At 44.6% G+C, this 461,373-nt stretch carries 320 protein-coding genes, 8 pseudogenes and 1 riboswitch (2 of these 329 only partly in view); of the genes and pseudogenes, 48 read left to right on the top strand and 280 right to left on the bottom strand.

All coding sequences use genetic code 11. The features are described 5' to 3' along the window. The 10 genes from AC58QC_RS07900 to AC58QC_RS07855 form a co-directional block, all read right to left on the bottom strand. Nucleotides 1–428 carry the 5' portion of an MGH1-like glycoside hydrolase domain-containing protein gene (locus tag AC58QC_RS07900; protein ID WP_497414627.1) on the bottom strand. It extends 1,228 nt beyond the left edge of the window, so 428 of the gene's 1,656 nt are visible here — the first part of the coding sequence; it begins with the start codon at nucleotides 426–428; its stop codon lies beyond the left edge, outside the window. A 49-nt stretch (nucleotides 429–477) separates the two neighbouring features. After that, nucleotides 478–1,356, bottom strand: a complete 879-nt coding sequence (locus AC58QC_RS07895; RefSeq protein WP_497414626.1) for a carbohydrate ABC transporter permease — start codon at nucleotides 1,354–1,356, stop codon at nucleotides 478–480. A 17-nt stretch (nucleotides 1,357–1,373) separates the two neighbouring features. Further along, nucleotides 1,374–2,267, bottom strand: coding sequence for an ABC transporter permease (locus tag AC58QC_RS07890; RefSeq protein WP_497414625.1), 894 nt, complete (start codon nucleotides 2,265–2,267; stop codon nucleotides 1,374–1,376). 108 nt (nucleotides 2,268–2,375) lie between these two features. After that, on the bottom strand, nucleotides 2,376–4,037 hold the full coding sequence (locus AC58QC_RS07885; protein WP_497414624.1) for an extracellular solute-binding protein: 1,662 nt from the start codon (nucleotides 4,035–4,037) through the stop codon (nucleotides 2,376–2,378). A 99-nt stretch (nucleotides 4,038–4,136) separates the two neighbouring features. Next, nucleotides 4,137–5,813, bottom strand: coding sequence for a response regulator transcription factor (locus AC58QC_RS07880; protein ID WP_497414623.1), 1,677 nt, complete (start codon nucleotides 5,811–5,813; stop codon nucleotides 4,137–4,139). Beyond that, nucleotides 5,814–7,550, bottom strand: coding sequence for a sensor histidine kinase (locus AC58QC_RS07875; RefSeq protein ID WP_497414622.1), 1,737 nt, complete (start codon nucleotides 7,548–7,550; stop codon nucleotides 5,814–5,816). A 510-nt stretch (nucleotides 7,551–8,060) separates the two neighbouring features. After that, a complete protein-coding gene (locus AC58QC_RS07870; protein ID WP_497414621.1) occupies nucleotides 8,061–9,467 on the bottom strand; it encodes an MATE family efflux transporter in 1,407 nt (468 codons plus the stop codon). Between the two features lie 10 nt (nucleotides 9,468–9,477). Next, complete coding sequence (locus AC58QC_RS07865) at nucleotides 9,478–11,307, bottom strand: cache domain-containing sensor histidine kinase (RefSeq protein WP_497414620.1); 1,830 nt, start codon at nucleotides 11,305–11,307, stop codon at nucleotides 9,478–9,480. Between the two features lie 60 nt (nucleotides 11,308–11,367). Continuing rightward, entirely contained in the window at nucleotides 11,368–12,873 is a 1,506-nt protein-coding gene (locus tag AC58QC_RS07860; protein WP_497414619.1) for an extracellular solute-binding protein, read from the bottom strand. Between the two features lie 37 nt (nucleotides 12,874–12,910). Beyond that, nucleotides 12,911–14,014 (bottom strand): SGNH/GDSL hydrolase family protein, encoded by a 1,104-nt coding sequence (locus tag AC58QC_RS07855; protein ID WP_497414618.1) that lies wholly within the window; start codon nucleotides 14,012–14,014, stop codon nucleotides 12,911–12,913. A 201-nt stretch (nucleotides 14,015–14,215) separates the two neighbouring features. On the opposite strand from AC58QC_RS07855, the gene AC58QC_RS07850 reads away from it, so the two are divergent. Genes AC58QC_RS07850 through AC58QC_RS07840 form a run of 3 tightly spaced genes read left to right on the top strand, consistent with a single transcriptional unit; the run spans nucleotide 14,216 to nucleotide 20,079 of the window. Further along, entirely contained in the window at nucleotides 14,216–15,811 is a 1,596-nt protein-coding gene (locus AC58QC_RS07850; protein ID WP_497414702.1) for an FAD-dependent oxidoreductase, read from the top strand. Nucleotides 15,812–15,843: 32 nt separating this feature from the next. Beyond that, nucleotides 15,844–16,902 carry a Gfo/Idh/MocA family protein gene (locus AC58QC_RS07845; RefSeq protein ID WP_497414617.1) on the top strand — a complete coding sequence of 353 codons (1,059 nt, stop codon included), beginning with the start codon at nucleotides 15,844–15,846 and terminating at the stop codon, nucleotides 16,900–16,902. An 18-nt stretch (nucleotides 16,903–16,920) separates the two neighbouring features. Then, entirely contained in the window at nucleotides 16,921–20,079 is a 3,159-nt protein-coding gene (locus AC58QC_RS07840; RefSeq protein ID WP_497414616.1) for an Ig-like domain-containing protein, read from the top strand. 507 nt (nucleotides 20,080–20,586) lie between these two features. Here AC58QC_RS07840 and AC58QC_RS07835 read toward each other — a convergent pair. The 6 genes from AC58QC_RS07835 to AC58QC_RS07810 all read right to left on the bottom strand — a co-directional run bounded on the left by AC58QC_RS07835 (nucleotide 20,587) and on the right by AC58QC_RS07810 (nucleotide 28,497). Then, nucleotides 20,587–21,423, bottom strand: a complete 837-nt coding sequence (locus tag AC58QC_RS07835) for a Gfo/Idh/MocA family oxidoreductase (RefSeq protein WP_497414615.1) — start codon at nucleotides 21,421–21,423, stop codon at nucleotides 20,587–20,589. A 62-nt stretch (nucleotides 21,424–21,485) separates the two neighbouring features. Further along, on the bottom strand, nucleotides 21,486–23,018 hold the full coding sequence (locus tag AC58QC_RS07830) for a type 2 periplasmic-binding domain-containing protein (RefSeq protein ID WP_497414614.1): 1,533 nt from the start codon (nucleotides 23,016–23,018) through the stop codon (nucleotides 21,486–21,488). A 110-nt stretch (nucleotides 23,019–23,128) separates the two neighbouring features. After that, nucleotides 23,129–24,049 carry a carbohydrate ABC transporter permease gene (locus AC58QC_RS07825; RefSeq protein ID WP_497414613.1) on the bottom strand — a complete coding sequence of 307 codons (921 nt, stop codon included), beginning with the start codon at nucleotides 24,047–24,049 and terminating at the stop codon, nucleotides 23,129–23,131. Nucleotides 24,050–24,103: 54 nt separating this feature from the next. Beyond that, nucleotides 24,104–25,009: an ABC transporter permease gene (locus AC58QC_RS07820; RefSeq protein ID WP_497414701.1), complete on the bottom strand. Its 906-nt coding sequence runs from the start codon at nucleotides 25,007–25,009 to the stop codon at nucleotides 24,104–24,106. Nucleotides 25,010–25,244: 235 nt separating this feature from the next. After that, the gene (locus AC58QC_RS07815) at nucleotides 25,245–26,843 is read right to left on the bottom strand and encodes a response regulator (protein WP_497414612.1); all 1,599 of its coding nucleotides are present in this window, start codon (nucleotides 26,841–26,843) and stop codon (nucleotides 25,245–25,247) included. A gap of 25 nt (nucleotides 26,844–26,868) precedes the next feature. Next, the gene (locus AC58QC_RS07810) at nucleotides 26,869–28,497 is read right to left on the bottom strand and encodes a glycoside hydrolase family 10-like protein (RefSeq protein WP_497414611.1); all 1,629 of its coding nucleotides are present in this window, start codon (nucleotides 28,495–28,497) and stop codon (nucleotides 26,869–26,871) included. A 312-nt stretch (nucleotides 28,498–28,809) separates the two neighbouring features. Here AC58QC_RS07810 and AC58QC_RS07805 point away from each other — a divergent pair, with 312 nt between their 5' ends. Then, on the top strand, nucleotides 28,810–30,414 hold the full coding sequence (locus AC58QC_RS07805) for a glycoside hydrolase family 26 protein (protein ID WP_497414610.1): 1,605 nt from the start codon (nucleotides 28,810–28,812) through the stop codon (nucleotides 30,412–30,414). Between the two features lie 99 nt (nucleotides 30,415–30,513). On the opposite strand, the gene AC58QC_RS07800 is transcribed toward AC58QC_RS07805, so the two are convergent. Then, the gene (locus AC58QC_RS07800; protein ID WP_497414609.1) at nucleotides 30,514–31,080 is read right to left on the bottom strand and encodes a hypothetical protein; all 567 of its coding nucleotides are present in this window, start codon (nucleotides 31,078–31,080) and stop codon (nucleotides 30,514–30,516) included. A gap of 368 nt (nucleotides 31,081–31,448) precedes the next feature. On the opposite strand from AC58QC_RS07800, the gene AC58QC_RS07795 reads away from it, so the two are divergent. Beyond that, nucleotides 31,449–31,850: a VOC family protein gene (locus tag AC58QC_RS07795; RefSeq protein WP_497414608.1), complete on the top strand. Its 402-nt coding sequence runs from the start codon at nucleotides 31,449–31,451 to the stop codon at nucleotides 31,848–31,850. A gap of 313 nt (nucleotides 31,851–32,163) precedes the next feature. Here AC58QC_RS07795 and AC58QC_RS07790 read toward each other — a convergent pair whose 3' ends face one another. The 12 genes from AC58QC_RS07790 to AC58QC_RS07735 form a co-directional block, all read right to left on the bottom strand. After that, nucleotides 32,164–32,436, bottom strand: a complete 273-nt coding sequence (locus AC58QC_RS07790) for a hypothetical protein (RefSeq protein ID WP_497414607.1) — start codon at nucleotides 32,434–32,436, stop codon at nucleotides 32,164–32,166. 633 nt (nucleotides 32,437–33,069) lie between these two features. After that, a complete protein-coding gene (locus AC58QC_RS07785) occupies nucleotides 33,070–34,959 on the bottom strand; it encodes a beta-propeller fold lactonase family protein (protein WP_497414606.1) in 1,890 nt (629 codons plus the stop codon). A gap of 651 nt (nucleotides 34,960–35,610) precedes the next feature. Then, on the bottom strand, nucleotides 35,611–35,964 hold the full coding sequence (locus AC58QC_RS07780; protein ID WP_497414605.1) for a DUF898 family protein: 354 nt from the start codon (nucleotides 35,962–35,964) through the stop codon (nucleotides 35,611–35,613). Between the two features lie 799 nt (nucleotides 35,965–36,763). Beyond that, the gene (locus tag AC58QC_RS07775; protein ID WP_497414604.1) at nucleotides 36,764–37,114 is read right to left on the bottom strand and encodes a GyrI-like domain-containing protein; all 351 of its coding nucleotides are present in this window, start codon (nucleotides 37,112–37,114) and stop codon (nucleotides 36,764–36,766) included. Between the two features lie 663 nt (nucleotides 37,115–37,777). Further along, nucleotides 37,778–38,452 (bottom strand): VOC family protein, encoded by a 675-nt coding sequence (locus tag AC58QC_RS07770; RefSeq protein ID WP_497414603.1) that lies wholly within the window; start codon nucleotides 38,450–38,452, stop codon nucleotides 37,778–37,780. A gap of 99 nt (nucleotides 38,453–38,551) precedes the next feature. Then, a complete protein-coding gene (locus AC58QC_RS07765; RefSeq protein WP_497414602.1) occupies nucleotides 38,552–39,013 on the bottom strand; it encodes a VOC family protein in 462 nt (153 codons plus the stop codon). Nucleotides 39,014–39,140: 127 nt separating this feature from the next. After that, complete coding sequence (locus AC58QC_RS07760) at nucleotides 39,141–39,566, bottom strand: hypothetical protein (RefSeq protein WP_497414601.1); 426 nt, start codon at nucleotides 39,564–39,566, stop codon at nucleotides 39,141–39,143. Nucleotides 39,567–39,843: 277 nt separating this feature from the next. Beyond that, a complete protein-coding gene (locus AC58QC_RS07755) occupies nucleotides 39,844–40,239 on the bottom strand; it encodes a hypothetical protein (protein ID WP_497414600.1) in 396 nt (131 codons plus the stop codon). A 723-nt stretch (nucleotides 40,240–40,962) separates the two neighbouring features. Then, nucleotides 40,963–41,247 (bottom strand): hypothetical protein, encoded by a 285-nt coding sequence (locus AC58QC_RS07750; protein ID WP_497414599.1) that lies wholly within the window; start codon nucleotides 41,245–41,247, stop codon nucleotides 40,963–40,965. Nucleotides 41,248–41,367: 120 nt separating this feature from the next. Further along, on the bottom strand, nucleotides 41,368–42,183 hold the full coding sequence (locus AC58QC_RS07745; protein WP_497414598.1) for a hypothetical protein: 816 nt from the start codon (nucleotides 42,181–42,183) through the stop codon (nucleotides 41,368–41,370). Between the two features lie 578 nt (nucleotides 42,184–42,761). Continuing rightward, nucleotides 42,762–43,061, bottom strand: coding sequence for a hypothetical protein (locus AC58QC_RS07740; protein ID WP_497414597.1), 300 nt, complete (start codon nucleotides 43,059–43,061; stop codon nucleotides 42,762–42,764). 1,249 nt (nucleotides 43,062–44,310) lie between these two features. Further along, complete coding sequence (locus AC58QC_RS07735; protein ID WP_497414596.1) at nucleotides 44,311–48,915, bottom strand: pectinesterase family protein; 4,605 nt, start codon at nucleotides 48,913–48,915, stop codon at nucleotides 44,311–44,313. 855 nt (nucleotides 48,916–49,770) lie between these two features. Between AC58QC_RS07735 and AC58QC_RS07730 the strand changes: the two are divergent. From AC58QC_RS07730 to AC58QC_RS07705, 6 genes and pseudogenes are all read left to right on the top strand, one after another. Further along, nucleotides 49,771–50,904 (top strand): annotated as a pseudogene (locus AC58QC_RS07730) (fibronectin type III domain-containing protein); the annotation flags it as partial. 273 nt (nucleotides 50,905–51,177) lie between these two features. Further along, nucleotides 51,178–54,231: a pectate lyase family protein gene (locus tag AC58QC_RS07725; RefSeq protein WP_497414700.1), complete on the top strand. Its 3,054-nt coding sequence runs from the start codon at nucleotides 51,178–51,180 to the stop codon at nucleotides 54,229–54,231. Nucleotides 54,232–54,245: 14 nt separating this feature from the next. Then, nucleotides 54,246–56,072: pseudogene (locus AC58QC_RS07720) on the top strand (fibronectin type III domain-containing protein); the annotation flags it as partial. A gap of 177 nt (nucleotides 56,073–56,249) precedes the next feature. Continuing rightward, nucleotides 56,250–57,557: pseudogene (locus tag AC58QC_RS07715) on the top strand (right-handed parallel beta-helix repeat-containing protein); the annotation flags it as partial. Further along, the gene (locus tag AC58QC_RS07710; protein WP_497414699.1) at nucleotides 57,558–59,009 is read left to right on the top strand and encodes an Ig-like domain-containing protein; all 1,452 of its coding nucleotides are present in this window, start codon (nucleotides 57,558–57,560) and stop codon (nucleotides 59,007–59,009) included. A 72-nt stretch (nucleotides 59,010–59,081) separates the two neighbouring features. Beyond that, nucleotides 59,082–60,764, top strand: coding sequence for an S-layer homology domain-containing protein (locus AC58QC_RS07705; RefSeq protein WP_497414595.1), 1,683 nt, complete (start codon nucleotides 59,082–59,084; stop codon nucleotides 60,762–60,764). Between the two features lie 175 nt (nucleotides 60,765–60,939). Here AC58QC_RS07705 and AC58QC_RS07700 read toward each other — a convergent pair whose 3' ends face one another. Together AC58QC_RS07700 and AC58QC_RS07695 are read right to left on the bottom strand one after the other, a co-directional pair. Beyond that, nucleotides 60,940–61,800, bottom strand: a complete 861-nt coding sequence (locus AC58QC_RS07700; protein WP_497414594.1) for a DMT family transporter — start codon at nucleotides 61,798–61,800, stop codon at nucleotides 60,940–60,942. A 58-nt stretch (nucleotides 61,801–61,858) separates the two neighbouring features. Further along, nucleotides 61,859–62,341 carry an HAD hydrolase-like protein gene (locus tag AC58QC_RS07695; protein WP_497414593.1) on the bottom strand — a complete coding sequence of 161 codons (483 nt, stop codon included), beginning with the start codon at nucleotides 62,339–62,341 and terminating at the stop codon, nucleotides 61,859–61,861. 176 nt (nucleotides 62,342–62,517) lie between these two features. On the opposite strand from AC58QC_RS07695, the gene AC58QC_RS07690 reads away from it, so the two are divergent. Next, entirely contained in the window at nucleotides 62,518–63,111 is a 594-nt protein-coding gene (locus AC58QC_RS07690; RefSeq protein WP_497414592.1) for a hypothetical protein, read from the top strand. Nucleotides 63,112–63,356: 245 nt separating this feature from the next. On the opposite strand, the gene AC58QC_RS07685 is transcribed toward AC58QC_RS07690, so the two are convergent. Together AC58QC_RS07685 and AC58QC_RS07680 are read right to left on the bottom strand one after the other, a co-directional pair. Continuing rightward, on the bottom strand, nucleotides 63,357–65,021 hold the full coding sequence (locus tag AC58QC_RS07685; RefSeq protein WP_497414591.1) for a CehA/McbA family metallohydrolase: 1,665 nt from the start codon (nucleotides 65,019–65,021) through the stop codon (nucleotides 63,357–63,359). A gap of 822 nt (nucleotides 65,022–65,843) precedes the next feature. Next, entirely contained in the window at nucleotides 65,844–66,197 is a 354-nt protein-coding gene (locus tag AC58QC_RS07680) for an alpha/beta fold hydrolase (RefSeq protein WP_497414590.1), read from the bottom strand. Nucleotides 66,198–66,602: 405 nt separating this feature from the next. Here AC58QC_RS07680 and AC58QC_RS07675 point away from each other — a divergent pair, with 405 nt between their 5' ends. After that, on the top strand, nucleotides 66,603–66,776 hold the full coding sequence (locus AC58QC_RS07675) for a hypothetical protein (protein WP_497414589.1): 174 nt from the start codon (nucleotides 66,603–66,605) through the stop codon (nucleotides 66,774–66,776). A gap of 107 nt (nucleotides 66,777–66,883) precedes the next feature. On the opposite strand, the gene AC58QC_RS07670 is transcribed toward AC58QC_RS07675, so the two are convergent. The 5 genes from AC58QC_RS07670 to AC58QC_RS07650 form a co-directional block, all read right to left on the bottom strand. Continuing rightward, on the bottom strand, nucleotides 66,884–67,192 hold the full coding sequence (locus tag AC58QC_RS07670) for a hypothetical protein (RefSeq protein ID WP_497414588.1): 309 nt from the start codon (nucleotides 67,190–67,192) through the stop codon (nucleotides 66,884–66,886). A gap of 30 nt (nucleotides 67,193–67,222) precedes the next feature. Further along, a complete protein-coding gene (locus AC58QC_RS07665) occupies nucleotides 67,223–67,627 on the bottom strand; it encodes a hypothetical protein (RefSeq protein ID WP_497414587.1) in 405 nt (134 codons plus the stop codon). Nucleotides 67,628–67,757: 130 nt separating this feature from the next. Beyond that, nucleotides 67,758–67,988, bottom strand: a complete 231-nt coding sequence (locus tag AC58QC_RS07660; RefSeq protein ID WP_497414586.1) for a hypothetical protein — start codon at nucleotides 67,986–67,988, stop codon at nucleotides 67,758–67,760. 242 nt (nucleotides 67,989–68,230) lie between these two features. After that, nucleotides 68,231–68,734, bottom strand: a complete 504-nt coding sequence (locus AC58QC_RS07655; protein WP_497414585.1) for a hypothetical protein — start codon at nucleotides 68,732–68,734, stop codon at nucleotides 68,231–68,233. A 202-nt stretch (nucleotides 68,735–68,936) separates the two neighbouring features. Then, nucleotides 68,937–72,146 (bottom strand): polysaccharide lyase family 7 protein, encoded by a 3,210-nt coding sequence (locus AC58QC_RS07650; protein WP_497414584.1) that lies wholly within the window; start codon nucleotides 72,144–72,146, stop codon nucleotides 68,937–68,939. 416 nt (nucleotides 72,147–72,562) lie between these two features. Between AC58QC_RS07650 and AC58QC_RS07645 the strand changes: the two genes are divergently transcribed. Next, nucleotides 72,563–73,201, top strand: coding sequence for a hypothetical protein (locus AC58QC_RS07645; RefSeq protein ID WP_497414583.1), 639 nt, complete (start codon nucleotides 72,563–72,565; stop codon nucleotides 73,199–73,201). A gap of 185 nt (nucleotides 73,202–73,386) precedes the next feature. Here AC58QC_RS07645 and AC58QC_RS07640 read toward each other — a convergent pair whose 3' ends face one another. The 5 genes from AC58QC_RS07640 to AC58QC_RS07620 are packed head-to-tail and all read right to left on the bottom strand — an operon-like array spanning nucleotide 73,387 to nucleotide 78,884. Beyond that, nucleotides 73,387–74,166 (bottom strand): HipA family kinase, encoded by a 780-nt coding sequence (locus tag AC58QC_RS07640; RefSeq protein WP_497414698.1) that lies wholly within the window; start codon nucleotides 74,164–74,166, stop codon nucleotides 73,387–73,389. Next, complete coding sequence (locus tag AC58QC_RS07635; RefSeq protein ID WP_497414582.1) at nucleotides 74,156–76,087, bottom strand: polysaccharide deacetylase family protein; 1,932 nt, start codon at nucleotides 76,085–76,087, stop codon at nucleotides 74,156–74,158. Before AC58QC_RS07635 ends, AC58QC_RS07640 begins: the two co-directional genes overlap by 11 nt. Then, nucleotides 76,084–77,073: an aminoglycoside phosphotransferase family protein gene (locus AC58QC_RS07630; RefSeq protein ID WP_497414581.1), complete on the bottom strand. Its 990-nt coding sequence runs from the start codon at nucleotides 77,071–77,073 to the stop codon at nucleotides 76,084–76,086. Before AC58QC_RS07630 ends, AC58QC_RS07635 begins: the two co-directional genes overlap by 4 nt. A 2-nt stretch (nucleotides 77,074–77,075) precedes the next feature. Then, nucleotides 77,076–78,227: a glycosyltransferase family 4 protein gene (locus tag AC58QC_RS07625; RefSeq protein WP_497414580.1), complete on the bottom strand. Its 1,152-nt coding sequence runs from the start codon at nucleotides 78,225–78,227 to the stop codon at nucleotides 77,076–77,078. Nucleotides 78,228–78,239: 12 nt separating this feature from the next. Beyond that, entirely contained in the window at nucleotides 78,240–78,884 is a 645-nt protein-coding gene (locus AC58QC_RS07620) for a hypothetical protein (protein ID WP_497414579.1), read from the bottom strand. A gap of 386 nt (nucleotides 78,885–79,270) precedes the next feature. Between AC58QC_RS07620 and AC58QC_RS07615 the strand changes: the two are divergent. After that, nucleotides 79,271–79,423 (top strand): annotated as a pseudogene (locus AC58QC_RS07615) (IS110 family transposase); the annotation flags it as partial. On the opposite strand, the gene AC58QC_RS07610 reads toward AC58QC_RS07615, so the two are convergent. The 27 genes from AC58QC_RS07610 to AC58QC_RS07480 form a co-directional block, all read right to left on the bottom strand. Beyond that, nucleotides 79,423–79,836, bottom strand: a complete 414-nt coding sequence (locus tag AC58QC_RS07610; protein ID WP_497414697.1) for a DUF4279 domain-containing protein — start codon at nucleotides 79,834–79,836, stop codon at nucleotides 79,423–79,425. The pseudogene AC58QC_RS07615 and the gene AC58QC_RS07610 overlap by 1 nt on opposite strands. A 194-nt stretch (nucleotides 79,837–80,030) precedes the next feature. Continuing rightward, nucleotides 80,031–80,633: a class I SAM-dependent methyltransferase gene (locus tag AC58QC_RS07605; RefSeq protein ID WP_497414578.1), complete on the bottom strand. Its 603-nt coding sequence runs from the start codon at nucleotides 80,631–80,633 to the stop codon at nucleotides 80,031–80,033. A 63-nt stretch (nucleotides 80,634–80,696) separates the two neighbouring features. Then, a complete protein-coding gene (locus AC58QC_RS07600; RefSeq protein ID WP_497414577.1) occupies nucleotides 80,697–81,332 on the bottom strand; it encodes a MarC family protein in 636 nt (211 codons plus the stop codon). A gap of 190 nt (nucleotides 81,333–81,522) precedes the next feature. Then, a complete protein-coding gene (locus tag AC58QC_RS07595; protein ID WP_497414576.1) occupies nucleotides 81,523–82,326 on the bottom strand; it encodes a sugar phosphate isomerase/epimerase family protein in 804 nt (267 codons plus the stop codon). Nucleotides 82,327–82,344: 18 nt separating this feature from the next. After that, nucleotides 82,345–83,400, bottom strand: a complete 1,056-nt coding sequence (locus AC58QC_RS07590; protein WP_497414575.1) for a Gfo/Idh/MocA family protein — start codon at nucleotides 83,398–83,400, stop codon at nucleotides 82,345–82,347. 226 nt (nucleotides 83,401–83,626) lie between these two features. Further along, nucleotides 83,627–84,094, bottom strand: coding sequence for a GNAT family N-acetyltransferase (locus tag AC58QC_RS07585; RefSeq protein WP_497414574.1), 468 nt, complete (start codon nucleotides 84,092–84,094; stop codon nucleotides 83,627–83,629). 92 nt (nucleotides 84,095–84,186) lie between these two features. Next, entirely contained in the window at nucleotides 84,187–86,376 is a 2,190-nt protein-coding gene (locus AC58QC_RS07580) for a family 78 glycoside hydrolase catalytic domain (RefSeq protein ID WP_497414573.1), read from the bottom strand. Between the two features lie 178 nt (nucleotides 86,377–86,554). Beyond that, nucleotides 86,555–88,132 (bottom strand): DUF3863 domain-containing protein, encoded by a 1,578-nt coding sequence (locus AC58QC_RS07575; protein WP_497414572.1) that lies wholly within the window; start codon nucleotides 88,130–88,132, stop codon nucleotides 86,555–86,557. 40 nt (nucleotides 88,133–88,172) lie between these two features. Further along, entirely contained in the window at nucleotides 88,173–90,596 is a 2,424-nt protein-coding gene (locus AC58QC_RS07570; protein ID WP_497414571.1) for an alpha-L-rhamnosidase-related protein, read from the bottom strand. A 21-nt stretch (nucleotides 90,597–90,617) separates the two neighbouring features. Beyond that, nucleotides 90,618–92,111 (bottom strand): glycoside hydrolase family 28 protein, encoded by a 1,494-nt coding sequence (locus AC58QC_RS07565; protein WP_497414570.1) that lies wholly within the window; start codon nucleotides 92,109–92,111, stop codon nucleotides 90,618–90,620. A 1-nt stretch (nucleotide 92,112) separates the two neighbouring features. Continuing rightward, nucleotides 92,113–95,166, bottom strand: a complete 3,054-nt coding sequence (locus AC58QC_RS07560) for a glycosyl hydrolase (protein WP_497414569.1) — start codon at nucleotides 95,164–95,166, stop codon at nucleotides 92,113–92,115. A gap of 24 nt (nucleotides 95,167–95,190) precedes the next feature. Beyond that, a complete protein-coding gene (locus AC58QC_RS07555) occupies nucleotides 95,191–96,189 on the bottom strand; it encodes a glycoside hydrolase family 130 protein (RefSeq protein WP_497414568.1) in 999 nt (332 codons plus the stop codon). Nucleotides 96,190–96,192: 3 nt separating this feature from the next. Further along, a complete protein-coding gene (locus AC58QC_RS07550; protein WP_497414567.1) occupies nucleotides 96,193–98,319 on the bottom strand; it encodes an alpha-L-rhamnosidase C-terminal domain-containing protein in 2,127 nt (708 codons plus the stop codon). A gap of 157 nt (nucleotides 98,320–98,476) precedes the next feature. Continuing rightward, nucleotides 98,477–98,689, bottom strand: a complete 213-nt coding sequence (locus tag AC58QC_RS07545) for a helix-turn-helix domain-containing protein (RefSeq protein ID WP_497414566.1) — start codon at nucleotides 98,687–98,689, stop codon at nucleotides 98,477–98,479. 182 nt (nucleotides 98,690–98,871) lie between these two features. Next, complete coding sequence (locus tag AC58QC_RS07540; protein WP_497414565.1) at nucleotides 98,872–102,447, bottom strand: polysaccharide lyase 8 family protein; 3,576 nt, start codon at nucleotides 102,445–102,447, stop codon at nucleotides 98,872–98,874. A gap of 393 nt (nucleotides 102,448–102,840) precedes the next feature. Then, the gene (locus tag AC58QC_RS07535; protein ID WP_497414564.1) at nucleotides 102,841–105,054 is read right to left on the bottom strand and encodes a helix-turn-helix domain-containing protein; all 2,214 of its coding nucleotides are present in this window, start codon (nucleotides 105,052–105,054) and stop codon (nucleotides 102,841–102,843) included. Nucleotides 105,055–105,222: 168 nt separating this feature from the next. Beyond that, on the bottom strand, nucleotides 105,223–106,899 hold the full coding sequence (locus AC58QC_RS07530) for an extracellular solute-binding protein (protein ID WP_497414563.1): 1,677 nt from the start codon (nucleotides 106,897–106,899) through the stop codon (nucleotides 105,223–105,225). Between the two features lie 125 nt (nucleotides 106,900–107,024). Further along, nucleotides 107,025–107,900, bottom strand: a complete 876-nt coding sequence (locus AC58QC_RS07525; RefSeq protein WP_497414562.1) for a carbohydrate ABC transporter permease — start codon at nucleotides 107,898–107,900, stop codon at nucleotides 107,025–107,027. 43 nt (nucleotides 107,901–107,943) lie between these two features. After that, complete coding sequence (locus AC58QC_RS07520) at nucleotides 107,944–108,930, bottom strand: ABC transporter permease (RefSeq protein WP_497414561.1); 987 nt, start codon at nucleotides 108,928–108,930, stop codon at nucleotides 107,944–107,946. Between the two features lie 164 nt (nucleotides 108,931–109,094). Then, nucleotides 109,095–110,219, bottom strand: a complete 1,125-nt coding sequence (locus AC58QC_RS07515; protein WP_497414560.1) for a glycoside hydrolase family 88 protein — start codon at nucleotides 110,217–110,219, stop codon at nucleotides 109,095–109,097. Between the two features lie 335 nt (nucleotides 110,220–110,554). Next, entirely contained in the window at nucleotides 110,555–110,767 is a 213-nt protein-coding gene (locus tag AC58QC_RS07510) for an orotidine 5'-phosphate decarboxylase / HUMPS family protein (RefSeq protein WP_497414559.1), read from the bottom strand. A gap of 88 nt (nucleotides 110,768–110,855) precedes the next feature. Beyond that, nucleotides 110,856–111,722 carry a hypothetical protein gene (locus AC58QC_RS07505; RefSeq protein WP_497414558.1) on the bottom strand — a complete coding sequence of 289 codons (867 nt, stop codon included), beginning with the start codon at nucleotides 111,720–111,722 and terminating at the stop codon, nucleotides 110,856–110,858. 198 nt (nucleotides 111,723–111,920) lie between these two features. Further along, nucleotides 111,921–113,528, bottom strand: coding sequence for a response regulator (locus AC58QC_RS07500; protein WP_497414557.1), 1,608 nt, complete (start codon nucleotides 113,526–113,528; stop codon nucleotides 111,921–111,923). Between the two features lie 29 nt (nucleotides 113,529–113,557). Then, entirely contained in the window at nucleotides 113,558–115,276 is a 1,719-nt protein-coding gene (locus AC58QC_RS07495; protein WP_497414556.1) for a sensor histidine kinase, read from the bottom strand. Between the two features lie 95 nt (nucleotides 115,277–115,371). Then, nucleotides 115,372–116,187: a carbohydrate ABC transporter permease gene (locus AC58QC_RS07490; protein ID WP_497414555.1), complete on the bottom strand. Its 816-nt coding sequence runs from the start codon at nucleotides 116,185–116,187 to the stop codon at nucleotides 115,372–115,374. Beyond that, complete coding sequence (locus AC58QC_RS07485) at nucleotides 116,184–117,059, bottom strand: carbohydrate ABC transporter permease (RefSeq protein ID WP_497414696.1); 876 nt, start codon at nucleotides 117,057–117,059, stop codon at nucleotides 116,184–116,186. The genes AC58QC_RS07490 and AC58QC_RS07485 overlap by 4 nt, the downstream gene beginning before the upstream one ends. An 83-nt stretch (nucleotides 117,060–117,142) precedes the next feature. Further along, nucleotides 117,143–118,459, bottom strand: coding sequence for an ABC transporter substrate-binding protein (locus tag AC58QC_RS07480; RefSeq protein WP_497414554.1), 1,317 nt, complete (start codon nucleotides 118,457–118,459; stop codon nucleotides 117,143–117,145). A 548-nt stretch (nucleotides 118,460–119,007) separates the two neighbouring features. Between AC58QC_RS07480 and AC58QC_RS07475 the strand changes: the two genes are divergently transcribed. The 3 genes from AC58QC_RS07475 (at nucleotide 119,008) to AC58QC_RS07465 (ending at nucleotide 120,727) form a co-directional block, all read left to right on the top strand. Next, nucleotides 119,008–119,589, top strand: coding sequence for a hypothetical protein (locus AC58QC_RS07475; RefSeq protein ID WP_497414553.1), 582 nt, complete (start codon nucleotides 119,008–119,010; stop codon nucleotides 119,587–119,589). 31 nt (nucleotides 119,590–119,620) lie between these two features. Further along, nucleotides 119,621–119,935 (top strand): hypothetical protein, encoded by a 315-nt coding sequence (locus AC58QC_RS07470; RefSeq protein WP_497414552.1) that lies wholly within the window; start codon nucleotides 119,621–119,623, stop codon nucleotides 119,933–119,935. 183 nt (nucleotides 119,936–120,118) lie between these two features. Beyond that, complete coding sequence (locus tag AC58QC_RS07465; protein ID WP_497414551.1) at nucleotides 120,119–120,727, top strand: hypothetical protein; 609 nt, start codon at nucleotides 120,119–120,121, stop codon at nucleotides 120,725–120,727. A gap of 421 nt (nucleotides 120,728–121,148) precedes the next feature. Here AC58QC_RS07465 and AC58QC_RS07460 read toward each other — a convergent pair whose 3' ends face one another. From AC58QC_RS07460 to AC58QC_RS07420, 9 genes are all read right to left on the bottom strand, one after another. After that, nucleotides 121,149–122,858 (bottom strand): acyl-CoA dehydrogenase family protein, encoded by a 1,710-nt coding sequence (locus AC58QC_RS07460; RefSeq protein ID WP_497414550.1) that lies wholly within the window; start codon nucleotides 122,856–122,858, stop codon nucleotides 121,149–121,151. Nucleotides 122,859–122,887: 29 nt separating this feature from the next. Next, nucleotides 122,888–124,033 (bottom strand): acyl-CoA dehydrogenase family protein, encoded by a 1,146-nt coding sequence (locus AC58QC_RS07455; RefSeq protein ID WP_497414549.1) that lies wholly within the window; start codon nucleotides 124,031–124,033, stop codon nucleotides 122,888–122,890. Then, complete coding sequence (locus AC58QC_RS07450) at nucleotides 124,026–125,177, bottom strand: CaiB/BaiF CoA transferase family protein (RefSeq protein WP_497414548.1); 1,152 nt, start codon at nucleotides 125,175–125,177, stop codon at nucleotides 124,026–124,028. The genes AC58QC_RS07455 and AC58QC_RS07450 overlap by 8 nt, the downstream gene beginning before the upstream one ends. Nucleotides 125,178–125,198: 21 nt before the next feature. After that, nucleotides 125,199–125,969 (bottom strand): 3-hydroxyacyl-CoA dehydrogenase, encoded by a 771-nt coding sequence (locus AC58QC_RS07445; RefSeq protein ID WP_497414547.1) that lies wholly within the window; start codon nucleotides 125,967–125,969, stop codon nucleotides 125,199–125,201. Nucleotides 125,970–125,999: 30 nt separating this feature from the next. Continuing rightward, on the bottom strand, nucleotides 126,000–127,145 hold the full coding sequence (locus AC58QC_RS07440; protein WP_497414546.1) for a thiolase family protein: 1,146 nt from the start codon (nucleotides 127,143–127,145) through the stop codon (nucleotides 126,000–126,002). Between the two features lie 84 nt (nucleotides 127,146–127,229). Beyond that, a complete protein-coding gene (locus AC58QC_RS07435) occupies nucleotides 127,230–128,000 on the bottom strand; it encodes an SDR family NAD(P)-dependent oxidoreductase (RefSeq protein ID WP_497414545.1) in 771 nt (256 codons plus the stop codon). 16 nt (nucleotides 128,001–128,016) lie between these two features. Then, nucleotides 128,017–129,405, bottom strand: coding sequence for a glutamine synthetase family protein (locus AC58QC_RS07430; RefSeq protein WP_497414544.1), 1,389 nt, complete (start codon nucleotides 129,403–129,405; stop codon nucleotides 128,017–128,019). A gap of 82 nt (nucleotides 129,406–129,487) precedes the next feature. Next, nucleotides 129,488–130,873 carry an NAD-dependent succinate-semialdehyde dehydrogenase gene (locus AC58QC_RS07425; RefSeq protein ID WP_497414695.1) on the bottom strand — a complete coding sequence of 462 codons (1,386 nt, stop codon included), beginning with the start codon at nucleotides 130,871–130,873 and terminating at the stop codon, nucleotides 129,488–129,490. Nucleotides 130,874–130,941: 68 nt separating this feature from the next. Continuing rightward, nucleotides 130,942–131,700, bottom strand: coding sequence for a gamma-glutamyl-gamma-aminobutyrate hydrolase family protein (locus AC58QC_RS07420; protein ID WP_497414543.1), 759 nt, complete (start codon nucleotides 131,698–131,700; stop codon nucleotides 130,942–130,944). A gap of 366 nt (nucleotides 131,701–132,066) precedes the next feature. On the opposite strand from AC58QC_RS07420, the gene AC58QC_RS07415 reads away from it, so the two are divergent. Beyond that, nucleotides 132,067–132,345 (top strand): hypothetical protein, encoded by a 279-nt coding sequence (locus tag AC58QC_RS07415; protein ID WP_497414542.1) that lies wholly within the window; start codon nucleotides 132,067–132,069, stop codon nucleotides 132,343–132,345. Nucleotides 132,346–132,447: 102 nt separating this feature from the next. Here AC58QC_RS07415 and AC58QC_RS07410 read toward each other — a convergent pair whose 3' ends face one another. The 13 genes from AC58QC_RS07410 to AC58QC_RS07350 form a co-directional block, all read right to left on the bottom strand. Continuing rightward, nucleotides 132,448–133,299, bottom strand: a complete 852-nt coding sequence (locus AC58QC_RS07410; protein ID WP_497414541.1) for an alpha/beta fold hydrolase — start codon at nucleotides 133,297–133,299, stop codon at nucleotides 132,448–132,450. 36 nt (nucleotides 133,300–133,335) lie between these two features. Further along, nucleotides 133,336–134,286 (bottom strand): ring-cleaving dioxygenase, encoded by a 951-nt coding sequence (locus AC58QC_RS07405; RefSeq protein WP_497414540.1) that lies wholly within the window; start codon nucleotides 134,284–134,286, stop codon nucleotides 133,336–133,338. Between the two features lie 146 nt (nucleotides 134,287–134,432). Next, nucleotides 134,433–135,047, bottom strand: coding sequence for an NAD(P)H:quinone oxidoreductase (gene wrbA, locus AC58QC_RS07400; RefSeq protein WP_497414539.1), 615 nt, complete (start codon nucleotides 135,045–135,047; stop codon nucleotides 134,433–134,435). A 379-nt stretch (nucleotides 135,048–135,426) separates the two neighbouring features. Next, complete coding sequence (locus tag AC58QC_RS07395; protein WP_497414538.1) at nucleotides 135,427–135,621, bottom strand: CDGSH iron-sulfur domain-containing protein; 195 nt, start codon at nucleotides 135,619–135,621, stop codon at nucleotides 135,427–135,429. Between the two features lie 95 nt (nucleotides 135,622–135,716). After that, nucleotides 135,717–136,832 carry a GerAB/ArcD/ProY family transporter gene (locus AC58QC_RS07390; protein WP_497414537.1) on the bottom strand — a complete coding sequence of 372 codons (1,116 nt, stop codon included), beginning with the start codon at nucleotides 136,830–136,832 and terminating at the stop codon, nucleotides 135,717–135,719. Continuing rightward, a complete protein-coding gene (locus AC58QC_RS07385; protein ID WP_497414536.1) occupies nucleotides 136,816–137,886 on the bottom strand; it encodes a Ger(x)C family spore germination protein in 1,071 nt (356 codons plus the stop codon). Before AC58QC_RS07385 ends, AC58QC_RS07390 begins: the two co-directional genes overlap by 17 nt. 24 nt (nucleotides 137,887–137,910) lie before the next feature. After that, entirely contained in the window at nucleotides 137,911–139,383 is a 1,473-nt protein-coding gene (locus AC58QC_RS07380) for a spore germination protein (RefSeq protein ID WP_497414694.1), read from the bottom strand. A gap of 268 nt (nucleotides 139,384–139,651) precedes the next feature. Beyond that, entirely contained in the window at nucleotides 139,652–140,038 is a 387-nt protein-coding gene (locus AC58QC_RS07375; RefSeq protein ID WP_497414693.1) for a hotdog fold thioesterase, read from the bottom strand. A 64-nt stretch (nucleotides 140,039–140,102) separates the two neighbouring features. Next, nucleotides 140,103–141,731, bottom strand: coding sequence for a long-chain fatty acid--CoA ligase (locus AC58QC_RS07370; RefSeq protein ID WP_497414535.1), 1,629 nt, complete (start codon nucleotides 141,729–141,731; stop codon nucleotides 140,103–140,105). Nucleotides 141,732–141,762: 31 nt separating this feature from the next. Next, on the bottom strand, nucleotides 141,763–142,542 hold the full coding sequence (locus AC58QC_RS07365; RefSeq protein ID WP_497414534.1) for an enoyl-CoA hydratase/isomerase family protein: 780 nt from the start codon (nucleotides 142,540–142,542) through the stop codon (nucleotides 141,763–141,765). A 12-nt stretch (nucleotides 142,543–142,554) separates the two neighbouring features. Further along, nucleotides 142,555–143,535 (bottom strand): NAD(P)H-dependent flavin oxidoreductase, encoded by a 981-nt coding sequence (locus tag AC58QC_RS07360; RefSeq protein WP_497414533.1) that lies wholly within the window; start codon nucleotides 143,533–143,535, stop codon nucleotides 142,555–142,557. 570 nt (nucleotides 143,536–144,105) lie between these two features. Continuing rightward, nucleotides 144,106–144,966: an SDR family oxidoreductase gene (locus AC58QC_RS07355; RefSeq protein WP_497414532.1), complete on the bottom strand. Its 861-nt coding sequence runs from the start codon at nucleotides 144,964–144,966 to the stop codon at nucleotides 144,106–144,108. Nucleotides 144,967–145,072: 106 nt separating this feature from the next. Beyond that, complete coding sequence (locus AC58QC_RS07350; RefSeq protein WP_497414531.1) at nucleotides 145,073–146,506, bottom strand: MDR family MFS transporter; 1,434 nt, start codon at nucleotides 146,504–146,506, stop codon at nucleotides 145,073–145,075. Nucleotides 146,507–146,657: 151 nt separating this feature from the next. On the opposite strand from AC58QC_RS07350, the gene AC58QC_RS07345 reads away from it, so the two are divergent. Beyond that, complete coding sequence (locus tag AC58QC_RS07345; RefSeq protein ID WP_497414530.1) at nucleotides 146,658–147,545, top strand: TetR/AcrR family transcriptional regulator; 888 nt, start codon at nucleotides 146,658–146,660, stop codon at nucleotides 147,543–147,545. A 590-nt stretch (nucleotides 147,546–148,135) separates the two neighbouring features. On the opposite strand, the gene AC58QC_RS07340 is transcribed toward AC58QC_RS07345, so the two are convergent. From AC58QC_RS07340 to AC58QC_RS07325, 4 genes are all read right to left on the bottom strand, one after another. Beyond that, nucleotides 148,136–148,501, bottom strand: coding sequence for a DoxX family protein (locus AC58QC_RS07340; protein ID WP_497414529.1), 366 nt, complete (start codon nucleotides 148,499–148,501; stop codon nucleotides 148,136–148,138). A gap of 131 nt (nucleotides 148,502–148,632) precedes the next feature. After that, on the bottom strand, nucleotides 148,633–149,121 hold the full coding sequence (locus AC58QC_RS07335) for a DinB family protein (RefSeq protein WP_497414528.1): 489 nt from the start codon (nucleotides 149,119–149,121) through the stop codon (nucleotides 148,633–148,635). 109 nt (nucleotides 149,122–149,230) lie between these two features. After that, nucleotides 149,231–150,637 carry an MFS transporter gene (locus AC58QC_RS07330; RefSeq protein WP_497414692.1) on the bottom strand — a complete coding sequence of 469 codons (1,407 nt, stop codon included), beginning with the start codon at nucleotides 150,635–150,637 and terminating at the stop codon, nucleotides 149,231–149,233. 170 nt (nucleotides 150,638–150,807) lie between these two features. Beyond that, nucleotides 150,808–151,362 (bottom strand): NADPH-dependent FMN reductase, encoded by a 555-nt coding sequence (locus tag AC58QC_RS07325; RefSeq protein ID WP_497414527.1) that lies wholly within the window; start codon nucleotides 151,360–151,362, stop codon nucleotides 150,808–150,810. A gap of 277 nt (nucleotides 151,363–151,639) precedes the next feature. Between AC58QC_RS07325 and AC58QC_RS07320 the strand changes: the two genes are divergently transcribed. Next, a complete protein-coding gene (locus AC58QC_RS07320) occupies nucleotides 151,640–152,089 on the top strand; it encodes a MarR family winged helix-turn-helix transcriptional regulator (RefSeq protein ID WP_497414526.1) in 450 nt (149 codons plus the stop codon). A gap of 384 nt (nucleotides 152,090–152,473) precedes the next feature. Further along, nucleotides 152,474–153,298: a M15 family metallopeptidase gene (locus tag AC58QC_RS07315; RefSeq protein ID WP_497414525.1), complete on the top strand. Its 825-nt coding sequence runs from the start codon at nucleotides 152,474–152,476 to the stop codon at nucleotides 153,296–153,298. A gap of 179 nt (nucleotides 153,299–153,477) precedes the next feature. On the opposite strand, the gene AC58QC_RS07310 is transcribed toward AC58QC_RS07315, so the two are convergent. Further along, on the bottom strand, nucleotides 153,478–154,146 hold the full coding sequence (locus AC58QC_RS07310; protein WP_497414524.1) for a YjgB family protein: 669 nt from the start codon (nucleotides 154,144–154,146) through the stop codon (nucleotides 153,478–153,480). A 417-nt stretch (nucleotides 154,147–154,563) separates the two neighbouring features. Here AC58QC_RS07310 and AC58QC_RS07305 point away from each other — a divergent pair, with 417 nt between their 5' ends. Beyond that, nucleotides 154,564–155,112 carry a LysM peptidoglycan-binding domain-containing protein gene (locus AC58QC_RS07305; RefSeq protein ID WP_497414523.1) on the top strand — a complete coding sequence of 183 codons (549 nt, stop codon included), beginning with the start codon at nucleotides 154,564–154,566 and terminating at the stop codon, nucleotides 155,110–155,112. 196 nt (nucleotides 155,113–155,308) lie between these two features. Here AC58QC_RS07305 and AC58QC_RS07300 read toward each other — a convergent pair whose 3' ends face one another. From AC58QC_RS07300 to AC58QC_RS07240, 13 genes are all read right to left on the bottom strand, one after another. Beyond that, nucleotides 155,309–155,593, bottom strand: a complete 285-nt coding sequence (locus AC58QC_RS07300; RefSeq protein WP_497414522.1) for a Ger(x)C family spore germination C-terminal domain-containing protein — start codon at nucleotides 155,591–155,593, stop codon at nucleotides 155,309–155,311. Between the two features lie 7 nt (nucleotides 155,594–155,600). Next, complete coding sequence (locus AC58QC_RS07295; protein ID WP_497414521.1) at nucleotides 155,601–155,969, bottom strand: hypothetical protein; 369 nt, start codon at nucleotides 155,967–155,969, stop codon at nucleotides 155,601–155,603. Nucleotides 155,970–156,158: 189 nt separating this feature from the next. Beyond that, nucleotides 156,159–156,983 (bottom strand): carbohydrate ABC transporter permease, encoded by an 825-nt coding sequence (locus AC58QC_RS07290; protein ID WP_497414520.1) that lies wholly within the window; start codon nucleotides 156,981–156,983, stop codon nucleotides 156,159–156,161. Further along, entirely contained in the window at nucleotides 156,980–157,801 is an 822-nt protein-coding gene (locus AC58QC_RS07285; protein ID WP_497414691.1) for a carbohydrate ABC transporter permease, read from the bottom strand. Before AC58QC_RS07285 ends, AC58QC_RS07290 begins: the two co-directional genes overlap by 4 nt. Before the next feature lie 145 nt (nucleotides 157,802–157,946). Then, a complete protein-coding gene (locus tag AC58QC_RS07280; RefSeq protein ID WP_497414519.1) occupies nucleotides 157,947–159,242 on the bottom strand; it encodes an ABC transporter substrate-binding protein in 1,296 nt (431 codons plus the stop codon). 129 nt (nucleotides 159,243–159,371) lie between these two features. Continuing rightward, complete coding sequence (locus AC58QC_RS07275; protein WP_497414518.1) at nucleotides 159,372–160,436, bottom strand: response regulator transcription factor; 1,065 nt, start codon at nucleotides 160,434–160,436, stop codon at nucleotides 159,372–159,374. Then, nucleotides 160,433–162,223 (bottom strand): histidine kinase, encoded by a 1,791-nt coding sequence (locus AC58QC_RS07270; protein ID WP_497414517.1) that lies wholly within the window; start codon nucleotides 162,221–162,223, stop codon nucleotides 160,433–160,435. Before AC58QC_RS07270 ends, AC58QC_RS07275 begins: the two co-directional genes overlap by 4 nt. Nucleotides 162,224–162,636: 413 nt before the next feature. After that, nucleotides 162,637–163,038 carry a DUF2569 family protein gene (locus tag AC58QC_RS07265; protein ID WP_497414516.1) on the bottom strand — a complete coding sequence of 134 codons (402 nt, stop codon included), beginning with the start codon at nucleotides 163,036–163,038 and terminating at the stop codon, nucleotides 162,637–162,639. A 667-nt stretch (nucleotides 163,039–163,705) separates the two neighbouring features. Continuing rightward, entirely contained in the window at nucleotides 163,706–165,400 is a 1,695-nt protein-coding gene (locus tag AC58QC_RS07260; protein ID WP_497414515.1) for a M3 family oligoendopeptidase, read from the bottom strand. Nucleotides 165,401–165,579: 179 nt separating this feature from the next. Next, nucleotides 165,580–165,756: a hypothetical protein gene (locus AC58QC_RS07255; protein ID WP_497414514.1), complete on the bottom strand. Its 177-nt coding sequence runs from the start codon at nucleotides 165,754–165,756 to the stop codon at nucleotides 165,580–165,582. 192 nt (nucleotides 165,757–165,948) lie between these two features. Then, on the bottom strand, nucleotides 165,949–168,159 hold the full coding sequence (locus AC58QC_RS07250) for a protein kinase domain-containing protein (RefSeq protein ID WP_497414513.1): 2,211 nt from the start codon (nucleotides 168,157–168,159) through the stop codon (nucleotides 165,949–165,951). Between the two features lie 14 nt (nucleotides 168,160–168,173). Beyond that, on the bottom strand, nucleotides 168,174–168,935 hold the full coding sequence (locus AC58QC_RS07245) for a hypothetical protein (RefSeq protein ID WP_497414512.1): 762 nt from the start codon (nucleotides 168,933–168,935) through the stop codon (nucleotides 168,174–168,176). An 11-nt stretch (nucleotides 168,936–168,946) separates the two neighbouring features. Continuing rightward, nucleotides 168,947–169,777, bottom strand: a complete 831-nt coding sequence (locus AC58QC_RS07240; RefSeq protein ID WP_497414511.1) for a vWA domain-containing protein — start codon at nucleotides 169,775–169,777, stop codon at nucleotides 168,947–168,949. 212 nt (nucleotides 169,778–169,989) lie between these two features. On the opposite strand from AC58QC_RS07240, the gene AC58QC_RS07235 reads away from it, so the two are divergent. Further along, a complete protein-coding gene (locus AC58QC_RS07235) occupies nucleotides 169,990–171,078 on the top strand; it encodes a M24 family metallopeptidase (protein ID WP_497414510.1) in 1,089 nt (362 codons plus the stop codon). A gap of 292 nt (nucleotides 171,079–171,370) precedes the next feature. On the opposite strand, the gene AC58QC_RS07230 is transcribed toward AC58QC_RS07235, so the two are convergent. The 3 genes from AC58QC_RS07230 to AC58QC_RS07220 form a co-directional block, all read right to left on the bottom strand. Further along, a complete protein-coding gene (locus tag AC58QC_RS07230) occupies nucleotides 171,371–172,084 on the bottom strand; it encodes a DUF975 family protein (RefSeq protein WP_497414509.1) in 714 nt (237 codons plus the stop codon). A gap of 659 nt (nucleotides 172,085–172,743) precedes the next feature. Beyond that, nucleotides 172,744–173,439 (bottom strand): carboxypeptidase-like regulatory domain-containing protein, encoded by a 696-nt coding sequence (locus AC58QC_RS07225; protein WP_497414508.1) that lies wholly within the window; start codon nucleotides 173,437–173,439, stop codon nucleotides 172,744–172,746. A gap of 413 nt (nucleotides 173,440–173,852) precedes the next feature. Beyond that, nucleotides 173,853–174,305, bottom strand: a complete 453-nt coding sequence (locus tag AC58QC_RS07220; RefSeq protein ID WP_497414507.1) for a DinB family protein — start codon at nucleotides 174,303–174,305, stop codon at nucleotides 173,853–173,855. A gap of 419 nt (nucleotides 174,306–174,724) precedes the next feature. Between AC58QC_RS07220 and AC58QC_RS07215 the strand changes: the two genes are divergently transcribed. Beyond that, nucleotides 174,725–177,067, top strand: a complete 2,343-nt coding sequence (locus AC58QC_RS07215) for a SpoIID/LytB domain-containing protein (RefSeq protein WP_497414506.1) — start codon at nucleotides 174,725–174,727, stop codon at nucleotides 177,065–177,067. A 78-nt stretch (nucleotides 177,068–177,145) separates the two neighbouring features. Here AC58QC_RS07215 and AC58QC_RS07210 read toward each other — a convergent pair whose 3' ends face one another. Next, on the bottom strand, nucleotides 177,146–178,057 hold the full coding sequence (locus tag AC58QC_RS07210) for a YVTN family beta-propeller repeat protein (RefSeq protein ID WP_497414505.1): 912 nt from the start codon (nucleotides 178,055–178,057) through the stop codon (nucleotides 177,146–177,148). A gap of 227 nt (nucleotides 178,058–178,284) precedes the next feature. On the opposite strand from AC58QC_RS07210, the gene AC58QC_RS07205 reads away from it, so the two are divergent. Beyond that, nucleotides 178,285–178,854 carry a dihydrofolate reductase family protein gene (locus tag AC58QC_RS07205; RefSeq protein ID WP_497414504.1) on the top strand — a complete coding sequence of 190 codons (570 nt, stop codon included), beginning with the start codon at nucleotides 178,285–178,287 and terminating at the stop codon, nucleotides 178,852–178,854. Nucleotides 178,855–179,100: 246 nt separating this feature from the next. Here AC58QC_RS07205 and AC58QC_RS07200 read toward each other — a convergent pair whose 3' ends face one another. The 3 genes from AC58QC_RS07200 to AC58QC_RS07190 all read right to left on the bottom strand — a co-directional run bounded on the left by AC58QC_RS07200 (nucleotide 179,101) and on the right by AC58QC_RS07190 (nucleotide 183,814). Further along, complete coding sequence (locus AC58QC_RS07200; RefSeq protein ID WP_497414503.1) at nucleotides 179,101–179,571, bottom strand: DinB family protein; 471 nt, start codon at nucleotides 179,569–179,571, stop codon at nucleotides 179,101–179,103. Between the two features lie 5 nt (nucleotides 179,572–179,576). Next, nucleotides 179,577–181,013 (bottom strand): PAS domain S-box protein, encoded by a 1,437-nt coding sequence (locus AC58QC_RS07195; protein ID WP_497414502.1) that lies wholly within the window; start codon nucleotides 181,011–181,013, stop codon nucleotides 179,577–179,579. 218 nt (nucleotides 181,014–181,231) lie between these two features. Continuing rightward, nucleotides 181,232–183,814: a GH116 family glycosyl-hydrolase gene (locus AC58QC_RS07190; protein ID WP_497414501.1), complete on the bottom strand. Its 2,583-nt coding sequence runs from the start codon at nucleotides 183,812–183,814 to the stop codon at nucleotides 181,232–181,234. 147 nt (nucleotides 183,815–183,961) lie between these two features. Between AC58QC_RS07190 and AC58QC_RS07185 the strand changes: the two genes are divergently transcribed. Further along, nucleotides 183,962–184,831, top strand: coding sequence for a helix-turn-helix domain-containing protein (locus AC58QC_RS07185; protein WP_497414500.1), 870 nt, complete (start codon nucleotides 183,962–183,964; stop codon nucleotides 184,829–184,831). 86 nt (nucleotides 184,832–184,917) lie between these two features. Here the strand turns inward: AC58QC_RS07185 and AC58QC_RS07180 are convergent, their stop codons facing one another. The 17 genes from AC58QC_RS07180 to AC58QC_RS07100 all read right to left on the bottom strand — a co-directional run bounded on the left by AC58QC_RS07180 (nucleotide 184,918) and on the right by AC58QC_RS07100 (nucleotide 207,905). Further along, nucleotides 184,918–185,184 (bottom strand): Ger(x)C family spore germination C-terminal domain-containing protein, encoded by a 267-nt coding sequence (locus tag AC58QC_RS07180; RefSeq protein WP_497414690.1) that lies wholly within the window; start codon nucleotides 185,182–185,184, stop codon nucleotides 184,918–184,920. A gap of 50 nt (nucleotides 185,185–185,234) precedes the next feature. Beyond that, nucleotides 185,235–185,810: a hypothetical protein gene (locus AC58QC_RS07175; protein ID WP_497414499.1), complete on the bottom strand. Its 576-nt coding sequence runs from the start codon at nucleotides 185,808–185,810 to the stop codon at nucleotides 185,235–185,237. A gap of 100 nt (nucleotides 185,811–185,910) precedes the next feature. Beyond that, a riboswitch (SAM riboswitch) is annotated at nucleotides 185,911–186,040 on the bottom strand. Between the two features lie 122 nt (nucleotides 186,041–186,162). Next, on the bottom strand, nucleotides 186,163–187,830 hold the full coding sequence (locus AC58QC_RS07170; RefSeq protein WP_497414689.1) for a response regulator transcription factor: 1,668 nt from the start codon (nucleotides 187,828–187,830) through the stop codon (nucleotides 186,163–186,165). A gap of 48 nt (nucleotides 187,831–187,878) precedes the next feature. Then, complete coding sequence (locus AC58QC_RS07165) at nucleotides 187,879–188,778, bottom strand: carbohydrate ABC transporter permease (protein WP_497414498.1); 900 nt, start codon at nucleotides 188,776–188,778, stop codon at nucleotides 187,879–187,881. Between the two features lies 1 nt (nucleotide 188,779). Beyond that, nucleotides 188,780–189,661, bottom strand: coding sequence for a carbohydrate ABC transporter permease (locus tag AC58QC_RS07160; protein ID WP_497414497.1), 882 nt, complete (start codon nucleotides 189,659–189,661; stop codon nucleotides 188,780–188,782). Between the two features lie 69 nt (nucleotides 189,662–189,730). After that, nucleotides 189,731–191,044, bottom strand: a complete 1,314-nt coding sequence (locus AC58QC_RS07155; RefSeq protein WP_497414496.1) for an ABC transporter substrate-binding protein — start codon at nucleotides 191,042–191,044, stop codon at nucleotides 189,731–189,733. A 127-nt stretch (nucleotides 191,045–191,171) separates the two neighbouring features. After that, nucleotides 191,172–192,965, bottom strand: a complete 1,794-nt coding sequence (locus AC58QC_RS07150) for a sensor histidine kinase (RefSeq protein WP_497414495.1) — start codon at nucleotides 192,963–192,965, stop codon at nucleotides 191,172–191,174. 588 nt (nucleotides 192,966–193,553) lie between these two features. Next, nucleotides 193,554–194,321, bottom strand: coding sequence for a sugar phosphate isomerase/epimerase family protein (locus tag AC58QC_RS07145; RefSeq protein WP_497414494.1), 768 nt, complete (start codon nucleotides 194,319–194,321; stop codon nucleotides 193,554–193,556). A 40-nt stretch (nucleotides 194,322–194,361) separates the two neighbouring features. After that, nucleotides 194,362–194,550 (bottom strand): hypothetical protein, encoded by a 189-nt coding sequence (locus AC58QC_RS07140; RefSeq protein ID WP_497414493.1) that lies wholly within the window; start codon nucleotides 194,548–194,550, stop codon nucleotides 194,362–194,364. A 27-nt stretch (nucleotides 194,551–194,577) separates the two neighbouring features. Then, on the bottom strand, nucleotides 194,578–197,988 hold the full coding sequence (locus tag AC58QC_RS07135; RefSeq protein WP_497414492.1) for a type 1 glutamine amidotransferase family protein: 3,411 nt from the start codon (nucleotides 197,986–197,988) through the stop codon (nucleotides 194,578–194,580). Further along, entirely contained in the window at nucleotides 197,985–199,250 is a 1,266-nt protein-coding gene (locus AC58QC_RS07130; RefSeq protein WP_497414491.1) for a Gfo/Idh/MocA family protein, read from the bottom strand. Before AC58QC_RS07130 ends, AC58QC_RS07135 begins: the two co-directional genes overlap by 4 nt. Nucleotides 199,251–199,375: 125 nt before the next feature. Continuing rightward, a complete protein-coding gene (locus AC58QC_RS07125) occupies nucleotides 199,376–200,251 on the bottom strand; it encodes a carbohydrate ABC transporter permease (RefSeq protein WP_497414490.1) in 876 nt (291 codons plus the stop codon). A gap of 40 nt (nucleotides 200,252–200,291) precedes the next feature. Further along, nucleotides 200,292–201,263, bottom strand: coding sequence for an ABC transporter permease (locus AC58QC_RS07120; RefSeq protein ID WP_497414489.1), 972 nt, complete (start codon nucleotides 201,261–201,263; stop codon nucleotides 200,292–200,294). A gap of 81 nt (nucleotides 201,264–201,344) precedes the next feature. Further along, nucleotides 201,345–202,976 carry a type 2 periplasmic-binding domain-containing protein gene (locus AC58QC_RS07115; RefSeq protein ID WP_497414488.1) on the bottom strand — a complete coding sequence of 544 codons (1,632 nt, stop codon included), beginning with the start codon at nucleotides 202,974–202,976 and terminating at the stop codon, nucleotides 201,345–201,347. Between the two features lie 239 nt (nucleotides 202,977–203,215). Beyond that, nucleotides 203,216–205,543 (bottom strand): helix-turn-helix domain-containing protein, encoded by a 2,328-nt coding sequence (locus tag AC58QC_RS07110; protein ID WP_497414688.1) that lies wholly within the window; start codon nucleotides 205,541–205,543, stop codon nucleotides 203,216–203,218. 405 nt (nucleotides 205,544–205,948) lie between these two features. Next, nucleotides 205,949–206,806 carry a sugar phosphate isomerase/epimerase family protein gene (locus AC58QC_RS07105; protein WP_497414687.1) on the bottom strand — a complete coding sequence of 286 codons (858 nt, stop codon included), beginning with the start codon at nucleotides 206,804–206,806 and terminating at the stop codon, nucleotides 205,949–205,951. Between the two features lie 34 nt (nucleotides 206,807–206,840). Then, nucleotides 206,841–207,905, bottom strand: coding sequence for a Gfo/Idh/MocA family protein (locus AC58QC_RS07100; RefSeq protein WP_497414487.1), 1,065 nt, complete (start codon nucleotides 207,903–207,905; stop codon nucleotides 206,841–206,843). Between the two features lie 92 nt (nucleotides 207,906–207,997). On the opposite strand from AC58QC_RS07100, the gene AC58QC_RS07095 reads away from it, so the two are divergent. Continuing rightward, nucleotides 207,998–208,852 carry an AraC family transcriptional regulator gene (locus AC58QC_RS07095; RefSeq protein ID WP_497414486.1) on the top strand — a complete coding sequence of 285 codons (855 nt, stop codon included), beginning with the start codon at nucleotides 207,998–208,000 and terminating at the stop codon, nucleotides 208,850–208,852. Between the two features lie 123 nt (nucleotides 208,853–208,975). Here AC58QC_RS07095 and AC58QC_RS07090 read toward each other — a convergent pair whose 3' ends face one another. From AC58QC_RS07090 to AC58QC_RS07080, 3 genes are all read right to left on the bottom strand, one after another. Then, a complete protein-coding gene (locus AC58QC_RS07090; RefSeq protein ID WP_497414485.1) occupies nucleotides 208,976–210,592 on the bottom strand; it encodes a type 2 periplasmic-binding domain-containing protein in 1,617 nt (538 codons plus the stop codon). 335 nt (nucleotides 210,593–210,927) lie between these two features. Continuing rightward, on the bottom strand, nucleotides 210,928–217,374 hold the full coding sequence (locus tag AC58QC_RS07085; protein WP_497414484.1) for an endo-alpha-N-acetylgalactosaminidase family protein: 6,447 nt from the start codon (nucleotides 217,372–217,374) through the stop codon (nucleotides 210,928–210,930). 495 nt (nucleotides 217,375–217,869) lie between these two features. Further along, entirely contained in the window at nucleotides 217,870–223,386 is a 5,517-nt protein-coding gene (locus tag AC58QC_RS07080; RefSeq protein WP_497414483.1) for an endo-alpha-N-acetylgalactosaminidase family protein, read from the bottom strand. A gap of 297 nt (nucleotides 223,387–223,683) precedes the next feature. Between AC58QC_RS07080 and AC58QC_RS07075 the strand changes: the two genes are divergently transcribed. From AC58QC_RS07075 to AC58QC_RS07055, 5 genes are read left to right on the top strand one after another with little or no spacing between them, the layout of a single operon-like run. Further along, entirely contained in the window at nucleotides 223,684–225,219 is a 1,536-nt protein-coding gene (locus AC58QC_RS07075; protein ID WP_497414482.1) for a spore germination protein, read from the top strand. Beyond that, the gene (locus AC58QC_RS07070) at nucleotides 225,216–226,316 is read left to right on the top strand and encodes a GerAB/ArcD/ProY family transporter (RefSeq protein ID WP_497414481.1); all 1,101 of its coding nucleotides are present in this window, start codon (nucleotides 225,216–225,218) and stop codon (nucleotides 226,314–226,316) included. Before AC58QC_RS07075 ends, AC58QC_RS07070 begins: the two co-directional genes overlap by 4 nt. After that, nucleotides 226,313–227,431: a Ger(x)C family spore germination protein gene (locus AC58QC_RS07065; protein WP_497414480.1), complete on the top strand. Its 1,119-nt coding sequence runs from the start codon at nucleotides 226,313–226,315 to the stop codon at nucleotides 227,429–227,431. The genes AC58QC_RS07070 and AC58QC_RS07065 overlap by 4 nt, the downstream gene beginning before the upstream one ends. Beyond that, nucleotides 227,428–228,525, top strand: coding sequence for a GerAB/ArcD/ProY family transporter (locus AC58QC_RS07060; protein WP_497414479.1), 1,098 nt, complete (start codon nucleotides 227,428–227,430; stop codon nucleotides 228,523–228,525). The genes AC58QC_RS07065 and AC58QC_RS07060 overlap by 4 nt, the downstream gene beginning before the upstream one ends. Then, nucleotides 228,522–229,640 (top strand): Ger(x)C family spore germination protein, encoded by a 1,119-nt coding sequence (locus AC58QC_RS07055; RefSeq protein WP_497414478.1) that lies wholly within the window; start codon nucleotides 228,522–228,524, stop codon nucleotides 229,638–229,640. The genes AC58QC_RS07060 and AC58QC_RS07055 overlap by 4 nt, the downstream gene beginning before the upstream one ends. A 160-nt stretch (nucleotides 229,641–229,800) precedes the next feature. Here AC58QC_RS07055 and AC58QC_RS07050 read toward each other — a convergent pair whose 3' ends face one another. The 9 genes from AC58QC_RS07050 to AC58QC_RS07010 form a co-directional block, all read right to left on the bottom strand. Further along, a complete protein-coding gene (locus AC58QC_RS07050) occupies nucleotides 229,801–233,022 on the bottom strand; it encodes an S-layer homology domain-containing protein (protein WP_497414477.1) in 3,222 nt (1,073 codons plus the stop codon). Nucleotides 233,023–233,310: 288 nt separating this feature from the next. Further along, nucleotides 233,311–234,399 (bottom strand): HupE/UreJ family protein, encoded by a 1,089-nt coding sequence (locus AC58QC_RS07045; protein ID WP_497414476.1) that lies wholly within the window; start codon nucleotides 234,397–234,399, stop codon nucleotides 233,311–233,313. Between the two features lie 97 nt (nucleotides 234,400–234,496). Then, entirely contained in the window at nucleotides 234,497–236,041 is a 1,545-nt protein-coding gene (locus AC58QC_RS07040; protein ID WP_497414475.1) for an S-layer homology domain-containing protein, read from the bottom strand. Between the two features lie 157 nt (nucleotides 236,042–236,198). Continuing rightward, nucleotides 236,199–240,077 (bottom strand): cohesin domain-containing protein, encoded by a 3,879-nt coding sequence (locus AC58QC_RS07035; RefSeq protein ID WP_497414474.1) that lies wholly within the window; start codon nucleotides 240,075–240,077, stop codon nucleotides 236,199–236,201. Nucleotides 240,078–240,302: 225 nt separating this feature from the next. Further along, nucleotides 240,303–240,644, bottom strand: coding sequence for a DMT family transporter (locus tag AC58QC_RS07030; protein ID WP_497414473.1), 342 nt, complete (start codon nucleotides 240,642–240,644; stop codon nucleotides 240,303–240,305). Next, a complete protein-coding gene (locus AC58QC_RS07025) occupies nucleotides 240,641–241,423 on the bottom strand; it encodes an HAD family hydrolase (RefSeq protein WP_497414472.1) in 783 nt (260 codons plus the stop codon). Before AC58QC_RS07025 ends, AC58QC_RS07030 begins: the two co-directional genes overlap by 4 nt. Nucleotides 241,424–241,458: 35 nt before the next feature. Further along, nucleotides 241,459–243,159 carry a putative 2-aminoethylphosphonate ABC transporter permease subunit gene (locus AC58QC_RS07020; protein WP_497414471.1) on the bottom strand — a complete coding sequence of 567 codons (1,701 nt, stop codon included), beginning with the start codon at nucleotides 243,157–243,159 and terminating at the stop codon, nucleotides 241,459–241,461. 14 nt (nucleotides 243,160–243,173) lie between these two features. Next, entirely contained in the window at nucleotides 243,174–244,208 is a 1,035-nt protein-coding gene (locus AC58QC_RS07015) for an ABC transporter ATP-binding protein (RefSeq protein WP_497414470.1), read from the bottom strand. An 89-nt stretch (nucleotides 244,209–244,297) separates the two neighbouring features. Then, nucleotides 244,298–245,386: a putative 2-aminoethylphosphonate ABC transporter substrate-binding protein gene (locus AC58QC_RS07010; protein WP_497414469.1), complete on the bottom strand. Its 1,089-nt coding sequence runs from the start codon at nucleotides 245,384–245,386 to the stop codon at nucleotides 244,298–244,300. 288 nt (nucleotides 245,387–245,674) lie between these two features. Between AC58QC_RS07010 and AC58QC_RS07005 the strand changes: the two genes are divergently transcribed. Continuing rightward, entirely contained in the window at nucleotides 245,675–246,223 is a 549-nt protein-coding gene (locus AC58QC_RS07005; RefSeq protein WP_497414468.1) for a GbsR/MarR family transcriptional regulator, read from the top strand. 230 nt (nucleotides 246,224–246,453) lie between these two features. Here AC58QC_RS07005 and AC58QC_RS07000 read toward each other — a convergent pair whose 3' ends face one another. The 15 genes and pseudogenes from AC58QC_RS07000 to AC58QC_RS06930 form a co-directional block, all read right to left on the bottom strand. After that, on the bottom strand, nucleotides 246,454–247,113 hold the full coding sequence (locus AC58QC_RS07000; RefSeq protein ID WP_497414467.1) for a methionine ABC transporter permease: 660 nt from the start codon (nucleotides 247,111–247,113) through the stop codon (nucleotides 246,454–246,456). After that, nucleotides 247,103–248,131: a methionine ABC transporter ATP-binding protein gene (locus AC58QC_RS06995; protein ID WP_497414466.1), complete on the bottom strand. Its 1,029-nt coding sequence runs from the start codon at nucleotides 248,129–248,131 to the stop codon at nucleotides 247,103–247,105. The genes AC58QC_RS07000 and AC58QC_RS06995 overlap by 11 nt, the downstream gene beginning before the upstream one ends. A gap of 82 nt (nucleotides 248,132–248,213) precedes the next feature. After that, nucleotides 248,214–249,089 carry a MetQ/NlpA family ABC transporter substrate-binding protein gene (locus tag AC58QC_RS06990; protein ID WP_497414465.1) on the bottom strand — a complete coding sequence of 292 codons (876 nt, stop codon included), beginning with the start codon at nucleotides 249,087–249,089 and terminating at the stop codon, nucleotides 248,214–248,216. Nucleotides 249,090–249,235: 146 nt separating this feature from the next. After that, nucleotides 249,236–250,327, bottom strand: coding sequence for a GerAB/ArcD/ProY family transporter (locus AC58QC_RS06985; protein ID WP_497414464.1), 1,092 nt, complete (start codon nucleotides 250,325–250,327; stop codon nucleotides 249,236–249,238). Between the two features lie 18 nt (nucleotides 250,328–250,345). After that, nucleotides 250,346–250,579, bottom strand: coding sequence for a hypothetical protein (locus tag AC58QC_RS06980; protein ID WP_497414463.1), 234 nt, complete (start codon nucleotides 250,577–250,579; stop codon nucleotides 250,346–250,348). A gap of 12 nt (nucleotides 250,580–250,591) precedes the next feature. Next, complete coding sequence (locus AC58QC_RS06975) at nucleotides 250,592–251,785, bottom strand: Ger(x)C family spore germination protein (RefSeq protein WP_497414462.1); 1,194 nt, start codon at nucleotides 251,783–251,785, stop codon at nucleotides 250,592–250,594. A gap of 21 nt (nucleotides 251,786–251,806) precedes the next feature. Then, nucleotides 251,807–253,294 carry a spore germination protein gene (locus tag AC58QC_RS06970; protein ID WP_497414461.1) on the bottom strand — a complete coding sequence of 496 codons (1,488 nt, stop codon included), beginning with the start codon at nucleotides 253,292–253,294 and terminating at the stop codon, nucleotides 251,807–251,809. A 249-nt stretch (nucleotides 253,295–253,543) separates the two neighbouring features. Continuing rightward, nucleotides 253,544–253,783: an S-layer homology domain-containing protein gene (locus tag AC58QC_RS06965; RefSeq protein ID WP_497414460.1), complete on the bottom strand. Its 240-nt coding sequence runs from the start codon at nucleotides 253,781–253,783 to the stop codon at nucleotides 253,544–253,546. 6 nt (nucleotides 253,784–253,789) lie between these two features. Then, a pseudogene (locus tag AC58QC_RS06960) lies at nucleotides 253,790–253,897 on the bottom strand (S-layer homology domain-containing protein); the annotation flags it as partial. Nucleotides 253,898–254,199: 302 nt separating this feature from the next. Then, a complete protein-coding gene (locus AC58QC_RS06955) occupies nucleotides 254,200–254,682 on the bottom strand; it encodes a hypothetical protein (protein WP_497414459.1) in 483 nt (160 codons plus the stop codon). Between the two features lie 80 nt (nucleotides 254,683–254,762). Further along, the gene (gene rpmG, locus AC58QC_RS06950) at nucleotides 254,763–254,912 is read right to left on the bottom strand and encodes a 50S ribosomal protein L33 (RefSeq protein WP_497414458.1); all 150 of its coding nucleotides are present in this window, start codon (nucleotides 254,910–254,912) and stop codon (nucleotides 254,763–254,765) included. Between the two features lie 36 nt (nucleotides 254,913–254,948). Beyond that, nucleotides 254,949–256,169 (bottom strand): GTP-binding protein, encoded by a 1,221-nt coding sequence (locus tag AC58QC_RS06945; RefSeq protein WP_497414457.1) that lies wholly within the window; start codon nucleotides 256,167–256,169, stop codon nucleotides 254,949–254,951. 78 nt (nucleotides 256,170–256,247) lie between these two features. Further along, nucleotides 256,248–257,189 carry a metal ABC transporter substrate-binding protein gene (locus tag AC58QC_RS06940; RefSeq protein ID WP_497414456.1) on the bottom strand — a complete coding sequence of 314 codons (942 nt, stop codon included), beginning with the start codon at nucleotides 257,187–257,189 and terminating at the stop codon, nucleotides 256,248–256,250. A gap of 39 nt (nucleotides 257,190–257,228) precedes the next feature. Next, a complete protein-coding gene (locus AC58QC_RS06935; protein WP_497414455.1) occupies nucleotides 257,229–258,116 on the bottom strand; it encodes a metal ABC transporter permease in 888 nt (295 codons plus the stop codon). Next, nucleotides 258,062–258,769 carry a metal ABC transporter ATP-binding protein gene (locus AC58QC_RS06930; RefSeq protein WP_497414454.1) on the bottom strand — a complete coding sequence of 236 codons (708 nt, stop codon included), beginning with the start codon at nucleotides 258,767–258,769 and terminating at the stop codon, nucleotides 258,062–258,064. Before AC58QC_RS06930 ends, AC58QC_RS06935 begins: the two co-directional genes overlap by 55 nt. Before the next feature lie 271 nt (nucleotides 258,770–259,040). On the opposite strand from AC58QC_RS06930, the gene AC58QC_RS06925 reads away from it, so the two are divergent. Genes AC58QC_RS06925 through AC58QC_RS06915 form a run of 3 tightly spaced genes read left to right on the top strand, consistent with a single transcriptional unit; the run spans nucleotide 259,041 to nucleotide 262,159 of the window. Beyond that, a complete protein-coding gene (locus tag AC58QC_RS06925) occupies nucleotides 259,041–260,060 on the top strand; it encodes a CobW family GTP-binding protein (protein WP_497414453.1) in 1,020 nt (339 codons plus the stop codon). Nucleotides 260,061–260,103: 43 nt separating this feature from the next. Then, nucleotides 260,104–261,114: a permease gene (locus AC58QC_RS06920; RefSeq protein WP_497414452.1), complete on the top strand. Its 1,011-nt coding sequence runs from the start codon at nucleotides 260,104–260,106 to the stop codon at nucleotides 261,112–261,114. 22 nt (nucleotides 261,115–261,136) lie between these two features. Next, a complete protein-coding gene (locus AC58QC_RS06915; RefSeq protein WP_497414451.1) occupies nucleotides 261,137–262,159 on the top strand; it encodes a TIGR03943 family putative permease subunit in 1,023 nt (340 codons plus the stop codon). A gap of 196 nt (nucleotides 262,160–262,355) precedes the next feature. On the opposite strand, the gene AC58QC_RS06910 is transcribed toward AC58QC_RS06915, so the two are convergent. The 49 genes from AC58QC_RS06910 to AC58QC_RS06670 all read right to left on the bottom strand — a co-directional run bounded on the left by AC58QC_RS06910 (nucleotide 262,356) and on the right by AC58QC_RS06670 (nucleotide 344,266). Continuing rightward, nucleotides 262,356–264,233: a heparinase II/III domain-containing protein gene (locus tag AC58QC_RS06910; RefSeq protein WP_497414450.1), complete on the bottom strand. Its 1,878-nt coding sequence runs from the start codon at nucleotides 264,231–264,233 to the stop codon at nucleotides 262,356–262,358. 33 nt (nucleotides 264,234–264,266) lie between these two features. Beyond that, entirely contained in the window at nucleotides 264,267–265,838 is a 1,572-nt protein-coding gene (locus AC58QC_RS06905) for an extracellular solute-binding protein (RefSeq protein WP_497414449.1), read from the bottom strand. Nucleotides 265,839–266,089: 251 nt separating this feature from the next. Further along, a complete protein-coding gene (locus AC58QC_RS06900; RefSeq protein ID WP_497414448.1) occupies nucleotides 266,090–268,387 on the bottom strand; it encodes an AraC family transcriptional regulator in 2,298 nt (765 codons plus the stop codon). A 176-nt stretch (nucleotides 268,388–268,563) separates the two neighbouring features. Beyond that, complete coding sequence (locus AC58QC_RS06895) at nucleotides 268,564–274,131, bottom strand: endo-alpha-N-acetylgalactosaminidase family protein (protein ID WP_497414686.1); 5,568 nt, start codon at nucleotides 274,129–274,131, stop codon at nucleotides 268,564–268,566. 501 nt (nucleotides 274,132–274,632) lie between these two features. Further along, complete coding sequence (locus AC58QC_RS06890; protein WP_497414447.1) at nucleotides 274,633–280,035, bottom strand: discoidin domain-containing protein; 5,403 nt, start codon at nucleotides 280,033–280,035, stop codon at nucleotides 274,633–274,635. Between the two features lie 52 nt (nucleotides 280,036–280,087). Beyond that, nucleotides 280,088–280,936, bottom strand: coding sequence for a carbohydrate ABC transporter permease (locus tag AC58QC_RS06885; protein ID WP_497414446.1), 849 nt, complete (start codon nucleotides 280,934–280,936; stop codon nucleotides 280,088–280,090). A gap of 13 nt (nucleotides 280,937–280,949) precedes the next feature. Further along, complete coding sequence (locus AC58QC_RS06880) at nucleotides 280,950–281,873, bottom strand: carbohydrate ABC transporter permease (RefSeq protein ID WP_497414685.1); 924 nt, start codon at nucleotides 281,871–281,873, stop codon at nucleotides 280,950–280,952. Between the two features lie 112 nt (nucleotides 281,874–281,985). Then, on the bottom strand, nucleotides 281,986–283,362 hold the full coding sequence (locus AC58QC_RS06875; RefSeq protein WP_497414445.1) for an ABC transporter substrate-binding protein: 1,377 nt from the start codon (nucleotides 283,360–283,362) through the stop codon (nucleotides 281,986–281,988). Between the two features lie 219 nt (nucleotides 283,363–283,581). Beyond that, complete coding sequence (locus tag AC58QC_RS06870) at nucleotides 283,582–284,850, bottom strand: ABC transporter substrate-binding protein (protein ID WP_497414444.1); 1,269 nt, start codon at nucleotides 284,848–284,850, stop codon at nucleotides 283,582–283,584. Between the two features lie 27 nt (nucleotides 284,851–284,877). Continuing rightward, nucleotides 284,878–285,867, bottom strand: coding sequence for a substrate-binding domain-containing protein (locus AC58QC_RS06865; protein ID WP_497414443.1), 990 nt, complete (start codon nucleotides 285,865–285,867; stop codon nucleotides 284,878–284,880). After that, nucleotides 285,857–287,653, bottom strand: coding sequence for a cache domain-containing sensor histidine kinase (locus tag AC58QC_RS06860; RefSeq protein WP_497414442.1), 1,797 nt, complete (start codon nucleotides 287,651–287,653; stop codon nucleotides 285,857–285,859). Before AC58QC_RS06860 ends, AC58QC_RS06865 begins: the two co-directional genes overlap by 11 nt. Then, entirely contained in the window at nucleotides 287,650–289,281 is a 1,632-nt protein-coding gene (locus AC58QC_RS06855; protein WP_497414441.1) for a response regulator, read from the bottom strand. The genes AC58QC_RS06860 and AC58QC_RS06855 overlap by 4 nt, the downstream gene beginning before the upstream one ends. 366 nt (nucleotides 289,282–289,647) lie before the next feature. Next, nucleotides 289,648–291,219 carry an extracellular solute-binding protein gene (locus tag AC58QC_RS06850; protein WP_497414440.1) on the bottom strand — a complete coding sequence of 524 codons (1,572 nt, stop codon included), beginning with the start codon at nucleotides 291,217–291,219 and terminating at the stop codon, nucleotides 289,648–289,650. Nucleotides 291,220–291,344: 125 nt separating this feature from the next. Further along, the gene (locus tag AC58QC_RS06845; RefSeq protein WP_497414439.1) at nucleotides 291,345–292,205 is read right to left on the bottom strand and encodes a carbohydrate ABC transporter permease; all 861 of its coding nucleotides are present in this window, start codon (nucleotides 292,203–292,205) and stop codon (nucleotides 291,345–291,347) included. Between the two features lies 1 nt (nucleotide 292,206). Further along, entirely contained in the window at nucleotides 292,207–293,124 is a 918-nt protein-coding gene (locus tag AC58QC_RS06840; RefSeq protein WP_497414438.1) for an ABC transporter permease, read from the bottom strand. Nucleotides 293,125–293,665: 541 nt separating this feature from the next. Continuing rightward, nucleotides 293,666–295,210 carry an acyl-CoA carboxylase subunit beta gene (locus AC58QC_RS06835; RefSeq protein ID WP_497414437.1) on the bottom strand — a complete coding sequence of 515 codons (1,545 nt, stop codon included), beginning with the start codon at nucleotides 295,208–295,210 and terminating at the stop codon, nucleotides 293,666–293,668. A 5-nt stretch (nucleotides 295,211–295,215) separates the two neighbouring features. Continuing rightward, nucleotides 295,216–295,998, bottom strand: coding sequence for an enoyl-CoA hydratase (locus AC58QC_RS06830; RefSeq protein ID WP_497414436.1), 783 nt, complete (start codon nucleotides 295,996–295,998; stop codon nucleotides 295,216–295,218). 5 nt (nucleotides 295,999–296,003) lie between these two features. Then, the gene (locus AC58QC_RS06825; protein ID WP_497414684.1) at nucleotides 296,004–297,143 is read right to left on the bottom strand and encodes an acyl-CoA dehydrogenase; all 1,140 of its coding nucleotides are present in this window, start codon (nucleotides 297,141–297,143) and stop codon (nucleotides 296,004–296,006) included. A 16-nt stretch (nucleotides 297,144–297,159) separates the two neighbouring features. Next, complete coding sequence (locus tag AC58QC_RS06820) at nucleotides 297,160–297,504, bottom strand: AtuA-related protein (RefSeq protein ID WP_497414435.1); 345 nt, start codon at nucleotides 297,502–297,504, stop codon at nucleotides 297,160–297,162. A gap of 3 nt (nucleotides 297,505–297,507) precedes the next feature. Further along, nucleotides 297,508–298,872, bottom strand: coding sequence for an acyclic terpene utilization AtuA family protein (locus AC58QC_RS06815; protein WP_497414434.1), 1,365 nt, complete (start codon nucleotides 298,870–298,872; stop codon nucleotides 297,508–297,510). A 143-nt stretch (nucleotides 298,873–299,015) separates the two neighbouring features. Further along, entirely contained in the window at nucleotides 299,016–301,199 is a 2,184-nt protein-coding gene (locus AC58QC_RS06810; protein WP_497414433.1) for a glycosyl hydrolase family 95 catalytic domain-containing protein, read from the bottom strand. Then, a complete protein-coding gene (locus AC58QC_RS06805; protein WP_497414432.1) occupies nucleotides 301,183–303,486 on the bottom strand; it encodes a glycosyl hydrolase family 95 catalytic domain-containing protein in 2,304 nt (767 codons plus the stop codon). The genes AC58QC_RS06810 and AC58QC_RS06805 overlap by 17 nt, the downstream gene beginning before the upstream one ends. Continuing rightward, nucleotides 303,479–305,194, bottom strand: a complete 1,716-nt coding sequence (locus AC58QC_RS06800; RefSeq protein ID WP_497414431.1) for a right-handed parallel beta-helix repeat-containing protein — start codon at nucleotides 305,192–305,194, stop codon at nucleotides 303,479–303,481. The genes AC58QC_RS06805 and AC58QC_RS06800 overlap by 8 nt, the downstream gene beginning before the upstream one ends. 185 nt (nucleotides 305,195–305,379) lie before the next feature. After that, nucleotides 305,380–306,792: a carbohydrate ABC transporter substrate-binding protein gene (locus AC58QC_RS06795; RefSeq protein ID WP_497414430.1), complete on the bottom strand. Its 1,413-nt coding sequence runs from the start codon at nucleotides 306,790–306,792 to the stop codon at nucleotides 305,380–305,382. A 7-nt stretch (nucleotides 306,793–306,799) separates the two neighbouring features. Continuing rightward, nucleotides 306,800–308,449 (bottom strand): response regulator transcription factor, encoded by a 1,650-nt coding sequence (locus AC58QC_RS06790; RefSeq protein ID WP_497414429.1) that lies wholly within the window; start codon nucleotides 308,447–308,449, stop codon nucleotides 306,800–306,802. Nucleotides 308,450–308,455: 6 nt separating this feature from the next. Further along, nucleotides 308,456–310,246 (bottom strand): cache domain-containing sensor histidine kinase, encoded by a 1,791-nt coding sequence (locus AC58QC_RS06785; protein ID WP_497414428.1) that lies wholly within the window; start codon nucleotides 310,244–310,246, stop codon nucleotides 308,456–308,458. Nucleotides 310,247–310,334: 88 nt separating this feature from the next. After that, entirely contained in the window at nucleotides 310,335–311,150 is an 816-nt protein-coding gene (locus AC58QC_RS06780; RefSeq protein WP_497414427.1) for a carbohydrate ABC transporter permease, read from the bottom strand. A 17-nt stretch (nucleotides 311,151–311,167) separates the two neighbouring features. Beyond that, nucleotides 311,168–312,076 carry a carbohydrate ABC transporter permease gene (locus tag AC58QC_RS06775; protein WP_497414426.1) on the bottom strand — a complete coding sequence of 303 codons (909 nt, stop codon included), beginning with the start codon at nucleotides 312,074–312,076 and terminating at the stop codon, nucleotides 311,168–311,170. Between the two features lie 101 nt (nucleotides 312,077–312,177). Beyond that, nucleotides 312,178–313,575: an ABC transporter substrate-binding protein gene (locus tag AC58QC_RS06770; protein ID WP_497414425.1), complete on the bottom strand. Its 1,398-nt coding sequence runs from the start codon at nucleotides 313,573–313,575 to the stop codon at nucleotides 312,178–312,180. Between the two features lie 260 nt (nucleotides 313,576–313,835). Further along, complete coding sequence (locus AC58QC_RS06765; RefSeq protein WP_497414424.1) at nucleotides 313,836–315,935, bottom strand: alpha-galactosidase; 2,100 nt, start codon at nucleotides 315,933–315,935, stop codon at nucleotides 313,836–313,838. Nucleotides 315,936–316,309: 374 nt separating this feature from the next. Further along, a complete protein-coding gene (locus AC58QC_RS06760; RefSeq protein ID WP_497414423.1) occupies nucleotides 316,310–317,848 on the bottom strand; it encodes a response regulator transcription factor in 1,539 nt (512 codons plus the stop codon). 6 nt (nucleotides 317,849–317,854) lie between these two features. Continuing rightward, a complete protein-coding gene (locus AC58QC_RS06755; protein ID WP_497414422.1) occupies nucleotides 317,855–319,537 on the bottom strand; it encodes a sensor histidine kinase in 1,683 nt (560 codons plus the stop codon). Nucleotides 319,538–319,598: 61 nt separating this feature from the next. Next, nucleotides 319,599–320,966, bottom strand: a complete 1,368-nt coding sequence (locus tag AC58QC_RS06750) for an ABC transporter substrate-binding protein (RefSeq protein ID WP_497414421.1) — start codon at nucleotides 320,964–320,966, stop codon at nucleotides 319,599–319,601. Nucleotides 320,967–321,078: 112 nt separating this feature from the next. Continuing rightward, complete coding sequence (locus AC58QC_RS06745; protein WP_497414420.1) at nucleotides 321,079–321,909, bottom strand: carbohydrate ABC transporter permease; 831 nt, start codon at nucleotides 321,907–321,909, stop codon at nucleotides 321,079–321,081. A 25-nt stretch (nucleotides 321,910–321,934) separates the two neighbouring features. Beyond that, the gene (locus tag AC58QC_RS06740; RefSeq protein WP_497414419.1) at nucleotides 321,935–322,870 is read right to left on the bottom strand and encodes a carbohydrate ABC transporter permease; all 936 of its coding nucleotides are present in this window, start codon (nucleotides 322,868–322,870) and stop codon (nucleotides 321,935–321,937) included. A gap of 838 nt (nucleotides 322,871–323,708) precedes the next feature. Then, nucleotides 323,709–325,616, bottom strand: coding sequence for a heparinase II/III domain-containing protein (locus tag AC58QC_RS06735; RefSeq protein ID WP_497414418.1), 1,908 nt, complete (start codon nucleotides 325,614–325,616; stop codon nucleotides 323,709–323,711). 13 nt (nucleotides 325,617–325,629) lie between these two features. Further along, nucleotides 325,630–325,875, bottom strand: coding sequence for a hypothetical protein (locus AC58QC_RS06730; protein WP_497414417.1), 246 nt, complete (start codon nucleotides 325,873–325,875; stop codon nucleotides 325,630–325,632). Nucleotides 325,876–326,004: 129 nt separating this feature from the next. Then, complete coding sequence (locus AC58QC_RS06725; protein WP_497414416.1) at nucleotides 326,005–326,979, bottom strand: ROK family protein; 975 nt, start codon at nucleotides 326,977–326,979, stop codon at nucleotides 326,005–326,007. Continuing rightward, nucleotides 326,976–327,608 (bottom strand): D-sedoheptulose-7-phosphate isomerase, encoded by a 633-nt coding sequence (locus AC58QC_RS06720; protein ID WP_497414415.1) that lies wholly within the window; start codon nucleotides 327,606–327,608, stop codon nucleotides 326,976–326,978. The genes AC58QC_RS06725 and AC58QC_RS06720 overlap by 4 nt, the downstream gene beginning before the upstream one ends. Nucleotides 327,609–327,663: 55 nt before the next feature. Further along, nucleotides 327,664–328,479, bottom strand: a complete 816-nt coding sequence (locus tag AC58QC_RS06715) for a phytanoyl-CoA dioxygenase family protein (protein ID WP_497414414.1) — start codon at nucleotides 328,477–328,479, stop codon at nucleotides 327,664–327,666. Between the two features lie 215 nt (nucleotides 328,480–328,694). Beyond that, entirely contained in the window at nucleotides 328,695–329,504 is an 810-nt protein-coding gene (locus tag AC58QC_RS06710) for a phytanoyl-CoA dioxygenase family protein (RefSeq protein ID WP_497414413.1), read from the bottom strand. Beyond that, nucleotides 329,458–332,358 carry a family 78 glycoside hydrolase catalytic domain gene (locus AC58QC_RS06705; protein ID WP_497414412.1) on the bottom strand — a complete coding sequence of 967 codons (2,901 nt, stop codon included), beginning with the start codon at nucleotides 332,356–332,358 and terminating at the stop codon, nucleotides 329,458–329,460. The genes AC58QC_RS06710 and AC58QC_RS06705 overlap by 47 nt, the downstream gene beginning before the upstream one ends. 36 nt (nucleotides 332,359–332,394) lie before the next feature. Continuing rightward, nucleotides 332,395–334,602 (bottom strand): hypothetical protein, encoded by a 2,208-nt coding sequence (locus AC58QC_RS06700; protein ID WP_497414411.1) that lies wholly within the window; start codon nucleotides 334,600–334,602, stop codon nucleotides 332,395–332,397. Between the two features lie 41 nt (nucleotides 334,603–334,643). Then, entirely contained in the window at nucleotides 334,644–335,636 is a 993-nt protein-coding gene (locus AC58QC_RS06695) for a phytanoyl-CoA dioxygenase family protein (protein WP_497414410.1), read from the bottom strand. A 1-nt stretch (nucleotide 335,637) separates the two neighbouring features. Next, complete coding sequence (gene pepV, locus AC58QC_RS06690) at nucleotides 335,638–337,023, bottom strand: dipeptidase PepV (protein ID WP_497414683.1); 1,386 nt, start codon at nucleotides 337,021–337,023, stop codon at nucleotides 335,638–335,640. Between the two features lie 23 nt (nucleotides 337,024–337,046). Next, entirely contained in the window at nucleotides 337,047–338,402 is a 1,356-nt protein-coding gene (locus AC58QC_RS06685) for a DUF455 family protein (RefSeq protein ID WP_497414409.1), read from the bottom strand. A gap of 20 nt (nucleotides 338,403–338,422) precedes the next feature. Continuing rightward, on the bottom strand, nucleotides 338,423–341,152 hold the full coding sequence (locus AC58QC_RS06680; RefSeq protein ID WP_497414408.1) for an alpha-L-rhamnosidase: 2,730 nt from the start codon (nucleotides 341,150–341,152) through the stop codon (nucleotides 338,423–338,425). A 74-nt stretch (nucleotides 341,153–341,226) separates the two neighbouring features. Further along, nucleotides 341,227–342,570, bottom strand: a complete 1,344-nt coding sequence (locus AC58QC_RS06675; RefSeq protein ID WP_497414407.1) for a DUF455 family protein — start codon at nucleotides 342,568–342,570, stop codon at nucleotides 341,227–341,229. A gap of 16 nt (nucleotides 342,571–342,586) precedes the next feature. Next, nucleotides 342,587–344,266, bottom strand: coding sequence for a hypothetical protein (locus AC58QC_RS06670; RefSeq protein ID WP_497414406.1), 1,680 nt, complete (start codon nucleotides 344,264–344,266; stop codon nucleotides 342,587–342,589). Nucleotides 344,267–344,445: 179 nt separating this feature from the next. Between AC58QC_RS06670 and AC58QC_RS06665 the strand changes: the two genes are divergently transcribed. Beyond that, nucleotides 344,446–345,519 carry a M42 family metallopeptidase gene (locus AC58QC_RS06665; RefSeq protein WP_497414405.1) on the top strand — a complete coding sequence of 358 codons (1,074 nt, stop codon included), beginning with the start codon at nucleotides 344,446–344,448 and terminating at the stop codon, nucleotides 345,517–345,519. 103 nt (nucleotides 345,520–345,622) lie between these two features. On the opposite strand, the gene AC58QC_RS06660 is transcribed toward AC58QC_RS06665, so the two are convergent. The 12 genes from AC58QC_RS06660 to AC58QC_RS06605 form a co-directional block, all read right to left on the bottom strand. After that, the gene (locus AC58QC_RS06660; RefSeq protein ID WP_497414404.1) at nucleotides 345,623–347,230 is read right to left on the bottom strand and encodes an extracellular solute-binding protein; all 1,608 of its coding nucleotides are present in this window, start codon (nucleotides 347,228–347,230) and stop codon (nucleotides 345,623–345,625) included. A gap of 82 nt (nucleotides 347,231–347,312) precedes the next feature. Continuing rightward, nucleotides 347,313–348,230 (bottom strand): carbohydrate ABC transporter permease, encoded by a 918-nt coding sequence (locus tag AC58QC_RS06655; protein WP_497414403.1) that lies wholly within the window; start codon nucleotides 348,228–348,230, stop codon nucleotides 347,313–347,315. A 24-nt stretch (nucleotides 348,231–348,254) separates the two neighbouring features. Further along, the gene (locus AC58QC_RS06650) at nucleotides 348,255–349,226 is read right to left on the bottom strand and encodes an ABC transporter permease (protein ID WP_497414402.1); all 972 of its coding nucleotides are present in this window, start codon (nucleotides 349,224–349,226) and stop codon (nucleotides 348,255–348,257) included. Between the two features lie 172 nt (nucleotides 349,227–349,398). Further along, a complete protein-coding gene (gene bglB, locus AC58QC_RS06645; protein WP_497414401.1) occupies nucleotides 349,399–350,472 on the bottom strand; it encodes a beta-galactosidase BglB in 1,074 nt (357 codons plus the stop codon). Nucleotides 350,473–350,550: 78 nt separating this feature from the next. Beyond that, nucleotides 350,551–352,191 (bottom strand): response regulator, encoded by a 1,641-nt coding sequence (locus tag AC58QC_RS06640; RefSeq protein WP_497414400.1) that lies wholly within the window; start codon nucleotides 352,189–352,191, stop codon nucleotides 350,551–350,553. Further along, nucleotides 352,166–353,974 (bottom strand): sensor histidine kinase, encoded by a 1,809-nt coding sequence (locus tag AC58QC_RS06635; protein ID WP_497414399.1) that lies wholly within the window; start codon nucleotides 353,972–353,974, stop codon nucleotides 352,166–352,168. Before AC58QC_RS06635 ends, AC58QC_RS06640 begins: the two co-directional genes overlap by 26 nt. Nucleotides 353,975–354,117: 143 nt before the next feature. Further along, on the bottom strand, nucleotides 354,118–357,348 hold the full coding sequence (locus AC58QC_RS06630) for an alpha-mannosidase (protein ID WP_497414398.1): 3,231 nt from the start codon (nucleotides 357,346–357,348) through the stop codon (nucleotides 354,118–354,120). 18 nt (nucleotides 357,349–357,366) lie between these two features. Next, entirely contained in the window at nucleotides 357,367–358,155 is a 789-nt protein-coding gene (locus AC58QC_RS06625; RefSeq protein ID WP_497414397.1) for a phytanoyl-CoA dioxygenase family protein, read from the bottom strand. A gap of 135 nt (nucleotides 358,156–358,290) precedes the next feature. Further along, complete coding sequence (locus AC58QC_RS06620; protein WP_497414396.1) at nucleotides 358,291–359,703, bottom strand: Sapep family Mn(2+)-dependent dipeptidase; 1,413 nt, start codon at nucleotides 359,701–359,703, stop codon at nucleotides 358,291–358,293. Nucleotides 359,704–359,748: 45 nt separating this feature from the next. Continuing rightward, nucleotides 359,749–360,909, bottom strand: coding sequence for a trans-sulfuration enzyme family protein (locus AC58QC_RS06615; protein ID WP_497414395.1), 1,161 nt, complete (start codon nucleotides 360,907–360,909; stop codon nucleotides 359,749–359,751). Beyond that, complete coding sequence (locus tag AC58QC_RS06610) at nucleotides 360,896–362,761, bottom strand: ABC transporter ATP-binding protein (protein WP_497414394.1); 1,866 nt, start codon at nucleotides 362,759–362,761, stop codon at nucleotides 360,896–360,898. Before AC58QC_RS06610 ends, AC58QC_RS06615 begins: the two co-directional genes overlap by 14 nt. Then, nucleotides 362,718–364,526, bottom strand: coding sequence for an ABC transporter ATP-binding protein (locus AC58QC_RS06605; RefSeq protein WP_497414393.1), 1,809 nt, complete (start codon nucleotides 364,524–364,526; stop codon nucleotides 362,718–362,720). The genes AC58QC_RS06610 and AC58QC_RS06605 overlap by 44 nt, the downstream gene beginning before the upstream one ends. Before the next feature lie 329 nt (nucleotides 364,527–364,855). Here AC58QC_RS06605 and AC58QC_RS06600 point away from each other — a divergent pair, with 329 nt between their 5' ends. Together AC58QC_RS06600 and AC58QC_RS06595 are read left to right on the top strand one after the other, a co-directional pair. Next, a complete protein-coding gene (locus AC58QC_RS06600) occupies nucleotides 364,856–365,659 on the top strand; it encodes a phytanoyl-CoA dioxygenase family protein (protein WP_497414392.1) in 804 nt (267 codons plus the stop codon). Between the two features lie 59 nt (nucleotides 365,660–365,718). After that, nucleotides 365,719–366,651 (top strand): NHL repeat-containing protein, encoded by a 933-nt coding sequence (locus AC58QC_RS06595; RefSeq protein WP_497414391.1) that lies wholly within the window; start codon nucleotides 365,719–365,721, stop codon nucleotides 366,649–366,651. 15 nt (nucleotides 366,652–366,666) lie between these two features. On the opposite strand, the gene AC58QC_RS06590 is transcribed toward AC58QC_RS06595, so the two are convergent. The 12 genes and pseudogenes from AC58QC_RS06590 to AC58QC_RS06535 all read right to left on the bottom strand — a co-directional run bounded on the left by AC58QC_RS06590 (nucleotide 366,667) and on the right by AC58QC_RS06535 (nucleotide 378,937). Next, a complete protein-coding gene (locus AC58QC_RS06590) occupies nucleotides 366,667–367,575 on the bottom strand; it encodes a helix-turn-helix domain-containing protein (protein WP_497414390.1) in 909 nt (302 codons plus the stop codon). 172 nt (nucleotides 367,576–367,747) lie between these two features. Beyond that, nucleotides 367,748–367,990 (bottom strand): annotated as a pseudogene (locus AC58QC_RS06585) (sigma factor); the annotation flags it as partial. 87 nt (nucleotides 367,991–368,077) lie between these two features. Then, a pseudogene (locus AC58QC_RS06580) lies at nucleotides 368,078–368,190 on the bottom strand (IS1595 family transposase); the annotation flags it as partial. A 337-nt stretch (nucleotides 368,191–368,527) separates the two neighbouring features. After that, nucleotides 368,528–369,262: a glucosamine-6-phosphate deaminase gene (locus AC58QC_RS06575; RefSeq protein ID WP_497414389.1), complete on the bottom strand. Its 735-nt coding sequence runs from the start codon at nucleotides 369,260–369,262 to the stop codon at nucleotides 368,528–368,530. After that, nucleotides 369,259–370,293 carry an asparaginase gene (locus AC58QC_RS06570; RefSeq protein WP_497414388.1) on the bottom strand — a complete coding sequence of 345 codons (1,035 nt, stop codon included), beginning with the start codon at nucleotides 370,291–370,293 and terminating at the stop codon, nucleotides 369,259–369,261. The genes AC58QC_RS06575 and AC58QC_RS06570 overlap by 4 nt, the downstream gene beginning before the upstream one ends. A gap of 6 nt (nucleotides 370,294–370,299) precedes the next feature. Continuing rightward, nucleotides 370,300–371,373 carry an alpha/beta hydrolase family protein gene (locus AC58QC_RS06565; protein ID WP_497414387.1) on the bottom strand — a complete coding sequence of 358 codons (1,074 nt, stop codon included), beginning with the start codon at nucleotides 371,371–371,373 and terminating at the stop codon, nucleotides 370,300–370,302. Further along, on the bottom strand, nucleotides 371,374–372,330 hold the full coding sequence (locus AC58QC_RS06560; RefSeq protein ID WP_497414386.1) for an NHL repeat-containing protein: 957 nt from the start codon (nucleotides 372,328–372,330) through the stop codon (nucleotides 371,374–371,376). A 25-nt stretch (nucleotides 372,331–372,355) separates the two neighbouring features. Continuing rightward, nucleotides 372,356–373,648, bottom strand: a complete 1,293-nt coding sequence (locus tag AC58QC_RS06555) for a Gfo/Idh/MocA family protein (protein WP_497414682.1) — start codon at nucleotides 373,646–373,648, stop codon at nucleotides 372,356–372,358. Nucleotides 373,649–373,868: 220 nt separating this feature from the next. Next, nucleotides 373,869–374,750 (bottom strand): carbohydrate ABC transporter permease, encoded by an 882-nt coding sequence (locus AC58QC_RS06550; protein ID WP_497414385.1) that lies wholly within the window; start codon nucleotides 374,748–374,750, stop codon nucleotides 373,869–373,871. 15 nt (nucleotides 374,751–374,765) lie between these two features. Beyond that, nucleotides 374,766–375,731 (bottom strand): ABC transporter permease, encoded by a 966-nt coding sequence (locus tag AC58QC_RS06545; RefSeq protein WP_497414384.1) that lies wholly within the window; start codon nucleotides 375,729–375,731, stop codon nucleotides 374,766–374,768. Between the two features lie 104 nt (nucleotides 375,732–375,835). Next, on the bottom strand, nucleotides 375,836–377,584 hold the full coding sequence (locus AC58QC_RS06540) for an extracellular solute-binding protein (RefSeq protein ID WP_497414383.1): 1,749 nt from the start codon (nucleotides 377,582–377,584) through the stop codon (nucleotides 375,836–375,838). A gap of 66 nt (nucleotides 377,585–377,650) precedes the next feature. Beyond that, nucleotides 377,651–378,937 carry a hypothetical protein gene (locus AC58QC_RS06535; RefSeq protein ID WP_497414382.1) on the bottom strand — a complete coding sequence of 429 codons (1,287 nt, stop codon included), beginning with the start codon at nucleotides 378,935–378,937 and terminating at the stop codon, nucleotides 377,651–377,653. Between the two features lie 257 nt (nucleotides 378,938–379,194). On the opposite strand from AC58QC_RS06535, the gene AC58QC_RS06530 reads away from it, so the two are divergent. Further along, a complete protein-coding gene (locus AC58QC_RS06530; protein WP_497414381.1) occupies nucleotides 379,195–380,046 on the top strand; it encodes a helix-turn-helix transcriptional regulator in 852 nt (283 codons plus the stop codon). 344 nt (nucleotides 380,047–380,390) lie between these two features. Here AC58QC_RS06530 and AC58QC_RS06525 read toward each other — a convergent pair whose 3' ends face one another. The 10 genes from AC58QC_RS06525 to AC58QC_RS06480 all read right to left on the bottom strand — a co-directional run bounded on the left by AC58QC_RS06525 (nucleotide 380,391) and on the right by AC58QC_RS06480 (nucleotide 401,523). Then, complete coding sequence (locus AC58QC_RS06525; RefSeq protein ID WP_497414380.1) at nucleotides 380,391–380,954, bottom strand: ABC transporter ATP-binding protein; 564 nt, start codon at nucleotides 380,952–380,954, stop codon at nucleotides 380,391–380,393. Nucleotides 380,955–380,998: 44 nt separating this feature from the next. Beyond that, complete coding sequence (gene sigK / locus AC58QC_RS06520) at nucleotides 380,999–381,523, bottom strand: RNA polymerase sporulation sigma factor SigK (RefSeq protein WP_173115694.1); 525 nt, start codon at nucleotides 381,521–381,523, stop codon at nucleotides 380,999–381,001. A gap of 105 nt (nucleotides 381,524–381,628) precedes the next feature. Further along, nucleotides 381,629–383,305 carry a family 43 glycosylhydrolase gene (locus AC58QC_RS06515; protein WP_497414379.1) on the bottom strand — a complete coding sequence of 559 codons (1,677 nt, stop codon included), beginning with the start codon at nucleotides 383,303–383,305 and terminating at the stop codon, nucleotides 381,629–381,631. Continuing rightward, on the bottom strand, nucleotides 383,302–383,625 hold the full coding sequence (locus tag AC58QC_RS06510; RefSeq protein WP_497414378.1) for an L-rhamnose mutarotase: 324 nt from the start codon (nucleotides 383,623–383,625) through the stop codon (nucleotides 383,302–383,304). The genes AC58QC_RS06515 and AC58QC_RS06510 overlap by 4 nt, the downstream gene beginning before the upstream one ends. Before the next feature lie 85 nt (nucleotides 383,626–383,710). Continuing rightward, nucleotides 383,711–385,642 carry a DUF8034 domain-containing protein gene (locus AC58QC_RS06505; protein ID WP_497414377.1) on the bottom strand — a complete coding sequence of 644 codons (1,932 nt, stop codon included), beginning with the start codon at nucleotides 385,640–385,642 and terminating at the stop codon, nucleotides 383,711–383,713. Nucleotides 385,643–385,675: 33 nt separating this feature from the next. After that, nucleotides 385,676–386,575 (bottom strand): aldo/keto reductase, encoded by a 900-nt coding sequence (locus AC58QC_RS06500; RefSeq protein ID WP_497414376.1) that lies wholly within the window; start codon nucleotides 386,573–386,575, stop codon nucleotides 385,676–385,678. A gap of 208 nt (nucleotides 386,576–386,783) precedes the next feature. After that, a complete protein-coding gene (locus AC58QC_RS06495; protein WP_497414375.1) occupies nucleotides 386,784–392,474 on the bottom strand; it encodes a right-handed parallel beta-helix repeat-containing protein in 5,691 nt (1,896 codons plus the stop codon). 51 nt (nucleotides 392,475–392,525) lie between these two features. Then, nucleotides 392,526–394,115: an S-layer homology domain-containing protein gene (locus tag AC58QC_RS06490; RefSeq protein ID WP_497414374.1), complete on the bottom strand. Its 1,590-nt coding sequence runs from the start codon at nucleotides 394,113–394,115 to the stop codon at nucleotides 392,526–392,528. Between the two features lie 71 nt (nucleotides 394,116–394,186). Further along, nucleotides 394,187–398,848 carry an Ig-like domain-containing protein gene (locus AC58QC_RS06485; protein ID WP_497414373.1) on the bottom strand — a complete coding sequence of 1,554 codons (4,662 nt, stop codon included), beginning with the start codon at nucleotides 398,846–398,848 and terminating at the stop codon, nucleotides 394,187–394,189. Nucleotides 398,849–399,270: 422 nt separating this feature from the next. Next, complete coding sequence (locus tag AC58QC_RS06480) at nucleotides 399,271–401,523, bottom strand: AraC family transcriptional regulator (RefSeq protein WP_497414372.1); 2,253 nt, start codon at nucleotides 401,521–401,523, stop codon at nucleotides 399,271–399,273. 250 nt (nucleotides 401,524–401,773) lie between these two features. Here AC58QC_RS06480 and AC58QC_RS06475 point away from each other — a divergent pair, with 250 nt between their 5' ends. The 4 genes from AC58QC_RS06475 (at nucleotide 401,774) to AC58QC_RS06460 (ending at nucleotide 407,052) form a co-directional block, all read left to right on the top strand. Further along, nucleotides 401,774–402,691, top strand: coding sequence for an ABC transporter permease (locus AC58QC_RS06475; protein ID WP_497414681.1), 918 nt, complete (start codon nucleotides 401,774–401,776; stop codon nucleotides 402,689–402,691). A gap of 20 nt (nucleotides 402,692–402,711) precedes the next feature. After that, complete coding sequence (locus AC58QC_RS06470) at nucleotides 402,712–403,593, top strand: carbohydrate ABC transporter permease (protein WP_497414371.1); 882 nt, start codon at nucleotides 402,712–402,714, stop codon at nucleotides 403,591–403,593. 65 nt (nucleotides 403,594–403,658) lie between these two features. After that, entirely contained in the window at nucleotides 403,659–405,212 is a 1,554-nt protein-coding gene (locus tag AC58QC_RS06465; RefSeq protein ID WP_497414370.1) for an ABC transporter substrate-binding protein, read from the top strand. A gap of 301 nt (nucleotides 405,213–405,513) precedes the next feature. Beyond that, nucleotides 405,514–407,052, top strand: a complete 1,539-nt coding sequence (locus AC58QC_RS06460; RefSeq protein ID WP_497414369.1) for an ABC transporter substrate-binding protein — start codon at nucleotides 405,514–405,516, stop codon at nucleotides 407,050–407,052. Between the two features lie 126 nt (nucleotides 407,053–407,178). Here AC58QC_RS06460 and AC58QC_RS06455 read toward each other — a convergent pair whose 3' ends face one another. The 6 genes from AC58QC_RS06455 to AC58QC_RS06430 form a co-directional block, all read right to left on the bottom strand. After that, nucleotides 407,179–410,136 (bottom strand): malectin domain-containing carbohydrate-binding protein, encoded by a 2,958-nt coding sequence (locus tag AC58QC_RS06455; protein WP_497414368.1) that lies wholly within the window; start codon nucleotides 410,134–410,136, stop codon nucleotides 407,179–407,181. Between the two features lie 141 nt (nucleotides 410,137–410,277). After that, nucleotides 410,278–410,655 (bottom strand): FAD-dependent oxidoreductase, encoded by a 378-nt coding sequence (locus tag AC58QC_RS06450; RefSeq protein ID WP_497414367.1) that lies wholly within the window; start codon nucleotides 410,653–410,655, stop codon nucleotides 410,278–410,280. Between the two features lie 13 nt (nucleotides 410,656–410,668). Continuing rightward, nucleotides 410,669–410,989: a MocE family 2Fe-2S type ferredoxin gene (locus AC58QC_RS06445; RefSeq protein WP_497414366.1), complete on the bottom strand. Its 321-nt coding sequence runs from the start codon at nucleotides 410,987–410,989 to the stop codon at nucleotides 410,669–410,671. Beyond that, nucleotides 410,979–412,112: a fatty acid desaturase family protein gene (locus tag AC58QC_RS06440; RefSeq protein WP_497414365.1), complete on the bottom strand. Its 1,134-nt coding sequence runs from the start codon at nucleotides 412,110–412,112 to the stop codon at nucleotides 410,979–410,981. Before AC58QC_RS06440 ends, AC58QC_RS06445 begins: the two co-directional genes overlap by 11 nt. 34 nt (nucleotides 412,113–412,146) lie before the next feature. Continuing rightward, nucleotides 412,147–413,043 carry a creatininase family protein gene (locus AC58QC_RS06435; RefSeq protein WP_497414364.1) on the bottom strand — a complete coding sequence of 299 codons (897 nt, stop codon included), beginning with the start codon at nucleotides 413,041–413,043 and terminating at the stop codon, nucleotides 412,147–412,149. Further along, nucleotides 413,024–414,004, bottom strand: a complete 981-nt coding sequence (locus AC58QC_RS06430) for an aldo/keto reductase (RefSeq protein WP_497414363.1) — start codon at nucleotides 414,002–414,004, stop codon at nucleotides 413,024–413,026. The genes AC58QC_RS06435 and AC58QC_RS06430 overlap by 20 nt, the downstream gene beginning before the upstream one ends. 185 nt (nucleotides 414,005–414,189) lie before the next feature. Between AC58QC_RS06430 and AC58QC_RS06425 the strand changes: the two genes are divergently transcribed. Then, entirely contained in the window at nucleotides 414,190–415,074 is an 885-nt protein-coding gene (locus AC58QC_RS06425) for a helix-turn-helix domain-containing protein (RefSeq protein ID WP_497414362.1), read from the top strand. A 150-nt stretch (nucleotides 415,075–415,224) separates the two neighbouring features. Here the strand turns inward: AC58QC_RS06425 and AC58QC_RS06420 are convergent, their stop codons facing one another. The 7 genes and pseudogenes from AC58QC_RS06420 to AC58QC_RS06390 form a co-directional block, all read right to left on the bottom strand. After that, nucleotides 415,225–415,896, bottom strand: a complete 672-nt coding sequence (locus AC58QC_RS06420; RefSeq protein WP_497414361.1) for an ABC transporter ATP-binding protein — start codon at nucleotides 415,894–415,896, stop codon at nucleotides 415,225–415,227. 63 nt (nucleotides 415,897–415,959) lie between these two features. Next, complete coding sequence (sigK, locus tag AC58QC_RS06415) at nucleotides 415,960–416,523, bottom strand: RNA polymerase sporulation sigma factor SigK (protein WP_497414680.1); 564 nt, start codon at nucleotides 416,521–416,523, stop codon at nucleotides 415,960–415,962. Between the two features lie 328 nt (nucleotides 416,524–416,851). Further along, a complete protein-coding gene (locus tag AC58QC_RS06410; RefSeq protein ID WP_497414679.1) occupies nucleotides 416,852–417,250 on the bottom strand; it encodes an S-layer homology domain-containing protein in 399 nt (132 codons plus the stop codon). An 18-nt stretch (nucleotides 417,251–417,268) separates the two neighbouring features. After that, nucleotides 417,269–417,493, bottom strand: a pseudogene (locus AC58QC_RS06405) (hypothetical protein); the annotation flags it as partial. A 300-nt stretch (nucleotides 417,494–417,793) separates the two neighbouring features. Beyond that, nucleotides 417,794–420,496, bottom strand: coding sequence for a UxaA family hydrolase (locus tag AC58QC_RS06400; RefSeq protein WP_497414360.1), 2,703 nt, complete (start codon nucleotides 420,494–420,496; stop codon nucleotides 417,794–417,796). Between the two features lie 58 nt (nucleotides 420,497–420,554). After that, nucleotides 420,555–421,520 (bottom strand): aldo/keto reductase, encoded by a 966-nt coding sequence (locus AC58QC_RS06395; RefSeq protein WP_497414359.1) that lies wholly within the window; start codon nucleotides 421,518–421,520, stop codon nucleotides 420,555–420,557. A 221-nt stretch (nucleotides 421,521–421,741) separates the two neighbouring features. Beyond that, nucleotides 421,742–422,161 carry an RbsD/FucU family protein gene (locus AC58QC_RS06390; protein ID WP_497414358.1) on the bottom strand — a complete coding sequence of 140 codons (420 nt, stop codon included), beginning with the start codon at nucleotides 422,159–422,161 and terminating at the stop codon, nucleotides 421,742–421,744. Nucleotides 422,162–422,306: 145 nt separating this feature from the next. Between AC58QC_RS06390 and AC58QC_RS06385 the strand changes: the two genes are divergently transcribed. Continuing rightward, entirely contained in the window at nucleotides 422,307–423,326 is a 1,020-nt protein-coding gene (locus AC58QC_RS06385; RefSeq protein WP_497414357.1) for a LacI family DNA-binding transcriptional regulator, read from the top strand. Between the two features lie 12 nt (nucleotides 423,327–423,338). On the opposite strand, the gene AC58QC_RS06380 is transcribed toward AC58QC_RS06385, so the two are convergent. Continuing rightward, entirely contained in the window at nucleotides 423,339–423,479 is a 141-nt protein-coding gene (locus AC58QC_RS06380; protein ID WP_497414356.1) for a hypothetical protein, read from the bottom strand. A 595-nt stretch (nucleotides 423,480–424,074) separates the two neighbouring features. Here AC58QC_RS06380 and AC58QC_RS06375 point away from each other — a divergent pair. Continuing rightward, on the top strand, nucleotides 424,075–424,275 hold the full coding sequence (locus tag AC58QC_RS06375) for a phytanoyl-CoA dioxygenase family protein (RefSeq protein ID WP_497414355.1): 201 nt from the start codon (nucleotides 424,075–424,077) through the stop codon (nucleotides 424,273–424,275). A gap of 381 nt (nucleotides 424,276–424,656) precedes the next feature. On the opposite strand, the gene AC58QC_RS06370 is transcribed toward AC58QC_RS06375, so the two are convergent. The 22 genes from AC58QC_RS06370 to AC58QC_RS06265 all read right to left on the bottom strand — a co-directional run. Then, nucleotides 424,657–425,640 (bottom strand): ROK family protein, encoded by a 984-nt coding sequence (locus AC58QC_RS06370; protein ID WP_497414354.1) that lies wholly within the window; start codon nucleotides 425,638–425,640, stop codon nucleotides 424,657–424,659. Next, a complete protein-coding gene (locus AC58QC_RS06365) occupies nucleotides 425,637–426,272 on the bottom strand; it encodes a D-sedoheptulose-7-phosphate isomerase (protein ID WP_497414353.1) in 636 nt (211 codons plus the stop codon). The genes AC58QC_RS06370 and AC58QC_RS06365 overlap by 4 nt, the downstream gene beginning before the upstream one ends. After that, complete coding sequence (locus tag AC58QC_RS06360; RefSeq protein WP_497414352.1) at nucleotides 426,269–427,945, bottom strand: ribulokinase; 1,677 nt, start codon at nucleotides 427,943–427,945, stop codon at nucleotides 426,269–426,271. Before AC58QC_RS06360 ends, AC58QC_RS06365 begins: the two co-directional genes overlap by 4 nt. Before the next feature lie 15 nt (nucleotides 427,946–427,960). Next, entirely contained in the window at nucleotides 427,961–429,754 is a 1,794-nt protein-coding gene (locus tag AC58QC_RS06355; RefSeq protein ID WP_497414351.1) for an L-fucose isomerase, read from the bottom strand. A 274-nt stretch (nucleotides 429,755–430,028) separates the two neighbouring features. Beyond that, nucleotides 430,029–431,600, bottom strand: a complete 1,572-nt coding sequence (locus tag AC58QC_RS06350; protein ID WP_497414350.1) for an extracellular solute-binding protein — start codon at nucleotides 431,598–431,600, stop codon at nucleotides 430,029–430,031. A gap of 160 nt (nucleotides 431,601–431,760) precedes the next feature. Continuing rightward, on the bottom strand, nucleotides 431,761–434,091 hold the full coding sequence (locus AC58QC_RS06345; protein ID WP_497414349.1) for a helix-turn-helix transcriptional regulator: 2,331 nt from the start codon (nucleotides 434,089–434,091) through the stop codon (nucleotides 431,761–431,763). A gap of 337 nt (nucleotides 434,092–434,428) precedes the next feature. After that, nucleotides 434,429–437,632 carry an alpha-mannosidase gene (locus AC58QC_RS06340; protein WP_497414348.1) on the bottom strand — a complete coding sequence of 1,068 codons (3,204 nt, stop codon included), beginning with the start codon at nucleotides 437,630–437,632 and terminating at the stop codon, nucleotides 434,429–434,431. Nucleotides 437,633–437,652: 20 nt separating this feature from the next. Continuing rightward, nucleotides 437,653–438,591 (bottom strand): dihydrodipicolinate synthase family protein, encoded by a 939-nt coding sequence (locus tag AC58QC_RS06335; protein ID WP_497414347.1) that lies wholly within the window; start codon nucleotides 438,589–438,591, stop codon nucleotides 437,653–437,655. After that, nucleotides 438,581–441,109, bottom strand: a complete 2,529-nt coding sequence (locus AC58QC_RS06330) for an alpha-mannosidase (protein ID WP_497414346.1) — start codon at nucleotides 441,107–441,109, stop codon at nucleotides 438,581–438,583. The genes AC58QC_RS06335 and AC58QC_RS06330 overlap by 11 nt, the downstream gene beginning before the upstream one ends. Nucleotides 441,110–441,145: 36 nt before the next feature. Continuing rightward, the gene (locus tag AC58QC_RS06325) at nucleotides 441,146–442,021 is read right to left on the bottom strand and encodes a carbohydrate ABC transporter permease (RefSeq protein ID WP_497414345.1); all 876 of its coding nucleotides are present in this window, start codon (nucleotides 442,019–442,021) and stop codon (nucleotides 441,146–441,148) included. A 14-nt stretch (nucleotides 442,022–442,035) separates the two neighbouring features. Beyond that, on the bottom strand, nucleotides 442,036–442,974 hold the full coding sequence (locus tag AC58QC_RS06320; protein ID WP_497414344.1) for an ABC transporter permease: 939 nt from the start codon (nucleotides 442,972–442,974) through the stop codon (nucleotides 442,036–442,038). An 87-nt stretch (nucleotides 442,975–443,061) separates the two neighbouring features. After that, on the bottom strand, nucleotides 443,062–444,675 hold the full coding sequence (locus AC58QC_RS06315) for an extracellular solute-binding protein (protein WP_497414343.1): 1,614 nt from the start codon (nucleotides 444,673–444,675) through the stop codon (nucleotides 443,062–443,064). Nucleotides 444,676–445,005: 330 nt separating this feature from the next. Continuing rightward, the gene (locus AC58QC_RS06310) at nucleotides 445,006–447,198 is read right to left on the bottom strand and encodes an exo-alpha-sialidase (RefSeq protein ID WP_497414342.1); all 2,193 of its coding nucleotides are present in this window, start codon (nucleotides 447,196–447,198) and stop codon (nucleotides 445,006–445,008) included. A gap of 26 nt (nucleotides 447,199–447,224) precedes the next feature. Beyond that, the gene (locus AC58QC_RS06305) at nucleotides 447,225–449,105 is read right to left on the bottom strand and encodes an exo-alpha-sialidase (protein WP_497414678.1); all 1,881 of its coding nucleotides are present in this window, start codon (nucleotides 449,103–449,105) and stop codon (nucleotides 447,225–447,227) included. A gap of 770 nt (nucleotides 449,106–449,875) precedes the next feature. Then, on the bottom strand, nucleotides 449,876–450,673 hold the full coding sequence (locus AC58QC_RS06300) for an HAD family hydrolase (RefSeq protein ID WP_497414341.1): 798 nt from the start codon (nucleotides 450,671–450,673) through the stop codon (nucleotides 449,876–449,878). 31 nt (nucleotides 450,674–450,704) lie between these two features. Further along, nucleotides 450,705–451,772 (bottom strand): bifunctional heptose 7-phosphate kinase/heptose 1-phosphate adenyltransferase, encoded by a 1,068-nt coding sequence (locus tag AC58QC_RS06295; protein ID WP_497414340.1) that lies wholly within the window; start codon nucleotides 451,770–451,772, stop codon nucleotides 450,705–450,707. Between the two features lie 16 nt (nucleotides 451,773–451,788). Further along, nucleotides 451,789–453,759, bottom strand: coding sequence for a GSU2086 family protein (locus tag AC58QC_RS06290; RefSeq protein ID WP_497414339.1), 1,971 nt, complete (start codon nucleotides 453,757–453,759; stop codon nucleotides 451,789–451,791). A 93-nt stretch (nucleotides 453,760–453,852) separates the two neighbouring features. Beyond that, complete coding sequence (locus AC58QC_RS06285) at nucleotides 453,853–454,830, bottom strand: 2-hydroxyacid dehydrogenase (protein ID WP_497414338.1); 978 nt, start codon at nucleotides 454,828–454,830, stop codon at nucleotides 453,853–453,855. A 15-nt stretch (nucleotides 454,831–454,845) separates the two neighbouring features. After that, the gene (locus AC58QC_RS06280; RefSeq protein ID WP_497414337.1) at nucleotides 454,846–455,760 is read right to left on the bottom strand and encodes a dihydrodipicolinate synthase family protein; all 915 of its coding nucleotides are present in this window, start codon (nucleotides 455,758–455,760) and stop codon (nucleotides 454,846–454,848) included. 20 nt (nucleotides 455,761–455,780) lie between these two features. Further along, entirely contained in the window at nucleotides 455,781–458,222 is a 2,442-nt protein-coding gene (locus tag AC58QC_RS06275; RefSeq protein WP_497414336.1) for a hypothetical protein, read from the bottom strand. A gap of 35 nt (nucleotides 458,223–458,257) precedes the next feature. Then, nucleotides 458,258–460,732, bottom strand: coding sequence for a hypothetical protein (locus tag AC58QC_RS06270; RefSeq protein ID WP_497414335.1), 2,475 nt, complete (start codon nucleotides 460,730–460,732; stop codon nucleotides 458,258–458,260). A gap of 120 nt (nucleotides 460,733–460,852) precedes the next feature. Beyond that, nucleotides 460,853–461,373 carry the end of an alpha-glucuronidase family glycosyl hydrolase gene (locus tag AC58QC_RS06265; RefSeq protein ID WP_497414334.1) on the bottom strand. Its footprint extends 1,906 nt past the window's final position, so 521 of the gene's 2,427 nt are visible here — the last part of the coding sequence; its start codon lies off the right edge, out of view — the gene reads right to left on this strand; its stop codon occupies nucleotides 460,853–460,855.

The raw sequence follows: 461,373 nt of genomic DNA, 5'->3' as shown, positions 1-461,373 counted from the left end.
ACGCTTCTAGCAAGCGGGGTGACCATTTGGATTTGCCGAAAGGCTGGACCGTTCTCCGTCACTTTATACGGCAGCTGACCATCTTCCTTCTGATAATCTGCGAACAGTTGGAAGGTATCCTCCGATACCGTGGGCAGGAAGCGTGACAACAATTCATTGTTGATCGTCCCTGTACTTTCCATCCAGCAGCCTAAATAAATACCACCTTCGTTCAGTACGGGGGCGTCTCCCATTGTTGGCACAATGCAATCGAACAGCTTGCGCAGCGCTGAGTAATAGGTTTCCTCCAGTCGACCGCCAGTCGAAGTAAACTTAACGCCTGATTGCTGCCACTCTTTCAGCACATCACCATCTGTGTCTTTTTTCAGCTGACCTAACTGATTCTCTACGGACATCTCTCGAAGCCGTTCTATGATGTTCTCGCTCATTGTAAATGCCTCCCCAAAAGAAATGGACTGCCTAAGGCAGCCCCATGCGTTAACCTTTCACACTGCCCATGACTAGGCCCTTCATGAAATATTTCTGTAAGAACGGATAGAATACCAATATCGGCAATGCCGCAAGGAATACTTGCGCCGCCTTGAAAGTACGGTCTGATACCTCTGACATGTACAGTTCAGTTGACGAAAGCGTACTAGAGTCAGGATTAACAATAATCGTTTGCAAATAGCTCTGCAGCGGATAATTTGAAGGCGAGTTCATGTAAATCAAGCCATCGAACCACGAATTCCAATGCATGACCACGGTAAATAAGGTGATCGTTGCCAACGCAGGCTTGGACAATGGAATATACATGCTCCATAGCACCTTCCAGTGACCCGCTCCATCAATGTACGCAGCCTCTTCGATTTCCTTGGGTAAATTACGGAAAAAGTTCAGCAGCAAAATCATATTGAATACATGTACAGCTCCGGGAAGCACCAGCGCCCAAATGGTGTCCAGCAAACCGAGTGTTTTCATCGTCATATAGCTAGGAATAAGTCCGCCGTGGAAAAGCATCGTTATAATAAAGAACCAAGCATACATATTCCTTGCACGGAGCACAGTCGTTTCTTTCGAAAGTGGATAAGCAATCAAGATGGTAATCACCATATTAATCGCATAACCAAGCGCTACTCTTTGAATCGAAACAAACAGGCCTTCAATAAATTCCCTCTTCGTTAAAGCATGTTTATACGAGGCTATTGTGAAATCTACTGGCCAGAGCTTCACGAACCCCCCTGCCGCAGCGCTGCTAGAGCTGAAGGAAACCGCTAGCACGTTAATAAGCGGCAATAGACAGAGGAACGCTATCAAACCCAACAATAGATAGTTGATTACCAGAAATAATTTTCTGCTCGTTGAAACTTTCTGCATAGCCTTTCCCCCTGACTTTAAAATATCCGATAACCGGTATACCGATTGGCAAGCTTATTCGAAATCACAATTAAAATGAAAGCAATAACGGATTTAAACAATCCTACCGCCGTCGCTACGCCGTATTGCGCATCTACTAAGCCAATCCGGTAAACCATCGTATCAATAATATCTCCTGTGCTGTACACCATCGGACTGTACAGATTGAACACCTGATCGAACCCAGCGTTCAGTACATTTCCTAAGCTCAGTACAGTCATTAGCGTGACAATAGGCAGCATGCCGGGAATTGTAACGTGGAGTGTCTGCTTCCATCGATTAGCTCCATCTACAACCGCAGCTTCATACAAGGACTGATCTATTGCCGTCAGGGCAGCTAAATAAACGATCGTGCTATATCCGAATTCCTTCCACGTGTCGGAAGCGACAAGTGTAAAAGGAAACCAGTTTTCGTTGCCAAGGAAAAAAATAGGTTTGATGCCAATGAGGCCAAGCATCTGATTCACGATGCCGCCTGAAGGGGAGAGAATATCAATCAAAATGCCTCCCAGGATGACCCAGGACAGAAAATAAGGAAAGTAGATAATGGTTTGTACGGTCCGTTTGAAGGCCGTGCTTACGACCTCATTTAATAGCAGTGCAAAAATGACTGGCACAATTAAGTGTACGATGATCTTCATCACTGCAATGAAAACAGTATTCCATACAACACTAGTAAAATTGGGCATCTCCAGCATATAGCGGAAATTATCGAGCCCGATCCATTTGGAATGAAAGATACCTTTGGAAGGTACAAATTTTTGAAAAGCAATAACGATCCCTGCAATCGGGACATAGCTAAAGATAATCGTAAGAATGACACCAGGTAACAGCATAAGATGCAAAGGAATTTCCTGCAGTTTTTTATTCATCTCCGTTTTTACTCCTCTCCGTTTGCATAAATGGACAAATAACGAAGGGGAAAGCAGTGTACGACCGCTTCCCCCTAAGCTCCAATCTCGTATTAAGCCGTCAACTACTTATTTACTTTTTGCGTACCAATCGTTGACTTCCTTCGTAATCTGTTCACCGCCAAGCTTCTTCCAGTCTTCAACGAATTTATCAAACGTATCAATGGATTGGCCCATAATTATCTTCGTAAATACTTCTTCTTCCAACTTCTGAAGGGATGCATTCTTCTCAACCATGGTCGGTGTCGCTGCACCGTAGAACGCATCTAGCAGATAGTTATCATCTTTCACATACTGACTGATAACATCGAAGCTGCTTGGCGTACCGAATACGCGCTCAGTTCCCCAATTCGCTTTGTTTCCTTTACGGAAGTCCACGATTTTGTCGAAGTAACCCTTTTCTTCCGTTGACAGCTTGGAAGGATCATTTGAAGCAATCGCACTCAACGCATTATTATGTGCGTTCAAGTTTTTATTCGCTGGCTCTGGATTCAGCAAGCTATAGAGATAGACAGGGACATTCGTTGGGCTGAAGCTCATCTCTGGTTTCGGCTTCTTACTCTCGTCATACCCATCCATCTGGAAGTTAAGTAGCTTGATAATCGCTTCTGGATTCTTGCTCTTCTTACTTACGGCATAATAACGTTGAATTGGCATGTTGCCGATTGGCGTAGCCTTCTTCTCGTCGACAGACACCAGCGGGATCGCTTTCCAATCTGCCTTCGGATCGTTGTCGATGTTCTTCTGGATGATTGACAGCGGAGCGGACATACTGCCGTAGAAGATACCTACCTTGCCGCCAACAACGGATTCCGTTACCTTCGCTCGGTCTTTAACGCCAAATTCCTTATCCAGCAAGCCTTGCGCGTACATATCCTGCATCTGTTTCAACGCTGTTTTCACTTCCGGCTGGATACTGCCGTACACGAGTTTGCCAGATGCATCCTTCACCCATTTGCGTGCATAAGCATGAAAGCCTGAGAAGAAGCCCGTTGTTCCAAAATGGGTATCCGCTAAGAATGATTTGGTAAATGCCATCCCGAAGGTATCATCTTTGCCATTTCCGTCCGGATCCTTCTTCGTGAAAGCCTCAGCAACTGCCAGAACTTCCTTCATAGACTTCGGCTCAGAAAGTCCAAGCTTAGCCAACCAATCAGCCCGAACATACAAGAGCGGCAGACCGTCGATCGCCGAGGAAGTCTGAGGAATCGCCATCAGCTTGCCGCCGATCTTAGCTGTATCGAAAGCCTTCTGATCCTGCTGCAGAATGCTCTTCGCCATGGGTGATGCATATTTTTCATACAACTCTGTCAAATCATAGAGCATATCATTATCAGCCAAATCAGTGAGCTGCTTGTTTTTCAGCCACATGATATCCGGCAGATCCCCGGCAGCAATAGCCACATTCAGCTTTTGATCAAATTGCTCGACAGGCACTGCCCATTGATATTTCAGGTTGATGTTCAGGTCATTTTGATAAGCTTTTGTATAAATATTATTTTCAATCGTGTCGCCATTTTCGTACTTGTAGGTTGCTTCCGTATAGCGCCAAGCTGTAATATCCACTGGTTTCTCATACTTCGCCATCAAATTCGCTGCTGGCGCAGAAGTCCCCGCAGGTGTCGCTGTTGAATTACTATCCTTTGACCCCTCTGAACTACAAGCTGAGAGTACCAATAATCCTGCTGCAGAGAGAATAACTGCTGATTTTGCTTTATCTCTTTTTCTCATGTGAACCTCCCCGAAAGATCTGAATGTACTAGAGTTGCTTCATCTCTAATGGTAAAGCGCAATCAATCGGCATTCAATATTCAAGTCTTTACATTTGAATCACTTGTTTACTTGTTGCCCGAATATCGATGTCCGATACTCCAGTGGGGTCATGTGGGCTACCTTGCGAAAATACCGCGTAAAGTTGGTTGCTGTGCCATAACCGACGAGCTCGGCAACCTCTTGTATTTTAATATTCGGATTTTCCAGGAGATTCTTAGCTTTAATCATGCGGGTCGAGGAAATGTAATCGGATAAATTGGTTCCGGTCACCTGTTTAAATAATCGTGACAAATAGGACGGATTGAAATAGACCAATTCCGCTAACTTCACCAGCGAGACCTCATCAGGATTATGCAGATGATCCTTAATATGTTTCTGAATCAACGAAATGATGGCATTTGCCCTTCTCTCTTCCTCTTGGTTCTGAAGGTTGAATAGAATTTCTTCAACACGTGCGAGATACTCAAAAGCCACCCTCCAGGATTCATGCTCCCCTGGCTGCATGAGCTTATGCAGCCCGATTATGGTCGCAACCGTCTCTACCAAATTCCAGCGGTTCATATAGGATAAGAAGACCAACCCTATGGAATAATAAAGCTCTTGCGCAGGTACATCATGCATACTGTCAATATCTTTAAGCGATTCGGCACAGGCAAGCAGCGTATTGTTGAATTCCACGCGCTGCCCATGCTCCAATTGATCAGCAAGTTGGTCCAATTTGGCTTGCCGAATCTGCGACTTCTCACGGTGGCTCCCGTCTGACTGCTGGAGCTCTTGCTCCACCATTTGCTTATCGAGAAGCAGCATGCCACTGCCTTGACCAATCCTATAATTCATCAGCATGGTTAATGTCGCGAACCGTTCTGCAGCATCCGCCCACGCCACTGTGCTGTCGTCCAATACGAAGGACAACAACTCACCGACGGACTCGCGACAAGCAGCCTGCACCAACTCCAAATTCCCTTTCACGAACGTCAGGGTTCTAACCCACCCCTCTGTTTCGGTGTTCCCTTGAAGAGGCTGAATCAGCCAAATGAGGTCCATATGCTCATTAATCGCATTAACGAAAGAAACGTGCGAGGACATATACTGTTCAGCGATGTGCTTAATCCTGTACAACTGCCGAGACTTCTCTGAATACGTCGTCTTGTTGGACAAGCTGTTAATTCTTCCAAGCATGATCAGCACTGGGCGATCCGCTTTAAGCGGTATAGCCAGCTCATCGAATTGCTCTTGATTAATCTCCCGCGCATCGAGCTGCTCACTCAATATCCGCTTCACATAATCGTTCTGCAGCATCCCCCTCATGTCATCCAACTGTTCCTGAGCTATCTTCAGCAAAGACTGCGCCTTTAAGTCCGTTTCAATCTCAGCAACCGTATGTTCTACCATCTGAATGACTTTCTCGTATCCTTCGGTCTTCAGTAAATAGCTGACCCTTTCATACTGGATAGCCGAGTAAATATAGGAAAATTCATTGTATCCCGTTAGGAAAATGACTCTGCATTGGGGCCATCTCTCCCGAATCTTCTCTAGCAGCTGCAAACCGTCGAGACCCGGCATACGAATATCCGTAAGCACGATATCGAAACGAGTTCGATCGAATTGTTTGACCGCCTCCATACCGGAATAGGCTTTATACACATCCAACTCTAGCTGAGGAATGTTCTGGAGCACCTCATATAACCCGTCTGCAATAATCATCTCATCATCTACGACTAGCACCCTGTACATTTATACGCCTCCATTCGTTAAATCAATATGAATGGTTGCTTTCAAGCCGCCCCATTCGCTTCGCTCCACGGTTAACCCACTGGTCTGTCCAAACTTCAACCGAATTCGTTGATGGATATTCAAAATGCCGGTCGTCTCCAACCCTTCCTGGTCAGTTAACGCGTTTTGGAGCATCTCGATGCGCTCTCCGTCCAGCTCCTCACCGTTATCTTCAACGATCATCTGAATATCATTCTCAATCTTCCGAAGTCGAACACGCAGAATGCCTTTCGCAGGCTTCCGCTCCAGACCATGCTCGAAAGCATTCTCTATGATCGGTTGTAAAATCAACCTCGGCACCATGATGTGTCCGATATTGTCCGGCAGCTCATCGAATTCGACCTTCAGTCGATTCGAAAAGCGCATTGCTTGAATCTCAGCATACACTTTGGCATGATTCACTTCTTTCCATAGCGGCACCTCATCCGAACTGTTCCTCGTGACGAACTGGAAATATTCACCCAATTGATTCGTAAATTGCTCGAGATTCTCGTAATCGCCAAGGCGAGCCATCGTGCTAAGAATAAAGAGGTTGTTATATAGAAAATGAGGATTAATCTGGGATTGAAGCTGCTTCAACTCCGCCTTCTGCGTTAAAATTTGTTGTTTATACACCTGATCAATCAAGGATTTTAAATTCCCTAGCATCACATTAAATCGCTTATAAATGTACTGAAACTCATCGTTTACCGTATGATCGATCTGAACCTCGAAATCGCCATGTTCGATTTTGCGGAAAGCTTTAACAAGCTTATCCAGTGGTTTGTGAATGTATTTATAGACATATAAAGAGTAAATAACAATAATGATGAGGGCTACTGCTGCTAGCAAGACGAACCAACTTCTGTACTTTTGAAGAGGTTGAAACACGGCGTTTTCTGGTACATATTTGCTTAGCACGGCTCCAAAGAATTTCGAAGACGTGTAAACGGCAAGATAATGCTTGTCATGGATAACAAGTTTCTGTGCGTTGCCAATATTTGCGTTATTGGCCATATGGGTCGAGATCTCTTGATCGAAAGCAGCATCGCGACCTGTTGTGATGACAAATTGCGAGCTATTAAAAATCAATCCCTCATCCGAGGAATTAACCATCAATTTCAAATGTTCCTCCAGCTTTTCCTTAGACAATTCGATCGCCACAATAAATAGCGGGCCTCTTTTACTGCTTGGTGTAGAGAAGGGATATACCGCGCTTAAATACATTCTGCCGTCCACATTCATGACTTGGGAATCCAGTGTCAACGGGATGTTCCTCAAATTTTCAAATTCTTGCTGATTAAATGAGGATATCGTTAAAGCCGACACATTCTTCTGGATCGCAGGTATGTAAGCGTACACATCCTTAATATACGTGGAGCTGTTTCGTATAGCATTAAGTCGCTGCTGGAGTCTTAGAATGCTTTGCATTTTCTCAATATCATTCAATGAATCAGGTATGGCTCCGAGTGCATTTAAATTGTCATCGCTTAAGACATCGTACTGCAACGTTTGAATTCGTCTGAACTCCTCCTCCAACCCGGTCAAATATCCCGATACTTGCGAGATCATGGATTTGGATATTTCGTCTTGTAAGGTTCGAATCCCCCAATTGTAAATAATCATACTGAGAATATAGAGCGGTAGAAGAATGCAAATAAACGAGAGAATCAGTCTTCTTAGCGCATTTTTTTTCCACGGATGTCTCGTTAGATTCATAGTAGTCTCCCTTTGGTGGAAAAATTATCCACTTCAATGTTTCTTCGGTTCATTCAACAAGAAATTCCGAAAGTTAGTTTAGTAACAATACTAACATGAACAGAACCAACATAGTAGTGAACGATCTATCTATTAAAAAAACCGGGAGGAAAACATTCCTCCAAATCACCTTGTTCGTGTCGTGAATTCTGCTGTGAAGCATGCAAAAGTGCAACCTTTTTTTTCAAATTAACCTCTCTATCTGAAATGCTTGCAATTGTGCAACTATTTCTGCCGGCACTCATCATACTGGCACCTTTTCGGTCCCAAAAGATGCACTTTTGCACTAATTTATCTATGTGCAGCCATTTTCCCCGAAAATGCGTGCACTTTAGCATCTTTGCCCATTTACGCTTACTCTAGGCGTTTTTACACTTCCAGACATGGCAATAAAAAGAAGCTAAGCGCAAACAGCCTCTTAGCTCCTTTTCCATTCCCATATTTGCTTTTTCCAGAGGGACTGCCTCTTCGTTAAGTTGTCTCCACAGCTGGCTCAATCAATCGGTGACGATACCATCGATCCCCCTTGAAGCGCCAGAGAAATAGAAGTCCGCGAACGCCCCATTCGATATTCATCGCTAACCATACCCCTATAATGCCCATGTGAAACACGATGCCGAGCACATAACCGAAGACGACACGGAACAACCACATGGATAGCATCGAGGTAACGGAGGTGAATTTCGAATCTCCGGCTGCCCGAAGCGCTGCTGGCAAGAGGAAGCTGATCGGCCAAAGCGGGATTTGTGCTATCGCATTGATCAACACGATGATGAAAAGATCTCTTACAATATCGTCCGGCGGGTGAAATAAGCTGATTAGCGGCTTGAACATCGGGATGACGATCAAAGCCATTAGGAAGAGCGTAAAAGATGCTAGACCTAAAAATGATTTGGCAAATTTGCGGGCGTCTTTCACATTCTGCCCGCCCATACACTGTCCAATCACGGTTACAGTTGTCAGAGATAACGCGGCAGCAGGAATCTGAAGCACCCCTGCAAGTGTGCCGCCAATTGCATTCGTCGCCATCGCATGCGTGCCAAGACTGACGATAAACACTTGTGTTACGATTTTACCGCCATTGAAAAACATCTGCTCCGCAGCAAAAGGGAGACCGATAAATAAGATTTTCTTAATCATCGCGATTTGATAGTAAAATAAGTCCTTCCAATGTATGTTCAGATTCGTATCCAATTTCACAACATACAATATCGCTACGAGTGCTGCCAGATATCTGGAAACATTCACAGCGATGGTAAGCCCATGTACACCCATATGTAAAAAGTTGATGCAAACCACGTTTAGAAGTACATACGACAAATTCATAATTAAAGAGAGTTTCAACGAAGCGCGGGATTTCCCGACTCCTCGCAATGCCCCGCATACGGCCTCTACGATGGCAATTCCCAGATAGGATAAGCTGCTGCCTATCAGATACGTTTTGGCATTGGCAAACACTACGGGGGAAGCAGTCCCAAAGAGTAAAGTTAGGACGGGATTATGAAACACTATTATCAATAAGCTAATACCGAGTGCAAATACAGAGACCAAGGAGACCGATCCCGCTGCAGCTTTGGATATCATGCGGTCGTTGCCGCTTCCTTTATACTGGGCGACCACAACCGTTCCACCTGTCGAGATGGCTACGAATACACTAATTAGAAAAATATTGAGTGAATCAATCATACTTACAGCGCTAATTGCCGCAACACCCGACGAACTGATCATGGCAATGTTCACCAAGTTTAGTCCGACAAGGAAAGCCTGATCAATCAGAATCGGTACATACATCGCAATAATCTGTTGATAATCTATTACTTCACCGGAGAAATACTTATGCATAAAAGCTTTTCTTCTCGTGCTAAATCGTGATTCCATCACATCATCCTCACCCCGCCTGATCCTCTATAGTTGATTCACACATTGCCAGTGGTAGGCGGAGAGTAATCTTGGTTCCCTTGTCATTGCCGCTTTCAAATAGAAATTGCGAGTCATTGCCGTAGTACATTTTCATTCGCGCAACGACATTTCGCAGGCCGAACAAGTCCTTCTCTTTTTTTATATCCGTAGAGATGCCCTCAGCTGCTAGCTTTGAAGCCTCCTCCAATTTGCCGCAAATATAATCGAGCCTCTCTTTACTGACGCCTACCCCGTTGTCACACACTTCTAGGACAAGCCTGCTTCCATCCAAATAGGAGGAGATAGCAAGTTCCCCGCCGCCACTCTGTTTCTCCAATCCATGCAGCACCGCATTTTCCACTAAAGGCTGCAGAAGAAGCTTCAGAACATGGTAATGCGCACTTTCCTCAGCAATATCATAGCGAACGGTGAAATGATCAAGGAATCGCAACTGCTGCACTTTAATATAATATTTCAAATGCTCGATCGTATCTTTAACTGTAAACGTCTCATTCCCCTTGTTCAAGCTGAGTCGGAAAAACTTCGACAGATTTAACACCATTTCACTGATTTCATCAGCTTCATAGTTTTTGGCGGTCCAGTAAATAGAATCCAATGTATTGTACAGAAAATGGGGATTAATTTGTGACTGCAGAAATTTCAGTTCCATTTTGGACAATAAAAGCTGTTTCTCGTAGTGATCCCGGATCAGTGTTTTCTGATTCTCGGCCATTCGATTGAAGGATTCAATCACGTAGCCTAATTCATCTATACGCGTATCTTCCAGTTGGATGGTGAAATTACCCGTACGAAGCTGCTTCATACCATAGGCGAGCTTCCGCAATGGCGCGGAAATACCTCGATAAATGATCCAAGACGCCCATATGGCTAATACCAGACTGACGACTAGAATCCCATATGAAAATATCTTCAATGAGTCGGTATGTCTCCTAATTTCCCACAAAGGCTGCTCCATCATCAGCGACCATCCCGATAACTTCGACTTCACGCTGATCGTTACCATCTCTGTACCGGTTTGCGGTGACTTACGAATCGTTCTTACCTTGTCCACTTTGTCCCAGACCCCAGGATTTACACTTCCACCCGTACCGGTTATTGATCTTCCATCATTATCAAACAGATAGATATTCGCATTTTTGGAAGGCAGAAGCGGCTTCGCCAGCTCGATCAAAGCGCTCTTTTTCACAGAAAGGACGAGCAAGTTCGGATTCATCAGGGTACGGTTATAGGGATCCATCGTTCGAATCAGATGCACGCTGTCTGCATCGAAGTAGGATTCACCCTCCTGCGGTGTAAAAAATATCGTTCCCCCATTAGCCTCCATTAAATGCTGATACCATTCCTGCTTCTCTGCGCCCCCCGGCAGCTTTCCTCCCCCAAATTTGGTGGAAATAACCGTGCGTGAAGGCATGTGGATGATCGTGATTTGGTCGACAATGAGATTGACTGTCGTCATACTTGTGATCTGATCCATCACCTGAGCAAAGTGAACGAACGACTGCTTCTCCGGCTCCTGACCGACGGACTGCAGCGTAGCATTCACGTTCATATCGAAAGCGATCAAGGATGATAGCTGCTCAATGTTCTGCAACGTCAGGTCGATATAATCAGTCATTGTATGCAGGGCTCCCTGCGTTCTCTCCCCTGTCTGCACTTCCACAATCATCTGCGATTTGGCAATGGCAAACAGACTAAAGCCAGCTAGCGGAAGCAGGATAAGTAAAAAATACCAGGTTAACCGAACTTGGATATAACCGGCTAGCAATTTGCGAATTTTAGAAAGAATCTCTTTGGTCATTTCGGTAGTCCCTCCATTCATGACCGACCACACTCCGACTGATCATCGGATACTTGCCTTTTATTTGTTGGTTTCTCGCCACCACTCATTCACTTCCCCGGTTATTTCATCACCGCCGGCTTCCTTCCACTTTTTCACAAAAGCATCGAACTCCTCGATGGGACTCAAGCCCGCAATAATTCGTGTAAATGTTTCCTCTTGCAGCTTGGAAAGCTTAACTTGATGCTTGCCCATCGCCGGAGTTGGCGGCCCATTGAACTGATCTTGCATCAGATTATGCTCAATCCGCTGCACGTTATCATAGAGACGGAACTGCTGGCCGAGTCCCTCCAGCCGATCTCGTGTCACATTCGGATCGGCCATATCCGCCAAAGCGCCATAAATGCCACGATAGCCATGCTTCGCGTGTTCATCAAAACGAATGGACAATTTGCCGTCCACCCGTGTCCAAATTTCATTTTCAAAACCGAGCTTTAAGCTTGTCTGACCCGGTCCTGCGACGAAATCTAGAAACTTAACGACAGCCTCTGCCTTCTCACTCTTCATTGGAACAACATTGTAGGATCGGACGATCGACGTACTATAGACACCATGCTTGCCGCCAGAACCAATCGGAAATTCAAGCGGGATCCACTCGGCTTTTGGATCTTTCTTACGGTTTGCTGCAATATGTGCGCGCGTGTCGGACCATGCTGCTGAGAACAGGCCTACTCGCCCGCTTACAATTTTTTCACCTAGTACATCTATTTTATTGAGCGGGAATTCGGGGTCCAAAATGCCTTCGTCATACAGACCTCGAAGATAAAGAAGAGCATCTTTCATTTCTGGGAGGATGCCCGAATAAACCAGCTTTCCGTCCCGTTCATACCAGGCTTTCATTTGTACGCCAAAGGCACCGAGAAATGGCGAAGTTCTTCGCAATCGTTCCAGAATCGATAAGCCGTAGGTATCCTTTTTCCCATTCCCATCTGGATCTCTCTCAGCAAATGCCCTCATCACCGCCGTGTACTCATCGATCGTCCTCGGAGGCTGCAGACCGAGCTTATCCAGCCAGTCTTTTCTAGCATAGACGATTTCGGTTCCCTTCACTTCGTTCAAGCTAGGTATCGCATAGATATTGCCATTCACGGTGACATTGTCCCAAGCTTCCTTGGGGATTTTGGCCTTCAGGTTGGCCCCATACTTCTCAATATAGTCATTTAAAGGCGTTAGCGCTTTTTGATTTACAAAATGAATAAACCAAGAAGGATCACTTGTATTCAGCAAATCCGGTGGCTCGCCAGAAGCCATGATGACGTTAAGCTTCTCATCATAGCCATTCAGCGGAGGGAGCGTCACATTGACCTGAACACCAATGTTTTTCTCTATATAACTAAGATAGGGATTATGATTCTCATCCATCCCTTCTGGGAAGTTCATGCCCAAGCTGTTCACGACGATGCGTATCGCTGGTTCGCTTGCCGTATCTACCTTATTTCCTTCGTTCATAGCCAAATTCGGTATGCCGCAGCCAGCAGTTGTACAGCAAGCGAGAATGACCAGCATACCCGCTTTCAGTCTTTTCATTCATTCATCACCCCTTCAGACTTAACCAACCAAGCAATCAAGTAGCAAGCATCTTCTTCACAAATGGCGTTAACCCATCTGCCATACGCATGAAGCCGAGATCCGTCGGATGAACACCATCAACTGTGCATTCGTGAGCATCCTCACCCAGCAAATTGGAGCCATCGAAGAAAAAAATGTTGGCGTCGCCTTGTTCTCGCAGCTGCTCGACAGTTCCAAGCTGAACCTGCTTGCGATTTTCTTTGTCCAGCTGCATTTGCGGTTGAAATCTTTCCTTCGCGTAAGAAATACGTGAAATCACTATAATTGGTGTTAGCGCGTGTTTATTGCGGAAAATGCGAATGAACGCTGGCAGCGTCGTCTGCAGATTTTCTGTGGTAACACAGTTTGCCTCATAGTCCAAGACGAGGCACGCCGGGTCTGGTAGCTCCGCAATTATATGTGCAAGCTCCGGCTCGCCTTTGCCGTTCCCTGAGAAGCCTAAATTTAGAAACTCTCTATTTATTCGTCTAGATAATATATTCGTATAAGCCATGCCAGGACGTGAGGCACACCCGCCTTGCGTGATGGATGTCCCATAAAAAATGATCCTTTCACTGCTATCGTAGGCTGGTGGAGGTGCGATGTAAGCTGCCGGATCTAAACCGATCCATACTTCCTCTACGCCTTGGTAAAGCGGAAAGTTCAAGGTAATGCTCCGATTCTCTCGCTCCAAATTTGTAAACAGAACACTTTCATATTCGGTTTGTTTGGCATCATAGAGGGTTGTACCGTAATACAGCTGCTCCCCTGGATCTCCGATATAGCAGTCAAACCCGCACTGACCCGTTGCAGGCATATGATACATATTCGCCGCACCCGACAGCTTCACTTTAATAGAAAGCGAGGCAGCGTTCGTTGTAAAGCGAATTTGGCCGCCAGCTGTGCAGTTGGCCAAGCTGTTTACCGCCTCTGGCAGTATCCAAGCTGGATTTGCCGGCAGCCTGCGGTAAAGCTTTTCTTCGTTTAGCCAGCCAAAGCCTGCCACATGAAACGGCTGCTCTAGCGGTGAATACCAACGGAAAGATTGGGAGGCGTATTGTGGAATCCGCATATTCGCATCCAAATTCAAGGCGTTGCTTGGTTGCTGCTGATTAGCCATTATGAATTCCTCCATTATACTTGCTCGTTATGAATCTTCGCCTTCTCCTGTACAATCCCTTTTTTTTCGTGGCCAATGGGTTATTAAAGTACCAAAAGAAGTCATGGTCCTCCGCTGTGGCTCTTTAACAGCTGTAATACAATAAAGATAACCTGTGAATGCCTGCAGGCGAATTGGTAAAAGGAGGGACTATCTGCATTGGTGACCACGAACAGCAATCCCAATAGGCATGACTACCATGCTGATATCGTCGTGATCGGCGGTGGAACCGGCGGCTGCGCAGCCGCACTTGCTGCTGCCAAATCCGGGAAGAAAGTGATCATGACCGAAGAAACCGACTGGATCGGCGGGCAATTAACGAGCCAGGCCGTTCCGCCAGATGAACATCCATGGATCGAACAATTTGGCTGCACACGCAGTTATCGTCAGTTTCGAGAAGGTGTGCGTGATTATTATCGCCGTCATTTCCCGCTCACTTCGGAGGCGCGTTCACGAACGCTGCTTAATCCCGGTAATGGCGGCGTTTCACGGTTATGTCATGAGCCGAGAGCTGCTTTGGCCGTCTTACAGGAAATGCTGGCTCCCTATGTCAACAGCGGGAGGCTGCAGATTCTTACACGGCATCGCCTAGAATCGGTATCCGTGGACGGCGATGATGTCCGTTCCGTCTCGGTGCGCAATCTGACGAACGGCGATCAGGTGACGTTATCTGCCGCTTATTTCCTTGATGCTACCGAGTGTGGCGATGTTCTGCCGCTAGCTGGCGCGGAATATGTCACAGGTGCTGAGTCAAAAAGCGAAACCGGAGAGCCGCATGCTGTAGAAGGCGATGCGTTGCCACAGGACATGCAGGGCTTTACCTACTGCTTCGCGATGGATTATATCGAGGGTGAAGATCACACCATCGCGCGTCCCGAACGCTACGACTTCTGGAAGGAATACAAAGCTGAATTCTGGCCTGATCGGCTGCTCAGCTGGTCCGGTGTTCGCCCTAGTACGCTGGAGACCGTTTCTTATGAACTGTTTGAAGGGACAGAGAAGTATTCCTTATTCTTCTATCGGCGCATCATCGACAGCAGGAACTTCGAGGATGGCTTTTATCCTGGCGACATTACACTCGTCAACTGGCCGCAGAATGATTACTGGCTCGGTTCCATAATCGATGTCAGCGCAGAGGACAGAGAACGAAGCCTCTGGGACGCTAAACAGCTCAGTCTATCGTTGCTTTTCTGGCTGCAAACAGAAGCGCCACGGCCTGATGGCGGCCAAGGCTACCCTGGACTTCGCCTGCGCAAAGATATCGTAGGTACAGAAGACGGACTGGCTATGTATCCGTACGTACGGGAGTCACGCAGGATCAAAGCTGAGTTTACCGTCTTGGAACAGCATGTGAGCACAGCCTGTCGACCTGACGGGAAAGCCGAGCAGTTTCCGGATTCCGTCGGCATCGGATGTTACCGCATTGACCTGCATCCGAGCACGGGTAACCGTCATTATATAGATATCTCTTCCCTGCCTTTCCAGATTCCACTGGGCAGCTTGATTCCGATCCGCATGAACAATCTGCTTCCAGCATGCAAAAATCTTGGCGTTACCCACATTACCAACGGCTGTTACCGGCTCCATCCTGTCGAATGGAACATTGGCGAAGCAGTCGGGTTTCTAGCAAGCCGATGTATCGATCGCGGAATCTTGCCTCGAGAGGTACGCAACAAGGAATCTGAACTTCGTGTATTCCAGAACATGCTTGAAAGCTACGGGATCGAGCTGTCTTGGCCCACTATTCGTCCCGTTTAATGTTAACCATTCTAAAGATGAGGTGTATGTAGATGAGTAAAATACGTATTGGTGTCATCGGTGCAGGTTCTATCTCCGAAATGCATTTGAAATCCTATCACAATAATCCGGATGCTGAGCTTTATGCCATCTGTGATTTGAACGAGGAACGCGCAAAAGCAAAAGCTGAAAAATACGGAATTAAACATATCTATACGGACTATAAGGAACTGCTGGCTGATGAAGCTGTAAATGCGATTAGCATCTGTACGTGGAATAATAGCCACGCCCAAATATCCATTGCCGCATTAGAGGCTGGTAAAAACGTGCTCACCGAAAAACCGCTTTGTACAACGGTAAACGAAGCGCTTGCTGTAGAAGATGCCGTTCGACGTACAGGCAAAACACTTCAGGTCGGCTTCGTGCGCCGCTATGCATCGAATACCCGCATCATTAAATCGTTCCTCGATAACAACGAACTCGGCGAAATTTATTATGCGAAGGCTTCTTGTATTCGTCGTCTAGGTAACCCTGGCGGCTGGTTTTCAGATACAGAGCGTTCTGGCGGAGGCCCGTTGATCGATGTAGGCGTGCACGTCATTGACCTCTGCTGGTATTTGATGGGCCGTCCTAAGGTGAAGTCGATTTCCGGTAATACTTACAAGAAGCTCGGAAACCGTGCCAATGTGAAAAACCTCGCCTTTTACAAAGCAGCCGATTATGACCCAACTCACAATACGGTCGAGGATTTGGCGAATGCTTTAATTCGATTTGAGAACGGCGCATCCATTCTGGTTGACGTGAGCTTTACGCTGCATGCCAAGGAAGATGAATTAACGGTGAAGCTGTATGGCGAAAAAGGCGGAGCCGAGTTGGAGCCGCAGCTATCCATCATTACGGAGAAGTATGATACGATCTTGAACCTAACACCTCAGATCAATAACCTGAGCTTCGATTTTGTTGCCGGGTTTCAGGATGAAATCAATTATTTCATTGAAGTCTGCCAAGGTAAAAAGGAGACCATCTCTCCGGTGCAGGACGGGGTTGAAATGATGAAAATTCTTTGCGGTGTCTATGAATCTAGCGAAAAAGGTGAAGAAATACGCTTCTAGGAAGGAACGTGAAACCAGTTGAAAAAATCGAAATGGCTAATCATGACCTTATTGATTACATTACTCGCTTCCACTTGGTCCATAACCGCATCTGCGGCACCTAGCCCCACCGATTTCATTGAAGTAGAAGCTGCTCCCGTGGATATTACGATCGATATTGAGGGTCCGCGCAAGCAAATTAATGCCGTTGATACGGATATGAGTAGAATTACCGATTATGTCGCTTTATTCACCCCGGAATTTGCAGCATCCATTACAGTTGGCACCACTTCCGTCGGCGTTGTTGTCGATGCGACGAACCACGTGACTCGGGTTGTCAATCCTTCCATAAACGGCGGTGTCCCTGTCTGGACAGGACCTACAACCTTGAATATCCCGCAAGGAGGCTTCATCCTTGTGGCGAACGATGACAGTTGGGCGAATAAAACCTTTAAACAGTATCTCGCCAAAAATTTCAAGGTCGGCGACCTCATTAAGCTGCGCAAAAATGGCGAAGTAATCCCTGTCTCTGCACTCATGACAGGTCAAGGACTTCAAGCTCGTCTTAAACTGGACAATGACGATTGGTTTACGGTAACCGCGCCGAAGACTACGGTTTCCGGCAAGCTGGAAAACCTGGAAGCAGGCGTCACCTATGCGATTCGTATCAACCAGTCTGCAGTTGCCTTGCAAGCAAACGGCACCTTCCAAAGCGAGATCAACCTCACAGAGGGTGTTAATTATTTGGATGTTATTGCCTCCAAGAATGGGGTAGAAAACGATCGCAAAACGCTTGTCGTGTTTTATAAAAAACAAACAAACGCTGCGAAAGAAGTCGTCCTCTGGGTCGACCAAGGAACGAATATTTTTAAGCTGCAAACGCCTGCGAACATCCTCGATATGCTAACCAAAGCTAAGGATGCCGGCGTAACAGCTGTAGCACTAGATGTCAAAGGCGTCGAAGGCTTCGCCAACTATAAGAAGAACGACTTGACGGGTCGTCCGCATATCTCACAGATGACTGCTCCGACGCGTGCGGGTGCGAACCCGAATCTGGATATGCTGGAGGAGTTCATCAAATACGGGCATCAACTTGGGATCAAAATCCACGCAGCATTCAACGTTTTTGCTGAAGGCTCGCCTGCACACAACGAGTATGGGCTGCTGAACCAGCATCTGGATTGGGAAGAACATGTATACCGTCCCGAGGATAATGGTCAAATTTTGCGATTGCGTGAAAGCAATTACTTTAAAACCGGCAAATCCCTCGTTGCTTTTGTGAACCCAGCCAATGATGATGTAAGAGCCTTCGAGTTGAGAAACATGGAAGAAGTCATCAAGAATTACGATGTAGACGGCGTCGTGCTTGACCGTACTCGTTATGACAACGAAACAGCCGATTTCAGCCCGTTGACGCGCGCGAAGTTCGAAGCATTTCTCGCTGCACGGGGAAAACAGCTGACGAATTGGCCAGCCGATGTGTTCAGCTACGTGAACAATGTTCGCAAAGCGGGACCGCTCATCAATGATTGGTGGGAGTTCCGCTCGCAAACGATCAAAACGTTTACGGATGAGGTCCGTTTACTAACGGATCGTTACTCCGCATTGAAAGGTCATAAGGTGTATTCGTCCGCCTATGTGGGTTCCTGGTTTGAGTCCTACTACTTAAACGGCGTTCATTGGGGCAGCCCGAATTTCAAATATGACAGCCGTTTGCAATTACCGGACGACAGTCTTTACACCGACTCATACGCCAAGACCGGTTACTCGGGTAATATTGATTTTCTCATGATCGGTACGTATCAAACGACACAAAAGGAAATCGAACATCACATTACACTAGGCAATATTGTAACGAACGGTGAGGTCCCGATGTACGCAAGTATCGCACTGGCGAACATCCAAGATCCTCCGCTGCAGCGTTCGGTGTTCCAAGCTGGCTTATCACAGTCTAACGGCCTCATGCTCTTCGATCTTTCACAAGTCAACTGGTCAGTTGTGAAGGCATCGCTCCATAACGTGGAATATGTGAAGGATTATCAAATAGGCTCCAGCGTACCTGGCAATTCAGCGTCATTCCTTGAAGCTGATCTCTACAATGTGAGCCGCAACGAGAATAATCTCAATATTTATTCGGATGCCTTCGGTCAAACAACGGCCACCAGCACATTCGGTGTGGAAGCCATCGTGAATAGCTCCGGCAAAGTCACGAAAGTCGTTAACCAACAGCAGGCGATTAACTGGAACTGGACCAATATCTCGCCAAATAACAGTGTCATTCCACAAGGCGGCTTCGTCATCTCTGCGCTGGATGCTTCTGGCGTAAAGACGAGAAGGCAGCTTGTGGCTAAAACTTACAAGATCGGTGATGATGTACGGGCGGCCGTGTTACGCGGTTATCTTGATTATGCGAACACGAGTACAGCACTCCGTAATCTGGAGATCAAGGGAGAAGTCGAAGTCATTGGACCGGGGACGGCACGAGTGCTACTAAACGGCGTACCAGCTGAGGTATCCAGTAACGGAGCATTTAAAGGCAGTATCCCGCTCGCAATCGGTGTTAATAGTTTGCAAATTTCCGTCTATGTAGACGATCGCAAAACGAATGAGAAAACCGTCAACATCACGCGTACTGCACCCGTCCTCACGGGTATAGAGCTTGATTCAACTGCCTATCGTCTTGCAGCAGGTGATACGCATGCATCCGTTACGACCGCCGTTTACTCGGATCAAACAAGAGTCGTTGCAGTTGGTGCTGCATACCACTCCAGCGATCCAACGGTAGCGGCCGTTGCAGCTGATGGAACGGTTACCGCTCTAAAAGCTGGTACAGCTGAAATCACGGCTACCTTTGAGGGCAAAACCGCTAAGTCCGTCGTAACTGTCGTAGAAGTAGCAAGTCTCAGCTTCGAGGAGAGTAAACATAGTCTAGTCGAAGGTGAAACCTTCCAGGCAGCGGTTAAAGCCACTTACTCCGATGGCGCAATCGCCTATCTCGCTCAAGACGTGACTTACAGCTCTTCGCACGATACAGTCGCATCCATTGCAGCTAATGGCACGATCACAGCTGTGAAGCCAGGTTCTGCTACCATCACGGCCTCCTATCGAGGCAGGCAGGCGGATATCAAGATTAAAGTATTCAAAAGTCATAAAGAGAAAAGTGAAGATATAGCGACTGATGAAGCAGGTGAAGAGTAACTCAACACACTTTGCCACTTCTTCACTCGAGATAGTCGATTTTATAGACTTACTACACACACTTTGCCACTTCTTCACTCGAGTTAATCGATTTTATCGACTAACTCCACACGCTTTGCCGCTTCTGCACACGAGTTAGTCGATTTTATCGACTAACTCCACAGGCTTTGCCACTTTTTCACACGAGTTAGTCGATTTTATCGACTAACTCGGAATAAATTACTACTCCGACACCCATTAGTCCGAAATAATCGAATTAATCTCACTATCCGCCTCACCCAATCTTAGTTTGTCCGAAATCGCCGAACTAAATCGACCAAAACCCCCGTCACCCAATGAAAATGGGTAAATAGTTCGGTAGAATCGGTCTAATTGTTCTTTCGTGAAAGGAATCCACCTATTAATTCGGAAATATCGGACTAACGCAGATTCGGTGCCCTAATATTCATTTCCTGAACTAAAAAAGATCCGGCTCCTCCAATAAGGAAGGAGCCGGATCTTCTTCTATTACGGCAGCTGCACCCATTGATAAGGCGTCTCCGCAGCCTTCATGCCGACATCTAGAATCGTAGCTATAGCTATCGTTTCCGCTCGTAAAACCGGTGGCTTTCCTGACTCGAAAAACCCGACTAGATTCTCGATAAAAGCCCCGAAGAAGTCCGACTCAATCTTGAGAAAATTCGACTTCCCCGCTTCATAATTGAGTGCCATACTGAACGGACATTCCCAGCCATAGAGGTTGATCATCGCTTGGCGACCGTCTGCGTATCCGATAAGCAGGGAAGGCGTCTTATCTGTTCCTATCCACATTACGCGTCTGACATCAGTCCCCATCAGTGAAACGATCGGCTCCACCTGATGAATAGCATAGTTGTCAAACTTCCCAGGTCCTAAGCTGTTGATTGACTCTATGCCCTGCTTCTCAACACTGCCATACTCCGCTGCAAATCTTAACGCCGAAGTGGAATACATGGGGGTCCTGTGCTTATCAGCAAGTTCAAACATGCGTAATGCCGCAGCTCGATCAGGAGCGAATGTTTTATCAATATAAGTAGGCTTGCCCGACTGCAATGCCAGTCTAGCTAGCTCTTCGTGGTACTCGGGATGATCCGGCGATAGAACGACCAAATAATCGCTCTGCTCTACGACTTCCTCTATGGAGTCCAGCAACTGGATTCCCTTCTTCTGACTCCATTCCGCATTACTAAGCTTTCCATCTATGTTGGTCTTCCCATACGCATATGCAACCTGCATACGTCCATTCGACGCCTTAGCTATCCAGCCTGGGTATTTCTCCGCGTGCCATTCATCCAGAAAATAATCAATAAATCCGATCTTTTGCATGACGATTTCCACTCCCTCTAGGAATTAAAACCCCCACGGCATAACCGCAGGGGAATTCAGTACTACTTCTTGTTTGCTGCGTACCATTCATTGGCCGCTTTGGTCATTTCTTCTCCGCCATCCGCTTTCCATTGTGCTAAAAACTTATCATAATTTTCGAGCGGTTCTGCGCCCGTGATGTATTTTAAGAACGTGTCTTCCATCAGCTTTTGCAGCTTCAAGTTGTATTTACCAATCGCTTCTAGCGGTGGTGCAAAAGCAAGTGGATCAAGAACAATGTTACCTTTGGCCGCTTCTTGAATCTTGGTAAAGGAATCCGTTAAGATCGGATCTTTACGAACACGAGCCTGCCAGTAGATCGGGTAATTTTTCTCATCCACACCGGTTAAGAATGTTGAAGCATTGTTGTACTCATCATTAAATTTCGGCAGAATTGGGAAGTAATTGCCGTTTTCCATCTTATAGTGAACGCCTTCTTTACCAATCGCCGCTTCTTTGAAAATATCTTTATCCAGCTTCAGATCCAAATATTTAATGATGTCTTCTTTGTTTTCCGCCCACTTCGGTATACCCACATACCAGCTGATCCCAGCGCTGCCCATAACTTGGACTTTGCCATCATCCCCTTTGAGGTAAGGGAAGCTGCCAATTTTCGCATTTGGTGAATTTTTCAGCAGCGCATTTTGTACAGTTGGTGCGTTAAAGTAAGCATTGGAAATGATCGCCGCTTTACCGCTCGTAAAGTTCTCGATGACTTTATTCGCTTGGTTCAGCGACCATTCTTGATCGATCAATTTCTCTGAGTATAGCTTCTTCATGAATTCCAAATACTTCTTCATATTCGGATTCTCAATGGAGTTCACTAGCTTCCCATTAACATCCTGCCAGCCCGTAGTTGCGGAAGCTTGAACCATTGGTATGCCAAACGTCGGAAGTACCTCAGGAAGAAGTGGACTTTTCCCTCCCGATAGACCCATTACATTTTTCTTTTCTTTCAGCGTTTTCAAAACGGTATACAATTCATCACGTGTCGTCGGAGCTTTTAATCCGAGTTCATCCATCCAATCCTGACGAACGATTAGCTGTGTATTGACAATTGTCCCTGATCCCGTTTGCGGAATCCCGAAAATTTTACCGTTCAGCTTCGCTCCGTTCCAGGTCGTTTGCGAGATCACATTCTTCATATTCGTCCCATATTTGTTAACCAGCTCATCAATCGGTTCAAGTGCTCCGGAAGCCGCAAGCTTAGAATATTGTGGTCCGCTTAGCAGCATATAGGCGTATTTTTCTTTGTTCGCCATAAGCAAATTAAGCTTGTCATCCGGATTTTCGACTGGCAGCATGTCGTAAGTCACTTTGTAGCCCGTTTTCTCATTCAGAAACTTTGCCACAACTTCGGTATTCGGATCAAATCGCGCATATTGCAGTAGTGCTTTGAATTCCGGCTTAGGCTTAGCTGCCTCTACAGTTGCAACCGGAGCCGTTGATGCAGCTGGCGTAGTGGAACTGCTAGTGGTCTGAGTGCTTCCACCACAAGCCGTAATCGCCGCTGCCATCGTTGTGATGGACATGAGAACTATCATTTTTTTTACCATGTAAGAGCCTCCCTATTTTTTCCTTTGAGTATGGATAGTGCAATATACCAAATATCATGGAACCATTGTAGAGCTGGCCCACCACCACCCTTCAAGATTTGCCTGTGCATTCAACCCTTTACAGAGCCGACTAGAACACCTTTAACAAAATATTTTTGTAAAAATGGATACACGCATATAATCGGAAGTGTAGCAAGAATGATCGATGCCGCCTGAATCGACTGCGGTGAAACGTTCAGCGATGCATCGACGTTGGTCCGCATGAACGTATCCGTGGAGGAGACGAACAGTTCTTTTAAATACAGTTGCAAAGGCTTCAAATCAGCTGAGTTGATATAGATCAGCGAAGTAAAGTAATCGTTCCAGAACGTAACGGCATAGAACAAAGCGATCGTCGCAAGTACGGGCATGGATAGCGGTAAAATAATGCGCACAAGAATTGTCATGTTGCTGGCGCCATCCATTTTCGCCGATTCCTCAAGGCTGTCAGGCAGACTTTCGAAGTAGCTTTTGACAATGAGCATGTTGTACACGTTAATCATGAATGGCAGGAAAAGCACTGGCAGCTTATCTATGAGATGTAGTTTGTGCATAAGCAGATACGTCGGGATCAACCCACCGCTGAACAGCATCGTAAACAAATACATGAGGATGAAAAATTTACGTCCCCGCAGTCTTGGTTTAGAAAGCGGATAAGCAGCAAGCGTCGTCATGCTAAGCGATATGAGGGATCCGACTATTGTGATCGTAACGGAAATCACGAACGCACTTAGAAACAAAGAGTTGCTAGCTACATACTTGTAGGTCCCTATTTGAAAATCGATGGGAATGAGATTAACCATTCCCGAAACGACTGCCGCTTCACTGCTGAGCGATTTGGCGATGAGGTTTATAAACGGAAAGATCGTCGATAAACCCAGTAGAATAAAGAAAAGGTGATTGATCACTGTAAAAATTTTCTCGCCGAGCGAGGCTGGGATGGCCGAAGACTTTCTGACAGTCTTTGGTTTCAGTATGCTTTGTAGATTCATCCAAAATCCTCCTAAAAGTTTTGCTTAAGCAAAACTCGCATCGTAAGCATAAGCTTACCAAATACCTCGTCCAAAAAACTTTCGGGCCAGCCCGTTACCCGTTAGGATCAAAATAAACGCGACGACAGATTCGAATACCCCTACTGCGGTGGAGAAGCTATAATCCTGTTCGCCAAGTCCGATTCGATACACATAGGTGCCGATTACGTCTGCGACGTTGTAAACGCTGGGGTTATACATGACGAGAATTTGTTCTGTTCCAGCCTCCAGCACGTAGCCGAGACGAAGAATGAACATCAGTAAAATGATCGGAATTAAGCCAGGCAATGTGATATGTATGATTTGTTTCCATTTATTAGCGCCATCTATCTTAGCTGCTTCATACAAACCGGGATCAATACCAGCTAAAGCAGCGAGATAAATGATCGTATTCCATCCCGTTTCCTTCCAACCAGCCGTCCCAATAAGCACAGAGCGGAATATCTGACTGTCTAGGAAAAAGCGGATGGGCTCACCGCCCATGGCGACGATTATTTTGTTCACAATACCGCCGTTCGTGGAGAGCAGATCAATGAATAATCCGCTGACAATAACCCAGGATAAGAAGTGAGGCAAGTAGACAACGGTTTGCACGCTTCGCTTGAACGCGATGTTTTTTAATTCATTGAGTAAAATAGCGATCACAATAGGGAGTGGAAAGAGAAACAAGATTTTGTAAATGGAAATAAGCAATGTATTCTGAAATACCTGCAAGAAGCTAGCAGAAGATATTAGTTTATCGAAATGCTTCATTCCGACCCAAGGACTTGCGGACATTCCATCGAAAATATTGAAATCCTTAAATGCAATAATAATGCCGTACATCGGTGTGTACTTAAACAGGAGGAGAAATGCGATGCCAGGAATGAGCGCGAGATATAAATCCCAGTCTTTCCTGACATCGATCCACAGTTGTCGCATATATCTTTTTTTAACATTTTTATTCTTAGATAGGACAGTTTCCTTCGTAGTGATTGTTTCTCTCAAGGTGCCTCCCCCTTCATACTGTCTTTCTAAACTTAGTGTATCATCCTCCGTTTTTTTGCGAATTAGAGGAATATTACTTGTTTTGGTACTTTCATAACTTCTCGATTGGAAAAATAAAAAAACCTTCCCGAGAATGCTCGTGAAGGCGGCCGAACGGCTTATGTAGCTATTAGTTACGTATTTCTCCAGGCGTGACACCCCAGTATTTACGGAATACTCTTGTAAAATAACTCACATCTCTGTACCCAACACCAGATGCAGCATCGTACACGCGCGAGCCTTCCTGCAGGATCGCTTTAGCCCGCTCCATTTTCCGTTCCAGCACATAGGTGGAAAAGGCTTTCCCTGTTTCCTGTTTGAAAAGACGGCTTAAATAGGATGAATTGACATACATCCTGTCTGCGACTGCGTGCAGCGTCATTTCCTGATCAATTTCATTTTCCACGAGACCTAAAATGGTCTTAATCATGCCATGGCTCGTCGATTTCCGCCTCTGACCTGCATAAGCTAAATAGGCTCTTATCATCCGCTGAAGCCAGAAAAAGATTTGTTCCTTCGTTGCCAGCTCCGAATGGTTATGAAAATAGACGTAGTCCTCGCCAGCTACTTCCCGCACAGGCCAGCCCTGCTTTTGGATCATGCCTATAAACAAGCAAGTAAAATACAGGATATGCTCACGTATATCATCCACGGTTTCGGCTTTCGCCATCCCGCCGTCCCATAGAGCTGTTAATGCTTCAATGGCCTTCTCACTATCTCCCGTTTCAAGGGCGATTTCCAGCGTTTTCTCAAGGTTGGGCTGAAATACCAGTTCCGGCTCTCTCCCTTGCTCCGATCGGTAAGGGATCGCCAGATCATGGCCAAGCACAATTCGATCCTGTAGTGCGCGTACCGCTTGTACGTAGAGCTTGTTCATCTCCGATAAGCCGCCAGTCATACCGCTGATCCCGGCACTCGCACTAAGCTTGAGGCAGCTTTTTACCGTAAACAGCAGCTTTTCGGTCAAGGCATTGATTTTTTGCAGCGCAATTCTCGGCTCGTCATCGCCTGCAAGCTTAAAAATGATGACCGTACAACCTGTGAAATTGGTAGACACCCAGCAGTGAGTCGACGATAGGGCTTCCTTCACAATACTACTAAGCGAGAATTGGAGGAGCGACATATCTTTCCTGCTGAAACGGCTTTCGGTCTCCGATATCGGATCCATATCGACAACTGTCACAGCGTACGCAGCATCTTTTGGCAAATCCAATTGTAGATCCCTGCATCTCTGATCAATCTCCCAGGGTTCATATTTCCCATTTAACAACCCCTGAAAGAATTCATTGACCAAGTGAGGCAGGTGCTGCTTCCACTTCAGCTTCAGCTCATCCTCGTTATGGCGCTGCTCAAGCTCACTTTTCAACCTATCCGCTGCTTCGAGCACCGTCTCCAAAATTTCCTCGTCGCCTGCTGGTTTCAACAAATATTTCATAACGCCGAGACCCAGCGCCTCTTGCGCGTATGTGAAATCATCGTGTCCGCTTAATACGATGATTTTCAGCAAAGGATCGGATTGGCGGAGGTGTCTAGCCAACGTCAGTCCATCCATTTCTGGCATCTGTAGATCCAGCAGGATGATATCAGGCTTTTTACGGTCGATGATTCGAAGTGCTTCCACTCCGTTACCAGCTTGGCCTACGACCTCGATGCCATGCTTATCCCAAGGAATATTGTTGGCTAACGCATTTCTGAGACGGATTTCATCTTCCACAATTAATAAATTCATATGGGGACCCCCGCTCGGTTTCAATTTACATGACTTGCTTAATCCGTGAGTAGTGCAGAAGCTCTTGCACTTCTGTTAACGTGTTCGTCATCTGCAGCACGACAGAGGGATGAATTGTCTCATCTTCTCTCTCTTTCAATAGAAATTGCTTGCTTGCAGTGACCATCTCATCTAGAGTGGCATACAGCTCTGCCCCTGCTTCTCTTTGCAAAAGATCAATGAACAAGCCCAACCTATCTACTAGTTCAATCGCCGCTTTCTCAGTAACCGCATTGCGTGGCAAGTAAACTTGCTCTACGTCTATTTTCGCCGCCTTCAATGCAGCTTGTACCGCCCGCAGCGGATACATCCCTGTAGAGATCGCGTCGTTTCGCCACGGACCCATTCGCAGCGCACGGATCGTTTCATCCGTCGCTTGGCCGAATGCAAATATGACGGTTCCTTTGTCAATATCACGTGCAGCAAGTACCTGATCTACTGTTTCCTGCGCTCCCAATTTAACGTACATCGGATAGATCCCGCTGTATACAAGATTGCCTGGGAGAAGCTCGTTTTTGTGTAATTGAACGGATGGTCGAACCTCAGAGGCATTTGCATAATAAGCCTGAGGGATAACAATATCAACATGCTGCGACCAGTTGCCAATTTTATCGGACTCCGCTCCCGGTTCTGGTGCAGCCGATACAATTACTTTCGGGCTGATCCGCTTAATCTCCTTGTACAGCTCCCCTACAAATTCATCTTCTATTCGCTCAAGCCACTCTGACCATGTTTTCCAAAGCTCCATCTGCTGCTCGGCATGAATCTCGTACGGATCTATGCCATGTTCGCTTTCAAATGCTGTGCGTGCATGTGCGCTGAAACAGTAGGTATCCTGCCAATCGTCATAAGTATGCGGAAACCTCATAAAATCAAGGTTGATACCCGCAACACCATATTTCGTAATGATCTCTTTCACGATATCCAGTAGGTACTTGCGCACAGCAGGATTGGTAATATCAAGCCAAAAGTAACCGGTCCCCAGCTGAGGCATCGGCTTCTCGGAATCAGATTGTCTTCTCGTAAGCGCAGACCATTCCGGATAAGCTCGAAGTACAGGACCTCCCGTCTGGTCGACACCGACCATGAAACCATCCAACCAAGCATGTACAGCGATCCCTCGCTTCTCGCCCTCGTAAACGAAAGCCTCCAACGGATCCCACCCACGAAAAGCAGGATGCTGCTCTTCTATATGTTTCGCTGCTGCCGTGCAGCTTGGATAAATCGTATATCCCCATAGCCAGGTTTCGAGATACAACTCATTGAACCCGGCAGCCTTTATGCGATCTAAGGTGCGGCTCACTTCCTCACGGCTATGCTCTGTGGGGCGATACCAGACGCCACGTGCTTCAGCTGCTCTACTCGGTAGAGAATATAGATAACCATCCATGGCTTCTATGGACGCAAGCTTCACCTTGCTCAGGCTACCCTCAGCGTCGACAGCTCGCAGCATTCGCGCTTCTTCAAGAAGTTGATCTGCTTTAGCCAGATGTTGTCCTGCCAAGTCAAAAGGAGCGTTAACGTAACTCTCCCAATTCTTTTGCATCATACTTTTCGCGTAGGAAATTTGCTTTTCTACCCGTTCCAAACACTTGGCGGTATCCTGTTCAGCCATAGGTAACACCCCTTTTCATGTGTTTGGTATAGAAAATATCACATCCATACAGCGCATCATAGGGGGTAGTGATTACTTTCTTTGGTATATTGATGTGGAGAAAGAAGTGTAGGAACAGTTGTCCCACCCAAACGGACATTAGGCATCTACCTTGGCGCCATGACTCTCCACTGCAAGCCTTTGCAGGTGAGGAATCGTATCTTTATATAACCTTTTCTAGCGTTTCAAACACGAATTGACCGTCTCCCAGGTTAGAGAATACAATTAATGTACAGTATTTCATGTTTATCCCCTGTGAGAGGAACCTGTAACATGCAAAAAAAGATCGTTTGGACGTTAGGATCCGTTCTCAGCTTAGCGGGGTTCATCGCGATTACCCTACTAGGCATGGAGGCTAAAGTAGTTGAGCTCGAGCACAATCAATCTGATCCTGTTGCCGTGACGCCACCTCCTACTGTTACTGCCTCTTCTGTACGGCCTAAACAACCGGATATCCTCACATATTGGAGCAACCAAGAGAAGAAAGCCGCGCAAGCGGGACAGCCTGAAGCGGCAGCTGCCTATCGGGATCGAATCGCTGTCTATTCAGCCGGACTTCCTTCACGATCTCCTTCTAATCCCGGCTTGCCTAGTATCCAAACTCCTTCCACGAACATGGAACTCTATCTCCGCGTACCCTTGACGGCTGAACCGGTACAAACGACTACAACAGCTACGCCAGCGACTTCCGGTTTAGCAAAACATGAGCCTGCATCAGGGGTTTATATCGGTATGCTGGGGGCGGATCGCAGGGTCGGCTACGATGTTACGAAGATTGAAGAGGTATATGGACGCAAGCACGCTCTTTACTTGGCTTATGTTGGATGGCGGAAGGTGCAGACCGACACCAACACGTATTTCCCAGCAAGGACAGCTGAAAGAGTGAAAGAGCTTGGCGGTGCACTCCAGATCGGTTGGGAACCGCGCTTCGGCTTAGACGACGTGCAGGATGATGAGTATGTCCGCCGTTTTGCACGAGAAGCCAAGGCCTCCGGTATTCCAATCTTCCTGCGCTATGCTTCGGAAATGAATGGTGAATGGGTGCCGTGGCACGGAGAACCCCAGAAATATAAGGAGAAATTCCGCCTTATTCACGACATTATGGCCGAAGAAGCGCCAAATGTAGCTATGGTGTGGTCACCTAATTTCTGGCCGGCCGATACGATCGATGACTACTATCCTGGGGACTCTTACGTGGACTGGGTCGGTTTCTCCTTGTACAGCACCCCCTACTCATCAGGTAAAGTACAACTAAAAGGCACCGTGATCGATACCTTCGCTCCACTCTACAGTCGTTATAGTCATAAGCCTATTATGATTTCAGAGGGGGCTATCGCTCACACGTATTTACCCACTAACAGTACTTACTGGAGCTGGGCAGAAGACCAGATGGGGTACATGTATGGTTTGTTGCCGCGAATGTTTCCTCAGGTAAAAGCAATCACATACTTTAACTTCAGCCGAGCTCAGGCGATTCGAACGAACGGGAATTATGTGTACGATATCGGGGAGAATCCATACATGGATGGGTTATATCAAAGACTGATCTCATCGGATTGGTTTTTAAGCAAGGTCGAACCGGGTGTGGATCCAATTCAATACCGCTATACGCCTGTCCTAGGCCCATCTCTTCCCACTGGGAAACAAACCGTTCTTGTCTATCCTAAGCTTGAAAATGAGCAGGGTAAATCTCCATTTGCCATCGCGATTTACCAAGGCAATCAGTTTCTTGGTGTCAGCTACGAGGCTCCATGGGAAATAGACATTCAAGTAAATGCTGAATCAGCGTCAGAACCATGGTATGCATTGGCTTACAATGACAAGATGGAATTGACGGCTATCAGTAAAGGCGTTGTATCAACAAGTCGTACAAAATGATTGCGCCCCGAAATGTAAAACTCCACAGATTCCAGAAAAAACTAAATTACCGTCCCCCGGTTGAGTACCGGGAAACGGTCATTGCATAATCGGACTTTTTTAACTGTCTACTCGAGTTTTGCCTCTATAGACAGCTAAACTAAACCAAATGATACCGAGTCCCCAAGCCGCTTGCGTAACAAATACTGGCATCGGCGCAAAAGCTATTATCGGCGCTATCGCGACCAAAACTGAACCTGTTCGCGGCAAATCCTTTGCAATGAACGAACTGACGCCAAAGTAAACCCAAGCAAGCGAAAAAAATGCAAAACCGATCATCATCCCTTCGCTCGCCGGTGAAGGCGGACCGGACTCTACAAGCGCGGGGGCATGAACTTTTAGCGTAGGAATGATGAAACCGTCAATAAATTTAAGGCATGCCAAGAACGCTGTGCCTATGAAGACAGCGATTAAACTTATGAATAAATGCAGACTGGATTTGGCTCGATAGACAAAGACAGAAATTAAACCCAGCATGATCAATATGGCGCTGACCATGTCCACTATGCCGGTTCCCATATCAATCGCAACAATGTGATTGTCCAACCAGTTATTCGAAATATTTACCGGTATCTGTAACGCTCCCCCAATAATAGCTAAAATCGCCAATTTACGTAATCTGTCCATCTCATTCATCCTCCTTGTAATTGTTATCACTCACACAATAAAAATTACACAACAATCTGAATATTCTCATTTATAATATGAATCATAGACATCCAGTTTCAATACCAAGTTACTACCACTTTTATTGGGAGCCTTTAAAATGAAAAAAGCCGCAACTGAGCGGCTTCTTATCCTATGTTATTTCGGTCGTTTATTAAACTCTCGTTTCTCGTTAGTTGAACAATCACTTATAATAACTTACTTCTTAGGTTTACTTAGTGGAAGAATTACATGTCATACCTTGCGGTTTCTTTTATAAGATTCGCTTCTGCTGCCAGAAGTAGAGTATAGTAGGAGTAGTTGAAAATATATACTAGGAGGCTACAGCCATGTCACAGGAGATTTGGATTAATCTGCCGGTCAAAGATGTTGAAAGGTCAACTGCCTTTTTCAATGAGATTGGATTCCATGCGGTGAGCGTTGGTAACGAGAGAGCCAAGCTTGCCATAGGTCAAACAACGATTCTTCTGTTCCCGGATGCGGCGTTTGAGAAATTTACAGGTTCAAAAATCGCAGATACTTCCCATAGCGCTGAGGTAATATTTTCCATTGGCGCTAAAAGCAGAGAAGAAGTAGATGCCTTTATTCAAAAAGTAGAGTTTGCCGGAGGAAGCATCTTTGGCAAGCCGAGTGAAAGTGACGGCTGGATGTACGGCGCAGGATTTGCCGACCTGGACGGTCACCGCTGGAACCTGCTGTACATGGATGAAAGCAAAATGCCGAAACGCTAATATGGAAACGCCGGTCACCTGCTTAAGGTCACCGGCGTTTTTTTACACCCCGTATAATCTCATATCTGTCATTCAAATCAAAATCGTTGCTTAGATGGAAAAATTCGTGGGTTAAACTAATACAAATCACTTGGGTTAGCCCGTGTTAATTTATTGGTCTTACATAAACTATATTAACACATATTGGAACTAACCTGCTCGTTACTTGAATGATGAAATGAAAAAAGAGCTGCTTCAATGCAGCTCCTGCGCTATAGTTTCCCGTTAGCTGAATCCCTAAAGTTATTAAGTCACAATGCAAATAGTAACATTACTATTTCTTTTCTTTTACGAAAGTTCCAAAGTCAAGAAATAATACTTCTGTTTGTGAATTTAATTCCTTTTTACTACGGGCAATAGCATTAACATGATAATATTCTTCAATGGTTGAACGTCTAAATTCTCCATATTGGGTATAAATGCTGAGTGTTGATTCATTTACCGAATCTAAGTTAGTTGGATATTTTATTAACATAGCAATTGTAGAAAAAACAATGCCAATAAAAATAGTCACAATGAATATTTTTTTGGCTTCCGCTTTATTCATTGGCTCAGCCTCCTGAATTACATACATTACAATTTCATCTCTTTAAAGTTCTTATCTTTATTATACCATATATTGGAACTAAACTGCCCGTTAGTTCAGAAAAGGCAACCGATCACTAGGTCGGCTGCCTTCTCTGGTTGTTATTGAACTAACGTTATCCGTTAGTTGAATGGTTAACAGGGGTTAGACCACATCAAAAATGATTTTGGGTATGTTTGGATTAGCCTTTATTAATTTGTATTTTTGTACTTTAGTCAACTCTGGTTGGTAAGGAACTTTCGATATACTAAAATACTTATTTATTAATTTATTGAAAGGGTACGGACACCCGCACAGTGAAACGCCCTTGTGTGCATGTGCGCATCCGTGTGCCGTGTTAATGGTAGCCGTACCCACTCGTACCCCCATGCAAGGGAGAGGGTAGCGCATCCCCCTAGTTATGGAAGATACTTACAAGAAGCAATGATTTCAAGAGAAGGTTGGAACTTGTTGATTAATTATCATACAAAACTTTACCAATACTGAGGACAGTAACGGTCAATTAATAAGTAAAAAGCCACTCTAATGAGTGGCAGGAGCTTTGCAGCGGTGAGCAAAAGCGAAATGCAGATTACCCATCAGATGATATTAAGATTAAGGATTCACAGCGACACCTCTTGGATTTGCACCTACTCCAAAAACAGCTACAACCGTATTTGTTATTCCGTTAATGACAGAGACATTGCTGCTGTTAAAGTTCGTAACGTAAATCGCGTTTGTTAAAGGATTGACAGCAACACCGAGTGGGTTTGATCCCACACCTGGAGAAGCTATAACCGTATGCGTAACCCCATCAATAACGGAGACAGTGTTGCTGCTTTGGTTCGCTACGTAAATACGGTTCGTATTAGGATTGGCATCGACATGAAATGGGCTTGGTCCTACTCCAACAGTAGTTACAACCGTATTTGTTATTCCGTTAATAACGGAGACAGTGTTACCGCTGACGTTTGCCACGTAAATCGCGTTTGTTAAAGGATTGACAGCAACATCGATTGGGACTGATCCCACACCTGGAGAAGCTATAACCGTATTCGTAACCCCATCAATAACGGAGACAGTGTTGCTGCTTTGGTTCGCTACGTAAATACGGTTCGTGATAGGATTGACAGCGACACCAAATGGATTAATTCCTACCGGAATCGTAGCTATTACCGCATTCGTAGCCCCGTTAATAACGGAGACAGTGTTGCTGTTTTGGTTCGCTACGTAAATACGGTTCGTGATAGGATTGACAGCGACACCCAATGGAATACTTCCTACCGGAATCGTAGCTATTACCGCATTCGTAGCCCCGTTAATAACGGAGACAGTGTTGCTGCTAGTGTTTGTTACGTAAATACGGTTAGTATTAGGAATCACAGCGACACCAATCGGCTGTGATCCTACTGGAATGATTGCAATGACGCTATTTGTAAATCCGTTAATAACGGAGACAACGTCGCTTAATTGGTTTGTCACATAAATTCGATTAACGGAAGTAGGAATAGTAGGACCAGCCGGTCCTGTTGCTCCTGTTGCTCCTGTTGCTCCTGTTGCTCCTGTTGCTCCTGTTTCACCTGTTGCTCCTGTTGCTCCTGTTTCACCTGTTGCTCCTGTTGCTCCCGTTGCTCCCGTGTCACCTGTTGCTCCTGTTGTTCCTGCTGCTCCCGTAACACCTGTAACACCTGTAACTCCTGTAACTCCTGTTGCTCCTGTTGCTCCTGTTGCTCCTGTTGCTCCTGTTTCACCTGTTGCTCCTGTTGCTCCCGTTGCTCCCGTGTCACCTGTTGCTCCTGTTGCTCCTGTTGTTCCCGTAACACCTGTAACTCCTGTAACTCCTGTAACTCCTGTTGCTCCTGTTGCTCCTGTTGCTCCCGTAACGCCTGTTGCTCCTGTTGCTCCCGTTGCTCCCGTGTCACCTGTTGCTCCTGTAACACCTGTTGCTCCTGTTGCTCCTGTTGCTCCTGTTGTTCCTGCTGCTCCCGTAACACCTGTAACCCCTGTAACTCCTGTTGCTCCTGTTGCTCCTGTTGCTCCCGTAACTCCTGTTGCTCCTGTTGCTCCCGTTGCTCCCGTGTCACCTGTTGCTCCTGTTGTTCCTGCTGCTCCCGTAACACCTGTAACTCCTGTTGCTCCTGTTGCTCCTGTTGCTCCTGTTGCTCCTGTTGCTCCTGTAACTCCTGTTGCTCCTGTTGCTCCTGTTGCTCCTGTTGCTCCTGTAACTCCTGTTGCTCCTGTTGCTCCTGTTGTACCTATACAACAATCAGGAAATTCGATTTTAATTTCCCCTCCATTGTACAGTTCAATTTCAATTTCCTCGACCTGACACCAATCAATGACTACTAAAAAATCCTCAAGTTCGGCTTCTCTTTCAGTTGAGTCATCGTCTTCATCGAATTTCAATTTGTATTCGACACCGTTAAAATACTCGATTTCAATTTTCTTTATATAAGTAATACCCACGGCTATTATTACATCCATTAACTGAGCAAGTTTACTCAAAATCCCAACACCTCCCATTAATTCATAATACGTATTCCTATCATATTTGTTTGGACTTAATGGGTAATAGATTAGTAACTCCCTAATAATATGCCTTTGACTATTCATATATAGTAAGGTTCGGAGAAACGCGTCAAACTAGTAAATTTGGTTGTTTCTGATGACAACACAGAAACCATTTTACAATGGAATAAATTGTTAGGTTTTAAAACTATTAAAACTAAAAAAAACCGCCAGACCATTAAGGTCCAGTCGGCTTTTAATCAGTCTGCCAGGGAAGATTCGTATCATATATAATAGCTTCATTGAATCTTGTAATATCAAATAAACTGACCACTTCTTCTCGCTTAATCGTTCCCATAGACAGGATTTCGAAATAACGTGCCTTCCTCGGAAATGGTCTGCATCCAGGATTTTCTTTAGCTTCAACAAAAATAATGCTGTCATTTTCGCCGTTCAGGTCAACGATTGAGTGAGCAATTCAAGTCAATAGCAAGTTGTGATTACACAATGAACAGCATTTCTTTTTGTGTCATAATCATCGTTACCCTTCCTTTCTCTTCACAACTCCATAATACCATAATATGGATGGACTTCATTATCCTGCCCGTTAGCTGAGAAGGCTGCCGTTCAATGCTGGCAGCCTGTTACTTAATTTGCGAAACAGGTATGTTTTGCCTTCCACTTTTCGATGGAAATAACTACCCAGAAGAAGTAGATGCCTAGTGTAATAATGCCTAATAAAAGCCATTTGATCCAGAGACCAAATAATCCAATTGCAGTGCCATGAAACTCTAGACGACGACCTTCAATTACAGTATGCCGTGCCTTCCACTTCAGGATCATCGTAATGCTCCATGGGAAACAAATACCCAATGTACAAAGAGTAACTGCCCAGCCTAAAATGCTCCATCCAATGTACTGCAATAGCCCTCCGTCAAAATATGAATCGGAAGATCCCGGTTGATTTACCACATTCGAATTAACATTAACTGCCCGTTCCATCTAGTCCCTACTTTCTTATTCGCTAAGTAAATGAGTATTTCTACATCTGGGACTATACTCCTGCAAAAGTGTTCGCTCATTTTTTAATCCTCAGGCTGCCCAGATACCTTCCGCAGTTGGTAAGCCAGTCAAAATTATCCTGCCCATTACTTTAATGAAAGGCTCTGTTAAATTTTAATGTTGATAGTAAGTGAAAAAAAATAGAACTACCATTTGTCTGGGAGATCTATTTTGTAATATAGTCTTATTCAATCAAAGCACCCGTTTGCTTGAGACATTGTTCACGATTTTCCCTCTAAATCATCAATTCTCTTTTCAAGTTCTTTTACTTTTTTAATACAGGTCAATGCATTCGTAAAAGCAACAAGTCCGAATATGAACCCCATAATTCCGAAAACTTCCACATAATCACCCCTTATTTAAAACTTTAAGATATAATGATTTCACTATTTTAAAACATCTGTTCTGATAATCCAATTATCAACAACTAACTTTAACAAGGCCTAATGAAAAAAGAGCTGTTGCTGATCGTGGCAAACAACTCCCCTTAATTCTCAACTAACGTACGCTAATGCGTTCTTCTAAACATCTACTATAATATCTCTTTTCTAAATGATATTAACCTCAGTTGTTCATCTTCCTTGAAGTTATTACATTTAGATAATTCAACATCAAAGAACTCGTCATCTCTTTCATTCATTCGAATTGATTTACAGACATATTCCGTCTTGCCTTTGTCTGCACTCCATGCGTCTTTTTTATTTATTAAGCTATAGTTACTCCGATAGCTTAATGAATCCTAAGCAACGGCTTTAATTTGAATAAACATATCAAATTCACTTTCACTTTCCTCACCTTTATATCTATGGTCGTAAACCTCAAAACAAATAACATCAAACTGCTCGTAATTGTTTGTACCAAGCCAATTAATGAGTCCTTCAAACGTTTCATTAATCTTGCCTAGAGGTCCTCTGTGCGTAATTGTTGCATACTTGCCTGCTGGAATTTTGTAGGAATACATTCCTTCAGGTACTTCACTTTGTATTGAAGTTTCATCCCCTGCTAGATAGCCATGTTCGTTTCTTTTGATTAATCCAATGGTTTCAATTTGATTTGACCTGTCTTTAACTTCGTTTATCCTATTAAACAAAGCTGGCCAAACATGCGTTCAGAAAATTCAACTAAAGTTGGTGTCATAATCATTGCTCATTCGTCTCCCTTACAAGTTGAGTTGAGTTAATTAACAATTCAACATGCACTTAATTTCTCCTTCCATTTATTGTAACTATCCTGCCCGTTACTTTAACGAGGCTGCCGATTCATGCCGGCAGCCTCGTCTTGATTTCTTATTGAACAAACTATCCCGTTAGCTTAATTTACATGAAGAGCTCTAACCACTACAAAATTTTATCCTCCCGATTTGAAACGTTTCTATTTCTCTCCCTTAGCTGATTGTAATGATGCACTTTTTTATTCAATATCGATGATAACATACGAATTTCCATACATGCTCTTTCTTTATCTTTTGGTGTATGACCACACTCACACACATTAATTTCATCCAAATGACCATCTTTCCTTAATGGTTGAATCACTTGCGTTATCTATCGTTTTAATTCCATGGTTTGTCGTGGTATCCTGCCCGATACCTCAATAAACAAAGCAGGTCGCCACGGCACCTGCTTTGATTTACTGTCTTTATTCAGCTAATGTTTCTCGTTAGCGTAATGAACATCGAATCGAACCAAGTGACGAATGGCCCGAAGCGTGAATATGGTGTTATCTGAAGAAGCATTGAGTTACCTCAGAGTCTTTATTTTGTTGAAATAATATAAGGGTGATTTGGAACAAGTATTGTTTCTTCCCTTCCGTTTGTAATGAAAATCTCTAACGGGAAGATTTCAACTTTTTTGTCCGATCCTAACCAGTTTCGATTTAAGGATGAAAGTATTAATAACCCTTCTTCATTTCCAATGGGAGTGAACATAGAGTTACCAGAAATAAATATTTGTTCTTTGTATTGTTCCATTAAATATCCAGACAGGTTTATCACATCCTGTGCAGGCATTCCAATTTCACTTATGTTTAAGAGGTCTTCATATGAGAATTCATGACCTAATATATTCTTGACGTTGTGCCGTGCAATAAATTCTACAATGTTTCCAGCGGAGTCATAAAAATATATAGAATGAGAATTCCATGATTCTGAAAAATCGACTTCTTCCTCATTAATTAAATTAATTTTGATTCCTTTAGCCTTTAACCAACTGATTGCTAAGTCCATTTTGCTTTCCGTAATATTGAATGCAAAATGGTAATATGGATTAGTAACTTCTTCGCTTAGTTCAAACACTAAATTTGATGAACCAATTTGAAAAGAAACCTTATCTGTAGAATGTTCAATTATTGGAAGCTCAAAAATTCTATTATAAAAATCTATTACGTTATGCAAGTTGTTCGAAAGTAACTTAATTTCTTGAATCTTCATAAGTATGCTCCTTAAAATATTATTCGCTTCGCTCTTTCAGATAACGTTCTATTTGTGAACTTCGCAAACACCTTAATATTTTACATAATCGTGACTCGCTTAAACTATCTTGCCTTCTCTATTCAAGTCAAGCCATTCGCTTAAATAAGGCACATAACCGATTTCTTGTGGGCTATCTTTTAACCAAGCAATAAATTCTAACTCATTTCCATCTGGGTCATAAAAATAAACTGCCGCTGCAGGCATCCAAGTATGTACAATGGGTTCAATTGGTTCCTTACCAAATGATTGTATTGGTTCAATTCCTCTTTCTTTAAGCCATTTGAAAGAATTGGATAAATTTTCTAGGTCTGTTCCAAAGGCAAAATGCCGTTTTCTTACTTCATTTCCTTTCGGAACTTCCCATATACCTAATAATTGCTTTTCTTTGCCAATGTAGAAAAATGCGACTTTGCGTTCTTCAATTAAAAGTGATAGCTCTAAGCCAAGGTTCTTATAGAAATCGATAGATGTTTTCAGATCTTTCACTTGAATATGAGTCTCATACAAATTATGAATCATAATGGCATTCTCCTAAAGTAAATTAACCAACGGTATTTCATATTCAATAATATATATTCATTTCCCTCTTTATGTAACAAGCAACTCCGTTATCCTGCCCGTTAGCATAATGGATTGTCCTATATCCTTATCTTCCTTTAATTACATTGGCTTCTGTCAAAAAAGCGGTGTAAAATTCTTTCATTTTTCCTTCTTCGTAGCTATAAACTTTGTACCGAACACCATTGATAGTGAAAATGCTGGTTAACGGTTGTGAGAAATTGACTTGCTTTCCGTTTTTGGTGGTGAGCCTCCAACTTGAACTCCCTACCGTTGGTAGATAGTTCATTGTATAGTGAAATCTCATTTGCTGCGTGGCTTCAATAAATTTATTAATCAGCTCGCGATCCTCTGTTTTATAATACAACCCCGAGCCATTATGTCTTCCTTCAATAGCTATAATTTCATCTCCAATTATGCTCTCAAATGTACGTGGAAACCAATACACCAGAAGTAATACAAACAAGCTGAGCGCTAGAATTACCTTCAGAGCAATTTTTCTTCTTTTTAGCACTCATAATCCCTCCTTGGTAAGAACAAACATCTTATTCATTTGGAGGCTAACATTATCCTCGAATTTATAGTCAAGCAGGCGATTACAGAATTGAATGATTTGGGTAAACAATTTGTTCATACACATCCATCTCCTATATAAGGGGACACAATGTACAAGTTTAAAGTTGCACATTGCGTTAATCTGCCCGTTAGGTGAGCAAAGGCTGCCCTTCATGCCGGCAGCCTCGTCCTAGGTGTTTATTCAACTAAAGTTCTCCGTTAGTTGAACGGACGTTTTAGATTATTGCTCTCTCTATTCGCTGAACCTTATTTTTTGGAATTATAAACCTCGCCACAGGGTTGAAGCCCTGCAGTTCAATAAAATCTATTCCGACACGAACAACATTAACATTTCGGAAAGTATTAACAGATTTAAATGAAGTTATCACATCGACTCTAAAAGGAAACAAGGATTGGTTTGTTTTTTTGATATCAAGCAAACGCATGCTATTCAAAGAATTTGGCGGAAATAGATCTTCACCCAAATTTATAAAACCACTTCTACAAATGGAAACAATAGGGGTTGGTTCCAATGCAAACTTGCTTGCAGCAACTTCGATACGTTTTCCAACATGCAATCTAAGTCTTTGTAACAAAGTCATTTTTGTAAGGGGGGGACACTTAATTGGCACAATTTCTCACCTCTAAATATTAATTTTCATACAACACAGTGTATGAGAGAGGACGAGACCTTGTTCTAACATAACTGCCTGTTTTAAAAAATTGTACTCGGCAGTTTTGACTGGCAGTTGAACCTGTTGTTTTCGGATAAAACGCAGTATGAGTACAGCAACGAACTTCCCAGTCATTTTCTTTGATTTTCGCGTGTATTCGCATTATTTGTCAAACGAAAAAAGCCACAATGAGGTAGCTTCAAAAATTCCATTATCGTATCCGTTAGCTTAAAATCCTGCATGCCAAAGTATAAGGATTATCGTCGTCAAAATAATGTTGCAAACATAAAAAATGAACTTAATATTATCAAACCATAATCTAAAATGATTTTCTTTACATTTTTATAAATAAGAAAAAGAGATAGCAGAGTGAACAAGTAGGATAAAATGGCTCCAAGCCAGAACCATTCTAATTCATTTGTTCCATCTTTATGATAAATTGCAAAAGACTGAAAACTTAAACTAAAAAATAATCCAATGATTGAAAAAATAAAAGCTGTTATACTACGTGTGTTCATGGTTAAAACATTAATTTGGTAAATTTCATGTTTCTCTCCATGTCATTATTCAACTATCCTGCCCGTTAGCGGGGAAAACAAAAACGGCTGCCGAAGCAACCGCTGTTCCGCTATCGTTCTTACGTTAGCTTAACCGTATGGAACTTCAAAAGTAATTTATTGATTACTCGTCACACGGGGTTATCCAAATCTTATGAATCAACTTTCCATCCACTAAATCTAAAGAAGTATTAACATTAATTCTTATATTGTTATAGCGTGCCCATTTTGGAAGGTGCTCGACTAAATATGTGTAAACCTTATCATCTGGAGTTGCATAGCCAATGTTAACTTTATGACCTCCTGCAAAGTCAGGAAGTAGTGAATCTGCCCATTCATAAGCTTCCCGAGTAGAGTCAAATATTTTACTAGCTTCCTTGTAATTCTCATTAATCCATTCAATGTCCATTCGGAACCCTCCGCAACATTCGTGAATTGATTTCAATATACTGCTTTGAACTATCGTTCTCCGTTAGGTTAATGGTATCGCGGAATGAGATTATCTACTGTTTACATCGTTAAAGTAATTTTATCCGATAATGATCGGTTGAGTATGATCAAACAACACTTGTGTGTAGTCGAAATTTGGGACTATATTATCTTTATTTAAATAATCTCTGTACGTCTTACCACATTCTACGAAAGCTTTTTCAAATAAATATTTCTTTATAGAAACACGTACTTCGTCAGGGATCGGCTCAAAGAGGTTATCGGTTAATTGAAGAACAATTAAGCCTTCAGTGATTTCCTTAGTTTTATAACATGGAGCTGAAAGCAACTTCTCTTTTCCGAATAAATCTATATACGGTCTACCAAACAAGTTGATCCAATGAAGTTCGGGATGAATGATTTGCGGTGCAAGTGGCTCTGGAATATACGGGATGGATTGGTTAATAACATGTCCTCGTACAGGTTGTAATATTCTTGCTACAGTCCAGCATAAATCAAAAAAACTTTGTTGCTTTTCAATATCTTGAAGATGGTTGACCTCAACCGACAAATTCATTGAATTAAACCCTACCCTATTGTTTTTTTCCCAAGAGAGCATATACTCGGCTTTAGGATTTTTCTTTCTTCTGAGCATAAGAAGCCCTGCTCTTACAGGAGGAGCGAAAGACGGAAGGTTTCGGTTTATCTCTTCATTTAGCCACAAGCTGGTAATAGGTTCCACGTTTTCGTTATCGATTTTCTCCTTTACCGGCTCAAATCTCGAGTAGACCTGCGGAGTGTAATCATCGTTGGCATTAATAATCCTATGAATAACCATTTCAGCGAGTTCGCGGTTCTGCCAATCACATAAACTTTGAAAAGAAAAATTAACAAATGGATAGTTCGCTAGTTGCATGCTGATTCCTCCCGATAAAGGATTTCCGAGTGCTATAATGTCACCTCGAAGTGTATACGAACTACTTATATAATTCAAGAAATTTCCAAGCTAACCAGCCCGTTACTTTAACGCACAGAATAGAGCTGCCGCTATGGCATGTTAGTTCACTATCGTTCCTCGCTTAGTCAATGTTAGCAAGATTGTTCAAATACAATAAGAAGAATAAAAAAGATACAATAATAGCGAATATGCCTCTTATAAGTTTCACTTTCATTGATTTTCTTTTAAGAAAGAAAAGGGCGGAAAGAAAATATGTAATTAGCCCTGCTAGAAATGATGTAACTAATACAAATGGTAATCCCCAAAGTGTCATAATCTATCCCCCTTTATACTAGTTAGACACTGTAAGAACAGAAAATGTTTTGTAAAATACTAAGCTAAACTGCCCGATAGGTGTGCGAAAGGCTGCCGATCTGGCAGCCTCCCATTGCTGTGTATTAAACAAACGTTCACCGTTAGCGTAGAAAGGCTACGAAATTTGAAATCACTGCTGCACTTTGTTCCTTTTCTTTTCGCTCTATAAGTTTTTCCAATAGTTAAATTGACCAGCCCATACACTTAATACCTAAAAACACAAACCCGATACCGAGAAGTATATAAATAACTTTAACTAACCACCAAGGTAATGCTTTTAATATCGCACCAATTGAATTAATGACAAAAAAGATTATCCATACAAAAAACGAATCGGCAACACCTTCAATATCGCGTAATTCTAATTTTTCGGCAATAGTATCTATTTTGCGTTTTTCACTTTTAACAACTATTATGCCTAATGTAAGAAAAACGAAAGCGATAATCCAGCAAATAATGGCACCAATCAGCCGTAAGGTCAAACCTCCACCTCCAAGTTAGCTGTAATATTCCATTCTAATATTTTTTCCATAATTCATAAATCGAAACTCTACTGCTCATTATCATAGAAAAGGACCGCCGTTCGGCAGCCCTTTCGTTATTGAACTATCGTGTCCCGTTAGTTGAGCGAAGTAAATGTATTTATTTGCAATTACACTTGGTTGAGCGCTTTTTGTTGACAAAGCATTTATTAAATATACACTCAATCCCGTTCACTTGATCGCACGGGATAATTTCCCTTATATAGGCGGTAAATTGTGGTTGGTCCTCCGAATCTATCCGTATTATTTCAACGAAATCTTTACCTACACTAACGAATACAGCTGTTCTGATTGCAACGCTAGCGAATACAATTGCGAGTCGGTTTATAACTTTTTGCGCAATGGCAACATCAAGTTCCTGCAAATTATAATCAATAATATTTGAAATTCTCAGTCTAACGCGCCTTGTAGTTTCACCAAGCGTCATTACCAAGAATGTATTTCCCACCGACCTAATGACACCCAGAAATTTTCCTCTGGTCTTGTGGACTACCTCCACACCTGGTCTTCCAATAAAATTTCTAAGACGTTGTCGAAGTGTTAGATTAGTGGTCACAGGAACACAAAACTTTTTACAAACCATGTTATTCGCTTCCCCTCTTGGATGGTTGGTTGCCCTGTCACTTTATGCATAACCATCCATTTGGAGGCACGGCTTATACCTATGGAACGTTCAACTTTTATTAATGGCTCCTCAAATTATGCACTAACACTGTGCTATACTGCCCTTTAGCTTAATGAAAAAAAGGAGCAGCTGCCGCGGCAATCTGCTCCCTGGATCTGTTCAACTATAGTTACCCGTTAGCTCAATGATTCATTTGTGTCCATAACTAGTCTTATCACTCGATAACCCCACTTGTAATCTTTAAATTGGCTGCATAGGTCAGAAAAACGTCACTGTTGAAGATTTATGATACTAATGATTCCACTTTATATTCATTCCTTGCCTCTTCATAAGAAGCAAATCTCTGAACTAAATTCGTAATAAATGTTTCTTCTGCTCCTGGATCGGCTCCAAACCCATCTTCCTTTATAGTTTTAAGGTAAAATATTCCATTATACTGCCGGTTACTCATTCTTAAATATTTCAGTTCCCCATGCTCCAACTTTTAAAAAAATGCACCCCTTATAGTTCATCGGATAAACCAGAAGGTTTTCCAATGTCTATTTTAAGGAGTGCACTTCAAGTTTAGCTGCCCTTATTTTGGGCACTTGGATTATTGTTGTCCCTGTTATCGTGATCCGTTTTAATCGTAACACTAGGACCGGAGAGACTCAGGTTTCCAGCTGCGTCTACTGCTCGGATCATAAACTTGTAATTCGTATCTTTTTTCAAATTCGCAACATTGTAAGTTGTAATGTTACCCAATACAGCGATTTCCGTAACAACAGTATCGCTCACCATATAAACCCTATAACCAGCCACTCCGATGTTATCAGCTGCTGCACCCCAGTTTAAGGTCAAACTGGTTTTCGTTACATTGGTTGCGGTCAAATTGCCAGTGTTCCACAGCGGTGCAAAGGTGTCACCCGTTTGCGTATTTTCTGCACCTGCTTGATTCATAACGATAGCTGGAACATTTGCCGATTGATCCGTATAAGTGTAAAGCCTAGGTATCCAATTTACAGGCTGCAAAGTACCACTGCTCTTGGCAATTTCAATCTTTTCGCCATTCAATACGGAGCCTTTGTCAGTGAATTCAGTCCCGCCGGCTACTTGAATCAGGGATGAAGGCAATGATCCCGCATCATTCGCAAAATAGTTATTTTCAGCATACACCTGCGATTGGAATCCTACCCCTATTGCATAGAGGAATGGATTATTCGGATGGTTTACTGTTCCTTCGTAATAGTTGTTGTACACATGAACCTGACCGTAACGTACTCGTGGTGCACGCTGACCTACGTTCCGATAAACGTTATGATGGAAAGTAATTCTTTCCTTACCGGCATCCCCGCTAAAGCTATCGCTTCCACCTACAAGCGTCGTCTTGTCATGATCATGGAAGTAGTTATAAGATACGGTAATCATGTCGGAGGCATTCGTAAGATCGACGGCACCGTCGTGCTGTTGATACTTGCGTCCAAAATATTTATGGTTCGGATCATCAAGGCCACCTAAGTCACTAAATGTATTGTGGTCGATCCAAACATGAGTGGAGCCTTTAACCGAGATGCTGTCATAAGCGGAGTTCCAATTGCCCAAATCGCCATCCGTCGGATCCCACTGCGGGAAATAATCGAATGTGTTCCGGAATTCGATGTTCCGGATAATGACATTATCCACATTCTCTACGTTAAGATTGCCGCCGAGAATCTTCGCATTGGTGCCAGGCAAACCGACGATCGTCGTATTTGAACCGACATTAACTTTGATTTGTTTGCTCTGATTGCTTGCCGATCTTACACGTGCCTCTTCCAAAGCGCCGCCAGGCAATGTTTTACCCCAAACGGCCGGGTCGTATGTCTGTAAATAAGCGTCAAAATCATAAAGCGGATCTTTGTAGAATTCCATACCTATCGGGTTGTCATTTTGATCCACATTCATATCTATCGTGCCGTTTATGTAGATCATCTTCGGCATAGTGCCGCTTGCCAATGCTTTCACTAGGTCACTGCGCTTGCTCACGATGAAAATTTGTTCCGGATTAGCCCTCGATCCGCCGGTTGTTCCTGTAGTATGGGCTCCCCATCCGTCATTAGGCGTCAGTACCTGTCTGCCAATGTCGTTCTCCCCGCTATCGACCACATTTACAATCAATGGCACGGCAATGTCTCCGAAGTTAAAGCCCAGTGTCGTTGATCCCACAGGTAGTCGGGAAAGGTAATCTTTCTTGAGTGTATATACACTGCCAGTAACGGTGTAGTCCAACGATCCAAGAACTCCTGTGCCATTCGTGATATTCGTCATCGCAAATCCGTTGCTCCTGACGCTTACGTTAATATCCGCCTGATTCGCTGGGCTCTTATCAAAGTTAGAGGATGTAACCACTACTGCTGGGGCATAGTTTACTTTCGGCATGATAACCGGAATGGATGGATCCCAGCCACCTAAAATTTGCGGAATCGTCAAACTTGCTTCCTGTCCCGTGAGCTGGGTGGAAATTTGACGTGCGGTTGCATTCGCTCCGTATCCATAGCTGTTATATTCCGAAAAATAGCTAGTTATACAGGAACCCGCACATGAAGCCGCCCAACCCTCTGGAAGGAATTTCTTCGAATCGATAACAGTGTTGATAAATGTAACTCTTGCGTAATCCTTCCAAGCGCGACCCAAATCGTAGATCCCTTGTGCAGATGGGCCATCGACCACTTGAGAATTAATAAAAACATATCCCTTGTCCGTCGTATTTTTCTGCGCTCCTGCTGTAATATGTCCTCCTGCACTCGCGCCAGTCGGGACATTGCTTACAAGCACTAATTTCACATTGTCCATAACGACAGCGGGAGCTTCACCAAAGATGAAATCGACGTCTCCTTCAATAATGCTATTGTGAAAATAATGGCGTCCCTGACTTTTGGCATTTAAGCCGTTGTACAGCGTATCCTGAAAGCCTTTCAATCTTACAGATTCCAATACGGCCATATCGCTTTTGAGTGACAGAGCTACCGCTTGTGCCACTTCATTGCGCTGTCCGGCGCTGTTCTCGATTGTCAAATTGGAAGCGTTAAAGAAGTCTGCCGTTACATCCACCGTCTGGCTTAGGAATGTGTTACCTGTGTGACCGGGCTTGCCCTGTGTAACCGCTGTCCCTGCGTAATCGCCAAACATAATGGTTGTTTTATCCATGCCCGCGCCGACAAGACTTACATAAGGACGATCAACCTTAACCTTTTCGGTATAGGTACCTGAAGCGATATTAATGATCATTCTTGTTGTGTTATTTGTCGGAACCTGATTAATAGCACTTTGAATCGTATTGAATACTTTTACTCCATCTGCCGTTACATTCTTATCAACCGTCAACACAGCCGCCGGAAGAACAACAAGTTCATCCGTATCAGGGCTTTCGCCGTTCGAATTTACAGCAGAAACAACATAATAATAAGTGATCCCGTTTGTCACGCTCGAATCGCCAAATGTGGCACCGTAAGTTGAAGAGATGACCGTATATGGCCCGTCAGCAGAAATAGCTCTCTTTACATTGTAAGAAGAAGCGCCAATTACCGTATTCCAGGAAAGGCTTACGCTGCCTTCGTTTACGACTGCTTGGAAGCTTGTCGGTTTAGCTGGTGCACCATTAACCGGAGCATATGGCTTCGCTTTTAATTGATTTGAAATCATGCTTTCTTGCCTATCATTCACTGCAGCAACTACATAATAATAAGTCTTGCCATTCTCCGCTGTGGTATCTAAGTAACCGGTTCCATTAACATTAGCTAGAGCTATGTAAGGTCCACCGTTTACCAAACTTCTTTTTACGCTGTATGACGATGCCTTCGTTACTGAAGTCCAGTTTAGCTGATTTTGGTTATTTCCAGGCTCGATGCTCAATAGCGTCGGTGCACCTAACGGTGCTGCAGGGGATACCTTTTCGAGCAGTTTGGGCTGACCCAGACCGCCGACATTCCCGGCTGAAAGTCTGTAATAATACGCCGTATCCGACCGCAAGTTACTATCCAGATAGGAAGTGCTGGAAAGCTTGAGTTTCCCGTTCGTCAATAATGGGACAAAAGGTCCTTCCGGTGTTGTGCTTCTCTCAAGCATATAGAAGGTCGCTTTATTAACAGGATTCCAGGCGACTGTAAGCTGCCCGTTTCTGACAATGGCGTTAAGACCTGTAATCTCGTCTGAAGGGGGTTCCACGTTATTAGGATAGCCAGACGCATAATACGAATACTCACTTTCACCGGACGAGTTCACCGATGTCACCTTATAATAGTAGTATTTATCGTTAGTCAGACCGGCAGTATCCGTGTAGCTGTTTGACGACACACCTTCTGCAAGCTTTTCATAGATGCCATCAGGGGATTCACTGCGATACACTTTATAAGTATCTGTACCGCTTGTTGCATCCCAGCTAAGCTCAACCCTGCGGTTTGCGCCTTCGGTTGTCAAGTTCTGTGGTGTCACCGCTTCCTGTTGAGAAATGATGATGTTGTCCACATACGCATTCCCTGTCGACGTACCCGCCATTCTAAAATTGATAGACGCAATATCTGTAACCGGACTGGCGAATTTGAAATTACCGGAGAATATGCCATTAATATAAAGATCTGCCGTATTGGCTTTTACATCGGCAACGTACTTCACCGTATACCAGGTTTTCGCCTGGAATTTTTGTGTGCCGCCTGTTAGAGGATCCGGAAAAGCGTAATCGGCCTTTAAGGAAAGCGCTATTTTCTTATTACTGTCTAGCAATTCCAAAACGTATGAGTCGCTTACCATAGCGCCTTCCATAAAATCGATCTGCGCAGTCATCCCTTTACCGCTCGCTGCGGTTACTGGCGTGAAGGCTTTATTGAAACCACCTCTGCCAGCGCCGTCACTGATCCATAATACATTGGTTGTGTTTCCGACTAAAGTAGTCGATGTTTGTCCATAGCTATTTCTAAGATTACTACTATTAATTACCGTAGAATTGTTCGTAGCTGTAAAAGCAGTAATCACACCGCTGCCAAAAGGCGGGGTATACCCTACAGGTAATACGCCTAACGTACTGCCTTCAAAATTATCATTGACAAGAGATGTAACCGGCGCTGCCGCCGCCTGGATTTCAGACACACCGATAAGCGGTACGTAGGAAGAAAGAAACAGCAGACACAACATAATTCGAAGCGCTTTCATCATCATCTAGTCTCTCAACCTCCTATACTTTTTTTAAAAAAATATACTCAGATTATACTAGTAGCACGCTTATTACCGCTATAATCATTTGTTCACATTATGAATGATTCAGGCTAAACTTGGCATATTGCAGGTTCATTTCAGACGATGATTTGTTCCCTACTCTCTTGTCGCGCGCTGTTAGGGCTCATATTCCACTGGTTGGAGAGTGGATTTAAATATTCGCCTGCATATACGCAGAAATTGATGGTAAAAATTGCGAAATATTGTCCGACTGTTGCAAAGACAGCGATCAAAGGACCAACCAAGAAGTGACTATCACCCCCCCACCTTTTCAGAGGATTTACTACAAAAATGATTATTCGCCCCTCCAAACATTGCCTCTAAATGACTATCTACATCTCTCTAACCCTTGATACGCTTTATAACCAACAAGATATGAGCAAATGATTATAGCTGTAATCCACTTCTTTGGTTTACGATGAGTTTGTCTCTACAATATTAACGGATATGGATGACTACCCCAATGACACGAAAGGAGTGCTAAGTGTACATATGTATAAATTTTCAAGTTATGTCTTGTTAATGCGCCTATGAATTGATACGAATTGTATCTAGTTAGTTGTTATTTTGGAGCCCAACAAAACCTAACAAATAATAAAAATGGATGCCCTAACAGCCTCATAAAATAATTTTCATTAGAAAGGAACATGCAATGTGATTAGAAAACGTAACCTGTTCAACAAAGTTTTGGGACTGGCTTTAACCACTGCACTACTCTTGAATTTTTTGCCCCAAGTTTTCAATGAGTCCGCATTAGCAGCAGCAACAGGCCTTCCATCTGGATGGTCGGATGTAGCGATGAATGGTTCGTTCCTGTCGAATCAAACTGCTTTTATTAGTAATACCAATGCAACTTACACGAGCTCGACTAATCAATTAACGATGTCTGGATCCAACGGCAAAATTCAAAGCAATGGTAATGGCGGTGATACGCCATACTTTGTAAACACACCAATAAGTGGAGATTTCACAATAACGGCTAGAGTTTCGCAATTTACCGGGCAGTCAGGCAGCACGCAGCAGCGAGCTTTGTTAATGATTAAACGAGGTGCAACCAGCGCTTCCAATACGGCCCCATCTGTTTCGGCTATAACGACTGGAACGGCGGTTTCTGCCTACGATCGCATTACGGGCGCTGGCACATCCATTTCCTCAACCACTTCTGGTACTGCACCTGTATTTTTAAGATTATCCAAGACAGGTAATGTCTATACAATGTATGCCTCTGCAGATGGCAACAATTTTGGAAGCGCTTACGCAACTGTGACAGATACAAGTAATGTTCTGGATACAACGGGCAGCGACACCATTAATGTTGGCTTTGGCGTTACGGCAGCCTCGGCGACATTTGATAATATACTGATCACGAATTCCAGCGGCACGATCCTGTTCGGATCTGATCCGACCGTTCCGCCAAGTACACCTAGCTTAATCTCTGCAACTGGAGGCAATGCACAGGTTCAGTTGAACTGGAGTGCGGCTAGCGGTGCGAGCAGTTACACGATCAAACGTGGTACGACTAGCGCCTCCTATGATACGGATGTTGCTACAGTACCTAGTACAAGCACCTCATATACAGATAACTCTGTAACGAACGGAATCCCCTACTACTATGTGGTTACGGCTAAAAATAGCAACAATCTGACTAGCCCGGCTTCCAATGAACTTGCCGCCACGCCTATTCTGCCAAAACCTGGCATACCTTCAGGTGTAACTGCGAATGCAGGCGACAAACAAGTTACTTTGCAGTGGACAGCTGTCAGCTTAGCGACAAGCTATAACGTCAGACGCACTACAGACGGTGGGGTCACTTATGGAAGCCCTGTATCCGTTCCATCCCCTACTGTCAGCTATACAGATACAGGTTTGATGAACGGCAGCACTTACGGTTACATCGTATCTGCAGTCAACGCAGCCGGTGAAAGCGTAAGCTCAGCCTTAGTGAGCGCTACTCCTACCCCGCCGCAAATTTTGACAGCTCCAACCGGGCTAACGGCGAGCGCTGGAAACGCAACAGCCACCTTATCTTGGAGCTTGGTATCGGGAGCGGCCACTTACAATGTCAAACGCAGCACAGATAATGGCTCAACCTATGCTAATCTCGCTACAGGACTTACCACCACAGGCTACGTGGATTCGGGTCTGACCAATGGTTCTACCTATTATTATGTGGTGAGCGCAGTGAATGCGGCTGGAGAAAGCGCTATTTCCTCCTCTGCTAATGCCACACCTACAGCTGTACCGACTGGTAGCCCTGTATTATCCAGGAGTGGGGGCTGGTTTGAAACAGCCTATGTGGAATGGGCTCCTGTAAGTAATGCTCAGGGCTATAATGTATACGTTAAACCTGCAAGTGCATCGGATTCTCAATATGTACAAATTGATACTCAATTAATCCGTAGATACGCTACATATTGGAGAGCTGACGCTGTAGGACTTACAGCTGGAGATTATGTAATGAAAGTTGAAGCAGTACTGCCAGATGCTTCAAGAACAAGTGTTGTTTCCGAGTTACTATCAGTAGCGAAGCATGACAGATCTGGATTTGCTTTTTCACCAAATTCACCATTGAAAACGGGTTCAGGTGCTTATAATAACGATGGTACACTTAAGAGTGGCGCTCAAGTTATTTATGTAACACCTGCGACTGCAAAAACAGTAACTCTTGATGTAATAACCTCCAGCAACGGTACTAAAACACAAGGCGTTGGTATAGGTGGGATTTTACAACTAAGACAAAAAGCCTATGATAAAACACCACTTGATATCAGATTTATTGGAAAAGTTACGAGTGCTGACATGAGTGGACAACTTAACAGCAGTGGATATCTTGAAGTAAAAGGCAAATCAGATTATACGGAAATGAATGTTACGTTAGAAGGCATCGGAGAAGATGCTTATGCGTATGGATGGGGAATGCTGCTTAGATATGCCGGTAATGTAGAAGTAAGAAACTTTGGCGTGATGCTATTCCCTGACGACGGCATTTCAATGGATACAGGTAATGCTAATGTTTGGCTGCATAATAATGATATTTTCTATGGAACTGCAGGTGGAGATGCTGACCAAGCAAAAGGTGATGGTTCAACTGACCTTAAAGGCGCATCGACGTATATCACAATCGCGTACAATCACTACTGGGATGCCGGAAAATCTTCTCTAGTCGGTTTAAGTGAATCATCTGAATTTTTTGTAACCTTCCACCATAACTGGTTTGATCATTCGGACTCTCGTCATCCACGTGTAAGAAAGGGAACTATTCATGTATATAATAACTTCTTTGATGGAGTCGCCAAATATGGTGTTGGCGCTACAACGGGAAGTTCAATCTTTGTAGAATCAAATTATTGGAGAAATGCTCATAATCCAATGATGATTTCTTTACAAGGTACGGATATTAAAGATGGTGTTGCTAATGGCACATTCTCCGGTGAAACAGGAGGTATGATTAAAGCCTACAATAATACGATTGATAATCCTAATAGTCTTATTTATGCAAATTCCGATGCAGGAACAGCTCCGGCTAATGCAACATCATTTGATGCATATCTAGCATCGTCAAGAAATGAAACGGTTCCAAGTTCATACAAAACATTACAAGGTGGAACTGCTTATAATAACTTTGATACTACGATCGATACGGCGGTAAATGCAGCTAACATTGATGCCGTAAGCAATGTTGAACAAATTGTTAAGGCAAAAGCTGGACGCCTAAATAAGGGAGACTTTACTTGGCAATTTGATAATTCGATCGATGACGCATCGTATAACATTAATACACCACTGATGACTAAAATAAGAAATTACACAACTCAACTTGTATCTGTAGGGGGCAATTCAACAGAACCGACACCGATTCAAGCGCCTAGCGCGCCGACGGGCCTGACGGCAACGGCGGGCAATGCGCAAGTAGCACTGACTTGGACGGCAGTCAGCGGTGCAGCAAGCTATAACGTTCTGCGTAGCACAACAAACGGCAGCGGCTATACGCAAGTCGGTACAAGTACGACGGCATCGTACACGAATACCGGTTTAAACAACGGTACCATCTACTACTATGTAGTGGAAGCAGTGAACACGGCCGGCACCAGCACGGCATCTACCCAAGCAAGCGCAACGCCTGCAGCTCCGGTTCAAGCGCCTAGCGCGCCGACGGGCCTGACGGCAACGGCGGGCAATGCGCAAGTAGCACTGACGTGGACGGCAGTCAGCGGTGCAGCAAGCTATAACGTTCTGCGCAGCACAACGAGCGGCAGCGCCTATACGCAAGTCGGTACAACAACGAGCCCAACCGTTTCGTACACCGACAGCACGGCTGCCAATGGCACTGCCCACTACTACGTGGTGCAAGCGGTGAATGCGGTCGCTACAAGCGCGAACTCAGTACAAGCAAGCGCTACGCCGCAAGCACCAGTCGTGACGCCGCCGGACGTACCTTTCTCTACACTGACGGGACCGCATACGGTTCTTACAGGAACTGCTTTCAGCACGAATATTGGCTTAGGCAATGTTACAACCAACGTCTACGCGATTGACACGACGTTAACATTCAGCACCAATGCGCTTAACTTTGTTTCGGCTGAATCACTCCGCGCCGGGTTCAAGGTGCTGATTACCAAAACAGATATTCCAGGGCAAATTCGTATTATTGCCGCAAGTCAAGGACCGAGCGGAGCTATTCACACAGATGGCGATTTATTTAAGCTAAACTGGACATCGCAGTCGCTTGCGCAATCTTCAACAGCCAATTTGAATCTAACGGCTGTTACGGCTTCCGACGCGTTAGGTCACACGATCCCATTCACGTTGGCTAATGAAGCGATCCAGGTACAGCATGTAGACAAAACAGCACTTCAAGCTCTGATCAACAGCGCTCAAGCCCAGTACAATGCGGCTGTTGAAGGCACATTGGTCGGCCAATATCCAGCCAGCGCTAAAGCGGCTCTTTTAGCAGCAATCAATACGGCACAAGGTGTAGCAGCGAACAGCCAATCTACGCAAGGTCAAGTAGACAGCGCTGCGAACACATTGAATCAAGCGATTCAAACCTTCACTGCATCCGTCATTGCGAACGTGATCCCAGGCGATCTCAACGGAGATGCTATCGTCAACATCGGCGACCTTGGTATCGTAGCAGCTAATTATGGCAAAACGACAGCAAGTCCTGACTGGGATTCTGTGAAATTTGCGGACACCAACCATAACGGACAGATTGATATTGAAGATCTGGCAACTATCGCTAACCTGGTTATTGAATAATAACAATTGGAAGCATGAGAGAAAGGTCCCTACCTTTCTCTCCATGCTTAATGAATGAAGGAGCGTGTCGGATGATTCGGCGTAAATGGCTGCAAAAAGGATTGATTTGCTTCATTTTGTTAACTTTCATACTCAGTATGTTTAATTCAGGAATTTCCTTTGCCGCACCTAGCGCCCCGTCAGCTTTGACGGCAACGGCTGTAGGCAGCGCACAAGTGAACTTGACTTGGACAGCGAATGGTGCAACGAGCTATAAAATTATGCGGAACACAACGGGCAGTACCTCCACCTACACGCAAATCGACACAAGCACATCAGCGTCCTATACCGACAGTACGGTATGGAACGGCACAACTTACTATTACGCGGTTCAAGCTGTGGACGGAACAGGTACAAGCGGAAATTCGAACCAGGCGATCACAACGCCATATGCAGCGAGTGGTTTGCCGGGATCATTCTCAAGTGTCGTGATGAACGAAGTGAATGTTCCCGTAACCACGCCTAGCGCAGCATTCAGTAATGGGAAGTTCACCTTATCGGCTACCGGAGGCAAATATCAATCTACCGGCAACAATGAACTATTTGCCTATATGCCCGTAACCGGTGATTTCACAATGACGGCAAGAGTACATGATTTAAGCAATAACAGTTCATCGAATAACAGAGCCGCATTGATGGTTATGAATGGAACCGCTCCGCTGACAGGAGCATCCTTTAATACGTCGTCATTTTCGACCCTGATGCTTCAAGGTACATCACCATCGAATACCTTTTATGGATATTACAGACTTGGGGCATCAACCGGCAGTTCGAATAAAGTAGATACCACGGGATCTGCCTCTTTCTATCTCAAATTAACCAAGGCCTCAGATACTTACACGGCCAGCTATTCCGTAGACGGAACTACCTACACTTCGATTTCATCGAAGTCGGATGCCAGTTCCACGATTGGCAATCAAGTGTATGTAGGACTTGGGTCCGCTGCGGTAACCGTAGAATTTGATCAAGTCAAAATTACAAATAGCGCTGGAACCCTTTTTGATTCAAGCACCATACCCTCGAGCCTGACAGCCACACCAGGAACTGGACAAGTGAGCTTGAACTGGACGGCTCCAGTCACGGCTGCGACTAGCTATAACGTCCTGCGCAGCACAAAAAGCGGCAGCGATTACACGGTAGTCGGTACGAGTCCGACAGCATCGTATACCGACAGCACGGGCGGCAACGGCACGACTTATTTTTACGTTGTACAAGCCGTAACCGCGAGCGGCACGAGCGTAAATTCCAATGAAGCAAGCGCTGCACCGCAAGCCCCTGTCCATGTCCCTACTCCACCTGCAGCACCGAGCGATGTGGCTGCAGCAGCGGGCAACGGGCAAGTCAGCCTGAGCTGGTCTTCGGTCAGCGGTGCAGATAGCTACAAGGTCCTGCGCAGCACAACGAGCGGTAGTGGGTACACGGTCGAGGGCACGAGCACATCTACTGCGTACACCGACAGCAACGTAGTCAACGGTACTTCCTACTTCTACGTGGTGCAAGCCGTGAACGCTGACGGCGCGAGCGCGAATTCCAATGAAGCCAACGCTACGCCTCAGGTTCCAGCGCCAACCGCACCTACTGACTTGAACGCAGCAGCAGGAAATGGACAAGTGAGCTTGAACTGGACAGCGCCAGTCAGTGGTGCAGATAGCTACAACATCCTGCGCAGCACAACGAGCGGCAGTGGTTACACGGTCGAGGGCACGAGCACATCTGCTGCGTACACCGACAGCAACGTAGTCAACGGTACTTCCTACTTCTACGTGGTGCAAGCCGTTAACGCTGGCGGCACGAGCGTGAATTCCAATGAAGCTAACGCTACGCCGCAGATTCCAGCGCCAATCGCACCTACTGGCTTGACCGCCGTATCGGGTAATTCGCAGATAACATTAAGTTGGGTGACAGTGAATGGTGCCGCAAGCTATACGGTCAAGAGCAGTACGACAAACGGTGGACCATATACAGCTTTCGCATGCTCGATTACGACTAGCAGCGGCACAAGCAGCTGCATCGATACAAGCTTGACCAATGGCACTGCCTACTATTACGTCGTATCAGCAAGCAACGCTGGAGGCGAGAGCGCAAACTCAGCGCAAGTTAACGCAACTCCTACAGCTCCCATCGCCCTACCAAGTAATATTTATGTAGCGCCGAATGGCTTGGATAGCAATACAGGAACTATAGACAGCCCGATGTCGCTAAGTGCGGCTCTCGTTAAAGTGAGCCCTGGCTACACCATTTATATGCGTGGCGGCACGTACATCTACTCCGCTCCTGTAACCATTGCGCGAGGCAACAACGGTAATGTTGGAGCGAGAAAAAATATTGTCGCCTACAACTCGGAGAAGCCTGTACTTGACTTTTCAGCAGAAGCTTTCGACTCGACACAGCGCGGCTTGCAAATGTTTGGACATTATTGGTATGTGTCCGGAATTGAAGTCAAAGGTGCCGGGGATAATGGAATTTTCATCGGTGGAGATTACAACCGGATCGAGAATGTGGAAACTCACCATAACAAGGATAGCGGGCTGCAAATCAGTCGTTACTCTTCTACCGCCCTGAAAGAAGAATGGCCGAAATATAATGAAATCATTCATGTGTATTCACACGATAACTTCGACCCTGATAATGGCGAAGACGCGGATGGTTTCGCCGCCAAGTTAACCATTGGACCAGGGAACTTATTTGACGGATGTATCTCGGCTTATAACACTGATGACGGCTGGGATTTATTTACCAAAAAAGAAACTGGCGCCACATATCCGGTAACGATTCGTAACAGTATTGCTTACCACAACGGCCAAACTTCGGAAGGAAATACAACATCGAATAGCGATGGAAACGGCTTTAAACTCGGCGGAGACGATATCTCTGTTAATCACATTGTTGAGAATAACATCTCCTTCCAAAACAAAAAGCACGGCTTCACTTACAACAGCAATCCCGGTTCCATTACGATGACGAACAATACGTCCTGGAGCAACGGGGAAATGAATTATGCTTTTAATGTAGGCACGCATATTTTCAAAAACAACCTCTCCTTCAGTCCTGGTGTATCCAGCGATAATGTGACAGGTGGAACAGATGTCGATAAAAGCAATGTTTGGTGGAAAAACGGAAAAAGCTTAAGCGCCAAAAACTTAACAGTCAGCGCAGCAGACTTCATGAGTCTGACACCGGCGATAACCCGCAATGCGGATGGATCGCCGAATATCGGTAACTTTTTGAAGCTTGTTGCAACGAGCCCGTTAAAAGGTGCCGGAACACCAAGCGGGACAGATATTGGGGTGCTCAGCTTCTCCGCCACGCCTCCTCCCGCAGTACCGTCTTCGCCGACTGGCCTGACGGCTGCAGCCGGCAACGCGCAAGTAACCTTGAGCTGGACGGCAGTCAGCGGTGCAGCGAGCTATAACGTCCTGCGCAGCATAACGAGCGGCAGTGGCTATACGCAAGTCGGTACAACAACGAGCCCTACCGTTACTTACACCGACAGCACGGCTGCCAACGGCACCGCCCACTACTATGTGGTGCAAGCGGTGAATGCAGGCGGGGCAAGCGCGAACTCAGCGCAAGCAAGCGCTACGCCGCAAGCGCCAGTCGTGACGCCGCCAAACGTACCAGTTACTTCAATTACGGTCAGCGGAGCGAATGGCTCCACTACGATTTCGCTCTTAAACGGTACACTGCAAATGCAGGCTAGTGTCCTACCCGCAGATGCTACGACGAAAGCTGTCACATGGTCCGTTTTCGAAGCCGACGGCGTTACAGTGACCGATAAAGCAACCATTAACGCAAGCGGTTTGCTTACAGCTCAAAAGGATGGCGTTGTGAAGGTTATCGCGACTTCCGTCGATAGCACACACACGCAAGGCAGTAAATCGATTACCATCAGCGGCCAAAGCTCGGACCTTGTGCCATTCGCTACACTGACGGGGCCGAACACGGTTCTTACAGGAACTGCGTTCAGCACGAATATCGGCTTAGGCAATGTAACATCCAATGTCTTCGCAATCGACACGACGTTAACGTTCAGCTCCAATGCACTTAACTTTGTTTCTGCTGAATCACTTCGCACCAATTTTGCGATTCTGGTTACCAAAACAGATGTTCCAGGGCAAATTCGCATTATTGGCGCGAGTAAAGGAGCGAGCGGTGTCATTAACGTAAGCGGCGATGTATTCAAACTAAATTGGACATCGCAGTCGCTTGCGCAATCGGCAACAGCCAATTTGAGTCTGACGGCTATCACCACTTCCGATGCGTTAGGTTACACGATACCATTCACGTTGGCCAATGAAGCGATCCAGGTCCAGCATGTTGACAAAACAGCACTTCAAGGTCTAATCAATAGCGCTCAAGCCCAGTACAATGCGGCTGTTGAAGGCACATTGATCGGTCAATATCCAGCGGGCGCTAAAGCGGCTCTATTAGCAGCAATCACCGTGGCCCAAGGCGTAGCAGCGAACAGCCAATCTACGCAAGATCAAGTAGACAACGCTGCGATCACATTGAATCAAGCGATCCAAGCCTTCATTGCATCCGTCATTGCGAACGTGATCCCAGGTGATCTCAACGGAGATGATATCGTCAACATCGGCGATCTTGGTATCGTAGCAGCTAATTATGGCAAGACGACAGCAAGTCCTGACTGGGATTCTGTGAAATTTGCAGACACCAACCATAACGGACAGATTGATATTGAGGATCTGGCAACAATAGCTAACTTGGTTATTGAATAACATCAATTAAAAGCATGAGAGAAAGGTCCAGTACCTTTCTCTCCATGCTTAATGAATGAAGGAGCGTATCGGATGAATCAAAGTAACGGATCGAAAAAAAGATGGATGGGCTTCATTTTGTTAACTTTTATACTCAGTGTGTTGAATTCCGGAGTTTCCTTCGCAGATACGCCACCAACATTTAACGTAAATCCAAACGCCTCCCAAACCAACGTTGACGGAGAGGTAACCGTTACCATTAATGGACAAAACCTCGTCGATGTTTATGCTTACGAAATCAAATTAACTTACGATACAGATAAACTGCAATTCGAGAACGCTGAAAGCCTTGTTCCTGGCTTTTCAATAACGCCGGTCCTTTCAGGCAACCAGATTTCTTTTGCGAATACAAAAATTGGACGTGTCGATGGAGACAGCGGCAATTTGCCACTCAGTACATTGACGTTTAAAGCCAAGCAGCCGGGAACTGCTACTGTCACATTAACATCCGTAAATATGGTTGGTCACGGCAGTAATCATACGCTTACAGCATGGTCAGACCAGACAAGCTCTTCCCTACTCATCCATACGGGTGAGGTACAATTGAACGTGTCCACAGATTCGGTTGTAACTCATGAAACAGCAGCAAACGGTCAAAAAGTTACCCAAGTCACCCTAGATTCCAACAAGCTTAGTCAGGCATTTGCAACCAACGCTCATATCGTGACACTTGAAATGAAGACTGGCGATCCGGTCATGAGCCTACAGTTCACCCTCGCTGAGCTGCAAGATGCGATTAACAATCATTCTAGCTCCATTTTCAAAATTGTTGTTGATGGCGCATCCTATCGTCTGCCTTTGAGTCTGCTGAAAAACATGCCTACGGATGCCGTGATCACCATCACCATCAGCAAAGCGACCGATCAAGCAAGCAAAGATGTGAATACGACTGCGCAACAAGCAGGCTCGCAGCAGATTGCGACGCCCTATACGTTCTATCTTGCTGCCAATGGCACTGAAGTGACCGACTTCAATGGAATCTACGTGGATCGGACACTTTCGCTCAATTCTGTCGTTGATCCTACGAAATCAACAGCTGTGTGGATGGATACGGAGCAGCACATGCACTTTATCCCTTCCGTGTTCACCAACCGCAGCGGCTCTGCGGAAGTATTGATCCACTCCCCACACAACAGTGTATATACGGTCATCAAATCCAATCTCTCCTTTGCCGATTTAAGCGGACACTGGGCTAAAGCGGATGTGGAAATGCTCGCGAACAAGCTGATTGTCAATGGCTGGAGCAATAACCAATTTGCCCCGGATCGCCAAATTACAAGGGCGGAATTCGCCGCACTCCTCGTGCGTTCGCTCGGTCTGCAAGAAGTCAAGGACAATGCTTATACAGATGTAACAGATCAAGACTGGTATGCCGGGGCTGTAGGTGCTGCGCAAAAAGCGGGGCTCGTTACCGGCTTTGAAGACGATACATTTAAACCGAACGCCAATATCACACGCGAACAAATGGTCACGATGATCGTTCGATCACTGAAGTTCGGCGGAAAAGAAATTCAACCTGGCGGCAGCACCCTGTATATGTTTACAGATCGCGCTTCCATCTCAGCGTGGGCCAAAGATGCCGTTGAACAGTCGCTCACAGCGGGTATTGTACAAGGCACGACAGCAACCACTTTTGCCGCTCAAGACAATGCGACGAGGGCGCAAGCAGCAACGATGCTCAAGCGCATGCTGCAAACCTTGCAATTCATTAACTAAGTAGTTGTGAACATTCAAGGGTAAAAGGGTTCGCTGTCATTCAAGAATGACAAAGAAACGCCACCTTCTCGGGGTGGCGTTTCTGTTTATTTTACTATCGTTATCCGTCAGCGTAATGACTTCAATCGTACCTATTGAGATTCTCTTCTTAGCCTAGGCTTGAAATAATAAATGGTTAATCTGTTTTTACATTTTTAGAAGGCGACCAGTTAACTAGAAAAATACCAGTGCAGACTAATACTGCACCTAGAACTGTTTCTTTGTGCAATGGTTCGTTTAAAAAAAGATTACCAAAAAATACACCAAAAAAAGGAGCTAGAAATAAAAATGCACTCGTTTTTGTTGAGTCCCCTTTAGAAAGCAAATAAAACCACAAAGCAAACTGAGCAATCGAACCAAATAACGCCAGATATACTAAGGAAGTAACTGAAACTATATTCAATGTTAGTTTTATGTTTTCAAATAAAAAGCTTGCCCCAGTTAATAATATCCCACCAAATAACATTTGATACGCAGTTAGCACCCATACGCTGCAATATGAATTGAACTTTTTAATAAGTAAGGTTGCAACAGCCCAGCACAGGCCACCAATTAGGCCAATAACTGTTCCACTACTGTAATGTAAAAGACCTAAGATTATCATTCCTATACAACCTACGATTACACCTATCCATTGTATAGATTTGTATCTTATTTTTAAAAATATTGTACTTAGGATAACAACGAATAGAGGATTCATAAAGGTTAAGATAGATGATTCACCAGCAGTAATGGTTCGAAGACTAATGAAAATGCATCCCATCACTCCAACAGTTTGGAATAATCCTATTAAAAGAATCTTTGTCCAATCCATTAGACGATTAGGATGAGTATATTTTCTAACAAAAAATGCCATTAAAACTCCTGCCGTCAGGAACCGAAGTCCTGCTAACAGAAGAGGCGAGATGTAAGAAACACCGATTTTTCCAACAACAAAAGATGAACCCATTAAAGCCGTTGTAATAGTAAGCAATATTACGAAATAAAAACGATTCATCATAACCCCCCGCTATATAACATATGGTTTCGTCAATTTCATTTTTGATTGGAACTAGCTACGGGGCAATCGCTTCCGTTTGGATGATACTATGTTTATCAATAAGATATGTAATAGCTTCAGGACTTGGTTTTCTTTCAAAACCTTGTTGTGATGTTATAAAATCAGAAAAATAATCATATAAACCGTACATTTTCAATAATTGGATTGCTGATTCTCCTCTATGAGTGTATAAATAATTTTTTCTATTAGATGTATGAATGTATTTACAAATTTCCTCAATTCCTTCAAATGGTCTGGATAAATTTGTTTCCTTATCATTTCTTTGTTTTTGATATTTTTCTATAAATATATGATCTATTTGATATTTTTTTTCGTAGTGCTTTAAAGCATGAGACATAGATACTTTCATATGCTTCACTATTTCATCTAATGATTCTGTAATGCCTTCTTCTTCAAGCACTTCTTTAAAAATTCTGCCCATCACTGGATATGTATCAAAAAGAGTACCATCAAAATCCCAAATTACGTGTTTAAACATTTTATTTCCCCCTGTTCTTGAGCAAATGCGTTAGTCATTTCTATTTCTATTTACATTCCCTTACTTGGAAATTCTTTGATTTCATTTTTTAAAAAATGTAGTGCGTCTTTGCATTTCCTCATTTGTTACCGAATACATTCTAATCAAATACATAGTTTGGTTGGAGGTGGCGCGTAGTGCATGAAAATCAATTAGTTAAAACATTCGCGATTATTGGTGTAATCTCCTCGATTCTAACTATTTTACTCTACCTTGCAGGAGGTTTCGTTGAAAAGTCCCGTATTCTGGATGTTACGGCTCTTGCGGTGAATGCGATATCAATTTTTGGTCTTCTCGCTATTTATTTGTACCAATCAAAGAAGTTGGGCACCTTCGGCATGATTAGCTTTATGGTTGCCTTGCTTGGCATCGTCTGGTCAACTGGTTTTGGTTTTGCACACACTTTCGCCGGACCGGTTTTGGAACAATTCCAACCTGGGATTATTGAGCGAGCTAACACACCACAGCCACTTCGGGATGGGGCATACTCGGCTGTAATTTTGAACGGTCTCGGGTTTGCCATGTACGGACTGTCGATGATTTTTGGCAAAGTGTCACGCTGGATGGCTGTATTGTTCATCCTTAGCGGCATCACGCTACCTCTTGGTTATGTGGCAGGAATATTGCCCCTTACGCTTATCTATTTTTTCCTCGTCCCAATAGCTATGCTTACACTCTGCGTGAAACAACTGAAATCGTTAAAGGCAGCAAGTACGACATCGTCCTCCTGATTAATAAGTTGGCTTAAGAACCGTGCTACTTCGCGGTTCTTTTTTCAATTGTACAACTCTCTTGTTTATCGGAATCCTGCCCGTTAGCAGAGAGAAGGGCTGCCACTCGGCAGCCCTTCAAATGTGTTTAACTATCGTTTTGCGTTAGCGAAAGCTCATTTCTCGGAAGATTGATATCATCCATACTAATAATAAGATTTTATCGGCAATTGTCTCTTTATCAAATGATATCTTCGAATTTCTCTTCATATAGCCTCAATAAATACAGGGTTGCTAATCGCTCTGAATTCCCTGCCCTTTTCTACAGCTACCACTATCCATTTAACTTTATCCACAGCAATGTCCGGAAGCTGCAAACTATAATCATAGACAGGCTCCGTGCCTTGAGCCTCGCTTTCTGTGCCCACAAGTCGATTCGTAAGCGGAATGTATGTTCTTTGCTCGCCATTCGCGTACAAGCAAAGTCTGTCCAGTGGAACGTTGGACAAAAGCGTAATATCGGCGCTAACAGATGTCTTGTCCGTCACGAGCGTTTCCCCAGGGCCTTTGCCCTCCAAAGATACCCGAAGCAACGGTCCGCTAGTCAAAAAGCTATGTCCTTTGCGCAGCGCATCCAAAACCGATTCTACCGTCAACGCCTGCTCTGTATGGATATACGTTTGCACGCAGCCGCTTCCTAAGCGATTTTTTGCCCACTCCTCCATAATAGGCGTTGTTTCTTGGAGCACTTCTATGAGATAGCGAAGGACATCCTGTCGCTCAACTGGAAGAGAGTCAACTATTTCACTGCCATGTGCGATCATCCACGGAAATTTTTCAAGTCTTCCGTGGAAGTCATCTGCCCATATATTGTGGGTATCACTTCCACTAGTAGCTGCAACAAATCGCCCTTCTTCAAGTAACGACAACCAGAACTTAAAGGCGTCATAGTTAGGCGTTCCTGGTAACATCGGGTTGGATCCATTCCATACTTCAATCGTATCAAATATTTCTATCATATCCGCAAACTTCGGATCTAATGAAATCGCAGGATTCCTATCACATGGATGGTTGATCTGAGGAAGACCCCCGCAAGCTCTGATCTCCTCCGAAGTCCGAATATGTTCTTGGCGCAAATATTGTTCAGTACGGTCTTGCTGTTTCGGTATTTTGTAAATAACGTCTGTATGAACACCTAATGACAGTACATGTCCATTGGTCGTAGATATCTCTTTTGACACAATTGGTAAAAACGTGTCGGTAGCCGTAGCGAGCCAATCTTGATGATTTTTAATATTGTGATGATCGCTTAACGCGCCATAATCAAGCCCTGCGGCTGCCATTGAAAATGCTACTTGTTGCGGCGACTCAATGACGTCATCCGTACCGCCGTGAAGAGGACTTGAGTAGATGCTGTGATGATGCAAATCCCCAGCATACCAGCCTGCTTCACTCCAATCCGCCATTTGTGGGAGGCAAATTTGACAAGCTAACTCCTCATTAGCGTTAATGATAATTTCTTGCTTCACAATCTTGTAAGCAGGGCCTTTGGAAACTTCGAGCATATAGCGACCGTTATTTCCGTTATTTAAAGGAAGGGGCAAAGCAACTGTCCCACCCGGCAACGTATATTCACGGATAAAATCGATTCTATTGTTTGCCCGAGTGATGGTTTCCATCGTTTCGACAGCGAGCATCGGAAACAGCTTTACTTGGGCGATCATTCCGTTACCATTTGTATCAGTTGCGGTCAACTTGAGCGTCCCTTGAGCTTGCGAAGTAGTCTCTGGTTGAAAAACGAATCCTCTGTTTGTTAGTTCCTCTTCCAAAAACTGCAGAGCTTCTGACAGAGCTGGCGGCGAATAACGTGGCAAGCCATTTTCGCTTTGCATAATGCTACTGGCTGCTTGCAAATACTTTTTCATGACCATATGATGATCTCCTCCTGAAAGAATGACTTATTTTATGCTCGTATTTATATCATTTTGCAGCCAGATGTGAGTTATTTAAAGTCTTGTCTTCTATCGGTATTATAAATTGTTTATTACATACACCGACTTGATACAAAGTTGAATCGAGCCAATGAAAACCAGATGTGAAGATTGTATTATTTGGAGAAAGAGATCTTAAATGTAACACATTACACTGAACACAAAAATAACTGTTTATAATCAGATCCCTCCTTTGTCTCTAAAATTATAGACAATTTTGTAGAAGATCCCTCTATAAATAAATTAGTTTTTAATATGATTTTATTTGAACTTCATTCAAATTAACTTTCACCGTAAAGGGAACTGCTGCCACTGCTGCGATCTGCATCCTACTATGTTTAAACTAACATTCTGCGTCCCTCGGTTTAGTTCAATCAAGTCTTCAACCTAACACTCCTATATCTTAGAAATCATTTTTGCAATCTTCAAAAGTGAATCTACCACCAGATCAGGGGCGCAGAAGGGGGCAAAATGATTCGTCTGTATTTCTACATATTCCACTTCTGGATCAAGCTTTAATTTGACTTCATCCGTGCTAGCATCTGTCATCTGTGTGCAGAAGATGAAAGTCCGAGGAACCGAAGTATTATCGCGAAATCGAACGGGTTGAGACATTGTGGCAAGGGGGTGGAGCTGCCCCTCCATGCGTTCAATAAACCATTCACGTATTGATTTATCCGGAATGGCATCAACTACATGAGGGAAATCAGCGGGATCCAGTGTAATGGACCAACCGTTTCCATTAATGGCTTTTGGTTCCCACTAACCTCTACTATCGGGGTAGACATCGAAAAATGATTGCCCGTCACGTGGCATAGCGGCATCAAGGTGATCAAGTCGATCTGATGCTATATCTGCCGCTCCCGTGATTGGCATTCCACCGTAACTGTGCCCAACCAAAATGACGTTTTTAAGGTTTTCGTAGTATAAGAAATTGACAATATCCTGTACATGCGTATCCAAATTCACATGCGGATGCGCGAGATGGGCTCGATCACCCATTCCAGTTAGGGTTGGTGTGTGCACCTCATAGCCTGCCGCACGAAGAGATTTGGCAACAAAACGCCAGTTCCAGCCACCTCCCCATGCGCCATGAACCAAAACAAAGGATGTCATTTTGTTCTTCCTCCTTAGTAGATTGATTCAATTCCTGGGTAGTTATTTTCAAATGGTTCCCTTACGTCTCTCTTTTCTCTTGTATAACCTGTCTATGAGAAGGATTAAGATATGTACCATGGTTATAAGCACTGCCATCGTATAGCCTTAATAAAACTAACCCCTACAAAATAATAAACCAGAAGCAAAATGGCACAAAAATAAAAAGCAATCCCTAGAATTGATTACGTCATTTTTACCTCCCTTAGTTCTTTGGGCTGTGGATTCTTGGGGAATTCATACTCCCTGCACCACTTGAGTAACTAATTATTCAGCTAATAAAAAATTTAGTCAGCTGATGCCCATACCCGGAATGAATGCTTTGCATAAATTATTTTGCAAGTACTCGTTAAGGGAAGTGGTCATTTGCAACTATACTATTTAGCATCCAAGCAAGACGTTATTGAACTCATCCGCGAATACATTGATCGGGCAAACTATAGTGCTGCCATTTATTTGCTCGAGATTATTCAGCAGATGGAGGAGGAAAACCGAACCTCAGTACTCATTACAATCGTCCGTAACGGTTCTGACGAATAAATTCCAGTTCACTTTCTTTAAGCGGACATGGTGTTTGTTCAGAAATGTACGACTGTTCTCCGTCGATTGGAAAAGCATATGGAAACTTGATCGTCAGCTCTAAGCAATCAGATCTTTTCGTTTATCTTTTCATTGAATACTTGGTAATAAAACTCATATTTCTCTGGAAGTCGCTCTTTTAAGTAATTCCAAAACCATTTTTCATCAAATTCATCTGGTCGGTTAGCAAGAAAATCAGGTAAGTTATGGAACACATCCGCAATATTGTTTATTTCAGACATATTAATTTTAGCCTGGACCCAAGATGCAGGATTCCACCATTTAATACGATGAGTATATGAAGCGCTCCGAATATCTAAAAGAACACAATAAAATAAATATACATAGGCTCTGTCCTTTAAAATCTCCGTCTTCAACCACTCCCCCATATAAATTTAATTAGATAATTAGTTTTTTTTCAGGTTTGCGATAGCAACCTTAATTTTTTCATCCATTTCATTGCTTTGATTCTTCCCATAGACATATAGTATGAACACATTATCTATAACGAACGCTTTGTGTTTTACAAAATCAACAGGTCTATTGTAAAAATCTTCACGACCTTTTATCCGTTCTTTCTCTGACTTGAATATATAAAAATGAATTACGCCGTCAGTCAATTGGTAAAAGCTTGGGGTTACCCCGTTTATTCCTTGCTGGAATATGTTCTCTGCATTTTCATCTGCTTCAGTGAGTTGTAAACCCTCATTTTGAAAAACTTCTAATACTTGCTCAAGTGTCAAAGCCTTGTTTGAACTAGTACACCCTACTATTACCATAAGGAAAAGAATGATAATTATATGAATTCGCATCTTACCCCCGAGAATAGAATGACTTCAATAAACAAAAGAAGTAGAGTGCTTTGAAATATAAAATCCCCGATTAACGGGGATTTGAAAGCACTAATGTTTGTGTCGTCGTACAGCTTATATCGTCTTCTCCCTAAATCAATCTCTTCATACCCCGCAACCACTCATAAAAACCACCATCGAAGAAGAGATCGGGGATGTACGTCTGAGTGTAATTGCAATTAGGGCAAAGAAGAACCAACCCTTGTTCAAGAACCTTAGGGTATAATTTCTCGTGTTTACTATTGAGTCCGCAAATAAGAGGGTGCACTCCATCTGCCTGCTGGTAATCTTTAATACGTTGCTTGACATCCTCTTGGTTCATTTTTATCCCCTTTATTTGTTCAGTTCAGAATTCCAAGATATCTTACGTTTCAACTCTACCAACCTTGAAAATTTTCAAATGGTATTTTCACATCATTACGCTAATTATTATACAATATGTACTCATCTACAACACCAAAAATAATCTAAGCGCGCATTAGATTTCTACCAGTAACTTCCACGTTGTTAATTGCTCAATAATACAAAAGCAGCAAACCCAAAATCAGGTTAGCTGCTACTCTCTCAAATCGAAAAGTTCTTCATCAATGGCATGATAAAAGAAATTACTCCCATCCCCAGCTTAAAAAAGCTGCCCATGTTTCCAAAGAAGCCACCGGCACCAGCAGTGCCTGAAGCAGAACCTTTTCCTAAACCACCCAGTAATCCGTTAGAGCCTCCTCCAAAAAATCCCCCAGAACTCCCACCGCTAAGAAGGCCAAGCATGCTTCCAAATCCGCCTCCACCAAGTAAACCTCCCAAACCTCCTAAATTGGATATATGAGCTTTGCCTTTTGCTTTATTTCGGAGGAGCTTTCGATTCCCCTTGAAACCTTGAAGTATGACTTGGTCACCCTGTATTTCGTTAAGAACTCCGTAATACAAAGAACCGTTCTTGAGCACAACACAAACAGGTGTTCCTAAAATACCTTTAACTTGTGCGGAGATAGAGGGCGATGATGCAGGAATGGCTTTTTGTCCGACATTCACGCGTCCGTTCTTTTTTTTACCCTGCTGAAAAGTTTTCATTCCCGGCTCACACATCCTTTTAAATGAAGTAGTACTTCTTGTCATCTTATGTTGTTTCGTCATGTTTGGACTATGCTCTCTTAAAGATGTGTGAAGCCTTTTATAGTGAGTGGAAAGCCAGAAGCCTTACTGCGATGAACTCACCACAAAATAAAAAGATCTCCTAATCATGGAGATCTTTTTATTTTTATTGGATTAATTGCTACTTGTTACCAGAATGATCGTGTGGTACTGTGACCGTAGCCGAAATGGACTTGTTGTTTCCGGCTATATCCGTGGCCGTGTAAGTTATGGTGTAGATACGTTCTATATCTTTATTTGCTTTGTCTGCCCGCAGTTTAAAAGTAAGATCCAAAGTACCATATTCTGCATCTTGAATATCGGTAGCCTCCAAGCTGGGATCGTTACATGTAATGGAGTTTAAAACAATATGATCAATAGAGCTTAAGCTATCGATCGCATTTAAGGTTGCTGTAACAGTGACAAGCTTATGATTGGCAGGCCACAGAGAAGTCGTATCTAAAGTGAGTTGTGGAGTCGGCGCTGTCTTATCCAGCTTAATCGTCAAGGATTTTGTATGCTCTACATTACCTGCGAAATCTACACTCCAGTAGTTCAATGTATGGATACCTTCTGATGAAATGGCAATCGAGTTTCCAATAAGTGAATCTGATCCATCCAACTTATAATAGGTTGCGGCTACACCGGAGACAGTATCTAATGAAGTGAGGTTCACAACTACGTCATGGTTAACCCAATCTAGTGGAGCGTTATCAGTTGTCGTAGGTGCTGTGCGATCAATGGTTACTGACACTTCATTGGAAGTGCCGCTTACTCCACCAACATTTTCGGCAGTCACCACATAGTAATAAGTTATGCCATCAGAAGTAGTAGAATCTGTGAAGCTTGTTGCAGTTGAAGTACCGATTGGTACATAGCCACTGCCGCTTGTCGTGCTGCGCAGAATGTTATAGCTTGAGGCTCTGTTTACAGGATTCCAGTTCAAGGTCACTCCAGAAATTCCTTCAGTTCCAGTCAAACTGGTTGGAGTGCTGATGGATTGGGCTTGGTGAGTAACATTGAGACTATAAATTTTGACGACACCGCCTTCGGTGCTAGGACCTACGTTATCCTGTGTATATGCACCTGCTTTGAAGTAAAATTGAAGATCCTTCCAGCCTGGATCAGCCGCAATAAAGTCATAAGACTGAGTAACCCCATTGACCGTCATGTAAAGAACCCCATCTATGACTTGAATTTGGGCATTGTAGGTATCGCCTACATTAATCCCGCCAAAAACAAAGTGGGTATCGCTGCCGCCTACGGAAGCATTCTTCGCAAGGAAGTCAACGGCATGCTTATTGCTGTCGTATTGCATTTTTACGAGTGGATTCGCATTTCCGCCCGTTGGGGAAACACCATGAATCTGTAGGGCAATCACTTTCCCCGTAGATGGAACCTCAGTTACTTTTTCCGTAGCCGTCATCGTATGAATGCCTGACCACATCCAGTTAGTCGTATTGTCATTAGGAACTAACATTTCTCTTAATTCGGAGCGCGGGAAGCTTGAGCCGCTCGTTGTGCCGCCGTTTACGGGAGCCCAGAATGTCATCGAGCCATCACTTGGATCTGTGTAAAAGTAAGGGCTGGTATAGCCATTTGCAAGCTGGGCTACTGAGATTTCCGAAGCGGTTGAATCCGGAAGGGTCAGTTTCCAGTGAGAAAGATCAAACCTAGTACTAGGAGGCACTTGTGTAGATGCACTGACTTCGGCGGAATTCGGACTTGAGCCAACAGCGTTAGCTGATTGTGCAACGTAATAGTAGATTGTACCGTTAGCAACGGTGGTGTCGGTGTACGTTGTTGTTGGACTTGTACCTAGAAACGTATATCCGCTGCCGCTGTTCGTGCTGCGCAGAATATTATAGCTCGAGGCGTCATTTACATCCGTCCAAGTCAAGAACACCTCACCAGTTCCACCTATGGCTGTCAATTCTGGCGGTGCGGGAGGATTCACTTGAATAGATGTAATAGGTGAAAGGGGACCTTCTCCGATCGCATTGACCCCTGTTACTGCATAATAATAAGTTCCTTGAACCAGACCGTTATCGGTAAAAGCAAGGGTATGACTTGTATCTCCAAGACCGAGCTGTGTTGCAATTGGGGATGTGAAGGGTCCGTTTGATGAAGTACTGCGATAAACATTGTAAGTTTGGGCACCGTTCACACTGGGCCATTTTACAAGTACGGAATTGTTTGTCTGTGATGTGGTTACTGAAGTGGGCGCAGTAGGTATAGTTATAATTGGATGAGGCGACACGGCAATGGGTGCTGAATCAGACGTTTGGCCTGGAACATTACGTGCCGTAACGATAAAGCTGTAGGTGGAGCTATTCGATAAGCCGGTCACCGTATAGGTGAACGGTCCTGGTGATGCATTTTGCGCAACATTTGTGGCAATAACTGTATAGCTTGACTCGCCGGGCCCTTGGCGTCGTATATCATAGCTGTTGTCTACAGCAACTGTCCATTTCAAATCAGCTGCACTGTCTTTGTCATCGTTGATGACCAGAGGAGTAATTACAGGATGATAATAGGGAGTAACCTGAAAATCATCAAACGCAGTAGCGCCTGCATTACTGTATACGCCAGCTTGTCCTGAGACATAAGGAGCCGAGCCGGCAGGATCCGTAGCGGACAGAACGAGTGTAGTTCCGTAATAACATTCCAGCGTTACGCTTGAATCGAGATTATTAATAATGTTCATCTTCAACGGCAAGTAACCTAAGTTGTCAATGGCTTGAGCCAATGTTGTATTCGGAATGGTGACACCGCTTGTATTTGGAGAATTACTATTTAGGGGGATTGCTGATTTGGAATTGCCCGTGCTGCCGAATGCCTTCTCGATATAAAATTGATAGCTAGCGGAATTCTTCTTCACCATAAACCTGTAATAATTCTGACTATTGCCATCTGGAGCATATCTTGCAGCGAGACCAGCATAAGTACCGTTACTACCAAGTACTTTGACCTTTCCTGAGATGGTTATATTACTATTTGTGATTTCAGGTAGAGATTGTCCCCAGTAATCATTTGTGCTCACGGTTGGGGTTAGAGCGGTTTGTTTCATAAAATGATTCTTGGTTGTCGTACTTGGAATGATTTCCTCATCAATTGACCAGAGCCCGCTGCCGAAATCGTTTTTCCAAGGCTGTGTTTCGTTGACGGGTGAGCCGATAGGTGCAGTATATCCGGGCTGACCAGCTGAGCCATAGGATTCAAAGCTCTCTTGTAATGAATAGCTTAGACCGGTGGCATATGCGTCAAGTGATTGAAAATAAGTAACAAATGAAAGGAGCAGTGATAAACATAATAAATGGGTTATCCTTTTAGGAATAACATACATACTCATAGTTTCCTCCTACAAATATAATTCTCACAAAAGTTAAGCGTTTACATTTATATGTGCCGCGTTACGACCCCCTTTAGCGCCTAGATTACGGGACTTACGATAATTATATCCTTTCATTCGTTATATAAGGGTATGGCTATTTCTATGTGAGGTTGTGTTTATTTACGTTTATTTGATTATTATTCCATCTGTATTGTAGGGTTTTCGATCATTTAGTATCCGATGGAATGGCCAAATGACATGATTTACCCTTTGTCCAACTAAACTAAACTGCCCGTGAGGCCCCTCTGGTCCAAGAAGTTAATGCAGAATCGCTGTCGATATCAAGAAGCCAAAAAAGGCGTAATCTATTAGTTAAACGCCTTTCCTAGTACTTCGTTAAGTTCATATCATAAGTTAGAAAGGAGGGAACATATATGGAAGATGATATGATGCACAAATTGAATCAAATTCGAGTACGAAAAAGCGAGACGGTCGTTAGCATCGACAATCCATCCGGCTTCCGTTTAATTGGCAAAGGAAAGCAAGGAGCCGTTTTTCAAATCGATGAGCATCGTTGTGTTAAAGTGTACTACCGCGAAGAAAGCTGTCAGCAAGAGCTGCATGGCTTAAGGCTGGGAGGACAAGCGGGTATTTGTCCAAAAGTGCATTTTTGGGGCAGTAAATTTATTGTGATGGACTATTTAACTGTTCCAAGCTTGTATGATTATTTGCAGCATAATGCTTTGACCCGATCATTGGCCGCGAAAATTTTTAAGCTGCTAGATACGTTTGAGGAGGTCGGATATAATCGTTTTGATCACTCTGCGCGGCATATTTTTATGATGCCGGATGAGAGCATGAAAATTATCGATGTCGTCCACGTGATTAAGCCGACTCCTGTTTATTTCGCGCAAAAGCTGATTTCGGATATGGGACAATACGCTCCGGATTTTATCAAATATGCGCGTGACATCAGTCCAAAGTGGTACGAGCTTTGGGTGAGTCAACCAGATTTTGAACAAGTCATGAGTATGATTAAAGAAAAAAAACCAGCTTCATACGGCAACGAATAACGTTGTCCTCCTTGCCTCCCTACATCTCAATCCGATGATCTCAGTTAGAAGGTAGGTATTATGTATGTAAAATACTCGTTTTAAGCGACGTAAGCAGCATAAAACGAGTAATTTTTCAGTGATATGCGGAAAGGTAACTCTTAAGACAGGTTCTCATGGATGATAATGAAACTAGAATAAGAGAATTAAGAAGAACCGCATAATTTTTTGAATTTCACTAGGAGGTCCGGTAATTTATTTCTTGCGTTTATCAGATGCGATAACAAAGCTTCTCTTTCCGCACCAGACACATCCCAATCCTGAGGAATCGAGAACACAACATGCTTGATGGCTTCATCAGACAAAGACAGGATCCGCACCAAATAATCATCCAACTCTCCCCTATTTTTTAAAAGGGAGTAGCACCACTGGTGAACCTTCAAATTCAAATTCATCTTCGTGTTTTTCAGCGATTTTGTGGTCCAATTGGAATCGGCAAAGCACCGTCCATGATCGATCATGTAGAAGTAGTGTTCGCTGGCACCTATCGGCTTTAGAAGGGTATTTTTTTCTTTACGATCCGTATTGCTGAGCCAGAGATCAAACAGAATCACCCCGGCAAGTATTTCCTGATTGTGGATCCGTGAGCTGCTTTTTTTAAAAAAATCTGGGGTAAGATAAGTGCTACCTTCAATATACTGACTAGCGAACTGTTTGCCGGATTTAAATTTACTTTTAACCAATTCAGGTATGTCCTTGATGAAGTCATTGGAAACAGAGACGACTTGAAACGGGACTACAGGCAGAGAAAGAAGCTGCCCTAAGCTTGCCGCAACATATTCGTTAACCAACACCCTTGTTCCGGTTGGGTTATTTTTGAATTTAACTACATAGCTCATGCCATCGCTAAACTTGATCAATTGGGGCTTCGAATATCCTTCCGGAATACAGCTTATATGTTGAACAGGAACTAAATTAAGACCCATATCCACAATCAACTCCCAAGTCAAATGATCCTTCGAAATGTGTCAGCGTTAATCCGATACAGACACCGTGGCCGAAAACGGGGGAACGAGGAATATGCCATTTTACACCCGAAGTTGTTGGATAAACCCAAGTAAACAAGTTACCGGTGCGGATGCCCCTTCTCCCCCCTTCTGTACAGGAATCTAACGAAGCACGCCCCTCCCGTATAATTCGAAGGTAATCTGTAGACATCCCAATATCGAGCGAAAGTGGCAAAATGGAAAGAGGAATTTGCTCATAAAGGATGCTGATCCGGCTTTCTTCTTTGTTTAATAGAAAACGTTTCTTTAAACCATACGCCGGACTGTTAACCTGCCTGTTCACAAGTACCAACTCGGCCGGGGAGGCTTCTGCAGAAGTAGTGCTTTCAATTTCATACACATCATGCTCGTATCCATAATCTGCGAGTGCTCCCGGATGATTCATAGGCGTATCCATAAAGCCGTTCAGTTCCTCAAGCAAGTTCCAATCGTCCGTCGGATTGCCTATAAACATTCTTCCCACCTTCTCTTTGAATGAAAAAGCATATAGAATCCGCCCACCGAATGCAGGACTAATGACCACGGCTAAATCTTGGTTGCGCAAAATCACTTCTTCGTGTCCGTCCTCGTCGATATCCTGTACCTCCAGCTGCAGAAGTCCCGCGCAGTCCGTATCTTGCTGCCATACTGCAGCCTTTAGCAGCACATAAGCAGCGCGGGCATGACTCGCAAGCGCGCGTGCCCAGGGAGCTGGGGAGGCGTCCTTCCAGGATACTCCCGGATCGTGCCAGCCCGTTTCGTAAGCGGAGGCAAGCAAATGCTTGATCGCAAGATCGAGGATCAAGGATGGTGAAGCCTGCTGCTTTGAAAACGTGAATACGCTCTCCCAAGCTTTTTCAAGCATTTGCTGATATGGAGCCCATGCGGACGAGCCTGCCCAACCGGAGTAATCCTCTCCGGCACCGAACAGCTCTGCCAGCTCCATGTAGGTGCCCGGGCCAACGGAGCGGGACGGCCAGTCCGTACGCTTGTTGAGCCAAGCTCCAAGCAGAACCGGCTCGACATCCTGCCTGTTTTTCAGCCAGTTCAAAAACAGGTCGTAATGCTGGATAGATCTGGGATCCCACATCGGAGGAATTCCCGCTGCCTTTTCCATATCATCACCGTAGATGGCGATAACATCCTCCCCACGGTCAACCTCTTGCCGCAATTGGGCCATTAATTGATCTAGCTTCTCTTCATTTAACATGGAATTGAACGGTATATTTAGTCTCATCTCCGTAGAGATAGGAAGAGCAAGCAAACCGCCGGAGCCTTTCACTGAATATGGCTTGTATAAGCTTGGATCGAAACGGCGCTGTTCGTCGAAGCTTGTGCGTTCATCTCCTTGCAGAAACAGACGGTCATCCGCCAAAACATACCGGTATCCACCGTTACAAAGAGCAGAATTCGTTACAGTTTCAGCAAGCCTTCCGGTGTCCCAGACCCGTTCCGGAATCCAAAGCCCCTTCACTTCGGACGGGCTTGGTCCTAGCCACGCTTTATATAACTGCAGTTCTTCTTCCAATTGGAGTCGGTTAAAATCACGGCTGAACAGCGTCATTATATTTTGCGAGTAGGTTGAACCCACCAATTCCACCAATCCGGCCTTCCACAAATCGGAGATTTCCTCCAGAAAAAGCGGATCAAACCAAGCGCACGCTTCGATTAAGGTGCCGCTAATATGAAGGTGAAATGGAATGTCATAGTTGCTGTGAAGTTCCAATATGGCACGCAGTCCGGACGATCCGTTCGTCGGCCCAATCGTTTCCCCGATGCCAGGACGATTCAAATATCCATTGGTTATCAAATACTGGTTCGCATGATGGACAATGGCAATAGGAATTCGGGCGGGACTCACTCGAAAACTCTCCCCTGCAAAGATAGCTGACATTCTTGAAGGAACGGATCAACGATGTCGAGGGCCCCGGTCTTACATACGCATAATTCATAATGGAGACTTTCAAATAAAGAACGGGAACGGCATTGAAATAAGCGCGTTAGGAAGGATTGGTGTTCCGATTCCGGAATCCCGGTAAGGTAAGTATCAATTAACGTTTTCACGGCCGGCTGAAAGTATCGGAAATCACCTTTTTTATAAAATGCGCTCAACTGAATTTGGCAAGCATGATAAGCTACGTCCCAAGCCGTGTCCCCGATAAAGTGGTGATCAAAATCTATTGCCGTCACCTTATGACCGTCCCAAAACACATTTTTGATATGGAAGTCCCCGTGCAGCATGGCTAAGTTTTCTTTCTCGGCTGTTACCGGATGGAGAATCAACTGATTGACAAGCGATTGGAATGCTGCCTCCTTTTCCGGAACGACCTTGGTCAATTCTGTAATTAAACGGGTAAAATCGATATCCGCCCTCGTTCTTCTGAGCTGCTTGATCTGCATAAGCGGGACTTGATGCAACCGTTTTAACCAGATAGCCACATGATAGGCGGCATCAACTGCTTGGTCCGTTTCGTACATCCAATCTCTTATGACTTTCCCAGGTGCTTTGGACATAAGCAGCAGATTATAGGATTGAAGATAGGCAATAGGGCGTACGATCGTAAAGTCAACTTCATCATTCATTCCGTTTGCCCAAAGATGCCGCATTAAACGGTAGCCCGCCATTCCTTTTTCCGGGTCCGAAAATATTTTACCTATGACGGCTTCCTGAATCTCCTCACCATGCTGTTTTTCATAAGTTACCGCGTATTCCAAAATCCATTTTTTCATCTTGGGTATACACGCTACTAAGGAAAACGATAGGACATGCCTCGGTTCGTCTATAAAATTTGCCTCATAAGCGGCAATGATCTCCTCCATGGGGAGAATAGGATATTCATCGTTCATGGTTAAGGCTCCTTTCTATCAACATGTGCACACCACTGCGAATAGAGCAGAAGGGTTTGGTCGGCAATCGATTTCCACGAAAAGCGCTGTATTTCTTGGACTCCCCTTTGAGCTAAAGACTGCTGCAGGACGGGATTGTCTAACAATGTGAGAATGGCTTTGGCCAATTGTTTCGGGTTACCCGGTTCCACACGGCATACGCTTTGGACGATTTCACTAGCTCCTGTAGTCGTTGTGATGATCGTCGGAATCCCCGAGGCCATAGCCTCTAGCACTGTAATTCCGAACGGTTCCGATATTGACGGAAGTACATATACCTGGGCATCCTTATAGCATTTCTGAAGCTGTGCCCCTTTCACTGCGCCTGTAAACGTTATATGCTCATCGATTTTCCATCGGTGCGCTTGCCGGCGTAAGGGACCCAGCAAGTTGCCGTCCCCTGCGATCATAAAGTTTGTCTCTCTATCAGCAAGAATCATCCGCGCCGCCTTCAGGAAATCACCGGGTCCCTTTTGTCCAGTCACTCTTCCTAAAAATAAAACATATCCTTCGGTTGTTCCGTAATCCCGATCTGCTGCCAAGCCTTGAAATGAGGAGGCATGAATACCGTTATAAATCACGGAGATGGCGCTCGGGTCGGCGCCGTATTTCGAAACCAAGCTTGCCTTCGTACGGGCAGAAACAGTGATCGTATGGGTTGCCGATTGAAACGCTGCCTGCTCGATAGCTAAAATTCCGGGGTGAGGGGGAAATCCGGCCGACCGGTCATACTCTGTAGAGTGAACGGTCCAAATTAGGGGAATTCCGTACAGCTCTTGGATGCGCATCGCTGGATATACGCCCATCCAATCATGTGCATGAATTAGATCTACTCCCTGCGGTTGAAAAACCTCCTCAAGGCGGGCTCGGAACGAGTGGATACTCTCCCAAACCCTATTATCTCCATCGGAATAAGCAGTCGATTGCTGACCGATATCCAAACGGTGCATAACCATACCCTCCGGGATATTAAATACCGTATCCCCGTCAGTCGGGAGATAATAGTCAATACATACCCCTTGTTTGACCAGCTCTTCAACCAGCGATTGGCAGTGTACGCCTAGTCCTCCTGAAAATTGCGGAGGGAATTCCCAAGCGATCATAGCAATTTTCATCAAGAGTCCCTCCTAAGTCGATATCTTTGGAATATATTTCAACGACTCAGGATGATTGATCCATTGTTCGTGCAACTCGGGATCCAGAGCCTCCACGTGCTGGAGAAAAACACCAGTCCATGTCCCCAACCCTTTCAGCAGCTTTTTAGGGGGATAATCCGCAGAGACAGCTTTATCACTGATGTTGACAACCTTCAGGGTCCCGTCGGGCATCACATAAATGTCCTCAGGTGAATGACCGGATCCCCATCCCAATTCTTTAGAGACGGTATGCAACCGCAGCAGGCCGCTTGTTAATTCCCGTGAAATTCCGTTCTTCTCCATGTAGCTGAGCACTGTCGGGGTCTTCATGGATTCCATCACCAAGAAGGTCGGGCCAAATAAGTAAACATGGGGCGTAATGCCGTAGCCTGCTCCTTTATTAAGAAGGTTGTATTCCTCTTCCGCTCTTCCCTCCTTGGCATAAATCTTAACGATGCGCGTTTCATCCAATTGAAAGCTTGCGCTCTTTTTCCCAATGGCGATCAGTGGCAGGTCTGTCGGGTTATCTACAATTAATTCTTCTGTCGGATCCACTCGGTTCACTTTTATTGATTTAATTTTTCTGGTTACGCTTGCCTCCAAAAGCTTTCTCAACTCATTCATCATCGAAAACATACCTATCATCCTCTCCTCTGTTTATAACCGGTTTATTTGATATATTCTTTTGTTGAACTGCTTTTTTACAAATAAATAGAATAGTAGTTTCATTTTCCTATCTACGTTTTTTAACCAATATTGCAATTTTTTACTTATATTTCCTCATTAGACATAAAAAACTCCCATTTCAGCCCCCTGTATGATCGAATTTACACGATAAACAGTCCCTTTTGTTCCTGTCTTACCCTGCTACTTTAAAATATGATTAAGATTTTATTAAGGAACGGCTAATCTATTAATCTATTTGTCCATACCAATTCGGGTCTATCTTCATAGTTTATTAACACAAGGTTGAATTCAATAGTTTTTCCTTATTCAAAAATATTAGAAAGGAGAATGAGCATCATAAGACTAGAGGTGTGCAGTTACTAAACTTGCGCAATCTCACAAGACAGCATGAATCGGTAACAGGACAATTCGTTCAGATCAAACTTAAATTCCAAGCGGTGTTAGATCAGGTATTCCCGGAGTTTAGGGGTGTTTACGGGGCTTTGTACTAACTAAAACTATACAAGTCAAAATCCAAATCCGCATTTATTGAATATGCAAAACTAATGAATCTACGTTCCAAATACATAGCAGGTTTTTCATTATTTTCAACTTTAATTACCACCATAAAATTATACGATACATTGTACTTAATATTGATTTTGTTAAGTTCATCTACCTTACTTTCCAGTCTATCTAAGAGATAATACAATTGGTCGTTAATATCATATGACTCTTGATATCCTGAACTAAGTTCCCATGCTGTCTCTTTTCTATAATGGGTGGTAGAACTGATCACATTGTCATTTTTAGGTCTAACAATAATATCACCAATGTTATACGATTCGGTTGGTTTGATACCAAGCAATTGCGTAACTTCATTTATAGGGAAATTGTCCCCGAAAATGCTGAAATACGCCATTACAGTGGTTTTATCCATTATCAGTCACCCCAGTCTTTTGAACCTTAAATTTAACAAAACTGCCCGTTCTTGAATGAACAAAAAAGAGCTGCCGCGAGGCAAGCTCCTTCACTATCGTTATCCGTTATCATCTATGGTACGGTCTCCACGCTGTCTGTAACGGCAAGTTTAAGGGATAATTTCCGCCTAATAGTTTATTTTTGAGAATCAAGAATAAACATAGATGCATCCTGTCCCATGAATATTTTACTTCCATGATAAAAAGTTTTGGATTGAACATTCCTGTACCCTATTTTAGTCATAATGTCAGTTAAGTTTACTTGATTAAATCCGTTATGAACTATATCTGAAACTACTTTTTCATTTTTATTAAAATCTACGATTAGTAAATGTCCCCCTTCATTTAGAACATCAAATAATCGTGATAAAACTAATTCAACATCATTAATATGGAGTAGAACCTGAGCCATAAAAATATAGTCAGCATGTAAATCCGATAGATCTTCCTTTTCAAAATCAAAGCATAACGTATCTACATTCTGAATATTAAAATCAGAAGTTTTTTGCTTTATTTGATTAATCATGTTTTGTGAAGTATCCAGGAAAAGCATAGAATTAAAATCGTTTAACAAGTTCATTCCGACTAGACCAGTTCCACACCCAAAATCAATAGCATTCTTACTATTAGCGTCAACTAAATATTCACGAATGGCATCAGATGATACCTTGGCAATTTGAATTCTTTCAGAAGTGTCATATATATTAGCTATCATTTCAAACTTATCCGTATTTCCCATTATTTCCTCTCTCTCAAAAATCTATAACGTTAACCGAACGCTCTTCACGCACTAATAGACTTCTCATTTATTCAGAATTTGCTGGATAATCGGCGTAATTCCACTTACCATAAACTCTATGGCAATCACCATAACAATTAAACCCATTAAACGCATTAGCACATTATTGCCTGTTGGCCCAATAAATCGATAAATTTTAGCTGAGTTAGCAAGAATAATGTAAGTAAGTATGAGTACAAAAGCAATCACAAGTATTAATATAATTTTCTCCATAAAATTTGTCGTAGATTCCATAAGGACAATTCCATTAGTAATAGCACCGGGACCACAAATCATTGGAATAGCCAGTGGTGTAATTGAAATATCATTTACATATGTATCAACATCCGCTTTATCAACCTTTGTACGAACAAGCCGTGCCTGAAGCATATCCTGTCCCATTAAAATGAAAATAATCCCTCCGACAATCTTTAAACTGTTAATTGAAATGTTGAAAAAGTGAAATAACCATTCGCCAGTGGTTGACAAAATGAGTAATAGAAAAAAAGAAACAATTACTGCTTTCCGAGCAGTATGGACTTTCATCTGTGATTCGAGGTCGGCTGTCATCGACATAAAAATTGGCATGATGGCAAGTGGATTAATGAGTGTAAAGAATGAAGTAAGGCTCAGCAATAAAAATGATGTGTAAAGTTCCATGTAGTTTCTCCTATTTGTATGCTCAGTTTCCTTGTTCCAGTTGACTAGACCCTTCAACTCGAATTATACCACTCAAGTCACCCCAATCTCCCACAACAAACTGGGATAATTATATCACATAATCTGTTGTATTGAAGGTCAGGTGCACAACTTGTATTATCAGCTGATTTAAAGCTCGATTCTAAAAGGTTTAATTTTGTTGAACAAGGCTTTTCAAAAACTGTATCGATCGGTTCACGTTCTCGATCATCGATCGCTGTGGGTTCGTCTTTTGAGTTAGCCATAATTCCAAGCCCATCCAACCTGTGTATCTGATATCATGCAAAATGCCGAAGAGCAGGGGGATGTTGATTTCCCCATCAAGCAGATCCTCAGTCGGTGTAGTGCCAATCTGATTTCTTAGATGGAATGCAGTTATGCGTTCCGGGTATTTAAGAACCCACTGAATCGGATCATGTCCGGCTGTGTGCGCCCAACCCGTATCTACACATAGTCCTACTAACGGATCGGCAAAGTCGACGACGGAGTGCAAGTCTCCCTCAGCCAACAAGTAAGCAGCTGCATGATTATGCAAGGAGACTTTTAAACCGAGAGGCTGCACCAAACGAGCAATCCTAGACAAATTGTCTCCCTGTCGCTTGAGCTCTTCTTCTGTCTTCTGCTGAGGGGTAGTCCATTTCCCCTTTGGATTCGCGTTCAAGATCAAATCTGTCCCTCCGGCTTCAACCAACCCATTTGCGACGGATAAAACGTTTTCCTCGATCTGAAGAGTTTCGTACGGTTCATGTAGGGAAAGCCCTAAATATGTGCCTGAAATTTTTAAACCGTTTGACTTTACTATACTTACAGTTTCCTGTTTCGGAGCAACTTCAACAGCATCAAGTCCGGCCTCTGCACAATCACGAATAATTGTTTCAAGGGACGTATCGTGTCCGTCGGTTTTATAGCGTTCCTGCCAGACATATAGATTCGAACTATATCCGATAATGTTCATCGTTCCTGCCTCCGTTTCTCAATAAATAAAGGACATCGTACCCATCTCAGACGACTTGTAAATCGAGTCGATAATCATCTGGATGGTTAAGGAATTTTCCAAATTCGTGCCGGGCTGCCGGCGATCCCGAATCGAAGCCGCAAAATCCGTAATAGGGCCAGCATGAACGGCAGACCAGGTATCGGCGCCTTTCCAAATTGTATGCCGGATGACACCTTCCTCAGGGGAAGCCTCGTGGAATATAATTTCTTTTTGATCCGATGGAAGTAAGTGCAAATCAAGGGTTCCTTTCGTACCGACAATTTGCCACGCATGTTCGCGGTTCCCCGGAATAATGGCCCCGCGTTCAAAGTTGATGACTGTACCTCCCTTACATCCAATCATAGCAATCGCGTGTGTTTCGGCATCCGATTCTTTTGCTATGTAAGATTCATACTGAGGAGAGATGTTCCAAGTACGGCCAAACACCGTTTCCGGTTTGAGCGTCCATCCCGTGATGCCAAGAATATAATCCAAATCATACACACCCCAATCGGCCAGTACTCCGCCTCCGTTCACTGATTTGCTGTATTGCCAAGCAAGTAGAGGGGATTTCGACGAAGTTGCCGGAGCGATATTACGGCAGCGGATCACCCGTAGTTCCCCAAGTGCGCCTGATCTTACAAATTTAGCAGCAGCTTGAGCCGATTCGAAAAACGTGAACCGAGAAGAGCAGCATCCGGCAATTAAATCTCCTCTGGCTGCTATCATCCGGATAACCTCATCCGCATCCATGCCTGCAGGCTTTTCCAATAGAACGTGTTTCCCATTCGAAAACGCTCTCAATGCTAGCTCTAACCTGTATTTAGTTTGTAAGGCAAGCACGACCCCTTCGATTTCTGTATCTGCTAGAAGCTCATTCGGATCGATGTATACTTTATTAACTCCGAATTTTTCCGCAGTAGAATGTGCCGCCATCTCATTGATGTCAGCAACCGCACATACTTGAATGTGTTCTGACTCCACCGCGTGCTTCAAATGGTGCTGGGCGATCACCCCGCATCCTATAATGCCCAGCCTAACTTTTCTACTCATTGGCTCCTCCTCATGTCGCAAAGAATGGTTTAATTTTCTCCAGATACCATTTTTGAAGCCGTTTTATCATCGTTGTAATGAAAAAAGTTATTTTTTCTATTATTTCAACTCCTTAAGTGTTGGTATATGTTTTAATCTTTAAAATTATGGTCTATTGTGAATTGATCTATAAAAAAAGAAAAAAGGCAATTGATCCAATGAAGTGATCAATTGCCTTTTCATTTCGTCAAGGTCGAACACGGGTGACATCGAGGTGCATCCGTAGCAGGGGTCCGCCCTGTGAGTTGGCGACTCCGATGACGACGAACCCCACCGATTCGTAAAACGCCTTCGCGTGTTTGGCGGACACCTCTATACGCAACCCGCGACGCGCAATGTCGGCGATCAGCGTACTCGCAACGCCTTGGCGCATCCAGTCAGGATCAGTGAACAGATCCTCGAGTTCGAGGAAGTCGTCGACCGGACGCGCCGATGCGAAGCCGACGACCCGCCCGTCAACAACAGCAACATGCGCAAACGGCAGCATCGCGTCGTCCCACACGAGCCACTCGGGATGGGAGGCGATTAAATCGAGGTCGGCTTCGTTTGTCAGCGATACTCGACGATAGACGTCACGCAGCGTGTCGACGTCGCCCGTGACCGCTCTCCGAATGACGAGGTCAAACGATGTGGGTCGAGATATATAATGATCCAACGCTCCTCGTCCGACGATTAAACCGTCACATTATACTTGATGTATATTATCACTGAGCAAGTTTAGTCTATCGAGCTGGCAATCCGTTGGATTTAGCGCCGTATGACAGGAGTACCAGGTGGGAAGCTTTCGGTCCACACCCCGTTCTCATAACGGAGTCGAATCGTGCCAGTTGGAACATTCAGCTGCAGCGAAAATGACGTCCAGGTTGCAGGAAGCTTCGGACAAAAAGCAATTTCTTGCCACCCTGGCTTCGCAGGCTTTAGACCTATAATATCCTCGATCAGCACTGGAACCGGCCCGCTTGCCCATGGATGGCATAGGCTGGTGTTCCATTTCTGGTCCTTGCCCCATGCTTCGAAGCAGGTGGTTGCTCCTTCTTTGAGCATATTCCCCCAAGAATGCTCATCATCGGATGAGAGTAAGTCATAGACCAAATCATACTGTGCGACCTCCGCTAGAGCTTTCATGACAAAGTAGGAGAAATATACCCCGCATGCGAATCGCTTGGTCCGGATTATGTCGACAATGGCGCTGACTGATTCCTCCGGAGCGATATGGAATAGCAGTGGGAGTACATTGGCATGCAATGCATGATGCGTACTCTGCTCCGTATCTTTAAACAACGATGTTTTCTCATCATAGAAAGCCGCTAAGAAGCTCATTTTCAATTTCGGCAGCCGATTCTCAAAGTCAACACCGAGCAATTCTCGTATCTCATTTACGCTGCTTACGCAACCGATATATAAAGCATTAATGACGTTATGGCAGCCAGGACCGATCGGCTTGGTAAGTTCACAATCATAGTTGTCACGCAATCCTTGCGGCCAATCGACAAGATTCCATTTGTCCGTGACACCCTCAAGCATTCCATCCTCACGCTCAAATTTCTCAAAATGCTGCAACAATCCTTCCGCATACGGGTACATCTCCTGAAGGAATGCCGTATCCCCACTGTAACGATAATACGTCATGACTTGCATCGGCCATTGTAGAGAGAAATCAGCTATTTCCTGCATGAAATGTCCTGGCACAACAGCCATTAGCCCTCCACACACGAACGAACTACGTCCAAATTGCTCAATAGCCTTGCGATACAGCCGTAAATCCCCACTGAGCAGCATATGCGAGTGACCAATAATCGTATTGTCGCCTAAATATTGACCTTTCTCTCGGCTGGGACAATCCACATAATTTTCCTGGGATCCATATCGGACACCGTTTTTGCAAATGTCAAAAATTTGATTCATCCGTTCATCCGAGCTGTGAAGCACACAACTTTGCTCATCAAACGGATAATGCCTGACTACGGCGTGGAATGATTCCGGTCTCAGCGCTTCCTCGGATCCCTGCACTTCCACATAGCGGAACGCCTTGTAATCATACGTTTCGAAGGAATCTACGTCACCAGATAATGTCCACTGATCATGATAAAGGCAATTGCAGCGCATTTCGTAGCGAACTGCTTTATCCCCGGACATTAGTTCCTCCCCTGACAAAATATGTACTTGTTCTCCCGCATTTCCATGTGCACTCATTGCGAATTGGCCTGTCAGTTCGCCCCCGAAGTCGATCAGATAATGACCGGGGGCAAGTCGTTCGACATGTGAAGGCTGCTTCTTATAGACGGCGAGCGGCGGAGTTGGCTGCAGAACAAATGTATAATCGGTATGCTCCGCAGCTTCCGCATGTGCCCAATCTGAATCATCGTAGCCAACTTCTGTCCAGCCCTGCTCCGTGTGCCTTGCGTCCAAATGCTCTGTGAATTGCGTGTCATAGCCGAACCTTACACCGGGCCGATTAGCATTAACCCGTTTCGCTTTCCAAGTACGATCTGTCTTGACCAGCAAATTATCGCCTGCCCACAGTTCTGCCAGGAGACCTTGCCGATAATCGGCGCTGTTATAAGCACGATTTAACAGCCCCTGATAGTAGACATGAACAGCCATTACATTTTTCCCAACCTTTAAATACGACCGTACATCTATACGATTGAAATAGTAGTGATTCGCATCACTCTGGGCGGGCCCCTGAGCAACGAACTCGCCATTGATATACAGCTTGTAATAATCATCTGCCGTCAGATGAAGCCAGGTCTCTTCCTCATCCATCACCTTGTCATCCAGCATAAATACAGTTCTTACATACCAATGGTGATGCTGTAGATCAGGATCATGTGGTTCGACTTCAAACGCTTCGAGCTCTTTATGGTAGAGATAGGATTTTTCCAAATTCATAAAAGAACGATCTGTCAGCCAATTTGCCTGCCACTCTTGTGTCAACCTGACCCTCTCCTCTTCATGAATGTAGTACCATCATTGAGTTAGATACTTGGTTTTCCGCCCACAGCCGTGTTCCTTTTTCTGATCTTGCAAAAAAGCCCCTGCAAAGACAAAGGGCTGAATATAGGGCGGTCTGTACCTTTGTTTTGTTGTTTAACTATCGTTTATCTATGGCCCACTAAATAACCGAATTAAACGACATTCTGATCTGGTTATCCTTCGCTATTATCGAATAGTTGGAATCCATTGTTCCTTGCTGTAATTGAAAAGCTGTATATGTAAAATTATCATAAACCAATTGCAATTCCCTTTCGGATGCAGAGACGATCTGCGGTAAATATTTCGAATTCTCATCATATTTTGGAATCCAAACTAATTGATCAGCATTCCGTTCCGTTGTGATCGTCATTTCATTGTCCGATAGATGGAATGTAATGGTTCCGCAAGCCGTGCCTTTAAAAGAGATCACAGCGCAGCCATTAACCTCTTTATACGCTACCTCTTCAAAAGTGAGCGACTGAGTTACACCGCCTGTGTTATAAAATGGATAAATACCAGCACGAATCTGATTACCGCTCCAACGATATCCATCCATAATCGGCAAGTTGTTGAACTGAAGTTGATTGCCTTGGCAAGTTTCATCCAAATAACGCTCACGATAATCTTCACTGAAAAGATGAATATCCCTGATCCAGAAACTTTCATTTTCTGTATACAAATTCATGCGGTAATACTTGCTGTTAAACCAAACAGACTTATGTCCTTCTTCTATTGAATCGCTAAAGGCAGCAACAACTGACGCAGGTGTTGATTGGTATGTTTGCTTAAACCAGCATCCCGTTTCGCCAAGTGTTTCAACCTCTAATTTGCCTTCTTTTTGTAACTTTGCCAATTGTTCGAACTGATATATCAGTCCTTGACTCATCTTCTCCCAGCCAAAACTGTTTTCCTGACCGACCTGTGTATATCCAAAGGACAGGCAATTACCGCTGAAGTTTTCTTTGAAATACCAGTCTGTCCAAGCATTTACGCCACCACCTAGTTCATGATATACGGGTTCAAGCGTAATGACAGGCTGGTGGGCAGGCGCGCCTGTATCTAGCTTCAAGCCGACATCGTATTGGTGAATAGGATCAGATCCCAACATCCGTAAAATCGGTATATTAATTTGTTGTTCCGGCGTCTGGGCAGGACTGAAATAGTTGTTGCGGCTAGGATAGTAACCCTGATTATAGTAGCCTCCCCACAGATTATATCCATCCGTTCCCCACTGATCTTTACATATACAAATTGCATCGATTTCGTATTTTTCTGCCAAATAATTGATTGTATGAACATCCAGGGTCCACGAACCGATAGACTTAGGGTATTTATGAAATACCGAATAAAAGTCGTTCATCATCGTGTCCATGATCCGCTCGCGTTGTTCTAGTGTATATCCGACAGTGAATCCGCAATGTGCATGCCAATCCCATGGGTAGCGGCCTTTCCAAGGGATTCCTGCTTTGACGGCAAGCGGTTCTACTACCTCCAGCCATACTCCAAGCTCTATTTGATCAGCATCCATTTCATCGAACAACGAAGTGAATACGGGGTTTATCAGTGCATCATATTGAAATAGAAAGGTTCCTTTTAGATTATGCTTCATTAGAAGATTTATTTGCTCCTGTACAGGTTTAACTAGATTAATATCTCTTCCCGGCCTCGGTTCAACAGCACGAATAAAGTTGATAATGTTGACGATTTGTCTTTTCATAGGATCCCCTTCTCACTAGATTCAATCCTTCGATTACGCATCAGCTTAATAATGGAAATTTGAATTCATTCTGACCTTCCTTCAAGGGATAGATTTCATCGACCCAAACAAGAGTGCCGGGCAAACCTTTGGGCAGTGCAGCTTCGACGAGCCAATAGCTTTCCCGGTACTCCACTTTCACTTCAATAAAGCCATTTTGGTGCGGAAGCTTACCGTGCAGAAATGTTAAAGATCCTGGTTGCGGACGAATAACGACCGATGTAAAACCCATCGATGCCGGGCGAATGCCAAGCAAGTTTGTGTAAATATGGTAGATCGGGTGAGCACCCCAAGCATGACAGTCCGAACGAGTCGTCTCTAGGAAAATTTCCGGCGTCGTCCTAAGACCATTCGCCTCCATGCCAAACCAAGGCTCGAGTCTGGCCAACAGCGCTTCAATATGACTAGCAGACGCCAACGCTTCGAACGTATAATGATCGAAATAAACACTTGTGCGCATTAAGTCGGTTGCTTTCAGCATGTCAGGTACTAGGCGATGCTTTAGTCTGGGTGAAATCGATTGGCATAATAAGGAAAGCACCTGAGCATGCTCCGAATAATACAGATGGCCGGTATCATCCGCAAACAGTCCCCTCTCCTCATTCCAGAACAGCTGCTCGACCACTCTGCTCAGATCCATTGCCAGCCGTCTTGCTCGTGTTTCCAACTCTGTTTCACCTAAGTAGGCTTCAATCTTGGAGACCAGTTCCAACGTATGAATCATCTGCAGATTGTATGCCGCATTCAATCGATCCTCTCCATGCGGCGGTGTACCAGAGTTCCATGCTTCTGAAGGCGAGGTCTGCCAGTCCATGAAGTTCCACGAAATAGGCAGCTTTACCGCCCCATTCGATGAACGATTGTTCAATAGCAGATCCAACTCATCCCGGACGCTGCCCATCATGAAACGAATCCATTCAAAGTCGCCTCTCCAAAGGGCATAATCATAAACCATCGCTACCCACCACAAGGAGAAGGAGGAAATATGTTTTCCGCCTTGATCCGGGTAAGCACAGTTCACAAGTCCAAGATGGTTGTTTCGGGAAGCTCGGAACATGTCCAGTGCTTTACGCGGTAATCTATCGTCGAGCGTGCTGACGTAGGTAACAAGTGACTGAATTCGTGTGTCCCCCACATACATGAGCTGCTCCCAATAGGGGCAATCCATGTAAGTTTCATGTGCACACATTTGCAACGTCCTGAAAGACGCGGTAACGACTCGATTTAGGCGTTCATCACTACAATTAATTGAACCTTCCATTGACAATGGATATCTCGTTTCCAGCAGCCTACACTCATTTATGTATAGCGCCTCGCTTTTCGTTTCCACGATTAACTCGGCATACCGTCCCGCATGCCACCACAAAGTATCGAAACATCGGCCCAATCCGCCATCCGGACGAAATGTATCGCCGTAACCTCTAAACCATTTGCCCTCAATATCGTCCCGGTTCGTCTTGCGTCCGCCTTGCGCCTCATCATAAAAGGACTCCTCCCAATGAAGTCGAATGACAGAACCTTTCCCCCCCGATACGACAAGCTCAGGATAGAAACAATAATAATCACCTAAATCGATAATGACTCGTCTTCGGGTATAAGCCGGAATGTAAATCGGTTGTCCGGTAAGTAAACCATTCCAACGCTCATGCTCTTCTATTAAATCGCGAATTGCGTCGATCGGTTGTCCGTCTGATTCCATGATACCGGCTTGCTCAACGAAGCGTACAGTGCTCGGCTTGAAGTGTACCTCCTGCATCGCGGGCAGAGTAGCAGGGCGCATAAGACGCTGTATCGACGAGAAATGATAATTGTCCGTCCTGTGGTAGCCATACTCCCCCGGTTGTACCGGAAACCAACCGTCGCCTTCCGCAGACATGGCATCCCAATCAAAAGAAGCGCCGTCAATATCCAGCTTTGCACCGGTACCGATGCTAGAGGGCAGAGGTACAAAACGATAGCCCTGCATTGGCTTCGCTTCCCACTGAGCAATGCCGGTACCCATCAGAGGTGCGAGTGCTTCATCATCCGGACTAAGCAAAAAGCCTGGCTGTACGCTGACCTGCGCCCACGGCTTATGCTCTCCTAGCGCCCAGCAGCGCGCAATCCATTGATGTTCTCCTGCGGCAATCTCGACCTCATAAGTCTCATAAAACCAATTGCAACGGTCTCCACGTTCGCTGCCTCGGCCGATCCTTTTATTGTCCAGAAACAGCTCATACCTTTCGTCCCCAGATACGTGTATCCGTAGGCGAAGAGCTTCACTTATAGTGAACTTGCAACGGTAAATGATGACGAATGGAGGTTGCCCAGCCTCTTTGCATGACACCCAACGGCTTGGCCAACCCGTAGTCTGTTCCCAAGGTTTTTCGGATTGATTTCTCTCTATTTGTCCTGTATAGGGTAAGTCAGTAAGCAGTATACGCAATCAGATCACCTCCTTCATTCATTATCGGATATCATTCAAAACGTATAGCTCCTTATTGCGTATATTCATCTCTTCCAAAGTTGCTGCCGGCTTCGTGCTGCCCGTCATATAGATCTGATCAAAGGTTACACCTTCAATCAGGAAAGGATCTTTTCCACGTAGCATGGATGGGAGTCCGCCTTGATCACGCACCTTAATATTTTTTAAGACCACTTGAGTGACGGGTCCAATCCCTCTTCCACTCTCTTCGATTTCCAGCTGCAGCCAATAAGGTCCATTTCTTGCATGAATGACTTGCTCAATATCTATGTTCTCGAAGGTGATATTCTCCGCGGGAGCCTTGCCAAAGCGGTGGTGAATCGCTAAAGCCCGGCTGGCTTGATAGACGTAACCATTTTTAAAGATGACATTCCGTTGAGCTTGCTCTACCCCCATCCCTACCTTAAAAGCAGCACAGCAGGTCCATGCTATAACATCGTCGAACGTCACATTCTCAAGCACTTGAGGCGAGCCCGGCCAATTCTTCGCAATATCGGTCGCTTCATTCCATGTTTTTGTTGAGAACGGGTCGTCCTCCGAAATGGCGATTGTATGTGTAACCAGCACATTCTGTGACTCTACAATATCAATGGCGTCATCCTCATAGTCAACCAACGATTGAAAGCCCTTGTAGTTCGTAATCTTCACATGATTGGAACGGGTGGGAATGAGCGCCCAGAGGCCAGCATCTCTACCAATAATTCCATCGATCGTAAAGTTGGAGGTAGCCAAAGGAGCAATTAAATTGCTCACGAATTTCTGATTAGCCCTCAACCATGAACCGTTACCATCAATCGTCCCTCTCCCTATTATTGAAATATTGGTGGAATTGGGTTCCGTCTGGATCAACCAGGTGCCGTCAAACTTCAAACTATCTTTATGAAAATCAATCGTGTACGCTTCTTTATCATCCGTAGCCCTAAGTACGGATCCTCCTTTGAGATAAAGTGTAACATGGCTTTTCAGGATCAGATTACCGATTAGGAATACACCTTCTGGAACGTATACGACGCCCCCACCAGCAGAGTTTGCAACATTGATGGCTTCTTGTAAAGCTATAGTAGCCCTAGTTGTCCCTGTGGGATCAGCACCATAATCAGCAACCACGTTATAGATTCCTTTACCCGTTGAAGGTGGAGGGCTCACTTCAATAGGATCTGCGATGAGGACGAGCTCCTTCAAATTGTTGATCTTCACTATTAAATAACGGGACTCATGCAGGTCGATGGTAAGCTCATTCCTACTCACCGTTCCTTGAATCTCAAACGCCAACGGACTAATCGAATGCGTATCGATCGGCTCACACGCCGTGATGGTTATGGTCGCCCCGCCGGAAAAAGAGAAATGAGCGTAATCATAATCTCGATCCGTCAGAAAAGAGATCACCGGTATTACGATATGATCGGCCTTTACCGAGTAATACGATGATTCCGAGTAAATGGATGGTACGGAGTAGGTCTCAATCATTGCCGGCATACTAAACCTCCTCGGTTACAAGGCTTATAATGGGTGAAGCCTGTAATCCAAATTGAACAAAGCAGTAGCGATTCGTGTACATGTTAGTCCCCTTCTCCACATCTTTATCGGTCCATCCAGGAGTATCTGTAAAACTCGATGGTCCTACCTTATATATCTCACCTTGGATATTATGATGAGGGCCGAGCAAATTACGGCAGCTGTTTGTCAGCTCAATTTGGATTTGGTTCTCTCCTGTTCGCAGCCATGGTGTGATGTCCGCCTCATAGGGCTCCCACAGGAAGGTTCGAACCTCATGTCCATTCACGAACAGCTTCGTGACGATGGCATCCGGTGGTACTGAGAAATGCCATTTTACCTCTGAGCTTTCAGACGCATCCAAGTGCAAGCTCTGCTGCAGCCGAATTGTACCTGCAAAGAAGGGAAAGCCTTGTCGAACAAGATCTCCCGTATTCACAACAGCAGGCATCTCGGTGAGGACGAACGGTCCATGTGTATACACCGCTTTACGCTCACCGTTCGTGAATGGCGATCTAGCTTCTACTCCAAATGAGCCGAGTATGTAAATGCTTTCGATTTCTGTATCCAGGGTCAATTTATTTCCTTCCGATTCGAACTCCCGAGCGATTTCTATGGCTTTGTAAGTCTCAGGAGAATTAAAAAAGTTGAATTTCAAACGTATCTGATTCACACCGAACTGAACCTTGTCGGCAATTCTGATTTTTTGGAAAGAGACATCTCGCCATGTGCCGCAGCTTAAGGCTTCAACTTCGTACCCGTTCAATTCGATTGTATACTGTTCAGGCTTCTCAAGAACCAAATAGAGCTCTCTCGCAAGGGATACATCGAATGCAACCTGAAACTCGAACTCCAGTTGAATTTCAATAGGTCGTCCATAGGCCATAAGCTGTTCTTGAATAAGAATCACGGGCTGCTCCTGTGACCATTCCCCATCCTCCACGCGTAAACGGCAGTTGTCCAGCGTTAGGCTGTTAAGGGTAGAACTTTCAATTTCCCAAGAAGGATTGAGTTCGATTTGTGACATCTTGCTTTCAAAATTACGGCTTTCTGAAATAGCTAAAGCTTCATTGTGCGGCACCATTTTCAGCATGTAGGATTGCCCTGGGTGCAAAGGTAACTGAACGCGAACACCTTCAGCGGTTGCTACTTGCCCAATTGGCCGAGCTCCGCCCGTCTCAAGGTCGATCAACTCCACCTTACCTTTTCGCAAAAGTTCTACTTCCACCTGGGTATAACGTTCATGACCCGAATTTACGAGGTAATATAGGAACGCACCATCAAGCTCCAAGTTTTGAACATTCAAATTGTCGGAAGCGATGACACTTCCATTCTCATCCTTCATTCGGAGCGTTGGAGGAACGGCTTCAATAATGGCTTCCACCACAGCTTCCGAATGCCAGCCAGGTTGACTTGCCTTTTGGATAATCCACTCCAGCTCGTGATCCACTTCTCCATTCATTAGCGTTGGAAAAGGCGCACAGGCAATCAGCCGTCCACCCTGCCGAACAAATTCCTTTAGGAGCTCGACTGTTATCCTATTTAATGTGGTGCTAGGCGGGATCATGACAACACGATAAGCTGCCTCACCAACGATGAATTGACCATCGAGCACTTTGCCGTGGCCCACAATGATGCTTTCGCTGCCATAATCATGCTCAATGAAAGCTTGGCATAGCCAGCGAGACAGCTGAGCAAAGGATGCATGATAAGGGATAATGTCCGACCGATCCGCACCACACTGCAGGGTCCACGCCGTCCGGATCGGATGCAGAAGCAGCACCCCCACTTGACGGGTTCCCTCGGACAAGAGCATCGACAATCTGGCGAAGTAATCATTGAATGTTTTGTAATCCTCCCACCATGGCTGCTGAACAAATAAGGATGGAGGATAATCCCGTTTGCGTATACCCTTCAAGCTATATCCTTGCAGATGCTGACACATCATCGTGATCCCATGGACAAATTGCCATTCACCAATTCGCTTTAAGTCTTCAAAGCTAACATTCCAGCCCGAGCAGCCAAAGCTTTCCGTGATCGTCATCTTCTTCCCAAGCTGATGAGCTACCGAGCCTACCTGTTTGGGAACAATCGGCTCATTGCTAGTAAATCGGCCCAACCAGTCGCAGCCCGGCATCTGTAAATGTTCATAGAAGGCCATTGGATCACCAACGGAAGTCACTTGAATCATTAACGCTTGTTCATCGACGACATGCCCCGTTGCGGTCCAGCCTTTACTGTCGCACCATTCCCCAATTTGCTTTGAATAGGCATTGGTAAACATGATTGTTACGCATTCCCAGTAGTCATATCTCGATTTCGCACAGCCCTCCACTTGGAAAAATAAAGAAGGAAGCACCCCTTTAATATCGTAACCATACTTTTCCAAAAAGAATTTCTCCAACTCAAAAGACCAAGGCAATTGCCCACGGGCAAACTGCGGCTCATCCGTGAATACGCCTTTCACAATGTCTCCGAACTCATCCCCAAATTCTTCCCAATAAGCATCATAAGCCGATTCAATAAAAGCTTGAACCGCCGTCTTGCTCAATGTATCCGTGTAGTAAGGATTTACCTCATAATAAAATCTTAAATCCGCATGCTTGGCTTCTCCTTCAGGCAAAATTCGATAACTCTGCTCTGTTTTAGCATAATAAGCGATTGTATTCTCTGCAGGATTTTGAAATGGAGCTAACTCAAAAACCAGCTTCTTTTGCTGATAAGCAACCCCTTTTGAAGGAACTTCACCATTGGCAAATCCGCTTGGCCAACCATTCTCATCATACAACCAAGGTGACATCCCCAGCTCTTTGCCCTTCTGGATACAGGTCCGGATCGCTGCCATCCATTCCTCCCCCATATATGGTGTTAGCAAGCCACCTCTGGCATGGATGAAAAAACCGCCAATCCCGGCTTTATGCATTTCTTCAATTTGTCGCTCCAGCTCCTCCGTCTCCAACTTATCATTCCAAGACCAGAACGGAATGGAACGATAAGCATTTGGCGGATCAACAAGCTGATCCCAAATGTTAGGCATCCTCTTATGCCACCTGCCTTCTCCTTATTTCAAACATAGCTGCACGAGATCATCCACATGCGCAGTTGCGAGACAGACGACCGTATCGGCAGACCCATAATAAATTTTCACTTCACCATCAGGTTCAAGAATCATGCCGCCAGGGAAAATCACATCGTTTCGAAACCCGCCATCTGTCTCATAACTGACTTCGGGAGTGAGTAATGGCTCTTTATACATGCCTATCAGCTTTTTCGGATTATGGAGATCAAGGAGCATAATGCCGGCAGTGTATCTTTTTTTCCAGGCAGGCTCCCAGCCATTCTTGCCTCTTGAGTGATCGATATCTACCGCATGGAAGGTCGTTAACCAGCCTCGATCTGTTCGTATCGGAGGTGCGGCTGGCCCCACTTTGTCATTAGCAAAAGGTACTTGCTCTACAGCAAGCAGGAGATCTGAATTGCCCCAATAAACCAAATCCGGTGAATCCGCAATCCACGTATCAAAGCGATCCAATCCGCCTCGGCTGTAAACGGTGAAAGGACGCTCCAAACGAACATACTTGCCGCCTATTTTCTCAGGAAAAAGGACCATATTTCGCAAATCGGGGGTCGATAAGCTTAGAACTTCAAAATTCTCAAAATCATCTGTAACAGCTATGCCTCCGCGAATACCATGCTGTGTATCTACGGCAAAGCACATATAACAACGTCCATCAATAACGGTAAGGCGCGGATCGTAGGCTCGAATAATTTCCTCGTCATTCATTTTGAAACAAGGCTTGGGTCCGACTTCCCAATGGATTCCGTCTTGACTGTAGGCAATCCCTAAATCCGTCGTGGAGGACGGCTCCAATATCTGCTCACTGACAGAGCCGTAGTCATTGCGAAATACCATCACATACCGTCCATTGAACTTGGTCACTCCTGCATTAAACACAAGTGCTGTCGGATACGGAACACGCCCTGCATCCAAGATAGGATTTGCAGGATGGCGCTGAATCACTTCGCTGGATTTTAATGAACCGAGAATAGGTAAAGTCATAGTTTAACCTCCAATTGGTTTATATTTGGAAATAGGTTCCGTTCCTAACGGATATTCCACTTCATTAGCCGAACCATCAAGCTTAACTTTGATTGGACCCGCAGGGGTCGCTACTGCTCCTATACAAGATGTCATTCCAGTTGGCATATGAGGCTGAAAGGAAAATTGCTTGTAGCCTGGTTCAATAGGCTGTATGCCTAGCACATGTTTGCTGATCCAGTAAACCGGCGTGCTAGCCCAGCTGTGACACAGACTGATTCTGTAGGAATCATAAGATCTGTATGTTGTCAGTGTCCGGTGAATATCCGGGGCTGGGGTTAGACGTACACTCTCCCAGAAGGTTGTAGCTCCTTCATTCAGCATCGTTCCCCATACAGTCGAAATCGTATGCCAAGCTCGGTCATGCATTCCGCAATCAGACTGGCATTCGGCAAGCCAATAGGCGGACAATGGGGTTATGGGATCGGCCAGCACGTAGCCTTCCAGAAATTCCTTTGCTTTAACCTCACATACGTACCCGCTTCGAATCCCGAGAAGCGTTGTTATGAGTGCTTTTGCCCCTGTAAAACAATCTTCATCAATCATCGGAGGTGAACCTATAAATAAGATACCTAACTCAGGTATGTGCGTGGTCAGCTTCTGCAAGCTCTCTCTGGCTATGTTTACAATAGCCTGCAGCGCATACCAGGACTCTTCCTGTTCTATCGGCACCCATTCGATGTATGCCTGATGTCGTTCGAGGAACCAACCTGTATCCGGGCTAATATTGCTATTAATAAAAGTGACATGACGGACGATATCTTCTCGGGATTGTAATATAAATTCCCGATCTCCTGTGTGCAAGAAGTATTCCCACATGTTATCCAGCCACCACAAGGTGTACGAAGAGATCCCATTCATCCACTGACCGTATGGGGTGTGGCCCATCTCCAGCAATGATCGCTTCAGAACATCAAATTGGTCCCAGAGCACATAATCCGATTTCGCTGCCAAATAAATATCATAAGCCCAATTAAGCCGATCTCGTTTAATTCCATCCCATAGCCCTAGTTGGTGGCAGATTAAGCTTGTATGGGCCGCAGTCTCGTAAATGTTATCGAGTAGTGAGAGGTCACTCTTTACCGTCCCGATTTGTGGCAATGGTACGCCAACGGAGTCAAAGCCTACGCTCAGCTTGAATGGGACTTGTTCCAATGACTGCCCATTGATATATAAATCCACATAGCGCAACCCTTGCGGATGTTGAACCATCCTTGCGCCCGGAGCAAGCTCGAAGCATTCTGTAATACACTGGTTGTAATGCTCCATTTCCGTCAGAGACTCAGCCCCGTTCCACATAATCGTGACAGTCGAGCTACCCTCATTCACCATCCATAGCCTGACGTTGTACTCTTTCTGTAAATCGAATCGGATCCACGCTGCCTCCGTTAGGTCCGATTTCTGCTGGATCGCCCGGAGCTCTTTCCACTGTCGCTGTTTGCGCAGGTGATAGAAGAGCTCGTGGCGGTCAGTCTGCCAGTTGGTGTATGGAAATCCGAATGCAGCCATTCCTGCCAGCTCCCACCCCGCTTCGGTATGATATCCTTGCATGCTTCGCGATGCGAGAACCAAGCTATCCTGAATCGGATTAGCCTGCAAGTCTCCATATCCACCTACAACAAACGATTCATGGCTATTGTCCAGATCTCCGAAGGGCTCTTCGCCTAACCGACACACTAGATGAACAGGTTCACCTTCAGTTGTCCAGCTCACGTCGCTAACCATTACGATCCCATTTTCCGATTCCACATAGCAGATACAGCCGACTGTACGGTCATAAAGATGAGCACTGACAGGCTTAATCGGAATCGGCTCGGTGCATGTGATATGCAGCGTCAATTCATGTTCACCTTCGGATAACCGCTCTTCTACTGGCACCTCCAAAAATCGGGTAGCATTCACGGGATGTTCCTCGCACTCTGCAAGCAATACGCCATCCAGCTTAACTTGAATATGTCCGGTAGCAGAGACACAAATATGCGTTAGACATACATCTGTTGCAAGGTTAAACCGCTGCGTCAGCGTTACGTTCAACCGTTTCTCCTTATCCTTGTGCCAGATCCAGCTTGGTATCTGTTTGCAAGAAGTCATATGATCTCCCTCCGTTGCTTCCTAGCTAACAGGTTTAACATACCGATTTTGGTACGCCCCATCAATCTACATTTCTTTGCAGGATTAACATACGGATAAAACAAAGAAACCTGAGGCATCCTCAGGCTTCTTTGAGAACTATTGGTTCCACTAAAGATTATTGGTGTACCTTTCGATAATCACCCGGTGTCGTTCCAATCATTTTCTTAAATTCACGAATAAAGGACATTTGATGCAGATACCCTACATTCTCCGAAATTTCTTGAACAGAAAGCGTCGTTGCGAGGAACACTTTTCCGCTCTTTGAATTAACATACCCAATTAAAGATCGTTCCAGCAATCTACATTTCTTTGCAGGATTAACATGCATGACTGGTGTACCTTTCGGTAATTACCCGGATTAGAAATACTAAGTGGCGAATGAAATGAGAGCCTTTTTGGACAAAAGAAAGCTCCTCTTCAATTAGTGGTTGATTGATTAAACCTGACTAATTAAAGGGAGCTTAATATGATATAGGAAGCCTTAATGTATGGCTGATCTACTTGCTCGCCTTACGGATTATAGCTCACCTTGGCATCATCTACGCTCATCGAGCTGGCGTTGCCGCCGATTGATGAGATTAGCTTATCGACCTTGGTCAACCCGGCATACCGATAGTTCCACTGCGAGCCTCGCAGCTCGCCGTTCACGTATACATCGAACTTTTTAGTTGAGGTGTTGATAATCACTTTTAGACGGTATGGAACTCCGTTCGTGATCGAAGTCAGCAGGTTCGTTTGTGTACCACCGTTGTAGCCCCAGATTCTGCCGTTCTGCATAATGAGATGAGCAGCACTACTGTTCGAGGTGAGGCTGCTGTCCACGACGACCAGGGCATTTTTCCAGTTGTTGTCATCGGCGGTCACTGTCGCTTCTGCGATGACCATGCTGCCTGCCGGTGCAGTAAACACATGATACGCCTCGGCTTTGCCGCTGGTGGACGTTGTTGTCAATTTGGCGGCTTTGTTAGTAGTCGATCCGCTCACCATCTGTACCACCCCCGTATTCCCCGAGACGCCGCCGTTATCGAACACCCAGCCGCCTTGCCCATTCAGATTGCCAAGCGCCATGCCGTTAAAGTCCTCATCAATTAAGGTGGTTAATGTAAGCGGTGCATACGATACTTTCACATCGTCCACGCTCATTGAGCTGGCGTTGCCGGCGATGGAGGTAGAGAACTTGTCGAGCGTGTTCACTCCTGTGAAACGATAATTCCAGCCAGTGGCAAGCAGCGTATCGTTGACGTAAACATCGTATTTTTTCGTCGATGTATTGATCACGACCTTCAAGCGGTACGGTTGGCCATTCGTGATCCCCGTTAAAACATCGGTTTTGGTGCTGCCGTTATAGCCCCAAATTTTGCCGCTTTGCATAACCAGTTGAGCGGCATTATTATTGCTGGTTAAGCTGTTGTCTGCAATGATTAGAGCATTTTTCCAATTGCTGTCATCGGTCGTTACGGTGACTTCCGCAGTGATGTAGCCGCCTTGAGGCGCGTTAAATAAACGAGATGCTTCGGCACTTCCGCTAGTCGAGCCTGTCGTAACTTTCAGCGATTTTTCATCGTAAGCGCCGTTCTCTGGCTGCACAACCACAGTATTCTCTGCCACTCCTGCGTTATTGAAGATCCAGCCGTTTTGCCCGGTCAACGTGCCAGGCGTCATAGTATTAAAATCTTCGTTCACCGTGTAGCCGGTAACTGGGCCTGCGGATGGCGTTGTAAAAAATGCCTTGATGCTTTTGCCGCCGGCGCCGTTCACATTGACCGTGAGGGTAGTCGTACCGCCGCTGGTGCTGGCTGTTATCCGTGAATCCTTATATGCCACCGGCCCCAGATTTTGCGCAATCGTAAGTTGAATGGTGCCCGTATTTGCCAACGTTGGGTCGGATACGGAAACTTCGGTTCCGTTCTCACTCGTGCGTACCATGACGGAAGCCTTTTTGTTGCTGGTAACACTGCTAACCGTTTTTACTGCATCATTCCAGAAGTTAACACCTAGTATGCCCAGCGCATTTTCTTTCACGGCCTGTGCATCGGTTGAATTCTCAATCACCGTAATGTCCGGGTTTGCGGCATAAGTATCCACCTCTCCGCTGGACTTGCCCGGCAGCAGCACATAGGAGTATTGGGCATTTGTTGGATTCGTACCGTGATCGAACCACAAATTCATGTAATTGCGCGTGTAGTTCGTCGTGTAGTCAGTACCTAAATAGTATTGGTTGATGCTCGACCATTGGTCTGTTCGCGACTCACGCAATCCCTTTAATGTTGTTGCTGTAGGGAAATAGTAACCGATGTCCGAACCTGCTACATTTCCGGCCAAATGAATTCGGCTCACGCCAGTCATCGTCTCGCTCCACCCAAGCGTTGCAGATTTGGCTGCACCGTTTACAGTGAGTGCGTTGTTGCCGCTGCTGTTCAGCTTTCGGTTTTCAACGATGGTTTCAACAACCTTGTTATCTGTAGACGTAATTCCGGCACCCAGATTCACGATTTCATCATCAAACATGAACCATGATTTCTTAGCTGTCAGCGTGGCGGCATTAGCCGTGTATTGCATACCTGAAGTCCCGTAAAGTCCCGCAATCTCCGTGCCTCCAACCCAACTATTTGGATTTTTCACATTGGGGGCTGCTGTAGTATTCTGATTAACAGTCGTACCAGGCAAGCGATAACTGTTTACGGTAGGCCAGAAGGAATCCTTGTACTGGCTCAAATCCGAATTATACAGATAGGTCATCCCGTCCCCAGTATGCCAACCTTTTAGATTCTCTAGATTAAGAGACTCATAATTGCCAATTTTATTGGAAGACATGCTTATTCCAAAAGCAAATCCCGGTCTATGGTGTATGGTTCTAGCCATATTTGGATATTGTTTGTTCATGATAAGCGCAGCTCTTGGAGTAACGGATGCATCATTCACGATTTGTTTCGCTTGCACAATATCGCTTATTAAAATTAAATCCGCATACTTGGTAGGAGAAGTAGCATCCAACATCCATTTTTTGACCATCGATTTATAAGCTGCCCGATCGCTGGTGGATGGAGCGGATAAAGACATCCTGACCACGGAAGCTCCAAGCGCTCCCATCGACGTTAACCCTTTATCATCGCTGGCAAATCTTGCAATGTTTCTTCCTCTGACCATATCAAGCACGGACGTATTGTAAAATAGCGGTTCAAAGGCATCATAAATCCATTGATAGATGTTATTCACATCCGGATCCGTGATGTCCCATGAAGAACCTGCTACGACGTACATCACCTTGGTCAAATTATCTAGCAAACTTACGCCATATCCGCCATTGTAAGGAATTAGTGCGGTATGTTGAAGAAATGAACCATCACTATACATTCCTTCTCCAGAAGTCACATAGTCAAATACCGAACTAAGCTGGTCTCTGCCTTCAATGATTTTGGCACTGTTCTTAACAATAATCCCGCTCGTAATTTTAATGTTACAAGCCCATACGCGATTAGCTCCAGTTAGGCCTGCCCCCCATTGAAGCGCTTGATAATCGATTACAGCATGCCAATTGCTAATCTGTGTTGCTGTTAAACTAGAATAAAGCCATATCGTAATGTTGTTAATAACAAGTGGTGAAGTGACCTGCCAGTCAAACCAATTGTCATAACCTCTTTTAGGCACGCTGGTGTTATATCGGTTAGCATACATCCAATCCATGGCGCTTATGATATCCGCCTGCAAAGTTGCGTTGTTTTGAAGCGTTGAACCTCTTGTAACATAAGCCAGAGTCATCGCTTCTAAACGTTGATAGCTTCCTGAAACATGCTCCGACTCTGTTGTCGTTGCCATGTCACTCCACAGGTAGGTTCTTCCTGGACTCTTATTCATCGTATCCCAGTTCGTCTGTGCAAGGGTTGTAATATTGGTGACCTTGGTGCTGATGTCCGGATCAGCCGGATTATAGGTAGGCCCTCCAGTGGTAAAATCATAAATTTTCGCTCGTAATGTGTCATACTCATCTGCCGCATAGGCAGGGTCCATTGGAAGTGCCACTAAATTGACAATCATAGTCAGGACAAGTGTTAGCGCTTTCAAAAAACGGAATTTTCCTTTTAACATAATAATCCCCTTTCATAATGCCATTCATTTGCTGACCTTACTTCCGCCTCATCAATGCGATAATGGATTCACCTTCGCCTTTGACACTTGCTGGGACAAGATCACCTCCATCTACATCATACGTTTTGTTCATTAACCTTTTACGACTCCAATCCTCACGCCTTAACCACAACTTTTGTAACCATCGTTAACTATGACCAACGGAAGTAACAGGATTAACATACTCATTATGGATCGTTCCAGCAATCTACATTTCTTTGCAGGATTAACATGCAGCCTTCCCCCTTGGAAAGGGGCTCAACACTGATATCAGTTGAAAAAAAACCTCCAAAACCACAAGAATTGTGGCCTTGGAAGCTCTATGATGGAAGCTCTATCGCCTAAGCAGTAACCTTATTGGTGTACCTTCCGATAATCGCCCGGTGTCGTCCCTATCATTTTCTTAAAAGCCCGAATGAATGACATCTGATGTAAATAACCTACACGCTCCGAAATTTCTTGAATAGAGAGTGCAGTCCCCCTCAACAGTTCCTTCGCGTGCTCCATCCGAACCTGACAGAGATACACAACGAACTTTTCACCGAAGTCCTCTTTAAACAGCGTACTCAAGCTGGAAGAATTCATATGGAATTGCTCGCTTAGTCCAGACAAAGACAGATCAGGATTACTGAAGTTCTCCTCAATGTAATCCCTCACCCTCTGTACGACACCATGATTCCCTTTACTTTCCCGTATCGCTTCCATTTTCTTCGCACAGGATGAGAGTGATTGGGAATAGAAGAACTCTAACTCGTCTAATGTTTCGAGGGAATCTATATTCTCATCCCACGGTGTCCGAAACTCGCGATTCCACAACTCCTGATATTCCGGAGGCAGCTCCATCATTTCCCGGTAGAAATAATAGTTCATGTAACTCAGAATACCGCTAATCTCTTCTCTCGGCAGCAGCAGTCGTTTTAATCCTTCAAATAAAAGCCTTAGCTGCTCATGCCAGCCTTCATTGCCTACACGGAAGGCTTGGGCGATCGTCCGTACATATTGCAAGTACACGTAGAGATCATCATGGGACAGCAGCTCAATTTCCCAATGACCGATGACTCGGTTGCTTCCAAGGGCCGATTTATAATCAAGCGCTCTTGCTGCTGATTCATAGGACTGCGAGATGGCATTCACCTCGGTAACTGTGTATCCTAAGCCAAACGTCACGGTTAGCTTCAAATTGTCCTGCATCCATTGGCGAACTTGATCAGCTAGCGTTAACATGAGAGGTTCCGCCTGAATCTGCTGCTGTTCTTCCAGAAAAATCACACATAACCGATGATTGGTGACCCATTCCTGCCAGATACGAAGACCCTTAGTGTCAGCCGTCTCATCGACTACTTTTTTCAAAATATACTTAAACAATCCCTGATCCTTGCGTGAATGTTCACTGATAAATTCCAAATACTTATCAATTTCAATCACACTGACCGACGCACTTCCAAATGAATCCATATTCATCTCACGTAGCTCGTCTTCCCACTCCGCTTGTTCAATCGGACGACTGCCGTCAACCAATTCGTGGAATAGCTGGACACGTCTATACTTCTGATTCACGAGACTCTGATTCTGATACGCTTGACTGACCTCGATGATACTGCTTAACGTGTAATCAATATAACTAAGTTCATCCACCGTCGGTCCTTGAATCGGATGCTCCTTATGCACCTGATTGTATTTCTCAATACGGGACATGATGGTCTCAATCGGCTTATAGTTTTTTCGTGTAATATAGACAATCCAGCCTATCGCTAGCAGCAGACCTAAGAACCCCACAATAAACCAGCCGCTCTTCATGTAATTGAAAATATTGCCCAACTCTTCCTTCTTGAGCGAGCTTGTATAGGTCCAACCTGTGTAGTTGGATATTATCGTAATGTCATTAACTTTCGGATCCTTGCCTTTTTGCTCGAAAATCTTCTGTCCTTGACTATCACTCAATGCTATCTGATTCACTTCAGATATGCCGTATTTATTTAGAAACTCTTGGATTGCGTTTACTTTCACATTAACGACCAGAATAGCGATCCCTTTACTTTGCAGGGGAACACTTCTGGACAAGGAAATGACTGTACCCTCCAGATTCCCATCTTTTACAGTCCTATAGGGACGGGGCAAACTCCAGCTAGTTAGTTCAGGATTATTTATATGACTTTCAATGAATGGTTTATCTCCAACTTGATCGACATTCAGCTTTGTTTTATCACTAATAACCGTGCCATCACCTGCCCGATACAAATAAACAGAATCAATCCATGGATTGGTAGATGTTAGGCTCTGAAGCAGCCGGGAAAGCTCGATGAAAAAATTAGTATCACTTTGCATCCCAGCGAAGGTCGTTATGCTAACATTGCGAGTTATCGTTTCAAGCATCATCATTTCAATGGAGTTCAACGACATGTCGATGCTATTCTGGATATTTTGAACATATACGCCACTCGATTTCAGGGCTTCTTTGCGGGACAGATCATTGAGCTGAACGACTCCAATAAATACGAATAAACACACGATAAGAATTAAAACAGGTACATAGGAAAGTAGCAAGCGATGGAACCAATTTCTTCTCAAGTTGGGCTCTCTCCTTCATCATATATGGCTGTTTATTTAACCATTCTAACCTTGATGTGATGAACGAGCAATATACATCCTATCGTGGAGTTAACATGAGAGCGTTTCTCTGAAGAAAAAAGCCTTCGCAGCATAGAAATCACCGCAAAGGCTCTCAATTAAATCCATTTATTTCGTCAACAACTTATAGTAATCTTTCGTGAAAATAACGTCTTTTTTGTTATCCGTATAGGCTTTTGTATAGAAGTCATCGACTTTCTTACCGCCGCCTTTTTCCCAAGCCTCTTGTGCATCTTTCATCGCTTGTTCAACCGAATAACTTGCTCCACCTACAACTGCTTTTGTATAAATATTCGTAAGAGTATTCTTCAACGTGTTTTTAATAACTGTCAAATCATCCGTCAATGTAACTGGAAGCACGATCTCGGACGTTGTTGGACGATCTGGTGTGATATAAGCCGCTCTACCTTGTTTGATCAATTCGGTATACGCTTTATCAATCGGCTTCGATGGATCAAGTTGGTTCGTATAATCCACACATTTGCCCATCTCGCCTGTTTGAGACATCATTTGGAAATCGCCATTCCAATTTAATTCTTTCTTATTTTTCTCTGCATCAATTGGTTTCGGACAACCATCTACCATCTTATAGTTAACGCCTTCAATCCCATACATCAACGTCTTTTGAACATCTGGCTCCATTAACCAATCCACATACTTCACAACGGCTTCTACGTTCTTCGCTGTTGCATTAATGGCAGATGTAAATTGCATAGGTACTGCACCTGCAGGTGAGAATTGACCGATTTCAGACTTCGGAAGCGGTAGAATCGTCACTTTGGCATCTGGATTATTTTTGATCAGCGTATTGTAGACATCGAAACCTTTTGCTCCTTCTAACACATCTGAACCATAAATGCCCAGCTTGCCGTTTACCCAATCTTGCTGTGCTTTAGCCATATTTTTGTCTGTGAACGTATCTTTATCTACAGTGCCAGCATCATACAGACTCTTTTTAAATGCTAAATCTGCTTTTGGACGATCCCATGTCCGTACATATTGATCATTGATCAGATGATAGGACGTGATCATTGGCAATGTTTCATCACTCGCTTGCCCTAGTTGGTACATATAGTCTACATCCCAGAAAGTCGAACCCAATGTATCCTTCTTGCCATTACCGTCAGGATCTTGCTCTGTGAATGCTTTCGCAACTTGAAGATACTCTTCCGTTGTTTTTGGCATTGGAAGCTTCAATTTATCCAACCAGTCCTGGCGAATCATCACATAATGGTTAGCTGCGAAAGGAAGCGTGCGACCAAAGAAGAACGTTTTCCCATTAAATCTTGTTAATTTTTGTAAAGACTCATTTCCGGAGATCACTTTCTTGTAATTCGTGGAATACTTCGCAATGGCATCATCGATTGGGATAATTTGCCCTTTGGATGCCAAATCCTTCATATAAGGATTCGAAAATTCCATGATTAAGTCAGGTGCTTGCCCTGCAGCGAACAGGACGTTCCACTTCTCCGAGGAGTTCGTACGTGGAACAGGGATAAACTCAACTTGCACCGGTGCATTCTCATTAATCCACTTCGTCCAGCGGTTATTCGTAATCGTGCCTTCGCCCTCAGGGACATTGTTACGATCATAAATGGATACCGTAATTTTCGGCTTAGGTCCAGCTGGTTTCGCACTTGCCGCAGCCGTGCTTGCAGCGCTTGCTGCAGGTGTTGCGCTATCTGTCTTTTCTTTATCCGATGCACAAGCTGTAAGTAGTGCTGTGCTTGAGAGTACTAGAGCTAAGGAAATGGACGTTGCTTTCATTTTGCTGATTTTTTTCATATGAATAAGTCACCCCTCATGATATGTACGTGCAATTTTTAAGATATCCCCGATTAATTCATCTACTTGTAAAACTAAGACTACCATGTTTGTCGCTGCACATCACCCCTTTCAAAGAATTACCATTACCCTTTCACAGCGCCGACCATGACACCTTTGACGAAAAAGCGTTGTAAGAACGGATATACGATCAACATCGGTAATGTCATCACAATGACACCTGCCGCTTTAACACCTTCTGGTGTAATCAATGCGGCCATTTCTGGCTGTGTTTGTGTCAGCTCCTGCATCAAACTTTGATTTTGAATCATTTGTTGCACGAGTACCGCTAGATTCAACTTGCTGGAATCATTGATATAAATCAGTACATTCATGAAAGCGTTCCAGTGGCCTACCCCATAAAATAAGGATAACGCAGCTAGGACTGGCAATGACAAAGGCAACACAATCTGAATGATCAAACGCCATTCGGAGCAACCATCAATACGCGAAGCCTCCTCCAACTCTTCCGGCAATCCTTCGAAAAAGCTTCTCAAAACCAAGAGATTCCATACCGTAATCAAACCAGGCAACCACAGAGCGCCGTAACTATTGATAAGCCCCAATTTTTGGACCAATAAATAGGTAGGAATGAGACCCGCTGAGAAGATCATGGTGAAAATAATAGCAAATGAATATAATTTGCGTCCGATAAAATAACGCTTAGACAAGGGGTAGGCAGCTAGGATTGTGAACACCATATTCAGGAGTGTCCCTACCACCGTAATAATCAAACTATTGGTAAAATCCTTGATGATTGGGCTTTCCTTGAACAGCGCATTATAGCCGTCTAAGCTCAAATTAACAGGCCAAAAGCTAACGGTCCCCGACATCAACGCATGCTTATCACTCAGTGACAGCGCTAAAATGTGAACAATAGGTAACAAACAGCTGAGACCAATGACCAGTAAAAATATATAGTTGAGGGCGTAAAATACCTTCTCTCCTCGTGTATGGTTCATAAGCTTCTCCTTCTTAACTTTTGTTAGTAGGTCATGTGTTCGCCTACCATAAGCCTTGGCCGAAGCGGCGTGCAATTCGATTGGCTGCAAGCACCAAGATTAAACCAACCAAGGACTCAAATAATCCCATTGCTGTCGCAAGACTGAAATTCGCTTGCTGGATACCGATTTTGTACATGAAGGTACTAATGACCTCGGATATTGCAGAGACAGCATTATTCTGGAGAACATACACTTGATCGAAGCCTAATTCCATCAAATGTCCGATCTTCAGAATTAACATAATAATGATCGTTGGCAAAATCGCAGGCAATGTAATACGTATGGTTTGCTGCCATTTATTAGCGCCATCTATGCTTGATGCTTCATATAAGCTTTGGTCAATGGCTGTAAGTGCAGCGAGATAAATAATCGCGTTCCAGCCGGCTTCCTTCCAAACACCCGATGACAAGAAGATAGCAATCCACGAGAATTCTTTATATAAGAACGGATATGTCTCACCAAAAATCTTTTCAATTACATGATTGAGCGTACCTGTACTTTGCGAAAAGACCGTAACCACAATGCCGCCAACAATGACCCAGTTGAGAAAATGCGGCAGATAAACCAACGTCTGAACCAACCGCTTGAACTGGATCTTCCTTACCTCATTGAGCAGCAGCGCTAATATGATCGGAACCGGGAAGCCAATGAGGATACTTAACCCACTCAGCTTTAAGGTGTTCCACACGATACCAAAAATTTGTTTATTCTGAAAGATCATTTTAAAGCTGTCGAAGCCTGCCCAAGGGCTGCCCCAGATCCCTTTAATGAAGCTGTACTTCTTAAAAGCAATGACGAGTCCCGTCATCGGGAAGTATTTAAATATAAGGAAGAAAAGGATGATTGGCACAAACATGATGTACAACGGAATGTTCTGTTTAAGAACGCGTTTGCCATACTTCCTAACTAACCAATTGGGTTTAGTTTTTTCTGTGCTCGCCTTCTGATTGACCATTGCTGATGTTGAAGGCGGGTGTGCTTGACTCATCGGTGTCACTTCCTTGCTCTGTAATATGAACTCATCGTACCTTCTCAGCCGTCATCAGTACAATATACATGATTTCGATTAGTTAACAGGCTGATGTATCGCGGATATTCGCTGTCCGATATACACTTTTTCTAGGGATATACATGTGAATAATCCTTGATATATTAAGCTTTTGGAGCTCCTATCTCCCAGAAAGAGGGATGTCCTTGAAGCTTCGCTAATGCTTCCATGTAGTAGTAATCGCCGTAAATGAGCGGCTTATTGATGTTCTGATTCATTGGTACGTTGCCTGTCCCAGCGAGTAGGATCGCTTCTTCGGAGTCATCTGCCTGATAATTGTTCGCTAAGGACTGCAAGATCGCACACGCTTGCTCCTTATAAAAGAGTGCATTATCGCCTGCACAGAGCGCAGCCAGATCCAGCAACCCGCTTGCCGCAATCGCTGCGGCACTTGTATCACGCGATGCCCCGTCGAAGGTCGGCAATCGGAAGTCCCAATACGGCACCTTATCCTCCGGTAAGTGTGCCAGGAAGAAAGCGGCAGCATGCTCCGCAGCTGCCAAGAGACCGGCACGGCCGGAATGGCGGTAGCTGAGCACCGAGCCATAGATCGACCATGCCGAACCCCGTGCCCATGCGGACTCTTCCGCATAGCCTTGGCCACCGAGAGCACCGGTGCGTTCACCTGTCTCTGGGTCGAAGCAGACTATGTGATACGCGGAGCCATCCGCGCGAATAAACTGCTTGGCGGCCATTCCGGCGTGCGCCTCTGCGATATGCTTAAAGCGAGGGTCGCCAGTTTGCTGCGACGCCCAGTAGAGCAGCGGCAAATTCATCATGCAATCGATGATCGCCCAGCCTACTCGCTCAGGGCTGTTCCACGCGCGGATGAATCTTCCCTTGATATTGAATCGTCCCGCCAAATGACTGGCAATCTTCAATGCTCGGCGTTTGGACTGCTCGTTCCCTGTGAGGTGCCAGTTCGCTACCGAAGTTAGCGTCCACATGAAGCCCATATCATGATCTAGGGGCTCATAAGCTTCGATCACCGCATCCATCTTCTGCTCGCAGCTCTCGGCGAGTTGGCGCAATTGTTCATCTTGCCTATCTTGATAAATGAGCCATAATAACCCTGGCCAGAAGCCAGCTGTCCAGTATTGCGGAGTGGTCAATTGAAATTGACCCTCCAGCGAACCGTGTGGGAATGCTGCACCCACCCGGAGACTTGAGTTCTTCACTTTGCGGACTCCTTGTTCCCAAGCATCTGCTATCCATTGTTCTGTTGTCATCTACTGTACACTCCCATCCGTTGAATGTTCCAAGCATATCCACATCCAATGGCTAGCTCAATATACACGTTTTCGTTGGGTTAACAGGATTGGTGAAAGGGATGCTGAAACGAGAAATGCTGCCCGTTTCGGGTAGCATGAGGGAAAGGGATGGAGGATTCGCTATCTGCGGCTGAACGCAACACCTTCTAAACCGCTGTGTGAGGCTTATTAAGCTTGGATTTCAATACACAAAAGAACCCTTCGGATTTCCGAAGAGCCTGACTGATGTATCCTTATTGCTTAATTACTATTCGGCCTAAACCTCGATGGCATTGATGGCAGAAGGACGAAGATTACAGTTGATTTGCCCTTCTTTTACAACAATATTTGTTTTGTTCCTTTGCCACGTCAATAAATGGCATATACCCATCACTGCCTAAAAAGGGATTAACGGTGACCATATCACCAGAAATCGTTCCATTACCTAAAGAAGCTCGAGCATAGGCTGTTGAAGTTGAACCAATATCCCCTCTTTTTGCATCGTTAGAGGGGCTGCCGCGAAGCAAGCCCCTCAATTATCGTTTCCCGTTAGATTAATAATTTACTTTCAACTAAGTCGCAAAAATCTTGGTTTCTTATGGATTTTAATAAAACTTACTTATTTGAATTTGTAGTAGCTTGTTGAACCTTTTTAGATAGTAGCTCAGCTAGTTCATCTTTTGGAGGAGATGTAATGCCTGGCTCCTTATTTTCTACTGCTCGTAGTTGTATTTCAACTTGAGCTTGTATAATTACATCGTTCACTTCTTTTTCTGATACATTCTTTGAAGCTGCAACTTCAATAACTGTCTTACCTGTATCTAATTCTTTTTGTAGTTCCGCTGCATCCATTTGCAACAATTCAAATAGTTTAGCGTTATTTAACATACCAGCACCAAATCCTTTGAGGATACCCTCTTCGGCTTTCACATAGACCTTTTTTTCTTGATTAGAAATTTTATTGACTTGTTCACTTTTTTGTACGCTTTGAATCGGTTTTTCTTTTCCATCAGCTAGAGCTTGTTCGTTATCTAAATCCCATATATTTCTTTCATTAATCGCGGATTCCGTCCATTTAATCATTGCCTCTTTTTTACTAGGATCGGGTTCAATTCCTTGTGATGCATTAAACTCTTCCTGTGATTTTGCTGCAATTTCAGTAAAGAAATCAATTATCTTCTGTTTTGGAACATTTTTAGATTCTGCAATTTCAACGATGGATTTACCCGAAGCTAATTGTTCTTTCACAGTGGCGGCATCCATTTTAAGTAAACTAAATAATTTATCGTAATCTAAGTATTCTGCGCCCGGCCCTTTATATTCAAAATCTTGCGGTTGTCCTTTGGGTGCATCGAATACTTTTCCGCTTGCACTTATTACTTGCTTATCTTTTAATGATAACTTAGAACTAGCAAAGGCGCTTCCTGCTCCTACAACTAACACTGCTGCTGTCAAACCCATAATTAATAATTTCTTTTTCATATAATCACCTATTCCTTTGTTTTTTCTTACACATAAAAAATATCACCCGTTTGTCAAGTTCAAATGAAGATAAAATGAAGATAGAACGAAGATAAAATGAAGATGATATAAAGATGATAAAAAAACAACTATACTGCCAGTTAGTTGAGAAAAGGCAACCGATCCAATAGGGTCGGCTGCCTTCTCTTGTTTTTTCAGCTACACCGTCGAATTCCGGTATTCTTGAGGCGTCAGACCTACATGCTTTTTGAATAGCTTTATGAAATAATGCGGGTTTTGGTAGCCGACCTCAATGGCAATCTCATAAATTTTAAGGTTGCTGCGCTTGAGAAGCTGCTGTGATTTTTCTATTTTCAACCGAGTCATGTAATCAATGAGATTTTCCCCAGTCTCCAGCTTATATATCCTTGACAAATAAGCGGGATGCATCTGAAGATGCTCGGAAATGGCTTGCAGCGAAATATCACCGGACAGATGAGATACTATATATTTCTGCGCTTCCTTAACAGCCACTAATCTCGCACTATTGCGCTCATGCACGGCTTGCTGCTTGAATTTACCAAATACGCTCCAAACCCAATCGCTCAGATGCTTTACCGTTTTGGCAGGCGTCAATTCCTTCCCTCGGGTGTAGTCATCCCCAATTAATTCGGGCAGCTTCCTTCCGTTCTTATGTGCAATATAAGAGAAAGCCGTAAATAAGGCAAAGAACGCTTCCAGCATGTGCTCGGAAGATTCCGCCCAATAGGCTTCCACTTCATTTAAAATACACGAAATCTTATCTGCGGCCGCTTCCCATTGTCCGGATTCCATTAAGTGCATAAGTGCTGGAGGTTCATAAAGTGACAGCAATGTTCTGACCTCGGAGACCTCTGCATCATCCATGATATATACCGGCAGGTCTTTCTCTTGGCCGAGCCTCATACTGAATGTCTGTAGCATATTGTTATACAGCCTGGTCATATCCGTCGGAAATAAGCCCCATTGTCCAAGGAGTACGGATACCCGCTTTTTCAAAAAATGCTCGATGTTTTTCTGCAGCTGATGCGTAAGCCGGGTCGCATGATATTGCTGCGACTCAGCAGCTTTAGGAATCAGACCCAACACGAGATATTCATGAACATCTTTACAGAACCAGACGTGAAAATAGTCCTTCAACGTTTCCTGCGCCATATTCACAATCGCAAATTCCATTAAAGACATCTCAAACGGATCCAACTCTAAGAATTGGTCCTTGAATCGAATCATAATCATCGTGATCAAATCGTTTGTTTGAACCGGCACCTCGAGTAAATGGATTTTTTCTTCCAGTTTCTCAGGGGTTACCCGCTTTCCCTGAAGCAGATCGTGTAAAAACTCCCCTCGAAGCCTTGGCAAATGATCGCGCATCGCTCTCAGCGCCCGCTGATAGGCGTCATTGTTTTCCCGTTCCGTCTGGATCATTCGAACAACTGACGACACGCGTTCAATTAATTCCTCGTCGCTGATCGGCTTGAGCAAATAATCGCAGATATTGTTTTTGATTGCAGCCTGCGCGTATTTGAAATCAGCATGCGCCGTAAGCAGAATGCACTTGATATGCTCACAGTGCATATAGATGTTTCTCGAAAGCTCGATCCCGTCCATCCCCGGCATCCCGATATCTGTGATCGCAATATCAATAGGATGCGTGGCGACGATGTCAAGCGCCTCTGCTGCCGAGTAGGCTTTATGAACCGTGCCAATTCCCAGTGATTCCCATGGAATAGTGACGGCTAGCGTCTCGACTACGCTCATTTCATCGTCTACTAGTAATAATTCCAGCATATTGTCCACACTCTCCTCTCACGTTTGGGCTATGCTCCGACTTTCCACTGAATAGCGACTCTGAGTCCTCCGAGCGGAGAATGCGAAAACATAAGGCCGGATTGCTGATTAAATTGATAGGCAAGCCTCTGATGGACATTCCAAAGCCCACATCCGGTTTCCTGATCGTGCGGATTAGATACCTTATTCGCCAGATCCCTTAACTGCTGATCGGACAGCCCCACCCCGTTATCATCGATTATGACGCGATAAATGCCTTCAGATAGCTCGCCGGAAATGGTGATAATCCCGTATTCCGTATTCTTTTCAATCCCATGGACAATTGTATTTTCAATAACCGGCTGCACCATCAGTCGCGGAATTTGCAGGTCCAGCATATCCTCAGGGATATCAATTTCGTAATGGAATCGTTCGATCCGCAAATTTTGAATCGTCAAGTAATTTTCAATCAGCTTCAATTCTTCCCGGAGGGTAGTAAGCGTATGCTCCAGCCTCGTAATATAGCGGAAGTACTCCGACAAGTTCAAAACCATCGCAGTAGCCGCCGGTTTATCGTCGATGGCAATCATATTTTTGATAAAAAACATGCAGTTGGCTAAAAAATGCGGGTTGATCTGAGATTGCAAATGCTTTAATTTGGCATCCCGAAACCGGATATTTTCCATGTAGACATTTTCAAGCAGACGCTGGATTTCGTTAGCCATCTCATTAAATCGCGTAAACAAATAATCGAACTCATTCTTCGGACGGTAATTCAGTCGGTGGGAGAAAGTACCTTTTTGCAGCATCTTCACTCCTTGAAGCAGCAGTTGGATAGGAAGCTGAACTTGTCTGTACAAGAATACCGTAGCCAGGAGACTAATCAGCATCATAAACATAATGGATATATAAAACCAATTTCGGCTCTTGTTGATGGGGGCCAGTACTTCTTTGAGCGGCAAATAATCGACAGCGTACCAGCCTATGCTTTGAAGACGCACGAAGTACACCATATACTGCTCACGTTCGATCTCGACAATCCGATGACCGACTTCATCCAGCTGTTCACGGTTCAATAGGTCAACGATATGGTCTGTAATGACGGACCGATCTGTCTTATCCATAATTGGACGAGTAGTCGGAGAATAAAAAAACGGATGCGACTTGCCGTCGAACTTATAGTCCCTCAACATCCGAACCAAATTGTTCTCGCCGAACCGCACTTCAACGATAGATTCGGCTTCCAACAAGCTTCGATTCACCAAAAGTGGACTCCAGACAGCTTTGGTAAAATAGCCCTCTCCTATGGTCCGAACAGGGTGGTAATCCCATCGAGCGGTGGACAGCTGCTTCACATAATCATCATCGTATACGCTCTGATAATCGTTAGATAGCACCTGCTTTACCTTAGGCATGAAAATGGTAATCTGATTGTTCCAACTGCTGGAAGCACTGAGCAGGTTGAGCTTTTGCACAATCTCCTCTTGCATCTCCAGCTGCAGATAACCATTCGACTTGCTTCCAAGGCGCTCCAGCGCATGAATCGAATTATCCCGGCTTACGATGGTGGACAGCACGGAAAGTTGATTAATGATGTTATCCGTCTGGGTGGTAAAGAAAGAAAGACGCTTCAGGCTCTTTTCCTGAAGCTCTTTCTCAATCACCCGAACGGATGTATGATTTGAATAGCTATAGATGATACCGATCGGAAGCAGTAGTAGGACTATGAGCATGACCATTTTGCTAAAGATGTTCCCTCTATAACGCATTCCCAACACTCCTCATCTCTTCATCAGCTAATTATACCTGAACTATAGGAGTATTAGGAGCATTATCTAGAACTAAACTCCTTGTTGCTAGGGTGCTATCCTTTCACTGCACCTGCCGATAATCCGCTGACGATATACTTTTGCGCGAACAAGGCGATCACGATTACTGGAAGCGTGATGACGCATGCCGCAGCCATTAGCGCCCCCCAATTGATGGCGTTGCCCGAGATAAAGTTGAACACGGCGAGCGGCAGAGGCTTCGTTTTTTCCCCTGATAAAATCAGCGAAAACATAAAGTTGTTCCAGGAAAAAATGAACGCCAGCAGCGATGAAGTCACGATCCCCGGCATAGACACCGGGAGTACCATCTGAAAGAAAGTACGAACCTTGGAGTTGCCGTCAATCCAAGACGATTCTTCGACCTCCTTTGGAAACGTTTCAAAAAACGGAATCATGACCCACATAATAAACGGCAAACCGATTACCATGTGGCTGAGAATTAAGCTTGTATACGTATCCACCAATTTGAGCTTGTTGAACAAAATATACCAAGGCACCAAATATGTAATACCTGGAATGATTTTGGCTACCAGGATCATAATGGAGAAATAGTACATGCGATGTCTGGCGATCGCATAGGCGGCTGGCAATCCGAGCATCAACGCACCGACGGTAGATAGAACTGCAATGACAAAACTATTGAGAATAAAACGGCTGTAATCGTATTCTTTAAATACAGTGAAATAGTTTTTAACTGTTGGCGTAAACACAAATAAATGCTGTGAGGATAATACCTGTACCTGTGTCTTAAAAGACGCTGACAGCATCCATAGGAACGGGAACAGAAAGAATAGTAGTACCAATATATTAACAAGCGCAAAGTTAGTGCGCATCGCAGTCGATTGTCTCATTGAAGTCCCCCTAGCCTTTTCCGAACCACGAGCAGAAGCAGAACCATGACCATGATTAGTAGAAAGAATAGAATCAACAGCGCCGATGCCGAGCCTAGTTTAAAGTTAACGAACGCTTGGTCGAAAATCATTAAATTCATAGTCTGCGATGCGAAGTTGGGTCCGCCTTGCGTCGTAGCGTAGATCGTATCAAACGTCTTCAGCAAATCGATCAGGCGCAGAATAACAGCAGTCATAATCGTTGGCAGAAGCAGTGGAAGTGTGATATGAACCAGCTTTTGCAGCCTTGATGCTCCATCCACATCAGCAGACTCATACGGATCCGTCGGAAGCGTAGCCAGTCCCGCTATAATGATGAGTGAGATCATCGGGGTCCACTCCCATACGTCAATCAGAATGAGAGACGGGATGACCTGATCGACCGAGGCCAGCCATTCCTGTGTCGGCAAACCTGCCTTTCGCATTAGCTGGTTAGCCAAACCGATGGAAGGCTCATAGATCAACAGCCACACCAGTCCGATCGATACGGGCGTTGCCACCATGGGAAGCATCATGATCGTCTTGACAAGCTTTTGTCCAGCAAAGGAGCGTGAGAATAATAGGGCAATCGCAACGCCCAACACCGTTTCCAAGATTATACTAACTGTGGTGTGATAAAACGTAATGCGAACTGCGTTCCAAAATTTCGGCTCCTTCAAAAGTGAAATGTAATTATCCAACCCCACCCACTTTGGCGGTGTAATGGCCGACATGCTCCATTCATACAAGCTGATTTTTCCCGTATACGTGATCGGAAAGACAACCATCAAGGCAATAAAAAGCACAGCCGGTATAGTAAATACCCATTTGAGATGACGATCCAACCAGTTCATGACCACATTACCGACTCCTCTCGAAAAAAATAGCAAGCCAAAGACCTACTCTAAGGCTTGCCCTTGTTCATCTCAATTGATTTTTACTTCGTAGCATTGTCTTTATCGATGATGGCTTGTAATTCTTTGTTCGCCTGATCCGCAGCGGCTTTAATATCCTCGCCCAGCACAGCCTTAACAACAATGCTTCCTACCGCATCCCGAGCCTCGCCGACGCTGATCGTCTGCGGAACGCTTGTGCCGACACCTATCTTCATTGTTTCTTGAATCACTGCGGCCAGATCGGCTGGAAATGCATCCGTGCCTTCCTTCATCGCCCACACCGAATTTCTAGCCCCCGTCACCCCGTCTCGTTGTATCTTGAGGACGTTAGCTTTACTGCTAACCCATTCCATAAAAGCCCAAGCTGCTTCTTTGTTTTTCGTCTTTGGATTCATCGCCAGCGACCAAGCGGCAATGTTGTACGGCTTAGCCCCGGCGCTTCCAGCTGGGAACACTGCGAAGCCAACATTGTCTTTCACTAAAGATTTTTCGGGATCGGTGGTGTTCTTGTAGATGGAGCCCGTTTCTGTATAGAACGCTGCTTTACCTTGCGCGAATAACCCTGCAGCCTGTGGCCAGCTCATGTTCAGCGTCCCTTGCGGGCCATAATTTTTAAGCAGATTCGCGTAGATTTGGAAGCCTCGAATCGCTTCTGGCGAGTTGATTACCGCTTTATCGCCCTTAATATAGTCGCCGCCTTCGGAAAAGACGAAAGAGGATACGGCGGTGACCAGCGCATTACGTTGTCCCCTGCCAACAAAGCCGTAGAAATCTTTACCCGGGTCATGCAACTTCTTCGCCGCCGCTTCCAGCTCGGTCAAGGTTTTGGGAACGGGAATATTGTTTTTTTGCAAAATATCTTTGCGGTAATACAAGACGAACTGATCCGTAAAGAGCGGGATGTACATGAGCTTGCCGTCTATACTTGAAGCGTCGACAGCGGCCTTGGAGAAATCGTTAAAATCATAATTCGGATTTCTCTTCACATTCTCATCCAGAGGTGTGAGCCATCCGTTTTTGTAAAATAAAATTTTATCCATATAAGGGCGGGACATAAAGAGGTCCGGCGTCTCCGAACTGGAGGTCAGCTGAACAGCAAGCTTCTGCTGCAACTGATCTTCGGCGAATGCCTGTAGATCTACTTTGATCCCTGTTTGCTCTTCGAACTGAGGCAGAGCAGCTTTAATCGAATCGGACCACTGATGATTTAATCCATACACCGATAATTTTTGTCCTGCAAACGGCTTGGATCCTGTGGTTGGAACCGCTGTCTTCTGGGTTTCATTACTGCACGCTGTGGCTGTCATAGCAACCGCAAACGTTAAGGCGAGCAATCTGCTTTTTTTTCCTATGTTCATGATTATACCCCTTTCGTATGTTCGGCAATTTGTGTTTATACTAATATTTTAAGGTCGGTGGAAAGGGAATGATATAGCAATAATTTTACAAACATATATTCATTTTTATCCTGGTCCGTTAATATCTCGTCTGAAGGAATACCTCTCTTAAAGATTACTATTACTTGGAGGTTTTTTTCATACGAATATCAGTACGCCGTTCAGCACTCGCTACTTCCCCGAAAATTTCCTCGCAATGGTTCTGCGTTCGTTGGGTCCGAATCCAAGCATCTGGAGTAGAGTATGAATAATATGTTCAAGTCCAATATGAAAGGTGCCGATGATGCACGAGCGGAAGGATCAAGAAATAGGAGTTTGTAACGGAAAACTTTGTATGCACTAAAGGCTCCACGGATTCCGCTCATCATAATCACTAGGCCATTCTTGAGATCATCAGAGCGTCCGCAGATGACAATGGTTTCGGGTAATTAATAATCACCCATTAGCACCTATGTAGATCCATCCTAATTATCTCTATCAAATGATGAGAAACAAGGAGGGTAAATCGAATGAAGCTCAACAAAAAAGATGTCGTAATAGAGCAGACGGACACCTTTCAGACTCAACCCATTACCGTGAAGGGACTGTCCGTCATATCCCGACAGTTACTGCCACTTTATGAACGCCTAGCAAACGATCGTTTGTATGCGATGCGACTGATAAGCGCCTTGAGGACATTGGATTTAGATCGAACCACAAGAGTGATCCAACAGGTCCTGCCAGGCGCTGGGGTCGCTGTTGGAGCCGGCTTCAGCGCAAGCTACAGTCTCATGATCACAAAAAAGACGAAGGTTTATTTTGACACCGGTATCTTTAGGCCGGGGCAGATGCTAAGTATACAATCCGAGGATATCCGTAGAGTAAGCCTAATCATGCTGCGGCTGCTGCGAAAACTTGCCAAAGATCGCATATTTACAGCAAGGTTCATCTGTCTCGTGAGAACGAGAAAACAGGCTAAGTTGCTGCGGTTAGTCAATAACGCCGTCAATTCGAAGCCTTTTGTTTCCACTAAAATCAGCGTATACGGTCCTTTATTTGTTGTCCGCTTGTCTAACGGAAAGCGCTATAACCTTACCTTTGAGCAGTCTTGATGAGAAAGAGTAACCCTTTAGGAGGAAAACTATGCCTAGAACGATACGTGTTTATTGGCGTCATGCAACTTCACAGTGGTACAACTTCAACTGGTACGGGGTAATAAACAGAAAGTCAGTTGTACACATCTCAGTTGCTGAGGGCATATTCCCGAGGGTTCCAGCCGGCGTTTATGATATCGATATAATTGATCGACATAGAGGAGAGGCCGTTATTTGTGTAAGAAACATTGTTCCTCATCAAGATGGTGTTGAGTTCCGACTAGAAGTGAATTGGGCCACTCCTTTAGACGTGATAACTGACATAACTGTATTTGATCCACCTGAACAGTGCGAAATCGTTTAGCATACAAGGGCGAGATTTTACGATCAACGATCACAGTCTCAGGTAGATTAGTTCTTTCCCCTTCCGGTCTTCAACTTATGTCGATAAACCGTAAAGCACAAAATCCTACAGCCAAAGCAGCAGTCAACACAATAAGCGCAACAACAAAAGATAGATTTATAGTATATGGGAGGCGGGATAAATATGATTCTACGAGGAGTAGTCGATTTTGGAATAGCTCAAAATCAAGATCAAAACATTCTTTTTATCAATGAATGCGGTGGAGGACCAGGAGGTAATTTGTTTCAAATTCCTGATGGTTCTGTAGTTATACTTCAACGAGGAGCCATAAAGAAAAAGGTTCGTGTTGTTAAGGGAGATGCTTCCGAATGTGATTTCAGTATGGCTTCATTAAATCCCAAAACAGCTCAGTTATTTAGGGTGAAAAAGGAACAACGTTTTTTACTCGTATTTAATGAGAAAACGAGAATCATGAGAATGTTTCGAGCACCTGTTACCCGTTCGCAGGCCCTATTCAAGCTAGACCCGAATAAACTTCACGAAAATAACATCACTTTAGGCGGTCCATTTATAGATGCCTTAGGAATTTACAGTACGAGAACAACGCTAATCGTTACTCGTGGATGCGTACGTAAAAGATTTAACATTTTGAAGAGTAATGTAGAGACTCCTGACTTATTCTTTCAGTTAACTGCTAATAACGCGCTAAAATTCGGGCTGAAAAATGGAAAAAAATATCGTTTGACCTATAATCAAATAACCAACAGGCTTATTATTGGGACTCAAGTGTGATAAATATAACTTAACCGGTAGGTTGTAGGTTCGACCACCCGAGGCATCCCCCTTGATCTTTTTGGATCATAGGGATTTTTTTTGGGGAGTGGAGAAGGAACAGAGCGTCAGGCTGCTGTGGCTTAATGTTATGCATACAGGGAAATCTATGTTTGGTTGTCCATATAACCAGGAACTGCCTTCATGTGTTGGGCAACCATAATCTCGTGGATAAAAATGGTAAACAAATGATTTACGACAATGATACGGTCATAAACGAAGCTAGGCTGCCGAACGATTTCGGCAGCCTAGTTATAGTTGGATATTGAACTATCGTTATCCGTTAGATTCCTGTAGATGGATAAATGCTCTTTCCAGGAATAGAAAATAAGAGTCAGTATAATCCGGGCTATTATATTTACTTCTTTTATTTTATCTCCTATTATATCCATCCAAACGCTGTAATGGCCTGGAACTCTTCCGAGGAAAATATTTCAGGATCAAGTATCCCCCCATCAGCCTCGGATTTTAAGGTCATCTTCAACCAGTGTGTGAGGATTCGAGCACGCCGTCTATTCCCATCAAGAATGATGTCATATTGACTCTCCTCGAGTAAGTGCACAGCTGCGAATACGTCATACATCAAATTCACCAGCTTCTTAATGCCCGCCGATTGACGATAAGCATCTAGTTTTCCGAAATCAACTAGAATTTCACTTAAGCGATGTATTTCTCCTTGGACTTCATCTCGAAGCTCATGCAATTCATCCCGTTCAATCTTTGCAAGTGTACCTTGCAGCACTGAGATGAAGGATTGAGCACCACCTTTTTGCAAATTTTTAAGCACTTCCAGTGCCTGAATATTGGCTGAGCCTTCCCAGATCGGATTAACGAGCGCATCGCGCAACAACCGTGGCATCGGATACTCTTCAATATAGCCGTTGCCGCCGTGCAACTCCATCGCTTGCTTGGCCGTATCCACGCCGAGTTCACTTAAGCGATACTTAGCAAGAGACAGTAATACCCGCATAACGGAGGTGTCGTCTGCTGTTCCCGTGCCATAGGTGTGAACTTTGTCAAACATATGTATCATTTGAGCAGAAAAAGCCCATCCAGCTTCAATTTCTGTGATGATATTTACTAGCGTTTCTTGAACCATCGGGTAGCTTATGATTGGATTACCGAATGCGGAGCGCTGATGTGTGTATAGCATGGCTTCCAGAAAGGCGCGACGAGCAAGAGCAAGTCCTCCAAGGGCAGTGTCAATACGTGACACGTTTAATGCCTCGGCCATGTATCTGAATCCATCTGATTCAGAACCGATCAGATAGCCAACTGCGTTGTTCAGGATGAGCTCACCACTGGCGACGGCGCGGACGCCTAATTTATCTTTGAGCCGGCGAATGGATACACGATTACGACTACCATCAGGCAATATCCGTGGCATCAAGAACAAACCAAGTCCGCGAGTACCTGGCTGGTCGGATACGCGGGCCAATGTAATCGCTATTTCAGCGTCACAGTTGCTGGCAAACCACTTTTCCCCCGTGAGGAGATAGTGATCTCCTTGCTTGACCGCTTTCGTTTCCGTCGCACCGACGTCTGAACCGCCTTGAATTTCAGTCAAAAACGTAGCACCTTGAGCAAAATTATCCCAATCTAGCGAGGCTAGTCGCGATAAATAAGTGCTCTTCTGTTCTTCAGATCCGAACTTTTCAAGGACGAACGCCGCCGACTGGGACAGCGTCACTGGGCAAGCGAATCCTGTCTCGGCTTCACAAAGAAGGTACAGTAGAATACTGTTTACGAAAAATGGAACGGTCTCCGGAGCGTTCGGGTCATATCGATAGGCGACAACTCCCGATCCGTATCCGTCCTTCACAGTTTGCATGTAACCTTCGTTGTACCAGATTTCGTTAATTTCTTCTCCTTTGCGATTATAGCGGATCAATTTCGGTGCGCCGTCACGATCCGTGTATACAGCACGCTTGTCAATCGGTCCAGCAGCAAGCCGGCCGGTCTCGACAAAAGCGTGTTCCACATACTTCATGACTGTGTCCGATAAATAACGGTTAGTGTATCGGGTCAAAATCGGATCGTCTGTGTACCAGTTGGCGTCATTTGCAACTTTCCACTTTGCATAATCGAGCATAGTTGATTCCTCCGAACAATAATGTTGGCTTATAAACCTAGATTTTTGGCAATGATGCTTTTCATAATTTGATTAGTTCCTGCATAAATGGCCGATACAGGTATATCCCGATACCTACGGGCGATCGGGTATTCCTCCATATAGCCATATCCACCATGAAGCTGCATACATTCACCGGCAACCCGCTTAGCCATTTCTGTTAACCACCATTTGGCCATGGAGACTTGTGCTACAATGTCTTTTCCTTCCATATGCTCTAAGATCAGTCGATCAATAAACGTACGGCCAATTTCCACTTCCGTTGCCATTTCAGCAATTTTGAACTGTGTATTTTGAAACTTGCTAATTGCCTGCCCAAACGCTTTTCTGGTTTTTGTATAAGCTATTGTCATGCTTAACATCTCTTCTGCTGCAACTTGCGCTCCAATACCTACGATTAAACGTTCTTGCTGCAGCTTTTCCATCAAATAATAAAAGCCTTTTCCTTCTTCTCCCAGAAGATTGCAAGCCGGTACACGGGCATCCTGAAAGATGAGTTCGGCTGTATCTTGCGCATGAAGACCCACTTTGTTTAATTTTTTTCCTCTTGAAAAACCGACAGTATCGCGTTCAACTACAAGAAGGCTAATTCCTTTGTAAGCTGGGCTTGCCTTTGGATCTGTTTTACATACCACAACGATTAAGTCCGAGTGAACCCCATTTGTAATAAACGTTTTTTCACCATTCACGATGTAAAAATCGCCTTCTCTTACTGCCGTTGTTCTTATATTTGCCAGATCCGACCCTGTTCCAGGTTCTGTCATCGCAATGGCTGTAATCAGTTCCCCGCTTATACATCCTGGCAGCCACTGCTCCTTCTGCACCTCGGTTCCATAAGCATCCAGATAGGGAACGACGATATCAGTATGAAGACCAAATCCAATTAAACTCGTGCCGACACGCTCTAGCTCTTCATTTAAGATGACTGAGTAGACAAAATCAGCGTTAAGACCCCCATATTTTTCATCTACCCACGGACAAAGAAACCCTTCATTGCCCATTTTATCCCAAAATTGACGAGGGATTATGCGATCTTCTTCCCATTGATCGTAGTACGGAACGGCTTCTTTCTCAAGAAATTTACGTAAGGAGCTGCGAAAAATGCGATGTTCTTCCTGCACATAGCTGCTAGACATTTCTTCCACTCCTTTTGTCTAAATCCTGAAGGATTTCTTCCGTATGCGCCCCTAGCTTCACACCGATATGTTTATATGCCGGTTTATAGGCCGAAAATTTAATCGGACAAGCAATCTGCCGTTGGAAGGTACCGTCAGCCTGAGGAACTTCTACGATCATTTTCCTCGCATTGATTTGCGGATGTTCGCAAGCTTCAGAGAACTTGAGCACAGGCTCTACACAAGCCGACAAGTTAGCAAATATAGCCGTCCACTCTTCATACGTTTTACCCAGAAATGCTATTGTAATCTTCTCTTTAAATGCCTTTATATCTTCTAAGTTTTCACTCATCCCAAGTCCTATCAATTCCGGCTGCCCGATCGCTTCACACAACTGTTTTTTAAATGAAGGTTCAAGGCTTCCTACTGAAAAGTACCTGCCATCTTTGGTTTCGTAATAGTCATAAAAAGTTCCACCGTTGAGTTCCATCATTTCTGGCTTCGGATCCATACCAGACGTTAAATATCCCGGTCCGAATAAGGTGTTTAAAGCAAAGGCAGTGTCCGTCATGCTCACATCTATATATTGACCTTCACCCGTTTCTTTGCGGTGGATGATGGCTGCCAAAATCGCAATTACCGTATGCAGAGAACCACCGGCAATATCAGCAATCTGAATGCCCATTGGGGTAGGTCTACTTTCTTTGCGAGCTGAATAGCTGGCTATTCCTGAGATTGCCAAATAATTGTTGTCATGGCCCGGACGATCGCGGTAAGGACCGTATTGTCCATATCCGGTAAGTGAACAGTAGATTAGGTTCGGATTCACTAATTTCAGTTCTTCATAACTTAATCCTAATCCCTCCATGACACCGGGACGAAACTGCTCTAAAACAATGTCATACTCTTCTATAAGTTGTTTCACAACATTTATAGACTCAGGTTTCTTTAAATCAAGTGCAATAGATTTTTTGGAGCGGTTAATATATTGATGAGCAGTAGAATCCTCGCCATCCTTAGCATTAAAATTTCTAAGCAAATCAGGTCTTGTTGGCGATTCAACGCGCAAAACTTCAGCACCTAGATCTGCAAGCATCATGGTTGCAAAAGGACCCGGAAGTAATCCTGAAAAATCCATAATTTTAATAGCATTTAATAAAGCCATTTGCTCACTTCCTCTTCCACCTTACTTCGGCTGCATGCGAATCGCACCGTCCAGACGAATCGTTTCACCATTTAGCATGGGATTTTCAAGGATACTTTGCACAAGCTTCGCGAATTCATCCGGTTTTCCCAGACGCTGTGGAAAAGGCACCGAGGCACCTAATGCTGTCTTTGCTTCCTCAGGAAGCGAATCGAATAACGGTGTTTCAAACAATCCTGGCGCGATGGTCATATTACGAATGCCATATCTCGCAAGCTCCCTTGCAATGGGCAATGTCATACCTACAATTCCTCCTTTGGAAGCACTATAAGCTGCTTGCCCAATCTGTCCTTCGTAAGCTGCAACGGAAGCCGTGTTAATGATGACACCGCGTTCCCCTTCTTCATTAGGCGTGTTTTCCATCATTTTTTCTACTGCCAATCGAATCACATTAAAGGTTCCAATCAGGTTAATCTGTATGATATTAGTAAAGCTCGATAATTCATGCGGCTTGTTTTTATTTACTACTTTCTCAACAATTCCGATTCCGGCGCAATTCACGACGGCTTGAATGGGACCAAAAGCATCTACGGTTTGTTCTAACGCTTGACGCACATCGGATTCGCTTGTGACATCCGTCTGTACGAAAATCACATTCTCACGGCCTAACTCTTCCACAAGAGCAAGACCCTTTTCTTTGGTCAAATCCAATATGGCAGCTTTTCCTTCATTTTTTACAATGTTCCTTACCGTTGATTCTCCTAACCCTGAGCTTCCTCCAGTTACAACGGCTACACAATTTTGCAGATTCATTATTTATCCTCCCTTGTATGCTTACTGCAGCTAATCTAAACGTTCAATTATCGTCGCATTTGCCATTCCGTGACCTTCGCAAATGGTTTGCAATCCGTAACGCCCGCCCGTTCTTTCCAGTTCATGCATCAAGGTAACCATGATACGTGCTCCGCTAGCACCTAGCGGGTGACCGAGTGCAATCGCTCCGCCATTAGGATTCAGCTTTGCGGGATCTGCTTCTGTCTCAGCCAACCAACAAAGCGGCACAGGGGCAAATGCCTCATTCACTTCATATATATTCATATCTTGAATGGTTAAATTCGCTTTTTGTAACGCTTTCTGTGTTGCAGCGATCGGACCCGTAAGCATTAGTTCGGGATCAGAACCAACGACAGCACGAGAAACGATTCGAAACCGCGGTTTCAATCCGCATGCTTCAGCCATTTCACGAGACATTAACAGAATGGCAGCTGCGCCATCGCTAATTTGGCTTGCATTTCCCGGATGAATCTTGCCGTTCTCCATAAACACGGGTTTAAGCGATCCCAATTTTTCTTTAGATGTATCCTTTCTCGGTCCTTCATCTTGTGTGACGATCGTTTTTGTACCATCTGCAAGATTAACCTCAATAGGGAGTATTTCCCGTTCGAATCTTCCTTCATGTTGCGCTTGTATGGCCTTCCTGTGGCTTTCCAATGAAAATTCATCTAATTGACGGCGGCTGAATCCCCACTTCTCCGTTACTTTTTCTGCTGATATTCCTTGATTAATAACTCCGAAACGCGCCGTTAGTTTTTCATTCCATGGTATTCCTTGCACATTCATAGGAACACGGGACATGCTTTCTACACCAGCTGCTACAACGACATCCATATCTCCGCTTAGAATCGCTTGCGCAGCGAAATGAACGGCTTGCTGGCTAGAGCCGCATTGACGGTCAATCGTAGTTCCCGGAACCTCAATAGGAAAGCCGGCAAGCAGAGCTGCTACCCTGGCAATATCTCCTGCTTGTTCCCCTGTTTGTGTTACACATCCCATGATGACATCATCAATGATTGCTGGGTCAATTCCCGCTTTAGTTACAAGCCCCTTTAACACTTCTGCAGCTAAATCATCTGGACGAATTCCGCTTAATGCTCCTCCTCGGCGTCCAATTGGGGTTCTGACCGCCTCGACAATAACAACTTCACGCATCAGGGCTACATCCTTTCTGTTTGGAATTTATAAGGTTAACAAAAAACCGCTCATTGAGCGGTTTTTCAGCAGCATGAAAAATTTTCAAAAATAATTGCAAGTAATCCCCCCATCGATATTGAGAATCGCACCGTTAGTCCAATCCGATTCATCCGATGCCAGGTAAATCGCGCTGTTCACTATGTCTTCAGGTCTACCAAAACGCCCGCTTGGCTGGCGGCCCAGTCGAATCTGCTTCGCCTCCTCATCTTTCAGCAGCCATTCGGTTAATAATGGAGTTTCAATCGGTCCAGGACAAATCGCATTGCTGCGAATGCCTTGGGGTCGGAATTGAATAGCCAGCGACCGGGTTAAGGAAACGATGGCTCCTTTGGATGCCGTATAAGCGTCTTGAGGCACACTGCATCCCATGAACGCAACAAAAGAGGCTATGTTGATAATCGATCCCTTCTGCTGCTTGACCATATGCGGGATGACATACTTACACGCAAGAAAAGTTCCTTTCACATTCACATCCATCACCCGATCCCATACTTCGACGGTCGTGTGAATGACAGAGCCATCCTCCGAAGGCATAATTCCTGCATTATTATAGAGGACATCGACTTTACCGTAGCGTTTTATTACCTGGGTCACCGCTGTCTGCACACTCTCTTCATTGGCCACGTTGCAAGTAAATAAAGCAGCGTCTCCACCTTCCTCTTGTATCTTCAAAGTTGTTATGAGCCCTGCCTGCTCGTTTACCTCAAAGAGAGCAACCTTTGCCCCTTCCCGCGCAAACAATTGAGCCGCCGTCTGCCCCATACCGCTGCCCGCACCGGTAATAATGCATACTTTATCCTGTAAACGCCCCATCATCGGCCCTCCCTAATCAGATTTGCTCAAAATATCTGGCTCTCTCCCAATCGGTGACAAATGCATTCAAAGACTGCTGCTCCACTTTGGCCATGTTGTAATAATGGTCTGTCACTTGATCTCCGAGCGCGCTGCGCACGATCGGACTTTCCTTCCAAAGCTCCATTGCTTCATACAGCGACGCCGGAACACGGGGAAGTCCTTTCATCGCGTATGCGTTCCCCTTCAACTCCGGTGCAGGCTCGATCTGGTTCTCGATTCCATATAAGCCGGCCGCGATCATCGCCGAGTAGGCAAGATACGGGTTCATATCCGCTCCGGGAATTCGGTTTTCAATTCGCAGGCTATGCTGATCCCCTACGATTCGTAAACCGGAGGTTCGATTATCATGGCTCCAGACAATATGTACCGGTGCCCAGCTTTCTGGCGCAAAACGTTTGTAAGAATTCACATTAGGAGCGAAAAAAAGAGAAAAGTCGCGTGTGCACGCTAAAATACCGCCTAAAAAATACCTCATCGTCTCCGACATCGAGTACAGCTGCTCAGCAGAGTCAAAAAAAAGATTTTGTTCCCCCTGAAGGTCCCATAAGCTGATGTGGATATGACCGCTCGATCCTGTCCACCCATGATGGGGTTTTGCCATGAAGGTCACCGAATATTCATGCTGCATGCAAATCTCTTTGACCCCGTGCTTTAGCAATGCATGCCGATCGGCAGAAGTGAGGGCATCCGCATATAGGATATTAATCTCGTGCTGCCCGACTGCCGCTTCGCCTTTAGTAGATTCAATCGGGATTCCCGCCGCAGTCATATCGTTTCTGATTTTCCGGTATAGAGGCTCGTTGCGGGTTCCCTGCAGCAAATTATAATCCTCGTTATAGTGCCCCGCGGCCTGCAGATGCCGGTAGCCTTTATCATGAACGTTCTCATACGATTCTCTAAATAAATAAAATTCAAGCTCGCTTGCCATCATCATGCGAAATCCCTTCTGCTCAGCTCTTTGCAATTGCTGTTTGAGAATATTGCGCGGGGCAATACCGATGGGGGAGCCTGTTTTTTCATCTGCGACATCGCTGAGGACCATTGCTGTCTTTTCCAGCCAAGGGATGACGCGTAAAGTGGACCAATCCGGCCTTGCTAACCAATCTCCATAGCCGGTTTCCCAATTCATCTGCTCGTACCCGCCGGGGGTGTTCATTTCCATATCGGTTCCGAGCAAATACGTACAGAAGTGAGTCCCTTTGGACAGAACATTGCGCAAATAAAACTCGCCTGTAAGGCGTTTGCCCATCAATCGGCCCTGCATATCGCAAAATGCAATTATCACGGTATCAATAAGGCCTGATCGAATCGCCTCTTCCAGCTCCGCTTGAGAAATCAGCCCTGAAAGCCGGTTCTCATCCATGGTTATCCCCTCCTAAAAGTTTTTTGATGCAAAGCGTCTGACCATGACGCAGCCAAAAAACTCGCTTCGGAACCGTCAACCGCTAATCCTCCAATTTTAAATTGATATACTTCAGATCTAAATATTCGTCCAAGCCATGATGGCCGCCTTCGCGTCCAATTCCGCTTTCCTTGATTCCGCCAAACGGTGCTTGAGGAACGCTAAGTGAAGTTCCGTTTACAGCGACCATCCCGAACTCTAGCGATTCACACACACGGTATACTCGGTTCAAATCACGCGTAAAAAAATAGGCGGATAACCCATAAGGCGTTCCATTGCAGCGGGTGATCACTTCTTCTTCTGATTGAAAAGCGAGTATAGGCGCGACAGGGCCGAAAATCTCCTCTTTCGCAAGCGCCATTTCATCATGAACATTGTCTAACACGGTTGGGGCATAAAAATACCCCTTCGCATAATCACCTTCCTCTAATCGATGCCCGCCTGTTAAAATCTTTGCCCCTTTCGCTGCGGCGTCTCCTACCAATCGTTCGACTCTTTCCAGGGCCGCTCGATCAATCAAGGGACCTACGTCCATTCCCGGTTCCATTCCAACCCCCACCCGGAGTTGGCGGACTTTCGAAACTATTTTCTCGCTCAAAGCTGCCCGAATATCTTCATGTGCGTAAATTAAATTAATGCCATTACATACTTGGCCACAGTTCTCGAATTTATTGCTGACAATGCAAGCTGCGGCAAGGTCCAGATCAGCGTCGGGAAAAACAACGACTGGCGCAATGCCTCCAAGCTCTAAAGAAAGCCGTTTCAATTGGTTGGAGGCACTTTGCATGATGTTCTTTCCCACTTCAGTTGAACCTGTGAATGAAATTTTTCGCACTCGGGAGTCAGATAAGAGGACATGGCCAATCTCAGACGCATCTCCCGTTACGAGATTAGCCACCCCATTCGGAATCCCGGTGTCGATTAACAGCTGAAACAACGCCACAGCGATTAACGGCGTTTGACGAGCCGGCTTTACTACAACCGTGCAGCCTGCAGCAAGAGCAGGTGCGACCTTGCGGACCACCATGGCGGCGGGATAATTCCATGGGGTAATCATACCGACGACTCCGACAGGCTGACGCCACACCATGATACGCTGATTTTTGCTGGAGCCCGGGATTGTTTCTCCGTAGATCCGCTTTCCTTCTTCAGCGTACCACCTAATAAACTCAGCCGAACTCTCCAGCTCCCCTTTTGCTTCTTCTACCGGCTTACCCTGCTCCTTGGACATCAAGATGGACAACTCATCCCGATTATGCAAAATCCGGTCCGCCCAATCGCAAAGATAGCGGCCTCGTTCTTTTGCCGTTAACTTCCTCCATGCGTTCAAGGCCCGTGCTGCGGCGTCGACCGCTTTTTTCGCGGCTTCCCCAGCTCCCTTGGGAACTTTTCCAACCACCTCTCCTGTGGCGGGATTGTAGACCGTCATACTTTCTGACAGCACAATTTGTTCTCCGTTAATCCATAGAAAGTTCCATTTTTCCTGATCCCCAGTCGTCACGATGATCCCCCTCCGTTCACTTGATCGATGAGCCATCGGAAAGGAATGAGTCCTTCCTCATGCTTCACCGCCATCATCTCCGGATGCCACTGCACCGCCAATAAATTCGGATGATTAGGATGAAGGAGAGCTTCAATAATCCCATCGTCTGCAACGGCCGCCGCTTTAAGCCCTGCTCCGACCTGATTTACCGCTTGATGATGGTAGCTGTTCGTTCGAATTTCATCAGCCTGGAATAGCTTTTTGAGGTACGGATCCAGCAGCTTGACCCGATGCGCCAAATACCAACGAGGAGCGCGTGAAAATTGATGAGCCAGTACATTCTCAGCGTGATCGGATATGTCTAAATATAACGTGCCGCCGAAGCTCACATTCAATAGCTGCATCCCTCTGCAAATAGCGAGTATTGGCTTATGAAGCCGTATAGCTTCTTCGATCAACTGCAGCTCAAAACGATCCCGCTCCGGGGTGATCGTCCAGCAGCGAAGATCCGGACTCGAGCCGTACAGCTGCGGATCAATATCCTCCCCGCCGGCCAAAATCAATCCATCGATCGCCTGCAGAATCTCATAGCAAGTTGAACGATCCCCGACAGGGATGCCGATTGGAATGGCACCAACCTGCATCACCGCCTGTATATAATCGTGGCCTATGACGCTGAAGCCCTGTCCCTTCACTCCCCGAAAGGTACCTCCGACCCCTTCCTCTCCAGTCACATGATAACCCGTTATTCCGATTAGCGGCATTTTCCCCATCGCTCCACCTCTTCTCTCCACTATTTTATTCCGTGCGAATGAAACACATAACCTCTGGTATGGAAAAGACACGGGTTGTTTGTATCGTAAGTGCTATGCGTATAAAGTAAAAAACACCCTATACGGGTGCTCTGAGAAAAACTAATCATAGTTGCGGAGCAAAGGGCTGCCACGCGGCAGCCCTTTTGATATTGAACTATTGTTCTACGTTAGCGTAAAGAAGGACTACTCGCTCCAGTAAATAATAATATTTTACTTCATACGCGGTACGACATTTTCTGAAACTAATTTCTGGTATCATAAGTCTGGAGAATTTATAAATAATCAAGCATATAACCATTAGATTTATCCAAAGGAGGAGATGTCATGTTTTACAGACAAATTAAATTCGTTCTTCAGCCGAATTCAAGAGAAGTTGCAGAAAGGTCCGCTGACCTCGTATCCAGCCTGCTCAAAGAAAAAGACGGTTTTATCGATGTCAAATTTATCATCAATGATGAGAAAAATGAGTTCGGCGCTGTATTTTTTTGGGAGAGCAAAGAACATGCCGATCAAGATGACGTTCGCGCGGGCGCTGAATTCAACTCTTTAATCCTCAAGGGACCGTTTATCGAAGAGTACGAAGTTTACATACCAAGAACGTAAAATTGAGAGAGGACATCCGCTCCTTAACTTCTCTTGGCATTTGAAACGCGGCTCATATGTCGCGTTTTTCTTGCGCTTGCTGCTTGTAGTTCAAATTCTTCATTAAGCTCTGTTTAAAAACAAATTAACATGTTCGGCAAATAAATCTGCGTATTGGAACAAGAACCCATGACCTGAATCCGGATAAATAATCAATTGCGCATTCGGTATGCGTTGGGAAACAATATAAGAATTGATAGTCGGAATCATGATGTCATTACTTCCATTAGCTACAAGCACGGGCTGCTTAATCTCCCCGAGTCTGTCAAAAGTCGAATCCTTCCCCCACGCCACAACCGATTTTATCTGCGCTTGAACCGACTCAGCCTTAACTAGTGGCGCACGGTCGTCTTCTCTTCTATTAGCAAGCCGGTCTAGGTACTGTAATCCTGACGCTCTGCTTGTTTCTGTCGGTTCGAAGAACAAGTAAAGGAAATCTTCCGGCTCGTTCACCGGCTTAAAAGCAACATTGAACACTTCAGGCTTACCAGATTGCGTACCTTCCCCGGGCCCGCCTCCTGTACCTGCCAAGATTAAACGACGGATCAAATCAGGGCGAGCCAGTGTCACTACCTGCGCAATGTAACCCCCCATAGAGAAACCGATGAGATCCACTTGTTTAAGACCAAGCGCTTCAATAAAAGTGATTGCATATTCCCCTGTTTCAAAGAATGATTCTGCAACTTCTCCCGATGTCAATCCGATACCTGCACTATCAAACAGGATGACCGTACGTTCCTCCGCCAAAGCATTGACGAAGGCAGGATCCCAGTCATCCATCGTACCTCTAAAACGTTGGCAGAACACTAGCGGCACTTCAGATGCTTTGCCGAAAGTCCGGTATGCGAATCGAATTCCTTTAGCATCAATATACGATGTTTCGACTGTTTCTGCTGTTAATTCAATTGCATTCATGGTATCTTCCCCCATAGACTGTACAAATTATATTCCTCATTTTGTTTTTTCCACCAGTTCCCTCACTTTAATCGGCAATAGATTCGCTTCAATTTGAGTACGATGCTTTTCATACCACTCAGGCAGCATTATTTTCTCGCCTAACTTTTCAGCAGGCTCATCATTCGCAAACCCCGGTGGATCTGTCGCGATTTCAAAAAGAATTCCGCCGTTTTCCCTGAAATATATGGCATTAAAATATTGACGGTCAATGATTTGTGTTGAATGGAATCCTTTATTCATTACTTCTTTTTGCCAATCATCATGATCACTAAAATCGTTCGCGCGCCAAGCAATATGATGAACCGTACCAGATCCTCCAATTCCCCAATCCATGCTTACTAAAGGAACGTCAATGATGTTGCCGATCTCTCCAGTGGCCTGGAAACGCGCTAACTCCGCATTTTCTCCAATTTTTTTCAGACCAAGAACATTTTGCAGAGTTTCCATGGTACTCTCTGGATTTACGCTAAAAAGAACTGCCCCTCCGAAACCTTTTATCGCTTTTTCAGGAGGAATGCCACCGAAAGACCATGTGCTATTTGTCCCTTCACTCCGTTCAACGAGTTCAAGTCGCAGCCCTTCATTGTCTGTGAACTGAAGATAATCTTCATTAAAACGGTTTTCTTTAGTAATTGAGATGCCAAAGTTATCGAGACGACTTTCCCAGAAGCTAAGCGAGCCTTCAGGGACTATATAAGTAGTAATGCCGACTTGGCCACCGCCAATTTTACCTTTTGGCGATCCTGCTGAAGGAAAGAATGTGATAATTGTGCCTGGACTTCCAAATTCGTTTCCAAAATACAAGTGATATACATCAGGAGCATCAAAGTTGATCGTTTTTTTTACTAATCGTAGTCCAAGAACTCCAGCGTAAAAATCGACGTTTGCCTGAGGATTACCCGCAAATGCAGTAATGTGATGAATACCAGTCGTTTGTTTAGACATAAAAATTCCCCCTAAAGTAAACCTAATTTTTATGTTTCCCTGTTTGTTGATGAGCATTCCTATTTTTCATCTTAAAATCTTTAAATTAAGATATTAGGTAAACGTAATTTAAAAGAAGGCCACTTATTGCAGCCTTCTTTAACTAATTATTTGTTTAAACCCGCTTTAATCGCTTGGGCAACTTGGACTGTACGTTTTGACTGATGTTTTACTGTGCTTTGTACATCTTCAACCATCTTACCGGATTGATCAACAGTTACACTTGTTCCATATGGGTTCCCACCCGAACCAAAAATTACAGGATCTGTATAACCAGGCGCTGCAACAATTGCTCCCCAGTGATACATGGTTGTATAAAGGCTAAGAATCGTTTGCTCTTGCCCCCCATGAGGGTTTTGGGCTGAAGTCATTGCACTTACTACTTTATTTGCTAGTTTACCTTGGAACCACAGACCGCCTGTTGTATCCAGGAATTGTTTCACCTGTCCTGGCATATTGCCAAAGCGGGTTGGAATACTGAACACAATTGCATCTGCCCATTCTAAATCGTTTAAAGAGACGACAGGTACATGTTTAGTTGCTTCTACGTGTGATTTCCAAACTGGATTGGAGTCAATTGCCGCTTGTGGAGCAAGCTCAGGAACTTTCAAAACTCTTACCTCTGCGCCTGCTTCTGATCCGCCCTCAGCGGCCCATTGAGCAAGTTGATAATTCGTACCTGTTGAACTGTAGTAGATAACTGCAAGATTTACATTTGACATAACTGCACTCTCCTTATCTGATGAACTCCCAAATATTTTATCTAAAAAACCCATAAGTTAAACGCCTCCCATCACTAATTATTATAAAGTATCTAACTTTATGTCACTATAATAAATTATTTAACTTACTATTGTCAAGTAACTAATTAGAATATATCAACCCACTCTTCGATCATATCTATTGGATGAACAAAGGATCGCCTTGTGTGGTCAGCGCGTGGGTAGGTTTCAACAGGAGCGATATTCACGGCATCCAAATTGTAAGTTACTGAGTGGATTTGAACCACTTAGATTGTGCGTCTGTGAGGCGAACGTAAAAGAGGCCACCAATTTACCGGCAGCCTTGTTCTATTCGTATATCGAGTTACGGTAATGTTAATTAAGCACGAGGAGCATCTTCAAACTTGCCTTTGTGTGTCAAGTCACAAAAAGGCTTTTTATCTGATAGACCACAACGACAAAGAATAAAAGATTCAGTGGTCTCAAAGTGATTCCCTACCGCATCTACCATTTCTACTTTACCCATTATACGTAATGGACCGTTATCAATTACTTTTATTGTTACATCGGACATACATGCCAATCCCTTCATTTTATACTCTTCAAAACCTGTGTTAAGTTCTTTGCAATCTGTCCATCATCTATTCCACAAATTCACTGAATTTTCATTCATAAGATCCCTCCTTCTTCTTGTCTACTCTTGATTTTTTTTGCAAATATTTTTGTGACGATCAAGTAAATGATAAATATCGATGGAATGTAAGCAAAAAGAAAATAAAATCGAACCTCGGAAACAAACCTTCCTAATTCATCCACCTTGATTCGATCGTTAAATAGAATAATAACAATGAAGAATGCTATTAGGATCAATGGCAACGAGATTCGGGGTTTGAGCTGCGTTATTCTTTTCATAATTCTCGTACAGCTCCAAATAGAGATACAAAGCGACGGGATCATAACTATCATCAAGCTAACAGCAAATATATATTCAATTCTTTCCAGGAAATTAAATTCAATAATTTTTGTCTCTACTAAAACAGGGTAAAGCGTGTGCATTAGCAGACCATGACTAAAATACATAAGAGTTGTAACTATTAAGATTATATATTGTAGGGTAATAAGAAGTAAGCCGAAATGGGCCCATTTCGCATTTTTTTCAGGTGATTTTAGAAAAGGGAAGTAAATAAGCATAGTTTCAAATCCTATAAACATGCCGCAAGAAGTTTTAAAGGATTTGAACAAATCATGAACGGTATGATTCCATACAGGTAACAAATAAGTGAAATTTCCATATCGAATCGGATAAATATTTAGGATAATTAATATGAAGGACGTTATAACCGCGAAAAAAGCAAGTCCGGTTAAAACTCTGAATCCTCCGGATACGAGATAATATATCATTATAATAAGTATGACAGCCAATTCCCATGTTTTAAGAGACAGAAATACCCATACTTGAAGAATATCAATGTAGGATCGAAAGACGGACAAAGCTAACATGAAAAAATACGCTATTAAGAGTAGCGAAACAGCATTTCCCAAGAAGCTGCCGAAAATCATTCGATGCAAGTCAATCACGTCTTTAGATGGATTTCCTAGCATCTTGTAAATCATCCAAATAATAATATGAAGGCTTATTCCCATGAAGAGAACCGATATCCATGTATCTTGCTCCGCATCTTTAAACAATATATTATGAATATATCCATTTCCAGCCAGGGCATTTACTAAGAAAAATGCGAACCATCCGGAAATCAAGTAATTCTCCTTAACTCTTTGCTGCACTAATGCCAACTCCCGACTGTTGAATAATGATCTCTGTATCCACTTCAAATTTGATTTTCGGGTAGGATGTATGACTAAATTCCTGCTGATTCCAATTTTTTTCCTTACTTCTGTATAGCTCTCCAAAGCCAATTGGATCGATATTGTTATTCTGAAATTTTTCTAACATCGTTGTAATCTCTTTTGAAAAATGATTTTCGATTTGTATCTTTAGTTCAAGCAGATCGCTGTTGTTGACTGAGCTTTTATTCGGAGTTTCTCTAATATCTATAATTAACTTAAGAAAAATGACAGCCTTGTCATTCTGTTGCAGCGACACTTTTCGTTCTTCGTGCAATATTTGGAAAAAAATTTTTTCCTTCTGTTCCGATGTAAATTCATAGGAGCTGGATATGGTTCTAGACTTATCTTTGAGAATTTTTAGAAAAAACGCTTCTTTGTTGGTTAACAATAAATGTAATTTATCTCCTTTAAAGACACCGACCCCATCCAAATGGAATGCGCCTTTTTCATCTTTATTCAACATGGGAAGATACACATCTTGACCTTCTCCAAAATATTGATCAAGCAATAGATGGGTATTTGTCGAAGGGGTATTCCCATACTCCATGTTTTGTTTGATTAAATCTGATAAATAGTAGGGCGGATATTTTAAAGTTTCGGACACAATCGCACTTGTCTCTTGTTTAGTTATAACTACAGTAGCGTTACTGCTTACCAAAGGATCTCGTACAAAGCTGCTAGCGAGTTCTTGTAGACCTCTTCTTGCAAACTTTTCGCTAATGACGCATGTTCGCACTTGTCCTATCACGATTGGGTCTTCAGATTGGGTAGTTAAGGCAATATGTGCCCCGCCAAAAGTTTGTGATTCGGCGGTTAACACCTGTAAACGCGCTTTCTTTTCATAAGAAGTGTAAGAAGCGCTGCTCTTAAATGTTTCCCCTTGAATATCGTACCCAACGCTTTGAAGAATTTTAATCTTGTCGATAATTTGTTGTTTTGCGCATCCCGATAATAAGAAGCACAAACAGAGAGCTGGAACATGCATTTTCATTTAGGAATGTTCCTTTGCAATGAATTATTCATTATTATAATCGTCTCCAATATCTTTATGCTTTTTAACCTTGTATCTTCTCTGAATGAGTGGACGTAAAAACCGGGCTCGGCTCCAAGTCAGACTAAAGGAATTGCGTATGATATTTTCATTAAAATCTTTGCTACGAAAAGGGTACAATGGAACTAGATATGGGGTACCTAGAGATTTCAAGCGCAGCAGATGACCCATAAGAAACACTACGCCGATCATAACGCCTAATAACCCAAAAGCTGCCGCCAAGCCAATCAATGGAAACCTGAGAAAGCGTAACGTGTTGGCCATTTTGAAGATTGGTGTGGTAAAGGATGACAATGCGGAAATAGAAACAATAATAATTAATATATTGCTCGTTAAGCCAGCTTGAACCGCTGCCGTACCAAGAACGACGCCGCCGACGATCCCCAAGGTTTGACTGACTTTTGTCGGCAGCCTAGCTCCTGCCTCACGCACTAGCTCAACGGTTAGCTCTAAAAAAAGTACTTCCAAAAAAGGTATAAAAGGCACATTCATTCTGGATTCGATAATCGGACCTAAGAGGGCTCTTGGTACGACATTATAATGAAAGGTTATTACTGCGACATAGATTGGTGTAGCCAAGATGGAGTATGCAACTCCCAAATAACGAATAATGCGTAAAAAAGAACCCAGAACCCATGGCAAATAAAAATCCTCTGGTGAAAAGAAAAAATCAAACACGGTGGTGGGACCGGAAATGACATAGGGAGAACCGTTGCTTACGATAGCTACTTGCCCTTGAAGTAGGAGAAACTTCATCCGATCCACGCGTTCAGTCGACATAAATAAAGGGAAAGGCGAATTTTGGTTGTCGGATATGATCTGGGCGATAGTAGCAGAATCAAAGATCACATCAAAATCAAAATCCGTAAGTCTCTGCCTTACTGTATTTACGTGCTCAGGGTTGGTTATTCCATCGATATAGACTATCACTACTCTAGTCTTGGAAAGAGACCCGGATGTGTGTTCCTCAAATATTAGTTTTTCAGAAATAATTTCTTTTCTCAGTAAATTGAGATTAGTATCGATAGCTTCGACAAAAGCCACTTTCGGACCGATTACGCTGTATTCATCCTCAGATATATTAATGTCACGATAGCCTTTTTGTAGATCTGCAATGTTAACTAATATACCTTCAGATAGATCGGTATCCAATTGAATATAAATGGAACCTTTTATCAAATTTAGAGAAATCTCTTCCAGGTTTGACGACAACTTCATTCCTTCGATGGGAATCAGGTTATACAATTCATTCAAATCATTGATTTTAGCATTGGCGCGTTGGATACCTAATAGAAGATCATTGCTGATCTGTTCATGTTTTACAATCGAATTATAATAAGAAAAATGAAATATTGTATTATGTATTGTAATTACAGATTGTATAAAATCACCCGATTTGGAAACTTCTTTTAAAGCAATTTTTAGATTCTTCAATATTGGACCACCACCCACCACTTTGCTAATTTTTCATATTATGCACTAAATTAATGTAAATTATGCCAATAAAAAAGCGTCCGCTAAGTGTCACATGTTATCAACTTTTGAAATTTCTTTATTATCTCAAAATCCCTCATCATCCCTATTGTTCTAATGCATGCTTGGGTTTGAATAATTATAGAAATAAAAAACAACCTTTGGCCTAAACCATAGGTTGTTTTTTTACGAATTACGTTATCGGAACAGATATGGTTATGGGATGCATTCATCACTTATCAATAATGGCCACGGTGCAGCGGGAGATACAGATCAGTTTATCCTGCTCGTCGGTAATCCTAATATCCCAAACCATTGTTTTGCGTCCTTTGTGAAAAGGGGTAGCTATCGCGGTCACGATACCGTTGCTTTTGCTCCGAAGGTGGTTAGCATTGATCTCCAACCCTACTGCAGCATATTTTTGATTGTCGATATTGATGTAGGACGCTATGGAAGCAGCCGATTCCGCCAACAATACCGAAGCGCCGCCGTGCAGTATGCCCGCTGGCTGATGGGTTTTCGGACATACAGGCATTGTCAATACGACGTGATCCGGGTAGAGTTCTATATACTCTATATCCAGTGTCTCCATCGCCGTATTTCTTCTTCCTTCTTCCATGTGCCGGATAAAAGTTTCCTTGTCCATTCCAAAGTTTGTCAATATGTTATCTGCGACAATCATTTTAACCAACCTCTCCTTTATTCTTCATATAGTGAAGCTCGAACTCCTCCCGCAAACTGCGCTTCAAAAACTTCCCGACTGAGGTTTTTGGAATCGCCGGAAGAAATAGGATATCGTCCGGAAGCCACCATTTTACCACACGCTCGTTTAAAAATTGGAGAAGCTCGTCTTTTCCTACCGGTTGAGCGCCATCTTTAAACACGACGCAGGCAAGCGGGCGTTCTCCCCATTTGTCATGAGGAATCCCTATGACGCACGCCTCAAATACGGCGGGATGCGCCATTAGCTCGTTCTCCAAATCGACAGAGGAGATCCACTCACCGCCGCTTTTGATCAGATCTTGGGTGCGGTCAACGAGCTTCACATAACCCTCATCATTGATTACTGCGATGTCTCCGGTATGCAACCAGCCGTCTTGAAAGGCCTCTTTCGTCCGTTCATCCTTGTAATATTCCTCCGCGATCCAGGGACCTCGTAGAAGCAGTTCGCCCATTTCCTTGCCGTCCCATGCGATTTCGCCATTTGCTCCTACAATTTTCATTTCAACTCCTGGGACGGGCAGCCCTTGTGTAGTACGGATGTCCAGTAATTTATCTTTCGAGACGTCTGCCAAATTGCTTTTTATCCGAACGCAAGTGACCATTGGGCTGGTTTCTGTCATGCCGTAGGCGTGATAAAAAGGAATCCCGTAATGATATTCAAACTTTTCGATAATGCTGCGCGGCGCGGCCGAACCCCCGCACACAAATGCTCTCACGTGCGAAAGGTCAAACGATTTCTGCTCCAGCACCTTGAGGGCGGCAATCCAAACAGTGGGAACACCGCCTGAAAACGTCACTTTTTCATCGGCGATCAAGTTCAGTAAGATTTCAGGCGTAGGAGCGGCTCCGGGAAGAACTTGCCTGCTACCGAACCAAACCGAAGCAAAAGGCAGTCCCCAAGCGTTGACGTGGAACATCGGAACAATAGGCATTACTGTATCACGCTCAGACAATCCGAACGTATCAGCAAGTCCGAGGGATATGCTATGAAGATAGATAGCGCGATGCGTATAAATAACGCCCTTCGGGTTGCCTGTCGTTGCGGAAGTATAACACATGCCGGCGGGAGCGCTTTCATGAATATCTGTCGGAAATTCGTACCTCGCGTTTCCATCTGCAAGGAGCCGTTCATAAGAATAAACGGGCTGAAGAGAAGTGGCAGGAAGACTCTCTTGATTTGTCATCACGATAAATCCTTTAACGGTGCGCAGCTTGCTGCCTATCCTTTCGATAATGGGAAGCAAAGTTTCATCGACCAAAAGAAAGGTATCTTCCGCATGATTCAAAATGTAGACGATGTGCTCGTCGGGCAGACGAATGTTTACAGTGTGAAGTACAGCACCCATACAGGGGATAGCAAAATAAGCTTCAAGATGCCGATGGTCGTTCCAGGCAAAGGTAGCGATACGATCGCCGCGTTTAGCGCCAAGCGCCTGCAAAGCGGATGATAATCGTCTCGTCCGTTCAGCAAAGTCCTTGTATGTATAACGGAATAATTGCCCAGCGGCTCGGGAAACCACTTCTTTTTTCGGAAACAACGTCTCGGCTCTCACCAGCATGGAATGCAGTGTCAATGAATACCCTTCCATTTCTTTGTCCCCCTTAATTACAAATGTTAAATTAATGACCTCGAAAAACTGGCGCTCTCTTTTCCAGAAAAGCAGTTACACCCTCCTCGTGATCTTTGGATGCCCCCATCAGCCGCTGACCTTCTTCTTCCCAGCCTAATACAGTATTTAAATCACTATCAAAGCTCTTATACATAATTTCTTTCATCTTCCCGAATGCTAGCAGTGGCTTATGCGCAAGCTGCTGTGCAAACAATCGAACCTCTTCGTTAAATCGCTCTGCTGGAATCGCTTTATTGATTAATGCGATGTTTTCCGCTTCCTTTCCATTCAGAATGGAACCAAGCGAGGAAAGCTCTAACGCTTTTGCCAACCCCACGATTCTAGGCAAAAAGAAATGTGCCCCCGCATCCGGAATTAGCCCGATTTTAATAAAAGCTACTGTTAATTTCGCTTCTTCCGTTGCTAAACGGAAATCACAGGCTAGCGCAATACTTAGTCCCGCACCTGCAGCTACCCCATGAATGGCAGCAATAATTGGCTTTTGTATGCCCATCATGTACCGTAGAAGCTTATTATAGGTTTGACTTAAAACGTCACCGTAATCAAATCTATCCTCAAAATTTATACTCGTTAAGTCAGCGCCGGAGGAGAAACCTTTTCCTTCACCTGTCAAGACAATACAGCGGACATCCGGATTTTCATTAGCGGCTGTGAAAGCAGCATACAAGTCTCTGTGCATCTCCGAATTAAAAGCATTAATCGTTTTGGGATTATTCATCGAGATTGTGGCCACATGGTTTTCTATGGCATATTTCACGGTTTCATACACAGTGTCAGCCCCCTACATGTTTTTCGATGCACGTGCCAATAATGAGTTTTCCGCTTGCTTATACTCTTGACGGAGTTCTTCAACCAAACTGGCTATAGGCATGACCCGCTTAATTGCATTGACTCCCTGGCCAGCAGACCAGATGTCCTTCCACGCTTTATTTTCATGCTTGTTCAAGTGTGAGACGTTAACCGATTCTTTCTTCTCGAGCTTATCCGGGTCAAGATTGGCATTTCGTATGCTTTGAATTAGAAAATTAGCCTTCACTCCGCTAAAAGCATCGGTATAAATGATATCGTCTGACGTCGACTCGATTAGCATATTTTGGTATTCTTTGCTTGCAAATCCTTCGGAAGCTGCAATGAAACGTGTGCCCATATAGGCGAAATCGGCGCCAAGCGCTGCAGTGGCGAAAACATCTTGCCCGCTGGTAATACAGCCTGCCAAAATGATGGCTCCATCCCAGAACTCGCGAACCGCGCCCAAAAAAGCAAAAGGATTGATCGCACCAGCGTGTCCTCCTGCTCCATGGCAGACAAGGATAAGTCCATCAACGCCTGTCTGAGAGGCTTTTCTTGCATGGGTTAAATTACTGACATCCGAGAACACAAGCCCTCCATATTGATGCACAAACTCAACTACAGGCCCCGGAGCTCCAAGTGAAGTAATGACAATCGGCGGCTGGTATTTCTTAATAAGCTCAACGTCCGAATCATACCGCGTATTGGTCTTATGAACGATTAGATTAACTGCCCAGGGAGCAATAAGGCGGTCAGGCTCTTCAGATTTAGCCGTTTCGAGCTCTTCCGTAATTTGTTTCATCCAATCGTCCAAAATATCAGCTGTTCGTGCATTCAGTAAAGGGAACGAGCCGATAATCCCCGATTTACAACATTCAATAACCATCTCCGGACTAGAAATAAGAAACATCGGAGCCGCGATCACCGGTAATGTCATGTGTTCTGTTATACGCGATAGTGTAGCGGTTAACAATTTACCCCATCCTCTCAAGATAATTAATTCTGGGCAAACATAAAGCGCTTACAAAACTTTAGGTATATGAATGAATACTCATTCATTATATTCTATATTTTATCACCTTGAGTGATGTAATGACAAGAAAAAATAATGCTTTGTTACATCTAAATGTTGATTTCGACTGTTCTTGACCTCCACCATTTGTAGGTGTCCTGTTTAATACCGTTATTGATTAATATTACAAAACAACGTCACCAAAAAACGTGGTGACGTTGTTAAAAAACTATTACGCTTCTATCCCTGATTGCCCTCGAGAGCGATCAGTAGCACCGCGGCGGCGAGGCCCAAGCGGCGATCAAGCTTGCCATTGTGGTCAGCGGAGAAATCGAGGTTTAACTTTTGGACGAACGGGTTGAAATTTTGTTTGAACTCTACGACCTTGGTCCCATTCATCTCCACGTTGTATTGCATTCGTAAGAGTTTACTTTTCTTTGAGATATGCAGGAATTATTACGGATTGTCGTTAATCAACGATTTTGTGTGGATATCATGCTTGTTCCGCCGGCACCAATTTAAACTTTATAATTAACCAATAAATGCTTCCTTATTTTCTTGAGCAAAAGTCTCAAAAGAGGTTGCTTTTTGTCCTGTTATTTCTTCTACCGTACTGGAAACTTTTGCTGTGTGTCCTAATTTCATAATATGATAATGCTCTAACAAGCCTTCGACGATTTCAGCAGGCATGCCTGTTTTTAGCATAGAAGCACGGGCAGCTTCGACCGGAACATCTACGTACTTAATTACTCTACCGGTTACTGAAGAAAGAATATCCGCTATTTCGGTGCTGGATAGTGCTTCTGGCCCCGACAAGTAATATGCTTTGTTCTCGTGCCCTTCTTCTGTTAAGACCCTATAAGCGACCTGGGCTATGTCGCGGGAATCAATGTAAGCCGCTTTTCCATCGCCATGAGGCGCATAGAAGGCTCCGTGATCACGAATGGTATGCGAGTTGAATTTGACTAAGTTTTGCATAAAAGTATTAGGCCGCAAGAACGTATAAGCTATACCGGATTGTTCCATTTCTTTTTCTACTGCATTATGCCACTTGGCCAATGTATCCAATTCAGCCCCTCCACCCGATAACTTAACAAGATGCTTTACACCGGCTTTTTTAGCTGCACGGATAATCGAAGAAGAAAGTTCCACCATATTCGGAACAAGTGGTGTTGCAAAAAATACTTTTTGGATGCCGTTCATGGCTCTTACTAGTGAGTCGACATCGTTTAAATCAGCTTGAACTAATTCGACTCCCAATGCTTGCAGTTCGATTGTGTTGCTTGTCGGACGAACGGTAACACGTGTTTTATGACCGTTCTTCGCCAGAAGTTTCACCAATTCTTTGCCTATTGTTCCTGTAGCTCCAATTACTAAAATAGCTGCGTTCATATTAAATATCTCCCTCTCATTGGTTTATTTCACTTTAATAATGATCAACTTTCAAAATTTATAATAAATAATCGCTCTTACCTTATGCTGCTGCCAATTCTTCTCCTTATTTGATGTGGGGCTTACGAAGAATTAAACTTAAAATCGCACCAGCCGTGGCAATGCAGGCTATAATTAAGAACGTGTCACCAAAAGCTAAAGCTTTGTTTTTTAAAATTTCGGCATGTTCACCAGCATCTACCATACGATCACTTATTCGTGAAGATAAGTGTCCGGTTAAAGCAGCTATGGCAAATGAATTCACAACTTGTATAGAAGCTGATGTTAAAGGTGTTACTCGGCTTACCAGTTCACGCGGAGCAGACTTTAAAACATGTGCATTTAAGGGCATCATGGATAAGGCCATCCCGCATCCCACCATAAAAAGTAGAATCATTAACGTAGCTACTCCGGTATTGAGGTTTACCCCAGAAAGTAAGAATAGAGCAATGGACATAAGGCTCAAACCGCTAAACACAAGAGGCCGGGCGCCAATTTTATCGGATAATCTCCCCGCGAATGGTGTAAATAGTAGACCTCCGAAAGAAATGGGGAGGGAGATTGCCGCACTTACCAGGGGTGTTCGACCTAATACGCTTTGCTGGAATAAGGGATTTAAGAGAATAGTCCCAATCATGGAGGCTTGCAAAGCCCAAGTTATAATAATACCGCGAGTAAAATCTGATGATCTAAATGCTCGTAGCTCCAGCAGTGGTTGTTTATGACGCAACTCTACGAAAATGAATAGAAGAAGTGTGACACCCCCAATAATCAATCCCGTTAATGCACCAGTAGAGCTCCAACTTCTTCCCCCCTCACTCACACCATAAGTCAGCATGGAAAAGGCGATCGGCGCAAGAATCATTCCTAGAATATCGAGAGCAGGTGCTTTACCACGCTGCTGATTGGGCAGAAGTTTAATACCTACAATCAATGCAGCGATTCCAATAGGTAAATTGATTAGGAAAATCCAATGCCAAGATGCTATTCCAATTAACCATCCAGATAGCAAAGGACCTGTAGCGGGGGCAATTAGCATAGGTATACCAAGCATCCCCATAACGGCTCCTCTTTTATCGGGGGGGGCCATCTTAAAAGCTATTGCCATACCGATGGGAGTTACCATTCCACCACCAAGGCCTTGTATTATACGGAATAATATGAGCAGTTCAGGAGTTTGGGCGAAGGCACAAAGGACTGAACCAATAGTAAACAAAGTAATCGTAATGAGGAATATTCGTTTGGCTCCAAATTTATCTGTCATCCAGCCAGCTAAAGGGATAATCGTAGCTAGCGCAAGAGTATAGCCGGTAACGGTCCATTGAATTGTATCTAATGAACTGTTAAAATATTTTTGTAAACTTGGGATAGCAACATTCATAATCGTAGTATCTAGAAGAACCATAATCATACCAATCATAACGGCAAGAAGTGGAGCGATAATGGTTTTGACCGAAAACTCTGGTGAAGATGCTAATTTCTCAGCTGATTGTGCAGACATATGAATGTTCCTCTCTTCTGTGGCTTGATGTTTAAGCATACATCACATACAATTGACCGATGGTTTTCCGGAAAAACCAATCAGTCATCATGTGCTTAATTTTATCTAGTTTTTGAAGAATGTCAATTTTTTTTTGAAAAGAGGAATTAGATTGAGTATAGTCAAACAAAACATCATGGATTCCGCTGAACGTTTTTTTTCGGAAAAAGGCTATCTTGCAACATCAATTCAGGATATCGCTGATGATTGCAAAATCGCAAAAGGATCGCTTTACAAATTTTTCCCTTCAAAAGAGGAATTATTCGTAGAGGTGCATCACTCAAAACAAGAGAGCCTTTTCGAAAAAATGGAAGAGATTAGATCGGACCCGACACTTACCTTAAGAGAGATTTTCATTCGTGAAACCGAATGTCAATTTTATTTTTTTATTGAGAATAATTTTATAATGAAGAATACTTTTGAAATGCAAACTAGTGAAGGGAAAATTGCCTCTATTCTACTTAGTCAACGAGCAAATATTCTCAATATGATAAGGGATGCCTTGACTCGTAGGTTTGGTAAAGAAATAGAACATCATATATGGGACCTTGTATCAATTTATTATGGGATCGTTAAAGAGTATCTTTACTTAATAATTTTTGATAACAGGCCTTTACATATTAGAGATGTTTCTGAACTTATCGTGGATCTCTTGGAGGAGACTGTTGCAGGCGTCCTGAATAAGAAACCAAAAGTGATTTTACAAAATACGATGATGGATAATTATGTGGAATCAGCTTGTAAGGGCAACTCTGTTTCTGTAGTTGAACAAAGACGTAAGTTGTTCGAACTTCTTTTCTCTACCCTAAAAGAATTGGCTATAACGAATCATCACAAAACAGAACTGCTTGAAGCGCTCGTTATACTTCAGGAGGAAGTAGAGCGAGATCAGCCTAGATCTGTACTAATTCTTGCCATGCTTCAGTTTTTGAAGAAAGAGAATGAGCTTCAAAGCATCATTGAACAATTGAGAAAACTCTGTTTCAATTTGGATAAGTAATTATTTCTTAAGTTGCTAACATAAAAGGGATAGCATTTTCCTTTTTCAATATCAATTGATAGATTTTTGGATATATTGCAATTGCTTGGAATAATGAAGTGCACATGCCAAAAAATTATGACACTCTTCTTTCATTCCAACGACATGCTATTTGGTATAATACTCAACATGAATAAAAACAAGAAGCAGCTGCCGCGGCATCTGCTCCTGCTTATTATGCTATAGTTCTCCGTCGTATTATGAGGTCAACCAGATTTTACTGGTTGACCTCTTTGTATGGGTGGTGTAACTTCCAATAGCCGGGGCAGATCGGTAGTTCTCCTAGGTCTGCAACCCTTCGCTAAAACTGATCGCCTCTTACTTGTACTTACTTGTAGATACAAGCTGGTTGAGACGTTAAGATCTGCACATCAAGCGATGTTGTGAGACTATGAGAAGTGCTAAGGGGTTCAGATGAAAAACCTTCCAGAATATGCTGAGAAGATTCTTTAGTGCACCTATTTAACGGCTGATTTTAGAGTTTAAACGCTAATGTCCCTCGGAAAAGGTTAAAAACCGAATAACTCCATAGCTATTCCCTTCTCTTCTTATTAAACTGATTTGATAGTCGATCTACTTCTAATCAAGACAAATAAGGTCAAAATTAGAAGAATGCTTGCTGCTGCTGCCTCTGACATACCTTGACCTGCATTTAAATGGGAGAACACGGCGCCTGCCATCAGTAACACGAGCCCTAACGATGCTAGAAAAGTGAATTTGGGCTTTTTAAACCCGACTGCTAATCCGAGTGCACCCAGTACTTCACAGGCTCCAACAAAATACATAAAGCCTTTTGCATAGCCAAAGTCTTCTGTAAACAGTTCAACTTGTTGTGCATTCCCTGATATTTTCATAATACCAAACATAATAAAACCGACAACTAACAATCCCTGTATAATTCGTAGAATCCATTTCATTTTACATAACTCCTTGTGTGTCTTTTATTTTGTTCCATACAACTTAGAAACGGTTAATTGCATTTAATTAATTCCACTTTATGGGACGGCCTTTCTATTAAATGTGAAGCTTACAATGGTAAATCATCGATTTATTTTAATGCGCGTTTTATTGGACTTGAAGTAGTACGACATTTTATATGCCCCTGATGTAGCCCTTCATGATAAAGGCAAAAATTCAAAATTTCTCCGATAGAATCCATTTCATTGCCGTACAAGCTCAAGGAGTTGTTTGCTTTTTCTTCAAAATTCCGAGTTCCGAGTTGCGATATAATATGCTCCATTTGTCCTTTTAGCAAGGATGCCAACTGCTCCAAACTTGGAGGTTGCACTTGCCAATCCGAAGGTTTTGACCCGGATTTGAACATGGCTAAATGCTCTTCGGACAAATAAAAGGACAAACCCACAAAATTATTCAGAAAAAGATCGGTAAAAGCAGCGATATGTCCGAGATGCCAACGGATGGTGTTTTTATACCCTGTCGGCATTTCATCCGCGATCTCATCTGTAATGGATTCAATGGTTTTAATCGTTATCGTTCGAATCACTTCAAGTTGATTTAATAATTTTTGGCTATTCATCATAATTCTCCCTTGTTTACTGTTTTTATAAAAAGCGAACATTCTACGCTCTATAGTTTTCGCCTTTCCAATCTTTAACTGTTCTTTTAATATCCGTTGAACCCATCGATCAATCTTTGTGAGGCTGCGGAGATTTTCTGCCGAATGTGTTGAGATATAACAATGCGCTAGCCACAACGATGAAACTAAGGATGAGAAGCAAATTTCCGTACAAGTAAGAACTTGATTCCGTAAGGAGGGGATGCAGCGGAAATGCAAGGAGCTTTTCTTCCAGCGTTTTGGCTACAAGAGCCGTGATGACAGCCCCCGAAATGGTTGATGTCATATTAAAAAAACCCATCCCGACGCCGATTTGTTGAACGGGCAAAATTTTCGCAACGCTCTCCGCCAACGCCGTCTGTACGAAGGAGAATCCGATGTACATCAAGATGAGGGCGGCACCAATGTACCCTACCCAAAGCCCAATGACGGAAGATTGCAGCAGAAAACTGACCGCGAGCAAACATAGCCCCACATAATTAACGAAGTTGCTCCCTTTTTTGACAGTCAAATTGCCGGCAACTTTGCCGAAAAGAATTGCGCTGAAAGCTCCGGGAAACAAGACAAAACCGATTGTATCTGCGTCGAGACCATACGTTTTATTAAGCATGATCGGAATGACAAACAAAACTGAGAGTACGGATCCGAAAATGAGAAAACCGATCACGAGACCGTTCCGATATCGCGAGTTCGCGAACAAGGAAGGATCGACAAACGGTTCTTTTGCCCGGCGGATTTGAACAATGAAAAGGAATAGTCCGAACAAAGCCCCAGCCAAATAAAGCCAATGTCCTTCAGTGGTAAAAAGGATCAGAGTAGATACTGTAATGCTGAGCAGCCCCCCTCCAATGATGTCCAAACTGCCCGCTTTGCGCCCCTCTTTTGGAAAATATTTCAGGAAGAAAGGGATGGCTGCAACGATGGGAAGAGGTATGAGAAACAGATAAGCCCATTGGAACGATCCAGCGATAAAACCGCCAAGTACTGGCCCGATTCCGATCGCGAAAGATCCGGTCGAAGTGATGATTCCGAAAATCTTGCCCCGTTCTTCCGCCGAGAAATATCGGGCAACTATCACGAAGACAAGCGACGGGATCGCCGCACAGCCTGCTCCTTGGATCGCCCTGGCTACAATGACGGCGGGGTACCACGCCTGAAGGGCAAAGCCGATAACCGACCCTGCGCTGTAAAGGACAATTCCGATCGTAATCAGTTTTCTAATGCTGAAGATATCGGACAATTTTCCGAACACAACCATCCCCACGCCGAAGACGATGAAAAAGATCGTCACGACCCAACTGACATCGGACGGGTCTAGCGTGAACTGCTTGGCGATATTAGGTGTAGATACATTAAACACTGATTCATTCAGGACGGAGAAAAAAAAGACGTAATAAATCCACAGGATGCTTTTCCTGACTTCTGATACTTCATGGCTTGTATGGTTCTCTCTGTCTACTCTCTCCACTTTCTCCACTCTATTCAACTCTAACGCTTCCTTTCTTCCCGTTTGCTTTGTTGGCGATGCAGCTGCCGCGGTTTCATCGCAATCACAAAAGAAAACAGCCGCCCCGAGGGGATCTCGTTGCTACTGGAGAGGCAAGAAGAGCATTCCGGCCACTCCGCTGGCGCCACTTTTAACGCTATTCAACGCAATGTTTTTAATGCACCGCTCCAAGCGATAACTTGATCGAGCATCACATTGACTGCAGCCTCCTGATGAGGAGCAGGCTTGAAGACGCTAAAGTTTTCAAAATCCGTGATAAGCGAAATCCCCACTTGTGCGCGTACATCGGCTATATGGAGCTCTCCGACGATGAGCCTGAGATTTTCAATTGCACGTGCGCCGCCGGTGCCGCCATATCCGACAAAGCCTGCTGCTTTATCCTTCCACTCATTAAATAGAAAATCAATGGCATTCTTTAAAGCGCCGGAGGTTGCATGATTATACTCCGGTGTAACGAATACGAATCCATCAAAAGAATTGATTTTCTGCGACCAAGCAATCGTATGCGGCTTGCTGTATTGGCCCATTGATGCAGGGATCGGTTCGTCCAACAACGGTAGATTGTAATCGGCAAGATCTACAAGCTCGAAATAAGCATCATTGCGTTTCTTCGCAACATCGGTCACCCAGCGGGCTACTGCTTCACCGTTGCGTCCGGGGCGTGTACTTCCAAGAATAACTCCTATTTTTAACATTGTAATTCCTCCATTTGTGTTCAAATTTAGTGGTGCATTCACACTTCCCAGCGAAGCTTCCTAACTATTTGGACCATAGCCGTTAAAAAAAAGCCTTGGTATTCAAACTCCTCTCCCATAAAAAGAAATCCTAATAAACTATATAATTATGATATTTATATAATATAATTACAATAATTATTTGTCAATTGAGTCCAAAAATTGACACCCGTTAATCCTACTGTTAGCATACAAATATCCATGATTACAAAGGACGGCCTGATAAGGAGATGGTTTTATGAATTTCAAAGTGGAACAAAATGAATTGGACTTAAGATTGTTCCGTATTTTTGTGAGAGCTTTCCAAGCTGTATCTAACAACATCGGGAAAGATATTGAAAAGCACAATCTTAGTCCTGAAACCTTTAGGATTCTGGAATTTCTTTATAGTAAAGGTCCTCATCCCCTACAAAAAATCAGTGAAAAATTTTCCATTCCGAGCGGGAGCATCACCTTCGTAGTTAACAAATTAATAAAGCAAGGACTCGTCGAGCGGCAGCCAAACCCCCAAGATGGAAGAGCAAATGATGCCGTACTGACCGGAAAAGGAAAGGCTCTATTTGATGAAATTTTCCCAAAACATGTGGATACGATCTCTCAAAATTTTTCCTTTTTGAACAACGAAGAGAAAGAGCAACTCATTGGTTTATTGAAGAAAATAGGAATAGGGTCACAGAAATTACAATGAACCGATTTACGCCTCCGTTTTTTCTAAAGATATACTCAAACTTCTTACTTAATCCCTGAGATGTGAAGTATGAAGAAATAATAAAATGATCAAGTTGTTATTTTATAATTAGATCAATACCTAATCATGACCCCTAAGATGAAAAAAGACCGTTTTTAGCCTGTGAGATGGCTTTAAACGGTCTTTTCGTTGTATTGCTTTAACTTAATATACTTTATCATCGACGCTTCACGGAAAAACGTGATTTTTCAGCGGCTTAGAATCACGTAGCTGGTTTTTTTGTTGTTCATTGGGAAAAAATTATACAGTGAGGACATGCATTGATAAATAGGCTATTCATCGTATATTCTCAAATAGCTATCAAACATACGGAGTGTATAAGTAATGAAAACATGCAATCAAACGAAAGTAATCGCAGTAATGGTAATCATCACTATGATTGTTATTTCCGGTTGTGGCACCAGAGGTACTGACATAGCATCTTCTCCTGAGCCAAGCCCAATAGTAACACCGTCACCCACGCCCGAGCCCAGCCCGACGCCAACACCGACTCCTTCGCCAAAACCACAGCCAACGCCTGAGCATAAGCCAAAACCAAAGCCGCGGGCGGTTCAAGTAGTAGCTAATCCAACAATCATTGCCGTGTTAGTTAATAAATCATTTTCATTACCGAATCCATACGTCCCTAAAGATCTAGTTGAACCCAACGTAGACTTTATATTCCCTGAGCACTCGGAAAAACGATTCATGCGTAAAGAAGCTGCGGAGGCACTTGAAAAACTTTTTAAAGCTGCCCATGCAGATGGTTTGCCGCTTGCTGGTGTGTCTGCTTACCGTTCATTTGAAACTCAAAAGTATCTATATAACTCTTACGTGGAAAAGGACGGTGAAGAGGCAGCAAACAAATATAGTGCTAAGCCCGGCCAAAGTGAGCATCAAACAGGACTTGCCATCGATGTATCTGGAGACGATGGCAAGTGTGCGGCAGCCGATTGCTTTGCAGCGACGCAGGAAGCAAAATGGCTCAAAAATCACGTAGCGGATTGGGGCTTTATTATCCGATATCCAAAAGGCAAAGAGGTAACTACGGGATATCAATATGAACCTTGGCATATCCGATATGTCGGGGTAGACATGGCAAATGAAATTGCAAAGCAGGGTACCACACTAGAAGAATACCTTGGAAAAACGTTGCCAGTTAATAAATAAATTCACCTCTCTACGCAAATGGTGTATTTAAATCCGTATACTTATCCATTTTAGTTAAAGTTTTTTTCTAACCGACTCAGCAACAAATTGACTTGACCTTCCGCCGAGGCGGTCTAACGAATTCTGAAAAACAAAAACGGAGCCACGCGATTTGCGGGCACCGTTTTCTAATTAATTATTTAGCCAGCCATGTTATTGACTGAGTGCTTGGTATCAAAAACAGAAATGTGATGTACTTTTCCGCTTGATTTGGGAATAATAAATTTAAGTTGAAACACATCGGATGCTTTATAAATATAAATCATATCATCCCCGTTTACCTTCGTATCCATTGGCTTTCCTAGCGCTTGTTCTATTTGCTTCAATGTTAGTGTTTGCAGCTTTGGATCGCTGGAACGAATATCAATGATTTGATCTCCCTTATTGAAGCCAATGACTGCATTTTTCTTGGTGTAGGTCGCATATATTCCGATTCCCACCGCTTCTTTATGATCCGCAGTCCCCCATGCTTTCTCCACATCTTCGAAGAATCTTGTTTCTGCAGCAAACTCAATGCCAGCCACCTTACCTAACTTCGCTAGTTCAAGCATATCTTTAATTTGCTTAGTAACGGACGTTGTTTCTGATGATACTGGTTTTACATTGATGTTGCCACTAGGCGTTGATGTAGCAGTCGGGCTTGCACTAGGTGCAACTGAAGGCGTTGATGAAGGTTCAACTACTGGACTAGGCGTGGTGCTAGCTATTGGAGGAGCTGCTGGTTTTTCAGATGATGCACATGCAGTGAACATAAGCATGCTCGCAATTAACATTGGAAATACCGCTGCTTTTTTACTATAGCTTTTCATAATATGCCTTCTCTCCTATATGTTTGAGTACTTACAATATTCAGACGATAAAAAGATAAGAATTGTTGCAAAATCATAGCATGCAAAAAGTACTACTACTGCTACACATATAAAAACATTTTCCGTTTTTAACACTTTTCAATTCCGAAACTTGTCCCGAATAATGTTTACTCCTTGCCTGCCTTGGTCGACGCAGCTATCAGCAAATAATCAATTTGTATGACGACCACCGCCCCCTTTCTTGAAACATTGTAACGCTGAACCGTATAAAAAGGACGTATGAATCTATAGCATGCCTATAAAAAAAGCATAAAAATATCGATTTTCTACTGTGGCGACCTCACGTCGATCGAATGTAGCAAAAGCCTATTCCGTGCATATTATGATGTGAACTTAAGCGCATGAAAGGGGCTTCTTATGCAAACTTATTTCTTCAGGCAATGTCCAGCAGATCATTTCGTGCATACCATTCAACCGGGCGAAACGTTATTTCACATTGCACAATTTTATAACGTTTCATTAGCAAGTATTTACCAAGCAAATTCTGGCATTGATCCATATTTTCTCAGCATCGGCCAGCAGATCTGCATACCCTCGATATCATTTCCGCCAACCACCTATATGGAAATTATACAAGCGATGCAAAACGATATTAATATGTTAAAAGCAGAGAGCAGCGTTCAGCAAACCGAGGAAAAGAACTATGGGACATCGAAACTAACGACACGTGTGCTGAAGGTTACGGATCAGGAAATTCAGTTCGAAGTTGCTCCTGTGACATTCCAAGGCAATTATATAGGTCTTTATACGATGGGGAGAAGCTATCCATATTATTCAGACGCAGCCGCGGGAGGAAAGCGCGGCATAACAGTTAAAGACAATTTTGGAATATGGCATTTATTCGGATTTAAAGAGCCTATATCGGGCTTCCGCCAACAACAACGTGTGAAAAACCATGAAACATAAGGCTCTGTTCAATATTTAACTGTTGGATGGAATTAAAATAATGTTCTTCTCGAAGTATGATGGGCTTGGAATAATTCTTTCAAGGAGTTAAGCGCAAACAAGCCGCTTAGCTTCTTTTCATTCGCCTCTTTTTTCACTTTTGAACGCAACAATATTTCTGCTCAAGGCATAACCGCAAAATATATTACGAAGTAATTCACTCCATTTTTACATGAACCTGAAAATTCACTTTTAAATTAGGATAATAAACTTCTCGCCAGTTTTTTATATCATGATAAGGAATTTGATTACGGAAATGTTGGCCAAATCCGAAAATATCCGTTTTGTTTCTTTGGGCTTGTTCGAACAGATGGTAAAACCGCTTTTCGATCAGCTTTTCAAGCTCACTTTGTATTCGGTCATTCGTGACGCCTTCTTTTCTTTCTAAAATGTCTATCTTCATATATAAATCACTTGACACCTGTGGATCACTATTTTTCATCGACGTATTAATTTGCAATGAGCTTTTTGTTACCATGATTTTGAGGCTGATCAATGCTTCGTCTTAGGTTGCGGGAGATTGGTTCCACTATGGCATTACGATTGCTTTCTGATAAGAGTACTAATTTGCCTTCTAAAACGGCTTTTATGATTTGTTCTGAATCAACGTCAAGCTGATCACTAAGGCTAGTGAATAGTTCATTAACTGAAGCAGACTGTTTCGCCATTTGTCGAATATATACATTTGAATTGGCGAAATCTATTAGCGTGTTAAAACCCATAAGAAAAATTGCTGTTTGATCAAATTGTTCTTCCTGAATGAAAAAATCATCATGATCGGAGAATATGGATTTTATTTCCTGGATTAAATTAAGCATAAATGAAACCTCTAATTTTAGACGTGATTCTAGTTTAAGCTGTCAATGGAATTTTTATACAGAAATACATGACTTGGTGAAGGCCAGATACTTGTGAAACGAGTCTGCACTCCATAGGGAATATCGCGCAAACGAAAGAGGAGCTGCCGTAAAGCAAGCCCCTCAACATACATACCTTGTTCTCTAAAGCTAGCCTTTTACGGCTCCATCCGTAATCCCCTGGATAATCCAACGTTGGAAGATGGCGAAAATCACGACAATCGGAATCGATGACAAAATCAGTGAAGCCAGAATCAACGACCACTCCCGACTATATTTGCCGAAGAACATATTGATTGTCAAGACTAACGTATATTGGCGAAAATCGTTGAGCATCAGTACTGGAAGTAAGAAATCATTCCACAGCCACAACAGATTCAAAATACTAATAGTAAATGTAATCGGAAGCAGCAGTGGTAAAATGATCATGAAAAAGGTTTTAAACTCGCCGCATCCATCCATTTTCGCGGATTCATCTAATTCTCGCGGAATGCCTTTCACAAAACCGTGGTAAAGAAACACGGCCATGCTGACGCCCAATCCGGCACAAACAATGCCCAAACCAAATGGCGAACCCTGAAGCCCAAGCGATTTTGCCATCTTGGTTAAAGTAATCATGATCGTCTGAAAAGGAATCAGCATGGATGATACGAAAAGCATGAAAATCACGTTGCTCAGTTTCCCCGACGTTCGGGAAAGCTTGTATCCCGCCAGAGAGCTGCATAAAACGATGACAACAATGCCTGTTACGGTTACAACAATCGTATTCCAACCGCTCTTCAGCATGTTCGCCTTGTTAAAGGCTTGCACATAGTTTTCAATGTGAAGCTGGACAGGGAAGCCTAGAACGGAGCTGTACATCTCTCCTTGTGTTTTAAAGGAATTCAATATGGCCATGTAAATCGGGAAAAGGAAGAAAATCGCTATTATGACCAATACCAATAGAGACAGCCCTGAATACTGTCGCTTGTTCATGCCTCCACCTCCCGCTTCTTCATTACGGAAACTTGAACAAGCGTAATAACAAGTATGATCAGAAAGAGAATAATCGCTTTGGCGCTGGCATAACCATATCTGAAATTGCGCTGATAAGCCTCTTCCAAAATATTCATAGAGATAACTTGAGTTGCCCGGGCAGGACCTCCGCCTGTTAAAGCATAGATAAGATCATATACTTTAAACGAGTGGTTCAAGGTTAAAAAGATACAGATCGTGAGCGCATGCGCAATCAAAGGCAAAGTAATGTAACGCAGCATATGATGAGGCTTGGCGCCGTCAATAATAGCCGCTTCCTTGAGATGCATTGGAATGCCTTGAATGGCAGACATATAAATAATCATTAAAGTTCCTATACCGCCCCAAATGGAAACAAGCATGATTGTAAAGAACGAAATGTTCGGGTCACCCAGCCAAGAAATATTGAGAAATTTTAAGACGGCATACTTGGACAATGACGGCATTACCTTTGTAAATACGAATACCCACATGAATGTACTTATGATAATACTTAACATGCTAGGCATGAAAAAGATGGTTCGAAGCCATCCTTTCCCTTTACTTTGAGATTCAATCAATACGGCAAGCAGCAATGCGATGGCGTTCTGAAAAACGACAGCAAACAAAACATACTTAGCTGTGAATAGAATCGATGTTCGAAAATTCGTATCATCGCGAATAGCTTCAATAAAATTCTGTATCCCAACGAAGCTGTAATGTTTATTCAAGCCATCCCAGTTCGTAAAGCTGTAATAAGAGCCTTGGAGCATCGGAATAACAAGAAAAATAACATACATGATAAAAGCGGGCAGCACGAACAAGATCAATGATGTATTTTCTTTGGCAAGGCGTTTCAGCACGTGGGCTCACTCCTTAGGAAAAACTTGTGCCCTACCCTGATCTTTCAAAGATCAGGGCAGAGCACAACATGTCTTCCATTCTTTATTTTTTGTTTGCTATGGCATTTGCATCTTTCCAGGTTTTATCCAGATCCTTGATTACATCTTCTGCGGACATTTTCTTATTAAAATAGGCTTGAAGCGCTTTGCCTGATTCATCCTTCACTGCCGCTGGAATCTGAGGATCTTTATAGGCCTGTCCTTTGTTCACATAAACTGCAGCGTCCTCAACCCAAGGATAAGGCTTAAAAGTGTGTTTTTGGGACACTGGATTGAATTTCAATCCTTGGTACAGATCGTTTGACGCTTGATCATCCAAAATGAAATTCAGCAGATCTGCCGAAACTTCTTTATTCTTGCCTTGGGCAGCCATCGCCAAGGAAGTTGACACGGAAACATTGATTTGTGTTGATTTAGGATCATCATTGATAGGAAGAGGAGCAACCCCAAATTCGAACTTATCGTTAGCTTTCAAAATGCTGTTCGCATCCCATGGTCCTTGTACCCACATAGCAGCTTTGCCGGCAGCAAAATCAGCAGCTCCGTCATCGTTGCCTACTTCAAATACACGATCTGTTCCGTTGCTGTTAACAAGATCGATGATACCGAACATATCTTTCACTTCTGCAAAGCTTCCTTGATTTTTATTCATTTTATCAACAAAATCCTTATGGCTTGAATTGCCTAATCCACCAATCGTTAGAGGCAAGAATAACTGAGGAATCCAGCTTTCTTTGTAGCTGAGCAAAAACGGCTTGATTTTTTTGTCATTTAATGTTTGAACAACTGTCTTCATTTCTGTTAAAGTGGACGGCGGTTTAATACCTAGATCTTTGAAGATTTTTTTGTTGTAGAGATAACCCCATGCCAAGCTTTCCATAGGAACCGCTACTACTTTATTGTCGATAGTCACGAGTGACTTGATGCCATCAATGAGCTTACCGGAAAGCGGTTGTTTCGTTAAATCTTCCAAATATCCCGCTTTGTAGTAGTCAGGAATGTCGTTCACGGCATGAAGACTGAATATATCCGGTACGTCGCCAGTTGCTAAACGAGTTTTCAAAATTTGTGTTGAATTATCAGATCCTGGAAATTCAGTGTTGATCGTAACCTCGATATTTTTTTCCTTCTTTTCTTTCTTTGCAAATTCGGCGAAGTACTTCTCGAATTGATCACGAAAACGGTCCAAGCCGCCAAGAAATACCTTCAATTCCACTTTTTTAGGCGCAACCTCGCTTTTCGACGTGTTGCTGCTTTTTCCAGCGGTTTGAGTTTCTGAACAAGCTACTGTGGTTCCTAGCATCATCATAGCAACAATCATTGCAAGTGCTTTCTTCATTTTTTAGCCTCCCCTTGTAATGGTAACGCTTACGAGTCCTAGTATACTTGAGAAAGCGCCACCATTCATTGGACAGAAAATGCATCTCTGACTGGACAATATTGATATCATTGGACTGACTTTAGCTCGCTAAGCATCCTGTCTAATCTGAGAAGGTGTCATTCCTGTCATTTTTTTGAATATACGGTGGAAATAAGTAAGGTCTGAATAGCCGACTGCTTCTGCTGCGCTCTTGATAGATACGGAAGAGTCCTGAAGAAGCTGGTAAGCTTTTTCGATCCTTTTGGTAATTAAGTAATCCATTACGGTAACACCGACTTCTTGTTTAAAGGTACGGGAAAGATGCTCCTTGCTGACAAAAAATTTACTTGCAATGCTTCCAAGACTCACTTGCTCAGCATAGGAAAGATCAAGATACTTCCGAATCTCGTCGATATTGATCCGGGTTTTGTTTTTCCTTTGGTGAATTAATTCTTCCAAGCTCCCAACATATGTGGAGGACAACGCATCGATCCACTTGGACACTGGAGTATCATCCGAAACAAAAAAATGACTGGCGCTCGCTTGAGCTTCAGACGTTAATTCGCTTCCTGAAAGGGCAAATTGCTCTTCCAAAATCAGCATGAATTGCTTGTAAAGCGAGTTATTCAGACCAGGCTGCAAGATCTCTTGATCGCTCAAAGTTTGCTCCAACAGCTTAAAGCTTTTCTTGACCGCCTCCGTGTTCATCTCATGAAAACTTCTGGTGACGATGTGCTTCAACTCGGTGATGATTTTCAATAACTGCTTGTCCAGCGGCTTGGCAGCATGGATTCCCCGTGTTACGCCCAGCTCTCGAACCGCTTTCTCCAAAGCCCGATTCAGTTCATCCGGATTGATCGGCTTTATCAGGTATTCATCCACTTTGGATAAAATAGCCTGTTTCGTATAGGTGAAATCATCAAATCCGCTAATCACAATTTTGCGGATAAACGGATAGTCTTCACTTATTTTTTGCAGAAGCTGAGCTCCGTCCATGCCTCGCATTTTCATATCCGTAATGACAATTTCAGGGTGTATCTGCGCTATGATATTTAAACCGCTAATCCCATCCTCCGCTTCCTCAATCTGATAGATGCCTAGACGTTCCCAATCAGCCAAATGCCGGATGCTGTTGCGGACCCAGAACTCATCATCAATAATGACAGCTTTCATTGTAAAGGCTCCTCTCCTTTGATTATTGCCGGAATAACAACTTTGACAGTCGTTCCGACACCTTTTGAGCTTGTGACAAACATACCGTATTCCTGACCGAAAATAAGCTTAATCCGCGAATTCACGTTGTTCATTCCCATACTTTCCCCAAGCACCTGATCCTCACCCCAACGGCTTAACTGTCGCCGAATTTCCTCCAAACGTACCTCATCAATGCCTAGACCGTTATCTTCAATACTAATCTCAATTTCATCCATCATCTTCTCCACCCTGATGGTTACCGTCCACTTTTCCATCTGGCCCTCCAAACCATGGACGAAACAATTCTCCACAATGGGCTGGAGTATGAATTTGGGGAGTTCGTAAATTCCGCAGTCTTCTTCGATGTCAATTTGAATATGAATCATGTCCTGAAAGCGCAATTTTTGAATTTGCAAATAGTTAGTAACATGCTCTATTTCGTCGGCCACTGTGACGATATCTGATTTCATTTTGATCGTATAACGAAATAACTCGCTAAGGGCTCTGACATGCTCATAAATTTCAGGCGCATTTCGAGAGAGGGCAACCCCACCAATGGATTGCAGCGCATTATACAGAAAATGAGGATTAATCTGTGCCTGCATCGCTTTCAGTTGTGCGGTCCGTTTTTCAATTTTACTTTTATACTCAATTTGAATCAGTTCTTTAATTTTTTGAAGCATGGAATTAAAACGTCTCTCAAGTGTACCGATCTCATCGCTTCGTATCTTATCGACACCCACGTTGAAATTTTGGTGCTCTACGGCTTTCATCGACCTCGTCAGTCGAATAATCGGTTTCGTCGTGAAATAAGCAATTAAAACAGAAAGAATAATAGCTAGAAGAACAGAGACCATAGCTGTATAAAAACTAAAACTTAGCGTTGTAGAAGCACCTTGGTTCACATAGCTGATCGGGATAAATTTCACGATCCATAACTCGGCCGATGGAACTGGCTGATAAAACAGAATTCCTTGCTTGGATTCGATAAAGCCAGGTTCCATTGGACTATGTATCACCTTTTCCAGCATTTCTTGGTCAATCGTCGTTTGCTGTGGGTACGGATTGTACATGATTTTTCCTTGAGCATCCAAAATAAGCACAATACTGTTGGGTTCCGAATGGATCATACCTATGACATTGTCCATGAACCTCCATCTTACTTCCATGGACACTCCGCCGAGAATCTTATGGTCTTCAAACCGATTCATGCTTCGTACCAATGTAAAATAATTGTGTGCAGATCCCACAATCTTATTTACCGTTTGACGGTCCTTGGCTAAATCTCTCCAATTCCCCACGGGAGTATCCAATAAATCCGTTGATCGAACGGCATCTTTATCGACAATAAACATGCGCTGGCTAGCATTCAGATAAAGAGAGATCCGAACAATACTATTATTGTTGGCAACATACAGAGACCTCAGCTTTTCATCAATATATAGTTTCCCTGCATCCAGACCGTTCCCATCGTTCATAGACTCACCTTTGTTAATCGGAAACAGGCTCTGATCCATGAGAAGAGAATACACCACCGAATGCAGCAGACTAATTTTTTCATCAAAATATTTGGCAGCCCAGTCCATTCTTGACTCGTTCGAGCGTATTATCTCCAGACTTAAGGATTGCTTGGTGGTCTTTGCAGCAAAAATCGTGACTAAGGTCAAAGGCAGGACAGCGATTATCACCATCAAAATCATAAGTTTGTATCTCATACTCATTTGAAAAGGAATTAGAAGACGCCGTGTCATATTTCTAAGTGCCATGAGCCGATCCCCTTTAATTACGGATTATCTTTCTTCATTTTTTCAACAAGAATCACTGCAGATTTCATCAATAGATTCCACCCGATTATTCGCCTATGTTTGTGTCCTGGCACTGTGACAGTAAAAAGCCGGCCCACGGCCGGCATTTATTGGCTATCGTTCCTCGTTAGTTGAATCATCTCATATGTTATTTGGCTAGAGCTTATCTTTTCTTTTACCACCCCGTCAGGGCTTTCATCTTTTTTCCCCTATTTAAGTTTACTTTGTACTTCTATAACGTAAAGATTCATCAAATAGTTACAGTTTTTCTTGCATCTTTTTCCCATTAGTCAGTAAAAAATTAAACGAAAGAATCAATGTTTAAAATTAAACTGAAAAGGCCACCGATCCACCGGCAGCCTTGTTTCGATCGTCTATTTAGAGAAAAAAGTTGTATTTACTCGTTTCGAATATCTAAAATATAAAATCCATAATATTCCTACAATAATTATTAGCATTAACTGAAGAGCATCATATATTTCTTTATTTGAGAAATAGAAATCAATTATTTTAATTAGTATCAATACTAATTCGGTTTTAATTGTGATCGATGGTCCATTTTTGTTCTTCTTTAACAAATTAAAAAGAGATATGATAAATAGAACTTCTATTAAAATGTAAGAAACAAAATCGTATACACTTATAACATTCCATTCTAGTGCCTCTATCATCTTGAATATGTAAAATGGATTGATCAGAACTCCAGCAATTGAGTAAATCACATAGAATAGAAGCCAGCCTCTGATTCCTGATAGGTTTTTCTTATTTTCTTGCATGTTGACTCTCCTAGTCTGGTTTTTTCGGTCTACATCTATTTTTACCATAATTCGGAAGACTAGTCTGCCAAGCTACTTAATAGTAATTCTACTCTCGTACTCCGTTAGCTTAACATTCATTCATACAATATGATAAACTTGGACTGAGGTGATTAACTAATGCCATCAAACAAATTAATGCTATCAGGTATTTTTCTCTTTGTACTTATGTATTACGTTCAAAACAATATGCATCTAAGATTGCATCTATTTGAAGTAATAATTCCACTTATTGGGGTTGTCCTGTTTATTTTCGGATTAATCACGAGGGACAATAAATAGTCAACTGTTAAACTAATCTGACCGTTACCGGGCGCGGTGCGCTTAGTCGGTGCGGATGTGTCCGGCTGAATCTTCCCCGCTGCTGAAACGCCTCTTCGATTCACATCTAACTACAATTGGACCCAGGGCCGTATGGCTATTCCCTTGTCTCTAGGATTCTCGATATAGCATTTGAGCGTTTAAATGACGGCGACGCACTTCTGATCCATTAAATAAGTCAAAACTAAAAGGCATGAGCCCGATACAATATCGAACCCATGCCTTAAAGGCAGCCTCACTATATAGTGTCTAACTTGTTGGGGTCACTTCAATGGATATCCTTATGCTTGGCGGTTTTTAACGCATATTACAGTGCTTTATCGTTAATACCGTTCAGCCAGCCTTCAATGTCTCCGATGACGGAGCCGATGCAATGATCCTCGAATGGCGAGGTGAGACCAGCAAGCTCTACCAGCTTAAGGAAGGACTGGCTTCCTCCCGCTTGGCAAAGCCGCAAATAATCGCTCCATGCGGATTTGAAATCTTCATTCGAACGTTTCCAGAACTGGAAGGCGCAGATCTGGGCTAATGTATAATCGATGTAATAGAAAGGCGACCGGAAAATATGGGATTGCTTTTGCCAGAATCCGCCCTGTTCCAGGTAAGAGTTGCCGTCATAGTTGCGATGAGGCAAATATTTCTTCTCGATCTCCCGCCATAACCGCTTGCGCTCGGCAGGGGTTGCCTCCGGATTATCATATACATAATGTTGGAATTCATCGACCGCGACTCCGTAAGGAATAAACTGCAAGCTGTCCGCCAAATGGTTGAACCGGTACTTCGCAGCATCCTCCTTGAAGAACAGCTCTATCCATGGCCAGCAAATAAACTCCATGCTCATCGAATGGATCTCACACGCTTCATAGGTAGGGAATGCGTATTCCGGCACTTCCAGATTACGGCTCTGGAAAACCTGGAAGGCATGGCCCACCTCATGGGTCAAAACATCAATATCCCCGGAGGTTCCGTTGAAATTCGAGAAAATATACGGAGCTTTGTAATCGCTGATAAAGGTACAGTAGCCGCCGCTTTGCTTTCCTTTCTTGCTGACCAGATCCATGAGCCCGTTATCCCGCATAAAGGTGAAAAATTCATCCGATTCGGGTGAAAGCTCTTTGTACATCTTCGCTCCGTTCGCGACAATCCAATCGGGATCGCCCTTAGGTGTCGCGTTGCCGGATTCGAAGTTAAAGTTCTCGTCGTAATATTTTAATTCAACCAGACCCAGCCTATCGGCTTGTCTTTTCTTAAGCTTCTGGGCCGCAGGGACAATATGCTCCAGAACTTGTTTGCGGAAGTTGGCCACCATTTCGGCATTGTAGTCAGTCCGCATCATACGGTCATAACCGAGTTCAACAAAGCTGCTGTATCCCAGCTTCTTCGCAATACGGACACGAACCTTGACGAGATCGTCATAAATCCGGTCAAAGGCAGACTCATGTTGGGACATAAAGTTATATTTGGCTTCGGAAGCGCTCTTGCGCATATTACGGTCAGTTGACAGTTCAAACGGAGTAAGCTGAGGCAGGGTGCGTTCTTCGCCTTCGAACTGGATTTTGGCGGAAGCAATGAGCTGGGAATATTCCGTTGACAGCTTGTTCTCCAATTGTAAATCTTCGATGATTTCCGGACTAAACGTGCGAAGCGAGATTTCGGCAAGCTGGAGCAGCTGCGAGCCCCATTCCTTCTCGAACTCGGCTCTGAACCTGGAATTGACAAGTGCTTTGTAATACTCCGTTATGTATTCCTGTACGACCGGTCCGGTTTCATCCATGAAATCCTGTTCGGCTTTATAAAACTCATCGATCGTATTGATGGAATGCCGGATGCTGACCAAGGTCTGCATCGTATCAAATTCGCTTCGAAGCTTATTCATGGCGATAACGGAAGCTTTCTGCTCTGCCAAAGCTGCGGCGTCATTCAGATTCCCCAGCAGAGCGGTGAATTCCTGTTTAAATTTGTCTACATCAGGGCGTTCATAACGGTATTCGTCAAACTTCATTATTGATCAGCATCCTTTCTTATACATATTATCCTATTATAATATATGGAAATGGTTTTAGAAGCATAAAAAAGCCGATCCGGCAGGTTTTGCTTCGGATATACCAATGAAATAGACATGTATGTACCCTCCCACACTTGGTGTTTATTTCATATTTAACTTTGAACAAACGTTTTCCATTAGTTGAACAAACGAGATAAAAGTAACGTTATAAAAGGACCTATTACTACGAAACCCAAAAATAATGCAACAACCTTCATTGACGTCGACAGCCCTTTAGGTTCATTTAAATTATCAATTTTTTCGTTTAATTTCTTTAGCTCTTTTAATATTTCTTTACTTAACTCATCTGACATACTTAATTGCCCTCCCCCAAGGAACAGAATAATACATGTCCTTGTTTTATATTACCATAATTAGGAATTTAATAAGCATGATATAATATCACTTATAATTGTTCTTTATGTTGGAATAGCAAAAAAGAGACCCACAGCAACGGGCTGAGGGTCTAAGTTTTATATTTAAAAGGGCATATTAAAGCATTTTTCTCAAATAAAAAGGAATACTTTCCTTAAGAATTTCAAGAAAATAATGTCCTTAAAAGAATCCATTTGCTTGCTCAAATGGTTAAGCTCCCATTGTTCCCCTAAAAGATGTTTATTTATTTCAAAAATCTCCTTGTCGAGTTGATTGAGCTCGTTATTCAGGTTGATTCTGGCGGCATCCTCTTCCCTCTTTAAGAGGTCATGCTCCGGACTATATGTTTGCTTAATGGTAGATATCAGGTCCTGTGCCCTTGTTTTATAAGTTTGTTCTACGTTATTTAATATTGATTTCCTGTCGTTAAATTTTGATTTTGAGGCAGCGATTTCACTTGGAGGAATGGATTGGGGGATATTAGGTCTATACTTGCGCTCTATCATTTTTTTCCATTCTACTAGTGCTTTCGCTTGGGATGGACTCAAATCTATATGAACAGAACCCCCATTTTTTAATATCATATATACCTTTTCAATTTTTTTACGACCATAGGACTGAAAAATATTAATATCCAAAAAATCAGCCGGAGTACGAATTCCATTTGATCTTAAACGCCGTTTGATTTCATCGTCAATATCCGGTATTTTTTCTTTGCTAATCGTATGCTTCTTTAATTGATCTTCCAGCCAAGTTTTTCGGAATGAAGCCAATAAGCCGGCAAGTTCGGTATGTTCCTCCTGATCTATGGTTTGTCTTTCACTAGCGATTTCGCTTATATGACTCCAGAGTTCCTTCTCCACTTCTTCGGTTTCATTCTTTTCTCGTTCCGATACTTCCCTTTGCCTTTGTAATATATCATTAATCTTGTTTTCTTCCATTTGTTGGAGATTTTGCTTGATATAGTTTATTTTGCTCAATTCTCTTGTCAGATCGGAGGCTGCACCTTGAAGCTCCTTTATTTTTTCAGACGTGGTTCTTTTTTCCTTAACAGTGGGAAGCTTCACATAACGCCAGCTCAAAAAGGCAAATTCAACAACTACACCCAAAGCAGTGCAGGATGCTAAACCTGTAATCGGAGCCTTTCCGTACATAAAAGTTGTAGCCAATGCCGTGGTGGCTATGACCAAGAATGAAACGATTCTTTCCAAAACGAGCCCAAATGTGGGCAGAGGCCTGCATGGCCTTGGTTCCTCTGTAAGATAATCCAGTACCCACGACGAATCAACAGGATCCAATGTTTCCGGTTGGGATTGTGCAACGGCTAGCCGCTTCTTATTAGCGAACTTATCATAGAAGGCTGTTAGATAAGTAATTAATTTCGTTGCGAAGGCAGCAGAGGTAGAAGAGACAGAAGAGACAGAGACGACTGGGTGATGAACAGCATTAACCAGTGATTCGGGATCAGGGGGCTTTGGCACATTCGGCACTTCTAATGCCATGACATCACGAAAGCAGTTTACCAAAGCACGTAACGTTTCATCATTAACAAGCTCCAGTAATTCAAAAGCGCGTGATTCGCCAGGGGAGACAAAATCTTTTTGTCGAAAGAGGAGACTTTCTTCAGCTTCTCCCGCGCCAAGCGAATTCCATAACGAAGCATCCACTCTAACGGCTAATATTGCAATCAAAATAACCCAGGCTGAAAAGTTATCGATGTATGGCCCAAAATGCTCTACGACTCTTCCGGGGTGTTGATAATTTCTATGACCGAGCTCGTTGCTTAGCATGCCGTTTAAGCCTGGTACATACATGCCATCATAATCGATCAGAATAATTTCATCCCTGTGAATCAATATGTTGCCATGCTGCAGGTCCCCATGCGCAATGTTTGCCATGTGCAGCTCATTAATTATTTTTAGCCATTGATTTGCTAATCCTTCTAAAATTTCAACGCTATGCAAATTTCTTTGGATGTAATAAAGCAGTGATTCCCCCTCAACCCATTGCATTTTTACGACAGGGAACCAATTGCCATTTATTTTTATACCTTCAGAGAGGTACTCAAAAGGGACCATATACGGCAGATTCACTGAGCTCAAATGCGAGCTGATGGCATCGTAACGCTCCTTCTGATCCTTCACAGAATTGGTAAAGCACCTGATCGCCCATTCCGTCTGTCCGCACTTGACTCTGTAAACACTGGCGAAGCTGCCCGAAATAGGGCGAGGGAGTCCAAGCTTATCCAATTCAGGGAGTCCGGATTGAAGCTCCGGGTCCTGAAAACAAATGTGCGGATTTTGAATCGCTTCCCTATAATCCTGTGGAGTGGGCCAAAACATCGCCTCATCTCCCCTTAAAAAAGATTTACTCGAATGAAAGTAACATCATCATTCCTTAGATAAAAGCTGCCGTCGCGGCGAACTAGCTTTCTTTCTGCCTCCACCAACCGGATAAAGTCATCTTCACAGGCTAACCCGTGTATTTGCTTGATTACATTGGTGCCTTCCTCGAAGCGAGTCAAAGTCCAGCAGGCCAAGGCATCGGTCATTAACCAAAAGGAGTCTCCCGCTTGAGCGGTACCTCTCCAATTTTTCACCGATGCTTTAAGATGAAGGTTATAAGCTCCGTTACTCGAAATGAGAATCGGTCTATTATGAAAATCCTCGACGGAAGCCAGTGGAAAAAAGTGTGTAATTTGTTCATCCCGAATTTGAAACATGCAGCTATCACCAATCGCAATCGCATCAAACTCTACTGACAATGTATCCGTCAAACGAAAAGTAATTCCAGCTAACGTAGAAAATGCCCCGCTGTTCAGCTTTTCTTGAGCGTACCAGGGAAGGTCTTTGGTATTTAGCTTTCTCTTCCAAGCTTTGGACAATTTGGAGATGGAGTTGTGGAGCTGATGACTATCCATTTTCCCGTTGCAATAATAGCCAGCGAGTAAACCCGCCCATATATTAGCGAATGAGGATTCACTAGCCCCATCCGCTATGGCGAATCGATGATACGCAGTATCGTTATTCACAAAAACGCTGGTGTTGAACGCATCTTCATATTCCTCTTTGCGGTTTCCCGCCTTTTGCAATGAAAAACATACACTTGCAATTTGCACCATAGCAACCCCTATCTAAGATTGGCGGGACGCGTACCGATATCAAGCGCTTGGACTACAAGGGTTAGATCTGCATTCATGACAAATCCCCTTGCTCCGTCCGAAAGATTCAATTGATGCTCCTGATTGGCCACCCACATCATAAATGGCGTTAGATTGCTGGATCCTTCGTAGAGCAGCCTCGAGAATTGGTCAGGCAGCCCATCCGCGGTTTCCGGGAAACTCACACTAACCGCATTCGGTCTGCTGGAAATATGCAAGTTGAATAGAAAGACGTTCCCATCATCCGTAGCCAGCGCTCTTATTTGTTCCATGGCAGAAGTCGGGTCTCCATCGGTGGATTCTCCATCTGTAATATGGATGATCACTGGCGGAAAACAATGAGGATACTCGCTGATCCATTGACTCAGAATGGTATAGGCGGTATTCATCGCCTGACACATGGGTGTCCCGCCGTTCGAGACTGGATCAAACCAGATTGGAAACTTTACAATTTGATCAACAATACCGCCAGCACCGTCCGGCACTTTCTTCAGACGCTTTTCCAGCCTTGACGGATTATCCGCGATTTCACTAATCGGTACCAATTCTTTTCCGGCAAGTACGCCACCGAAGGCCGGCCCAACACTGGCGCCATAGCCGATCACACCAACATGGAAGTAATCGCGTATCCCCTCCGACTTCGCACACTTTATAATGAGATTCTGCAATAACCGATTGATGGCATCGGATACACTATCGGCTTTGGTGCTAGCTCCGAAAGGGTCGGACATGGAACCGGACTGATCAATAATAAAGAGAAAACAAGACGGATTGGAGCGGCTGATTTCTGCTGAGTACATAGTTTTCCTCCTTAATCCTGTACATAGTTAATCATATTCCGGTGGGAATGAAGATTTGTGCTTTTATAGAAAAAAATTTGGGCAGGATTGGGAAAGCTAAATAACGAAAGATGTATGGACTCTAAATCATAGGAGGAACAATGATAAGAATCGTTCGCTATGATGCGATTATTTATTATCCTTAAACGGCGAAAGGACGGTTGATTGATTTAATGAATACTCGTATTGAACAGCTAGCTGCATATATGGATCGGAGGGCGATCGATGCCGTACTGATTACGATGCCGAAGCATGTGTATTATTTGACCGGGTTTGCGAGCGACCCGCATGAGCGTTTTCTCGGTCTGCTGATTCCGCGCGGAGCCGAACCACTGCTAATCGTACCGGCTCTGGACCTTGAAGCGGCGCAAGCCGCATCGTCCGTGAAGAAGATCCATACCCATACGGACACCGATAACCCGTACGAAGTTCTCAGCAAGCTAATGCCGGCGGGCGTCCGGACGCTGGGACTGGAGAAGGACTATATGACCGTTAGCCGGTTCGAGGCAATTAGCCAAGCGGTCGGCGCAGCCGTCTATGCGGATATCGACGGGCCGCTGCGCGAGATGCGCGTCATTAAGACTCCGGACGAAGTGATGCGCATGAAGCATGCGGTGCGGATCATCGAGGATGTGCTGCGCGCCGGCATCGCGCAGGTGAAGCCTGGTGTTACGGAGATTGAGCTTGTGGCGGAGCTGGAGTACCAGATGAAGAAGCTCGGTGCGAGCGGACCTTCCTTCTCGACGATGGTGCTGACCGGCGAGAAATCTGCGCTACCGCATGGCGTTCCGGGCTCACGGGCCGTCCGCGAAGGGGAGCTGCTCTTGTTCGACCTCGGCGTCTATGCGGATGGATATGCATCGGATATTACACGAACGTTCGCGGTAGGCGATATTTCGGAAGAGCAGGCAAAAATTTATCAGACGGTACTGCAGGCGAACCTGCAGGCCATTGAAGCGACTCGCCCCGGCGCTACGCTGGCCAGCCTGGACCACGCGGCGCGCGAGCACATCGCCGACGCCGGTTACGGGACGTACTTCATGCACCGGCTCGGGCACGGTCTTGGCATGGATGTGCACGAATATCCGTCCGTGCACGGCCAGAACCAGGAGCTGCTGCGCAGCGGCATGGTCTTCACGATCGAGCCGGGCATCTACGTGCCGGGCGTCGGTGGCGTGCGGATCGAGGATGATGTGCTCGTCACGGACAGCGGCGTCGAGGTGCTGACGTCGTTCCCGAAGGGACTTACCGTCATCGGGTAACGGAGGTATCCAGACAGGAGCTAACCGATCGATTGTTCCGGAAACACAGCTAACCATAAAAAGTTTTAAACTGATACATGAAACCAAAACAAAAACCAGTCCAGACACGAAAATAAAGTGTTAGACTGGTTTTTGTTTATTGAACTAAAATTTTCCGTTAATTGAACAATCAGAGAATGCGTTTGCTAAAGTGATATTCTTTTCTAGTATTGCCCCACCATTTCGCATGTCACCCTTCTATGTGGACAATGACATATATGTACTACTAGTAAAACGGTTGCAAGACAGGATTTTATTCAACTGGGGCTTGATGCAAAAATGCACCTTCTTGTTGCTGCACGGCTTTACGATTGACATAGAATGCAGCTGAAGCGGCTGAGCTATAGGTAACGACAGGAAGTATGAATACGGATATAATGACACCACTCCAATAAGGGTCCCCCATATCTACCCCTGGGAGCAATCCAATAGTAATAAATCCACCAATAATCGCGAGTAGATACCAGCCTATAAAGCTCAAGTGAAGCTTGAAAAAGTCCCATTTATGCCCCTTCATCATTTCCGAGCTGCGTTTAATGGCTTGAAGCGGTTTTATTTCTGGCTCATCGTTCAAAATGTAGAAGGTCATGGCAAAACGAAGGGATGCAATAATACCTGGTATTATGAGTAAGAGTGTCCATAGCAGGATGAAAAGTATGAACAGGAGGTAAGTCAGAAATGAAGAAACAAATTGTTTGAATCCGTAAAATAGATCAGTGAACTGTGCACTTTTATCTCGATTCAGTTTTACAAAATAATGCACAGAGCCTAGCAAGAGAGCACCACCTATTAGAAAGCCTGCAAGGTCTAAGAGCCAGTGCGCCTCAGGACCCGTCAATGGACCGAACAAACTCGCAACCGCCGTAATAAGCAGCGCTGAAGCCCAGTTCTCTCTCAAACTCCATCTTGCTAATTCCCTTAGGTCCGATGAATCCTTGTAATAATAATTTTCTTGGTTCACGTTCATGTTAGTCCTCAATTCACCTGGAATATTACTTCAGTAAAAAAATACAATTATTGGAATTTTGATAATACTATGGATACTACTCCCCCTAATATTCCTATCCAGAATAAAGGGGCTTTAATAATTCTAATCGAACTTTTGGTATAGTTGGAGTTGTTTCTTCGTTTATCATCCAATTGCAAATCTATAATTGAAGACGAATCCGTGACAGTGTGAGCACCACTTCGAGGACTCATACCGCTTGAACCTCCATATATAAATACTGAGATAATTAAAATAATTAAAGAGCCCATAAATACATAGTCAGATATTTGAGACATTGTCATACGCCACCTTTTCCTTTCTATAATAAATTTGGTATTACATTTTAATATACCTACAAGTCGACTCAATAAAAATTGTATTATGACTTAAAAAAAAACTATAACACAGATTATCCGTGAAATTTGTCGATTTTTGCCATTTCAAATCACGAATTCACCAACGTTCAATATTAGTCCATGATTTATACGTATTCTAAGGGAGTGGAATCAGCTGCAAGGATGCGTGATGCGTCCCTCCATTGTTATGGAAGCAACAGGCTATTATCATAGCCCCGTTGTTCAGTTTCTGGATGACACCAGTATTTGAACATCGTCATTAATCCTTTAATCTCAAAATTTTCACCTTCTAATGCCATTCGGAGGAATAACTTGGAGCTTAACAATAAGCAAGTTTGGGCCGTCGGGCAGGAAATCAAAATTAACAGACTCCGCGTATTGCCCCGTGTTTCTTTGGCGAATAAGTAACGGAGTTAGTTTATTATTTACAAAGTACTGGGCAGTCGCCTTATATTTGCCAAGGGGAAGACGCTCTAGCCCTACCCCTGTTAGCCCTACCCCTGATTGAAGGGGCGCTACAAGAGAACTAATGGGAGTACCCCCGCTTCCTCCAAGTTGGGATGGGCCAAGTGGTGTAAGCGTCAGTACGACACTATTCAAGTCAAAATTACTTATTACCCCAATCTCTAAGCCGACTTGAACGACTCCCTTGGAGAGATCATAAACAAAGTTACGAATGGCTCCTGCACTTGTTCCGAACGGATCAACAATCTGTGATGTTAAATTGATGCTATATTGACTACCATTTAAATTAAACGCAAATACGCTATACGTTTTCCAAGTAGCCTTTACTTCCGGAAGCTCAATACGATAATAACCATCTACATTTGTCACAGCACTTACATAGCTAAGATAATTAAACTGATTTTCGGCATACACTTTGATCCCTGCCAAAGGTTTTCCTGAGGAATCGATCGCTCTGCCTTTTACGACAAATGGTTCAACTTTCTCCGATTTGGATCCGTATCCCGTACCCATTTGACCCCCAACTCCATCCTGATTTGAATTTGAACATGCAAATAAAAGTCCAACGAGAGTTAGAATGCATACTAGTGCCAGAATGCGCCTTCTCAATCACGAACTCCTCCTTAATTAGGATTTTTCATATACTCTCAATTCCAATTTACTTCCACTCTTCCTGCTCATCGGAAATCAACTACAATTGTAGGGTATGCGGTTCGTAGATCAGGTGCTTAGGTTCCGGATCCCCTGATTGATAAAATTAGGATATTACTGGGATGACGCGGATCTGCCCAATAGTGCAAAAAAGCCGCCAAAATGGCGACTTTTCAACATTCTTAATAAACAATAGTGACTCGCAATACTGCACGTTACTTGAATGAATAATAAAAGACCCGCCGCAAAGCAGGCTCATTCACTATCGTTCTGCGTTAGCTCAATCGTTCTTTTATTTGTTTGAGGTGATGATTGTCGTGGTCAATAAATATCTTTAGATATTTTCCAATTGTAAATTGCCGTTTCCCTGAACCAATTGTAAATATTACATCACTATCGATTCCAGACATCGTTTCAATCAACTGTCTTCTTTTCTCAACAAACTCATCTATTAAAGAGCCAGTTGTTTTAAAAGCACTGATATATTGAATAGCCTCACTATTATGCTCATCATGGTCGGGAAATGAGATTAATACAGTTCCTTGATCCATCGATGGAATATGCTTATCCAGGATGAATTTATCCCAATAAAATAGATGGCCTATTATTTCCTTAACTGACCATTTGCCTTCATTAATTGGTTCGAGAAAACGATGTTCATCAAGCTCTTTAAACCTCGATAGTTCTTCGATTATCTTTCCATAGTTCAGTAGTTCTTTAATAGCCATATTAATCCTCCCATATAACTTATAAATTAATGTTAATTATATCCTTAACTGATGCACGGGTAAAGAACATTTGTTCGATATTGTGACCAAAGTGCGTATGGAAGCTGCCAAGGAGCTGTTAAAAGATCCCGATCTTAAAATATTAGATGTCTCCGATATGGTCGCACTTCTTCAGATTTCCTAGGAAATAAAAGCAAGCCTATCTCAAGTAAAACATTGGTTTAGGCTTCTTTTTTCGTTACATCAGACCTATTTCCCTAATTTTGTCGAATCATTTCTAGTATTTGGGACATATGGGCATGTGAAAGAATCCCAGTTATACTAGGTTTTGAAATAAAATTCCAAAAACCCTCATCAATAATCGTTCATCGTGAAATTTTATTTCAAAATACGGTAACACGAAGGAGAGAACTAAAGAAATGAAATCATTTGTTTTCCGCCCTTTTATTTTCATATTTTGCATGCTTTTGGCGTTCGGATCTGTAAGCGCTTTATCAATTGCTTATGGTGAGACGATTGAGCTGTCCCCGCTGAAGGAAAAGGTCCAATCAAAAAATCTAACCAATCATACGTTGGAGCTAGAATTCGCAGGCACTCTTCCGTTAGCTGATCATACGGATGTCTTTCAAAATATGAATGGACAATGGTTTACCAAAAGTTTAAGCGATGTCATGGTCGGAGCGAAAAATGCCGAAGTTTATAAAAATACAGCTGGGCAAATTGCCCGGATTGTCCTTCAAGGCGAAACTCCGATGAACGTGATGCGTGTAGGGATTCGTGTTGATATTTCCAACATTGCGGATACGACTCAGCTGAACCACGCCAAAGTAGATCTCAAATCGGTGCAAGGGTTTCAGTTAACGGATAAAATTGCTAATCATACTTTTGACATTTCAGCTGGAAGCTTGCTTTCCGTTACTCCTGACAACGGTAAAATGAAAGTAACTGTGAATGGCGCAGACTTATACAGTACCTCTAATAGACTCTATGCAGTACCTACCAACCTTGCACAGAAGTTAGAAATATCCTCTATAAAAAGAGCACCAAGCACACCTCCGCAATACCGAGGTGTCATGGAATTATTCTTGAACCCTGACAAAGATAAGCTGCGCGTAGTTAATGAACTAGGCATGGAAGAATACTTATATCAGGTCGTTCCCAGCGAAATGCCTGCCAGTTTTGGTTTGGAGGCACTGAAGGCACAAGCCGTGGCAGCCAGAACGTATGCGCTGACTGATTATTTATCCAACCGGTTCGCCGAACAAGGTTTTCATATTGATGACAGCACACTTAGCCAAGTGTATAACAATTCAGCAGAGAATACATTGACTACGCAAGCAATCAACGAGACGGCTGGTCAAATCATGATGAGCGGACAAGACTTGGTTGACGCACGCTTCTATTCAACTTCAGGCGGTTTCGGCGCTTCCAAGCATGAAGTTTGGTCAGACGTCATTACGAATAAGTTCCCTGGAACTCCGCTTCCGTATTTAACAGCAGGCAGCTACACCTTCGATTTGGCTGACAGCAGCAAGCTATACCAAATGAATACCGGAGATGAAGCGGCAGTAGGAGCTTTTTACAAAAATCTGGCTTACAAAGGCTACGACTCCGATTCCTTATATTTCCGTTGGAAAGTGGGTCTAACCCATCAGGAACTAGAAAAAACGATCAATGCCAACTTGGGCTTGAGGTATACGGCTGACCCTAACTTCATACTCACCCGTACAGCAGACGGTTCGTTTCAAAGCTTACCCATCCCTGCCGAAGGAATTGGATCTTTCAAAAACATGTACGTTGCCAAACGAGGTGCAGGCGGCAATATCACAGAACTTGTAGTGGAAGGCAGTACCGGGACATACAAGATCATTAAAGAGTTCAATATCCGATTTACAATACGACCAAGTAAAGTTTATACCGGAGGACCCGACATTTTAGCTTATCGGGCTAAAGGCGGCGCTGCTGATTATGACCCAAGTGCAACACTTAAAAATCCAAGCATCCTCTACTCCGCTTTCTTTACTTTTGACATTACGCGAGATGCTAACGGTGCTGCGACAGGCGTAACCTTCTTTGGAGGGGGCAACGGTCACGGTGTAGGGATGAGCCAATTCGGTGCCTCGATGCTTGGCGGAATGGGCTGGACTTATGACAGGATCTTGAATGCTTATTACCCTAACATGCAATTCCATAATTACAACACTAGCAACCTCATCTTAACCCGTATTGAAGCAAATGGACCTAGTGTGCTTAAAGCTGGAGAATCTGCCCTGCTGCTAGTGAGCGGCCTGTACACCAATGGATCCCGTGCTGACATTATTTCTGGCGTGAACTTTACTTCAAGTGCACCCGATGTTGCTGCTGTCGACACCACCGGTAACTTAACTGCGCTTAAAGCAGGCAGTACCATGGTGACAGCCTCTTACAACGGTAAAATCGCTCAGATAGAGGTTAAGGTCGTACCTGCCAAACCTGTAAGCATTCAAATTACGGGATTGCCAGAGAAGTTGAAAACCGGTGAAACGGCTAAGCTTAAAGCAATCGGAACTTATGCAGATGGCAGCACGGCTGACTTAACTGCATTCAGCGTTTTCACATCAAGCGACGCACAGTTAGCAACGATTACTTCTAGCTATGAGTTACTTACATTAGATAAGGGAGATGTGAGCGTCCACGCCTCCTATGAAGGCGTAACGAGTCCTGCCATATCTGTAAAAATACACGGTAACTTTAATGATAAAGATAATGATAAAGATAAATAACAAGAGATCAAACGGCCTTTCAAACAATTGAAAAAAGATCGCCTACCACCTGAATATATCGGTGATTGGCGATCTTTTTTATAAAGGGATAATAGCGAGCCCCGAAGCTTCATTCCCTACTATTATCGTGTCAATAACCTTATTATCCTTGATTCTGATAACAGAAACTGTATTTTCTCCAAAATTGGCAACATAGGCATATTTACTATCTTGTGTAATGGCTACAATGCCAGGTTTCATCCCCACCGGTATAGTAGCTTTCACCTTGTTATTGGATAGTTTTATGGCGGAAACCGTGTTATCCCCTTCATTCCCAACGTAGGCCAATTTGTTGTTAGGGGTTATGGCTACACCGATTGGTTTGATGCCTACTTTAATTTTATTTAGAATCCTTCGACTTCGAACCCCTATTACCAATACATGTTCATCCGTGGTGACATAAGCTAACTTGCCGTTCGTCGTGAAAGCAATCTGATCCGGACCAACGCCAGCTTTGATCGTGTCAATCACCTTATTGTGTTTCACATCGAAAATAGAGATCGAATTCTCGTCGTTATTGCTTACAAATCCAAGCGTTCTAATGCCCTTCTTCTGAGGCGTAATGGTTACTCCTATCGGATTTTTGCCGACCTTTATCGTTTCAACGACTCTTTGTTTCTTTATACATATGACTGAAACCGTATGATCAACCGAATTCGTAACATAGACGAACTTTCGCGATGTACCAACATCCGATGGACCATTTCCGACCTGGATGGTTCGGATTATAGTATTTGTTTTTCTATTAATGACTTGAGCGGTGTTATCACGTTTATTGACAACGTAAGCATATTTCCCATCGGGTGTAACGGCAATCTCGAATGGTCCACTACCTGTCTTAATGGTTGCCTTAACCTTTCTGGTTCGGGTATCAATTACAGACACGGTATCATCGTTGTAATTCGTGACATAAGCGAAATGAAATGATGGCGAAGGTCTACACGTGGTCACAAGGAATGCCCCTCCTTCAAATGCTGTCTTATTCTAATCTATTAATTGGCTTAAAGGAGTGGCACGGCCATTTGTAGATATTTAGCACTAAGCTAGAGGTCGGGCCTTCAACTCATGCGTAAATTAGTGAATGCAGTGGTATTTGATAACTCCCTGAATACTTGGTATAATCAGAATGAGAACACATATTCTCGTTTATATGTAATCCTTATTCAGGGGGCAGGGTTATGTCCAATAACGTAAACCAGAGAAGAATCATTTTAGATTTAGCAGTGACTTTAGATGGGTTTATCGAAGGGAAAAATGGAGAAATTGATTGGTGCATCATGGACCCGGAGATGGGGTTCACTCACTTCTTGAATCAAATTGACACCATTTTCTATGGGAGAAAAAGCTACGATTTATGGGGACAATATAAACCAAACCCGAGTGACTCGGATACCGACAAAGAATTGTGGGAATTGGTTCATAGTAAAGTGAAATATGTGTTTTCCAGAACACAAAAAGAGACTGATCATCAAGCCATATTTATAAATGAAAATATTCTTGAAGAAGTAAGTACTTTGAAGAGTAAGCCTGGTAAAGACATCTGGCTATATGGCGGAGCAAGTCTCATTACAACTTTTATCAATTTAGGGCTTGTTGATGAATTTAGATTATCTGTGCACCCTGTTATTTTGGGAGAAGGAAAACCGATGTTTATAGATATCAAACAGAGGTTGAATTTAAAAATGGTTCATACAAAAACGTTCTCTTCTGGCGTTGTGCAACTCATCTATCATTGCGAAGGTAATTAATGGGAGGAAGGCATTCCTTCAGATCACCTTGTTCGTGTCGTGAATATAGCTGTGAAGCATGCAAAAGTGCATCCTTTTTTATCGAATTAACCACTCCATCTGAAATGCTTGCAAAAGTGCAACTGTTTCTGCCGGCACTCATCATTTTGTCATTATTCGGTCCTAAAGGATGCACTTTTGCACTAATTTATCTATATTTAACCGATTTCCCCGAAAATAAGTGTACTTTAGCATCTTTGACCTGATCTAGGGGTTCAATAACAATTTATATTGCTTTATAGAGCTTACATGCATGCCCTCATGATACAACGTGAAATTAAGAAAATCTCCAATGGTTTCAAGTATAAATCCGCTGGATGTCTTATACGGTGAAGGTGCTTTTTCCCCTAACCGATCCTTTAAAGCCCTTTGAATGCGCTCTTGCTGATTTTGCAACATGTCTACCACTTCCGATATCGTCGGTGGAGTCTCCGTCCAAGCTAGCGGAGTTGTCCCAGCGGCAAATAATGCCATAAACGATTCTGGGAGTTGTGCGTCAAAACCATGGATCATAAACGCAAACCTTTCTTGAACCAAATAGATATGCCCTGCGAGCCATAGAATATGGTTTCTACATTTTTCAGGTATGCGAGATGCGGTACTTTCAGTAACTCCTTCGAGTACCTTAAGTGTATTATTTCGGGCAAATTCCAACTGCTTGAATACCAAAGATTCCAATTGATCTACTCCTTTATAGAGATAAGGCGATTTTTAAAAGGCAGTTCTATTTCAACAGTAGTCCCCTGATTAATTTTGCTGCGAATTGACAATTTGCCTGCATGTCCTTCGACTATGCGTTTGCAAACCATTAGTCCTAAACCAGTCCCATTAGTCTTTGTGGTGAAAAACGGCTCCCCTAACTGGGTTAACCTATCTTCAGAAATGCCTACCCCTTGATCTTTGACGCAGATAATCAAGTCTTGATTTAAACGATTTCTGCATGATATTTGTATTATTCCCCCACTATCCATCGACTCTATCGCATTCTTCAATACATTAATTAAAACTTGTTTGATTTGGTCTGGAATACAAGATATTGCGGGGAGTTCTTGATCCATGTCCATTTGTATTTGAACGTTATGCAGAAGAGCATGCGGTTGTAAAAAACTGATTACACTTTGAACAAGCTCTAAAGCCTTACTCTCTATGTAGTAATTCAGATGTGGTTTGGCTAGAGTCATAAATTCATTGACTACATAATTAATATGTTCAAGTTCTTCCATCATCACATCAACATAGTCTGTATTTTTAGATTTTAGTAACTGTACAAACCCCTTCAAGGAAGTCAATGGATTACGTATGTCATGTGCGATCCCCGCTGCTAATTGACCAATGAGCGCCAATTTTTCAGACCTAATAATCGCTTCTTCCGACTTTTTACGCTCAGTGAGATCACGAATCACACTCTGTACGACAGGATACCCCAAATTTTTATGGACATAAATAGAAGCTATTTCCACATCAATAAAAGTGCCGTCTAACTTTCGCAGCTTTCTCTCAATAAAATCACTGTAGCTATCCATATCCATTTGCATGACCTGCTGAAGTCGCGCTAAAATAACATCCTTGTCATTTGAAAAGAAAAATTCAAAGATTGATCTTCCAATGAACTCGTCTGATGAAGCACCGCCAACAAGTTTGCAACAAGCATCGTTCACAAACTGGATGATCCCATCCTTATGTAGCGCAATGGGTTCAGGATTTAGTTTAATCAATCTTCTAAACTGTTTTTCTCTTTCTAAAAGCTCCTCTACCTCTTTTTTCTTTTCACTAATGTCCCTTTCCACGCCGACAAATCCAATGACCAATCCTTCCGTATTTTTCACAGGTGATACTGTTTCATTCACATAAAATGTAGATCCGTCTTTTCTAAGTTTTAACGCTTCGAAATTCTTGATTTGCTCTCCGTTTAATAAAGATTTAAATAGTTGAAGCGTTTCTTCCTTATAATAATCAGGAGTCATCGGCAATACTTGCCCGATAACCTCTTCCCTAGTCCAGCCATGTAACTCTTCAAATTCCTTATTAACATCTAACACAGTTCCATTAACATCAACAATTACAATACCATCGGAGGTTAAGTTCATTAAAGAATCGATTAAATATTCTTTCAGTCTCATGAGTAAACGTCCCCTAAACAACAAGTTATTTAGGTTTTATTCGTCTCCCATGGGCAAAACCCTTTATTGAACGTCTTGTAATTTGTAAAAAATATGAATACACATCCACTGTAGCCCTATCATTGTCAAGGGTATCCCCCATTTACGAGATCGAACAACCGATCAGGCCGCAATCTCTCCACAATCAGCTTCCACTTTCCATCCGAAATGACGCGCATTTATGAACGGAGCTTTATAACAAGCGGATGCGTCGCATCAAGTATACACTCACAATCGAAATGAATTTCATTTCCTATGATTCGGTACTCCAGCCTAACGCCATTCCATTGAATTTGTTCGATCGCGACAAGTTGCTCCTCGGGAAGTTTGAGCACCTTTAAGATTAGTTTACCGCCTAATACTTGAATAAGCACTTGCTCCGAACTCTTCTCGTAGGTTCCCCAGCCTGCATCGAGTGACCAGAAGGTACGGAATATCACCTCTTCAGATTGCACGGGGTTGAAACCGATCATGCCTTCAACCATATTGTACTCAAATCCGCTGAAAGCCTGCAGCAAGGAGTAGCTGGCCATCGATCTGGCGTAATTGCTGCCGCACTCGATCTCGTTCCATGGATTGCGCTTTTCGCCGTCGTAACGATCACGGATCGCTTGTACGATGGAAATCCCCTCTTCAATGAATCCTTCCTGGATCATGTGCGAGGCCGCCTGATATTCAAAACCAGTCATTGTTTCCGTGTTATACGTCAATGGAATCGCTGGTTTGCTTATTCCTTCGGGCCACGTACAGATCACGAGTCCACCCTCGTCATTAAGCGAGTACAACCTCCAAGTATTGGCCTCGTGTCTCATGCTGGCTTTAAAATTATACCGATACAGCGATTGCAATGCAGTCCGGGTTTGATCTCTATCAAAAATTTCTCCCAGCCCAGATAAATTAGCATGCCACTGCGCAATGACCTGGTCGATGACACAGCCTTCGGCGACCTGATATTTGATTTCTCCCAATTCCTCGTTCCAATATTGACGAACCGTCTTCTCGTCAAATTGATCTAGCAAGGATTTATCCGACAAATCGACTTGCTGAACGTAATACCTGCCATTGAATAGATGCTCGTTTACCCACTGCTTACCGGTTTGAAACAAGCTGCTGAACTCTTTTGATGTCACTTGATCACCTAAGAACCTAGCCATTTCGGCCCCCGCTTTGAGCGCGGCCAAATAAAATCCACTCAACCAGGAGTTTGGACCATAAAGCTCCATATCCAACGTATGATGCTGTCTGCCGACAAGAACTCCTTTCTTCTCGGGGTCCCACTTGTCTTCGTTGCTGTCAGACCAAGCGTACTCAATAGATTGCTTAATTGCGGGCCAGACAGATCGCAACCATTCCGTGTCCCCCGATATTTTCCAATCACGGTAAGCTTTAATGACGCCGCCGAATTGTCCGTCCGCACAGGCGCGGAAGTCCACCCTCTCACGTCCAAGAGGGAGCATCAATCGGAATGACATTCTGCCATCCTCGCGTTTGTTGTACGTGAAATCAAGATTCCTCATGCTGCGTTCCAGCTTTGGGAACAAAAATGGCAGCGCGTAAGCATAGTTCCATACATGTGTACAGGATCCTTCACAACACCCGGTGTCCTCAATGACGCCTTCAAATCCATAAAAAGAACCATCGGTCAGTCGTAAGCTCGTCGCCGACTTGAGGACAGATAGGTTCGCGGAAACCGCATCTTTGACAACATTAGGCACCGTGGAAGAAAACAGAGCTTCTTTAAATGAAAGTGTGGATTCGTATAGATAATTCCAATACTCGAAAGCATACTTCGCGCTTGACCGAGAATCTTCAAATAGGGTTGCATAATAATTTCGCCAGACGTTAGGACCATCTGGATTCGGATTCCAATAATTGTTCACATTCGGGAAGCTCCAACTAATTGTGAATCTGATCTTTTTCTTCTCGCCAGGCATCAGCTCCGTATGCGCAGCTAGCGATGCCGTATCCTTCCTGTGGAAAGGAGGTTCATCCTCGTGATACTTCCTGTTGTTCAATTGCCCAGGCAGCGTGAAGTCATGCCAGAACATCTCAAGATTATCGCACCACCCGCCACGATACCAATATTCTTGGAAGCTAATATCTGCCGCATCTGTGGCAATCGTTATATCGCCATAATAAGGATCTTCGTTGTCAAATTGATTCGATCCTAATAGGATCGAATGGACACCATCGATTTCGCTGTACTGGTGAACAACCTTATCTGTCGGAATGGGATTGCCTGCAGAGAGACATAGCGTATAGGTGATCGGCACATCTTCCGTATTTTCCAGCTCCCACTCGAAGAAGGCAGCTGGAATACTTGAATCATCCTCTTGAAGGGGAATGAAAGGGTTAAAGGCTACTAATTCAATGCGTCCCGGGAACTTCGATTCCACGAATAACATTTCGGCCAATGGGAATTCTCCCCTGAACTCGACTTCTTCGAAATGCGGCATGCCTGCCATCGTCTCGCTCTCCGGTCCGAAGCCATATCCGCTATGTAAAGATGTATTTCGAACATGTTCGCCAACGTAAGAAGTTTGTAAATCTCCGTTTAACACCCGTGCATCTAACACGGTTCCATCTCGCTCTGCCTTTACAGCGAAATGGCTAAAACCGTTGAAGCTCTTTTTGCTCGGGCGATTAAAAATTTCCCAATCCACCAATCTTCCATTCCCCGACAAACCAATACATCCGCTTCCAATTCCACCTAAAGGAAAACTGATTTCTCGTGTTTTGGCGCCTTTATATACGTTTTCCATGGATGTAACCTCTCTCTGTAAAATGGTATACTTAAGTAACATACTCCCCTTATCATAATGGAAATGTAGGCTAAATTCTTTGTGGATAAGACGCTTTTTTTATGTAAAAAACAACTGCAACTGCATCCTGAAAGTGGTGACATACAGGTGATTTTAGAAAAGTATACGATAACTCCTTTTATTCGAATCGCGGGTTATGCCATCCGACCTCCGTTTGTTTTAGGTGAGCGCAATTTGCTGGATTATATCCTCTTTTATGTGCAAGAAGGTCAGTTTGAGATTCAGCTGGGCGGTGACATACATATGTTGAAGGAAGGCGATCTTTGTCTGTTTCAGCCTGGTGATGTGCATACGATTAAGGGGATTACCCCTACGATTAATCCGTATATTCACCTTGATTTTTTCTATAATCCTTTGAGGGAAAACAGCTTTGTAACCCTGCCTGGGCAACTGGACATGACTCCTTACGCCACTTATATGCAGCCTAGGATGCATGATTGCGAGGATCTCCGAATCCCATTTAAGCTGGAGACGGCCCACTCTAATAAAATGAGAGATCTGGTGCTGAAGATGATCGAATGCTGGCAGCTGCAAACCTATATGGGCGTCATGGAAGCCAATCAGCTTGCCCACGAATGGTTGACTGTTGTATTTAAAAACTACATGAAACCACAACTGGGGTCTTTATCTCAACAGCCATTTTTGAACTGGATCACATCTTACTTTGCATTTCACATATCCGAACCGATTAACGTCATCGATATGGCAAAGAGAGCCGGGCTTTCGCCATCTAGGTTTAACGTACTCTTCAAACAGCATTTTGACACGACGCCGTACCAATATTTATTACATTTACGCATCGAACATGCGCGAGAATTATTTAACGAAGGCGTCTCCATTCAGAGAGTGAGCGAATACTGCGGCTTTACGGATGTTCATCACTTCTCCAAAACGTTTAAATCCATAACGGGTATTAGCCCTGGTACTTATAGAAGAAATCGACAAGTGGATTTATAGTAAAAAAAGAACGGTCCGCCTCAGGAGAGGAGCCATTCTTTTCCGTGTAAAACGCTTTCCAGAGCTAAATTGACTCTGCTTATTTGTCAATTGATTGCTCCTGTTGAGATCAACTTTTCTTTGATTTGAACATCGAATTGGACTTTTGGATAGATCTGAAGCCATTTGTCCCATTTAGTTTGATTGTCTAGGTGTTTGGCGAGGTAAGAAATTCCAAACCCGAAAGGATCCACCTGTTTCTTTTGAATTTTGCTGAGTAAAGCCGCGGCTCTTGTTTGAATAATTTTTTCCTGCGTCGCCGAAATATCATTTAGCTCATTCGCGGATACTTCTCTTGGATTGCTTCTCTCTATCCATATTTCAACATTTTGAAAGTCATGTAGCTTGCCAAGCTTACCTGATGTTAGAAAAAGACGTACGATTGCGTATGGTCAAATAAGTATGCTCGATCCCACAAGTATCTTTGATCCACGTTTTTATTTGATGCCCGGCCAAGTTTTCCATTTAGATCCATTAATGCAGACTCAATTAATTCATATCTCTCGGGTCCCCATGCCGCCTGTTTTTGTCGAACGTAGTTCAAACTCTCAATCAAGCTCAGACCTTTTATTCGCTGAAAAGGAGCAGCCCACAAAACCCAATCACACTTCATGTTTTTACAAGGGATCGCAAATTCCATTAACCCACATGCTCCCGTCTCTGTAGAGAGAGCAATTAGCCCACAGACATAATCAGAGCTGTGTTCAATTAAGAGCTTTTCTGCAAGCTCACTGTCAAATCGAAAACATTCTATATGAGTAATCTTACATTGCTGCAAACTTTCAAACGAAAGCCCTAAATCCGAATTTTTCAAATTTAGAGAAGAAATACGAAGGGTATAAGTATCCTGGTGATACTCGATTGTTTCATTCATTGTCAAAGTGTTCCCTTTGTTTAAAATTTCTTTGGCTGGCAGATTTTCAGGTATTGTGTTCGCCATCCTGTCCCTCCTAATACACAAGATTAGTTTGTTAATAAAAACAAAAATGACCTTCTCTGGAATTAGAGAAAGGTCATAAAAATTCAAAATCATATCCTCACTCTTATCACCCAGATTCGCTTTAGATCAGCGTTTCTGCAAGAATTAGCACCGTGCATTCCTTGTTTAACAAAGGTCTGTCGGTTGCCGGGTTTCATAGGGCTAGTCCCTCCACCTGCTCTTGATAAGAAAAATCAACGTATTCAGTTATCTCTATATTACTATAAAGTTCTGTGGTGTCAAGGGATTTAACACTCCCTATAACGAATCAAGTGTATCTTCAGCGAAAATACACTTTAACAGTCCTAACCTCTTACCCGTTCAACAAACTCTCGCGATACAGCTTTGGACTATATCCCGTCGTCTTCTTAAACATTCTGCTGAAATGCTCCACATTCAAATAACCGACCGTTTCAGCGATATCTGTAATTTTATTTCCCCGCTTTTTCATTAACCGTTTCGATTCTTCAATGCGTAAATTCGTTAAATATTGAATGAAGTTGCAACCAACTTCTTTCGTAAATTGCTTGCTTAAATAGCTTTCACTCACGCCAACCATTTCACTAATCAGCGTAAGATTTACGTCCTCTGTATAATGGAGATCGAGAAATTGCTTAGCCATCGTTACAACACTGCTATAGTTAACCTCTGACTTCGCCATTCCGTGAATGTGTTGAAATAACTGACTGCAGATGCGATATAGCCAGGTTTTCGTTTCATCTAACGTCTCCAAACTCTTCATGTATTCAAATGGATGCTGAAGTTCTTCATTGAGGTCATCCCAGCGAATACCTTTTCGATACAGCAGCCCGCCGAGCTCCCAAAGTAAATCCTCAAACGCAGCGTGGACATCCTGGGGCCTCCAGCCCCATGTTTGTCCTAGGAGCAGCTGCATCTGCTCAAACTCCCTGGTCCATAACTCCACATTATTTTGTTCCAGCAGCTGTGCAATGCCGGCACCGGTCGCTTTCAATGTGACCTGCAGCTTACGGGCATGCTCAAGTCCACTGTCAGCACCGTATCTCCCCTGCTCCATACAGCTTTCCGGGTAGAATACTTTATTAAATCCGGCAAAATAACTCATGGAAGCCAGATGGGCAGCTTGCTGATACAATCGGTACCAATGTTGCATGCCGTTAGCTAGGTCGCTAATGCCTATCGAGATGGACACATTGACATACTGGTTCAGCCGAGTTTGAATCATGGAGAAGGCAGCCTGTATTTTTTCGCGAATCACACTTTCACTTCGAAATTGCGCTAAAGAACAGAACAGCACATATTCCGACTGACTCTTCCCATAAATGAGATGAGTGATCGACAGCGCGTCCAGAACGGTTTGCACGGACTGCGTGATGAACCTCTGAGTCTGTACATCCTTTAAACTTCTTTCCATCTTAGCCGCTGCTGGGGAGCCTTGCGAGATGGTAATCACGGCAACCAGCTGATTCGATTCGCTCAGCCATTCCACAATACCACTCCCCATACTCGCATAACGCTCTGCATCCTGCTCAGGATGGATGGCAATGAGCTGCCGAAGGGTTTCGCTTTTCCGATCAATCTCTTCTTCCGTATGTTCAGTCACTCTAGGGGATGGCGTCTCCCGCATTCTGAGCTCATTGACCGCTTTCAAGACAACGGGAACCAGGTGCTCCTCATCCATATCTGACTTCACGATGAAATCCATCGCACCCAGCAAGAAGGCTTCCCTGACATAGCTGTACTCGCTATAGGCACTTAACATGATGGCAACAGGTCTTCGCTTCTGTTCAATCGCCGGAAACGCTCGCAGCAGCTCGATACCATTCAGCCTTGGCATCTCAATATCAAGCAGCAGCAGATCAATATCAACGTGCTGCTCAAGAATAGCAAGAGCCTCCATACCATCTCCGGCTTCGAATGCGACTTGGATCCCCATACTATCCCAGTCGATCATATGCTGCAGCGCAAGACGAACAAGCGGTTCATCGTCGACTATCATCATTTTAAGCAACCTATTCATCCCCCGTCAGCCAAGTTGATCTTACTCCAATTAACCTTTCACCGCTCCATCCATAAGTCCTTTGAAAATATACCGTTGAAAAACGATATAGAATATAGCACTCGGTAATAAGACAATGATAATCCCTGCACAGAGCATTGACAAATCCGAGCTGCGCGTACTCACGAACGAAGTCAATGAAGTTGCGAGCGTCGCCAGTTTCTTATTTGGCATATACAGCTGTTGAACGAAGATATCATTCATGATGGTCACACTTTTCAATATCGCCAATGTTGCCGTTGCTGGCAGCAGGAGCGGGAAAATGATCGAACGGAAAATGCGAACGTAAGAGGCTCCATCCAGCATTGCGCTCTCGTCGAGCTGTACGGAAATCTTTTCGAGAAATTGCATGTAAATGTAAATCTGCATAATATCAGTTCCAATATAAATGAGGAGTGGTGCCCCCAATGTATTATAAACACCGAGTGAATGAATGAGTTGGAACCGAGCAATTTCTGTCGTGTAAGCAGGAATAATCATCGCCATCATAAAGAGGACGAGAATCCACTTTTTCATCCGGAATTGAAATCGATTGAGCACATAAGCTGTCATGGTCCCAAGCAGCATATTGCCAAGCATACTCAGCACGACCAGCAGGATCGAATTGCCCAAACCGCGAATCATATTGCCTTCCTTCAATGCGCTCACATAATTATCGATATGAAGAAAGCTCTTCGGCAACGAAAAAGGAGACGTTTCAGCCAGCTCCAAATTCGTCTTAAACGAACCGAATACGACGAGCAGAATGGGAACGAAAATAAGGATAACCATGAGTGTAAAAAGGACGTAGTAGACGATATTGCCAGCTAAACGATGCGAGCTCATCAATCGTGTACGGCTCGGCAGCGGCTGGTGCTTACGCGATTGTTCAAGAATTACTGTACGTTCCATGTCAAGCCTCACTCCTGTCTTTCACGATCCAAGCTTGCAGTGATGAAAATATAATGATCAGGAATAAGAGAATAACCGCCATCGCGGAAGCTAGACCGTAATTATTGTAAGTAAACGCCGTTTGGAGTGAAAATAGTCCAAAGGTGCTGCTTGCACTTCCGGGACCGCCGTTCGTCATAACAAGCGGAATGTCATACTGGAGAAGGGCTCCAGATACATTCATAAACAAGATGATTTCGACGACGCGTCGAATGCCTGGAAGTGTTACATACCGCTGTTGCTGCCAAAAGTTGGCCCCATCTATTTCTGCTGCTTCATAGAGATCTTTCGGTATGGATTGCAGTCCAGCCAGAAATAGTACGATATGCACGCCACTGTAACGCCATAAAGAAACAACAACCAACGAATAATTCACAATCTTCGCATCGCTCAGCCAGCTATGAATCCATGATTCGAGTCCAATCGCTTTCAACAGCTCATTCAGCGGCCCATTGATGGGATTGTAGATGTAACTGAACATATAGGCTACGGCAATACCATTAATAATGTAGGGCATCAGTACGGAAAAGCGGAAAAATGCACTCCCTCGCAGCGCTCTGGTTAACAGTACCGCCATAATGAGTTCGAGAGGAATAGCGATTGTATGTAATAGAAAGTAGGTCGCATTATTTCTAATCGCATGCCAGGCTTCTGGGAAGTCAAACAGCATTTGCATATAATTGTCAAAGCCAATGTACTTAAAACTCGGGCTATAGCCATCCCAGCTAGTGAAGCTGTAGCGAAATAACTGCAAGGTTGGATAGATGAGAAACAACAATAAGAGAGAAACAGGTACGAACAGAAACGATACAATGACGACTTTCTGCTGCATGCGATAATTCATAAGATCACTCCTGTATAAAAAGAGAGGGCACTACTCCGATCGCTCAAATAGTACCCTCTATTTAATTACCTATTTATTTGATTCAACGGCTTTCTTCCACTTGTTATTCAATTCTTTCTCCAACGTATCAATCGGTTTACCTGAGTAAATTTCCTGCGCCGCCTTTTTGAAATCAAATTGTGCCGCACCGCTTACTTTGGCAAAGCCTTCATCCGTTGCTGAGTAGATAAATGGTTTAAACGGATACTTCTCCGTCCACTTGTTAAAGAACGGGAGATCTGTACTAACCCCATTAATCGTGGAAAACTGTTGAGCCATATTAATAAATGATTGATATACATCTTTACTGAACATCCAATCGAAGAATGCTTTCGCTTCCTCTACGTTTTTGCTGTTTTTGTTAATGCCGACATTCATATCGGACACCGTCATGGATGTCAATGGCTCGCTCTCTGTGCTTCTGAAAGGAAGCGGGAATACGCCAAGATCTTCATCTGTTTTAACTTTATTCGCATAATCTCCGTAGTACCATTGACCCGCTGCGATCATAGCAGCTTTTTTAGATTCGAATAACTGTGTGGATTGATCAAAGGATATGGATAGAGCATCCGGACCCGCCAACTTCTTCGTTGACATTTCTTTAATTATTTTACCAGCCTTATCAAAGGTACTGCCATCTCCGAAAGGCTCCGGCGTCTTCGCCAAGTTCGCTAAGTAATTCTCATCCCCAGAAAGAATGTGTGGACCGAACTCCATGAACGGATAGAATGTCCAGTCTTCCTTACCACCGATGGCGATTGGTGTATACTTTCCGTTTGTTTTAATTTTCTCCATCGTAGTCATAAACTCAGGCATTGTTTTCGGAACTTCCAAATTCAACTCTTTGAAAATGCTGGGGTGGAAGTATACAAATTCCGAGAAAGAAACGAGCGGCGCACCCAATATTTTGCCATCGATTTTAGCTGGAAATTTATTATTCTTCGCGCCAGCCAAGTCATCGAGCGGGAGGAGAGATTGTTTGTAAATTTGCATATGTGCTGGCTTTAAATAGAACAGATCAGGCAAGTCGTTGGCAGCCAGGCGCACCTTTAAGTACTGACCGCCGTTATCCGGCACCATCTCTACATCTACGGTCACATTCGGCTTCAATTTTGTGTATTCTTTCACTTTGTCCGTCCAGAACTTGATGTCGCCCTTGGCATCCCACATGGCCAGCTTCAGCTTAACGGGTTCCGCCGGTTTTGGCGTTGCCGCAGCCGCCTTGCTTTCTACGGGTTTGACTGAAGCTGCAGGTGAAACTGTTTCCTTAGAGCAGCCTGTCAATGCACTTAGCATGACAAGTCCGCCTACTAGCGCTGTGCTTACTAATCTTCTTTTCCCCATTCTTGAAACCCCTCCAATGAATGTTGCTTTGATTCGGTTTGTTGTTCAACCTGTATTCATCATACATGGGATGGAAACGCATCCAAATGATCTTTTTGGCTATGAAGTTGATCTTTTTTGAACTAGATTAAGCTTCCAACCGAAGCGGCCGTTCTTCTTCCTGATCGCGATGAAGAATAGGGATTCTCATGGAAACCCTCGTTCCCGTAGGTTCATTGGCGGTTAAGATAACGCCATAATCCTCCCCATGGTGCAGCTGAATCCGGTGATGAACATTGGCGACACCCATGCCGGTAAACGTATGGGGGCTGCGTCTCGTCCTGAACTCTTCGAGCTGCTCCTCCGTCATCCCCTCGCCATTATCGGAAATAACAATGTGTAGACTTCCTTCGTGAATGTGCGCTGCGATGACGATTTTGCCACGAGTTTCTTTACCAGCCATCCCGTGAACGATGCTGTTTTCCAAAATCGGTTGGAGCAGCAGTTTCAGCAAATACTTAGATTCGGCCTGGGGATCGATTTGCCATTCGATTTCAAATTTGTTGCCGTATCGAATCTCCATAATGTATAGATAATGCTTTAGATTGTCGATTTCATCGGAAAAACGAATAAGAACACCACCTCGGTTAAACGAGGATGAGACAAGTCGCATCAGTGCATTGGTCATATGACGGATGTTGTCTACTTTGCTGATTAGCGCCATTAGCTTGATGGCATTCAGTGTATTAATGAGAAAGTGGGGATTGATCTGCGACTGCAAGGCAGCAAACTCTGCTTTTCGTTTCGTTTGCTCTTGCTCTTCCCGCTGCCGCAAAAGCAGCTTGATCTGATCAAGCATATGATTGAATGTTTGACCAAGCATAGCCATTTCTGCAATACCTGAGGTTCCGATCTTAGCATTCAACTCCCCTTCCATCACAAGGGACATCTTACGAACGAGTACATGAATCGGCCTAGTTAGGCTGTGCACGAGATAGAAGGAAATAAGCAGAAATATAGCAATGACCGCAAAAGTCACGAACAGAACAAATTTAAATATACGGTCATAATTGGCTGTTACCTTACTATAGGGAATCTCTTGAACAGCTTTCCAGCCTGTATCACCAACGCTTGCATAGGTTACTAGCATCTGACGACCGCTAACCTGATCGATAAAATGCCCTTCACGAGCAACTCCGATTTGCTCCAGCTTTGCCGGCGTTAGACTCTCTTGATCCCAATTATAGCTGGCTGTAACAACTTGACCTTCCTTGCTGACGATCACATAGGTGGAATCATCATTGGGCTGCTGCCGTAAGATCTTATCGAACGCTTCCTCATTGAGCGAAAAATAGACCATTTCGACATCACTTAGTGTATGGTAATCACTCGGTGCAATAGCGGCAGCCACAGCCATAGGAACCGTCACGCCATACAGCAGTGTTTGTTGAAGACTAAGGAACTGTACATGATCTTTTTGCTGTAGTGTTTTCTGATACCACGCCTCAGAACGCAGCTCCTGTTCGTCCTTTGTCATGTTCTGCTTGAACGAATACACACCGCCATCTTTATAGAAAAAATGAATAGCAAGTAGCTGGCTGGACATCGAGTAGGTGTATCTACTCAGGGCAAGCGTCAGCTCGTTGATATCGGCATAACGGTTGCTCTCATCCGCTTGATGCAATGCCGTTGCCGTTGATAAAATGTCTCGATCCACACCAACTGCCGCAGCAGCGTATTCAATTTTACTGATCTCCTGTTGGGCTGAGTAGGTGACAGCATGAAGTGTTTGCAGCGTTCGTTCTGTTGTTTGCTGCAGCAAATCGCGTTTGTATACTTGGAGAATCATGGTACTGATTGTCACGATAGGAACGACCACCATGACGATTAACAAGACATGGAGAGTCGCTGAGAACGTCCATGGTTTAGCAAATAACTTCAACACCTTCACCCCGCAATCTCAAATACGAAATAAGACTTCGTAGTCATACATTCGTTCTATTTAGGGAGATGTCCTTTTATTTGACTAATGATCAACAAAAGTTAACTGCCGACAATTATTGCGAACGCTTGCAATTTTGGGCATCACAAAAAGACTCCCGTCTCTAAGAAAATTATAGCTACTCCTATGGCTATTTTTCATGATCTTTTTTGTTGTCTACATGATTATTTTTGAACCAAAAAGAACGGTCTGCCTCTTATGAGCAGCCGTTCTTTTTGGTTCAAAGTTTACGATATTTTACTCGCAGACGCTCTGCCATCCATAGGCAGGTATCCCATAAATCGCTAACAATTACTTATTACATACACCGACTTGATACAAAATTGAATTGACCCAATGAAAACCAGATCTGAAAATTATTTCATTTGGAGAAACAGATCTTACATGCAGCACTTTACACTGAACACAAAAATAACTTTTCAGAATCAGCTCCTCCCATTGTCTTCATAAATAGGTTACTTTTTAATATGAATTTAATTAACATTCGCTCAAATTACCCTTCGTTAGCTGCCTGCAGTACCTGAAAAATTAAACATCCGCTCCAAGGTTCTTCAAATTATTGAAGCTGGTCGCCAAGCATTCAAATGGATCTCGGCCATAACAATCGTCTTGTTCAACCGGGGCCCATTCTACACCAACGTGTTTGCATGCCTCCAAAATTTGGGTGTAATTCATATTACCTTCACCAATCTCGGCAAATCGCTGTTCGCCATCACTCATGACTGCAAAATCTTTCAAGTGAACGAGCTTCATTCTTCCTTTCAATTTGTTTATCCATTGTATTGGATCCGCTCCTCCAGATTGTACCCAGAAGAGATCAAGTAAGAATTCCACTGCTTCTGGGTCTGTTTCCTCCATGAGGATTTCCAAGCCTGTTTTCCCACCAAATTTTGCGAACTCAAAAGAATGATTATGGTAAAAGAATTGTAATCCTGCCTGCTTTAATTTTCTTCCGATTTCCGATGCTTCTTTGGCGAAAGTCACAAACCCTTCTTTGCTGCTGCGATTTTTCGCTGGCATTCCTCCTAATCCCACATATTTGCAATCCCAAATCTTATGCTTTTCAATAACAGCGTCCAAATCATCCGTTAAATCCGCGTATGGTATGTGGGTCGCACAGATTGTCAGTTGCTCTCGGTTAGCAATTTCTTTCAAATCCTTGTTATCGATAGGACCTATTCCTGAAACTTGAATGGCATTAAAGCCAATTTGTTTAATCTTTCTAAGACTGATTGAGATATCTTCAGGAGTTTTTAAAAAATCCCTTATTGTATAGAGCTGAGCTGCTATTTTCAATTAAATCACTCGCTTTCATAAAATTGCCTTTATACACATTTCAATAATTTCTTTCTCGGAAGTCGCAATGGTAATTAATTGGTAGTTGTGTCGATTTAGCTAAATAAAAAGCAAGTTCTATAGCGTCTTCCCAAGTGGTTCGTTTATCCATCTCAATTTCCTTACCTGCATGCACGAAGGAGATGGCATATCCCGGATTCAGATCTTCAATACGAATCTCATCGTTCATACTAATACCTCCTGATTTATATCACTCTCACACCAAACTCAGTCTGATACTTTCAGAGCCTGTCAAATGGAGGTTAAATTTCCACGTATGCGGGAAGCATTCGCATCGAATCGGCAGCGATTCTCCCGATTCGGTCTCTGCAAACAGAAGGCTATTTGAATTATTCGATCTGACGAACACAGTAAGTTCTGTATCTCCGCTGCCTTGAATCGTCAACTCCGCCCCTTGTTCGTCCTCACGCAGGTCAATGACGTCCGTTTCATTGTCGGCTGTCATGATCCCCACATTGTCAGATAAGGTGATCATATGCATGTCATCCCGGTTGACGGACACTTCAATCTCCTGGTCTCCCCAAAGCAAGGCTGTTCCAACGGGAGATGAGCTTTCTTCCCACCAATTGATATTAAGCGTGTAAATCACACGCAAGCCGTCTTCCCTATCATAAACCGTAAACCCGATGTCTGGACTACCAGCTAACCAGCCTCTCTCACGTTCCCTTTCCATAACAGACGCCCCAAAGCCATGCAACAACTGTTCATACCATCCTCGAATCCGATGATCTGAAGGATACGCCTTCGCATTCACATACAGAACTTTTCCTTGTCCCAACTGATGCTCCAGAATCAACGGGTCTCCGTTGGCGCTTGTCGCCACGACTGCGGCAGTCAACGTCTCTAATCTACCGATTTCGAGCGTTTTGCCTGTTTCCAGCTTCGTGCTTTGGTAACCAGTTATCTCGGCGCCGATCAATTGCCTTATTTCTACAGAATCAGCCAAGGAAGGGCATTCTCCAAAAGCATCCGAACGACTTTTGGACGCGTACAGATGCGGCAGCCCGATGAGTAGCGTTCCGCCTTCCCGCACGTACCTAATCAATTTTTGGATTTGCGCCGCATCCGCCGTATTCCAGCCAAGAAAGGCCATGTGCGCGTAGCTTCCAAGTATCTGATCATCCGCTTCAACGGGAACGATGTCCGCAATGCCATACGGAGTACCGGTATAATAGCCGACCGGTTCAGAGGGGCAAGGATGTCTGTAAATGGGTGAAAGAACCGACCGTGGATAAAACACATTTAATAGATCCCAGCTTTCTTCCGGAGCGGAAAACGCCCATTCCTCCCCCTGCTGGGCCCATACATTCCTGCGGCCAAAACACGTCCACCCGTCATTCTGTCCATGCAAAAACGCCATTGGCCCGTGCAACCTGCCCCTACGGGTATGCGTGCGAACAAACCTGTAGAAATTCCGCTGTTCGTCCGTATGACGGCGACAAGCCACGCTGAACCTCTCCAGATCAGCAAACCGCTCTTCCAGTCTCCATAAGCCTTCTTCCGTATTGATCTGATCGACTCCATGCATGTAACACAAATATAAAGCAAGCCGATACCGCCGATAACGTTGTTCAGTATCGTGTGGCGTCGTTGACCATTGCACCGCCAGATGCGCGCCGTAACTGTCTTGACCGTATGCACGAGATGCCCCTCGAAGCGCTGAAATAATGACTTCATGCGGACCGTACATCAATTCTGCTCCTTGCCAAGGAATTCCGGCCTGGTATAAATATTTGAACAAGACAGAAGGTCCTGTATGCCTTGACGCATAGTGCGGAACGAGCCCGACGTTCTTGACAAACTGTAGAGCGGCCTGTTCCATGTCCGTTGCCGCAAGTGGATCCAAGTTATAGTAAATGCCATGCGATGTTCGCACAGGCGTTTGAAATACGACATTCCCTTCCATGCGCGACATTCTGCTCCACAGGTCGCAATACAACTCCCGCTCGGCGGCAGGACGCGCCCCCCAGTAGCTGGAAAATCCATCTCGTTCATGCGCTTGGCTTCCAAGGAAATTAGGTCCGCCGAGCGTATTCCTGTCCGGATTAACACCGCATCCAGACAGCTCTCTGCTTTCGACGATCAGAGCGTATTGCAGACCAAATTTTTCACATAGTTCCTTCGATTGCTTCCAATCAAGCTCTTTAAGAGACCTCGTACCCGACCAACGGTAGACGGGACGGAACGTGGTCATGTTGCCGATCTGTTGATTCATATACCAAGCAAGGAAATACGCCATTTCGCGGGCATCCGATTCGATGTAAACCGGGTCTGATGTTCCGGTCAGCACATGATCGTCGTCTCGTTCGACGGAACGTTCCACTATATCGCTCCACGTACCGTATTCGGTGCACAGCTCGATCGTCGCTCTTCCTCCGGCACGTTCCGCTATAAAGCGGATCTCGTTAAGTCCCTGGCATTCCGTTATAAACTCACTTTGTTCGGGCTGGATGTGCGATCCACCATTCACCGAAACTTGAACCTTGATACCTGGCTTACCCGCTTGAACCCATACGCCAAAAGCTTCTCCGGCAGTAACGATGTCCGGACATGACACAATACCGAAATCACCTGGTCGACTGACGAATTCGACAGATCTCAGCTTATAGGGAAGCGGATCTCGATAGTCGGATTCAAGCGTGATCGTCATGTCATGATTCCCCGATTGAAGGACACCATGAGGAATCTCGAATTCGGACACTGGCCAGCGGTAATCCCGTTGAAAACATTCACCCTGAAAGACAGTCTGTCCATTGATATTCACGCGGAATTTCGCCCATTCTTTTTTGGACAAGTTCCGTCCCACCCAGGAAAAAGAAGTGGAAAACGGCACTGCCGGAGCAAACGGGGGAAGTAGATTGAGGGAACCCTCCGTTTCCAAGCATGGATCTTCCAACCAGACGTTTCCAGAATAGTGGCTACCGGAAACGTGTACCAGCAAGCAGGCAAGCTTGCCTTCCACCGGGATGACGACGCTTTTTCGCTCCCATCCGCAAGTGCCTGCACCGATGTCGATCCGATAAATCGCATCTGGTGTGTCGGAAATATCCCGTGGAGACTTCCCTTCCTTGACATAGAACACTTCCGCCACCATCTCAAGTGATCCACCCGGCAACAGCTCCACTTGTTCTTTTTTGCACCAAACCGACATCCCTAACGATTTAACTCCGGCATTCCTTATTTCTGGGAATTCACCTTCGATCTCGTTCCAGACTACTTTGGTGTAAGCTTCCCGTGGATAATCCTCACCTGCACTTCTCAAGTCCAAACTGAACCGGCTATGGTGGGTGATAGATTCACACAAACTGTCATCGATCAAACGGTAAAGCGGAGGAAAGTGCTGTTCCGTCATCCAAATTGGGGGCAGGTCAACTTCGCCAGTGAGCCTTAATCTGTAGCTCCGGACATCGCTCGGGATCCATCCGATATCGTTTCCCGAAAAGCGCAAAGAAACGCTTTCGCCAGCCCTCAAGTATCGATAGTCCTCATGCGTGATTCCATCCCCAGAGAAGCACCCCTCAGGCAAGTGATACAACCGCTCAAAGCCATAAACACTATGGCCTACTGCTTCAAGAGATCTTTCATTCTTTTCTATAGATGGATTCATTGGTTATCTCTCCAATCACTATCTAGCTTTGTATAAAAAGTATCTAATTCAATTGATTCGCCATTATTTAAACGGGATTGTTCCGCTGCAAACGCCATCAGATGACTGCGCACCGAAGCGGCTGCGGATGTAAGGCCATCACTGCCATTGTAGTCGCGTACTTCCTTCAGGAAGCTACGGACAATGCCGCTATCTCCGCCCCCATGCCCTGACGTCTGTTTGGGGATTTGAATCTCGGTGTTTTCGTGGGTAAGGAAATCCATTACCGTAATTTTGTCTTCCTCGCCGCGAATCTCACCCTTTGTACCCATAATCTGTATACGCCGTTCCTGGTGTCGAGTGAATCCGCACATACTGAATGTTGCCGTAGCGCCGCCCGTAAATTCCATGTTGACGACTTGATGGTCCACTACATTGTTGTCACTCTTGTAAACACAGCGACCGTAATTCGTTTCCTTTAAGCCCTTCACAATGTTTTCCCGCGTAAGCTCTTCGGTAAAATGCCGCGCCCAAGCTTTACCTTCGCCAAAGTAGAAGCGTGGCGCCGAATACGGGCACGTGGATTCCACTGCACAGGTGATGCAAGTATCCGAAGAGCCCTCCGGAGCGTTGCCGGAATGGAAATGCTTCAAAGAACCATAGGAGCTGACGCGCAGGCAAGATTGATCCATCAGCCAAGATAAGACATCCATATCGTGACACGATTTTGCTAAAATCATAGGGCTCGACTTGTCAGAGTTGTTCCAATTCCCCCGGACAAAGCTGTGCGCCATATGCCAGTAACCGACGTTTTCGTTAAGCTGAATCGAAACGATCTCGCCGATACGATCTTCTGTAAGGAGCCGTTTAATCGCCGACCAGAACGGCGTGTACCTAAGCACATGACATATCGTAAGCAGCCGTCCGTTCGCTTTGGAGGCCAATTCCATCTGGATACATTCCACAGGATCCGGCGACATCGGCTTCTCAAGCAGGACATGATATTTGTTCTTTAACGCTATTAACGTTGGCTCATAATGCATCCGATCCTGTGTAGAGATGATTGCAATATCAGCCAGCTGAGGCTCCTCGAGAATCCGCTCCCATGACGTATACTGACGCTCCGCCGGGATGCCGTGCTGCAACGCGAATTTGGCCAACCGTTCCGGATTTGATTCGGCTACAGAAACGAATTTCAGTTCATGCGGATAATCGAGTGCATACTGCGCATACGCCGCGCCTCTGGCGCCAGCACCTATCATAATTGCTCTAAGCTGTTTCATTAGACATTCTCCTATTTAATTCTTTCGAATTTCCTTGCAAATAAATAGGTATCCAGTGAAACCAAATTGGCTGCACAGAATACCTTATCTTGCAACGCTATTTATTGAACGATATATCCTAGGGTTTACTCCTTGATCGCTCCGATCATGACCCCTTGGACGAAATACTTTTGCAAAAACGGATATAGGCAGAGGATCGGTAAAGTCGAGACGATAATCGCCGCATATTTAATGGTTTCACCAATGGCATATTTGTCGTCACTAATAGATCCCGTCATCATAGAATCTGTATTGTTTTCGATCAAAATTTCGCGTAGGACGAGCTGGAGCGGATACGCTTCACGGTTCCGTAAATAGACCAGCGCGCTGAAGTAGGAATTCCAATGTCCTACTGCATACCACAAAATCATGACGGCAATCACCGGCATTGACAGCGGGATAATGATACGGAATAAAATCGTCCAGTCATTAGCGCCGTCCATTCTTGCAGATTCCTCCAAACTAACGGGGATACCTTGGAACGAGGTACGCATGATGATCATGTTGAATGTATTGATCGCTCCGGGAATGAGAAGCGCCCACATTGTATTCATCATCCCAAGCTCGTTCACGAGCAGGTAATTCGGAATTAAGCCGCCATGGAACACCATCGTTATAACGATAAAAAACATGATCATATTTTTGAAATATAAATTCGGTCTGGACAACACATAGGCCCCGATCGACGTCATTAACAGGTTGATTGCTGTGCCAAGCAGCACATATATGAGCGTATTCTGGTACCCTTTGATGATCATCGGGTTATCGAATACAGCTTTGTAAGCACCAAGATCAAAACCGGCCGGCCTGAGCATCAGCCCGCGATGTTGCAAAAGTGACGTCGCATCGCTGAGCGAGGCGAGCAGCACGTACAAGAACGGGTACAGCGTAACTGCACAGAGACCTAGCATCAACAGCGTATTAAAGTAGCCAAATGTTCGTTCTCCCATGGTTGGTTTCATCTGCCAACCTCCTTTCTGAGCCTTTCTAGATGACAGGTAGCTACCACAGCTTGTTATCGCTGACCCGCTTGACGAAGCTGTTGGCAGCCACGATCAAAATAAAGCTGATCACGGAGTTGAACAATCCGACAGCGGCTGTGAAGCTGTAGCTTGCCTCCATTACCCCTTTGCGGTATACGTAAGTCGATATGACATCCGCCGTCTCATACGTGAGCGGATTATACAGGAGAAGTACCTTTTCGCTGCCAACGGACAGCATGTTGCCCATTTGTAAAATAAACAAGATAACGATTGTCGGCATAATGCCGGGAATTGTAATATGCAGCGTTTGCTTCCAGCGATTAGCACCGTCCATCCGACCAGCCTCGTACAGCGTCGGATCAATGGTTGCGATCGCCGCCAAATAAACGATTGAACTCCAGCCAATGCCTTGCCATATACCGGACGAAACGAACAGGAAGCGGAACCAGCCCGATTCTTTCAGGAAGTCGATCGGTTCGATGCCAAGGGTGCCGATGAGTTGGTTAATGAGACCGGTACGGCTTAAAAAGTCTATCATCATTCCGGATACAATGACGATAGAAACGAAGTGCGGTAAATAGGAGATGGACTGTACAACCCGTTTGAATATGCTGCTGCGAATCTCATTTAGCAGCAGCGCAAGTATGATAGCTGCTGGGAAAGCAAACAACAAATCGTAAATGTTGATCAATATGGTGTTTTTTATTAATCTCCAAAAGTAAATGCCGTTAAAAAAGCTTTCGAAATGCTTGAAACCAATCCAAGGGCTCCCCCAAATTCCTTTCGCCGGAGAAAACTCTTTAAAGGCAATTTGCAAACCGTACATCGGTCCGTAGTGGAAGATGAGATAGTAAGCGATAACGGGCAAAGCCATTAAATAAATGGCCCAATGACGCTTCAAATCGACACGAATAGTTTGCCAGACGGTCGGATTTCGATAAACTTTGGTTGAGGTGCTGCTTGTCTGAACGGTTCCGGTATTTTGCGTCATCGTCTCGCCTTACCTTTCTTTCTAGATACGATATAAGATCTGGGAGATGAACCTATTTCATCTCCCCGTCCCAACTCTCGATTAACGCTTGTTGAAGCGTTCAAGAGCCGCTTGTTGAATTTTGATTCCATCCTCTATACCCATGCTCTGAATCTTTTTGACGTATTTGTCAAAGTTATCGATCGGCTCCACGCCCATGATGAACTTAAGAAACATTTCGTCTTGATACGTCTGAATATCTGTCATGATCGAACCGAATTTGCTGCTCTCTTCCTGCGTTGGCGTAACGAGCGGCATTTTGCGCTCGACTGTCGGTTTGGACCAAATTTCCAAAGCACTCCTCTGCTGTGGAAGCGCGAGATATTGCAATTGGAAATTGTCACTGAGCACGAACGGTGCGCTCCAGCCCGCCCGGACGTACTTCGCTACCGATTGCGCGAGGGAAACTCCAGCCGGAGGGTTTAAAACTTCTGGCGTGAATACAGCTTTACCATTTTCCGACTTGTAACTAACACCTTCTAAGCCGTAGTTGAATAAACTATTACCTTTTTCGCCGTAAGCGTAATCGAGCCATTTGACTGTTTCAATGGGGTTTTTGTTGCTTGTCGTGATTGCGGCTCCAACGCCGTTAGTAGCAAAGTCTCTTTGCCCCCAAATCGCTTTGTCCCCAGCTTTCAATACCGGATATGAAGCAGCGACTAGTTGGAAGTTCGGGTCTTTGTCCTTCATGAGGGCGGCGAACTTGCCTATGCCTCCTCCGACGAAATTTGCGGATGCACCCAAGAGGTTCGTCGTCATTTTGTTATCGAACAATTTTTCGTTCGGAGCTGCGAAATCCTTGTCAAGCAGGCCTTCCTTATACCATTTGTTCATCGTTGTCAGGAATTCCTTATACTCCGGCTGAATTGGGCCGTATTTTACTTTGCCACCGTCTTGATAATAGCTGTAATTGATTCCCCATGCACCAAGGAACGGAGCATCGGCTTTGAACAACTCCTTATCAAGGTAAATTGGGATTTCGTCCGCTTGGCCGTTGCCGTTCGGATCTTTTTCTTTAAACGCTTTCAACACGGTATACCATTCGTCGATCGTCGTCGGCATTTTCAGCCCTAGCTTGTCTAACCAATCTTGACGGATCGTCGGTCCAAAGAACACTCTGACCTTCTCGTCACCACGAATAAAGGGAAACATGTACATGCTGCCATCGTCTGTCGTGACTTGCTTTTTCCAGTCTGGGTGTGCGTCCATCAGTTTTTTCAGATTCGGTGCATACTTATCGATCAGATCGTTCAGTTTAATAATTTTGGCGTCTTTAATCGCCCTTTCAGGTCCTCCCGGATAGAACGACGTCCCCGCAGTCCAGTTCGTTTCGAGAACGTCCGGCAGTTGATTGGAGGCAAGCATCAGGTTGAACTGTTCTTTGGCCTGCTGGGCTTCAAGCGGTGGATGCTGGAATTCGACCTTCACGCCGGATATTTTTTCAAGCTCTTTGTACATGCCCATTTCGGCGTAGGTTTTCATTTGTGATGAGGCGTTAGAGTTGTTAGCTACCCAGTAGGTTAAATTCGTCAGCTTCGGCGGCTGCGTTTCTTTATTTGACTGCGGTGACGCTGATGACGTCTCCCCATCCTTTTCATTGCTGCACGCGGCAACCGATAACGTGAGTGCGGAGATCAGTATGACGGAGCCTGCTTGTTTCAATTTTTTCTTCATCGTTTTTGCCTCCCTTTTAATTGTCAATAATTTGCTGCTGGTTAAAACCGGGCTATCGTTGTCCTGGCTTCTGGTTCCAAGTGTAGCCTCACCAAGCCGATAATGAATAGGCTCTATATTTCATTTCCTGTGTATTTTCGTAAGAAATGCGGGATAGAAGTAAAGAAATCACTAGACATTAAAAATCGTCAGTATACGTACATAATGAAATATGGGCAGCCCGCGAAGAGGCTGCCCTTTTATATGTCTGAACCGTTTTTGGCTGGCATCATCGTTTCACGGTATTTGCCCGGCGTAATGCCCTCCAGCTTTTTGAAGGCGCGGATGAATACGACATAATTATTATATCCGAGCTTTTCCGCGATTTGCGCAATGGTCAGATCCTTGCTTCCCAGCAGTTGTTTCGCGATTTCGATCCGCTTATGCGTCACATAATCTAACAAATTTTGCCCTTGATTTTTTTTGAAGAAAGTGGAAATATATTGCGGAGTCATCCCGAAACGATCCGCGATATGCGCTAGTCCGAGATTCGGATCATCGATACTAGAGTCAATCAGGGTAATAATCTCCTGCAGCAGTTGCGTATTGTGATCGGATCGGTCCACATTGAACGAGCGCGTAAGTGTTTCATACAACTCCTTCGTTTTTAAGTGCATGCCTTGCGCCGTCGGATAGCTGAACACCGCTTTGATCGGATCAAAGTCCGCTCCAAGCACTTCTTCCTGGTTCGTATTCGTGGAGTTGAGGATTTTCAAAAACGTACTCGTTACGTTAAAGAACAGGCATTTTCCCAATTCCGGTGTCATGTGGCTTGAATCGAAATTCATCGAATAAATCTTATCGAGCAGTTTCTCAACATTGTCGGTGTCGCCGCTTCGAACGAAATTGGTGAGCTGTATCTCGATTTCAAGCGGATAATAGTAGTGTTGCTTGGCATCGATAATATCTTCGAAATGGATAATGGCATTTTTCCCCACAATGAGTCGATATTCAAGAGCCGCCAGCGCTTCCGGGTAAGAATTGCGAATCGCTTTGGGACCCTGGTGAATCCCCCCGGTCGCCACTGTCAAGTCAATTTTGAACCTTTGCGAGATAACGCTGTAGAGTGACTGGGCGATTTCCCGAATATCAGATTCGGCTAGTTCATCTCGACCTGCCTCCAGGTTAACAAGAAATGCGAGCCGATCACGGTCAAGTTCGACAGCGAATCCCTTATGATTAAGTTCAATCAAATCAACACCGATGTTCGACACAATAAACCTTACACACGCCCATTCCTTTTCGGATTCTTCTTTGGTAAAGCCATGAATGTCCTCGATCTTGATAAGGATGATGGCAAAACGGTCGCTTACAAACGCTAGCTCCATATACTTGAGCGTATCTTCGCTTTCCGCAGAAACGTCAACGTCCATATAACCCTGTAAAAGACGGGACAAGTAGTTAGCCCGGATGAAAGGGATTTGCTGCGCCAAAGTGCTTCGCAAGTTTTTCTCTTCGTGGATTGAGCCTTCGATCGTTTGCCGGATAAACTCATATTCGTTAGAGGGGGGGCGCTTGATCATATCTTTTCCGCTCATAATCGCATTCACGGTCTTTTGAAGAGGCTTATAATTGCGGTAGGCCCCAACAATTACGGCTAACAGCCCGGCAATCAAACAGAGGACGAACAGCCCGATCGACCATTTTTTAATTTGATTGACCTGCTGCATAAAAACGTTGTTTGGCGTTATGGAAACATATTTCCAGCCAGCTTTTTGCGAGGACGTAAACGACACCATTTGATCTGCTCCATCAAACCGATATTCGAACGGAACCGTCCTTTCTTCCATGCGGCTTAGTAAATCAGATGGAAACGGCGTTTCACTGGTACCCATGATCGTTTTCCCTGTATCATCAATGATGTAAATGGCGCTATGACTTGCTGATTCAAGATTGGCGAACATTTGTTTAACCTGATCGACGTCAATCAACACGATAAAACAGCCTAAATTGTCAGATTGCGAAAGGACGGGCAGCGATTGCATATAGGTGATAACTTCTTTTGGCTTATATTCCCTGTTTGTATACGGATCGACACTAGTGGAAAGTGAAGCAACAGGTAAGTAGGACATTTTATGCTCTTGTTGCAAGAGCATTCGCCAATGATCATACGACATGTTCTTCATGGCGTAATAGGTGGAATAAAACGTCCGCGAATCTGTCAACAAATCGTCCTTAACAATCGTGTCGCTGCTTGCGAAATAGACATAATAATCAAAGATAAAACTGCTGGTCATACTGCGATACCTGCTCATCTTATCCTGCTTGAATTGAACGAACTCGTATTTATCAACATCATCAGCATTGGCAGGGATTTTAAGCATATATTCCAGCTTGGGGTCGAGTGCGACCTGGCGCATTAAAATATCAACTTCAGACAACTTATTGTCCAGCGACATCTTCAACTGCTCCAGCATCGCCGCATTGGAACGATTTGTGCTATTCTCCAGACTTTGTTCCACTTTGGTATATAAAAACAGCCCCATTGCAAGTGGTATCAATAAGATGAACAAATTGGAGGCGATCATCGTCAAAAGTGAGCTTCTACGACTGTTTATAAGACGTAAAATTAGAGGCATTTTCAAAATAGGACACACTCATTTCTTAGATTTACTTTTTAAATATTGTAACCCATCAATTGAAGAAGTCTATGTGATCGGCAATTAAATCCTCGTTATAGTCGACATTAACCGAAATAAATAAGGTGACGGTAATCATTCCTCCCAAATATTTACTCTAACCGACAACGCTTGTCGAATGCAAGGCTCAATTTTCGAATGAAATAGTTAACTATTCTCCATAAATTCAAAAAAAGCCCCGCCACGGACTTGACCTTCCGGCGGAGCAATTCGATGATAAAGTTGGGAAGCCATTTATTTTTTCTTCGGATGACGATTTGCCATTTGTAATCTCTCCCCTTCTTTTAAATCATGCTAGACCTCTTCCCACAATCTTCTTATGTTGTCGAGACCGATCTTCGTACCAACTTTGCATTCTTCCATTCCTTCGAATTCAAGCGAAATGTACCCGTCATAGCCGGAGTTTTTGACCACACGAAGCACTTCCCTCATATCGATGTCTCCGTGACCAACAATGGCACCGCGCAAATAATTGCCGCTTGTCGTCTTAAACCAGCCTTCACCCGGATTCAAATAAGAAGGACGGAGATAAAAGTCTTTCACATGTACTATAGAAGCATATGGCAGGTTGTTCTTCACAGCCGCCACCGAATTTTCATCGACGCACATGAAATTGCCGACATCCAGCGTTGTGCGGAAGTTCGGACGATCGACAGCTTGAACCAGAGCCTGCACCCGATCACTTGCCTGTATGAAATAGCCGTGATTCTCGACGCTAGTCACGATGTCGTACTGTGCAGCGTAATCCGCAATTTGCCTGCATGCCTCTACTAAACGATTCAACTCTCGGTTAAAGCTGCCAATGGAATTGTCGCTGCTACGTGCGACGTCATGCCGCATCCGCTTAACACCTAGTATCGCCGCAAGATCGACTTCCTCCTTCACACGCGCTATCTCCTGCTCATAGGCTTCCTGTGTGTCGGTCTTAAAATTGGCCCCGATCGCATAATTCGATATATCGATTCCACGCGACTGCGCCTTACTCCGAATCGCATAAGCTATCTCTGGCTTACCTGCCAGTTCGAATCCGGACGGCACGATCTCAACATGCTCGCCTCCTTGGTCGGCAATCCAATCGATCACACCCAGAATGTCCATTTCTCCAGATTTCAAAGCACGGACCAAACTATATGTACTGACGCCTAGTTTCATCCTCATCACCCTCAATTTCCTTATGATTGGTTGGTTATAGCTGAATCTCTGTCCCTTTGGCTGCTGATTCATAGATAGCGCATAACATTCTCATCATCGTAACGCCATCCTCAACCGGACTGATCGGTGTACACCCCGTACGGCAGCAGGAGACGAAATGACTAACTTCGTTATAGAACGCTTCCGTCACATTGATCGATTTATGATTCGTCTGCGGTGTTACATTCAAAATCGTGTCATGCTTCTCTGTAATGAAAATTAGTTCTGGCTCCACCTCTACGCCACCTTGATCTCCGTATAATTTCACAGTAGACTCACCTTTATTAGCGTGCAGTGTAAAGCTCACGTCTACGAGCAGAGAGGCCCCATTCTCGAAACGGATCAACGCGTTGGCCATATCCTCAACGCCGTTCGTGTTTGGATCATAGTCTGCAGCCTTGTAGAACGACAGGTTGCGAACATGAGCTCGATTCCCCAACTTCTTGTATGAATTGCCACTGACAGAAACAGGCTTCGGCCGCCCCATCAAATACCAGCACAGATCGATGAAATGTACGCCGATATCGATGAGAGGTCCCCCGCCAGAGCGCTCTTGATCCGCGAACCAGCCTCCCGGATTACCGAGCCTGCGGAGGGAGGAAGCCTTCGCATAGTATATTTCTCCCAGCTCGCCGTTGTCGATAAACCGTTTCACGAGCTGTGCATTTGCATCGTATCGGCGCACGAAGCCAACTTGAAGTGTCTTGCCAGTCTCAAGCACCGCCTCTTGAATCTGAAGCGCTTCTTCGACTGTACGGCACAAAGGTTTCTCTACCAACACATGCTTACCAGCGCGTAAAGCGGCAATGCTGATCTCAGCATGCGTATTGTTCCACGTGCAAATACTAATCGCTTCCACTTCTGGATTAGCCAGAAGCTCCCTGTAATCCGTGTACACATGAGAGATTCCGTATTGCTTTGCTTTCTCCTCCGCCCGCGCCCCATTCAAATCGCAAACCGCATACAGTTCCACTTCTTCCAGCTTCTGATACGATTGCAGGTGCAAGTCGGATATCGATCCGAGACCAATGATGCCAATTTTCGTTTTTGATACGATCATGAGTGTACATCCTCCTAGGTATGGTTGCTTTGATGGACATTTGTACTATACAATCAGAATATCATTCACCTTCTGGAGGTAAAATAGCCATCATGACCACATACATGGACTATACGATCAGTTCAAAACAAAAGCGCATTATTGACCGTTCGACCGATAAAAGTATGCTGAATGTAAAATCACTTGCCATGATCAACGTCGGCCATTTGCCTAATCGTACGCTATATCGGCGCAAGGCTGTCTTTAGGCATTATGCGTTCGTCTACATCGCTGGAGGCTCCGGCACTTATCAGGTGAATGACGGTGAGAAACAGAAGGTTGGTAAAGGCAGCTTCTTCCTCTTCTTCCCCGGCGCTTCTTTCGACTATGGACCTGATCACAATGAAATGTGGGACGAGTATTATTTCACAATTGAAGGATCACGCATTGGAGAGTGGCTCGACACTTGGCTGACTGAACCGGACCGAGTTCGGCAAGTGAGCACCGATGACGCGCAGCAAAGCAAAATCGACCGCATCTTTATGTTGATGGAAATCGGCGACCCCGCCAATCTGGACCGAGCATCCTTACTCTTGGAATCACTAATTTACGAATTCGTACTGAGCAGCCAAACAAGCCTCCAAGCCAAGTCCAATGACACCATGGCCATATTATTAGATGACATTGCCGCCTCAATCCATCAACCGTTTGAAGCCGATGAGGTTTGCGATCGCCATCATATTTCTTTATCAACGCTGCGCCGGATGATTCACAAGGCTACAGGCTACTCACTTCACGAATATGTGCACAGGCTCAAAATCTCAGAAGCCAAAAATATGCTGCTAAACACCCATCAATCAGTGAAACAAACAGCGGTTTCGCTTGGATTCAAAGATGTATTCTACTTCTCTCGCTTGTTCAAAAAGTATGTCGGGGTTTCACCCCAGCATTTTCGCGCTAACGTATAGATGAAATGCAATAAAAAGCCAGACAAAAAGAGAGAATGCTCCCGCGCCTGCGCTTGGGCTACATCCTCCAAATACTATTGAGACTTTCCTGAACCTATTTCATCTTCCAATCCCAACTCTCGATTAACGCTTGCTGAAGCGTTCAAGAGCCGCTTGTTGAATTTTGATTCCATCCTCGATACCCATGCTCTGAATCTTCTTGACGTATTTGTCAAAGTTATCGATCGGCTCCACGCCCATGATGAACTTGAGAAACATTTCGTCTTGATACGTCTGAATATCCGTCATGATCGAAGCGAATTTGCTGCTCTCTTCCTGCGTTGGCGTAATGAGCGGTAATTTACGTTCAGCCGTCGGCTTCGACCAGATTGCCATTGCGTCTCTCTGCTGCGGCAGTCCGAGATACTGCATTTGGAAGTTGTCGCTGAGCACGAATGGCGCACTCGTAGTCGCACGGACATGCTTCGCTAACGATTGCACAAGGGTGACTCCGCTTGGCGGGTTGAGGACTTCCGGCAAGAATACGGCCTTGCCGTTTTCCATTTTATAGCTCGCGCCTTCTTTGCCGTAGTTGAATAGTAGCTCGCCTTTTTCACCGTAAGCGTAATCTAGCCATTTGACCGTTTCGATCGGATTTTTGTTACTAGTCGTGATGGCGGCGCCGAGACCATTGAATGCAAAATCTTTTTGGCCCCAAATTGATTTATCGCCGGCTTTCAATACGGGATAGGGAGCGGCGACCAGATTGAAGCTCGGGTCTTTGTCCTTCATCAGGTTCATGTACCTGCCGATGCCCCCTCCGGTATAGAAAGCGGATGCCCCCAGCAGGTTCGTCGTCATTTTGTTATCGAACAATTTTTCGTTCGGAGCTGCGAAATCCTTATCAAGCAGACCTTCCTTGTACCATTTGCTCATCGTTGCAAGGAAGTCTTTAAACTCCGGCTGGATCGGGCCATACTTCACTTTGCCGCCGTCTTGATAATAGCCGTAGTTGATGCCCCATGCGCCGAGGAACGGAGCGTCGGAGCTGAATAACGCTTTGTCGAGGTAGATCGGGATTTCGTCCGCTTTGCCGTTGCCGTTCGGATCTTTCTCTTTAAACGCTTTCAAAACAGTGTACCATTCGTCGATCGTTGTCGGCATATTCAAACCCAGTTTGTCCAGCCAGTCCTGACGTAAGCCCGGACCGAAGAACACTCTGACTTTGTCGCCGCCACGCAGGTACGGGAACGAGTAGATGCTGCCATCGTCCGTCATGATTTGCTTTTTCCAATCCGGATGCTCGCTCAACAGTTTTTTTAGGTTTGGCGCGTATTTGTCGATCAAATCGTTCAACTTGATAATTTTGTTGTCTTGAATCGCTTTTTCTGGTCCGCCCGGATAGCCCGTCCAGCCTCTCTCAATGACGTCCGGCAGCTGGTTGGAAGCGATCATTAAGTTGAACTGTTCTTTTGCCTGCTGAGCATCGAGCGGAGGATGCTGGAATTCAACCTTCACGCCAGTTATTTTTTCAAGCTCCTTATACAATTCCATTTCGGCGAATGTTTTCATCACCGAAGCGGTTGCGGATTGGTTCGCTACCCAATAAGTCAGATTGGTCAGTTTCGGCGGTTGCGAATCGGTGCCCGACTGCGGTGACGATAAAGATGTACCTCCGCTGTTACCGCTGCAAGCGGTTACAGAAACTGCGAGTAAGGAAACCAACATGACGAAACTTACTTGTTTCATTTTTCTCTTCATTGTCCTTGCCTCCCTTAATAATGAATGAGTGTGTGTCTAAGTGAAGTCAGATCATTGTTGTCCTTGCTTCTGGTTTCAAGTGTAGCTTCACGAAGCCGAATATGAATAGGCTCTTTATTTCATATCATGTGTATTTTCATAAGAAATGCAGGATAGAAGAAAAGAAATCACTAAGACATTAAAAATCGTCAGTGTACATTTTCAAGAGAAAAACTTTTTATAGAAGTCCTTTTTGGTTACGAAAGTTATTTCCGTGAGGAAGGGCTATCCCCGGCCGACCGATTCCGTTCGAACTCGGAGGATAGCCCTCGAAGATGGTTCACCTATAGACTTATTTACTGCTGAAAAACAACCGTCGGATTGGAAGAGGTGTCAGTCACGCTTTCCTTGTGTGTCCCTCCGTAGGAGATCCCGAACGTATAAGATCCGGGCAGAAGTTCCTTGCTTACCTCACCGCCACTCGTGCTTCCGATCGTCCGCCAACTGCCTGCATAATAGGAGGCAACACCACCATTAAGCGGATTCCCTTGGCTGTCCTTCAGCTGCACCTTGACGTTCACCGTCTGGAAGCCGATGACAGCGTTCGTCGACGTATCCTGCACTTTTTCCTTGTATGTGCCTTCGTATGTCATCGCAAATGTGTAGGACCCGGACAGCAGCTCCTTGCTAATCTCGCCGCTGCTTGTGCTTCCGATCGTCCGCCAACTGCCTGCATAATAGGAGGCAACACCACCATTAAGCGGATTCCCTTGACTGTCCTTCAACTGAAGCTTGACGTTCACCGTCTGGAAGCCGACGACGGCGTTCGTTGACGTATCTTGCACCTTCTCCTTGTACGTGCCTTCGTATTTCATTGCAAATGTGTAGGACCCGGGCAGCAATTCCTTGCTGAACACTCCGCCACTCGTGCTGCCGATCGTCCGCCAGCTGCCGGCATAATAAGAGCCCGTACCGCCATCAAGTGGATTCCCTTGGCTGTCCTTCAGCTCCACCTTGACGTTCACCGTCTGGAAGCCGACGACAGCGTCGGTACCCGTATTTTGCACCTTCTCGTTGCGTGTCCCTTCATACGTCAGCGCAAATGTGTAGGACCCAGGCAGCAATTCCTTGCTGATCTCGCCGCCGCTCGTGCTGCCGATCGTCCGCCAGCTGCCGGCATAATAAGAGGCCGCACCGCCGTCAAGCGGATTACCTTGGCTGTCCTTCAGCTGCACCTTGGTTTTCACCGTCTTGAAGCCGACGACAGCGTTGGTACTGGTATTTTGCACCTTCTCGCTGCGTGTCCCTTCATACGTCAACGCGAATGTATAGGACTTTTTCGGCAGCGATTTGCTTACCGATCCGGAAGCGTCGGTGATGCCGAAATCTTTCCAGCCGCCGTCATAATACATCACGTTGCCGCCACTGAGCGGATTGCCAACGCTGTCCTTGAGCTGCACCTTGACGGCGTTCGTCGCGAGCGTAAAGCCTAACAGCTGAGGTAGCTCGACATTTCCCGCTTGGTCTGTAGACTTGTAGAGCAGGTTATAGGTGCCGTTTGTGTCGAACGTAACGGGCGCCGTATACAGCTGCCAGGAAGCCCCGTTGTCCAGGCTGATCTCGGTTTTGGCCACACCCGATAAGCTGTCGTAACTGACCAAGGTGACCGTGACCGGATTCACGTAAGTGCCGTTCGGGCCGTCTGGTGCTGCCGGCGCTGCGGTAGCTGTCGTCACAGGCGGCGTTGTATCGATGATCGTTACAGGCGTATTGATCGTTACATTAACTTGGCCCTTAACGCCGGAATTGTCAGCCGCTTGAGCGACTACAGTTACGACTCCGTTTTTATGAGCGGTGAGAAGACCGCTCGCATCAATCGTCGCCGCATCGGTAGTCGTCCCATTGTCGCCATAAACAGCCCATGTAACCGCCTTGTTGGTGGCATTATTCGGCTGCACCGCAGCGGTCATTTGCAGCGTTCCGTTCACCTGGTTGATTAAAGTTTTTCCGTTCTCGCCGCTAACTGCAATAGAATGGACGGGAACATCGTTAATCTTATAGACATTAATTTCTGCTGCCGAGGCGTAGTTGTTCACTCCCGCAGTCGCCTCCAGCTTGATATAAGCTGCCGATACTGGACCAAACACCGCTTGCTTCAAGCTCGTATCCGCAGTCCACGTTCCGCTTATTACCTTAGTATAGTTCACATTATCCGTACTCGTATAAATGTTGTAGGACGTAATTCTGCCGTTCGTTTGTCCATCTTGTCTGGGCAAGTAGCTCAGCTTCGTTACCTTGTATGTTCCGCCCATATTCAATGTGATGCTCTGAGGCAACGGATCGACTTGACCCCAACGGGTATGCCACATCGTCATTGAATTTCCGTCCAATACGTTTGACGCAGCATTATTAGCTTTAACCGTCTCTTGACTCGTCGCTGTTGCCGTCATTTGTGAATGAGGAATGAGAACCGATTCATTGTTCTCGACCGGTGTTTGCATGGCGGTAAGCTCCAGAACAGGACGATTGCTGGCCGCCACATTCTCGAAAGCTCCGTAGCTGGTGCTAGTCGTACTTTTCGTTGCGCCAAATATTCTCAAGGAAAGCTTTTTATCGTTGGCCAAAGCGGAATTGACTTGGCTCGTCACATCGATTTCATGTAAGCCCATAGTTGGGGAAAAAGTAGCTAATACGGTTCCTGTTGAAGCCGGTTTATTATTCCAGGTAATCGTATTCTCCGACCATGAATTATTGCTGATCAACTCTACGACTTGATTAGGAGCCGCCGAGCCGGTAGTTACCATATTCAATTTGATTTTTGCGCTATATACGGAACTCGTCACGGATGAGAGATCGAATTTAACATAGGACTCACGGGACCAGTCGGGAGTAACGTCGTTTTTGATCTCCATCGTCGGCAAAATTCCATAATTCGTATTCGCATTGACACCATCCCGAACAAAAGCGTCATCGTACGAGTCAAGCAAAATTTTGCCCGGCGACGATTGTGGACCTCCTGTTGGCGGAGTTGGCGTTATCGGAGTCGCTCCCGATGATATACCTATATTTTTCAAGGTCACATTATCGATGTTTACGTTGGTCTTGTTGCTGACCGCGAAGCCAGTGCGTCCGGCTGTCGTTTTCAGCGCTGAAATATCGCCGTCATAGAGCAATACTTGATCAACCTGGAGCTTATAACGGCTGCCCGTATACGTCAATTTCACCAAATGTGGAATGCCTTGGGTCAGATGTATGCCGTTGTTTTCTCCCGGAGGGGGATCGTTTATTGTTCCCGTGTGCCCTTGCGGATCCATATAGAACCAACCGCCTGCAGCCGCATCATAATAGATTTTGGTATAGCTGTCCGGCCCGGTGTAACGGATGACGGCACCCGCTGTATTGCCGGATTGCGGCGTGATCGTGAACGTCATTTCGCCGTCGGCGATATCCGGTGTATTCTGATCGAGCGCTATCGTATCGTACCGATCCGTTTTCAAGGAGAGCTGCTGGTTCGATATCTGGACTTGCCCGTTGCCATATGCAGCGATCCAACCGCCCAACTGTCCGTTGTCGAACGTCTGATCCGCTGTCTCGACCGGCGTCACTGTGCCTGCATCCACGGTAAAGTCGTCGATAAGGAGCTCCTGATTGTTATCCACGCTTAAGCCACCGGCTTTTTTGATAATGCGGAAGCTGTAATCATCTGCGCTGCCCGTCGTAAACGTCTTGCTGTAGAAGTATTTACCAACGTCGAGCGTATCATTGAACTGATCGACGGCGCTCGATCCGTAGCCGCTGGTTAACGCAAAGCTGTAGCTGTTCGCATACTGCGATTTGTACGGGAAGCTTACCGTGTAGGTCGTATTCGGCAGCAATTTAAGATTCGTTGGAATCGTGCGAACGATTTCACCCAGATGACCATTGCTGGCAGTCATTTTAAACGAATAGTTTCCATTGAGCGTATTGTAAGTGTATCCTGCATGCAATCTCGATATTTGATTAGTTCCGCTGTTATAGACGAACGGCGTGAAACTTTCCTGGTTGCTTTCGAAATTTTCGAAGAAGTAATGACTGCCTTGCGGCGCCTTATTTACAAGCTCGACCACACGAATATCGTCCAAATCCGCTTCCGCTGTTGTCGATCCGGCAACAGCGTTCGCTTTCATATAGAAGGTTGCGCTCGTAGAACCGGCCGGCACGGTAAAATCGACCCAGATCCGCTGCATATAGCTCTGTCCTGACGCACCTCGAGGCGTATTGAATTCCTTGTTCAGAATGTTCGACTTGGTGAGCGTATTGGTCATTTCCGCACCGCCATAGTCCTTCACTCCGATCGTCAGCGTCCGACCATTTTTGACCTCCGCATATACGGATGCCTGGTACGTTTTGCCCGGCGTTAAACCGGTTAGCGTCTGGGCAATGGTTGCATCGGCGCCATTGTTCCCTTTCACCTGCAGGTACGTTCCCCCGCCTACATCCGTCTGGATGGACACATGACTTGTGCTGCCGCCGGTTGAAGTGACGTTCCAATTGTTTAATAACCGGCTATCGAATCCCGGGTCTTTGGTCAATCCGCCTTCGCCGAACTTCAAAGCTGTTACAGGCGTGATCGCGTCTGACTGGCCTGCTTTATAAACAACGTAAGGCGTGTTCGCTTCTGCATTGATCGTCACTTGATCTGAGTTTACAGGCAAGTTCGTCACCAATACTTTACCGGTATCCGTAAGCTTATACAGATCCACAGTCGTTACGCCTGTCCAACTAGCGGGAAGTGCCCATGTCGTATTACCCCCAACAGAATTCCAGTGGTACAATTTGGTTTCGGTTTGAGGATCCCATGGAAGTAAATATTGTGTCAGCTGAGGCGTCACAGTCTTAGGGTGATAATTTGCATCAGTGGTTGGTATGATTTTCTTTTTAAACTCTTTTTGGTACGTTGCGATTAATGCTCCATTCTTCCTCAATTCAACTTTAGGATTGTTGGTAACATTCGTCCCGTCATTCGTTACCGTACCCGGAGTCACGACTTGACCAGTCAAACCCCCTTGGAAGGTAACACTTGTCGTTTGATTCAACGTCTGATCGATGTTCATCTTCATGATTTCGTGATTCTGCATGTATTTATAGATCAAGTTATTCGTAAAGAAGACTTCCATCTGATCCTGGACAGTTAAGTTACTATCTCCCTGATCTTCGCCTCCATCGTCTCCATATGACATGGAGCCTGCATGACGGCTGCCAAGCAAAATCGGATCGTACATGAATTCATCGGTCACATGGTTTCTGATGAACCTTTCCACTTTGCTTTCGTTCTGCGTGACATGATTCCAAATGCTGTAGCGATCGAGTGCGCCACTGAATTCCGTGCCGATCATAAAACCATTCTTGTTCAATTCGTGCGCAAGCTTCCACTGAGCGTAACCACTACCGCTATACACATCGAGGTACGTCCATTTCAAGCCCGGAACGTTCTGGCGAATTTCAGCGATTCTGGCAGCCAAACCGGTTGGCCCGTTATCGATCGCATCATCCCAGCGCTTTATGAACTCTATAGGGGCAATACCTTTCCAGTCTAATGTCCCATGAGACTTATCCGGGCTGTAAGCATCCGCCGCTCGATTTAGTTCTCTATGATTGATATGGATGCCTACATACGCATTTAACTTTAAGGCTTCCGTCGCTAATGTGTTCAGATCCGTCTGTCCGCCAGCTTTCGGATCGAAATTCCTGCCATAATCCGGCTGAAGATTATTTCCTTCCATCTGGCCTTTAACCTCAAAGAGCTGTCCAAAGCCGTCCGAATACAGATAAAACTTCTTCAGATTATCAAGCACACGCAGGAATGGCCATTGCGTCAGCATTCTGGTGTGGGAAATGTGCGGCGACACCTTCGGGATAATGTCGGAGCCGTAAGGAAGCGTCATAATTTTCCGGTAGCCGATTCCGCCATCCTGCCAGTTCACGACTCCGTCCGAGTTCGCATCGGCGTTAATAGCTACCTTCAAGTAGGGGAGCTCAACGATGTCTTGCTTGCTGCCGTAAATTTCCCGGTATGTCCAAGGATGGCTCCAAACGCCCAGCTTCTTATAGCCGGTTTTTGCAACAGTCTGATATACGGCATGCTGCTCATAATCATTATAAGCCGGGCTGATTTTTTGATTATCAGGCACAAATTCGAATGCGTTGCTATAGATCGCCGCCGCAAGCTCATTCGTATTCAGAAGCACATACGATTTCCCGACCGGGGCGGTATCCAGCGCTTTGTTCGCAAGCAGATTGTATTCTTCCTTCGTGCTGTTCCATGACCGCACATCGACGCCTGTTTCTTGCGCGCCTGCTTGCGTATCGCGAATGGAGATCAGACTTTGGTTCGGAATTTCAAATGTTCGGACCAGTGTGGAACCGTTTTCTTGAATGTCCGTCACTTTGAAGCTGAGCACGTTATCGACAACCTCAATCTCGACGGTTATCACAACATTGATGCTAGCAAAAGTAAGTGTATAGTTTGCTTTATTAGCAGCTATTTTCGAGAACTGTACTGCTGGCGTATAAGAAACGCCATTGATATTTACCGTAGAAAGAGTGTCCTCTTGACCGTACATGATTTTTCCGTTGCTCAGGAGTTGGTATTGAATGACCCTTGGAAATTGGTCGTCAATCGTAACTTGCATGTCGGCGGATTGAACTGTAGCCGAAGCGGCATGAGCTGTAGGAATGCCTAAATCCACCGTCTGTGCGGCCATGAGGATTGTCGCGAATAATGCAGCGAACTTGGTAAAACGGAAAGATTGCTTAGTTTTCAACACTTTTTCATCTCCTTATGTATAAATCGGAATAACTAAACACCTGGTCTGGTACCGTTCGGTAATAAGTCACCCCCTTTACAAAAAATTCGGGTCGTAGCCGAAAGCAACACTTCTCATGAAATTCGACCTTCACGCCGGTTACTTTCTCCAGTTCTTTGTACATGCCCATTTTTGCATGCGTTTTCATTTTTGAAGAGGCTGCATGTTGATTGGACACCCCATAGGTCAGATTCGTCAGCTGCGATTCTCTGAGTGTAGCCTCACGAAGCTAATAATGAATAGGCTCTTTATTTCATTTCCTGTGTATTTTCGTAAGAAATGCAGGATAGAAGTAAAGAAATCACTACGACATTAAAAATCGTCAGTATACACGTCCATAATAAAATATGGGCAGCCCGCGAAGAGGCTGCCCATTTATGCATTTGCGCGATTTGCGCGATTGTCAGTTCCTTGTTTTCCATTACCAACTTCAGATAAAGCAAAACATGCTAATTAATTTTGGGACAACAAATATTGAGCATCCCGCAGTAAGTAGCTTGCGGCTTCGCTTCCAATATGCTTGCCGCTCTGAGCCTTCACTTCATTCACAAAAGCAGTCAAATTGTTCTTAGTCAATTTGCTCTGTAAGCTATTCGCAATACCCGCATTATCGATCCACCCCGCATTCTTAAAGCGCGTTACTAATGCCATTATGGAGTCGACGCTTGTCGTGGTCTGAAATACTACGGTTTGGCTGCCTGTGTTCCCTGCCAAATCGCTCGCCGTTACGATCAACGTGTGCGAACCGAGCGGCAGCGTATAGAGAGGAATCGTTGTTCCTTGCTGCACCACCAACGTATCCAACATAACTGTAGTATTGCTGTTGTCAACCCCGGACAGGTTATCGCTCAATGTAATGATTGGAGCAATATCACCGGCATCACTAATCGTACCATACACGACTCCGGTCACGGTGATTGTTGGAGCAACCGCATCCAAATTGAAACTGATCGTTTTCGGCGCTTCTACGTTGCCGGCCTTGTCCGTTGAACGGTAACTCACGGTATACTTGCCGTCTTGACTCAACGTCACAGGCGACGAATAGTTTTGCCAAGTAGCCCCGCCATCCAGACTGTACTCCATCTTGGCTAAGCCAAACACATTGTCGGCAGTGATAAGGCTTAGGGAAACCGGATGAACGTACCAGTCATTTGCTCCATCCGGTGCTGCCGGCGATAGGACAGCGGACGTCGCAGGCGGCGGCGTATCCGGCGTTGTAAGCATTACATTGATCTCTGCAGCCGATGCAAATCCGTTACCGCCCGCTGTTGCTTCGAGCTTGACATAGGATGCATTGGTCGAAGTAAATGTTGCGTATTTCAACGCAATGTTGTTAACCCAATTTCCACTTGCAACTTTAGTAAAGGATACCCCATCCGTACTTACATACACGTTATAGCCTGTAATAATTCCGTTACCGCCAGATTGCCTTGGTAAATACGCGACTTTATTGATCTTGTAGGTTCCTCCAAGGTTTAAGGTAATCGATTGGGGGAGAACGTCGGATTTATCCCACTTTGTATGCCAGATCGTTCCCGGGTTTCCGTCAATTGCCATTAAGGCTTCGTCACCCGTTTCCTGACTTGTCGCTGTTGCCGTCATTTGTGACTGAGGGACAGTATCAACAACTGCTTTTATTGACATAGGATTACTTATAACGGTCATCCCGTCTAATGTAACCCTTACAGCAACGGTTGCATTAAACCCAGTACCAAGTTCGCCTTTAACAATGATCGTATTGCTGCCTTCAACAACAGATAACCTTGAATCGCTAAATTGATATGCTACAGTAGCCCTTGATAAATCAGCGGTTTCTCCTGTACTTAATAAGCCATTAAGTGTGGCAACGATTGGATTGTTGAGTTTAATTGTATTTTTGTTCAGGGTTAAGTCAATTTTAGTTAAATAGGGAGCCGCAACTATATTTCCTGACTGATCAACAAAAAGATAAGTAATCTCTTCAATAGAACGTCCGCCTATTACTACTCTGATGTTAATCTTTGCTATACCTTGTGAAACAGCGGTCAGCAGGTTTGAAGCGCCTACCGTAATCACACCCTGGTTTTCACTTGTTACCGTGATCTCCGCATCTTTAATATCAATCGGTACACCCGCACCCGTAAAAGCCTTAATGACATATTTACCTGTAGCAGCATCAACCGGCTTGAACTCATATTCGAAGTCATCCACAGTCGGTGTCGGTGTAATCGGCGTCGATCCCGACGATGCTCCCAGATTTCTCATCGTCACATTATCGATGAGTACATTCGATTTGTCTACGTAGAATCCAGTTCGGCCTGCCTTTGTTTTTAGTAGCGAAATATTGCCGTCATAGAGCAATACTTGATCAACCTGGAGCTTATAACGGCTGCCCGTATACGTCAGTTTCACCAGATGCGGAATGCCTTGGGTCAGATGAATGCCGTTGTTTTCTCCCGGAGGGGGATCGTTTATTGTTCCCTTGTGCCCTTGCGGATCCATATAGAACCAACCGCCTGCAGCCGAATCATAATAGATTTTGGTATAGCTGTCCGGCCCGGTGTAACGGATGACAGCACCCGCTGTATTGCCGGATTGCGGCGTGATCGTGAACGTCATTTCGCCGTCGGCGATATCCGGTGTGTTCTGATCGAGCGCTATCGTATCGTACCGATCCGTTTTCAAGGATAGCTGTTGGTTCGATATCTGGACTTGCCCGTTGCCATATGCAGCGATCCAACCGCCCAATTGTCCATCGTCAAACGTTTGATCTGCTGTCTCGTTAAACGTCACTGCGCCCAAATCCACAGTAAAGTCATCAACGAGGAGCTCCTGATTGTTATCTGAGCTCGTACCGCCGGGTTTTTTGATAATGCGGAAGCTGTAATCATCTGCGCTGCCCGTCGTAAACGTCTTGCTGTAGAAGTATTTACCAACGTCGAGCGTATCGTTAAACTGATCGACGGCGCTCGATCCGTAGCCGCTGGTTAACGCAAAGCTGTAGCTGTTCGCATACTGCGATTTGTACGGGAAGCTTACCGTGTAGGTCGTATTCGGCAGCAATTTAAGATTCGTTGGAATCGTACGAACGATTTCACCAGAGGCGTTATTGCCAGCTGTCATTTTCAACGAAGAGTTTCCGCCCAGCGTATTGTAAGTGTATCCTGCATGCAATCTCGTGATTTGATTAGTCCCGCTGTTATAGACGAACGGCGTGAGACTTTCCTGGTTGCTTTCGAAATCTTCGAAGAAGTAATGACTGCCTTGCGGCGCCTTATTTACAAGCTCGACCACACGAATATCGTCCAAATCCGCTTCCGCTGTTGTCGATCCGGCAACCGCGTTCGCTTTCATGTAGAAGGTTGCGCTCGTAGAACCGGCCGGTACGGTAAAATTGACCCAGATCCGCTGCATATAGCTCTGTCCGGACGCGCCTCGAGGCGTATACATTTCTTTGTTCAGAATGTTCGACTTGGTGAGCGTATTAGTCATTTCCGCACCGCCATAGTCCTTCACTCCGATCGTCAGCGTCCGATCGTTCTTGACCTCCGCATATACGGATGCCTGGTACGTTTTGCCAGGCGTTAAACCGGTTAGCGTCTGGGCAATGGTTGCATCGGCGCCGTTGTTCCCTTTCACCTGCAGGTACGTTCCCCCGCCAACATCCGTCTGGATGGACACATGACTTGTGCTGCCGCCGGTTGAAGTGACGTTCCAATTGTTTAATAACCGGCTGTCGAATCCGGGGTCTTTGGTCAATCCGCCTTCGCCGAAGTTCAAACCTGTTACAGGCGTGATCGCGTCTGACTGGCCTGCTTTATAAACAACGTAAGGCGTGTTCGCTTCTGCATTGATCGTCACTTGACCTGAGTTTACAGGCAAGTTCGTCACCAATACTTTACCGGTATCCGTAAGCTTATACAGATCCACAGTCGTTACGCCTGCCCAACTAGCGGGAAGCGCCCATGTCGTATTACCGCCTACAGAGTTCCAGTGGTACAATTTGGTCTCTGTTTGAGGATCCCATGGAAGCAAATATTGAGTCAGCTGAGGCGTCACAGTCTTACCGTGATAATTTGCCGCGGTGGTTGCTATGATTTTCTTTTTAAACTCTTTTTGGTACGTTGCGATCAATGCTCCATTCTTCCTCAATTCAACTTTAGGATTGTTGGTAACATTAGTCCCGTCATTCGTCACGGTACCCGGAGCAACAACCTGACCGGTCAATCCGCCTTGGAACGTAACTTTCGTAGCCTGGTTCAATGTCTGATCAATATCCATCTTCATGATTTCGTGATTCTGCATGTATTTAAAGAGCAAGTTATTCGTAAAGAAGACTTCCATCTGATCCTGGACAGTTAAGTTCGTATCTCCCTGATCTTCGCCTCCATCATCTCCATATGACATGGAGCCTGCATGACGGCTGCCAAGAAAAATCGGATCGTACATGAATTCATCGGTCACATGGTTTCTGATGAACCTTTGCACTTTGCTTTCGTTCTGCGTGACATGATTCCAAATGCTGTAGCGGTCGAGTGCGCCACTGAATTCCGTGCCGATCATAAAACCGTTCTTGTTCAATTCGTGCGCCAGCTTCCACTGAGCGTAACCACTACCGCTATACACATCGAGGTACGTCCATTTCAAGCCCGGAACGTTCTGGCGAATTTCAGCGATTCTGGCAGCCAAACCGGTTGGCCCGTTATCGATCGCATCATCCCAACGCTTTATGAACTCTATAGGGGCAATACCTTTCCAGTCTAATGTCCCATGAGACTTATCCGGGCTGTAAGCATCCGCTGCGCGATTTAGTTCTCTATGATTGATATGGATGCCTACATACGCATTTAACTTTAAGGCTTCCGTCGCTAATGTGTTCAGATCCGTCTGTCCGCCAGCTTTCGGATCGAAATTCCTGCCATAATCCGGCTGAAGATTATTTCCTTCCATCTGGCCTTTAACCTCAAAGAGCTGTCCAAAGCCGTCCGAATACAGATAAAACTTCTTCAGATTATCAAGCACACGCAGGAATGGCCATTGCGTCAGCATTCTGGTGTGGGAAATGTGCGGCGACACTTTCGGGATAATGTCGGAGCCGTAAGGAAGCGTCATAATTTTACGGTAGCCGATTCCGCCATCCTGCCAGTTCACGACTCCGTCCGAGTTCGCATCTGCGTTAATAGCTACCTTCACGTAGGGGAGCTCAACGATGTCTTGCTTGCTGCCGTAAATTTCCCGGTATGTCCAAGGATGGCTCCAAACGCCCAGCTTCTTATAGCCGGTTTTTGCAACAGTCTGGTATACGGCATGCTGCTCATATTCATTATAAGCCGGGCTGATTTTTTGATTATCAGGCACAAATTCGAATGCGTTGCTATAGATCGCCGCCGCAAGCTCGTTCGTATTCAGAAGCAGATACGATTTCCCGACCGGGGCGGTATCCAGCGCTTTGTTCGCAAGCAGATTGTATTCTTCCTTCGTGCTGTTCCATGAACGCACATCGACGCCTGTTTCCTGCGCACCTGCTTGCGTATCGCGAATGGAGATCAGACTTTGGTTCGGAATTTCAAATGTTCGGACCAGTGTGGAACCGTTTTCTTGAATGTCCGTCACTTTGAGGCTGAGCACGTTATCGACAACCTTAATCTCGACGGTTAGCACAACATTGATGCTAGCAAAAGTAAGTGTATAGTTTGCTTTATTAGCAGCTACTATCGAGAACTGTACCGCTGGCGTATAAGAAACGCCATTGATGTTTACCGTGGAAAGAGTGTCCTCTTGACCGTACATGATTTTTCCGTTGCTCAGGAGTTGGTATTGAATGACCCTTGGAAATTGGTCGTCAATCGTAACTTGCATGTCGGCGGATTGAACTGTAGCCGAAGCGGCATGAGCTGTAGGAATGCCTAAATCCACCGTCTGTGCGGCCATGAGGAGTGTCGTGAATAATGCAGCGAACTTGGTAAAACGGTAAGATTGCTTAATTTTCAATACGTTTTCATCTCCTTTTTTTTGCATGCGTTTTCATTTGTGAAGAAGCTGCAGGATGATTGGACACCCCATAGGTCAGTTAACTTCTGGTTCCAAGTGTAGCCTCATGTAGTCGTAAATAAATAGGCTCATTATTTCATTTCCTGTGTATTTTTGTAAGAAATGTATGAAAGAAGTAAAGAAATCACTACGACATTAAAAATCGTCAGTATGTGATTATGTTTGTTGATCCTGAATAATTTTGCCTAAATGTGGGAAAATTTTGTGTACATGTCATATAGGAATGGTGGTGCGAGGATGGTGATGATCCGGAGATGGTTAAAAGGAATAAAATCTGATCTCAGAAAGAAATCATCCGTTCCACTTAATCAATCGATTTCAGGAGTCCTTGTAGATGACATAGCTACCCTGCAAGCTTTTTTTACCTTTGCTCCAGATCTTGTTACACGTCAGTTTCAATTAAAGACAGGGGACACTGCCATTCTTGTTTATTTGGATGGACTCATTGATAAATCAGCGATTAATAATAACGTCTTAGCCCCCCTTATGTATGAAATTAATTCGATTAACGATATTTGGAACTCTTCCATTTCAATTGCAAAAACAGAAATTATCACCTTATGGTCAGATATTGAAAGCGCGATTTTTCAAGGTAAAAGCCTCCTACTTATTGATGGGCAGACACGTTCAATTATTTTACATACACAAGGCTGGCCTCAAAGAGCGATTAAAGAACCGCAAATCGAATCCACGTTAAAGGGGTCACATCAAGGGTTTGTCGAGACATCGGGGCAAAATATCGCCTTAATCAGACGCTATCTTCCTAATCGTGAATTGAAAATAAAAGAATGCAACGTCGGATCTCGGGGAAATACGAGAGTGTCTATGATGTATCTCGAAGATGTTGTACAACCTAATCTCGTGAAAGAAATGGAGGACCGACTATTACAAATAAATGTGGACGCCATTTTAAATACGGGAGAATTAGCGGAGTTTATTGAAGATCATCCGATAAGCCTGTTTCCACAGTTAATTATGACGGAACGTCCGGATTCTGCTGCAGCCCATATGTTACAAGGAAGAATAGCAGTCGTTGTCGACCACTCCCCCAGTGTAATCGTGGCTCCTGTAACCTTCTCGTCGTTCTTTCAAAGCGTTGATGATTATAGTAATCGCTGGTTAATAGCCAGTTTTCTGCGTTTATTACGCTATGTAGCCTTAATTACAACAATCTCTTTATCGGCCGTATATATAGCTATTGTTTCATTTCATTATGAAGTACTTCCTTTGGATTTGTTGGTATCGATTGGGGAATCCAGAGCAAAGGTACCTTTTCCTCCAATTGTAGAGGCATTACTAATGGAGCTATGCCTGGAGATGTTAAGGGAAGCAGGACTACGTCTGCCGGGCCCAATTGGACAAACGATAGGTGTTGTAGGGGGTATTGTCATCGGTCAGGCGGCGGTTCAAGCTGGAATTGTAAGTAATATTATGGTGATTATCGTTGCCGTCACGGCTATTTCCTCTTTTATTATCCCTGATTACGACATGTCCTCCTCGCTACGGATGCTTCGCTTTCCAATGATGCTTCTGGCCTCTTTGTTCGGAATGGTAGGCATTGTAATCGGATTGATGATTATAGGGGTTCACCTTATTTCAATGGAATCATTTGGAATATCCTATGGAAGTCCGATTGCTCCTATCCGACTGTCTGATTGGAAAGACGTATGGGTTCGACTCCCTATGTGGAAAATGAAAAAACGCCCAGTCTCGGCTGATCCAACTCAACTTATCAGACAGGGTGCAAACAGAGAAGGTGAAGATCAGCCATGAATAAATATTCGTTTAATCAAATTTCGTTGAAACAGTATATCTTTATTATCTATAAAACCCAAGTGGGAATCGGTGTACTTTCCCTTCCCCGCGATATAGCGAAAACTGGCGGTACCGATGGATGGATATCTATTTTGTTGGGTTGGATTGTGGCTATGCTTCTTAGCTTAGTCATTATTAAAATTATGGAGAAAAATCCCGAAAAAACGTTATTCGAGCTTCTATCTAAATACTTTGGTAGATGGGTAGGAAAAAGTTTATATGTTGTTTGGATACTGTACGCGGCATTTGCAGCAAGCGTGGTCATGTTTTCAACGATCCATATCATACAGATATGGATTTTTCCGGATATACGGAACTTTATCTTGATGATTCTGTTTATCATTCCCATCTATATGGTTACCAAGCAAGGAATAAGGGGAATCGGACTCTTTGCTGAGTTCGTTTATCTTATCTCTTTCTGGATGCCTTTCTTGTTGTTGTTTAGTTTAAAAGATGCCAACTGGCTTTTCCTTCTTCCAATCGCTAAAGAAGGCTTGTTTCCCATTCTGCTTACTGTAAAATCAACCATCCTTTCTTTCCTTGGGTTTGAACTGGCTTTCATTCTATATCCGTTTCTAAAGGACAAGAAATCAGCGTCCAAAGGAATTATTATTGCAAACTCTTTATCCCTGTTTGTTTTTGTAATAGTGACCTTAATCAGCTTTGTTAGGTTTTCCCCAGATGAGATCAAAGATTACACCTATCCCACCCTTAACTTACTGAAGCTCATCCGATTGCCGTTCTTAGAACGGTTGGAAATCATGTATCTTTCCATTTATTTGTTTATATTATTTATGACGATCATTCCCTACCTGTATACAGCTGTGCTGGGCGTAAGTCAATTATGCGGCAAGCAGGATCATCGAAATATATTACGAATTTTCATGTGCCTATGGTTCCTATCGTCATTCTTTTTCCTCCCTTCTTCTTCACAAGTTAATCAAATGGGTAAATTGTGGATGATGGCAGGTGCATATTTCGCTTATGTGTTTCCCATTTTCCTATGGATCTACGGATGGTTGTTTCATCGGGTTAGAAAGGAACAGAAACTATGAAGAAATGGCATGGCATTTTCTTAACAGGTGCAGCTTTATTATTTATTACCGGGTGCGGTAAGTCAGGTTCTATAGAGAATCAACGGTTTACTTTTGCTGTGGGTATAGATTTTGATGAAGAAAAGAAGTTACTCCTCTACGCATCAACTCCTGTCTTCAGTAATGTAGCTAAGGAAAGATATAAAATTACATTCACAACTGCGGATACATTCCGTGAATCGAGGAAAAAACTCGAGTCGAAACTAAACGGCAATCTAGCATCTGGAAAACTGCAAAGTATTCTTATAGGGAAAAAACTGGTGCAACAAACCAATGTATTACCCTACTTGGATGTCTTCTTTCGCGATCCTAAAAATGAAACTAATGCAAATGTGATTGTGGTTGATGGGGATTTGAAAGACGTGATGTATACGAATATGAGTGATAAAGGCCGATTAGGTAACGTGATCAAACAATTGACAGAAAGCACATATAGAAGCAGAATTTCAGTGCTAACTACACTACAGAAATTCCATCAACAAATGATGGATAATGCAATAACGCCATGCATAACTGAAATGAGAGTAGAGAAGAATGATCTCGTTATTTCAGGGACCGCTCTTTTACATAAAGATGGTACCTATGCTGCTTCTTTGAATAAACAAGAAAGTTCTCTATTGCTATTATTGCAGCGCAAAACGAACAATCCCATACCGTTAACGTTTCACCTTCCTCCTGAGATGTTTCATACAGATGAAGAAATGTCCTATGTCAGTTTCAATGTTAAAAAAGTAAAGGTTAACTTCAAATCAAAATTCGATGAAAGCCAGCTTACAATCGAAATCCAGATGAAGGTTATGATCGATTTAACGGAACGCATGTTTACCTTAGACATGGAGAAAAAGGGCAAAATGTTGGGACAAGCCATTGAACAAGAGCTGAAAAAACAATGCGAGGCTTTAATTAAGAAAGCTCAGATGCATCAAGTTGATCCGTTTGGTTTTGGGATTTATGTGTCGGCACACGATTACAAAAATTGGATGAAGATAGAGGATCACTGGGGAAAAGCTTTATCTGAAGCAACCGTAAATTATTCTCCTAACGTTGTCATCAAAAGTATCGGAGTTTCCGAATGAGCAAATACGCGATGAATCAAATCTCCTTGAAACAATACGTTCTTCTTATATTTGAATGCCAAGTCGGGGTCGGTATGCTATCCCTTCCCCGCGATTTAGCTGAAACGGCCGGTACCGACGGATGGATATCCATTCTATTGGGGTGGATTTTGTCTATGCTGGTAAGCTTAATCATCATCCGAATTATGGAAAAAAATCCCGACTATACATTATTCGAACTTTTATCTAAATACTTTGGCAAATGGGTGGGTAAAGGTTTAGCAGCAGTATGGATTCTGCTCAATGCCTATGCAGCAAGTACAGTCATGTTATCAGCGATTCATATCATAAAAATATGGGTCATTCAGGATATACGGAACTCCACTATAATGATCTTATTTACCATTCCCATCTATATGATTGCCAAGCAGGGAATCAGGGTGATCGGAATCTTTGCTGAGCTTGTTTTTATTGTCACTTTGTGGATGCCGTTCTTGTTGTTATTTACGTTAAAGGATACGCAGTGGATGTACCTACTTCCGATTGGAAAAGAAGGTGTGTTTCCCATTCTGTCTGCTGTAAAATCAACCCTATACTCTTTTACTGGATTTGAACTGGCTTTCATTCTATATCCTTTTCTAAAGGACAAGAAATCAGCGTCCAAGGGGATTGTTATTGCCAATTCATTAACGATGATTATCTATTTAACGACTACAATCGTCTGTTTTGTTAAATTCTCTAGAGCCGAGGTCACAGATTACGTTTATCCCGTGCTCAACTTATTGAAGATGATCCATTTGCCTTTTGTGGAACGGCTGGAGATCATATGTTTGTCCGTTTATTTGGTTATCATATTTATGACCATTATTCCTTGCCTCTACGTGGCCGCATTCGGAACAAGTCAATTATTAGGCAAACAGGATCATCGAAATTATTTGCGAATACTCATTTCCTTATGGATCCTATCTTCATTCTTTTTTATCCCTACTTCTTCGCAAATAACTCAAATGGCCAATTCGTGGGCGATGGCAGGCTTTTATATTGCTTATGTGTTCCCCATTTTCCTCTGGATCTACGGATGGATTTTTCATCTTAGAAAGGAAGTGAAAACATGAAGAGATCCCATGCTTTTTTTTTAACATGGTCAGTTTTGTTGTTTGTTACGGGGTGCGGTAATACCGTTTATATAGAGAATCAACAGTTCGTTCTTACAGAGGGGTTAGATTTTGATGAAAATAATAAGTTAAACATATATACTTCAACTCCTGTCTTCAACAAAGAAGCCGCAGATCGATATAAAATCACATCCACAAGGGCTAATACGATGCGCGATTCAAAAGGGGAAATTGATGGTAAGACGAGTGGCAGCCTTGCTTACGGAAAATCGCAAAATTTCCTTTTAGGGAAAAAACTGCTGCAGCAAAGAAACGCATTTCCCTATTTGGATGTTCTCTTCCGTGATTCCCGAAATGAGATGAATGCGAATGTGATTGTGGTTGACGGGACTGTTAAAGATGTGATGTATACGAACATGAGTGATAAAGGCGAAATCTCCAACGTGATTAAACAACTGACAAATAGCACAAATAAGAGCAGAGTTACTGTGCAAACTTCACTACAGAAATTTCATCAACAAATGAAGGATAAAGGAATGACGCCCTTTTTAACTGAGATGAAAGCAGAGAAAAATGAACTCTTTATTTCAGGGACTGTTCTTTTACATAAAGACGGCACCTATGCGACTTCTTTGAATCATCAAGAAAGTTCTCTGCTCCTATTATTGCAGCGCGATACGAAAACCAACATACCGTTAACGTTTCACTTGCCTCCTGAAATGTTCCATACGAATGAAAAAATGTCCTATGTTAGTTTCAATATTAAAAAGGCAAAGACTAAGCTCGAGGCAAAATTCGAAGGAAGCGATCTGACCATCGATATCGATATAAAGGTTCAGATCGATTTGACGGAGCGCATGTTTACCTTGGACTTAGAGGAGAAGAAAAAACAGCTAGAACAAGTCATTGAAAAAGAGTTAAAAAAAGAATGTGAAGCTTTAATCAAGAAAGCTCAAAAGCATCAAGTAGATCCCTTTCAGTTTGGCGTCCACATACGCGCATATCATTATAAAGATTGGAAAAAGGTACAGGATAACTGGGGAAAAGCGCTATCTGAAGCAACAGTAAATATTTCTTCTAGAGTAATCATCAAAAGTATTGGGGTTTCTGAATAGTCAATGAGAAGTGTGAATATTTTGGTTACCATTTTGATACAGTGGCGAGCTGCGCGGCTGTAGTCCTCGATTTATTCGTACGGTACAGGAATCCCATTACTTACAAAAAAATGCAGATCTGTCCAAGTACCAGACAGATCTGCTTAGGATTCTATGAAGATTAGTTCAAGCTATCCAAGAGCGTTTTTACTTGTGGGTTAAGGTTCAATGCATTCAGAATGACCGTAAGAGCCTCCGCACGTGTGGAGTTGCCCTGCGGATCAAATACGCCATCATTCTTGCCGCCGATGATGCCAGCTTCTGCTGCATCCTTGATTAGATTAGCTGCATAAGAGCTTGCGCTTGCCATATCCGTGAAGTTGCCTTTGGAAGCATCTTTTTCCACTTTACTTAAGTTCACAATACGGGACAGGATGATGACCATTTCTTCTCGGCTGATCGTTTGGTCCGGTTTGAATGTTCCGTCTCCAAAGCCAGCAAGTACCCCTGCACTAGCGAGTTTCTCAATAGCGTCTTTAGCCCAGTGATTGCCAATATCGTTCAGTGCAACGGAGTGATTAGCACCACCGCTGATATTGAATACGCGAGAGATGATCGCTGCAAACTCCGCACGTTTGATTTTGTCGTCAGGATGGAACGTGCCATCCCCATATCCTTCGATAACGTGCAGTTTAACGAACGTACCGATGGTCTTTTCAGCCCAGTGCCCTATTGTATCAGCTAGTTCAACCTTTACATTGAATTTCTTAGCTTCCGCGACTTTGGATTCAATAGCACTAACCAAGTTTATTACATTAACCGTGTCGCCATTGAATACATCAACCGTGGGTTTTGTAGGTTTAGGCGTCGGCGTCGGTGTTGGCGTCGGTGTCGGTTCCGGTTCTGGTTCCGGTGTCGGTTCCGGTGTTGGCGTCGGTTCCGGTGTCGGTTCCGGTTCCGGTGTCGCACGATTCACAGTTACCGTATACGTCTTCTTGCCGGTTCCGTCTTGAGCCGTCACGCTAATCTGAATCGGGTTCGCGCCCACCTGTAAGTTGTCGGCGCTATATGTATACACATTGCCGGTTACGGAGTTGTAAACGGCTCCTGTTACGGAGCTGTAAGTCGCTCCCGAAACGGTAAACGTTGCATGGGAATCCGCTGTGGCAAAATAAACATTGCTGCTTGAAACGGAATTAGCTACATCCACGCTATAGTTCAGATTTGCTGCTGTAAATGCTGGCGTCAATGTCCCCTGATCCACTAACAAGCTGGACAACAACGCATTTGATGATGCCGGAGGAGCTGTCTTGTCGATGTTAGCCACAGTAGCTATTACCGAGCCTGTATTACCCGCTGCGTCAACAAAATGAAAGGTAAAGCTGCCATTTTGCGTAAATGAGAAGCTAGTTGAACCGTTATTATTGGTAATCGTTACATCTTCACTTGGTGTAATGGTTGCAACTACATCTTGATTGGTTGGCGTTGTTGTATTGTAAGCAACTGTTGCCGTAGGCGCAACTTTGTCGATGTTAGCCACAGTAACTATAGCGCTACCCGTGTTAAATGTTGCATCAATAAATTCAAACGTGAAACTTCCGTTCTCACTAAACACATAGCTAGCAGAACCGCCGTTGTTCGTGATGGTTACCGGCTCGCTAGGGGTTATAGTTGACACAACGTCTTGGTTTGTGGGATTGACATTGCTGTAGCTTACAGAAGCCGTCGGAGCAATGGTATCCATGTTATACACTGCAAAATCCCAAATAGACGGAGAAGTCGTAGCACTCGTAATGTAAAGCCTTACTTTACTCGCCGTTACTGGTTCGAAGGTATCTTTCTCTATAAACAAAGGCGTACCACCCGTAAAGGCATTCTCCCATTTGGAACCGTCCCAATATTGAATCTTATAGCCCGTTATCCGATTACCCTCATCCTGATATTCCTTAAAAACAATTTGATTGAAAGTCGTATTGGCTCCAAAATCCACGTCCAATGTCGCACTAGACGTCCCCGTATCTGTTGCCCACCTTGTAGTGAAAGAACCATCCAGGGCCTTTGACGGGCCGTAAGTCGCATTATTTTGATAATAATTACTTGCCGTTACTGTTTTGTTTAATGCCAAATTCACTGGCGGCTTCATATCGCCTGTTGGTGCAACGATTGTAAAGGTCGTGCGGGTAAGCTCTTTATTACGGGTTTTATTCAAGTTGCTATATAGCAATACGGCGTCATAAGTTCCGGGAGCCAGATTGGCAGAAGTGAATGTTAATTTGCCATTGTCATTCCTCGCAGGCTGCTTGTCGATTGATTTACTATCGGGCTTGATCTCAGTCCCCGTCGGGTAGATCCCTACCCAATTGTTCGGGCCGAATAAATCAGAATACTGAAGGGATACGTATTCGCCTTTCACGTATTTCGACTTAACCGTCGTTAACGAAGTTGCCAAATCCAATTTTTCCGGCTTCTGCGCCAGCTCTGTACGGAAAGTGGATACGACCGAGCGGTGGTCTGACGGCCATGGCATAATCTTGATGTCGGTATACGGCCCGTCCTCACCTACGATTTGACTGTTCACCGTAACAGAAGGTCCCGCGGCATAGATGAAATCGATTCGATCGTGTACCTCATTTTTGGAAGGGACAGGCGTCCATGTAAAGGCCGGATGCTTGGACGGATCCGGATGAATTTCACGATAAGTATCGCGGAAATCCAACTGTTCCAGCTCCTTCGATACCGGCCATGTTACCGTTGTACCGAAATGGCTAGCTTTGGTACTCTCAATCCAATCCAAGTGTGACGCGCCGTTAAAATCGCCTGTCAGGAAAACAGGGATTCCTTCCTTCGCCAGTTTCGGCAGCTCTTTAAATTTGCTCTCCATTTCTTTCATATGATAGGTTCTTTCGTTCTGCATGACGTACTCAACACTCTTTTTATCCCGAATATCATAGGGTCCGTACGGGTAAGCCAGTTGGTGTACATTACTCATAGCCACAACCTTGCCCGGCTTTACTTCGATATAGACATAGTCAGGGTGCCCCGAATTAATAATGGGATAACGGCTAATAATCTCCTGACTTTCATCGTAGTAGAAACCGAGTTTCTCGGCGAGCTTGGGAATGCTTAATTGTCCTTCTTGAATTCCGACGACATCGGCTCCGGCCTCCTTAATGGCCGCTACTGTTTGGTCAAAGGAAACTTTCCCCCCCCCTAAATAGATGTTAAATGTCATAATTTTTAAATCAACCATGTTCCCCTGCTCTTTAGGAATGGACTGATCTGTGGACGCCGCCGGTCCAGTAAAGCCTGTCATAATGAAAAAAGCCAAACAAGCAATGAATAGGATGGATGTACGGAATCGATTGTTGTTCTTCAGAAAAGTTTCGAATGGATTGGAACTCATTTTCGCTCACCTCATTATCATATTTTCACAGATTCGTTCAATTACTATTGATCGAATAAATAACATCCTCGATACAATGCCAATTTCGTTCGATTTTCTTCAATCGTTCTAATAAAATTGTACACAAAATTTTACTGCAATTCATCAACACACTGTAAACTGCACATTAAGATATTATGAATTATAGGAAACCTAATCGAGATGGGACTACGAATTGGTTAGAAACGCAAAATAAAAAGAGCTAGCAAAAATACCGCTAACTCTCGTATTGATCAATTAATAGCCTAATTACAATCTTTGAATCAACCAATAAAATGCCAGTATGAAAATAAGGCAAGACGTAAAAATCATCATTTTACGATACCACGGGAATCTTCGCAGCCAAATCAAGAGGGGCAGTACTAGGCATAAGACCATCAGTTGGCCCGTTTCTACACCTAAATTGAACGTCAGGAGCGTGCCAATCAGATTGCCCTTTGGAAGTCCTGTTTCAGCCAAAGCCCCGGCGAAGCCCATACCGTGAATCAGGCCAAATATGGCTGTCATTACCCACCGCCATTTCGCCTTTTGAACAACCATATTTTCCACGGCCACGTAACAGATCGTCACCGCAATCAACGCTTCGACCCAAGACGAGATGACATGGATACGGCCCGACGCCACCAAGAATAGTGTAATGCTGTGGGCGATTGTAAAAGCAGTAACAATTGTCAAAGCATCCTTGTAGCGGGATGCGATTAATACTAAGGATAATAAAAACAGCAAATGATCATAACCTGTCAAAATGTGTTCGATTCCAAGTACAAAGTATTTCCACAGGACGGAGCCAATCTCGAGCTGAGCAGAGGAGCCAATCTCTGGCTGAGGTAAAGTTATCTGAATATCTTTTCTATTGATATCAAGAATATCCTGATAGAAAAATTCCCCTGAATGGACCGAGAGCATACTCTTATGCATAGGCGCATCTTCAAACACCAGATTGTAATGAATAGTAAATTGTTCGATCGCTTCATCGGCGGTTAACCTTAATTGAAACACTACGCCTCTTGTGGAACCCTTTGTTGCCACGTTCATCGAAAGCAATTCCATCGTCAAGGGTTTCGAATCCACATCTATCCTAATATCTTTCTGTAAAAACGATTCGATTCCTTCCTTTTGCGAAGGCAGTTCCTCGTTCTCCAGATTATTATCCTTGTTGGTATCAAATTGCACAAGCAGATCTCGTTGATCAAGAAATAGCTCATAGTTAATCTCGTTCCCTTTAACGTATATCGCCGAGTACCCCATACTTTCGGAATGCGCAAATGAAGTTGTGGCATTCCCAAAAAATAATAAGATCGTGATTATGAACAAGGATAGGAATGAACGCTGTTTCATAGCGGAACCTCTTTTCATGAGATGCAAGTATTATAATCTGCAATTTAGTTTATCCGATCACGACCGTTCATTCTGCAACTTGAACATATTGCTCGACTTAGTTCAAGCTGTCCAAGAGTGTTTTTACTTGAGGGTTAAGGTTCAATACATTCAATACGATCGTAAGTGCCTCCGCACGTGTGGAGCTGCCCTGCGGATCAAAAAAGCCATTGCCCTTGCCGCTGATGATACCCGCTTCTGCTGCATCCTTGATTGGATTTGCTGCATAAGAGCTTGCGCTTGCTATATCCGTAAAAGTGCCTTTGGAAGTAACTTTTTCCACTTTACTTAAGTCCACAATACGGGATAATATTATGACCATTTCTTCACGGCTGATCGTTTTGTCCGGCTTGAACGTCCCGTCTCCATATCCGGCAATCACTCCTGCGCTAGCGAGTTTCTCAATGGCATCTTTACCCCAGTGGCTGTCAATATCGTTCAGAGCAACCGACTGATTGGCGCCGCCGTTGATTTCGAATACGCGCGAGATGATCATTGCAAACTCGGTACGTGTAATTTGACCATCCGAATGGAATGTTCCATCCTCATAACCATCAATAACGCCAAGTTTCACAAACGTATTTATGGTTTTTTCGCCCCAGTGTCCATTAATGTCAGCCAGTTCAACCTTTTCATCAGCTTTCTTGGCTTTGGCTACCCTGGAAGAGATCGAATTAACAAGTTTAATCTCATTGACAATATCGCTATTGAATGCGTTAACCGAAGGTTTATTGTTGTGATCTTTAGGATCTTTAGGATCTTTAGGATCTTTAGGATCTTTTGGATCTTTTGGATCTTTTGGATCTTTTGGATCTTTGGGACCGTCGGGAGATGATGTACCGCTCTGAGAGCTTGCACTTACCGGTGTACTCCATTCGCTGTCTCCTGCCGAATTCTTTGCCCTCACCTTGTAAGTATGGGTTGAGCCTGCTTCAAGACCTGTGTGTGCGAACGGACTTGATCTGTCCATTTGAACAACTTCGTCTACCATCAGGTCATAACCCGTTGCATCTTTTGAATGATTCCAAGTTACGTTAATCTGTGAGGTACTTGTTGCTGTAGCTGTCAAACCTGCAGGCACAGCGGGAATTTTGACCTCATTACCGTTTGATGCTTGTATTACAGCCACTACCTTACTATTGACTGGAAAAAATTCAGTCAATAATTTCGAATCCACCCGTTTCATCAGTTTTACACTGTCCAGTACAATTTCGGCCGATCCCTGCCTTACCGCATGAAATGGCAGCGTAGCCAGCGTTACATCGCCGCTTTGGCCAGGAGTGTTGCCTTGTTGCGTATATGCGATTTGAATTTTGTTCCCATCCACATAAGGTCCGACTGTAAAGCCGCTACTTTGAAAATCATTTTTAAGAAACTCTAAACGGCTTGTATCAAACGATAAATTGACTTCAAATGCGTACATATCGGTTAATTGTTTTCCTTCTACCTTCACTTCAAAGTTTTCACCCGCCGATATGCTTGGTTTCGTGATGGAAAGTAAAAAGCTCGGGGTAGTGTTTGTGTTTGCATGTATAAAGGACTGCGGAATCATGAACACGGTCAAAAGCAACGTCAGACTGAACGCGAGAAGTTTTTTTAACATCAAAGTAATCCGCCCTTTCAAAAATTTGTTAGTATAATTGGCCATATCGGCGACAGAAGGGGGAGATAAGCTCTCCCCCCCATTTCATTGCCGATCAATCATCAATTTTGCTAATACGATCAATTCAACTTTTCATTCAACAATATTCCTTGTTATTTTACTTAAACATCGCTAAAGCTACGATTGCAAGGTCTTCAAGACCAACCTTGCCGTCTTTATTTACATCCGCTAACACATTCCAACCCGACTGACCTTGTTGTTTGCCGTAATTTCCTGCAACAATAGCCAAGTCTCCAATAGAGACACCGCCTCCATTGATATCTGCGTTTATTCTCTTCGTTTCAAACACTTGTATTGCTGTGTCCAATGCTGCTTTGGCACTATCCACCTGCTGCCCAGTGGCATTCGGATCGTTTGCTATCGCATTGGCCGTGACGATCGCCGACTGTAATTGCGCTTTGGCTCCAATCGCATACAGGCCGTTTCCATTGCCTTCCTCTGCTGCATTGTACTTAGCCTGAGCGTTTGCGATCAAAGCAGTCAAAAGTGACTTGTCTACAGGTATACGAATTTGTATCTCGTGGGAGGCTCCGCCGACCTGCAGTTCATTCCCCTGTATATTGGCAATCACAACATTGTCGACAGAAATTGTCGTCATATAGGTTGCCTGAGTCACAGATTTGGCCGTAAATTGGAATGAGAGCAGATCGCCTTGGGCAAACAAGTTCTCTCCCACGCTAGCAGCCACAATCCGGACTTGTCCAGGCACCTTCTCCTCTTGATCGATGACTTTAAATCCTTCTTTTAATGAAGTAACCGAATTGAACTGTAAACTCAACGGATCATAGTGAAGCGTCAAATCTTGCCCATACACTTGCTGGTATACGCTTTGCGTGACGTTGCTTAATCCCATCATTACATCGAATGTTTGGCCAGGGGCCACCTGCTGTAAACCTGTCAATGTAGACTGAGGCATTGCTGGCGCCGGCAGCACAGTCACGCTGATGCTTGTTGTCAATGTTACATTGTTCGGATTTGCCACACCTGCAGGCAAGGTTACAGTTCCATTCACAGTAAAGGTCTGTGCTGTCTTTTGAGCTGGATCATAGCTCGAAGCTCCTACATTCCATGTCACATTGGCATTCTTGCTTCCTGCATCGGTAACCAGAACTACAGTGGAAGGCAAGCCAAGGGCTTCTGCCGTCTTTGCTGTTCCGTTGGCCAATCCCTGGATGGCTGCGGACTCTGTTATGTTCTTTAACGTCACAGATTGAACGACTTGGAATGTCTTGCGATCCACTACCGTATAACCGTCATTGAGCAAAAAGAGTGCATCATAAGTGCCAGGGGCCAGTCCATTGTTTAAACTAACTTTTCCGGATCCAGACTTTAAATAACTCCATATCAAAGATACACCGGCACCTGGAGGAACAGCTCCGGTTCTGTAGATGCCGACCCAATCTTTCCCGTTTAACGCTGCCCCAGTATAGGATAGGGTAATGGCTTCCCCTTGGATGTATTGAGATTTGTCTAGTGTTATTGGGCCGGCAGCTACTCCAGCTGCTTGAACAGTTACGTTAATGCTTGTTGTCAATGGAACGCTGTTCGGGTTTTCAACTCCGAGAGGCAGGGTTACGGTCCCTGGCACCGAGAAGGTCTGCACCGTCTTGATAGCCGGATCGTAGCTAATGCCGCTTAAATCCCACTTCACACTTGCGTCTACATTTCCTCCATCGGTTGCAAGAATTACTTTGTTGGGCAATCCAAGAGCTTCCGCTGTCTTGGCCGTTCCGTTATTCGCAGATACCGATGCCGGCGCAGTGATACTATTTAATTTCGCACCCTCAGTTATAATGTCAATGTCCTGCGACGAACGGTTATACATGGAATCCGCAGCGAACACCCTGAGCAGATATGGCGTTTTCGGCAATAACCCTGTTATCTTATATTGCCTGTATACATCGAATGGCTTGTCTAGCGGCAGCGAAAGGCTGTTGAACGATTTGTCCACATCCCCGGTGAGCTTGTTGAGAAGCTCAACATTATATTCCAGAACGCGTACATTATCATTTGCTTGCTTCATTGTAAAATTAACTTCGCTGCTCTTCATGGAATCAACAGTAATTCCCTCATCAAACTGCGGAGGTATGAGTTCTCTAATATCGTTCTTGCTATACGTAAAGGCATTTCTGCCACTACCAGCGTTTACTACAAAAGGGATGCCTACAAATTCGTTTGTACTTAAGTTATACTGTTTGATGATAATTTTCGGACCGTAAACCTCTAAGAAATTCACGATGCGAGGCGTGGTATGATAATTAATATACGCGCCTTCTATATAACCGCCGTATGGCCCAGGATCAATATAACTGGAATATGACGACGCACCAGAATCGAGATACGTAGCCGAACCTTGATAGAGTGAGCGTTCATCGGTCGGGTCGTATTGTGTATGGCCTGAAAAATAGACTACCTGCGACAAATTATTGTCGGCTATATATTTACCTACAGCATTACTTCCCGCGCTGCTCCATCTCTCAGACCACACGGTTCCGCTTATCGGGTAGTGAGACATGACAAATATCGGTTTGGTTGGATCGTAATCCGCTTCTTTTGTGATGGTATTGAGGAAATTATTAGTTTTTCCCACCGTATTTTGGTTGTTATAATTTGCGTCAAAACCTACAATGTTATATCCTTTTACCTTGACACGATAAGCATTATTAAAGAAATTGTTATCGAACGATTGCGTAGTTTCGTTCCACGCGCCTGCCGAACCGATAGGTATTAAGTTTTCGGCGCCGCCCATATCATGGTTGCCTCTTACCATTAATAACTCAGTCTTGTTAAATACACCCTCACCTTTAAGTTTTTGGTGTACTTTTGTAAGCTCACCCATCCACACATACTCACTGGCTTGGTTACCGCCGGTAACGTCGCCAGGAATCAACATGACATCGGCCTGCGGGAATACGCCCATTGCTTTTCTGAAATCTTCTTCCACGCGCGCAATTGCTGCCGGATTACCACTGATTTCCGTGTCACTGTTCACCGTTATATTTAAACCAGGGGGAGTTAATGTTTTATTACTTTTTTGATAGATGAATATGGCATTGTTGAGTTCACGTTCGTAATAATTGATGGTTTCCTGTGTATAAAATTTTACTTTTTGTGTTGTTGCAACCGTATTTGCATAATTTAAAACCTTTTTTAAATAATCAAAATCGGTTTGGCTGAAGCCGTTGCCGAGACCTCCTGATATTATTGTGTTTGCTTTTGATATTGCGTCGTCAAGTGCGTTCATATCTACTTTATGTCCAGCGTAACTATTATAATTCGCTTGAACGACATCACTGCTAATTACGCCTTTCCGAATCATTAGATCAGCGATATCGAATGAATTTCCGCCGAGGTTGCCCAATCCGTCACTACCAATATTTAATGGGTTCGACGTATCTAAAGATCCGTACCTCAGCGTAGTTTCAGCCATTTTGTAAGCATCAATATAAAGCGACGCGAGCATTTTATCTCTGTCTACAACAAATGTCACGTAACGCCAATCGGAAGCATCAAACGTGTTGCGCCCAAAGGAAATGTTCTTTACTTTTGCATTCGGGAATCCAAAATTCATGTTGACCGAATTGGCTGATGTATAAATCGCCCAGCCTGCGTTAGAGCCGTTACTAAAATCCTTGTTCGATAATATGACCTGATTATTCTTAGTGTCACCCTTATACCAGAAGGATGTGGTAAAACTGTCTTCACCAAAATTCAAGCTACGCGTCATGCTGGCATAATTGCCGTTTCCGCTTTCTAAGTGCAGAGCTTTGGTCCCGGGTAATACACCGTCTACATAACTATAATTTCCCTTTGCTATCAACGGATGCTCTGGATCTGCATCGTCCTTTAAATTATTATCGAATTTAACCGATGCAATAAGGGGGTTGGCATTTGCGTCATTTTCTGATGCTGCGGTGACCGATACCGTACCGAATAACATCATTAATATGAGGGTTAAGGATAAAATTCTTTTCACTACAGAAAACCTCCATACTTTAGTTTTTTAAACAAACAATGATGATCGAAAAAGTCTGATGCGATAAATAAAGGCCATTTCAATCCGTAAGCACCACCTCCCAACAATTCTCTCAAACAGCGATTTTCGCGTTTAAATTTTGTATTTTAAACTCGCGATCAATAGGTTAACTACATGTAAAATGCGGGTTTATTTATTGTAACCATGAGGTTGCAATCCGACATTTCAATGAGCCTTACTGCTTAACTTCAAGCCAATGACACCGATAACGATGAGCGACATCCAAGCCAATTTGGTTATATCGAATGATTCCTTGAAAAGCACAAATCCTACAAGCGTAATAAGAACTATACCGACGCCCGACCAAATCGCATAAGCAATACCGACTTCGATGTAGGTCAGTGCAAAGTTAAGCAGAGTAAAGCTGCAGCCATATAAAACAAACATCAAAATAGACGGCCAAAATCGAGTAAAACCTTCGGATAACTTCATTGACGTCGTACCCGATAACTCGAAGAAGATGGCAAGTATTAAAAGTATCCATCCCAAACCACTCTCAATCTTCATGATTCCTCCAAGTAAAGTTCAGAGAACGTGGAGACGTACATGTCGGCATCTTTAAGAAAGAGGTCGTCGGACTGTTCAGTATCTTTACTCATTAGTCCTATGGTAACTGCAACCCCTGCTGATTTTCCCATCTGCATATCGCTATTCGTATCCCCAATCAAGGCCACCTGATTAGGTGCTAAACCGAGTTTTAAGCAAGCATTATGCACCATTTCTGGAAAAGGTTTCCCTTGTTTCACCTGATCGTTCCCTATAATAACTTTAAATAGTTGACGGATTCCCATCCATTGCAGGTGTTTTTCCGCTTCCGCTGTATCATCGGCCGTTACAATACCAATGGGTATTCCTTGATCCTGGCATTGCTTCAAAAAGTCAATAACTCCTGGCAGCGGATAAGCCGGACGAACCTGTTCCGTTTCTTCATCCGCCAAACGCTTGCTTTCCCTTGCAAACCGCATGGATTCACTCCAAGGAAGTCCTAGTCGGTAGCCTTGCCATGCCAATATGGCGAGTAAGTCTCCACTCGAACCCATGGCCAATGGACCGTTTCTACTGTAATTGGAGATATGTCCGTCGGCATCATGAACCGTTCCCCACAAAACTGAGATGGGTTCGATGACTCCAATAATTCCTACGGACAACACTTTACTTGAATAATGACGGTGTAACGACTCGCTCCAATATCCCCAAAGACTAATAAATTCAAGCAGTGTCCCATCCTTATCAAATAAAATTCCCTTCACAGAATAGCGTCTATTGTTAACTATCAAATTTGACATTTCCATCGCTCCTGAGATCATCATTTAAGTGAATACTAACTATTTTTCCTAACCAGTAGTGCTTCCGTTCGCCGACGAATCTTTCCAGACAACAACATCACAACGGTACGCATAATCAGGTTCGCCAGTATGATCAGCAGCGACATGGCCGCCGCCTGAGCTGTATCCCCTGAATCCTCCATGTTAACAATCGCCACGGCAGCCGGTTTCAAGTCCGGCGCATACAAAAAGATGATCGCTGACACCGTAACCATGCTGTTGATGAAATAATAGATAAAGATCTCCAAAATACTCGGCAGTGACATCGGTACCGTCACCCTGAGCAGTGTCCGATACCACGGTACATTCATCGTTTCTGATGCTGCCTCAAACTCACTATCAAGCTTCTTAAGTGCCGAGGTCATCGTTAAAAACGAAACCGAATAAAAATGTACAATATTACATATGATTACGATCCATATGGTACCGTATAGCCCATTTAAGGGTTGATTCGGATTATTAAAGTAGAATACATAAATGAGACCTAATACCAATCCTGGCAATGCGAGCGGCAGCATGGATAACAAATAAGCGGCATTGCGCAATACTACATAACCACGCGACTTTTCAATGAGATAGGCAAACATAAATGTAACTACAGTGCCAATTAACGCAACACTAGCCGAAATGACCAAACTGTTAACAAACGGTCCCGTCCCGTCAAAAAAACCATCATAATGAGTGAAAGAGAATTGTAAGTTATAAGGCCATACTTTCACTATCGACCCATAGATGGCCACAAGAATAATGCTAAGAATGGCAGCTGATACAATTGAACAAAGCATGTATAGAAGGCCGTCACGCAGCTTGTTTTCTTCAATTCGATATGGCATTGATTTCGCGCTAAGCCACCCACTCTGTTTTCGTTGTGAAATTCGGTCTATAATGAACGAAAATACGGCAGGAATTAACAGCAGCACACCAACAGCAGCCCCCATTTGCATGTTTTGTTGCCCAATCACTTGCTTGAACAAATCGGTAGCAAGAACATTGTACTGTCCACCTACAACCTTGGGTGCCCCAAAATCTGTAAACGTCAGGACAAAACAAACAAAAATCGTGCTAATGAGTGCAAATTTGGTACCTGGCACGGTAACCGTCCAAAAGGTACGCCATTTCGAGGCGCCTAGGGTTTCCGCTGCTTCATATAATCGATAATCCGAGCTCGCAAGAGCAACGGAGAGGATAAGAAATGCTTGTGGAAAGGTGTATAAAATTTCGGATAGAACAATCCCTATCGGTCCATAAATCTCAATGCGAATTTCAGGCAGCACACCGAAGAACCCGGTAGAAATCAAGCCTTGATTGCCAAATAAATAGATTAACGCTAATCCGTGGAGCATCGAAGGCGCAAAAAGCGGCAGCAGCGCTATGGATCGAAAAAACCATTTCCCCCGGATCCCGCTTCTCTCAAGCGCATAAGCAAACCCGAATCCAAGCGTCACTGCGATTACGGTCGTAATCGATGAAACTTTAATGGAATTCCATAACGAAGTGACTAAAGACGGTGTCGAGAAGTATTTGGCGAAATTGGCTATTCCAATAAAATGTCCTTCTTGATTACTTACGGCTTTCATCACGAGTTCCCCAAGCGGCAGCAGGATCGTCATTATTAAGGTGAGTGTCATTATTAAAATGAACCCGTTTTGACTCCATGCGTTAGAATTCGGTCGTATACGTTTTAACCACATTTGCATGACCAATTACCTCCTCATCCAACCGCACTATTCGATACCGCATCAAACCGAATAACATGTTCATGTGGTAAGTTGAACGTTACCTTTTGATTAGGTTTGATATTAAAGGTCACCATAGCTTGCGTTGGCAGATCAACGGTAAGGAATTGTTGAAGAGGGGTATCCTGATGATCTAATAATTCTAGAACCAAACGGTAGTGAGTCCCTCGATATTCGAATTCCCGTACGATACCCTGTCTGCCTTTCTCGTGACCTTCACGAACCAATTGAACATGCTCTGGACGAATAGCCAATATAGCGTTCCCTTGTTTTCCCTTATCCGTTTCGATAAAGCTTACTGCTCCAATAAAATCAGCTACAAAGGGACTATTAGGGCTTTCATATACTTCATTTGGAGTGCCGACTTGAATGATTCGCGATTGGTTCATGACCACAATGCGATCCGCCATAGTTAAAGCTTCCTCTTGATCATGCGTCACCATAATTGTCGTCATGCCGAATTGTTTATGCAGACGGCAAATTTCACGTCGCAGCTTGACACGAACCTTGGCATCAAGGGCGGATAATGGCTCGTCCAGCAACAAACAATCCGGCGAAAATGCGAGTGCCCGTGCGAGAGCAACCCGCTGTTGTTGGCCTCCCGATAATTGAGCAGGTACTTTATGGTGTTGATCTCTTAACTCCACCAATCCAAGCAGTTCATCTACACGATCCGCAATTTGAGACCTGGTTAAACGATTGCGAAGTCCGTACGCAATATTCTCGGAAACCGATAAGTTAGGGAATAAGGCATACGATTGAAACATCATTCCGAAGTTCCGTTTTCCGGCGGGTACAGAAGTGATATCTTTTCCACCAATGGTCAAAAGTCCCCGATCCGCTTTTTCTAGCCCCGCAAGGATACGCAGCAGCGTTGTTTTGCCGCAGCCGCTAGGTCCTAACAGACAGATGAACTCATGTTGATGAATATCTAAATTTATTTCCTGCAACGCAGTTTGCTTCCCAAAATGTTTAGAAAGATTACGCAGCGATAAATATCCTGGCTTCATCACAAATGCCCCTTTTAACTAATTTGCCCAAATAAATTCCTGGAAATGGGAAGGATGCCCAACATCGGCATCCCGTAATAATCCAGCTTCTACTTTTTCGGCTCTGATTTGGAATCGTATTTCTTTGCCCAATCTGCCAGCACAGCTTCACGGTCTCTAGCAGCTTGATACAAATCCAACTTGGTCAATTGCGATACCGGATCTTTACTGTAGCCATCAGGAATCTTGTTTCCTTCTTGTTTAATACTTAAGATAGCGTAATTTTTATTGTATTCCTTCATAGGCTCAGCGCTAATCGCCCAATCCAAGAACAGCTTCGCTTCCGGCTTAATGTCTTTCTTTTTCACTAATGCATTTGCTTCCATATCCCAGCCTGATCCTTCTTTAGGGAAAATGACTTCAATCGGGGACCCTTTTTTCTTCTCCAAGATGCCGCTGTAGCCATATGAGATACCGATCGGAACTTCTCCTGAAGCTGCCATTTTCGCCGGTTTGGATCCTGAATGGGTATATACCATCATGTTTTCATGCAGTTTGTCCAATTGTGTCCAAGCTTTATCCTTACCGTACAGTTGGATAAGTGCATTAACCGTCAAGTATCCTGTACCTGAGGATGCGGGATTCGGCATAGCAATTAATCCTTTGTATTCCGGCTTAACTAAATCCTCGTACGATTGGGGAATGGCCAAGTGACGTTTTTCCATCTCCACCTTGTTTACAATGATGGCTGTCTCCCAGATATCAATACCGACCCATTTTGGAATACTCGATTTATCTTTAAATTCAGGCAACACTTGATCGACACCTTTAGGCGCATAAGCCTCTAACATCTTTTGATCATCCATAACGAGCAAGCTTGTTGCCGCCAAACCCCAGATGACGTCAGCTTGGGGATTTTCTTTCTCTGCAATCAACTTGGCTGTCATGATCCCTGTCGAATCACGAACAATGTTCACTTTAATCGTAGGATTCTGAGACTTAAAAGAAGTAAGATAAGTTTTGATTTGTTCTTCTTCCATTGCAGAATAAACGGTGATTTCCGCTGGTTTGTTTGTAGCCACCGTTGGGCTCGGTTGGCTGCTGTTCGAAGCTGCGTTATCTGGCTTCGCCGTACCACAGCCTGCTAATAAACCTGTAATAAGTAACATAGACGTAAGTGATTTCCATTTCGTTTTCATCGTTAATCCCCTTTTCCCGATATCATAGTTTCGATAAACCAATCCACAAAAATTCAATTTTTATTTATTTATGTGGATTTAAACCAAATTCATTCTCAAATATCCATTCCGTACAATTTTTATTGTACAATAAGAATATTTTTTTTGTGTCAAACGACCGTTAACTCAGTGTAAAGATTATGTAAATGCAGAAACCTAGTATTAAACAAGTGTTTTTTGCTATAATAGGTGTATTCAAACAAAATTCATTGAATCTTTCAACCGATCAAATAGGGAAGTGAAACGCTAGTGTCTCAAAATGAGGAAAAAAACACATCAGAACAAAGGTTGCGGATCAGACAAGACATGATTGATGCTATTGCAGATACGATGGATTTGTACGGTGCAACTCATTCATCCGGTCAATTGTATGGGATTATGTTCTTTGAGAATCGACCGATGACTCTCGATGAGATGAAAATTCGAATGAATATGAGTAAAAGCAACATGAGCTATGCGGTTAGATCATTGGTAGAATCCCAGTTGGTAAAAAAGTTAGAAGAAAAGCAGGATCGAAAAGAACTGTATGCTGCGGAGGTCGATTTTTTTGTTGCATTTCAAAACTTCTTCACGCACAAACTCCAACATGAAATCAATGTAATGACAGAAGCCATACGTAAAGCTCTTCCTGAATTGACAGAATTGATTCTTGACGAACATATAACAGACCAAGAGCGTAATCTTGCTCTACAAGATTTATATAAACTTCGGCATGGGCAAACATATTACGAATGGCTACAGCAGTTTGTCGACGCTCTGAAACGAGGGGAATATTTTAATGATCATTCTTCACCCTAATTGAATGATGATTTTTCTATCTGTACTTAAGCCCCATCGTCGAAGGCAGTCCGCAAGGAAAACCCTCCTTTCCTTCCCCTATAAACCGGAACCCCTTGATTGGAGTTCCGGTCTTATAAACACTAAACAACTTCATTCAACCACCGACTGTTTCCAGAAAAAAAAGGTTATCCCTCATGCAGCTCGCTCAGCCGCTTGAAGAATAACCACTTATAGGATACCCCTGTCATTCACTTCCTCAATCTCTTCGATATCCAATTTCCTAATGATTGCACGATCTGGACTATAACAACAAGCAAAATCACGGAGGTGTACATCACATCCGGTTCCCAACGCTGATATCCGAACCTTATTGCCACGTCCCCTAATCCCCCGGCCCCCATAACTCCGGCCATTGCCGATGCACCAACCAACCCGATCGTGGCAATCGCGAGTCCGAGAATTAAAGCTGGCCGTGCCTCCCTTACAATAACTCGAAAAATAATCTGCCGTTTAGAAGCACCCATTGCCTGATAAGCCTCGATGACACCAGGATCGACCTCTAATAATGCTGTTTCCATCAAGCGTGAAATATAAGGCGCGGTGTAAAAAACAAGTGGTACGATAGCTCCTTTCACTCCAATGGTCGTACCGACGAGCCATTTCGTTAAGGGGATGATGGCAACCATAATAATAATAAAAGGTATGGATCGAATGATATTAATGACAGCATTCAATATATGATAAACACCTGAATTTGCGTAAAGATGGCCCGGTCTCAGCACCACCAGCAGTACACCTAGAAATAGTCCTATTACACTTGAAATCACTAACGAATATCCGACCATGACGGCCGTTTCGTTAAGAGACTTTAAATAAAGGTCTGCATCTTCTATTAATTTATTTAGCATCTTCGATCACCTCAATCCTTAAGCCCTGCTCATTCAGAAAGCGTATACCGTTCTCAATAGCAATGGGATCTCCCGTTAAATGCAATACCAATGTGCCGAAAATTGTTTCTTTAATTTGAGTGATATTCCCGTAAATGATGCTGGGACGCAAAATAAATTTTGCCGTTAAGTCTGCCAGAACAGGCTCCGTCACAGAATCACCGATAAATGAAGCTCGAATTAATGTGCCTGCTTTCCCCGGATTTCGCAATTGAGTCCAAAGTAATTCCGGTATTTCCGTATCAAAAACACTTTTGATAAACTTGCGTGTTGTATCCGTTTGCGGCGCGTAAAACAGATCGATAACCGAACCTTGCTCGACAATACTTCCGTTTTCCATGACGGCAACCTGATCGCAGATTTTTTTGATGACATGCATTTCATGCGTGATCAGGACAATCGTAATCTCGTATTTACGGTTAATATCCAGAAGCAAGTCCAGGATAGAGTCGGTGGTTTGGGGATCCAATGCCGAAGTAGCCTCATCGCAAAGTAAAATCTCCGGATCGTTCGCCAATGCTCTGGCAATCGCAACACGCTGCTTTTGTCCTCCCGAAAGTTGACGCGGAAAGGACTTTTCTTTATCCTGGAGTCCGACCAATTCAAGCAGTTCTCTCACCTTGGCCTCTATTTCCTTTTTTGGAACGTTTGCCAACTCCAGCGGTGCGGCTACGTTCTGATAGACGGTTCCTGAAGAAAGCAGGTTAAAATGCTGAAAGATCATCCCTATTTTTCTTCTAATCATCCTTAGACCATTCTCGTTTAATTGTGACATCTCCACGCCTTTGATCCTGATACTGCCTGAAGTTGGCTTTTCCAAATAATTGATGCAGCGCAAGAGCGAGCTTTTGCCAGCCCCGCTGTAACCGATCACACCAAATATTTCACCTTTACGGATATGAAGGTTGGCCTGTCTAACCGCTTCTACCCGTACTCCCTTATGTTCAAATGTTTTATTGACGTTTATCAAGTCTATCAAGATGTGCCTCTCCTCTCATGCAAACATAAAGTCAAAAGGCCCCTTTCGATTGGAAAGAGACCTCTGTTTTTTCCATCATTACTTACCAAGACGGTACTATGTAGCTGCCGTATTTATCTACAACAAGTTTCTTAACCTCATCAGAATGATAAGCTTTAATTAATCTTTGAAATACCGGTTTATCTTTATCGGCAGTGCGCACAGCTATAAGATTTACCCAAGGTGAATCTTTAGGTTCAATAAAGATCGCATCCTTGGTAGGAACAAAACCATTATCCACTGCATAGTTCGTATTAATTACCGCTGCTGTGAGATCCGGCAGTGCTTTAGGAATAAAAGGAGCTTCCAATTCCTTGAATTTAAGCTTCTTCGGATTTTCTACGATATCACGAACGGTAGCTTTAACTCCTACGCCTTCCTTCAGCTTGATCAATCCCGCGCGTTCAATTAAAATTAATGCTCTTGCCCCGTTGGACGGATCATTCGGCAAACCCAGCTCATCGCCTTCTTTGATCTCCGAAACGTTTTTAATTTTCTTGGAGTACAACCCTATCGGAAAATTTAACGTATTCGCCAGTTTAACGATGTTCAGCTTGTTATCCGCCTTGAATTGATTGAGGTAAGGCTCATGCTGGAATGCATTCGCATCCAATTGGCCGTCCGCCAACACTTTGTTCGGTTGAATGTAATCGTTGAATGTAACAATTTCAATTTCCAAATTGTCCTTCGCCGCTACCTCTTTGACCTTCTTCCAAATTTCTTCCTCCACTCCTGCGGAGATGCCAACTTTCAACTTCGCTTTCTCGCTTGCCGGACTGGCTGAAGTCGAAGGAGCAGCTGCCGCTGTAGGCGCGGCGCTTGCGGATGCTGCATTTTTCGTATCCGACGTTTTTCCGCAGCCGGTTACCACCAATATTAAAATCATGGTAAAAATGGATAATAAATGCGACCTTTTCATACCTTTTCCCACTCCTATATTCTCTATTTATTGTCACCCAATGAAAATGTTTATATTCACATCGGATATGTCGGATTTAAGATAACACTTTATTGGCCAGATGTCAAATAAAACGATTGATTTTCACAGTGGCGAACACCCCTCGGCTATTTCACTTTCCTTTTTCGAATCGCATACACACCTAATAACAGTCCAAGGAAGCATAAGATATACGTTGCGTCAAACAAAGGCCAGTATTTTCCTAATTCGTTAAAGTAGGTTATACTGGGACCAGATGCGATTGCTCCTACGAGTAGGAGCATACCCATAGGGAGCGTCATAAAACGATACTCCTTAAGTCTTAATAGCTGCGCTAAACCTAAATTGAGCCCGTAAAAATAGAGGGTCAGCTTAAAATAGATCGAAATAAACCATCCGATCGTCAAAACCACCTCTACTCTCTCGAGGAAATTTCCAATATTAATATGTTTAGCCAATGAGAAACTAGGATATATGTGCCTCGCCGTATAGTCTGCGCCAACAACAAGAATTGAAAGTAAGACAATCATGATGATACTGATCCCCCCAAGCAGTGCTCCTATTAATATACTTTTCCTTATCTGGTCTGTTCGATTGACATATGGGAAAATCATTAAAAATACAATGAGCTCCATAAAAGGGTAAGCTACGGAAGCAAGAGAGCCAAATATCAACGGTTGGAAACCTTTTGCGAAGACCGGCTCTATGTTTACAATTTTTGCTTGAGGAAAAAGTCCAATAACAAAAAACAGGAATAAAAAGATAAAAAAAAGAAGTAATACTTCTCCTGTACGCGCATATGTTTCAATCCCTAACCTTGTCCCCATAATAATAATAGCAAGAAACAGAATGATAATGGATTGAATCGGAGTGCCCGGCAAAATGTGCGTAGTTATAAAATCCCCGAGTTCCCTGACATATGCGGAGGCGGAAATAAACAGATCCGCCAAAAACAAGAGAGATACACATATACCGATCCATTTGCCCAATATTTTTTCATTGTACTCAACCACAGTCAATCCTGGATAGAGCTTACCTACAATCGAAAATAAATATACAATCGGCAAGCCAATAACGAGTCCTATAACCGCGCATATCCACGCATCCTGTTTTCCCTCTATCGCTGTTATGGATGGTAATATCATGATCGAATCTCCAACGGTAGCAAGAGCTACAAGTATGGTTAATTGACGGGCTCCAATTTTACCTTTCTCCAACATCTCTCTTTCACCTCCCCCTTACGTAAGTAACTCTACAAGAGCATCTCTGAGCGGCTTGTAAACAACAATAATCCAATCCACTGGGTTAAGTATTTTCACATTCTGACTTTGCGCAATGCATAGTCCTGACCCGAAGATGAGCAGAATCGAAAAAACCCATAATTCCTTTCTTAACTGTTTCCTCCGTAGTGCTGGAACTTCGACCATGATGATTGCAATCGTAATTGCAACGATCCCTGCCACTACCCACATGCCGATTCACTCCTATTCCTTCATCTCTTCGAGAAAAGAATTGCTTATGGTACCCATACGCCTTATCTTCACATCCACATTCACTTGAACCGGAAGGTTGACAAATAGTTGATCCCATTCTCCTTTCACTTGTTCCCAGTAGGCTGGTTCCGCACGATGAATCGTTTCTCCAAACCCAAATATGTCGACTTTATATTCGTTTTGTAAATGATGAATGGTACGTTCGATGAAACCTTGAACCTTTTCTTCTGCAATCATCTCTAACTCATTGATCGTTTTTGTATTATTCAGATCAATCTTGCATTGCACTTCACCTATAATAGCTTCCATTCGAATGTTCGCATTGATTTGGGGTTTTCCGTTCACTAGCTTGCCCTTGACTTCCGATTTGGAGCGTATGATCTCTAAGGAAATCAGATTGCCTTCAGGGCAAGCAATATCGCCAACCGTACTTTTCACATTGTCGACGAGATAGTTATATGACTTGCTCTCTACTTCGTTCAACCAACCAATCAGTTTGTCCTTCTTAAACACAGCCAATCCCGCATACTGCAGTTTAGCGGGAGTGTCAATCTCCTCCACATTTTTCATGCTTTCGCCTTTCAATCCTTGTACTCGAAGTCCTGTTATTACTGGATGTTTCCCTTCGCTAACGAGATCAGCTATCAATTCATCCAATGTGACTGCGTCTGTAGGCGCCCATGCTTTTTCAGACGCTTTGAGTGAGGAGAACATATGATTCGCTGGGATTGATTCTAAATGCGTTAACACTTTAAGTGTATTTGTAGCACTAGTATCCTTCGCTATGACGACGAAAAAATCCGAGCGAAGTTCGTAATCTCTGGACAGGAGATCCAAAACTTTACCGATCCCCTCTTTGGCTACTGCTTCATGAATCACAAGCATCCGTAAATGAGCTGGATATATTTTCCTGGGAGAAACCGTCGTCATTTTTCGTACCGCTTCATACGCGGTATTTGCTGTAGCCTGATACATCGTCACCGGCGTACGGGTCCCCCCCCCTTTCTTCGCGGCTACTGCTCCTGGATCCACAACTTGCACGGAGACCTGGTATTGATTCCCTGCTTTATCAATCCCTAAGGCTACTGCAATCGCCAGATCATTCAATTCCCGGCGGCTCCAACATCCGGTGATAAATAAGAGCAATAGGATGCTCAGGAAAGAGATAACCAGTTTTCGCCTCATAGTCCCTCCCCCTTTCACCCTCTATTTTTCTTGTTGTGGCTTCGGAGACTGATTTTGTTCGCGAATCACGTTTTTCTGGCTGATCAGATGTGGACGGGAAAACATTGCCCAGCGGGGCAGCCGAAGTAACGTATCCTTATTATCTTTAAGAATAAACGGACCAAAAGGACTCATATAAGGAACCCCGAACGATCGCAAATTACACATATGAAGAAGTAGCGCAATGACACCTACGACGATCCCATATATACCAAAGGAAGCGGCAAGCCCCATCAGAGGGAAACGAAGCATCCTGATGGATATGGACATGTTAATTGATGGAACGATAAAACTGGAAATCGCTGTAATCGATACGACCATGACCATGACCGCGGATACGATCCCCGCCTCTACAGCTGCTTGTCCGATAACTAATGTTCCAACGATAGATACCGCTTGCCCTATAGCCTTAGGCATTCTTATACCTGCTTCCCGCAGGATTTCGAATGTGATTTCCATCAATAGCGCTTCGATGAATGCCGGGAAGGGGATACCCTCACGTTGGGCAGCCAAACTGATCAGCAGCCCCGTTGGCAGCAATTCCTGATGGAAAGTCGTAATGGCGATGTATAGAGAGGGGCCAAGCAGGCCAATAATGATTCCAAAAAATCGAAGAATTCGTATAAGACTGCTGATATCTGCACGTTGATAATAATCCTCTGGTGAGTGTAAAAATGAAATAAACATAGCCGGAACGACGAGAACATGCGGGGTTCCGTCCACCAAGATCGCAACTTTCCCTTCCAATAATTGAGCGGCAATCACATCAGGTCGTTCCGAATTGTAGATGGTTGGAAACGGACTGTACACTTCATCCTGAATAAGCTCTTCGATATACCCGCTTTCCAATATACCGTCGATGTCGATACGATCGAGACGCTGACGCACTTCTTGCACGACTTTGTCATCCGCAATGCCGTTGATATACATGATGGATACGTTAGTCTGAGTCACTCTGCCGATTCGTCTTGTTTCCAGCCATAGACTAGGACTTTTGATTTTCCGACGGATTAATGAGGTATTCGTGCGGATCGATTCCGAGAATGCTTCCTTCGGTCCCCGAATAACCGTTTCACCGGTGGATTCCGTCACACCCCTGTCTTTAAAGCCGCTCATACTGATGGCAAACCCTTTGGGATATCCGTCAATAAGCAAAATTGCACAACCGGATAAAAGGTGTGAAAATAAGGTATCAAAATCGGTTACATGCTGAATATCGCTTACTGTGAGAGTATCGCTTAATGCCTTTTTATCTAAGTCTATGCCTTTAACATTTATGATAAGTGTTTCCATCATGAAGTCTTGAACAGCATTCGTGTCTACGAGCCCCTCCGTATACAACACGATTGCATCTACTCCGTCGCCGTTCTCTCCGATTTTGAACTCCCTAAAGACGATATCATCGCTGTTTCCAATCATCTCTTTGATCAATCTGAAGTTGTCTTGAAGATGAGTATTTATCTGTTTCATTCCTGATGATCCATTTGGAACGTCTAGTGAGACTTTGGGACGGGAGCGAAATAATTTATCGAATATGGGCATACTGCGACCTTCTTCTGTAAGTTAGATATGTTCCAGTATGACCCCTGCAGACTAGATATAAACTAGCAACATACCCGCTAGCTAACGGCTGAAAACATATTAAATTCCGTATCGTCCGTATTGATATTCAATTATCGATGAAGAAAGCCCTACGATTTCTCGTAGGGCCCTTAGTTCCTATTTGTTCTGGATCAAATTCAGGATTGCCTGTGCCGTTTCCGCACGAACCGTTTCGGAACTCGGATCGAAGACACCATCACCCTTGCCTTGCATCATCCCTGCTGCAATCGCCTTCTTTACTTCGTCCTTGGCCCAATCCGACACATTCGTCCCGTCCTTGAAGGCTTGCAGTTCGTTGTTTGAGCTAATGATGCTTCCATGCTTATACTCATACGCTCTCACTAGCAAAGCAGCCATTTGTTCACGAGTAATCTCTTCGTTCGGAGCGAACTCTTTATCTGATGTACCTTGAATTAATCCCGCCGCATAGGCTGCAGCTACATCCCTGGCATACCAGTCATCAGCTCCGATATCGGTAAACGTTGGCGTTTGACTGTTTGATTTTAAATTCAGTGCTCTGTTAAGGTAACTGAGGCCTATACCTTGGCGCTAAGAATGATTCTGTCTAATGTGTGCAAAATTTTGACCTTCTTGGAAAGGAGCCATCTCCAAAAAACCTATACTCTTACCCATAAACCTGCTGGGGATAATTGCCGTGAAACACCTGCCTATTAACTCATCTTCTGTCACCATATCGCATTTGTTCAAGATGAGAACATCACAGGCAGACGTATGTTTTTCTTAACGGTCACCTTTCTTGCTCCTCACTTCATTTATTGTATTGAACCAGCACTATCCTTAAATTCGAATGTTTCGGCACATTCCTGAAGCAGTCGACAGAACGAACGGTTGTGGCCTATGTAAAAGGATGAAAGATCATATCGATTCCTTCCAGGTTCAAAGAATACCAATACACGATGTTTCATGCGCTTCATTGTCAATTGAACGAATTGCTCTGCTCGCTCCGAAGCGATCAGCGTTAAGTAAGCATAGAGGGAATGGTCTTCAGGCTCATCGAGGGGACTAACACCCGCACAAGAAAATTCAGTCACGATCTCCTTCTCCTTCAGGCATGTCAATGCAGGAAACAATTGCTGATCCACGTGAATATTTCCAAACAATGTGGTCAGCTTCGCCTGCTTGCGCTTCTTATCTCGATCTACCCATTGCAGTAATTCCTCTCCTCGGCGATGCCACTGCGCTTTAGCGTGTTGGCTCATTATGATTTCTTTGTCCTCATTGGCATTTATCCTCATCAGACGGCAAGACCTCCTTTGGATACCTCTTCAATTAAACAGAAAGTCCGGACAAGCAGCCCGGACTTCCCATGTTCTCCTTATCTTGTTTCACGATGAAGCGTCACACGATTCAACTTTGGACTAAACTTTTTCAACTCAAGACGAGCAGGGTTGTTTCTTTTGTTCTTGGTCGTTGTGTAGTTTCTGTCACCTGTTTCTGTACACGCCAAAGTAATAACGACTCTCATTCCGTTCACCTCCTATCGGTAACCTCTCATTTGCTGTTATTGCGGCAAAGGACAGGCTTCTGCCAATTCCATCATCGAATTCGGCAAGAGATCTTCAAATTGATTCCAATCGCCTTGCAGTTCAGCATCCGTTAATAAGCATGCATCTAGCGAGGCCACAATTTCAGCAATATCCATTTCTATCCCAATGAAGACAACTTTATTAATCCGATCTCCATAGGTGTCATCCCAGTGCTTAATTTGATCTGCATCTTCTTCAAGAACAGCCTCTCTTTCGCCGTCCGGCAGTGCAGACACCCAATGTCCTGCTGGTCCGAACTGAATGGAAGGACCTGCCTGACTTAAATTCTGAGCATGCTCATTACGAGTCGCCAGCCAAATAATTCCTTTCGCCCGAACAATCTCAGCAGGCCAATCTTCCATCCAGCCTATCAGCCGTGATGGCTCGAAGGGCCTTACTCGTTCATAGACAAAAGAGGAAATACCGTATTCTTCCGTTTCCGGGGTATGGGTTTCCTTTTCCATTTCTCTCATCCAACCTGCAGAAGTACTTGCTTCATCGAAACTAAATAGATGCGTATTCAGAATCTCAGCTGGCTCCACCCGTCCGTTAACGGAACGAATAAACTTAGCTCTAGGCTGTAAGGCACGAAGTACACACTCTAGCTCCTCCAGCTCCTCTTCTTCCAACATATCGCATTTACTCAATATGAGGACATCACAAAACTCGATCTGATCAATAAGAAGATCAACAACTTCTCGTGTGTCATCTTCACCGACTGCTTGACTACGTTCAAGTAACGTTTCTCCAGAGGAATAATCGGTCCAGAAGTGATAAGCATCGACCACGGTTACCATCGTATCCAGTCGGCAGAATTGTGTGAGATCTATGCCTTTCTCTTCATCCAAGTAGCTAAAGGTCTGTGCAACGGGTAAAGGCTCACCAACGCCAGTGGATTCAATGAGGATATAATCAAATTTCTCCTCTTTGGCAATCCGTTCGACTTCTTTCAAAAGGTCTTCACGAAGTGTGCAGCAAATACAACCATTGGACATCTCCACTAAGCTTTCACTCGTTCGAGATATCCTATTACCTTCCCTTATCAAATCGGCATCTATGTTGACCTCACTTAAATCATTGACGATTACTGCTACCTTTAAGCCATCCTGATTATGGAGTACATAATTTAACAGTGTTGTTTTACCTGCTCCCAAGTAGCCGCTTAATACAGTGACAGGAATTTTATTCATAGACATATCCACTCTCCATTTATCGTAATTTTTACGAATTACTTTTAATTAATAAGCAAACACATGGTTTGCCTAATTACTTGCCTATTCATCTAATGCTTTCTTCAGAGCTGCGAGATTATTGCTCATAACACCAATGTAATCCAAGTTTTTCTTCTTATCCTCATCCGTTAAACCTTCAATTGGGTTTAGAACATCTGTTTTGGCGTTAATTTCTTTGGCTATCGTATTGGCAACTTTGGGATCGATCAAGGTCTCAAAGAATATCGTTTTCACTCGATTATCCTTGGCAAATTTAATAATTTCAGCCATCTTATCAGGCGCTGGTTCTTCTTCAGGCGAAAGTCCAGCGATAGGCACCTGTGTTAAGCCATACTCTTTGGCCAAATAACCAAAAGCAGCATGCTGTGTGACGAATTCTTTATGATTAATGCTTTTGAGCGCGGTTCGGTACGATTCATCCAGAGTTTTGAGCTTTCCGATAAACACATCTGCATTTTTACGGTACTCATCTTTATGTGCGGGATCGGCTTGCGTTAAACCATTTACGATAGACTCAACCTCTTGTTGAGCGAGAACGGGACTCAGCCACACATGAGGGTCCATGATTGTGCCGCTTTCTTCCCCTTCACTCTCATGGTCATGTTCTTCCTCTTCCAATCCTTCCATTAAATCAATGCCCTTACTTGCTTCAACAACGACACGCTTCGTGTTCTCAGTACTCTTCAATGCTTTTTCTGCCCAGCCTTCAACGATACCGTTGTATACAAACACACTGGCTTCCTTCACCATTTTCATATCTTTTGCACTTGGCTCCCAATCGTGGGGTTCAACGCCGGGAGGGACTAAGGCCGTGACATTGGCATATTCACCGGCTACCTGCTTGGTAAATTCATACATGGGATAAAAGGTTGTTACAACATTCATCTTTCCATCACTTGAAACGGTGTTTGATGAGCATCCTGTCAATAGTACTGTCGATAAAGCGGTGAAAGCGAGTGATTTGACTACCCATGTTTTTTTCATTTTCATGATTCCCCCATTTAATTTGAGATTATAAGTAAGTTACACCGATTCGTTAGTCATTTGATGTATGCTGCCGAATGTGCTTTCTTCCGTTTGAAGCTTCTTTTTGTTGCTTGCTTTACTGAGCTTTAGAGCAACTCTTTTGACACTTAAACCAGCAATGAGAACGATAAGCAACAGAATGGCAATTGTTCCTCCTGGAGGTGTACTGAATTCATAAGATGCTGTCAGCCCAGAGAAAACGCCTATCAAACCAATACCCATTGCGATAAAAAGGGACGAGGTGAAACTAGGAGCAATTCGTATAGCCAGTGCCGCAGGAAGAACGATGAGTGCTGAGACAAGAAGTACACCAACGATAGGCATAGCAGCAGAGACAATCATACCGGTCAAGACACTAAAACCAAGGGATATCCATTTCACTGGGAGTCCATTTGTCTTGGCTGTATCTTCATCGAATGTAATCTGATAAAGAGGATGACGTAACAAAATGAAAAAAATGCCTCCTATTAAAGCAACCGCTAGCATAAGCAGGAGATCCGTTTCATTCACGGCAACGACAGAACCGAATAAATAAGCAGAAAATCCTTTATTAATACTTTGATTAAGACTCATAATGATTATCGCTGAAGACAAGCCACCGACCATGATGATCGCAACAGAAACTTCACTATAAGATTTATAAGACCTCCTAACATATTCAACCGCAATAGCACCCAAAGTTGCTACAACAAACCCGGATAACGTTGGATTGAATTGCAGGTAGGCTCCCCCTGCAACACCTGCCAAGGAGACATGAGAAAGCATATCTGCCATGAGTGCCTGTCTGCGAAGCATGAGATACACACCGAGAACAGAAGCAATAATAGCAATTAACCCACCGGCACAAAATGCCCGCTGCATGAAGTCGTAGTGCAGCATTTCCATCCTCCTTCCTCCTTCCTCTCCAGCTCAATAATCCGATCGAGATAAGGTGCTACTTCGGCAAGTCCGTGTGTTACCATAACGACAGTCCGCCCATGAACCTTCACTTGGTGGTGCATGAGCTGATAGAAATCGAAGCGACTATCCTGATCCATCCCTGTCGTTGGTTCATCGAGTACAAGCATATCGGGCTCCTGTGCAAGAGCTCTGGCGATGCATATCCGCTGCTTCTGACCACCTGAGAGTTCCCCAATTTTACGCTTGCGTAAATCCCACATTCCCACCTGCCGCAGCGCATTTTCCGTCAGCACATCATCTTCCATGCGAAGCTTCCGAAACCATGATCCGCTAGCATATCTACCAGAACGTACAAACTCCAATATGGTACTCGGGAATCCACTGTTAAAAGCGGAAATTTGCTGCGAGACATAACCTACTTGCAGCTTCTTGCCCTCTTTATTCAAAGGAGACAGGAATAAATTCCCCTTCCATGGCTGAAGCAAGCCCAACATAAGTTTAAGCAACGTAGATTTAGCTGCACCATTTGGGCCAGTTACGGCAACGAATTCGCCTGACTGAATCTCGACACTCGCATCTTGGATACATGGAATATCGTTATAACCAAATTCGACTCCAGTTAAAGAAGATAGAATCATAATTTCATTCCTCCAATCATATGTGTAAAAATTACGATTATTAGTCAATGTTCTTATTCGTAAAAATTACTTATTACAATGAGGAATATAGCCTTTTTAAGAAGCAGTGTCAATAACCAATATGAAAATAAGCCTTTCCATTCGTTAAACGAATGAAAAAGGCTGATCATTTGTATCACATCGCTTTTCAACTCTTGCAGCGAACTGTTTTTTATTATACAATTTGAATCGTAAACATTACTATTAATCATCGAGTGAAGGAGTTTTACTTTTGAGCAAAGTTCCCGTAATTGTTATGAGTGGTTTTCTCGGCAGCGGTAAAACGACACTGCTGATCCGCATGCTAAAAGAGTCTGCCGACTTCAACCTTATACCTGCTGTACTTATGAATGAGCTGGGGAAACAAGATGTTGACGGACATCTTCTCCAAGAAGCCTCTCCTGATGTGAACCTCGCCAAATTACTGGATGGCTGCATCTGCTGTTCCAAAAAGAGTGACATTAGTGATTCCATTAAACAACTCTTAGTTCGAAAACCCGATGTCATACTCATTGAATTGACCGGTGTTGCCAACCCTGAAGAAATCGTCGATGCGCTCACAGAACCTTCCTTGCTTCCATATGTGAAAATGCATAAAGTCATTACAATCCTTGACGCCGAAAATGTACTTGACTATAACAGTATCTTCGCTTCGGATCGTGAACTTGTTCACACGCTTCGCAGACAGATGGAAGTTGCGGATCTGCTGATTTTAAACAAAATCGATCTAGTCACAGACAAACAACTTAAGACTATTGAAAAAACAATTCGAAAATACAATGAACGCTCTTTGTTACAGCCAACTACACATAGTAAATGTGATTTAAACCTTATTTTCGGAGATCTCCTTCCGAGGCAGTCTCAACCTGCTGGTTCACTGACTTTCAGCAAAAGTATCCATATCCAAAAAAGCGTAATTACCTTAAAATCAAAGAATGATTCAACTGCACCAACAACATCTTTTTCACGTATTCAGAGCATATCCCTCCCAATTGTGAGTGACCTTCCTATTTCTCAACGCTTCATTGAACGCTATTTATCCCATTGGGGGCCTAAACTCCTTCGCGCTAAAGGTTACTTAGTCATCGGTACTAAACGTGAATCATTTCTCATGCAATTTGCTGGTAAACGAATAAACTGGGAACCAACTTCCTATCAAGGGACTCCTTATCTTGTTCTGATTGGCTTAGATTTGGATATAAGCACACTCGAGACAGATTGGGAGAGACGTATAATCGAATTGCACGCATAGTCCTCAGAAATAAAGCAGTCTATCTTAAGGAGTTTAGTTTACAATGCCGAATACGATATACAAAACTTCGATGCAAATTATGGCGGTAATTTGTTTCATCCTAATCGTTCTTCTTCTAAAAGATGTTGAATTCTTATCTAGTTTTTTTACACAAGAGCACCTGCAAACATTCAAAACCATCTTCATTAGCATTCTTCTAGAAGCGTTGCCGTTCATTTTACTTGGCGTATTACTTTCTTCTCTACTCCAAACATTCGTGTCTGAGCGAGCGATTCAGCGATTTATTCCCAAAAACCCCATACTTGGCATTTTGTTCGCATGCCTGCTTGGTATTCTGTTTCCGATGTGTGAGTGCGGTATGATTCCCGTAGTTCGAAGACTTATTCTCAAAGGTATGCCCGTCTACATTGCTGTTGTATTTATTATTACCGGACCGATTATTAACCCTATAGTGTTCGCGGCTACTTTCATGGCTTTCCGCAATCATCCATCCATCGCATATTCTCGAATGGGACTAGCTTTCCTTGTGGCCATTATTATCGGATTAATCCTTTATCGTTTTATCAAAAGCAATCCCTTACGGATCAGTCGTACTAGTTTTGCTTCCGGACAAGGTTTGGAAGGACATCAACATGCAGGAGACATTTCAACTAAATTAAACACTTTTTTCGTCCACGCTTCCAATGAGTTTTTTGACATGGGCAAATATCTAGTCTTCGGTTCACTGCTGACAGCCATCATTCAAGTTTTTATCCAACGTGACAGTTTGCTTGCCATTGGTCAAGGTCCAATCTCTTCCCACTTTTTTATGATGGGCTTTGCGTATATACTTTCCTTATGTTCAACCTCGGACGCGTTCGTCGCGTCTTCATTTCAAACGTCATTTACATCAGGTTCATTGCTTACTTTTCTAGTATTCGGACCTATGCTTGATTTCAAAAGCACGCTTATGCTGCTCTCGGTATTTAAGTCCCGATTCGTCTTGCTTCTCGTCCTCTTAATTTCAACTACAGTTCTCGCTTGTTCATTGTTATGGGAGCATTTTTTATCTTAATTAGCCTTAAGGGGGTATCAACTTGAGTCAAATTCGTATAACCAGCTTTCATTATTTCCTTCGTACGATCATTTTACTTGGCTTTTCAGGCTACATTGTGTACCTTACCAAATCAGATGCTCTTCAATATTACATCGCTCCAAGAATGATGATCTACGTTAAAATGGCTTCAGTTATTTTATATATTATTGCTAACTTTCAAGGATATCTGGCACTTCGTGCCTATTGGGGTAGACCCGTTGCCTGTGAATGTGAGCAGCCCGTTATGCGATCAGGTATGCGCAATACAATTGCATATGGACTTCTAGTATTGCCTCTAATGATCGGCTTTTTACTACCGGATACAGTCTTAAACAGCACGATGGTTGCTGCCAAGGGAATTAATCTTTCGGCAGGCACATCCAGTATTTCTAAACCCAAAATAACGTCAGCTGCCGATCTATCCAGCTCCCCGAGCCCTTCAACGGTCACAGACCCTAGCAAGATTAAGGTTAATCCTAAACCTGCTACAAGCGATAAAACGACGCCATTTATTCAGCCAACTTCTCAGCCTGAAGCTCCACCTGTATCTCAACAAGATGCTGACATTGAGAAATTGTTCAAATCTCCTGACGAATGGAACGAAGACTTTGCGAAAATGGGCGTCATTCTCTATAAAAAGGATCCTATCATTGTTGAACCTGACATCTATATGGAAATCCTTTCAACCATTGACCTCTTCAAAGATAACTTTATTGGCAAAAAAATTGAGCTTACCGGCTTCGTTTATCGTGAGGATAAAATGACAGCGAACCAATTTGTTGTGGGCCGCTTTGCACTAAGCTGTTGCTCAGCAGATGCTTCACCATATGGCGTACTGATTGACTTTCCATCAGCTCAATCGTACCAGAAGGACATGTGGGTCAAAGTAACAGGGACGATTGAGAATGGGAACTATAATGGCAATGATATTTTCAAAATTGCTGCCACCAAAATCGAGAAAATTGCTGCGCCCAGCTCACCTTATGTTTATCCGAATTTCGAACCGCTTAAAGTGCTGAAGTAGTTGGATTGAATCTAATATTAACTTTGTCTGATAAAAAAAAAAATGACCGGAATTCCTTATAATTAAAAGGATTTTCGGTCATTTTTAAATTTTCTTCCTTTTGAGCATTAGTAATAACTAGTCTATCCGAGATAACGATACCTCGAAAGTTAGTAGCCTGATCTTGAATAACACGAAGTGAACCTTGGCCTGCAATTCATCCTTTGCAAATACGCAATGTCCATACAGATGCAGTGACGGCTTGTTTAGCCTTAAGAATAATTCTGTACAAATATTCGCCCCAGGCGGCCTGCAGCCTCTCATCTGTTAGTTTGATTGCCTCGCTTGCAGCCAGCAGATTGCTTCCGTCATAGTGAATATATACTTTCTCGCCGCTGGGGTTCTGTAACAAAATGCTCCCATTATTGTTAATCTGTGGCATACAAGGAGTCATCAAGTGGACTATAATATCATCGGTTGCCTGAATAAGTTCAAAATCGTCAACGATCTCGATATACGATGCTTGGCCGCGATAAAGGCTATAAGTTCGTTTCCACGAAACGATACCTGCTGCCTCTGGATAGGCACAGGCCAGATTCATAGAAATTAGCGCAGCTGCATCATCGACCTGATAGCCCACTTCACTTGCTTTATACGCAATGCCAGCCTTCTGCTGAATGCCATTCACCATAGGCACATTGTGGTACGCTGACTGCATTGTCCAAATGTCGTACCGCTCCGGACTAAACGTTTTGGCGGTATACGTGCCTACACCGACATCAATCAGAAAAGGGTTCCCGTCCGAATATACAAGGAAATGGCCGATATCATTATGATTATGGCTCTCATCGTTATGGCCCCCTTTAACGGCCAAGTACAAACCATGGCTGGAGCCTTCTTGCTCCCTGGCAGTCATAACTTCGATACTGTTCATCCATACATCACGAACATATGGGGGTGTTTCTTTATTTTCCGCGAATTGTTCATCAACAAAAAAGGAAGGTATCACGCGATGCAGGGTTAGCCACCTGGAGAGTGGCGGTTTGTTCGTTTGATAGGCGGATGATGCTAATCTCATCAGATGCCGATCCTGAATGCGGGAACCATATCGGTATGCAGTCCCGGCTTCCATTTCAAATTTTGCGCTGCTGTCGGCAAAGTTAACAAAATAGTTGCCGTCAATGTGAACCCGGTATAAATATCGGCCGATTTCTTGAATCAATGGTTCATCATACAAGTTAATCTTGCCTTGGGAAGCCTCGCGCAGCAGTTCCAGACAGTCAAACAACGTACCGCCGGCACGATCCCAGTAAACCGGACCTTCATCGCATCCTCCGTCCGTACTGCAATCGCCTATATACCGGTCCAAAGTATGGATAACCTTTTCTATTGCTCGGTAGCGGCGATCTTCGTCGCACTCCATCAATAGGAAAGCAGATAAACAATTGGAGTTGATCCACGGATTCCAGTTGTTCATTTTACGGCTCGTCTCCAGTCCCATCCACCACAAATCGTTGCGTTCCAGATACGGATCGAAAATCCGGCGTTTCATTTCCAGTCGAATTCGACCGCATATGTTGGGACTAACTGCATCCAGCGGCTTTTGCAAAAGATAATGTGTGGTTGCCATCAAACTTGCCGTCTCCCCGGCAAACAAATCGATGTATTGGTCGGCAATATTAGGTATACAGTCAGATGAGCTTGCTTTAGAAATGACCATATGAGCGGGAATGACCCAAGAGGATTCTTCACAAATGGTCCAGATCCCATTCATGATCTGATCGATAAAGCGGCCTGCTCCCTCCATACATTCTGCAAGGACCAAGGATGCCAATGCTATTCTGCGTTCCTCGTATTTGCTCTGGAATCGCATTACATTTCCATTTCTTGAATATTCCATATAATCCACTGCTGTAAGTGCAGGCCATAAAAAGCTAAGGTAAGCTTCTCCTCTGGAAATCCAGAAGTTTCGAATAGAATCGGGAATCGATTCCCAAATTGCCCGATCCTGGGCTTTTGGATATGGATTATAGTTTTCATACGTGGTTATTACACTGGAAATATCATTCGTATAGCGCTCCGTTAGCATTTTCATCGACTCTCCTTACTTCAGTTTGAAAACCGTTGCTTATTTACCGCCATTCTTAGCTTTATAAGCGTCATTCACTTCTTTGATCAGCTTTTGGAAGGAAGCATCGTCTTTCATCGATTTCACGAATTTATCCCAATCTTCCAAGCTGTTTTTGCCTGCTAGTGTATTGATCTCGTTATCATAAATTTTCTTGAGGAAATCGGCGCCTTTTTCCATGTTCGTCGGCGTATTGATACCGGTTGCCGGATCCAGGATAGAATTTTTGCTGATCGCATCAACGAGATCATGGTCGTACTTAACAATCTCTGGAGTCATATCTCCGTGTTCGGCTCTTGTGTATTTGTTAAAGTATCCAGGGATCCATTGCCCAGGGTTTGGATACTGATTGACCTTACCGGCGTCTGTTTGCACTACGATGGTCGGAATGCTCGTATCTGTATAGTCTTTGTCCTTCACGCCAAATTGGATCTGCTTCCAACCTTCGAGTGTATTGCCATAATCCAATACTTCCAAAATCTTCTTCATTTTATCTTCCGGAACTTTCTTGTTGATCATCAATTGACCGAACGACCCTGCGCCTTTTTCATAGTAAATCTTGCCATCCGGCGCTACAGGAAGCTCATAAGCGACTGCATCCGCTTTCGGATTCATCTTTTGAAGTTCTTTGATCACATTCGGCGAATTGTAGATGTCGACAATATTGCCGATATACATCCCGATTTTGCCTTGAATGAACATATCCTTCAGCTGCTGAGTCTTCATGACCGGATAATCAGGCACGACTAATCCAGCCTTAAATGCCTTGCTCCAGTAAGCAAGAGCATCCTTCATCTGTGGTGTCGTGAATGCCGGAGATAACTGACCAGAGCTATCTTTAGCCCATCCTTGCATGAGCGAACCTGTCGTAGAGGAACCGAACATCGAGAACAAGTACGTCTGAGGGGATGGCGACGCATACGCGGCAAAACCGTATGTGTCAGGCTTGCCATTGCCGTCCGGATCGTTCTTCGTAAACGCCTCCATGACTTTATACATGTCGTCGGTTGTCTTCGGCGGCTGTAAACCTAATTTGTCCAGCCAATCCTTGCGAATAATCAGCGATTCATGGCCATCCTGCGGCCTAACCCGCGGTACACCCATCGTTTTACCGTTATACGAGAGTCCGCCATAGATGTCAGGATCGATCTTGGATAAGTTCGGATAGTTCTTGATATACGGTGTTAAATCCCAGAAAGCTCCTTGTGCAAGCGCCTGTGACCAATTTTGTTTGGTAATGTCCCACACAACTGTCAAATCCGACAAGTCGTTCGAAGCCAGCATGACATTCACTTTGTCTTCGTAATTATTAGATGGCACATAAGAAGCCTTGATTTTCACATTAAACTTCTGGTTGACTTGTTGAAGGGATTCCAAATCATTCTTAGGCGCATCATTGTAAGTAGGTGAGATAATCGTGATTTCCGTAGGCCCTTTGGTATCCGCTGCAATTGTAGACGCCGACGGTTGAGTGTCACCTGATTTAGCGATATTCCCGCTGCCGCACGCAGTCGCGATAAACATAAGGGCCACTGTTGCCGTAAGGCCTGTCATTTTCAAATACTTTTTCATTGGTTGTTCTCCCTATTTTTCTTTTGAATGTTGCAAGCGCAGATTTTATACCTACAATATAAGCTTACTGCTTTGTCGCCTACAAGACGCAATTGTTGCGCAGAGTCGCAAACCTGTCAGACCAAGGCTTTTCCTTGTCGTGTCGCATTCCTTGCGGAAAGGGTGCGACTTCAACATAATGATGCGGCTTTCGGCTGGATTCGATTTAAACAACAAAAATATGCTTGCAGGACTTAATCCCGCAAGCAAACTTAAGTATTGACTGACTCCCTATACTGTCCGGGAGTCGTCCCGACCTGTTTTTTGAAAACGCGCATAAAATTTTGACGCTGATACCCGACAAGAAGAGCGATCTCGCTGACCGGCAAATCGGTTTCTGCTATCATTTGCTTGGCTTTCTCAATACGGTATTCCGTCAAATAATCAATAAAGGCAGTCTGCATGATTTTCTTAAACCATTTGCTAATCTGGAACGTGCTGACACCGCAGTAATCTGCGCATTCTTCAAGAGAGATATCCCGATGATAATTGTCGTGAATGAAGCTTACGGCAGTCATCACCATTCGTTCATACTCCCCATGCCGATTTCCCTGAACGGCAGTAATAATTGGTGTAATCAGCGCTGTCATAAACCATGTGTTAATGTCCTCGATGCTCTTCAACTTGCGCAAATGCGTATAAGGATCGTATTGTTCGAACAGTTGCTTCGGCTCCACTTTTAAGCTGTATGCCGTTCTCATTGTAGCGGCAAGCAGCTGATTGTAATATAAAAGCACGCCCTCTGGAGATCTCGCCAGCCTTCTAACTGTCTCCATGAAGTCGTTCAACATGCGCTCCGCTTCCTCTTGATTGCCAAGCTTCAGCGAATTCTCGTAGTGCTGTTCCAGTTCCACGGGATAGCTGCTCTCGCTGACAAGGCTTCCTTCGTCCTGCAGCACTTTATTTCTCCCCGTAATGATACGTGACTCAAGTGCGAACATCGCTTGTCGGTATAATCCCGGCATTTCCTTCGTCTCATAACCGATTCCGCTCAACCCTACCGTCACTGGGAGATGCAAATAGTTCGAGAGTATATTCTGTATGTTCTCCGCGAAAGCAAAGAAATCAGGTTCCTCCTTGTCCGCTTCCGGGCTTTCCGGCACACTCCATAACCATGAGGCCAGGCTGTCATTCAATACATTGACCGTAACTCCTCGCCAGCCGCTCTGTGGAATAAATTCATCAATAATATTTTTCATGGAGTAGAGCATAAGCTCTTTGTCACTGTCACGGAATTTCCCCTCATGGGCTACATCCATATCGAACGCAATCGAAAGTACAGCGAACTCCGCTTGATCCGGAAGCTGATAACGCTTCAATAGTTCGCCTAATTGCTTGTTGGTATAATGTGCAAATTGACCTTGTAGCAGCTGTAGGACGAATGACTCGCGAATGATCGGCAACTGATGCGAAAGCTCTTTTTTTAGTTGAAATGCCGTATCTTTGAGCTCCAACCAATTTCGATGGACGAAACCCATCTCATCGGAATCAATCTCCGTACCGGAATCATTTCTGATGCTAGCCAGTAATCGTTCCACAGGCCGGTAAATTTTTCGACTGCCGAAGAATGAACCCACGACGCTAACAAGGATGAAAAAGAAGACGATGCCCATCGTCATGAACGCAATGCCTCTAGACTTGGCGTTCAATTCTTTCACTGGAATCACATCGATATATCTCCAATGACTGTAGTTTGAAGCGATGCTTGTAACCAGATAGGCGGTTCCATGCCAATTAAAATTATATTTGGACTTCCCTTCACCTGCCTGCAAAATGCTCTCATAGAAATTGCTTGGCTGAAGCTCGCCCGATGTCGTAGTAACTAACTTTCCCGAATCGCTGACAACGAACATGAATTGCCCTTTATAGACAGTCGAATCCCCGATGATTTCACGGAATTGACTTGCATCTACCGACGCGATAACAAGTCCAATCGGATCATTGCTGCCGAGCGGAAACTTGTTCACCAGTGTAACGCCTCTGTCCGTACCCGTATTCGGCGTCACTTGGAATGTCTCATTTAACCAGCGTAATCGGTAATTTTCTTTCAACTCATGGTCAAATTTGTCCCGAACGGACTTGTTTAAACCATCCGGTCTGATCGTCCCGCTCGTTGGAGAAACATAAGCCATATCCCGGATATAGAGCGCGAGTTCGCGCAAATCCTTGTTCGTATTTTGAAAAGCCCCGAGTATCTTATAAACTTTACCAAAGAAGTCAATCTGATCAACTTTCAAATCCACGTTGTAATCCGTGAGAAAATAAGGCGAGTTCAAAACTTGCAACAGGTTGATCTGAATCGTCTGCAGTTTTTTATCCACATTATCGGAAGCGGTCTTCAAAATCTGGTAATTTGCTTTGTTAACTTCGGTTTCTACGACGTACGAAGCATATAGGTAGCTGCCCAGTCCAGTGATGACCGTCGGCACAATCGAAATGAAAAGCGAGACGATGATCATTTTCCTCAGCATCGATTTCTTTTTCCTGGAAAATAATCCTAAAATTTTCATTTTATACAGCTCACCTCCCTATGATGTATTCGTAGTTTAACCCATGCCTTTTGTCGCAAGCAAGGCACAATTTTTGCGGGTACATATTATGGTTGCTTTCAAGGAAGCAATACGGAAGAAATAGGAAATAAGAACGCAATCAAGAGCGATGGCTCCTGACCGCGTTCTTAACGGGATTATTTGGACCAAATAGCAATTATAGCATTGGCATCCGTTGTTAAAACTTGCTTCGCATAGGCTGAAATTGCGCCCTGCTTCGCATTCTCGATTTGCTTTAACACATCTTGCATATGCTTAATTGCCTGATCATGATGCCCCTTGCTAAATTGCTCTAGAGACTGAGTAAATTTGTTTGTGATTTGCGTCCCGAGCGGTCCATTTATTTCACCGGATGCTATAAATTTAGCGATAAGCTGTTGCATAGCACTTACGCTAGTCGTGACATTCACGGTAATCTTGGTTATCTTCACATTCCCAGCCAGATCCGTCACAACAGCTTGAATAACATGGTTCCCTAATTGACCTTCCCAATTCACAATATCCTGTGTCTCTGAGCTCACTGCTCCATCGATAGTAACCGATTGTGAGGCCACACCGGACAATTGATCTTCCGATTGGATATTTAGCGTTAGCAATTGGTTGTCTTGGTATGTTGCCCCATTCACTAATGGGCCGCCATTTGCAGTAAGTACTGTTGTTGGTACTGTCCGATCGATATTGACGGTTAACGTTTGGGGAACTTCTACATTCCCAGCGTGGTCCGTTGATCGATATTGCAGCTGATAAATTCCTTCACTGAGTAAGAACGGAGCAGTAAAAGGTACGAATCCATTTGTCGACTGCTGGCCGTCTGAACTCTGGAAGACGTTCAATGAATATTCTGTTGAAGCTAGACCGGAATTATCTTCTTGAGATTTAAGCGTTACAGTAACATCGGAAGTAAACCAGCCACCAGAGCCTTTCACTCCATCCAAAGCGGCTTCGGTTGTCGGAGGTATGCCATCTGGTGTTCCAATCTTTTCATCGGAATTGCCGCTTTCTCCACTTGAGTTATAGGCGCTGACAGCAAAGAAGTAGGTTACTCCATTTTGAAGTCCCTCAATGGTCTTGCTGGTAACATTCCCAACATCGACCGATGACGTATACACGCCGTTAGCAGTTCCGTACTTGACTCTATAAGAGGTTGCTCCCGAAGCCTGCGTCCAATTCAAGGTTAGCTTACCGTTACCGGTTACGATATTGTTCAGATCTGGTGTTGCCGGGGAATCGGACTCGCGGATCACCGTCAGCGTATACGTTTTCGTCGTCAAATCCTGTGCCGTCACGACAATGTTGATCGTATTGCTGCCTACATTCAGGCTGATCGGTCCGCTTGCTTGCCCACTCGCAGCCTGCTGACCGCCCACTGTCAATGTCGCTTTGGCATCGTAGACCGATGCTGTTACTGTCATGCTTCTCACATCATTGGCCACATTCACTGTGTATGAAGTCGTCCCCGCTGCAAAGGCAGGATTCAACTGACCGCTTGACAAGCTCAGCCCTTTCAGATCTGCGTTATTAGACGGTGTGCTGATCGTGGGCGAAAGTGTCATATCAAGGATTGTTACATCTCCCATCGGCACAATAACATTTGAGCGTGATGCGTCCATGAATCCCTCTTTACTTACTGTAACGGTATAGCCAGAGCCAGATGGTATATCGGATATGGAATAGGTTCCGTCCATGGCCGTATTGACTGAACTATATACGGAGCTGGTAACAGATGCGGTCACAGCTGCGCCGGCAACTGGCCTATTATTACTGTCTACTACCTTGCCTTTAAGGCTTCCAGGTGCAGTATATTCGATCACTGGCCAGTATTGGGACAAGCTATTCTCTTTCGTCGCAAACTGACTGTCTGAAGATCCGCCTTTCAGGAGAGCATTCGATAGTTTGATGGAGATGTTTTTATCTTGGCTGGCGATTGCACTTTTCGCTAGATTCGTAACATCAATGACAAATGCAGTGTTAAGCACAGGCATAATAGGACTTCCATTCAATTTGGTCCCTATTACGGCAGGCTTGTTGTTCCAAGTAATCGTAGACTCGTTCCAATTATTCTGAACTTGCTCAACATTAATCCCAGGCGATACGGAACCGGCCGTTGTCGGATACATTTTAATCTTTGCACTGGTCACATTAGCCGGTATACTATTCAAGTTAAATTTGTAGATTGCTTCGCGGTTATAACCTAGTGCATCCCACTTTACCGATGTATTTGGCTCTGTACCAAAGTTCGTATTCGCGGACCCGCCGTCACGAACATAGGAATCCGCTGTTGCAACGATTGAAATGGCATTTAGTGTAGTTGCACTCACAGGTGCGCTCCAATCCGTTGTCTCTGTAGCGTTCTTGGTTCTTACCCTGTAGGTATGAGTAGAATTTAGTGCCAGCCCGGAATGCATGTAAGGGTACATAGCTTGTGAAACTACTTGGCCATCCACCTCCAAGTCATATCCGGTTGCTAAATCCGTCTCATTCCAGCTTACGCTTATCTGGGACGGGCTTAAAGGAGTTGCTTTCAATCCTGTTGGTACGGCCAGTGGAGGCTTTGTGGTTACAACGTCAATCGCAAAGTCATCGATGACAAAATCGATCATCCCTCCGCCGTTCTTAATAAACGAGATGTAAGTATCGTCATCATTTCCAGTCACAAAAGTCTTGGTAAATGTTGAATATGCGGTATCGCTGGCCGATGAAGGAAGCGCTACGTTAGACAAAGTAGTTGAACCGTTATTTCCCATAATAGCAACAGAATATGCACCATTGTATTGGGAACCAAGCAAATAGTTAAAGTTAAGTTTGTACATCGTATTTGGTTGCAGTTTGACGTTGTACGGCACAGTCCTCATGTATTCGCCTGTTTCAGTTGAAGTGGTCTGACGCATTTTCAATGAATAATTGCCATGGATCGTATCAGTCGTAAAACCACTATGGAACTCTGATCTGTGGATACGTCCGACCATCTTGGTCTGTACAAAAGGTCCAATACCTTCGTCATTGCTCTCAAAGTCTTCGTAGAAATAGTGACTTCCAAATGGCGTCGTATTCATTTCTACAATACGTACGTCATCAAGGTACATGTAAGATTGTGGCGACCCTGCATTTGCAGTGAAGTAAATGTTCGCACTCGTTTGATTAGCCGGAACTGTAAATTCAAGCTTAATTCGCTGCATTTTATTCCGATTGAACCTTAGCGTATTATAGATCTGGTTTGTAAATTCCGATTTTTCCATTGTGTTCGTTACTTCAGGTCCACCATAGTTTTTGACGCCGATCGTTCCAGTTCTTCCATTAACCTCCATCCACGCAGAAAGCTGATAGGTCTTGCCTGGGGTCAGCCCTGTTATGGTCTGGCTCAATGTCCCATCCGCACCGTTGTTTCCGCCCACTTTCATAAAAGTCTCGCCAACGTTGCTGTTTTCAATAATCATATGGCTTGCGCTACCGCTAGTAGACGCTGTTGTCCATGCTGAGGTTGCGGGCGATAAGTCGTGACTGTCGAAGCCAGGATCCTTCACAAATCCGCCTTCTCCCCAAATCATTGCAGGGTTCGTTTGCTCACCTTTGTAGACGACATAAGGCGTATTCGCTGCTGCTACAATTGTTACCTGACCGTTCGTTACACCCAGGTCCTTCACAAAAGTTTTACCGGTATCGGATAACTGGTACAACTTCACTGTACTCATCCCGGCCCAACTGTTTGGAAGATCCCAAGTAGTGGTTCCTCCGACCGTGTTAAAGTGATAGATCTTCGTCTCATCCTGAGGATCCCAAGGAACAAATATTTTGGCGCTTACGTTCTCGATGTTATAGCTTGAAGTATCATAATTATTCTGATAGACGGCAAGCTTTTTATTATCCTTGTATAACTCAACTACCGGATTAGGATCAGAAGTCGTTTGTTTTACATAAACATTGTTATTGAAATCGATCCTGTTGTTCGTCCATTTCATAATGTCAAAGTTTTGCATGTACTTCATCAACAGATTGTTGGTATAAAATATTTTCATTTGGCCCGTTAAGGTCGTATTATTTCCCTGATCGTCGTTACCGTCGTCCCCATAGCCCATGGAACCTGCATGTCTTGATTTCAAAAGCATGTGGTTGAAGCCATAGGAATCTGCAACGCCGTTCTTAATGAACCTTACCACCTGACTCTTCATCTGCGGCACGTGGTTCCAAACTGCATAATCTTCCAGCGAGCCTTGGAACTCCGTACCTACAATCCAACCATTCTTGTTTAATTCTGTTCCGAGCTTCCACTCTGGGTAACCTTGGAAATAATAAACATCCACATAAACCCACTTCAAGCCAGGAACATTTTGCTTAAGTTCAGCAAGCCTGTCAGCCAAGCCGTGAGGCCCAAAGTTGGTAGCATCCTTATACTGGTCGATTAGGTACGACTGGTCGAGCGAATTCCAACCTGGCTCATGCGGCTGTCTGAGTAGACCTTCACTGTAGTAGGTTGCTTCCGGATAAGCCTCGGTTGCATTGATATGCACCCCTACGTTCGTGTTATATTTTGCTGCTTCATTCACAAAATAGTTTAAGTCGTTAAGTCCCCCTGCCCTCTTATTGATGTTGATTCCGTAGTCAGGGTGGTTAGAATCGTGGCCTTCGGCCTGATGTCCCTTATATTCCAAGAACTGCCCGAAGCCGTCGGTATACAGGTTAATCTTCTTCACCATATCCAGCGTTCGCAGGAACGGCCATTGCGCAAGGCTGGCGCGAGTATATGCGATATGGGCGAAGCTCTTCTTAATTGTGTCGGCACCATATGGAATTTTCATGATCTGTCTGTAGGCAATACCGCCATCCTGCCAGTCTACCGTACTATCATTGTTGGCATCCGCTGTAATGGCAATCTTAGCGTATGGAAGTTCCATAACCTCCGACGCTACTTCCCTGTACGTCCAAGCATTGTTCCATGCGCCCATTCTCTTATAACCGGTCTTGTTCACCGTCTGGTAATAGTATCTAGTTTCATTCTTGACACCCAGAATCTTGTTTCCAGTTGTAGGCGTAAGATTAATGCTGTTATTATACATGGTTGCTGCCAGCTTATCGGTATTCAAAATAAGATAAGATTTGGCCACCGGGTTAGCGTCAACTGCCTTGGCAGACAATGTGTTGTATTCTTCCTTGGAATTGTCATCGTAATTGACGGAGCCTTTGACATCAACCCCTGTTTCTTTCGCACCCGGCTGATCATCCCGAATCGATATCAGATTTTGGTTCGGAATTTCAAAGGTCATCACTTTCGTCGTGCCGCTTTCGGTAATATCGCTTACCTTAAATTCGACTACGTTATCGGTAACCTTGAAGTATGTAGTCATTGTTACACCAATACTAGAAATATTCAGTGTATAGGTAATCGTATCCCCTGTTGTAACACTTGTTACAGCTGGTGTGTAAGTCGTACCGTTGATTTTGACCTGACTCAGCGTGTCTTCATTTCCGTAAAATACGGCGTTTTGAGACGCTCCCTCTCCCAACCATTGGTATTGAATAATTCTTGGGAAAGAATCATCCACTGTCACGCTCAGTTTAGTAGATTGAATGCTGTTCTGACCTGCCGCAAGAGCGTTGACCTCGCCAAAAAACGATTGATTGCCAAATGAGAAAAACGGTGCCAAGAAAAACAAAAGCGCCATCGTGATTTTTAATTTTCTGCTTAAACTCTTTTGAATATATTTACTCATGGTTGACACAATCAAATACCTCCTTCAACTCCTCCATATCTTTAAAGCGCTTGCAGAACTCCCACTGCTTCGTTAAAATCTTTCATCTCTCACCACCTTCTGATGCTTGCGCAAAGTTTCTAACTTACTTTTCACAATCTACGATTAATAAACTGTCGCCTACAAGGCGCAATTGTTGCGCGGCTTCTTCCTTGTGTTGAATTGAACTGTTGCGGGCTATTGTCGCAATTATTGCATACAGCCGGAGACATCAAACAGAAATGCGACTACAGACATTCCATTTGCGAACGGCACCAACTTCCATAGAGGTTACAACTAAAAAAAGAGTGACTCCAATTAACCGCTAATTGCGGAATTAAGTCACTCTTTTTGAGAATGATTATGTGGACATCTTGATAAAAAAGAAGAGGATAGCAGAAATGCCATCCTCCTGAAAGATCCATATTGCTAATGAGGTTTCTTTTCTTAATGATTGCCTGATTGATCATGAGGTTTCTTTTCTTAATGATTGCCCGATTGATCATGTGGCACTATGACGTTAGCAGAAGTAACCGTTTGGTTGCCCGCTTTGTCGGTTGCCGTGTAGGTTATGGTATAGACGCGTCCTTTTTCTGCACGTAAACTAAATGAAGTGGCCGCAGTACCGAAATTAGCCCCAATGTCACCTTGACCACTATCCGGCTCATTGCTGGTAATGGAGGTTAACACCACAGATGCAACACCTGATGCAGCATCACTCGAATTCAGCGTGGCATTTATCTTCACCATTTTATGATTCGCCGGCCATAGGGACGATCTATCTAATTGAACGGATAATACCGGAGCCGTTTTGTCAATCTTGAACTCGATGGTTTTGATCTGTTCTACATTACCTGCTAGATCCGTGCTGCGATAACCGACCTTATAGTTCCCTTCACCATAAGCAGGAATGGAACCGTTATAGGTGATCCAACCCCCGTTATTCACTTGGTATTCTGTTTTCGCCACGCCATATACATTGTCACTTACAGAGAAGCTTACCGTTACATCCGACGTATACCATCCATTGCTGCCATTAGGTGCAGCCGGACTTAAGGATGCGACACTAACGGGTGCAATCTTATCAATATTGCTTACCACATAGCTCATTACATTGGATACGTTACCCACCGCATCCGTTCCTCTTGCATACACGGTATCATTTGCCGAGAGGACAACAGGTGCCGTGTACACTGCCCATGTACCGCTTGCGCCTACTTTGTATTCTTTCACCGCTGCATCAGTTGGGTAGCTAATCGTTACCGTGACATCTGCATTGGTCGGTGCAGTAATATCTGCAGTTAAGGTTGCATCAGCTGGTGGTGTTGTATCGATGATCAATTTCACCACTACCGCTGCAGTCGCTTGCCTTCCTCCGTATGTTGCCGTAACGACGGTTTCCCCTTGCGAAATACCAGTGATCGAACCATTAACAATCGTTGCGAGTGCCGTATTTCCGACTTCGAAAATGGATGCCGTTGTCACGTCTTGATTTGTACCGTCCGAATACTGAGCGGTCACTTTCACCGCTGCGGATTGTCCTTTATTCACTTCATATCTTGCTGCATCAAACGCGAGCGTTTGCAGCGTAGGTGCTTCAACGATCTTATAAACGTTTAGTTCGGATGCGGAAGCAAAGTTGCCTGCACCCGCAGTTGCTTCAAGCTTGATGTATGCAGCATTTACTGGAGCGAAGTTCACTTCTTTCAGAACGTTGTTTTGCAGCCACGCACCGTTTGCTACTTTCGTATACTGAACGCCGTCTTGGCTGACGTATACGTTGTATGCAGTGATCGTGCCGTTACTGGCATCGGGACGGGGCACATAGTCCAGTTTGCTGATTTTGTGAGCTCCACCCAAATTCAAGATAATCGATTGCGGCAGCGGATCGGTACCGAACCATTTGATATGCCACCATGTGTTCACATCGCCGTCGAGCGCATTGGCCGGGTCATCTCCCGGTTGGAAGCTTGTAGCCGTTGCTGTCATTTGGCTTTGCGGCATTTTCACCAACCCGGTTTGCCCGGTTACGATGACATCCAAAGCCGCTTTAAAACCTCCATCCGCTGTAGTGACCGTAATTGTTGCCGTACCTGATCCTTTCGGAGATACGACGCCATTCCCATCAACCATTGCAACGGCCGGGTTGCTTGTGCTCCATGTAACTGAAGTGTTAGCTGCATTGAATGGCATTACCGTTGCTTCAAGAGCAACTGGCGCATCTAGTGCATTCAACGTGATCGCCGAACGATCCAGCGTAACGCCGGTCACCGGAGCCGTACCGATAATCGGCAAGCCGATCAGCTTCACATCCGTGATGCTAGCCTTCGTACCTGCGTCAGGTAGTCCGGTAATTGTAATTCTCACATAGCGTCCTTGGCTGCCGAAAGTATCTTTCAGCACTTGGCCAGCTTCGGTATTGTTCATGCGGTTTAACACTTGAATCCAGTTGCTGCTGCCCGCTTCCCGAACTTCCAGTTTGTATTTGTACACTTTGTCGCTCTGTCCAAACGAAATCTCTAATCCTTGGATCGAATGCATTTTCCCCAAATCGGCGGACCAAACATGACCGGGATTGGCATCATTTGCCGACCACATCGTAGCCGTATTGCCGTCGTTAGCATTACTTGCTGGGAACGCCGGATCCACGCTGTCTGCCGTTGCCGGCTTGCCCTGCACAATATCGCCTAACGCAGGAGGTGCAACAGGAGCTTCGTACACGTCAATTTCAGACGCTGATACGAAATTGCCAACTGCCACTGTCGCTTCCAGCTTGACATAACGGGCGTTTACAAGTGCGAATTGGACATATTTCTTCATGTTGTTTCGCACCCAATTGCCTGTGCTTATTTGCGTATAGTTCGTTCCATCGGTGCTTACATACAGATTGTAAGTCGTAATCGTGCCATTCCCAGCATCAAGCCGTGGTGCGTAACGGAATTGGCTGATCTGGCGGGCTTTGCCGAGATCAAGAATAATCGATTGCGGCAGTTTGTCTGAACCGTCCCACTTCGTATGCCAGACGGAATTCGAATCGCCGTCAATGGCTTTGGACGCTTCACTTCCCGGCTGGAAGCTCTTTGCCGTTGCTGTCATCTGATTTTTCGGAATCGCCAGAGGTATCGGCACCGAACCGTCCCGGTACACGTTCAGTTCAGCAGCAGCCGCAAAACCGTTAACACCAGCTGTCGCTTCCAATTTTACATACTGCGCTTCCACGGTTGTGAATGTCGCTGTTTTTTCCAGCTTATCCGCATTCCATGCACCGGTGGCCACCTTCGTGAAGCTGGTTCCATCCGTGCTCACGTAGACGTTGTAAGCTGTAATAATACCGTCCGTGCCTACGTATTGTCTCGGCAAATATTTCACTTTATTGATGGAAAGCTTCGTGCCGAGATTGAGCGTGATCGACTGTGGCAATGGTGTACTGCCATCCAGCTTGGTGCTCCAGATCGTCTCTATGCTGCCATCCAACGCATTAGATACAGGACTTGTAGTATCGGTGCTCGTAGCCGTTGCTACGATGTCCGCCTGTACGATTTTCGTCGGATCGTTATCTGGCTCTGGCAGCGAGATGACAACTGCGTCTGTAAGTGGAGTCGTATCTGCCACAAAACCGGCCACTGTCAATTCAAAGCCTTGATCCGCCCTCATATCCGGCGTTTTCACATAGACGATGCCGCCTTTAACAGCTGCATCGTAATACCAGCCGCTTGCCGCAGCCGTCCATTCCGTTTTACTTGTATATTCCGGATAAACAGAGCTGCCAACTGCAACGCTTGCCGGTTTGGTATGCATATGAATTTGGAATTGGTTCGTACGCGCTGCCAGTTTGCCGTTGTAATCGCCAACGCTCGCACCTACTTGAACCTTCAAGTCTCCTGTTCCTGTTTCCGGAGCGATCGAAGTAATGAATGTTTTCGCAAATTTGCCAGTGCGGTGCTCTCTCGAAACACCGTCATCCTCATACATCGTGAAAGAAGAAGTTTTGTAAGGATAGATGTCATACGTTATCGGATTTGGCTGAACTTGACCATCATACAGCGAATCTGGATACATAGGAATGATCGCGCCTGCTTTGACGAGTAGCGGCAAACGGCTCAGCGGAGCGCTGTATTCGTCCAGCATTTTGGAGCCGTAATGCTCTGTACCAGTCCAGTAGTCGATCCATTTGCCTTTCGGCAAGTAAATGCCGTTCCTTACCTCAGTATCTTTGTAGACCGGTGCAACCAACAGTGATTGCCCAGACATGAATTGGTACTGTGTAAGTAGGTTCTTCGTATTCGGGTCGTTCGGGAATTCATACACCATCCCTCTGGCCATCGGCGCTCCCGACTCATAAGCTTCGTTCAAATATGTGTAGAAGTAAGGCGTTAAACGCTGTCTAAGTTTCAAAATATCACGGTTATAGCTTGTGTACGGCTCTCCATAGCGCCACGGTTGCTTATCTACGGATGCCCAACCGGACATACTCATAAGGATCGGCGTGAATGCCTTCCATTGCAAATCGCGTACATAGGTCTTGGCGCTTCCTCCGAAGATCCCATCCACATCACCAGTAGAGTAATTCATGCCAGACAGTCCCGCACCGATCACAGAAGGAATATGGAAGCGGATATATTCCCAGTTCCCGGATTGGTCTCCCGACCAAACGGTTGAATATCGCTGCGTACCTGCCCATCCTCCGACGGACCATACGAAACCGCGATCGTTAGAGTTGCTTTCAACCCCTTGATGAGCTTGTTTCGTTGCTTCCAGCGCAAAGTCATACCCTGGTCCGACCCAAGCTACGTCCAGCTTGTTCAAGCGCGTTCCAGCCACGCCCACCTCTGTTGCGATATTAGCAAGACCGTTCTGCGTCCACAAACCAGTGTAAAAACCTAAGTCATGGAGCTGTTGAACAGTGCTTGGCAGCTGCACATATCCACAGCCGTATCCGTCGTTCGGCAGCAGCCATCCGCCCGGCATGTCGTTGGTACGGAAGCCTTGAGCAACTTTCAGCACATCCGGCGTTGTCAGCTTATTCGGTTTGTTAGCACCCGTATTGCTTGTGTTATAACAATCCGCATCCCCCATACTCATTCCCCATCTAGGAATCAGTGATGGCTTACCGGTCAAATCCGTATAGCCATTCAAAATATCTTTGAACGTATCGCCGTAAAAGTAATACGCGTCAAAGCGGTTCTCATTGTGCGTTAGCTGTGCGGGACTGCCGAAATCGTAAGATCCGTCTTGGAACGTGTTCCGCAGTACACCGTACCCGGCAGTACTCAGGTAAAACGGAGACGGATTGGACACTGTACCGCTACCCCAGTCGCCGAAGTTTTTGGCAATCTTAATTGTCTTGTCGCGGTGAGAGAAAAATCCATTCTGCATCCCTCCGCCGTAGTAATACTCATCTGCTCCTCGTACAAGCTTTTGAGTCGTCGATGATGAGCTATAATTTAACGGTGACTCCTCTTCCCAGACCACAGTCGCGTTGTCGCTCTTGTACATCGCGAATTTTAGCGGACTCTTGTAAGCTCGCAGTACGAACTTGCCCGTCGTTATTTTGTAGTAGCTGCCCTCATCGGACCAATTAACAGAAACCGGACCGAAATCTTCCTTTATAACGATCGGCTCTTTAGGCGTAGCCGAGCTTTTACCGGCCAGCGTTTGAAAATTACCGCCAACACCAAGCCAAATACGAACCATGTCATCGCGATTAAAAACAACTTTCACCTTATCGGAACCAGACGTGATCGTAAATGTCTTAGCGTCTGTTTTCTCAAAATTTGTTATGTCGCCAACCGCTGCTGCATGAGTCGTTGTTCCACCAATAAAAAGAATCGCTAATACGAACACCAGGCAAAAAGCAAACCCAAAAGCGTTTTTAAGCGTCTTCAAATCATACACTCTCCTCTTCATTCTCAACTTTGGCCAATCTACCGAGGGGTTCTTAACCCTTTAATGCCCCAGCCGTAATCCCTCCTGTAATTTGTTTTTGGAAAATGCTATAAAAAATAATCGTTGGACCCATGGAAATGATTAGCGCTGCGAAGAGTGGTCCCCACTCTGTTCTGTACTGCATTTCGCCTTGCATGACCGCAATGGCCACTGGGATGGTATATTTCGTCGGGTCATTAATAAGGATAAGCGCAAAAACATATTCATTCCAAATATTCAGCACGGTAATAATAGCTACAGACATCAATCCCGGCTTGGCTAGCGGAAGCATGATTCGGAAAAAGATTCCATAATGGGAAGCACCATCAATAGAGGCGGCTTCTTCTAGCTCACCTGGCAGTGATTTGAAGAAACTGACTAAGACGAAAACGGCGAACGGCACTGCTGTGACCATGTAAACTAAAATAAGGCCGAACAAATTGTTCGTTAGATGGAGATCATTCAGCAAAAAAAACAAGGGAATGATGCCAAGGAATGTTGGGATCATCATGTAGGAAAGATACGAATAGTATAGTAAACCATTTCCCCTGAACGTAAATCGGGCAATCACATAGGCCGTTGTAGCCGATAAGAGCACGCCCAATACAGTGCTTACTATTGTCACCAAAAGTGAGTTCATAAAATTATGACCAAAGTTATATTTTTCCCATACAAATGAAAAATTGGACCAAAGCAAAGGGAGCTTCGGCAGATCCCACGGTCTGCCTAGGAAAAACTGCTGGTTATCCTTCAAAGAACTAAAGACCGTCCATAGTAGCGGATAAAGGATACATAGGGACCAAACGATAAGACTAAATTTGAAAAACAAACGAAATACAGGACTGACTATACCTTGACTCATAAGTATTACCCCTCTACGTTAATTCAATGGTTTCTCTCTTCATCAGTCTCTGAAGGGTTGCTGTAGTGATTAAAGAAAGAACCAGAATGAGAACGCCAATCGCAGATGCATAACTGAATTTACCAAATTTGAATGCATTTAAATACAAATAGGATCCCATTACTTGTGTGGCATTATCTACTCCGCCTTCAAAGGTCATAATCGTGACGATGACGAATGATCCATTCAATGTCGTCATGACAATCCAGAGAACGGATGTCTTGATCTGCTCCCACGACAGAGGAAGGGTAATCAGCCAAAATTGATCCCATTGTGACGCGCCGTCAATGTCAGCTGATTCAAATAACGACGAAGGGATACTAAGAATACCAGCAACAAGCAAAATGATCGTAAAGCCTATTCCTGCCCAAATAGAAGGCGGTAAGAGCGCGAATATCGACCATTTATCGCCTAACCAAGCGAAATCGTACTTTTTATCTGTAAATAAAGAGATAAAGGAATTCAAAAATCCAAGGTTCGGATTATACACATAGCGCCATAGGACTCCGACCACAACAACAGAAAGCACATTAGGTATAAAGAAAACGATCCGATAAAAACCCGAGCCTTTGATGTTGAAACGGGTAAGCGCTACCGCGAAGAACATGGACAGGACCATAAAACCAATGACTTTGCCGATGACTAAAATGTAGTCGTTTCGAATTGTCTTCATGATCACACTGTCATGCATCATTTCATTGAAATTTCCAAGACCGATAAAGTTATAGGTTTCAGAGCCGCCCGACCAATCAAACAAACTAAGATAAATACCTTTAAACAAGGGGTAAACGGTAAATATGAGATAAAGAAGTAATGTTGGAAGGGTAAAGGAAAGAATGAAGATATTACGCTTCATCTTCGCAGTGCCGGTTCTAACACTTTTTTTCTGATCGATCATGCCAGTTGCGGCTGTCTTACTCTCTATCATGCTTTCCTCCAATCTAAATTTCTGAATGATAATAAGGGAATCTGATTATTTCCCTTATTATCATTCAAATCCTTATCATTGCTTATTTCTTTTCTTTTGAGCGAATTTTCTCAGTAGCTTCTTCCATGCGATCTGCCCACTGCTGCGGTGTAATTTCACCTTTGGTAAGAGCAACTGTCGCGTTGTTTCTCGCTGTTACTAGTTCCTCTGGAATAACGATTTCAGGTGCAACGACGGTATTCGGTGAATTATAGAATTTGGCTGCCTCTTTCGTTAGAGCTGGTGCATTCGTTCCTTCGAGATCTGCCTTGATGTTTGAAGGAGCTTTGGACAGCTCTGCCCATGCCTTACTCTGCTTTTCTGTGAAAATAAATTGCATGAACGCTTTGGCCGCTTCAGGGTTCTTTGCTTTCTTCGCTATTGCTACCGTGGAGGTGTATGGGTTCGCTACGAACTTACCACCTTTGTCTTGACCGATGGAAGGTAAGAATCCAAATTCAAATCCTGCTGGAATGTCCTTCGCCATCTCGCTTTCAACCCAAATTCCAGTCGGTATGAAAGCCGCTTTGTGCTGCAGCCATTGGGATTGGGAATCCGTGTGGTTCAGCGCGGGTGATCCTTTATCTATGAGACCTTTGTCTCTCATTTCCACAATTTTAGCAAGCGATTTCATAACTGGCTCGCTCTTCCAAACACCCTTCTCGAGGGAATTAATTTTCTTAAAGATGGATGTGTCATAGTTGTTCATTGCAATAATCGTTGGGTCCAACAAGCCCCCATTGATGTAGTACGGATATACCCCTGTATGGATGTAATCACTCATCTGGCCATCAGCTTTAATTTTTTCACCTAGAGCCATGAAGCTTTCGAAGTCTGCAGGCGCTTGCCAGCCTTTATTCTTGAATAACGCTTTATCATAAAACGTTCCCCAAGAACCGAAGACTAACGGAACGGCAAATGCTTTTCCTGGTTTGTATTCCTCAGGCTGAGCGATCAGGAGATCGAGAATCTTCTTCCCGTCTACGTTCTTCGCATCCTTTAGCCAGTCTGTAATATCCATTAGTTGGTCATCGGTTACCATCTGTCTTGTATTGGAGCCAGCTCCGTCGATGTAAACAAAATCAGGAGGGTTACCTTGAAGCCAGCGCGGTTTCATTTGATCATTAATTTTCGCTCCAGCAGATTCTTTGATCTTCAAGTCAGGGTACATCTTCTGGAATTCGCCAATGGCTTGTTTCCACCAAGAGTCACCATACCCACCGACAAAATATTGGATTTCAAAGTCTCCAGCAAGCTTTGCCCCCTCTGACTTTGCGCTGTCAGACGGTTTGGTGCTTTCGATCGGTTTTACACTCTCAGCGGGTTTAGTACTCGCATTGTTGCTTCCACAACCCGTTAGTGTAAGAAGAACAGTTGACAAAACCATACTCCATGCCATTGCTTTTTTGGAATTAATCATAGAAAATCCCCCTTAGAATTTTGCGGAGCATTCCTATCTAGGAAGCATCCGCTTTGAACAATTGTCTATTCGTTCGTACACCTTTATCTTAGTGATTTTCACGATATACAACCATTGAAATTAGTACTGTAAATAGTTAAAAATGTACTGTCTTTTTTCATCTATTGGACAACGAAACAAAGGCCAGGAATATTTTCCTGACCTTCGTCTTTCCATAGATTAGTGACTTTTGTCGAGCGCGATTTGCTGCAGCCGATCGAGTGCTTGTTTGGGAGTCATCTGTCCGAGCAAAACGGTCTGCCCCATATTTCTCGTCGCGTTAAGGACGGCTGACCAAGCTGGATTATTGATGGGGTAGAACTTTGCATTTTTGATAGAGTTGAGATTTTGATTCATGAGTGTACCATTAGCCGCCAATTTATCGCCTACCGTACGAATTGTAGGAAGAAACCCTTCCCTAAGGACAAACTCTTCATAACGTGCATCCTCGTAAATAAAATCTAGAAATTTAGACAACGCCTCCTTGTTGGTATGATCGGTTTTGAATGACATCCAAACGTCCTGCACACCTAGTACTAGAGGAGTTTGCCCCTCTTTTACCGGAATCGGTCCTTTCGCCCATTTTAACCCTGGGAATTCACGCGGTACGACCGCCTCAAAATAATTGCCGGAAATGAGCATCCCCAATTTGCCGTTTCCTAGAATTCGCTGTTTTTCGTCGCGTGTCGTGATCGCTGGCTCTGGGTCCGTTAAACCTTTTTCATAAAGGTTCTTTAGAAACGTTATGCCTTCCACATTTTCAGGGGAATTGATAGCCCACTCGCCATCCTTCATCCAGCCTCCACCTGCTCCATAGAAAAAGTAAGAGAGATACGCCCATATTTCATTATCCGTCAAATCGACACCGAAACCGTCCACATGTCTCGTATCTTTAATTTTGCGTGCAACTTCCTCAAGATCGTTCCATGTTTTTGGCGGCTCTGCAAGGCCAATTTCATTGAAAATATCCTTGTTATAATATAATTCCCGGATGGTCGTGACATAGGGGAGTGTATATTGAATGCCCTGCATTTTACTGCTATCCATAAGATAAGGGTAAAATTTATCCTTCAATTCGGGAGAAAGAAGGTCCTCCATACGATTCAGCAGTCCATCCTTAGCGAAATGCGCGTATATGTTCGTGAGCAGCAAGTCCGGAGGTTGATTGCGGCTGATCATGGTATTGTAAGCACTATCTAATATGTCCCAATTAATCACTTGCAGTTCGACTTTTATGTTAGGGTACCTTTTCTCGAACTCCTTCACTAAGTTTTCAAAATAGGGTCTAGTAGACGTGCTATACTCAGGCGCCACAAACGTAATAGACGCTTTAGCGTCGGGATCAGCCGAAACTGGATGATGTGCGCCACCCCACATGCATCCGGTAAGCAGCATTGTCGTAAATTGAAGGAGTACGAGCGAAGATACCCTTTTACTACTTTTTCTCATTGGATCGATCCCCCCTTCGTCACATCACTACTTTTCCACCAAAGGAAAGAGAAGTTCTTGATTTTCCTGGGTATACATGTTTTCTTTCGTAATGACAACGGCATCTATATTCACCTTTGGGTTCACTTTGATCCCGTTTAGGGCCTGTACCGCCGTTTCAACGGACAAGTAACCCATATTGAACGGCTTTTGCACAACTGTCGCCTGTAAGATGCCTTCCTCCAAAAGTTTGATCTGGTAAATGGAACTGTCGAAACCGACAATCTTGATTTTATCAGTCCATTTTTTCTCTTTAACAGCTCTGGCTGCCCCTAAAATAGCCGATTCATTCAAACCAGCAATGCCTTGGATGTCCGGATACATGGACAGCAGATTCTTCACCCTATCATACGCGGCATCCTCTGTCCCATCAAACTCGTAATTACCTGCATATTGGGCTCCTGGAGAATCCGCAATTGCTTCCTTAAATCCGTCCTGACGTCCCTTTTCAGCTACCGATCCTTTGAAGCTGCTTAGCGTCACTACTTTAAATAATTTGCCGTTCCGCTCTCCTGCCAATATGATTCCGGCTTTTCTCCCCGCTTCCGTATTGTCGGTTGCAATAAGACTTGCCTCTACATGGGTATTGATCGGTGAGTCGATCAAGATTAGCTTAATGCCGGACTCCTTTATTTTCTGGGCGGTAGGTGAAAGCCGATCGTAATCTGTTGCTGCGAGGATGATAGCATCGGGCTTTCTCTCAAGAGCCTCTTCCACGTTACGAATTTGTCCAGCCGTATCCGTTTCCGATAACGGTCCCGTGATGTTGATATTTACATCGAATTCCTTCGCTGCCGCTTTCACCCCTGAACTAACCATCTGCCAATAGTCCGAGCGAATATTGTTCGTTTTCAACACGACAGCGATCTCAAACTTCCTTTGATTCGTGATGCGCAGCATTTCCACGCTGTATACAACAATAAATCCGATCACAATAATGAGCAGTACGGCCAAAAAAACTGGCTTTTTAAGGGCCATCTATGACTCCTTTCTGGACACATTTGGGGAGCACGATCGTAACTTCAGTACCTTCCCACTTTTCGCTTTTAAAGGTAAGACCAAACTCATTTCCGAATAATTTAATTCGCTCATTCACATTGCTGACCCCAATCCCGCTGATGATACCCTCTTTCGATTTCAAAATTTGGTCAAGTTTTTCCGGTTCCATACCTACTCCATCATCCGCAACGACAAATACAATGGTATCTCCGTCTGCTTTCCCAGTTATTTTAACTAAGCCAGACTCCAACTTATTTTTGATACCATGATAGATCGCATTTTCAACAATAGGCTGTAAAATAATTTTGGGAATATGAACTTCAAGAATACTGGGATCAACATCGATCTGAAAGTCAAGCTTATCCTTGTATCTCATCGTTTGAATCAACAGATAGTTGGTGATATGCTCAATCTCGACCCGCACGGGGACCGTTTCATTATTTTTATTAATAATGGAGCGAAACAGCTTGGCTAGAGAAGAAGTCATCAGAACAACTTCATCGTGCTTTTTACGTTCCGCCATCCAAATAATCGAATCCAAGGTATTGTACAAAAAATGGGGATTGATCTGTGCTTCAAGCAGCTTCATTTCGCTCTTTCGTTTGCTTTCCTCGTTCTGAATAATTTGATTCATTAAATCTTTGATTCGACCCACCATGATATTGAAGGTATGACTCAATTGTCCAATTTCATTCTTACTCCGAAATTCCGATCGGATGCTGAAGTCTCCTTTTTCCACTTGCTTCATGTTGCTTTGAAGCATCTTGATGGGTCGCGAAAGGTGGCGGGAGATGAAAAAAGAGAGGTACAAAGCGATGACTAAAGCTAAAATTGTCCATAAAAAATAAGACAAATTGATTTGATTCTGGTTGGCGATCAGCTCACTTGCATAAGCGACGCCGACGATTTTCCACCCGAAATGAGTCTCTTGGATCGTGTAAATCCGTTTTTTGTTTCCCTCATCCGTAATGAAGCTCCCGCTGCCTGATTGTTTGACCTTATCGATCATCTCCGTCTTTAGATTGCTGTTAATAAGCTTCTGCTGAGGGTGATAAACGATATTTCCATCCTTGTCGACGATGAATACATATCCTCTTTTTCCTAGGTTAATGTGATTGCAAATTTCATTAAGGACATTCAAATTCAAATCAACCAAGAAAATGCCTTCTCCCGTAATGCCGTCTGCACTTTTTAGCTCCCGACTCAATGAAACAACCCAACGGTACTCATTCTGGATAATATTTTGAACGTGCGGGGCAGAGATGACGGATTTACCACCTTCTGTCTTCGCATTTTTGTACCAAGGCTGTTCCTCAATCTTGGAGTTCGAGTTCAAACTTGTAATTCTGCGGTCAGAGACAAACCGGTTGTTGTACCCAAATACCATGATCGAGGCAATATCTTTGCGAGTAATTAAGATCGATTGAAATAAATCAGATATTCTTTTCTCATACGGCCTACGCTCCTCATCGCTTATGAAGCTCGTCTGCGTAATGTAATATTTCACGTCTTTGTTCGTCGATGCCAGCATAGATATATCTTCCATATTGGTTATGTAGGATTGGATGTTGATATTAACCTGTTGAATAATTTCAGATATATAGTGCTTTGAATTCATTTCTACCGCGTCAGCCGAAAGACGATAGGAAATATAGCTCGTGATTACGATTAAAAATAAGATTAAGCAAGAAAAGACGACAGAAATACTGGATTGGATGCTTCTAAATTTGAAAAGAAACAACCCGACATCCCTTTCTTTTCTCATTGAATTTTCTCCCTCAACAACTTTTCTCGAAATTCGGTGGGGGTAGTCCCTGTATTTTTTTTAAACAGTACACTAAAGTATTGGGGATCGCCATAGCCTACTTTTGACGCGACTTCATATGATTTCAATGGGGTATGCTGCAGTAAATCTTTGGCTTTTTCAATCCTAACTCGCGTTACATATTCTATGATCGTTTGTTCCTTATGCTGCTTAAATACAGTACTGAAGTAACTTTTACTCAAATGTACATGGCGGCAGAGGTCATCAACAGTAAGGTTTTCGTCAGAATAATGCTTCTCGATATAGGCGATCACACTCAGAACTTGCATTTTCGTTTGATCGTTTCTTTGCTCCGAAATATATGAAATTGCTTCTTTGCAAATCGTTTTGAGCCATGTTTCAATTTCATCCAGCGTCTTGAATTGATTGATATCTTTTAGTAGGATTTCATGTCCTTTAAAATGAGCACTGTCATTTCCAACCAATTCGTGAATCATAGTCATAATAGCAATAATAATCGCTTGAATTTGTAAATAACAGGCTCCCATTGGCATCAAGGAGGCTTTTAGATTGCTGATTAATTGCCCAATTAGCATTTGGGCTTCCTCGAACGTCCCCGTCTTTATCAACGTAGAAAACCTGCGGTTCCATTCGATATCAAGCTGCTGCACGGGTTTATTGGCGCCTTCCATATCTAGGATGCTGATGACCCTATTTTTACCATGCAAAAAACGGTAATCAAGTGCGGAGATTGCCCCTTTGTAAGAAAGAGGAAGCTCGTCTAAGGTTCTACACAGCATACCAACACCAACTGTTACTGTGAATTTCAAATACTTTTCCATACAGAAGCGAATCACTTCACATAAGTTGAGCGCAGCTTCATAGGGTCCTTCCTCCGTCTCCCCGGAAAATATGACGATAATTCGTTCTTCCCTCGTTCGAAAGACGATTCCATCTTTATCCTCCATAACTTCTTGAACAATATTAAAGGCCGCGTATCGGAAAAGCTCAGGATCGTTTTGCCATCTTTCTTTTTTCATTTCGTCTAAGTCGTCAATGTCAATCGCTACAACAAGATAAGGTGGAGATATCAGCGGAAGGCTGAAATATTGAAACCTTTCATAAATCTTTATATCTCTTAGTGTGCCGCCTACTAACTGCTCTAGAAAACGTTCTCTTAATAAAGGTAAGCTTTGATGAAGTTGCGTCTTAAGGAGAGAGAGATTCTCGCGATTTTCTGCTTCCTTATCCATTTCTAATTTCACTTTATCAAGCAGACTGCGAAGTTCGTATGCCGTAATAGGTTTTACGATAAAATCGTGTACTTTCAAGCGCAGTGCCTTCTGGGCGTAGTCAAACTCATCATGACCGGTAAGAATGATCACCTTAATATAGGGATAATTCAAGTGAATTTGCCTAGTCAATTCAATCCCGTCCATAAATGGCATACAAATATCAGACAAGACGAGGTCTGGCTTGAGTTCTGAAATCGCTTCCAAAGCTTCACTGCCATTCCGATAGTCTCCAATACATTCAAAACCGTGCCGTTCCCACTCTATGCTCTCCTTTATTCCTTCCCTCACTTCAATTTCGTCATCAACGATCACAATTCTATACAGTGTGTACACCTCCATTGCTTCAGTTTATCGAAGGAAACCGCTTCCCAAAATTCCCAAGTTTCGTATTCCAATATTATACAAGTCTTTACTAGCATCGGGAAGAGTTAATTTTGTTCTACATTGCGAAGGTCCTCCGACAATCCACTAGAAAAGGAGGATAGCAGAAATGCCATCCTCCTGAATGATCCTTATTGATTTCCTGATTAGTTATTATTTTTTTCCTGACTGATCATGAGGTACTGTGACGGTTACAGAAGTAACTTTTTTGTTATTATCCCCCATCAAATATTTATATAAAATCGGCAGGGTGTGGCCAGCTTGCTTTAAGCTTTAACACCCTGCCGAGAATATACGTTGTTTCAAACTCAGATGATCTTATTTACCACCTGTTTTAGCTTTATAGGCGTCGTTCACTTCTGTAATAAGTTTTTGGAAGGAAGTATCATCAAGCATCGACTTAACGAATTTATCCCAATCTTCCACTTTGTTTTTGCCTACAATGGTATTAATTTCGTTGTCATAAATTTTCTTGAGGAAATCAGCGCCCTTCTCCCCGTTTGTCGGCGTATTAATGCCAGTAGCCGGATCTAGAACAGAAGATTTGCTGATCGTGTCTACGAGATCGTGGTTATACTTGATAACTTCAGGTGACATGTCTCCATTCTCAGCTCTTGTATATTTGTTAAAGAAACCGGGAATCCATTGACCAGGATTTGGGTACTGGTTAGCCTTTCCTGCATCCGTTTGTACAACAATGGTCGGAATATTCGTAGTCGTGTAATCTTTATCCTTCACGCCAAATTGGATCTGTAGCCATCCCTCAAGTGTGTTGCCATAGTCCATCAATTCCAATATCTTTTTCATCTTGTCTTCAGAAACTTTCTTGCTGATCATCAACTGACCGAAAGACCCCGAGCCTTTTTCATAGTACTTTTTACCATCGGGAGCGGCAGGAATTTCAAAAGCAACAGCATCCGCTTTCGGATTACTCTTCTGTAGTTCTTTAATCACGTTTGGCGTATTGTAAATGTCGACGATATTACCGATGTACATACCAATCTTGCCTTGAATGAACATATCTTTTAACTGCTGGGCTTTCATGACCGCGTAGTCTGGCACGACTAAACCATCATTAAAGGCTTTGTTCCAATAGGTGAGCGCTGTCTTCATTTGAGGTGTTGTGAAACCAGGAGTCAGCTTCCCCGAGCTGTCTTTCGCCCAACCTTGGGAGAGAGCACCACCGGAGGAAGAACCAAACATCGAGAACAAGTAAGTCTGCGGGGATGGTGTAGCATATGCGGCAAAACCGTACGTGTCAGGTTTGCCGTTGCCATCCGGATCGTTCTTTGTGAACGCCTCCATGATTTTATACATGTCTTCGGTGGTCTTTGGTGGCTGCAAGCCTAATTTATCGAGCCAGTCTTTACGAATAATCAATGATTCATGGCCATCCTGCGGTCTAACACGCGGTACGCCCATTGACTTGCCATTAAATGATAATCCGCTGTAAATGCCAGCATCGATCTTAGATAAGTTCGGGTAGTTTTTGAGATATGGCGTCAAGTCCCAGAAAGCGCCTTGAGTAATCGCTTGCGTCCAGTTCTGCTTGGAAATGTCCCACACGACCGTCACATCCGGCAAGTCGTTGGAGGCAAGCATGACGTTAACTTTATCATCGTAGTTGTTGGATGGGACATAAGTCGCATTGATCTTTACATTTAACTTCTGGTTGACTTGTTGAATGGCTTCAATATCATTCTTAGGCACATCATTGTAAGTTGGAGCGATAATTGTAATTTCCGTTGGAGCTTTAGGCGCCTCGGATTTTGCAGGCTGTGCCGAGTCCGCTGGTTGTGTGGTTTTTACTGCATTATCACCGCATGCCGTAGTAAGCATCATTAAAGCCGCTGCTGCCGCAAGACCTGTCATTTTGAAATGTTTTTTCATTCGATTGTTGCCTCCTCTAATTTCTCTTTATTATGTAGCCAAACCCCATACCTAACTTCATCATCTATCAACCTTGCCATTTCAGAAGAAAGGCATCACCCCTTTCAAGTGCTAATCCTTTGTTCTTATCCCTTCACCGAGCCAAGCATTAAGCCTTTAACGAAATATTTCTGAAGGAACGGATACACCATCACGATAGGAACTGCTGCAAGCACAACAGCAGCCATCTTCACAGTTTCCGCTGGTATCAACGCTCCTGATGCTTCGCCGGCATCTGCTCCAGATGAGCTTGCTGATAGCATTTGCTGTAATACGACCTGAAGCGGACGTAACGTTTCCTTGTTGATGTACAGAACTCCGTTGAAGTACGTATTCCAGTACCCAACTCCGTAAAATAAGCTGAAAGCGGCGATCACCGGAAGCGAGATCGGAAGAATAATGCGGAAAAAGATACCGACATCCGAGCAGCCGTCGATTTTTCCAGATTCCTCAAGTTCTGCCGGCACGTCTTGGAAAAAGCTTTTCATCAGCAATACGTAGAAAGCAGTCGCCAAGCCCGGCAGTACTAGCGCCCAGAAGCTATTTAAGAGGCCCAGATTTCGAATCAATAAGTAGCTGGGCATGATGCCGGGGTTGAACAACATTGTGAACAAAATAGATGTTAAAATGAAATTCCGGCCTTTCAACCTCTTACGCGATAGACCGTATGCTAATCCCGATGTCACGAGCAGTGCACAGACCGTGCCGACAATTGTCAAAAGCGCAGTAACAATAAGTGAATTAATGAATTGGTTGGACGACAAAATATAACGGTACGAAGCTAAGCTCCATGAAGACGGAAACAGCATGACTGGTGTCGTCATAAATTCATGCGGGTCCGTAAAGGACACGATCGTGATATAGATAAACGGCAGTATAGTAGATATCGAAAACAACAATAGCGCCGAATATATGAAGACGTCTAACCATTTGGAGGAATGATTCATCCTAATATACCCCTTCCTCACCCATTTTCTTGGCTAATCGATTGGCAGCAACGACCAAAATTAAACCTACAACCGATTTGAACATTCCGGCTGCAACAGCGAAGCTGAATCGACCTTGCTGAACGCCGACGCGGTATGCATACGTATCGAATACGTCACCTATGCTTTCTACTGGGGCGCTGTTCATCAAGTACACCTGCTCAAAGCCGACATCCATGACCGTGCCCAATCGCAGGATGAGCAGTACGACGATGGTGGACTTAATTCCCGGTAGGGTTACGTACAGCAACTGCTTCCACCGACTCGCCCCGTCGATTTGAGCAGCTTCATACTGCTCGGGATTGATGCTTGTCAGCGCCGCTAAGAAAATAATGGTACCGTATCCCGCATCCTTCCATATGCTTTGTGCGGTTAGCAATATCCAGAACGTATTGGCATTCGTCAGAAAATCAATCTTCGTCCCGCCTGCTTCTACAATAAGCCCATTAACAATCCCGGACGACTTACTTAACAAAATGAAGCAAATCCCCGCGATGACAACCCATGAAACAAAGTGGGGCAAATAAATCGCCGTCTGCACGAATTTCTTGAAACGCACGCGTCGTACTTCATTGAGCATTAAGGCCAAAATGATCGGCGCCGGGAAGAAAAACAGGATGTTCAAGAAACTGATCGCCAGCGTGTTCCTCAGCAGTTTAAAGAAGTCAGGGTTCGTAAGGAAATCACCGAAATATTTGAAGCCGACCCATTCGCTTTTCCAGAACCCCAGGAAAGGAGAATAGTTTTGAAACGCTAACGACAACCCCCACATGGGTCCGTATTTAAAGATGAGAAAGAACAAAATACCTGGTGCCATAAGTAGATATAAATACTTGTCTCTTTTTAGGGCTGCGCCCCAATCCTTGAAGAATAAAGTCATTACAGTCACCTCTTGTTGCGGCTAGCGCAGATTTCATAGTCGCAATATACGATTGATCCGTTGTAGCATACAAGGCGCAATTATTGCGTGGGGCTAGTGATGCGCGTGAGTTGATGCTTAAGAGGCACTTTGTCGCATTTCTTGCGATAAGGGTGATGTCCTCACAAAGAATGGGACTGTTGTCAGTCACCTTTTCACATGACAAAAAAGATATGTTTTCAGGGATTCCCCCCGCCAACATACCTCAGTTACGAACACAGCCGTCAAGGTCCAGACGGAGGTTTCTGTACAGACTCCCGATACTGTCCTGGTGACGTGCCGACTAGCTTCTTAAAGACTCGCATGAAATTTGGGAACTCCCTATCCATGTACAAGTATAATTATGGAAAAACGAAGCAACAAACCGGCACTCCATCGGAGTCCCGGTCCTTTTCTCACCTACACAACTTCATTCAAACACCCATCCCGAAAAATTCACAACCCGCTTTGCCTGCTGGGCAATCGTCTCAATCCGCGACACATACAACCGCTAGGAGCTGGATTAAACCGGATAAACCGGATGCTTTCGATCTGAAAGTACGACGCTTTTTGAGGAATATGCCTCAAAACGTTTGATTAATTCGCTTCGCAAGCTATTGGCAGGAATAATCCCGTCTATGACCATATCGGAGGCTAGGTGGTATAAGTCTATATCTTTTCTATATTCTTCCCGCTTGCTTGAGATGAAATCCGCCCGTTCCGATTCCGGCAACTCGGCGATTTTATTCGCATACACCGCGTTGACCGCCGCTTCAGGTCCCATTACAGCAATCTGCGCCGAAGGCAGGGCGAGGCAGCAATCGGGCTCGAACGCAGGTCCGGCCATGGCATATAATCCTGCTCCGTAGGCTTTGCGGACAATAATCGAAATTTTAGGGACCGTTGCTTCGGAAACGGCAGAAATCATTTTTGCGCCATGCCGAATAATGCCCGCCTGCTCTACTCTGGTGCCAACCATAAAGCCGGGAACATCCGCTAGAAACAGTAGGGGAATGTGAAAGGCGTCGCACAAAGAAATAAATTTAGCGGCTTTGTCAGCAGAATCGTGGAATAAAATACCACCCTTCACACGCGGTTGATTGGCAATGATCCCTACCGGCTTCCCGTTAAGTCGCGCTAATCCGGTAATGAGTTCTTTGGCGAACAGCTTCTTAATTTCAAAAAAGGAGTCTTCATCGATAATCCGATCAATGAGGTCGAACATATCAAATGCCGTATACTGATTCTCAGGGATAATCTCTTCCAGTGTTTTTTCCAGATCTTTCGGAGGTTGCGGTTCGCAAATAGGCGGTTTTCCCATAAAATTGGCTGGAAAAAAAGCGAGATAGTCCCTGGCAAGCGCAATTGCTTCTTCTTCACTATGAGCGAGTACATCGCCGCAGCCTGATACGGAGCAGTGCATTCTAGCACCGCCCAGCTGCTCCAAGGTTGCCTTTTCCCCTGTAACAATTTCCACGATCCGCGGTGAGCCGAGGTACATCGAAGCATTGCCCTCGACCATAATCACAATATCGCAAAACGCCGGAATATAGGCGCCTCCTGCCGCAGATGGTCCGAATAAAATACAGATCTGCGGGATTTTCCCCGATAGCTTTACCTGATTGTAAAAAATCCTTCCGGCCCCCCGCCGTCCTGGATACATCTCAACCTGATCCGTTATCCGTGCGCCCGCCGAATCGACGAGGTAAAGGAGTGGCACCCGCATTTTGTCCGCGGATTCCTGCATGCGAATCATCTTTTCTACCGTCCTGGCCCCCCACGAACCCGCTTTGACCGTCGAGTCATTCGCGATTACGCAAACCGTCTGTCCGTGTATTTTCCCTATGACCGTGACGACCCCGTCCGCAGGCAAGTCATGCTCTACACAGTTGGCAAATAAGGAATCCTCAAGTTCGAATTCTGAATCAAACAGCAGCTGAAGTCGGTCGCGGACGAACAGCTTCCCCTGCTCCGTATTTTTCTCATGATATTTGGGGGCGCCCCCCTTCTTGATCTGTTCGATCCGCTCTTGCAGTAGGTCTTTCTGCGATTTGAATTCTTTGGACATTTGGATTACTCCCCTTTAAAAATCGGGTGGCGTTTTTCTCGAAATGCTTGGAGCCCTTCCAGGCGATCCTTAGTAGGGATGGTTGCCTCATACGCCTGCTGCTCAATGGCCAACCCTGTTCGGAGATCGGTATCCACTCCTTTATCGATCGCGAGCTTGGCTTGAATGACAGCGATCGGAGCGTTTCGGGCAATCATTCCAGCTAATTCGATCGCTTTGTCCAGTACTTTACCGGCTGGTGCGATATATGCAACAAGTCCGATATGCAGCGCTTCGTCGGCTGCGATTCGTCTGGCTGTCATAATCAACTCTTTTGCCCGTCCAATGCCCACAAGCCTTGGCAATCGCTGGGTTCCGCCTGCCCCCGGAATAATGCCTAGGGACGTTTCGGTAAGCCCAAGCTTTGCTGTCTGGGCTGCGATACGGATATCACATGCGAGAGCCAGCTCCAGTCCTCCTCCAAAGGCCGCACCGTTGATTGCTGCAATGACCGGCTTAGGGAGCGCTTCAACCTCATTAATCGTTTCACGAATGAACGCAACAGCATGACGAACTTCCAGCTCATTCATTCCAGCGCGTTCTTTCAAGTCGGCACCTGCACAGAATGCTGAATCGCCTGCTCCGATAATAATCACACAGCGTACGGATGTATCCGATCTGCAATCGGCAAGCGCGGTTTGAAGTTCAGTCAGCACCTGCATGCTTAACGCATTTGCCGCTTGAGGACGATTCAAAGTAACGACCGCAATCCCTTGACCGTTTTTGGAGACCAACACCGAATTATCCATGTTCTTCACCTCAGAATTTGATTTGCAATCACCATCCGCTGGATCTCCGAGGTTCCTTCACCAATCTCCAACAGCTTCGCATCACGCAAGCTGCGCTCGACTTCATACTCTCTCATGTAGCCGTAGCCGCCATGAATTTGAACCGCTTGGTCGCACACTTTCATACACATCTCCGAAGCAAATAATTTGGCCATCGCCGCTTCCTTTTTAAATCTTCTTCCTTGATCCTTGAGCCAAGCTGCCTTATATACCATGTTACGGGCTATTTCAATATACATAGCCATATCCGCCAGTTTGAATTGTATTGCTTGAAAGGCAGATAAGCTGCTCCCGAATTGTTTGCGTTGTTTGGCGTATTGGAGAGATTTCTCATATGCGCCTTGTGCTATGCCAACGGCCATCGCTCCGATACCTATTCTCCCTCCGTCGAGAACAGCCAAAAACTGTTTGTAGCCATTGCCTTCAATTCCCAACAGGTTGTCTTTGGGAACGCGCACTTGATCAAGCACTAATTCCGTTGTATTGGAAGCATGAAGCCCCATTTTTTCATAGTTATCAAGTATGGTAAAACCAAGCGTATCCGTAGGTACGATAAAAGCACTTATTCCGTTTGTTCCTTTGGATTTGTCAGTGACAGCGGTCAGAACGAGGTTCTGCGCGTAGCTGGCATTCGTAATAAAACATTTGGAGCCGCTTATCACCCATTCATCTCCGTCAAGATCAGCAGTCGTCCGGGTTCCTCCCGCATCCGACCCAGCCTCCGGCTCGGTTAGCCCGAAAGCGCCCAGATACCCCCCCTTACATAGAGGAGTTAAATAATTGGCCTTTTGCTCCTCCGTTCCATATAGATGAAGAGGCGCTCCCCCCAACGAAATATGAGCGGAGTAGGTGATTCCGGTAGATGCGCAGACTCGGCTTAACTCTTCAACAACGATAGCAAAGCTTATTGTATCAGCACCTCCACCCCCATATTGTTCAGGGAAAGGAAGCCCCATAAGCTCGAGCTTTGCCAATTTCTCGAATATTTCCTTTGGAAATATTCCCGTACGGTCTCTATCAATGGCCCCTGGAGCAACCTCGGTTTCTGCAAAATGCTTAATCATATTTCGGATCATTGTTTGCTCATCTGTCAAATCGAAATGCATCATCTCCACAACCTTTCTACGTAAGACTTGGAGAGATTACTTCGTCCTCAATTTCGATTTCTAGTCGCATTAAATTGGATGCATAACATTTTCCGAGATTATCCATTCTCATCGATGCAGAACCGCCCCCGCCCAATGCCTCCTTGCACACAAAATTCATCGCTTGCAGGTTAGGCAATAAATAACGGGTAACTTCTCCATCAACTAATCCGGCAAAATGATTCTTTACCCGCTCTGCGGTTACTTCTCTCATCAGTACCCCGTATATAGCCGCATTTGGGGCAAATAAGGCAATATTTATCGTGTTTCCCTTATCGCCTGAACGCGCTTGCGCGACATACCGAAGCTGTATTCGGGCCATTGCTTACACCTCCAAGACGGTCACTTGAACCCCGCTCTCAATGATTTCACGCGGCACAAGACATGACCACATGCCAAGCAGCTCGCGCGGTTTCATCATCCCTAAGAATCCGCTCATGGCCGGAGGACCGCTTAGCATCAACGGCGGAAAAAGTCTGCCAAGCTTGGCTGCATCCTCCTTGTTCCTCGTACGTATGGCGATACGCAAATACACTTCATTCAGCTCTTCCTCCGGCAATTTCGCAAGCGGCCCGTGCAATGAATTGTAGCCGAGATAATCCGTTTGGATGTCGTCAGTTTGCAAACCTATTCGCTCGATTTGCTTACGTATAATGCGATCTGCGGTCTGTGCTTTGGCCAATGCATCGGGCCATGAATAGCCACATAGCGCTTGCCCGAGCCAGCCGTCCGCATACCCCATGACAACCTTCAGTTGATCGGGATGCTTCGTTCCACGAGCGCCTGTCACACGCACCCGGTTCACACCTATTTCCTCCAATTGAACTTCCGTCAGGTTCAATACAACATCCGGCGTCATGTAAGCGGACGGGTCATGAATCTCGTACAACAGCTGTTCCTTTACTGTATCTACGGAGACAAGCCCTCCCGTTCCCTCTAGCTTCGTAATGACAAATTCGCCATCTTCCCGGACCTCCGCCACTGGAAAGCCGATGTTGTCTAAATCTTTAATGGCCTGCCAATCCCCACTGAAATTCCCTCCCATTGCCTGCCCGGAGCACTCCATGAGGTGCCCCATCAGTATGCCTTGCGCCATACGGTTCCAATCCTCCTGCCCCCAGCCAAATTCATAGACTAACGGAGCAAGAAATAACGCGGAATCGGTCGTCCGTCCGGTTACGATTACGTCGGCCCCTTGCCGAAGCGCTTCCACAACGGGACCGATCCCTAGATAGGCGTTGGCAAATACCAAACGATCCCTAATGGATTCCATATTTCTTCCATCTTCCATATGATGTAGGGAAATGCCCTGTTGTTCCCAATCATCTAATCGATCCCGAACATCGTCGCCTGTGACCACTGCCACCTTCAGTCCTTCAATCCCCATTTCCCGGGCAATACGCAGTACCTCCTGCCCGGCTCCATGTGGATTCATTCCCCCGGCATTCGTCAGTATTTTTAATCCATTTTCTTTTACAAAAGGAAGCAGCTCATTCATCGTTCGTGTAATGTCTCCTGTATATCCCTTGGTCCGGTCTCTTTGCCGATCTTTTTGCAAAATGGCCAGCGTTAATTCTGCGAGACAATCGAAGCATAGATACTGGACATTCCCGTTCTTCGCCGTTTCAATTGCAGGTATAATGGAGTCCCCATAAAATCCTTGTCCTGCCCCAATTCGGATCGTTTTCATGTCAGCCCCCTACAACTCGAACTCATCCGGTACAGCCTTATAATCATTTTATGGGGGGGACAAACGTTTTTATTCGGCTTCTCCAAGAAAAAATGCCGAAAGCCCAGCGCTTCGGCAAGGTCTATTCAGCAAACGCGGCGTTACTATTCTAAGCTTGAATTTATACTTAACTTATACAGCTTCCCTGCAACCGTCTCAAAGGAAATGACATTATCAATGATTGAATACGCAATAGGATTCTGCTGAGTAAGATCCCACTCAACCACATAGAATGATCTACTCCCCCACGGATTCCAAACTCTGCAAGTTCTGCCCTTCTCACTTTCAATTTCGATATAATCAACCCCACCTTCCGTTAAACTGCTAGATACGAGAAAGGCTCCAACTGCTCGAAGATTTTCAAAGCGGGCATTCCTGCCATGAGGCCAAACGGGAAACAATCTTAGTTGGTGTTGATGGCTTTGCAAAAGTAATTCGTTAATGGCTGAGGGCACACCACTGCAACACTCAATCCCGCCGCCTCCAAAGAAAATAAACAAGTTTGGAAAACTGTGTTCAACACACTGAAGACGAAGCTGATCGAGAATCATTTCTGGACGATAACCAACTCTAGCGGCTGCCGTGAATATGGTTGCGAAGCCATTATAATCCGTCCACCGATTCATATCTGTTATCGTATTTCTTGCAATATCAAGCAGTTTTGGATCAGAAGAAAGCCCGATAGCGCCTGCGGGAAAGATGTGCTGAATTTCAAGCGTATTGTTAGTTGCAAAGCCGTATCCTTTTTCATTCAAACGAAACAGCTTCTTACCTTCTTTCTCATAGGTTGGAAAATCGCTTATATGCTCTAGTATGTGGGACCATTTCGCCCGACGATCTGCATCCAAGCCGAGCTCAGTGCTAATATCCAGAACGCCTTTAAAAACATATCGAATAAGTCCTAGAGAAAGGATCGGATTCATATCCTCAAATCCATGTGCCCAATCTTCGTGCTCGTGCGATTCGGTCCATACTTCAACTTCACGGACAGCATCCTTATAGATGATATATCGGTTATCCTCGAACTTCAGATAATCCTCCCAGAAATTAGCCACTTCTAAGAGAAACGGATACGCTATTTGCTCGGCATAATACAAATCATAGGTGTGATAAAACCGCATCAACATATTCACCGCACAATAAGAAGCATTGCTTTTTTGCCCGAGAAACATATGACCGTCTTCATAGGGGGTGTCGCAAAGTGCAGTAGGCAGCCCTTTAGGGCCGATCCCGACATCGAAATAAACACCTCGACAGCCCAAGTATTCAGCCGCATATTTCTGGGCAGTAGGCACATATTGCATAATTGGTGTGTCGAAAGGCATGGCCAGCTCAATATGATTAGACGAATAAGTTCCCCACCAAGGCGCCTGATGATTATAATTCAAATGATAATCCCCAGACCAGGCGGGTGTATCCGTTGTAATCCAATTTCCGAACAGTCCCGGTGGAAACTGCTTATTTCGACTGCAGCATGCCATGATATAATGTGAGCCATACCAGAATTTCTCTAGCAGCTCATCACCAATTTCAACAAAAGATTTCGACCAAAACTGCTTCCACCAGTTGTCATGCAACAACCGAATCGAAGATATTGAAGCCTCATTGATAGAAGAAATTCTACGTAGACTCTCATTTAAACAATCAACTGTATCATGATTCGTCATAATAGATACGGCAACTATTACTTTCTGACCCGCCTGCAGCACGAACTCATTACCAGTTTCCGAGAAAACATGCATCGATAGCATGCCTTTAGTTGCCCAATCCAAGTCTGTTCCGGAAAATTGGCGGCTTGCCCAGAAGATTTCCCCCTCCTGACCGTAATTTGTCTCCGATTCGTGACCGGACTGTACCCATAAATCAATTTTGACTGGTACGTCCTGCCCTTCGTTAACAAGCTCAACGATCAGCAAATTCTCTGTTGCAGCCACCCACGCACGCATCACGACCTTGAACTGATCAAGCTCAAAAGTTGAAGAAATTTCTGCTTCATAAATACGTTGTTCACAATAATACGAACTACCTGTCAGAGAAGGAATACTTATGTCTACTCCTCCTAGTAAACAAGGACTTCCATTCGGGAACATCCGTTTTGCTTTCCAAAAATCGTTTTTTGAGATCCAATATCTTTGCATTTCTGGCGCACCGCTAACGACCACACCTACATCGCCATTTCCGATAATCGGTCCGTCTACAACCTTATTAGATGGAACTTGTTCAGGCTGAGCTGTGAAAATCCCCTTGTGCCTAGAAATCGTATTTCTAGCTTCAAATTTTCGACTCACTAGCTACATCCTCTTTTCGTGTAATTCTACAAGACTCGCCCTTACACAATTGAACAGTAATTTCCATGCCAATGGAGGATTCGATACCACCGATCACTCCGTTTCGCTCCAGCGATAGCATTTCCGAATTGAACCGATTTTCTACCCTGTAGATCCCGTCGCACTCTGCGAACAGTTCTACGTATTGAAGCTGACCCGAAACTGCTCTGGCAGATATAAGAACACCCATTTCACCACGGAATCGGTGAAATTCGGCACCGTTCTCTAACCATTTCCTCGGCACAGCCGGAAAAGGCCGAATGACGCCATGATTCGTCTGTAGCAGCATCTCCTGTAGAGCATCCGCCGCAGCCATGTTTCCTTCCAAAGTGAACGGTCGATAATGCCATTGCGTAATCCCTGCTTTTTTATAGTCGCCGTTCAGATGGAAGCCATTAGGAGAGCACATGTATTCCCAAAATTGACTCAAATGATAACGGGCTGCTTCTCCATTTTCCTGTCGTGTGTACAGTGCGGCCATCCATGCGAATGAGTATCCACTCCATAACCCTTTACCGAGCTTTTCCAAATGAGCGATCGTATCATCGATGATTTGCTTATCACTTTCAGATCGTCGGTTGTCCATTGTTTGCAGTGGATATATCGCCATGGCATGTGAAAAGTGACGATGACTTTCTGCCAATGCCTCATCTGGACTAATCATCAGTCCCGTTTCATCAATGGCTAGTTCGGGCAGTCGAGCAAGAACTCCAGCCCACCGCTCCCTCTCTGTTTCTTTACAAAGCATTTCAGCCATTTGTTCCAACCTCGCAAATAAATACCGAAGTAAAGACAAATCATAATTGCTGTTCGGCGTCAACCAAGATCGTAAGCTGTCATCATGAATCTCTGGAGAGCTTGAGACAGGCAAAAGCAGTTTGCCATCCTCACCAGGATGCAACAAATCAAGCATGCAAGCGGCAGTCTCCTCCAAATACACATATGCTTTATTTTCTAGGAAACCGCGATCACCGGTATAGAGCCAATAGTGGTCAAATGCCTGACATAACCAGATTTGGTTCGTCGGGCTAAGCGAATACATCGGCCAGCCTCCGAGCGGTTTGCCGTCTATTGTCATGACAGATGGCAGGTTAATGCCTGACGTACCGAAATATGTTCGTGCAAACTCACGAGCGACGGGGCGTAAGTCCCAAAGGAAATCAATAAAGCTTTCACCTTCTTGCAAATGGTTCGCCTTCAAGTAATGCCAATAACTCAATTCCGTGTTTAGATCGTGATGATAATCGCCCTTCCACGGCGGGAGCAAGCCTTCATCTGCTGTCCATACCCCCTGCAGCGGCATCGGATGAGAGCCCTTACGTGAACACGAGCCGAACAAATAGTTCGTCAAATACCATTGTTTTTCAAATTCAAATTCCGAAAGGGTAACCGCGCTTTGCAGCCAGAACCGTTCCCACCATTCCGTGTGTGTTTGCAATGCCTTTTCAAATCCGGACTTCAACGCTTCTCGGACCTTTTGTTTTGCTCTCTCCAACCACTCATGGCCATCAAGGTCTGCCGCCACGACATATACCCACTCGATGTCTTGTTCTGTTTGTTGATGTTTGGCGACCACAATCGCATACTCTAAACCATGGTTTGTTTGTTGATGGAACCATTTCATTTCCCCGTCACTACCAAGCTCCGCACTTGGATACCCTAGCGAAGCTAAGGAAATATCGAAAGATGAACGTACATCTTCTCTTTGATTCACACAGCCTGTATAATCCGGTGGAACAAGCTCCAGATTCACTTGCTTTACGTTATCTCCCTGTAGTCGGATATATCCAAGCCCCGATTCTGCATGTAAAAAGCTCTCCAGCTTAAATGTCGCCCCTTCAACAAGCCATCTCACTTCCGCTTTCGCATCACGTACGCTCAACCGACTCTCCATTCGTTCCATGGGAGGTATACCGTTAAGCTCAATTCGGCCTGCAGGTAATTTCGTTGGATTCGGATACAATGAAAAGAAATCACTAAATCTGCGCGAAATTTCAGCCTGATCTTTATTTCGAACAAGTTCAATCAAATTACGATAAGTGAAGCCTTCATCCGATACCTCTGGAGCCAACCTTGTGTCCCATAAATCCCCACGATCTAGGCTAAGCCTAAGTGGTGATCCATCCCCCCAAACAAGACATCCTGTTAAACCGTTACCTAAGGGAAGCCCCTCATCCCAACGACGAATCTGCTCATGAAACAATAGATCATGCTTCTCCGTAGGTAATTTCCTAATTTGATTAGTCATTGTGCACCTCTTCGGCTATTCCGTTATACTTATTACTTTCAATCGTCACTTCACTACAAGCTGTTAAGTGAATTTTTGGGGTGTTATTCGTATCACTTATTACAATTTCATTATTCTTAAAACTTAAGCAGCGAGTACTTTTGGCTGCGAGTATCACTGCATCTCGTGTATGAATGACATTATCTTCGATTCGGATATTGCAGTGAACTGGAAAATCTACACTTACGTCCTTATTCTCTGGAGCGATATAGATAACGGGATTCTCGCTGTTCCCGCAATGAATAAACCGGTTGCCACGGATTGTTACATCCTTTACCATGCCGGATTCATACCAACTTTCAGCATCATTAGCAATGAGAATTGCACTCATGAACAATCGGTCAAATACGTTGTCCTCGATTGTAACTTTGCGTCTAGTGGTAACAAGTAATCCTCGTGTAGGCACGCGTGCAAAATGATTGTTTCTAATCTCCACTTCCGGCGTCCAAGTCACGTTCTCTACGACATCGTCGACTTCGATCATTTCTGGTAGAGTCTGCTCCAGCGTTAACAATATCTCCCTTGGATTTATGAGATCCGCTGACTTTACAGTATTACTTGCATAAACAGTTAGCGAACTAGCACTCACGAAATCAATTTCATCTCCAGGGAAAAATGCATCAAATCCGTAACTTTGTCCATGCATAAACTTTACCAACACTTGATTGGGAGCCAGTTTATCGACAATACGCAGATGTGTGCCATGCACATTGATTGCGTCATCGTGTGCGCCTTCAAAATGGCTATTCCTAATGACGACTTTCCCGCGACAACCCGAAAATTGCATGAAATCGGCAAAAGCCGCAGCCGTACGTCCGGTGACAGCGCGAGGCGACAAATTCAATCTATTGAAAGACAGGTTCTCGCTGAACTGGGATACGATTCCTAGACCATGCATATAGTGCATTCCTACGTTATTCCAAGTAATATTACGACTTTTGAGGATAAGCGCCCCTACCTGATCACGTAAACCATCACGAACTTGCAAGACCCGACCAATCACGGATGCAGGGGGTACATCGTAATAAAGTCTCAATCTAAAAGGTTCAAGTTCTTCGACATGATTGGCTGTCACGACCAGATTGTCTATGCGCCAAGTCGTATTTGTAAGCGGATCATATTCTTGCATAGGACCTTGATGGAAACGCCAGCCTTCGCCAACCCAGAATAGTTTTCCTTCCTCGATTACATACCGCGATGTAGGATGGACCTTGACTTCCATAAAGTTGCTTTCGAAAGCCGCAATGGTCATTTCCGCCATCGTCGGATGCTCAAAATCTGTATTTAGATTTCGAATTTCGATATTCTCACAATGATCCAATACGAACATCGTCTGTTTGCCATGGAAAATAAATAGCGATCTATTCCCCTCAATGATGACATTGCTCATTCCTCGTAATAAAATACCGATTGTCTTTGTTACATCTGGAATTTCATGTTCACTGGCTGTGTTCGTGATGTAATAAGGCACTTTGTCAGCTTGCTCTGAGTAAAAATCATACCGTCCTTGAGGGAATTCGAGTACAACGGGTTCATTTTTTGCGGAAATTGCCTGAATAGCATATTTCAAAGCGATCCCTGCATCTTCACCTGAATCTGGCATTACTCCAAATTCTGTCATACATAAGACAACATATTCTGAATTCACTTTTTTTTCTGGCCTTTGCACTATTCCAACATCCTTTCGAGACAACTATAGTAGACGGAATATTCAGAAAAAATAACACAGTCCGGTATAGTCTTTTTTCGCGAATATCATTACGTGTCAGCAGCACCGCGAAAGTTAGTGAAATAACCAACGCGTTTCTGCTGGCACGCCCAAGAGTAAGATAAACAAGCTGCGGTTCGAAGCCGTCATTCGTTAAGCTTCCCCTCTGATTTCGCAATCAGATTACGCAACTTGGCAGTTATTATCTCCACCCGATCCTGCCACTGCGCAACGGTCATTGTTTTGTTCATTATGCTCCCTATTGGATACCAAAGTTCCTGTTCAATAACTAAAGGTGTCTTTGGAGTCGTTTTCCATTGAAACATGATCGGTTTCACACCATTATCGAAAATTTTCATTGAATCGTAAAAAACAGAAGAAATATAAGGCTTTGCCATTTCTACTCCATTTTTCACAGCAATAATCCCGTTCGACTTTTGAGCATTCAACTTAATGATCTCGTCTTTATACTGATACCTCAGAAACTCTTTAGCCAACTCAATGTTTTTAGCTTTGGCCGGAATATAAAAATAATATAACTCAGTCTCAACATACTGTTGGTCCCCTGCATGGAATACAGGAGGTGCCATAAAGCCGAATTGAAATCCTTCTTCACGCGGAGCATCCTTCATTTCTTTCTCAATCCACATACTGCCCGGAATGAATAACGCTTTACCTTGGAGAAACGCGGTTTGAGATTGTGTATGGTTCATTGCGACCGTGCCAGGCATGAGGTAGCCTTTTTGCGCGATCGTATTGAACACTTCCATCGTCTTTGTAACCGCATTCGATTTAAATGCACCCACTTCATAATTTTTGGCCTTCGTCACAGCGTCAATACCTCCAGTAGAGGCAATAGTTGGCCAGAATATCGCTTCATTGTAACCCGGATACAAACCTTGATATGTGAATAGCGATCTTCCGTCTTGCTTCGCAGTTTCGCCGAGTGCCATGAAATCATCCCAGGTCTTGGGTACTTTCCAACCTTTCTTATCAAACAACGTCTTGTTGTAGATCACACCCAACGGGAAAATATAAGCTGGCGCATAGTAAATCTTTCCATCACCCAGTGGTTTTGCGTAGTCAAGAACACCGTCAATCAATTTATTCTTGAGCGGTGCATTTGTATCCAGGTCATTTCCTTCGAAAACATCGGTCAAATCGAGTAATCGTTTGTCTTTCATCATCGCTTGAATCGTGCCCGTGCCTTCATTTGGCGGGATATAAATGAAATCAGGCGGGTTGCCAGCAACAATTTGCGGTTTCAGCATATCCATAATTTTCGGACTTGATGTTAAATTAATTTTGACTCCAGGATAGTCTGCTTCAAAATTTCGCTTCACCGCATCCCAGTATTCCTTCCCTTGACCGCCTTCAAATACAGCCACATTCAATTCTTTATTGGCAAATTCTTTTTTCGGCTGTGCGAGAGAATGATTTGTCGAGCTTTCCAAGCTTGCTTTGTTGTTGTCGCATCCCGCTAAAAAAAACAGTAACATGGGTATGCTCATTAAAGCTGCCAGACGTTTAGTTGCTTTTATATGCATAAGTGTATTCACCTTCTTACTACTCCTTATTAGGAAACAACTTCTTTCGAAAATCCGACGGACTGAAGCCAACCGTCTTTTTGAATAACCTGTTAAAGTAAAAAGGATCATGAATACCTACGGTAGCTGAAACTTCCTTTACTCTTATATCTGGTTGTTTCAACAATTCAATTGCATAGTTGATTTTTAATTCATTGATGTATTGAACAATACTCTTTCCAGTATCCTGTTTGAACACACGGCACAAATAACTGACATTCATATTGACTTCGTTTGCTAGCATATCTAAAGTTACTTTATCATCCATACGTTCTTGCAAAATCTCTATCACTCTAAGTACTTCTTTCCGGCAGTTCCGACTCTTTACTTGCTGCAAGCGCAAGATAGCTTCTTGCAATGACTGTTCAACAGCTGCATGGAAACCTTCGAAGGTTTCCGCCTTCATGACCTGTTTCTTAAGAAACTCTGGTAATGTATAACTCGAATCTTTGGCTTGCCCTTCAAATGATCCAGTCATCCGCTCCCATTTCACGATCATGTTGTCCAAGTCCGTTAAAAGAATCAGAATCGACTGTTTTAAAACTAATGGCTCGCACATCACTTGCTTCATTTCCATCATGATCGCTGCAAGAGACTCCGTAAGCCGGGACACATCGCCCTCTTCGATTAAACTTTTTATTTCGTTCGACCATTCCATATTTTGGATTAGTGATAATGATGTCTGAAACTGTATGGAAGCAGCGACGATCACAGTGCCCGAACCGGTGTAGAAGGTGCCTGCCGCCGCTTGACAACATCGTGCAAACTGGTCACGAAGCTGAACCAAGCCGCTAAACGATTCACTCAATGCCACGCTAATGCTCAAATTTAAATATAAAGCCATCAATTGAATCAGGTTGTTAGCCCTATGCGACCAGCTTACATCATTCTTATCCCTGTCAACCTCATTTACGATGACGGCATAATGCCCTTCTCCAATTTCAACCAATTCAATGGCACTTCGATCGGAAATGGCCTCCTTGATAATATTCGCAACAGAGAAATTGAGCAGCTTTTTGTTTTTGATTTTGCCAGTAGACAAGGCTTCCTCATAACGATCTATCTTGACATAAATCAGATGTCCCTCCAGTTGATCTGGCGTTATGGCAATTTTCCCAGCTTCTTTCAGCACATCAGCCAAAAATCGTTCATCTTCTTGCAGCAGTTCGACCCACAAGTTATTCCTGTGTTGAAGCTGTTTCTCATTCAATTCGACTTTGATATGGAAATTATGATTCAGATGTTCCCGTTCTTTGGACAGCAGCTCTGTCGCCTTCTCTAAGACGGAGAGTAAATCGGTTGGTTTAAGTGTAACTTTCAACAAATAATCAACTGCACCAAGCTTCATGGCTTCACGGACTAATTCGTAATCACCATAGTTACTTAAAACGACGATTTTACCTTTGTATTCTCTTTCACGCAATATTCGAATGAGCTCCAGCCCATCCATGTTCGGCATTTTCAAGTCGGTGATCACAATATCAGGTCTGTTATTCTCAATCGCCTCAAGTGCTTGTAACCCGTCTGCAACCGTCCCAATTAGTTCAAATCCCTTTTCCTGCCATTTTACGATCGTGCTTAGCGCAATCCTTACAATTTTCTCATCATCAACAACCAAAACACGCAGCATTCTTCCTCACTCTCCGTTCGTGATCAAGTACGGGATTGTTATGTCGATGTCAGTTCCGCGATCAGGTTCACTAGAAATCTCTAAGCCGTAAGTATCGCCATATTGTAATATAATCCGTTCACGAACGTTTCTTATCCCTATATTGGATAAGCGATTAGTCGAAGGCTTTTCAGCAAAATCCAAAAGATTCTGAAGCTTTTCTCGGGCAATGCCCTTTCCGTTATCACTAACTCTTATCCGCAAATCATTACCGATTCTCTCTGCCGATATAATAATATACGGTTCTCTATTCAATCCATCCAGACCATGGATGATAGCGTTTTCCACAAGTGGTTGTAATAAAAATTTAAGCACTTGAGCATTCAACAACTCATCGGAAATCAGATACTTTGTTTGTAAACTAGTACCGTATCGGACTTGCTGAATGACCATGTAATTTGTAATATTGTGCAATTCATCCCGTAACGTAACTTGCTCATCCTTATGAACGATCGTGTTCCGCAGCAGTTCCGCTAAAGCGCCCAGGCCTTCACTAACGCTATCGGCCTGACTGAGTAATGCCGCCCATTTCAGCGAATTAAGCGTATTGAACAAAAAGTGCGGATTGATCTGGGCTTGCAGCATTTTCAATTCGGCTTCACGTTTATTACTCTGTTCTTCCTTGACCTTCTCGATCAATTTGTCGAGTTCCGTAATCATATCATTGAATTTATCGGAAAGGTGTCCAATTTCATCTTGACCTTCATCACGAATAACAATTTTCAGATTACCGTCCATGACATGATTTGCAGCCGTGTTCAATTTTCTTAGAGGTGAAGAAATGCTCGTAGAAATCAAAGTAGTAAACAAAAGTGCAAATACGAGACACACAACGATTACCAACACAATGGTCAGCTGGATATCCTTTGATTCTGCATCCAGATAGGCAAAGGGAATCAAACCAAACAAGTACCAATCGAGTACCTCGTCATGCACATAAGATGCAAAAAAACGTTCAGATGCTAACTTGATGCTGCCTGTTGATTGCGTCGGATTCATCCACGCACGTAACGGATCAGTTGAAGTCTGGAAATTCCCATTATGAAACATCGTGGATTGACCAGATAATATTTCACCGGATCCGTTCATTAAAACTAACTGGCTGCCTTCACCGAGATTAATTTCGTTAAAGGTCATTTGTGCAAAAATATTTTCGTCGATCCCAACAATTAAGTAACCAAGCGTTCCCTCTGATCCATCCAAGTTCGGAATCCGTCTCAAGAGGGCGAGACAAGATTCCCCTCCTCGTGTAGAACCGTAAGTCCATGTATCAATTTGACCGTTCTTCTGATTAATTTCCTTGAGCCTTACAAAATCTTCATCTTTCAGCATGCTATATCCAAAATCATATAACACACGGCCGTCAGCCATTTGAATTTGCAAACTCTTAATGGTAGACAGTATCCAGAAATTGTTACCCAACAAAGTTTGATCAATATAGACTTGCAGGTTACTTCGCTCAACTTCACTCATTTTATCAAAACTAACCAGGCCGCCCTGAACATCTTTATTAAGCATGATTTGGTCAGCGAATGTTTCATAATTGCGCACTTCGTCACTGATTTTATTTTTTAGCATTTGCAAGATTTGAAAAGAATAAGTGCTCGTTTTGGAACTTATGGCCTGATGTGATTTGTTATATGCTATGATGCCTGTAATCCCGAGAGGTACAATAGAAATCAACAGAAATGAAACGATCAGCCTAGTATGTACACGTGACTTCCTTGATAGCTGAACGAGTCTATACCAATAGCTCATCGAATACTCCTTCTTTTGCGGGTTGCAAATTCACTCATTTCTCTACTTTATCTTATTATCTTATTATCTTACACTACCGCCAATTTTCCTAGCCCTTAACAGACCCTATTGTAATGCCTGCAACGATTTTTCTCGAGACAAGTACATACAGTAGAAAGGTTGGTAGAAACACGATCATAGATGCTGCGAAAATTCCAGAGTAATTCCCTGAATTCGTAAATCCTTGAACGATCGATTGAAGCGCAAGGGCAACAGTATGTCTTTTAGGATCATTAGCAAAAATCAATGCGTAGAAATAATCATTCCATATGCCCAAAAAGTTAAAGATCGAGACCGTTATTAGTCCTGGTTGTGCGATTGGCAAAATAATCTTGATGAACGATTTAATCGGACCACAGCCATCAATGGCTGCAGATTCCTCCAATTCCTTTGGAATGGAAGAGAAGAAACCGGTTAGCAGAAACACACCGAAAGGAACGTTTGTAAAAATATAAATAAGAATTAACGTAAAGATCGAACCCGTTAGTTTGAGTTCAATGAATAATGAGAATAAAGGAATAGAAATTAATAAACTAGGGATCGAAAGTGCGGATAGGAACATCAAATCGACTATTTTTCTCCCTTTAAACTTAACTCTTCCCAAGATATAAGCAGCAGGAGCTGCAACTGCGAGAATACCGATACAAGCTGCACTTGTGTAAATCGCGCTGTTCATAAAGTAGCGCAACATATTTTGATCTTTAAACAATTTGGTATAATTGGAGAAATGTACACCGCTGCTAAAAAGCGTATTTGAAAATATTTCTCTTGTCGTGCTTAATGATGCTAATATGGCATATCCAAAAAGGACAATCGTAAATAATAACCATGCATAGAGCGGCATATAACGAAGTTTACTTGCCATGATGGTACCAGACCTCCTTAGTATTCTAAAGTCTCTTTGCTGAAAAGTCTGTTAATAAGTGCGGATAACACGAGAATGGAAAGCACAATAATAACACCAACGGTTGCCCCAGACCCAACATTGAACAGATCTTTCTGATAGACGGTTGTATCTCCGCCAAAAACTTTTAAATACATATAATAACCAGGTGTCATTGTGTGTGGATCCTTACTTCCGAATGTGGCCGACCAAACAAAAAAGTTAATGGCTGTAATCGTCCATAGCACCAAGGTAGTACGAAATACATCTCGCAGAAGAGGCAGTGTAATGAGGAAAAACTTTTCAACTGCTGTCGCACCTTCCAATACGGAAGCTTCATAAAAATCAGCAGGAATTCTTTCAATTCCAGCATTTAAAATGATCATAAAGTAACCAATTGAACCAAAGCAGTAAGCTACTAACATAGAAATGAACAAATGTTGATCATCCGTCCATTGGATATTCGCAAGGGTAGTTAGACCAATCTTTTGGAATATTGTGGTTAAGAATCCAAAGCTTGAATTGAAAATGTACTGCAGCCAAATAACCGATAAAACAACGGCTGAAACGGTATTGGGAAGAAAGATAAGGGACCTCCAGAAACTCTTCCAACGAACGCCCGAAGCGATAATAACAGCAAATAGAAATGCAAAGAAAAATATAATAATTCCGCCAAAAATCCATATTTTAAGAACGTTCCATGCTGAACCTATAAAGTACGAGTTATGAAGAAGGTCGTTGTAATTGTCCAGACCAACAAACTTCCATTCTGCCATCTTGCTAGAGATCGTTGGGATATTATAGAAACTCATCATAACTGCCCTAACAGTTGGATACAGAAAAATGGCAAGATAAATGATGACTGCCGGCAGCAGGAAAAGTGCGATAATCCGTTTTTTAATTCTCATGTCATGCGCCCCCAACATAATCAATTCCATATTAAAAATGAAATCTATGTGCAGCAATCAATCTAACTGCTGCACATAGATAATAGCTGAAAGGTATTTAATTATTTACCAGCGTAGAATTTTTTCGCTTCCGCGCTCATTTTTGCAACATATTCGTCTGCTTTAAGTTTGCCTGTCACCAATTCCATAAATACAGGAATTACTGTATTCGCTGAGAAATCACCAGCATTGTCAATACCGAAGCCCCATGGCATATTCACTTTTGCATTATTGAAGGCCACAGAAGCATCATTTAATTGAACTGGCCACTTGGAGTCGACGGTAGCTGGAATTGCTAACGCTTGAGCAGCCATTCCTTCTTGTGCTTTCTTCCCTACTAAGTATTTAATAAGTTCAAAAGCAGCCGGCACATTTTTGCTGTCTTTATTCATAAGAAGCGCTTGTGCACCAAAAGAAAGTCCTTGTTGTCCACCTTTTCCATTTCCATTAGCAATCGTTGGGAACTGGAATGAACCCCACTTGAAGTCTGGTCCAGAAGTTGCGGAAACTTCATTCGGCAACCATGTTCCATTTAAATACGTTGCAGATTTCCCAAGCACAAGGTCTTGTTGTGCGGCAGGGTATTTGCTTCCCGCAATTTTGTCTGAGAAGTAACCCTTATCCTTCATCGAAACAATATCTTTAGCAAATTGCGCAATAATTGGATCCTTCCACATTTCGCCAGTTTTATCTTTTACGAGTTGATCAACCCAATCGCTGCCCATAGCGCTGCTTAGGTATCCGCCGATAAACTGATCCCGGTAAGCGTCATCAAATGTAACTGGAGCAACGCCCGACTTTTTAATTAATTCACAAGCTGCCATGAATTCATCCCATGTTTTAGGCGCGCTCGTGATACCTGCTTTATCATAAACAGCCTTATTGTAGAAAAATAGCACGGCATAAGGCTGCTGTGGAATTGCGTAGTATCCTTCAGGGATTCCTGCCGTTTTGGAAAGCGATTTTGTCCAATCCATTAAACTAGGCAACAAGGAGTCTTTAAATGATTTCCCCGCCATACCAACTGCTGGCTGCGTAACAAGTTCGTCAAGCTTTAGAACTTTATCCTTTAGATTACCAATTAATCCAGCTGGGTCCCCTTCAAAAATATCAACTTGTTGTCCTCCGTCTAAAGCTGGCTTAATTAGCTTTGCAAGGTCACGACCCGTAAATTTCAGTTCTACATTCACTTTAGGATTTGCAGCTTTATATTCATCAACTGCAGACTGAATGACCTTGGCTTGTGGTTCTGAATCTTTCCACATGGACCAGAATACAACTTTACCCTCCAAGGCAGATGGAGCTTTTGTTGCTGCTGCAGCAGACGCCGCAGGAGTTGCCTTTGCCGCTTCGGAAGCAGCAGGCGTGCTTGTTGTGCTTGAGTCTGTTCCGCAACCAGCCAATATCGACAATGGCAAAGCAGCAGTGAGTAAGGTTGGGATTAACTTTAATTTTTTCATGGGTAGAGACCTCCTCTAAATGTATGTGCGACTTCCAGGAGTTCGCCGTGCAGCAAGGGTTAGGACTTTGTCTGTCCCAAGGAAATTGCTGTTTCCGACTTCCTATGAGTCAAGTATACAAGTGATAGAACCTTGTTTAACATGCATAATCTTGAACAAAGCCTGCACTATTTTAGCGAAAATCAAAATCGTAAGTCGCACATAAAAAGCCCGCAATGTATGCGGGCTACAGTAGGTAGCGATCAGTTACAACTTCTTTCTTACGCTTTCCGAACTCGTATAACCTTGCTTTGAAAATCACCTTTAAGATTTAGTTTAATCCCAATTTTCATTAACATCTGCCCACTTACAGGTTGATCCATGCCATCAACTTGATATAACATATTCTCCTTTAATCCCTTCAAACGCAAACGGGGTATAGGATTCGAAAAGTTATTAGCTTGCAAAAATGCAAAAACCACGGCTTCTTCTTGACCAACTCCAACGTACATCACGGATGACAAATTACTCGCGGTAGGAGAGAGTAACCTATATTGGCTTCCCTCTTGAACCAGGAATCTGATCTCCTTATATAATTGAATTAATTCTTTGGCTTCATGTAACTCTTCCGAATTCCATTTCAGTAAATTATCACCTATCCCTAATACACCCATCATTGCTGAATGAAACCGATATGATAGAGAAAGCTTGCGTCCATTCATCCAGTGAACTTCATCGGTGACCCATGATTCCATAATTTTTGAACAATAGGCGTATGAGAAGCCCTCTTGAATCTTAAGTCGATCAAAAGCGTCTGTATTATCGCTAGTCCAGACTTGATCAAAATACTGTAAAATCCCTAAGTCAACTCTTCCTCCCCCACCGGAGCATGACTGGAAAATAACTTTCGGATGTTTTTGCTTAAGTTTATCAACAATGTCATATACGCCAAGTGCATGCCTTACCCAAATCTCTCGTTGTTCTTCCAAGGGTGCCGATGGAAAGCCTGGTTCGCTTATGTGACGATTCATATCCCACTTAATAAATCGAATATTGTTTTCAGACAACAGTCTGTCCAAACATTCAAAGATATACTGCCTTACGTCCTCTCTAGCCAAATTTAAAACAAACTGATTCCGGATCTGAGTTCCTTTTCTTGTCTTGAAGTGATAAACCCAATCTGGATGTTTTCTGTATAAATCGCTATCCAGATTGACCCCTTCAGGTTCAATCCAAAGACCGAACTCCATCCCTAGCGCATTTACTTTCTGAATGAGTCCCTGTAAGCCATTTGGAAATTTAGACGGATTAACGATCCAATCCCCTAGCCCAGCGTGATCGGTGTTCCGTGCCCCGAACCATCCGTCATCCATGACAAAAAGCTCAGCGCCAATGGAGGAAGCGATTTGTGCTAGCTGCCCTTGCTGTTCTTCGTTGACATCGAACGCGGTGGCCTCCCATGAATTGTAAAGGACTTTTCTAATCTCATTTCTGTTCTGAGCAGGTAGCACATACTTCCGTTGATAGCTGTGAAGATTTCGACTGGCGGCCCCAAAACCTTGATTTACAAATCCAACAATCCATTTAGGAGTGGTGAAGCTTTTATTTGGCTTCAAATTCCAGGAGAAATCAAAGTCATTGATTCCAGCGCAAATTTTTACCATATTAAATTTATCTTTTTCGAAGACAATCTTCCAATTTCCACTAAAAGCCAATGCACCAAAAAAGACTTCACCATGGTCTTCCTCAGCTTTTCCTTTTCGATCCAGCATGAAGAAAGGATTTGCGTAATGACTGGTGGCTCCCCGTCTGCTTTCTAAAACCAGTTTGGTATCAGGTAATGGAACTTGACTGAGTTGAGTTTCGCCTGCCCATTTGCCGGATAGGTATGTAAGCCTATAGTCTTTTTCTCTTGGCAAGTATATGGAGCCCGTTAATACTTGCTCTAAGTTGATATTGGACTCTCCGTTGTTTATGATTTCGCAATACTTTTCAATAAGATCATGCTCCGGAATAACCTTATAATGGAGCCTGACTTCAAGAGGATAAAACGTATCTTTTAAACACAAAATTAGTTCATGTTCTACAACATCGAAATCGATAAATTCAAGGTCTAAGTCCCGAACGCCATCGTGAAAGGTCGCCTTTAAGCAAGGTTCTGTATATTTGGCCTGTCCCCAGCCCATATACTCTTCCTGGTACAATACACTCCCTATTGGAAACTCCTCAACCATTTCTGCTTCCGGATAATCAGATAGGTAAGGTAGTTTCTCCCCGAAATAAGTATGAACAATCGTTCCTGCTTCACTCAACCCAATAGAATAGGCAACAGAATTTCCTTCCAACGTCCATATTTTGCGAATAGGATCGTGTTTAATCATATCTATTCCCTACTTTCCTGTCTTGTTCTATCTAGTTCGAGCTAGTTCGAGCTCATTTAACGCCTACTCAGGCGGTGACAGCACAATGCTGCCCTGAACAAATTCGACTTTCACTTTATTCGCATTTATTAGCCCTAGTGTTTCAAGGATAATTCGTTTAGAACCCTATTGTTTTCTTGTGGTTTTGACTGGAAATTACTGTATAAGTATACTTCGAAATAGTCTGTGCCTTACATTAACAAAATTGCACAAAGACTGGACAATTTGTTCCTAAAAAATGACCAGGAACCTTTATAAGAAAAAGGTTCCTGGTCACAAGAGTTCTCTTTTAATACTGAATTATCGATATACCTATGCAGGGAGCTGTAATAATTCTACAACATCCCCCGGTCTTTACTTGGATTAACCTTGTAATATCTCTTGTATAGTTTGCTGAAATAAAATATATCTTGTACACCAATTCTATCCGCTATTTCACTTATGGTTAATGGTGTTGTACGTAAAAGCACTCTGGCTTGTTTCATGCGGACCCCTTCCACATATTCAATAACGGATACTCCCTGATGCTCTTTAAATAACTTAGAAAAATGAGATCGACTTATGTTAATGTGATTACAGATATCATCCAAAGTGAACTTATTTTGATATTGTTCATGGATATAGTTTAATGCTTTTACTATTTCTATCCGATGTGTGCCCATATAATGATATTCATTTAACCATCGTTCAAACATGGCTTTATAATCGTTTAACCGATAAGCTTGTTTGTGACTTATTTCGGATTTCAATTCCTCTATGACCGCATATCCCTTTTTCTCGATGAAAGTAATCAGGAACTTCAAGTCTTCTTTAACTGTACTAGGCGGTCGCTTTAAATAACGGATCAAACCAAAAAAAGACTCGACCCACATCGGTAAATTGGAAATCACCGTGTAGTTATTATCATTTTCCATCTCCATGTTTTGAAAAAAAGAATACAAATCAATATCTTTACTAGCAGGCTCGAACTCATTTGGTGAGATTAGGCATGCTGGCGCACAATAAAATAACTGTGTCATATCGTTAACCGAATTACGGACCATCTCTATTAATGAATCTAAGGTTGTAAATTCATAACCCGTTATTAAAGAAGCATCAAGTTTTAAAAATTGCTGTAAAGCAAGCTGAACTTCTTTCATCTTCTCTGCGTGTTTCTCCATCTCACATTCACCGAAATCCAAAATTATAAATCTGGCGTTTTCCAAATGAAATAATTCATTTTTCGGATGAAATTGTTTAATGACCTCTACGGCTACATTCATAAAAGCATAAATGGCAAGATCCGTCTTATTGTTGAATTTAGTTTCACACCATTCTGCAAACCGATCCACTTCCAGCAACGCAAACATCGACTGGGGGTCTTCGAATTGGAAGACTTGGACATTCAATTTCAATGATCTTTTGATCAATTCTGACGAACTGATACGTTGATACTGCCATTCATAGAATAATGAGTTCTGAACCATTAGCAGTTCATTTGAGTCCAAACTCCCTTTGTCCAAACCTCGATTTCGCGAATCTTCGTAAGCTTGAGTTAATTCGGAGATAAGACTTTCCTTATTGAGGGTAGCTTTGAGTAAATAATTTTTCGCCCCATAACGCAATGCCATTTGCGCAAGCTCAAACTCTGCATAGTTACTTATTACAATAGACCATAACCGGGGAAAGAGAACCTTGCACTGTTGTATTAACTCTATTCCATCCACAATAGGCATGCGAATATCCGTCAGCATAATGTCTATTTCGGTACTCTTTAATACATCCAGAGCATCTCTTCCATTTTCTGTTTCCCATACCTCAATGCCACTGCCCTCCAACATCCACTTCAAATGTTTACGGACAGGTGCCTCATCCTCAACAATCAATAGATTCAAGAAAGATCAGCTCGTTTCATCTGGAATAAATACCTTAATGCATGTCCCTAAAGATGGGGAACTTTGAATATCAAAATAGGAGGATTCCCCATAGTGAAGCAACAAACGATCTTTTACATTCGCTAACCCAATCGACTTTCTTGATTTTTGTGTTTCGCCATTCATGAATCCGTTTCCATTATCTTGTATACTTATCTCCATGCCACCTTCTTTAACCTGAGCGTATATATGAATCCATCCGTTAGGTTTACCAGCAAAAGCATGTTCAAAACAATTTTCTAAAAGAGGTTGAATGAGCATCCGTAGAATTAACTTATTCAAAGTCTCCACATGAAAATGTATTTCCACTTTGTACTCATCACCAAATCTAGCGTTCTGAATCTCGATATACCTTTGTAAATATTCCTGCTCTTCTCTCATCGTCCAATGAGAATCTTCCCTATATAATTGCTGTCTAAGAAGAAAAGAGAGAGAAAGCACTAATGAACTTATCCGTTGCTGTGATGTAGAGTCGGCAATAAATCTAATCGTACTTAATGTATTTAATAAAAAATGCGGATTCATTTGTTGCTGTAACATTTGCATTTCTAATTTCCTTTTTTCAGTTGAAGCAAGTTCAAAGTTCTTTCGCGAGGTCGTTAAATTATGGACCAATTGGCGAAGTATTTCTGATAATTCAACGATTTGGTAGTCGGATTGGATCGATATCGTTAAATTGGGTGAATTTGAGGTTAATTGCTTGGATAAGGAACGAATTTGACTAAATATCTTTCTAGTTGTCTGAAGTACCACTAACATAATTCCAAAATAGATAATTAAAATCACTGCAATAGTTATAAACACAACAAAATTAAACAATTTCAACTGATTATTTAAAATATCGGTATTTTCCAATTGATATAAGTACCAATTCGTTGGAATTAGCTGCTTCACGCTGTGAGTTTTCGTACTGATTGATAGTTTCTCTACTTTTTGAGCACCATCTACTTCAGTTGAAAGTACGTTTTCGTGATTTTGATTTTCAATTGCGTAATGTCCACCATCGTTTTTAAGAATATCTTGAATATATGAAATAGGGATCACGATTGAGATCATACCTTTTTGGGTAGCAGTTCCTGGGTTGAACAGCCATCTTGTAAATACAATAAAGCTTGCAGAATCCCCTGTTATTTGTGGACAGTCTATCGTAGACCACTTGAAACTTTTAAAAATATCAGCCTCTTTCAAATCCATGATCGTTAGCACTCGTTCCTGCAGTTGATCCTTTCTTAAGCCTAATCGAGAAGTGTCTGACTGATAGAGGTTCCCATTGTTGTCACGTACAATGACCGCATATTTTTCATTAAGAAAGAAAGCATATTGCAGCCGTTCAATCGCTTCCAAATAAATTTTGTTTTTCTCAATATCGTAAGGATCCTTCACCTCAAGTGAACCTAAAAATTGCCTGTCATTAATAAACAGATTTGTAGCCATAAATATTCTTTGAAATAAATCTTGAACGCGTGACGATGTTTGTTCCATCCTAAATTGATTGGCCTCGTTCACCTTGCTCACTAATGCTTGCTCCGTAAATCGATAAACAAAAAAGAGTACCAGCGATAAGGGAATGAAAACGACCACTAGCAACAAAATCAATCTTCGCTGAACCGATTTAGGACCCGAATACCGTTTGGTCCCCCATATCATCATACTTCGTCTCCTTGTAAAAGTACTATGCCCGACTCTAATAAGACGGGCATAGCAGGTTACTTTATTTATTTTTTTGATCTTGAATCACTTTATCGACTTTTTGCTTCACATTTTTCAAAACATCGTCAACCGATATTTTTCCAGTGTAATATTGTGTAATTTGATCCAAGAAGGTTGCTTCATATTCAGATGGCGCACCCAAAATTGGTTTTTCTTCGACATTAATTACATTTGTGTCACCGCCAAACAGATATTTGACTTGTTCCACAGTAATTCCATCATCTTTCAATTTATCTGCTAGTTCTTGATAATACTTGTTCGCATCAACCTTATTATACATCGGAAGCGTTCCCGTACTCAGTGTGTAATCTGCAACATACTCCTTCGCAAATAACAACGCTTCTTTGGCATGTTTAGAATTTTTAGGAACAGCTAAGGAGTCAATACTTGACCAGTTCATATGCTTTCCTGCCATTTCTTTTGAAACCGGCATTGGTGCAATTCCAGCTTTCCATTCTCGTGGGAATTTGTCTTTTTTCGTCGCAGCTAACTGAGCATACCATTGGGCACCAACGACCATACCGTAATTACCGTTCCAATAAGATAAGAAATCTGTATTGTTGGAGATATACTCCGCTACTGGCATGGCTGCTTTCTTCACATTAATAACATCGTTCATCCATTCTAAGCTGCGTTTGAATTCAGGTGCGTTAATATTGCTCAATCCATCTGAGGTATAAAACTTACCATCTGTTAATTGACTGCCATATCCATAGTAGTACATGCCCCAATTGTTATAGAACATGCCGTATACTTTGTTTTTACCGCTTTCATTGTTCGTTAGTTTCTGAGCAGTGACGGCATATTCGTCCCAAGTCATTGGAACTTTAGGATCGGGATAAGGAACTTTAGCATCATCGAATACTTTCTTATTATAATATAGCATCCAGTTATTTTGTTGAATAGGAAAACGATAATATTTGCCATCCTTATCCGGTTTAAAATTACCGAAATCTTTACTCATATCGACGCCAGCTTCTTTAGCCGCATCGTCAATTGGCATCAGAAAACCCTTATTAATCGCATCAAACTGATCGACACCATTGCCCCAGATTAAATCAACAACAGAGCCGCTTGCAAGCATAACATTTCGTTTATTAATATATTGCTCGTGGGGGACTGCGATCGAATCAATTTTAATATTTGGATATTTTTTTTGAAAGCGCTCGATAAAAGCTTTATACTCGGGCGTATCCGTATACTCAGAAATGTTTAATACTTCAAGTGTCACGCTGGCGCTCGAGCTTTTACTTGCATCCTTAGTATCAACAGCATTTGTACTACTTGGCGCACTGCTTTTGGTGCTGCAGCCTGCTGCCATGAAAACTAGCATAACCGAGGTAGCGATAACGGACAATTTTTTAATCATTTGTGTCGTTCCCCTTTTTCGTATTATTTTTGTACAATATTATTATAGGGTGAAATGAATTCGCAATTGAATGGAATAAATGCTTTCCTAATTTGTAAAATTGTCTCAACTTTTACCCTTTTATTCCTGAAGAAGTCACACTCTCGATAAATTGCTTTTGTAAAATGAAAAACACAGTTAATACAGGTACAATTGCAAGACATGCCAACGCCATTTGTTGCGCGTAGTCTTTACCAAATTGCGTTTGAAAACTCTGCAAGCCCATGGGTATTGTATATAGTTCTTTTGATTTCAAAAAAATAAGCGGCTGGTAAAACTGATCCCAGATCATAAAAAAACTAAGAATGCCAAGCGTAATCAATGGGACCTTAGCTAGTGGCATCGCCACTTTCAAAAAAGACCGTGTAATTCCACTGCCCTCCATGTACGCAGCACTTATTAATTCACGAGGAAAACTTAAGAAAAACTGCCGCATCATAAAAATGGATAGAATATCCAAAATATTTGGGATGATTAATGCCCACCTTGTATCCAATAAATGAACAAAACGAAATGCAATAAACTGAGGTAACAAGGTAAGTTGATAGGGGACAAACAAGGTCATTAAGAACAAGAAAAATATAGCCCCAGAATACTTAAACTTTAAAAATCCAAAGGCATATCCACTAAATGCAGCAATAATTAAACGAAAAACAACCGAAATGACTACGACAAAAACAGAATTATATAACCATGTTAAAAATGGTGTCTTCAGCCAAATCGTTTGATAATTCCCCCAATTTATTTGACCCCAATGGAAGAACACAAATGGCCTTTCAAAAACTTGGCTTTCAAATTTAAAAGATGTCGATACCATCCAAAGAAGCGGAGTAATAAAGAGTAATGCTATTATGATAAATATAAGTGATCTTATTAATTGCGGAACATTAAATCCAATATTCACAGTTAGCCTCCTCCCATTTCATATTTCATTGATAAAATACCCATTTCTTCTGTGCAATCCAATTGATCCAAATTAACACTAAAGTTATTAGGAAGAGAAATACACCGATTGCAGACGCATAAGAGAAATCAGAAAATTCAAAGGCCGAACGATAGATATAATAGGTAAGCGTGGTCGTGCTGAATGAAGGTCCACCTTTCGTCAATAAGGCCATTTGGTAGAATGCTTGCAACCCTCCGATAATTGTGATCAGTAGTAGGAAAAAGGTTGTTGGCGAGATTAACGGAAGCGTAATATGTCTGAATCTTTGCATGAGATTGGCCCCATCAATTGACGAAGATTCATAATAGTCCGTTGATACAGCTTGCAATGCAGCTAAAAATAAAATGCAATGATAACCAACGTCTTTCCATGCACCAATGATGGCAAGAATCGGCAGTGCCCAATGTGTATCTACCATGTATTGAGGTGGAGTTGAGACTCCCAAGCTTATAAGCAAACTATTTAAAGGTCCTTGCGTCGGATGCAAAAAAACATTCCAAACGACTAATGTTGCTACATAAGTGGTGATGTAAGGAATTATAAAAAATGTTCTGACCAGGCCTCTCATATAGAGCTTCGCATTTAAAATTAAAGCCATTACAAGTCCAAGTACAAGGGTCAATGGGACATAAATTACCAAATATATGCCTGTATTTTGTACTGATTTCCAAAAATCTTCTTCGTGAATCATTTTGCTATAATATTTCAACCCCTCAAAGGAAAAACTTCCTGACATCAGGTCTACTTTATTGAAGCTCAAGAAAAAGATGCCCAATATCGGTAACAAAACAAACAAGAAAAATCCCAAGATACTTGGAATTGCGAATAAGAAGCCCACTTGCCTTTCGCGCCTTTCTAACGAATAACCATGACGAAATCTCTTCTTTACAGGTTGAGTAAGTGTAATTATCTTCTCCACGGGCTACCTCCAATTAAGTTGATCATAGTTATATTATCTTCTATTTCAGAAGGGCCCGGAATGGAGCAAATGCTTGACTGTTTTGTATTATTGTCTGATTTATGTGGTCACGATATATTACACAGAGAATGCATGATGTAAAAGACCGCTAATCCTTTTTGCCAGGATCAACCCATTCATTCCACTACAAATCGTTCCGTACAATGGCGATATAAAGGCTCAGTTCTGGATATAAAGCGCCAAATCCTTCAGATCCCCTCTTGATCATTAAGGACTTTTAGCTGTGAATTATACCACCATTTAGATTTCGAAATTGATGAAATGTTAACATTATAGAAAATAATTAATGTCTTTTTAAATGACTAGGTGCGTAATGTTTAGTCCTTATAGATCGCAAGCTGCAAATCCGCGAGACTAAAGCCGAAGGGCAGCTAAGAAATCGGAACGAAAATTGCGCAGAACTGAGGACATGCAATGGCGTCAATGAATCTCGAATCGATACCGTAAAAATACCAATATGCCCCACTCTATCTGTAATGAGGGGGGTTGCTTCAACATGTAAGGTTATTTCATCGAGACTATAGAAAACTACCGGTTAGCGGGGAGAGACAGTCGAAATAAGACCTAGCCGTTTTCATTTACCTTGATAAATCAAATAGCCCTACGATTTCTCGTAAGGCCAGATGATTCAAATCTCGTTATCTGTGTGGAGATCGGCTTGGAGCCCTCGGGTCTTTTTGGGAAAAAACAGCAAATGACAAGCTCTCATGCTTGTGTCGCCGGGCACTCCTGCTCCGTGCTTTTCCGACGTTCTGGAATTGGAGTCGATGGATTACCATTAGACATCATGCACCTCGAGACGGTACTCCGCCTTATAGGTCGCGGAAGCGCCCGTTCGGCGCACCATGACGCCCCAACGAAGTAAGTCGGAACGATGTTCGTACCCTCGGAAAATGTACACCGTGGTGCCGGAACAACCGGCCATCTCCAGCCTCACACGTTTGCCTGGAAGCTTCCAGCTGATCTGCCAGTCTCTGTCAACGGCGCAGCTTTGCACGTCCTGCATCAGCTGGTAGCCGTCACCCTCTCCCGGCGCCGATGTGTTTTCCATCGGGAGTTCACATTCCAGCTCGCCCGAACAGTGGAAGAACCAATCGAATGTATGCGTTTCGCTATTAGTGTGAGAAGCCGCTTCCTTCGTAATCATAAATTCATCCTGAAGCCGGTCGTCCGACAAGTTGAAGCTGCGCTTATAAGTAACGCCTGGATAAACGTCATCCGCCTGTACGAGGCAACTGTTGGCGACGGAATCGAACGACACCAACTTGCCGGCCGGCCTGTTCGGCTGATTGAGCTGGTCTACCATGACCGTATTGTGTGCGATCGCTTTGCGCTGCCATTCGCGGAAAATGTCCGAGCCATATCCGGCGTTTGAAATATCGCGAGACACGATTTCATCCTTCAGAAAGATTTCGAAGTTCATCACGTCGGCATGAGCGTGCTCGCTGATAACGAATCCGTACTTCAAGAACACGCTTGTCTGCGGATTTTGCAACAAGACGTAATGAATGTCCTCGTCGCAGCGGGAAACGCGCTCCGGCCGGATCGAAGCGCCGTGCTCTCTCTCATAACACTCGAGCTCACTTCGCCAATCGGTGCCGAACAGCAGGCGCGGGAGCGTGCCCACATATTCCGACGCCCCGTCGTTGTTGTCATCGTAGCATTGAGCAAGCGCATAGCGGAAATTCGGCTCGTCGTAAACGTTACGGATCCACTCGTATTGACGCGCGTAATTGGCGAACGAGAGTAACGGCCAGCCGTCGTTCGGGCTCGGGAATTTCCCATTTGGGAACGCGTATTGAAGTGGATAGCGGTACATTTTGCGAACGGATTCCGTAAACGTAGACTGCTCGTACCCGTAAAGCGCGCAAAAGGCGGCGTAATGGGTCAAGCCGTCCGCGCAGTAAAAATGATAATGGAACGAGCTCTCATACCAGAAGCCTTGCGGCAGCAGCCCTTTGGCCAGCTCCTTGTTGATCCCTTCGTGCCCATCCTCCGCTAGTCGGCACCATTCATGCTCGCCGTAGAAAAGGCCGATCATGCCGAGCGCCGACTTCATCCAGCAAGCGATATTCGGCGTGCCGCCGTCCTTCGTGTTCAGAAACGAGGCCATAGGGAAGAAAAAGCGAAGTTTTGCCAACTCGAGTTCGTCCTCCGGCAATTCGTCTCGCACAAGGTGCATGCCGTTCAGCATCCAGCAAATCGTGACAGCATCCATAAGGTTAATGCCGCTGAACCGGCCTTCGAAGCCTCTAGGTGTGCGAACACGGAACGATTCCAGATGCTGCGACAAAAAGGCCAGCACCTTACGGATATACGTCAAATACTTCACATCCCCGTGCAGATTGTAGAGCACGGCGGCGGAAAAAACCTGTGTCCCCGTTTTACTACGGTATGCGGCGTTCCAAGCCTCGTTCGCTTCGTCGTCATGGCGAATGGCATCGCAGTGGCTGCAGCGATGCTCGGTCGGCTTGTTGACGTCGAACACGAGAGCAGAGGCGCAAAAGCTACAAAAGTAATTGTGTCCCCAACCGGAAATGCGCGTTGGATCGTCAGCGTATTGTGCAATCCATTGATCGGTTTCTGCTTTCGTTTGGTCGGCAATCTGCTTCGCCCATGGATAGCGGGCAATTTTATCGTAAATCGCGGGCCAGTCCTTCACCAAAAGTTTGGCTGCCGGTAGCATTCAATCGTCTCCTTCACGGGTGCTTTAGATTGTTCAGCTTCTTGCACAAGTTCTCATCCAGCTGATTGCGGTCTCGTCGTGCGGCTTCGTAAACCGTTCCGTCAAACCCTACATACATCATAAAGAACCGGTTCCGGTGCCTAAATACAAAAGGGCAATCGACCGCTTGTTCATCGAATGCCCCTTTCTTGCCGGAGCCAATCAGCACCGGTCTGCCAAGCTTGTATGGCGACGCCCAATCGGGATTTGTCGTTTCCATTATTATTAGCTTCCTCCGTTTGCAGTTGTCCCCATGATAATAACGAATTATCCCGGCGAAATGTATTCGATTTCCTTATGATTTTATTAGAATTATTGCTTTTTTGTATTTCTCCATTTATCCCTCCTCCTAATTCCGCTGTTCATATTCATGAAGTGCGACCGATAAACTGGCTGCATCCCCGACATTATCTTTTAGTCCGGAAGGGACTACTCGGCAAACACCGAGAGAGATCGGCAAAGCCTCGCGCTGAAGTTCTTCCATGACAAGAGGAGCAAGCATTGACTCTTGCCGCTCATAGATACTCCCAATAACAATGGTATCTGGATTTAGAATATCAACCAAGATAGCCAGTCCGCGACCGAGCTGTCCACTTACCGTTCGAATGACCGTCATTGCCAGCTCATCTCTGGCGTGGGCAGCTTCAAACACATCTTTCGCTGATAGCTCATGGAGCTCCTTATCGGCTAATAAAAGAGCCGATTTCTCCACATGCCCCCCCTCTTCGATTAACTTTTGAGCCAGTCGGGCAATCCCGCCACCGCTGCAAAAACCTTCGAACGAGCCATATTTCCCGTAGCCCAGAGGTCCCTCTTCCGCTAAGCGGATATGTCCAACTTCACCGGCCATATCGTTGGCCCCACCATAAATGCGCCCGTTTAGGATAAGACCAGCACCCATACCTGTTCCAAAGGTCAAGAAAACCATATTGTCAGAGCCACGTCCGGCTCCCCATTTCCATTCCGCTAATGCACAGGCGTTTGCATCATTTTGTAAACCCACAGGGACGCTGAAACGATCTCGAAAAGGAGTCAACACATCAATACGATCCCATCCTGGCAGATTCGGCGGTGACAGTACAAGACCATCCTTGCTGCTCAAAGGTCCACCGCAGCTGATACCGATCGCTTGTAATGTGCCTCTATTATTGCGCTCTAGCAATTGTTCCAAGGCATCACCGAGCTGCATGAGTGCTTCTTCAGGTGTTGGCGGCGTCGGAAAGCTTATTTTATCTATGATGTTAACCGTTTCAGACGCCGTACTGCCCAGTACAGCCGCACATTTCGTGCCTCCAATATCAATACCACCGAGCAGGAGACTCATACAAAGAAAGCCTCCTCTAGCATCATACAAAGCACATGGTAGATCGGAAGATGACGTTCCTGAATGTCCGGTGTGGAGCGGTACGGTACGCGAATGATGACATCGCAAAGTTCCTTTAATCGGCCGCCGTCTTCACCCGTTAGACCAATCGTCGTTACACCCATGGATTTGGCTACCTGCACAGCGTGCACAATATTAGCCGAGTTACCGGATGTACTGAATACAACGAGCGTATCTTCTTGTTTGCCATACCCGTAAACTTGTTGCGCAAATACCATATCTGCCGCTACATCATTATTAAAAGCTGTTGCAAACGCCGTATGGCTGACAAGCGAGATCGCCGGGAGCGAACCCTGCAAATGATCCGCTAAATACTTTCCATGCTCTTCGCCATGTATCATCATTTTGTCTCTATGCTCCTGAGGGAGTCTGCGCGGAGACATAAATCCTTTCATTAATTCACCCACAACGTGTTCACAATCCGCTGCACTTCCTCCGTTACCGGCAAGCAGCACTTTGCCTCCCTTTTCGAACGACAGCTTCATCGCCACAAATGCCGCATGGATTGAGGCACGGCAAAGCTCCAAATCTGGGTATTTAAACAATAGTTGCTCTAACGTTTGACCCATGCGCCAATCTCCTCCCTCACATGTTTCTTGGATAACTAGTTAAACGCAGTCCGTTTTAAAAGCAACCTGGGTATTGCCGACCTCTAACGAGCAAGCCCGGATTATAGCGGTTCACCTGGCTTGGATTCTTTGATCTTGAACTCGCATAATGAAGCACATAAGCCCGTCTTTGCCGGTCGGTCGTTTCGTTATCTCCAGATCGATGCAGGAGAGTACCTGGGAAAAACACAGCTGATCCTTTCTTCAAGCGGCATGGGATTTCAGCCTTTCCTTTAGCTGCTTGAACCTCTAAAAAATATGTTCGCTGACGCTCATCCTCTGGCACATCATGAGGGTGAATGGGGTCTCGCTGACTTCCGGGGATGACATGAAGGCAACCGTTTTTTTCGTCTACGTCATCTAGAGCGATCCATACGCCTATTAACGTGTTTGGCTCTGTTTTAATATAATGCGAATCTTGATGATATGGCTGGCCGATTCCCAGTTTATTAGGCTTGTCAATATACATGCTTTGCAGGCATTTTATATCCGGTCCGAGTAAAACGTTTAGGATATCCGCAATTTTATCATGCATGGCATAGTAACGGAAAATCGCATCTGTGAGGTGCATATGGTGTCCAATCTTGAACAAATAGGCAGGATCGGGTTTATCATTCGACACAAGCCCTTTTTTAATTGCTTCAGGCTCCATATAGATCCCGTTTTTTGGACCGATCGGGACTTTTCCAGTAATCATGTTTACGGCGTTCGCGTTCAGTTCATCGCATTCGGAAGCGGTAAATATTTGCTCAACGATTAAAAATCCATGCTCCTTGTAATGCTCCCTTTCCTTGTCCGTTAGCGTAAATCCTTCAGTAAAATAAGTAGACATCAGTACCGCCTCCATATTTGTTCGGATGTAGTTCGCTGCAAGGCTTTTTCATACGACCGTGTGCTCGAAGCAGATTGGCAGCGACGAGATTTGAGCAAGCCATTCCTTCTGGTCGATTCCTCAACAGATAACCCGATACGGTCCCACTGCTTGATCTCCATAAAAGGCGATAAACCCATAATCATCTTCCCTTCGGCCTTCGGCTTTGAATCGGATCACGCGTCTTTACGATACTCATCTGCACTGTTAATGTGGAAATCCTTCGACAGTCGGGCGAACTTCTCCGTAGGCGGCACGCCTTGCGGATTATGGAAAAACTCGTCAGTGCCATTCACCAGATACGATCGAAAACTCGGCGCCTTTGAGAGGTCGCATTTCACGTTCGTTCCCGAGTAGCGAACCGTCAGCCCGATCCGCCAGCGATCGGAACGGTTTGCCGGCGACCCGTGCACAATGGCATCGTCATGCAGAGATACCTGCCCAGCCTTTAGCAGAAGTGATTTGGCCTCCGCAGCATTGAAAGTCCCCTGCTCAAGCTCAAGTGTCAGAACGGAATCTCCGCTTACGCTGCGATGCTTGATCAACCCTGCTTTATGGGTCCCCGGGACGACCTGCATGGCACCGTTCTCCTCATCCACATCCGTAAAGGCGAGCCATATGGTTACCGTATTATGCGGATGAAGCGGCCAATAATAGGCGTCTTGATGCCATGCCACCGTATCAGACGACCCCGGCGTTTTTGCGAAAAACTGGGACCCCCATACATAAAAGTCCGGCCCTAAAATTCCTTCTACATACGCCAAGATTTGCGGATGGGTGCAGATATCGTAGAGCCACGTGCTCGACATGTGCCATTCTCGAATTTCCATCATTTTCTCACCCGGCTCGAGCAGCTTCGTTAATTCTTGAAGTTCCCGGTTTAGCTGCTGCATTTGGTCATCTGTATAAACCGGAGCAAGATCGAGGAGATAGCCGTTTTTATTGTAAAACTCCTTCTGTTCCTCGCTCAGACGTTGAAGCTTCATGGTCATTCCCTCCTAAAAAGATCAACTCTATTTTCCAATTTTTTGCGCTTTCCGGATCAACTTCCACATCTATACCCTTAGGAACATGGACCCGCATTGCCGATTGGCCGTCCCGCTTCGACCAAGACGTATTGATTCGTCCGAACGGCGTTGGGATAGAACCTTCCGCCCACTGCAGTTCGCACTCGGGAGGCTTCACGAAAATCCGTTTCCAGCCGTCCGCTTTACGTTCAATCCCGAGCAGCAGCTCAGATAAAAAGTACCCTGGAGCCGCTGACCATGCATGCGCATGGCTACGCGGAAATGTAGCGAATGTCTCCCACGTCGTTGTCGCTCCATAATCAATCATCCGACCCCATTCCCGACGAATACCGTCCATAATGCGATCCGTGAGCCCGAGTTGTCTCCAAGCATCGTACAGATAGAAGGCGAAGAACGGCGTTCCTGTCTTCACCCAATGCTCGGGCGGATTCGCAAGCTTCTCTTCAATTATGGGACGTTGTTTCTCCGAGATTGCCTTTGTCAAAAACAGAAGCACATGGGTTTGTATACTGCATGTTGAAGATTTTTCCCCTGTTCGGTGGATACCGTCGATAAACTCCCCTGCCGTCTCGTCGAACAATTTAGTTTGCAGCGTTCTTTGCAGTTCGGCAGCAAAAACTCGCATTTCATTGCATTTCTTTCCCTGCCCGAGAGTTTCCGCCATATCCGCCGCCAACTCATGGCAATACGCAAGCAGAGCATGCTCTGCTGTTGATACCCCGATGGACGGTAAATCGATCGGTGCCCAGTCAAGCAGATGCCATGCGCTCATATCGAGCAGACCCTCTTCATTTAGAAAGCTGCGGTAAGTAGCCAAAGTTTCCGTAACTTCCGGAAAAAGATCTTGGAGAACGACAAGGTCCCCGCTCTCCGCAATATACTCCGCAACAGCTATAATCCAGCTGAACGTCCACATCGGAATTGCAGCCTGCCAGTCCGTCGGTAATAGCGAAGGCAGAAGATTGCTCAACCGTCGTGTTCGGGGAACCAGCGTAAGGCAATGCCGAACCAGTTCGTATGAGCCGAACATTCGGTAATCGACCAGGGCGCTGACACGGCAGTCCCCAACCCAAAACACCTGCTCATACGTCGGGCAATCAACGAATGTATCCTCCATACAAAGCTTCATGGTACGGTGTGAAATGTCCCAAATCTCGTTCAACAGGGGATCTGAGCAGCGAAATCCGCCATGCCCGGCTGCGGGATAATGAGACTGATGCAGCCGAATGCTATAGAACCGTGCCTCCTGAGAAAGCTCGCGAAAAGTGATGATCAAATACCGGAAGCCCATTCGGGTGCTGCTCCGGAACGTCTGCCTTCCTTCCCGGGCTATATAACGATATGCATTATTGCACCCGGACGTATATTGGTTGGTCCCCTCGTGCCGATTCTCGAAGCCGTACACGTCGATGATGGTTCCTTTCGGCACATCCACCTCAAACTCAACATCTCCGATCGTCATCGCACCGAAATCAACTGTATATTCCATATCCCCGCTCGCAACGGGAGTCGGAACGATGGACGGGATTCCATACCCGTGAAGAAGATGCTCCGAATCACGAGTAACGGGAAGCGTTCGAACCGTTTGTTTGTTTCTGACAAGCGAATATATATGCTTGTTCCACATGACGTGGTCAGCAGGTACATCCGTGAACTGTTTCCGATATGCAGACAAATCCGCAAGAGATGTACAAGCCCCCACCGAAACGAGCAGCGGATGCTCACGATCGAGCCCCGTTTGCTTTTCGACTCCGCCGTAAATCGGCTGGATGCCGTCCGCTATCGGATGCCTCCGCTCGATCGGACCGAGCGTAGCGAAGGAAGCCCCCTCTTCTCCGTGTCCGAAAGGATGAACGAATCTGGCCACTCCTTCCAAATCCAATTCCATATGCGCGAAACCGTCGTTATGTACGGCAAATATCTCCATTAGAAAGAGATGGCTACCCGGTGAGATCGTAAGCTTATCGCCCGACTTATACCACTCGCCGCCGATGCGAAACCGTCCCTGCACCCCATTCCATGGCGTATGGGCAAAGCTAATGGTTCCTTCGGCACCGAGTGGCACCTCCAAGCAAGAGGCTACAAACCCCGAAAATACCTTTGCGTTCGCATCCCGTTCGCCGGGAAAAAAATTATCACGCAGCCGCAGCGACAGAACGTTAGTTGGCTGAACTTCCGCTAACTCCAATATCCGCTTTGGCTGTACAATCTCCGCCGCAAACGGATAAATCGGTCGCTCGTGAAGCTTCCCCCAAGGTAAACCGTCATGGCTCGCTACTACAACGGCTTGGTCCCAATCAGAATCATCGTAATCGGCTTCGATCCAAGCGCCCGGCGACTGATTGGCATCGTAAATTTCCATCCAACCGAGGTTGACGTTGCGTTTTACGGTCAATCGGTCATAGGCCTCGTTCAGTTTGCACTTCCAAGACTCGTCCGTCCCTATTGTCTCGGCGCCTTCTCCCGACCCGAGCCGCAGTTCGGCTATCAAGCCGGCCTCGGCTTCGATATATTGATAATTCGAATGCCCGTAGTGCCACACTTGAACCGCGATGCAGTTAACTCCGGTCTTAAGTAAATGCGCGATTTCATAGGAATCGTAATACCAGTGCTCAGCAACGGAACGGATCGGCCCGCTTCCGAGAAAATGTCCATTCACCCAAACGCGAAACCGCGAGTCCGCCGAAATATGCAGCTGGGCACTGCGAGGCGTTTCGGAATCCAACCCCAGCGTCCGTCTAAAGCATACCTGTTCGTTAATCGGCATGCGGTCGCGGTCGTCTTTCCATATCCAGAAAGCATTATTCAGCATAAAAGGAGCCTCCTTGTATTAAACGTCCGTATCAAGCTAGCGGATCGATCCGCTCCATGCGCGCCACTTATGATTGGCGATCGCATATGTACCGGTGTGGAATTGGTAAGAAGACATGACCGGCGTCACAAACAAATCCTCGCCGTGGTAACGGACTCCGAGCCCGTTAATAAAGCCGAACGTTCCCGACGATTCCGAATTCGAATCCGAGTCTCTCGTTTCCACATATGAAAAATCAGCATCGGTTTCGATGCTCCCGTAAGGAAGGCGGCTTTGCTCCCAAGAATATTTCGGATAATGAGGAGTGTCGATCAGTCCTTTATTTAAATCCAGCTTATAGGTAAATTCAATTTTTTTGCCGGAAACGTTATATTCCAAAGCAAGCTGATCGTTCGCCCCCGAAAGCGCTGTCACTTTTGTTCTTCCGGCGATGTTCCGTGCGTCGCCATTTGCGGAAATAGGCGTAAGCACGGTAATGAAGCAGTTCATCTCTCCGGCACGAACGTGCCTGCTGTCCGTTTCATAAACCATGTGGCTCTCTCCGTAGCAACGTCTGATCGTCTCATACCCCTTCGAACGGTCGCTTCCGGGAAATTCGATTAATAAGGCCAGCTCTCGCCGGTTGATGAACGGCTGAGTGTCCCCAGGGAACCTGTGAATATGCTGCACCTGTCCGATATAATAGTCGTTGTCCGCCTCCAAAACCATGCCGGGATGCCACAAATTTACTGTGCTGATCGATTGATCGGTTTGCGATACCGTCCAGTCGACGACGATAAACGCTCCATCTTCTTTTACATACGTGATGGAGCGATCCCATACCATTTGACGGTACGGATCGTTCAAGCGGGTCCTGGTGTACTCGATTCCATCGAAGGAATGGAAATGAAGCAGTTCCGTTGCGACGCGTCTATATGTCCCGTCGTCGTGAATATAGTCGTACATGCTCTGCCCCGGGTCAGGTTGCCCGCTGCGAAAGACGAGACGGTTGTGATAAATGTCTGCGCGGTATCTTCCGTTTGGCGCCCCATCCCGGTATCCCGACTCAGCAAGGAGGATGTTTTGCTCCTTTACCAGCATCAGAATGGAGTTTTCATCGGCATGGCCGTGATGCGCCTTTTCGGCGGGTGCGTTGATCGTGCGGCGAAGATATTCGCGCGAAGTAAAGGAATAATCGCCTTCATCCCGAAAATTATGGAGCAAATAGGTTGCGTCTTCGTGTGAGCCATCGCGAAAGACGATTTTTTTCCCGATGACGTCATCCAAGAGAAGCTCGCTTTTCCACTCCGGCTTTACCGGCTCCAGCGTTTCGTCCGCCCACAAATAGGCATAGGCGAAGTAGCACGCCAAGAAAACGGACGGAGGACCTGCTTCCTGACTCATGGCATAATCCCGGATCTGCTTTGCGGCATACCTCATTTGTCCGCAACGATATTGGGCAGCGCCTTTTTCCAGACAGACAAACCAGAGAAACCAATTGCAGTTGAGATGGGAATCGCCGAAATCCGGGAGCAGCCCATAAGGAGTAATCGCGCGCGTAATAAAATCGAAATAATATTTCGTTTGCGGCCTAGAGTAATAGTCCGCTTCCTTTCCGGTATGCTCGGCATACGCGATGCAGGAAATAAGCCATAACGGCAAATAAAGCTCCGCGTCCTCGATTGACCATCGGCCGTACGATTCCTCCGCGAGCACATCACGCAGCTTTGCCCATTCCCTCGTTTCCTCCGTGTCCCCTAAGGCGGTTATGGCGAGTGACAAGGCAAATACGCGCAGCATGGAGCGGTTGTGAGCGCCCCATTCGGGGAAATGCATCATTCCATAAATCGCGCTGCGAATCGAATCCTCGATCTGGCGCGTATCCTCTTCGCTTAACAGCTCCGACCCTTTTATGAATAGGTAGCCCTGAATATAGTAATTTCCTTGAAACATCGTCTCGAAGGACGGGATCCCTTTGGCATATTCCGGATGACGCTCTGTGATTTCTTTGGGTACGATCGTCTTGAACTCATCGATGGCGAGCAGCATGCGTTTCGCCTGTTCTCCATATTCGCGTTCGCCGGTAATACGATATAGGAAGCCTTCTGCTTGCGCCTGAATCGGTATGTTTCCCGGTGGGATATACATCCCCAGAAAGCGGTCGGGCTCGAATGATTTTTTCCAGTGTTCGATGGACTGCTCATATTGCTTACGTCCTTCCAGTACAGCCTCTTTGACATATGCCAAGTACGATTGTCGATTCATGTGCCAACTTCCTTTCTGTTTTTCACCTAGATAGTCGTTATTCAGGACGTCTGTTCCGTCATAAAGCCGTCCTCTGATCCCATCATCCGGGTAGGTGCTTTTTGATCCAGCTTCTCATCTGTTTTCGTATTAGTATCAACTGAAGTGTCAAATTGGGGGAGCGCATACGGCAGATGAGTTTGGCCACGCGCCAAGATATGATGCTGATTGGCAGCTTCCCCTTCGAAGGGAGCCCCATGATTCCAAGGCACCCACGATCTTGCATTGCTATAATGGCAAACAAAGGACCTTCTGAATCGGTCTTCCGATTGGTTTGGGTATGATCGATGAAATAAATGGCTGTGGAAGAATAAAACGTCACCTTTCTCCAACTCGACCGGAACCTTAGAGGGATATTTGGTTGCTTTTTGGGAGAGCGTGTTTATCTCATCGTCTTGATGACTGGCATGTTCAATCGGATCGAGATTTTGAAAAGCTCCGAGCGAATGAACCGAGAAACTGGCATTGCTGGGAGGGTAAATCGGCTCGCAATGAGAACCAGGAGCCACCCAAAGGCAGCCATTCTCCACATCCGCTCTTTCGAGTGCGATCCATGCTCCGATCAGTGTATCCGGATAAGTAGGAATGTAATAAGCATCCTGGTGCCAACCCTGCCCTCCTAGTCCGGGAGGATTGAAGAAATTCATCGACTGAAGCGCAAGAACATCGGGGCCAACCAACGCTTCAATCACGTCCAAAACCCGAGGGTGCAAAAGCCCCCACTCCGCTGTTGGATGCGATCGGTGCAGCATATGGATTCGGGTAAAACGTCTCACTAGTTGGTCTAGAGGTGTACCAGGCTCTACAGAGCCGAGCCCAGGAACCTCTTCCCGCCCATACAGAATATCGTCCGCCCACTGGCGCAGCTTGCCTGCATCATCAGGACTTAACAGTGATTTGACAATTAAATATCCGTTTTGTTGATAAAATTTATATTCATCCACAGCCAGCCTGTAACGGTCTCGGCGGGATATCGTATTCGGTAAATAAGTCATTTCAACCATCCCCCTCGTCCAGCAATTCATACATCGCCTGCGTACAAATTACAGCATGGCGCAACAAATCATCAATCGGCACAAACTCGTCGGGCTGATGAGCACGCGTATCGGTGCCCCGAAAACCGGGTCCGAAAGCAACGCCCCGGTTTTGCAGCTTTCTCGCATACGTCCCCCCTCCGATTGACAGCAGTTCTGCCTTCTCACCGGTAATGGTTTCATAAGCTCTTGATAGCTTTTTGATCAAAGGATGATCCGCCGGAACATGAAGCGGCTCAAGATGCTGCAGCACCTCCACTTTAATCCCGTAAGCACCGGAGATGCGGCAGAGGGCTTCTATAATGGATGGTCCGTCTTCGGTAACCGGATACCGCAAGTTCAAAATAATGGAACTTTCGTTATTATCTACGTTCATTTGACCAAGATTGACGGTTAAACGCCCATGAACCGGGTCGCTTTTGGCCAACTCTAATGATTCTCCAAACGCTTCAAATCCTAATTTTTCTCGAACAAATCCAATGAACCCCATTGACTCTCCGGTCAGCGGAAGGTTACACAGAAGCTCAACCATTACAGACACGGCATTTATGCCTGACGGCGGATATGACCCATGACCGCTTCTTCCTCTGGCTTCCAGCAGAAACCTGCCATTCTCAGATCGGCATTCAATTCTGTCTGCAGATTTGGCCAACCGATAGAAACGTTCCGTCTCCTCTGCATCAAGCGACGCCGTATCGATTTCGGCATAACAGCGGTCAGGCACTACATTGGGGGCACTTCCACCGAATAAAACGACGGGACTGCTGCAGTGAGCAACGGATAAACGAATGACATAAAATCCTTTTTCCGCATTGATGATCGGATAGGCGGCATCGGGTGTAAATCCGTAATCTGGAAGCGGCTCTTGAGCAAAATATTCGTCTAGATCGGTCATGCCGTTTTCCTCGTTCGTGCCAAAAATAATCCGAAGCCTCTTTTTGGGAGTTAAACCCGAATCTAGAATAGCTTTTAGGGAAAACAGAGCGGCAATGGCTGCTCCTTTATTATCGGACGCTCCTCTTCCATAGATCCGGCCTTCCTGAATGACGGCTTGAAAAGGATCAAGACTCCATCCGTCTCCTTCGGGTACGGTATCGACATGAACCAATACCGCTGCAATTTCATCGCCTTCGCCGTACTCCGCATGCCCCGCATATCCGCCCACATTGCGAATCGTAAATCCCAGCTGTTCGGCAAGCCGCAGCACATATGTCAAAGCTGAATGAATGCCTTCGCCATAGGGCATCCCTTCCTTCGGATCGGCTATTACACTTCGGATTCGAATCAGTTCGCATACGTGATATATAATCTCATCCTCGTAGTCCAAAACCCTCTGACCGAAAGTCATCTGTTTCACCCGATTTCTCCGTTCTACTTCCGAGCTGTGGAGAGCGGAATAACCTTCCCCTTCTCAAGCATCCACTGTTCCATATGCTGCTTAATCGATTCGAGGTTATGGCGCTGCCCATGCGGCATCGTTCTTGTAAAGGCTGTCGCTTGCTGTTCCCGCAGCGTGGTACCTAGCCTTTTGACACTATCCACAAATTCATTAACGGTTCTAAAATCACCGTAATGACGCATTAACTGTTCCACCCATTTATGACCGAATGCTACGTGAAGCGTTTCATCGGCAAGGTCGAACCGAAGAAGCTCTACCGCCAAATCCGTCCCTCCGGCTTCATTCGCGAGTCTTTCCAAATAATCAGGCTTAACTTGGAAACTGCCTGGTTCGTACCAACACGTAACTGCCGCATACCGCTCGTGAGGCTTCATTTGGATGGAGCTCATGTAAGTGGCGACCCATACTTCAAACTCCTCAGGAGAAAAACCTAAAGCAGTCATCAACTTCAAGCCGAACTCGGAATGTCGAGCCTCATCCCAGGTATGACGCGCAACGTCATAATAAAATTCCCATGGCATGCCTTTTACTTCATACAAAATCGGTGAGATGTATTCCGCCGCATCCAACTCGTTATACAACCAGACAGCAAGGGCGGCACGCTCGATTAAAGGATCTCCCTTCAAGTTTTGCGACCACAGATACCCATCGATTGGATGTTCATAAGAATAGTACGAATTCACAGATCGGTGCTGGCGCTCAGGAGACTGATATGTATAACCCGCAAAGCGCCGTTTCGTTTCAACGCTCCCCACTTCCGTGATTCCGCTTACGCCTCCTGCGATATGCAGCAAGGAACGTATATGCTTAACCCATTGGGAGGCAGCCGATTCAACTGAATCTTCAACCCGAATCTGTTGAAGCATGGCGCTGCCTTCGATCATTTGTTTGTCGAGTGCGCTTATGATTTCTTTCAAAATACGGACAGACGGACGGTCCGGCAACTCGACTGTCAACTGGATATAATCTTCGTATGCGCAGCAAAGGGCTGGCAAAAACACCGAATAGAGCGTTTCCAGAAAAGGTTCTTCGTCGGATGCAAACAGCGCTTCCTCAATCACACTGTTCAGATGATCCTCAAGCGGCGCATCTGGTTTCGTACCTGGCAACTCCAGGAGCCTCTTTCTCAATGTGTTGAATTGCTCAGCCCACTCCCACAAGTGCTTGGCCGCCATATATTTGACTTCAGCATGCCTCAATCTTGCAATCCAGGCTCCAGTCATTCCGATTAAGCTCCTATGAAAGGACGCCGCCCTACGTAATTCGACTGCCTGCGGAATGCGTCTCAGCTCTTTCTTGCTGGACCCCTGCCTCGCACCATCTGACATTCCGATCCCTCCGATTCCTTCTACTTGATTGTACGCTCATCTTCCACCGTGAAACGGTATTGTCCGGAACCGACATCCAGCAACCAAAAATCCGATCCCTTCGTAACGAGCGCGATCTCATCCGACAAGCAAACATCTTGGTCATTCTCAAACACCGTTTGACCCGAGCGCAGAGGGATGCGTACGGAAGCTGTCGTGTTGGCAGGGATAAAAAGATCCAGTTGAAAGCATCCTTCCGACTTCTTCCACGCGCAGGAAATTGGCCCGTTTATCGACTCGTAACTGCAACGGACTTGTTCCAGTCCTCCCCCAGTCCGTGGATGAATGGAGATCCGTTTGAAGCCCGGCTCTTCGTAATCAATTCCTCCGACATATCGATATAGCCATTCGCCTACCGAACCAAGAGCGTAATGATTCAACGAATTCATTCCGGCGCGTTGGAAGCCCTTCTCCTCCGTCCAACCGTCCCACCTTTCCCAGATGGTAGTAGCGCCTTGGTTTACCGAATAAAGCCAGGAGGGAAAAGTCTCTTTCATCATTATTCGGAACGCGATATCCTCATGTCCGGTTTCCATAAGCAGTGGAAGCAAGTACCTGGTTCCGTGTATGCCGGTCGACAGGTGCCACTCCCTTTGCTTCAGTAGGAATAGGAGTCTATTTATCGCAGCCTGACGATTGCTTTCTGGCAACAAATCCATCGCTAATGCCATCACATATGCAGTCTGGGTATCGCCTTTAATATGTCCTGAGGCATCGACAAACGCTTCAAGGAACGCATTCTTGATCTGGTGATGAAGCTTTCCATATTCCTTTGCGTCCTCTAAGTACCCGATCGTATCGGCGATTCGTGCCATCACCCCAGCGGTGTGCGCATAATAAGCCGTAGAAAATACATCGTATGGAGTCGTGGATAAGGAAGATACATTGCGAAGCTCCGCCACCCCACCGCTTTCTGGGATCGAAAGCCAATCCCCGTATTGCGGCAAGTCTTTCCGAAGATTTTCGGGATGCATCACGCGAAGGAAGCCGATCCACCGAGTCATCGACTGATAATGCTCCTGAAGGATCCGCTTGTCACCATAAACCTGATACATCATCCACGGGACGAGGACGCCGGCATCCGCCCAACCTGCCGAAGCGGTGTGATCATAGGTCATATCCCCCCCGTGCTCTGTTTTCGCTCCTGGGATAAATGGGGCAAAATCGGTAAACGCACCGGTGGGGCGTTGGGCATCTGTTAAGTCAGTCAACCACTTTGTGAAAAATGAAGCTGCATCCATTTGATAGCAAGCCGTTCGGAAAAATAATTGAGCATCACCCGTCCAGCCATGACGTTCGTCACGCTGCGGGCAATCCGTCGGTACGCTTATAAAGTTACCACGCTGCGTCCATTCGATGTTACTGATCAATTGATTCAGTAAGGGATGCGACGTTTCTAAGGCACCAGCCTTCGACATATCAGTATGAATAACAATCCCGATTACATCGTCTTTCAATAAAACTCCGTCAAAACCGGAAACCTCCACATACCGAAATCCGTGTAAGGCGAAATGCGGCTCGAACCATGCGGCCTCATCACCGTTCATAATGTAGGTATCGGTTTGACGAGACAATCTCAAATTTTCCGTATATAACGCGCCGTTCGCATCCAACGCTTCTCCATGACGCAGGCAGACCGTAACGCCAGATTCTCCAGACAATTGGATACGAACGCGCCCGACCATATTTTGGCCCATATCGATGATGTAATTCCCATTAATCTTCCGTTCGATGGACTGTGGTTGGAGCTCACATACGGGTTTGATCGGCGGACAGATTGCAGCCGATAGAAAGCCCTTATAATCGTAAAACGTATCAGCATGTTTCCAATGACGATCATCAAAAGAGGATTCGTTCCACCCATCGATCGCAATCCGAGCGTCGAATCTTTCTCCCATGTGGAAATCAGTAGCGATCAGAGGTCCGAACGATGCCCTCCATGACTCGTCAGTCGTCACCTTCTGCACGGATCCGTCGTCATATTCGATATTTAACTGCACCAAAATCTTTGGATCCTTGCCGTAGCGCCCGAAGCCGAACATTCCAATATATCCGGAATACCATCCATGGCCGAGCAGGATGCCGACTCCATTCCACCCATCGGCTATATCTTCGGTAATCTCATAGGTTTGATATTGCAGGCGAATGTTATAATCCGTCCAGTCCGGAGCCAAAGAGCTGTCACCGATTCTACGGCCATTCACATAGAACTCATAGGCACCGAGTGCGGCAGCGTGCAAAACTGCCCGACGTACCGGCTTTGTGACGGAAAATGCACTCCTTAAGTATACCGCCGGCTTCGGTTCCGCATGAGTCGGTTGATGAGGGGATTTCAAGCCGATCCATTTGCCTAGCCATTCATTGCGTTCCAGCAATCCCATCGACCAATGTGCTGGCTCACTCCAGCTTGAAGATTGACCTTCCCGATCCCATACTTTGACCTTCCAGAAATATTTCTTCCCTGACTCCAGATTCTCGCCATCATATTCAATATGCTGGGAACGGTCCGACATCATCTTTCCCGTATCCCACATATCACCTTCATCCCTCAATAACGCTTCATGGCTTGATGCGACTATAATTCGATATGCCGTTTGAACGGACCTGCGTCTGATCGAATCGAGCCGCCACCCGAGTTTGGGCCGCTGACGGTCGATTCCAAGAGGATCATTCAGATACTCCACTCGTAAATGGTATACACTTAGGCTCATCCCTGCTCCCCCTTTCGGATTCAAAACTCCCGAGTTTTCAGTTCCTATACGCTGGGGAGAAGATTCATCGATGCTCAATATTTCGCATAATTCAAATCCATGGTGGCAAACCCGCAAAACTCGGGAAAGCTCTTAAGAACTTTGTCAATTTGCTCCTGGGAGTAGCCCATTTTGACTAGATGCATTCGTTTGACGGTTTCCGCTGCTTTGCCCGCTGCAACGAAATTCCCGGCATGTTCGAACAGCTTGGCGCCCCATCTTTGACCGAATCCTACATGTAACCGTTCATCAGCAATATCATATTCGGATTGTATGGATGATAACGGATCGCCATGATCCATAAAGGCGGTGATCGATTTACGTTTTTTGATAAAAGAGCATGGCTCCATAACCATGGTCAAACTGGAGTAAAATTCCGGAAACACCTGTTGCATCGTTTCGGGGGTCGGTATGGTCGGAGGATGCCAAGCAAAGTCTTCCGTTTGATACCCCCATTGCTTAAGCCGACGGACACCCATTTGGCTGTGCCTGACCTCATCCCATGTATGACGAGCGACATCCATGTAGAAATCAACCGGCATGCCCTGAACGCCGTAATACAGGTAGCAGAGACTTTCAACAGCTGACATCTCACTGGCGTTGATAAACACCATATGTTTGACGCTATCGTATGTCGGTGATTTCGGATCGAACATTGCGCTCTTATATTTTTTCAGATCGACGAGCGGGTAACGGGGGTCATGAGCCGCTTGAGCAGGAACGGGACCAGCCGGCTCGCGGGAGGGATGCGCAGGCCAATCTGGTATCTTCCCCGGCTCGGACTTTTCCAGTAAGGTCCATACATCATGCACATAACGGAGCCAATCTCGATAAGCCTCTCGACCTGCAGGATCGTCGACACAAACAAACTTCAAATGTGGAGCCGCCCATCCCAGAAGCGTATCGCGATCTACAAGGACATGCCGGATTCGATCGATAGTCGGAGCATCAAGAATTGGATCTAGCGACTCCATAAAGTCCTCATAGCGACGGTTTAGCTTTGTTAAGAGAAATTGATAACCCGCTGCGAATTCCTCGAACGTTGGCGCAAAAGAGATTCTTTGGCAAGCTTCCCTAAGTCCAGGAGGCGTCATTGAGTGCTCACCGATGTCCGAACCGGGCAGCTCATGGATTCGTTCCTTCAGCAGCTTCATATGCTCTGTATGCAAATAGCCCATCCGAACGAGCTCGCCTTTGATCTCCCAATTGGGAACACTTGGCACCCAACCTATCGTCATCCGTGATAATTCGAATTCGAGCCAGAAGCACGGAAGCAATAAACGAGCGGTGTCGATCGGTCTTAGAAGAAATCCCTTATAAGCGGAATCAGCTTCAAGGAAGCTATAGTCGGTAACGTCAACTTCAATTTTTTTAGCCACAAGCCTTCACTCCTCTTTACAAGCTATTAGAAAAACGGAAGCGGAGAGTGCGGTCTGTCGGCGTCTTCCAATTGACGGTTAGGTTTTGCACATCGCGGTTTACCTTGTCGTTACGCATGGAAACATCAATATGTTCAAGAGCTCCCGTCGAAATATGGATGGAATCCTCCTCGAACGTAAATGAAGCTTCACCTTCCGTCAGCTGCACAATCCCCGGGGCCGCTTCATTTAAACTCGAACCTGTCATTTTCCCTCTCGCGTCGAACATGCAAACGGCTTGCAAATATATGTTTGGAATCGTCTCAGACACTACCCGTACATCCACACCGTTGTCCAGCAGAGTAATCTCCACTGCTATCGGCAAATGTTGGATATGCGTCTTCTCACGCAAATTATTGGGCATCTTGACGTATATTCCATCTGTTCCTTCTGTCAAGTGCTTTGGCAGCGGATTCCAGTAACATCCCTCTAGTTCAAGCTGCATGCGATAAGTGTTCTCTCCTACTTGCTTGATCGAGGGGAATGCTACCGCTCCAATACCGAACCAACCGGCTCCTAGCTTTAGCCCGTGCATGACGGCCTTGCCGTAGCGGATGTGTAGAAGCTCCGGTTGTCCTGCCATCGCTGTTACACTTATTTTGCCCTTCCGATATCGCAGAACGGAAGCTCCATGCGGATGTTGAACAAGTTTGCCAAGATACGGAACGTTCTTCGGCACCGGCACCTCGTTCTCTTCTCCTAGTAAAATCGTATATTCGTCAGAAAGCTGTCCCATCCATTCAGAGGCGTCCATCTCCTCCGGATAAAGCATCCAGTACATCAAAGCATGAGATCCGCGCGGTGCTGTTTTATCAGCTACATCGGCCATTGCGCCGAACACGGGACTTTGATCATGTACCGCCATCAAACGGCAAACAACGTAATACCAGTCATTCATCATCATGGTTTGCCCAAAATCCTGACGTCCGGAATACTCCGTAACGATGGATTGGTCCGGATGCAGCATGTACTGCATCATATTTAAATTGGAGCGAACTGCCGCAATCGCAGGCTCGTAATTGAAAATCAATCCAACGTCAAATAAGTGGATAGCGCATGCGCCGTTGTATATCGCATTACTGCGCTCCGTCCATTCGCCGTATTCCGTCAGATCGAAACCTTCATCTAAAAATTGAAAAGCGCGATTACGGAAAGCCTCATCGCCAAAAATCTCATACATTTTTGCGAGGGCCCCTGCCATTACCCAACGATGATTCGGCGTATGGATGCCGCCATTCAGAAGACAAGGTTTCGCTCGTTCAAGGAAAAGATATAGAGACCCTTTTGCCCACTCAAGCTCTTTCATGCTGTACCGATCGGCTACTTGATAAAGCAAGGTGGTAAGGTGTGTAGTAAATGCAGTGTCCGGCGGGGAATCAATGTTACAATTGACAAGCGAAATGCAGCCGCTTTCAAGCTGGGTATCCAAAAAATTAATCATCGCTTCATTGATTTCGGGCAGCAAAGAAGAGTCCCGATAATAGATGGATTCAGCGTGCACATAAAGAGGCAGCATCAGGCAGGCAGAGCCGAGCCCGAGAGGCTCAGGGGTTTTCCCAGCTGCAACATTCTCCTGCCGATTTCTCCGATACTCGGTTAATCTATCATCTTGCAATTTAATGATTTCCTGGATCGTTTCCTTCACAGAACGGTTCAATGGAATCAACTCCCGTAGCAGTTTAATGGTCCTCCCTAGTATAAAATTCGATGAAAGCGTTTCACATCATGCTATTTTGTTTTTTTATTAGGTTTCTTGCGGTTTTCATTTACAGTTATTGACATGCTTTCGGACTCGGGATAATTTGGTAAAGAGAACCCGGATGGGAGGAAATTAGAATGGATCAGGCGACAAAACAAATGTTTAAAACGTTGACGGAGCTTCCTGGAGCACCCGGATTTGAGCACGAGGTGCGGCGGTTCCTTCGTGAGGAATTGGCGAAACATACCGAAGAGTTCGTGGAAGATCGTTTAGGGAGCTTATTCGGGGTTCTCCGAGGAAATCCAGCAGGTCCGCGAATTATGGCCGGTGGCCATATGGATGAGGTCGGCTTCATGTCGACAACAATCCTCGACAATGGCATGATCCGCTTTCAAGCGTTAGGCGGTTGGTGGAATCAGGTGCTGCTCGCCCAAAGGATGCAAATCATAACATCCCACGGTCCCGTTCTCGGAGTCATCGCTTCCACTCCCCGTCACCTGCTAGACGAAGCGCAACGAAGCAAGCCGGTGGAAATCGCAGCTATGCTTCTCGATATCGGAGCGGACAATCGCGATCATGCGTTGAGTATGGGGATTCGTCCGGGTCTGCCGATTGTACCCGTGAGCGAATTCACACTTTTAAGCAACGAGAAGAAAATAGTGGCCAAGGCTTGGGATAACCGTTTTGGAGTCGGACTTGCTATCGACTTGATTCGAGAGCTGAAATCGGATTCGCTGCCGAATACCTTATATGCAGGTGCGACCGTACAGGAAGAAGTCGGCATGCGTGGAGCGCAAACCGCAGCCGCACTTATTGATCCGGATTTGTGCTATACATTAGAGGCCGGACCGGCAGGCGATGCCGGCGGTGATCCACATGCGCTAGGCCGCATCGGAAAAGGGGCCGTCGTGCGAATCCTTGACAGCTCGATCATCCCGAACCGCACATTAACAGAATTCATTCTTGATATTGCCGAAACCAATCAAATCCCTTATCAGTTCTTTATCTCGCCAGGAGCCACCGATGGAGGCAAAATTCATCTCCATGGACGGGGAGTTCCAACAGCTGTGCTTGGAATATGTGCCCGCTATATTCACACATCCACTTCCATAATCCATACCGATGACTATGACGCTGCCAAAGAGCTGCTTATAAAGCTGATTCGTGCATCAGACAAAACGATGTATGATAGTGTCACATCGTTTACTTAACTCACCACCTTTCCGCTTCCCAGCAGGAAGCGGAATGACTTTGTGAGAAAAGGCCTGCAACTTCCGGTTTCCCGGATGATGCAGGCCTTTTTTTGGGGTATGATTATTTTTTCTTCATTTCAGCAATCTTGTCGGAAGCTTCTTTGTCATAGTCGCGTCCGCCGAGCTTAACCCAACCGTCGACCGTGCTGGCCCATTCTTTCTCAAAGTCAGGTGCGATAATGGCTTTAGATAGCGCCTCATAGCCGTACTTGGTAAGATTCACAATATTCTTCTGAGCGACCGGACGCGGGCTGTCGATAAACGGTGTAGTTTTACCGAACTTCTCGAATTGATCATAGTGAGGAGCCAGTAATTCCGCATATTCCGGTGTAGTCGGAGTCGTTTTAAGAAGCTGTTCCTTGGTTGGAGCGCCCATGTAACCTTGCGTAAGCAGATTCAGGTCTCCAACGTACCAGTTGATTTCCTTCGCGTTCTTATCCGCATCGATTGGGAGTCGAAGACCACCGTCAACTTTGTAATGAACGCCTTCAATACCACTTTGGACAACGTTAATATGCTTCGCCATAAAGTTAAGAAATTTGACCGCCGATTCCGGATTTTTAGTCGTTTTCGGAATCATGTTGAACAATCCGAATGTAGCCGCTTTGGGCATGTTTTGGCTTCCGTCTTTTCGTTTGAGAGGCGCAAGTGTTACCCATTTGGCAGTAGGGACCGTTTTCCTTGTAGCCGTATTTAACGTCCACGGATCATCGTTGGAATCAATGAAGCCTGCTTGTCCGGATGTATACTGCTGCGTGTATTTCTGCGAGTTGACATCTGTAACAAACTCTTTGGAGATTAACCCTTCTTTGTAAACCTTATTCATGAAGGAGAAGTATTCCTTCCCTTCCAGAGTATCAATAGCCGAATGGAACTGACCATTTACTAGATTGCCGTTCGGCATATAAAGGTCATAAGCTGGGCCATCGTTGTTCACGCCAGCTCCATACATCGGACCGAAGAAAAATGCTTTTGCCCCTTGGTTGATAGCTGGAAGTGCCCAAGGTACGACGTTATCCTTGCCGACCCCGCCAGGGTCCTTCTCCTTGAAGGCTTTAAGTGTAGTAAACAGTTCATCAAGCGTGGTCGGTGCTTTCATCCCAAGCTTATCAAGCCAATCTTGACGAATTTTCATGGATGATCCTACATCCTGATTCATGCGTTGGGCTGGAATCGCGTAGCGTTTGCCTTTATATGTACCTGCCGTGTCGAGAGCAGGCTTAATCAGCTTTTTGATGTCGGGACCGTATTTGTCCAACAGCTCATCAAGCTGCCATACTCCCCCTTGCTCGGCATACTGAAATACCAAGTCGGCGTTGTAAGTGATCACGATGTCTGGCGCCTCGCCGGAAGCCATCCACACGTTCAGCTTCTCCGTTTCCTGAGACCTCGGTAACGCGACGTATTCCACATCCAAATTGTCTTCTTTCAAAGCGTTTTCTTGAATCCATTTTACGAGGACACTGTCTGAAATTTTCGACCCATCGGGTGAGTTCGAGCGATCCCAGACTGAGACTCTTACTTTCTGAGGCTTTTCAGCAGCTTTAGTTGTAGCTTGTGGTGTAGTTCCTACGGTAGTGCTGGTAGTGGCATCATTGCTCTTCGAACAGCCTGCAAATATAGTGGTGACCATGGTGAGTGCCAAACAAAGCTTGAGACCTTTCTTCATGCGTTCTCCCCCTTTGAATTAAACAGGATTAATATTAATGAGAATCTCTGCCGACATTTTGTCTGGATATTCTCAATACCTGTCAGCCTTTAATAGAGCCTACCATAGCTCCTTTGACGAAATACTTTTGCAGAAATGGATAAACGATAAGAATCGGTAACGTAGCGAATACGACTGTTGCCGATTTAAGTGATTCCTCAATCACGTGAAGCTTGTTTTGCGTTTGTAACGTTTCAAGAGAAGTATCCATTTGCGCGAGAAGCAGAATGTTTCTCAGCTTTACCTGCAAAGGATAATAATCCGGATTATTGATGAAGAGAACTGCGCTGAAGAAAGAATTCCAATGGCCTACCGCATAAAACAATCCGATGGTCGCCATTGAAGCTGCCGAGAGCGGCAGGACGATTTGAATCAAGAAACGGATGTTGCCGCATCCATCAACGATTGCAGCTTCCCGCAATTCATCAGGGATGTTCTGGAAGAATGTCCTCATAATAATGACGTTAAAGGTACTGATTAATCCCGGAATCATGACCGACCATAACGTGTTCAGCATACCAAGTGCTTTTACCAGTAGAAAAAATGGAATCAAGCCGCCGCCGAAAAGCATGGTAATGATCATATAGTTCATAAAAAGCGTACGTCCCTTTAAGTCTCTTCTAGAGAGCGGATATGCGGTAATAATCGTAAACAGCATATTCAGTGATGTTCCGACTACCGTAATATAGACGGTTACCCATAACGACCTCATGACTTGCTTATCGCTTAATACGGTTTTCATCGCATCCCATTGCCATTCAACGGGGAAAATACTGACTAAACCCGTTTGAATCGCTCGGTTGCTGCTGAAAGCGTTAGCAACCGAATTGAGGAACGGAAACAGACAAGTGAAAGTAATAAATATCAGTAAACTGTAATTTAACACATTAAAGATGATCTCGCCCGGCGAATATTTTTTGCGGAAGAATCTCTTAGGTCTGACACTTACTGCTGAATTCAAATGAACTTCCTCCTCTCCAAAGCTCTACCAAATCCCCTCGCGCCCCATACGTTTGGCTGCGTAGTTTGCTCCCAAGACAAGAATGAGATTGATGATAGACTGAACCATGCCTACCGCCGTCGTCAAACCGAATTGTCCCTGTTTGATCCCAACCGAATAAATATAAGTACTGATTACTTCCGATACATTTGTAACAACCGGGTTCGTAAGTGCCAAGGGCTGTTCGATTCCGATTGAGACCATATGACCGACTGTAAGAATCAGCAATATAACGACCGTCGGCATGATACCTGGAATGGTGATGTGCCAGATTTTTCGAAAGCGGCCGGCACCGTCCATAACTGCAGCTTCATAAAGGGAAGGATCTATGGCCGTCATAGCTGCCAGGTAGATGATCGTACCCCAACCAGCTGCCGCCCATACGCCTGAAAGCGTATAAATAATAACCCACCAAGTTTTATCGGCCATAAAATAAAATTCATTGAAACCAAAATATCTCAGGATTTCATTAACAATCCCGTATTTTGGCGATAAAATATTGTACACGATGCCGCCAAGTACAATCCAAGACATAAAATGCGGCAGATATAGAAGAGATTGAGAAATTCGTTTGAAATACTTCGCCCGGATTTCATTCAGCATTAATGCGAGAATGATAGGAGCAGGAAAGCCGACGATCAATCCGAGAACGTTCAAAGTTAACGTATTTCGAATCATTTGCCAGAAAGCGGGGATTTTAAGCATTTCTCTGAAGTGGTCCAATCCAGCCCAATCGCTGGCAAAAACCCCTTTAAACAAATTGTAATCCTTAAAAGCGATGAGCAGACCGAACATTGGTACGTAGGAAAAAATAAGGAAAAACAAGAAAGCAGGGACGAGCAACAAATACAAATCATAGTTCTTCTTCAATTCTTTCTGGAACGGCCCCACTTTTGTCGGGACGTCAACTTTATCCAATTTGGTTAAATTTACGGAGTGAGTCTCCACCTCCATCATCCAGCGAATCCCTCCTTAAATGTAATGAAATGAAGTCAATTAACGGAAACGTTTACAATCCACTTATTAAATCGCGTCTTAACCGCCTTGAATACAGTATACGAAATTGTGTAAGCGCTTCAAATGTGACTTTCTTTACATTTTATTAGTTTTCTTTAACACTAATTTGTTGTCATTGTTCAACATGTCTCAAGCTTTCAACCAGCATCAGTAAAGCCATTGATTGCCCATAAGGCATAGGGCATTTCGGAATCTCCTTGTAGAAATCCAATGTAAGTCCCATTCTTGTTCCATAGGATACGCCATGAACTGTTCCTTTTTCGTCGATTTTACCGATAACCGCATTCAACGCCTTCATTCCAACTTCTTTGTACGATTCGCTTATATACCCCTTTCGGATCGCCTTCAAGATGCCATATGCAAATCCAGCGGTTGCCGATGTTTCCTCATAGGAAGTCGGATCATCCAAAAGCGTGTGCCATAAACCGCTTAGAGACTGGAGCTCCGCAAGCTTCTGTACCTGCTGTTCCAAGGAAGATATGAGGAAGAGCTCAACACCGAGCGGAAGTTTAACCATATCGAGAAAATCGACGATGCCTGCTGTATACCAGGCATTCCCTCTTCCCCAAAGCGCTTTAGCAAAATTATGATTACCTTCAAATGTCCAGCCATGAAAGAATAAGCCAGTTCGGGTATCCGTCAAATATTTGAGATGCACAAGAAATTGACGAATACTTTCTTGAACATAATGCTCTTTGTTTAGAAGAACGCCCATTCTTCCCAGAAAGAGGACCGTCATATACAACGTGTCGTCCCAAAGTTCCCCTTGATTCGGGTTGTCGATCGCATTGTGTGTAATGCCGAATTCCTTCGTTCGCGGCATCTCATCTGCCGCATAGCTTGCCCATTCCTCGCATATCCGCAAATATTCGGCGTTCCCTGTTAGATCGTAAAGATAGCTCAATGTTAATAGAGGGCACATCGTGTTGACATTCTTAGCTGGAAGGCCTTCACGTATGCGATTGTCGAACCAATCGGTCAAGTAGGACAGAATCGATTTATTTCCTGTTTCCAAATAAAAACGGTAGAGCGAGAACAGCCCGACTCCTTGTGACCAATCCCACTTATCCATCGAGATAATACTGACTGGCGTATCCTCTTGGATCGTGATTTCGAGACCCTGCATACCTGAAATAACATTACGAATTAATTCTTCAATATCGTACTTTTGCAATTGTCCTATCATTCATATTCCCTCCCTTGTTTCAATTACAACTTTAAAATAGAACAAGAATGGTTTAAATACATGTATTTAACGGTTTTATTAGATTTCTTTACTTCCGTTTTTATATTCCTTAGGAGATTGCCCCTCGACTCGCTTGAACACTTGATAGAAATAAGCATATTCCTTATATCCGACCAACTCACCTACCTCGTTCACCTTGTATTTAGGATCACGCAGCAGCCGTTTTGCCACTTCGATTCTAGCCTTTGACACCAGATCTACGAAGTTGATGCCCGTTTCCATCCGGAGAAGTCGGCTTAAATAACTGGAGCTGATACCGAAATGGTTTGCGACGGAGGTCAGATTAATTGCTTCTGAGAAATGGGTATTGATATAGTCAACGACCTTTTTAACCATCAAGCTGTACTCTTTGTCTCCACCCTCCACCTTGCGCTTGACAATTCCGATCCAACTAGCCAAATAATCTGAAGCTTCCTTTAAACTATTTAAACGAAATACGTCATCGAGCATTTGATCAATGCTCTTGCCCAGTCCAAACTCATCTCCAGTCAATCGAAAATAATAACGGGCGGTAGAGAGGCATACTTCGGACAAGAGACCCTTCACAACCAAAATATTTCCTTCGCTGTATACCCGAATCTGCTCCAGAAAACGTTCCAAGTAACAGATAATATCCTGGCCAGATGACTCCTCCAACATGCGGTTAAAATTCTCCAGATCATGGATAATTGAATATTTCCCAGTATCTCGGGAAATCGGATTCGAATTCTGCAGCAGAATTTCCTCTTCCCCCCAGAAAAAACCTGACTCCATCAAACCTTTAACCTCTCTGTACGCCTCCCCTAGCTCCTCCAATGACCTCCATAGATTGCCAACCGCAATATGGCAGCCATGGCCACTTAGCTTTCGAATACGCTTTAGCCAGTCGGATGCAAGCGATTGCAGCTTTATGCGAGCTTCACGTGTAGTCGGGATACGGGGAAATAAGCATACGAATAACAAATCGTCATTCCAATAGGCGTCGATGATTTGAAGTTCATCTTTATGCGATGCTTCAACCACCGTACCGACGATTTGTTGGCGGGAAATGGCGGACAGGTGATCGCCAGTATGCCCGCTACCAGACTGGGGTTTAATCGCGATAAGTGAAAATCTACTGAATTGATGAATGCCCAGTTCCTTCTGAACAGACTCGAGACGTTTTATATCCTCCTCTGTTTTCCCGCCGATTAGATCGGTAATCCATTTGCTGCGCAAAGACGGAATGCTGCTATTATGGCGCTGTTCCAGGTCGGAATATTCACGGTTCAGCTGCTCGACAGACTGCTTCTCGGACCTTATGGCCTCGATCTCCTTGACCGCCAATTCGACAACCTTGTAAAGATCATTGTTGCGAATGGGCTTTACGATTAAATCAAACGCGCCTGAACGAACCGCTCGTTGGGCATATTCAAACTCCTGATAACCCGTAATAAGGATTGTTTTGGAACTGGGGAGCTTGGTATGCATCAATTCCGACAAGTAAAGGCCATCATGCCCAGGCATACAGATATCCGTAATTAAAATATCAGGGTGCATTTCTAGAATCAACCGTTCGCCTTCAAGCCCATCCTCCGCTTGACCTACTACTTCACAGTCGAGACTCTCCCAGTCGATCGTGTGTACGATTGATTTCACGATAAGAGGCTTATCATCAATCACTATAACTTTCTTTTTCATCTCGATCTTCCTCCCGTATAATAGGTAACCGAATACTAATTGTCGTATATTCGCCAGGAACGCTTTGGATCGATAAACCATAGTCACCGCCATACAAGATCCCGACTCGCTTATGAACGCTTAAGATGCCGACCCTCGTATGTTTATCTTTTACGGGTTGATCGGGGTAATTCGATGGATTCATCACTTGGTTGATGGTTTTTTCGTCCATGCCGATCCCGTTATCGGACACTTCCAAAGTCAAAATTTGACCATCGGACCGGCAGGAAATTCGGATCATCCCTTTGCCGGGCTTTTCTTCAATTCCATGCTTGATTGCATTCTCGATAAGAGGCTGAAGAATGAATTTGGGGACCAAAGCGTCCATCCATTGTTCATCGAGCTCATAGAAAATTTCTATTTTATCTTCATAAATAATTTGATTAATGACTAAATATTTTCTAATAAAATCGAGCTCATCTCGCAGCGTGATAGTGTCTCCCTTCTTTGCGATGCTTTCACGCAGCAAGGAGCCGAGCAAATATATCAATTCGCCGATCTTTTCTTCGCTGCTCAACTTGGCGAGCGCATAAATCGATTCTAGGGTGTTATACAAAAAATGCGGATTAATTTGAGCCTGTAACGCTTTGTATTCAAATTGAAGCGTTCGATACTCCGCCTTCTGCTTTAGAAGCTTCTCTTTGTACACGGTATTGACAAGCTCGCTTATATTTTTTGCCATGCTGTTAAACTTTTCCGCAAGTAATCCGACTTCATCTCGTCCCTTTGGCACAATGAGCTTATGGGAAATATCAACGGAAAAATTCGTCATACTTTGGAGAAGCATTTGAACGTTGACTGTAATGCTCTTTGACAAAATAGCCGCAAGTATAAACGAGACGATTAGCGCAATAATCATAATATTGATTGTCCAAAAGGAAATCGCAGACGTCCCCTTGGTCAATTCTTTAACCGAAATAATTTGTACGATTTTCCACTTTTCCTTCGCTGAGGTAAGTACCGTATATAAATAATTGGTCCCGTCCCACTTAAAGGAATAACCGGATCCATCTCCCATTTTGTAATAATTCTCATCCATAAAATATTTCGCAACGGGAACCCTGTCTCCACTGCTGATGAGTTGGTTGTCCTCGTTCAAAATCAATATATCCGAGCTAGTTAAGCGGTTAATTTCCGAGTAAATGCTTTCAAAATATTTATTGTCGATGCCCAGAATGACCATTCCGACATAAGATCCCGAATTTAACCCATAAAGCGATTTGGTCATCTGAAGCGTTCCTTCCGCACCGTGGCCCCAGAATGCCTTGCCTCTTTTCTGCTTAACTTTGTCGAGGAAAACCGGATCTAGTCCGACAGCCATCGTAGCTTTTCCCAACACTCTGCTGATTTCATGCGGATCGCCATTAGGCTCAACATACGCGGCATATTTAAAATATTCGCGAGAATAGAGTAGGTTAGACAAATAACTGGCAATTTGTTTGCTGCGAAGCACATCTCTAATTTGTTCATCGCCCTCCTGGACGAAAGCTTGATCGAGATTTGAATTCCGAAACTGCTCGAAGGCGAGTTCCTCTATATCCAACGTTCTTTTGTCGAGGTTAATGCCGACTTGTTCAATCAAGAAGTGGGAGTAGTTTGCCGTATTGTCTTTTATCGTATCGACAGAAACTTTATAAATGACCGCCCCGATCATCAAAACCATAATCATAATGATCAATAGGAAGGAAAATAGGAATTTCGTACGAAGTCGCATGTTGGATAAATATACCAAAAACCTTCTCAATGTTGTCACCCTTTGAAATAAATGGTAGGCTGTTAAGCTTTTTTTTATAATAACATAGCAACTTCTAAATAAACTACCTTCTGTTCATATTAAATGCACGAAAAGACCAGGGGTTGTCCCCGATCTCTCCGATTCGAATTTTATTAACTCGATTTCCCGCCCAACGCTGTCCGTATTCGCAGAGAAACTATCGCTCCAGGCATTATCGTCCCTAAATCGAGTTCATTTTGTTTATCGAGAGGTAAGCGTCTTATCCTGTCTTCCACAAGATTCACTTCTTCCGCATATTCGATAGGGAACGTGAACGCAAGTCGCGCCCGTACCGATCTTCCATGTGACTCAATAATCCGCACTATGAAATCCGCTTGCGAACCAGAGCTTCCGGAAGCCGGCTTAAGCGCAGTTGCAAGCAAGCTTTCGGACGGCTGCCACCCCGAGGAGCGAAGCTCCTCAATTCGAAATGCGCCGAACGTTTCCAATATCGGAGAACTGCCTATTTCAGACATAAATGCAGCTAAGGGTTGATTGAACTCCCACGCCCTTCGATCAGCTTGTCCTTCTCTCCATTCGAAATCATGAGGATAAATCGCATAGGCGAATTCATGCAAACCGATATCCGGAAGGTTGTCGGGTTCGTAAGAGCTTCTAAGAAGAGTGAGCGATATTGTCGAGCCTTGGACGGAACAGCCGTATTTTCCGTTATTAAGCAGTGCAATCCCGCAGCCATCGGCATTCGTTTCCGATAGGCCGCACCAGTGAAGGGCAGGCACTTCCTGCCCGTTAGGTTCGCGCCGTATTGTGCCAAACGGAATGTCGAACATGACTTCCGGCGTTCTTAAATCAGTCGCAAACGATACTTTCAGCATTGGGGCATCCGTTTCGGACGTCCCCTTTTCCTGCCAATTGATTTTGGTTAAAAAATCGATTCGCTCGATTCCTACATACATTCGTATCTCCTGTCGAATTTCGGAGGATTGATGACGGTGTACGACAATCAAGGATTGGAACACGGGCCCGCTTTCACCTGGATAGACCTCCGATCCGCGGAGAAGCCGATGAATTCGGGTGATCGGGCCGATGTTCCAAGCGGACATGCCATGAGGAGCCTCGTCGTGAACTTCAAACAGGTTAAAGCCTGCGGCTCCCGTCAGCTCACGGCGGAGCGTTTTGTTATAAAGGCTCGAGACGATGCCGGTACCGCCGTTGACCGAGAGACGATACTGGCTGTTCTCAAGCACCTGTGTTCCACTAACTGCCGAAACGTCATTGCCCGCTGTAGGTTTGGCAGTTGAACCCTTCGAATAACGATAAGAGACAAAACCAAAGGCAGGAATTCGTTCGGCCAAAAAAACGGCTGAACCGTCTTTTAATTTTTGAATCAAAGCCCGGTTTCCCGCTCCATCAATCAACTCATCGCCGGTTTCCCAATTGTCAATCTGCGGGTAATTGCTCTGGTTCAGCATTACGACATCGGTCCGATCCCAGGATAGCGTGTTGAAAACAGTGACGATCGGATGAGTGCTGCTTTGGCTCCCACCTTCTAAACCCTGGGCTGGGAGAGGCGGGACCATTCGCTCCATTGCCCGGTACGACTCGTTTTCTGCAATTAAGCGTGCAGACCGAGAAGCTGGAACCGCATCCTGATAAGTCAAACGAATAGCGCATCCGCAAATGATATCATGAAACTGATTGAAGCACTGCGTACGCCACGGCTCCCGCAAAGCTTCTCTTGTTTCCGTTATCGCAGACGTTGTCTTTAATGCTGCCGGCGGATATAGATCGGCGATCACCGCCAGGCATTCCGCCTGAACAAGAGCATGCTCCGTTTCCCGATTCGCTCTTTTAATGTCGCCGTGAGATGTGTAGCAGCCTTCAAAGGCCGGATTCAGTTCCCCCTTAATTATCGGCAAACGGATGCCCGATTGCTCCACATCCCGAAAGAATGCCGTACTTCCAGAGAATAAGAACTGAGGCAAAAGCCAGCTTTCATTCAGCCTTAATCCCCTGCGGATATCCTGCTTGGTCACGCCGCCACCGTGGTCGCCTATTCCGTACACGTACATATTGCAGGACAATCCGTATGCACTCGCCATCTCGATCGTACCTGGAACGATGTCGGAAGCGTAAATCCTACCGTTATAGTGACGGGGATCATTGAAGGCAAGGACACGCGAGCCGTCGTCACTTTCCCACCAGAATAGCGGTACGCCTTTACCGACCCTGCAAAAATAATAATACTTCATCCCGGCATGGGCTAAAATTTTCGGCATCGTAGCCGGATGCCCAAATGTATCCGGCTCCCAGCAAATTTCAGGGGATACTCCAAGCTCCTCTCGGCAATATGAGATTCCTTCGACGAATTGACGAATCATGGTCTCATAGCCGGCCATGTTTAAATCACCTTCCACCCAAGTTGCGGCCGTAACATCCCAGCGTCCTTGATCGATTCGCGCCTTGACTTGGGTCCACAGCTCAGGAAATTGCTCCTGCATGGCTTTATAAGTTACGGCTTGACTGTGAGAGAAGCAAACATCCGGGAATTCTTCCATAATGGCGTTTACCGATTCGAAGTCCCTGCGGATTAAATCTACCGTTTCTTTCCAAGGCCATAACCAGTTCATATCGATATGGGCATGGCCTACCAAATAAATCCGGTACAGCTTCGCATAAGGCTCAAACGAACGAAGCTTCTCCCGTACCTCCAAGATGGAGCAATTCAGCTCCTCCCAACAGTTATCCTTGAGCGCCGAATATGAGAACGTTTCCAAAGAGTCCTTTACCGCTTCGATCAGATCAGCTTCTTCCGTATCCCCGTTCTGCAGCATAAATAGAACGAATCGAAGCTCCTCTGAAAACGTATCTAGCGTATAGAACCATTCCTCCACGGCGCTGATTCTAAGATCCGCGTCATGAAAATAACCGAAACCGTCACCTTTGCGACAATGGATAACGACGTCATAAATTTCATTACCGCGAACCGAATTCGTCAGCGGAATTGGAACGACCTTCGTATCCGCCCAATAGTCGACTGCATACACAAGCTCGCCGTTAATATATATGTGTGAGCCGATCAAAAGACAAAGCTCGAGAAAAGCCTCTGATTGAACGAGATCAAGCCCCATATTTTGTGCCGGCAGTCGAATTTGACGGTAAAACGTCTTATCGCTTTCTTGAGGAGGCCAAGCAAAGCGAATATGGGCTTCCGTCCACTCCTTATGTTGGGCCGGGCATTGTTCTACCGGAACAATGCGATTGGTATAATGCCATGTTTTCAGAGAAGAGATCGATTGAAGCTGCTCCTTTTTTGCTTGAAGTTCTCCACGGAGCCGGTCGATATCACCAGCTAATTCTGATAACACCTTAGGTATGTCCATCCCTTCCACTCCCCTTCTTTACTCCGAACGCCATTGCTCGCATCCGCGAAACGGCATGTGCTCTCCCTCCACATATCTCGGAAACGGCAAATATGTATTGATGCCAGGAACGGCTTCCCCACGAAGTAAGAAGGCGGATGCCCACTGCCCCGGGGCGGTAATTCGGGTCGTCGTCGGAATATACCGGATCGTCAATCCGCAGCGTCTCATATTTGAATGGTTTGCCTCAGATCCATGTATAATGTTCGGATTATGAACAGAAACACTTCCCGCCTTCAAAAGTAAATCGACCGCTTTGGCTTCGTCCACAAGAGACGGATCCACCTCGGAATCGAGAACATTCGGAATGTCCTTCCTCCGGTGCATCTGCTGCAACTGCATCGTATGCGTACCGGGAATTACGCGCATACAACCGTTTTCCCGAACCGAGTCGTCCACCGCCAGCCATAAGGTCACAACCTCCATCGGCTCAAGCGGCCAGTAGCTGCCATCCTGATGCCAAAGAACGGGTTGCCCATCGTATGGGGGTTTGCAAATGTAGTGAGAAGCGAACAAGGCGATGTTCGGGCCAATGAATTGCTCAGCAATATCCAGAAGACGCGGATCGCTGATCAGCCGAATCCAGAACGGATCGTTGGCAACCAAATTATGGGTCAACAGTTCGGGACGCTTGTCTGGATGCTTCTTCATCAACCAGGCTATATGCTCTTGTGCTTCTCGGATCAATTCCATATCCAAAACATCTGTATACACCGTGTATCCGAGCTGATCGTAATGTTGCTTTGCCTTAGTAGGTTGAGCGTTCATTTTAGGTCAGTCTCCTTTAAATTTGTATTAAGTAACGGGGCAGTTCCTTCCGATCCTTACCCGGCCATCGTTCCAGACCTCCGAATACAAAGGGATGGCAGTGAAGAAGTCTAGACTGTTCACTGCCATCCTTTTTTAGGAAAGCTCTGTATCTGCTGTCGCTAGCTCATATAGTGCCTGTAGACAAATTTCAGCGTGTTTCATCATATCTTCAATGCGGACAAACTCGTCAGGTCGATGTACGTTCGTATTGATGCCTCCGGGCAGCCCGGCACCAAAGGCAACACCCTTATTTTTCAGTTTACGAGCATAAGTACCCGCTCCCATTTTTAGCAGCTCCGCTTTTTCTCCTGTGGAACGTTCAAATGCCTGGCTTAACAGACGGATGATCGGAGCCTGGGGAGGGACATACACAGGACGAAGATGACGGATTATATTCATTTTCAGCCTGTATGATCGAGCTTGTTCCTCAACGATCCCCAGCAAACGGTCACCGTCCGCAGTAACAGGGTAGCGAATATTTAAAACAGCAGTTACAATACCATCTTCTTTGACAATTTGCTTGAGAAACACAACGGTAGATCCTGAAGCCTCATCGCTGCAGTGTATGCCGAGCGATTCTCCGGAAGTCTCATGTCCAAGCTTATCGTTTAGAAAAACTACCATCGAGTCGGCATCGGTTTTGTACCGGAGTCCGGCAAGCCATGCCATGATATCGGCTACCGCATTACTGGACCGATCTGCGGCTGCACTGTCTGCCGTGATTTCAATATCTCCTTCATCCTTCATTTCCACTATCAGATTCGTTTGACTTTTCAGCAGCTCATTCCTGTCGGCTTCCGTGAGCAAATCGGATTTGATTCGGACCTTGCACATCTCTGGCACAAGTACCATCGGCACTCCACCTGCCAGACTAACGATTGGGATCTGCTCCTGGTCAAACTGCCGATTAGTGGTTTGAGATATCGCGACATTCACGTTACCCATCTCCACATTAAAAATCGGATAACCAGCATCCGGGACAAACGCAAAATCCGGCAGCGGTTCTTTAGAAAAATAATAATCCATATCCTGCATGCCGCTTTCCTCGTTCGTTCCGAAAATAATTCTAATCCGGCTGCTGATCGGGAGGCCGAGGTCGCGAATGGCCTTCATACAGAATAAGGCGACAACGGCCGGCCCTTTGTTGTCGGAAGCCCCTCTTCCGATGATTTTCCCTTCTTCAATAAGGCCTCCGAACGGTGGATAACTCCACCCAGTACCTTCGTGAACTGTATCTAAATGAACTAAAATTGCCGTCAATCGTTCACCGCTCCCATATTCTGCATGGCCGGCGTATCCGTCTATATTCGCTGTCCGGAAACCTAGGGAGTCTGCTAAAGTAAGCATATACGCCAGCGCTCGGTTGACTCCTTTACCAAATGGTTTTCCCGGCTCTCCATCCTCTTGGACGCTCCGGATTTTAACTAATTCAGCAATATGATGAACGATCTCTTCCCGATAACGGGACATTATGTCACCAATAATCATCATCTGTTGATTCTCCATCTTAATTTCCTCCTGTCATCAGGAAACGTCAGATCAAATGTGCGTTCAAGCTTTCATGGAACGCAGGCCTCGATCCAAATCTTCGATAAGGGTTTCCGCTTGCTCCAGACCGACTGAGATTCGAAGTAAACCCGAAGGAATGCCAGTAATGCGGGAAGCTTCTTCTGAAATTCCAAGTCCAGGCCCATTGATTAGACTTTCAAATCCTCCCCAGCTCGGCCCCTCCTCAAAATATTGCAAGCCCTTCATAAAAGCCCGAATTTGTTCGGGGCTGCCTTTCGGAATAAAGCTTAGCAAACCGGAGTAGCCTGACATTTGCTTACGTCCGAGTTCATACTGAGGATGGCTTGTAAGACCCGGGTAGTAAACGCTTGAAACAGCCGGGTGATCTTCCAAAAACTTCGCCACCTTCATGGCGCTTTCCTGATGCTGTCGCATCCTGATCGGAAGCGTCCGGAGCCCGCGAAGCAGTAACCAGGACTGATGAGGATCCATGATGGCGCCGAGCATGCCTCTTTCGCGGTGCATGATGTCTGTCATCGTATCCTTTTTACCGATGACTACACCGCCGATGATGTCGCTATGCCCTCCCAAATACTTTGAGGCGGAATGAACGACCAGATCAATCCCGTACCGGATCGGATTCTGATACATGGGGGTCGCCCATGTATTGTCGATAATCGTTTTAATATTGTAGGTGCGCGCGAGCCGAGACAGCTCCGCCAAATCCTGCATTGTAAATAAGTTGGAGACCGGACTTTCCAAAAAGATCGCCTTCGTATTCGAACGAATCGCCTGTTCAAACGCTTCCACAGACTCCGAGTCAACGAATGACACTTCCACACCAAATCGGTTCATATACGATTCCAAAAATGCTCTTGTCGGCGTATAGACACTTTTCGGACATATGACGTGGCTCCCCTGCTCGAGCACACTCAAAAGAGATGAGGTGATGGCGGCCATACCGGAGGAGAAGCATTTTGCTTCTTCCCCCTCCTCTAAAGCGGCAATTTTCTTCTCCGGAACCTCAGTCGTAGGGTTCGTTACTCGCGTATACGTGTATCCATGATTGATCGTTTTACGCGTAAACAGCGAATTCTGAAAGATCGGCGGAACGATTGCGCCATGAAACCGGTCATAGTCGTCCCCTAGATGAGCGCATATGTCTTCCTTACTCCAAGACTCAGAACTTTTATGCTCGTTCACGCTGTAGCCCCTCTTCAATTAATTTATATTGCGATTTGATCAATCCGTAGTAATCACGGCGACGCTCCATTAACTCCAAATGCTTGCCTTCTTCTTTGATTTTTCCGTGATCCAAGACAATTATTTTATCGGCGTTTCGAATCGTGGACAATCGATGCGCGACTATGAAGGAGGTTCTTCCGGCAAGCAATACCTTCAACGCTTCTTGTATTTTCAGTTCCGTCTCGGTATCAATGCTGGCGGTCGCCTCATCCAGTATGAGAATGCGCGGGTTGCTTAACAGCGCACGGGCAAATGATATCAGTTGTCTTTGACCCATCGACAGAATATTACCTCGTTCCTCCACCTCTGTATCGTAGCCATTCGGGAGATTACAGATAAAATCGTGGGCATGGACTGCCTTTGCAGCCCATTCTATTTCTTCATTCGTGGCCTCGAGCTTGCCAAAGCGAATATTGTCTCGAATCGAGCCCGAAAATATGAACGTATCCTGCAGAACAATCCCGATTTGTGTTCGAAGACTTTGTAAAGTAACGTCCCGCAAATTATATCCGTCAATTTCGATGCTCCCTGCAGACGGGTCATAAAAGCGGCAAAGCAAGTTAATGACTGTGCTTTTCCCCGAACCCGTATGGCCTACAAGCGCTACCGATTGACCCGGCTCGGCCTCCAAGGTAATCCCTCTCAATGCAGGCCTCCCCTCCTCGTATTCAAAGCCGATCTGATTCATTCGGATCTGCCCCTTAATAGGAGGTAACTCTACAGCATCCGGCTTGTCGTCGATAACCGGTTTTTCATCTAAAAATTCAAAAATACGTTCTGACGAGGCCATGGCTACCAGAAGCTGGGAGTACATTCCTCCAAGGCGATTAATTGGCTCCCAAAAGCTTCCAATGTAATTGGCAAACGCCACCAACATCCCGACCGTGATCGCACCTGACTGAACTTGATACGATCCGTACCAGAACAGGATGAACGTACCGACTGCCATCGTGATCTCCATCAGAGGGCCAAACGTATTATTTATTGTCATGGCTCGATTCCATTTCAACCGATTCCGTTCATTCATTTCTGAGAAATATCGTATATTCGCCTGCTCTTGGGTATAAGCTTGTGTGATACGGATTCCCTGGATAGATTCATTAAGATGAGCATTTATTTGCGATTGCTGTGTCCGTACCTGCTGCCATGCATGACGAATGCCAAGGCGGACCGTCTGTGACACGAAGAACATGAGCGGAACGATCAGCATAATGGCAAGCGCGAGCTTTACATTTAAGATAAGTAAAATAACCATGACGGCGATCAACTGAATAAAATCGATCAGCGTATTGACGGCCCCGTTCGCGAAAAGATCCTGCAGGGCATTGACGTCATTAGTGACCCGTACAAGCACGGAGCCTGAGGGACGCTTATCAAAAAAACGGAAGGACAATTTCTGGATATGTTGAAACAAATCCGCCCTCAAATCAAAAATTGCTTTCTGTCCCATAATACTCGTCAATCGAATTCGACCGACATTCGCGCCCCATTGAAGCACGTATAAGAGGAGCATACTCCCCACATATAACGGAAGCATACTTCCGTTGCCCTTCATCAGCACCTTGTCGATACACCAGCTCATGAGCAGCGGTATGCCTAGCTTCGTAACCGTCCCAACAAGCATAAAAAACAAAGTCATTGGGATCACTTGCCGCCTGTATGGGAGCAAGTAATGAAGAAGCCTTCGCATTTGTTTCCAGCTAAATGCTTTTTCCATCTCTTCGTCTTCCTGGTAGATGAATCTTGGGCGTCCCTGATGGCGAATTTCATGCTTGCTTTGCGTGGTCTCTCTGAATTTCGTCTGGCTCAATGTTCTCCCCCTCCACCAATTCAGTCAGCTGATTTTCCAAATAGTCTATATATTGGATGTTATAGGTCCGAAGATAATGCCCTTGTTTTCTCAGAAGTTCGGTGTGAGTGCCACGTTCGACAGTCATGCCTTTTTCAAGCACAATGATTTCATCTGCATGCTGCAGCGATGAGATCCTATTGGCAATAATTAAGATGGTCGTGCCCTGGAGAGAACGAAGGCTCCTTTGGATTTCATACTCCGTTTCCATATCGACCGCACTGGTGGCATCGTCGAGAATAAGGATACGCGGCTTTCGGATCAGAGCCCTTGCGATCGCAATTCGCTGCTTCTGACCGCCCGATAGTCCAAGCCCGCGTTCCCCTACGACTGTATCATAGCCTAATGGAAGCTCCATAATGAATTCATGGGCTAGCGCCAGTTTAGCGGCGGCAACGATTTGATCCGTCGTCGCGTCGTTTAGCCCATATGCAATATTGTCACGAATCGTCGATGAGAAGAGGAACGTTTCTTGAAATACGACAGCCATTCGTTCGCGGAATTGCTCAAGTCGGTATTCCTCGAGATTAACCCCATCGATTGTGACTCTCCCCTCCTTGACCGAATAAGCACCTAACATAAGCAGTGCGGTAGTCGTTTTACCCGAGCCCGTTCCTCCAAGTAAGCCAATGATATGTCCTGGGGGAGCATCAAACGACATCTCTTTTAATACGGTTTGCTGACCGTCGTAAGAAAAGGAAACGTTTTCAAAATGGATATGACCTCTGAACTGTTCATCAGTTACCGGCAGTGCATCCTGCTTGTTTTTGATATGCTCATACTGATGTAAGACGTCTACCAGACGTTCAGTCGCAGCCTTTGTTTGCGTGTAAATATTAATATGGTAGCCTAGCGACCAAAGAGGACCGATAATAAATCCGATCATTCCGAAGAACGCGACCAATTCACCGACAGTAAGCTGCCCATGCAGCGTCAAATAACCGCCAGCTCCCATCAGAATAACAACACTCATATTTGCGGTAATTTCCATAGCAGGAAAATATTTGGACATAATATTCGCAGTTTCGATGTTTTTATCCTGGTAGACCCGGTTTCTCTCTGAAAACTTCTTCACTTCATGAGATTCGCGAGCAAATGACTTGACCGTCCGAACGCCCGATATATTTTCCTGAGCTCCTGAAGTCATCCTACTGAAAGCTTCTCGAATCGAACGAAATGCCGGATGGATCTTTTCATGGAACCGAACTGCTAAAAATCCGATAACCGGCATCGTCACCATTGCAATCAACGTTAACTTCCAATTGATGGTGGTCATAAATATCGTGCCGAGAATGATACAGCTGCAGAAGTTTATGAAATGCCCAAACTCCCATGCAACAAAATGCCGAAATATGTCCAGATCAGCTGTAAGTTTGGACATTAAGTCACCCGTTTTGGACTTGTCATAGAATGTAAACGAAAGTTTCTGCAACTTATTGTAGAGAGCGTTTCGCAAACGTAACGTCACACGGTTACTCGCACGTCCTCCGAGGTGTCCATACAAAAAGCTGAATAATGCTTTTACACTCACAAGAATGATCACAATAAAAGCTAAATAGGGTACAAGCTCAAATCGCTTTTCACCGATGACGACGTCGATCAGATAACGGATCAATTGTGGGTATACAAGGCCTAATGCTGTATTGAGGGTTAAACACAGGACTGCCAAGGCGATAATTTTTCGTTCATCGCGGTAATAATCCTTAAGGGCTTTAAAGCTCTCCATCGGGCAACTCCCTTCGGTATGCAATTCTTTTGGTTATCCTTCATTCTAGAGAAAACGTAAGGCAGTTCACATAGGAAGACCTTTACTTTTTATTAGTTATTTTTACATGCTGCATGTTAACTCGTTCATTTGATGTTTTCAATCGCACCATTGAAAATTAATCTAATTGCCGTCAGCCGCTGCCATGGTGATTCTCTTGATATGCGTTGGCAGATTGCCCTACATTTTCGGCATATTTTCCAAGAAAGAACGTCCATCCTGCGATACATTTATAGCATGAAGTCCTATTAAAAGTTGTTAGACAACCTAAACACAAAAGGAGGAGTCAAATGAATAACGTGTTGGCACAAAACCTATTGCAGCAGGAAAAGATCGATTTTTATCGCAAGAACGGTTTCGTTCAGGTGGATAACGTTTTAACTCCTGACGAATTGAATGAACTGAGGGAATATTTGGACGAAGCGATGGGTGCGGACCAGGGGATGTCGTTTCAAACCGACAAACAAGGCGGAGCATACTACAGAGTGCTGAATCAGCGAGTAAACACATGGCGCGATCACGCCGGAATGGCTCGCTACGTCACACATGGGCGTTTTGCGGAGATGGCACGTTTGCTTACGGGAGCTTCTGGTATGCGGTTGTTTCATGATCATGCACTGCTCAAAATGCCGGGAGACTCCAAGCCGACGCCTTGGCATCAAGATTCCACGTATTGGCCTATGAACGAGGATGGGGCTATGTCAATCTGGATCGCACTTGACGACGTCGATGAGCGGAATGGATGCATGATGTTCGTCCCGGAATCTAGGAGAATTGGCAAACTGAATCCGATTGATTTAGCCAATCCCCAAGACATTTTCGAGTATACAAAGGGCACGGAGCACGAGCATACGAAGTCGATCATCTGCCCGATGAAGGCCGGTAGCTGTACGTTCCATGATGGCTTAACCTTTCACTATGCGCATGCAAATGTAACCAACAAGCCTCGTCGGGCGCTGGCGATCATATACGTACCGGATGGAACGACCTATAACGGCAAATCTCATCCAATTACGAACGGACAAGAGCTTGAGATCGGCAAGCCGATTAAAGGAAGTCTCTTTCCTCTTCTTGCACGAGTGAATCCTCTATAGCTAAAGACCACAGTATTTAAAAATAAACTATCTCATCCATTCAAGGAGGAATTGAAGCCATGCCAGAAAGACTTACTATCGGTAACGCCACTCACTCTTATGAAGTTAGTCCGAATTGGGGCAAGCTGCCAGAAGATATTGTTTACGGGTACACCCACGGCATTTGTGTTGATGCCGAAGATCGGGTCTATGTCCACCATACCGGCAAGCAATCCGTTATCGTGTTTGACAAGGACGGCCATTTCTTGACATCCTGGGGCGAAGAGTTTGAAGGCGGTGCTCACGGCTTTTATTTACATCGCGACGCCGAAGGTAAAGAGTTCCTTTACTTCGCCGACACGAAACGTTCCCTCATCGTAAAAACGACTCTCGAGGGTGAAGTGCTGCTGCGTATAGAGCCTCCAAACCGTCCAGACCTATATGACTCACAACGCCGCTATGTCCCCACCGATGTCTGTGTCGCGCCGAATGGCGACATCTATGTAGCAGACGGGTACGGACAGTACTACATTCACCAATTTGATGCACAAGGCACCTACATTCGCAGCTGGGGCGGACGCGGTTCAGAGCAGGGACAGCTTATTGAGCCACACGGCATCTCGATCAATTTGCGCAGAGGTGAGCCTGAGCTTTATGTGGCGGACCGACGCAACCACCGTATTCAAGTCTTTACGCTGGATGGCCGTCATAAGCGTTATGTTGAGCATAATCTGGACCTTCCTTGTAGCTTTTATTTCTGGCAGGACGAAGTGTATTTGCCGGACCTGAATAGCCGGATCACTGTACTTGATGCCGAGGATCGATTGATCACGCATCTCGGCGAGGATCAGCAGGCTTACAAGCAGGTGGGATGGCCGAACTTACCTAAATCGTACTATCGTCCGGATAAGTTCAGTTCCCCGCACGGGGTCTGCGTCGACTCCCAAGGGAACGTCTACTTGGCAGAATGGATTTCCGACGGTCGAGTGACGAAGCTGATTCGCCAGTCATAAAAAAAGCAGTATAAATTAAGTAATAGAATGATGCAGTACAGATCGGTGTTGACGTCGGTACGTACCTGGCGAAGCACCGATCATTTTCTTAAACAGTTTGTTAAACGAACTGAGATCGTCAAATCCGACTTGTTGTGCAATCTCGACTATTTTTTCATCCGTATCCGCAAGCAGCATTCTTGCTATTCGAATACGAGACTCATTACGAAATTCGATAAATGTTTTACCCGTATATAATTTAAACTTGGCGGTAAAAGATGACATACTCATCCCGCACATTTGGCTAACCTGAAGCAAGGATAACGGTAGGGCGTAATGACGCTCAATATAATCGCAAACTCGCTCGATTATCTGGCTTTCGGAGCCTAAAGATGTCATGGGACGATGCAGCTGTAACTCATAGTAACGGCTAAAATTGATAAGCAACTCAATCAGCCCTGTTTTCACCAAAATACGGTAGCCAATCTGCTTTTCGCTGTACTCCTTCATGATGTGGTTAATCTTTTGCATGATTTCAATACGCTGCTGGGGCTCTAAGGTCAAATGGGAATTGAACTGCAGTGTCGACCTTAAGAATGGCTCGACATAAAAAAAATTGACGAATGGCGTCACTTTTGAAAGCGATTCTAATTCGTGGGACAAAAATGACCTGTGAAACAAAATGTTGTAGAGGGTCATGCTGAGACCATTGTCAACCAGGTAACTATGCTCCGCCTCGGGCTCGATAATAAATACGTCGCCCTCACAGATGTTATATTTTTCACCTTTGTAAATGTGGGTTCCAGAGCCCTCCGTAATAAATACCAGCTCGATGAATTCATGACAATGCTTCTCAATGTTCTTGCCGGATTCGAGACGATATAATCCCGAATGGAACGGAAAATCAGGGCTTTCTAGGTAAGCGTCATTGCTGAATCGGGTCATATCGAACCTCCTATAAGAAGTAAGAGTGTGCTCCAAGTATACCATATGAAGCGAAGGGAAAGACAAGGTGGTCGACGATTCGAGGAATAGCAAAGTCGGCGGTCGCAGAGAGGTACAGCAACAAGCGTTAAAGACCGTGAGATGCCAGTCGTTTTCATATACCTTGATAAATCTCATGCAAGGACACATCTTTGCGTGTTTTCTTCAAGGAGCGCAGATGCATTAAGATCTCATTCTCAATACAACGTGCTGCAAAAGTCGCCAGCTTCGTGCCCTTATTCGGTGGAAAAGACTCGATAGCTTTGATCAGTCCGATCGTCCCTATCGAAATCAAATCTTCTAAATCTTCGCCCGTATTGTCGAATTTTTTGAGGTTGTGTACACGGTAAAAGTTGCGCCTGTTTCGTTTTTGAATACTTGACCCAAATAAACAGGATTCATATAAACGACGGAGGCTAAGCTTTTTAGTGTGATCTCTTCCTGATACCGTTCTTCGTGATCTGTGGTAGCTGTTTACATTCTGAATATGGTACGCTGCTTCCCATCAGATTTGATGCAGTAGTGGTCTAAGCCCTTCGTCTTTGCATAGGTACTGAAAGCCCGCCACGCGTCGGTATTTTCACAGTACAAGTAAAAAATAAACAAATAAAACTCTACAAAAAAAGAAGAAGCTCACCGATTTCTGGTGAGCTTCTTTATAACTTATGTCCCCTGAACTTATGCCTGTGAAGAGTTCCCGACTTTATTTCTCAGTTGCTAACATTATTCTCGAGTACCTTTCGAAAATAAGTTGGCAACTGACTAAACGTATCCGCCAGTCTTGAGTCCGTATCTGCATCCATATAACATACGCTGAAGGCCCTACGGGATTTGCTGCTGTTGCCTTCCGAACCGTGTACGGCCAGTTATGAAAACTTATCGCCCCTGCCGCTCACTCTCCTTTGTCCGTACTCTAAATAGGTAAATTCTTCGAGGAGCCTTTGTCTAGGATTACCGTCACATCTGGATGCAGCTGCAGAAAAGACGCTGGAACTTGGGTCGTTACTGGGCCAAAAAACGATGCCAAGACGATGTCCGCTTTGTTTTCACCCGCAGCGACGAGGACAATGGAACGCGTCTTCATAACGGCTTCCAGCCCGATCGTTATCGCCTGCCGAGGTACTTGCTCTCGGTCCTGGAAATGAACGGAACCATGAGGCCGGTTTTCCTCGTGCAGATCGGTCACATAGGTCGAAGACGGTATCCCCGCAGCGGGTTCGATAAAGGCGATATGCCCGTTCAGACCGAGTCCCATCAGCTGCCAATCCACATAATCCAAATCGCGGAGTACCTGATCAAAACGCTTGCATTCCTCGGTCAAATCCGCCGCCGCCCCGTTTGGAATATGGGTCTGCTTCCGCAGGGTCTTAAGGTGGCGGAACAGATGCTGCTCCATATAGCTGCTGTAGCTTTCCGGGTGTCTAGGATCGACGCCGACCAATTCGTCCGGATTGACGAATACCGCTTCATCGAAACAAAGCTCTCCCTCTCCCTCCCGGCGAATCCACTCCTCGAAGATGCCGTATTTCACAGGTGATGAGCCGGTGGTCATGCCCAGAACGGCAGCCGGTTTTCTCTTAAGCTGCACGGCCAATAGATCCGCTACCCTTTTGCTAATTGTATCTGTCGGGATGACTTCAATATTCATGAACATTCACCAACCTTTCCTAAAATTGTAGTGGAATCAAGTTGAAATGCCACCTTATTTTCACCAACAACGCGGTTGTTGTCGTTTATAATCATCCGTGTCGCCAAATGCAGCATGTTTTCGATGGTATCCTTGTTTTTGTAATGGATTTGCTGCAGAATGCCCGCAACAATCAGTGGCCATTCCTCTTCAGACCCATCGGTCACTTTCAGCGCGAAGCCTAACCGCTCGTCCTTAAGTCCGAAACAATAAATACCCTTGGCTCCCCCTTTGGCTACGATATTCGGGTCGCCTAATAAGGTTGAACAAATTTGCTGGGAGCCCCCGATCATTTCGCAATTTTCATTCATCAACTGAGTGATCCTGTACACCGCTTCTCGAAGTTCGCCGTCTGCAATCAAATCGGGGCAGGCTAACCGCAAATACGCTTGGGCGATGTTTTTGAGAGGGAGCGCAAAAACAGGAACGCCGCATCCGTCAACCCCCAGGCTGATCTCATTTTTGGGGACTCCCGACAAGGCGGAAACGGTTGCTAGAATTTCTCTCTGTGCCGGATGGTCGCTTTCCCAGTAGTTTTCAATGCTGACGCCAAGAAGTTTACAAAGCGCCATAATTCCGAAATGCTTGCCGGAACAGTTATGGTAAATTCTACGCTTTTCCCTCTCCTGTTTGACTATTTCGTCCCTTCTGTCCGGATTCAACGGATAGGTAGGCAGGCAGAGAAGGTCTTCTTCCGATAAACCTATTTTACGGGAAAGTGATTCCAATGCTTCAACGTGAAAGGACTCTCCCCGATGTGAAGCAGCCAGCAGCGTCTGTTCTTTATCCGTTAAGCCGAATTTCTCCTGGATTCCTCTCCTGATCGCCGGAAGAGCCTGCAGAGGTTTGGCCGACGACCGCAAATAGGTGAGTCGGTTCACATCCCCAACCGCATATTTGATTCCGCCGTACTCATCAACCCCGCAAATGTGCCCTCTGTGAACATTTTCTAGAATTGCACCCCTGTACTCCTCGATTAAAATGTCCGACATTTCATGTCACTCCCTGATCATTGTCCGATTGACGAATCTGTAAGTTTCCGCCCCGTCCCATACATGTTCTCCGTCGAACACATAATGTACCAACTCTTCTTCTGCGTCAAACAGACGGTAAGCCTGAGATGCGATGTCTACTTGCTCCGTTACATTCACTAGACCACGTTCCCCGTTTAACGGGTCCTGGGCGCCAGTTTCAATCAAGAGCGGCCGAGGCGCAATCAATGCGGCTAAGTCCCCCATGTCCACATTTTTCCACAGATTAGGGACATAATTGCACGCACAATGAGCAGGCTTTAACAGGGAGTCCTTATAGCCATAAAAATATCCGCTGACCACCGCACACTTGACACGGTCATCCAGAGCAGAAAGCCATAACGTTTGTAGCCCTCCGCCAGACAAGCCCACACAAGAGATATCTCCACAGTCTCCTCTGCTTTCAATATAATCGATCAGTCTCATTAAGTCCCATGTCCACATTCCAGTTACGGATTGTCCGAGAGCAATCGCCATATGATTCAATTGCGTACAAGTACTATTCAAGAAGTTATACTCGTCATCTCCCTGCAGGGTAGATTCTCTTCGTTCTCCGAAAGCTCTCGCATCAGGGCAGAAAACGATATAACCTTCCTGAACGAACTTGACTCCGTAATCGTAATGATACTGCTGGATCTGTTTCCTTACGGCCGGAATGTCCTCTCTTCCACCCACTGTCATTTTCCCGGCGCTCGCGTGGCCATGAGTAGCAATCACGCACGGAGATTTAATCCCCGCCAGTAGACTGTCTGGGATTAGAATATAGAAGGGCATCCACACACTGGGTTCAGTTTGGAGGAGCCATTTCTCCCTCCTATAGCCGTTCATCCTTTCGGTCTCTAGTAATTGTGGTTGCAGATCACACAATTCCATTGTATCGATACCGGTAATGTCGCGAAGTTTGTGGCGCGTCGATTGTTTCCATTCCGCGAATTCGTCTGCAGTCTTTGCCCGAAACCCCAGCTGCCTTGCGTGCTTATCAAAGACTTGCAGCAAGTGCTCCTGGGAAGTGAAAAACTTTTCTACGCGCATAGCATTCATTTAATGGTCTCCTCCTCTTCCGTTGGGCACCCGCGCCAATTTCGTCAATCGACCATCGGAAATCCACTCCGCTACGTAAACGTTTCCATTATGATCAACGCAAATTCCATGAGGGGAACTGAATTTGTTGGGACGGTAGTACGATTTGTCCAAATTTGGCCAGCCTTTTTGTTTATAGGCCTGTTGATCTTCGCACAAGTGAGTGATGAGCCGGTCATCCCGATCAAACACCGTGACCCGGCTGTTCAGATCTGGAAAATAAAGTTCATCCCCGAAGAAGTAAAAATTGCACGGCATATCCATGTCATCGACAATCATCCGTTTATATTGGCCGTCAGGCGTAAAAACTTGAATTCGATGGTTTCCCCTGTCGGCTACGTAGATTTCCGGTTCGCCTTTGCGCAAGTCCACGGAAACGCCATGCGGACAAATGAGTTGTCCCGGCTCCGAGCCGTAGCCTCCCCATGAACGTATATACTCACCACGAGACGTATATTGATGGATCCAGTGTTGCCCGTAGCCGTCGGCAATATAGATGTCCCCGTACGGCGCGACGGCAACATCCGTTGGTCTATACTTTGTGTCATCTCCATAAATATCTGGAAGATTAGGTTTACCTATGGTCAACACCCGTTCGCCGTCCAATGTCAGCTTGACCATAAGCCCGCGATCTTTGTCAGTCACATAAAGATATTCACTATTTCCTTCTTTGTGCAAATAAAACCCGTGAGCCCCACCTTCGAATTCGTCCCCCCACGCATCAAGAAAGTTACCGTTCTTGTCGAGCTTGATGACAGAAGGCTTGCCGGTATGAAAGACATAGACATGGTCCTTCTCGTCGACGACGATGCCGTGCGTATAGCCGAGGGTCACATGATCTGGGATTGTCGCCCCCCATCCCGCTTCAACCTCGTAAGTATGAGCGCCGTTTCCTACTCGGAAGCTGCTATTTGTCATGTATCTCACTCCTCTTATTGGGCCTTTAATAAAACTTCACCAATTCGTCCACCTTCACAACTCGTCCGGTTCGGATCGATTCATTGGCGGCGATGCCCGTAAGAATCGATCGTGCTCCGTCGATATGGTTCGCAGCGCGATAAAATTTGTCAGGAATCGGCGTTCCGAAAATATCATTCAACAGCACCGGATCCCCGCCGCCATGTCCGCCAATCCCCTCTTCCACTTCCACTTCATACGGAGCAGCAAACATGGGGAACACAGTAATGACCTTATCCTTCAGGGCCCCTTCCAGCGCCTTATCTCCGCCAGAATTTACATAAGACTGTTCAACTACCATCATTTCTATCCGGCCTTTGCTTCCGTTGAATGCAATACGATATCCTTCCCATGGCATGTAGGCATTTAAAGAGTAAGTTAAGATCGCGTTGTTCTTGTAACGAACCATAACGCCCATCGTATCTTCAATACTAATTCCGTCTCCGAAGACGCTTTGGTCGCGCAGATATCCGTCCTCATGCTCCGCATCGTAATACATCGACTTTAAATGCTCATTCTGGTCAAGCTGCAGAGCGAACGGATCATGCTCCGCAAGTGGATTTCCCGTCGCACGATCATAGAAGCGAACCTCGCCTCGACGTTCCGCATTTTCACGGCCGTAATAGTGCAAATCCCCGAAAGCGAACACGGTATCTGGCTGAGAGCCGATCCAGAAGTTCACGAGGTCGAAGTGATGTGTTGATTTATGAACGAGTAACCCGCCGCTGTTTCGTTTATCTCTATGCCACCTGCGGAAATAATCCGCTCCATGCTGCGTATTAAGCAGCCACTCAAAGTGTACGGAATGCACCTGACCGATGACGCTATCCATAATGAGCTCTCTGGCCTTCGTATGATGAGGAGCATAGCGGTAATTAAAGGTGACTCTAACGTTACGGCCCGTCCGTTGCACCGCGTCGAGAATCTCCTGGCATTTCTTCTCGTCTACCGTCATTGGCTTCTCCGTAATGACATCACAGCCAAGTTCCAGTGCTTGAACAATATAGGTATGATGGGTGCGATCCACACTAGTAACAATGACCACATCCGGCTTCTCCGTGTAAATCATGGTCTCGAATTGCTCTGACTTATACGTTCGTACCTTCGGATATCCATAATTTTTCTCAAGGAGCTTATTGGCATAATCCATACGCGTTTGATTGATATCACAGAAAGCGACCAACTCCGACGTATCCCTGAATTCTGTTGCAATAGCCCCGTAAAAAAATTCTGCTCGTCCGCCTGTCCCCACTAGCACGTACTTCTTCTTGGTCATGATAGTTGTCCCCTCTCCATAAATGATGTCATTTCATATCCAAATCATATCGCAAAAAAAGAAAATATTCTCCGCCGCATTTGCTGAAAACAAGCAAAACACCGCCGATTTTGCTATGATTTATTACCTGGATTAAACTGATTAATTTTAATTCTGAGTGTTGAAATGCAAAAATCTAGATACGGCTCCCTCGCATCTAGATTCGCTGCTTAGACGGTTCCCACTAGCCTTTAACCGATCCCACAAGAAGCCCCTTTATGAAATAACGCTGCAAAAAGGGATATACGGCAAGGATAGGCAATACAGTGATCATTGTAATTGCCATTTTCAAACCCTCGGGGGTGACCTGTAACTGTGCACTCGTGTTATTCCTCAAATTGAGCAGACTCGCATTGTTTGCATTCGACAAGATCTGGTACAAAGAATACTGCAGGGTGTAAAGTTCGGGATTCATCGCATTATATAGTTGGGTATCCATGAAGCTATTCCACTGGCCGACGGCGGAAAACAGAAAGACGGCAGCGAGAACAGGCATGGAAACAGGGAAAATAATTCGCCAGAACACGATGAGATCATTCGCTCCGTCCACAATGGCGGCTTCAGGCAGTGAATCTGGTAAGCTTTCAATATAGGTTTTGATGAGAATCATATTGAAGATATTAACGGCTGATGGAATGATGTAAACCCAAAACGATTTTGTTAAATGCAACTGCACGATTAGGATATAAACAGGAATCATTCCAACGGAGAAATACATCGTAAACACAAAAAATTTACGCCAAAAACGAACGCCCATCAGATCGTTTCTCGTTATGCAGTAGGCCGCCATTGATGTAATGATGATCATCACGACTGGTCCCAAAAGCGTTCTTAAGACGGATATAAGGATACTGTGATAAATATCAGGGTCGCTGAAAGCCCGAGCATAATTCTCGAGGGTGAACCCCGCTGGCCACAAAATGAGACCACCGGTCAGTTTCACGGGATCGCTCAATGAATAGCTGGCAATGTACAAAAACGGGAAAAACAATACGATCCCGATGAAGGTCAACAAAATATAATTGCTTGTATCAAATAGGATATCGATGAACGATCTTTTTCCCACAGTACATCCCCCTTGTTACAAAATTGATTTCCCTGTCGTTCGTTTGGCTAGCGAATTGACGCCGATTAATAGAATAAGGCTGACCATCGTTTTCACAATACCGACGGCTGTCGCATAAGGGAAGTTTCCCTGCTGCAGACCGAATTTATATGTATACATGTCCAGAACCTGCATCCGCTCCCAATTGGTGGGGTTCGTAAACAAATAATACAGGTCAAAGTCAGAATTCAGTATCCAACCGACATTCATAATCAGCAGAATAATAATGGTTGGCATCAGATTGGGAATGAGAACATGCTGGATTTTCCTGAACCTTCCGGCTCCATCTATAGCCGCCGCCTCGAGTTCTTCCGATGAAATGGAAGCAATAGATGCGAAGAAGATGACCGCATTGTACCCTAGGTATTTCCACACGACAACAATAACAATGAGAGTCCATGCATAAGCCTTATCTCCCAGTACGTTGATTCCTTCCTTGATGATTCCAGATTCAATTAAAGAGACATTGATAGCACCTGAAGTAGGGGAGAGCAGTTGATGAATAATGGCGTATATGATAACCCAAGAAACAAAAAACGGAAAAAAGGAAACGGTTTGGACTATTTTCTTGAACCACTTCCTGCCAACTTCATTTAGCAGGATGGCGAAAGCCAGCGCTGCGAATAAACCAACAAAGAGAGAGGCTAAATTCATCACCAGCGTATTACGGATCAGATAAAGATAGTCGTTGCTTTCATTGAAAAATACTTTGAACTGGTGCAATCCCGTCCAGGGAACTTTCCAAATGCTGATGCCTACCTGATAGTTTTTGAAGGCTATCAGCCATCCGAGCAAGGGAATATATTGAAAAATAAAGACTAACAATACCGCAGGTAAAAGCATGATAAATAAGTATCGCTGCCTGATCGCTTTCCGCAGCCATGTACTTCTGCTATCGGCTGCCGCCGGCTTCATGCCGTTCGTTTGTCGTCGGATGTCCATAATTCCCCCCCTTAGCGGCACGTTACTCTAAATGAATGAAGTTCGAGGAATCTATGTTAACTATCATAAATTCCTCGAACGCTTTAAGTCATCATACGCCGCTCTTATTTCGCTTTCATTTCATCGTATCTCTTCTGCTGATCCTGGAACAATTGGTTGTACTTATCGAGTGCCTTCTGCCCGTTAAGTGAATCGTTCTGTTTCAAAGCTGCCTGATAAATTGTTTCGAATTCGGCGTCGTTTTTCGCCAGTATTAGCTTCGAATTGGTTTCCACACGATGCTGGGTAAGCCTTTGTTCGATCGTAGCTTCAGGACTTGCGGGATCAAGTGTAATTGAGGCTTGAAGTCCAGTAAACACAGGTTTGGATATCTTTGAATAATAATCAAGCGAATTTTTCCAGCCCATTGCTGTGTAAGTAGCTTTGACATCTTTATCAATATTTACTTCCTTAATATTGATATCATCCATTAGTTTAAAGGGCAGTCCATCTTTGGCCACTCCGTTATAAATGCCGAGGAATTCAAACTGTCCACCCAAACCTTGCAAGTTTAAGTAATCAGGATCCGAATTCATTTTGGCCTTCATTTCGTCGGAAAGAACGCGTTTTCCATCCTTTATCACATATGTGTTACCTTCCACACCAGATTGAATTAGCGTCTGCCCTTCTTCAGAAGCTATCCAGTCGACCAGTTCAAAAATTCGTTTCGGATCTTTGGCATTTTTGGTGATGATCGCTGAGTCGAACGGTCTGACGTTGTCAAACCGGACATTTCTCGTTTGGTTCTGCGCTACTTGTGTATCCGTTTGCATCGGCATTTGGATATATTTCATTTCTGGATGTCCAGCTTTTTCCAGCGTGTTATTGACATCTCCCGTAATCCAACCCGTATACCAGTAAGCCAGTGCCTGACCGGATTTGATCTTTTCTGTGGTCTGAGCAGATGTATCCGTAAAGCTCTCTTTGTCGAGTAAACCCTGCGTATAGAGGTGATTAAAGAATTGGATCGATTCCTTGTAGTTATTATCAGCCATCATCAGTTCAAACTTCTTGTCTTTGATATTAAAGACGGTTGCAAAGTTGCTGAACATAATATTCTTATCACCGTTTTCGACCATTGAACCGGCAATACCAGCCATTCCCCACGATTCGGCGAAAGGTGCAACGACACCAAACGTTTTCTTGCCGTTAGTAGTCGGATGATCGGCAAGCGCTTTTTTCAGGAACGGAATATAGTCCTTGGGACTTTTCAATGTCGGATAACCAGCCTCTTTCAGAATATCCGAGCGGATGTACATATCCTGGATGACATTTACAGGGTATTTCAAGTCGGAACTTGCTCCAAACTCCCATTTATATAGTTTTCCGTCTTTTGCTGGCAATCTCCAGTAGGGAATCATATCTTTATGGGTATCTTTCAAGTATTTGGAGTCTTTTAAGTAATTATCGAGGGGCAAAGCGATTCCCGCATCAATATACTTAGTTACGAGATCCTGACCTTCCACTCGCAGAATTTCCGGATAATCCCCTGACGCCAGCATCAGGTTCAGCTTATCGCGATAGTTTCCGCTGAAAGGGACAAATTCAAACACGATATTGAATTTATCCTTGATCACTTTACCGACAGCCGTTTGATCGCTTGTTTTCACCTTCGGGTTGGGTGATGCCGTGAAAACCTTGATGGAATACAACGGCATTTGACTTGGTGAAACAGCGGGGCTGCTACCCGATGATACCGCCGTGCCTGACGGAGAATTAATTGAATCCGCTTTCTTAGAACCATTGGAACAAGCTGTAACAAAGATACAAAGAATAAGGAACGAAAGTAAAGACAATTTTCTGAACGCTTTCATAATTCGTCAACCTCCCTGATTGATATTCCCCATCACATTGCCAATTTGCCCCAAACCATTATACATCTAATAATTCCCTGCGAATCCGTTATGTTTTGGGCCACTCCAATCCTCTTGTGTTTTCATGTACTTTGCTCTTTTCTCCACAGTGGCTTTTCCTGCTTCCAACGCTTTTTGCGTATCGCCTTTATACAGCTCATCGATAATCCACTTTTGTCCAAACCCGGCGTGTACGACTTCATCTGCCCAATCGAAATCCTGAAAAGTCGTCATTAGCGGATCCCCGATCGTATCCTTGCAAAACTCCCATTCCTCACGTTTTCCCGGCGGATATTTCATCGCAGTCTTCTCAATGGCAATGGTTAAATGAGTATAAGCTTCATTATTATCAAAAGCCTGACTTGTCATATCATACCATCCCGTCCAGTTACGGTAGGAGTAAACATCATAACCTTTGCTCCGCAGGGCTGCCTCACCAAACCAGCTGTGACGTGTTTCATCCCAAATGTGTCTTGCCGTATCGTAATAAAATGCCCATGGTTTACCTTCTGTCGAAAAATGAATATATGCGATCGCTTCCGCTGGGGACATTTCAAAATATCGTGCAAGCATCATATGCATAAATCTTCCCTCATCATTATCTTCGAAGGTTGTCCCTTCCATCTTGACAACTGAGGTTTGAAATCGACTATCACGCGTGCTTTCATAAGGGAGTTCAAATGCTTGAGAGGGTACAACGATATCGGGATTCACAGCCTTTCTTTCGCCGTCCCCTTCTACTCCACCCGCTGCAAATAAAAGCGCTTCCAAGTATGCCTTCCATCGGTTCGCTTGTTCAAGCTCCTCTTTAGTTGCCATTGATCGAAAATGAGCAATTGTTTCACGCCCCCATACGATTTGCTCGTCTCGATCCATCAATTGATGTTTTAATAGATGAAGGGTCGGTTCGTCAACTAGCGGTTGCGCCAATTGTTGATATATTTGAATAGCTCTCGCTTGTGCAGGTTTGACTACTTCGAATAAAGCTATAAGAAAATCGAGTGTATTTCCCGATTCCAATACTTTTTGCATGAATTGCTCCAGTTGTGGGTCAGGGCATTTATCGAATGCAACAACACTCATCCGTAATTGCTTGCAACGATTACGAAGCTGGTCGTAGTGTTCGGCATCCTGCCAAAGTAATCGAGCAAGCGCACCTTTTACTTCATACTCTGGTCTCGCCGCCATATGACCAGCTTCCGTTCTCATTAATTGCCGGTCCAGATATGCAAGCCTATGCAGTCGCTTGGTCGAATCTGCAACGGACATGCCTACACGATCCCAATCTTTAATTCCCATGAAGGGATGAAGCATATTATTTCCCCCTTTAATCCTTTGATAGAGCCATCCATAAATCCCTTAAAAAACCCATAGATGATGGGAAACAAACCGTATTTATAGTTCGACAATAATTTATCCCTTCCCTCCTTTACTCCGTTCCATAATTTACTATCTTTGATGATTCGCACCCTTATTGTAATGCAAATAAAACCTACCATCTACTCATTTCTTGCCAGGTCTTCTCGAACACCTCATATTTTGCTATGATACGTGAAGGGAGGCGATGAAGTTTGCTTGAACCCATTACCTATTCTTTCAGCTTACAGGACATTCCATTATTCAAGGTTGAGTACATGGAATGGACAGAACCCATTGCAATGTCGGCAAACCATTTTCACAATTGTTACGAGGTCTATATTCTACTTTCCGGAGAGCGCTCTTATTTCATTAAAGATCGCTTATATCATTTACTTCCCGGAGATATCGTCTTTATTGGCAAGAATGAGCTTCATAAAACATCCGGCGAAAAGGCACACGGCCGACTGTTGTTCTTTTTTGATGAACGATTCCTGCAATCGAACTATCAAAAGTATGCCGAATTGTTGCTGTCGCCCTTTCATCAGGAGTCCCACGTTCTTCGATTTCCCATGCAAGAGCAGGCTTCTATCGGTATACTTCTCTCACGAATCCAGCTAGAGCTAAGCAAAGCACAGGCTGGCTATGAGATCATCCTTACTCATATGCTCGTTGAGCTATTACTGCTTGCCGGGCGTTATTTAGAACAGCACCCTCTTACTTCGCTTGACTACATGTCGCCTATGCACACTAAAGTATCTTCCATAGCCAGTTATATCAACGAGCATTATTCTGAACCGTTATCTTTAAACGAACTTGCTAGTCGATTTTTCATTTCTCCATTTTATTTGAGTCGGATGTTTAAAAAAGCGACAGGGTTCACTTTTATCGAATATTTGAACCACACCAGGGTTAAGGAAGCACAACGATTACTCCATGATTCTAACACAAAAATTTCCGACGTTTCATCTCAAGTCGGTTTCGACAGTTTCTCTCATTTCGGCAAAATATTCAAAAAAATAATGGGTGTCTCTCCACGGGTATATCGGAAACAAGTTGTCTATTGACTAATGCGAAAGCGTAAACAAGAGCAAAAGATGAGCCTTTAGGAAACATCCTAAAGGCTAAGGCTCTTTTTTGTTAGCTCGTACGCTATTGAAAAATGATGTTTAGATGGCCCTGTGATAAGCAATAATTAGTGCCGTCACGATTCTCCATTGTCCCACTCTCTTTTATCTTCGGCGCCTCCATATCCATGGTTAACATATCGAGGAAAATGGGTAAATAAAGTATATTCTTTAATAATTTGAACATCCATTTCATTCTCAATTCTTGATACAACACTCATATTTCTCATCGCCACCATAGATCATACGTTCGTATTTTTTATTATTTACCGAACATGTATTCACTACGCAAGTGCATTCAAACGCCTGAAAATATCCATAATCTCCACGCCCGTCTTCGAGTCCAACGCTCCAGTCGGCTCATCCGCCAATATAATCGGCGGATCGCCTGCCAACGTCCGTGCAATCGCCACACGTTGCTGCTGTCCACCGGATAGTTCCGAAGGAAAATACTTCCTTCGATCCAGCAAATCAACCGCTTCCAATGCCTGTAAAACGAGCGGCTCCCGCTGCTTTCTCGTCATTCCACGATAAATCAGCGGCAATTCCACATTCTCATAAGCACTTAATCTCGGCAACAGGTTGAAGCTCTGAAACACAAACCCAATCTTCCGATTCCGAATCTCAGCCAATTGTGAATCCTTAAGAGAATGAATCTGCTTCCCATCAAGCGTGTAAACCCCTTCATCCGAAAGGTCCAAACACCCGATAATGTTCATAAACGTAGACTTTCCAGACCCCGAAGGCCCCATAATAGCGACAAACTCTCCTTGCGCAATATCCAACGTAATGACATCCAACGCTCGTTCAATTTGGATTAAGGCTGTCATTGTCTTCGCCCCCATCATTTGAAGCCAAATAAATGAAGAATACGATGCTCCAACCTAATGACTTACCGCTTCGCCTTATAAAACTCATGATACAACTTCATGAGTGCCCGCTTCTCAATCCGTGACACATAGGAGCGGCTAATCCCCAGCTCCTTCGCAATCTCCCGCTGCGTCCGCTCTTCACCGCCAAGCTCCAACCCGAACCTTCCGACTACGACTTCCTTTTCACGGTCGTCCAATATCTCCAGATTCCGATAGATTTTGCTCTTCTCAATCTTAAGCTGCACCGCATCCACCACATCGTCTGCTTCACTACCGAGGATGTCAATTAAAGTAATCTCATTCCCCTCTTTGTCCGTTCCAATGGGATCATGCAAAGACACATCTTTGCGCGTTTTCTTCAAGGAGCGCAGATGCATTAAGATCTCATTCTCAATGCAACGCGCAGCAAAAGTCGCCAGCTTTGTCCCTTTGTTAGGGGAGAAGGATTCAATAGCTTTGATCAGTCCGATCGTCCCTATCGAAATCAAATCTTCTAAATCTTCGCCCGTATTGTCGAATTTTTTGAGGTTGTGTACACGAAGCAACGTAGCTCACTTTACATAATGCAGTCAAACAGAACAAAGAGCTACCACTCGGCAGCCCTTTGGAAATTGAAAAATGGTTTCTCATTTGAAAATTAACAACCACACTTAGTTACTACCTTCACCCAGCTGAGCTAATCGCTGTTCCATACTCATTACGGCTTTGGCTTCGCCGACCCCAGGATACTTCTGACCCTGGTACGAAAACTCTTGGAAGAACGCTTGTCCTTCTGGCTCCCCATAAACTCCCTTCGCATACAGGCCAATTCTAGGAGCAGTAAAGCACAAGAAACGCGTATACATTTCCGGATAAAGAAATTCCGATGAAATTTCAATGCCCATATCTATGTACTCGCTTCCGTCTAGTGAGTGGAAAAAGGTTAAGTTTTGTGTTCGGGCATTCAACGCAATTTTAAGCCAGATAGGTTGCGCAGGTCCAATAGGAAGCTTAATCCTTGCAAGCATTTTTTTATGAACATCCACGTATTGATCGAGCTCAAGATACAGTCCATTATGGTCTTGATTTTCATGGAGACGACTTACATCAAAGCTTTGTCCGGACGTTTGACCAATACCGTTTCGAATGGAGAAGAAAAGGAAGGAATCGGAATCGCGATAAAGCGCCATCCCCGCCTCTTCACCTCTGCTTTTCGGCTCAAAAACCATCTTGGTCACGGCATCAAAACCGAAATGACGCCAGCGTCGTGTTAGTATGAGCGTGGATCCAAGACCGTAGGGAATAAACGGTTTGCACATCATTTGCAGTCCCGTTTGCGTCAACTGATGGCCATCTTCTACCGGGTGCCGTACCCATTCCCAATCAGGTGATAGCGCAACACCTACAAATAAATCTTCGACCGATGAATCTTCTGTTAATAGGCCGCCTTCTGAAAAAGGTATCGTGACCAGATCCATTGGCGCGCCATCTTCACCAACAATAAACCAATCATCCTCTGTCCAGCGCACTGGTTCTACGAATGTTTCCCGACCAAGCGGGCATGCACCGCCTGGCGTTAGTGGACGACCACCAAGATGGAACATCCACCATTGTTCATTCTGATCTTGGACAAGCTTTCCGTGTCCAGCTTTTTGTATCCGCTGTTCGGGATCGCGCTGCACTAACACAGGATTAGACGGGCACGGTTCGTAAGGTCCCCATACAGAGCGACTTCGCGCTACTGTAACCATATGCTCAAAGAAGGTGCCGCCTTCCGCCAGCATCAAAAAGTACCAGCCATTGCGCTTCACAATGTGCGGCGCCTCAGGAGCGGCTCCGCCTGTTCCCGGCCATACCTGCTTCGCTTCACCGAGCAAACAGGAGCCGTCCGCTGCCAACTCGTGAATCCAGCCGCCGCCAAATACCAAATAACGTTTACCGTTGTCATCGTTGAAAATAGATGGATCAATGAAGTGATGATTGAGCATGATCGCTTCACTATAAGGCCCTTCCGGGCGATCTGCCACAAACAACAGATTCGTGCAGCGCGGTTGACCATGGTAGTAAGGCACGACAACCCAAAACTTCCCGTCATAATAAGAAATATCAGGAGCAAATACACCGAATGAATCTGGCATACCTGTCAAATCTAGCTGACTCTTACGAGTGATGACATGACCAACAGGACCCCAATGAACCAAATCACAGGAATGTAGGATCTGAACGCCGGGGAAATACTGAAACGTTGAAGTTACCATATAATAATCCATTCCAACGCGCACGATCGAAGGATCGGGGTGGTCTCCAGATAAAACCGGATTAATGACTACTGTATAAGCTTCGTTCATCCCTTGGAGTCCTCCTCATGAAACTTGTAAATCTCGCCAGCATCTTGCCAGGTCTTCGAAAAGCATTTACCTGTTAGCCGATGCCACTCTTCTTCCAACTGGGTATCAATGACCCGATCGGGAAGTGCCACTGAAAGATCGGACTCAACGATCATAAACAGGGTCAGCCCCTCGCGAAATATCCGCAAAGACAGTATGCCCGCCTCCCGCATATGCTTTTCGTTCCCGGCAGGAATATCGCGGTGGAGCTGTTCGTAACGTTCGACTTGGTCTGGATGAATATGAGCCACTCTCACTTCCGTTTTTCTGTTAGCTGACATGTTTCCCACTCCCCTACAATTACTCTTTCATATATATGGATTAATCCGTGATCTCATTCAATTTCAACCGATAGCGCATCAATAATCATCGATCCCGCCCCTTAATGAAAGTCTGTTTTTCATCGATAGGCCATGGCATTTCGTACGATGGAGAAAGGACATACCGCTCCATTAAGAGTTTTAAAATAATGCCAGTTCCCGCAGGCAATGACACGTGAAGCCATTTCCCCTCAATCAGGATGGTTCCGCACACCTCGCCTGAGTCACGGATAATCTCTCCCTGCAAGAATCGATGTTCACCAAATACACCAGCCTGCACGATCAAATCTCTATCATCAAATAGGCTTGTGTTAACCAAATGAACCGTTACCGAATCTGGGGTCAACTTCTCCACCAAGGCAGATACCCCAGACGGCAGTCCTGGACGCTTGGCTTCAGCGTCAAAATAGCGAACGCGTCCATGTTGCAGTCCGCCATGCGAAATATGCATAGGTCCGCCTAGCGTCAATTGAACAAGTCCTTCAAAATACAGCGGACACATTTCCTGCCAGATGTGAATGGCAGAATACATCCCCTCGCTGAAATGCTCGGTCCACTGATGCGGATCGCCCTCAGGAGCGCGCATCTTAGCGAGCTGGTTGCCAATCATTTTGAAATTAGCGTTTAGAATGCGCTGCGGATAATCCGGATTCTGCCCGCGAATATATTGATACCATGGCTGCGTATTGCCGATGTAGTGTTTGGTTTCCCGCCCGGTCTTCGGATCTCTGCCAGAGAATGCGGGCACAATTACTTCATTCCAGTCGTGATCTTTCGGAATCCGCTCGACACGCTCCAGATCCTCATCAGCCATCGACATCGTCCACAGATAAATCGGATATTTAGGCGCAGTTTCGCGATAATCCGTCCAACCACTGTCGAAATGCTTATATGGAACGACCCACTTCCCGTCCTGCTCTTTTCGCAGCTCCCAATTGCGATCCAACTGCTCTCTAGCCAGCTGCAGCCCATTCATGTCTCCGGTAAGCAATACTGTATTCATGCACGCGTTCGTCAGCGGCTCGATAATTGTCATAAAACCGTGGGGCCATCTCCAACCATAATAGCCGCCCCACCATTTGCCATCGTTGTACTCGCCGATCTGACCCGAAAGACCAATGTTATCTGGAATGATGCCGCCGTTTAAACGTGTTCGCTCTCGCCATTCATTTACATATGTGATAACCCAGTTGCGTAGCTCCTCGTCACCGGTATAAAGAAACGCATGCGCGATCAATCCCGTAGCATTCAAATTCAACGGAACATCACCACGATTCATCCGCTCGTTCATCATGGCAATGATCCGCTGATAGACCTCATCCTTAGACCACGCACATTTGCCGCTTGCGAAATCCACCCCCGCAATATCCTCATACGGAGCCAAATAATCGTCCAAAATCCCCCGGTGTGTGCTCCAATCCTCCTCTGACACTTCGAATCGAGGTCCCCGGCTGCCTGTCAGCGGTGAGCGTATCAGCTTCAGTTCTTTATCATAGTTAAGCGCTTCTGGATCGTCCCCCGTATACATCGCTGCAAACTTCATTGCCCGCTGCCGATCCTTCAGCGTTGCAGGTCCTGCCAGCCCAAGAAAATACAAATACAAGTAGCCTTCTCCGTGATGCATCCAATCATAATAAGCATCAAACTCCCGATGAATTTGTCCGTATTCCGTCCACTGCCACGTTATGCCCTCCCATATTTTGCGGGACATCTCATGCAGCTCGCTGCTTCCTCCAAGTACATAAAGGAGAGCCAGATTCATAAACCCTTCATAGGGATCATCCGACCCGTCCATACCTGGCCAATGCTCGAACCAAATAAGCGTTCCGTCCGGATGCGTATAGCGTTCCACGAACTCTTTGGCAGCCTTGTTTAAGGTTTCAAACAACAGCTGTTCCTGTAAAGCCCACTTTGGTGGAACCACACGCTCCGAAGCACGGACGAAAGCGAACGGCTCGTGATTATGAGATGAAATCATTGCACATTTCTCCTTCCGATTCATGCCGTTAGATTAATCAAACAACGCTTGGCCTTGAAATAGCCCATACACTTTGTCCAGTTCTTCAGGCTCCAAGCCTTTTCCATCACAAAATGACAAATTGGTCCGCAGCGATTGAAGTGAAGCTGTCCCTGTGAGAGTAACATGAATGTCAGGGTGACTTAAGCTGAACCGCATTGCAGGCTCAACCAACCCTTTCGGCTCCGTCTTACGTAAGAAAGCTAATTGTTCAATCCGCTTTAAAGACTTCATTCGAACATCCTCTTCCAAGAAGTGAGCAGGAGCATCTGCCAGCATGCCTAAACCAAGGACGCTGCCGTTAATGACACCTATTCCCATCTCATTAGCAAGCGGCATTACCTCATCTTTAGCCGTATGATCGATGAGCATATATCGCGCGTAAAATTGAATCGCATCGAATTTCCCAGTTCTCATATAGGTCATCATCAAAGGTAGAACCCTCGTCGATACACCGAGAAAACGGATTTTCCCGTCCTGCCGCAGTTTCTCCAAAGCCGGTATCGTCTCGTTCATAATGAGCTCGTAAGACTGCGTTTCTACATCATGAATTTGCAAGATATCGATATAATCTGTCTCCAGCCTTTGTAGACTTTCTTCAACAGAACGAATGGTCGTGTCGTAATCGTAGCTCATGTCGAATCGCGTTGCCTTAGATGCTATGACAATTTGATCTCTAATTCCTTTAAGCGCTTTGCCGATGCGTCGCTCCGATTCTCCGCTGCCGTATTTAGGCGCAGTATCAATGAAATTGACGCCGGAACCGATAGCCTCATGAATCAATCGCTGCACTTCGCCTTCATCCGTCTTACCGAAATCTCCTGCAAGCGGTGCCCCGCCTAGGCCAAGCTTTGATACTTTGAGACCTGTTTTACCGAAAGTCGTATATTCCATGTTTCTCTCCTCTTTCTAAATAAGATTTACTAGTCATAATCTAATCCTATCAGGCCTTAAAACGAGTACAATTTCTTATACCATTGATCAGTTCTATAACTAGCAAAATAAAAGTTCTTAAATCAGATATCAGTTCTTAAATCAGTTTTTTGCAAAAAAAAACTGGATCAGCAGCTATATGCCAACTGTCCAGTTTTTCATTATAAGCTTATAGTCCAAGAATTTTTCTAGCCAAAGCTGCCAAGTCGATAATATCCAACTTGTTGTCCTGATTAAAGTCATACATACGAAGTGTAGTCCAATCCGAACTGCTGCTGGTTGCTCCATAATGACTTGCCAATAGGGCCAAGTCTCCTACACTTGCAGTCGTATTTATGGCTGCTGCAAATGTAACCAGCGCTGTGTTCAAATCAATAACAGCCTGATTCGCTTGCGCCTGCGTGGCATTCGCATTATTGAGAACTGTACGCGCGCTGCTAAGCGCTGCTTTCAACGCATCGACTGCAGACTGTGGATAATGTCCCCATCGTATCGGGCTAACTTTGGCTGTATCGACTGTCGTCTGTGCCGTTGCAATCACCGTATTCAGCGCTGTTTTGTCCACATTCGTTATGGTAACCTGCACATTGTAGTCCGAGAGGCTTTGTAATGGCGTTAAAATGCCATTAACATCTGCAACGATAGATTGCGTCACATAGACGGTACTGTTCACTGCTTGGGTCATCTGCTGAGCCTCGAAGTTCAATCGCAAAACGTCCATCGTTCCCGTAACGACGCCATTCGATCCTGCAGCTGCCGCAAGCAATCTCACATGCCCATTAGAATCCGATTCACCCACAACTGAGAATCCGTTGACAAGTGACTCCGCAGACACATATCGCAATTGTCCCGAGTCAAAGCTAATCGTCAGATCTTGGGCGTAAACACTCGTAGTGACGTTCACCAAACTGTACGTCAAGCTGATCGGCTGCCCAACTAGTACGGATGCCGGCCCGGTTAATTGAACGCCAATTCCGGCAGTGACCGTTACGCGAATGCTAGTTGTCAATGGCACACTGTTTGGATTTGCCACTCCTGCCGGCAAAGTCACTGTTCCATTGACAGTAAAAGTCTGCTCGATCCACTTGGATGGGTCATAGCTTGAAGTACCTACATCCCATGTTACATTGGCGCTTACACCTCCTGAATCAGTAAGCAGTTCTGCAACAGAAGGTAAACCAAGCGCACCAGCCGTCTTTGCTGTACCGCTCACTACTCCTGTAATTGCTGCTGGTGATGTTATACTCATAAGCGTCTTGTTAATCGGTTCGAATTCCGCCGTTACGGATAAATCTCCCTGCACATTTGTTACCGAGTAACTGTTATTTGTCAAACTAACGATATTTCCGTTCACAATGGCATTTTTCACCTTGTAGCCATTAGCAGGGGTGAATGTAAACTCAACATTGCCACCTATAGTTACTTTCCCATTTACCGCATTTGATGTGATTGTGCCATTCGCTGCTTGATTGATGGCAACGGTATAATCCTTCATCTTAACGACTCGAACATTGTCAACTCTAATCAATTCTTTGCCGAAGCCAATTCCAATCCCACCGCTTGTAAAGACCGAATCTGTCGTTTCGCTAATCAAAACGCCATTCAGATAGGCACGTTGCATATTGCCAACGTTCTCCACTCTCATTTTGAACGTCGTTCCTGCAACCGGTTTAGCGGCGTTATTGAGAGAACTAAGCATGACCCATGCACTGTCTTTTCTAAAGTATTCGTACTGTGTATTATTACCGCGAATAATGAATTGATAGAAATTGTTTGTAGTGCCACTTTTTTTGGCTCTAGTCATCAGACCGAAACCGGAATAAGCTTCCGCACCTGCCATAAGTCCATCGAAGGTAAAGTCCGCTTCAACTGCATAATCTTTCCACTGGGCGTTGCCTAACCCCACATAATACTCTTTCCAGTTGCCTCCCGTCCAAGTGCCCGACGGTACCCACATACCATTCGTAATCCCTGCATTAGCCGCTGGCACGGCAGCACCGTTAAGATCTTTCCAGAGACTGCTAATGGAAGTGTCAAATGTATCACTGAACAGGGTTTCCTGTTCTTGAACCGTAACGCTGATGGGATCACTTAACGTACTTTCGCCAAGTATATTCACAGCTGAAATTTTGTAAGCATAGGATTTATTCGCTTCAACACTGCTGTCGATATAACCATTTCCAGCAATATTCTGAGCAATTAACACAAAGTCCTGATCAGTTTCGCCCTTACGATACACTTTCACGGTTGTATTTGTAAGCGGATTAAACGGATCCCACTTCGTTAGAACGGCACCAATCGTATTGGTAACCGTAATGCCTTGTGGAGTTTCAAGGGTTACAGCCGCTGGGTCAGTTACCTTCACAGTGATCTGTTTCGTAAGTATCTCACCCGATACATTGGCCGTAATAACAATTGCAGTAGTACCATCTTTCTTCGCCTCAACTCTTCCGCTTGCATCAACTGTAGCAATGGAAGGATCGACTGCACTATAAACGAAGTTTACATCGCCTAAAGTCTTACCGCCTGCTGTTTTTATCATTGGATTAACTAGCGTTGCTTCATTTTTTGTAATCTTAAGCGCAATTTGATCTGCTTCAATCGCATTTGGCGTATCTCCAGCATAAACGGTGTAACTGTCTGTCTTTCCTCCGTAGTTGGCAGTAATGATTGCCGTACCGCTACTGATGGCCGTTGCAAGACCAGCAGCCGAAACAGTAACCGCATCCGGATTGCTGCTTGAGAATGTTACACCCGTCAGGCTATCAAGTGCATAGTTCTTTACAGTTCTTGCGGAAACCGCAAGCTGAACAGTTCTTCCAACAGGAAGTGCTGCCGCTGTCTGCGTGTTACCCGTGGCAGTTATAAACAATGATTTAACATTATCGCTACTTGCAAACTTATAATCAGGAAGAAGTCCGATCTTACTTGACTCAATTGAACGAATTCCCTGTGCAAATGCAGGAGAATTAGCATTCAATCGATAGTCCCTGTTTGCCGTATCTTTGAAGTTGGGATCTGCCAGTATACTATCCTTATCATATTTACTTGTATTCTTGGAAGCTGACTTCCATTGGTCCAGACTCAGGTATTGTCCAAGAATCTGGAAGGATGGTACACCCAATTTATTGAAATATACATTTTTATTCATACTTGCCATAGATTCAAGTGCTTTGGTACCAGATACATTATAAGAACCATCATCAAACTTCAACATGACTCTATCGCCATTTCCTGTATTGCTCCATGTCCCGTTTGTATTCAAAGTTCCTGGAGCATCGGTATAGACAATATTCTTCTCAAAGACCATGCCGCCAGACGGTTCGATGTAGGGTCCAACGTTTACCGCACCGTTATAATCGTAACCTATATCAAATACGTTGTTCGATACATAGTTGGATATACTCTTCATCATCGTTCCCGCATTTACAGCAACAGCATTCTCATCATAGACGATGTTATTGGTCACCATTGTATGATGCGTTGCATCATCCGTGAAAATACTGTGACCTCTCCATCCCGTAGTTGCCACACCTCTATAGGCATTATATATGATGTTGTGATCAATGCGGTTATCTCTGCCGATGCCCCATCCTTCGACACCGCCGCCATCACCAGAGCGCATACCTGTGTTGTAGATCGTATTGTAACCTATATAATTTCTTGTTGTCTGATTGTATTGATAGTGATCCTCGAACGGAACACCCGTAATGCCATTTGCTGCAAAAACGCCGTAACGGATACCTTTCATTGAGATGCCATAACGCGGAACGCCCGAAATGTTGTTATGGGTAATCTGATTATCTCCGCTGTTCATTAAATAGATGCCTGAGCCGTGCCCAACAAATTTGCCTACATTTTTAATTTCATTGTTGGATATCACATTATTTTTATTAAAATATTTCAAACTTCCCGGATTCTCACCAATAAGAAAAATACCTGCATAGCCAGTATCCTCAATGTAGTTGCCATATATGGTGTTGCTCTGACCATAATGATTGATGACAACCCCCATGTAACCGGCATTTGTCAATTTAGAATCACGAATCTCAATATTCTCCGTATAATCAAGATCTACAATTCCTTTGAGATTATCAGGATATTCGGCTGTCTGATCACCATTATGACCAGCATGTGCTATAAGATTTGCACCAAAATCATTCATTTCAAGACTCATGCCTTGAATAACAATGTTCTTCACACGGTTTACTTCTGTTCCCTGTAGGTAGAAGATCCTGTCGGTTGTAGGAGCAATGATCTCGTGACCGGTCAAATTTGAACCGTCAAGAGGCTTATAGTAAAGTGTATTGGCTGAAATAGCCCATTCTCCGGGTTGATCTATATATTCCTTTGCACCCTGTACATATTCAAGATTACCACTATAAGCACCAACTGAAACATCTGTTGAAATAGACGATCCACTAAGGGTCTTTACTTTTAACACTTCACCAAACCAACTGGTGGCATTACCGTATTTTGCCTGTAAATGACTTTTATCAGCCACTGCAATACTCTGCCAGTTCGTTGCCTTTGCATTTGTAAGACGCACACTATTGTCAAATAGAGCCCAGAAATTGTTTCTTCCTGTGATATCAGCTTCGTAGATGCCGTTGCTGTCGGTATCTGTCCATCCCGTTACCGGTTGGCCTCCGATTACTCTTACATTTTCATTATTATAGCTTGTATAAATAACCTTAAATCCATTGTTGCCAGAATCTGTTGCATTAAGCTTTATCGCATTATCTAAATAATAGGTGCCGCCTCTTACGTAGACATGCACATCCTTAGTTAACCCTGCCGCAAGGTTGATTTTCACTGCGTTTTTAGCCTTTTCAATGGATGCAAAAGGATTTTCAATTGAACCGTCGCCTGTTAGGTCGCTTCCTGAGGTAGAGACATAGTAATTTTCAGCGGGTGGTGCTGGCGGGACAACGGTTACTACGAGTCCATCAATGGTCGACTGTAAATTGCCAGCAGCTGCATCCACCTGCGCTTGCGTCGCATTTGCGTTGCTGCTCAAGCTGACTGCTGCAGTCAGCGCCGTTTGAAGTGAAGCCCATGAAGCTGTTGTGTAGCCGCTGCTGTTCAATGCCTGCGCTGCCGCTATCTTTCCATTCAACGCCGATTTATTAACGGATTTATACACACTGAACTCGTACATCGCCCAATACTGTTGTGTGCTGCTTCCCGTTTGAACAATTTTGATATATCTAGCTGTCTGCGGGCTGACGTTGATTTCCATCGTACCGGGAGTACCAGCTTTGCTAGCGATAGCGGTTCCCCAATTCGTATTATCGTTTGAAACATAGATGTCGATAGAAACCGGAACCGCTGTTTTGTATATAATCAGCTGAATCATATCGAAGGTCTGTAAAGAGCCCATATCGACTTTAAACAACATACCGCTAGTCTGTAATGCTCCTGTTGTCCAATATGCGCTCTCTCCAGGAGTACCCGATGTAGCTCCATTGTCTAGAGAACGTTGTACAGGGGTGTTAGCATGGGCATTGGATGCTGTAGCTGTCCACCCTGTTTTCGGCAGCGGTGCAATTAGTCCATCCATAGCTGCTTGTAGATTGCCAACCGCTGTATCGATCTGCACTTGCGTTGCATTCACGTCATTATTCACGGTGACGGCAGCAGTTTGTGCTGTTTGCAGCGTAGTAAACGAGGCTGTTGTGTAAATATTTCCGGTCTTTGTTGTATCGCTTTTCGCTTGTGCTGCTGTAATCTTCGTGTTCAGCACCGTTTTATCCACACTCGCCGATGCGGGTGTGACAACAAAGAAGGATGAGAGTAGAAACAACGTTAGCAACATCGAAACTGATCGTTTGATACCGTTTACAAAAAACATTGTCATTGTAAGACTCCCTTCGGTTCTAATATCTACTTCATTTAATCGTGCATAGGCTTACGGTAAAATACGCATCAGAATCGTCGCCGCTTCAGCTCGCGTAGATTGACCTTTCGGCACGAATATGCTCTCTTCGCGACCACTAATTAGCTGTAGTGAAGCAGCCTGCCGTACGTATGGCAGAGCCCAGGCGTCGACATCCGCTTCGTCACTGAACGATGAAGCACTCGAATTCTCTGCTGGTGTGCCTTTGCTGATCGCATATGCGCGCATCATCATCGTGACCATTTCTTCACGGGTGATTTGCGCGTTCGGAGCGAATGAATCGGCGGATTTACCTGTCACAATTCCTGCCTTCACAGCAATCGAAATCGGCTGTGCATACCAGTCGTCAGAAGAAACGTCAGCAAACGTCTGATTGCCTGCTTGCGTTAAATTTAGCCCGCGTACGAGCATTGCCGTAAATTCGGCGCGCGTTACCGAACGCTCAGGCTCAAACGTATTCACGCTCGTGCCGTTAATGATGTGCTTAGCCGTCAACTCTTCGATCGTTGCTGCTGCCCAGTGACTGGACGGAACATCAGCGAACATTTTTTTAAATTCTAGCAATGCATACTTACTGAAGTGATGGATTTGCGCAACCATCTCACCATTCACGTACTTTCCGCCTATGTATTCTAGCGTACCATCGTCAGCGATGTAGTAGATGCCAGTCAGTCTCGGATCAAAACCTTCAGCTAGTTTCAACTGGATTGTCAGAGGCTGATCGAAGTTGGACAACTTCAACATTGTGCCGTCTTTTTTGACCACAGATAAGCTGAATTCCAGAACTTCACCGGACAATTGCAACTGAGCCGAGCTTGAGGCTTCTCCTTTAATTAACAAATTTTTCGCATCTGCATCGGCCATGGGTGTAATGCTCAGTTCGATGGTGGTATTCTGCAATTCATCCACTGATACTTTGCCTGCCAATTGAACGAGAACTTCTGGAGGGATATCCAGCGTTAGTTTGTCCGTATGAATTGAGAGCTTATTATTACCGAGCAGCTTGCCGCTATTGGCGGGAAGGACGATCGAATTCACATCACCACTAATGGTAACGTTCACTTTACCATTAACTGCTGGCTTGCTGATGTCGTTAACCGTTACAACCCTTGTCTTATGTTTATCCGGCGATATCTTCACAGAAACTTGTACATTCGATGTTTGCACCGTAGATGAGGCAAGCTTTGAATCTACCAATTTTATGCTCTTTAGAGTTATATTCGCGGGGCCTTCGCCAATCGTCTTAAAAGTGATCGTTCCCAGATCCAAATTCCCGTAACTCCCCTGAACGTTTCCTATTTTCGTATATGCAAGTAGAAGCTCGTTGCCTGTGGTGGTCGGTGCTACCGAAAAACCCTTTTCGGTGGCCGTCCAGTTGTCGTAAGTCAAATGTGTGGAGTCAAACTCCACTGTAGCTTCGTAAGCAAAAACATCGTTTAGACCTTTTCCTGACAATGTAACCTGTATCCTTTCCCCAGATCCAGGATTACTGTTGTTAAGCTTTAGCATAAAGTCAGGATCCTTATTTGCAGCCGAAGCCGTCTGCGGCAAGACATAAACTAGGCATAACATAAACATCAATTTAAGCAATTTGTACTTCAAGAGAATTCACCCTTCCAAGTTAGTATACGAGGAAGGAATGACTTCCTCCCTCACATTCTCACGTGTAGAAATTACTGTCCTAGAATTTTTCTTGCCAAAGCTGCCAGGTCGATAATATCCAACTTATTGTCCTGATTAAAATCATACATTTGAAGCGAAGACCAATTCGTGTCGCCGCTAATTGCTCCGTAATTACCCGCCAATAGGGCCAAGTCGCCTACGTTTACGGTCGTATTTACGGATCCCTTAGATGTAACCAACGCTGTGTTCAGATCAATAACAGCCTGATTTGCCTGTGCCTGCGAGGTATTCACATCATTGAGAACTATACGCGCGCTGCTGATCGCCGCTTTGAACGCATCGACTGCAAGCTGCGAATAATGTCCCCATCGGGTCGAGCTAATCTTAGCTGAATCGACCGTCGTTTGTGCAGCTGATATCACCGCATTTAGCGCTGTTTTGTCCACTAATTGATTATTAGTAATCTGAACGTTGTAGGCAGAAAGGCTGTTTAATGGCGTTTCAACGCCATTTACGTCAGCGACGACGGATCGATTCACGTTAACGGGACTACTCACTTTTTGGTTTTGAGCCTCAAAGTTCAGCTTCAAAACGCCCAACGTTCCCATAACTGCGCCAGACGATCCTGTTGCTGCTGCAAGTAATCTTACCGTCCCATTAGTATCTGATTCACCCACAACTGAAAATCCGTTAACGATTGACTCCGCAGAAATAAATCGCAATTGTCCCGGATTAAAGCTAATCGTTAGATCCTGGGCGTAAACACTCGTTGTAACATTTACCAAACTGTAAGTCAGGCTAAAAGGTTGCCCGCTTAGTACGGATGCCGGACCGGTTATCTGAACTCCTGCGCCGGCAGTCACAGTTACACGGATGCTGGTTGTCAATGGTACACCGTTTGTATTTGACACGCCTGCCGGCAAAGTCACGATGCCATTGACCGTGAAAGTTTGCGATGCTTTCTGAGACGGATCATAGCTTGCAGCGTCAACATCCCAGGCCACGTTGGCATTTATATTTCCGTTAGCGGTAACCAAAGCGACTGTGGTTGGCAATCCGAGGGCTGCTGCCGTCTTCGCCGTTCCGTTCGCTGCATCGGTAATGGCAGGTGGCGCTGTTATGCTCACGAGATCATTAGCAACTTCGAATTCCGCCGTTACGATTAGATCGGCCTGCACATTGGCTGCCAAGTACTTGCCATTAGCCAACCCGACTTCATTGCCATTGACGAATGCTTTCTTTACCTTATAGCCATTGGCAGGGGCAAACGAAAACTCTACATTTTGACCTGCTGTCACTTTTCCTGCTACCGCCGTTGAAGAAATCGATCCGTTCGGCGCTTGGCCCAGGGTTACCGCGTAATCCTTCAGTTTGAGAACACGAACATTATCGATCTTAATGTTATCTTTGCCGTACCCGAACCCAACCCCGCCGCTTGCAAACGAACTGTCCGTCGTTTCTCCGATCAGCACACCATTCAAATAAATACGGACAATGTTCCCTTCATTCTCGAATCTCATTTTGAACAATGTACCTGCAACAGGTACGTTGGCATTGTTTACAGTAATAAAAGTCGACCAAACACCGGCGTTATTTTTAACGAATTCGTACTTTCTATCATTCGTACGAACGATAAACTGGTAGAATTGAGACCTCGTTCCGCTTTTATTCGCTCTAGTAACCAGACCAAAACCGGAATAGGATTCCGCCCCTGCTTGAAGCCCATTGAAGGTAATGTCGGCTTCAACCGCATAGTCTTTCCATTGGGCGTTACCTAACCCCACATAATACTCCCTCCAATTGCCCGCCGGAATCCATTGTCCGTTCGTAACCACTGCATTGGCTGGCGTACTCTTCACTACAGTTCCATTAAGATCTGTCCATTGATCGCTAATCGAGGTGTCGAACGTATCGCTGAATAGGATCTCCTGTGCTAACGTGGAATAGGTGATCGAATCGCTTAGCGGACCCTCGCCCGCTGTGTTGACAGCAGCAATTTTATAGGAGTACGATTTCTTCTCTGCGACATTGCTGTCTAAATAGCCGTTTCCTGCGATGTTTTCAGCTATCTTTACATAGTTAGGATCATTCTCGCCTTTTCGGTATACATTGACCGACGTATTCGGCATTGGATTCCACTTCGTGAGAACGGCACCGAAACTATTGATGACGGAGAACCCTTGCGGAACAACCGTCGGTGGCTGCTGAACATCGGTTGTGAAGGTTGTGACACTGCTCGTTTGCGGAGGCGCTAAATACTCGCGAGTAGTAACACGGCTATAATATTTCGTATTAAATTGAAGATCGCTAATGGTTACGATCGATGATGTTGTATCTATCGTTTTCACAATGTTCGTAAAATTGGCATCCGTCGCAATTTCGAGCTTATACGCCGATGCGTTGTGAACCGTATTCCAATGAATGGTCGTAGGCATCGGCGCTTTGGTGTCCCCATCAACAGGCTGGATAATTATCGGCGTTTCCGACCCAGGGAGGGCATACCCGCCGACCATTCTCTGCACGTCGCTCAATATTTTTTGACGTTGCGCATCGTAACCTGCCGGTACCGCCGGATAAGCAGCATAGAGGTTATTGATTCTCCGATTCGAGTAAGGCGCAAAAGATTTATCGATCGTTGCGTTAAAATTACCGCTGGTAAGGTTATTTTCCAGCGTATATCCGATCGCACGATCGTCCATATACAACCAGAACACCCACGTTCTTGCTCCCTGCAGCTGTTCCTTCAAAACATTGTAAGCGTACACATTTCCAAGACCGCTATACCAGGAATATAGTGCACCGCCATCATCCATCGACTGCGAATAGTCTTCTAGAATGTTGTACTCCGCTACGTTACGCTCCGAGTGTTGATATTTTTGAGCGAGCTTGGCAATAGAAAAATATTCGCCGTTCACACCGTCTTTCTCAGAAGCCGGAAGTTGATCCAACTCACCAAATCGAATTCCATATTGATTTTTCCGTTCGCCGAACAGGTCGTATGCCGCGCGAGTGTTCGGTTTGGTTGCGCTAACGGAATTTTCGTCCGTTCCTACAATCGAAATTCCGGCGTAAGGAGCTCCAGCAATATAATTGTAGGCCAACGTGTTTTTACCACTGCCGAACACGCTAATAGCCGGAGAATGCTGATAAGGGCCGACGCCCATTTTGAAAACGGAGTTAAACATGACGGTATTGTTTTTGTTAACATCCGTTGTTCCCACGCCGTAACCCATAAACTGAACGCCGCCGCTGCCAAGATCGCTTAGTTGATTGTGAATGATCTCGTTGCGTTGTCCGTAGTGATTAACTGTAATGCCGTAAGATCCGGAATGCTTAACGCTCGAGTTGATGATTTTAATGTTTTTCGTCCCATCCAAGTATACGGCCGCATCCGGATTCTCGGCATTTCGAATAATCCAGTCATCTGGAAATTCATTCTCAGGAAGTCTGTCCGTATATTCGAAGCTGATCCCGTCGAAGGTGAGGTATTGGACAAGATTGGCGAAATTTTGTTCCACTTTGTCCCCTTGAAGCTTCAAAAGCTCATAGGGTTTCGGCGCAACGATCTGATCTGTATCTATGGAGTTCGCGTCTTTAGGCCAGTAATAGACCTTGCCTGCCTGGCTGTCGACGCTCCACTCGCCTGGCTGATCCAAATATTTTAGCGTGTTCAGAATATTGTAGTAGCCATATTCAAAATGATCTGTCCAGAAGTTGGAAGGCACTTTGGATTGCAAATAACCGGTTTTGCTTGCCGAGTCTATAGAAGTGAGAACAGGGATACTGTTCCAGTAAATCACAGGCAGCAGCGCAACCTCTATATCTTGTTTTCCATCCAGCCCGTTCAGTTCACCATTTCCGAATACGACTTTCGTCCCTTTAACAGGATCATAAGAAATAGGAGCCCTGCCTTTGAAAAGAGGCCAAGAACGCCATTCACTCGAGTTATAGGATCTGGAGACCTGCTGACGCTCACCGTTTACGTAGAGGTCATGAAATCTCCATCCCGTTCCCACGTCGGCAACATATACTTTGCCTTGGGCAAGAGAGGACATCTCGCTCGAGTCTGCTGCTTTACTCCACCCTGTAATTGGAACTTCACCTGTGATAATCGTTTTCCCGGCATTTCGCGCTTTGTAAATAATCGGATTATCCCGAGTTCCGCTGTCTTCAGGGGTGAACGTAATCGTTTCTGAAGTGAAATATTTACCATCTTCTAATATAACTGTAATTCCACCATTTGGTATTACAGGAAGCGCTCTAATCGTATCCCTTGCTTTTTGAATTGTTTTAAATGGCGCTGCTTCTGTACCTGCAGCTACATCTGAACCATTTGGCGACACATAATAAAATGTATGGCTGGTCGTTGAATAAACAGTAACATCACATGTTACAGGTTCACTAGGATAATTGGTGTGTGTAGCAGTAATGACCGTTGAACCTACTCCGATCGGCTTTACTCTGCCGGTTGAGTCAACTGTAGCCACTGCTGGATTACTGCTTGACCAAGTAACCTTTCCATTTGCGCTTGGCTCGGAAAAAGAACCAACAGTAACATATAATGGAGTTTCGTAAGTATTACTTAAGTTTATTTCGAGATCTGTGTAGTTTAACTGGACATTAGAGCTTGTTGCTGCCGATACAGAAGTTGTAAAAGTAAAAATAGAAAAAAGCATGCAGAACGCAAGAAATGCAGACATTGTTCTTCTCATTAGTAAAAACATTCCCTCCCCAGTGTTAACTTTGAACATGTAAGTCACGATCAGCGCCGCTTTGGCGCGAGAAGATTTACATGTTGGCACGAACGCATAACGATCTCGGTTTTCATGGAAACGCTTACATTCTTGCGTCTCTCTTAACTGCACATCTTAATGTTTATCACCTCCTAGATTTCAAGGTTTACAAAGCTATTCGATTCTCAATGTTCAAATTCTAGTTTAATCTGTCAAAATTATTGAGCCTTTTCTTTCCACCTCCTGTATATTGACCTTAAGCGTACAGGCTGCAAAAATGAACTTCTTATATCATTAATAAGTTCAATTTCGAGTGAAAAAAGCAGTTCTCTTTTCATGCATTTGTTCACTAATTACCAAAATAAGAAAAGAACATGCGGTTATTCCGCATGTTCTTCTTCTCAATTACGCACGTTTGCATTACTTCGATACTGATTAGGCGTAACGCCATATGCTTTTTTAAATAAAGTAAAAAAATGACTTCGGCTGATATACCCTGATTTTTCCATAATATCGTTAATCGTTTCCTCTGAATCTGCGATTAGCTTACATGCATAACTTAGCCGAACATGATTGATATAATCTGTGACAGAAATGAGACAATGCTTCTTATATAATTTACCCAGATATGGAGATGATAACTTCACCTTTTCGGCTATTTCATCCAAAGATAACGCTGGATTTGCAAACTCTGCATGAACGATCTGATTCACGTCCTCAATCAGTTTGATGTATTTGTTATCTTTTTTAGCTTCCAGCTCTGATTCTAAATGGTCAAAAAGCCCATGAAAGTCGGACTGGATCTGCTCTAATGTTTCCATCTTTTGAAGAGCTGCCAGGTAGGTATTGAAATTGAAATTCACCTTAATCGCATGATTAGCTTCAACGATTTCAATCGCATGACGAATTGATAACAATAATCGAATAAGCACTGAATTTAGCACAGTAAAACTATATCGAGAAGTGGTTTGGATAACATTGGACAACACCAGTTTTGCTTCAGCAAATTGGCCCTGAATTAATGCATCTGCCAGTTCCTTGTCTTGGTCCTGCGGATATTTAAACTCATCCGTCTGAATATCTATACGATCATACGAAATTAAAGCTTTATGCCCAATAATTAATCTGTAATTGGATAAATCAAGTGTTTTCAAGTAATGAAAGTTGATGGTATTCAACATTTGAAATGGTTCGCTGAAGGTAATCGAAATTGATACATTCAAAAATTTTTGTGTATTTTCTTGAATATCTTTTACATGCGAAACTAGGAAGTCATCCTTGGACGGAAATTCCAAACCATCGTAGTTCATCCAAATTAAGATCTGATCCTCTGCGATTTCAATACATTCATGTTTAAATGTGGTAGACAGCAACTCAGAAATAATGTTGATCATGCCGAACTTCAACAAGCCTCGATCCTTTAAGCTGAACGCCGAACAAAAATCCGCAAAATGATCGATTTTAACTAGTAAGAGTACAAACGAATCTGCCGGCTCTAGCTCAATGTGATAGTTATTGAAGCGTTTCATTAGATGTTCAATAGGTATCATTTCATTAGAAAGTACCATACTTCGCAGGAAATTTTGTTTTCGATTGTACAGCTCGTTTCTCTTTTCGGATTCCAACTCGATGTAGTTCTGAATGACGACGTTCATAGGCTTATACAGTCTTCGCGATAAATAAAACGATAATAAGATACTTCCGACAATAAAACAAATAACAAGTAGATAGGTTTTTTGCTTCATACGTTCCACATCTTGGACGATGCTATGATAGGGAGTAATGCTAATTATTTTCCAGCCGAAGGTATCTGTGTCTGCATATGTGATGAATGAATCTACACCATCCACATTTATTCGAAGGTTTCCGCTGGGTTCCTTTGACGATTGAATTTTTTGGATATAGTCGTTTTCATTTAGAACACTGAGCAATGGATGCTTGCCATCTCCAGACATTAACCTTCCATCACGATCAATGATAAAGATGCGATTGTCATTCTTATGGTCGGACAAGCTGATCGTTTGTCTGATCGACTCTTCCGAGATATTAAGAACAATGGCTTCGCTAACTTTACCGCTCTGAACTTGCGAATCGAAAAAAAGATAGGAATACACATAAATATCTTTCTCAGCGTTTGACGAAATTCCATACATCATATTAGGTATTTGTCTTAAAACAATACTATGAGATCGGTTATGCTTAATGTCGTCCAAAATAGGGAAAATCCCCATATCCTCGAAGGTTGAACGGTTATATACAAATTTCTGACTTGGCAACGCATGAATATAACTTCCATTATAAATATAGATGGATTGTAAAAAAGGATAAATGTTTTTATAGGATGCTAATTTGTCCTTATATTTAATGTAGTCTCCGGCATTTACATCCGTATAAAGCAAATCCTTAATCGTATCATCAAAAAAAGCTGTCGTCGCAACAGACCGGGCTGATTGTGCCATAACGCTTACATTCCGACTTGTATTCTGTAAGTCGGATTTTTGTTGATTATAAACCATTTGAAGAGCAAAGCTTTCAAAGTTCTGGGTTAAAAACGAAGATTGTACGAAAAGAAGCAATACTGTACTTAGAAGAAATGGCAGCAGTATCGTAAGAAACAGTTGAAATGGGTTTTTCATGCTGAATTTTTTAAACATATTTGACAACTCCTTCTGCCAAAAGATTATCACAAACACTGCTAATAATGAACCCTTTGTTACGCAATCGAGGGTTTTTGCCTAATTTAAGAACTTACTATTCAATTAAGAACTCGAATTTTGACTCCGAACTGAACTCATCCGTGATATCAGAAATTGTTTTACGGCAGAAGCACAGGCTACGATAAGGCCAGAGGTCAGTCACCAAGCATTTCGAAAAAAATCTGGTTAAAGGAGCAGGGAGCACTTGATAAAAACCATACTTAAGTCTCAGAACACTAAAAAGAATGTCCAGTTAATTCTGTTAGCGTTTCCAGCCATCCTCATTATTTTTATTTTTTCTTACATCCCAATGGGCGGGATATTCATCGCTTTCAAAAACATCAACTATACAGATGGCATCTTTCACAGCCCGTGGGTCGGTTTCGACAATTTTAAATTTTTCTTCACATCTAGCGATGCGTGGATCGTGGTGAGAAATACGTTGGCCTACAACACCATATTTATCGTAGTCGGTACGTTTCTCTCCGTGTTGTTTGCCATCCTTTTAAATGAAATCGTTAGCAGAAGGCTTCTAAAAGCGTATCAAACTATATTTTTCTTTCCTTATTTCTTTTCGTGGGTCATTGTCGCATATATGGCTTATTCTTTTCTAGGCCCGCATGGCATTATTACCTCTTATATGGAACGTATAGGTAATCTTTCGTTTGATTTTTACACAGAGACTTGGATTTGGCCTATTCTTTTAACGTTTATTAACATCTGGAAGGGTCTAGGCTATGTGAGCATCATTTTTTATGCGGGCATTCTGGGTATTTCACAAGAATATTACGAAGCTGCAGCTATAGACGGCGCCTCTAAGTTTCAAATGGTTCGCACCATTACAATTCCGTTGCTCATGCCGCTAATTACAATTATGACTTTATTATCCGTAGGAAAAATCTTTTACTCCGATTTCGGCTTGTTCTTCTTCGTACCGAGAGAGATCGGCCAATTGTACCCTGTAACTCAAGTTATTGATACGTATGTGTACCGAATGCTAAAAGTATCCGGAGATATTGGTATGTCGTCTGCAGTAGGTCTATTTCAATCTACAATGGGATTCATCATTGTTTTGATAAGTAATTTTATCGTAAGGAAAGTAGACGAAGAGAACAAATTATTCTAGAACTACACAGAGGTGAGCAAATGCTGGCAAGAAAAACGTGGCCTCAGGTCATGATCAACCTACTATTTATCCTGTTCAGTCTCACATGTATCATTCCGCTCCTATCCATCATCTCCATTTCATTCAGTAATGAAGTCGACATTGTTAAGAATGGATATAAATTATTTCCAAAAATATTTGATACTACGGCCTATGCTTACATCTTGTATCAGCCTGTTCAGCTAATTAACGCGTTCAAGGTCTCTCTCTTTGTTAGCTTCTTCGGTACATTCGTTTCGGTGACAGTCATGGCAGGCATTGCCTATGCGCTGTCTCGTGAAGACTTTAAATTTAAAAACTCTCTAAGCTTTTATGTCTTTTTCACCATGTTGTTTAACGGTGGACTCGTTCCGACCTATATCTTAATTACGAATTACTTACATTTGAAAAACACGATCTTTGCGCTAATTCTGCCCTATTTGGCTATTCCTTGGTTTATCTTGATTTTGAGATCCTTTATGCAAAAGATCCCGCTCAGCATCATTGAATCCTGCATGATTGACGGAGCAAGCGAATTCAGAATCTTTTTTCAAATCATTCTCCCGTTAGCTAAGCCGGGGCTTGCGACAGTTGCGCTATTCATGCTTTTACATTATTGGAATGATTGGTGGCTAAGCTTGCTGTATGTCGAGAAAGAAAGCCTCGTCCCCCTCCAATATATGCTTTACAGAATGATGAATAATATTCAATATCTGACGAGCGCAAGCAATATGATGCCGCCTAGTATGAAAAATGCCGATCTACCCTCGGAATCCGCCCGAATGGCTATGGCCATACTTGCTGCTGGTCCAATGCTAATCGTGTTTCCGTTTTTCCAAAAATACTTCGTCAGAGGCCTTACAGTAGGTGCAGTAAAAGGGTAACTTAAACATGGGTAAAATCCATTTTAAGAATATAATGTTTACAACCAAAAGGGAGGATTTTGTATATGTACAAAAATTTAAAGCTAGTAAAAACAGGTCTAGTAGCAGGCAGTATGCTTCTCGCAGTCAGCATGATGCTTTCCGCTTGCGGAAGCAACGGGGCGCAAGAAACAGCAAGCCCATCGGTCAAAGCGGCTGAAACTGCTAAAGCAGCAGAAACACAAGCACCGCTTCCAGAAGTCAAACTGACTTGGTACTTCCCAGGAAACTTCCCGCAGCCTGAACAAGATAAAGTATTTGCAGAAGTGAACAAGGTATTGAAAGCAAAAATTAATGCAACCGTAGATTTCAAACCGTTCGCATTTGGTGAGTATGATCAGAAGATGCAAGTCGTCATTGCCTCAGGCGAACCGTATGATATTGCCTTTACGGCAAGCTGGATTAACAACTACAGCCAAGGTGTAGCAAAAGGCGGCTTACTGCCGCTTGATGATTTGCTTGCTAAGTATGCTCCGAAATCCTATGCTTCCGTACCAAAATCGATGTGGGATGCTACGAAAGTGAAGGGTAAAATTTATGGATTTGTCAACCAACAAATCTCTGCCAGAACACCAGCTCTAATGTTCCCGAAAGATCTGACTGAGAAGTACAAGCTAGATCTCAAATCTGTAAGCGGCAAAATTAATGCAGACAATCTAAACTTGCTGGAGCCTTATGTAACAAGCGTGCATAAAGACGATCCAAAGAAAGCATTCATCACCTCCTTTAGTTCATTTGGCGATTTGTTTAATCTTGATTACATTTCGGGCTTTAACGTTCCGGGTGCGGTTGATTATTCTGATGGATCACTGAAAGTCGTTAACCAGTATGAAACTCCGCAAGCTAAGAAATTCGCAGCTACAATGAGAGATTGGAACTCCAAAGGATTATTGAATTCCAAAGAACGCATTTCTCAGAAAACGGATGATTGGACAGATGCGAAGGCTGGTAAATGGGCAATGAATATCGGTGGCGCTTACAAACCAGGCGGTGATATCGGTGAAACAGCTCAAGCCGGTTATCCGATGGTCGATGCTCCTGCCGGAACAGCAGCTCTTACAACAGGTGGTATTACCGCAACAATGCAAGGTATCAACAAGAACTCGAAAAATCCTGAAAGAGCAATGATGGTGCTTGAGCTTCTGAATACAGACAAAGATCTTTACAATTTGTTGAACTTCGGTATGAAAGATAACCATTTCAAAATCGATGCAGATGGATTCATGATTCCTGGCGACAACCAAAAAGCATACAATCCGCAAGTTGCATGGATGTTTGCTTCCAACTTCCTTGCTAACGTTGAAAAAGGAATGCCTAAAACGGTTTGGGACGACACGAAGAAACTGAACGAAACGGCAACACCTTCTAAATTACTAGGTTTTAACTTTGATGCAGAGCCGGTGAAATCCGAGATCGCAAAAACGAGCGCTGTTTATGACGAGTTCTCCAGATCCATTGAACTTGGTACTGCTTCCGAAGATAAGTACAATGAGTTTTTGGCTAAAATGAAAACAGCCGGTTCTGATAAGATTATTGCTGAAATGCAAAAACAAATTGATGCTTGGAAAACTTCAAAATAATAAAATATGCATGAACCAAACCCTGTCCACAGAACACATCTGATAGACAGGGTTTTTATTATGCTTTCGAGGCAATTGAGTCTTTTTGCCTAATTTAAGAACTTACTCTGCAAATAAGAACTCGCACTTTCACTCCGAACTGAACTTATCCATAAGATCAGAAATTGTTTTATGTTAGGGGTTCAAGCTACGATAAAATTAGAGATCAGCCACCAAGTAGGTGCAGTAAAATTGTAGCTTAAATATAGATAATTATCCATTTTAAGCATATAATGTTCACATTAAAGGGAGGATTTTGTACATGTTCAATACTTTAAAACTAGGGAAACCAGTTCTCATAGCAGGCAGTATGCTTCTCGTAGTCAGCATGATACTTTCCGCATGCGGCAGCAAAACAACGCAAGAAACAGCAAGCCCGACTGCCAAAGCCGCTGTAACACCTGAAGCTCTCCCAGAAGTCAAACTGACTTGGTACTTCCCTGGGAACTTTCCGCAGCCTGAGCAGGATAAAGTATTCGCTGAAGTGAACAAGGTATTGAAAGCGAAGATCAACGCAACCGTAGATTTCAAACCTTTCGCATTTGGAGACTATGATCAGAAAATGCAAGTTGTCATTGCCTCAGGCGAACCGTATGACATAGCCTTTACGGCAAGCTGGATTACCAACTTCAGCCAAAATGTTGCAAAAGGTGCCTTTCTTCCTCTTGATGATTTGCTCGTAGAATATGCTCCTAAAACCTATGCTACCGTGCCAAAAGTGATGTGGGATGCTGCGAAAGTGAAGGGTAACATTTATGGATTTGTCAACCAACAGATCTCTGCCAGAACCCCTGCCTTGATGTTCCCTAAAGATTTGGTAGACAAATACAAGTTCGATCTTAGTTCTGTAAGTGGAAAAATTAATATGGACACCTTACACCTGTTGGAGCCATATGTAACGAGCGTTCATAAGGATGATCCAAAGAAAGCGTTTATTACATCTTTTGATCAAGTTGGCAGTGATTTGTTTAATCTTGATGCCATTTCTGGCTTTAACGTTCCGGGTGCGGTCGAATACTCCGATGCATCACTTAAAGTCATTAACCAGTTCGAAACTCCACAAGCTAAGAAATTTGCAGCTACAATGAGAGATTGGAACGCCAAAGGTTTATTGAATTCCAAAGACCGCGTTTCTCAGAAAAAGGATGAATGGACCGATGCGAAGGCTGGTAAATGGGCAGTGAATCTCGGCGGAGCTTTCAAACCAGGCGGCGAAATCGGGGAAACGGCTCAAGCTGGTTATCCTATGGTGGATGCTCCTGCTGGAACAGCACATCTTACAACAAGCGGTATTACCGCTACGATGCAAGGTATTAACAGAAACTCGAAAAATCCTGAAAGAGCCATGATGCTGCTCGAGCTTTTGAATACGGATAAAGACCTTTACAATCTGTTGAACTTCGGTATTAAGGATAACCATTTCAAAATCGACGCAGATGGGTTCATGGTTCCTGGAGACAATCAAAAAGCATACAACCCGCAAGTTCCATGGATGTTTGCTACCAACTTCCTTGCTAATGTTGAAAAAGGTATGCCTAAAACGGTTTGGGAAGACACGAAGAAAATGAACGAATCCGCAACATCTTCTAAATTACTAGGATTTAACTTCGATTCAGAGCCGGTAAAATCCGAAATCGCGAAAACGAGTGCTGTTTATGACGAATACTCCAGATCCATTGAACTCGGAATTGCTTCGGAAGATAAATACAATGAATTTTTGGCTAAAATGAAAACGGCAGGTTCCGAAAAAATCATTGCTGAAATGCAAAAACAAGTGGATGCTTGGAAATCTCCGAAATAATAAATGACGAAAACCCTGTCCACAGTTCATTTACTGTAGACAGGGTTTTATCATTTCCTCCATTATGCGTCCTTCATTGCTTTCTCCCATTGCTCGCTTACGATTTGCTTTTGACTTAAGCTCGAGCTATGCGTTTATGACAACGGTTTGATTGAGATACGGCGCACCTGCAGGAAACCGCAGCTTCTCACTGTCTGGAAAGACCGCTTCCATGTAGTACTCAAAATCCTCGTCCGATTCCGGTGACAGCAATACTTGATAAACATTGCGGTTTACATGACATCCTTCTACTTTGCGATAATCCTGTTCACCCAATGGTTTCCAGTATAGCGTTAGCTGATCTGGCTTGTGACCTAGCATCATCACCTTCAGATTCAAAGGCTCCCCTATCTCCAGACTCGTACGGACGGTTGGAACAATCATACGCGGTTTGCCAGTATAACTTGAACCAGGTAAAGCATCTTTCGGCAGCGGCTCACCCAGCCATGTCTCCAGATCCAGCCCCGGTTTATGCAGTTGGAGCTCCATCGTCTGCTGTTGAACATTGGCGAAGGTGCCCAACTCTCCTGGCGTTGAAACAGTTGCCAGCAGGTGGCTGTTTAGCTCCGAATATTGCTCTACAAGCTCTTTGCGAATCGGCAACAGATTTTCTCTGGCAGCAAGCCGTTTTTGATCATCTGAAGCTTGTGCTTGCAGTGCTTCCACCGCAGCTTCGTATAAGCCCAGCGTGCACCCAATCTGAGCAGAGCTGCGCAGAAAACGGAATTGATTCAACCAATAATCGAAGCGTTCCATTTGTCCCGCTCCACGAACCCGCTCCCGCAGGGTTTCCAGTCGATTTACAAATCCATATTGCAAAGATACGTCTGCCCATGGCGAACGATTAACAACAATGGTGCTGCCAGGACCGGACACCCAAGTTGCTGGACGAGGGAGCTTGCCGTCAAGCTCAGTAAACACTTCGGCTATATCAGCCGCAACGTCCACACCAAACTGCGCCGTAGCCCAATCCATATAGAAATCGGCGATTGGCAAATCGCGTTCGCGTATCTTAAGCTCCGAAAGATCCGCCTCATATTTGTCAATCGCAGTACCTCCGCAGTTAATCAGACGTGAGTAAGCCTCTCCCTTGAACTGATTGATATCGTCCGTTTGCCCTTCCACCTCTATTGCACACAGGCAAGCTTCGCCACTATGGCAATTGAAGGTAATATCAATGAACCCATCAGACACTTTCAGTTCATGGATCGTACGCTCCAAAGGTCGATTTACCCCTTTGCTTTCGCTGAAAATATCAAGCTGATAAATCCTTTTATCAATACTTCCATTCGTGAAAACGTCGAACACGCGCTTGCCAGGCTCCGTAACTTCCCACTCCATAAATGTTAACGTCAACGTATAGGTGCCATTCGGCACCTGCAAACGGTATCCTTTCATACCGACTCTGACTGTTCTATATCGCTCGTCGTGCAGGCCTGGCAACACCACTACTGACCGCGCCTGACCGTCCCAATATCCTTCTGTAGAATACGAACCCGCGTCTTCGGGCTTATCAAGGTTCACGTTCCACCCCGCCTGCTCCCAGCCTGCAGCTGCGAGTGCAGCAATAGTTGGATCTATCACTTTCGTTCTCCAATGTATGCCCATAAGACCAGAGCATCCATAGGATGCAGCATCAGCTGCATCCCTTCGCATACGTCCCGCCCATAGTTGCGGTAGAATCATTGCAGGATCATCTTCAACCCATGGAATCGCCCAGGTTGGACGCTGCCCAATGGCTTGAAACCCAGGCTCTACAAATTCGTTGCCGAGATTTCGGTTAATGCAACTAAATGGCACTGACTTGGGCAAATGGCGGTCAAACAGGGTCCGATCTGATTGAGGACCTAGCACCCAGCCGCTAGTGGCCACTTGAATCGAAGTGTCTACCTTCTCCGCAGCATGAATGGCTGCTTGTATATCGCGCAATGTCGCTTGCGTTTGCTCTTCCGTGTTGCCTCCCCATGTCCATAATTCAGGTGTCCATAACCAAAAGTAATCAAGCGGATGCGTTTGTTTGATTCGTGTAAAAACCCCCTCGTAAAGACGCTGAATCGTCTTCTCATCCTCAAGATCCATTCCCTTCTGAATCAGATGAGATTTGACCTCCGCCGGTATAGTAAGCGGCCCTTCCGTCCCAAGGCATGTTGAAATGCCAAGCTCCTGCGCATACGAAAACACGTTTCTCAGCAAGCGGCCGAAACGATTGAATAGCTCATTGCTAGCCTCCATCGTTTCCGGCCATGGCGCCATGCCTTGCATATAATCCGCGCCATAATCGTCCCTTTCGAACAATTGATCTCCGCCGTCCGAATAGCTCCCAGTTTCTTTCGAAGCATATCCCCAAGCACCATTAACGCTCGAGAAATGTCTGGAAGGATAGCTATAGTTAACATCTCCGTTGTCATTCACGTCCTCTGCTAGTCCAATCCAAGTTGCAGGCTCAGCGCTTGCATATAGATTCGTACGCGGTCTCTCCGGGTATGTGTGCAGGCCAATGAAATTCATACGCAGCTTCGGAAGCTGAGACAACACGCTCTTATAATCATCTTGGCTCCACCAATCCGGACCTTCTGGGAAATCATGAAAAGGAAGAATACCTCTCAGTTGAAATAAAGGCGAACCAGATTCCTCGATGTCAGGCAGTACTAGCGGAATCTGCTGATCGGGAATAATATCGCCATGAAGAGCGAACCGAATGCCCCAATGCTCCGCTATACGGTATGCAGCATAGAGCAATCCGCCTTTGCGTCCTCCTGAGATGACAAGACGCTTTCTGCTTGAAGAAGAAACAGTCTTCAGCTGATAGCCTTGTTCACTCATAGGTTCTAACTGATCGTGCGGAGTAACAATTATGTCTGTAATTAACCTACTGTCCGAATAACCAACAATAAAGCCGCTTGCTTCTTCAGGCATGGAATCTTCCTCAACCATCGGCAATAGGACGGAAGTACGAACATACAAATAGCGGCGTATTTCCTTTGCGGCAAACTTCTCTTGACGGGAAGCGCTTCTCGGATAGCAAATGAACAATGAATTTGGCATTTGGAATCACTTCTCTCTCTCTTTTTATTACATTCATCTTACTTTGTCTGGTGACTGACAACAATGTCTGCAATTATCACTTTTGTATCTGAAATTGATCATGCCAAGCATTGAAGAAGCTCCGCTTGGCACGATCAATTTTCATATTAAATTTCGCTCTTGCGTCCTTCCATTACCGAACTGCTTTCTGCCAATCTCCTGCTCCAATAGCAACTTCCAGATGCCACTCACAACAACTTTTCGCCGGTATGACTTGCGCCGTTCCATTCCCCATCGCCTTTTCAAGGGAATCGTAATAACCTGATGTTGTTGCAATTTCTCCGAGTCCATAATAAATACCGGCGAAGGCATTTGCTCGCTAATCAGAGTATCCTTTGAAAGCGGCGGGCGTTCATAAGGGGCCCATTTCTCCTCGCCGATAAGGGTTATGCTGCCTTCCCAGCCTTGCGTTCGAAGCTCGATAGCCGCACGCACGCCAGCTTCCCCAGCACCGACTATGACCATTCCTGGATCAGCCATTTTTCATCCTCCTCTAGTCGACCCTGATATAAACCTTGCCTGCTTCTACTTTAACGGGGTACATCCTTAAATCTACACACACCGGTGCTCGTTTCGCCTGACCGGTCGTAATTTCGAATCGGCCGTTGTGCTTGGGACATTCAATTGTATTGCCCATAACCAATCCGTTCGATAGATGAAATTTTTCATGCGTGCAATAACCATCTGATGCGTAGTATTCATTCTTATCTGTACGATAAATAGCATATGTTCGGTCGTTGTAATCAAAGCGGATGACGTCCTCTTCCTCTATCTCATCAGCTGAACATGCCTCAATCCATTCCTTAAGCTCCATGAGTAATTCCTCCTGTTGTCACTTTGTTTGCACTAGATCTTTGTTCTACGGTTGTGTGTCCCTGCGGACTATGCTTATATGGCCGTGCGGTGCTTGGTAAAGGCTTAATGATGGTATAGGATGGGTCTTTTCCCTGTTTAATTAGGGCAACGATTACTTCTTTAAGCGCTGCTCCCAAACTGCGGCAGGGCTGCGGACAGTCTGCTTGCATCTCTTTATGCAAAGCCGGCAGTGCGTGATAAGGAACCATCGGGAACATATGGTGCTCGATATGATAATTCATATTCCAATATAAAAATCTGAAAAATGGATTTAAATACATCGTTCGCGAGTTCAAGCGGTGATCCAATACATCTTCATACATGCCCAAATGCTGTGACATTCCAAAAAGTAACATTAAAAGCGTCCCATAAAAAGTCGGTAGTCCCACAAACATGAGCGGGAGAAAGCTATGCAGATACACGGACAACCCAATAACCGACAGTAAAATAAGTAAGTAAATGCGAGCCTCCAAATAGGCTTTCTTACGTTCTGATTGCGGAATGTACTCATTTTCCGTTGCATCTACTTTCCCGAAGCAATGCAATAGAAATCTTTTGATTTCTATTGGCCCACCGTACAGATGGAGAATTTCCATGAAAAGGACCTTCCAGATTGGAGGTCTCTCAGTTAGAATTTCAGGGTCGCGACCAACAATATACGTATCGCTATGATGACGCGAATGGCTCCAGCGCCAAGGCGTAGCTGATCGGAGAACCATAAATGAAGCGATTTGATAAATCACTTCGTTCATCCATGGTGTCTTAAACGCGGTACCATGCCCGCATTCATGCCAACGTGAGTCACCAGGCGAGGCATATATCGTCCCATATAAGAAAAACGCAGGTATTGCCCACCATGTGCCCCATGAATAATAAGCCAGAGCACCCGTGCCAATCAGCAGTGCAAACCAGATGATCGTATCTCGAATCGCAGGACCGTCTTTTCGCTTCATGAGTTCCTTCATCCGCTGGCGCGGGATGGGCGACTGATACCATTCCGATGTTACCAGCCCTCGCTCTTGAGCCCTCTTATTTTCAGGACCGGTGAGACTGTAATCTCTTTTTATTTTAGTAGATGACATCGTACTTTCCTCCTAATTAACATGGGATAAGTCCCTATCCCATCGTTTCTTCCACATGCTCAAAAGGCTTCCAAGGTGAGTCTGCCGACACACGATTTTGTCCTGGATGGGGCTGAGTCGTTGTCCATTGAGCTTGTTTAACCAATTGACGCCATATTTCTTCCACACTTTCGTATGAAATAGGTTCGATTGCATCCATAGTGCTATGAAAGCTCACTTTCATTTGATCTGCTTGTTTGCATAACTCATTCAGACAAGCATGCATAATGCGCTCGCCATTCTCGGCACTTGCTTCCAAGGCATCCTCGCCCAGCGCAAGTCTCCCGCCCGAGCCGTCCTGTAAATGCAGATTCAATTGTGTGAAATCTATAAGATCTTGACGAAGAAATTGAAGCTGAGAAATTTCATATTTTCCTGCATGATCACCTACATACATGCCTTCAACTAGCTCAGGATCGCTGACCGCTCGGACAGGTACACCCGTTTTTGCTGAAAATGCTTCCGCAACCTTACGAAGATCATATTGGTTTCCACCGCTATGTCCGCTGACCACGAATATCGCGCGGAATCCCGCATTCACGAATGCGCGTAGCTGATACAAGAAGAAAGGAAGCATAATATGAGGAGGCATCGCCGTCATATGCGGATTTTCTCGCCCCACTGTTTCCTCCAACCAGCGCGCGTGATAGCCGGACTCATGAATGTGATAGCCAAGTGCGGGAGCCACGATACCCCCGCATCTTCTTGCGGCCTCTATGCATAACCATTCTGCTTTAATTGTATCAAGCCCAAATGCGGAGATTTGACCATGAGGTTCGCAAATGCCTAACGGAAGGAAGACAAGCGGATGATGAGCCAAACGTCTTTTGAATTCATATGGCAAGAGCTCCGACCAGAGCACTTTTTCCATACTACCAAAATTTGGAGTCATAGAAATTACGCACCCATCGGTGATATTTACGAATTTCTTCAAATACGTCATCCGGTAGCGGTTCCTTATCTACAGCTGCAATGTTTTGGTCGGCATACTCAGGCACATGCATCGATACGAGTGCGGTGGTAACCCCTGGATGTTTCAATACGAATTTAATTGCAAGCTCAGCCAAATTGTCTGCGTATTGCGGAATAAATTTACGCAGACGTTCTACTCGTTCTATATACATCTCACGTGGTACATAGTCGAAATAAGACTTCCGGTAGTCTAAGTCGCCAAATTGGGTTTCTTTGGTCAGAAATCCCGTCAAACCGCCTTCGTCCATAATACAGCGAGCAAGGAATGCAACACCGTGCTCTTCACAAAATGGAATCAAACAGTCAAGCGGCAGTGGATCGAAAATATTGAAAACGGTCTGAACGGCGTCAATTTTGCCACTTTGCACAATCGAGAGTGCAATGTCATGGCGCTGATCGGGAATTGAAATACCGATAAACCGAATTTTCCCCTCTTCCTTCAACTGCAGCAGTTCCTCCATCCAATAATCCTTCTTATCCCACTGCGGCCAGTATTGGTGAAGCTGCATAAGGTCTATCGTCTCTACACCAAGCTGCTCTAGTGAAATTTCCGTACAACGGCGCAGCCAACCTTGCGGGTAAGCGGTTTCAACTGGAATATGTGTCCCCCATCCAATCGATCCTGGACCGAGGGATTGTACTTTAGAGGTAATAAACGGACGTTCGCCCCGCCATTCTTTGAGCGCAAGCCCCACAATTCGTTCCGATTCGCCGTAAGCACGTGCGCTATCAATCAGCGTCACACCTTGATCCAAACTGTGCAGGACAGATTTTATTAAATACTTTTCATCATACGTACCAAAGGAGCCTCCTAGGCCCATAGATCCAAATCCGATGCGAGATACCACCTCGCCTGATCTAGCAAAATCAGAAAATTTCATGAACTGTTAATCCTCCTTTAAAAAATTTGTTAATTTCCCTGCTTACATGCTTATATTTTACTGAGCTTTGGCCCGTTCGTATTTAGTCGAAAGCAACAGAGTTGTAACCAAAATCACACTTTTTATTCATATTTATACCTTGTATACTAAGAACAGCGAATCTCACCCGTTAGGAGTTGTATCTTGTGTCAAAGAAGCTTTATTTTATGGAACCGCATGATACACTGGAACAATTAAAGCAATACTATTTCCCTCCGTATATTACGCTGGCTCACATCTTCAATGCCCCCAATGGCTGGAAACTCAAACCGCGTATACTTAAGCAATATCAGTTGCAGTATGTAATAGAAGGGATCGCAGACTATCAGATTAATGGCCGTGATTATGTGACTAGACGCGGCGACCTATTGTTCCATAGACCAAACGAGCTTCATCATGTCAGTACTCGTCCTGATCATCCTTATGTCTGTATTTCGATTGTGTTCCATTTTGGAGACTCGGGTTTTCCGATTCAGCAACTTGTTGATATAGATGGAGAAACCACAACACATTATCTGGGAAATTACCACAATCACACTCTTGAACATAAGCTCACAGAGCTTGTCCATCATTACCGAATGCCAGATGCAAAAGATCATTTCCATTGTCAAAGCCTGCTCACTCAAACCTTATATGAGATATCAACACACAAAAAAGAGCTTGCCGTCCGATCTTCAAAGAAAGAAGATGCAAACAGAGCTAAGCTCATCCTTATACGTAATTATATTACAAAGCATCTGCAGGATGGCTTTAATCATCAAGACCTGGAGAAGCTTTCCGGTTGGAGCCGCAACTACATCATCACGCAGTTCCGCAATGCCTTCGGCATGTCACCTATGCAATATCTTGTCTGGATTCGACTAGAAAAAGCCAAGGAACTAGCTCTACAATCGGGACTATCTTTCGGGGAGATTGCAAATAAAGTCGGCTACACCAACATTCATGCATTTGCAAAGATATTTAAAAGGAAGACTGGAATGAGCTTAAGTCAGTTCTGCAGCACACTTTTTACTGATACGCCAGATCAATAATAGTAAGCCATAATAAGGTGATATATTGTACAGTCGTTTTCCATGGCTGTTTTTTGGGCTATTTCTTAAATCACTAAGCAATCTTTTAAAAATTCAAATAGCCCTACGATTTCTCGTAAGGCCACTATCCATTAATGTAGTTCAATTCCGTTAATGAACCAATCGCCCATCCCGGAACCTTACTACTCTTTTCGCCTGCTCCGCAACCTGCCGATCATGCGTAATCACAATAATAGTCCGCCCCTGCTCATTTAATCGCCTGAAAATATCCATGATCTCCACGCCCGTCTTTGAATCCAGCGCTCCAGTCGGCTCATCCGCCAATATAATCGGAGGATCTCCAGCCAAAGTGCGCGCAATAGCTACGCGTTGCTGCTGTCCACCAGACAGCTCCGAAGGAAAATGCCTTCTGCGATCCAATAAATCGACAGACTCCAGCGCTTTTAAAACCAGCGGCTCTCGCTGTTTTCTCGACAATCCCCGATAAATCAAAGGTAATTCCACATTCTCATAAGCGCTTAATCTCGGCAGCAAGTTAAAGCTCTGAAAAACAAACCCGATCTTCCGATTCCGAATCTCAGCTAGCTGTGCATCCTTCAAAGCGTGAATCTGCTTCCCATCAAGCGTGTAGACCCCTTCATCCGAAATGTCCAAACAGCCAATGATGTTCATCAGCGTGGACTTCCCTGAACCCGACGGCCCCATAATAGCGACAAATTCGCCTTGCTTGATGTCTAGCGAGATGTCATCCAAAGCACGAATCGTCTCTCCGCCCATATAGTAAAATTTACTTACATGCTCAATTTGGATTAAGGCTGTCATTGTCTTCGCCTCCATTATTTGAAGCCAAATGAATGAAGTCTGCGATTCACTAACTCGTTGACCTTACCGCTTCGCCTTATAAAACTCATGATACAACTTCATGAGTGCCCGCTTCTCAATCCTCGATACATAGGAGCGACTAATGCCCAACTCCTTCGCGATCTCCCTCTGCGTTCGCTCTTCTCCACCTAGCTCCAAACCAAACCGGCCTACCACGACTTCCTTTTCCCTGTCGTCCAAAATCTCTAAATTCCGATAGATTTTGCTCTTCTCAATCTTAAGCTGCACCGCATCCACCACATCATCTGCTTCACTACCGAGGATGTCAATTAGAGTAATTTCGTTCCCCTCTTTGTCCGTTCCGATCGGGTCATGCAAGGACACATCTTTCCGCGTTTTCTTCAAGGAGCGTAGATGCATCAGGATCTCATTCTCAATACAACGTGCTGCAAAAGTCGCCAGCTTTGTCCCTTTGTTCGGGGAGAAGGATTCGATAGCTTTGATCAGTCCGATCGTCCCTATCGAAATCAAATCTTCTAAATCTTCGCCCGTATTGTCGAATTTTTTGAGGTTGTGAACACGAAGCAACGTAAATCGTTTGTGCCGTGATGGGCCACCTATATGAATTCAAAACTTTACAGGAGATGATTTGTTTTCTGAAACTTCACCCATAAGTTTAACGTTTTGGAAAGGTTATGCCTCCCGCAATGTGGCCATAAGTTTAGGGATATCACCAAACTCTGAAAGACTTTTCATACAACCGGTCTGTCTTTGAGATCGCTTACATTATGAATCAATGCGTTAAACAAGGATGATTTGGATTATGTAAATACTATAATGCTAGCCGTCCCTCGCTAAAATTCACAATGGTTCGCACGTCCATTCCACCCTATTCACATAAAACCGACCCTCGTTCAACGAAGGCCGGTTTTATGAAAAGTCTCAGTCTGGGTATTTAAAAACCCTTCAATAAATTAATAATTGCTTGCGCACTTTCTGCACGCGTTGTCATCGATTGAGGATCCATAGCACCGTTATCCTTACCGTGGATCAGACCTTTCTGAGCAGCTTGCTCAACGTAAATCTCAGCCCATACACTGACAGATGCAGCGTCTGAGAAATGGATCGATTTCTCTTGAATCGATGATGTTCTATTACTTAGGCCAGCTGCTCTCAATAGCATGACAGCCATTTGCTCACGCGTAATTACGCTATCGGGTGCGAATGTGGAATCACTCATGCCTTCGATGATCCCCGCATGTACAGCAGCGGAAACAATATCACTGTACCAGGCATTCTCATCAACATCAAAGAAATGTGTCCGGTTTCCCGCATTCAGATGTAATGCCCGCACCAAAAGAGCCGTAAATTCAATCCGTGTTATTGAGCGGTTCGGCTGGAACTCTGTCTCACTGGTTCCATCTATGATATGTTTCGCGCTAAAAATCTGCACGCATTTGGTCAAATGGCAACAGCAGCGATGGCCGATCGAACCCGATCTTGGATGGGATCCATTATTCTCATTCTCTGGAGCAGTCGCTTCTAAACGAATATGTCCCACCTCACCAGCCATGTCATTCGTACCACTAAAAAGTTGCCCGTTAAGAACCGATTACAAAGTAATAAAATGAGAAGTGGTATACCTAAGCGTATAAGTCTATCCTTAAGAAACCTAATTGCTCCTTTTCTTTCATAAGATGTAGGAGTGAAATAGGCAGAAATAAAGAAGAAAAGCCCCTAAACCTCTCTTTCTCATACTGGATAGCTTCCAGATACCCCAGCATCAGTTGGTGCGCTCTTTCCACCTAGTATGGATCAAATTGATAAGCTTCACAGTAAAAAGAAGAGTTTACAGGGAATCAACCCTGCCCACTCCTTTTTCAAATAGAAATTAAAATTACAACGAAACACCCAAGAAGCCACGTGTTAATTGGAAATCAACATTACCCTGCTGGTAGAGACGGGGTGTATAAGTATGCTCAATGGTTTGTTTGACGCGATCGAGAATCAAGTTCGTCCAAGCATTCGGATCTCCAATGAGCAGCAAATCCAGATCATTTTCATAGTTTTGCAGCATTCCCGTTTCCGATGCTATTTGCAGCATAGGAACAAACGGATGCGTCTGCATCGGACGATTACCGACTAATGCGATAATTAACTCTACACCCGTGGCAGCTAGGCCCGTAACCGTCTCCACCCAATGCTCGGTCGGGGTCTCCATGATGTGGAAGCCATTGCGGCGGACATGCTCACCATAGGCAATGGATGGCAGGACATTGGATGAAGTGAATATATTTTGGCTATAAGAAGCTGTGGAAAGTAGACCGCTGTTCTCCGGGACAACCACTAAGCCGCCTGCTTTGACAACCATTTTGGTCAGCTTCACAAGCTGCTCTCCTTCGTCGTTGGAGATGGCACCATCGCTTATGATGCCAATACGCAGACCAGCCAGACCAACTGTCTCCTTCTCAGCTGCTCCAGCTGCTGCCAATTGATCGGCAAACCATGCTTCTACCTTTTGCGTCACCTTCGTAATTCCTCCGTCAAGCTGAATGCTGGCAAAACCTAGATGGCTCGTTTCAACACCAATCTCTTCCATTTGATGGCGCATAAAGTCGTTGTGGGTTTTCTCGCAGCCATGCTCCAGCAGCAGACAATGTTTCACCATCGGATGAGTGATGTAACCGATCATCGTTCGAGCAAGCATCTGTTCGGCTTGCCCCCCCGAATTCCCGCAGCCTTCCGTGTGAGCCAATGCCACAAATCGCGTGACCTCGGGTTGCCCGGCACCCTGCTTATTCAACTGCTTCGTAATCATATTGGCCACCTGTCCGGCGCAAAGACTGGTCGGCAGGATCAAGCCAATGTTGTCGCTGGCCGTGCGGTCTTGATGACGAGTAAGATTGAATTGGATAGAGCTAACCGTCGCTTCAGCGTCCTCTTGGATTTCAATAGGCTCTCCCGACGGCACAGGGGGATGAAGTAATGTCTCCAGCTGGCTCGCATCATTTTGCTGCCAGTTGCGCCAAATCTGAACCTGGGCATGACCCGCCTTCTCCCCCACACTCCGCTGACCAGAGGCAATTTGAATGGTAAGATCGAAGACCTCTTTGCCGAGCTCATCCATAGACTTGCCTTCCAGATACTGCCCCGCGTTGACATCCATATCATCGGACAATAATTGGAAGCGACGGGTAGTCGTAACAACCTTGACCGTCGGCAAGTAAGGGAAATTCGTGATCGAGCCGTTGCCAGTCGTAAAGAAAATCATATTGCAGCCTGCAGCCACCTGTCCAGCGATGCTCTCGAGGTCATTGCCGGGACTGTCCATGAAATAAAATCCGCCATCTTTCATGAGCTCCCCATACTCTGTGGCATAATCGAGGCGAGTGGTCGGATCTTTCTTCTGGGCAGCGCCAATGGATTTAAGATAAATGTTATAAAGGCCGCGATAGATGTTGCCACCGGATGGATTCCCTTCCGCACTTGCACCATGCCAGGACGTACGTTCCCTGAAACGTTGCACAAGCTCCAAAAACTTACGGGCGGTTTCCACGTTACGAACCTTCGAGAGGACAAAGGGTTCCGCGCCAATCAATTCATCGGTTTCCGCCAGACTGGCAGAGCCGCCGTAGCGCACTAATTCTTCTGAGATCCAACCTAGCAAAGGGTTCGCGGATATGCCGGAAAAAGCGTCCGAGCCGCCGCACTGCAATCCGATCTTAAGGTGGCTGATGGATTCAGGCGTCCGCTGCATCGCATTGACTGTGGGCAGCCATTCTCGTACAATCGCTTCGCATTGGACCAGATTTTCTTCAAAGCTGCTTTGGAGCGACACAAACTTGTGCAGCACTTCATCGATTGGGTAGCCATGTTCGCGCAAATATGCTTCAACCATCTGGTTGGTTACCGGTTCATTGCCATAATCGACAGCCAGAACCGCACCGACGTTGGGGTTTACCATAAATCCGGCGAGCGTCCGCAACAGCAAGTCCAAGTTATTCGGATTTTCCGTGCTACCCTCCGTGTGCGCTGCTGGAACAATCCCTTCCACATTAGGGTAGTTCTTCAGCTCGCCTTGCAAACGAGCGGCAAGCTGCTTCACATAGCTGCCTGTTCGGGAGGTGGTCCCAAGCAGGACGATGTGGTTACGGGTACCTACTCCGCGGTCTGCATGGCGGCGATACCCCATAAAAGTACGAATTTCCGAATATGCCGGCGATGCCGGGGCGGGCTGAAAGTTTTCCTCGTCAAGCACATAGGGATGAACTTGATCCGCAAAATTAGGCGCCTCTGGCAGAGCAAACTTCAGCTGACGCGCACTAAGTGCGTCCAATACCGTCTCGTTGATCACATAGTGACCGGGCTGAATTGCTTGTAGAGCCACACCAAAAGGCATTTCCCATGAAAGCAACTCTACACCGGGATCAATTGTCTTCACAGCAAAACGATGGCCTTCCATAACAGTATAATCTATGATCAAGGTTTGGCCTTCATAATGAATGACGGTGCCGGCGTCCAAATTGCGAGTCGCAACGGCGCAGTTATCCCCAGGTAATGGAAGTCTAGCAATTTCATCGAATTGGTAAATTTCGTTCATCGATATCTATCTCCTTTTTGAAAATTACTCATGAAATACGTATCGTCGGAAGAGAGAATTAAAATCTATCTGCTTCGGGATCCTCAGTAGAATATCCAATTTCGTCCAGTGCAGGCCAGAGCTCTGAAGGAATTGGATAATTAGCAAGCTCCAACGTCTGTGCTACTCGTTCCGGCTTGCTCATGCCAACAACAGTACTCGCGACGCGGGAGTCACGCATGGAGAATTGAAGTGCAGCAGCGGCTAAGGGCACATTCCATGCCTGGCAGACTTTCATTAAGGATCGTGCACGTTCAAGCAACAAAGGAGGTGCATCACTGTACGCATAACGTGCGTAGACATCCGGACCTTTTGCCAATATGCCGCTGCCATAAGGTGCTGCGTTAATTACGGCAACCTCCAATTGATTGGCGATATCAAGCAAAGGCTCAGCTGATCGATTGAGCAGTGTATAGCGGTTATGGGTCTCAACGGCGCTAAACACCCCTGTTTCTACATAACGAATAAGTAAGTCGATGGGCCCACCAGATATTCCAATGTGATCTATGACCCCCTGATCCTTGAAATTTTTCAGCACCTCAAGCGGCCCACCTGCACCCATAACATTTTCAAAGGTGGAGTGTTCCGGGTCATGGATATAGACATATTGCAGACGATCTAGCCCTAACCTGGTTAGACTTCCTTCAATGGATCGTTTTATTTGATCCCCGCTGAAGTCGCCAGTCCTTAAACACCGGTCTGCTTTGGTAGCGAGCACAAAACCCGATGGGAGTCCGCCGTTCTCTTTAATTACCTTGCCAATACGGCGCTCACTCTCGCCTTCACCATAGGCCGCAGCAGTATCGAGGAAGTTAATCGGGCTTGCGAAGGCAGCGCGAATTGTTTCCAGCGCGGTTTCTTCTGGTGCACTAGAATTAAAGGCTTCCGGCATATCACCTAATGGAGCTCCACCAACACAAAGCGGAGATACAAGCAGGCCAGTTCTACCAAATGGCCGATTCGAGTAAAGGGATGCAGTTGACATAAAATATCCTCGCTTCTTATTGAGTATAATAAGGTTTTAATAAATAATCTGCACTTATATATAATTAATTGTCTTGTGGTTCCAATCTAGTGATGGTTTCATTGTAACGTGATTCCTTGATTTACCATGTAAAGAATTGCACATTCCCATCCTTTTGTACAGTAAGGCGGTCATTCAAACACATTCACAATTAACTAGAGTTATCGATAAATTAATTTCTATTAAATTATGCCTTTTCTTAAAATAATATTGGCATAAAGCTCCTTTTCACTCGTTGCTACAATCGCATATGCCTTCTTCGCCCGCTCATAGAAAGCGAACCGTTCCACGTACTCAATAGCTGGTGTTGCGTATTCACTAATTATCCCCTCATACTCCCCCCAAATGGGCGTTGCAACCGGGTCACCAGGAATGACAGCCATGAGTGAAACAGGCTGCTCGCTATATGTATCCAGTGGGAATAGGGTTAAAACCGCTTTCAATAATTCGGGTACGCCATGACCATCACAACGCAGCAGCCGGTTCGCATGACTGGCTGCAGGAAAATTGCCATCTGCTAAGATGATTTCATCGCCATGCCCCATCTCCATCAACACCTTAAGAAGCTCAGGGGAGAGGATCGAAGGTATCCCTTTTAACATCATCAACATCTCCTATTTCATTATTTGTTATCGATAACTCAAAATTAACAATTATATGTCTTGCTGTCAATCCTTTATTTCTATACAATACAAAATAAACGACTACACGTTGAACAACGACTTGGCACATAAAAGGAGAACCCACGTGATAACAATCTATGACATCGCCGAAAAGGCCGGTGTATCCGCTATGACGGTTTCCAGAGTGATTAATAACACAGGCCGGATCAGTAAAGAGACGCGTAAGCGAGTGCAGAAAGTCATGGAAGAGCTCCACTACATCCCGAATGCATTGGCACGCAGCTTAGTTTCACAGAAGACGAACCTTCTGTCCCTGCTTATTACGGATATCACGAATCCGTTCTATACAACTTTAGCCCGAGGTGCCGAGGATGCTGCGAAAAAGGCGGGCTATCGCTTACTTTTTGCCAATAGTGATGAGGATTATGTGAAAGAAAAGGATTACGTAGATATGATTCTCTCCACACGCGTGGACGGCGTTTTATTTGCACCTGCAGGTGATCTATCCCTCGAAAATTTGCAGCTGCTACAAAAGCATCAAATTCCATTCGTTGTCTTAGATCGTGAAATTCCAGGCATTGATGCGGATGTCGTACTGGGTGACAGTAAGGAAGGTGCACGCAATCTCGTTGAACACTTGTTCTCGCTAGGACATCAACGCATAGCATTAGTGAATGGTTCGCAAGACGTTTCGACGGCACGCCTGCGGTACAAAGGCTATAGTGAGGCACTTCGGCTAAATAGCCTAACTGTGGACGATTCGCTCGTTATTCATCTAGGTTTTCGCGACTTCCACGATGACTCTGCCTTAGATGATCTGCTCGCGCTTGAAGAGCCGCCTACGGCTATTTTCGCAGCTAATAATACGTTGGCCGTCGGGGTCATTCAATCCCTGCGCCAGCGCGGCTTACAAGTACCAGGCGATATTTCTGTCGTATGCTTCGACGACTTCGGACCCGCTGGTATGATTAACCCGTTCCTCACGGTTGCCGCACAACCTGCCTATCAATTTGGCCAGCTTGGGATGCAGCTTCTGTTAGAACGCATAGAAGGAAACGCTAGCAACGAATTTCGCAGAATTATGCTGCCATCGGAACTCATTGTTCGTTCTTCCACACAGTCCATCTCGACCCCCATCTCCTAGAAATCAAGTTGGCTATTGTTCTTCCCATTTGTTGACAATAGCCGCAATGATTTCTTCCTTCGTCTCCTCGGTTAAGCCATTCCGCAGCTCTTCTCCATCCAGAATGTAACAGATTTCGAAAAAGGAATGCTTATGCGGCTGATTCTCAAACATACAGGGATCTACACCCCAATAATGAACTTTAAAGCAGGCTCCAGAACCTCGGATAACGCTTACAGTTTCATTTAGCATCGAATACGTTTCTTAGTGCAGATAGATGGTCGCCTCTCTAGAATTTTTGACCTTATTGTACAAAATAATGTCCTCTGTTGAAAAAGACATCGGAGGTGTAGTTTAAAGAGAGATAGTCACTTTAGCAGCAAACACTAAATGGAGGAATAAACGATGATACAATCCAAGGATGTCGATTTTTACAAAGAGAATGGGGATTTGCTTATATAGGGGTGGGGGGCTTCAATGAAACGGAAGTAGCTAAAATGAGACAAGCGGTCGAGTAAATAATTGTACGTGCGGCACATGCGAAAGCAGATACAAATGATACTTGGCAGGGAGACTATTTTCTAGCAGAAGAGCTGAAGAAGCTCGTTATTAAAGGCTTTTATGATGTGCACTATCACGATTCTACCTTCATGCGAGCTGTTATTCACCCTAATATGGTCGCTGTATTGAGACAAATCATCGGACCGAACGTTCAACTACATCATACGAAGATGTTGGTAAAGCCGCCTGAAATGACGCTGCTTTCCCGATGCATCAGGACTATCCATATTTCCCGCACGAGAAGCATACGATGCTCGCCGCTAGTGTCCATTTGGATCGCGCGGATGAAGAGAATGGCTGTTTGCGAGTCATTCCAGGCACTTTTCTCGCCGGAAGCCTACCCCCTATCGGCTCACATTACCTGAACCATAGAGAATATCCGATCCATATGGGGAATATCGGGAGGTAGTGATTTCCCAAGCAATCAGGAACATTTTGATTGGGGCATGGGACAATTTCACTAATGTGAAGCCAAGCTTCCAAATTATCAAAGAAACTTAATGATTTTTTCTACGAAAAAACTACCGTTCTGGCACTTTTTTTGACCAGCGCTTTGTTAAATTTGGTGCTCATCAAATGTTCCGAATAGTCGTTTGATATAAGCACATGAACGTCTTGGATAAGATGAAAAAAGGAAACCGAGTGATGATAAAGGCTGCACCCACGGCGAAATGGACCACGGCCTTTTCCATACTCGTTGCAAAACCCGCACGGGTAAGAGCGAATCCACATTGATTTTGTTTTTCAAAAAAGCCTTTAAATCCAACTTTTCAAACTGAAAGGCCGTCTGTCATAATTCGCCTGCCCTTTTTTCAAACATTTCCATGGCAACAGATAATCCTGCATAATCTCCAACTTGCTCACCCAACCCAGCAGGAACAATCTCACATACATCCAGGGACAAAGATAAGGCTTCCTGTCTCAACGTGGTCATGACAATTGGCTCAAGCAGCTCTTGCTGCCGCCCATAGATACTACCAATAACGATTTTTTCCGGATTGAGTACATCTACCAACATAGCAAGTCCCTGTCCTAACCGTCGACCTACCAAATGAAATACTTGCAGTGCCAACGGATCCCCTTCTTGCGCAGCCTTTCCTACTTTTTCAGCAGTCAGACCGGCCAATTCGTTCATATTTTTACAGAAGGAAGGAGCCTTACCTTCTTGCATAGCTTTTATCGCCATAGTTTGCGCGAGCTTCGCAATACCTCCGCCGCTACAAAAACCTTCAAATGTACCCTCCTTTCCATATCCCAATGGTCCTTCAGCATCTAAACGAACATGCCCCACTTCACCGGCCATGTCATTCGTTCCCCTATAGAGCTGTCCGTTAAGAATAAGCCCTGCCCCCATCCCCGTACCGAAGGTAAGGAAAATCATATTTCGACAGCCTTTCCCCGCGCCAAACCGCCACTCGGCTAACGCACAAGCATTCGCATCATTCTGCAAGCCAACTGGAATACCGTAACGCGCGCGAAAAGGAGTGATCACATCAATATGATCCCAGTCTGGCAGATTCGGAGGCGAGAGGATGAGTCCAGCCTGGCTGTTTAATGGACCTCCGCAGCTGATGCCTAGCGCCGCAGGTGTCTGCTCAGGATATCTAGATATTACAGTTTCCAGGACTGTTGTGATGTCATCCATGGCCACTTTCGGGTTAGACGGCGTAGGGAAACTTATTTTTTCCAAAATAACGACTCGACCTTTTTCCATAACGCCCAAACTCACAGCACATTTTGTTCCACCAATATCGATCGCTGCCAGCATTGTCATGTGGGAAAAAACGCCTCCTCCAGCATACTGCATAATGCATGATAGATGGGCAGATGCCTCTCTTGGATATCAGATGTTCTTTCCCAAGGCACACATATGGCCACATCGCAAAGCGACTTCAATTTACCTCCACTACAACCAGTGAAACCAATGGTTTTCATTCCTTGCACCCTGGCAACTTGCAAGGCCCGAAGTACATTAAGAGAGTTACCGGACGTACTAAAAGCAATTAATACATCCCCTGGACGTCCATAGCCATACACTTGCTGAGCAAAAATCATTTCCGGAGAAACGTCATTTGCATAAGCGCTTATCAAAGCTGTGTGACTAACGAGTGAAATCGCTGGCAGCGCGCCTTGCAGCCTTTCAGCAATACCAGCGCCTTCTCCCGGAAATTCACGCTCGAAATTTTCGCTAATCAATGAGGACAGTGGCCGTTTGGACATGAATCCCTTCATCAATTCACCAACAACATGCTCACAATCTGCTGCACTTCCACCATTTCCACATAATAGCAGCTTGCCATTTTGATTAAAGGAATTGTATAAAAGTTCATATCCCAATTCGATATCTGGCATACAATCACTTAACTCTGGATAGCGAGTTGTCATTTGCTGTAAAATAGCATTCATTCAACGTTGCCTCCTTGCTTAATCCGCTTCAATGCCTTCATGACATCACTGCCGCCCCGGCCGAAGAGATCATGTAGACGGTTATATTCAAAGTACAACTCATCATAAACATGGCTATGTTCATGGTTTGGCTTATAGCTTTCTTGACGAACACGGGTCATACGAGAAGCCGCTTCCACAATATTTGCATAACCACCACGCTCTGTACCGGCAGCAACTGCACCAAAAATAGCTGCACCGAGTGCTGTAGTTTGCGTTGAATCGGCTACCTTGATCTCACGACGGGTCACGTCTGCAAATATTTGCATGAGCAGCCGATTCCGCTGAGGTAGACCACCACAAGCAATCAGTTCGCTCACCTTAACACCAGCTTGCTCAAACGTCTCAATGATTTTTCGGGTGCCAAAGGCAGCAGCTTCCAACAGGCAACGATATATTTCTTCCGGCTTCGTCTGCAAGGTCATACCAACCATCAGTCCACTCAAATCCGCGTCGACGAGCACCGAACGATTGCCATTCCACCAATCCAATGCAAGTAAACCTGTCTGTCCAGGTTTCAACTCCCATGCCAGTTTCTCCAAATATGCATGTACGCTGATGCCTTCGTTTACAGCTGCATCCTTAACATAACCTGGAACACCCTGCTCAACAAACCAACCGAATAAATCGCCGACTGCCGGTTGTCCCGCTTCATAGCCATACAACCCAGGAACAATCCCATCCTCTACGACTCCGCAAATGCCTTCCGCATGTATTTCCTTATCACTTAGCAGCATGTGACACAATGAAGTTCCCATTGCCATTACCATTTGACCGGCGTGCACTGCCCCTGAACCCGCAACACCCGCATGAGCGTCAATGATACCAACAGCTACTGCTGTTCCAGGGTGAAGCCCCATCATCGTAGCTGCTTCGACGGTCAGTTCACCCGCTTTAGAGCCAAGCAAAGAAATGTCTCCCTGAAGTTTAGTTTCAACGAATGTTTCAAGCCTAGGATCCAAGGTTCGAAAGAAATCCTTCGACGGATAGCCATCTGTTTTATGCCAAAATGCCTTATAACCCGCACAGCAGCTGCTTCGAATTGAATTAGACGTTAGCTGCAGAACAACCCAATCGGCCGCTTCCATCAAACGATGTGTTTGTTCATAAATCACAGGCGCTTCATTCAGCATCTGCCACGCCTTGGCCACCATCCATTCAGAGGATGTTTTGCCGCCATATCGACTTAAGAAGGCAGCCCCCAGGCGCTCCACTTTCTCATTAATTCGATTTGCTTCTTCCTGCGCCGCATGGTGTTTCCACAGCTTGACATAAGCATGAGGCTCATCCCGAAGCTCCTCTTGAAAACATAAAGGAACCCCACTCTCATCAACAGGAAGAACCGTGCACGCTGTAAAATCAATTCCGATTCCGACCACTTGCTTCGGATCAATACCCGAGCTCCTTAGTACGGCTGGCACTGAATTTCTTAATACCTCCAAATAGTCGTCTGGTTGCTGAAGAGCCCAATAGGGCTCCAGCAATTTATCAGAATTCGGCAAACGTTCGTCGATCACACCGTGAGGGTAAGGTGTCACATGCACCGCGATTTCTTCCCCATTTTCGATATCCACGAGAAGCACTCTTCCAGATTCCGTTCCGTAATCAATACCAATCGCATACTTTTTCTCCATTATGCCCCTCCTGCTTTATCTGTACAACGGACCAAAAGTCTCACATGCCCTATAGTCCGCTCCCAACGGATCATTGGCGCCGAATGCCGTCCAAGTAGTTGGACGGAATATGTGTTCATCCGCAACGTTATGCATACATACCGGAATACGCAGCATAGATGCAAGCGTTATCAAGTCCGCCCCCACATGACCGTAGCTGACAGAACAGTGGTTAGAACCCCAGTTATTCATAACGGTATACACATCCTTGAATGCGCCTGCTCCTGTCAGATTCGGCACGAACCATGTCGTTGGCCATGTCGGATTGGAACGTTTATCGAGTACATCGTGTACCTCTTCAGGCAATTCAACGGAGTAGCCTTCAGCCAACTGCAGAACCGGTCCTAAACCTTTGACTAGATTGATACGTGCCATTGTCATCGGCATGCCCCCGCGCGTCGTGAAGTCAGTAGAGTAGCCGCCTCCCCGGAAGAAATCGACTGCTGGACACCACTGTGTAGCTTGAAGGCATTGCTGCACATCCTGTTCTGTAATATCCCAATACGGTTTCATCACGGGCTGCCCATTCATCGTTTGATTACCGGTTCCATCCAGCGCCGCTGGTCCTGAGTTAATCAGATGAATAACTCCTCCAGCGGCTATTCCTGTCAGATCTTGACCAGTTACACGTTTTACGGCCTGAGGACTCCAGTATGTCCGCACATCAGCAAAAATTTGTGCTCTGTCCGTCAATAAATGACCGAAAAGCATCGTCACGGCATTCAAATTATCATTTTCCGTAGCCAGCATATACGGCTCTCGAATGCCATTCCAGTCAAATGAACTGGTTAAGATCGCCTCCATAAAATCCCCGTTTGGAAAATGATCAGTCCACGCTCTCTGGCCTTGGAAGCCGGCAGCTATCGCATTATGACCCATTGATTCTTCCTCGAAGCCCTGTTCAGCTAACTTGGCATTACCAACCATCAGATCACGAGCAATCAGAGTCATTTTGATTACAGTTTCCCAATCCTGCTCCTTCTGTTCGGCCGTTCGCTTAAGTTCCGGTGGATTCACATCCGCGCCGATTTGGCAGTTTTCCTTCGTCCATGCTAGTGCACGCACATATTCGTCTTTATCGTAAATTCCTCGTTCCATACGACGAATGAACTCGCTCATATCCACATATTCATTGCGCATACCCAAATAATCCTGAAAAAACGTCTCATCGACAATACAACCAGCAATGCCCATTGAAACCGTTCCCATAGCTAAATAGGCTTGACCGCGCATCGTTGCAACAGCTAGTCCGGCTTTGGCAAACCTCTTCAACTTCTCCTGAACATCTTCAGGGATATGTTGATCACCAGTATCCTGCACATCTTTGCCGTAAATACTAAAAGAAGGGATTCCCTTTTGATTATGTGCGCCAAGAGCAGAAGCAAGATACACCGCACCTGGACGTTCTGTGCCGTTAAACCCCCAGATTGCTTTTGGCATAAGCGGATCTGTGTCAATCGTTTCTAACGGATAGCACCAGGAAGGAGTCACGGTAATGGTTAAACCCACGCCTTCCTTACGAAACTTCGTCGCTGCTCTAGCAGCTTCAGCTACGCCACCAATCGTGGTGTCAGCTACGACACATTCCACTGGCATTCCATTTGCGTGACGCAGATTCTCACTCAATAATTGTGCGCAAGCAATCGCCATGTTCATCGTTTGATCCTCAAGTGACTCGCGAATTCCACCTCGGCGTCCGTCAATAACCGGGCGTATTCCGATCTTTGGCAAATCTCCTTGCAGTCGGTTGAATCCTGATTTCGTATTCATTAAACACCATCTCCTCAACTTTATATAGGAACCTTCGTTTATTAGTAATAACGAGGCTATTCCTTCGCACATGATTGGACCATGATTCTGTAATATAAATACAACAAAGTCCCAACTTTCATCCCTTTTGTGAACCTAGCTTTGCACCTTGTAAATAGTGTTTTTCACAAAGGGATAAATGGTTAGTACAGATATGATGAATACATACAAACGGTATATTTGATATGCTGCGCAATAACAACCATACCGTTATATGAATGCCCCAACCTTAGTCCTATTTATTTACTCTTGCGAGTGCCGTATTATAAATCGCTTCAATTTCAGTTGCGCCCTTTTCTTTGCATTGCTTAATAAAACTATCCCAATCATTCAATGCCCCATCATTGATTATGAATCTATCCATATTCAGCGTTAAATACGCATCTAGTTGAGTGCGGAGCTGTTTAAGTTTTTCTCGTTCTTCTTTATTAAATGGAGGATCATTCACTTCTCTGAAATTAATACCATCAGCAAGATCCTTGATTGCCTTTTCAGACCACTTAATTAGTTCCGGTGCAGAAGAGGGAACCAGAGGATGGTCGTCAGAATGAAGTGCTAAGCCAAGGTAACCGGTTCCAAGTGCTGATTGCATCGCCCGGAAAGGATCTTGTTTATCTTTAAATTTCGCTTGCGTCGCTTCAGAAATCTTATATTCGCCATCAGCAAGTGTATAGTCAACGTTCTCTACACCAAAGCTTGTCAGATTTGTCCCCTCGTCTCCATACATCCAGTCGATAAACTTAATAACTTCTTCTGGATTCTTCACTTTGGAGCTTATTGCATACATTTCACCCAGATGATCAAGTTGATATACGTTGTTACGTTTAACCCCCTTATCACTGGCCATGACAGGTAACAATTCGAACTTGGCATCTGGCTCTTTAGCCTGAAGTGCTTTATTAAAGTTTGCACCGAAACCATTGTTATCTTGGTAAAAGAAAGATTTTCCCGTACTTAATTTTTCCACCCATGTTTGTGAGGTTGCTACGGAATAATCCGGATCAAGAAGTTTTTCTTTATAGAGCTTATGAAGGTAGGTAATAGCATCTTTAAATTCAGGTGAAAATGGACCAAATTTATATTGTTTTGTAGCATGCTCAAAATAAACCTTTGTACCTGTAATATTGGTATATCCACTACCAAAACCGAAAGCAATTTGATTGATCAAATTTTCTGTTCCCGTTTTACCATTTGCTGCACGGCTAGTAAACGGATAAGAATCTGGATACGCTTCTTTAAGCTTTTTGAGTACCTGATAGAGTTCATCATAGGTCGTTGGGGTTTTTAAGTTATGCTTTGTCAACAAATCTACACGAATCATCGGAAGCTGACCCGACTGCAAGCTCCATTTGGTTAAGAGGGGAAAGCCATATAACTTGCCATCAACTTTTGTCTTATTGATTTCATGCTTTTGTTGAATAAGCTTTTGAAAATTCGGCATTTTATCTAGATAAGGGGTGAGATCTAGGAAAATATTCGAATCCGCGTAGTTCGAAAGATCATTTTGATTAACCATCATCACATCAGGTATAGAGTTTGTAGCAATTAGCGTTTTCTTCTTATCCTCATAATTACTTTGTGGGACACTTTGTAATTCAAGCTTCACATTTTTTCTTTTTTTAATTTCTTGAACAATGGTCGAATTTACATCTAAAGCTTGCGAAGAATGCTCATATCTCATCCATGAAAGCGTTATGCGTTTGGCAGGAACCGATGATGTATTTGCCGTACTACAACCTGCCAATAAACTTCCCACTAAGGCAATTGAACAGCAGGCAGCTAACATTCCTTTTTTAAGAATAACCATGTTGTTCCTCCTTAATAAATCCGGATTTGTTTCTGGCAATTTTATTTTATAGGCTAGCAGACTCTCTTTGAAAGAACCAAAATAGCATGCGATGAACCGTTATTCCACATTAATCGTGCTGAGTCATTTATCCCTCATGATTCAATCATCCATTTACAGCCTATTTCTGCTTGTTTCCATGGCTGCTTCGATATTCATTCGGCGAAATGCCCTCATACTTTTTGAACAGACGTAAAAAAGTTGTACGGCTGAAAATGCCAATCTGATCTGCGATTTCGCTAATTTTCAAATCTGTATTCGCTAACAATTCTCTCGCTTTTGCAATCCGAATAAGACTGATATAGTCCGAAATATTCGTCCCCGTCGACTCTTTAAACATTCTTGACACATACTTGGCGGACAGTCCTATTTCATTTGCAATCACCTCGAGATATAAGTCCTTCTCATAATGCTTTTCAATATAATCGGTTATGAATGATACAACCGCACCTGATTTGCTCTCAGGTTTATATAACGTCTTTGTGATAATGTTTTCGTAAAATTCAAAAATCAGTTTCAATCTTCCATCAAACTCACTTGGTAAGAGCTCCTTTTGACTCAAAAAAGCATGTTCATTCGCATCAAGAAAATCATAAACACTCAGTCGCTTTTCCGTAATGTAGCGATTTCCCGTATTAAAGAACTCGACAAGCAAAGCCCCCAAGAAGTGATAAGAGACCCCTCTTGCTTTATTCAAGCTAATGATTCCTTCCAGCTCAGACTTCAACCCATTCAAGTCACCTGATTTCAAAGCGTTTACGATTTTGTTCTCATCGAGAAAGGAATAATAGTAGTTCTGATCGATAACAAATTCAGTCGCATCTAAAATGACCATTTTGGTTGAGTCTGTCCGTTTATCTATGGCTGTAATCGCATCACTATAAGATTTCGAATAATCATCGATTTTATCGTATTGTTTTCCTAAACCAATAATGATTTCGCAATAAATCATGTCATAGGCAAATGTCAGTTTAATCATCTCTAAAGCCTGGTCTAACTGCCCGCGGTCTTCCTCACTCTTCAAATTAACCATACAAACATATAAGTAGGGCTCATATTCCGTCAAATAACAATTCACATACTTTTTCATTATGCCCAAAAGCACATTCTTCATCTTTTCCAAAATCAATAAACGGTCTGCTTCCACAATCTCATGATAGAATCGATCTCTAAATTGAATCATGAAACAGCAGCATAAATAACTGCCTGTGTGAAAATCAATTTCATTTAAAATTTGGTTAACGGAATAAGGCTGCGGCCCGCGATGCCCTTTAATTAAATTCGTGAAAAACTGCTCGAGAATTTCGTCAGAAAATGTATTGATTTTAATATTGTCATCCCTATGCCGCTGGATCAATTGATTGACGCTATCTCCGATCCTTTGAAGCTCGCTGCCGCGATGTGTTTCCTTGTTCCATTCATCTACCTTTTCATTTGTTTGCAAAATATCTCTGATATTTTTGATCGGATTATATAAGCGAACACTAAATATGAAAGAAAAGGCTACACCAATAATAAGTAAGCTAATACAGATCCAGATAATCAAACTAAAAATACTTGAAGACTCCTGGTTAAATGAGCTCACAGGGGTAATCGAAAAATATTTCCACCCGAAATCGGACGTGGTTTGAACTAGCCAGTTCTGCTCTTGACCAATCTGAATCGCCCCGTTACTTCGTTCCTCCGATGTAATTCCAGCAATGATTTCCTGTTTCGCCTTCTCATCTAACTCGCTGCTTTGCAAAATGATCTCATTATTTTTATCCAGTACAATATAGTGGGTAGCCGAGAAAATTGAGTTATTTTGTAACGTAGCCACGATCGTAGGAATGGATATGGTTGTCACCATCGTTGCCAAATGCCCATTCAAATATTGCGTCGTAATACTCGGGATAACCTCTCGGTAAGAATTCATATCCGCGTTGACCACTTTGGTCGGCTTCAATAATTCGAATAAGCTGCTTTGGTGTAAACGTTGACGCCAGAAATCTTTATTGTACTGATCAAATTTATAAAATTTGTCAAAGAAAATGTCAAAATTAACGATACCATCACTTAAATAAACGCGTTTATCATCTACAAAAATAAAAATATTATCGACAAAATGGCTGATTGGATTGCGGTTACCCGCAATGGATCTCACAATCGATGGCATTTTGATTTTCTCTTCATCTGTAAGTAATGAATCCGGTCGTAAATATTGCTGAATTGTCTCACTGAGAAGCAAGCTGTTATTGGTTGCCTGAGCCATGCTTAAATAAATATCAATTGTTTTGGAAGATGCCTTCAAATTATCAGTAAGCTTCTCAGAGGCATCCTTCTTAATTAATTGATCTGCGTTAAAATAAGAGATGATTCCTATAATAACAATTGGGATTAATAACGAGGTAAAATAAAGCAGAATCTTAAAAAATAGCCTGTTTTTATTTAAATATTGCTTCAGATGCTTCAAATTCAAATCCCCCATTTATGTACGATATGTACGACGAAACATCTTTACTCTCAAATGAAACAACATCCTCAGATTCCTACATATCCCAAATGATGTATCAATTGATAAACACTATGACATTTATTATCTATGTAATATTCGAATCTTTCTATATGAAATCCTCCTATCAAAACTCTTTGTTATGTTTTACCATTTTTTTTAAGAATCACTGTAAGGGATAAGGTAACCGACTATTCACGAACGAAGGCCACATTAAATCGCCTACTTCGTAGAGCGAATTTATGTGGCCTTCGTTTACTAGAAGCAAGCCTTTTATACAAATAGTCAAGTTCTTATACTAGGTCAAAAGAATGCGGAACGTTTTCAGCTCATACGGTTTGAAATAGGCGGCAAAGCCTCGGTCGGTATGCTCCATCACTTGCTCCTCGCGCTCCATCAGGTTAACTTCCTCCACCTTTTCAATTGGAAAGTGGGAGCTGAAGCCTACTGCTCCACGCTGGCCAGCATATTCGTAGCAGCGAACGATCCACTCGTCAGTATCCTCCGCCTTTTTAATTGTATCCACGACCACATTCGCGCTATCACAAGCAAAAAAACTAAGTGAGGACGGTAATTGAGCTTGCAAATCGCTATTTCCGGTAGGCAGTTCAGAAGCAGATGTTGGGATATTCAACTTGTGGGCCTCTATCGCCGTCCCTGCTTGAAACCAGTCTCCGTTATGGGGCAGCAGTGAGTACGTAAATTGGTGTTCGCCAAGATCAGCCGTCGGATCAGGATTGATCGCCGATTTTATTAAAGTCAGCCGCAGCACGTTGTCCCGCACATCATGACCGTATTTGCAATCGTTCAACAAGCTAACGCCGAAGCCTCTTTCCGATAAGTCCACCCAACGGTGAGCGCAAGTTTCAAAGCGGGCATAATCCCAGCTTGTATTCCAATGGGTTGGACGTTCTACGTTGCCGAACTGGATCTCATATGTCGCTGCAGTAGCACGTACATCGATCGGAAACGCTACCTTAAGCAGCTGCTGCCGTTCCTGCCAATTTACCCGTGTAACGAAATCAATTCTAGGATTGTCCGGGTACAGTAACATATCCTGCACAATCTCAGATTTTTCATATGTCCAAGCAAAGCGGACGACTGTGCAGAGAACGCCCTGCTCGATGATTTCCACCGAAGTCAAATTCGTAATGTTCCGAACCTTTTCTAAATAGAAAAGATCGATATCCCATGCATCGTTAGCAAGCGGCTTATCCTCATGGACGTCGAATCGGTTTCCGATCTCGCCTGGTGCGAGCACGTCCCTCTTCATCCGCTTATCGAACAACCGAGTCAATTGCCCCTTCTCGTTCCATTCGATTTCATAATATGGCGTTGTGGCGGAACGACTCGTAGCAGTAATCTGACTCTTTGTCGAAGGCATAGCTTCGGTAGCGTTTTCGTAGTGAATCGTTGTATATCCGAATGCTGGAATATGGTCTACTTCAATCAGCAGGACATTACCATGATTGGCATCTTTAACCATCTGCGTCTGAAGCGTGCGACCTTCTGCGTCGTACCAAACTTTACCTTCGAATCGCATCTCCCATGGGAGATGGATGAGATCTTTGCGCGCCCACGGGAGCGTATTCATGACGATCCAACTTGGCGAAGTCCCGTTACGTACAAGTCCCGCGAGTCGCTGCAGGCATCCCAATTTCGCTCCCGCAGCCAAGGCTTCCGCCTCCGCATACTCGATACGACAATCCTCATATACTTCCGCAATCGAGGATCCTGGCAAAATATCATGAAATTGGTTGCGCAGTACGATCTTCCAGCTCTCATAGATTTGCATCTGAGGATAATGCGCAAAGCCTGCCAGTGAGCCTAAGATGGTAGAGATCATTTCCGCGTCATGCAGTAGATTTTCCATATGTCGGTTCATTTTTTTGTTGTACGCTTGCGAAGTGTAAGTACCGCGATGAAGCTCCAGATAAAGCTCTCCATCCCATTTATGGACATAACGATCCGTACTCGTTACAGTCTCTTCTAACTGATTAAAATACTCATCAGCACGGCCGATCGTTACCTTAGGCAAGCCTGGCATATTTTCTAATCTGCGCCTAGTTTCCAACATTGTTCGTGTTGGCCCGCCGCCGCCATCTCCATAGCCGAAGGCAAGCAGCATATCACGGTTCAACTCTTTATCCTGATAGTTTTCCCATACACTGGTGACCGTTTCTGGCGTCACAAGGCCGTTATAGGTATAGAAAGTAGTGCCGGGTTCAGCATCTGGAGCGGTCGTCGTGATGTAATGCGTCAAAATTTTACTGCCGTCGATCCCCTGCCAATAGAACGTATCGTGCGGGAATCGATTATAGACATTCCAGCTAATCTTCGTCGTCATAAAGTAACGTAAGCCAGCCTTAAGCAATATTTGCGGCAGAGCCCAGCTGTATCCGAACACATCGGGAAGCCACAAATATTCGCATTTGGCTCCATAGCGCTGCTCGAAATAGCGCATTCCGTACATAAGCTGACGAACCAGTGATTCCCCTGAAGGTACGTTGCAATCCGATTCCAGCCACATGGCCCCGCCTGCTTCCCAGCGTCCTTCCTGGATGCGATCGGCGATTTGGGAGTAAATCTCGGGATAATCCTTTTCCAAGTAATCGTATAACTGCGGCTGTGTCTGCAAAAACGTATATTCAGGAAACTGTTCCATGTAACGCAAAACGGTCGAGAATGATCGAGCAGATTTTTCTCTAGTGTGCTTGAGACGCCACAGCCAAGCAACATCGATGTGCGTATGTCCAACGCAGCGAACTGTCACTTCACTGTGTTTTGGAATGACGGACAGCTCTTCCTTTAACTTTGCGTTGGCTTCTTTGACACTGGCATAAAAATTTGCATCACCGGGAACACGCCAATCAATGAGTTGAAAAGCTAGGTCCAACGCCCTTAACAGGCTTTTTTGCTCCCAGCTGTTTTCACTTAGCAATTGAATGGTTTGTAATACCGCGCTCGCCGTGAAATACAGATCATCCGTCTCTTCCTCCAGCAGAGCAAGCGTGGAAACCTGAATTTTATGCTCCAGCTCACTCTTATCGCCTGTCATTCCGTTCAAACCAGTCCAAACTTTAAACAGTAGCTCAACCTTCTGTCCAATCAGCTTTTCTGGTAAAAACACTTCAGGATGGTTGCCTCCAACTCCCTGAAACGGCTCCCCGTTCAGAAAAACAAGTGATTCGAACCCCGAATTGTGCCCCGTACCCGTCTTACCGAAATCGAACAGCCCGAGTGCCTTCTTCCCTTTCCACTCGGCTGGAAATGTTATCTCCGTTTTCAGCCAAGCTGTCAAATCCCAACCGCTCCATCGTTCACCAAGCGAGATCGTACGCCACTCCGCGTTCTCTGGCGGCCTAGCCGCTACGGCCGCTTCTTGATCCTCCCAAAATTGATAACTGGGTATCGGCCGCTGGTCGATATATCGATACTGCTCCAATTCGATAATTCGTTTTTCCAATTTTTTATCAGCTAAATGAATACTTTTGGTGAGCATGGCTATTCCTCATTCCTCTGTTAATTCTTAGTTGCCACAGCTGAGAATTGCTTAGATAACTCCTTGGAAAGACGATATAGCTGATCGACTTCGGCTTTATTCGTGGCTGTAAACTCATCATGATTTCTCGCACGCGAGCGATAATTCGAACTGATTCCTTCCTTCATCTGATAGTATTTAGCGTTTATCGGATATAACTGCCGCTCAATAAACGAAGCAACACTCAGTAAATCACTTAAACGCTGCGCTTCTTCAGGCTGCTTCTCCCAATTATGCAGAAGCCATGCATACAGGTCTGGATGAAAATTAGCCATGACTCCACTGTAACCATCAACGCCAAGCTTCAATGTTTCCAGAAGCGTAGCTGTATTGGCGTTGTAAAGCTTTAATGAAGATCCTTTAATCGCTTCCAGCTTTTCTTTGATCATCTCCACATCGCAAGAAGTATCCTTCAAGAAGAAAAATCTTCCGGTATCCGCACACCATTTCAAAACAGAAGGTGTTAATAGACGCTTATATGGGAACGGACATTCATAAATACCAAAGGCAACATGGTCCGGCAGCTGTTCGATTAGTTTCTGAGCGTTAGCGATCCACACATCATCGGATTCATCCGCTCCTGCCAATCGGTTCGAAATTAGGATTACGGCCTCAACTCCCGTTTGTGACATCGCTGTCAATTCTCGAGCCTGGTCACCAAGCGAGTCGGAAATGTGCCCCGAAGCTATGACGGGAACCCTTCCTGCTGCCTTCTCTACGACAAATGCGGCAAGCTCTACACGCTCTTCCAAACTCAAAAAGAACATTTCGCTAGACTGGCATACAGCAAATAAACCGTCAACCTTGTTTTGAATAAACCATTCAACCATACGTCCCATCGCATCAAAATCAATTTCTCCAGACTCCTTGTATAAGGTAATCATGGTTGGCCATACGCCATTAGGGTTATTAATCTTCATTTGACATCCCTCTCTCATTTAAATTCATTATCTCCACAAAGTTCACTTCTGTAATGGGCTCATGCTGATCTGCAGGTATCAAAAATGTTTTGATTTCACACTTGCCAAAGGTACTTCGCCAGCTGCGTTTCAAGGCTGGAATGCATAGATCTGTCTCCACTTCTCTGCAATAAGCCTCATTACAGCGTAGAATCCAGCCATTTCCGTCCTCCGCTGGTTTAAAGGCCACAGCTACCACATTTTCGGCAGAAATCACAATCCCCTCGGAAACTTGCGGTAAATTGCCTTCGTGGTATGTTTCCCATACCTGCTGCAACGGAGTATGCAATTCGTATGCTTTACGTACAACGCCGCTATCCTGCCACGTTCCGGCATGAGGCGAGAGTATGTAACTAAACTCCTGAACGCCCTGATCCATATATTCCGACTGCTCATCACGTTCGCCAAAATGATCTGCATAAATCGGACTTCGCACGACAGTCATCCTTAATTCATTATCTAGAATATCGTAAGCGTATTTGGTATCGTTGATCAGAGAAACTCCGAATACTACTGACGGTTCCATTCCCTCATCTTTACCAGGTTCATTCCCCGATACATTCACCCACATCTGTCCAGGCACCTCGTTCCCATTGGTCGGACGTTCAATGTAGCCGTATGGAATTTCAAACACTGCACGAGGCTGCTGGGCATTGACAGGAAAGGCAAGCTTAAGCATCTTATGATGCTCTCTCCAATCAAGCCTTACCCTTACATGCAAGTCGGAACTGTCATGTAATAAGCTAATATCCTGACGAAGGACCGAATTGCCGAAATGACTAATTACCCGAATCGTCGCTCGCAGAGGCCCTGTTTCAAGCACTTTCAACTCTGCGTTACAAAAACGTCCCCATTCATCGCGATACTGTGTCAGACCGTGTCCCCATGTATCGCTGTGGCTCTCATCCAAGACGATTGGCACCGCTCCGTCTCCAGCCAGTACTTCTCTACAACCATGAAGCTTGTCAATGATATGTCTGATGTATCCTGTATCCGGATCGAGCTCAACGAATAGTTTATTATTTTCTAAGAAGCAGCCCTCAGCCCGAGCGGTCCCTTTCAGCTCCATCGGATCGCAAGCTTTATCGCGGTATACCCAATACACCTGATAGCCAAAAGCCGGAATTCGACCCATGATTAAAGTATCCCATTTATCAGTGGTATTTGTCCGAGATGCCCTGATCGTTTGAATCGGCAGTGGATTGCCTGCAGCATCTGTCACACCAGCCAGCTTCTTGTTAATGGCAATAGGTGCCTCAACTTCCCACGATAATGGGTTAAATACCACAAGAGGTGAACCTAGATCATCTTGCTCCCACAGCTGCCAGTCCTTCTCCTTGCTTAATGATTTCACACCTGGTTTCATCGTATTAATCGACCAGGAAATCTTTTGAAGAGCAGCGTTTATCGCTTTTGCTCCAATGCTTAACGATTCACCATAAAATTCCTGAACGTCGTCGTAAGCTTCCTTTATACTGCAGCCGCCCATAATATCATGGAAATGATTGAACATGACATTTTCCCAAGCCCGATTAAGTGCTTCTGACGGATACGGTAAACCAAGCGTCACATTGGCAAGTGTAGAAAATTTCTCGGCTGTCAGCATCCGATGCTCCACTCGGCGGTTAGTTGCCTTGGATTCCGAGTGTGTTGAGTAACAACCGACGGCATGCATCTGCAGTTCATCTTTAATCACAGGGATATCAGGATCAATCTTTATCATTTCTGAAAAATATTTATTCGGAGAACTCAGCTGAATGTCATCCAGACCAGGTCTATTTTGGATCTCATGGATGAGCTTAAGGTTCTCAATTGTCGGCCCCCCGCCATGATTACCGACGCCATAGAAAGACATGAAGGCATGACCGCTTGCTACAGCCACATTTCTGTGGCTTAGTATCTTATCTTCCATACCATTGCTCGCCCAATTGCCGTAGCTGTCCGCGAGCCTAAATGTCATCACACGGCTGCCATCTTCCGATTCCCACCAGAACAAATCGTGCGGCAATGTCTTCTCATGCGCCCCAGGACGCATGAATACGTAGTAATCCATTCCGCCTTGCTTCAATAACTGTGGCATCATACCATGGTGACCGAAAGAATCAACATTGTAGCCAACCTGCGCCATTACACCGAATTTCTCCATAAAATACCGTTGTCCATATAAGCTATGCCTAGCAAATGATTCGCCCGATGGCAAATTGCAGTCTGGTTGTATCCACCAACCGCCTGTAATGACCCAGCGTCCTTCGGCAACACGCTGCTTAATTTCAGCAAACATCTCGGGAGCATTCTCTTCAACCCATTTGTAATAAGCCGCGCAAGCACATGTAAATACAAAATCAGGGAATTCATTTAATCGATCCAAAGCAGAACGAAAAGTCGCTTTGATCTCCGCATACCCTTCCTGCCAGCGCCATAACCAAACTGGGTCCAAATGAGCATTTCCGATTAAATGAAGCTTCGTTTCAACAGTCATTTTATCCCCCCTTCAATCTTTTTGATAATTTGAAACTTAACCTTTTACGGATCCTAGCATGGCTCCTTGCACAAAATATTTTTGCACAAATGGGTAAATGATAAGCACGGGCAAGATGGCAACGAAGACACATGCGTATTTAATATTTTCTGTCATGGTAGCCAGCCCCGCTTCTGCTGCGCCCATTGATGATGATTGTGCCGCCATATCTCCCGAAATGACGATATTACGCAAAAGGATTTGCAACGGGTACAGTTCTTTATCATTTAAGTAAATTAGTGCAGGGAAGAAGCTGTTCCAGTGAGCTACCGCGTAAAAAAGAAACATTGTGGCCATTACAGGCAAAGAAAGTGGCAGTACAATTTTGATGAAAACTCGAAATTCTCCGGCGCCGTCCATGATCGCAGACTCGTGCAGTGCTTCTGGAATATCTTCAAAAAATGTTCTCATAAGGATCATATTGAAAACATTGATCGCAGTCGGAATTAATATGGCCCAAACCGTATTGACCATTCCTAACGCATGAACCACCATATAACGCGGGATGAGACCACCGTCGAAGAACATGGTGAACACAACAAACAAAGCAAGAAATGAACGCCCATACATATGCTTTCGCGACAAAGGATATGCGCAAAGAGCCGTCAACGCCAAATTAATAAGCACACCACCGGCCGTATATAAAAAGGTATTGGCGTAGGAGCGTATAATGGCAGGATCATTAAGAATGACATTATATGCTTTAAAATTAATACCTACAGGTCGCCAAAATACTTCACCGCTGCTAGTCGATGACCCGGAGCTAATCGATATGATTCCCATATAATAAAGCGGATACAGGGTGATAAAGATCATAGCCAGCATAAAAATTATATTAATCGTATCGAAATAAGAAAACTTACGACTTTGCATCTTAATCCCCTCCGCTAGAACAATCTTGATCCATTTATTTTTTTGGCGATTTCATTCGCTGATATAACGAGCGCAAAAGCTAATATAGATTGGAAAATACCTACAGCCGCTGCAAAGCTAAAGTCGCTGTCAATCAACCCTCGACGATAAACAAAGGTTTGAATAACATCTGCAGTTTCATACGTGGGACCACTGTACAATAATATAATTTTCTCAAATCCGACCGAAAGCATTTTACCCACAGTCAAAAGCAGCATAATCGTGACAACGGTTGAAATCCCAGGCAGTGTAATATGCAGCAATTTGTGCCAGCGATTTGCCCCATCCATCGTCGCCGCCTCATACTGTTGCGGATCGATAGCGGTCAATGCCGCCAAAAAAATAATGGAGTTCCAACCAAGATGTTGCCAAACTTCAGATCCGACATAAATGGTTCGAAACCATTGCGGCATGGACATGAATGTCTTCGGTTCCCCGCCAAAAATCTTAATCACTTCATTAATGAGACCATCGATGGAGAGGAAGTTAACCAGCATACCTACGACCACAACGGTAGACAGAAAGTGCGGAACATATGTGACGCTTTGAACAAACCTTTTGAAAAACTTTTGTTGCAGCTCGTTTAACAATAAAGCGAACACGAGAGAAGATGGGAAATAAAAAATGAGTGAATAGAGGTTGATAAGTAATGTATTTTTAACCACTTGCCAAAAATACGGATCCGTTAGAAATTGGCGGAAATACTTCGTCCCTGCCCACGGGCTATGAAAGAAACCCTTGACGATCGAATAATCTTCAAATGCCATCAAATTCCCAACCATAGGTGCATAGTGAAAAATAACAAAATAGGCAAACGGTAATAGAAACATAAGATACAGTGGCATGCTCTTGCGAATATTTTTTTTAATCTCAACAACTGGTGTATTTTTTTTAATCTCAACAATTGGTGTCAAATATCTCCACTCCTTTCGGGAAAATAAAGGGACAGGCTGCTCAGTGTATCTTAGCAACCTGCCCTCTCACTGCATGAACTTCTATCTTTACTTCACGCGGGCTAAGGCATCGTTGTAGATTTTGACGATATCATCTGAACCTTTTGCTTTGAGTTGACTTACGAAGTTATCCCAATCTTTGAGTGCACCGTCTGTCACAATAAATTTATCCATGTTTTGAGCTAGGTGAGCGTCAAGCTGTGTACGGATTTGTTTCAACTTCTCACGCTCTTCTTTTGTAAATGGAGGGTCGTTAACGAATTGAACATTTTCGCCTGCAGCCAATGCTTTCGATGCTTTATTGTTCCAATCTGACCATTCCTTGGAGTTAAAAGGTAATAAAGCATGATCGTCATTATCCACACCAAGTCCCAGGTAGCCAGTGCCGTATTCAGATTGCAACGCATAAATTGCGCTTGGCTGTCTGTCTTTATACTTATTGATAACAGCGTCAGTCAATTTGTAATCGCCATTCTCGCCAGTGAAATCTTCACCTTTGTTACCGAAGTTTGTAACCTCAATTCCCTCTGGGGAGTAGAACCAGTCCATGAATTTAACAACTTCTTCAGGATTCTTTACTTTCGCATTAATGACATACGATTCCGACAAGTGACCAAGTGCATAGATCAGGTTACGCTTTGTACCGTTCGGCGATGCCATGGTATCCAACATATCAAACTTAGCATTTGGATCCTTCTTTTGCAGATTAATATTAAACGTGCCAGCGAAACCATTATTATCTTGGAAATAGAAGGATTTGCCTGCGTTTAGCTTTTCTTGCCAAATTTGCGATGTAGCCGTAGCATAATCAGGATCAAGAAGCTTATCTTTGTAAAGTTTATTCAAGAATGTGATAGCCTCTTTAAACTCTGGCATAGCAGGACCGAATTTGTATTTTTTCTCTTTTGGCTCGTAGTATACTTTCGTTCCGTTAAAGGTTGTGTATCCGCTTCCAAACGCGAATGTAATTGGATTAATTAGATTTTCTGTTCCTGTAAGTCCATTTGCAGCACGAGCAGCAAACGGATAGGAGTCTGGATTCGCTTCTTTCATTTTCTTCATTACTTGATGCAATTCATCATACGTAGTTGGCTTTTTCAAACCTAGCTTATCAAGCACATCCGTACGGACCATCGAAAGCTGGCCGCCAACCCCCTGCCAATTCGCTACAAGAGGGAATCCATAAAGCTTACCGTCAATTTTGTTTTTGTTGATCTCTGGCTGCTGGGCAATGACTTTCTTCAGATTTGGCATTTTGTCCAAATAAGGAGTCAAATCAAGGAATGTTCCAGTGTCAGCAAAGTTCTGAATATCATCCTGTTTGACCAACATCACATCAGGCAGGGTATTCGTTGCAATCAACGTCTTCTTTTTATCATCGTAGTTACTTTGTGGGACACTTTGAAGATTTAGTTTTACATTTTTACGCTTTGCAATTTCCTGGACGGCTTTTGAATTGGACACGATCGCTTGCGATGCGTGTTCGTACCTCATCCAAGTCAACGAAAGTGGTTGGGCAGATGCCGCCGGCGTGCTTGCCGCACCAGCAGTAGTTGCCGGAGTTGCCGTATTATCCGTTGAACTGCTTCCACAACCGCTAAGCACACTTGATAGTACTAATAATGAACCAGTTACTGCCATAATCCCCTTTTTTGATTTCATCGAATAAATCCTCCCATGTAATTGGTTTGGTTTTGTTTGGTTTCCTTACACACCGATCATAGCACACCATTTTCGAGCATTTGAATATCCAAATTGGCGTTTAAAGCACCGTTTATCCGCTATTCGGACCTTGATTCATTTCTCCGCTATGATGCAAAAAGTCATAATGGACACCCCCTGGTAGCCTAGAGTCAGTTTTACTTAAATCGTCTGTACCAAATGATACAAGAAGACCGCCCCCAGCTTGGGAAGCGGTCTTCTTCTCTAATATTATTTTTATACCGATCTTCGGCATGGTAGCTACAAGCAGTTTACCACTTTCATGTTCGGCTACTTGCTGCTAGCATTACCTGGCACAACAACGACTCTCGTTGTTGCAACAAAGCCGCCGTCCAGCGTTGTCGCAGTAATTTCCGCTTTCCCTTTACTTACACCTGTAACCAGACCCGTTAACTCATTTACCATGGCAATATTGGAGTCACTGGAACTCCACAAAATTGTTTTATTGCTTGCATTGGCAGGAGATACGGTTGCAACAAGTCGTTCAGAGTTGCCTATGCCTATTGCGACATTTTCCTTTTCAAGCTCCACTTTTTGCGCTGCAATCGCTGCCGGATCAACGTACAGATAGACTCTCAATGGTGCTTTGAAGGACGGCAGCATATCGCTTGTTACACCCTGCGGAAGCTTGGTCTCATCAACAACGCCAGTAAGGTTGCTAATTAAAGAATTAAGTTTGTAATTCGTCTTAATAGCTGCAACATCCCAATTCACCGGCAAATCAACGGAAGGAAGCACACCGTTCGCTGCCCCTGGTTTATAGGAGGTATATGCTTTAATTGTAGACGGGAACAGGGCTTTTATCGCACTATCGGATGCCGTACTGATATTGAAGGATGCAGGAACTGCAATTTCACGATCGAAGCTTTCATACTCTCTGATAATGTTTACAGTATCACCTTGCTTGATCCAGTCCTCGGTAATTCTTGCGAAGGCAATATTTTTATAGCTGGACAAGGGTTTATTATTGGCGTCCTTATCAAGCGACGAGTAAAACCGGCTGAAACTGATCAAGATTTCCCCATTATCTGCTTGAGTGATAGCAGGGTAATGGTAGCTTCCCGTACTGCTTCTTGTATCCAGGGCTAGATGTCTTCTGTATTTCCACGTTTTTCCTTCATCGTCTGAAAGGGCGACAGCCAACGTGTTCCGGCCCGATTCCGTATCTACATGAACAAATGCCCAATTACCATTCTTCAGCTGCAGAAGGTCGTGCCCTACACCTGGATCCTGCAGTTCAGGTACGTCCTTGACCGTTGACCATGTCAATCCTTTGTCTTTAGATTCGGAAGCCACCACACGATAAGGTCTTGGACCGTTGTCACGCATATAAGCAACAATCGTACCGTCTTTCTTTTGAGCCATCGTGGCCTGAATGTTGGCAACACCTACAATAGGCTCACTCATCTCCCAACGAACTGAGTTATCCTCAAGAGGTTTGGAAGGATCATACTCTGTAAATGCCATTATACTTATTTCTACTGCATCTGAATACAAAGGCAGAATCAAACGAACTTTACCGTTGCCAAGAGCTACCTCATACGGCTTATCTTTGGTTTGCCAACCGAAACGACGGGCATACGGGTAACCTGAACGATCTTGATAAATGACGTCCGCAACGGTCGGAGCGTACAGATATTTCGTTGGGTCGCCGCCAATGAGCTGCATAGTCTGTGTGACTAGTCCATCAAAACTAGCTTCATTCGCTTTACGGCTCATACCAGCTCCGCCTTCTGCAACTGGTTTGAACAAATACGTTTTTTGCTCATCAAGCTTGGCTTTTACTGTTTTTACGAAACTTTTTGCCAACTCTGGGCGCCCTACAATAGGTGCTGAGGCCCAAGGAGGTTTTGCTTGCCCAGCTCTTTCATCGTACGAAATACTTATGTAGTCGTCCGGACTATCTGGATTGACTACACCGCCAATGTTTTTACCAATTTTAATATTAACATTTTCAGAGAATGTCCAGTCGGGCTTGCTATTCCCAACATTTTCAAATTCATAACTGCCTTTTTCGGCATAAGCATACCTTGGTTGGGAAGATTCCCATTTGCCTGCCAATACAGGGTACCAGAAAAACCAGAGACGGTCGCCGGAATCCACGTAGACGACAGGATTGATATCAGCAATATCTTGGGCATCGGTCATTACAAATGGTGTATTCCATGTTTTTCCGCCATCCGCTGAACGGGCTCCCATAATGCGTGTCGTAGTCGCATCTCGTTCGCCATTTCCTTGAAACCATACACACAACAACTCTCCGCTTGGCAATTCTACAATGCTGGAGCCGTGTACGTGGTCTCCTGTAGCACCGTTATCCTTGACTGGATTGAAAATGCTAACAGCTTTATCCGTATAGTTAAATGTTCCCGTAGGAGCAGCCAAGGCAGCTGGCAATATACTTGTTACGGAGATCGCTGCACAAACAGTTAGTGTAGTTAGTAACTTGAATTTCCTTTTCATCTACATTACTCCTTTCATTGGCTACCTTATTTAACTTCAATGATGCATTTATAAATGGTTCCGTATTTGTTGCTTACAGCCGTTATCATTGCAGTTCCTGCTTTAACTGCAGTCACGAGCCCGGTCGTAGTATTAATAGTAGCTACAGCAGGCGTGTCGGAAGTCAAAGTAAGTGTATCGATGTTCGCAGTTGATGTGTCTCCGCCTATTGTTAGGTCGTACTTGAGTGTTGTAGTATCTCCTACGTTCAGTCCAATAGTCGGTAAAGTTACATCCACAGTAGTAGGCAATTGATCAGCGCCGTAAGTTACTGACATGACCGAATTAACTAATGTTCCAATTTCGCTGCTCGCGATTTTTGAGAAGCCAATCGATGCTAGACCAGGTTGTTTATACGTGTAGTTAAACAACGCGTTCCCATTATGATCAACGACAACCGATGGATATTCATAGGTCTCTCCATTATTCATACCATCTTTAATCATGATTTGCTTCCAAGTTTTTCCTTCATCGGAAGACTGCAATAATGTGAATGAGCTTCTATTTCCGTCTTGTTGAGGCTTGACTACACCGCGCGCGGTTTCTTGATTTGTAGCTATCAACCAGTCGCCATTTGGAAGCTTGGAAAGTTCAAAACCGCCATCGTTTTTCAAATTCGGATCGACTTTCGGAACACTCCACGTTTCTCCCTTATCGGTTGACTCAGAGTATGTCGTATGCCATGCCATGCGTCCGTTTCTGCCATCTAACTTTCCGCTTCTAAAATAACCGCGAATCGTACCATCAGCCATTTCAATCAGCGAGCCTTGAATCGTACCTGATCCAACAATGGCGTCACTGAATTTCCAGGTAATGCCGCGATCGTCGGTATACGCGCAAACGGAATTTGATAACGAATCTGAATATAACGGTAAAATTAATCTGGTTTTGCCATTTCCAAGTGATACTTCAATTGGTTTATTTTTGGTTTGCCATCCAAGTCTGCGGTACATGGCTCCAAAAGCAGCAACGTTATTATCCGCACCAGCAGCGCGCTCTATTGAATTTTTAATCGCTGGCGGCTCATATTTGGAATAACCACCACTACCGTTCGGTGTAAAGACTCCATTGGTAAGCAGATTGATAATTTCATTCGTTCTACCCGCATATATATCGTCGTAAGGCTTCGCTGAGTTCAAATATGAAAGGTACTGATCATATTTATTTCTCATCGAGACAACGAAGCTGTCTGTAATATAACGCGTATCACTAGGATTAAATTTTGAAGTTACGGGTACATATTTTGACGGGTCCAAATAATTTGAGGCACCTACTGTAGTACTTACTTGACTTGGCAGTACATGCTTAATTTCAGAACCTTTGATATTATAGTTCGCCGTTCCGCCGGAGAACGATGTCGCTCTGCCTACCATTGGATCCCCAACATTGGTGTACAATGGCTGTGGGAAGTGCCACTTCGCATTTCTGCCATTGCGAGAGTCATACTCATAGCTGCCCTTATCGGCATACATAAACTTAGTTTGAGTAGATACCCATTGTCCATTGTAAATGACGCCGTAGAACAACCATAGTCTTTCTTGGCTATCTACGAAAAGAACCGGGTTGTTATCAGGGAAATCCCATGTATCATAAACGACAAATGGTTGTGTCCAAGTTACCCCACCATCTTTAGAGCGAGCACCGAGTAGTTTAGTTTGATTCCCATCTCTTTCTCCAGCTCCACTAAACCATACGGAGAATAGTGTGTGATCCGGCAGTTCCACCATCGTGGAACCGTGATTGGCAATGTTGTCGAATGGCATCATTTTAGAATGAGTAATGCCTTCCGGGGCTGCTGCATCCGCAACTACAGAACCAAACATACTAAAAGCTAAACTTAGAGACAATAAGAGGCTTAAACGTTTCATCTTCTTCAAACTGGGTCACGTCCTTTCATATTGTTAATAAAAAGTACCCTGTAATGCTTGCTTTCATGAATGTGAATACGTTTACATAACAATCAGTGAATCGCCATTCTCCCCTATTTTGATTTCATCGAATAAGTCCTCCTATGTAATTGATTTTCTAACACGAGGATCATAGCACACCATTTTTGAGCATTTGAATATCCAATATGGTTTCAAAAGCACCGTATTTCCGCTATTTAGACCTTGATTCATTTCTCCGCTATGATGCAAAAAGCCATATTGCATGTCACTCATGCAGATGGGGAAGCATTACACTCGTTGCTGCGTGTTGGTTATGTTTTAAGGAGAAGTGGTCATTGACACAAGAAGACCGCCCCAACTAGGGTGGCGGTCTTCTTACCGGATATGATTAGTTAACTTTTTCAATTTTGTCCTCATGCCATCTTGTAAATCTAACTTCTCTTTTACAGCATCATGTAGTGCTGTACGGTAACCAGAGGAGCAACAGTCAATTGTCTGGATTAACTGTAAAAACTCCATCTATTTTCGCCAAATAGGTCCGAAATAGCAAATTAACTGGAAAACCTACAGTTAATATCTCCGAAATCAGCCATAACAGCGAATTGGGGTGAAATTAACTGGAGCAAATCCAGTTAATTTATCACATGAGCGATAAGTGAAAGAATTAGCTGTAGTTTATACAGTTAACTTGATGGAGAGGGGGAATAGGGGTGGTAAGCGGCGTAAATATCCGTCCGAAATCAATTCGGCTACCATCTCAGCCATCTCGACCAATGACTTAGATCTAAATAATCACCTGCAATATGATCGGCTCCCGCTTTCAATAGCCGTTCCTCTTTAATTGGATCGATCCCTTCACGTTTAATCTCATCGCTGGCTAATCCAATGGTCAGTGCATCTTTCTCTTTCCCTAACCGGATTTCCACCTTCCCATCACCGATTACTGCCAACTCGCCTCCCGTAAATCCTTTCACTTCAAGCAAATCCTTGATTACCTTTTCCTTGGAGCAGTCAGTCCGACCGACAGGTGCCCCCGCTATTTCTTTGAAAAATTGCCGAACTCCAAGTACTTCCGCCTCATGAAGGACGTCTGGATGGTCAGTCCCACTTGCAACGTACATTTCAATTTGTCGATTCTGAAGCTCCATTAGAAAATGGATGGCCCCCTTCATCAAAAAATGATCTGCACTTAGCTCACCTTGTTGCAGCTTACGAATGCGATCATTTACCTGCTCGAGCAGCCGACGGTTATATTCGGCTTTGAAATCCCAGGCGTTCCAACCGACTCGATTCCAACCTCTGTTCCGTACTTGCTCAGCAAGCCATTCCATTTGAAGCACAGTTTGGATGCCAGCAGATTGCAGAATATACGCATCGATTTCCGCTTCTAATTTTTTCTCCTCTTCCTCATTTAGCGTATGGGGTCCAAGGATACTTTCTTTCATAAATGGAGCCATGATATATTCCCAGCCCGCTCGCAGAGTGGACAGCGTTCCGTCGAAGTCGAACAATACAGCCCGAACTGCAGGTCTTGTCTTCGTGTTCATCCTGATTCCTCCTTTTTGATTCTATAAATCATTAAGTCTCCGTACATATCGCTCCATGCCTGTGGAGAATTTCATCTGGACTTGCCGTTCCAGTCATCCCCAGCTTTTTTAATACAACTGCCGTACTGAGATGCGCAAAGGTAATCGCAATAGGTCCATGTAAACCCAAAGCGAGAACACAGAGTAGGGAAGCGGCGAAGCAATCCCCAGCCCCAACAATATCAATCGGTGAATCGACGCGTATGGTCGGAACGTGAATATATTCTTCATGGTCAAACCAAATCGCCCCATGTTCTCCAAGCGTCATACAGCAGGGGGCGCCATTCTTCTCGGAAAGTCTCTTACCAGCTTCAATCCAATCGTCCCACGTAGATGTAGACAAATCGTCCTCGGGACGATGCCAATTTAAACTTTCCACTTCATTTGGCTTGACAATCACTTCTTCAAAGAGTCCGATTCGATCCCGGCTGTCTACGACAATTAATTTGCCACGCCGTGCCCAATCTGTTAACCTTTTACGAACTTCCGAAGCAATAATGCCGCACTTAAATTGGTCATTCACAACTACAGCATCAGACGATTCCATTATCAGATCAATTTGTTTAAGCAGTTTTTCCATTTGACTATCGGTCAAGGAAGTCATGTTTACGAAATCAATCCTGGCATCTTCTTGTTTCGCGTTCTGGAGCCCCCATCGAATGGGTTTGCAATATGCAGGTGTGATCCAGTTGTCTTCGACAAGCATGAAGGTATCCTTGATCCCAGCCTCAACAAACAAATCACGCAACATATTTCCTCGCCAATCTGGTCCAATGACAGAGCAGATCGATACCTCTTGACAGCCAAGAGCCTTCAGATTGATGGCCACATTACCTGCCGCTCCCGGCGAAAAGATTTCCTGTACAATGGGCAAGGGATGATGTGGCGTCTCTCTTGAGAGCTCACTTTTGGTCATATCAGCGTGCCAATAGATATCCACACATGCGTCTCCAATTACTCCGATCTTCAATTTTGAGATATCAGTCAATATGGTGTTCAACATTTCGCGAGAGAGCGGCTCCCTCATAGATTGGTAAGCATATTCATTCACATTTTGCATCAAAGCAGCCCCCTGATCACTCAATTGTAATCCTTTTTATTTTTTTCCAAATAGCCGGAATGGTTACTTGATGAAGCCCTTCAAAATGAAAACCTTTGCCTCCCAAGCTTGTCGGTCGGTGAATGATATTTTTACGCGGTCGATAGTAATAATCCCACTCCTCGTAGCCAACCTTCTTGTGATAATTGCCTAAGCGAACGATATCAAAATTTGCCGTTGTTAGCTGTTGTACGGGATTCCCAAGATTTCTCGCTATGGATAAGGCTTTCAGGAACACTTCGGGTCCCGTTACGGTCGAACCGAAATTGATGAACACGCCCCCTTCGAGATTCGCTACACTGTGACAATAAGACTGAAAATCGAGTCCACTCGCAAGTCCTTGATCCGCAAAGTTTCCGTCAGGATGAAGTTGGATATCATCTGTTCCAATTGTGATATGGCATGTATAGGGGATTTTTGCTGCCATACAGGTCCCCATCAGGCTTAATGAAAGATAAGGGAAATCATCCAGATGCTTCGACGCATAGTGAATGACACTCTCTCCATAGCCCAAACCTAATTTCCTTCCTTCCGCCAAGGCCCTGTGAATCATCTGTCCTGGCTCCTGCCACATCCCTCTTCGGCCAGTCACAAGCGAGCCATCCTCTATTTCTTCGGTATGTCCGAAAGCGGCTAACTCTAGATCCTGAAACAATGCGGCCCCATTTAAGGCGAGGTGAGTAATTGCTCCTATGCGGATTAAATCGTTCAAGTAGGATGTGATTCCACTACCGACTGCATGCCCTCCAAGAGATACTAAAACATGCTTACTTTGACTTGCGGCCTGAATCCATCTCGACACGAATTCATCGAACCCTTCCGACGTCCATTCGGGAACTTCCGTTTTCCCTGGAATCTGAATCGCATCCACCCTCAGCTTGCTCCTTCTTTCCTGAATTGGAAACAGCCGAACGCTTTGCAGATTACATGCATTGACATTCTGTTGCATAGCGGAAGGAGAAAACTCGATGCCCAATTCCCGTTTTCTCTTAAGTATTTCTTGAAAAAAATGTGGGATCGTTGCCTGATGAAGTCCGTGAAACAAGTAACCGTTTCCGCCAATCTCACTTAATTGATCCATAAAAATTCGGCGCGGTCGGTAATAATAATCCGGATCTGAAACCGCCGGAATTACACGGCCGGATACGGGTACGATGTCAAAGTTGGCAGCAGTAATGTTATCCATTTTTAGTCCAACATTCCTAGACAGGCTTAATGCTTTAAGAAAGATTTCAGGGCCGGAGATCGCGGAGCCGAAATTAAGAAATACGCCGCCTTCGTTCATCTGGCTAACCGATCTGCACATGGATTCAAAATCTCTGCCGCTCGCGGTTCCGAGCGCTTCGAAATCGACGATCGGATGCTGATGAATAATATCAGTTCCAATGGATATATGGCATGTATACGGCACACCATAGCGCTGGCATTGAACAAAGACACAATCGTCATAATGCGGGAACCGTTCTGCATGTGCGGATAAATAGTCGAATAAACTTTCACCATATCCGAGTCCTTTGGCAACCCCCTGCCCAATCGCCTCATTCATATAGCGACCCGTTTCTTCCCACATTCCGAAAGAGCCGTCTTCGATTGATTTGGCCACGTCCTCTGACGTTTCCCCAATGAAAGCCAGTTCAAAATCATGGATGCTTGTCGCCCCATTTCCCGAAACATGGGTAATAATCCCTTCCTTTACCAGCTCAATAACATAGCGAGACAACCCGTTTTTGATAACATGCGCGCCCATCGACCAAATGACAGGCTTCCCTTGTTTTCTCATCAAAAGCACCTGATCCACCAAATCATAAAAAGCTTCAGGTACTTTCCAATCAACAGGTTGGTCTTCATTTGGCCTCGCCATGTTTTTGATTGTGACGAGGTTGGTTCTGGTCTTTACCGAATTCGTCTTGATTCTTTCAAATGTGAGTTTCGGCGTCTGGTATGCCATAAAGCGATGCCTCCATATTCAATGATGAATTACCGTTGCACAAAAACACTAGAAGCCCGGGCTTGCAGAGAGGCAAGTACCGGGCTTACCTATTCATTTCCACGCCTCCGCATTTACCAGAAATTTCGGACGCTGCCCCTGCAGACCCTGCAGCAGATTCTCTGCCGTAAGGAATGCCATCTTCATCCGAGTTGTGATGCTGGCGCTGCCGATATGCGGCAGCGTGACCACGTTCGGCAGCGTAAGCAACGGATGGTTCGTCTGGACGGGCTCCTCTTCGAACACATCGAGACCCGCCGCCCAGATCGTTCCATCGCGCAAAGCCTCGTACAGGTCCACTTCGTTCACGATACCGCCTCGCGCAACATTGATGAGAACGGCACTCTTTTTCATCCGCTGCAGTTGCTCCATGCGGATCATGTTCGCCGTCTTCGGCGTATACGGCATCAGCAACAGCACAAAATCGGAAACTTCAAGTAATTGGTTCAGCTCTGCATATTCGAGCCCGTAGATCTGTTCCGCCTCTGGCTTCCTATTGCGGTTATGGTACAGCACCTTCATGTCAAAGCCGCGTGCGCGCCGGGCGACCGCTTCACCGATCCGTCCCATACCAATGATACCGAGCGTTGCGCCATTCACTTCTTGTCCGGTGAGGAGCATGGGTGACCACGTCTTCCACTCGCCTTTTCGCAATAAATCGGATGCTTCCACAAGCCGGCGAGCCGTCGCAAGCAGCAGCGCGAACGCCAAATCCGCTGTTGTTTCTGTCAGAACCTCCGGCGTATTCGTCACCAGAATCCCCCGCCGATTCGCTTCGGCGATATCGATATGGTTGTAGCCGACTGCCATCGTGCTGATCACCTTTAGCCTTGGGGCAAGAGCCATAAGGGATTGATCGATTTTGTCAGTGATCAGACAGTAGAGGCCGTTCGCCTCCACTATATGCTCTTCCAGGAAAGCTCTGGACGCTGGTTCATCTTCCCGAGGCCACATGATCAGTTCGCATATTTCCTGCAAAACGGCAAGAGCGTTCTCGGGTACTTTTCGGGTTATTAGTACTTTCGGCTTCATAACGATGCTCCTTCCTCATGGTTTTGTTCCCTTTGCAAGCTCATCTGTCAACTGATAGACATAGGCAATTAATTCATCCGCAATCCGCTCATGGCATTGGTCAAACGGCAAGATCGGCTCTCTTACGAGAGGGGTATCGTAAATCCCTTGCTTGTATAAGAGTCGTTTAAAAAAGTGGATCGAGACGTCCAGATGCTGGTTCGCGAACGCCAAAACAGGCAGCAGCCGATAAAATAACCTGACAGCCTCCGCTCTCTTCCCCTCCATGTACAATCTGTATATCGTGATATACACTTCATGCATACCTGTAGGCATAAAGGCATGAATCCCACGGTCCAAACCCTCAATAAACTGGGTCACGGCCCATCCTCCGGCGACATGCAAGCCGCCGCCTGTCGCCTCCAGGACCTGACTGTACTTTACCCCCGCCGGAACCACCTCGATTTTATAGCTGCGGAACGCCTCAACCTTACGGAACAGCTTGGCGATTAGCGGCACAGGCACACCGAAACCAGAAGGATCCCAGTCCTGCAGCATCAGAAATCCAGGATTGATATCAGCAATCTCCCGTACATCCCGCTCGTATTGCCGGTCATCCTGATACGGAATATTCACCAGAATTCCAGCACAACCAAGTCCGATGAATTGTTCTGTGTACTTCAACCTTTCAACAGAAGAAGCCGCTGTTGCTCCTCCGATGACAGGAACACGTCCGGATGATTCTTCCACCACAACCCGGGTCATGCGCAGCCTTTCCTCTGGTGTCAGTTGATGCAGTTCCGCAGCCAGACCGGGCACGAGAAAGCCCGCTACTCCCGCGTCCATAGCCGATCGGACATTTCGCCGCAGCGAAGCTTCGTCCAGCTCATTCTGTATGGTGAACGGTGTGTTCAAAACCGTAATAATGCCGCGCATTGTTAAAGGATCCACAGTTGCCTCACTCCTTGCCTTCACGATGTTCTCACTACTCCCTGCTTCATTACCCATACCTCATTAATGTATGGACCTACTCCCGATTCCTCATTGACCCAGACGATCTCCATTTTGCCATCCGGAATCATATCTGGGGTAACCAGATATTCATCCAGTAAGCCTCGATACTTCACTTGCACATCATCGACATACTTCCCATTGACCAGCATCCGAACCCGGCCGCCCCACAGCCCCATCACCTTAATCACATACGATGCATGTCGATCCAGATCATTGTAGGTCACCTTGATCGGTGCCGAGTAATAGGAATTCAGATACGTGACCCAGGCTAGTGGAGGACTGGTTAATCCTGGTAAAATGCGATGCAGCGCTTCCCTGCATACCCTTGTATAGGTGGTCGTTGATGAGGTAGTTAAAGCTGCTTGCAGAAGAGCTGGATTATGCCTTAGCAGCGCTGTGTTCAAGAAGCCCGGATCGTCGGCCCACGAATGAGCAAATTCAACTCTCGATAAAGAGTGATTGAGAGCAAAATTATCGTAAAAGCCTCCTATTCCGGGATTAGTTCGGTTAATAATGCTGTCATTAAGAGCGGATAATCGCTCTTGTTCATCTGGCATTTGTGTGATGATGGTAAATGAATTTTTAAGAAACGCCATATCGTTCAGCGGCAGATCGATGCCATCCATAAACGCTCCGCGGATCACTCCGATGGCTTTATGCTTTTCCACCGTTAGCTGAGCTCCAATATGGTCGAACAGCCGGTCTGCCAGCTCGTCGCACTTCAATTTAATATCCATGCATACCGGTTCGGTAACTTTCTTATCCAGTATTTGTTCTGCAAGCTCCATGGCTTTTAATGTGCCGAGTTCAGCGGCTTGAGCCAAAATATCCTTGGCCTTACACTCAAGCTCGGTTTCATGAATCCATCTTCTTTGGATGTAAGCATCATAGTTCGCTCTCAGTAAGCCCTGCTCGAATCTGTAATTGTTCCTTACTTTGTCGTCTGCCACCGCTTCCATGGCCAGCCATTGCTTTAAAGTGACTGGAATTTGGTGGCTTGTCGCCACGGGCCCGTCGAAGTTACGTTCCAGCGCTAGCAAGCCTTGGCTAACCCCATCTTCAAATTCTGGACCGATAAAGAACCTCGCGTACTCTTTTAACGTATCGAGCACAGGCGTATCTGGGTACCAATCCTGACCGCTCCATACAAATTTATTCACGTCATCGTTGATGCCCTCGGAGTAGCTTAATGAGCCGACAATTCCATCGTGCTTCGTTGAGTTATGGATGTGCTTTTGAGCCACTGGCCTCGGGTTAATACATTCTCTAGAAAGCGTCATCGCAAACGCCGTATCCCAGTTCGCTATAGGATATTGGCAGCTAAGGCTGTGAGTAATATCAGGATAGCTCCGTATGGCTATACGTTCAGGAACAAGCTTTCTAAGCTCAGGCAAGGAGTGTTTTTCCCACGGGCCAAAGACAACCCCAGAGAGCCATTCTGGTTCTTTACGCACATTCTCAAAAAAAACATTCAGCCACTCATCCGTCGGATTGAAGGCCTGCGGGGAAACCCATAGTTTGGCGTGGGGATGATGCTTATGCAGCACCTCCGCTTGCATCGTCATAAAATCGAATAAGTCCTGCGCACCTAACGCACCAGGATCTCCGCCAGGCACAAAGACATGATCCACTCTTTTCATTGAACCAAAAATCTCATCTCGCTCTGCCAATTGCAGCTTCAGGTATTCGGGCTTCATAAACTCCTCATCACTGCCAGAAGCAGGATACCAATTATCTTCGGATCCCATATTTGGATACCAAATCCAGACATCCAAGTCCATAGCGTCGCATACTTCCGATACATGCTGCATCATAAACAGAGGATCATATTTCATCAGCGGGCCGGTTCGATCGTCATCCGTGATCGGCGGCATAATTTCAATACTGTTGGCTCCAAACAGGGCAAGCTCTCGGATGTACTGTGAATAAATTTCAGGTGTCCATGCGTCATATGCATTGGTTTTGGGTCTGTATCCAAGCTGATGCCCTCTTAAAGGAAAATGCGGCGTTTCAGAAAGACTGATCGTGGAAGGAGCCTTAATGCCGGCTTCCGTCAGGTACATGATTCGGAGCAGCTTTCCTACGCCATACAGCACACCTCTATCATCAGCGCCTTCTACCGTAATCGTAAACCTGCCCTCTTGATTCGTGGATATTCTGAATCCCTCAGGACCAGGCGCTTTCTCAGCTTGTTGGTTTACATATTTCACGGTAATCATCGGCTGAGAATCCGCAGGTGGCGTATCCAGCACGGGGATTCGAATTCCTGTTCGTTTTTCAATTTCTTCAACCATCATATTTACAGCGGTCATTCCTCTAACCGGCATAGATTTCGACGCGTAAATGCTGGCGTCGGAAATATCGATCACTTGTACCCCGTTGCATACGGTTTGGCTCATCATGCCTCTCTCCTTTTCTGCACTTGGCAATCGCTCTATCCCATCGTGCCATTAAATGAAGCACGCTGAATTTCAGTTAACCGCGGAGTCGCATGTAAAGAAGGATGATCATTCGATCGGTCCCCTGCTCTCATTAACCAAACCTCAGCGGCATAAGGGCCTACCCGATCCGGAGCTGTGCTCCATGATAGGAGAAGCCGACCGTCTATAATCGCCTCACGGGGAACGAAATACGCCTGCTGCAGGATTGGCACGCTCACACGGAAACCCTCAGCAAGAACATACCGATCATTGGCAATCAGCTGCATCGGTCCGCTGCGCGCGGTCATAAATCCGCTGTAGGTCACCTTCAGGATGTAATTTGATGTACTGTCCAGATGCTCGTATTTCAGCGTAAGCGGGGCTTTATAGAACGAAGTCAGCTGTGTCAGCCAGGCCAGCGGAACCGGGCCGATTTCCCGTTTCCTTTCCTCGGTGAGATGAAGGAAGTGCACGCAATAGGCAGTAAACACCGAATCCTCAAAAGCCGGATCTTCTTCCCGGCTCCGTCTCATGACCACGCGGTCCCAGCTTGAGGCGGAACCCAAATTATCGTAATAACCGCCAGGGCCGGGATCCGTTCGACGTATCGCTTTGTTGATGACCTCCAATCGAGTACACTCCTCTGTCAATTGCCGGGCTTGATCGAGCTGGGCTAGCAGCCACTCAGCATTATTGAGCGGTTGGTCAATATCATCCATGAATGCCCCGCGATCCCAAGCGATCGCCTGATACTTGCCGACGGACGATTGAGCACCAATCAAGTGAAATAGACGCTCTGCGATTTCTTCGCAGGCTTGGCGCTGCTTTGCTGCAACTGGTACGGTAAGGCGTAGAATCGATTCCGCTTCGGCCAAAGCGGGCAATGCGCCCGTCCTGGGGGCGGCCTCCAGAGCGGAGACAGCCCGCAGCTCCAGATCGGTTTCGTGCAGAAGGCGCCGCCGAATATAGGCATCATAGTTTGCGCGCAGCAATCCCATTTGGAATCGGTAATTGTCCCTTACGGCAGCCCCTGCGGTGTCCTCGATGTCCTGCCACTGTGTGAGCGTAGCTTCTACGCCATTGTTTGCAATAAGCGGCCCCGTCCAATTGCGTTCCAACGCCATGATAGCACCGGCCAGCGCTTCCGTGTAATCACTTCCAATGAAGAAACGCGCATACTCACGAAGCGTGACGGCCACCTCCGTGGTTGGATCCCAGTCTTGAGCACCCCAAATGAACTTGTTTACATCATCATAGATGCCTTCTGAATAGGTGAGGCTACCGGTCGTATAGGCGCAGATTTGGTTATGGATCTGTTTCATGGCCACCGGTCGGGGATTGATACTTTCACGCCCGTGCGTCATGGCCAACGCGAGATCCCACTCCCGAATTGGAAACTGGGCGGCGAAATTATGCGTGATATCCGGGTAATTGCGTATCGGAATGGCCTCATCGAGCATCTCCCGCATTTCGTACAGCGACTTTCGGACCCATGGTCCATGCGCTACACCACCGAGCCATTCCGGCTTGCGATTTACCCCGTCCATAAACCCGTTTACCCACTCATCCGTAGGCTGGGGGTGCTGGGGCGAGAACCATAGTTTGGCCTGGGGATGATATTTCCTTAATAAACCGGCAATCTGTTCCGTCCATCTAAAAAATTCATCCAGCTTGATATGTCCCGGATCGCCGCTAGGAATTAAAATATGGTCAATTCTTGGTAGCTTGCGGAATATTTCTTCCCGTTCTGCCAATTCGAATTCAATGGTTTCAGGATCGCTATAATCGGTCCCCATATTCGGATACCAGATCCATACATCAAGACCATAGGAATCGATGATTTCAGACAGTTGGATCATCATCTCCAGAGCAGGCACCTTCATATGAATGCCTGTGGCCTCATCATCCGTACGAGGCGGCACAATCTCGATACTGTTGGACCCAAATATGGCCAATTCGCGGATGTACTGCTCGAACTGACCAACCGACCATGCATCGTAGGCATTTGTTTTGGGACGGTAGCCGAGCTGATGACCTCGCAGCTTCATGGCAGGGGTGCTGGAAATGTGCAGCTTCGAATCCAGCAGAATCCGACCCTGCGTCAATTGCAGCTCGCGCAGCAGCTTGCCCACACCGAACAGCACACCGCGCGCGTCGGCGCCCAGAACCCATACAGCTGGCGGCTCGCCCGCTTGTGTCTCCACAGCAATGCGGAATCCTTCTGCCCCCGGACAGGGCAGCTCGCCCAGCAGCTCCAAGTATGGAAGTTTGGACTTTATTAAATCTTCAAGCGAGGTACCGGATCCGACGATAATTCTGGGGACTTGGAAATGCGTGGTCGTACTGTGATCAGTAGGCAGGGTGATTCCGGTTCGCTTCTCGATTTCCTCGAGCAATACATTAATAGCTTTGTTCTCATGAGCCGATGCACTTGTTGAACGTATGATTACAGCGCTTGTGAGATCAATCGATTGCAAAGATGACGTCATGTTTGAACACTCCTTGCCGCCGGATACGATGGATCCGGCAAGTTAAAGCCCCCTCAAATCACATCATCCTTCATGTGAATTGGAGGGAGCCTGTTAGATATCGTGCTTGAGCATTTTCGCTTAAAGAGCCTTGGCCATAGTATTGTTGCTCGGGATAATCCAGACCTCCGAGACGTTCAACCGTTTAAATCCGCTGATCCTTTTGAAAGTGAGGGTCAGCGTACCGCTGATCAATGCCTCCTGCGGAATCGGTGATTCGATTAACGTGCACTGCCCTTCTTTCACAAGTACATTCTCATGAATCGTGCATTCGCCATTCGCTGTCAATGTCACCCGGTAATCTCTGTCCCCGAAGGTATCCCCAATGTAATTGACCTTGACGAAATAGGAGCAAGCAGGATCCAGATGCTCATAGCTAAGCGAAAGCTGGGTATCCGCAAGTGTATTGGCATGTCGGACAGCGGCAAATGGCGGGATATTGCCCGCTGATATCGTCCGTTCATTTTGCAGCAAATAAATGGCGGGGGCCATTCTCGGCGACTCGAGATATCCCGGATCGAGCTCCCAACCCTTCGCTTTTTGAACCCGCTGCCAGCCCTGATACGAGCCCAAATTGTCGTAAAAACCTCCGGGTCCCGGAT

The sequence above is a fragment of the Paenibacillus sp. J22P51 genome, from assembly GCF_059692215.1.
The sequence above is the reverse complement of the archived record's forward strand: the minus strand, read 5'-3'. Positions and strand labels throughout refer to the sequence as shown.

What these genes read in the sequence shown, in the direction of transcription:
- AC58QC_RS06790 (WP_497414429.1), bottom strand. Translation starts at nt 308,449, where the DNA reads ATGCTGCGTGTTTTGGTTGTTGATGATGAGAAAATTGTAAGGATTGCG.
- AC58QC_RS06785 (WP_497414428.1), bottom strand. Translation starts at nt 310,246, where the DNA reads ATGAGCTATTGGTATAGACTCGTTCAGCTATCAAGGAAGTCACGTGTA.
- AC58QC_RS07625 (WP_497414580.1), bottom strand. Translation starts at nt 78,227, where the DNA reads ATGAAAATTGCTATGATCGCTTGGGAATTCCCTCCGCAATTTTCAGGA.
- AC58QC_RS06285 (WP_497414338.1), bottom strand. Translation starts at nt 454,830, where the DNA reads ATGAAGCCGAAAGTACTAATAACCCGAAAAGTACCCGAGAACGCTCTT.
- AC58QC_RS07060 (WP_497414479.1), top strand. Translation starts at nt 227,428, where the DNA reads ATGAGCAAATACGCGATGAATCAAATCTCCTTGAAACAATACGTTCTT.
- AC58QC_RS07040 (WP_497414475.1), bottom strand. Translation starts at nt 236,041, where the DNA reads ATGTTAAAAAAACTTCTCGCGTTCAGTCTGACGTTGCTTTTGACCGTG.
- AC58QC_RS06620 (WP_497414396.1), bottom strand. Translation starts at nt 359,703, where the DNA reads ATGGAGAATCAACAGATGATGATTATTGGTGACATAATGTCCCGTTAT.
- AC58QC_RS06725 (WP_497414416.1), bottom strand. Translation starts at nt 326,979, where the DNA reads ATGAGTCTCCTGCTCGGTGGTATTGATATTGGAGGCACGAAATGTGCG.
- AC58QC_RS07875 (WP_497414622.1), bottom strand. Translation starts at nt 7,550, where the DNA reads ATGAATCTAACGAGACATCCGTGGAAAAAAAATGCGCTAAGAAGACTG.
- AC58QC_RS07575 (WP_497414572.1), bottom strand. Translation starts at nt 88,132, where the DNA reads ATGAAAAGACAAATCGTCAACATTATCAACTTTATTCGTGCTGTTGAA.
- AC58QC_RS06545 (WP_497414384.1), bottom strand. Translation starts at nt 375,731, where the DNA reads ATGGACATCCGACGACAAACGAACGGCATGAAGCCGGCGGCAGCCGAT.
- AC58QC_RS06780 (WP_497414427.1), bottom strand. Translation starts at nt 311,150, where the DNA reads ATGGCAAGTAAACTTCGTTATATGCCGCTCTATGCATGGTTATTATTT.
- AC58QC_RS07370 (WP_497414535.1), bottom strand. Translation starts at nt 141,731, where the DNA reads ATGGAAGGGTATTCATTGACACTGCATTCCATGCTGGTGAGAGCCGAG.
- AC58QC_RS07095 (WP_497414486.1), top strand. Translation starts at nt 207,998, where the DNA reads ATGACCACATACATGGACTATACGATCAGTTCAAAACAAAAGCGCATT.
- AC58QC_RS07215 (WP_497414506.1), top strand. Translation starts at nt 174,725, where the DNA reads ATGAAATCATTTGTTTTCCGCCCTTTTATTTTCATATTTTGCATGCTT.
- AC58QC_RS06625 (WP_497414397.1), bottom strand. Translation starts at nt 358,155, where the DNA reads ATGAACGCTCAACCTACTAAGGCAAAGCAACATTACGATCAGCTCGGA.
- AC58QC_RS07445 (WP_497414547.1), bottom strand. Translation starts at nt 125,969, where the DNA reads ATGAATCTGCAAAATTGTGTAGCCGTTGTAACTGGAGGAAGCTCAGGG.
- AC58QC_RS07165 (WP_497414498.1), bottom strand. Translation starts at nt 188,778, where the DNA reads ATGGAACGTACAGTAATTCTTGAACAATCGCGTAAGCACCAGCCGCTG.
- pepV (WP_497414683.1), bottom strand. Translation starts at nt 337,023, where the DNA reads ATGACTTTCGGTCAGAGGGTTTTGGACTACGAGGATGAGATTATATAT.
- AC58QC_RS07260 (WP_497414515.1), bottom strand. Translation starts at nt 165,400, where the DNA reads ATGAAGTTTGACGAATACCGTTATGAACGCCCTGATGTAGACAAATTT.
- AC58QC_RS06840 (WP_497414438.1), bottom strand. Translation starts at nt 293,124, where the DNA reads ATGACTTTATTCTTCAAGGATTGGGGCGCAGCCCTAAAAAGAGACAAG.
- AC58QC_RS07065 (WP_497414480.1), top strand. Translation starts at nt 226,313, where the DNA reads ATGAAGAAATGGCATGGCATTTTCTTAACAGGTGCAGCTTTATTATTT.
- AC58QC_RS06375 (WP_497414355.1), top strand. Translation starts at nt 424,075, where the DNA reads ATGCATCAGGACTATCCATATTTCCCGCACGAGAAGCATACGATGCTC.
- AC58QC_RS06365 (WP_497414353.1), bottom strand. Translation starts at nt 426,272, where the DNA reads ATGAATGCTATTTTACAGCAAATGACAACTCGCTATCCAGAGTTAAGT.
- AC58QC_RS06330 (WP_497414346.1), bottom strand. Translation starts at nt 441,109, where the DNA reads ATGACTGTTGAAACGAAGCTTCATTTAATCGGAAATGCTCATTTGGAC.
- AC58QC_RS07100 (WP_497414487.1), bottom strand. Translation starts at nt 207,905, where the DNA reads ATGATCGTATCAAAAACGAAAATTGGCATCATTGGTCTCGGATCGATA.
- AC58QC_RS06895 (WP_497414686.1), bottom strand. Translation starts at nt 274,131, where the DNA reads ATGAGTAAATATATTCAAAAGAGTTTAAGCAGAAAATTAAAAATCACG.
- AC58QC_RS07550 (WP_497414567.1), bottom strand. Translation starts at nt 98,319, where the DNA reads ATGACTTCTTGCAAACAGATACCAAGCTGGATCTGGCACAAGGATAAG.
- AC58QC_RS07295 (WP_497414521.1), bottom strand. Translation starts at nt 155,969, where the DNA reads ATGCTTAATTTAATCCAGGAAATAAAATCCATATTCTCCGATCATGAT.
- AC58QC_RS07860 (WP_497414619.1), bottom strand. Translation starts at nt 12,873, where the DNA reads ATGAAAAGACTGAAAGCGGGTATGCTGGTCATTCTCGCTTGCTGTACA.
- AC58QC_RS07835 (WP_497414615.1), bottom strand. Translation starts at nt 21,423, where the DNA reads ATGCAAAAGATCGGATTTATTGATTATTTTCTGGATGAATGGCACGCG.
- AC58QC_RS07525 (WP_497414562.1), bottom strand. Translation starts at nt 107,900, where the DNA reads ATGAACCATACACGAGGAGAGAAGGTATTTTACGCCCTCAACTATATA.
- AC58QC_RS07650 (WP_497414584.1), bottom strand. Translation starts at nt 72,146, where the DNA reads ATGAGTATGTATGTTATTCCTAAAAGGATAACCCATTTATTATGTTTA.
- AC58QC_RS07600 (WP_497414577.1), bottom strand. Translation starts at nt 81,332, where the DNA reads ATGGAACTTTACACATCATTTTTATTGCTGAGCCTTACTTCATTCTTT.
- AC58QC_RS07025 (WP_497414472.1), bottom strand. Translation starts at nt 241,423, where the DNA reads ATGTCAAATTTGATAGTTAACAATAGACGCTATTCTGTGAAGGGAATT.
- AC58QC_RS07420 (WP_497414543.1), bottom strand. Translation starts at nt 131,700, where the DNA reads ATGGGGAAAATGCCGCTAATCGGAATAACGGGTTATCATGTGACTGGA.
- AC58QC_RS07075 (WP_497414482.1), top strand. Translation starts at nt 223,684, where the DNA reads ATGGTGATGATCCGGAGATGGTTAAAAGGAATAAAATCTGATCTCAGA.
- AC58QC_RS07530 (WP_497414563.1), bottom strand. Translation starts at nt 106,899, where the DNA reads ATGAAAAAAATCAGCAAAATGAAAGCAACGTCCATTTCCTTAGCTCTA.
- AC58QC_RS07160 (WP_497414497.1), bottom strand. Translation starts at nt 189,661, where the DNA reads ATGAATTATCGCATGCAGCAGAAAGTCGTCATTGTATCGTTTCTGTTC.
- AC58QC_RS06420 (WP_497414361.1), bottom strand. Translation starts at nt 415,896, where the DNA reads ATGACAGCCTTAATCCAAATTGAGCATGTAAGTAAATTTTACTATATG.
- AC58QC_RS06380 (WP_497414356.1), bottom strand. Translation starts at nt 423,479, where the DNA reads ATGTTTGAGAATCAGCCGCATAAGCATTCCTTTTTCGAAATCTGTTAC.
- AC58QC_RS07115 (WP_497414488.1), bottom strand. Translation starts at nt 202,976, where the DNA reads ATGAAGAAAAAATTGAAACAAGCAGGCTCCGTCATACTGATCTCCGCA.
- AC58QC_RS06590 (WP_497414390.1), bottom strand. Translation starts at nt 367,575, where the DNA reads ATGACCCGATTCAGCAATGACGCTTACCTAGAAAGCCCTGATTTTCCG.
- AC58QC_RS07045 (WP_497414476.1), bottom strand. Translation starts at nt 234,399, where the DNA reads ATGAAACAGCGTTCATTCCTATCCTTGTTCATAATCACGATCTTATTA.
- AC58QC_RS07830 (WP_497414614.1), bottom strand. Translation starts at nt 23,018, where the DNA reads ATGGTAAAAAAAATGATAGTTCTCATGTCCATCACAACGATGGCAGCG.
- AC58QC_RS06965 (WP_497414460.1), bottom strand. Translation starts at nt 253,783, where the DNA reads ATGGCTGCTTTGCTAGTGAGAGCGTATGAGTATAAGCATGGAAGCATC.
- AC58QC_RS07175 (WP_497414499.1), bottom strand. Translation starts at nt 185,810, where the DNA reads ATGGCGAACACAATACCTGAAAATCTGCCAGCCAAAGAAATTTTAAAC.
- AC58QC_RS07135 (WP_497414492.1), bottom strand. Translation starts at nt 197,988, where the DNA reads ATGAATCCATCTATAGAAAAGAATGAAAGATCTCTTGAAGCAGTAGGC.
- AC58QC_RS06905 (WP_497414449.1), bottom strand. Translation starts at nt 265,838, where the DNA reads ATGAAAAAGTATTTGAAAATGACAGGCCTTACGGCAACAGTGGCCCTT.
- AC58QC_RS06630 (WP_497414398.1), bottom strand. Translation starts at nt 357,348, where the DNA reads ATGGACATACCTAAGGTGTTATCAGAATTAGCTGGTGATATCGACCGG.
- AC58QC_RS06850 (WP_497414440.1), bottom strand. Translation starts at nt 291,219, where the DNA reads ATGAAAAAACATTTCAAAATGACAGGTCTTGCGGCAGCAGCGGCTTTA.
- AC58QC_RS06300 (WP_497414341.1), bottom strand. Translation starts at nt 450,673, where the DNA reads ATGAACACGAAGACAAGACCTGCAGTTCGGGCTGTATTGTTCGACTTC.
- AC58QC_RS07235 (WP_497414510.1), top strand. Translation starts at nt 169,990, where the DNA reads ATGAATACTCGTATTGAACAGCTAGCTGCATATATGGATCGGAGGGCG.
- AC58QC_RS06640 (WP_497414400.1), bottom strand. Translation starts at nt 352,191, where the DNA reads ATGAAAAAGAAAGTTATAGTGATTGATGATAAGCCTCTTATCGTGAAA.
- AC58QC_RS07440 (WP_497414546.1), bottom strand. Translation starts at nt 127,145, where the DNA reads ATGCGTGAAGTTGTTATTGTCGAGGCGGTCAGAACCCCAATTGGACGC.
- bglB (WP_497414401.1), bottom strand. Translation starts at nt 350,472, where the DNA reads ATGATAGGACAATTGCAAAAGTACGATATTGAAGAATTAATTCGTAAT.
- AC58QC_RS06990 (WP_497414465.1), bottom strand. Translation starts at nt 249,089, where the DNA reads ATGAAAAGGTCGCATTTATTATCCATTTTTACCATGATTTTAATATTG.
- AC58QC_RS07430 (WP_497414544.1), bottom strand. Translation starts at nt 129,405, where the DNA reads ATGGATGAGAACCGGCTTTCAGGGCTGATTTCTCAAGCGGAGCTGGAA.
- AC58QC_RS07195 (WP_497414502.1), bottom strand. Translation starts at nt 181,013, where the DNA reads ATGAGACTGAAAGAATATTTAATCGATTCTTTAATGAACTTAACCTCC.
- AC58QC_RS07765 (WP_497414602.1), bottom strand. Translation starts at nt 39,013, where the DNA reads ATGATTCATAATTTGTATGAGACTCATATTCAAGTGAAAGATCTGAAA.
- AC58QC_RS06525 (WP_497414380.1), bottom strand. Translation starts at nt 380,954, where the DNA reads ATGATGGGGGCGAAGACAATGACAGCCTTAATCCAAATTGAACGAGCG.
- AC58QC_RS07280 (WP_497414519.1), bottom strand. Translation starts at nt 159,242, where the DNA reads ATGAAGAAAGCACTTGCAATGATTGTTGCTATGATGATGCTAGGAACC.
- AC58QC_RS07250 (WP_497414513.1), bottom strand. Translation starts at nt 168,159, where the DNA reads ATGTTTTGGCCCACTCCACAGGATTATAGGGAAGCGATTCAAAATCCG.
- AC58QC_RS07205 (WP_497414504.1), top strand. Translation starts at nt 178,285, where the DNA reads ATGTCCAATAACGTAAACCAGAGAAGAATCATTTTAGATTTAGCAGTG.
- AC58QC_RS07070 (WP_497414481.1), top strand. Translation starts at nt 225,216, where the DNA reads ATGAATAAATATTCGTTTAATCAAATTTCGTTGAAACAGTATATCTTT.
- AC58QC_RS07190 (WP_497414501.1), bottom strand. Translation starts at nt 183,814, where the DNA reads ATGGAAAACGTATATAAAGGCGCCAAAACACGAGAAATCAGTTTTCCT.
- AC58QC_RS07560 (WP_497414569.1), bottom strand. Translation starts at nt 95,166, where the DNA reads ATGCCTAACATTTGGGATCAGCTTGTTGATCCGCCAAATGCTTATCGT.
- AC58QC_RS06710 (WP_497414413.1), bottom strand. Translation starts at nt 329,504, where the DNA reads ATGAAGCTTCAACGTCTGAGCGAGGAACAGAAGGAGTTTTACAATAAA.
- AC58QC_RS06940 (WP_497414456.1), bottom strand. Translation starts at nt 257,189, where the DNA reads ATGAAAAAAACATGGGTAGTCAAATCACTCGCTTTCACCGCTTTATCG.
- AC58QC_RS06355 (WP_497414351.1), bottom strand. Translation starts at nt 429,754, where the DNA reads ATGAATACGAAATCAGGATTCAACCGACTGCAAGGAGATTTGCCAAAG.
- AC58QC_RS07315 (WP_497414525.1), top strand. Translation starts at nt 152,474, where the DNA reads ATGAAAACATGCAATCAAACGAAAGTAATCGCAGTAATGGTAATCATC.
- AC58QC_RS07300 (WP_497414522.1), bottom strand. Translation starts at nt 155,593, where the DNA reads ATGAAAAATAGTGATCCACAGGTGTCAAGTGATTTATATATGAAGATA.
- AC58QC_RS06730 (WP_497414417.1), bottom strand. Translation starts at nt 325,875, where the DNA reads ATGGAAACGACAAATCCCGATTGGGCGTCGCCATACAAGCTTGGCAGA.
- AC58QC_RS06435 (WP_497414364.1), bottom strand. Translation starts at nt 413,043, where the DNA reads ATGACTCCAAATTTTGGTAGTATGGAAAAAGTGCTCTGGTCGGAGCTC.
- AC58QC_RS06370 (WP_497414354.1), bottom strand. Translation starts at nt 425,640, where the DNA reads ATGACAATGCTGGCAGCGATCGATATTGGTGGAACAAAATGTGCTGTG.
- AC58QC_RS07010 (WP_497414469.1), bottom strand. Translation starts at nt 245,386, where the DNA reads ATGAAAACGAAATGGAAATCACTTACGTCTATGTTACTTATTACAGGT.
- AC58QC_RS07620 (WP_497414579.1), bottom strand. Translation starts at nt 78,884, where the DNA reads ATGTTTTCGATGATGAATGAGTTGAGAAAGCTTTTGGAGGCAAGCGTA.
- AC58QC_RS07220 (WP_497414507.1), bottom strand. Translation starts at nt 174,305, where the DNA reads ATGGCTATTAAAGAACTACTGAACTATGGAAAGATAATCGAAGAACTA.
- AC58QC_RS06340 (WP_497414348.1), bottom strand. Translation starts at nt 437,632, where the DNA reads ATGCTCACCAAAAGTATTCATTTAGCTGATAAAAAATTGGAAAAACGA.
- AC58QC_RS06935 (WP_497414455.1), bottom strand. Translation starts at nt 258,116, where the DNA reads ATGGAAATGCTGCACTACGACTTCATGCAGCGGGCATTTTGTGCCGGT.
- AC58QC_RS07810 (WP_497414611.1), bottom strand. Translation starts at nt 28,497, where the DNA reads ATGGCTGAACAGGATACCGCCAAGTGTTTGGAACGGGTAGAAAAGCAA.
- AC58QC_RS07310 (WP_497414524.1), bottom strand. Translation starts at nt 154,146, where the DNA reads ATGAAAAGCTATAGTAAAAAAGCAGCGGTATTTCCAATGTTAATTGCG.
- AC58QC_RS06485 (WP_497414373.1), bottom strand. Translation starts at nt 398,848, where the DNA reads ATGAGAAGAACAATGTCTGCATTTCTTGCGTTCTGCATGCTTTTTTCT.
- AC58QC_RS06295 (WP_497414340.1), bottom strand. Translation starts at nt 451,772, where the DNA reads ATGCAAAATGTGAATGAATATGCTTACCAATCTATGAGGGAGCCGCTC.
- AC58QC_RS06945 (WP_497414457.1), bottom strand. Translation starts at nt 256,169, where the DNA reads ATGTCTATGAATAAAATTCCTGTCACTGTATTAAGCGGCTACTTGGGA.
- AC58QC_RS07685 (WP_497414591.1), bottom strand. Translation starts at nt 65,021, where the DNA reads ATGGTCATGAAAAAGTATTTGCAAGCAGCCAGTAGCATTATGCAAAGC.
- AC58QC_RS06660 (WP_497414404.1), bottom strand. Translation starts at nt 347,230, where the DNA reads ATGAAGAAAGGTCTCAAGCTTTGTTTGGCACTCACCATGGTCACCACT.
- AC58QC_RS06480 (WP_497414372.1), bottom strand. Translation starts at nt 401,523, where the DNA reads ATGTTTAAAAAATTCAGCATGAAAAACCCATTTCAACTGTTTCTTACG.
- AC58QC_RS06830 (WP_497414436.1), bottom strand. Translation starts at nt 295,998, where the DNA reads ATGGATAATTCGGTGTTGGTCTCCAAAAACGGTCAAGGGATTGCGGTC.
- AC58QC_RS06720 (WP_497414415.1), bottom strand. Translation starts at nt 327,608, where the DNA reads ATGGGTCAAACGTTAGAGCAACTATTGTTTAAATACCCAGATTTGGAG.
- AC58QC_RS06595 (WP_497414391.1), top strand. Translation starts at nt 365,719, where the DNA reads ATGCCAGAAAGACTTACTATCGGTAACGCCACTCACTCTTATGAAGTT.
- AC58QC_RS07820 (WP_497414701.1), bottom strand. Translation starts at nt 25,009, where the DNA reads ATGCGACAACTGTGGATCGATGTCAGGAAAGACTGGGATTTATATCTC.
- AC58QC_RS07325 (WP_497414527.1), bottom strand. Translation starts at nt 151,362, where the DNA reads ATGTTAAAAATAGGAGTTATTCTTGGAAGTACACGCCCCGGACGCAAC.
- AC58QC_RS07605 (WP_497414578.1), bottom strand. Translation starts at nt 80,633, where the DNA reads ATGGGAAATACGGATAAGTTTGAAATGATAGCTAATATATATGACACT.
- AC58QC_RS07225 (WP_497414508.1), bottom strand. Translation starts at nt 173,439, where the DNA reads ATGGGTACGGGATACGGATCCAAATCGGAGAAAGTTGAACCATTTGTC.
- AC58QC_RS07020 (WP_497414471.1), bottom strand. Translation starts at nt 243,159, where the DNA reads ATGCAAATGTGGTTAAAACGTATACGACCGAATTCTAACGCATGGAGT.
- AC58QC_RS07460 (WP_497414550.1), bottom strand. Translation starts at nt 122,858, where the DNA reads ATGCTCGATTATGCAAAGTGGAAAGTTGCAAATGACGCCAACTGGTAC.
- AC58QC_RS06955 (WP_497414459.1), bottom strand. Translation starts at nt 254,682, where the DNA reads ATGAGGATAAATGCCAATGAGGACAAAGAAATCATAATGAGCCAACAC.
- AC58QC_RS06270 (WP_497414335.1), bottom strand. Translation starts at nt 460,732, where the DNA reads ATGACGTCATCTTTGCAATCGATTGATCTCACAAGCGCTGTAATCATA.
- AC58QC_RS07230 (WP_497414509.1), bottom strand. Translation starts at nt 172,084, where the DNA reads ATGAACGTGAACCAAGAAAATTATTATTACAAGGATTCATCGGACCTA.
- AC58QC_RS07880 (WP_497414623.1), bottom strand. Translation starts at nt 5,813, where the DNA reads ATGTACAGGGTGCTAGTCGTAGATGATGAGATGATTATTGCAGACGGG.
- wrbA (WP_497414539.1), bottom strand. Translation starts at nt 135,047, where the DNA reads ATGTCAAATGTAAATCTTGCAGTTATCTACTACAGTTCAACAGGTACG.
- AC58QC_RS07750 (WP_497414599.1), bottom strand. Translation starts at nt 41,247, where the DNA reads ATGGACATTGAATGGATTAATGAGAATTACAAGGAAGCTAGTAAAATA.
- AC58QC_RS06325 (WP_497414345.1), bottom strand. Translation starts at nt 442,021, where the DNA reads ATGCAAAGTCGTAAGTTTTCTTATTTCGATACGATTAATATAATTTTT.
- AC58QC_RS07495 (WP_497414556.1), bottom strand. Translation starts at nt 115,276, where the DNA reads ATGCGTTATAGAGGGAACATCTTTAGCAAAATGGTCATGCTCATAGTC.
- AC58QC_RS07265 (WP_497414516.1), bottom strand. Translation starts at nt 163,038, where the DNA reads ATGCAAGAAAATAAGAAAAACCTATCAGGAATCAGAGGCTGGCTTCTA.
- AC58QC_RS06735 (WP_497414418.1), bottom strand. Translation starts at nt 325,616, where the DNA reads ATGCTACCGGCAGCCAAACTTTTGGTGAAGGACTGGCCCGCGATTTAC.
- AC58QC_RS07170 (WP_497414689.1), bottom strand. Translation starts at nt 187,830, where the DNA reads ATGATGATAGTCGACGATGAACCGCTTGTTCGTCTTGCGCTGCAGCAT.
- AC58QC_RS07790 (WP_497414607.1), bottom strand. Translation starts at nt 32,436, where the DNA reads ATGAATAAAGCGGAAGCCAAAAAAATATTCATTGTGACTATTTTTATT.
- AC58QC_RS07610 (WP_497414697.1), bottom strand. Translation starts at nt 79,836, where the DNA reads ATGGCGTATTTCAGCATTTTCGGGGACAATTTCCCTATAAATGAAGTT.
- AC58QC_RS06875 (WP_497414445.1), bottom strand. Translation starts at nt 283,362, where the DNA reads ATGATTAATTCCAAAAAAGCAATGGCATGGAGTATGGTTTTGTCAACT.
- AC58QC_RS06395 (WP_497414359.1), bottom strand. Translation starts at nt 421,520, where the DNA reads ATGTCAACTGCATCCCTTTACTCGAATCGGCCATTTGGTAGAACTGGC.
- AC58QC_RS07665 (WP_497414587.1), bottom strand. Translation starts at nt 67,627, where the DNA reads ATGCGAATTCATATAATTATCATTCTTTTCCTTATGGTAATAGTAGGG.
- AC58QC_RS06815 (WP_497414434.1), bottom strand. Translation starts at nt 298,872, where the DNA reads ATGAAAACGATCCGAATTGGGGCAGGACAAGGATTTTATGGGGACTCC.
- AC58QC_RS07395 (WP_497414538.1), bottom strand. Translation starts at nt 135,621, where the DNA reads ATGTCCGATGTAACAATAAAAGTAATTGATAACGGTCCATTACGTATA.
- AC58QC_RS06440 (WP_497414365.1), bottom strand. Translation starts at nt 412,112, where the DNA reads ATGTCATCTACTAAAATAAAAAGAGATTACAGTCTCACCGGTCCTGAA.
- AC58QC_RS07700 (WP_497414594.1), bottom strand. Translation starts at nt 61,800, where the DNA reads ATGAATCGTTTTTATTTCGTAATATTGCTTACTATTACAACGGCTTTA.
- AC58QC_RS07450 (WP_497414548.1), bottom strand. Translation starts at nt 125,177, where the DNA reads ATGGCTTTATTAAATGCTATTAAAATTATGGATTTTTCAGGATTACTT.
- AC58QC_RS06975 (WP_497414462.1), bottom strand. Translation starts at nt 251,785, where the DNA reads ATGAGGCGAAAACTGGTTATCTCTTTCCTGAGCATCCTATTGCTCTTA.
- AC58QC_RS06845 (WP_497414439.1), bottom strand. Translation starts at nt 292,205, where the DNA reads ATGAATCATTCCTCCAAATGGTTAGACGTCTTCATATATTCGGCGCTA.
- AC58QC_RS07405 (WP_497414540.1), bottom strand. Translation starts at nt 134,286, where the DNA reads ATGTCTAAACAAACGACTGGTATTCATCACATTACTGCATTTGCGGGT.
- AC58QC_RS06565 (WP_497414387.1), bottom strand. Translation starts at nt 371,373, where the DNA reads ATGAATGCTATGCGCGTAGAAAAGTTTTTCACTTCCCAGGAGCACTTG.
- AC58QC_RS07410 (WP_497414541.1), bottom strand. Translation starts at nt 133,299, where the DNA reads ATGAATGCAATTGAATTAACAGCAGAAACAGTCGAAACATCGTATATT.
- AC58QC_RS06505 (WP_497414377.1), bottom strand. Translation starts at nt 385,642, where the DNA reads ATGATTTCATCTCATAATCACGAGCCGTTCGCTTTCGTCCGTGCTTCG.
- AC58QC_RS07285 (WP_497414691.1), bottom strand. Translation starts at nt 157,801, where the DNA reads ATGTATGTTATTTTTCTTGTTATTCCGATGCTCCAAGGCTCTTATTAC.
- AC58QC_RS06900 (WP_497414448.1), bottom strand. Translation starts at nt 268,387, where the DNA reads ATGAAAATTTTAGGATTATTTTCCAGGAAAAAGAAATCGATGCTGAGG.
- AC58QC_RS07500 (WP_497414557.1), bottom strand. Translation starts at nt 113,528, where the DNA reads ATGCTGGAATTATTACTAGTAGACGATGAAATGAGCGTAGTCGAGACG.
- rpmG (WP_497414458.1), bottom strand. Translation starts at nt 254,912, where the DNA reads ATGAGAGTCGTTATTACTTTGGCGTGTACAGAAACAGGTGACAGAAAC.
- AC58QC_RS07030 (WP_497414473.1), bottom strand. Translation starts at nt 240,644, where the DNA reads ATGAAGATTGAGAGTGGTTTGGGATGGATACTTTTAATACTTGCCATC.
- AC58QC_RS07470 (WP_497414552.1), top strand. Translation starts at nt 119,621, where the DNA reads ATGCCTAGAACGATACGTGTTTATTGGCGTCATGCAACTTCACAGTGG.
- AC58QC_RS06705 (WP_497414412.1), bottom strand. Translation starts at nt 332,358, where the DNA reads ATGCTGAATAATGCTTTCTGGATATGGAAAGACGACCGCGACCGCATG.
- AC58QC_RS07000 (WP_497414467.1), bottom strand. Translation starts at nt 247,113, where the DNA reads ATGCTAAATAAATTAATAGAAGATGCAGACCTTTATTTAAAGTCTCTT.
- AC58QC_RS07890 (WP_497414625.1), bottom strand. Translation starts at nt 2,267, where the DNA reads ATGAATAAAAAACTGCAGGAAATTCCTTTGCATCTTATGCTGTTACCT.
- AC58QC_RS06605 (WP_497414393.1), bottom strand. Translation starts at nt 364,526, where the DNA reads ATGGAGAGCTTTAAAGCCCTTAAGGATTATTACCGCGATGAACGAAAA.
- AC58QC_RS07050 (WP_497414477.1), bottom strand. Translation starts at nt 233,022, where the DNA reads ATGAGTTCCAATCCATTCGAAACTTTTCTGAAGAACAACAATCGATTC.
- AC58QC_RS07435 (WP_497414545.1), bottom strand. Translation starts at nt 128,000, where the DNA reads ATGGGGCGTTTACAGGATAAAGTATGCATTATTACCGGTGCGGGCAGC.
- AC58QC_RS07705 (WP_497414595.1), top strand. Translation starts at nt 59,082, where the DNA reads ATGAATCAAAGTAACGGATCGAAAAAAAGATGGATGGGCTTCATTTTG.
- AC58QC_RS07735 (WP_497414596.1), bottom strand. Translation starts at nt 48,915, where the DNA reads ATGATGATGAAAGCGCTTCGAATTATGTTGTGTCTGCTGTTTCTTTCT.
- AC58QC_RS07090 (WP_497414485.1), bottom strand. Translation starts at nt 210,592, where the DNA reads ATGAAGAGAAAAATGAAACAAGTAAGTTTCGTCATGTTGGTTTCCTTA.
- AC58QC_RS07015 (WP_497414470.1), bottom strand. Translation starts at nt 244,208, where the DNA reads ATGAAGCCAGGATATTTATCGCTGCGTAATCTTTCTAAACATTTTGGG.
- AC58QC_RS07335 (WP_497414528.1), bottom strand. Translation starts at nt 149,121, where the DNA reads ATGAATAGCCAAAAATTATTAAATCAACTTGAAGTGATTCGAACGATA.
- AC58QC_RS07480 (WP_497414554.1), bottom strand. Translation starts at nt 118,459, where the DNA reads ATGAACATAGGAAAAAAAAGCAGATTGCTCGCCTTAACGTTTGCGGTT.
- AC58QC_RS07425 (WP_497414695.1), bottom strand. Translation starts at nt 130,873, where the DNA reads ATGACGGTCTACAATCCCGCCACAGGAGAGGTGGTTGGAAAAGTTCCC.
- AC58QC_RS06500 (WP_497414376.1), bottom strand. Translation starts at nt 386,575, where the DNA reads ATGGAATATACGACTTTCGGTAAAACAGGTCTCAAAGTATCAAAGCTT.
- AC58QC_RS06275 (WP_497414336.1), bottom strand. Translation starts at nt 458,222, where the DNA reads ATGAGCCAAACCGTATGCAACGGGGTACAAGTGATCGATATTTCCGAC.
- AC58QC_RS07865 (WP_497414620.1), bottom strand. Translation starts at nt 11,307, where the DNA reads ATGACCAAAGAGATTCTTTCTAAAATTCGCAAATTGCTAGCCGGTTAT.
- AC58QC_RS07640 (WP_497414698.1), bottom strand. Translation starts at nt 74,166, where the DNA reads ATGGGTCTTAATTTAGTTCCTGTTCAACATATAAGCTGTATTCCGGAA.
- AC58QC_RS07590 (WP_497414575.1), bottom strand. Translation starts at nt 83,400, where the DNA reads ATGAGTAGAAAAGTTAGGCTGGGCATTATAGGATGCGGGGTGATCGCC.
- AC58QC_RS07805 (WP_497414610.1), top strand. Translation starts at nt 28,810, where the DNA reads ATGCAAAAAAAGATCGTTTGGACGTTAGGATCCGTTCTCAGCTTAGCG.
- AC58QC_RS06820 (WP_497414435.1), bottom strand. Translation starts at nt 297,504, where the DNA reads ATGGCCCGAATACAGCTTCGGTATGTCGCGCAAGCGCGTTCAGGCGAT.
- AC58QC_RS07655 (WP_497414585.1), bottom strand. Translation starts at nt 68,734, where the DNA reads ATGAAAACTTTTCAGCAGGGTAAAAAAAAGAACGGACGCGTGAATGTC.
- AC58QC_RS06885 (WP_497414446.1), bottom strand. Translation starts at nt 280,936, where the DNA reads ATGAGTCAAGGTATAGTCAGTCCTGTATTTCGTTTGTTTTTCAAATTT.
- AC58QC_RS07465 (WP_497414551.1), top strand. Translation starts at nt 120,119, where the DNA reads ATGATTCTACGAGGAGTAGTCGATTTTGGAATAGCTCAAAATCAAGAT.
- AC58QC_RS06335 (WP_497414347.1), bottom strand. Translation starts at nt 438,591, where the DNA reads ATGAAGATTAATAACCCTAATGGCGTATGGCCAACCATGATTACCTTA.
- AC58QC_RS06540 (WP_497414383.1), bottom strand. Translation starts at nt 377,584, where the DNA reads ATGAAAGCGTTCAGAAAATTGTCTTTACTTTCGTTCCTTATTCTTTGT.
- AC58QC_RS07375 (WP_497414693.1), bottom strand. Translation starts at nt 140,038, where the DNA reads ATGGAAGAAGGAAGAAGAAATACGGCGATGGAGACACTGGATATAGAG.
- AC58QC_RS07455 (WP_497414549.1), bottom strand. Translation starts at nt 124,033, where the DNA reads ATGTCTAGCAGCTATGTGCAGGAAGAACATCGCATTTTTCGCAGCTCC.
- AC58QC_RS06770 (WP_497414425.1), bottom strand. Translation starts at nt 313,575, where the DNA reads ATGAAAAAATTAAAGTTAATCCCAACCTTACTCACTGCTGCTTTGCCA.
- AC58QC_RS06980 (WP_497414463.1), bottom strand. Translation starts at nt 250,579, where the DNA reads ATGTGGGTAGTGGCAGGGATCGTTGCAATTACGATTGCAATCATCATG.
- AC58QC_RS06865 (WP_497414443.1), bottom strand. Translation starts at nt 285,867, where the DNA reads ATGGCCCTTAAAAAGCCAGTTTTTTTGGCCGTACTGCTCATTATTGTG.
- AC58QC_RS07540 (WP_497414565.1), bottom strand. Translation starts at nt 102,447, where the DNA reads ATGTTAAAAGGAAAATTCCGTTTTTTGAAAGCGCTAACACTTGTCCTG.
- AC58QC_RS06695 (WP_497414410.1), bottom strand. Translation starts at nt 335,636, where the DNA reads ATGACTTATTTACCGAATACGATATCCCGCCGAGACCGTTACAGGCTG.
- AC58QC_RS07795 (WP_497414608.1), top strand. Translation starts at nt 31,449, where the DNA reads ATGTCACAGGAGATTTGGATTAATCTGCCGGTCAAAGATGTTGAAAGG.
- AC58QC_RS07275 (WP_497414518.1), bottom strand. Translation starts at nt 160,436, where the DNA reads ATGAAAGCTGTCATTATTGATGATGAGTTCTGGGTCCGCAACAGCATC.
- AC58QC_RS06750 (WP_497414421.1), bottom strand. Translation starts at nt 320,966, where the DNA reads ATGATTAAAAAATTGTCCGTTATCGCTACCTCGGTTATGCTAGTTTTC.
- AC58QC_RS06400 (WP_497414360.1), bottom strand. Translation starts at nt 420,496, where the DNA reads ATGAACGAAATTTACCAATTCGATGAAATTGCTAGACTTCCATTACCT.
- AC58QC_RS06350 (WP_497414350.1), bottom strand. Translation starts at nt 431,600, where the DNA reads ATGGTTATTCTTAAAAAAGGAATGTTAGCTGCCTGCTGTTCAATTGCC.
- AC58QC_RS07350 (WP_497414531.1), bottom strand. Translation starts at nt 146,506, where the DNA reads ATGTCTGCACAATCAGCTGAGAAATTAGCATCTTCACCAGAGTTTTCG.
- AC58QC_RS06600 (WP_497414392.1), top strand. Translation starts at nt 364,856, where the DNA reads ATGAATAACGTGTTGGCACAAAACCTATTGCAGCAGGAAAAGATCGAT.
- AC58QC_RS06805 (WP_497414432.1), bottom strand. Translation starts at nt 303,486, where the DNA reads ATGACTAATCAAATTAGGAAATTACCTACGGAGAAGCATGATCTATTG.
- AC58QC_RS07825 (WP_497414613.1), bottom strand. Translation starts at nt 24,049, where the DNA reads ATGAATCTACAAAGCATACTGAAACCAAAGACTGTCAGAAAGTCTTCG.
- AC58QC_RS07680 (WP_497414590.1), bottom strand. Translation starts at nt 66,197, where the DNA reads ATGACATCCTTTGTTTTGGTTCATGGCGCATGGGGAGGTGGCTGGAAC.
- AC58QC_RS06290 (WP_497414339.1), bottom strand. Translation starts at nt 453,759, where the DNA reads ATGGCATACCAGACGCCGAAACTCACATTTGAAAGAATCAAGACGAAT.
- AC58QC_RS06470 (WP_497414371.1), top strand. Translation starts at nt 402,712, where the DNA reads ATGCTGGCAAGAAAAACGTGGCCTCAGGTCATGATCAACCTACTATTT.
- AC58QC_RS07155 (WP_497414496.1), bottom strand. Translation starts at nt 191,044, where the DNA reads ATGGGGAAAAGAAGATTAGTAAGCACAGCGCTAGTAGGCGGACTTGTC.
- AC58QC_RS07130 (WP_497414491.1), bottom strand. Translation starts at nt 199,250, where the DNA reads ATGAAACAGCTTAGAGCAATTATGATAGGTGCTGGCGCCAGAGGCGCG.
- AC58QC_RS06465 (WP_497414370.1), top strand. Translation starts at nt 403,659, where the DNA reads ATGTACAAAAATTTAAAGCTAGTAAAAACAGGTCTAGTAGCAGGCAGT.
- AC58QC_RS06765 (WP_497414424.1), bottom strand. Translation starts at nt 315,935, where the DNA reads ATGATTAAACACGATCCTATTCGCAAAATATGGACGTTGGAAGGAAAT.
- AC58QC_RS06450 (WP_497414367.1), bottom strand. Translation starts at nt 410,655, where the DNA reads ATGGCTGATCCAGGAATGGTCATAGTCGGTGCTGGGGAAGCTGGCGTG.
- AC58QC_RS07895 (WP_497414626.1), bottom strand. Translation starts at nt 1,356, where the DNA reads ATGCAGAAAGTTTCAACGAGCAGAAAATTATTTCTGGTAATCAACTAT.
- AC58QC_RS07885 (WP_497414624.1), bottom strand. Translation starts at nt 4,037, where the DNA reads ATGAGAAAAAGAGATAAAGCAAAATCAGCAGTTATTCTCTCTGCAGCA.
- AC58QC_RS06880 (WP_497414685.1), bottom strand. Translation starts at nt 281,873, where the DNA reads ATGATCGATCAGAAAAAAAGTGTTAGAACCGGCACTGCGAAGATGAAG.
- AC58QC_RS07855 (WP_497414618.1), bottom strand. Translation starts at nt 14,014, where the DNA reads ATGGCTAATCAGCAGCAACCAAGCAACGCCTTGAATTTGGATGCGAAT.
- AC58QC_RS07870 (WP_497414621.1), bottom strand. Translation starts at nt 9,467, where the DNA reads ATGGAATCACGATTTAGCACGAGAAGAAAAGCTTTTATGCATAAGTAT.
- AC58QC_RS07055 (WP_497414478.1), top strand. Translation starts at nt 228,522, where the DNA reads ATGAAGAGATCCCATGCTTTTTTTTTAACATGGTCAGTTTTGTTGTTT.
- AC58QC_RS07490 (WP_497414555.1), bottom strand. Translation starts at nt 116,187, where the DNA reads ATGAGACAATCGACTGCGATGCGCACTAACTTTGCGCTTGTTAATATA.
- AC58QC_RS07520 (WP_497414561.1), bottom strand. Translation starts at nt 108,930, where the DNA reads ATGAGTCAAGCACACCCGCCTTCAACATCAGCAATGGTCAATCAGAAG.
- AC58QC_RS07695 (WP_497414593.1), bottom strand. Translation starts at nt 62,341, where the DNA reads ATGTTTAAACACGTAATTTGGGATTTTGATGGTACTCTTTTTGATACA.
- AC58QC_RS07305 (WP_497414523.1), top strand. Translation starts at nt 154,564, where the DNA reads ATGCAAACTTATTTCTTCAGGCAATGTCCAGCAGATCATTTCGTGCAT.
- AC58QC_RS06455 (WP_497414368.1), bottom strand. Translation starts at nt 410,136, where the DNA reads ATGCCAAATTCATTGTTCATTTGCTATCCGAGAAGCGCTTCCCGTCAA.
- AC58QC_RS07120 (WP_497414489.1), bottom strand. Translation starts at nt 201,263, where the DNA reads ATGACGCAAAATACCGGAACCGTTCAGACAAGCAGCACCTCAACCAAA.
- AC58QC_RS06560 (WP_497414386.1), bottom strand. Translation starts at nt 372,330, where the DNA reads ATGACAAATAGCAGCTTCCGAGTAGGAAACGGCGCTCATACTTACGAG.
- AC58QC_RS06665 (WP_497414405.1), top strand. Translation starts at nt 344,446, where the DNA reads ATGGATCAGGCGACAAAACAAATGTTTAAAACGTTGACGGAGCTTCCT.
- AC58QC_RS07355 (WP_497414532.1), bottom strand. Translation starts at nt 144,966, where the DNA reads ATGAACGCAGCTATTTTAGTAATTGGAGCTACAGGAACAATAGGCAAA.
- AC58QC_RS07630 (WP_497414581.1), bottom strand. Translation starts at nt 77,073, where the DNA reads ATGAACGATGAATATCCTATTCTCCCCATGGAGGAGATCATTGCCGCT.
- AC58QC_RS07515 (WP_497414560.1), bottom strand. Translation starts at nt 110,219, where the DNA reads ATGACAACAGAACAATGGATAGCAGATGCTTGGGAACAAGGAGTCCGC.
- AC58QC_RS06985 (WP_497414464.1), bottom strand. Translation starts at nt 250,327, where the DNA reads ATGTTGGAGAAAGGTAAAATTGGAGCCCGTCAATTAACCATACTTGTA.
- AC58QC_RS07385 (WP_497414536.1), bottom strand. Translation starts at nt 137,886, where the DNA reads ATGAAAATGCATGTTCCAGCTCTCTGTTTGTGCTTCTTATTATCGGGA.
- AC58QC_RS07415 (WP_497414542.1), top strand. Translation starts at nt 132,067, where the DNA reads ATGTTTTACAGACAAATTAAATTCGTTCTTCAGCCGAATTCAAGAGAA.
- AC58QC_RS06575 (WP_497414389.1), bottom strand. Translation starts at nt 369,262, where the DNA reads ATGAATATTGAAGTCATCCCGACAGATACAATTAGCAAAAGGGTAGCG.
- AC58QC_RS06460 (WP_497414369.1), top strand. Translation starts at nt 405,514, where the DNA reads ATGTTCAATACTTTAAAACTAGGGAAACCAGTTCTCATAGCAGGCAGT.
- AC58QC_RS07815 (WP_497414612.1), bottom strand. Translation starts at nt 26,843, where the DNA reads ATGAATTTATTAATTGTGGAAGATGAAATCCGTCTCAGAAATGCGTTA.
- AC58QC_RS06445 (WP_497414366.1), bottom strand. Translation starts at nt 410,989, where the DNA reads ATGGAGCTTAAGGAATGGATTGAGGCATGTTCAGCTGATGAGATAGAG.
- AC58QC_RS06510 (WP_497414378.1), bottom strand. Translation starts at nt 383,625, where the DNA reads ATGTCAGCTAACAGAAAAACGGAAGTGAGAGTGGCTCATATTCATCCA.
- AC58QC_RS06360 (WP_497414352.1), bottom strand. Translation starts at nt 427,945, where the DNA reads ATGGAGAAAAAGTATGCGATTGGTATTGATTACGGAACGGAATCTGGA.
- AC58QC_RS07140 (WP_497414493.1), bottom strand. Translation starts at nt 194,550, where the DNA reads ATGAACGATGAGATTCGTATTGAAGATCTGAATCCGGGATATGCCATC.
- AC58QC_RS07745 (WP_497414598.1), bottom strand. Translation starts at nt 42,183, where the DNA reads ATGCAACTAGCGAACTATCCATTTGTTAATTTTTCTTTTCAAAGTTTA.
- AC58QC_RS06315 (WP_497414343.1), bottom strand. Translation starts at nt 444,675, where the DNA reads ATGAAATCAAAAAAGGGGATTATGGCAGTAACTGGTTCATTATTAGTA.
- AC58QC_RS07595 (WP_497414576.1), bottom strand. Translation starts at nt 82,326, where the DNA reads ATGAACATTATCGGATATAGTTCGAATCTATATGTCTGGCAGGAACGC.
- AC58QC_RS07780 (WP_497414605.1), bottom strand. Translation starts at nt 35,964, where the DNA reads ATGGAACGGGCAGTTAATGTTAATTCGAATGTGGTAAATCAACCGGGA.
- AC58QC_RS07645 (WP_497414583.1), top strand. Translation starts at nt 72,563, where the DNA reads ATGGAAGATGATATGATGCACAAATTGAATCAAATTCGAGTACGAAAA.
- AC58QC_RS06570 (WP_497414388.1), bottom strand. Translation starts at nt 370,293, where the DNA reads ATGTCGGACATTTTAATCGAGGAGTACAGGGGTGCAATTCTAGAAAAT.
- AC58QC_RS06870 (WP_497414444.1), bottom strand. Translation starts at nt 284,850, where the DNA reads ATGAGAAAAAGTAGTAAAAGGGTATCTTCGCTCGTACTCCTTCAATTT.
- AC58QC_RS06835 (WP_497414437.1), bottom strand. Translation starts at nt 295,210, where the DNA reads ATGTCCAAAGAATTCAAATCGCAGAAAGACCTACTGCAAGAGCGGATC.
- AC58QC_RS07800 (WP_497414609.1), bottom strand. Translation starts at nt 31,080, where the DNA reads ATGGACAGATTACGTAAATTGGCGATTTTAGCTATTATTGGGGGAGCG.
- AC58QC_RS07555 (WP_497414568.1), bottom strand. Translation starts at nt 96,189, where the DNA reads ATGACTTTACCTATTCTCGGTTCATTAAAATCCAGCGAAGTGATTCAG.
- AC58QC_RS07240 (WP_497414511.1), bottom strand. Translation starts at nt 169,777, where the DNA reads ATGTACTCAGCAGAAATCAGCCGCTCCAATCCGTCTTGTTTTCTCTTT.
- AC58QC_RS07255 (WP_497414514.1), bottom strand. Translation starts at nt 165,756, where the DNA reads ATGTCAGATGAGTTAAGTAAAGAAATATTAAAAGAGCTAAAGAAATTA.
- AC58QC_RS06755 (WP_497414422.1), bottom strand. Translation starts at nt 319,537, where the DNA reads ATGATGATATGGGGGACCAAACGGTATTCGGGTCCTAAATCGGTTCAG.
- AC58QC_RS07110 (WP_497414688.1), bottom strand. Translation starts at nt 205,543, where the DNA reads ATGATCGCCTCCAATTTGTTCATCTTATTGATACCACTTGCAATGGGG.
- AC58QC_RS07660 (WP_497414586.1), bottom strand. Translation starts at nt 67,988, where the DNA reads ATGAACCAAGAGGATGTCAAGCAACGTATTAAAGATTACCAGCAGGCA.
- AC58QC_RS07270 (WP_497414517.1), bottom strand. Translation starts at nt 162,223, where the DNA reads ATGGCACTTAGAAATATGACACGGCGTCTTCTAATTCCTTTTCAAATG.
- AC58QC_RS07320 (WP_497414526.1), top strand. Translation starts at nt 151,640, where the DNA reads ATGAATTTCAAAGTGGAACAAAATGAATTGGACTTAAGATTGTTCCGT.
- AC58QC_RS06910 (WP_497414450.1), bottom strand. Translation starts at nt 264,233, where the DNA reads ATGAAAATGCTAACGGAGCGCTATACGAATGATATTTCCAGTGTAATA.
- AC58QC_RS06430 (WP_497414363.1), bottom strand. Translation starts at nt 414,004, where the DNA reads ATGAAATTTTCTGATTTTGCTAGATCAGGCGAGGTGGTATCTCGCATC.
- AC58QC_RS06390 (WP_497414358.1), bottom strand. Translation starts at nt 422,161, where the DNA reads ATGTTAAAAGGGATACCTTCGATCCTCTCCCCTGAGCTTCTTAAGGTG.
- AC58QC_RS07475 (WP_497414553.1), top strand. Translation starts at nt 119,008, where the DNA reads ATGAAGCTCAACAAAAAAGATGTCGTAATAGAGCAGACGGACACCTTT.
- AC58QC_RS07290 (WP_497414520.1), bottom strand. Translation starts at nt 156,983, where the DNA reads ATGAACAAGCGACAGTATTCAGGGCTGTCTCTATTGGTATTGGTCATA.
- AC58QC_RS06310 (WP_497414342.1), bottom strand. Translation starts at nt 447,198, where the DNA reads ATGAAAAGGAAATTCAAGTTACTAACTACACTAACTGTTTGTGCAGCG.
- AC58QC_RS06825 (WP_497414684.1), bottom strand. Translation starts at nt 297,143, where the DNA reads ATGCATTTCGATTTGACAGATGAGCAAACAATGATCCGAAATATGATT.
- AC58QC_RS07845 (WP_497414617.1), top strand. Translation starts at nt 15,844, where the DNA reads ATGAGTAAAATACGTATTGGTGTCATCGGTGCAGGTTCTATCTCCGAA.
- AC58QC_RS06305 (WP_497414678.1), bottom strand. Translation starts at nt 449,105, where the DNA reads ATGAAACGTTTAAGCCTCTTATTGTCTCTAAGTTTAGCTTTTAGTATG.
- AC58QC_RS07770 (WP_497414603.1), bottom strand. Translation starts at nt 38,452, where the DNA reads ATGAAGATTCAAGAAATTAAGTTACTTTCGAACAACTTGCATAACGTA.
- AC58QC_RS07565 (WP_497414570.1), bottom strand. Translation starts at nt 92,111, where the DNA reads ATGCCGGCAATGATTGAGACCTACTCCGTACCATCCATTTACTCGGAA.
- AC58QC_RS07505 (WP_497414558.1), bottom strand. Translation starts at nt 111,722, where the DNA reads ATGAAAAAGAAATTATTAATTATGGGTTTGACAGCAGCAGTGTTAGTT.
- AC58QC_RS06860 (WP_497414442.1), bottom strand. Translation starts at nt 287,653, where the DNA reads ATGAGAAAAGAAAGGGATGTCGGGTTGTTTCTTTTCAAATTTAGAAGC.
- AC58QC_RS06930 (WP_497414454.1), bottom strand. Translation starts at nt 258,769, where the DNA reads ATGATTCTATCTTCTTTAACTGGAGTCGAATTTGGTTATAACGATATT.
- AC58QC_RS06685 (WP_497414409.1), bottom strand. Translation starts at nt 338,402, where the DNA reads ATGTCAGATGGTGCGAGGCAGGGGTCCAGCAAGAAAGAGCTGAGACGC.
- AC58QC_RS06495 (WP_497414375.1), bottom strand. Translation starts at nt 392,474, where the DNA reads ATGACAATGTTTTTTGTAAACGGTATCAAACGATCAGTTTCGATGTTG.
- AC58QC_RS07485 (WP_497414696.1), bottom strand. Translation starts at nt 117,059, where the DNA reads ATGAACTGGTTGGATCGTCATCTCAAATGGGTATTTACTATACCGGCT.
- AC58QC_RS06515 (WP_497414379.1), bottom strand. Translation starts at nt 383,305, where the DNA reads ATGAACGAAGCTTATACAGTAGTCATTAATCCGGTTTTATCTGGAGAC.
- AC58QC_RS07340 (WP_497414529.1), bottom strand. Translation starts at nt 148,501, where the DNA reads ATGAAATGGATTCTACGAATTATACAGGGATTGTTAGTTGTCGGTTTT.
- AC58QC_RS07545 (WP_497414566.1), bottom strand. Translation starts at nt 98,689, where the DNA reads ATGCATGTTAATCCTGCAAAGAAATGTAGATTGCTGGAACGATCTTTA.
- AC58QC_RS07105 (WP_497414687.1), bottom strand. Translation starts at nt 206,806, where the DNA reads ATGAAACTAGGCGTCAGTACATATAGTTTGGTCCGTGCTTTGAAATCT.
- AC58QC_RS06970 (WP_497414461.1), bottom strand. Translation starts at nt 253,294, where the DNA reads ATGAAACAGATAAATACTCATCTTCAAGACAACTTCAGATTGATCAAA.
- AC58QC_RS07125 (WP_497414490.1), bottom strand. Translation starts at nt 200,251, where the DNA reads ATGAAACCAACCATGGGAGAACGAACATTTGGCTACTTTAATACGCTG.
- AC58QC_RS06775 (WP_497414426.1), bottom strand. Translation starts at nt 312,076, where the DNA reads ATGAGAATTAAAAAACGGATTATCGCACTTTTCCTGCTGCCGGCAGTC.
- AC58QC_RS06650 (WP_497414402.1), bottom strand. Translation starts at nt 349,226, where the DNA reads ATGATGGAGGTGGAGACTCACTCCGTAAATTTAACCAAATTGGATAAA.
- AC58QC_RS06920 (WP_497414452.1), top strand. Translation starts at nt 260,104, where the DNA reads ATGCCGAATACGATATACAAAACTTCGATGCAAATTATGGCGGTAATT.
- AC58QC_RS06700 (WP_497414411.1), bottom strand. Translation starts at nt 334,602, where the DNA reads ATGAATCGACAATCGTACTTGGCATATGTCAAAGAGGCTGTACTGGAA.
- AC58QC_RS06535 (WP_497414382.1), bottom strand. Translation starts at nt 378,937, where the DNA reads ATGCTTCATCCCTTCATGGGAATTAAAGATTGGGATCGTGTAGGCATG.
- AC58QC_RS06715 (WP_497414414.1), bottom strand. Translation starts at nt 328,479, where the DNA reads ATGTCTACTTATTTTACTGAAGGATTTACGCTAACGGACAAGGAAAGG.
- AC58QC_RS06680 (WP_497414408.1), bottom strand. Translation starts at nt 341,152, where the DNA reads ATGAGCCTAAGTGTATACCATTTACGAGTGGAGTATCTGAATGATCCT.